Here is a 449,002-nt window from a genome sequence, read left to right as displayed (position 1 = left end):
GCTGTCGCCGCTGCCCACCTTGGCATAGTAGGCGCGATAAGCCTTGGCCGCCTGGGCGGTCTGTTCCGCCGTTCCCGAAAGACCGATCGTCCCCTTGGGGAAGCCGTCTGACGACAGATAATCCTTCAGGGCCTGAGGCGTGTCCCGTTCGGGGTCGATGCTGACGAAGATGATCTGGAAACGGTCGGCGTCCTTACCCAGGCGCTGCTGAACGACCGCCAGCTCGGCCAGGGTCGTCGGGCAGAACTCGGGGCAGAAGGTGAAGCCGAAGAACACCAGCGACCATTTGCCGTTCAGCATCGTCTGATCGACCGGCTGACCGTTCTGGTTCACCAGGTTGAAGTCGCCGCCGATCAGAGGCGTTCCTGCGGCGCTCGTTTCACCGGACGCCGACGAGGAGCGTCCAGCCAGAATGACCCCTGTCGCGATCGCGATCACAAGAGCGATGGCGATAACGCCGCCTGCAAATAGAACGAGAGAGGGGCGGGCCATGGATGCAGCTCCAGCTTTAAAGCGACGTCGCTGCGATCATGGGCGCGACACGGATTGGAGGATCGACAGCCTGTCGAGGTCTGCCTCGGGCAGTCTTCGACAGGCATGCCGGAGAGTGTTGGATCAGGCCTGCATGGCGTTCAGCCATTGCTGCACGCTCATGGGATGGAGCCCCAGCACTTCCTGGGCGCTGGTTTCCTGGCGGATCACATTGTCGGGCGCATAGGCGAGCGCCTTGTAGAGGCCCACGACACTGGCGGTCGCCGGGCCGATCATGGGTTCGATAAGGTCGCCGAACGCCTCTGGCAGCAGCGCCTCATAACGGATGTCGCGGCCGAACTGCTGCGAGAAACCCTCGGCGAGATCCGCGCCCACCAATCCCGGCTGATGCCCGATCCCGACGACGCCGGAGACGGTAGGATCGACCAGCAACTTGTGCGCCGCCTCGGCGACGTCAAGGTGCGAGCTCCACGACACCGCATAGTCTGCGGCCACGGGATAGCGCAGCACGCCCTCGCTTTGGGCCGGGCCGAAGACCATCGGAAGAAGCAGGTTTTCCAGATAGAGACGCGGGGCGACCACGGCATGCGAGACGCCGCTGTCCTGAACGCCGCGGATCAACACCATGATGGCGCTGTCGTCCGACGATTGCAGCGCCGATCCCGGCTGATCGACGATCGCGCCGTTGGTGGAGATGATTATGCGTTTGGGCTTTGCCGTCTCGATGGCCTGAACGATGTTCCTGGCGTGCTGAAGACGGCCCGCCTCGGAGGTCTGGGGCAGGTGGATGAACACCCCGTCCGCGCCGCGATAGGCCGAAATCAGCGAGTCGACAGAGTCATTGTCGATGGAGACCGCCGTGTCGTCCGGGAACTTGGCGACATCGCGAACAGCGGCGACGGCGTCCAGGCCGGCGCGACGCAGGCTTGCGTAAAGGGGGCCGCCTTGCGCACCGGTCGCGCCATGGATGATGAAGGGCATCGGTTCTTCCTGAGTGGTGAAACAGAACACGCTGGTGCTATAGGTGCACCGGTTACGTCAAATGCACCAATGGACGAATTGTCTATGCCTGCTGAAATCCCTTCGCCTCAGTGTTCCTCGCCCGACTGCGGGGTGGAGCGCTTCCTTCTTTTGCTCGACGGTCCCTGGGCGACGCTGATCGTTCGCGAACTGCTGGCTGGCCCGCTTCGCTTCTCGGTGCTGCGGTCCAAGCTGAAGGGGATCAGCGCCCACACGCTGACGAACCGGCTGCGGAAGTTCGAAACCAACGGGCTGGTGACGCGGACGGTGTTTGCGGAAATTCCGCCCCGCGTCGTTTATGAGCTGACACCGTTTGGAGCGTCTTTGAAGCCGCTTCTCTGCGCCATGAACGACTGGGGAATGGCCGTGCCGAAAGACGTTCTCGACCGCTCGGTTCGACGCGAGCCCGTCGACGCCTGATCCCTGTCCAACGTCAACGTTGCGGCTCAGGTCATTACGCCGTGTTCGAAGAACGCCTCCATCCGGGCTTCCCAGGGTGCGATGTCGATGGCGTGGGCGGTCAACCAGTCGTCGTTGTAATAGGTCGTGCCGTAGCGCTCTCCGTGATCGCAGAGGATGGACACGATCGACCCGCTTTCCGCCCGCGCCGCCATCTCGCTGGCCAGAACGGCGCAAACCCAAAGGTTCGTCCCTGTCGAGCCGCCGACGAGGCGACCAAGGCGGCGGCTGAGGGTGCGCGCCGCCGCGATCGAGGCGACGTCAGGCACCGCGATCGTGCGGTCGATGACCTGGGGAATGAAGGACGGTTCGACGCTGGCGCGGCCGATCCCCTCGATGAGCGAGGGCGTTCCCTGCACGGTCCTGATTTTGCGATCGGACCAGTGGCGATGGAAGACGGACGCCTCTGGATCCGCAAGACATAGACGGGTGTCGTGGCGATGGTAGCGGGCGAAACGACCGATGGTGGCCGACGTGCCGCCTGTGCCGGCGCCGCAGACGATCCATTGCGGGATTGGGCAGGGCTCATCCGACATCTGGGCGAAGATCGACTCGGCGATATTGTTGTTGCCGCGCCAGTCGGTCACACGCTCCGCATAGGTGAACTGGTCCATGAAATGCCCGCCGATATCGTCCGCGAGGCGCAAGCTCTCTTCGTAGGCGTCCTCGGCGCGTTCCACGTAATGGCAGCGCCCACCGTAGAACTGGATCGCCTCGGCCTTTTCGGAGGCGATCGCGCGAGGCACGACGGCGACGAACGGCAGGTTCAGCATGCGCGCGAAATAGGCTTCGGACACGGCGGTGGAGCCGCTTGAGGCCTCGATCACCGGCATGCCTTCTCTGAGCCAACCGCTACACAGAGCATACAGGAACAGGGAACGGGCGAGACGGTGTTTCAGGCTTCCCGTCGGATGGCTGGATTCATCCTTCAGATAGAGCTGGATGTTTTCGAAGGCGGGCAGGTCCACGGGGATCAGGTGCGTGTCGGCGGAACGGTTGTAGTCCGCTTCGATCTTGCGGATCGCGCGTGCGGTCCAATCCTGAGTGACGGGCATCGATGGAGTGCGGCTGTTTTTTACGGTCACGGCGTTAGGCCCTACTCGGGCCGCGTCAGAAGAATGCGATTGCCTTCGACGCTGATGGTGGCGTCGAGCGTCACGGCCGCCGTCTGGGCGAAGCCGGACGCATCGTCGAGACGAAACACCCCATACAGCCGCTCCTGCGCCAAGGCCGGATCGGTCACCACGATGGGGGTGGCGTTGTAGCGGTTGAACTCGTCGACGGCGGCCTGCAGGGTTTCGCCCTGGAGGTCCAGTCGGCCGCTTCTCCAGGCCAGCTTTCGTTCTATCGTGGGCGCCGGCATCTCGGGCTCCAGGCGGATCAGGGCCGTGTTCGCGGCATAGATCGCAGAGCCGGCCGTGATGAAGACGGCGTTTGCGCGTGAATCGCCCACCCAGACCTGAACCACGCCCTCGGTCACCATCACATCCGCGCCCGCTTCGCGACGCCTCACCGAGAAGGCCGTGCCGACCGCTTCCACATGGACATCGCCTGCCGAGACGACGAAGGGACGGGTCTTGTCCTTGGCGACCTGGAACCAGGCCTCGCCGGAGTCCACGACGACGGTGCGGCGCGCATCCGAGTATTCGACCTTGATCTGGCTGGCCGTATTGACCGCCATGGTCGATCGGTCAGCTAGCGGCACCCGACGGATTTCGCCCACTTCGGTGACGTAGACCTGTCCCTGATCAAGCAGAATGAACAGGCTCGCAGCGCCGGCGCAGGCCGCGATGGCGCCGCCTGCGCCCGCCCACAGCGTCCGGCGCGTCAGCGTGGGTCGCCCTGCGCCACGCTTTTGGTCCGTCTGGTGTTGAGGCTGTCCGAGATCGTCCAGCATGCCCCATGAGGCTTCGGCCATCAGCAGGGCGCCGGCGCGTCGGGGGTCTTGCGACGCCCAGACCTTCAGCTCCTGCTCGACCTGCGGCGTGCGGCCTTCGCGGTCGATCCGCATGACCCAGCGGGCCGCATCCTCGCCGATCTGATCGGCAGTTTCGCGCACGTTCACGGTCGACCTCCGTCAAAATGAGGCGATCTGGTCGCCATTGCCCGAACCAGCAAGGCCAATCCCTTCACTGCGTCATTCTCGACGACGCTTTCTGTCACGTTCAGTCGCTGTGCGATCTCTCTTTGGGAGAGGCCTTCGATCTTGCGCATCTTGAAGATCTCGCGGCAGCGCGGCGGCAGGGTCTCTATGAGTGCGAGCACCTGCGCCAGTTCGTTTCTGTCGGAGGTGATCCGTTCCGGGTTCAGATCGTCGGCATGGCCGGGCAGGTCGCCGATTTCACCGACGGCGTCGATGCGCACGACCTTGGAGCGTCGGATATGGTCGATCAACAGGTTGCGGACGATCTGGAAGAAGTAACCGCCGGGGCGGGCGACCGCTTCGAGCGCGGTGAGACTGGCCAGCTTGGCGTAGGCCTCCTGAATGAGGTCGTCTATGTCCTCGGGTGTGCGGCCGCGTTGCCGTAACCACGCCCGCACCGCCGGCTCGTGGGGCATGACTTCCCTTGCCACCCAGCCAGCGAGGCGGTTGCGGGACGTCTCAGTCGTCGGCGCTTGCCGGTTCACACCAACCAAATCTCCCGGTCCCAACAGGGATGACGCCCCATTCTTATCCGACGTGGCCATGACAGCGCCACCTGTCTTTCCGCAGGCCGGTCGCCCGGCCCATCGGACCGAACGGCCGGAGGAGGGCGTCGCCAGCCCCGATCATCAGAAGCTCTTCACGAGCGTTAGGTAATAGTTCGCCAGGCGAGGATCGCCGAACGTGCTGTAGATCCGCGAGGGAGAGACACTGTCGACCGGCGGTCGCGTGTTCAGGACATTGTTGACGCCAGCGCGGAATGTGACGCCATTTCCAAAAATGTAGGAGCCCGAAATGTCGTGATAGATCTGGCTGCCGATCGTAGCCGAGCCCTGGTTCAGCGATACGCTGCGGTCTGCATTGACGAAGTAGGAGTCGAAGTAACGCGCTTGCCAGGCGAGGCTGATCTTCTCACCGGTCCATTGCACACGCGCAGCTCCCTTCCATTTCATCGTTCCGAAACCGCCCCGCAAGCTCAGGAAGTCGTCGCTGATCACACCCGCGTAGTCGATCGTGGGGGCTTGCGGCACTTCCTGAAGCTCAAGTTTGCTGACGTAGGTCGCGCTGGCGTCGACGTTCAGATCGCCGCCGAACAAACTGCGCGTGTAGCTGGCGACGAAGTCAATCGACTCGCTCTCCGAACCCACCAGGTTTGCGATCGACGCATCGATGCTGGTGATGCGGCCGACCGAGAAGCCATCGGAGGGCGCATCGCGGGTGACACGTTCGGGGTAGCGCGCGATGAACGAGGCGAAAGCGTCCTGCCCGCCGGGGATGAAGTCGGGGAACAGGAGTTGGATGGGATCGAAATAGTTGTCGCGCTTGGTGATGCGCGTCCAGTCGGCCGAAAACCGTAGACCCGGAATAAATGCGGGCGTGAAGATCGCGCCGGCGGTCAGGGTTTTGGAGGTCTCGGGTTTGACGTCCGTGTTGCCCCCGCGGAATCCTGAAACGTAGAAGTTTCCTGGGAAGTCGGCGTCCTCGGTGCCGATCATCTCATTGCCGCGAAGAGGGTCCAGGGCCGTGGTGTAGAGACGCGCCTCCGGGATTCTGACCAGATCCGTCAGCTTGGGCGTCAGATAACCCGTCGCATAGGAGGCCCGCAGGGTGACACCGCCCACCGGACGCCAGCGAACACTGTAGCTGGGATCGGTGCTGGACTGTTCGGTCGTGGCCTCGACCACAGGCGCGGTGCAAAGCGAGGGCAGGTCCAGCGAGGGCAGGAAGCCCTCCGTAACGAAGCACTGGAAGGCGGGCGAGCCGGTCTCGCTGTAGCGCTCGTAACGCGCGGAAATGGTGAACAGCAGTTCCTGAACCAGCGGAAGCGTGCGGCCCTCGCCGAAGATCGGCAGGTTGATTTCGCCATAGACCGCGTCGACCTGCTGATGACCGCGGGGGGAATAGTTGACGACCGAGAAGTCCTGGGTGTTCTGGGCCGCATAATTCGCAGCCTGATCCTGGCTCGTGCGCTCGACCCTCAAGGTCACGGTGGGCTTGCCGCCGGGCAGCGACAGCGGCACCGGGCCGGCCAACTGCAGCGACGAGGTGGTGATGTCGTTGCGGTTTTGACCGTTGTTGAAGCTGTAGGGCACCGGCTGGTAGACGTAGTTGAACGCGGGCGGCAACCGCACGTCACGCAGAATGTCCTGGTCGCCGTTCTGGAACTGGGTCAGGCTGCTTTGATCGATGTTGGCGGGAGAGGGATCGCCGTCGGTCTCGTTGCGGCCGCGAGACAAGTCGAGCACGGCCTGCCAGTCACCCGGCAATTTCACGATAGCACCCAGGACGCCCCTATAGGTTTCGGCGATGGCCTTGTTGGACTCGTAGTTGGCGCCGATGAAGGGCACCGTGACCTGGATGTCTTGCGTGAACGGATTGTTCGGTGCGTCGGCCGCCAGGTTTATGTTCATGGGCACGGAGTTCGTTCGGGCGAGGCTTTCCGAACGGGTCCAGGCGGCTTCCGCATAGACCCGGAGCCACGAGGTGAACTCGCGTCGACCGGCGATGGAAGCCGCCATCTGGTCGATGCCATACAGCATCTCGCGATCACCGCCCCCAGGAGCGGCATTCTCGGCAAGCCCCAGAGAATAACCGTCGATGCCGGCCACCAGAGGAGCGACGCCGTCCATGGCCACGCCCCGGAAACCGGCTGGGACGAAGGTGCGGAAGGATCCCAGCGTTGCGCCGCCATAGATCGGGTCCAGCTGAAGCGGCGAGAAGTCCAGGGAACGAATATTCGGCGTCGTGCCCAGCGGGGCGGCGAAGCGATAGAAGTTGGGATTGTTCGCCAGACCCTGGCGGCGGCTGGCGACGACCAGGTCTTCGCGGTCCCGATAGAAGAGGGGATCGGCCTGGGTCCAGTTGCCCGTGAAGGTCAGGTTTGTGCGGCCGTCTTCAAGCGACAGTCCGCCTGTGGCGTCGAACCGTTTGCCGGCCCGGCCGCCCTTGAAGGTGTCGCTGTAGGTCGTGGACACCTCGGCCCCGCGATAGTCGCGACGAAGAATGATGTTGATCACCCCGCCGGTGGCGCCGTTGCCGTAGATGCCGGACGCCGAGGAGGCGAGGACTTCGATCCGTTCAATGCCGGCCAGGGGGATGCCGACGATGCTGGTCTGGCCCAGGCTTCCGTCATCGCTGGTCGTGCCGGCCAACCGTCGCCCGTCCACCAGGATCAGGGTTTCGCGCGAGCCCAGGCCGCGCAGATTAATGCTGCTGGTGTTGCGTGAGAGCGAGCCTGCCTGATCCGAGGTCCCTGCAGAGGCGTTGACGCTCAACTGATTGCGCAAAAAGGTTTCAAGGTCGGGCGCGCCGGAGCGACGGATGGTTTCGCCGTCGATGACGACGAACGGCTGGCTGTCGTCGGCGCTGCGTCGAATGCCGGTGTTCAGTGTCCAGTTTCGCGTGCCTTGCACGATGATGTCCGGCAGGGCGCCCGCCTCGACATATTCGCGATCGACGATCGAAAAGCTGTTCGGGGCGGTTTTGCGCCAGTCGAGTGGGGTGCCTTCCAGCAGAAGCGTCAAGGCGTGCTCGACGGGAAAATCCCCGGACACGGCGCGGGTGGTGATGCCGCGCGCGTCATCCGCGCTGATCAGAACCTGCGTGTCGGCCTGGCCGGCGAAAATGCCGATCCCGATCTGGGCGGGAGCGGCAGGCACCGAAAAGGTGCGAGTCTGCGCGACCGCGATGGCCGGAGCCGCCGACATCGAGGTCAGAACGGCTGCCGCCAGATAGGCGTGAATGGAACCCCTGCACCGCATGATTTGCCCCCAAATCCCTCAGGACATGCTTGTCCTGTGAAGATCGACGAAGGGTTTGTGGGCTTCCTTACAAAAATATGTCGTGAAAACTTAAAATATGAAATGCGGGGTGTGACTGCACCCCGCATTTCACGCTGGCGTTCTCCTAGTCGGCGTCAGACCGCACGACCTGGATAGGCAGATTCAGATCCTGAAGCTGTGGCAGGACCTTCTCTGCATCGCCAACGACGACCCAGACGAACTTGTCCGGATTGACGACGGTTCGGATGGCGGACTGCGCGTCGTCGAGACGAAGGGCGCCGAGCGCAGCCAGTTGATCCGAGAAGTAGCTGTCGGGACGCTGGTAGATCGCATTCGAGCGCAGAGCGTCCAGAATGGATTTCGATGTCGCCAACTCGGCCGGCATCGAACGCATCCGGCTTTCGACCGAAAGCGTCAGCTCCGCCTGGGTCATCGGCTGGTCGCCGATGTAGCTCGCCACGATCTGTCGAATGGTCTGGATCGTTGCGCCGGTCTTGTCGGACTGGACGGGGGCGGCGACCGTATAGTTCGCCGCATAGGCCTGAGCGCGGAAGCCGGCGCTGACGCCATAGGTCCAGCCTTTTCGCTCGCGCAGGTCGGTGTTCAGCCGGCCGAGAATGCCGCCGCCGAGACCGTCGTTGGCGACATCGACGGTGAGAATGTCGTCGATGTTGCGCAGGCCGGTGTACTGACCTGCAAGAATGACGGACTGGGCCGAGTCAGGACGATCGATCAGGACCAGTTGCGGGGCCGCTGACTGGGCCGGCCGGGTGAAGTCCTTCACACCTGCGGGGCCGGTCGGACGCCAGTCTCCGAAATTCTCTTCCAGAAGCGGCTGGACCACATCCAGCGGGGCGCTGCTGACCACGAAGATCCTGGCCTTGTCCGGCCGCAGCCAGGCGTGCTGGAAGGCGACCAGATCCTCGCGGCTCAGGGCGCGAACCGCTTCTTCGTCTCCCGCCCCATGATCGTTGACATAGGGCGAGGCGGCGTTGAGCAGTCCGATCAGGCGGCGGTCGCCAAGGGTTCGAGCATCGGTGGCTTCATCGGCGATGGCGGCCAACTGACTGGTGCGCTGAAGCTCGATCCGATCCGGAGCGAAGGCTGGATTCCTCGCCATGTCGGCCATAAGGTCGATCGCCGCCGACAGATTTCCGGTGGGAACCGACAGGGTGATGCTGGTCCTGTCTTTCGACGCGCCGCGACGGATGTCGCCCCCAAGACGTTCCAGTTCGTTGGCGAACTGGGTCTGGCTGCGTGTGAGCGTTCCTTTGTCCAGGAGATCCAGCAGCATGGTCTGCGCACCGATGCGGCCGGGCTGCTCCGCCGCCGAACCTGCGTCGAACTCCAGCGAGACATAGCTGATCGGGCTGGCGGCACGGTGGACGTATTCCACCCCAAGACCATTGCTCAGTGTCGGACGCGCGACCTGCGGGAAAGTCAGTGTCGGCGCATCGCCGACTGGAGGCATGGGACCTCGCGCGCTTTCGCGCGGCGGGGCGACGTCCTGAGGCGCCGCATTGGTCGAAGCCACGACATCGGCCGCCTCGGATTCGACGTAACCAACGCGAGGGCCGGGGGCGAGCGTCAGTGCATATACAGGCCGGCTCAGCCATTGCTTGGCGACGGCCTGAACGCTGGACGGCGTCTGCGCCGCCAGGCTGACCAGACGATCCTTGAAGTAGTCGGGGCCCTCGCTGAGGAAGCTGCCGTCCGCCAGGGCGTAGCCACGGTCGGACACCGCGTCGATGCCCGAAAGGCTGCCGGTCACGTCCAGGGTGACGTAGCGTTGGAGATCGTCCGCGGTCGGGGCTTTCGCGAGGAAGTCGGCGATCACGGCGTCGAGCCTCTGTCCGGCGGCGATGGGGTCGACGCCCTCAGCCAGTTCGCCGGCGACGATGAACATGCCGCCGCGATCGGAGAGGCTGGCGCTCGCCGATGCGCCCGTGAACAGCTTTTCGTCGCGAACCAGAATCTGTTGAAGCGGTGATGAGCCGAGCGCGCCGAGAAGGCCTGCCGCCGCTTCCAGAGCCACGCCTTGAGGGTCGTCCCGTCCGGGCACCGCCCAAGCTCGCACCAGTGTCGTCGCGGACACTCGATCGGTCATGGTTTCATTTTTGCGGGCGGGCAGGGTGGGGACTGTCACGGGAGGCGACACGACGCGCGGCCCCGATGGGATGTCGCCGAAATACTGGGTCATCAGTCGCCGCGCCGTGGCGACGTCGATGTCGCCCGCCAAGGTCACAGTGGCGTTGTTGGGGCCATAGTGCGCCTGGAACCAGCTTTTGACGTCATCCAGCGTCGCTGCATCCAGATCCGCCATCGAACCGATGACGCTGTGACCATAGGGGTGGTCGGCGGGATAAAGCCCCTCCGTCAGCTTGTATTCGACAAGTCCGGCCGGCTCGTTGTCCCCCTGACGCTTTTCGTTCTTCACGACGGCCCGCTGTTCATCGAGGCGCTGCTGGGTGATGGCGCCGAGCAGGTGACCCATGCGGTCGCTTTCCAGGAACAGAACGCGTTCGAGTGCAGGCGTCGGCACGGTCTCGTAATAGCTGGTCTTGTCCGGCTGGGTCATGCCGTTGTTCGCCGTGACGCCTGCGGCCTTCAAGGGCGTGAAGAAGTCGCCGGGGGCGTTCTCGCTCCCGCTGAACATCAGGTGTTCGAACAGATGGGCGAAGCCGCTCTTGCCTGCAGGTTCGTGACGGGCGCCCACGTCGTAGATCACGTGGAAGGACACCAGGGGCACGCTTCGATCCGTGTGGACGATGACCCGCAGACCGTTGTCCAGCGTGAAGCTTTCGTACGGAATGCTCACAGACTGAACCAGCGTCTGCACCGGGACGGCGTCCTGCATCGACGCCCAGGCCGGTTGGGATAGCCCGAGCGCGACAAGCGCCGTGCCCGCGAGTGCGATGCGTCTGAAAGTCATGGTCAAGAAGCTCCCCGAAATGAGCCCGTTCTGATGCTACGGCGATGCCGGCGTGCGGGCCTAGTTTCGACGAAGGTGAACAGGGTTTCCTTATCGAGCCGCCCCGTATCGCGACGGCCGAAGAGGCAGCCCTTTGCTGACTTCAGCGTTCTGCAACAGGCGCGGTCTCGGGCTGGTCATCGACGACATCGAATGCAAGCCCACGCTGTTCGAGCTGTGGTCCGATCAGGACCTTGTCGCCGACGATCACCCATATGAAGCGATCGGCGCGGATCGCGGTCGCGATCGCCGATCTCGCCTTATCGACGGTCATGTCCCGATACCGCGCAGCCAGGCCGCCCTGATAATCGTCCGGCCGTCCAAGTCGCCTGTTCTCCCGGATGGCGCCCAGGAAGGACTGTCCATCGTTGTAGGTGAGGGGCAGGGCGCGGACCTGATTGTTCACGGCGAGCCGGAACTCCTGATCGGTCAGGGGAGCGGTGGTCAGGAAGTCGGAGATATCGGTCTGGATGGCCGCAAGGGAGTCGGCGGCGCGATCCTGCTGGACGGGTGCGGAAACGACATAGCGGTCGCCGTCCGGGCGCGTCTCAACACGTCCCTGAACGCCGTAGCTCCACCCGCGCGTCTCCCTCAAGTCGGTGTTGAGGCGGCTGGAGAAACTGTCGCCCAGGGCGCTATTCGCGACAATGGCGGCCAGCCGCTGGTCGTCGTCGCGGAAGGCGATGTCCTGGCCGCCGAAGATCAGAGCCTGATCCGAGCCGGATTGATTGATGAGATAGATGCCCGGCGCCGCCGGCGCCGCCGGCGCCGAGGGTGACGACGATGACGGGACGCCCGCCTGTCCTTCGGCGCGCCATTGTCCGAAAGAACGCTCTAGCATCGGCAGAACCTCCGACAGAGGTTTGTCGCTGGCGACATACAGCGTCGCCTTGTCAGGCCGGATCCACGCATTGTGATAGGCGATGATAGCTTCACGCGACCAGTCGTTGTCCGAGGCCGGGGGCGGGGTGTCGGATCGCCCTTCGACCAGTTTGGAAATCGCGCCTTGCACATCTGCGCCTTCCTGGCGCGCCTCCTGCATGGCGTCGCGTCGCGCCTGTCGTTGGCGATCCAGGCTTTGGTCGGAGAACGACGGGGTCATCAGCGATTCCGCCATCAGGTCCAGAGAGGGCTGAAGATTCGGGCTCAGCGCCGACAGGCTGGCGAGCGTCTGACCACCCTGCGAGGTCACGTTGAAGGTCGCGCCCAGAGCGTCGCGCTCAAGCGACATCTCCGCTTCGCTGCGCTGTGCGGAGCCGTCGGTGAAAAGACCGACCAGAAGTGGAAGCAGGGAAGCCGAAGCGGCCCGACCTTCGGATTCGCCGATGTCGAACTGCACGTCCACCTGGGTCAGCGGCGTCTCGGAACCCTTCATGTAGATGACTTCGATGCCGTTGCTCAGGCGAGCCTGTTCGGCCGCAGGGAAGGCGAGGTCTTCGAAGTCGCCGAGCGGGGGCAGGTCGCCGCGGCTGACACGCGGCGCCGGTGTCTCGGCCGTAGAACTCGTCGCCGCACGAACGGGACCGACGACTTCGAAAGGCGCCGCCGCGCCTGGCAGTACGGTGAGCGCATAGGCGGGGAGGCCCAGCCATTTACGCGCGGCGGCCGTCACGCTGGCCGGTGTCTGGCCGGCCAGCCCGTCCAACTGCGACCGGTAGTTCGCCGGATCGCCCGTCGTGCGCATGGCGGCGGCCAGCAGACTGGCGCCGCTGGAATCCAACGTGCGGATTCGCTGGGACACAAGGTCGGTGACATATCTGTCGATGTCGTCCTGCGCCGCGCCGAGCGCCAGCATCTGGGCGATGGCGGCGTCGAGGCGTGCGCTGGCGACGGCCGGATCCACGCCTTCGCGGACAGAGCCTTCGATGACGATCAATCCGCCCCGATCGCCCAGATCGAAGCTTACGGTCAGGGTGCTGAAGATCGAATCCCCTTCAATCAACTGCTTCTTGAATTCACTCGTTGACGGCCGCGCCATGACGCCCAGGGCGACGTCGAGAGCGAGCGCTTGCGGGTCGTCGTTTCCTGGCGTGGCCCAGGCGCGAAACAGGCGCGGCGAGGCGATGCGATCCGTCATCGTTTCCTCGCGACGGCTGGACGGCTCAGGCACGGGGGCGGGTGGAGGCGTGCTTACGGGGCCGGCCGGGATCGCTCCGAAATAGCGTTCGACCAGTCGCCGCGCCGTGGGGCCGTCAATGTCTCCGGCAAGGGTCAGGATCGCATTGCCGGGCGCGTAGTGCGCCTTGAACCAGGTCCGAACGTCGTCGAGGCTGGCGTCGTTGAGATCCGACATCGATCCGAAGACGTTGTGCGCATAGGGATGCCCGGCCGGATAGACCGCTTCACGTACGTGGTCGCGCACCCTGGCCAGCGGCCGATCGTCGGCCTGCCGCTTTTCGTTCTGGACGACCCCTCTCTGCTCATCGAGCGTGGTCTGGCTGACGGCGCCGAGCAGATAGCCCATGCGGTCGCTTTCAAGGAACAGAGCCCGTTCCAGACCAGCCGTCGGAACCCGCTCGTAATAGGCGGTTCTGTCGGCGCTCGTAACGCCGTTCAAGTCTGCACCAAGCTCTTGGAACCAAAGGCTGTAGTCGCCGGGCGCATTCTCGCTGCCGTTGAACATGAGGTGTTCGAACAGGTGCGCAAAACCCGTCCTTTCGGGGGGCTCGGAGGTCGATCCGACCAGATAGTCGATCTGGATCGTCACCAGACTGGATCGGTGATCGGGCTGAACGATCACCCGCAGTCCGTTGCGAAGGGTGAAGGTCTCGTAGGGGATCGAAATCTCTCGCACGACATCCGCGATCGGCGTCGGCTTCACATCGACGGCGGAAGACGCATCGCTGCGGACCGCCGCAATCGCGGGCGACGTCAGGCTGGAACAGGCGAGGAGAAAGAGGAGCGCGCAGCCCCCGGAACGCATCGTCATCGTTGATCGCCTTTCGCCAGGATGGAAACTCGGCCGCGCTTTCCAAGAGGCGTTTGCAGCGTCGCAGAGGTGCGGCGTTGATCACGGGCGACCACGATCGAATAGGTTGATGGGCCGGTTCTTCGAGACTGAAGTCCGCTGCCTCTCAGCAGCACGCTCAATCCGGCATCCGCCGTGTAGTCGCCTTTCAGCGCGTTCGTGCGGCGCGCCCTGACGGTTTCGTGCGACATCAGGATTTGGACCGTCGACGCCTGGCGCGAGAAGGCGTTCAACCCGCCGATCGCGCTCTGGGCCGGGATGTTGAACCGCCAGGCCTCGCTGTCACGGGCGGCGCCGAGCAGGCAAACCGCCACGGCGGGAACCAGCGTGAGTGATCGCAACCAATGCACCATGTGCCCCGAACATGCGGCGACCCAAGAACATCGCGCATGAGTCCAACGAAGCGGCGACCCGTTTCCTTAGAAGGATGGCGGGTCTGCAACGCCCGGCCAATCTGATCGGTCGCTTTTTCGAGGGTGGCCGATCAGCGCGCTGCGGCGCGCGCCTCGGTCAGTTCGCGGGCGGCGATGGCGAAATCGGACTGGAAGGCCGGGTCGGCCTTGAGGCTGGCGAACAGGGCGGCGCCGACGATGCGGCCGGCCTCGACGTCGCTGGCGTAGTGGACGCCGCAGATCATTCGGCTTTCGCCGTAGGCCAGGCCGCGCGCGAGGATTTCGTCCGCGCGGTCGGGCGCCATCTCCGACAGGACCAGCGCCCAGGCCCAGCCCAGAGCGGAATGGCCCGAGGGGTAGGAGCCGCTTGCCGCCAGCCAGGGCTCGGGGGTGATGCAGGTCTCGGCGGGCTCCGTCACGAAGGGACGCGGACGGATGAAGCCGCGCTTGGCGGGGGTCTGGATGGTCTCCAGGTCGCCCAGCATTCGGCCCAGCAGGCGGGTCAGGACGGGCATGCGTTCCGGAGTGAAGCGGATGCCCAAGGCCTCGTCGAAGACGCGGGGGGCGCTGGGGGTCTCGATCTCGTTGTCGGCGCGGGCCTGGGCCCAGCGCGGGGTGTCCTTCAGCGCGCGCGTGGCGCGATAGACGGCGATGTCGTCCTGTTCGCGCAGCGAGCCCGCCTCGGGCGGCGGCGGAAGGAAGGCGGCGGCGTTTGGCGCGCCGTCCTTTGCCAGATAGCCGTGCGGATGGTCGCGGAAGCCGGTCCAGAAGGCGGGGGCTGGCGCGGGCGCGCCGGCGCAGCCGACGAGGGCGAACGCCAGGGCCGTCGCCGCCAGGCGACGCGCGTGAGGAAAGGGGCTCATTGGGAACTCTGGAACTGTTGGATTTCAGGCGAGCTGGGCGCCGGGACGGCCGTCCTCGACGACCCAGGTGTTCAGGGTGGACAGGGCCGCCCTGGGATCGCGAACGTCGCTGATGGCCTGGTATCGCGTGGTCATCAGGCGCGGCGTGATGTCCATGGACATATAGCCCCGGACGCGACTGTCGAAGAATTTGATCTGCGGATTGTTCGGCATGTTCGCCATCAGGGAGTCGTAGGGCGGGCCCGAGGACGAGATGGAGGTGCCGACGAACTCTGTGGCGACCGTCGCCGACGACGGGTCGGCGCTGACGCGCTTCACGTCGTTGGTCCAGAAGGAATGGTAGTCGCCGCTCAGCACGACGGGATTGCGCGGTTTCAGAGTGGCCAGAGCCTCGGTCATCCGGTCGCGGGCGACGGGATAGCCGTCCCAGGTGTCCGTCCAGTAGCGCGTCTCCGCATCGCCGTTGCCGAACCGCAGTCCCGCCATCACCAGGTCCTGGCCCAGGATGTTCCAGCGCGCCTGCGACCTGGCCAGGCCGTCGTAGAGCCAGTTTTCCTGTTCGAAGCCCAGGAAGGTGCGCGAGGGGTCCAGGCGATCGGGACAGACGGCGTCGGTGACCACCTGTCCCTTGCCGCCGTTCGGGCCGTCGCTGCAGGCCTGTTTGGACCGATACTGGCGTCCGTCCAGCATGAAGAATTCGGCCAGGTTTCCGTATCGGATGCGGCGATGGATCGGCATCTGAAGGCGGGAATCCAGGCGGGTGCGGCGGATCGGCATGGCTTCGTAGAAGGCCTGGTAACCGGCGGCCCGGCGACGCAGGAAATCGTTCGGCGCGACGCCGGGCGTCTTGGACCAGATGCCGGAATAGTCGTCCTGAATCTCGTGGTCGTCCCACGTCGCCAGGCACGGTGCGGCGGCATGCAGACGCTGAAGGTCGGCGTCGGTGCGGTGCAGGGCGTAGCGGTTGCGATAGCCGGCCAGGGTCGTGGCCTCTTCCAGGCCATAGGGGCGAACGACATTGGCCGCCTGGGCGCCGGTTCGGCTGTATTCGTAGATATAATCGCCCAGGAACAGGGTCAGGTCCGGCGCCTCGTCGGCCATGTGGCCATAAGCGCTGAAATAGCCCGACTCCCAGTTCGAACAGGAGGCGACGGCTAAACGCAGCCGATCGACGGCGGCGTTCGGTGCGGGCGCGGTGCGCGCCAGGCCGACCGGACTTCGCTGGCCGGCGGCGGTGAAGCGATACCAATATGGGCGGCCGGGGCGCAGGCCCTGAACCTCGACGTGAACGGCATGGGCGGAGGAGACGTCCGCCGTCGCGCGGCCCGAGGCGGCGATGCGGCCAAAGCCTTCGTCCGTCGCGACCTCCCACACGACCTCGATCGGCGCCGACAGGCCGCCCAGGCCGTCGGGCGCTACGGGATCGGCCGCCAAGCGGGTCCACAGGACGAAACCGTCGGGCCAGGGATCGCCGCTGGCGACGCCGAGCGGAAACAGATAGGCGCCGCCGGCCTGCGCCTGGCCGAAACGCAGCACGACCGGGGCGGCGACCAGGCCGGCGATCAGGGCGCGGCGGCTCAGCGACAACGAGGGTTTGACAATCAGCATCGGCGACGATCCCGGCAGGCGAAGGCAAGAGGGCGGCGGGCCGGACAAACGGCCCGCCAATAGCGACCCGACTTAGAAGTCCATCGTCAGGCGCACGCCCACGGTGCGGCCTTCGTTCGGCGAACTGGTCGGGCGGGCGCCGCCGTTGAAGTTGTTGCGGGTCTCTTCGTATTCGGTGTTGAAGAGATTGCGCGCCCACAGGCCGACGCGCCAGTTGGCGTTCTCGGGCCCTGCGCTCAGGTTGGCGTTCCACAGCCAGTAGCCCGGCAGGACCGAGGCCGAGGAAGCGTTATAGATGCCGTCGCGCTGATTGTAGTTGGTCTCGGCCCGCAGGGCGACGCCGGCCATCGACCAGTCATAGGCGATGGAGCCGCCGTAGTTGAACTTGGGAAACTGCAGCGGTTCGCCCGAACGGTCGTTCGAGATGATGATGTCCCATGGGCCGTTGACCGGGTTGGCGGCGTTGGTCGCGGTGGGGTCGATGGCGAAGTATTCGTTATACTTGCCTTCCTTGTAGCCGAAGTTCTGGCTGATCGTCAGGCCCGAGAACGGCGTCCAGGTGAGCTCGATCTCGCCGCCATAGATTTCGGACTTGGGCACATTGGTGATCTTGCCCAGCTGGCCGGTCTCGCGGCTGTATTCGTTGCCCTGGATCTGCTGGTTTTCGTAGTCGTAGTAGAAGACGGCGCCGTTGACGCGCAGGCGGTTGTCTAACAGGTCCGACTTGATCCCTGCCTCATAGGCGATGACGATTTCAGGCTTGAAGGACGTCCGCGACTGGCCGTTGTAGGTGGTGAAGCCGCCCGACTTCACCCCGCGCGCCACGCTGGCGTAGAGCAGGGCGTTGTCGGCCAGGTCGTATTCCAGGCCAAAGCGGCCGGTCCATTCGGACAGGGAGGTCTCGAATGTCGCTTCCGGGCCGACCGCGACGTTCAGGCGGCGCGTGCCGGTCGTGGTCAGGCTGCGGTCCTCGTTCTCGTAACGCAGGCCGGCGATCAGGCTGAGGCGATCCGTCAGGGCGAAGCTGTTGTGGGTGAAGACGCCGATGGCCTGGACCGACTGATCATAGGGCGTGTTGATCAGGTTGCGGTTGGCGCCGCGGAACTCGGTGTAGAAGCCGCCGTCGACGCTTTCGTCGGCATAGTGGGCGCCGACCATCCAGTTCAGGCGACCCGCTTCGTTGGACAGGCGGGCTTCCTGTGAGAAGGCCTTGATGTCGTTGTAGAAATAGACGTCCGATTCCGCCGCCGGCGTGCCGTCCCAGTCATTGTATTCCGAGCGGCTGAAGGTCTGATAGGCGGTGATGGTGTTCAGCGTAGCCCAGCCCAGGTCGGCACGGACGCGGGCGCTGAGGTCCAGGCCGTCGTTGTCGCGACCCGGCTTGGCATCCAGGCTGCGCCCGGACACGGCCGCCAGGGCCGGCGAGATCTGCCAGCCCGTGATGCGGCGGGCGGTGTCGGCGGGATAGGTCACGCTGCCGTCGAAGACGGAGTAAGGCGCGCGCAGGCGCAAGCCAAGGCCATCCGACTTGTCGACCGAATAGGTGGCGGACAGATCGACCGTGACGTCCTGCGAGGCGTCCCAGGTCAGGCGGGCGCGCAGGGCGGTCTTGTCGCGATCGCCCAGCTTTTCGCCGGTCGTGCGGTGGTACTGCCAGGCGCCGCCCTGTTCGGTGACGGCGGCCAAACGACCCAGCAGGCCGGGCGCGATCTGGCCCGAGACATAACCCTCGACCTTGTAGCGGTCATAGGAGCCGTATTCGGCCGAGAAGCCCGCGCGTTGATCGACGGTCGGGGCGTTGGTGATGATGTTCACCGCGCCGCCGGTCGTGTTGCGGCCGTACAGGGTGCCCTGGGGGCCACGCAGCACTTCCAGTCGCGAGATGTCGAACATCGCGCCCTGGGTGGTGATCGTATAGGGGTGGGCGACCTCGTCGACATAGATGCCGACGGTGGAGGCGTTGTTCGAGGAATATTCGCGCGTGCCGATGCCGCGGATGCGGAAGCTGGGCTGGCCGCTGCCGAACTGGCTGTCGACCTCCATGTTCGGAACGACGTTTTCGATGTCGTTGATGACGCTGACGCCCTTTTCGTCGAGGTCCTGACCGCCGACGACAGTCAGTGCGATGCCGACGTCCTGGCTGGACTGTTCGCGACGCTGGGCGGTGACGACGATGTCCTGCACCGTCGCGGTGTGAACCTCGGAAGCGGTTTGGGCCGCTGCGGGCATAGCCGCAAAGGCGAGCACGACGCCGGAGGCGCCGAGGAGAAGACGTTGCATGTTGACCATCCTTCGGGCGACGCGCGGGGAGACCCCCTCCCTCGCGCGCCGAAGCGTTTCGGGGTGTCGTCGAACAGTCGCGATCCGGCGGTCAGGCGGGGCGGCGACAAGCGCAGGGGAGGAGGCCGAAGCCGCCTTCGCCGCGCCAGAAAAACAACTGTTCGACAACGATGCGCCAATAGGCCGCAGGGACGATGCTTTTGTGACGCTTAGCTGAAGTGTTTCTGTCAGGCGTGGCTATTCGCGGCGCAGTTCGCCGATAACGCGTGTTCTGTCACGCGCGGCGCGTAACCAATCGCAACGCCGCCGCCTGGAGGTCCGTCGCCGTGATGTCTGCGCCGGTGGCGCGCGCCGTCAGGGCGGCGCCCTTGATCCACAGGGCGAAGCGCGTGGCCGCCAGGCGGGTCAAGTCGAACTCGGCGGGCCAGACGCCCGCGCTGTTGTAATAGGTCCCGCCGCCTTCGGGGCCGCGCAACAGCATGACGAGATCCTCCAGCGACGGGTCTCGCCGCGCCTCGATACAGGCGCTAGCGATCAGGCGGGCGTAGCGGACGTAGAACCCCTCGGCCTGCGGCTGGATCGACACGGTCGGCGTCATGATGCGCGCCCAGCTGTCCAGATCGGCGGCGGCCGGATCGCCTTCGGGGCGTTGACCGGCCAGGTAGCGGGGCATGTCGCGGAACACGCTGTGCCACACCGCATCCAGAACGAACCGCCGCATGTCGGGCCAGTGATAGGCGATGGTCGAGGTCGAGGTGCCGGCCACCACGCTGACCGACCGATTGGTGACCGCCGTCACTCCCCCGGCCAGCATCTGATCTGCGGCGATGTCGAGCAGTTTGCGCCGCATGGACTCCGGCTCCAGGCCTTCGGCGGGCGCATTGGGCAGGACCAGATGTTCACGCCGCCACAAGGTCGCGGTCGCCGGGCCGTCTGGACGCCCAAAGGCGTGATCGACCAAACCGCCCAAACCCTCGGCGACGATGATCGCATAGTCGGAGCGCCCTGAAAGCGCGCCGGCATAGAACTGCTCCATGGTCAGCCAGGCGACGAGCGGCGCGGCGAACTCGGCCAGCCTGTCATTTGTGGCCAAGTGATTGCGCCAGGCCTCCCGTCGCATGGCGTCCCAGCGGGTCATCAGGTCGCGACGCGTGGGGCCGGTCTCGGCGTCCAGCAACAGGGCTTCCCAGATCCGCACGAAACCCGCCTCATGCCCGGCGCGCAGGCTCAGATAGTGCTGGATCAAGGCCAGCAGATTGTCCCGCTCGACGGGCAGGCCGGCGACGGACCGGAAGAACCGGGCATGAAACGCCGCGTCGAGCCGCAGGGCTTCCTCTCCGACAGCCTGAATCAGGCCGGACTTGGCCCCGAAAAGATTGACGATCACGGTCGTGCTCTTGCCGACAGCCCGAGCCAAGTCGCGCAAGGTCAGGCTGTTCAGCCCCCCGTCTGTCGCGTGCGCGATCGCCGCCTCGACGATCTGCTGAGCGTCGATGGCGCGGCTGGTCGTTGCGGGAGCGAGCATGAGGGCTTCAATGCCGGGCAGGCTGGCGAGTGTCGAGAGCCATCAACCACAACAACGATATGTTCAGGCGCTCCGAACTCCCGAGTAAATGGGAGCCTCTCCATCGTCTGGAGATCAGGGCGTGAAGTCGATGGTGCGCTCGAAGGGGGCGTCGACGGCGCGGCCGTGTTCGGTGACCGGGGTGACTTCGGCGTCGCTCATCAGGGCGAGGGCGGCCTCGCCGAAGCCAAGGCCGGGGCGGGTTTCTTCCAGGACAACGCAGTCGGCGACACGTCCGGACGCCAGGGCCGTGCAGCGCAGGCGAACGCTGAAGTGGTCGGCGGCGGGCTGCTGAATGGATGTGCGCTCGATGGCCGGGGTGGCCGCCGCTGCGAAATCTGCGTCACGCAGCGTTGGGGCGTTGGGGGCGCCCAGCAGGGTGGTCATCAAGGTCAGGCTGAGGATCAGGGTCATGGCAAATCTCGCTCGCCTGACATTAAGATTTGACGGCGACCTCTGTTCCCTCGAACGCGGAATTGTCTTGGAGGATGTGGCCGGAGTGTCGTGACGCTATCTGGCGAGCGGCGCATAAGGTTTGAGGCTGGCCTGGCGAGCCTCGCATAAGGTCTTCAGCCAGGTGCGGACGGTGCGCATGCGAGCGGTGTCGTGAACGTCGCGGTGGGTGGCCAGCCAGAAGCGGCGCTCGATCAGGATGGAGGGCAGGACACGCACCAGACCCTCGGCCAGGAAGCAGGGCAGGACGCCGATGCCGCCGCCGGCCGCGATGATCTCCTTCTGGGCGCGGATCGAGGACGAGGCGACGTGGGGCGTCAGGCCGGGGCGCACCTCGTCCAGGTATCGCAGCTCGGGCGCATAGATCAGGTCGTCGATATAGCCGGCGATGTCGAAGGCGGTCAGGTCTTCGACAGTCTGGGGCGCGCCGTGCTGCGCCAGATGGTCGGGCGAGGCGTAGAGGGCGAGCTGATAGGGCGTCAGCGGCTCGACGATCAGACGCGCGGCGTCGGGCGCGGCCAGGGTGATCGCCATGTCCACCTCGCGCCGGGTCGGCGACAGGAAGCCGGACGTGGCCGCCAGTTCGATCCGCAGGCCGGGACTGGTGCGGCGCAAGGCGGGCAGGGCGGGGGCCACGATGCTGACGCCGAACCCTTCCGATGCGCTGATGCGCACGACGCCGGCCAGGGTGTCGGCCTGGGTCACGCGGGCGGCGGCCTCCATCGCGCTTTCGGCCTCCAGCCCCATGTCGAGCAACTGGGCGCCCGCCGCCGTCAGCTGAAGGCCGGTGGTGGACCGGACGACGAGGGTGGATTTCAGCGTGCTTTCCAGCCGCGCCACCCGTCGCCCGACGGTGGCCGCATCAACGCCAAGCCTCAATGCCGCGCCGCCCAGCGATCCTGCCCGTGCGGCGGCGATGAAGATGCGGAGGTCGTCCCAATCGAACATCGCGAATGATCCCGTCGTGCAAAAATGCAGAAAGTTGGCTGCAACTTTGCATTATCGACCTGCGCGCCGGGGTGATAGCCATAGGCGAACAAAAGAACGATCAGGGAGATCCAGGCCATGCGCGACATCCGCCACTTCATCGACGGTGCGGCCTTCGACGGCGCGTCCGGGCGTTTCGGCGACGTGTTCAATCCCAACACCGGCGAGGTCCAGGCGCGCGTGCAGCTGGCCACGACGGGCGAGGTCGATCGCGCGGTCCAGGCGGCGCAGAACGCCTTCGACGGCTGGGCCAGCACCAATCCGCAACGCCGCGCGCGCGTCATGTTCGACTTCAAGCGCCTGGTCGAGGCGCGGATGGACGAGCTGGCCGAACTGCTGTCCAGCGAGCATGGCAAGGTCATCGCTGACTCGAAGGGCGACATCCAGCGCGGGCTGGAGGTGATCGAGTTCGCCTGCGGCATTCCCCACGCGCTGAAGGGCGAATACACCCAAGGGGCCGGCCCCGGCATCGACGTCTATTCGATGCGTCAGCCGCTGGGCGTGGTGGCGGGCATCACCCCGTTCAACTTCCCCGGCATGATCCCGATGTGGATGTTCGGCGTGGCCATCGCGGTCGGCAACACCTTCGTGCTGAAGCCGTCGGAGCGGGATCCGTCCCTGCCGGTGCGCCTGGCCGAGCTGATGCTGGAGGCCGGGGCGCCCAACGGCGTGCTGAACGTGGTGCACGGCGACAAGACGGCGGTCGACGCCATCCTGACCCATCCGCTGGTCCAAGCCGTCAGCTTCGTCGGCTCGTCCGACATCGCCCACTATGTCTATCAGACCGGCGCCGCCAACCATAAGCGGGTCCAGGCTATGGGCGGGGCCAAGAACCATGGCATCGTCCTGCCTGACGCGGACATGGATCAGGTCATCAAGGATCTGGCGGGCGCGGCCTATGGCTCGGCCGGCGAACGCTGCATGGCCCTGCCGGTCGTGGTGCCGGTCGGCAAGAAGACGGCGGACGAACTGCGCGAGCGGATGGTTGCGGAGATCCCGTCCATGCGGGTCGGCGTCTCGACCGACGCGGGCGCCCACTATGGCCCCGTCGTCACGGCCCAGCACCGCGAGCGCATCGCCGGCTGGATCGAGAAGGGCGTTCAGGAAGGCGCCGAACTGGTCGTCGATGGCCGCGACTTCAGCCTGCAAGGGCACGAGAAGGGATACTTCATCGGCCCGTCGCTGTTCGACCATGTGAAGCCTGAGATGTCCTCTTATCAAGAGGAAATCTTCGGCCCGGTGCTTCAGATCGTCCGCGCCGAGACTTTCGAGGAGGCGCTGGCCCTGCCGTCGAACCACCAGTACGGCAACGGCGTCGCCATCTTCACCCAGAACGGCCGCGCGGCGCGCGACTTCGCCGCCCGGGTCAATGTCGGCATGGTCGGCATCAATGTGCCGATCCCGGTGCCGGTCGCCTACCACACCTTCGGCGGCTGGAAGCGGTCGGCCTTCGGCGACATCAACCAGCACGGCATGGAGGGGGTCCGCTTCTGGACCAAGACCAAGACCGTCACCGCTCGCTGGCCCGACAGCGCGCTGGAGCATTCGGACAGTTCGTTCGTCATTCCGACGATGCGCTGAGGTCGCCATGGATTTCGCCCTTACCGACGATCAGCGCGCCATTCAGGACGCGGCGCGCGCGTTCGCCGACGCCGAACTAGCGCCCCATTCGGCGCGCTGGGACGAGGACAAGCATTTCCCCGTCGAGGTGATGAAGCAGGCGGCCGAGATGGGCTTCTGCGGCATCTATACCGGCGAAGAGTATGGCGGCATGGCCCTGGGACGGGTCGAGGCGGCGCTGATCTTTGAAGAGCTGTCGCGCGGCGATGTGGCGACGGCGGCCTTCATCTCGATCCACAATATGGCGACGTGGATGATCGACCGGTTCGGATCGGATGATCTGCGCGGGCGGTTCGTGCCGGATCTGGTCGGCATGGACAAGATCGCCTCCTACTGTCTGACCGAGCCGGGCTCCGGCTCCGACGCGGCGGCGCTGCGGACCACGGCCGTGCGCGACGGCGACCACTATGTGCTGAACGGGTCCAAGGCCTTCATCTCCGGTGCGGGGACCAGCGACCTCTATGTCGTCATGGTCCGCACGGGCGGGGAGGGCGCCAAGGGCGTGTCCGCCATCGTCGTCGAGGCCGGGACGCCCGGTCTGTCGTTCGGGGCGCAGGAGCGCAAGATGGGCTGGAACGCCCAGCCGACCGCCATCGTCCAGTTCGACGACTGCCGCGTGCCGGTCGCAAATCTGCTGGGCGAGGAGGGGGCGGGCTTCAAATACGCGATGGCCGGGCTGGACGGCGGGCGGCTAAACATCGCCGCCTGTTCGCTGGGCGGGGCGCGGCTGGCGCTGGAGACGGCGCAGGAATACGTGACGACGCGCAAGCAGTTCGGCCGTCCGATCGGCGAGTTCCAGGCGCTGCAGTTCCGCCTGGCCGACATGGCGACGGATCTTGAGGCCGCGAGGTTGATGGTGCTGCGCGGCGCCTGGGCCATCGACACCGACCATCCCGAAAAGACCAAATGGTGCGCCATGGCCAAGCGGCTGGCCACCGACGCCTGTTTCCAGATCGCCGACGAGGCCCTGCAACTGCACGGCGGCTACGGCTATCTGAAGGACTATCCGCTGGAACGGATCGTGCGCGACCTGCGGGTCCACCGCATCCTGGAAGGCACCAACGAGATCATGCGCGTGATCATCGCGCGGGAGATGGCGCGATGAGCGAAGCCGAGGTCATCACCCGCATCGAAGCCGGCGTCGGCCGCATCACCTTGAACCGGCCCAAGGCGATCCATGCGCTGAACCGGTCGATGTGCGAGGCGATGATTGCGGCGCTTTTGGAGTGGCGCGATGATGCGGCGGTGACCTCTGTCCTGATCGATCACGCAGGCGAGCGCGGCTTCTGTGCGGGCGGCGACATCCGCATGATCGCGGACAGTGGAGCGGGCGACGGCGTGGACGCCAAGGCCTTCTTCCTGGCCGAATATCGGCTGAACGATCTGATGTTCGGCTATCCCAAGCCGATCACGGCCATCGTGGACGGCATCGTCATGGGCGGCGGGGTCGGGATTTCGGAACCGGCGGATGTCCGCATCGCCACCGAACGCACCACCTACGCCATGCCGGAGACGGGCATCGGCCTGTATCCCGAGGTGGGGGGCGGGTGGTTTCTGCCACGCTTGCCAGGCCAGACAGGCGTCTGGATCGGGCTGACGGGCGCGCGGCTGAAGGCGGCGGATACGGTGGCCCTGGGCATCCACACCCACTTCGTGCCGAGCGAAGGCGTCGAGGCGTTGAAGGCCGATCTGCTGGCCGAGGAAGCAGATCCGGCTGCGGTCGCCGCCCGTCACGCCAAGGACGCCGGGCCTGCGCCTCTGGCCGCTTATCGCGAGGCTATCGATCGGCTGTTCGCCTTCGACACGGTCGAGGATATTTTTGCGGCGCTGGAGGCGGACGGGTCCGACTGGGCCTCCGCTCAACTGGCGACGCTGAAGACCAAGTCGCCGACCTCGCTGAAGGTCACGCTGCGGCACATTCGCGAAGGGGGCAAGGCCTCGTCTTTCAGCGACAATATGGCCGTCGAATATGCCGTCAGCGGCCGGATCGGCGCCACCCACGACTTCCAGGAAGGCGTGCGGGCCGTGATCGTGGACAAGGACAACGCGCCCCAATGGTCCCCGGCGGACCTGTCGGGCGTTACGGATGCGACGCTGGATGCGCTGTTCGCACCCCTGCCGGACAATGAAAAATGGACGCCGCTGGCCTGACCGCGACGCCGACAAAGGGAGAGAGACCATGACCAAGATCGCCTTCATCGGCCTGGGCAATATGGGCGGCGGCATGGCCGCGAACCAGGCCAGGGCGGGCCATGAGGTCGCCGCCTTCGACCTGTCGGCGCAGGCGCTGGAGCGGGCCAGCGCGGCCGGCTGCGTCGCGGCTTCGTCCGTCGCCGAGGCCGTCAAGGACGCCGAGGTCGTCATCACCATGCTGCCCGCCGGGCCGCATGTGCTGAAGGTCTATTCGGAACAGATCATCGGCGCGGCGCCGTCGTCGGCCCTGTTGCTGGACTGTTCGACCATCGACGTGGAGACGGCGCGCAAGGTCGCCGGCTTGGCCAAGACCGCCGGCTATGCCTTTGCAGACGCGCCCGTGTCGGGCGGCACGGCGGCGGCGGATGCGGGCGCGCTGGCCTTCATGGTCGGCTGCGACGAAGCCGACTTCTCGCGCGTCGAGGCGGCCCTCGAACCCATGAGCCGCATCACCATCCGCGCCGGCGATCATGGGGCGGGGCAGGCGGCCAAGATTTGCAACAATATGCTGCTGGGCATTTCCATGCTCGGCACGTGCGAGGCCATCGCCCTGGCCGAGAAACTGGGCCTGGATCCCGAACGCTTCTTCGAGATCGCGTCCAAGTCCTCGGGCCAGTGCTGGAGCGTCACCAGCTATTACCCTTGGCCCGGACCGGTGCCGACCGCACCGTCGAACCGCGACTATCAGGGCGGGTTCGCCACGGCCATGATGCTGAAAGACCTGAAGCTGGCCCAGGATGCGGCGGCGAAGTCGGGCGCCTCGACACCCCTGGGCGCCCAGGCCGAGGCCATGTATGCCCTGTTCGACGGCATCGGTTATGGCGGTCGCGACTTTTCCGCCATGCTGCAGATGTTGCGCGGCCGGTTGTCGGATCTCAACCCCGCCTGACAGGCAGCGTTGCGATTGCGAGGCTCGCATCCTGTCAGTGGTGCGGGCCTTTTGCATGTCTGGTCGGTCGATTCGCGCCGCACACCTGTGGTGCGACCAAGTCGCGCGCCAACCGTTCGGCGCCGTCGATGTAGCATTTCTGATCGCGTCTAAAAAAAGAAGCGATAGCAATGGGTTGTATTGCGTCCGCCTGGCGTATGCCATTTTCGACGACTGACCCTTGGTGAAAAATAGCCCGAAATGCGGCCGAACATGGCTTGCGGCGCGCATCGCTCCCGTGTCATGTAACCGCTTACATCATCTATCGACGGATCTTCGAGAAGGGGCCGGGACGGTAGGGAGCAGGGAGAATCCGATTGGATATGGCTGCGTCTAGCGTTGCGTCTGCACGGCAGGAAGGACCGCCTTTCGCCAAGGCCGCGACCATGCGCGACGTGGCCGAACGCGCCCAGGTGTCGGTGGCGTCCGTCTCTCGCGTGCTGAACGGGCTGGGCGTGACCTCCGACGCGACGCGCCAGCGGGTGCTCGATGCCGTGGAACATCTGCGTTACGTGCCGCACTTCGGCGCCCGCAGTCTGTCGACCAGCAAGAACGACACCATCGGCGTCATCCTGCCTGACCTGTTCGGTGAGTTCTTCTCGGAACTGATCCGGGGCATGGACCTGGCCGCGCGCGCCCACGGCAAACACCTGATCGTCTCCAGTTCACATGACGGCGCTGACGACACCCTGGCCGCCGTTCGGTCGATGCGGGGGCGGGTGGACGGCATGATCGTGCTGTCGCCCCATCTCGGCGCCGCGAACCTGGCGTCCGAGTTCGCCGGCCGCATGCCCGTGCTGCTGATGAACGGCGGCACGGCCGAGGCGGGACGCGCCGCCATCATGATCGACAACCACGGCGGCGCCGTCTGCGCCGTCGAGCACCTGATCGCCACCGGACGTCGTCGCATCGCCCACATTCGCGGCGCGGCCGGCAACATCGAGGCCGACACGCGCGCGGCGGGCTATGCCGCAGCGCTGAACGGCCATGCCCCGATCATCGTCGAGGGCGACTTCTCCCAGGCCTCGGGCCACCGCGCCGCGACCCGGTTGCTGGCCATGTCGGAGCGGCCCGACGCCGTCTTCGCCGCCAACGACATGATGGCCGTCGGCGCGCTTCTGGCTTTTCAGGAAGCCGGCGTGCGCTGCCCCGAGGACATCGCGGTCGTCGGCTTCGACGACGTGCCCATCGCCGCCCTGATGCGGCCCGCGCTGACCACCATGCGCGTCAACATCGCGGAAATCGGCCGAAGAGGCGTCGAACGCCTGATCGGTCTTGTCCAGGCCGGCCCGAACGCCGACGCCCCGGACACCGCTTGCGAAATCGTTCGGCCGATCCTGGTCGAACGCCAATCCACCGCGGCGGCATCGTCCGCCAGGTTCAACAAAGGGTAGGCCAGCCATGTCGCTGAAAACCGATCCCATCAGGAGGGGAGAGCTCAGGATGAACCAGTTCAACACGCGTAAGGCCGCCTTGGCCGCCGCATCGGCCATCGCCATAAGCATGGCCGTCGTGGGCGCAGCCCAAGCGCAGAATGCGACGACGACGCTGCGTGGCGCCGTCTTTGACGGTCAGACGGTCGAGGCCGGCGCGACGGTCGTCGCCACTGAAGTATCCACCGGATACGCGACCCGCTCGCGCGTCGGCGCAGACGGCCGCTATGTCCTTTCGGGCCTGCGTCCCGGCACCTATCGGGTGCAGGTGACCAGCGCAGACGGTCAGACGGCGGAAGAGACCGTCACCCTTTCGCTGGGCCAGGTCGGCACGCTGAACCTTGATGTCGCCTCGACCGCCACGACCGGCGCCGCGACGGACGGTGCGACCGAACTGGGCGAGATCGTCGTCACCGGCCGCCGCGTCTTCGAGGTGCGCACACCTGAAGTCGCCACCAATGTGACCCAGCAGCAGATCAACAACCTGCCGCAGATCAGCCGCAACTTCCTGAACTTCGCCGCCCTGGCTCCGGGCCTGCGCGTGACCGAAGACGACACCGAGCGGACGATCTCCGCCGGCGGCCAGACCGCCCAGGCGATCAACGTCTTCATCGATGGCCAGAACCGCAAGTCGCTGATCAACGACGGCGGCGTCGCCGGCCAGGACGACAGCCGCGGTACGCCCTTCCCGCAGGGCGCTGTGCAGGAGTTCCGCGTCATCAGCCAGAACTTTAAGGCGGAGTATGAACAGGCCGGTTCGGCCATCATCACCGCCGTCACCCGCTCGGGCACCAACGAGTTCCACGGCGACGCCTTCGTCTTCTACCAGGACCCGGACTGGGTCGCTCAGGATCAGATTTCCGAGCGTCGCGGCGCCGAAAAGGCTCCGGTGCGTCGTCTGCAGTACGGCGCCAGCCTGGGTGGACCGATCATCCAGGACCGCCTGCACTTCTTCGGCGCCTATGAGCGCAAGGACGAAGACCGGGTCGCCCAATCTTTCCTGAACCGCACGGAATACAACGACTTCTTCGCAGCGGATTTGGGCACGGTTTCGACGCCCTACGAACAGGACGTCTTCTTCGGCAAACTGTCGTGGCAGATCGACGACCGTCAGCGTCTGGAGTTCAGCACTGAATACAAGACGGAAGAGGACATCCGCGGCGCCAGCGGCCAGAATGCACCGAGCCGGGCCGCCCGCAACAACGGCGAGACGCAGGCCTTCAATCTGCGTCACCAGTTCCAGGGCCAGCACTTCCTGAACGAGTTCTCGGTCGACTATCTGAAGTCGAGCTACGAACAGTCGGTAATCAACGGCTCGGATTATGGCCGCGAATACGTGATCTTCCGCGACAACGTCCCTGATAATGTGAATGTGCCGGGCAGCGCTGGCTTCCAGTACAGTTACAACAACCGCGACTCGACGGTCTTCACAGCCGGCGGTCGGGCCGACGCCCAATTTCTACAGCAGGAGAGCACCACGATCCGTAACGATCTCACGATCCCGGATCTGGCCTGGATGGGTACGCACACGATCAAGATCGGTGCGAAATACTCGATGCAGAACTACTTCGTGCAGAAGGACTTCGGACGTAACCCGACCTTCGTCTACGACATCGAAGGGCGGCCCGAGATCAACGGCAGCCGCACCATACCTGTTGCGGTGAATCTGGGCGTCGCCGTGCCGCCGGCAGACGTCGATAACAACGTCGTCGGCCTGTACATCCAGGATGATTGGCAGATCACCGACAAGCTGGAAATCAATCTTGGCCTTCGTTGGGACTACGAGGACAACGCGGTCAACAACGACTACCGCACGCCCGATTCCATTCGGGACATGCTTGCCGCGATCCAGAATCTGCCGGGCTACGACTTCCCGTCCTATTTCAACCCCGCGGATTACGTTTCCGACGGTGATCGCAAGGCGTTCAAGGGCGCTTTCCAGCCTCGCTTCGGTTTCTCGTACGATGTGTTCGGCGACGAACAGACGGTCGTCTTCGGCGGAGCCGGTCGCTACTATGACCGCGTCGGTTTCAACTTCGCCTTCGATGAGCGGTTCAAGCCTTTCCAGTTCAACAAGAGCATCTACTTCTCGAACGCGGGTGGCCCGCGCGGCGGACAGGATACGATCGCGTGGGACCCGCGTTACCTTACGCCGGCCGGTCTCGACCCGCTGCTGGCGGCAAGCCCCGGCGCGGGCGAGGTCTTCCTGGTCAAGAACGACTTCGAGCCCCCGCGCACGGATCAGTTCAACATCGGCGTGCGTCAGAAGTTTGGACGCTGGCAGACGGCCCTGACCTTGGCCGCCGGTCACACCGAGGGTGAATCGGCCTGGAATATCGCCAACGCCCTGACGGCGACCGGCGGCCGGTTCGATGGCCCAACGCCGGGTTCAGTCGGCTTCTCTCAGTTCCGCAACCTGATCTTCTTCCAGAACACGGACAAGGAGCGCGATTACAAGGCGGTCTACTTCACCGCCGACAAGCCCTACAACGCTGAGGATCGCTGGGGCTTCAACGTCGCCTACACCTATATGGACGCGACCCAGAACGGCAGCCGCGACAACGGCTACGGCGCCTTCGACTTCGACTACAACACGCCGAGCCAGTCGCCCGAGTATCGGTCGTCCACGGACGAGCGTCACCGCATCGTGGCGTCCGGCACCCTGGGCCTGCCCGCAGACTTCCTGCTGTCGGGTATTGTAACCTTGGGTTCGGGTCTGCCGTACAACATCAACGACTGCCCGAACGCGCCCGCCGGCGGCCCTAACGTCTGCTGGAACGCAGGAAACCCCGACAAGCGCGCCTTCCTGCCCGGTCTGAACTTCGCCTATCGCCAGGTCGATCTGCGCCTGACCAAGGGCTTCGACGTCTTTGGCGGGCAGCGGGTCGAGTTCATCGCCGACGCGATCAACATCTTCAACTTCACCAATTACAAGTCGTTCGACACCGGCTTCAACAGCGCCCGCTACGGCGCGGGCACAGAAGCCTATTTGCCGACGCGCAGCTTCCAGATGGGCCTGCGTTACTCCTTCTAAGAACCTGAGCCTTGGCCGTCTTCCGCTTGTCGGAAGGCGGCCTTTCTTTTTTGATTTCAGTAAAACAGTGAGCGTGCCCATGAACCGCCGAAACTTTCTGATGCGAACGACGGCTGGAGCGGCCGCAGTGGCGGTCGGGTTTCCGGTGGGGGCGGTGGCGCAGCAGGCGGTGACGGGGGCGGTGAACGGGACGGAGCGGCGGCCATTGCGGCTGGATCGCGAGATCGCCGAGCTTCAGGAGCGCACCTTCCGTTGGTTCGAGAAGGTGACGGATCGGCGCACGGGTCTGACGCCGGATCGCTGGCCGACGCCATCTTTCTGTTCGGTGGCGGCGGTCGGGTTTGCCCTGACATGCTGGCCGGTGGGTGTGGAGCGCGGCTGGATGAGCCGGGCCGAGGCGCGCGAGCGGACCCTGACCACGCTGCGATTCTTCCATGACTTGCCGCAGGGGCCGGAAGCGACCGGCACGGCGGGCCACAAGGGCTTCTTCTATCATTTCCTGGACATGCAGACCGGGCTGCGGTTCGCGCAGAACGAGCTGTCCACGGTCGATACGGCCCTGCTGATCGGGGGCATGTTGTTCGCCGCCCGCTATTTCGACGGCCGCCATGCCGACGAGGCGGAAATCCGTCAGAAGGCCCAGGCCATCTATGAGCGGATCGAGTGGCCGTGGGCCGTGATCCGCGACAACCGCATCACAATGGGCTGGCATCCCGAGAGCGGCTTCATCCCCTCGGACTGGCACGTCTATAACGAAGGCATGCTGGTGCTGCTGCTGGCTGTGGGCAGCCCGACCCATCCGGTGTCGGTCAATGTCTGGCACGAATGGGCCGCCAGCTACGACGAAAGCTGGACCGACCGCTGGGGCAGCTGGCACCTGAACTTCGCTCCCATCTTCGGGCATCAGTACAGCCATATGTTCATCGACTTCCGCGGCATTCAGGACGCCTGGATGCGGGGGCAGTCGGCCCAACTGGGCGAGCAACTGGACTATTTCGAGAACAGCCGCCGCGCCGTCTATGCCCAGCAGAAATACGCCCACGACAATGTCGCGGGCTGGGCCGGCTATTCGTCCGAGGTCTGGGGCCTGACGGCCTGCGATGGGCCGGGCGACTTCAAACAGGTGATCGACGGCAAGGAACGCGAGTTCTTCAGCTATTCCGCGCGCGGGCCGGGAGAGCGCGACGACGGCACCATCGCACCGACGGCCGCCGTCGGCTCCATCGCCTTCGCGCCCGAGATCGTCGTGCCCTGCGTCAAGGCGATGAAGCAGAAATACGGGACGGGCATCTATACCGAGTGGGGTTTCCTCGACAGCTTCAACCCGACCCTGACGGTGCGCGACGGACCGTTGCAGCACGGCAAGATCGTGGACGGCGTCGGCTGGGTGGACGGCGACTATCTGGGCATCGACCAGGGGCCGATCGTCATCATGACCGAGAACCACCGATCCGACTTCATCTGGCGCTATATGCGCGGCGAGCCCAACATCCGTCGCGGGCTTGAGATTTCGGGCTTCACCGGCGGATGGCTGAACGCATGACGCAGACCGCCCATAGGCCCAATCCACACAGAAGGAGCGCGCTGGCCCTGATGGCGGGAGGTGCGGCTGCGGCCTGCACCCCGCGCCGGTCGGGCGAGACCGTGCTGCGCTTCTGGGCCATGGGCAATGAGGGCGGGACCGTCGGGCAGCTGATGCCCGAGTTCGAGCGGCGCAATCCCGGCGTCCGGGTCGAGGTCCAGCCCCTGCCGTGGACCGCAGCGCACGAGAAGCTGCTGACCGCCTATGCCGGGGCCTCGCTGCCGGACGTCAGCCAGATCGGCAATACCTGGGTCGCGGAGCTGAGCGCCATCGGCGCCTTGTCGCCGACCCCGCCCGAGGCAGCGAACCTGCTGACCGATCAGTTTCCGGCGGTTCTGGAAACGAACGAGATCGCCGGCCGGGCCATGACCACGCCCTGGTATGTGGACACCCGGCTGCTGTTCTATCGCAAGGATCTGTTGGCGCGGGCCGGGTTCGATGCGCCGCCTGAAGACTGGGTTGAGTGGAAGCGGGCCATGCATGGGATCAAGCGCGTGGCGGGCGGCGATAACTTCGCCATCCTGCTACCGCTGAACGAGTTCGAGCAGCTTCTGACGTTCGGGCTTCAGATCGACGAGCCGCTGCTGCGGGATCGGGACACGCGGGGAAACTTCTCCAGTCCCGGCTTCGTCGCGGCCCTGGCCTTCTATCGCAGCCTGTTTGCGGAAGGGCTGGCGCCTCTGGCCTCGGCGACGCAGATTTCCAACGTCTGGACCGAGTTCGCCAAGGGCTATTTCAGCTTCTACTTCTCCGGCCCGTGGAGCGTGGGCGATTTCCGGGACAAGCTGCCCGCGTCGTTTCAGCCTAACTGGGCCACGACGGGCGTGCCGGGGCCGAACGGCCTGGGCGCCTCGGCTCCGGGCGGGTCCAGCCTGGCGGTGTTCAAGTCCTCGCCGCATCAGGACGCGGCCTGGGCCCTGGTCCGCTATCTGTCAGAACCGGCGGTGCAGGCCCGGTTCAACACCATCGTCGGCGACCTGCCTGCGCGCCAGAGCGCCTGGGACATCGCAGGGGTCGAGCGCGATCCGATGCTGGCGCCGTTCCGGGGACAACTGGCGCGCGCCAAGGCGGTGCCCAAGGTGCCCGAATGGGAGCGGATCGTGACGGAGATGCAGATCGTCGCCGAACGGATGGTGCGCGGCGAATATACGCCGGAGACTGCGGCCGCCGAGATCGACCGCCGCGCCGACCGGCTGCTGGAAAAGCGCCGCTGGATGATGGAACAGGGCAGGGCCGTATGACCGTCGTCGATCCGACATTGGCGCGCGAGAAGCCGTCACGGGGACGCGGCGCCCGCGAACGCGCCGCCTGGGCCTTCGTCGCCCCGGCGATGATCGCCATCGGCCTGTTCTTCGCCATTCCGGTGGTCGCGGCCCTGCTGCTCAGCCTGACCGACTTCGACATCTACGCCCTGGCGAACCTGGACAATCTGCGTTTCGTCGGCCTCCAGAACTACGAGCGGCTGCTGACCAATCCCCTATTCTGGGGGGCGATGAAGAATACGCTGACCTTCGCCGTCCTGGGCGTGCCCCTGTCCATCGCGGCATCGCTGGCGGCGGCGGTGATCCTGAATGCGCGGGTGGTGAAGTGGCGGCCGATCTGGCGGGTCATGTTCTTCGCCCCCTATGTCACCACCCTGGTCGCCACCGCCGTGGTGTGGCGCTATCTGCTGCACACCCGTTATGGCGTCATCAACTGGGGCCTAACGAGCATCGGCCTGCCCGCCGTGGATTGGCTGGGGAACCCATCGACCTCTATCCCCGCCATCCTGATGTTCGTGGTCTGGAAGATCTTCGGCTACAATATGCTGATCTTCCTGGCAGTTCTTCAGACCGTGCCTGACGACCTGTACGAGGCCGCCCGCATCGACGGGGCCGGGCCGTGGAAACAGTTCCGCCATGTGACCCTGCCGGCCATCGCGCCGACCATGCTGCTGGTCTCGATCATCTCGGTCGCCAGCTTCTTCCAGCTGTTCGCCGAACCCTATGTGATGACCCAAGGGGGGCCGGCCCAGAGCACGGTGACGGTGCTCTACTTCATGTATGAAGAGGGCTTCAAATGGTGGAACCTGGGCTCGGCCAGCGCCGTGGCCTTCGTCCTGTTCCTATGCATCCTGGCCATCACCCTGGTCCAGTTGGCGGTGGCGAAGCGCGTGGGGGCGTACCAATGAAAATCCGCGCCATCCTGCTGAACCTCGCCGTCGCCCTCATCGCGCTGGTCGTTCTGTTCCCGCTGGTCTGGATGGTGTCAGTCAGCTTCATGGCGACCGGCGAGGCGGCGGTGTTTCCGCCGCCGCTGTTGCCCTCGCACTGGACGCTGGAGCATTACCGCGACCTGTTCCTGAACCAGGGCATGGGGCGGTATCTGTGGAACAGCTTCGCCCTGGCGACACTGGCGACCATCCTGGCGCTCAGCTTCACCGTCCCGGCCGGATACGCCTTCGCAAAGCTGAAGTTCGCCGGGCGCGAGCGGCTGTTTCAATTCCTGGTCGCCGCCCTGGTGGTGCCGGCCCAGATCGGCACCCTGCCGCTGTTCCTGATGTTGAAGGGGATGGGGCTGGTGAACACCTATGCCGGGGCGCTGGTGCCCTGGCTGGCCTCGATCTTCGGCCTGTTTCTGGTGCGCCAATATGCGCTGAGCATTCCTGATGAGATGCTGGAGGCCGCCCGGATCGACGGCGCCAGCGAGGGCCAGATCTTCCGCCGCATCGTCCTGCCGACCCTGCAGCCGATCATCGTGACGCTAGGCCTGTTCGTCTTCCTGGGCAGCTGGAACGACTTCCTTTGGCCCCTGATCGTTCTGACGGATCAGTCGAACTACACCCTGCCGGTGGCGCTGGCGGCCCTGTCGCGCGAGCATGTGCAGGACATCGAACTGATGATGGCCGGCGCCGTCGTCACGGTCGCACCCGTGCTGATCCTCTTCCTCGCCCTGCAACGATACTACATCCGCGGCATGCTCGCGGGCAGCGTGAAGGGCTGACCAGAACTGCGAGTTCGTATGCGTAACCTCCTGCTGGCCGCCGCCTCGGTCCTGACCCTCGCCTTCGCCGCGCCTGCCGTCGCGCAGGAGGCGCGCGTGCTCGACAGCATGGACGACGCGGCGCGGTGGGAGGCCAGCGCCTCGACCGACGTTCATGCCGCCGTCTCCGCCGTCGAAGGTCATGACGGACGGGCAGTGCGGCTCGACTATGATTTCGACGGCAAGGCGGGCTATGCGGTGCTCAGCCGTCCGCTGCCGTTCGACCTGCCCGACAATTACGAGATCAGCTTCTGGGTGCGCGGCGCCGGGCCGATCAACACCTTCGAGGTCAAACTGACGGACGCCTCGGCCGACAATGTCTGGTGGAAGCAGACGGCGCGATACGACTTTCCCGACGGCTGGACACGGTTCGTGATCAAACGTCGTCAGGTCTCCAAGGCCTGGGGGCCCAGTCCCGAGACGATCCTGCGCCGCGCCGAGCGGGTCGAGTTCGTGGTGGTGGCGGCCGAGGGCGGCAAGGGGGCGGTCGAGATCGACCAACTGAGCCTGCGCGCCTTGCCGGTCGATCCCGCCGTGCCGCCCCAGCCGTCGGCCGCCGACGGCCGGACGCAAACGACCGCCGCCAAGGCCGTCGATCTGGACCCCAAGACCGCCTGGACCCCGCCGGTGAGCGAACCGTCGGCCCTGACGCTGGATCTGGGCTATGAGCGCGAGTTCGGCGGCCTGACCTTGCGCTGGGGCGAGCGGGGCGCGGCGGCGGACTATCGGGTATCGGCCTCGGCCGATGGACGCGACTGGCGCGAATTGGCGACCGTGATGGGCGGGAACGGCGGCGTCGATTGGCTGAGGACGCCCGAGGCGACGGCGCGCTGGCTGAAGCTGGAGCCGTTGCGACCTGTTCCGGCGCCCGATGTGGTCGGTTCGTCGGGCGCGGGCCAGCGGCTGGGCGCGACCCAGGCGACGACCTATGCGTTGAACGAGATCGAGGTCGAACCCCTGGCCTTCGGCGCGGACGCCACGGTGTTCCTAGAGGCGGTGGCCAAGGAGAACCGGCGTGGCCTCTATCCACGCGGCTTCTCCGGCGAGCAATCGTATTGGACCCTGGTCGGAGTCGATGGGGGCGGGGAGAGTGGTCTGATTGGCGAGGACGGGGCCATCGAACTGCGCCGCGCCGGGCCCAGCATCGAGCCCTTCGTCGTCGACAACGGCCGGCTGATCACCTGGGCCGACGTCAATATCGAACAGGGGCTGAAGGACAACGACCTGCCGATCTCGTCGGTGACCTGGACCGCCGACGACTGGACGCTGAAGATCACCAGCTTCGCCGATGGTCCGGCCGATCAGGCGCAGCTGTGGGGGCGTTACGACCTGACCAACACCTCCACCCGGCCGCGCACCCTGACCCTGGCCCTTGCCGCGCGGCCGATGCAGGTGAATGCGCCACGTCAGTTCCTGGCCATCCCCGGCGGCGTCAGCCCGGTCGAGACCATCGCCTGGGACGGAGCCGAACTGGCGCTGAACGACACGGTTCGGGTGCAGCCGCTGGCGACGCCGGATCAGGTCGCGCTCGCGACCTTCGACGCGGGCAGCGATCCTCAATCCCTGATCCTGCCGCCGGCGCGGCGACTGGCCGTCGAGGCCCTGATGACGACGGACGCGACCGGCCTGGCCGCCGGCGCCTTGACCTATGAGGTGACGCTGCAACCGGGAGAGACGCGCACGGTCGGCTGGGTCTCGCAACTGTCCGGCGACGCTTTGGCGCCTGAGCCGGTGGGGCAGGCGGCGGGTGTGCTGGATGCGGTCGAGACACGGCTGGCCGCCGAATGGCGCGAAAAGCTGGACCGGGTCGAGCTGACCCTGCCACCCGCCGCCCAGCGGATCGAGGACGCGCTGAAGTCGTCGCTGGCCCATATGCTGATGTCGCGTCAGGGGCCGATCCTTCAGCCCGGCACCCGCAGCTACAACCGCTCCTGGATCCGCGACGGCGCCATGATGGCCGAGGGGCTGAACCGGCTGGGCATGGCCGAGCACTCCGCCGACTATCTGCGCTGGTACGCCCCCTATGTGTTCGAGAACGGCAAGGTGCCGTGCTGTGTCGATGCGCGCGGCGCCGACCCGGTGCCCGAGAACGACAGCCACGGCGAGTTCGTCTTCCTCGCCGCCGAGACCTATCGCTACACCAAGGACGAGGCCCTGCTGCGCCAGGTCTGGCCCCAGGTGCAGAAGGCCGTCGCCTATATGGACGATCTGCGCGCCTCGACCCGGACGGCGGCGTTCCAGACGCCAGACCAGCGCCACCTGTACGGCCTACTGCCGCCGACGATCAGCCACGAGGGGTATTCGGACAAGGCGGCCTATTCCTACTGGGACGATTTCTGGGGCCTGCTGGGCTACAAGGACGCGGTCTTCATCGCCGAGACCCTGGGCGACGCCGAGGCCGCCGCGCGTTACGCCGCCGCACGGGATCAGTTCTCCGCCGACATCCGCGCCTCCATCATCGCGACGGCGCAACATCACGACATCGACTGGATCGCCGGGGCGGCGGATCGCGGCGATTTCGACGCCACCTCGACCACCATCGCCCTGTCGCCTGCGGGCGAACAGGATAATCTGCCGCCCGAGTTGATGGCGCGAACCTTCGACCGCTATTGGGAAAACTTCCAGAACCGGCTGACCAATCGCACGGCGTGGAAGGATTACACCCCCTATGAGTGGCGGCTGGTCGGCGCCTTCGTGCGCCTGGGTCAGAAGGACCGTGCGCTTGAGGTGCTGGACTTCCTGATGGCCGACCGCCGGCCCGAGGCCTGGAACGGCTGGGCCGAGGTGGTGGGGCGCGAAAAGCGCGAACCACGCTTCATCGGCGATATGCCGCACGCCTGGATCAGCTCCGACTATATTCGTTCGGCGCTTGACCTGTTCGCCTATGAGCGGGATCGCGACCATGCCCTGGTGCTGGCGGCGGGCGTGCCTGAGGCTTGGCTGGATACGGATGAGGGCGTCGGGGTGCGGGATCTGCGCACCGCCTATGGGCCGCTGACCTATGGCTATCGCAAGGAACGGCAGGGATATGTCCTGACCCTGGGCGACGGGGCGACGCCGCCGGGCGGCTTCGTGCTGCAATGGCCGGCGGGGCAGGGGCGGCCGGAACGGGTGCGGATCGATGGCCGCGCGGCGACGTGGGCGGGTGACGAATTGGTCATTCCGGCAGGCGCGCGGCGGGTGGAGTTGCGCTGACGAAACACGCCCTTCTCCCTGAGTGAGAAGGTGGCCCGGAGGACCGGATGAGGGGTTACGGTGTCAATCGCGTCGCACAGCGTAACCCCTCACCCTTTCGCGCAAGGACGACGGCTGTCGCCGCCGTGCGCTCAAGCCCTCTCCCGCCGGGAGAGGGTGGTCAGAGTCGGGTAAACGCCTTGCCGTTCGCGTCGAACAGGTGGGCCTGTCGGGCGGTGACGTGCAGCGTCAATCGCTCGCCGGCCTTGGCCCGGAGTTCGCCCGCCAGCTGAACCGTCAGCGTGTCTTGCGACGCTGGGTGCTTCAGGTGCGCCATTGTCGTTGCGCCCAGGGTTTCCACGAACATGACCTCGGCGTTCAACGCGTCGCCGTCGCCGGTGGTGGTCAGATGTTCGGGGCGAATGCCCAGGGTCACGACCTCGCCGGGCTTAGCGTTTCCGGCGTCCACGGCGACATGGATCGTCTCGCCGGCGGTGGTCTTCACCGTCGCGCCGGTCGCCGAAGCCTCAACGATTTCAGCGTCCAGCAGGTTCATCTTCGGGCTGCCGATGAAGCCGGCGACGAACAGATTGTCGGGGTGTTCGTACAGGTCCATCGGCGCGCCGACCTGTTCGATCCGGCCGCCGTTCAGCACTACGATCCGGTCGGCCAGGGTCATTGCCTCGACCTGGTCGTGGGTGACGTAGATCATGGTGGTCTTCAATTCGGCGTGCAGCCGCGCGAACTCGTAGCGCATCCGCACCCGCAAGGCAGCGTCCAGGTTGGACAGGGGCTCGTCGAACAGGAAGACTTCGGGCTCGCGCACAATGGCGCGCCCGATGGCGACGCGCTGGCGCTGGCCGCCCGACATGGCCTTGGGCTTGCGGTCCAGATAGTCGGTGATGCTCAGCGCCTCGGCGGCGGCGCGGACGCGGCGGTCGATCTCGCCCTTGTCCGTCTTGGCCAGCTTCAGCCCGAAGGCCATGTTCTCATAGGCCGTCATGTGCGGGTAAAGCGCGTAGGACTGGAACACCATGGCGATGCCGCGGTCGGACGGCGACAGGTCGTTGACCACGCGGTCGCCGATGGAGACCTGGCCCGTCGTCGCCTCTTCCAGACCCGCGATGGTGCGCAGCAGGGTGGACTTGCCGCAGCCCGAGGGGCCGACGAAGACGATGAACTCGCCGTCGGCGATCTCCAGATCGACGCCCTTCAGCACCTCGACGGCGCCGAACGCCTTCTTCACGTCGACCAGACGGACGTTCGCCATGCTTCCTGCTTCCTTTGGGCCGTTTCTGTTTTGCCGCACCGTAACCGGTTACATCGCAGGATCAATGGCGCGAGACGTCTCAGTCGCGATCAGTCGCGGTCAGGCGCGCCGTGCGGGAAATAGCCGCGATAGGGGCGGGCCTCGTCCACGCAGCGGGCGACGGACGGCCGGGCCAGCAGCCGGGCGCGATAGGCTGTCAGCGTCTCCAACCCTTCCGGGATCGGATGGGTCCAGTCGGCGTAGAAGAGGGCGGGCGCGGCGGCGCAGTCGGCCAGGCTGAACCCGTAATCGGTGGCCCATTCGCGCCCGGCCAGACGCTGATCCAGCCAGGCGTAGGTCGTCTCCAGCATCTTGCGCGCCTCGGCGTCGCCCAGCGGGTCGCGGTCGGCCTCGGCGCGCATGGAATTGAAGACGATCCGGCCCTGGGGCGTCGAAACATAGTTGTCGAACACCCGATCCATCATCCGCACCCCGACGGCGGCTGCGGCGTCGTCGGGGATCAGGCGGATCGGGCCGGGGTAATAGGCTTGCAGATATTCGATGATGGACGAGGATTCGAGCACCGTCGTCTCGCCGTCCCGCAAAACCGGAAACCCCTTGAGAGGCCACAGGGCGAGCAGTTCCGCATTGGCCGACGGGTCTTCCAGCGTGCGGTATTCGAAGGCGATGTCGTTCTCGTAGAAGGCGATCAGCGCCTTCTGGCAGAAGGAGGAGAAGGGGTGGGCGTAGAGTTTCATTGCGTCCTCCAGACCAGTTGTCCGATGTGACTTTCGCCCGGCGCGGACGGGAGTCAATTTGCAAAACTGCAAAATTACGCTTTCGCAAAATGGCGGCGCTGGATAGAAGCCCGCCACAGATCGCGGGGACCACGACATGACGCAGCGCAAAATCCTGATGGCGACGGCTTCGGTCGCCTGGCTGGCGGTCGCCGGAGCAGTGCAGGCGCAGGAAGCATCGCGGGTAAACGACATCGTCGTCACCGGCTCGCGGATCACGGGCGGGGATCGGATTGCTCCAGTCGAGACGGTAGGCCGCCAGACTATCGCCGCCGCCGGGATCGCCGACGCGTCGCAACTGGTCCGCCTGGTCACCGCCAACTCGGGCTCGGAAGCCCAGGTCGATCAACTGAACCAGCCGCAGAGCTCGGGCACGGCCCAGTTCAACCTGCGTAATCTGGGTCTCGGTTCGACGCTGGTGCTGGTGGACGGTCAGCGCTGGACCAACAGCGCGGTGGTTGCGACGGACGGTTCGGGCTTCGTGGATATCAACTCGCTCGTGCCGATGATCGCGCTTCAGCGGGTCGAGGTGGTCAAGGACGGCGCATCGGCCGTCTATGGTTCGGATGCAGTGGCGGGCGTGGTCAACTTCATCACCCGGCGCGGCGTGGACCTGCCCGAGGTCAGCGCCAAATACGCCGTCGCCGACGGGTCGGAAGAGAGCGTGATCGAGGCCATCGGCGGGCTGAAACTGCTGGGCGGCGACCTGACGCTGGCGGCCTCGCATTTCCATCGTTCGGCCCTGGGGTCGGACGAGCGGGACTTCACCCAGGCCGAACGCTATGGCCGCGCCGCCTGGACCGCCGTGACCAGCTATGGCCAGCCGGGATCCTATTTCCGGCCCAGCCGCAACGGGTTCTCGCCCGACCCGGCGTGCGGGAATCCGGCGTTCGCAAGCGCCTATCTGAACGCGCCGACGGATGCGTTCTGCCGCCTGGACTATTCCGACTTCTTCGACCTGACGCCGGAGGAGACGCGGACGCAACTGTTCGCCGACTATCGTCGGCCTGTGGGCGACATGACCCTGTCGTTGCAGGCGGCCTGGTCGGCGACGAACACCATCGCGCGCCAGTCGCCGTCGCTGCCGATCCTGGCGCGGTCGCTGACGGTGCCGGTGTCGCATCCCGACAATCCGTTCGGTGAGGCGGTCCTGTTCCGGGGGCGCCTGCTGGGCGCCGAGGCGGGGGCGTCGCAGGCCGAGTTCGACTATCGGACCTGGCGCATCGCCGGCGGTTTGGACGGGCGGTTTTCCAACGGCTGGACCTGGAACCTGAGCGCGACCAGCAGCCGTCAGCACGTCGCCTATGACAAGCCCGACACCATCGGCAGCGCCTTGCAGAACGCCCTGAACGGCCTGGGCGGGGCCGGCTGCAACCCGGCGACGGGCGCGCCCGGCGTCGGCGCCTGCCAGTATTTCAACCCGTTTGGCAGCGCCCATCTGGGCACCGGCACGGCCAATAGTGCGGCGCTGATCGACAGTTTGATCGGTTCGACCGGCCTGCGCGGCGCATCCACTCTGACGACCGCAGACGCCTCGACCAGCGGCGAGGCCTATGCCTGGGCCGGCGGGTCGGTCGATGCCGCGGTCGGCGCCCAGTATCGCCGCAGCACCTTCCGCCACGACTGGAGCGATCTGGTCAATGCGGGCGACCTGCTGACGGCGGGGGTGTCGCCCGACTTCGAGGGCGATCAGGAGGCGCTGGCCGCCTTCGCCGAGGCGCGCCTCCATCTGGGTGACCGGATCGAGGCGCAGCTGGCCGGCCGCTATGAATCCTATGACGGCGACGAGGGCCGGTTCAGCCCCAAGGCAGCCATCCGTTGGGACGTCACCGACGCCCTGGCCCTGCGAGCGTCCTGGGGGCAGGGGTTCCGCGCCCCGTCGGTCTACGCCCAGTCCGGCGCCCAGGCGTCGCAGCCGTCGGTGTTCGACCGGGGCGCCTTCGTCTTCGTCAACACCCTGACCTCGGGCCGGGCCGATCTGAAGCCCGAGAAGTCCGAGAGCCTCAGCCTGGGCGCGCTGTGGAAGCCGATGGAAGGGCTGGAGCTGGGGCTGGACGCCTGGCGGTTCGACTATACGGACCAGGTGGTCAAGGAATCGGCGCAGGCCATCATCAACCAGGCGACCGCCGATACGATGGCGGGTCTGACCGGCACGGACGCGCAGGGCCGCATCACACGCTCGCCCAGCGGCGCCCTGACCTCCGTCCAGCTCTATTTCGTCAACGCCTCGTCGATAGAGACGCAAGGGCTGGATCTGTCGGCCCGCTATCGCCACGGCCTGTGGGGCGGGGAGGCGTCGGCCGCTGCGACCTGGACCTATGTGGACGCCTACGACATCCGGCTGAACGCCTCGGCGGCCCAGGTGTCGGGCGTCGGCTCGACCAATCTGAACAACATCGGCCGGTCCCTGCCGCGCAATCGCGGCGAGTTCGCCCTGGGCTGGAGCGGGGGTGCGCACGCCGTGACGGCCCTGGTCCACTATACCGACGGCTACGCCAACGACCGCAGCGGGATCACGGACGCCAGCATCGCCAGCCAGACGACGGTCGATCTGCTCTACAGCCGCACCCTCGGGGCCGATCTGGATCTGGCGGTCGGGGTGGTCAATGTCGCCGACAAGGCGCCGCCGCTGGCGCAGTTCGCCCTGGGTTACGATCCCGTCGTCGCCGATCCGCGCGGGCGGGTGTTCAGCGTCGGCCTGACCAAGCGGTTCTGATCGTCGGCTTGCGCGGTCAACCGGGCGGTGTATGCATCCGCTCTGGGGAGAATCCGATGACCGACGGCGAGACGACGCGCAAACAGGCGATCAAGGATCTGTCGGAGGATACGCTGGGCTTCGGCGGGGCCGAGGTGCGCACGGCGCGCGATCTGCTGGTGCGGCCGCGCCTTGTGCTTCAGGCTTGGATGATCGAGGGGCCGACCGGAGGCGGGCGCTACGCCAAGCCGCTGAAGCTGTATCTGACGCTGAACGCGATCATCATGCTGATCGTCTTTCTGAAGGGCGGGTTGAGCGGCTATCTGGAGGGTATGCCGGCGGAGATGCTGAACCCGCTGCTGGCGCAGGCCGGCAAGTCGCGCGACGCCTTCATGGCGGACGCCGACGGATGGATGTCCTTTCTGACCATACCGGTGATGGCCCCCCTTTATGCCCTCGCGGCCATGCCGCTGTTTCGATTGTGGGACGCCGAAGACTTGGGCGTGCGCCGGGGGTTCCGGGCGTCCTTCGCCTATCTGAACGCCTGGACCGTGCCGATGCTGCCGCTGTCCTGGTTCGTGTTCGGGACGGGGCCGGCCGCCCTGATCGCCAGCCTGCTGATGGCCGTGCTGGGCTTCGCCGCCTTCCTGCGCATGGGACGGGGACGGTGGTATCGCGGCGTCCTGCCGGGCGTCGGCAAGGCCCTGATCCTGTTCGCGGCCATAGGCCTGTCGGGGGCGTTGGGGACGGTCATCGTGATCGTGATCGGTGTGATCGCCGGGGTGGCGGCCTAGGCGGACCATCCCGAAAAACAGGGTGCAATCTATGCACTTCGTCTGAAATCGGCGGCGGACGAAATTGCACTGCACTCCGAAAACGCGTGCAAAGTGCAACAAAGTGCAATTTGCGAGAGCGCTGACGTTTTCAAAGACCGGCTGGGATTATAGCGCGGTTTGAAGGGGCGTCAGGTCGATTGACGCTGCTGGACTTGATGTGACTGAAAACGCAGCGGATCGGTCGCGGGATTAGGAGGGGAAGCGGTTATGCCGACCCCTCAGGCAGGCGGTTTTCCCTTTGCCGGATCGAACTGCTGAACGGCCGTGTTGATCTGCACATTGGCGCCATGGGCGATCCGAAGCCCCGCGCTGGTCCGGTGCAGGACCAGCGACATCCGGTCCTTTGAAGGCGGGACCGCCTGTCCATCCGGCGGCGTGAAGGCGCCTATGTTCCAGCGCGCGACGACGATCAGCGCATCGGCGCCCAGGGGCATGATGCTCTCGACCTCTTCGAGGGTCAGCGGCACACCGCGGAACATCGTCTCCAGATAAACCCGGTGCGCCAGTTCGGCCTGCGCCTTGCCCTGCCAGTGCATGCCGACGATGTTGACCCAGTGAATGTCATCGGTGGCCAGGCGGAACATTCTGGCGGCGTCGCCGGCGTTCCAGGACGCCTGATATTCGGCCAGGAGGTCCGAGACCGCCCGCGCGTCATCGGTCGAAGAGGCGGCGGAGGCGGAGGAACTGATCAGTGCGCCCATCGAGGCGATGGCGACGAAGCTGCGGCGATCCATGGCGATCTTCTCCAGGAGAGATTTCACCATACGCTGTTATCGTCGTGATCCCTATTGCCGGGTGTGTGGTTCGCCGGCCTGACGCGGCATGGAAAAACAGGGTGCAATCTGTGCACTTCGTCTGAAATCGGCGGCAGGCGAAGTTGCACTGCAACGGCGAAAACAGTGCAAGGTGCAAGAAGGTGCAACTCGCAAGGGCGTGGACGTTTTCAAAGACCGGCCGGGATTATAGGCCGGTTTCGAGGGGTGTCGGATCGATTGACGATGGTGGCCTTGAAGTTACTGAAAAAGCTGCGGATCGGTTGTGGGATTAGGGTTGGGAGATGTGTGAAGGCCGTTGTCGGTATCACCTCGGTCCTATGCGGAATGCGCACCTCAAGACGGACATTTCTAATATCAGCTAGGGGTGGTTAGCGAACCTTGATGCGAGTATCGCTGTAGGATGTCTCAGTCACACGCTCTAGTTCTGCTGGGTCTAGCCGTCCTCACGGCGGGCTGTGGTTCAACTGACGAGGCCACGCGACCTCAAGGCGATCTGCTGGCAACGTGCGAAGTCACTGACATAGCGTTGGCGTCAAACACTTCGGACGACCGGCCATGGTCGCTATCGGATGCTGCGCCACGACAAGGTGACGACTGGCGAACAGCAGATGTCGTTCTTCAGGTCCCAAAGGCAGGTGAAGACCCGGACTGGTATATCGGTTGGCATACCGGCTTTGCCGGTGGCGGAACTCCGGTGCGAACAGATGGGCCTTCCGTGGAAATGGCTCGGGCTTTCGCGCTTTCCACGCCTATGAACGGCAACACTTGTCCAGAGGTGAGGGCACGCGCCGACGGCGCCAGTGGTCGCTTCCCAAGCACCACGCCCGATACCGCGTCAGCCGATCCCGAGGCGGGGTTCCAAAAAGCAGAGGTGATGCTGGATCGTGCGGTCGTTTCTCCAGATGGCCGGGAAGCTATCGTGTATCTCGGTCAACAGTTCGCCCCGCTCGCTGGGGGTGGATACCTCATCCTATACCGCCGGGAGGCACAGGGCTGGACCGAGGCGGCTAGGCTACCCGTCTGGGTTTCGTAGGCCGAGGCACCCGCGAAGGTCCGCAACGGGTCGAAATCGGCTATGAACTCTCCTGCCCAAATCCGACATTCGAGATACCCATGACCTACACCCTCTATGGCATTCGCAACTGCGACACGGTCAAGAAGGCGCGGGTCTGGCTGGAGCAGAACGGGGTCGAGTATGTCTTCCATGACTACAAGAAGGCCGGGGCGGATGCGGCGCAGCTGGGGCTGTGGATCGACGAACATGGATGGGAGACGGTGCTGAACCGGGCCGGGACGACGTTCAAGAAGTTGCCGGATGCGGACAAGGCGGACATCGACAAGGCCAAGGCGATCGCGCTGATGCTGGCGCAGCCGTCGATGATCAAACGGCCTGTGCTGGACTTGGGGGATCGGCGGCTGGTGGGGTTCAAGCCCGAGGTCTATGCCGCCGTGCTTACCTGAGCCGGACGGTCGCGGCGACGCCGAAGTGGTCGGAGGGGTATTCGCCGTTCGTGGGCGCGTCGCCGAAGACGTGGGCCTCGACGGGGGCGAAGAACTCCGGCTCGACGAAGATGTGGTCGATGACGCGGTTCGGGTGACCCTTGGCCGGGTTCAGGGTGGTGGCGACCGCATTGCGGGGCATTGCGCTGAGGAAACGCGGGCCGGTCAGGGTCGCCAGGCCTGAATCCTCCAGGGGCGCATTGAAGTCGCCCATGACGATCAGGGGCACGCCCTCCTGCGGCAGCCAGCTGAGCAGGGACGAGATCTGACGCGCGCGCACCGGGCCGGCGTCGGGCTGCCAGGCCAGATGGGTGACGACGACATCGACCGGGCGTCCCTGAACCGAGACCCGAAGACGGAGCGCGGTGCGGAAATCGTCCAGCGGTTCAAGCTTGATGGAGTCTTCGGCCAGCACCGGCAGGCGGGTCAGCAGGGCGTTGCCGTATCGGCGCGGCGCCCCCTCGGGATCGGTCGAGACGAAGGCGACGTGGTAGCCGCCCAGCTCGCGAGCCAGCATGCGGGCCTGGTTCTCCAGACCAACGTTCGCGTCCTCCAGCACTTCCTGAAGGGCGATGACGTCGGCGTCCTGGGCCTTCAGCGCCGCGATCAGCAGCGGGCGGCGGGCGGTCCAGTCGCCGAGATTGTGCCAGATGTTGAATGTGACAAGCCTTAGCCCGGCGGCCGGGCGCGCCGCCGGGATGCCAGCACAGGCCGCCAGCGGCGCGAACGCTGCGGCGGCCAGCAGGGTGCGACGACCGATCACGCCGTGGTCAGCCCTCGACGTCCGTGACGGGGCGGTCATGGCCGTCGGCGCGCTCGGTCACCCATTTGCCGTCGGCGGTCTCGTATTCGATGGCGGCGGTCTCGTCCGGCACACGTTGTTCGCGCGCGGCGCGGACGGCGGCCGCCTTGGCGTCGTCATGGGTGGCGAAGGTCTCGGAATAGGTGCCGCCGGACGTATAAGCCCAGCCGCCGTCATGTTCGACGATGCGATAGGTGACATGGGCCATGGGACGCGCTCCTGAGGTTGAGGTTCGGACCCTAGACCGAACCGGCGACGGCTGGAACGGCGACCTTACGAAGATTTCACGTAAGGCGGCGCATCCGTGGAGGCGCCGTGCAGCCTCTTGTGATCAGAAGGCCGCCGCATCAGGCTGCTGCAACGGTTCAAGGGACATTCGTCATGCAAGACTTCATTCCGATCTTCGCCATCTTCGCCGTCTTCGGCACGATCACGGCCATCGTCTTCGGCCCCACCTTCCTGAAGTATCGCGAAAAGCGCGACATGCAGGAGACCGTGCGTCTCGCGGTCGACAAGGGCCAAGAGCTGCCGCCCGAACTTCTCGATGTGATGACCAAGGATGTGCAGAAGGGGCTGCCGTCGCGCAGCAAGGACATTCGCAAGGGCGTGCTCAGCCTGGCCTCGGGCGTCGGGATCGCCGGGTTCGGCCTGGTGGTCGAGGGCACGAGCCACATCTGGGGCGGCAATGGTCAAGGCGCGCTGCTGGGCATCGCCTGCATCCCGATCGCCATCGGCATCGCCTTCATCATCCTGGGCTTCTTCAACCCGAACAAAGACTGACGTCCGCCGGAAGGGGGAAACGTCATGGTCAAAACACTCAGAGATTTCCACGATGTCGAGCTGGCCGCCCAGGCGGCGGCCGGCGGGCGGCGCGAGTATGGCGAACTGGTCCGTCGGCATGGGTCGGCGGTGCGTGGGCTGCTGCGCCGGATGGGGGCCACGCCGTCCCTGTCCGACGACGTGGCGCAGGACGCCTTCCTGCAAGGGTTCCAGCGCTGCTCGGAGTTCCGGGGGCAGGGGACTTTTGCGGGCTGGATCAAGAAGATCGCCGCGCGGCTTTATCTGAAGCGGGTCGCCAAGGAGGCCCGCTATGTCGCCGAGGTCGAGACGGATCAGGCGGATGTCGTGGTCGATCGCGGCGGCCTGATGGATCTGGACGAGGCGCTGAAGACGCTCAACGAAACCGAGCGGGTGTGCGTGTCCCTGTGCCACGGCGCAGGGATGTCACATCCCGAAATCGCGGCGGCCATGAATTTGCCGCTCGGAACGGTGAAATCCCATGTCAAACGTGGTCTGGATAAACTTCGCGCGCGGCTTCAACCGGCGCAGGGCGACGGGAGGTCGATCCATGTCGGCTGATGAATTCGATCCGATGATCGAGCGGATGTTCGCGCAAAGCCCGCGACTGGCCGACGAGGCCCTGTTCCTGGCGACGCTGCAGGCGCGGATGGAGAAGCGGTCGCGCTGGCGGGTGCTGGCGTTGACGGCGGCCGGGCTGGTCGGGGGCGCGCTGGCGATTCGCGAGGGTCTGACCGTGAACTTCGCCGCAGGCGGCGAGACGACGCTGGACCAGGGACTGCGCGCGGCGGCGGCGACGGCGCAGGGCGCGGCCCAGTCGGGACTGGACGGGTTGGGCGTCGGCTCGGTCGATCTGTCCAGCGGCACGGGCGTTCTGGCCTTCTGGATCGTGGCCGGGGCTATGGCTGCGGTGCTGGCGGCGGGCGCGGCGCGGTTGTCGCAGGACGTCTGAAGGTGACTTCGCCGGCGTGCGGGCCTATCTGAACCGCGTTCAGACAGGAGGCCCGCCGGATGTCCATTCAAACGCAGGAGACCGTCAAGCGGATCTCCGTTCCCGATATCGCCGGTCGCAAGGGCGGCGAGCCGATCGTCTGCCTGACCGCCTATGACGCGCCGATGGCGGCCCTGCTGGACCCGCACTGCGACGTGCTGCTGGTCGGCGACAGTCTGGGCATGGCGGTTCACGGCCTGCCCAATACGGTGGGCGTCACCCTGGAGATGATGATCCTGCACGGGCAGGCGGTCATGCGGGGCGCCAAGCGGGCCATGGTGGTCGTGGACATGCCGTTCGGCTCGTACGAGGGCGGCAAGGAGATCGCCTACGCCAACTGCGTGCGCGTGATGCAGGAAACGGGCGCCCAGGCGGTGAAGCTGGAGACCAGCATCGAACTGGCTGAGATCGTAGAGTTCCTGGTCAAGCGCGGCATACCGGTCATGGGCCACGTGGGCCTGCGGCCCCAGGCGATCCTGGCCGAGGGCGGGTTCAAGGCCAAGGGGCGCACCGATTACGAGCGTGAACGGGTGATGGCCGAAGCCAAGGCCACGGCCGAGGCGGGCGCCTTCTGCATCGTCATCGAGGGCGTCGCCGAATCGCTGGCGCGCGAAATCACGGAGACCATCGACACGCCGACCATAGGCATCGGCGCCTCGGCCGCCTGCGACGGTCAGGTGCTGGTGATCAACGACATGCTGGGCATGTTCGACTGGACCCCGCGCTTCGTGCGCAAATACGCCGATCTGCGCACAGAGATCGACCGCGCCGCCGCCGCTTTCGCCGCCGATGTGAAAACCCGCCGTTTTCCTGCCGAAGTCGAGACCTACTTCTCGAAAAAGCCGGCTTCGCAGTAACGGACGACGTTGCGGGCGGGGAGCCGACCTTCTAGGGTCCGCGCCGGTTTGCATTTCGCGATTTTGGGGCGACGTTTCAGTGGTTGATGTCTTCGAGCAGGTCGAGGAGGAGCTTCGCTCCGAAAAGGTGAAGCGTCTGGCCAAGACCTGGCTGCCCGTCTTCGGCGTGGTGCTGGTGGTCGCCCTGATCGGCGCATTGGGCTGGTGGGGCTGGGACAGCTTCAACACGAACAAGGCCGGCAAGGGCGCCGAGGCCTATGATCGCGGCATGGAGGCCCTGAGGGCCGACAAGCCGATGGACGCCCGCGCCGCCTTCGAGGAAGCGGTCAAGGAAGGCAACGGCGCCTATAAGGTCATGGCTCTGCAACAGCAGGCCGGCCTGGCCGTCAGCGCCAACAAGTTCCCCGACGCCGTCCGTCTGTTCGACGAAGCCGCCAAGGCGTCCAGCGATCCGCTGCTGTCAGACCCGCCCGCGCTGAAGGCCGCTTTCCTGATCATGGACACCGCGCCTCTGGCCGATATCGAGGCCCGTCTGACGCCGCTGGCCGAGGATGACCGTCCGCTGCATGCCTTCGCCCAAGAAGCCCTGGCCCTGGCGCGGCTCCAGCACGGCAAGACCAAGGAGGCCCGTGAGGCCTTCGTCCTGCTGCAACTGGGTCAGGACGTGCCGGATTCGGTGCGTCAGCGCGCCCAGATCGCGGTGGAATCCATCGACGCCGGCACCGCAGGCGCGATCAAGCCGATCATCGACGCCGCCGCCACAGCGACGCCCCCGGCGCCCGTCGCCGCAAATGCCATGACTCCTTCGGCGCCTGCGGCGGCTCCCGCCGCCGCGCCGGCCGCCCAATAGTGACGACCCCTTACAGGACGCCCCCGATGAACCGAGTTCTGAAAGTCGCGCTGATCTGCGGCGTCGCCGTGACGGTCGCGTCCTGCGGCACCGTGCGCCGCAACCTGCCGTTCGGCCTGGGCGGGGGTAAGGACGAAGCCGCCGCGACCGCCTCGGCCGGTCAGCGTATTTCGGTGCTGGAGTTCGAACAGAGCCTGACGCCGTCGGCCGCCTTGTCGGGCCGCGACTTCTTCCTGCCCGGACCCCAGGCGATCACGGCCTGGACCCAGCCGGGCGGCACATCCGAGAACCTGGTCGAACACGTCATCGCCGCGCCGAACTTCCAGATCGCCTGGAAGCGCAACATCGGCGAGGGCTCGGCCCACGTCGGAAACGTCATGGCGCCCATCGTGGCCGCCGACGGCAAGATCTTCGTGCTGGACGGCGAATCAACCGTTTCGGCCGTGTCGGCCGACACTGGCGAAGTCCTGTGGAAGGCCAACGTCAAGAACGCCGACCGCGATCGCAACGGCGGCTTCGGCGGCGGCGTCGCCGTAGGCGGCGGCAAGGTGTTCGTCTCCTCGGGCTATCGTTCGATGTCGGCGCTGGACGTCAACACCGGCGCGGTGGTCTGGACCCAGCAGGTTGACGCCCCGATCCACGGCGCCCCGACCGTGTCGGGCAACCGCGTCTTCGTGGTCGATGTGGACAGCCAGTTGTTCGCCTTCGACGCCGCGACCGGCGCCCAGGACTGGACCTATCGCGGCATCGCCGAGCCGGCGCGCGTCATGCGCGCCTCCAGCCCGGCGGTCAGCGGCAATACCGTCGTCGCGCCCTTCGCATCCGGCCAACTGGTCGCGCTGAGCGCCCTGAACGGTCAGGCCGTATGGGAAGAGACCCTGTCGCGCACCAGCCGCACCAGCGCCCTGTCCGAGGTTCGCGACGTGGCGGGCCGTCCGGTCATCAGCCGCGGCATGGTCTATGGCGTCAGCCATTCCGGCGTCCTGTCGGCGCTGGACCTGCGTTCGGGCCAAGCCAAGTGGCAGTTGCCGGTGACCGGCGTGAACGCGCCGCTGCCGGTCGGCGACGCCGTCTTCGTGGTGTCCAAGTCGGGCCAACTGATCACCGTCAACCGCGACACGGGCCAGATCTACTGGACCCGCGAGCTGAACGAGGGACGCGTTCGCAAGGAAGGCGGCCTGTTCGGCTTCTTCGACCGCGAACTGACGCCGCAATGGTCGGGCCCGCTGCTGGCGTCCAACCGCCTGGTGATGGTCAACTCGTTCGGCGAGGCCGTGGCCTTCGATCCCAAGACCGGCGCCGCGCAGACGACCTTGAAGCTGGGCGCGCCCGCCTATATCGCGCCTGCCGCCTATAACGGCGCCCTGTACGTGCTGACCGATAACGGTCAGCTGATCTGCATCCGCTGATTTTCAGCCCGAACTAAGCTAGAAAGCCGACATGGCTCTGAAGGTCGCCATCGTCGGCCGCCCCAATGTGGGCAAATCGACACTGTTCAACCGCCTCGTCGGCAAGCGCCTCGCGCTGGTCGACGATCGCCCCGGCGTGACCCGCGACCGGCGCTATGCCGACGGCAACATCGGCGACATGGATCTGACGCTGATCGACACGGCCGGCTACGAGGATGTCACCGACGACAGCCTGGAAGCCCGGATGCGCGAGCAGACCGAGGCCGCGCTGGACGACGCCGAACTGGTCATGTTCATGATGGACGCCCGCGAAGGCGTCACCGCGCTGGACCGCATCTTCGCCGAGCGCCTGCGCAAGGTTCACAAGCCGATCATCCTGCTGGCCAACAAGTCCGAGAGCCGCGAGAGCGGCGGCGGCGTGGGCGAGGCGCACGCCCTGGGCTTCGGCGAACCCGTCGCCATCTCGGCCGAGCACGGCGAGGGCATGGCCGACCTGTACAAGGCCATCCGCGCGGCGTCCGAAGACATCTTCGTCGAAGAGATCGACGAGCCGGACAAGCCGATCCGCATCGCCGTCATCGGCCGTCCGAACGCCGGAAAATCGACCCTGATCAACCGCCTGATCGGCGACGACCGCCTGCTGACCGGGCCGGAAGCGGGCATCACCCGCGACTCCATCTCGGTCGACTGGCAGTTCGAGGGCAAGAATATTCGCCTGGTCGATACGGCCGGGATGCGTCGCAAGGCGCGGGTGCAGGAGAAGCTGGAGAAGCTGTCGGTCGCCGACACCATCCGGGCCATCACCTTCGCCGAAGTCGTCATCCTGATGATGGACAAGGACGACGCCTTCGACACCCAGGACCTGCAACTGGCCGACCTGGTCGAGCGCGAAGGCCGCGCCCTGGTCTATGTCGCGTCCAAATGGGACCTGGAAGAAGAGCCCCAGGCCCGCATGGCCAAGCTGAAAGGCATGGCCGAGGACAAGCTTCCCCAGCTGAAGGGTTCGCCCTTCGTGGTGCTGTCGTCGCACAGCGGGCGCGGTGTCGAACGCCTGATGCCGGCCGTGCTTCAGGCCTATGACACCTGGTCGGTCAAGGTGAAGACCAAGGACCTGAACACCTGGCTGTCCATGGCCACCCAGCGGCACCCGCCCCCCGCCGTGGACGGCAAGCGGATCAAGCCGAAATACATCGCCCAGACCAAGGCCCGTCCGCCGACCTTCGTGCTGATGGCCAACCGGGCCGAGTCGATGCCCGAGCATTACAAGCGCTATCTGGTCAACTCGATCCGCGAGAGCTTCGACCTGCCGGGCACGCCGATCCGCCTGAACGTCAAGTCCAGCGGCGTGAACCCCTATGCCGAGGGCGGCGCCAAGTCGGGACCGGAACGCTACAAGGGCGACGCCAAGACCGCGCCGCGCCGCGTGATCAAGAAGGCCGAGAAGGAAGAGGCGCTGTCCAAGCTGCCCGGCAAGGCGTTGGAGCAGAAGAAGACCCGCAAGGCCCAGCCCAAGATATTGGCCGGGCTTAAATCCAGCGCCTCCAAGAAGGCCGGCTCGTCGATTGCGGTCCAGAAGGGCGCCCGTGGCGGCGCCCGCCAGGTCTCGCGCTCCGGCCGGATTCGTACGGGCCAAAAGGGCGGCGCCAAGAAGTGACGGCGTGACCGAAGCGGTCGCGCCCGTCCTTCCCGACCGGCCGACCTCGCGCTGGCTGATCCTGGACGGGCAGGGGCGGGTGCTGCTGTTGCATTTCGTCTTTTCCCAGGGGCCTCTGGCCGGCACGGCCTTCTGGGCCACGCCCGGCGGCGGCTGTGAGCCGGGCGAGACCTATGAGGACGCGGCCCGTCGCGAACTGTTCGAGGAGACGGGCCTGGTCGTCGCCGATCCCGGCCCGCAGGTCGCCCAGGTCCGCGTCAGTTTCCGCCTGCCCGACGGCCGTATGGCCGATGTGGATCAGCGGTTCTTCCTGCTGCGGACCGAGGCCTTCGACCTGTCGTCCGCCGGATGGACCGAGGAAGAGCGCGACGTTCTGGTCGCGCATCGCTGGTGGAGCCTCGCCGACATTCGCGCCTCGACCGAGACGATCTGGCCAGCCGAATTGGCGGATCTGCTGTCGAGTCTCTGAACCGTCGGTCCCCGGTCTTTGCGAGACCGATTTTCGCTCGCAAACATACCGCTTGCTCGTCTGTTGAAAGCGGCGCTTGGATTTGGGATCAATCCGGAGCGATTCATGACCACGACCCAGGTGTTCGACCTTCAGGCGGTTCAGAAGATCCGCAAGGGCGCCGTCCTTGTCGCCCTGCTGGCCCTGGTCGGACTGACCATGGTGTCCCAGTCCGCCACCGGGCTGGACAGTCCGCTGCATGAAGGCGTCGAGGCCGTGGGCCTTGCCGCTATCGTCTTCGCAATCGTCGGCCGCGCCTGGTGTTCGCTCTATATCGGCGGACGCAAGAAGGCCGAGATCGTCTCGCGCGGACCCTATTCGATCAGTCGCAACCCGCTCTATATCTTCAGCTTCTTCGGCGCTTTCGGCATCGGCGCCCAAAGCGGCAGCCTGACCCTGGCGGTGCTGTTCACCCTGGCGTCGCTGGCGGTCTTCTATCTGACCGTGCGCCGCGAAGAGGCCTGGCTGGGCGCGACTTTTGGCGTCGACTATGCGGCCTACAAGGCCCTGACGCCGCGTTTCTGGCCCAAGTTCGCGCTGTGGCGCGACGAGGCGGAACTGTCGGTGCGGCCGTCCTTCTTCCTGACCACCATCCGCGACGGTCTGGTCTTTCTGCTGGCGATCCCGCTGTTCGAAGCCATCGACCTGGCCCAGGCCGAGGGCTGGCTGCGGGTTCTGGCCCGACTACCCTAAGCTGCGCGACCCAGCCGCCCCAGAACGGCGTCGCGATAGGTGCGGCTGACCACCAGTTCGGCGCCGCTCTGCATCGTCAGCCGCCAGGACCCGTCCGATAGGGGCTGCACCCCCTCGACTCGCGCCAGATTGACCAGGGTAGAGCGATGGATGCGGGCGAACAGCCGCGTGTCCAGACCCGTCTCCAGCGCCTGAAGGGTGTCGCGGACCAGGCCCTCGCGCCCGTCCCAGTTCACGACCACATAGTTGCCCGCCGAGGCGAACCATTCCACCGCCCGAAGATCGACCGAGGCGCGGCTTCTGCCGGTCGAAACCAGCAGGCGGGCGTCGTCGGGCTGAACCTGGCGAGCGAGGGCCAGGGCGCGGGTCAGGTGGTCGAGGCTAACTTGAGCCTCGCGCGCCTTGCGCCACTGGGCGGCGGCAAGGCCGACGGCGACGGTCGCGGTATAGAGCAGCAGGGCGACCGGCAGCCGGTCGATGATCCGCTTGATCCAGTCATCCGGCGTGGGGGTCAGATGCAGGAAGGTCAGGTCGATCCGTGCGCCGAGGGCGGCGATCAGCGGCACGACGGCGACCATCAGCCCGGTCAGGACGTCCGCCGCCTTCCAACCGGCGCCCCATCGCCGCATCACCAGCCAGACCATCAGGCCGACGACCAGCCACGGCGCATAGGTCAAGGCGGCCCACAGCAAGGATGTCGGCAGAGTCAGGTCTGGCCGATCCCGTCGCAGGTACCAGGCCACGGACGCCACCGTCGCCGCATAGGAATAGGCTGTGAACCCCATCATGACGACGGCGACCGACGGCGTCCTCATGCCTGTAGGGCGCGACGCCGCAGGATCAGGGTCGCCGTCCAGATCACGGCCATGGACTGGAACAGGACGGTCGGCCAGAGCTGGCTCCAGGGCTGGGGCAGGAAGGTCAGGAAGTTGCCGGAAAAGGCGCTGAGCACCGCCGCATGAGCGCTCAGCATCTTCACCAGATGCTCGTATCTCCACAAGTCGGGCGAGAAAGGCCAGTCGCGCGGTCGTAAAAAGCGCCACAAGTCCCAAGCCGCGACCGACAACGCTCCATAGGCCAGGGCCGCAGACACCACGGGTGGGCCGTCCGAGCGGCCCAGTGCGATCAAGGCCAACACCCAGACGCCGATGCCCAAAGCGCCGAACGTCGCCGCCCAGTCCAGCGGTCTGGCTCGATCCTGGGGTCGGACATCAGGCCGTTTGCGCCCCAGCATCCGCACGCCCGAGAACAGGGTCAGCGACGCCGTCGCCGACAGGGCCAGGAAATAGGTGTTGAAGCGCAGCGCCGTCATCACCCAGGCGCAGGCCAGCAGGGTCGTCATCAGCACCACGAAGGCGCGACCCCACAGCCGATGCGCGCGCGACCCCTTGGCGGTCAACAACGGAGCGAAGCCGACCAGGACGGCGGCCATGCCGGTCGCGATGTGAAGGACGAGGAAGGGCTGGAACAGGGTCATGTCCGGCCCATGACCGCTGCGCTCGACCTGCAGCAAGGCGCCTGGGACCGGATGCAGCCGTCAGGGACGAACGGTCAGCCGACCATCAGGGTTTCGCGCATCCTTGCAGCATCCCTGCCGGGCGGTAGGCCGAACTGACGGGCGTATTCGCGGCTGAATTGGGAGGGGCTGTCGTAGCCGACGGCGAAGCCGGTTTCGGCTGCGCCATCGAGGCCGGTCAGCAGCCGGGCGCGCGCTTCTCGCAGCCGTACCTGCTTGTGGAACTGCAGCGGGCTCATGGTCGTCACCGTGCGAAAATGCCGATGGAAGGTGGACAGGCTCATGCCGGCCATGTCTGACAGGGTCTCCAGCCGTATCGGCTGGGCGTAGTGGGCGCGGATCCAGCTGATGGCGCGGCTGACGCCCGACAGACGGCTTTCGCCCGAGCCGATCTGGCGCACGGTGGCGGCGTGCCGGCTGTGGAGCAGGCGCCAGACCAGTTCGCGCTCGATCATCGGCGTCATCACGGCGATCTCGCCCGGTCTGTCCAGAAGGCGAAGCAGGCGCGCCATGGGGTCCAGCAGTTCATCCTCCAGCCGGGTCACCTGGATGCCGATGGGCGGCGGCTGATCCGAGGCGTCGGGGGCGTCGATCTCCAGCATCAGGCCGGCGATTGTCGCGGGGTTCAGGTCGAAGCTGAGCGCGCGATACGGCGCCTCGACGATGCTGCCGCACACCGGCAGCTCGGCCGACACCACCAGACAGTCGCCGGCCCGATAGGAATAGACCGTCTCGCCCAAGATGGTCTGTTTGGCGCCCGATACCACCAGGCACAGCATGGGATCATAGGCCACGGCGATAAGCCGCGTCTGCGCGTCGCTGCCGTACAGGCGCAGGCCCGGCACGGCGGAGCGCGACAAATCCGGCGGCGCGTGACGCGCGACGATGTCGGTCATTTCGGGCAAGAGGATCATGGACGCATCCAACGCCTGTCGTCGCGTGCGCGCAAGCGGGCGAGGGCGGTTTGACAGGATCGTGCAAGACTTCGCCCGGATCGCCCTAACGCCATTCGGCTGAAACAGCGTCTTCTCTGTCTCGTCAGACAGAGGAGACTTCCTATGACAACGACCATTCAAAAGATTTGGTTTGTTACCGGCGCGGCCCGTGGCCTGGGCGCCGGGATCGCCCGCGCCGCCTTGGACGCCGGCGACCGCGTCGTCGTCGCCGGTCGAAACCGCGACGCCCTGATCAAGGCCTTCGGCCCCGACAGCGACACCGTCCTGTCCGTGGCGCTGGACGTCACGGACGCGGCCGCCATCGCAGCCGCCGTCGAGGCCGCCATGGCCCGCTTCGGCCGCATCGACGTGCTGGTCAACAACGCCGGTTATGGCCACCTCGGCATCTTCGAGGAGACGACCGCTCAGGACGCGCGCAGCCAGTTCGACACCAATGTCTTTGGATTGTTCGAGATGACCCGCGCTGTCCTGCCGGTCATGCGCGCCCAGCGTTCGGGCCATGTGTTCAACGTCTCGTCCGTGGGGGGCATGGTCGGAGGGGCGTCCGGCGGGATCTATTGCGCGTCGAAGTTCGCCATCGAGGGCTTCAGCGAGTCGATCGCCCAAGAAGTCGGCCCCTTCGGCGTCCATGTCACCATCGTCGAGCCGGGCTTCTTTCGTACCGACTTCCTGGACGCGACCTCGGTCGTCTATGCCGCCAACCCCATCGCCGACTACGCCCAGGCCTCGGCTGCGCTACGCGACTTCTATGAGGCTCGCAGCCATAACCAGGCAGGCGATCCCGCCAAGCTGGGTCAGGCGCTGGTGACCTTGGCCAATGCGGAAAATCCGCCAGTGCGATGGGCGGCCGGGACGGACGCCCTGGGCATGATCGAGGGCAAGATCGCGGGGCTGACGAAGGAGCTGGAGGCCTGGCGCGACCTGTCAGTATCGACCGACGGAGACTTCTCTTTCCGTGAGGAGCCGGGCGCCGGCGCCTGGGGCTGATCCCGGCCTAGACCAGCGCCTCCGTCGTCGGTCCGGCCTTCCAGTCGCGGAACCGGATCGTCAGCGGGGGCGTGGCGTCGCCGCTGGCCAGATCGACGACCAGAGGCCCGATTTCGGACGGGTGGGGCAGGCCGGACGGATCCTCGCCCGGATAGGCCTGGGCGCGCATGGCGGTGCGCATCCGGCCGGGATCGACGATGCTGACACGGACAGGCGTGCTCTCGATCTCGTCGGCCCAGGCCTTCACCAAGGCCTCGGCTCCGGCCTTGGTCGCGGCGTACATGCCCCAGAAGGCCTTGGGCGCGCTGGCGACGCTGGTGGTGAAGTGGATGGCGCGACCGGCGTCGGAGGCGCGCAACAGCGGCTCCAGCGAGCGGATCAGGCGATAGACGGCGGTGAAGTTGGTCTTCTCGATCTTGGCGAACTCGCGCGGGTCGGCGTGGGACACCGGCGTCAGGCCCGACGGCCCCATTGTGGCCGCGGCATGGACCCAGATGTCCAGCTTCTTGAAGCGTTCGAAGATGGCGCCGCCCAGCCGGTCGATGGCCCCGCCGTCCACCAGATCGAACGGGATCAGGGTCGCGTGGCGGCCGGTGGCGGCGAAGATGGCGTCGTCCAGCTCTTCCAGACCGCCCTGGGTGCGAGCGGTCGCAATGACGTGCGCGCCCGCCTTGGCCAGGGCCAGCGCGCTCTCATAGCCGATGCCGCGCGAGGCGCCGACGACGAGGGCGATACGGTCGTTCAGGGGCAGGGCTTCAGTCATGACGGGGTGGTAGGAGTGGCGATGCGACGGGTCAATGTGTTACATTGCACGACATCCAAGCGAGGCGATCATGGCGAAGTCGGCGACGCTCACTCTGCGGGTCAGTCAGGAACTGAAGGACAAGCTCGGCCGCTACGCCGCGCAGACGCAGCGCTCGCCTTCCTCGGTCGCCGAACGAAGCCTCGAAGCCTTCCTGGATCGTGAAATGGAGATGCAGGTCGCCATCGACGCCGCCTTGGACGATTTTGAGCATGGGCGAGTGGTGTCGCACGAAGACGCCATGCGTCAGATCCAGGCCACGATCGACAAGCATCGGTAGCCCGGTGAGGCTGATCGAATGGTCCGAAACCGCCTTGGCTCAATATGGGGCCGCCATCGATTATCTCGCCGAACGCAATCCTGATGCGGCGCAAGGCACAGCGGATCGGATCAGGAAGACGATCGACGCCCTTGCGAAACGCCCAATAGGTCGTCCCGGCGAACGGCCAGGAACCTATGAAAAGGCCGTGCTGCGGACGCCTTACATCGTGATCTACAGCCTTGTCGGCGGGGCGGACGAGACGCTGAGAGTGATGCGTGTCTATCACACCGCCCAGAACTGGACGGATTGGTCGCCGCTTCCGAACGACGACCTTTCGTCCTGAAGATCGAGCGCTAGGCTTACGCGCTGACCAGCAGCGACAGTTGTTTGGCGCCGAACTCGCGGCCGCCTTCCTCGATCTCGCGATCCAGCAGGCGGGTGGGGTAGTCGCCGGTGAAATAGTGGTCGGTGAACTGGGGCGCGGCGTTGTTGCGGCCGGTCTCGCCCATCGCCTGATACAGGCCGTCGATGGACAGGAAGCCGAGCGAATCGACCTCCAGCAGGTCGCGCATCTCTTCCAGCGTCTTGTTCGCGGCCAGCAGTTGGGCGCGCTCCGGCATGTCGATGCCGTAGAAGTCGGGGAACAGGATCTGGGGGCTGGCCGAGCGCAGGTGGACCTCGGTCGCGCCGGCGGCGCGCACGGCGCGAACCAGCTTCAGCGAGGTGGTGCCGCGCACGATGGAATCGTCGATCAGCACGACACGCTTGCCGGCGAGAGCCGACTTGTTGGGGCTGTGCTTCATGCGCACGCCCTTCTGGCGGGCGCCCTGGCTGGGCTGGATGAAGGTTCGACCCAGATAGTGGCTGCGAATGATGCCCATCTCGTAGGGGATGCCGCTTTCCTGGGCATAGCCGAGGGCTGCGGGAACGCCCGAGTCGGGCACCGGCACGACGATGTCGGCCTCGACTCCCAGCTCGCGGGCCAGGCCACGACCCATCTCCTTGCGGACCTCATAGACCGAGCGGCCGTTCACGACCGAATCCGGGCGCGAGAAATAGACGTATTCGAACAGGCAGGGGCGGGCGACACGGGCCGGGAAGGGCTTGAGCGAACGCAGGCCGCTGTCGTCGATGACCACGATCTCGCCGTGCTCGACGTCACGGACGAAGGTGGCGCCCATCATGTCCAGGGCGCAGGTCTCGGACGCCAGCACCCAGGCCTCGCCGACCTGGCCCAGCACCAGCGGCCGGATGCCCAGCGGGTCGCGGGCGCCGATCATCTTGGTGCGCGTCTGCGCGACCAGCGCATAGCCGCCCTCGATCCGCGCCAGGGCGTCGATGAAACGATCGACGATCTTGGCTTTGCGGCTGCGCGCGATCAGGTGGAGGATGACTTCGGAGTCCGAGGTCGACTGGAAGATGGCGCCTTCGCTGACCAGCTGGCTGTGCAGGAACTTGAAGTTGGTCAGGTTGCCGTTGTGCGCCAGGGCGATGCCGCCCTGGTCCAGGTCGGCGAACATCGGTTGGATATTGCGCAGGAAGGAACCGCCTGCGGTGGAATAGCGGGTGTGGCCCACGGCCGCGCGGCCGGGCATTCGGGTCATCAGGTCGGCGCCGCCGAAGGCCTCGCCCACCAGGCCCTGGTGGCGTTCGGTGTGGAACCGCTCGTCCTTGACGCTGGCGATGCCGCAGGCTTCCTGGCCGCGATGTTGCAGGGCGTGCAGGCCCAGGGCGACGATGGCCGAGCCTTCGTCCTCGTCCGCGCCCCAGACGCCGCAGACGCCGCACTCCAGCCGCAGCTGGTCGTCCTCCGGCTCGCGCCAGTGCTCGCGGTGAACGACGGGATCGGCGATATGGTGGCGCATCGTGGGGCTCCGATGACCGGGGAAACTTAAGGGGCGGCTTCGCGCGGCGAGTTAGGCTCTGATTGCGTCCGGGGCAAGGCTTCGTCGTTCGAAAACCCCCTGCGTACGGACGAATCGACCACCGGCGTGATCGCGTCGGCGCCCCGCCCGAGGCTGGGCAGGACGATCTGGATGGCGCGGGCGCCCATGGCGCTGACCGGATAGAGGGCCGCATTGGTCAGCCAGCGCGGGGTCCGCTCGCCCGGCAGGGCCGCCACCACGACCAAATGCACGGCCCCGATCAGGACCAGGGCGCGGATGCCGCCGATCAGAAGACCGAACACGCGATCGACGCCGCCCAGGTGCGGATTGTCCTTGGCGCTCTTGGAGATCATCGATCCGACCAAGCGCAGCCCGAAATAGACGACGAAGAAGGTCAGGACGGCCGCCAGGATCGACCCCGCCCACTCGGGATCCACGAACGACCGGCCGATGCTCGCGGTCCACGGCAGGCTGATCAGCGCCACCAGGGCGGCCAGGGTCGCGCTGAGCAGGGTGATGATCTCGCGCACCCCGCCGCGCACCCAGCCGGCGGCGACGGAAAACAGGATCACCACAATGGCGAAGACGTCGTATCCGGTCACGCGTTCGGGATCCTGCGGTTGCTACCGGGGTCTAATAGCGGTTCTGCGAGATTCGTTCGACCACATCCGTCAGACGCGTCACCGATGTCACCTTCACGCCCTTGGTCTTGGCCGTCAGGGTGGGGCTGAGCACTTGGTCGAAGCCCAGCTTTTGCGCCTCGCGCAGGCGCGCTTCGGCCCGGCCGACGCTGCGGACCTCGCCCGACAGTCCGATCTCGCCGAAGACGACGCAGCCCTGGGGCAGGGAAACGCCGGTCGCCGAGCTGATCAGGGCCGCCGCCGCCGCGAGATCCGCAGCGGGTTCGTTGATGCGCAGGCCGCCCGCAACATTCAGATAGACGTCCTGATCGCCGAAGCCGAAACCACAGCGGGCCTCCAGCACGGCCAGCACCATGGCCAGGCGTCCGGTCTCCCAGCCGATCACGGCCCGGCGCGGGGTGCCATAGGCGGATTTGGACACCAGGGCCTGCATCTCGACCAGCACGGGGCGCGAGCCCTCGATCCCGGCGAAGACGGCGGCGCCGGGCGCCCGTTCCTTGCCCTCGCCCAGGAAGAGGGCGGAGGGATTGGCGACCTCTCGCAGGCCGCTGTCGCCCATTTCGAACACGCCGATCTCGTCGGTGGCGCCGAACCGGTTCTTGCCGGCGCGCAGGATGCGGAACGGATATCCGCGCTCGCCCTCGAAGGTCATGACGGCGTCGACCAGGTGTTCGACCACGCGAGGACCGGCGACCTGACCGTCCTTGGTGACATGGCCGACCAAGATTACGGCGACGCCTTGCGACTTGGCCAACCGCACCATTTCGCCGGCGCAGGCTCGGACCTGAGTGATCGAGCCGGGGCCGCTCTCGTGCACGTCGGACCACAGGGTCTGGATCGAATCGACGATGACGATGTCGAAATGCTCGCGCTTCAGCGTGCCCAGGATTTCACGCAGCGCCGTCGCCGCCGCCAGATTGACCGGCGCGTCCGCCAGCCCCATCCGCTTGGCCCGCGCCCGGATCTGCTCGACGGCTTCTTCGCCCGAGATATAGGCCACGCGCGATCCCTTCAGCGCCGCCTTGGCCGCGACCTCCAGCAACAGGGTGGATTTGCCGACGCCGGGGTCGCCGCTGAGCAATATGGCGGATCCCGGCACCACGCCGCCGCCGCAGACGCGGTCGAACTCGGCCACGCCTGTGGTGATGCGCGGCGGTTCGGGCGTGTCGGATTGCAGGGTCTCGAACTGAATGCCGCGCGACCGGGCCGAGGTGGCGGCCGACGGCTTGATCGCGCCGGGCGGGGCCGAACGGCTTTCTTCGCTGAGGGTGTTCCACTGGCCGCAGGAACTGCACTGGCCCGACCATTTGCCGTGGACCGTGCCGCAAGACTGACAGACATAGAGGGCGGAATCGCGAGCCATGGGCTTCCTTAGCAGATCGGACGGGGCAGATCGGACGGTTTGGGCCGCCTGTTCGACAGTGCATGGGGCTTATCCACGACAGTTTCGGTCGCACGTGCAACCTTTGCCATAACAAGGTATTGAGAATCTGTCGCACGCCCTTGCTACTTGAGGCGATGCAACGTCAACATTCGACACACATCAATCGCCGAGGCGCGCCATGACCGATCCGACGTCCCACTCCCAACCCGCCGTCGATCCCGCCCTGATCGCTCGGGTCAAGGGCATCCTGCTTCAGCCCAAGATCGAGTGGCTGCGCATCGATGGTGAGTTCGCCACCAACAAGAGCCTGTTCACCCGCTATGCGATGATCCTGGCCGCTATCGGTCCGGTCGCGACGCTGATCGGCAGCATGGTGTTCGGCCATGCTTCGATCGTCAGCGCCCTGGTGCTCGCCATCGTGTCGTATGGTCTGTCGCTGGCCAGCGTCTTCATTCTGGGCCTGATCATCAACGCCCTGGCGTCCAGCTTCGGCGGCGCGCCCAATCCTGTGCAGGCGATGAAGCTGGCGGTCTATGCCTCGACCGCGTCGTGGATCGCGGGCGTGTTCAACCTGATCCCGCTGTTGGGCTGGCTGTCGATCATCGGCGGCATCTATAGCCTGGTCCTGCTGTTCCTGGGCCTGCCGATCCTGATGAAGGTGCCGGAAGACAAGAAGGTCGTCTATTTCATCGTCATCCTGATCGCCGGCATTGTGCTGGGCTTCGTCATGGCCGCCATCCTCGGCGCCATCGCCCTGACCTTCGTCGCCTCGACCGCTGGTCTGGCCGCCATGGGCGCAGGCTACTGAGATAGATGCGGCGCGCGGTGGGGTCGAAGTCAGCAATCCTGGCTGATGATCCCCGCCGCGACCGGCCTCTGATCGCTTTCCCCATTCCCCTCTGTCGATTCCATGGCAGGATCGGCGGATCACGGGGATGGGGACGATCATGACACTCTGCAAACGCGCAATCGCCGGCGTAGCGACGCTGGCGATGGCCTTGATGGCGAGCGCCGCCTGGGCCGAGACTCTGGTCGTCACCGCCGATCGCATGGTCGATGTCGAGCGCGGCGTCTATGTCACCGCGCCTGTGGTGGTGATCACCGATGGCCGGATCGTCTCCGTCGGCGACCGTGTCCCCGCTGATCTGCCAGCGGATGCGAAGCGTCTGGACCTGCTAGGCCTGACCCTGCTGCCCGGCCTGATCGACATGCATGTTCATCTGGGCGGCACCCCCTATGTCGCCGGCTTCGAGGCTCTGCGGTTCGCCGACGACTTCGAGCCGATCCTGCAGGTGCCGCATGCACGCGCGACGCTGATGGCCGGCTTCACCACGGTGCGGAATCTGGGCGGTCCGCCCTTCGCCGACGTCGCCCTGCGCCAGGCCATCGACGGCGGCTTCGTCGAGGGGCCGCGGGTCGTTCCGGCGGGCGTGTCCTTCGGGGCGACGGGCGGTCACTGCGACCACACCGGCATGCCGCACTCGATGGAGATGCGGAACGAATACAATGCCGACAGCCCCGACGCCGCCCGCCACAGCGTGCGAGAAGTGCGCAAATACGGCGCCCAGGTCATCAAGGTGTGCGCCACCGGCGGCGTCTTCTCCCACAACACCGAACCCGGCCAGCAGCAGATGACCGAGGCCGAACTGCGCGCCGTCGCGGACGAGGCGCATATGTGGGGCCTGAAGGTCGCCGCCCACGCCCACGGGACCGAGGGAATCAAGGCCGCCATCCGCGCCGGCATCGACACCATCGAACACGCCTCGCTCATCGACGACGAGGGCATCCGCCTGGCGCGCGAGCACGGAACGTGGCTGTCGATGGACATCTACAACACCGACTTCACCCAGGCGACCGGCACGGAGTTCGGTGTCACCGAGGACAATCTGCGCAAGGACCGCGAGATCGCCCAGGCCCAGCGCGACAACTTCCGTCGCGCCCACGACGCCGGGGCGCGCATGGTGTTCGGGTCCGACGCCGCCATCTATCCGCACGGCCGCAACGCCGAGCAGTTCGCCGTCATGGTCCATTATGGCATGAGCCCGGCCGAGGCCATCCGCGCCGCCACCTGGAACGCGTCGCAGGCCCTGGGACGCGAGGCCGACGTGGGCGCGGTGTCGGTGGGCCGCTATGGCGATCTGATCGCGGTCGCGGGCGATCCGCTGACCGACGTGACCACGCTCCAGACCGTGCCCGTGGTGATCAAGGGCGGCGAGGTGGTCAAAGATGCGCGCTAAATCCGGCGCGCCGTCTAATCCACGTAGCGACGCGGGACGCGCGTGGTGATCGAGGTCAGCAGCTCATAGCTGATGGTCCCCGCCGCCGCCGCCGCATCGTCGAGCAAGCGGTTGGCGCCGAACAACTCGACCGGATCGCCGACCGCGACGTCCAGGCCGGTGATGTCCACCGCGCAGACGTCCATCGAGACCCGGCCCAGCAGCGGCCGGGTCTGGCCCGCGATCCAGACCGCGCCCTGGGGCGAGTAGGACCGCAGCAGCCCATCCGCATAGCCCGCCGCCACCGTCGCGACCCGCATCGGGCGGTCGGCGATGAAGCCGCGCGAATAGCCGACGCTCTCGCCCGCCGGCACGTCGCGCACCTGAAGCACCTGGGCCGTCAGCGCAGCCACGGGCGCGATCCGGGGATCGGGCCGTCCCTCCGGCCCGCCGCCGTAAAGGCAGATCCCCGGCCGCACGGTGTCGAAAGCGAAGTCCGGGCCCAGGAAACAACCGCTGGAGTTGGCGAACGACCGGATCACGCCCGGATAGCGATCCACCACGCCCGCGAAGGCGTCGCGCTGGCGTCGGTTCATCGGATTGGCGGGTTCGTCGGCGCAGGCCAGGTGGGTCAGGACCAGGGCCAGGCCGTCGAAGGCCTCGGGCGCATCCTCGGGCCGGACGCCCAGCCGGTTCATGCCGGTGTCGATCTGCAGGCCGCACGTCCCGCCGCCCGCCGCCGCCCAGGCCTGGATCTGCTGCGGATGGTTCAGCACGGGCCGCAGGTCCGCCGCCTTCAGCATCCCGGCGTCGTCGCCATGGCATCCGTCGAGAACATAGATGACCGGCCCGCCAGAGCCCTGCGGCCCCAGCGCGGCCCGCAGCCGCACCCCCTCGGCCGCCCGGGCCACGAAAAAGGTCCGCGCGCCCTCGGCCATCAGCCGCGTCGCCACCGCCTGCGCCCCCAGCCCATAGCCGTCCGCCTTGACCACCGGCTGCACCGGCTGACCGCTGACGGCGCCCAGCGTGTGGTAGTTCCGCGCCAGGGCGCTGAGATCGACGGAGAGGACGGCAGGGGCGGACATGAAATTCATATGGCTTGATTAAATAGCCGGGGGAAAGGCCGAGCAAACTAGTTAGTGATCGGAGCACCACGTGCGAGCATTTGGACGATGGGAACGGTCGATAAGACAAGTGCGCTCATGAGCGTTACCAGAGCAATATACATTGCACATCCTCTGCGGGTGCTTGTGTCCACGTAGGGCCGTAATGGAAAGAAGCTTCTTTGTACAACCTGAGCTCCCCAGAACCACAGCATCAAGAGCATTAAGCTGGCAAAAGCTCTCAGTGCTTGGCTGTTCGTTTCTTGTGCGACGTATGCCGTGGCTCCGGTCAGAGCCATTCGCTTGGACAGCTCCCAGAACAGTTCTGAAGCAGCCCAAGCACGATTTCGCAGGGCGCTAGGATGATCCGGGTCGTTACTGAAGAGAGGAGGATGGGTCATGCTTTCCTCGTCTTTGGGCATTTTCGAGCTACTCGTAGCTGACCTCTTCATACCCGTGCGCCAGGTTGCCGAAGCGGACGGTGTCGGCGTCGAAGGCCAGTTTGACGATGCCGATGGGGCCGTGGCGTTGCTTGCCGATGACGACCTCGGCCTGGCCTTGCAGGCGGTCCATGTCCTGCTGCCATTGCAGGTGTTCTTCGGAACCCTCGCGTGGTTCGGCGCGGCCCAAGTAGTAGCTCTCGCGATAGACGAACATCACGCAGTCGGCGTCCTGCTCGATCGAGCCGGATTCGCGCAGGTCGGACAGTTGGGGGCGTTTATCCTCGCGTTGCTCGACCTGACGCGACAGCTGCGACAGGGCGATGATCGGCACCGACAGCTCCTTGGCCAGGGCCTTCAACCCGCCAGTGATCTCGGACACTTCCTGCACCCGGTTTTTTTGCCCGCCTGTGTTGCCGGTCGTGATCAGTTGCAGATAGTCGACGATGATCAGGTCCAGCCCCTGTTCCGTCCGCTTCAGGCGGCGCGCCCGCGCGGCCAGCTTGGACATGGACAGGCCGCCGGTGTCGTCGATGTAGAGGGGGCTTTCGCCGATCTCGACCGCCGCATCGCGCAGCTTGCCGAAGTCGGTGGCGTCGATCTCGCCCTTGCGCAGCTTGTCCGACGACACGCCGGACGCATCGGCCAGAATACGCATGGCCAGCTGTTCGGCGCTCATTTCCAGCGAGTAGAAGGCGACCACCCCGCCGTTGACGGTCTTGCGGCCCTCGGGCGTCGGTTCCCACTGATAGGCGCGGGCCACGTTGAAGGCCATGTTGGTGGCCAGGGCGGTCTTGCCCATCGACGGACGGCCGGCGAGGATCAGAAGGTCGGAGGGGTGCAGGCCGCCCAGTTTACGGTCCAAATCGTTCAAGCCTGTCGCCAGGCCGGCCAGCTTGCCCTCGCGCTGATAGGCTTCGGCCGCCATCTGAACGGCGCCGGACAAGGCGTGGGAAAAGCTGACAAAACCGGACGACGGCTTGCCGGTTTCGGCCAGCGAATACAGGGTCTGTTCAGCCTGTTCGATCTGTTCGTCGGCGGGCGTCTCGGGGTTGGGCGCCTCCTTGATGATCTCGCCGCCGATGCGGATCAGATCGCGACGCAGGGCCAGGTCATAGACGACGCGGGCATAATCGGGGGCGTTGGCGGCCGGGGGGGCGCGGTCCACCAGATCGGCGAGGTAGCGCAGGCCGCCGAACTCCTGAAACGCCGGATCCTGCTTGAACCGCTCCATCAGGATGGTGGGCTCGGCCAGCATGCCCTGGCGGATGTGATCCTCGACGGCGTCGAACAGCCGCTGGTGGAAGGGTTCGTAGAAATGCACCCCGCGCAGCCGGTCGTTCAATCGCTCGAACACGGCGTTGTCGAACATCAGCGAGCCCAGCAGCGCCTGCTCGGCTTCCAGATTGTGCGGCATCGAACTGACGCCGCCGTTTTCCATGGGCGCGGACGAGAAGGGCATGGGGGCGAAGGCGTTCATCGATTAACGCTTTAGCCGTCCCATACGCCTACGTCAGACGAGGACGTCGCCTGCGCCGTGGACAGTTCGTTGGGGCTGGGGACGAACCGGAATTCCTCAATCGGATTTCGTCCGTCTTGCGAAAGATCGTCGATGCGTCTGGCCTTATCGGCAGGGATACTCCGCCGCCATCCATTCGCGCATCGCCTGGGTGACGCTGATGTTGCGACGCGCGGCGGGTATGGCGTTGAAGCGGGTCAGAATCTGGTCCGGCGAGAAGCCGACCTTTTCCGGCATGCAGGTCGCGGGCGGGCGTCCGGCCGTCGTGGTCGCGACCTGTTCGGCGCGAACCGTGCGGGCGGCGCCGCGGAACTCGGCCATCAGCCGGCGCGTGTCCGAGCGCAGCAAGGCCGTCGGGTTCTGGGGGATGGCGTTGGCGGTGGTCAGGAACTCCTGCACCGTCATGGCGCTGGCTGCGCCGGCGATCAGCGAAAGCGCCAGGACGCCTGCTGCGATCAATCTGGTCTTCATGTCGGTTCCCTCCAAAGCCCCCTCTGGCAAGGCCAAGGTTGAACGTTGATATGTGTCGCAACTGCGGCGCGATCGGAGGGCTTGTCTGAAGCTTTCGTAATCCGATCAAAGAAAAGGGCGCTCCGCAGAGCGCCCTTGCCTCATAGCTCGTCAGCTCGACCTCACCATTTCAGGCTGACGCGCGCATAGCCGTAGCGCCCGTTGAAGCCGAACGGCGAATAGTAGGGGAAGCCCAGCACGCCGTTGGACGTCAGGTCGGTCCCGAGGGGCGAATTCGGGTTTCTGATCGGCACATTGTCCGGGTATTCGTCGAAGACATTGTCCACGCCGATCGCCAGACCGACGCGTTCGGTGATCTGGAATCGGCCTTCCAGGTCGATCACGGTCTTTTCGCCGGTTCGATAGTCGTTTTCTGGCAGCGACGCGGGCTGAATCACATCGCCATAGTAGGTGGCGCGAACCGTCGCGCCCCACTTGTTTCGGCTCCAATCCGCCGAGGCCGAGACCTTTGACGCCGGGGTGCCGTCCTCGATGGTCTTGATACGCTGGCGCGAGAACAAGGTCGGGGTCGAGGTCAGCGCCGACGACGAGGTCGGCACGCTGTTGACCGACACGTCGTTGAAGTTGGCGGCCACAGTGAAGTCGAAGTCGCCGAGCGTGTCTGTCGGCAGACGATAGCGGCCGACGATGTCTACGCCTTGCGTCGTGGTCGAAACGCCGTTCAGGAAGAAGCGGGCGGCCTGGATGCCTTGCGGATCCAGCAGATTAGCGACTTCGGCCGAGAAGGAGCGGTTGATCAACTCCGACAGGACGATCTGGTCTTCGATGTCGATCTTGTAGGCGTCCACCGTCAGGTCGAACCGGCCCAGGCGGATGACGGCGCCCAGCGAATAGTTGGTCGAGGTCTCGGCCTTTAGCGGACGTGCGCCCAGGGCTGCGGCGACGGCGCTTGTGGCGGGGAAGGTGCCGGTTTCGACCACCACGCCGCTTTGGATGACAGAGGCGGTCGAGGTGAAATACGACTGCTGCAAGGACGGGGCGCGGAAGCCGGTCGAGACCGATCCCCGCAGAGCGAAGCTGGGCGTGAAGTCATAGCGGGCCGACAGCTTGCCCGTCTGGGTGTCGCCGAAGTCGGAATAGTCCTCGAACCGCACGGCGCCTTCGACACGCAGCTTGTCGGTCAGGGGGATTTCCACGTCGGCGTATGCGGCGAAGTTGTCGCGATCGACATCGACGGCGTTCGAGGGCTGGAAGCCGACGAAGCCCTGGGCGCCGCCGGTCAGGGCCGCATTGGCGCCCAGCGGGCCGCGATTGTAGCTTTCGGGCTGGCCTGCCTCGATCTTGTAGTTCTCCCAGCGCTGCTCCAGGCCCCAGGCGAAGTTCAGCGGGCCGCCCGACAGGCCGACTTCGAACTCGCGGCTGAAGTCGGCGCCCAGAACCAGCTGGTCGTAGATCAGGCTGCCGGAATCGAAGCTGGTCGGCGAAGCGGCGCCATAGGTCGCGTTCAGCGAATCCTCGGTGCGGAAGTCCAGCGCGTTGCGGCCGTAGGTCAGGCTGACATCCGTGTTCCAACCCGCCAGTTCGCCGCGCAGGCCGCCGGCCAGCGAGGCGTCTTTGGAGTTGATGGCGACCTTGGGCAGGAAGCCGTTCGGATAGATGGCGGCGACAGTGTTCGCGTTGTCGGACAGGCGAGGGAAGGCGGCGCCTTCGCTGTCGCGATCCTGGTAGCCGGCCCAGCCATAGGCCTCCCAGCCGTTGCCCAGGCCCTTTCCGGCGTTGGCGAAGACCGTCCATTGCTCGACGTCCGGGTCGCCGAAGCGGGCAGTGATCGCGCCGTTCGCGGCTGCACGGGGATCATAGTCCGAGCGGTTGGTCGATTCGCGGTTCAGATACTCCGCCGACAGGGTCAGGAAGCCATCGTCGCCCAGGGAGAAGCCTTGCCAGGCCGAGGCCGTCACCGTGCCGCCGTCCTGCTCGTCGCGTTCGCCGCGCGCGGTCTTCACCGTGGTGAAATACTGGCCGTAGGTCACGCTGGCGCCGCCGCCGCTGGAGGCTTCCTTCAGGCGCAGGTTCACGACCCCGGCGATGGCGTCAGAGCCGTACTGGGCCGAGGCGCCGTCGCGCAGCACCTCGACCCGGTCAAGCGCCCAGGTCGGGATGGTGTTCAGGTCCACGGCGGCCGAGCCGCGCCCCACGACGCCGTTGACGTTGACCAGGGCCGAGGAGTGGCGGCGCGTGCCGTTGACCAGCACCAGCGTTTGGTCCGGCGACAGGCCGCGCAGGGTGATCGGGCGAATCGAGTCGGTGCCGTCATTGGCCGACGGGCGCTGGAAGGTCAGCGACGGCACGGCCTGGGCCAGGGCGGTGGCGAACTCGGTCGTGCCGCGCGTCTGCAGCGCCTGCGCCGTCACCACGTCCACGGGAGCCAGGGTGTCCAGGCGCGAGCGGTTCTGGACCCGCGTGCCGGTGACCACGATGTCGTCCACTTGCGCGGCGTCATCGGCGCTGGGCTCAGCGGTCTGGGCGAAGGCGGGGGCGGCGGTCAGCAGGGCGAGCGTCGAGACGGTCGCGAACAGGGCCGGGACGGCGGCCCGTTGCAGGGTAGTGCGCATTGAGAGATTTCCTAAGGCTTGTTTTTGACGCGAGCGCGCATCGCCGCCGCTGATGGCGGCGGGCTTTGAAGTCGATCTGAAGTTCGGATGTCGTGCGGCCTCAGCCGCAACATCGCCCACGGGCGGGCGGCATCGCCACGAAATGGGGGGTGTTCGTCATCGCCGTCTCCAACCGCACGGTCGGGGAGATCCCGGCGGTCATGGCCATATCAGGGCGAAGGTGCGGCGGGTCAATCGACGCAGAAGTCCATGTTTTCTGCGGCAAGCCAGTAGAAAATCTATCGCAACGCAAAACGGGGCGCTCCGAAGAGCGCCCCGTTCCTTGGATCCGTCCGTCGGCCTAGAAGCTGTAGCTCAGACGACCATAGAAGAACCGACCGTTGAAGCCGTAGGGCGAGTAGCTGGGATAGCCCACGGACCCGGTCGCGCCATTGATGTTGATCGGCGTGGCGGTCGGATATTCGTCGGTCAGGTTGTTGACCCCCACCGCCAATGCGACGCCGAAGGGCAGAGTGTAGCGTCCCTCCAGATCCAGCAGCAGGGCGTCGCCCGTCTCGTAATCCAGCGTGGCGTTGTTGTTGGCGACCAGCACGCTGTCGTAGCTGGTGCCGCGCAGGGTCGCTCCGAAGTCGCCCAAGGACCAATCGACGCTGGCGACGATCTTCTGCTCCGGCGTGCCCTGTTCGAACGACAGCCTGGAAGAGCGGTCGAACAGGAAGTCACCGGATGGGGCTATGGCCAGGTTGCTGGGAACGGCTGGGGTGCGGGTGACTTCCGTGTTGTTGAAGTTGCCGGCCAGGGTGAAGTCGAAGCGACCGAAGTCCTGCGTCGTGCGATAGCGACCCACCACATCCACGCCGCTCGTCGTGGTGTTGACCCCGTTCAGGAAGAAGCGAGCGCCGGTCACGCCGAAGGGCGCCAGAAGGGCTTGGATGGCTGCGGTCGATTGCGTCGTCTGGCTGGGCCGCGAGACCCCCAGGGTTTCGGAATAGATGATCCGGTCATCGACCTCGATGCGATAGGCGTCGACCGTCAGCTCAAACCCGCCGCTGCGGAAGACCGCGCCTGCCGAATAGTTGGTCGAGGTTTCGGGCTCCAATGGCTTGGACCCCAAGGCGATGGCGATCGGGTCATCGACCCGATACGATCCGTTCTGCTGCAGCACGACGCCGGCGCCCGTGGCGACCAGGTTGGTGGCGACATAGCTGAAGAACTGCTGTTGCAGGGCGGGCGACTTGAAGCCGGTCGAGATGGCGCCGCGCAGGGCGAAGGCGTCGGTGAAGTCGTATCGTGCGGAAATCTTGCCCGTGAACTGATCGCCGAAGTCGGAATAGTCTTCGTACCGGCCGGCGAGGCCGACGGTGAACTGTTCGGAGAACTTGCCCTCCAGATCGATGTAGGCGCTGATGTTGTTGCGATCGACATCGACGGCGTTGGACGGCGCGAAACCGGGGAAGCCCTGCGAGCCTGCGCCGCCGGCGGTGACCGGTCCCTTGTTGTAGGAGGTCGGTTCGCCCTCGGAGACGCTGAAGTCCTCACGGCGATATTCGACCCCAAATGCCACGTTAAGAGGCTCATACAGATTGACCTCGACCTGTCTCACCGCGTCGATGCCGATGGTCAGTTGGCCGTAGCTGAGGGAGCCGGCGTCGAACTCGGTCTGCGACGCCGCACCGTAGGAGGCGTTCAACGAGTTGAGGACGCTGTAGTCCAGCTCGTTGCGGCCATAACCGACCGACAGATCCCAGTCGAAGCCCCAGGCCGGTCCCTTGGCGCCGCCGTAGATGTTGTAGTCGGTGATGTCGGCGGCGATGATCGGCAGGAAGCCGTTGGGATAGATGGCCGCGACATTGTTGGAGTTGTTGAAAGCGCGGGCGGTCGCGGCGGCTTCCGACTTGCGTTTCTGATAGCCGCCGAAGGCATAGGCCTCCCATTCGCCGCTCAGCGGCTTGCCGGCGTTGAAATAGCCCGTGTAGGCCTCGGTATAGGGGTCGCCGAAACGGCCGATGACGGTGGTCGCGCTGCCGCCGTTCACGGCGCTGGTCGCGGCATAGTCGGAGCGGTTCGTGGGCTGGCGCTTCTGCACCTCGCCGGACAGGGTCAGGAAGCCGTCGCCGAACAGCGGCAGGCCGACCCAGCCGGCAAGCGAGGTCTGTTCGCCATCACGGCGGCTGTGGTCGCCGCGCGCGGTGGTGAAGTCGGTGTCGTAGATGCCGTAGTTGGCGGTGATGCCGCCGCCGCTCGACGCCTCGCGCAGACGCAGGTTGATGACACCGGCGATGGCGTCGGCGCCGTACTGGGCGGAAGCGCCGTCGCGCAGGACTTCCACCGAGCCCAGGCTGATCGACGGGATGGTGTTCAGGTCGAACGCGGTCGAGCCGCGTCCCAGTGCGCCGTTGACGTTGACCAGGGCGCCGACATGCCCGCGTTGACCGTTGATCAACACCAGGGTCTGGTCGGGCGCCAGGCCGCGAAGGGTCGCCGGGCGGACGTGATCGGATCCGTCGGAAATGGCCGGGCGGGGGAAGTTGATCGAGGGGGCGGTGGCGGCCAGAGCGGCGGCCAGTTCCGTGCCCGTGCCCTGTTTCGCCAGGGTCTCGCCGGTGATCACGTCCACGGGCGCGACGCTGTCCAGGCGGCTGCGTCCCACGGTGCGCGTGCCGGTGACGATGATCTCGCCCACTTCGGTCGTGTCGTCGGGCGGCGGGGTCGTGACTTGAGCGAAGGCCGATGACGCTATGAAAAGCGCGCTGGCGGAAGCGAAGGCCAGCAGGGCCCGACGGCCGTGTCCGATTTGCATTGATGATCCCCGACGAAGCACGACGGCCATGTGCGCGGACGTTCGACAGGCCGCCATGCCGTCGCCCCTCGGCCGGCTCGTCGTCAGGCGCAATAATCTTTCGCCGTTCGGGCCGAAATCGGTCGTGATTGGAGGCTGTGACCGCAAAGCGGCGGCGTCAAGCAAGCTCTTTGTCTATGTCGCGTCCCGGAGGAACAACGATCGCTGCTTGTTGTAAACTTGTCATAGACAGGGCGGCGGGCGTCGCGCAGCAAAAAGGGCGCGTCCCTTGCGGGGCGCGCCCTTGATGTTTTGGCGATCCGGCCCGAAGGCCGGGGTCGATCAGGCTTCGTCGCCGAAGCCTTCTTGTTGACCGGCGCCGCCTTCGATCAGTTCCTGGGCCGATTGCTCGGCGGCCTGGCGCTCATCGTCGAACTGGCTGCGGATCACGTCCTCGCCCTTGGCCTGACGCTCGGCTTCATCCATCGAACGGGCGATGTTGATCTTGACCGTGGCGCGGACCTCGGCGTGCAGGCGGACCGGCACTTCGTGGACGCCCAGGTTCTTGATCGCCGTATTCAGGACGACTTGCGAACGCTCGACCTTGCCGCCTTCGGCCTGGATGGCCTCGGCGACGTCGCGGCCGGCGACCGAACCGTACAGGTGACCGGTTTCACCGGCCTGACGGATCATGATGTAGGTCTGGCCGTCGATCTTGTCGGCGACCTTCTGTGCATCGGCCTTGTTCTTGTCGTTGCGTTGCTCGATGGCGACGCGGTCGAGTTCGAACGCCTTCAGGTTCGCGGCGGTGGCCCGACGGGCCTTGTCGCGCGGCAGAAGGAAGTTACGGGCGAAGCCGTCCTTGACGGACACGACGTCGCCGATGGCGCCGAGATTCTCGACGCGTTCAAGCAGAACGACCTTCATCTCACTTCACCACGTAAGGCAGGAGGGCCAGATAGCGAGCGCGCTTGATGGCCTTGGCCAGTTCGCGTTGCTTCTTCTGGGAGACGGCGGTGATGCGCGAAGGCACGATCTTGCCGCGTTCGGAGACGTAACGCTGCAGCAGCTTCACGTCCTTGTAGTCGATCTTCGGCGCATTGGCGCCCGAGAACGGGCAGACCTTGCGGCGACGATAGAAGGGGCGGCGGCCGGCGGCGCCGGAGCCCGCCGGTGCGCCCGGGGTCGGGGCGCCCGAGCTGATGGGGGTATCGGTCATGTTCCGGGTTCCTTATTCGGCGTCGGCGGCGGCGTCTTCGCGCGGGGTGCGCTCGCGCTCACGCTCGCGTTCACGCTCGCGGCGGGCCAGCAGCGGCGACAGTTCCAGGTCGAGTTCCTCGACGCGGACGGTCAGCCAACGCAGCACGTCTTCGTTGATCGACAGCTGACGCTCGACCTCGGCCATGGCGGCCGGGGGGCAATCGACGGCGAGCAGCGAATAGTGAGCCTTGCGGTTCTTCTTCACGCGGTACGTCAGGTTGCGCAGACCCCAGTACTCGATCTTGGCGACGGAACCGCCGCCTTGTTCGATCAAGCCCTTGATGGTGTCGTTCAGCGCTTCGGCCTGTTGCGCAGAGATATCCTGGCGCGACATGACCGTGTGCTCGTAAAGAGCCATGCGGTATTCTCCCTTGTGGGCGTCGGCGTGGAAACGACCGGGTAAGTCGATCCCCACGATGGCTCCTGGCGCGGCGGCCGGACCGAACGTCCAACCCTTTGGTGTTCCGCGACAGGACCGAAGCCCTGGAAAGGCGGGGCCTATAGGGGAAAAGGGGCGGGGAGGCAAGGATGGCTTCTCCCTCCCCTTCATGGGGAGGGGCGGCGCAGCGGAGCGGAGCCGGGGTGGGGCGGTATGAAGCATCTCCGCTGCCCGCACGGCCCCACCCTGATCGCTGCGCGATCGTCCCTCCCCATGAAGGGGAGGGAGAATTCCTTGTGACGCCTCGCGACCCCGCCTAAACCAGCCTCATGCCGAAGCTGACGTCAGCGGTCGATCCGCAAAGCCCCAGATACAAGTCCCTTCACGCGCACAACAGCGCCCTGGTCGCCGAACTGCGCGACCATGTGGCCAAGGCCGCGCGCGGCGGGTCCGACAAGTCGCGCGAGCGTCATGTGGCCCGTGGCAAGCTGTTGCCGCGCGACCGTGTCGAGCGGCTGCTGGACCCTGGCTCGCCGTTCCTGGAGGTCGGTCAGTTGGCCGCCCACGGCATGTATGACGGCGAGGCCCCCGCCGCCGGCGTCATCGCCGGCATCGGACGCGTCTCGGGCCGCGAGGTCATGATCGTCTGCAACGATCCGACGGTGAAGGGCGGCGCATACTTCCCCATGACGGTGAAGAAGCACCTGCGCGCCCAGGAAATCGCCGAACAGAACCGCCTGCCGTGCGTCTATCTGGTCGATTCCGGCGGGGCCAATCTGCCGCACCAGGCCGAGGTCTTCCCCGACCGCGACCATTTCGGCCGCATCTTCTTCAACCAGGCCCGGATGAGCGCCAAGGGCATCGCCCAGATCGCCTGTGTCATGGGCCTGTCAACCGCCGGCGGCGCCTATGTGCCGGCCATGTCGGACGAGACGATCATTGTCAGGAACCAGGGCGCCATCTTCCTGGCCGGCCCGCCGCTGGTGAAGGCGGCCACTGGCGAGGTGATCTCGGCCGAAGAACTGGGCGGGGCGGAAACCCACGGCCGTCGCTCGGGTGTGGTCGATCATGTGGCCGAGAACGACGAGCATGCGCTGGAGATCGTGCGGTCCATCGTCGCCAATCTGAACACGACCAAGACCGTCGAGATGGATGTGCGCGAACCGCGCGCCCCGGCCTTCGCGGCCGAAGAACTGTACGGCCTGATCCCCGATGACGTCCGCGCCCCCTATGATGTGCGCGAGGTCATTGCCCGGCTGGTGGACGGGTCCGAGTTCGATGAGTTCAAGACCCTGTACGGCTCGACCCTGGTCTGCGGCTTCGCCCGCATCTGGGGCTATCCGGTCGCCATACTTGCCAACAACGGCGTCATCTTCTCCGAGAGCGCCCAGAAGGGCGCCCACTTCATCGAACTGGCCTGCAAACGCAAGATTCCGCTGCTGTTCCTGCAGAACATCTCGGGCTTCATGGTCGGCGGCAAATACGAGGCCGGCGGTATCGCCAAGGACGGCGCCAAGCTGGTCACGGCCGTGGCCTCGGCCGAAGTGCCCAAGTTCACCGTCCTGATCGGCGGCAGCTTCGGCGCCGGAAACTACGGCATGTGCGGTCGGGCCTATTCCCCGCGCTTCCTCTTCACCTGGCCCAACAGCCGGATCGGCGTGATGGGCGGCGAACAGGCGGCTTCGGTCCTGGCCACCGTGCACCGCGACGCCGACACCTGGAGCGCGGACGACGCCGAGGCCTTCAAGGCCCCGATCCGTCAGAAGTACGAGGACGAGGGCAATCCCTATTACGCCACCGCCCGCCTGTGGGACGACGGCGTCATCGACCCGGCCCAGACGCGCGACGTGCTGGGCCTGGCGATCAGCGCCAGCCTGAACGCCCCGATCCCCGAGACGACCTTCGGCCTGTTCAGGATGTGATGAGATGCAGCCTGTTTACGTCATCGCCGCCCTGATGCTGGCCGTCCCGTTCGCGGCGCCTGCCTTCGCCGAAACCGCCCTGAAGACCATTCCCGCCGAATATCAGGGGGAATGGAGCAGCGTGCCGGAAGCTTGTGGCAACCGCGAAAGCGGCGAGCGTTTCGTCATCAGCGACACCTCGATCTCCTATTTCGAAGAGGGAGACAGCGTCGTCGAAGTGACCCGCATCGACCCGAACTCGATTCACCTCGTCGTCGATTACGAGGATTATGATTGGATCGAACGGCTCTATCGCACGCTCATCCTTTCCGACGACCGACAGACGCTCAGCTTCTATTATGGCGATGGCCCCGAGAACGTGAGCCGCCGCTGCCCCCAAGGAGACTCCCATGGCGAATGAAAACACCCCGGCGGACATCGACGCCCTGGACGTGACCGACGCGGAGGCGGCCGAGATCAATTCCATCGCCCAGCCGCTGGTCGCCGACCCCGCGCCGGATGCGAACGATGATTTGGTGCAGATCGATTCGACCACCGACGGCATCGTCTTCGTCACCATCAATCGGCCCGAGAAGAAGAACGCCTTCGACGCCGCGACCATCGCCGCGCTGCACGAGACGTTCGAGACCCTGCACGGCGCCGACCGCGTGCGCGCCGTCTTCATTCGCGGGGCGGGCGGCACCTTCAGCGCCGGGGCCGACCTGAACTGGATGCGCGACGCCGCCGACTGGTCCGAGAGCGACAATCGCGACGACGCCATGGGCCTGGCGAAAATGTTGAAGGCGCTGCACGACATTCCGGCCCTGACGGTGGCGATCGTCGAGGGCAACGCCATGGGCGGCGGGGCCGGCATCGTCGCCGCCTGCGACATGGCCGTGGCGGTCGAGGGCGCGCGCTTCGCCTTCTCCGAGGTCAAGCTGGGCCTGATCCCCGCGACCATCGCCCCCTATGTCGTCGAGGCCATCGGCGCCCGTCGCGCCCGCCAGCTGTTCCTGACCGGAAACAGCTTCGACGCCGACTATGCCGCCCACACCGGCCTGATCGACCTGGTCCTGCCCGAGGGTTCGGTGGACGAGTTTATCTCGATGCTGAGCGACAGCCTGACCGGCAATGCGCCCGGCGCGATGGGCGAGGCCAAGCGCCTGGTCAACGACATCGCCCACCACAAGATAGATTCGAGCCTGTTGGACGAGACCGCCAAACGCATCGCTCGCGCCCGCGTGTCGGACGAAGGCCGCGAGGGCGTGCTGGCCTTCCTGGAAAAGCGCAAGGCCAGCTGGACAGTCTGATTTCCTCGGTCTGAACGGTCGCCGTCAGCGGCGGCCGTTCAGGCGTAGTTGAAGCTGATCGAGATCCGGTCGGCCTTGGCCAGGTTGGTCGGCACCTCGTGCCGCAGCCAGCTTTCCCACATCAGCACCGTTCCCGCCTGGGGCTTCAGATACACGAACGGCCGTTCGGCCTCCGACGCCTCTTCGGTCACCGAGGGCCGCGCCATCATGAAGGGCAGGCGGGGGTCTTCCAGCTTTAGCGACGAGGCGCCGTCCGGGATGTCGATATAGACCGTGCCCGACAGGAAGGCGTGCGGGTGGATATGGCCGGTATGGCCGCCGCCGGGCTTGAGGATATTGACCCACAGATTGTCGAGACGCGGCTTCCTCGCTAGGTCGAAGTTCAGCGCCTTGGCGTAGGCGACGGCGTGCCGATCCAGGTGGCGCTTCAGCTCGGCGAACTCGGGGAACCGCTGCGGCAGGTCGTTCAGCGATCCGTAGGAGGTATATCCCCGATAGGTGTTGGCCTTGCACCAATGGCGGCCCGCCGCGTCCTCCTCGGCCATCATGCGGATGACGTCGATCAGTTGCTCGTTGAAGTCGGGCCAGCCCCGACCCTCGGCGAGGGACGCTTCATAGACTTGGGTGACGAAGAGGGGGCGCAGGGACATGGGAGGGGCTTAACGCCTGCGGGGTCGCCTGAATACTCTCCCTCCCCATTTTGGGGAGGGGCGATCGCGGAGCGATCGGGGTGGGGTCCGAAGGGGCGTGAGCGAAATGGTCATGACGGCCCCACCCTGGCTACGCTGCGCTTCGCCGTCCCTCCCCATGAAGGGGAGGGAGAAGCTCTCGCCTGCCTCGCACGATCCGGCTAAGAACGCTTCATGTTCAAGTCCGTCCTTGTCGCCAATCGCGGCGAAATCGCCTGCCGTGTCTTCCGTACCGCCAAGCGGATGGGAATACGCACCATCGCCGTCTATTCCGAGGCGGACGTGGACGCCCTGCATGTGCGCGAGGCCGACGAGGCGGTGCTGATCGGTCCGGCGGCGGCGCGAGAGAGCTATCTGGACGGCGCCAAGGTGCTGGCGGCCGCCACGGCGACGGGCGCGGAGGCGATCCACCCCGGCTATGGCTTCCTGTCGGAAAACGCCGACTTCGCCGAGGCCGTGGCGGCTGCGGGGCTGATCTGGATCGGGCCGGACCCGTCCTCGATTCGCGCCATGGGTCTGAAGGACGCGGCCAAGGAATTGATGATCCAGGCCGGGGTGCCGGTGACGCCGGGCTATCAGGGCGCGGACCAGTCGGAGGCGACCCTGACGGCCGAGGCGGCGCGGATCGGATATCCGGTGCTGATCAAGGCGGTCGCGGGCGGCGGCGGCAAGGGGATGAAGCGGGTCGATGATCCGGCCGACTTCGCCGATGGTCTGGCCAGCGCCAAGCGCGAGGGCGCGGCGGCCTTCGGCGACGACCGTGTTCTGATCGAACGCTACATCACCCGCCCGCGCCACATCGAGGTGCAGGTGTTTGGCGACAAGCATGGTGATGTCGTCCACCTGTATGAGCGCGACTGTTCGCTGCAACGCCGCCACCAGAAGGTGATCGAGGAGGCGCCGGCGCCGGGCATGAGCGAGGCCGTGCGCGCCGCCGTGACGGGCGCGGCGATCAAGGCGGCCAAGGCGGTCAACTACGTCGGGGCCGGGACCATCGAGTTCATCGCCGACGCCTCGGACGGGCTGAAGGCGGACGGCATCTGGTTCATGGAGATGAACACCCGGCTGCAGGTCGAGCACCCGGTGACCGAGAGCGTGACCGGCGTCGATCTGGTCGAATGGCAGTTCCGCGTCGCGGCGGGCGAGCCCCTGCCGCTGAAGCAGGATCAGATCAAGCTGAACGGCTGGGCCATGGAGGCGCGCCTCTATGCCGAGGATCCGGCCAACGGCTTCCTGCCGAGCATCGGCCGGCTGGAGCATTTCGTCATGCCGGACGGCATTCGGATCGACACCGGCGTTGAGCAGGGCGGCGAGGTCAGCCAGTTCTACGACCCGATGATCGCCAAGCTGATCGTGCATGAAGGCACGCGCGAGGCGGCGGCGGCGCGTCTGGCCGAAGCGGCCGGCGAGGTCGAGGTCTGGCCGGTCAAGGCCAACGCCGGCTTCCTGAAGCGCTGCCTGGAGCATCCGCGCTTCGTCGCGGGCGACGTGGATACGGGCTTCATCGCGGCGGAAGAGGCGGCGTTGCAGCCTCAAGATTTGAACTATGAACTGGGATTGGCGGCTTCGGCACTGTTTTTGACAGATTGGATATCCGGGCCTCCCGGTAATGATGGCGGCAGCCCGTGGGGTGATCGCGACACATTCGGGTTTCGCATGAACCGTGAACCAGGAAGTATTTCGGTCGTCGCGATTGATGGTGTGCGACAGGACGTTCGACTGCAGCGTCTCGATCATCATTCGTTCCAGGACGAAGAACGGAAAACATCTGTCAGTGTCGATTTTGGCGGCCCTCGATATGCCCCTCGGAGGGCTGAGGTGTCTGTCGCTGAACGGTCGTTTCACTACTACTGGCCTGAAACGTCAGATGGAGTCGTTCTGTTCTCGAAAGGCTTGGGGCATTCGGTGGTGAGATTCACTTCAGGCGTTACGGCAGGATCTGCGACTGTCTCCGACGGCTCCCTGCGTGCACCCATGCCTGGCAAGATCGTCGCGACGCCGGTCAAGGCCGGAGACGCGGTGACCAAGGGCCAGCCGGTCGTGGTGCTGGAGGCCATGAAGATGGAGCACGCCCTGACTGCGCCGTTCGATGGGGTCGTGGAAAGCGTCGCGGCCTCGGTGGGAGATCAGGTCGTGGACGGTTTCGAACTGGCGCGCATCAAGAGCGAGGCGTGATCGTGGGCTTGGGAGGCTTTGCGGCTCTTGCGCTGCTGATAGGCCTGGCGGGCGAACCGCAAACGCAGACTGTACGGATAGAGGCCGACGATCTGGCGGACATGCAGTGCGTCGTCACGCTGATGGAGGGGATCGGCGAGGATGAGGCGCAGAACCAATCCCTGCTGGCCACCATGTCCTATTTCATGGGCAAGGTCGCCGGGCGCGGACAGATCGAGAGGTGGGACAAGGCGCTCGTCGCCTATAGAGCCGGTCTCGACGAGGCGGCTCGCACTAAAATGGCCGAGGATCACGGCGCACGTTGCTTGATGGAGGGTCTGGCCCCGACGGCGGTCTTCGCGCAGATCGCGATGACAGACGCGGTTGCGGCCTTGACCGCCTCGCCTGACTAAAGCCCCACGCCGCCGATGGGGCGGGTGAAGACGGTGTCGCCGAAGGTGGCGATCAGGCTGAGGGCCGGCAGCAGTTCGTGGGTTTCGCGGATCTGGGCGGACCAGGCGTGGTGCATGGCCTTGCTCATCCAGACCTCGGTGACCCACAGGGCGTCGGCGTCGTTCAGGTCGTGGGCCAGGACGTAGCTGTGGCAGCCTGGGCGCTTCAGATTGGGGTCCAGCAGGCACAGGCCCAGTTCGTCGCGACGGCCGGGATGAGCCGTCAGGCGGGTAATCAATCCGTACATTCTGGTCCTGTGTCGCGCCTGACGAGGGGAGGCGGCGCTCAATCATCCTGGGCCCTGTAGATTAAGAATCTGGCCAATGCGCCTAAGGGCCACTACGTGGGGCCAATGCCGCTTCACATGATCAAGCTGGGCGTCGGGGTGCCAGACGTCGAATGGCTGGAGACCCGCGCCGCCAAGGGCGGGCCGCTGGTGGTCCACACCCGAATGACGCCGAAACGCGCGTCGGAAATCGAGGACGGCGGGTCGCTGTATTGGGTGGTGAAGGGGACCATCGTTTGCCGTCAGCGTGTGCTGGACATCACCACCCTGGGCGAGGGCAAGGAGAGCCGCTGCGAGATCACGCTGGCGCCCCAGGTCGTTCGCACCGCCCCAATGGCGCGCCGCCCGTTCCAGGGCTGGCGCTATTTCGAGCCCAAGGACGCGCCCGTCGATCTGACCGAACTGGATGCAGGCGAGGCGCCGGAGGAGCTGGTTCGGCAACTTCGCGAACTGGGCGCCTGGTAGGGCCAAACCCACAAAGTTTTTGGGAGTTGACCCCGACGGGTCCGCGTGGCCTGTGCCGCCTCCGATGATCGCGCTCAGCCCCCAGACCCGTTCCGCCTTCCGCGACCTGCTCAACCTGGCATGGCCGGTGATTTTGGCGCGGATCGGCATCATGACGATGGGTCTGACCGACGCCATCGTGGTGGGCAACTTCTCCAGCAAGGAACTGGCTTTTCATTCGCTGGCCTGGGCGCCGACGTCGATCGTGGTGACGACGGCGGTGGGCCTGATGCTGGGCGTGCAGGTGATGACGGCGCGCATGCTGGGCGAGGGGCGTCGGCACGCCGTTGGCTCGGTGCTGCGCCGGGGTATGACCTATTCGCTGCAGATCGGCGTGATCTCCATGATCGCCCTGATCGCCATCGGCCCGTGGGGTTTGGGCAAGCTGGGGCTTGAGAACGGACTGGCGGAAGGCGCGGGTCCGGCCCTGGTCGTCTTCGCCCTGTCCATGCCCTTTTATCTGATCTCGGTGACGGGGCAGTTCTTCCTGGAGGCCCTGGGGCGGCCAAAGCCCGGCATGGTCGCCATGTGGGTGGCGAACGGGGTCAATCTGGCGCTGAACATCGTGCTGGTGCCGGACCTGCTGGGCATCGGTTTCGACGGCGCCTTCGCCTCGGCCTGGGCGACGTTCGGCGCGCGGGCGGCGTTGGCGATCTTCCTGGTCATCTACATCCTGCGCCTGCCCGAGGCGCGGTCGCTGGGCATTTTCGACAAGCCCGAGCGCGACCCCAAGGCGGCGCGCGAACAGGTCAAGGTCGGCCTGGGCGCCGGCGCATCCTATTTCATCGAGGTCGGGGCCTTTTCCGGCTTCACCTTCTTCGCCGGCCAGATCGGTACGGCGGAGACGGCCGCCTGGGCGGTAGTGCTGAACGTCTCGGCCATCGTCTTCATGCTGCCCATGGGGCTGTCGTCGGCGACGGCGGTGCTGGTGGGGCGCAGCTATGGCGCCGGCGACGGGCGAGGGGTGTTGCGCGCGGGACTGGTCGGGTTGGGGGTGGTCACGGCCATGACCCTGGTCGTGGCGCTGTTGGTCTGGCCCAGCGCGCATCTGATCGTCGGGGCCTACAACCGCGACCCGGCCCTGCTGGCCATTGCGGCGCCGGCCCTGGTTCTGGCGACCCTGTTTTTCGTGGCGGACGGCATCCAGGTCGTGGCGGCCCAGGCGAACCGGGCGGCAGGGGATGTCTGGTGGCCCACCATCATGCATTTCGCGGCCTATGGGGCGGTGATGATGCCGCTGGGCTGGGTGCTGGCGCACCGGATGGGCATCGACGGCCTGGTCTGGGCTGTGGTGATCGCCAGCCTGGCGTCCTCGACCCTGCTTACGGGGCGATTTGTCCGCGTAGCGCGTCGATTGCCGCAAGGCGTTTGAGGAAACGGCGCCGCCGCTCTATATCCCTGCGCTTCCCCGAACTCCTGGACGATCATGGCCCGCATCCTCATCACCTCGGCGCTGCCCTACATCAACGGCATCAAGCACCTGGGGAATCTGGCGGGGTCGATGCTGCCGGCCGACGTCTGGGCGCGGTTCAAGCGGGCCCAGGGCCATGAGGTGCTGTATATCTGCGCCACCGACGAACACGGCACCCCGGCCGAACTGGCGGCGTCTGCCGCCGGTCAGGACGTGCGGACCTATTGCGACGAACAGCACGAGATCCAGAAGGCTGCCGGCCAAGCGTTCGGCCTGAGCTATGACTGGTTCGGCCGGTCCTCGAACCCGCAGAACCATCGCCTGACCCAGCATTTCGCCGAGGCGCTGGAGAAGAACGGCCTGATCGAGGAACGGGTGGATCGGATGATCTACTCCATCGACGACGCCCGCTTCCTGCCCGACCGCTATGTCGAGGGCACCTGCCCGCACTGTGGTCACGTCGGCGCGCGCGGCGATCAGTGCGACAACTGTGGACGCCTGCTGGACCCGACCGACCTGATCGATCCCTATTCGTCGGTGTCGGGGTCCAGGAATCTGGAGGTGCGCGACACGCGCCACCTCTATCTGTTGCAGACGAAGATCGAGCCGGAAATCCGCGCCTGGGTCGATGGCAAGAGCGGCTGGCAGCTGCTGGCCAAATCCATCGCCTACAAGCATCTGGACGAGGGGCTGATCGACCGGGGCATCACCCGCGACCTGGCCTGGGGCGTGCCCGTGCTGAAGGACGGCTTCCCCCGGCCGGGCATGGAGGACAAGGTCTTCTACGTCTGGTTCGACGCCCCCATCGAATATATCGCCGCGACCGAGGAATGGGCCGAGGCGACCGGCGGTTCCTGGCGCGACTGGTGGCGGCTGGACGAGGGGGCGGAGGACGTCCGCTATGTCCAGTTCATGGGCAAGGACAACGTCGCCTTCCACACTGTGTCGTTCCCTGCGACCATCATCGGCTCGGGCGAGCCGTGGAAGACGGTGGATCAGCTGAAGGCCTTCAACTGGCTGAACTGGTACGGCGGCAAGTTCTCGACCAGCCAGAAGCGCGGCGTCTTCATGGACCAGGCGCTGGAACTGCTGCCGGCCGACTACTGGCGCTGGCGCCTGACGGCCTATGGTCCTGAACACGCAGATTCGGCCTTCACCTGGGAGGATTTCCAGGCCTCGACCAACAAGGACCTGGCCGATGTGCTGGGCAACTTCGTCAACCGCATCGTCAAGTTCGCCGAGTCGAAGTTCGACGGCGTCGTGCCGGATGGCGGCGAGGCCGGGCCGGTCGAGATCCAGCTGGAAGCCGACATCAAGGCGGGCATCGCCGAGGCGACCGAACAATTTGAGGCCATGGAGTTCAGGAAGGCGGCCCAGGCCCTGCGCGCCGTCTGGGTGCTGGGCAACGAATATCTGCAGGTCGCCGCGCCTTGGACGGCGCTGAAGACCGACCGCGACCGGGCGGCCGTCGGCGTGCGGACGGGGCTGAACCTGGTGGCTCTGTTCGCCCGTCTGGCGGCGCCGATCCTGCCGTTCTCGGCCGAGAAGATCGCGGCCTCGGTGGGGGTCAGTGACCTGTCCTGGCCCGGCGCGGACGAGGATGTGCTGAACGTCCTCACCGTCGGTCAGCCGGTCGCTGCTCAAGGCGTGCTGTTCGCCAAGATCGAGGACGCCCAGGTCGCAGAATGGTCCGAACGCTTCGGCGGCGCGGACGCCTGATCGGGCGGGTGGGGGATATGCGATGACGCCGATCCTGACGCTCCTGAACGACGAACGTCGTGCCGCGATTCGCGAGCGATTGGCGCGCACAGGCCGGACGCAGATCGACGGCGTCCTGGCCCCGGCCGACGCTCAAGGACTGTATGAGGCGGCCACGACCGCCGACTACAATGTCGTGACGCGACGCGGTACGGGGCATGTCGATCTGCCCGCCGCCTGGCTGGCGTCACTGCAGCCGGGACAGAAACAGGCCTTGGGGCAGGCGGTGCAGGTTTCGGCCCAGACCGACTTTCAGTATCTGTACGACAACCACCCGATCTATGACCTGGACGCGGCGGGGCAGGCGGCGCCGGTGTGGTCCGACTTGCTGGCCTTTCTGAACGGCGAGGCCTTCCTGGATCTGATGCGGGACGTGACTGGCGAGCCGCGCATCGCCCTGGCCGACGCGCAGCTGACCCGCTATCGCGCCGGGCACTTCCTGACCGAGCATGACGACCACGCGGACGGCAAGAACCGCTTCTTCGCCTATGTGCTGAACCTGACGCCGGCCTGGCGGATCGAGTGGGGTGGCCTGCTGGCCTTCCACGGCGCCGACGGCAATGTGACCGAGGCCTTCACGCCGCGCTTCAACACCCTGAACCTGCTGAAGGTGCCCACGCCCCATTCTGTGACCCAGGTCGCCCTGTCGGCGGCGGCGGATCGGATCTCCGTCACGGGGTGGCTGAGGGGAGCTTAGGCTCCAATCTTTCGTTATTCCGGGCGAAGCGAAGCGCAGACCCGGAACCCAGCGGCGCGCGAGAGCGCGAACCTGTCGCGTATACGGTCGTTGTCAAATATCCAGCGGCGCATGGATCGCCTGCGGCGCCGCTGGGTTCCCCGGTCTCGCTGCGCTCGCCGGAGAATGACGAAAGACGTTTTAGATCAGGCCTGTTCGGTGAACACCACCGGCAGGCCTGCCGCATGCCAGGCCTGGATGCCGCCGGTCAGGTTGAACAGGGGCTGGCCGTCGGGGCCGGTCGGGCCGACGAAGGCGCAGACCTGGTGGCTGCGGCCGCCCTTCAGGCACTGGACGACGATCTTCCTGTCGGCAGGCAGGTCGAGCGCCTCCCAGGCGGCGGGCATCTGGCTGAGCGGGGCCAGGATGGCGCCGTCGATGCGGGCGGCGGCGAACTCGTCCGGCTCGCGCACGTCGATCAGGATCGCCTCGCCGGCTTGCAGCCAGGCGGCGGCCTCCTCGACGGTGATCGTGGCGACGGTCATGCCGCGGGCGCCGCAGCCGGCGCCGTCGGTTCGGCGGGCGCCGGGGTCGGGCTATCCTCGGTTCGCCTCTGGCCCAGGTGTTTGGCGGCTTCCTTCGGGCTGATCTCGATGAAGGCTGGGGCCGAGGCGTTGAACTCGTCCATATGGCCGGTGCGGACCACCACCTGACGGGCGCCGTCCCAGATCATGTGGATGGCGACATAAAGGACCACGACCAGGCCGACGTAGCCGATCCAGCGGTAACGGTGCAGCAGCTTGGCGATGAAGGTGGCGGCCAGACCCATCAGGGCGATCGACAGAATCAGTCCGAAGACCATGATCCAGGGGTGATCGTGGGCGGCGCCGGCGACGGCCAGCACATTGTCCAGCGACATGGTCAGGTCGGCGATCATGATCTGCAGCAGGGCGGCGCCGAAAGACTTGCGCTTCAGGCCCAGCTCCTCGGGCGACGGCCCCTTGCCGTGCTCGATGCTCAGGGCCAGTTCGAGTTCCCTCTCGGCCTCGGCCTGGTCGTGCGTGCGCTGCTCCTGCAGTTCGCGCCACATCTTCCAGCACACCCACAGCAGCAGAAGGCCGCCGGCCAGCAGCAGGCCGACCAGGGCCAGAAGCTGAACCGTGATCAAGGCGAAGCCGATGCGCATGACCACGGCGGCGGCCAGGCCGATCAGGATGGCCTTCTTGCGCTGGTCCTGGGGCAGGGCGGCGGCGGCCAGGCCCACGGCGACGGCGTTGTCGCCGGCCAGGACCAGATCCATCAGCAGAACCTGGCCCAGAGCGGCGGCCTGGCTGGCGAATTCGGGAGACGAGAAAAATTCCATTTCCGCTCTCTAACGCCGGTGCGACCTTCTGTCAGCCGCGTTGAGCGCGAGACGCCTCATAAAGCGCGACGGCGGCGGCGTTGGAGACGTTCAGGCTCTCGAAACCGCCTGGCATGGGGATCTTGGCCAACACATCGCAGTGTTCGGCGACCAGGCGGCGGATGCCGTCGCCCTCGGACCCCATCACCAGGACGGTGGGCTGGCGATCCAGCGCCTCTTCCAAAGTCTGTTCGCCCGTCCCGTCCAGACCCACGGCGCGCCAGCCCAGATCGGCCAGCCGCTCCAATGCGCGCGAAAGGTTCGTCACCCGCGCGTGTGGCAGGCGTTCGGTGGCGCCGACCGCCGCCTTGGCCAAGGCGCCGGCCAGGGCGGGGGCGTGACGGTCCTGGACGATGATTCCCCGCGCGCCGAATGCCAGGGCGGAGCGGAAGATGGCGCCGACGTTCTGCGGATCCGTCAGCTGGTCCAGCATGACGATCACGCCCTGGGCCGGATCGGCCAGCTCTTCCAGCGACACGCCTTCCAGCGGCTGGACCTTGAAGGCCAGGCCTTGGTGCACGGCGCCGGCGGGCAGCATTCGGGTCAGGGCCTGGACCTCGACCACCTCGATCTTGTGGCCGTGGGCCAGTTTGCCCTCTTCGATCTCGGCGGCGCGCTCGGCCGTGGCCAGAAGGCGACCCGTGCCGCGACGCGCGGGATTCGCCAAAGCGGCCAGAACCGGGTGACGGCCCCACAGAAAATTATCGGCGTCCGACTTGTTACGATCCGGCGCGCGGGGCTGGCGGGGCGCATCGTCGCGCCCGGAAAAGCCTTGCGCGGCGGGCTTTTGACCCCTGTCGAGCGGCCCCTCAGGCCGGTTTCCGAAGACCGGTTTTTTACCGCTTCTACGGTCGTTGCGTTCTGTTTTCGACGACACTATAAGACGCCCTCCGATTTGGAGCCCCAAGGGCTTTCGGGTCTGGGCGCCCCCTCTATCCTAGAGGAGGCGACAAGCCGAAGGCTTTTGTTTCGTCCCGCTTCTTTATGGCGGAAACGAGGGGTCCGACGGTTCGACAAGGCGCGCTGGGGGAATGTCCCGAGTGGCAAAGGGGGGGGACTGTAAATCCCCTGCGTAAGCTTCGTAGGTTCGAGTCCTACTTCCCCCACCACGCGCCTTGACGGATACGACGGATCAGGACCCGAAGAGGATCGGCTGCGGCGTTCCCTAAGAACTTCCGCAGTCTCCGCGCGGGTATAGCACAATGGTAGTGCAGCAGCCTTCCAAGCTGAGGATGTCGGTTCGATCCCGTCTACCCGCTCCAGGTTTTTTAAAAAGATCAGCATCGCGCCCCTCCGCTGACGGACCCGGGCCATCAGGAGTTTGGCCATGGCCAAGGAAAAGTTCGAACGGAACAAGCCGCATTGCAACATCGGCACGATTGGTCACGTTGACCACGGCAAGACGACGCTGACGGCTGCGATCACGATGGCTCTGGCCAAGGCGAGCGGCGGCAAGGCGATGAACTATGCCGACATCGACGCAGCGCCGGAAGAAAAGGCCCGCGGCATCACGATCAACACCGCGCACGTGGAATATGAGACGGCCAACCGTCACTACGCCCACGTCGACTGCCCCGGCCACGCCGACTATGTGAAGAACATGATCACCGGCGCCGCGCAGATGGACGGCGCGATCCTGGTGGTTTCGGCCGCCGATGGTCCGATGCCGCAGACCCGCGAGCACATCCTGCTGGCCCGTCAGGTCGGCGTGCCCGCCCTGGTGGTCTTCATGAACAAGGTCGATCTGGTCGACGACGAAGAACTGCTTGAGCTGGTCGAGATGGAAGTGCGCGAGCTTCTGTCGTCGTACCAGTTCCCCGGCGACGACATTCCGATCACCAAGGGTTCGGCCAAGGCCGCGACCGACGGCGTGAACCCGGAAATTGGCGAGCAGCGCGTGCTTGAGCTGATGCAGACTGTGGACGACTACATCCCGCAGCCGGCGCGTCCGCTGGACCTGCCCTTCCTGATGCCGGTCGAAGACGTGTTCTCGATCTCGGGCCGCGGCACCGTGGTCACGGGCCGCGTCGAAAAGGGGATCGTCAAGGTCGGTGAAGAAGTCGAAATCGTCGGCATCCGTCCGGTCCAGAAGACGACCTGCACCGGCGTCGAAATGTTCCGCAAGCTGCTGGACCAAGGTCAAGCCGGTGACAACGTCGGCGTCCTGCTGCGCGGCACCAAGCGTGAAGACGTCGAGCGCGGCCAGGTGCTGTGCAAGCCGGGCTCCATCACGCCGCACACCAAGTTCCTGGCCGAAGCCTACATCCTGACCAAGGAAGAAGGCGGTCGTCACACCCCGTTCTTCACGAACTATCGCCCGCAGTTCTACTTCCGCACCACGGACGTGACCGGCATCGTTCACCTGAAGGAAGGCGTCGAGATGATCATGCCCGGCGACAACGCCGAGCTGAACGTCGAACTGATCACCCCGATCGCCATGGACCAGGGCCTGCGCTTCGCCATCCGTGAAGGCGGCCGCACCGTCGGCGCCGGCGTCGTCGCCAAGATCGTCGAGTAGTCGACGCCAAGTCTTCGGACCGACAGTAGCGTAACAGAGCGGCCCCCGGAGAAATCCGGGGGCCGTTTTGCTTTGAGGCGCAGCGGATGTCGGCAACGCGGCCTTGCTTCAGGCGTTAGGATCGTCTGCCGAAAAGCCAAGGTTCCCGATGCGTCTGATCTCGTTGCTTGCGTGCCTTGTCGCCCTGCCGGCCTGCGCGACCCATCCCGGCAAGGTGGATCATGTCCGGTTCGCCGGCGATGCGAAGACGGTGCTGGCGACGACGGAGGATGGCATGCTGCGCGGCGTGGATGGGGCGGGGACGCGGGCGTTTATGGGCGTGCCGTTCGCCGCGCCGCCGGTGGGTGATCGACGTTGGCGCGCGCCGCAGCCGGTGGAGGCGTGGAGCGGTGTTCGGGATGCGACACGGATCGCCAAGGACTGCACCCAGGCCATCGGGCGGCGCTCGATCCTGGGCGGCGGCGGCGGGATCGTGGTGGGGTCCGAGGACTGTCTTTACCTGAACATCTATGCGCCGGGCGGGCAGGCGGCCGAGCCTCGGCCGGTGATGGTCTATATCCCCGGCGGCGCCTTCACCGTGGGGTCGGGGGCCAACTACGATCCGTCGAAACTGGCGCGCGACCAGGGTCGGGTGGTCGTGACGATGAACTATCGGCTAGGGGCGCTGGGCTGGCTGGCCCATCCGCAGTTCCAGGCGACAGGGGAGGGCTTCGGCGGCAACTTCGGCCTGATGGATCAGCAGGCGGCGCTTAAGTGGGTCCATCGCAACATCGCGGCCTTCGGCGGCGATCCGGGCAACGTCACCGTATTTGCCGAGAGCGCGGGGGCGTGGACCGCCTGTTATCTGATGACCTCGCCGCAATCCGAGGGGCTGTATCAGCGGGTCATCATGCAGAGTGGCGGGTGTCTGGAGCCGTCGTCGCTTGTCAGTGCGCAGGATGCGGCCCAGTCGGGGCCGATGTTCGCCGAGCGGCTGGGCTGCACGGGCGAGGATCAGATCACCTGTCTGAAGGCCTTGCCGGCGTGGCGACTGTCGCGTGCGGCCTCGCTGAGGGCGGGCATCAATGGGCCGGGGTCGTGGGGGCCGGTGCATACGGACGCGACCGTACCTGAAAATCCGGCGGCAGCGCTCCGCGAAGGGCGGTTCACGCGCGTGCCGGTGATCGTGGGCACGAATCTGGACGAGGGGCGGCTGTTCGCCAATGAGGTGCAGGATATGGATCGTTATCAGAAAGAGACGATCTGGATGTACGGCGACCAGGGCGAGCGTGTTCTGGCGCGCTATCCGGTCGGCGAGGATGGACCAGCCTACGCCATAGCCACCAACTTCACGGATCAGAGGTTCGCCTGTCCCTCACAGGCGCTGAGGCGGCTGTTGGCGCAGCATGTGCCGGTGTGGGGCTATGAGTTCGCGGATCGTGGGGCGCCGTTCGTGCTGCCGGACTGGATCGTCGGTCTGGACCTGGGGGCCTATCACGCCAGCGAACTGGCCTATGTCTTCGGGACCAGTTGGGTGTTTGCGGACGTTAAGAAATTCACGCCGGAGCAGAAGGCGCTGTCGGAGCGGATGCAGCGGCTGTGGGCGACGTTCGGAACGGCGGACTTCGCCGCAGAATGGCCCCGCGTCGAGGGTGCGGGGCCGGTGCGGATGTTCAAGCCAGAGGGCGATGTGATGGACGACGACTTCTTCGCGCGCCACCACTGCGATTTCTGGGACGGGACGCCGTTCGGCGCCGTCCACTGATCTTCAGATGAAGCGGACCGTGACGCCGGGCTTGACCTTGTCGGCCAGCGTCCAGGCGTCCCAATTGGTCAGGCGGACGCAGCCGTGGGACGCCGTCTTGCCCACCAGGTGCGGGTCAGGCGTGCCGTGGATGCCGTAGCTGGGCTTGTTCAGGTCGATCCAGACGACGCCGACCGGGTTGTTCGGGCCGGGTTTGACGATGACCTTTTCCTTGCTGTCGCCATAGCTGAGCTTGGACGGGTCATAGGTGTAATCGGGGTTTCGGGCGACGCCGTTGACCTTGACCTTGCCGGTCGGGGTCGGGTTGTCGCCGCTGCCGATTGTGGCGGGAAAGTAGGCGATCAGCTTGCCGTCGGCGTCGAACGCCTTGACCGAGCCTTCGCTCTTGTCGACGTCGATGTGATTCACGTCGGCGCGCAGAGGCGTGGTGTTTATGGCCGGGACCAGCAGCGTCTGGCCGACGCGGTTGAAGTCGGCGCCGGGGTTCATGGCGCGCAGCAGCGCCTCGGTGACGTGGAAGCGTTCGGCCAAGGCCTCGACGATGTTGGCGTATCCCATATGTGCGGCCTGGCCCTGGGCCTCCAGATCCGTGGGGACGACGCCGATATAGGGGCCGGCGATGTCCTGCTGGGTGATGGCGTAGGTGGTGGTGATCGTACCTGGACCGGCGGCGGCGCGCAGTCGGCCCATCACATCGGCGTCGAGTTCGCCCGTCACAGCCATGGCGTTGGCTTCCTGGAAGGCGGAAATGGCCTGACGCATGTTGGAGCCGGCCAGACCGTCGATGGCGCCGGGCGAGAAGCGGGCGCGCTCAAGCAGAACCTGAGCGCGGATCAGGGCGGGTTGAGCCTGGGCTTGGGCGGCGTCGGGCTGAGGCGACTGTCCGGCTTGGGGCGCCCGCTGGGCGGGCGGCGTATAGGCGGAGTTCTCGATGGCGTCGCGCGAGAGGGGGCCAGTCGCGCCCGCCTCGACCGCCGGGGTCTTGGCGGTGTCTTCCTGCCTGGGCGAGCAGGCGGACAGGGACAGGACGGCGAGGGCGGCGAGGTAGGCGGATCGGTTCATTGCGGACTTTCGAGGCAAACGGGGCAGGTGGGCGAAATCAGTTCTGTTCGCCGGTGGCGGGATCGGTTTCGGTCTCGCCGGAGTTGGATGAGCCTTCCGAGCCCTTGGGTTCGGTGGCGGGGCGCGGCGGTTCGCCGTCTGCGTTCGGTCGCAGGTTTTCGTTTTCGACGCTTTTGCTGTCGGGGCGTTGGTCGGTCATGGTCGTCTCCCTTTGGATCAAGGCAACGCGCAGGGGGCAAGGCGGCTCCGTCAACGCGCGTTCACCATGCCGGTGAACCCTGATGAAACGCGCGGGGTGCAGGGTGGGGTCTGGAATGGACCTTGCTGCACGGGGTTCAATGAGGATGCGTATGGCCGGAATGCTGCAGGTCGAGATCATGAACGCGGGGGCGCTGGACGCCGCCGCCGTCGCCCTGTGGCGTGCGTGGACGGACGGCAATCCGGAGCTGGCCAGTCCCTATTTCCGCTGGGAATACGCCGAGATCGCCTCGCGGGTCTGTCCGGGCGCGGCGATCGCGGTGTTCCGGCGCGACGGCGAGATCGTCGGCTTCTTCCCGCATCAGCGGCGCGGCGGAGCGGTGCAGCCGCTGGGCGCGCCGATGAACGACTATCACGGCGTCATCGCACCCGCAGGCGAGACGATCACGCTGGAAGAGGTGGCCCGGCTGTTGAAGGCCAAGCGGCTGAACGTGCCCGGCTGGATCGGCGCCGGCGAGACGGGGCAGGCGCGCGAGACGGTGCAGGTCGTCATGCCCGAGCCGGGATATGACGCCTGGTACGCCGAGCGGCGCTCGACCTTCGGCAAATATTTCAAGGACAAGGAACGGGCGCGCCGCAGCCTGGAGGCCGAGCTGGGGCCGATCCGGGTGGAGCGGGGTTTGCGCGATCCGGCGCTGCTGGATCATCTGATCGCGTTGAAGGCGGCGCAGTATCGGCGGTCGGGTCTGCACGATATCTTCGCCTGCGGCTGGACGCGGGATCTGTTGCACGCGCTGATGAGCGAGCCGCGCGCGGACTTCGGCGCCTCGATGGCGGCGATGCATGCGGGCGACAAGCTGGTGGCGGTTGAGTTCTCGCTGCACGCCGGGCGGCACTATCATTTCTGGTTCCCGGTCTATGAGCCGGCGCTGGCGCGCTGTTCGCCGGGCATCCTGCTGAGCATGGACACGATGCGACTGGCGGCGCTCGAAGGGTTCCGGGTGTTCGACTTCGGATTCGAGGGCGAGACCTACAAGAAGTATTTCGTCAACGCCCGCCAGACGGTGCGCGAGGCCGTGGTGATGCGGCCCGGCGTGACCCAGGTGCTGGGCGACGTGACGGTGGCGGCGCTGAACCGCGCTGGCGGACGGGGCGAGGCGGTCAGGGCGTCGCTGCGCCGACGCTGGGCCACTATCGAAGCCTGTGAGGCGACGCCGGTCGGCCGGCTGAGGGGGGCTGCGGTCGCGGCGCGATCCGCCGTCCAGAAGGCGGCCGCCAAGAAGAAGACGCCGGCGCGCGTCGCCCACGTCTGAAGGAGAGGCTGCTATGACCCAACGCCGCACCCGCTATCCGGGACCGATCGCCGAGGCGAAGACCCACGCCCACACCCTGATCGATCAGGGCTTCGCCGAGGACGTGGCGCTGGCCGCCGTGCTGGATCGCTATCCGGCCGAGTTGTTCGACATCAATCTATATGACTACGACGACGAGGGGCAGGTCAGCTTGCGCACCGGCGCGCGCGGGCGGCTGTCGGGCGAGGAACTGCTGGAGGCGATCAAGCAGGGGCGGCTCTGGGTCAATCTGCGCCAGGTCGAGACCGGCTGGCCCGAGCTGTGGGCGGCGGCGATGAAGGACTTCGCCGCGATCCAGGCGACCTATCCGGGGATGCGGGCGGTTCGGAATGCGGGTCAGTTGATCCTGTCGTCGCCCAAGGCGCGGGTGCCCTATCATTTCGACGCGGCGGGGGTGGTGCTGTTCCACCTGCGCGGGCGCAAGCGGCTGTTCGTCTATCCGGGCGACGAAGGGCATCTGCCCGAGCGCAATATGGAACAGGTCGTGGCGCGCCAGACGACCGAGGAACTGCCCTATACGCTGGCGTTCGAGGCCGACGCCCAGGTGATGGATCTGGAGCCGGGACGGGCGCTGACCTGGCCGCTGTATGCGCCGCACCGGGTCGAGAATCTGGACCGGTTTTGCGTCAGCCTGTCGATGGATTTCCAGACCTGGCCGTCGCGGTTCAGGAATGGGGCGCTGTTCACCAATGCGGTGATCCGCAGCCGGGGTGGCCGGCCGCGCTTCACCGACGGCATGACGACGCCGGAGCTGGCCGCGCGCTGGGCCGCGTCGCTGGCGTTGAAGAAGGCGGGGGCGATGCGGAGCAAGATCGCCAACTTCGAACGCGATTTCGAACCCGAGGTCGGGGCGGAAGACGGTGCGGGTGCGCTCAACACGGCGCGTTAATTCGAGTTCATGACCCCGAGTTAAAATGACTTCGGCGCGGGCTGCGCGCACCTTCTCCTCACATTCGGGAAAGGGAAGCCGCACATGAAGACCGCACTGATCGCCGCCGCCGCTGTCGCCACACTGACGGGGCTGGCCGCCGCGCCCGCATCGGCCGCCGAGGTCGAAATCCGCAACGCGGTGGCGCGCGTCGTCGTCATCGTCGAGGACCGCAACGACATCGGCGTCGAGGTCACGCAGGGCCAGACGCGTCTGCCGGCCATCCAGGTCCGTCGCGAAGGCGGCGACGTGAAGATCGACGGCGGCCTTCGTCGCAACGGCATGTGGGGCGGAAACGACGGCATCCGCAGCTGCAACTCGGGACGGTCGGACGCCGCGCAGCCGGGGCAGGGCGCGACGGTCGAGGTGCGCGACCTGGGGCGCATTCGACTGGAGGACGCGCCGCTGATCGTGGTGCGCACCCCACGCGCGGTGGATGTCAGCGCCAGCGGCGCCGTGTTTGGCTCGGTCGGACGTGGCGCGCGGTCGGTCGAACTGAACAACGGCGGTTGCGGCAACTGGAACGTCGCCAATGTAGACGGCGATCTGGAACTGGGCCTTGGCGGGTCGGGGGCGATCCGCGCGGGCACGTCGCGTTCGCTGGATGCCAGTGTCGGCGGCTCCGGCTCCATCGCCGCGGGATCCACCGGAAGGCTGAAGGCAGCCGTGGGCGGATCGGGCAATGTGGACGTGGCCAGCGTCAATGGCCGGGGAGAGCTGTCGATCGGCGGCTCGGGCGGGGTGAACGTGCGTCAGGGCCGGATGGACAAGCTGTCGGTCGCCATCGGCGGCTCGGGCGATGTCCGCTACGGCGGCGCGACACGTGATCTGGATGTCGCCATCGCAGGATCGGGCAGCGTCCGCGTCGCCTCGGCCACCGGATCGGTGTCCCGTTCGGTCGTCGGATCGGGAACCCTTCATATCGGGCGCTAAGACCCGTTTCTCCGCCGCGAGAGGAAAGGCCCCCGGTCGTGGAACCTCGGGGGTCTTTTTCGTGGACGACGACCAGACAGCAAAAAGCCCCGGCGGATCGCTCCGCCGGGGCTCTTCGTATCGGAAGGTCCGTAAGGCTTAGAAGGCGCCCAGGACGCTCGTGATGGCCGAAACGCCCAGGTTGGCGCCGGCGCGATCGCGGGCTTGCAGGCCGCCACCGAACGAGTAGCGCAGGCCCAGGGCCCAGGTGTCGACGTCGATCGAATCGACATCGGCGCGGGTGTAGGAAGCGCCGACCGAGAACGGGGTGTTGTCGAACTCGTATTCAGCGCCGACGCCGTAGGTCCAGGCGTCAACGCTGCCTGCGTTCACGTCGACGTTGTTGTACGAGACGCCAGCGTTCAGGCGCAGGTTCGGCATGACGTAGAAGGCGGCGTCGCCACCGACGGTCCAGATGTCGCCGGCGTCGGCGTCGGTCCAGGCGACCAGGCCGGTCAGGGTCGAGCCAGCCAGATACTTCTGAGCTTCGGCGCCCACGGTCCAGACGGTGTCGCCCGTGCCGATGCCGTTGGCGGCGACGAAGGCGCCGGCGCGGACGTCGGAGGTCCACAGCTTGGTCAGGTGAGCGGCGGCTGCGCCCGAGGTGTCTTCTTCACCGAATGCCTTGGTGTAGTCGATGGCGCCGTTCAGGGTGACGGTCCAGTCCTGAACCGGCATGGCGACGGTGCCGTCAACGGTCCAGATGTCGGCGTCGACATCGTTGCCGGCGACTTCGATCGACGGGTTCGAATAGGTCACGCCGACCGAGCCTATGGCGTCTTGAGCGAAGGCCGGAGCGGCGAACAGGGCAGCGGCGGCGGTGGCGAGGAGGATCGTCTTCATTTTCTTTTGTCCTTAGCAGTCTGTGCCCGGATGGGGGTCCAGGGAGGGCGCCTGCTATCAGGGTGCGGACGAAGCTGAGCAATAAACCGCCGTTCGTTTTTCGCCTGTCGCGAAGCTGTTGCACGACTGTCACGCGTTGCGGCAGAAATGTGTCACCAAGGGGGAGGTCCTGGGGCGAACGGTTAACGCCGGGAGGGGATATAAAGATATAAGTATATCCTTATGTCTATTGACGCCTGCTGCAGTTTGCGATCATCTGGCTGCGTCGTGGTCTGCACGCGCTCTTCGGGGTGTGTGGAGCTAAGAGGGAAGCCGGTGTGAAACCGGCGCTGCCCCCGCAACTGTAAGCGGCGAGTCGAGGGTCCATCTCGTGTCACTGGCGTTCGCGCCGGGAAGGCCGGACCCGAGGCGTCGACCCGTGAGCCAGGAGACCTGCCCCGACAGATAACGTCCTCCGGCGGGGTGCCCGGTCAGGCCGCATGCGCGCCGCCGGACCCATTGTGTCCGCGTCGGCGTCCGCGCGACCCTGTCCGAAACCTGGCCACAACACAGGTTTCGAACGTCATGACCCGCCACATTGTCCAGGTCGCCACCCTCGGCTTTCCCCGCATCGGCCCCAAGAGGGAGCTGAAGACCGCGCTCGAAGCCCATTGGGCCGGTAAGATCGATGCGGACGCCCTGCTGTCCACCGCCGCCGATCTGCGCGGCCTGACCTGGGCGCGGCAACGCGATCTGGGCGCCAACATCGTGCCGTCGAACGACTTCTCTCTTTATGATCAGGTGCTGGATCTGACCGCCATGGTCGGGGCCGTGCCTGCCGCCTATGGCTGGAACGGAGACAGTGTCGATCTGGCCACCTATTTCGCCATGGCCCGTGGGTCGCGCGGCGACGCCCAGGTCTGCGAGCACGGTCACACTCATGGCAGCGGCGAAGGCGTGCCGGCCATGGAGATGACCAAATGGTTCGACACCAACTACCATTATCTCGCGCCCGAGTTCACGGCCGACCAGGTGTTCCGCCTGGGATCGACCAAGGCGCTGGACGAATATCTGGAAGCCAGGGCGCAGGGGATCGAGACCCGGCCAGTGCTGCTGGGGCCGGTGTCCTATCTGCTGCTGGGCAAGACGCGGGGCGAGGCCTTCGATGTGCTGAGCCTGCTGCCGCGCCTGTTGCCGGTCTATGCCGAGGTGTTGCGGTCGCTGGCGCGGGCGGGGGCGACCTGGGTGCAGTTGGACGAGCCTTGCCTGGTCACCGACCTGAGCGACGAGGCCAAGGCGGCCTATGACCACGCCTACCGCGTGCTGACGGATGTGACGCCGCCGATCAAAGTGATGCTGACGACCTATTTCGGGGCGTTGGGCGACAATCTGGAAGCAGCGCTGAAGCTGCCTGTGCAGGGGCTGCACATTGATCTGGTCCGCGCGCCGGAACAACTGGCGCAGGTGGCGTCGGCCGCTCGGCCCGATCAGGTGCTGTCGCTGGGCGTCATCGACGGCCGCAATGTGTGGAAGGCCGACCTAAACGCCGTGCTGGACCGGGTCGAGCCACTGGTGGCGGCGGGGCGTCAGGTGGTGATCGCGCCGTCCTGCTCGCTGCTGCACACGCCCATCGATCTGGAGCGTGAGACGGCGCTGGATGCGGAGATCAAGGACTGGCTGGCGTTCGCTGTGCAGAAGGTCGGCGAGCTGGCGATCCTGGCGCGGGCGCTGAACGAAGGGCGGGCGGCGGTGAAGACCGAGCTGGACGCCTCGACCGCCTCTGTCGCGTCGCGCCGCACCTCGCCGCGCATCAATGATCCCAGAGTGCAGGCGCGGGCGGCCGATACCGATCCGGCGCTGGCGAACCGAAGCTCCAGCTTCGAGATTCGGCGCGGGGTTCAGCAGCGGCGGCTGAACCTGCCGACCTATCCGACCACGACCATCGGCTCGTTCCCGCAGACCTCGGAGGTCCGCAAGGCGCGGGCCGACCACGGCAAGGGCGTCATTGATGATGCGGCCTATGCCCGGTTCCTGCGTGAGGAGACCGCGCGGACGGTGAAATGGCAGGAGGACCTGGGGCTGGACGTGCTGGTCCACGGTGAGTTCGAGCGCAACGACATGGTCCAGTATTTCGGCGAGCAGCTGTCGGGCTTTGCTTTCACCAAGGCGGCCTGGGTTCAATCCTATGGCTCGCGCTGCGTGCGGCCGCCGATCATCTATGGTGACGTCTCGCGGCCCAGGCCGATGACGGTGGAGTGGTGGCGCTATGCCCAATCCCTGACCGACCGGCCGATGAAGGGGATGCTGACCGGGCCGGTGACGATCCTGAACTGGTCCTTCGTCCGCGACGACCAGCCGCGCAGCGAGACCTGCCGCCAGATCGCCTTCGCCATCCGTGACGAGGTCACGGACCTGGAGACGGCGGGCGCGGCGGTGATCCAGATCGACGAGGCGGCCCTGCGTGAGGGCCTGCCGCTGCGTCGTGCGGACTGGGCCGGCTATCTGGAGTGGGCGGTGGAGAGCTTCCGCATCACGGCTTCGGGGGTCAGGGACGAGACCCAGATCCACACCCACATGTGCTATTCCGAGTTCAACGACATCATCCAGTCCATCGGGGCCATGGATGCGGACGTCATCTCCATCGAGACCTCGCGGTCCAGGATGGAGCTGCTCGACGCCTTCTCCGACTATCGCTATCCGGCCGAGATCGGGCCGGGCGTCTATGACATCCACTCGCCGCGCGTGCCGTCAGTGGAGGAGATGGCGGCCTTGCTGACGGCGGCTTCGGGCAAGCTGCCGGCGGATCGGCTGTGGGTGAACCCGGACTGCGGGCTGAAGACGCGGGGCTGGCCCGAGACCGAGGCGGCGCTGACGAACATGGTGTCGGCCGCAAAGGCTGCGCGGGAAGAGACGGCGCGGGCGTGAGCGTCACGCTTATAGACATGGTGTTCCCTGGCGACGCCAATCACCACGGCACATTGTTCGGGGGTGTCGGTCTGGCGCACTTGGACAAGGTCGCCTTCCTGGCCGCTGCGCGTCATGCGCGGCGGCCGACCGTGACGGCGGGGTGCGAGCGGATCGACTTCGCCGCGCCGGCCCGGATCGGCGAGATGGTCGAGGCGACGGGGCGGGTCGTGCGCGTCGGCCGCACGTCTATGGGCGTCGAGGTCGAGCTATGGGCCGAGGCGCCGGTCAGCGGCGAACGGCGGCTATGCACGCGGGGCGTCTTTAATATGGTCGCGCCGCGAGAGGCGGGGCAGGGCGACCTGCCGCCTCCGCAGGAAGCCCCGCCCGTGGACGACGGCTGGCTGAGGACGGTGGAGATGGTCTTCCCGACCTGGACCAACCACTACGGCACGCTCTATGGCGGCGATGCGCTGAAGCTGATGGGCAAGGCGGCCTTCATCTGCGCCACGCGCAAGGCCAGGGCCGTCATGGTCATGGCGGCGTCGAACCGCATCGACTTCTCGTCTCCCATAAGAGAAGGCGACATGATCGAACTGGCGTCGCGCGCCGTGAAAATCGGTCGGACGTCGGTGACCATAGAGGTCGAGCTGTGGGCCGAAGGGCTGCTGACGGGCGAACGGCGGCGGTCTGCAGCGGCTGAGTTTGTCATGGTGGCGGTGGACGAAGCGGGAGGGCCCAGGCCGATTTACAGGTCGGTGTCGCCGCTGGAGATCGCCTGACGAAATCCTGTGTCAGCACGGGTTTGCGCGCTTGACGAAATCAGAATCGGTAGGCATAAGCCACCACTCTTGTTGGACCGGCTGTGCAGTTCGCTGCAAACGCGGTCCGCAGGAACGACCTAAGTCACTGTTCTTTGCAGCTTCTTGGGACTTCAGCGGCCTTCGCGGGTAACTGCGTGGGCCGATCGTTTTTGCGGATTTGCGTTCCCTGAGGGCTTTTTGCCCGAAGGCCTTCGGTCTTTGAAATAGTTCACAGGGACGCGGTCCTCCGACCGCATTGGAAGTAAGCACCGATATGGATCAAAGCATCCGCATCAGGCTCAAGGCCTTTGATCACCGCGTCCTCGATTTCTCGACGCGCGAGATCGTCAATACAGCCAAGCGCACCGGCGCGACCGTTCGCGGTCCGATTCCGTTGCCGACCCTGATCGAAAAGTTCACCGTGAACCGCTCGCCGCACGTCGATAAGAAGTCGCGTGAGCAGTTTGAAATCCGCACGCACAAACGCGTGCTCGACATCATCGACCCCACCCCGCAGACCGTGGACGCGCTCATGAAGCTCGACCTGTCCGCCGGTGTGGACGTCGAGATCAAGATTTAAAGTAGAAAGAGGCGGGATCCGATGCGCACGGGCGTGATCGCCAAGAAGCTGGGCATGACCCGCGTGTTCGCCGATGACGGCGCGCACGTACCGGTCACTGTGCTTCAGCTCGACGGCTGCCAAGTCGTCGGCCAACGTACCCAGGAGCGTGACGGTTACGTCGCCCTCCAGCTGGGTGCTGGCACGAAGAAGGCCAAGAACACCAACAAGGCTCAACGCGAGACCTTCGCCAAGGCGGAAGTCGAACCGAAAGCCTATGTGACCGAGTTCCGCGTCGATGCGGACGGTCTGCTGGACGTGGGCGCCGAACTGTCGGCCGAACACTTCCTGGTGGGCCAGAAGGTCGACATCCAGGGCGAGACCATCGGTAAGGGTTTCGCCGGCGCCATGAAGCGCTGGAACTTCGGCGGCCTTCGCGCCACCCACGGCGTTTCGGTCTCGCACCGTTCGCATGGTTCGACGGGTAACCGTCAGGACCCGGGTCGCACGTTCCCCGGCAAGAAGATGGCCGGCCATTACGGCACGGAAACCGTCACCACCCAGAACCTGACCGTCGTCCGCGTGGACGCCGAGCGTGGCCTGATCCTGATCAAGGGCGCTGTCCCCGGTCACGACGGCAGCTACGTCAAGGTTCGCGACGCCATCAAGAAGGCTCGCCCGGCCGACGCTCCGTTCCCCGGTGCGCTGAAGTCGAGTAAGTCTGCTGCTCAACCCGCCTCGACTCCGGCTGAAGAAGCCCCTGTCGAAGCGACCGAAGGCGGTGAAGCGTAATGAAACTCTCTGTCATCCAACTCGACGGCAAGGCTGCTGGCGACGTGGAACTGTCGGACGCCGTCTTCGGCATCTCCGACATCCGCGGCGACATCCTGGCCCGCACCGTCAACTGGCAACTGGCCAAGCGCCGCGCCGGTACGCACAAGGTCCAAACCCGCAACGAGAACTCTCGTACGGGCAAGAAGATGTACAAGCAAAAGGGCACCGGCGGCGCTCGTCACGGTTCGCGCCGTGCACCGCAGTTCGTTGGTGGTTCGCGCGCCTTTGGTCCGATCGTTCGCGATCACGGCTTCTCGCTGCCGAAGAAGATCCGCGCGCTGGCCCTGCGTCACGCCCTGTCCTCCAAGGTCAAGTCGGGCGACCTGATCATCGTCGACACCGTCTCGGTCAAGGAAGCCAAGACCGCCTCGCTGCGCGAGACGCTCGGCAAGCTGGGCTGGACCAAGGCTCTCATCATCGCGGGTCCCGAAGTCGACACCAACTTCGGCCTGGCCGCACGCAACATCCCGCACATCGACGTGCTGCCGAACGCCGGCCTGAACGTCTATGACATCCTGCGGGCTGACAAGCTGGTGCTGACCAAGGCCGCCATCGAAGCGATCGAAGCTCGCTTCAGCGATAAGGAAGCCGCGTAATGGCCGCTCAACCTACCGCCAAGCACTACGACACGATCCTCTCGCCGATCATCACCGAGAAGGCGACGATCCTGTCCGAGCAGAACAAGGTCGTCTTCCGCGTCGCCGACACGTCGACCAAGGACGAGATCGCCGCGGCGGTCGAAAGCCTGTTCAAAGTCAACGTCCTGAAGGTCAACACCCTGGTTCAAAAGGGCAAGACCAAGCGCTTCCGGGGTATCCTGGGTCGCCGGGTCGACATCAAAAAAGCGATCGTGACGCTGGCCGACGGCCAGTCGATCGACGTCACCACGGGGCTCTGATCAGATGGCCTTGAAACATTACAATCCGACCTCGCCGGGCCGTCGCGCCCTCGTGCTGGTCGACCGTTCGGAGCTCCACAAGGGCCGTCCGGAAAAGTCGCTGACCGAAGGCCTGACCAAGTCGGGCGGACGCGGGCAGGGCGGTCGCATCGCGGTCCGCTTCCGTGGCGGCGGCGCCAAGACCCTGTACCGCAGGATCGACTTCAAGCGTCGTAAGTGGGACATGGTCGGCACGGTCGAGCGTCTGGAATACGATCCGAACCGCACGGCCTTCATCGCCCTCGTGACCTACGAAGACGGCGAGAAGACCTACATCATCGCGCCGCAACGCCTTAAGGCCGGCGACACGGTGATCGCGGGCGAAAAGACCGACGTGAAGCCGGGCAACGCCATGCCGCTCCGTTCGATGCCGGTGGGTACGATCATCCACAACATCGAAATGAAGCCGGGCAAGGGCGCTCAGCTGGCCCGTTCGGCCGGCGCCTACGCCCAACTGGTGGGTCGCGATCAGGGTTACGCCCAGATCCGTCTCGGCTCGGGCGAACTGCGCATGGTCTTGGATGGCTGCATCGCCACGGTGGGCGCGGTTTCGAACCCCGACCACATGAACCAGAACCTGGGCAAGGCCGGTCGCAAGCGTCACATGGGCTTCCGCCCGCACGTTCGCGGCGTCGCCATGAACCCGATCGACCACCCGCATGGTGGTGGTGAAGGCCGGACCTCTGGTGGTCGTACCCCGGTTACGCCGTGGGGCAAGGACACCAAGGGCACCCGTACCCGTAAGAACAAGGCTACGGACAAGTACATCATCCGTACCCGCCACGTTAAGAAGGCTCGCTAAGAATGGCCCGCTCCTCCTGGAAAGGCCCGTTTGTCGACGGGTATCTGCTCAAGAAGGCCGACGCCGTTCAAACGTCGGGCCGCAAGGACGTGATCAAGACCTGGTCGCGCCGCTCCACCATCCTGCCGCAGTTCGTCGGTCTGACGTTCGGCGTCCATAACGGTCAGAAGCATGTGCCCGTGTCGGTCTCGGAAGAGATGGTCGGCATGAAGCTCGGCGAGTTCGCCCCGACCCGGAGTTTCCCGGGTCACGCGGCGGACAAGAAGGCCAAAAGGAAGTAACTGATGGCCCAGACAAAAAATGAGCGTCGGGTCGCCCCGACAGAGGCCCGCGCAAAGCTGGTCAACGTACGCATCAGCCCGCAAAAGCTGGGCCTGGTCGCCGCATCGATCCGCGGCATGCCGGTCCAGAAGGCGCTGAACGAGCTGGAATTCAGCCGTAAGCGTATCGCGACCGACGTCCGCAAGGTCCTGTATTCGGCGATCTCGAATGCCGAGAACAACCACAACCTCGACATCGACAACCTGATCGTCGCCGAGGCCTATGTGGGCAAGAACCTGGTGATGAAGCGCTTCGCGAGCCGTGCTCGTGGTCGTTCGTCGCGCATCCTGAAACCGTTCAGCGAGATCACCATCGTGGTCCGTGAAGCCGGCGAGGCCGCCTGATGGGTCAGAAAATCAATCCGATCGGTCTGCGCCTCGGCGTGAACCGTACGTGGGACAGCCGTTGGTTCGCCGCCGGCGCCGACTACTCCCGCCTGCTGCACCAGGACCTGAAGCTGCGCGAGTGGCTGCGGGAACGTCTGGGCGCCGCCGGTGTGTCGCGCATCATCATCGAGCGCCCGCACAAGAAGTGCCGCATCACCATCTACGCCGCCCGTCCGGGCGTCGTGATCGGTAAGAAGGGCGCTGACATCGAGAAGCTCCGCAAGGACATCTCGGCGCGCACCGAAGGTGAAGTTCACCTGAACATCATCGAAGTCCGCAAGCCGGAAACCGACGCGCAGCTGATCGCTGAAAACATCGCGCAACAACTGGAACGCCGCGTGGCCTTCCGTCGCGCCATGAAGCGTTCGATGCAGTCGGCGATGCGTCTCGGCGCCAAGGGCATTCGTATGAATGTCGCTGGTCGTCTGGGCGGTGCGGAAATCGCACGTATGGAATGGTACCGCGAAGGTCGCGTGCCGCTTCACACGCTGCGCGCCGACATCGACTATGGCTTCTATGAAGCCAAGACGACCTACGGCATCATCGGCGTGAAGGTCTGGGTCTTTAAGGGTGAAGTGCTGGAGCACGATCCCATGGCGCAGGACAAGCGTTGGGCCCAGGAAGCTTCGGGTCCGTCCTCGAACGAAGGCCGCGAACGCGGCGGCCCCCGTGGCGACCGCGGTCCGCGTCGCGACCGGGGACGTGAGAACTAAGTCATGTTGCAACCGAAGAAGACCAAGTACCGCAAGGCCTTCAAGGGCCGGATCCATGGCTCGGCCAAGGGCGGCTTCTCGCTGAACTTCGGGTCGTATGGCCTGAAGACGCTGGAGCCGGAACGCATCACTGCGCGTCAGATCGAAGCGGCTCGCCGCGCGATCACTCGCCAAATGAAGCGTCAAGGCCGCGTCTGGATCCGCGTCTTCCCCGACCTGCCCGTCACGGGCAAGCCGGCCGAAGTCCGGATGGGTAAGGGCAAGGGCGCCGTGGACCACTGGGCCGCGCGCTGCCACCCTGGCCGTATCCTGTTTGAAATCGACGGCGTTCCGGACGATGTCGCCCGCGAAGCGCTCCGTCTCGGCGCAGCCAAGCTGCCGGTCCGCACCAAGGTGGTGACCCGCATCGACGCCGGCGTCGCCCATGTCGAGGTAGCCGCCTGATGACCAAGATCGCCGACTTGCGGTCGCAAACGACCGACCAGCTGTCCGACGAGCTGCTGAAGCTCAAGAAGGAACAGTTCAACCTGCGCTTCCAGGCGGCCACCGGCCAAATGGAAAAGACTCACCGCGTTGGTGAAGTCCGCAAAGACATCGCACGCATCTCGACGCTTCTGCGCGAGCAGCGTGCGGCCTCGTAAGGAAACGAATATGCCCAAGCGAATTCTTGAAGGCGTGGTCGTGTCCGACAAGGGCGAAAAGACCGTCGTCGTGAAGGTGGAGCGCACGCTGCTTCACCCTGTTCTGAAAAAGATCGTTCGTCTTTCGAAGAAGTATCACGCGCACGACGAAGCCAACGCGCTCAAAGTCGGCGACATCGCTCGCATCGTCGAGTGCGCCCCGAAATCCAAACTGAAGCGTTGGGAAGTCCTTTCCAACGCCTCGGCCTCGTAATCAGAAGGATCTGATCTTATGATCCAGATGCAAACTAACCTGGAAGTGGCCGATAATTCGGGCGCCCGCCGGGTCATGTGCATCAAGGTGTTGGGCGGCTCCAAGCGCCGCTACGCCTCGATCGGCGACACAATCGTCGCCTCCGTGAAGGAAGCCATCCCTCGCGGCCGCGTGAAGAAGGGCGACGTCGTTCGCGCCATCGTCGTGCGCACCGCCAAGGACATCCAACGCAAGGACGGCTCGGTCATTCGTTTTGACAAGTCGGCCGCCGTCATCGTCAACAAGCAGAACGAGCCTGTCGGCACGCGGATCTTCGGCCCTGTTCCTCGTGAGCTGCGCGCCAAGAACCACATGAAGATCATCTCGCTGGCTCCGGAGGTCCTGTAACATGGCCGCCAAGATCAAGAAGGGCGACCGCGTCGTCGTCCTCACCGGCAAGGACAAGGGCCGCACGGGCAACGTGCTGAAGGTCTTGCCTACCGAAAACCGCGTCCTCGTCGAAGGCTGCAACATGGTTCAGCGCCACACGCGCCCGAGCCAGGCTGACCCGCAGGGCGGTATCAAGAACAAGGAAGCCTCGCTTCACCTGTCGAACGTCGCGATCGCCGACGCCAACGGCAAGGCGACCCGCGTCGGCTTCAAGATCGATGGGGACACCAAGGTCCGCATCGCCAAGACGACGGGAGACGTCATCTGATGGCTACCGAAAAGTACGCTCCGCGCCTCAAGGTCGAGTATCACGCTCGCATCCGCCAGGTGATGAAGGAAAAGTTCGGCTACACGAACGAAATGCAGGTGCCCAAGCTGGACAAGATCGTCCTGAACATGGGCATCGGTGAAGCTGTCGCGGACTCCAAGAAGGCGAACACCGCCCTCAAGGATCTGACGGCCATCGCCGGTCAGAAGGCCGTCGCCACCAAGGCCCGTAACTCCATCGCCGGATTCAAGCTGCGCGAAGGCATGGTCATCGGCGGCAAGGTCACCCTGCGCGGCGAACAGATGTACGAGTTCCTGGACCGGTTCATCACGATCGCGCTTCCGCGCGTGAAGGATTTCCGTGGTCTGAAGGGCACGTCCTTCGATGGTCGCGGCAACTACGCCACGGGTCTGAAGGAACACATCGTGTTCCCGGAGATCAACTACGACCAGATCGATCAGATGTGGGGCATGGACATTGTCGTCTGCACCACGGCCAAGACCGATGAGGAAGCCAAGGCTCTCCTCACCGAGTTCAAGTTCCCGTTCGTGAAGAACTGAGCGGGAAGGGAAGAGCACAATGGCTAAGAAAAGCGCCGTAAACCGTAACGAAGCCGTCAAGGCCCTGGTTGCGAAGTATGCCGCGAAGCGGGCCGCCCTCAAGGCGACCGCCAACGACGAAAACCTGCCGCTGGAGGAGCGCTTCGACGCGCGCCTGAAGCTGGCTGAACTGCCGCGCAACTCCGCGCCGAGCCGCATTCGCAACCGTTGCGAAGTGACGGGTCGTCCGCGGGCGTTCTATCGCAAGCTCAAGATGAGCCGGATTGCGCTGCGCGAACTCGGCAACCAGGGCCAGATCCCTGGCCTGACGAAATCCAGCTGGTAAGGGGAGCGAACAGACATGATGATCAACGATCCCCTGAGCGACATGATCGCTCGCATCAAGAACGCGGCGACCCGCAAGCGTTCCAAGGTGCTGACCCCCGCTTCTCGTCTGCGTCAGCGCGTGCTCGACGTGCTGCAGGACGAAGGCTACATCCGCGGCTACAACCTGGTTCAGAACCCGGGTGAGTTTCCGCAGTTCGAGATCGAGCTGAAGTACTTCGACGGTCAGCCCGTCATCGCCGAGATCGCTCGCGTGTCCAAGCCGGGCCGCCGCGTCTATTCGGCGATCGGCGATCTGAAGCCGATCAAGAACGGCCTCGGCATCTCGATCCTCTCGACTTCGAAGGGCGTCATGTCCGACGCCTCCGCCCGCGACGCTAACGTCGGCGGCGAAGTCCTCTGCAGGGTCTACTGATATGTCCCGTATTGGCAAGAAAACCATCGCTGTGCCGAAGGGCGTGACTGTCACGCTCGACGGCCAGAAAGTCACCGTGAAGGGCCCCAAGGGCGAGAGCTCCTGGACCGTCGCCGAAGAAGTCGAAGTCACCCAGGAAGGCGACGAACTGTCGCTGGGTCTGCGGTCGGACACGCAACGCGGTCGCGCGATGTGGGGCCTGTCGCGCACCCTGGTCGACAACATGGTCGTCGGCGTCACCTCCGGCTTCGAAAAGTCGTTGGAGCTGGTCGGCGTGGGTTACCGCGCCGCCATGAAGGGCGACGCCCTTTCGCTGCAACTCGGCTTCTCGCATGAAGTCGATATCGCTCCGCCGGCCGGCGTCAGCTTCGCAGTGCCGAAGCAAACCGAGATCAAGGTCTCGGGCGCTGACAAGCAAGCCGTCGGTCAGATCGCCGCGGTCATCCGCAAGCTGCGTCCGCCGGAGCCCTACAAGGGCAAGGGCGTCCGTTACGCGGGCGAGAAGGTCCGTCGCAAGGAAGGCAAGAAGAAGTAAGTCATGGCTCTTTCTCTTCGACAACAAGCCAAGCGCCGCTCGGAGCGCACCCGTCGCCGCCTGAAGGCTGTCGCCAACGGTCGCCTTCGTCTGTCGGTCAGCCGTTCGGACAAGAACATCTCGGCCCAGATCATCGACGACGCCCAAGGCGTGACCGTCGCGTCTGCCTCGTCGCTGGAAGGCGGCAAGGGCAAGCGTGGTTCGGACACCGCTGCGGCCGCCGCGATCGGCAAGCTGATCGCCGAACGCGCTATCGAGAAGGGCGTCAAGGACGTCGTCTTCGACCGTGGCGAGTACATCTATCACGGACGGGTGAAGGCGCTGGCGGAAGCCGCGCGTGAAGCCGGCCTGAACTTCTAAGGGACGCGACAGATGGCGCATCAACCCCAACGTGGCGGCGGCGGCAACGACCGCAACCGTCGTGACAACCGCAATGGCCCCCAAGCCGATGGTCCGGATTCGGACATCGTCGAGAAGCTGGTCCACATCAACCGCGTCGCCGCCACCGTCAAAGGCGGCCGTCGCTTCAGCTTCGCAGCCCTGATGGTCGTCGGTGACGGCAAGGGTCGCGTCGGCTTCGGTCACGGCAAGGCGCGCGAAGTGCCGGAAGCCATCCGCAAGGCGACCGAAGAAGCCAAGAAGACCATGATCCGCGTTCCGCTTCGCGAGAACCGCACCCTGCACCACGACGGCAACGGCCGTTGGGGCGCCGGCAAGATCATGATGCGCGCTGCCCCTCCCGGGACCGGCGTCATCGCAGGTGGTCCGATGCGCGCCGTGCTCGAAACCCTCGGCGTCCAGGACGTCGTGGGCAAGTCGACCGGTTCGTCGAACCCCTACAACATGATCCGCGCAACGTTCGAAGCGCTGAAGGTCCAGTCCTCGCCCCGTCAAGTCGCGTCCAAGCGCGGCAAGAAGGTCGCGGATCTGATGGGCCGTCGCAACGACGGCGCTTCGACGCCCGAAGCTGTGGAGTCCTAATCATGGCCCCGTCCAAGAAGACCGACGCCAAGACCGTCACCGTCAAGCAGACCGGTTCGCCGATCCGCCGCAAGAACGACCAGCGCGCCACCCTGGTGGGCCTGGGTCTGAACCGCCTGGGTCGTGAATCGACCCTGGAAGACACGCCTTCGGTTCGTGGGATGATCGCCAAGGTCGCCCACCTGACCGAGATCGTCGAAAAGTAAGCCGTCTCGCCCTCTCCCGAACCCGGGGGAGGGCGTTTCTGCACTTGCGAATACCCCAAGGGTCGCCTATCAGCGGCCCTTAAATTTTTACAGCCGAGTCCGGATCAATGGTCCGGGCGCTAGCACCCGAAAGGATCAGGCATATGAAACTGAACGAAATCCGCGACAACGAAGGCGCGCACAAGAAGCGCATGCGTGTCGGCCGTGGCCCCGGTTCGGGCAAGGGCAAGACCGCGGGCCGTGGCGTCAAGGGTCAGAAGTCGCGTTCGGGCGTCGCCATCGGCGGCTTCGAAGGCGGCCAAATGCCGCTGTACATGCGTATGCCTAAGCGTGGCTTCAACAACGCCAATGCTCTGAAGCTGGCGGAAGTGAACCTGTGGCGCCTGCAAGACGCCATCGACGCCGGAAAGCTGGACGCCAAGTCGGAACTGAAGGGCGACGCCCTGGTCGCCGCCGGCGTGATCCGTCGCGTCAAGGACGGCGTGCGTCTGCTGGGCACCGGTGAGCTGAAGCAAGCGCTGAACCTGGTCGTCTGGTCGGCCACCTCGGGCGCCATCAAGGCCATCGAAGCCGCTGGCGGTTCGGTCGTGCAAGAGCGCATCGCCGCCGAAGCCAAGGCTGCTGCACGCGTCGAGAAGCGCAACCTGGCCAAGGGCAAGGTTCCGCCGGCCAAGGCACGCCTGGGCGACGAGAACAAGATCTCGGCCCGCACCAAGCGCGCCGCCGCCAAAGCCTGATCAACGCGTCGTTGCGGCTGATTGGGCCGTGGCCTGAACACATCGCAGCGACGAAAGAACGGAAGCGGCCTCGCAAGAGCGCCGCTTCTCGCCTATCTGACGACTCAATCAGTCGTGGGGACGCATAATGGCCTCGGCCGCAGAACAACTCGCCGCCAATATGAACATGGGCTCGTTCGCGAAAGCGACCGAGCTGCACAAGCGCCTGCTGTTCACGCTGGGCGCGCTCCTGGTCTATCGGATCGGGACGTACGTGCCGATTCCGGGCATCAACTCGCAGGCCTTCCTGCAGTTCTTCCAGGACCCGTCGGGTCAGCGCGGCATCCTGGACATGTTCAACATGTTCTCGGGCGGCGCCGTCGAGCGTATGGCCATCTTCGCGCTGAACGTGATGCCGTACATCTCGGCCTCGATCATCGTGCAACTGATGGGCACCGTGTATCCGCCCTGGGAGAAGCTGAAGAAGGAAGGCGGCGAGAGCGGCCGCAAGCAGCTGAACCAGTACACCCGATATCTGACGGTGTTCCTGGCGCTGGCGCAGTCCTTCGGCATCGCGGCGGGCCTGAACAGCACGGCCGGCCTGGTCGACAATCCGGGCATCTTCTTCATCGCCTCGACGGTCGTGACCCTGACCGGCGGCACCATGTTCCTCATGTGGCTGGGTGAGCAGGTGACGGCGCGCGGCGTCGGCAACGGCATCTCGCTGATCATCTTCGCCGGCATCGTGGCGGTCCTGCCGTCCACCATCGCGCGTCTGCTGGGCCTGGCCCAGCAAGGCCAGATGTCGGCCTTCGCCCTGCTGTTCATCGCCGCGCTGGCGGTGGCGACCGTGGTCTTCATCGTCTTCATGGAACGCGCCCAGCGCCGCCTTCTGATCCAGTATCCGAAGCGCCAGGAAGGCAACCGCATGGCCGGGGGCGAGCGTTCGTTCCTGCCGCTGAAGGTCAATACTGCGGGCGTTATCCCGCCGATCTTCGCCTCGTCGCTGCTGATGCTGCCGACGACGGTGGCGACCATGACGGCCAACGCCGACCTGCCCAGCTGGATGAGCTGGCTGCCGCTGGTGACGGCGCAGCTGACGCACGGACAGCCGCTGTTCATGGCGCTGTACGCCGCCCTGATCGTCTTCTTCTGCTTCTTCTACACCTCGATCACCTTCAACCCCGAGGACACGGCCGAGAACCTGCGCAAATACGGCGGCTTCCTGCCGGGCATTCGTCCGGGCAAGCGTACGGCGGAGTATCTGGACTATGTCCTGACTCGTTTGACCGTGATCGGCGCGGCCTACATCACGGCCGTCTGCTTGCTGCCGGAGTTCCTGGTCGCCCAGATGGGCAACAGCCTCTACTTTGGCGGAACGTCTATCTTGATCGTCGTCTCGGTCACGATGGACACTGTGGCGCAGATTCAGTCCCAACTGCTGGCGCACCAGTACGAAGGCCTGATCAAGAAGGCCAAGCTGCGTGGTCGTGGCGGTCGTGGCGCGCCCACGCCCGTGCGCCGCTAAGTCTTAAGCTGACAGACGCCCAGGGGAGGGCTGAAGCATGAACTTGATCCTGTTCGGACCGCCGGCGGCGGGCAAGGGCACCCAGGCGAAGCGTCTGGTGGAAGAGAAGGGCATGGTCCAGCTCTCCACCGGCGACATGCTTCGCGCGGCGATCGCCTCTGGCTCGGAGCTGGGGCTCAAGGTCAAGGACGTGCTGGCCCGCGGCGACCTGGTCACCGACGATATCGTCATCGCCCTGATCGAGGATCGCCTGACGGAGGCCGAGGCCGCCGGCGGCGCCATCTTCGACGGCTTCCCCCGCACCGTGGCCCAAGCCGAGGCGCTGGACGAGATGCTGGCCAAGCGTGGCGTTCAGATCGACGCCGTCGTGCGGCTGAAGGTCGACGACGCCGCCCTGACCGAACGGATCGCCAAGCGGTTCTCCGAACAGGGCCGCCCCGATGACAATCCCGAATCGTTCAAGGTTCGGCTTGAGGCCTACAACCGCAACACAGCGCCGCTGCTTCCCTACTATGAAGCCCAAGGCAAGCTGACGCAGGCCGACGGCATGGGCACGATCGAGTCCGTGGCCAAGGCCATCGACGAGGCCCTGGCCTGATTTGCGATTTCGGGCGTTGATCGCCTGATGACCGAACACGCCGACCTAAAGCCTGAGAAGACCCGCCTGCGTCGCTGGCGCATGGCGGGTATCTTCGTCGCCGTCGCCGTCGCCGAGATCGGCCTGTTCCTGCTGCTGGGAAGGGTGAGAGGGCCGGCGCAGACGCCTGTGGTCGAGCGGCCGCCGTTCGAGGTGGTGCTTTACGATCCGCCGCCGCCGATCTCGAACGAACCGCCTGCGCCAGAGACGGGCGGCGGTGCGCCCGCAGCCCCCTCGGTCATCCACACGCCTCCGCCTCCGCCCAAGGAACGCCCGCGCGAGGTTCCCACGCCGCCTGTGAAAGCGCCCGAGCCCGCGCCTGTCGTGGGTATTGCGCCCGCGCCGTCGCCCCAGCCCGGTTTCGGTCTGGGCGGGCAGGGGACAGGCAGCGGTTCTGGCGTCGGATCCGGCAGTGGCCCCGGCAGCGGTTCGACCGGCCCGCGCCTGGTCACCGGCCCCACCATCGGTCAGATCCGCGCCAACCACCCCCAGGGCGCGCGGAGCCGTTACGGGCGGGTGGAGCTGTCTTGCGTCATTCGTCTGGACAGTCGTTTGGACGGTTGCCGGGTGGTCGACGAATCGCCGCCCGGTCTGGGGTTCGGCGCGGCGGGTCTTCAGGTGTCGGGCTATTTCCGTTTCCAGCCCCCGACCGAGGACGGTCGCCCGGTGGAGGGTCAGCGGGTGACTGTCGGTGTGGACTTCGGTCGTCCGCCACGCTGACGCCGCCCTAGATGTTGACGCCTCGTGAATCACATGTATAAGGGCGCCTTCCCGCGAAGGGCGCCACGCTCCTGGTCTGTTGACCGGAGCGTTTGTTGCGTCTGACTAACGCGTATCTGGAGAATTTCGTGGCCCGTATTGCTGGCGTCAACATCCCGACCAACAAGCGCGTAGAGATCGCGCTTCAGTATATCCATGGCATCGGCCCCGCCGCCGCCAAGGACATCACCGAGAAGGTGGGCATCGAGTCCGCCCGTCGCGTGAACCAGCTGACGGACGCCGAAGTCCTGTCGATTCGCGAGACGATCGACAAGGATCACACCGTCGAGGGCGACCTGCGCCGCGAGACTTCGATGAACATCAAGCGTCTGATGGATCTGGCCTGCTATCGCGGCCTGCGTCACCGTAAGGGCCTGCCGGTCCGCGGTCAGCGCACCCATACGAACGCCCGCACCCGCAAGGGTCCCGCCAAGCCGATCGCCGGCAAGAAGAAGTAAGACAGACACATGGCCAAGGAACCGGGTCGCGTAAAGAAGCGCGAGCGCAAGAACATCACCTCGGGCGTCGCCCACGTGAATGCTTCGTTCAACAACACCATGATCACGATCACCGATGCCCAGGGCAACGCGATCTCGTGGTCTTCGGCCGGACACATGGGCTTCAAGGGTTCGCGTAAATCGACCCCTTACGCCGCCCAGATGGCCGCGGAAGACGCTGGCAAGAAGGCTCAGGAACACGGCGTGAAGACGCTGGAAGTGAACGTCTCGGGTCCGGGTTCCGGCCGTGAGTCGGCTCTGCGCGCTCTGCAGTCGGTCGGCCTGACGATCACGACCATCCGCGACGTCACGCCGATGCCGCACAATGGTTGCCGTCCGCCCAAGCGTCGTCGCGTCTAAGCGATAGCGTTCTAAGGCACCCCCCATCTCCGTCCGCTCCATCATGGCCTCGTCGACAAGGCCGGAGCAGGCGAAACCCGTTCGAGGGACAAAATGATCGAAAGAAACTGGCAAGAGCTGATCCGTCCCGAGAAGCCGCAGATCGAGATCGGTTCCGACGCCCAGCGCAAGGCGCGCCTGGTGGCCGAACCTCTCGAACGTGGCTTCGGCGTGACGCTCGGCAACGCGCTCCGTCGCGTTCTGCTGTCCTCGCTGCAAGGCGCGGCTGTCACGGCCATCCAGATCGACGGCGTAGTTCATGAATTCTCGTCGCTGGAAGGCGTGCGGGAAGACGTGGTCGACATCGTCCTGAACATCAAGCAACTGGCGCTGCGCATGCACGCCGAAGGCCCCAAGCGCATGACCTTGCGCGCCACGGGTCCCGGCGTCGTGACGGCCGGCCAGATCGACGTGCCGGCGGACATCGAGGTTCTGAACCCCGACCACGTCATCTGCACGCTCGACGACGGCGCGTCGGTCCGCATGGAACTGACCGTCCAGAACGGCAAGGGCTATGTTGCCGCCGAGCTGAACCGTCCGGAAGATGCGCCGATCGGCCTGATCGCCGTCGATGCTCTGTATTCGCCGGTCAAGAAGGTGGCTTATCGCGTCGAGCCGACCCGTCAGGGTCAGTCGCTGGATTACGACAAGCTGCTGCTTGAAGTCGAAACCAACGGTGCGGTCACGCCGGTTGACGCCGTCGCTTATGCGGCGCGCATCCTGCAAGACCAACTCCAGATCTTCATCACCTTCGAAGAGCCCAAGAAGGCTGTCGAGCAGTCGGACGGCAAGCCCGACCTGCCCTTCAACCCGGCGCTGCTGAAGAAGGTGGACGAGCTGGAACTGTCGGTTCGTTCGGCCAACTGCTTGAAGAACGACAACATCGTCTACATCGGCGACCTGATCCAGAAGACCGAGGGCGAAATGCTTCGTACCCCGAACTTCGGCCGCAAGTCGCTGAACGAGATCAAGGAAGTTCTCACGACGATGGGCCTCAGCCTCGGCATGGACGTGCCGAACTGGCCCCCCGAAAACATCGAAGACCTGGCCAAGAAGTTCGACGACCAGATCTAAGTTCAACCCTCCGCCCGTCTCCCTTGGGAGAATGCCGGGGCGGTTAGAAGATTACGGTTCCAGGTCCCTTTGAGGATACCGGTTCCGGAGTAGGAGAGACCCTGATGCGCCACGGCGCCGCCCATCGTAAACTCGGTCGCACGAGCAGCCACCGCACCGCCATGTTCGCGAACATGGCCGCCTCGCTGATCAAGCACGAGCAGATCACCACGACCCTGCCCAAGGCGAAGGAACTGCGTCCCTTCGTCGAGAAGCTGGTCACCCTCGCCAAGAAGGGCGACCTGCACGCCCGTCGTCAGGCCATCAGCCAGGTTCGCGACGTGCCGCAAGTCGGCAAGCTGTTCGAAACGCTGGGCCCGCGCTACAGCGAGCGTAACGGCGGCTATATCCGCATCATGAAGGCCGGCTTCCGCCACGGCGACAACGCCCCGATGGCCGTCATCGAGTTCGTCGATCGCGACGTCGAAGCCAAGGGCAAGGACTCCGGTCCGGTCCTGGCCTTCGAAGGCGGCGACGAAGACTAAGATTTGGTCGCAGGACCAAACGCCGGAAGGGCGGTCGGAGCAATCCGACCGCCCTTTTGCTTTGCGCGGACATGAGGCATGACGCGCGGATGAGCGTTTCGATCGTTGATTTCCGTCCTGATCACGCCGCCGTCTGGGCGCAGCTGAACACGGCATGGCTGGCCGAGGGCGGGTTCGCCGTCGAGGCCAAGGATCGGCTCGCCATCGACGATCCGCAGGGCGTGTTCCTGAACAAGGGCGGGCGCATCTTCATCGCGGAACGGGATGGCGAGGCCGTGGGGTGCTGCGCCCTGGTTCCGACGGACGATGGGGTCGAGGTCTGCAAGATGACGGTCACGCCCGCCGCGCGCGGCCTGGGGCTGGCGCGGCGTCTGCTTGAGGCCTGCGAGGTGGCGGCGCGGGTGGCTGGAGCGGGCCGGCTCTATCTGGAGACCAACAGCGCGCTGACGCCGGCCATCGCCCTGTATGAAAGCTTCGGCTTTATCCATCTGCCGGCGCGGCCGACGCCCTATGCCCGCGCCGATGTCTTCATGGAGAAACGGCTCTAGCCGTCCAGGATGGCGGCGATCGCCATGCCCATATGAGCAGAATGCACAGGCCATAGGCGATCTGATCCTGGCGCGAGGGGCGGGGCGGTCTTGGCGGCGGATTCGGGAGCGGCATCGCCAGGCTTGAACCCGATTTCCCAAGGCGCAGAAATCGATTAAGCGGGTCGGTGTCTGTGAGGGGAGATCACATGTCGGGCCGGGCGCCTCCACCGCTGAATGCATTGCGAACCTTCGAGGTCTTTGGTCGGCACAGGAGCATGACCCGTGCGGCGGCCGAGTTGTGCGTGACCCACGGCGCGGTCAGCCGTCAGATCGCGGCGTTGCAGGCCTCGCTGGGCGTGACCCTGGTCACCGGACCTCGCCATGCGCTGACCCTGACCGAGGCGGGGGCGCAACTGGCCGAGCGGCTGACGCCGGCCTTTGTGGCGATCACCGATGCGGTCGATGGCGTGCGGCAAGGCGCGGCGCGCGAGATCGAGATTTCCTGCCTGGGCACCTTCGCCCTGAAATGGCTGATCCCGCGCCTGCCGAGGTTTCTGGAGGTCCATCCCGAGGTGCGGGTCAGGTTGTCGGAATCCTATGCGACGGTCGATTATCGGCGTGATCGGTTCGACGGCGCCATTCGAATCGTCGAGCCGGATCAGATTCATGCCCGCACGAAAGCGACGCGCTTTCTGGCTCAGTATCAGGGGCCGGTCGGGGCGCCAGGCTTGATGGCGGGGTTGCCGACACTGGAGGCCGTTGCGCATGCGCCGCGCCTGCGCTCGGCCACCTTCCGGCGGGCCTGGCCGGTGTGGTCGGAACTGGCAGGCGTGGCTCTGCCGACGGCGACGACGGAGCGGGAGTTCGCGCACAACCATTCGCTGGTCGAAGCGGCGATCTCGGGTCTGGGCGTCGCCATCGCGCCGTGGGCCTTCGTGGCGCCGGATGTCATCGCGGGACGTCTGACGGCGCCGTTCGGCTTCGTGGAGCGGCCGTCGTGGTTTGCCTTCCTGCGGCCGGAGGGACGCCGGGATGCGGCGGTTGACGCCTTCCGCGACTGGCTGGTCGCGGAAGGCGAGCGCAGTCCGTCGCCGCCTATTCCTTCGACAGGTCCTGGCGGTTGAACCAGGCGACTGAAGCCGCGAAGGGCACGCCGATCCACAGGGCCAGGCTGATCAAGCCCTTGGCGACGGCGTGATCGGGCAGTTCGGCCGCCGCCATGCCGCCTTGGATGACGGCTTTCAGCAGGTCCGTGGCCAGGCCCGGCGACAACAGGGGCATAAGCCAGCCGTCCGGCGTCACGCCCATCGGCAGCAGCAGCTGGGGCAGGAAGAACTGGGCGATGCCGATTACAAGCGGCGCGAACAGGGCCGCCAGCAGCGACCGGGTCACCACGGCGCCGAGCAGGCCCAGCATGGTGAACTGAAGGATACGCGCCCAGGATGTCAGGGTCAGCAGGCCGAAATCTGCCGCCGCTGCGCCGGTCATCGAGAAGGTGACGGGGCGGCCGAACACCGCCGCCTGGATCAGGCTGGCGATCACGTCCGAGATCAGGGCGGCGAAGGTCGCCAGCACGATCACCAGGGCCACGACCACGACCTTGCCCGTCAGCAGGTTGGGCCGGGTGTTGCGCGCGCTGATCAGCCGCCAGGTCTCCCAGCGATAGTCGCCGGCGTAGATGGTGGCCGCGCCGATCAGGACGAACATCAGAATGGCGGGGTTGGCGAAATCCCCGGCGCTCTTGACCAGGGTCAGACCCAGATCGAGCGGGCCGCCCTTCATCAGTTCGGGCGGCAGTTTGCCGGCCAGCTTGGCCTCGTTGGCCTTGGCGACCACGAAGCCCAGGGTGGCGAGGAGGATGCCCATGATCGGGATGAACAGCACGCTCCAGAACAGGGCGGTGCGGTTCTTGGACAGGCGGTAGGTTTCGGATCGGATCGCGTCAGCCAGCACGGTTTTGCTCCTGCACGCCGGTCCAGCCGGTTTCGCTCATGAAGACGTCTTCCAGGTCGGCGCCGATCCAGCGGGCCTCCTCGATGTTGACGCCGCCTTCGACCAAGGCCTTGATGGCGGCGGCGGCCTCGGCGCGCGGCACGGCGGCCACCACGGCGTCGCCGTCCAGGATGGCGCGGTCGCCCAGCACCGACAGGGCCTTGGCCAGGGGGGTGACGGACAGGCGCAGACGCTCGCCCGAGGCGGTCAGGTCGGAGACCTTGCCCTCGGTGATCACCTTGCCCTTGTTGAAGATGGCGACGCGGTCGCAGACGCGTTGAACCTCCTGAAGCTGGTGGCTGGCCAGGATGACGGTCACGCCGTCGTGGTCGGCCAGGCTGCGGATCAGGGCGCGCATTTCCTGGATGCCGGGCGGATCCATGCCGCTGGTCGGTTCATCCAGGATGACGAGATCCGGCTTGGTCATCAGGGCGGCGGCGACGCCGAGGCGTTGCAGCATGCCGACCGAAAACCCCTTCACGCGCCGGTTCGCCGCCTCGGTCAGGCCGACGCGTTGCAGCCAGTTGTCGATCTCGGCCGAGGTCACGCCGCCGTGCGCGCGGGCCAGCCATTCCAGCACCTGACGGGCGGTCATGAAGGGCGGAAAGCGGGGCGTCTCGATCATCGAGCCCATGCGGCGCATCGACGCCGGATCGCCGATCCGCCCCCCCATCACCGTCGCCTCGCCCTCGGTCGGACGAATCAGGCCCAGCAGGGTGCGGAACAGGGTGGACTTGCCAGCGCCGTTGGGGCCCAGGACGCCATAGACCCCGCCACGCGGGATCGACAGGGTCAGGCCGTCCAGAGCCCTCACCGTCCCATAGGTCTTGGTCAGGCCGCGAATGTCGATGACGGTTTCCATGACGCAAGCTTGGCGCGAGAACCGTGTTCCCACAAGCCGTCGCAAGCCTGTCGTCCATTAAGTTTAGGCAATGGTTCGATGTCGTCTGTGAGTAAGCCTATGTCCCGCCTTCCTACCTCCTGCCTCGCCTTGGTCGCCGCCGTTGTGGTTGCGTCGTGCGCCGCAACGCCGGTCTCGAACCCGCCAGCCTCGCAATCCCCGGTCGTTTCCGCCTCGGCGTCACAGGCGGCGCGACCCGATCTGGTGATTCTGGTCTCGATCGACGGCTTCTCGCCGGATTATCTGGGCAAGGGTCAGACGCCGGTGATGGACGGGCTGGTGTTGGGCGGGGCTTTCGGGCCGATGCGGCCATCCTTCCCCAGCGTGACCTTCCCCAACCACTATACGCTGGTGACGGGGCTGCACCCGGATCACCACGGCGTCGTCGGCAATCGGTTCACGGACGCGCAACTGGGCGCCTTCACCATGGCCAGCAAGGAGAGCGGTTTCTGGGATCAGGCCGAGCCGATCTGGGTCACGGCGGAAAAGGCCGGCATTCGCACCGGCACGATGTTCTGGCCGGGTTCGGAGGTCGAGATCCACGGCGTGCGGCCCAGCCATTGGCTGCCCTTCGACCAGTCCATGCCGGGTGATGCGCGGGTGGATCGAGTGCTGTCGTGGCTGGACCTGCCAGTGGATCAGCGGCCCAAGTTTGAGACCCTGTATTTCGACATCGTAGATACGGCCGGCCATCGCAACGGCCCCGATGCGGCGGAGACGCGCGCCGCCGTGGCCTCGGTCGACGCGTCCATGGGCCGGTTGGTCGAAGGGCTGAAGACGAGGGGGCTTTATGATCGGACGATGCTGGTCGTGGCGTCCGATCACGGCATGGCCGCGACCTCGCCAGACCGGGTCGTCTGGATCGACGACATCATCGACCCGGCGGCGCTGAAGATCGGCTATGGCGGGGCGGTGCTGACCGCCGACCCGGCTCCGGGCCGCGAGGCCGAGGTGCAGGCCAAGCTGGTCGGTCGCCATCCCCACATGGAATGCTGGAACAAGGCCGACGTGCCGGCGCGTCTGGTCTATGGCTCCAACCCACGCGTGGCCCAGATCGTCTGCCTGGTCGAGACCGGCTGGCTGACGGCGACGCGCGACCGGCCGGTGACCCGCGCGGGCGGCGCCCACGGTTATGACAATCAGGCGCCGGAGATGGCGGCGGTCTTCATCGCCCACGGGCCGGAAGTCGTCGCGGGGCGTCGGCTGACCGATCTGGACAGCGTGGACGTTCAGCCCTTCCTGGCGCGCATGCTGGGCCTCAACGCGCCGGCGGGCGACGGCCGGGCCCAGGACACTCTGCCCATCACCACGCCCTGATCGGGTGCCCTGACTGAATAATTGGCGAGGCGGCCAATTAAGCGCACAAAGATCGGCAAGCGGGGGATGCGGGAATGCGCAAGGGTCTGTGGGTCGCGACGGTTTCGGCCGCCTGTCTGATGGCGCCGGTCGCATTGGCCGACGCCACGGCGACGGCGGCGACCCTGGCCCTGATCGCCAATCCCCAGGTCTGCGGCCGCGTGGATGCGGTCGGCGATGTTCAGCCGACGGCGGACATGGTCATGGTCCCCGGCTTCGGCGACGAGGGTTTCGCTGTCGATACGAAGAACCCGGAGGCCCAGGCATGGTTCGACCATGGCGTGCGGCTGCGCTGGGCGTTCGAACATTCGGAATCGGTTCGGGCCTTTCGCAAGGCGCGGCAGCTGGATCCGGCGTGCGGCATGTGCGCCTGGGGCGAGGCTTGGGCTATCGGGCCGAACCTGAACGGCGGCGGGAACGACCCTGAATCCCTCGCCACGGGCCTGAGAACGGCGCGCGAAGCCCGCAGGCTGGCGCGCGACGCCACGCCGATGCAGCGCCAGATGATCGACGCCCTGATCCAGCGCTACTCCGGTAAGGAAAACACCCGCGCCCTGCGCTTCGCACGCGCCATGGACCGGATCGCCAAACGCCATCCCGACGACGTCTCGGTGGGCGCCATCACCGCCGACGCCTGGATGCTGCAGCCCGACGGCGAATGGTGGGACGACAACGGCAAGGCGGCCGATCCCGCCGTGACGCGCGCCATGGCGATCCTAGAACACGGCCTGACGCTCAAGCCGAACGATCCGGCCTCCATCCACCTCTATATCCACCTGACGGAATGGTCCGACGATCCGCATCGGGCGCTGGCCTATGGCGAGCGACTGGCCCTGCTGGCGCCGGGGGCCAGCCACTTGGTGCATATGCCGTCGCACACCTTCTATCGGGTGGGGCGGTACAAGGACGCGATGATGTCCAACGTCAACGCCGTGGCGCTGGACAAGACCTACGACCGGCTGGCCAGCCCGCCGGGCGGCATTCGCGGCATGCGGCTGCACGCCCACAACATCCATTTCGGTATGGGCGGCGCCCTGATGGCGGGCGGGGCCGAGCGGGGGCTGGAGCTGGCCGACTGGTATCTGGCCACCTATCCGCAGCTTCTGGGCGCGCCCGAACCCGTCGAGGACGCCTATGTCGTCTATCGTCAGATTATGGCGGCCGACGCCTATGCGCTTTACGGCCGGTTCGGGTCCGACGCCCAGGTCGCGGCCCTGGTTGAGCCGGATGTCGGGCGGCCCCTGATGCGGGTCGGCTGGCGCTATGCGCGCGGCGAGGCGGCGGCTCGGCGAGGCGATGCGAAGGCCGTGCGGGTCGAGGCCCAGGCCATTGCGGCCCTGCTGGCGGACAAGGCATTCAAGGGACCGATGGCGGAGCGTCAGATCGGTTTCGCCGAACTGTTCCAGAAGGTGCTGGAAGGCCGCGCGGCCATGATAGATCAGGATTATCCGACCGCCATCGCCGCCTATGGCCGGGCGGCGGCGATCCAGGCGATGAATCCCGAGGGCGGCGATCCGCCGATGATCTGGTACCCGACGCGCCGCAGCCTGGCCGCCGCGATGCTGGCGTCCGGCGATGCGGCCGGGGCCAAGGCCAAGATCGGCGAACTGCTGACGGACTGGCCCAGCGATCCCTACAGCTACTACGTCCTGTATCGCGCCGAGCAGGTGCTGGGCGACGAACCGGCGGCGAACGACGCCCTGCGTCACGCTGGCGTCGAATGGATCGGTGGAGAAATGAGTATGGCAGAGGCCTAGCGACGGTAGGTTGCAGCACATAGGTCCGTAACTTCCCCGTTACGGAGTATCAGACTATGCAGTTCCAAGATCAGGTCATCCTCATCACCGGCGCCGCCGGCGGTATCGGCATCGCGGCGGCCAAGAAGTTTGCGGCCGAGGGCGCGAAGCTCGTGTTGGTCGATCTGTCGCTGGACGCCTTGAAGAAGGCCGCAGACGGCATTGAGGGCGATCCTCTGCTGGTCGCCGCCAATGTCGCCGAGGAGGCCGACGTAAAGGCCTATGTCGATCAGGCGATTGAGCGGTTCGGTCGCATCGATGTTTTCGTCAACAACGCCGGCATCAACGGCGCTACTGCCCCGATCGTGGATCAGACAGTCGAGAACTACACCAAGGTTCTGGGCGTGAACGTCATCGGCGCTTTCCTGGGCCTGAAGCACGTGATGAAGGTTATGATCGCCCAGAAGTCGGGCGCCATCGTCAACACCGCCTCGAACGGCGGTTGGCTGGGGTCGCCTGGCATGAGCGCCTATGTCGCCTCTAAACACGCCCTGATCGGCATCAACAAGAGCGTCGCGCTCGAAGCCGCGCCCTATGGCATCCGCGTCAACGCCGTGGCGCCGTCGGGCGTGGACACGGCCATGATCCACGACATCGAAAAGAACACGGCGCCCGGTCACGAGGCAGAGGCGCGCGCCAAGTTCCAGGCGGCCGTGCCCCTGAACCGCTATGCGACGGCGGACGAGATCGCGGACCTGATGCTGTTCCTGGCGTCGGACAAGGCGGCCTTCATCACCGGCGCCTATTATCGCATCGACGGCGGCATGGGCGCGACTTCCGCCTGATCGCCGCATCCGGGTTCGGCCGCCACGCAGCGGCCGAACCTTTTAGGCGTTAGCGCTTGGCCGCCTCGATCAATTTGGCGACCTCGACCGGGTCGATGCCGGGGCTGGCCTTGCCGTTGATGAAGAAGGTGGGCGTGCCGCGCAGGCGCAGGGCGGCGGCCGTGGTGTGGATGTCGGCGATGTGGCGCATGGTGTCGGGCGCGGCGATGGCGGCCTTGGCGCGGGCCATGTCCACGCCGTTGGCGGCCAGGATGGCGTCGATGGACTCGATCGACAGGGCGCGCTCGGTCATCAGGGCGTCATAGACCTCCAGATACTTGCCTTGCTGATGCGCGGCCAGGGCGGCGCGGGCGGCGTATTGCGAGGTGATATCGTCGCCGCGGTCCAGGATGGGCCAGTCCTTGAAGACGAAGCGGACCTCGGGATGGGCGGCCATCAGGGCGCGATAGTCGTGGGCCACGGCCTTGCAGCCGGGGCAGCGGAAGTCGAAGAATTCGACCACCGTGACCTTGGCGTTCGCCGGACCGAAGGCCGGGTCGCGGGCGTCGGGCGCCAGCAGGCCGGCGTTTGCGGCGGCGGCCTGGTTGGTCTCTTCGACGCTGGCCTCGGCTTCCTTCGCCTGCAGCGCCAGTTGCGTCTCTTGCAGCACCTCGGGATGCTCCAGCAGATAGGACCGGACTTCGGACCCACCGGCGCTGAAATAGGGCGCGACCGAGAACCCCAGGGCGATGACCGACAGGCCCAGGGCCAGATAGCCTGCGCGCGCGCCGCTCAGCCACACAGGCTTGGCGGGCTTGGTTTCGGGCGCAGGCGCGGGGGCGTCGTCGGTCATTGAGGCTCGCAGTCGGGGGAAGGGGTCAGTTCAGGGTGGCCGGTCGGCGCGCGGCGTCGCGGCGGTCCAGGTCGTTGAGATCGTCGGGCGTTGCGCCCGAGGCCAGGACGATGTCCACGGCCCGGCGCCATTCCATGGAGCCGGGGTCCAGCATAGAGCGGGCGCGAAGGGCGAACTGGGTCGCCTCCTTCTCGCTGCCGGCCGCGAAATAGTATTCGGCGGAGGCCAGGCGCGCCTCGCCCTCCTTGCCCTGCGTGGCATAGGCTTGGGCCAGCAGGCGCCAGGCCAGGGTGTTTTCCTTCTCGGCGACCACGGCGTGTTTCAGCTGGTCGATGGCCTTGTCCAGATTGGCCTTGTCGTTGGTCTCGATCAGGGCGTGGGCCAGGTTGACGCGCAGCAGGGGGGCGTCGGGTTTCAGGCGAACCGCCTCGCGGTGGGCGGCGACGGCCTCGGCCGGGCGGCCTTCCTCGAACAGGATCTGGCCCTTCAGTTCCTGGAAATAGGGGTTGTTGACGTCGCCGGCAATCAGTTCGTCCACCGCCGTCAGCGCCTTTTCCGTCTGGCCGTCGCGATACCAGGCGATGGCTCGGGCATAGCGGCCGGGCAGGGAGGTGTTGGTCGACGGATAGTCACGCAGCGTCGCGTTCGGCGGATCCATGAAGGCGTGGATCTTGGCCAGGATCAGGGCGTGCTGGGCCATCCGTTCGGGGCTGTCACGGTGATCGTAATGCGGCTGTTCCTGCACATAGCGGCGCAGGGTCTCGATCCGGTTCGACGACAGGGGGTGGCTGCGGAAATAGGGATAGCGACGGGCGTCCGAGAAGACTTCCTGAGAGCGGAAATTCTCGAAGAAGGAGACCAAGCCCGCGCCGGATTCGCCGGCGCCTTCCAGCGCGCGTGCGCCCGTTATGTCGGCTTCGCCTTCCTGGCTCTGCATATAGTGCAGGGCGCCCAGCGCACCGAAATACTGGCTGGAGCCCAGCAGGGCGACGCCTGCGTCGGGCGCGCCGGCCGCAATGGCCAGGGCGCCCAGGGCCATGGTCATCAGCATGGGCTGACGGCCGGCGTTCTGGGCCCCATCGCGAAGGGTGTGGCGGTTCTTGATGTGGCCCGCCTCGTGCGCCATCACGCCCAGCAGCTCGCCGGGCGTCTTGGTGCGCAGGATCAGGCCGGTGTTGACGCCCATGATCCGCCCGCGCGTGGCGAAGGCGTTCAGGTCGTCGTCGTTGACCAGCAGAACCTGGATGTCGGTCGGGTTCAGCCCCATCGAGACGAAGACCGGGTCGGCCCATTCGCGCACGATGCCCTCGACCTCGGTGTCGCGGATCAGGCTCTGAGCCGAGGCCTGGCCGGCGACAACGAGAGCCATAAGGCCCGCCGCCGTCGCCGCCAGAACGCGAGATGCAGATCGGGGAAGCCATCTCATGGCTCTACTCCAATAGCGACCGGCCCCCGCCTGCATCCTGACAGTCTAATCGTGACCGATCAGCGGCGCCACCACCCACGCTTGGGCTTTTCAGGCGGTGCGACGATCTGGTTCGGATCTTCGGCGATGATCGATTCGACATCGACTTCGGGCGTCGGCGCCACGAACGGCTCGGCCAAGACGGCCGGCTGGGGTTCGGCCACAACGGGGGGAGCGACCGGCGCGGCAGGCTGCTCGACCGGGGCGACGGCGACCGGCTCGGCGACCAAGGCCTCGTGCGGGGTCACGTCCAGTTCGACCGGCGCGCCTTCGACCGTGGCCTCGTTCGGTTCGATGGCCGTGTCGGGATGCGGTTCGGCCGCGATCTCGACATTGGCGCTGGCCGACTTGCGACGCACGCGACGACGCTGGGGCTCGGGTTGAGGCTCGGGCGCGATGGCCGGCGCAGCAGCCTCGACGCTCTCACTGGTCGGTTCGACGATGACGGCCATCGGGGTCTCGGGCGAGCCGTCGGGCGGCATGCCTTCGTTGGTGGCGCGGTTCTCGACCTTGATATCGTGGCCGACGGGCGCGTCGCCACGACCCCGGCCGCGACGACGGCGACGGCGCGAACGGCCGCCTTCCTCGCCGGAGCCTTCGCCGGCGACAGCGTCCAGGCCTTCGACCTCGGCTTGAGCTTCAGCAGGACGTTCGGCGCGTTCGGGACGTTCGTTACGCGGTTCAGGGCGGCCCGGGTTCAGCGGGTCGAACCAGACATAGGGGTCGTCCAGCGACGGGGTGCGGCCACGGACCCAGGTATAGACGTCGCGCTCGCCATCCTCGCGGACACGGCGACCGCCACGGCGGCCACGGCGACGGCGACGGCCGTTCTCGTCTTCCTCGTCGTCCGAGGCGTCGTCGACGTTCAGCGTATCGGCGGCTTCTACGGTTTCGGCGACCTCTGCGGTCTCCTCGTCGCGACGACCGCCACGACGGCGGCGATTGCGGCCCCGGCCACGATCGCGACCGCCGGACTCGGCGCGTTCAGCCCGTTCGCGAGGCTCGTCATCGTCGCTGTCCTCGCGGTCCAGCGCCTCGACGTCGTCATCATCGTCGCCGACGATTTCCTCGTCGTCGTCCTCATCCTCGTCTTCGTACAGCGAGGCGTCGAAGTCGTCGTCGAGATTGGGCATCTCGATCTCGGGCGCGACGAAGTCCTCGTTGGTTTCGGTGCGCTCGATATTGTGCTCGCCCTGGCCCAGGCTGTCGTCGATCTGGACAATGACGTTCAGGCCGCGACGCTCCAGCAGCGACTGCAGATAGGCGCGCTTGTGGTTCAGGATGTACAGGCCAACGGCGGTGCAGACCTTCAGCACCACCACACCCGCGCCGTTCTTGCCGGCCTCGATGTCGACCGCGCGCAGGGTCATCAGGGCGGCGGATTCGGCGGAACGGATGCGGCCGGTGCCCTGGCAGTGCGGGCAGGCCTCGGTGGCGCCCTCGATCACGCCCAGGCGGCGACGCTGGCGGCTGATTTCCATCAGGCCGAACGGCGAGATGCGGCCCATCTGGATGCGGGCGCGGTCGGAGGACAGGGCCTCCTTCAACACGCGCTCGACGGCGCGGTTGTTCTTGCTCTCATCCATGTCGATGAAGTCGATGACGACCAGGCCGGCGAGGTCGCGCAGGCGCAGCTGGCGGGCGGCTTCTTCGGCCGCTTCCATATTGGTCTTGAACGCCGTCTGCTCGACGTTGCGTTCCTTGGTGGCGCGACCAGAGTTGACGTCGATGGCCACCAGGGCCTCGGTCTGGTTGATGACCAGATAGCCGCCCGACTTCAGCGGCACGACCGGCTGGTGGATCTGCGTCAGCAGTTCCTCGATGCCGTTGGCGGCGAACAGGGGCCGCGAGCCGCGATACAGGTGAACCTTGTTGGCCTGGGCGGGCATCAGCACGCGCATGAAGTCGCGCGCTTCCTTGAAGCCCTCGACGCCCTCGACCTGGATGCCGTCGAAATCCTTGTCGAACATGTCGCGCACGGCGCGGCGGACCAGGTTCTCTTCCTCGTAGATCACCGAGGGGGCATGGGAGTTCAGCGTGGTCTCGCGGATCGTCTCCCACAGGCGCATCAGATACTGATAGTCGCGCTTGATCTCGGCCTTGGTGCGCTTGGCGCCGGCCGTGCGGATGATCAGGCCCATGCCCTTGGGCACGTCCAGAGCCGAGACGGCGCTCTTCAGGCGGCGACGGTCGGAGGTGTTGGTGATCTTGCGGCTGATGCCGCCGCCCTTGCCCGTGTTGGGCATCAGGACGCAGTAGCGGCCGGCCAGCGACAGCCAGGTGGTCAGGGCCGCGCCCTTGGCGCCGCGCTCGTCCTTGACGACCTGAACCAGCAGGATCTGGCGACGCTTGATGACGTCCTGGATCTTGTAGCGACGCATCAGGCGGCGCTTCAGGCGTTCCTCGTCGGCCAGGGCGCCTTCGGGATCGACGTCGTCGCCGGTCGATTCCCGGTCCAGATCGTCCTCGTCCTCATCGTCGTGCGCTTCGGCCATGATGGCTTCGCGGTCGGCGACCGGGATCTGGTAATAGTCCGGGTGGATTTCGTTGAAGGCCAGGAAGCCGTGGCGGTTGCCGCCGTATTCGATGAACGCAGCCTGCAGGCTGGGCTCTACGCGGGTGACCTTGGCGAGGTAGATGTTGCCGCGAAGCTGGCGCTTCGCACGGGATTCGAAATCGAATTCCTCAATTTGGCGTCCGTCCACGATGGCGACCCGGGTCTCCTCGGGATGCGCCGCATCGATCAGCATTGTCCTTGACATGGATAGTCTCTCTCTGGCGCGCGCAGGCCGACCGTCCCGGAACACCGGGCAGGGTCATGGCGGCTCGCCGAATGAAGGTGAGGGCCGGCGCGCGCGACATCCCCTCGCCGAGAACGGCGAAGCGGGCTTGATCAAGCCGTTGGGGAACGCAGGCGGAAAGGCCCATTGAAGTCGTCGGTCCTGAACCGGGCGCGCCAATCCCTTGGGAAGGCCGCGTCCCTGGTCCGCTCTTCGAACCATCGGCGATGCCGGGGCGGTTCTCGGATTGGTGAAAGTCAACGCCGCGAGGAGGGCGCGCCAAGATTCGCAGAGGCGAAATCGGCGCGATCGGTTCGCGAGCGGTCACAGCATAGTCACGCAACTGGAGAATTAAAAGGCGTTCGCCTTAACCCCCTGAATACGAGCGTCTGGCATGATGACGGTCTAGTAGGCTTAAAGTGGGTTTGGCGTCGCAATGAGCGGTCGCGTTTTGACAGGTTTGATGCGCTGGGGCGCGAAGGAATGGGCGATGACCGCCCTGGCCTTCGTGGTCATCTGCGTGGTCGGTCTGTTCGCGACGCGCGGTTTCGCCTGGGGCGCTCAAGGGGATGTGCTGGCCGTGCGTTTCGGCGCCGACGGCGACCGGACCCGCGTCGTCATCGATCTGGACAAGTCGGCGCAAGGCCGTGTCATCGACGCGGGCGGCGAGGGCCGCGTGGTCTTGGCCCTGAACGGCGTCGCGCCGGGACGGGGGCTGAGCGGCGGCGGATCGGGCCTGGTGCGGTCCTATGAAGTCACATCTTCCGGTGGGTCGTCGCGGGTTCAACTGGAACTGGCGCGAGGCAGCGAGATCGAACGACGCTTCCTGCTGCCGCCCGGCGACGGCGTAAGCCACTATCGTTATGTCGTGGATTTGAAGGCGACCGGCGCGGCCGTACGCGCGTCCAACACGCCTGCGCCGCGACCCAGCGCTCCGCCGCGCCGGGCCGAACGGCCGCTGATCGTCATCGACGCCGGCCACGGCGGCAACGATCCCGGCGCCAGCGGCGCCAGCGCCAAGGAAAAGCAGGTCACTCTGGCCGCCGCCCTGGCGCTGAAGGCCGAACTGGAGCGCAACGGTCGTTATCGCGTGCGGCTGACGCGGTCCGACGATCGGTATGTGGACCTGTATCGCCGGGTGTCCATCGCGCGCCAGTCGGACGCCGACCTGTTCATCTCTCTGCACGCCGACGCCGGGGCCGATCCGGCGCTGCGCGGGGCCAGCGTCTATACGCTGTCGGAACAGGGCGCCGGCCGGGCCGTGCGCGAGTTCACGCGCGGCGACAACTGGCACCGCGAACTGCACCTGCCGGGCCGCGACCCGTCGGTGGATCGCATCCTGCTGGATATGACCCAGCGCGCGACCCAGAATCGCTCGGCTCAGTTCGCCCGCGTCCTGCTGACCCATCTGGAAGCCTCGGACCAGCCGCTGCTGCGCCGCAGCCATCGCGATGCGGGTCTGGCCGTTCTGCTGGCGCCCGACGTGCCGGCCGTGCTGCTGGAAATGGGCTTCATCACCAATCCCGAGGACGAGCGGCTGCTGACCGACGAGCGCGCGCGCCGTCGTTTGATGAAGTCGGTCGCGGACGGCATCGACCGCTATTTCCGCGAACCGTCGGCGCCGATGATGACCGCCTCGAACAGCGGGGCGGCGGGTTAAGGCCGGCGCGGCGCAACCAAGACCGGCTTCGCCGGTTCCAAGCCCATGAAAAGAGCAATCGTTACGGGCGGCGCAGGTCTGATCGGATCCGGCGTCTGCAAGGCCCTGGCTGCGCGCGGGTGGGAGGTCGCGTCCTTCGACCTGAGGGCCGGCATGACCGACACCCGCCAGATCCTGTGCGACATCGGCGACGAGGCCTCGGTCGCCAAAGCCTATGAGGAACTCGGCTGGTCGGAGCTGGACCTGCTGGTGAACAACGGCGGCGTCGCCAATCCGATCAACGGGCCGCTGGCCGAACTGTCGCTGGAAACCTGGCGCAACACGGTCGACAGCCACCTGACGGGCGCCTTCCTGATGACCCGCAGCGCCATTCCCCTGCTGGCGGAGGGCGGGAGCATCATCAACATGGTCTCGACCCGCGCCTTCATGTCGGAACCCGAGACCGAAGCCTATGCCGCGTCCAAGGGCGCGATCGTCGCCCTGACCCACGCCCTGGCCATCAGCCTGGGGCCGAAGACGCGAGTGAATGCGATCGCGCCGGGCTGGATTTCCGGCGACGACGACCTGCGGCCGGTCGATCATGAGCAGCATCCCGTCGGCCGGGTGGGGCGGGTCGAGGACATCGCCCAGGCCGTGCTCTATCTGGCCGACGCGGGCTTCGTCACGGGGCAGGTGCTGACGGTGGATGGCGGCATGACCCGCAAGATGATCTACGCCGAATAGGCGAGATCAGGCTAGGCCGGCCTTCTTCAGCGTCTTCCAGGCCTTGATGACCCGTTGCAGCTTGGCCTCCGCGCCCCGGTCGCCGTTGTTGGTGTCGGGGTGAAAGCGTTTCAGCAGGTCGTGGTACTGGGCCTTGATCCTGGCCTTGTCCGCGCCGGGATCCAGATCCAGGTCGGCCAGTGCGGTGCGTTCCAGCTTGCCGATGCGACGATCCTCGGTCGGAGACTGGGGCGCCTGATCCCCCTTGCGCCCGAACAGGCCGAAGCTGTCGCGCCACGAGCCTGCGCCGGTGGTGTTGGACGTGCCCATCTTGGCGGCGAAGGCGGCGGCTTCGCGCGTGAACTTGCCGGCCTGCATTTCCCAGGTCGGGCGGCCGCCGGTCATGGCCTCGTTTTCCTGCAGGTTGCGAATCTGGCCTTCGCTCATGCCGGCGTAGAAGTTCCAGCCCTTGTTGTACTCGCCGGCGTGGGGCTGGCAGAATTCATAGAAGTCGTTCAACCGCTCTCGCGACTTCGGCGCCTTGGCGGCCGCGGCCCTGCGGCAGTCGGGCCATTGGCACGGCGTCTCGCCCGGCTTGAGGTGAAGGACATCGGCTTTCGCCGCCTCTTCATCGGGCTTGGGCGGCTTCACCCGAATGTCGGTGAAGCGCGGCTTGTATTGAAAGGAGGCGGACATCAGCCGAAGTGTAAGGCCGAATGGGACAGCATCAAGGAATCGATCATGTCAGAAGGCCCGGTTGCGACGATTATTCGTGCAAAACTGACCGATGGGCTCTCGCCGCAACGGCTGGAGGTCGAAGATGACAGCTGGCGACACGCCGGTCACCATCACGAAGGCGGGATGGATGCAAAACCCGGTGGGGAAAGCCACTTCAATCTGGTGATCGTTTCGGCCGCTTTCCAGGGGCAGTCGCGTCTGGCGCGTCAGCGGGCGGTCAACGCCTTGCTCAAGGACGAGATGGCCGGACCCGTTCACGCCCTGTCGATCAAGGCGCTGACGCCGGAGGAGGCGGGGGAACTCGCATGACCAAAAAAACAGCGTTCACATCGTCTTAGAACCTTCGTCTTAACGTCACGCGACCAAACAGAACGTGGGGATCTGGGCTTATGGTGGAATCAGACGGCGTCGCGAAGGCGCTTCCGGGCGATCAACGCGCCGGGGATGCAGCCCAGGCGCTGACCGCCATTCTGCAGACGCAGTACCTGCGCTACATGATCATCGCGTCCTGGGCACTTGGTCTGCTGGGCACGGTGGGCTTGTGGCAGGCCGTGCTGTGGTTCGGGTTGACCGTCGCCGCCGGCTCCGTGCGCGGCATGGTCGAAAAGCGGCTGAGCCACCAGGTCGAGACGGGATGGGGCATGATCTTCCCTATCGTCGCCACGGTGACGACCGGCGCCTGGGCCATCGCGCCCCTGCTGGCCTGGTTCTCGCCTTCCGATTTCGGGCGGCCGCTGGCCCTGGCCCTGATCATCTCCGGCTATGTGCTGGTGTTCGCCCAGCTGCGCAGTTCGCCGCGCCAGGCCCTGATCATTTCGTCCCCCTATGGCGCTGCGGCGGCGGTCATTCTGTTCAGCCTGTGGGGCTCGAACGAATTCTGGTCGATGCTGGCCGTCCTGCCGTTCACGGCGGCGGGTCTGTTCGTGCTGGTGACCATGACCCTGCTGCGCGAAGAGCGCATCCGCGCCTTCCAGTCACACCAGGCCCATCTGATCGAGGAACTGGAAGCCGCGCGCGACAAGGCCAATGCGGCCAACGACGCCAAGTCGAACTTCCTGGGCGTGATCTCCCACGAACTGCGTACGCCGATGAACGGCGTCCTGGGCGCGGCCCAGCTGCTCAGCGCCACGCGGCTGGAGGCGACACAGCGCGAGTATCTGTCGATCATCCGCAACTCTGGCGACAACCTGCTGTCGCTGCTGAACGACATCCTCGACATGACCAAGATCGAGGCGGGCAAGATGAATTTCGAGGTGATCGATATCGCCGTCGACGGCCTGCACAAGCGGATCACCGGCCCGTTCGAGGCCCAGGCCGAAGCCAAGGGGCTGGAGTTCGTCTCGACCCTGGAGGGTGAAATCCCGACGGTGGTGCGCGGCGATCCGCTGCGGGTCTGCCAGGTGGTGCAGAACCTGCTGTCGAACGCGGTCAAGTTCACCGAGGCGGGCCAGATCCATTATATCGTGCGCGGACACCGCGTGTCGGACCAGCGCGTGCGGTTCGAGTTCATCGTCAAGGACAGCGGCACCGGCATCGCGGCGGCGGATCTGGAACGCCTGTTCCTGCCCTTCACCCAGGTCGATACCTCCTCGACGCGCCGGTTCGGCGGCACGGGTCTGGGCCTGACCATCGCGCGGCGCATGGCCAACATCATGGGCGGCGATATCACCGTCACCTCCAGACTGGCGGAAGGCTCGTGCTTCACGCTGGAGATCGAGGCCGAGGTGGTGGAGTGGGCCAAGCCGGTTGCGGCCGATGAAATTTTCGCCGAGATCGCGGGCGGCGAATCGCTGCGTGTTCTGGTGGTCGAGGATCATCCGGTGAACCGCATGATCCTGGAAGCCTGGATGAGTTCGGCTAGCCACGTCACCTCGACGGCCGAAAACGGCCAGATGGCGGTCGAGATCGCCCAGGATCAGCCGTTCGACCTGATCATCATGGACGTGAACATGCCGGTCATGGACGGCCTGACCGCGACCCGACTTATTCGCGACGGTGGGGGCCAGAATGCGGGCACGCCCATCGTCGTCCTGTCGGCTTCGGCCCGGACCGAAGATCACGAAGCCGGCCTGGACGCCGGCGCCGACGCCTATCTGAACAAGCCCATCGACTTCAGCGCCCTGGCCGCCCTGATGGGACGGGTCGGGGGCGGACGCGAGGCGGTCGGAGAGATGGCGCTGCCGCCATCCGAGACCTCCGTCGCCGCCTGATTGCGGCCGAGACGTGTTCCTCAGGTGAATGTAGGCCGATGACGGCGGTTCAGACGCGCCTCAGCCGCCGCGCTCCATAACTGCGCTCAAGTCGAAGCCCTTCGACGCAGTTGGAGACACGATCATGAAGAAGATCCTTACCGCTACGATGGCCGCACTGATGGCCACGACCGCCCTGGGCGCCGCCGGCGCCGCCTCGGCCCAATCGCGCGGCGATCACCGCTATGAGCAGCGCGAAGACCGTCGCGATCATCGCCAGGACCGTCGTGACGACCGCCGCGAGTTCCGTCAGGACCAGCGTCAGGACCGCCAGGAGTATCGCCAGCAACAACGCGCCTATGACCGCTGGCAGCGGGCCGAGCGTCGCTACAACGCTCCCCGCTATGCACCCCCGCGCGGTTATGCGGTGCGCACCTGGAGCTATGGCCAGCGCATGCCGTCCTACTACCGGACCAACGCCTATGTGGTGAACGACTACAACCGCTATGGCCTGCGCGCCCCGCCGCGTGGCTATCAATACGTCCGCAGCGGCAATGACGTGGTTCTGGCCGCCGTCGCCGGGGGTCTGATCACCGCCGTGATCGCCGGCCTGTTCAACTGATCTCCTGAGATCGAAGGCGCGCCCCGGAGGGAAACCTCCGGGGCGTTTTTCGTTCTGATGGTGCGGCGACGCTTCGAGCGCCCAAGATGGATGACGATGCGCGCCTTCGCCGAGCTTCTGGATCGCCTGTCCCTGACGGCTTCGCGCAATGCGAAGCTGGTGCTGGTGAGGGATTATCTGAGGGCGACGCCCGATCCCGACCGGGGCTGGGCGCTGGCGGCGCTGACGGGCGACCTGACGTTCGACGCCGCCAAGCCGGCCATGATCAGGAAGGCGGTCGAGGGGCGGGTGGACAGCGTGCTGTTCGGCTGGTCCTACGACTATGTCGGGGATCTGGCCGAGACGGTGGCGTTGATCTGGCCCGTGACGCCCGATCATCGGCCCAATCGCGAGCCCGAGCTGGCCGAGGTGGTCGAGGCCTTGCGCACCGCCAGCCGTGCCGAGGTGCGGGGCCTGCTTGAAGGCTGGCTCGACGCGCTGGAACCCAAAGGGCGGTGGGCGCTGCTCAAGCTGATGACCGGGGCCCTGCGGGTCGGACTGTCGGCGCGGTTGGCCAAGACGGCGGCGGCGATTATGCGACCGGACGCCGTGATGGCGCCGCCGTCGCCGGACGGGGATGAAGCCCAGACGACGCTGGAGACCCTCGACGCCTCGGCCATCGAGGAGGTCTGGCATGCGGTCGAACCGCCATACGCCGACCTGTTCGCCTGGCTGGAGGGCAGGGCGGAGCGGCCCAGCCCGGATGCGCCCGGCCGGTTTCGGCCCGTCATGCTGGCGGTCGCCATCGACGAGGCGGTCGATCTGCCCAAACTGTCGCCGGCCGATTATGCCGCCGAGTGGAAGTGGGACGGCATACGGGTTCAGGCGGTGCTGGAGGGCGATGTCAGCAAGCTGTATTCCCGCACCGGCGACGAGATTTCGGCCGCCTTTCCCGATGTGATGGAGGCTCTGGCTTTCCAGGGCGCGATCGACGGCGAACTGATCGTCTGGCGCGACGGGGCGGTGGCGCCGTTCGGAGATTTGCAGCAGCGGCTGAACCGCAAGACGGTGGACGCCAAGGCGATGCAGGCCTTTCCGGCGGCGGTGGTCGCCTATGACCTGCTGGCGCAGGACGGCGAGGATTTGCGAAGCCTGCCGTTGCGCGACCGCCGGGCGCGGTTGGAAACCTTGATAGCGGGCCATATGGGCGAGCGGCTGCATCTGTCGCCGGTGGTCGATTACGCCGATTGGGATCAACTGGCGCGGCTCAGGGCCAATCCGCCGGTCGGGGCGGCGGCCGAGGGGCTGATGCTGAAACGCTGGGACAGCCCCTATCTGGCGGGACGGCCCAAGGGGCCGTGGTTCAAGTGGAAGCGTGATCCGCACGTCATCGACGCCGTCCTGATGTACGCCCAGCGCGGACATGGGAAACGATCCAGCTTCTATTCCGACTACACCTTCGGGGTTTGGACGCCGGAGGGGGCGCTGACGCCGGTGGGCAAGGCCTATTTCGGCTTCACCGACGAGGAGCTGAAACAGCTCGACAAGTTCGTGCGTGACCACACCATCGACCGGTTCGGGCCGGTGCGCTCCGTGCGGGCCGAGCGGGACTTCGGCCTGGTGCTGGAGATCGCCTTCGAGGGGCTGAACCGATCAACGCGGCACAAGTCGGGCGTGGCCATGCGCTTCCCGCGCGTCAGCCGCATCCGCTGGGACAAGCCGGCGCGAGAGGCCAACACCATCGACGACGTGATGGACCTGCTGGACGCCATCGAAAGCGGCGGCGGCCGGATCGCCAAGGCCTGAAATCGGGCTTCGGGGGTTCCAATCGGCGCGTCAGGCGTTAGACCCGGCCTATGTCCACGCCTCTTCCCACCGATGTCGCCGAAGCCGTCGCCGCAGGTCGCAAAGCCGTTTCCGTCGACGCCGCCGTGATCGCCAAACTGACCGACATGGCCGGTGATTTCGCGATCAACCTGTCCATCGCCATCCTGATTTTCGTCGTAACGGTCTTCGCGGCGAAATGGGCGGCGCGGGCGGCGCGCAACGCCCTGTCGCGCGTGAAGGGCTTCCGCCACGATCCGACGGTCCTGAGCTTTGCGGTGCAGGTGGTGCGGGTGGTGGTGTTCATCATCGGCATGATCGCGGTGCTGCAACGGCTTGGCGTGCAGACGACCTCGATCATCGCGGTCCTGGGCGCGGCGTCGCTGGCCGTCGGCCTGGCGCTGCAAGGCACGCTGTCGAACGTGGCGTCGGGGATCATGCTGCTGGTGCTGCGTCCCTATCGCGTCGGAGACATCGTCGATGTCGGCGGAATGACTGGCACGGTGCAGCGGCTGGACCTGTTCACCACCCAGCTGTCGAACGCCAACAACCACAAGATCGTCATCCCGAATTCCAAGGTGCTGAGCGATCCGCTGACCAACCTGACCGGCCAGCAGACGCGGCGGATCGAGATCCACTTCTCCGTCGGCTACGGCGACGACCTGAACCAGGCGCGCTGCGTTCTGGCCGATATGGCAGAGGGCCATGACAAGGTGCTGCACGATCCCCATCCCTGGACGGGGGTGACGGGCCTGCTGGACAGTTCGGTTCAGGTGACGCTGCATGCCTGGGTCAAGGTGGGCGACTGGTGGCAGACACAGGCTGATCTGATGCAGGGCGGCAAGGAGGCGCTGGACGCCGCCGGCATCGAAATCCCGTTCCCGCATCAGGTCGCCGTGCCCTATGGCGACGAGGATGTGATGCCGGTGGTCCGGGTTCGGACCGTCGAAGACGACCAGAGCGATCCCAAGGCGAAGACGAGCTGATGCGTTACGATTTCGGATCCGACAACACCGCCGGCATGGCCCTGAGCGCCATCGAAGGCCTGGTGCGCGCCAACAAGGGGTTTGCGCGAGCTTACGGCGCCGACGACACCACCGCGCGCGCCGCCGATCAGATCCGCCAGCGGCTGGATGCGGACGCCGAGGTGCGGTTCGTCTTCAGCGGAACGGCGGCCAACGCCATCGCCCTGTCGATGCTGGCCCAGCCCTATGAGGCGGTGCTGGCGCACAACGCCGCCCACATCTGCACCGATGAGACCGGGGCGCCGGGCTTCTTCGGTCACGGCGTCGGCCTGATCGGCCTGCCGGGCTTTTCGGGCAAGATCGATCCCTTGGCCCTGCAGGCGCATCTGGGCGAGGCCGAAGTCGGCCACCGCCAGCCGCCGGCGGCCCTGTCGCTGACCCAGGCCACCGAATATGGCGCGGTCTATACCGAGGAAGAACTGCGTCATCTGATCGAGCCGACCAAGGCGCTGGGCTACGGCGTCCATATGGATGGCGCGCGCCTGACCAATGCGGTCGCCTCGGGGTTCGATCTGAAGGACATCGCGCGGCTAGGCGTGGACGTGCTGGTGTTCGGCGGGGCCAAGGCGGGCGCCAACTGCGCCGAGGCCATCGTCCTGTTCGACAAGCGCCTGGCGCGGCGGCTGGACAATCGCCTGAAACAGGCGGGGCAGACGGCGTCCAAGGCGCGGATGTTGTCGGGACCGATGCTGGGGCTGCTGGAAAGCGGCGACTGGGAATCGGGCGGCGCCCACGCCAATCTGATGGCGCAGCGGCTGGCGGCGGGGATTGCGGTACACACGCCCTTCGTGTTGGCCCATCCGGTCGAGGCCAACGCTGTGTTCGTGCGGATGTCGCCTGAGGCGCACGCGCGCCTGAACGCCTTGGGCTGGGCCTGCTATCCGTTCGACGATGGATCGGTGCGCTTCGTCTGTTCGTGGGCGACGCAGGAACCGGCCGTGGACGAGTTGATCGAGGCGGTCGTCAGCCTGGGTTGAGCGAGTAATCCCCGGTCGCGCGCCAGCGTGGCCTTTCCCCGGTCGCAATGGGTTTCCATATGCGGATCATGGCGATACGAGGCGAACGCTCCGGCGGCAGGCGTGACCCGATGGTCAAGGCGCAGCAGGCAGGGAGCACACAGGACAAGACGGACGGACCCCCGACGCTGACGGCGTTGGCGGACCTTGCGCGGCTGGTGGCCCGTTCGGGCGCGCCGCACCTGAAGCTGAGGCTGATCTTCGCCATTCTGCTGACGCTAGCAGGCAAGGGGCTGGGCGTCATGGCGCCGCTGGTGCTGGGCGCCGCGGTCAACCGGCTGGCGGCGGGGCAGGGCGCAGCGACGGCCGTCGGTCTGGGCTTTGCGGCCTTCGCCATCGGCTGGACGGTCGTGCGGTTCCTGTCGGCCGCTTCTCCCCTGATCTCGGACGTGGTGTTCGCGCCCGTGCGCGCCGCCGCCCAACGCACCACGGCGGCCGAGGCCTTCGCCCATGCGCTGAGCCTGTCGCTGGACTTCCACCAGACCAAACGCTCGGGCGCCCTGTCGCGGACGATGGATCGCGGGTCGCGGGCGGTGGACTTCCTGCTGCGCATCCTGGCCTTCAACCTGATCCCGACCGGCGTCGAGCTGGTGCTGGCCGCCGGGGTTCTGGGCGCGAAATACGACTGGCGTTTCGCCGCCGTCGCCGTGGTCGTGGTGGTGATCTACACCGCCGCCACCTTCGCCATGTCCAACTGGCGGCTGGAGCATCGCCGGATCATGAATGCGGCGGATTCCGAGGCGGCCGGCGTCTCGGTCGACGCCCTGCTGAACTATGAGACGGTCAAGTCGTTCGGCGCCGAGACGCGTGCGGCCCAGACCTATGACCGGGCGCTGGGCGACTATGCCGAGGCCTCTCTGAAGGCCAACAGCTCGCTGGCTATGCTGAACGGCATGCAGGCCCTGGTGATGAACCTCGGGCTGGGCGTCATGGCGGTGATGGCCGGGTTTGAGGCGGCGGCCGGTCGGATGGGGCCGGGCGACGTGACGGCGGCCGTGCTGATCATGATCTCGCTGTATGCGCCGCTGAACATCCTGGGCTTCGCCTATCGGGAAATTCGCCAGTCCTTCATAGACATGGAGGAGATGCTGAAGGTGACGCGTCAGACGCCACAGGTCGCAGACGCCCCCAATGCGCTGGCCTTGCCGCGCCCGGTCGATGCGCGCGGCGCGTCCGTCCGGTTCGAAAACGTCGGCTTCCGCCACGACGCGCGGGCCAATGGACTGGAGGACGTCAGCTTCTTTGCGGCGCCCGGCACGACGACGGCGCTGGTCGGGCCGTCCGGCTCGGGCAAGTCCACCATCGTCAAATTGGCGCTGCGTCTGCTCGATCCGCAGGAGGGGCGCGTGCTGATCGACGGCCATGATGCGCGTCAGGTGACGCAGGCGTCGTTGCGGGCTGCGGTGGCCTTGGTGCCGCAGGATGTGGCCCTGTTCAACGAGACCCTGGGCGCCAACATCGCCTTCGCGCGGCCTGATGCGGACGAGGCCCAGGTCTGGGCGGCGGCCGAGGCGGCGGAACTGGCCGACTTCATTCGCGGCCTGCCGGACGGGATGGAGACGCGGGTCGGGGAACGGGGCCTGAAGCTGTCCGGCGGCGAACGCCAGCGCGTCGGCATCGCGCGGGCGCTGCTGGCCGATCCCTGCATCCTGATCCTGGACGAGGCGACCAGCGCCCTGGACAGCCGAACCGAGGCCGCGATCCAGAAGACCCTGCAAAAGGCGCGTCATGGCCGCACAACATTGGTGGTGGCGCACAGGCTGTCCACCGTGGCGGACGCCGATCAGATCCTGGTGCTGAAGGCCGGGCGGATCGTCGAGCGCGGCGGGCACCACGAGCTGGTGGCGCGGCAGGGCGGGGAATACGCCGCCCTGTGGCGCAAGCAGACGCGCGCCGGCAAGACGTCTCAGATCGCGGACTGATCGCCGGAAGGCAGCTTCTTGCGCAGGACTTCGTGCAGATTGCTCAGGATGGCGCTGCGGGCGGCCTGTTCCTCGGGCGGAAGCGCCAGCAGCAGCTTCATCGCCTGAGCGTGGACGGTGGCGATCCGCCAGTCGAACCCGCCCTGACGCGGGGCTGCGTCCAGCAGGTCGCACAGCCCCTTGGCCGCCGTACACAGGTCGTCCATCGCGAACGGGCTGGCCGCATCGATGATCTGGCTGGAGGCGGAATAGGCCAGGTCCAGCCGGATCGGCTCGATCAGGTCGGGCTCGGGCTTGGCCAGCAGGACGGCGATATTGTCGACGATGATGGCGCGGGCCTGATCCTGCAAGGCGTCCAGATTGGCCCTGGCCTGGGCCAAGGCGACCCCGACGCTGAAGCCGCCGGGGCGATCCAGCATCTCGGACAGGCGCGACTTGCGCTGGGTGTGCGTGATGACGGTCATAGGGCCAGGCTCTCCATTCCATTGGCCTTGCGCAACATGTCGGCCCGGCGTTCGACGCCCTCATAGTCGCTGTGTCGGAACCGGCGGTCCGGTCCCAGGTAATCGCCGACCTCCAGGAAGGGTCGGCTGTCGCGGGCGACCCACAGGATGCGCTCCAGCAGCATGGCGGGGCTGAACGGTTTGGTGACGACGAAGTTGGCGCCGCAGTCTCTCGCCTCGGCCACGCGACCACGCCGGATATGGCTGGCGGTCATGATGACGGGGGTGAAGGCGTTGGGGTTGGGGCCGGATCGACGCAGCCAGCGCACCAGTTCGAACCCATCGATGTCGGGCATGTCGGTATCCACGACCAGCAGATCGATGGGCTTGTCGGTCAGCAGCTTCTTGGCCTGGGTTCCCGTGCCGCAGGCGAAGGCCGGCCGGATGCCGAATCCCGTCAGGGCGTTGGACGTCAGCGTCAACGAGAAGGGCGAATCGTCGACGATCATCGTGATCGCGCCGCCCAGATTGAAGACGGCGCTTTCGCGCAGGGATTCGCCGCCGCTCATGCCGCGAAGGCCTCGGTCTGTCCTGCCGTCGTCGTCATCATGGCCGGTCGCAAACCCCGAAGCCCCCTCGATAAAGGCCAAGGTTGGCAGACGATGGTGGACGCTGCGTTAACGCTGTTCGGTTAGAGGGCGCCGATGGCGTAGAAACGGTCGGCGCGGCGCTTCTTGATCTGCTGGGGCGACAGGCCTTCGAAACCCTTCAGTTCTTCGGCCAGCACGTCGCCGACATTGGCCATGGCGGCGTCGCGGTCTGTGTGGGCGCCGCCGACCGGCTCCTCGATCAGGCGATCCACGATCTTGAGGCCCATCAAATCGGGGCCGGTGATCTTCATCGCCATGGCCGCGTCCCTGGCCCGCGCGCCGTCGCGCCACAGGATGCCGGCCGCGCCTTCGGGCGAGATGACCGAATAGATCGAATGCTCCAGCATCAGCACGCGGCTGGCCGCCGCAATGGCGATGGCGCCGCCCGAACCCCCTTCGCCGGTGATGGTGGCGATGGAGGGGACGCCCAGGGTCAGGCAGCGCTCGGTCGAGCGGGCGATGGCCTCGGCCTGGCCGCGCTCCTCGGCGCCCAGGCCCGGATAGGCGCCCGCGGTGTCGATGAAGCTGAGGACCGGCAGGCCGAACTGTTCGGCCATGTCCATCAGGCGCACGGCCTTGCGATAGCCCTCGGGCCGGGCCATGCCGAAGTTGTGGGTGATGCGGGTGGCGGTGTCGTGGCCCTTTTCATGGCCCATGATCACGACCGGCCGGCCGCGAAAACGCGCCAGACCGCCCAGGATGGCCTGGTCGTCGCCGAATTGACGGTCGCCGTGCAGTTCGTTCCAGTCGGTGAACAGGCTCTGGACGTAGTCGATGAAGTGCGGACGCTGCGGGTGGCGCGCGACCTGGGTCTTCATCCACGGGTCCAGACCGGCATAGGTCTTCTTGCGCAGCTGCTCGGCCTTCTTGCGCAGGCCCTCGATCTCATTGTCGAAATCGCCCGAGGCGTCGGACAGCAGCGACAGCTCCTCGATCTTGGCTTCCAGATCGGCGATCGGCTTTTCGAAGTCGAGATAGTGCGTGGCCATCAAGGCGTCCGGGAACTGCGAGCGGGCAATAGCGCCCTTGGGGAAGGCGGGGGAACCTAGAGAGGTCAACGCCGCCGGGCAAGCGGCGGTTCAGAAGGCCTTTGGCAAACCGGCCTGTTTGAGGACGGTGTTGGCGGTGTGTCGGCTCTTTGAGCGTGGAACGATCACGGCATGCGGCTGATCCGGGTGCCTCCATTTCTCGTGACTGCCCTTGGCGTTGACGACGCGACGCCATCCGGCGGCGAAGAGGAGGGCGGTCAGTTCGGGGTAGAAGTCCTTGGGCATGTCCAGATCACTCGTTGTTCTGGAATGTTGATGCCGTCACACTACGCGAAGGTGAGAATGCACCGCTTGTTGTGTGGTGCGGTGCGGACAACGACGCAAGATGTCACGCTGCAATGACGTCGAAGCCGCCAGCGGCTTCAAAGCGCACCGGCACTGCACCGTGGACGCCGAGATTTTCCGCCAGAAGTTCCGGGGCGAAATGGCGTGCGAGGTTCTCGAACTCACCGAGCGTCGCTGTCTCCAGCACTAGCCCGACGATGTTCGATTCGCTGCACCAGACCCCCGCTTCGGGATCCCAGATCGCCTTGACGTAAAACTCTTCAGTCATGGCGCAAATATGCGCCGTCAGTCGTCGCGCGCCAAGGGGTGGTTTTGCTGGACGACCTGGGCCAGGCGGTCGGTGGCGACGTGGGTGTAGATCTGGGTCGTGGCGATGTCGACGTGGCCCAGCAGGGTCTGGACGACGCGCAGGTCGGCGCCGCCCTCCAGCAGGTGGGTGGCGAAGGCGTGGCGCAGGACGTGTGGGCTGACGCGGGCCGGGTCGATGCCCGCCGTGATCGCGGCCTCGTCCAGCAGTTGAGCGAAACGGCGGGGGGTCAGGTGGCCGGTGCGGCCGGATGAGGGGAAAAGCCAGGGGCTGTCGGGCGCCTCAGGTTTTCGTTTGGCGTCGCGGGCCGTCAGCCAGGCCTTGATAGCCTCGCGCGCGGCGGTGTTGAGGGGCGCGAGCCGTTCCTTGCCGCCCTTGCCGCGCACGATCAGATAGGCGGGGTCGCGGCGGATGGCCTCGACCTTGAGCCCCAGCAGTTCCGACACCCGCAGGCCCGAGGCGTAGGCCATCTCGACCAGGGCGACCAGGCGCAGGCCCGCCGCCGCGTCGCGGGCGGCGGCGGCGGCCAGCAGGGCGTCGATCTCGTCGCGGCTCAGCATCTTGGGCAGGGACCGGCCCTGTTTGGGCGCGTCGAGGCGGCGCGACGGATCGTCGGTGCGCCAGCCCTCGGCCAGGGCGAATCGATAGAACTGACGCGCGGACGAACGCCTGCGGGCGGCGGTGGCGGCGGACAGGCCGCGTCGCGATAGATCCGCGAACCAGCCCTCGACCGCCTCGGCGTCGGCCTTCATCAGACCGCCGGCGTCAGACAGGGCGGCTTCGGCGTCCGCCAGGTCGCGGCCATAGGCGGACAGGGTGTGGGGCGAGGCGTCGCGTTCGACCGCCATCATCTCCAGAAAGGCCTCGATCTGGGGCGTCATCGCACCGTTCGTCCTTCGAACGGATGGCTTGGGGGCGGGCTTGGTGTAGAGGTTTGATCGATCATGCCTGCCTGCGTCGCCGCCTTCGCCGTCCTTTCGACCGACCGTTCCGCCGGAGCCGCCGGATGAGGCGGCGCGCGAATCCGGGACCGAACCGCACCATAGCCCTGGTCGGGCTGATGGGGGTGGGCAAATCGTCGGTGGGGCGCCGGCTGGCCAATCGGCTGAAACTCCCCTTCGCAGACGGGGACGTGGAGATCGAATCGGCGGCCGGGATGACGGTGTCGGAAATCTTCGCCGCCCTGGGCGAGGCCGAGTTCAGGGCGGGCGAGGCGCGGGTGATCCGCCGCCTGCTGGAAGGGCCGCCCATCGTGCTGGCGACCGGCGGCGGGGCGATGATGAACCCGGAAACGCGGGCGCTGTTGAAAGCCCGGGCCGACACCGTCTGGCTGAGGGCGGATCTGGCGGTGATCGCAGAGCGGGTGGCGCGGCGCGACACGCGGCCATTGCTGCGCGGCAAGGATCCGCTGGAGGTCCTGACGACCTTGGCCGAGGCGCGCTATCCAATCTATGGCGAGGCGGACGTGACCGTGGACGTCGGGCAGGGCTCGCACGGCCAGGCGGTGGACGCCATTCACAAGAACCTGCGCCGGCACTGGCGCCACAGACGGCGCGCGGAGACAAAGACGTGACGATCATTCCGGTCAGCGGCGGGGCCTTTGCGGCCTATGACGTTGTTGTGGGACGCGGCCTTCTGGCCCAGGCGGGGGCGCATATCGCGCCGCTGGCCAAGGGGCGGACGGTCATCGTCACCGACGAGACGGTGGCGGGCATCCACGCCCAGGCCCTGACGGCGTCGCTGACGGCGGCGGGGGTCAAAAGCGAGATCGTGGCCGTGCCGGCGGGCGAGGGGTCCAAGTCCTTCGCCGAGTTGGAGCGTGTGCTGGATCGGCTGCTGGAGATCGGGCTGGACCGCAAGGATGTGGTCATCGCCCTGGGCGGCGGGGTCGTGGGGGATTTGGCGGGTCTGGCGGCGGCGCTGTTCATGCGCGGCATCGACTTCGTGCAGATCCCAACGACCCTGCTGGCCCAGGTCGATTCTTCCGTCGGCGGCAAGACGGCCATCGACACGCCGCGCGGCAAGAACCTGGTCGGCGCTTTTCATCAGCCGCGTCTGGTGCTGGCGGACATCGACGTGCTGGCGACGCTGCCGGAACGCCAGGTGAGGTCCGGCTGGGCCGAGGTGCTGAAGCACGGGCTGATCTGCGATGCGGCCTTCTTCGACTGGCTGGCGGGCGAGGGGGCTGTGGGCGCCGAGGGTAGTCCGGCGGCGCTGGAGCGGGCCGTGATCCGCTCGGTCGAGATCAAGAGCGCCGTGGTCGGCGAGGATGAAAAGGAGGCCGGGCGGCGCGCCCTGCTGAACCTGGGCCACACCTTCGGCCATGCGATCGAGACGGAGGTCGGCTTCGACGAGGGCGCGCTGGCGCACGGCGAGGCGGTGGCGCTGGGGTGCTGCATGGCCTTCCGCTATTCGGCGCGCGAGGGGCTGTGTTCGGCGCAGGATGTGACGCGGGTCGAGGCGGTGGTCGCGGCGGCGGGCCTGCCGACGCGGCTGGATCAGGCGGGTTCTTTCGTGGCCGAACGGCTGCTGGCCCTGATGGCGGGGGACAAGAAGGCCGAGGGCGGGGCGCTGACCCTGATCCTGGCGCGCGGCATCGGCCAGGCCTTCGTCGCCAAGGGCGTCGATTCGACCAAGGTGCGGGCTTTTCTGATCGAGGAAGGCGCGACCGCGTGATGCGGATCGCGAAGGTTCCGCTGGAGGACCGGTTCGTGCGGCTGGAGCCGTTCGAGGACGGCCTGAAGGCAGAGGTGCGGACGGCGCTCGATTGCGACGCCGCCGCCTGGGACATCATGGTGGCGCCGGCCTATGGCGGTCATTTCAACGGTTGGTGGGACAACGCCCTGGCGGCCATGCAGGCGGGCACACGTATCGCCTATGCGGTGCGGCGGCTGTCGGACGGGGCGGTGCTCGGCACGACCAGCCTGTACGAGATCAACCCGGCCTATCGCCGCTGCGAGATCGGCTCGACCTTCTATCGGCCAGAAGCGAGAGGCGGGGCGATCAACCCGGCCTGCAAGCGGCTGTTGCTCGGGCACGCCTTCGACGCGGGCGCGGTGCGGGTCGAGATCATCACCGACGCCGTCAACGCCCGGAGCCAGGCCGCCATTCTGAAGCTGGGCGCCAAGGCCGAAGGCGTGCTGCGCAAGCACAAGATCACCTGGACGGGGCGGGCGCGCGACACCGCCATGTTCGCTGTGATCGACGACGACTGGCCCGAGGTGCGGGACGGGCTGGATCGAAGGCTGGCGGCATTCGGGGGCGATTAGGCAGGGCCTTCAAACCCTTCGCCCATTACCAAAGCTTCACTGGCGGCTTGGGGATTGAAGTGGTGGTTTGCCGGCTTCTCGAACGGGGCCGGCATCATGTTTCGACAGCTTACAGCGACACTGGTGATCGTCGTCGCCCTGACCGGTGCGCCGCTCCGCGCCCTGGCTCACTCTTCGACCAGCGCGGATTTGGATGCCTGGGCCCAGCGCCAGATGAGCCTGCGCTCGATCCCCGGCATGCAGATCGCGGTCGTGAAGGATGGGCGGATCGTCCATTCGGGCGCCTATGGCCTGGCCAATCTGCAGACCCCGGTCCCCGTGACCGAGGAGACCGTCTTCTCGATCAACTCGGCGACCAAGGCCTTTACCGGCGTCGAGATCCTGCGGCTGGTCGAGCGTGGCGAGATGGACCTGGATGCGCCGGTTTCAACCTATCTGGCCGACCTGCCGCAAGCCTGGCGTCCGATCACCGTGCGTCAGTTGCTGACCCATGTGTCGGGTCTGCCGGACATCATCACGCCGGACGGTGGCTATGTCGGTCGCGACAGGGCGGGCGCGCTGTCGGCCCTTGCGGACCTGCCCTTGAGGTCGGCTCCAGGCGAGCGGTTCGCCTACAACCAAACCAACTATATGCTGCTGCAATGGATCGTCGAACAGGCGCAGGAGCGTCCGTTCGAGACAGTCTTGGGCGAGGACGCCTTCAGGCCGCTGGGCATGACCCATTCGGGGTTCGGCGATTCTCTGGATGTCATTCCCGGCAAGGCCGACAGCTATCGCTACAGCCGTCCCACTGATGGCGAGGCGCCGCGCCTTCAGAACGTGCACGAGCTGTTTCCGCCCTTCGCCCGCGCCGCCGCCGGCATCAACAGTTCGGCGCCCGATCTGGCGCGTTGGCTGATCGCCCTACAGGCCGGCGAAATCCTCAAGCCCGAGACGCTTGAGGCGCTGTGGACGCCGGGACGCTTCAACGACGGCAAGGCGGGCGAGTGGGCCAATGGATGGGTCGTCGTCGACCGCCAGGATCACCCCTCGGTCGGGATGACGGGGGGCGGCCGATCCGCCTTCTTCGTCTATCCCAAGGATCGGGTGGCGGTGATCATCCTGACCAATCTCGCCGGCGCTTCTCCCGAGGAACTGGTCGATTCCGTCGCGACCCGTTTCATTCCCGGCATGAAGTTGACGGGCGTGGCCGCGCTGCAGGAGCGGCTGGAAGCGGAAGGGTTCGATCAGGCCGAACGGGTTGCGACGGAGCTCGCAGCACGGGACGGCGCCGGCGCGCTGTCGGAAAGCGATCTGAACAACTGGGGCTATCGGCTGCTGTCCAGGGGCCGGGTCGCCGACGCCCTGACCCTGATGAAGCTGATCGTCAGCCTCTATCCGCAAAGCGGCAACGCCTACGACAGTCTGGCCGAGGCCTATGCAAAGTCGGGCGACCGTATGCGGGCCGTTGAGAACTATCAGCGGTCGCTCGCGCTGGATCCCGACAACACCAACGCCGCCGAGCAGCTGCGTCTGCTTGGAACCTAGAGGCGGATCAGTCCACCGCCCGGCATTGAGTCGGCTGGCGGCCTTCGACGGACCAGGTGGCGAGGACGCCCTTGCCGCGCAGTTCGACGTTGGAGGCGCGGTACCAGATGCCGTCGGCGGCGCGTTCCTGATACAGGTCGATGGCCTCGCCGGACGAGTTGCGGATGGTGGCCATCTGGCGCGGATTGTCGAAATCGACCGACAGGCGCTCGCCATTGTCGCACAGATACACGGTGTGGACGACGCGGTTCAGGGTGCGGTCCTGGATCTCGGCGCCGGTGCGCTGGCGGGCGGTTTGGGCGTCGATGGTGCGTTCCTTGACCTCGTCGCCGGTACGCGGCGCCTTGTCGGGGTCGGGACCGCAGGCGGTCAAAAGGGCCAGTGCGGCGAGGCCGCTGAAGACGATCGACTGCGGCAGATCCGGCTTGAACAACGACATTCCCTCCACGGCGACGCCCAACAGCGCAGCTTTCGCGGCGTTCTAACGTGCGCCGCCTGCCGCCGTTCCCCTCCGTTGACGGAAGAAGGACTTGAGCAGGGCGGACGCCTCTTGCCCCAGAAGACCTGAGTCCGTCGTCGGGCGCCAGTGGCAGGTGGGTTGTTCGAACAGGCGGGGGCCGTGGATCACCGCGCCGCCCTTGGGATCGTCGGCGGCCCAGACGACGCGGCCGATGCGGGCGTGGCTGATGGCGCCGGCGCACATGGCGCAGGGCTCCAGCGTCACATAGAGGGTCAGGCCCGTGAGACGGTAGTTGTCCAGCGCCATGGCAGCGCGTCGCATGGCGACGATCTCGGCATGGGCGGTGGGGTCGTGTGACGCGATCGGACCGTTGGCGCCGGTCGAAATTACCTCACCTGAGGCAGGATCGACAAGAATTGCACCCACAGGCACCTCTCCTGCGTCCGCCGCCGCTTGCGCTTGGTCCAGCGCCATGCGCATGAACCGCTCATCATGGTCCGCCATACAGACGACAACGACAAGAAGCCCCGCGCCCGTCAAGACGAACGGTCGCCCCGGCCCTTTAAATCCTCCGGTCCCCGCAAGAGCGGCGACGGGACGAAATCCTATGGCGACAAGCCGCGCAGCCCTCGCGAAGACGGCCCCAAGCGGTTCGGCGACAAGCCTGATCGCGGCGACAAGCCACGTGCCGGCAAGGACGGAAAGCCGTCGAAGACGCCCGACACGCCCCTGCGCGCCGAGCGAATCGCCAAGACCATGGCCCGCGCCGGCATCGCCTCGCGCCGCGAGGTCGAGCGTCTGATCGGCCTGGGCAAGGTGGCGGTCAACGGCCGCATCCTGGACACGCCGGCGACCCTGGTGACGCGCGACGACGTGATCACCGTGGACGGCAAGCCCATGGGCTCGACCCAGGCGACGCGCGTCTGGCGCTATCACAAGCCCGCCGGCCTGCTGACCAGCCACAGGGATCCGACCGGACGCCCGACCGTGTTCGACGCTCTGCCGGCCGGACTGCCGCGCGTGATATCGATCGGACGGCTGGATCTGTCCACCGAAGGCCTGCTGCTGCTGACCAACGACGGCGAGCTGAGCCGGGCGATGGAGCTGCCCTCGGCCGGGCTGGTGCGTCAGTACCGGGCGCGGGCGCGGGGTAAAATAACCCAAGAGCAGTTGGACGAGCTGAAGAACGGCGCCGTCGTGGAGGGCATCTCCTACGGCCCCATGGTGGCGACGCTGGACAAGGCCAAGGAAAGCAAATCCGAGGACGGCCGCACGCCGAGCAACCTGTGGATCTCGGTCTCGATCACCGAAGGCAAGAACCGTGAAGTCCGCAAGGTGCTGGAGTCCGTCGGCCTGACGGTCAACCGCCTGATCCGCCTGGCCTATGGCCCGTTCCGCCTGGACGTCCTGCCGGTCGGATCGGTGGAGGAGATCGGGCCGCGCGTGATCCGCGAGCTGCTGTCCGATTATATCCGGCCCGAGAACTTGCCGATGGGCAATACCGTCGAGACTCCGGCGCCCATCCCCGGTCGTCGCGTGTCCACGCCGATCCTCAAGGGCAACTCGGGCTCGGCCATGTCCGATCCGTCGCGCAAGCCCAGCCGGGTCCGCGCCGCCGAGACGGCCCAGGCCGACGCGGTCGAGCGCCGCGAGCGGCCGCCCAAGAAGGAAGGCTGGGCCAAGGCGACGCCCCGCACCGTCCATCCCAAGAAGACCTACAAGCCTCGCGAGGACGGCGAACGCCCGGCGCGCGCCTACACGCCCCGTGACGACGGCGACCGTCCGGCCCGCACCTATACGCCGCGTGACGGCGCTCCGGCGCGCGCCAGCGACGGGCCCAAGCGCGAGTACAAGCCGCGCACGGCGGCCGGCCCAGAGGGCGCCAAGCGCGACTTCAAACCGCGCGGCTTCGGCGCCAGCGGCAGCAGTCGCGAGACCCGGCCGCCCCGCACGGGCGGCGGCAAGCCGGCGGGGCCTTCGGGCACCAGCGGCCGCGCACCGGGGGGCAAGCCCCGCACGCCGCGCTAAGGGGCGAATGGAAACCTGACGATGGATGCACGCCTGTCCGGCCGGTGCCTGTGCGGCGCGGTGACCTTCACCGCCACGCCCAACGGCGGCATGCACGCCTGCCATTTTCCCACCTGCCGGCGGCAGTCGGGCGGCATCCTGTTCAGCGTCGATTGCGGCGACAGCGTCGAGGTCCAGGGGGATGTAGCGACCTACGCCTCGTCCGACTGGGCGACGCGGCAGTTCTGCCCGGCCTGCGGGACCGGCCTGTTCTGGCGATCCAATGACGGCGCGATCACCATGGTCTCGGCCCAGGCGTTCGAAGATCCGACGGCCTTCGCGCTGGAGGACGAGTTCTGCATCGAGAGCAAGCCGGACGGCTATGCGCTGGCGGGCGACCGGCCGCGTCTGACGACCGAACAACTGTGGGCGCAGTTCGCGCCGCCTGAGGCCTGATGCGGATCGTCGCCGGCAGCCTGAAGGGCCGGGCCATCGTCGCGCCGGAGGGGCAGGGCACGCGCCCGACCTCGGACCGGGCGCGGCAGGCGGTGTTCAACGTCCTGGAGCACGCCGCCTGGGCCGAGAGCCTGAACGGCGCGCGGATCATCGACCTGTACGCCGGATCGGGCGCCCTGGGGTTCGAGGCGATCAGCCGGGGGGCGGGCTTCTGCCTGTTCGTCGAGACCGACGACGGGGCGCGCGGCGCCATCCGCGAGAACGCCGACGCCTATGGGGTCATGGGGCGCACGCGGGTGCATCGGCGCAGCGCCGCGGACCTGGGCGTCCGGCCCGGATCGGACGGCGAGGCCTTCGACATCGCCTTCCTGGACCCGCCCTACGGCAAGGGGTTGGGCGAGCAGACGCTGCTGCGGCTGCTGGAGGGGAACTGGCTCAAGCCCGGCGCCCTGGTGGTGTTCGAGCGAGGGTCGGACGAGCCGGAGATCGACACGCCCGGCTATCAGCGGCTGGACGCGCGCGACTATGGCGCGGCGCGGGTGCTGTTCCTGAAGGCCCTGACCCCGACCGCCTGAGCGGGAAAAAGTGCACTCCAATTTTTTTGAGTGCACTTTCGTGCAGATTTTTGCGAGCGGATCGCAGCGGGGTCAGTCCTCGGGCGGCGGACCCAGCAGGGCCTCGTCCTCCTCTTCGATTTCGCGGCGTTCCCGCTCCAACAGGGCCTGGGTCTCTTCACGGCTCATGCCCTTGAAGAATTCGGCGTCGGCTTCGCGGCACGCGTCGCGAAGTTCCAGCCACAGGCGCTGCCACCGACGCGCGTCGGTGGCGCGACCGGCCTCCGTCGCCTCGATGAAATGCAGTCGGGCGGTCCGGGCCAGATGGTCCATGCCGACGTCCTCATAGAGGCTCAGGTCGATCTCGCCGGGCGGCGGCTCGACCTGGTCGCTGCGCCGCCAGCCGTATTTGCGGGCGCGACGGCGAAAGGCGGACAGGCCCAGGTCGTGGCGGCGACACACGGCCTCGGCGCTGAGGCCGGACAGGTAGTCGGCGCGGGCCTGGGCCCAGGTTTGAGCGGCGCGGATGCGATAAACGTCGGTCATGACCGCAGCCGTAAACCGACGCTACGTCAAATGCGGACGTGGGCGTGTCCTTGTCCTTCTCCCGTTGGGAGAAGGTGGCCCGAAGGGCCGGATGAGGGTCGGGTCCATCCGTCGGCGTCAGCCGTCGCAAGGGCGCACGTCGAGTATCCGACCCTCACCCTTTCGGCTTGGCGCATCGTTGCGCTCTGCGAGCCTCAAGCCCTCTCCCACTGGGAGAGGGTGTTAGAGTTTGGCGACCAGGCCGCGCGCGGCGGCCGTCACCTCGGCCCAGGTGATTTCGAACCCGGCGTCGTCGCCGAAAAGGGGTCGGTCACGGCCTGGCCCTCGCGGCCGGGGACGTGGTCGAGCAGCAGGCTGAGTTCGGCGGTCGCGTCGGCGGGGGCCAGGCGGCGCAGGTTCTCCAGATTGTCGTGGTCCAGGGCCACCACATGGGCGAAGCGGCGGAAATCGGCCTGCGTCACCTGCCGCGCCCGCAACCCAGAGATCTCGACCCCATGCCGCCGCGCCGTCGCCTGCGCCCGCGGGTCCGGCGGCTCGCCTGCATGCCAGTCCCCGGTCCCGGCGGAATCGATGATCAGGTCGAGGCGGAGCCGCTCAGCCTCGGCGCGCAGGGCGGCCTCGGCGAGGGGAGAGCGACAGATGTTGCCGAGGCAGACGAAGAGGATGGAGGTCATGGAGGATTTAAATATACGAATAACTATTGCTTCATGGCTTCTGACCGCAAGCGGTCCGAAAATCTCTTCTTAAGCACAAAATACGCGTTTGCATCGCGTTCAACAGTTTTACTGTGTACATGATCTAGGATGTTGCGATCTGTAAGGCTTGATAGTGTCTTTTTGGCCGCTTGCCATCGCTTGCCTCCGAGTCGAGCAGCTTCCGTGACATTGATGGTGTTGTGCTCTGCCACGTAGTTAACGATCCGGCGTTCGTATTCATTTAGAGTCGCTGAAAGGGTCTCGCCGAGCACGCGAAATGCGTCGCTGTCGACAAACTGTCGGCGGTGTTCCTCGTCATTCTTTAGCATCACTCGGACGTGAGCGGCTGTCGATGTTGTCTCAGCGAAAATGGGAGCAGGCAGCCCCAATCGGCTCATCGAGTCGCGAATACGGCGCGTTCCCTCATGTGTGCATAGAACAAACCGCATGTAGAACATCGCGTCCATCAAATGCGGATTTCGCGGAACATGCATGTCGTAGATGGTTTCAGGCGTCACAAGCGGAGGGAACCCACCCGGGCTCTCGACTTCTAAACGGTCGTCAAACATCTTGATGACGATATGCATATTTTTGAGGTTGTAGGAACGGTGAACGCAAGCGTTCACTATGGCCTCATACCATGCGTCCTTGGGGTACTCTGGAGTTGAAATAAACTTCCCATCATCGCCCAAGCGCATGAATTCACGCAGTTGAGCCTCCACGATTTTTTCGGCTTGGACAATCAGCTCAGGGACTGATCCCTCAATCCATGCACCTTTAATGGCGTTGTATTCCGCCCCAGTTTTTTCAACTGTGCCATCAAAGCGCAGAAACCGGACCTTACATCCGGGGACTATAGCCTGCGGATCCTTTGCGAAAAGCAGAGCGCAGGATAGATTTGGGATGAACGTCTCATCCTTGATCTTACCCAGTCGACGGTATTCCAGGACTTGCGCTGCGGTTCGCTCTGGAGGAATTAGACGCTCCCTGCGAACAGTTTCCACAAACTGACCGACAAGTGACATGTTGAAATCGTCGGGGTAGATAAGAGAGGTCGGCTCGCTCTCAATCTCAATCTGCCCTTTTGTCAGCTGAAGCTCGCGTTTCTCTGAATCGCTCAGCTTTCGCTTTGTGGAACCCCTACGAGCGAATGCCTCGCCTTGGGATGTCTCGACTAGCCTGTCTTCGCGGTAAAACACTCGGATAGCGACGATCTGGTCAGGTTTCCCCTTGGCGTTGACAACATCGACGTGCCGAGACTGATAACGGGCATCAGGGCAGAAAATATCGCCCGCACGTTCGAGTTCGCTGATTTTCTCTGGGGAGATCGAGGACGTCCCTGTGATTCTGCCATTATTCTCAACCCCCAGCAGAATTATTCCCCCATAGGGAGCAGTATTGGCCCACATCGAAAAGTAGTCGCCCAGCGCTCTTGCGCTATAGGCCGCAGATTTCCGCTCTAGGCGATGATCTTCTGCTGCATCAGTAGCGGCTTCTGTCGAGAGCGAGTCAAAAAGTTCATCGACACTCATCAAGCGCCAAGGTCGACGCACCGGATATGTGAATTCAAATCCTAGCTGTTCGGTCATTTTTCTAAAGATGTATGCCTGCGATGAGCCAAGAGCGCACGTCTATGAACTATGGGCGCATTTCATCGCGCCTGCCAGCTTGTGGAGCAGCGACATTTCCCGCTCATAAGTTTGCTGTTCGCTCAACGCCGCCCGAACAGCTTCTCCAGGTCGTGCAGCTTCAGCTCCACATAGGTGGGGCGGCCGTGGTTGCACTGGCCCGAATGCGGGGTGGCTTCCATCTGGCGGAGGAGGGCGTTCATCTCCGGGGCCGAGAGGACGCGGCCTGAGCGGACGCTGCCGTGGCAGGCCATGGTGCCGCAGATGGCGGCGAGGCGTTCCTTGAGCGACAGGGCCAAGCCGTGTTCGGACAGATCGTCGGCGATGTCGCGGATCAGGCCCTGGACGTCGGTGTCGCCCAGCATGGCCGGGGTCTCGCGCACCAGGACGGCGCCGGCGCCGAAGGCCTCGACGATCAGGCCCATCTCGGCCAGTTCCTGAGCCCGCGAGGCGACGCGTTCGGCCTCGGCCGGGTCCAGATCGACCACCTCGGGCGTCAGCAGGGCCTGGCGGGTCACGGACCCCTCGGCCATCTGGGCCTTCATCCGCTCATAGACCAGCCGCTCGTGGGCGGCGTGCTGATCGACGATGACCAGGCCGTCGCGGGTCTGGGCGACGATATAGTTGGCGTGGAGCTGACCCCGCGCGGCGCCCAGCGGGTAGTCGAGGGGGTCGGCGGGGGCGTGATTGGTGAAGGGTGAGTCGTGAGCGGCGGGGTCGGCGGGCGCTTGCTGGGGCCAGGCGGGGCCGTCCCAGCTGGGCTCGACGCGGGCGCTGCGTTCGTTGAGGCCGGGGAGAACTTGCGCGGCCGCGGCGGGCTGGGACCAGCCGGTCCAGCCGCTGAAGCCCTGGGCCGAGGGGGCGCTGGGGCTGTAGGCGGGGCCGGAAGATAGGCCGGTGTGAGGCTGGAAGCTGGACAGGGTTTCGGCGGCGACGGTGGTGGAGGCGCGGTGGCCGGCGGCGTGCAGCGCATGCCTCAGGGCGCCGACGATCAGGCCGCGCACCAGGGCCGGATCGCGGAACCGGACCTCGGCCTTGGCGGGGTGGACGTTGACGTCGACATAGAGCGGATCGATGTCGAGGAAGAGGACGGCGGCCGGGTGCCGGTCCCGCGCCAGGAAGTCGGCGTAGGCGCCGCGCAGGGCCCCTTGCAGCAGGCGATCCTTCACCGGGCGGCCGTTGACGAACAGATACTGATGCGCCGCATTGCCGCGCGAATAGGTGGGCAGGCCGGCGTAGCCCGACAGGCGCACGCCGTCGCGTTCCTGATCGATCAGCAGGGCGTTGGCCTCGAAGTCGCGACCCAGGAGGGCCGACAGCCGCTTCAGCCGGCCTTCGTCGCCGGGGTGTTCGGCGGGCAGGCGCAGGGTGACCTTGCCGTCCAGCGACAGGGTGAAGGCGACGGCCTCGTGCGCCATGGCCTGGCGCTTGATTTCTTCCGAAATGGCCATGGCCTCGGACCGCTCGGACTTCATGAACTTGAGCCGGGCGGGGGTGGCGTAGAAGAGGTCGCGCACCTCGACCCGCGCGCCGTGCGGGCCGGGGAAGGGGGCGGGCACCAGGGGACGGGTCTCGCCGCCCTCGACCGTGATGGCCCAGGCCTCGGTCTCGTCGCGGGATCGGGTGGTGATGGACAGGCGGGCGACGGAGCCGATGGAGGGCAGGGCCTCGCCCCGGAAGCCCAGGGTGTGGATGCGCAGCAGGTCCACGTCGCCGGCGTCGTCGGGCTCCAGCTTGGACGTGGCGTGGCGTTCAATGGCCAGGGGCAGTTCGGCCTTCGGGATGCCCTTGCCGTCGTCGGCGATCAGGATGCGCGACAGGCCGCCGCCGTCGGCCTGGATCTCGATATTGCGGCCGCCGGCGTCCAGGGCGTTCTCGACCAGTTCCTTGATGGCGCTGGCCGGCCGCTCGACCACCTCGCCGGCGGCGATGCGGTTGACGGTTTCGGGGGAGAGGCGACGGATGGGCATGAGGGCAGGAAGATAGGGCGCGCGGGGGATTCGCGCCATGAGTCAGGCGTCCTTCTCCCCTTGGGGGAGAAGGTGGGGCCGCAGGCCTCGGATGAGGGGGTTCTGTCCGCCTCGGGACGGTGAGGGGGAGACTGCGTCTGGCAGCCCCCTCATCCGTCTCGCTACGCGAGCCACCTTCTCCCCCGAGGGGAGAAGGGATTACTCGGCGGTCTTCTTCTTCGCCGGGGCCTTCTTCGCGGCGGGTTTCTTGGCTGCGGCCTTTTTCGGGGCGGCCTTCTTGGCGGCCGGGGCCTTTTTCTTGGGCGCGGCGCCGGCCTTGGCGGCGAGGAGGGGGAGGGCGTCTTCGACGGTCAGATCTTCGGGCGCCACGCCCTTGGGCAGGGTGGCGTTGATCTTGCCGGACTTGACGTAGGGACCGAAGCGGCCGGCCATGACGTGGATCGGCTCGCCCGTCTCCGGGTGGGCGCCCAGGTCCTTGAGCGGGGCCGTGGCGGCGCCGCGGCCGGGACGACCGGCGCGCTTCTCGGCCAGCAGGGCGACGGCGCGGTTCAGGCCGACCTCGAACACCTCGTCGATGTCCGAGACGTTCGCATAGGTGCCGGCGTGCAGGACGAAGGGCCCGTAACGGCCCAGGCCCGCCGTGATCATCTTGCCGTCCTCGGGGTGAACCCCGACCTCGCGCGGCAGGGCCAGCAGGCGCAGGGCCTGGTCCAGCGACAGGGAGGCCGGCGACCACCCCTTGGGCAGGGACGAGCGTTTGGGCTTGTCGCCTTCGGGCGGCGTGATTTCGACATAGGGGCCGAAGCGACCGATCTTCAGCTGGACCGGCTGGCCGGTCTCCGGGTCGATGCCCAGTTCGCGGTCGCCGCTCTCGGCCGAACCGTCTTCGGCCGACGGGCTGGCGACGGGGCGGGTGTATTTGCACTCGGGATAGCGTTCGCAGCCGATGAACGCGCCGAACCGGCTGGTCTTCAGGCTGAGCTGGCCGATGTGGCACAGGGGGCATTCGCGCGGGTCGGAGCCGTCTTCCTTGGCCGGGAAGATGTGGGCGCCCAGGCTTTCGTTCAGGGCGTCCAGAATGGCCGTGGTGCGCAGTTCGCCGGCGGCCTGGGTCGCGGCGTGGAAGTCCGACCAGAACTCGCGCAGCAGCAGCTTCCAGTCCAGTTGACCGGCGGACACCTCATCCAGGCGGGTCTCCAGCGCGGCGGTGAAGTCGTACTCGACCCATTTGCGGAAGAACTGCTCCAGGAAGGCCGTGACCAGCCGTCCCTTGTCCTCGGGATAGAAGCGGTTCTTGTCGACGCGAACGTATTCGCGGTCGCGCAGGGTGGACAGGGTCGAGGCGTAGGTCGAGGGCCGGCCGATGCCCAGCTCTTCCAGCTTCTTGACCAGGGTGGCTTCCGAATAGCGCGGGGGCGGTTCGGTGAAATGCTGGTCGGTGCGGATGGCGTCCACCTTGGCCTTGGCGCCTTCCTTCAGGGCGGGCAGGCGGCTGGTGTCGTCGCTCTCGTCCTCTTCCGCGCCCTTCTGCTTCTCGTCGCGGCCTTCCTCATAGACCGCCATGAAGCCGTCGAAGGTGACCACCTGGCCGGTGGCGCGCAGGCCGGTCAGGCCGTCGGGCGTCTCGATATCGACCGTGGTGCGGTCCATGCGGGCGGCCTCCATCTGGGAGGCGACCATCCGTTTCCAGATCAGCTCGTAGAGGCGCTGAAGATCGGAATCGAGGCGCACGGAATCGGGATGGCGGGCGATGTTGGTCGGCCGGATCGCTTCGTGCGCTTCCTGAGCATTCTTGGCCTTGGTCTTGTAATAGCGGGGTTCCTGCGGAACGAAGGCCGGGCCGAACGACTGGCTGATGACCTCGCGCGCCTGGGCGATGCCCTCGGGCGTGGTCTGGACGCCGTCGGTCCGCATATAGGTGATCAGGCCGCCGGTCTCATCGACGCCCTCATACAGTTTCTGCGCCGCCTGCATGGTGCGCTGGGCGGAAAAGCCCAGCTTGCGCGAGGCTTCCTGCTGCAAGGTCGAGGTGGTGAAGGGCGGGGCCGGGTTGCGGCGGACGGGCTTCTTCTCGACCGAGTTGATGGTGAAGTCGCCGGCGTCGATGGCGGCGCGGGCGGCCGTGGCCGTCGCCTCGTCCTTGATGTCCAGACGCTGGACCCGCTTGCCCTCATGCTTGACCAGGCGAGCGGTGAAGGGCGGGCTGTCGGCGTTCAGGTCAGCCTCGATGGACCAATATTCCTGGGCCTTGAACTTCTCGATCTCCATCTCGCGATCGACGACGATGCGCAGGGCGACGGATTGAACCCGCCCGGCCGAGCGTGCGCCCGGCAGCTTGCGCCACAGGACCGGCGAGAGGGTGAAGCCGACGAGGTAGTCCAGGGCGCGGCGGGCCAGATAGGCGTTCACCAGCTCCATGTCGATCTGGCGGGGGGCGGCCATGGCGTCGAGGACGGCGGACTTGGTGATGGCGTTGAAGGTGACGCGCTCGACGTGCGTGTCCTTCAGCACCTTCTTTTTGTTCAGCACTTCCAGCACGTGCCAGCTGATCGCTTCCCCTTCGCGGTCGGGGTCGGTCGCCAGGATGACGCGGTCGGCGCGCTTGGCGGCCTCGGCGATTTCGGACAGGCGTTTGGCGCCCTTGGCGTCGGCCTCCCAGTGCATCGAGAAGTCGTCGTCGGGCAGGACCGAGCCGTCCTTAGACGGCAGGTCGCGGACGTGGCCGTAGGAGGCCAGGACTTCGAAGTCCGGGCCGAGATACTTATTGATGGTCTTGGCCTTTGCGGGGCTCTCGACGATGACGAGGTTCATATCTGTCCGGTCTCGGGAAGGGGCGCGAACGTGGTTGGAGCGGGGCCGTGTGTCAATCGCACCTGTCGTCTTACAGCCCAAGGTAGTTGTGTTTTAATGAAACGCGGTTAGATTGCGAGACTGGCAACGGAGGCGATCATGGCGACGGCACACCCCCAATCGGCGAGCGCGCCGGAGTTCCGATCCGACATAGAGGCGGCGGCCTTTCCCACGCGGGAATACATCGGCGCCATGGCGCTGGAAATGGCCCGGCTGGCGCGCGACGAGGGCGACGCCCGGCTGGCGGGGATGCTGGAACAGGTCGCGGGCGTGGCGGGCCATCCGCCCGCCTAGACCGAGGCCAGACCGCCGGGCAGCAGTTCGGCGCGGCCGGTCAGGCTGAGTTCCAGCAGGGCGGCGGCGACCTGGGAGACGGGGATGTTCAGGGCGCGGGCGATCTCGTCGCGCGGCGTCGGGGTCGGCGACAGCAGGGCGGCGACGCGGTCGAGGAAGGCGTCGTCGATGTCGCCGTCGAATCGCATCGGATCGGCCGCCGGCTCGCGCAGAGTGCGCAGGGTGTTGAAGGCGCGGTCGATGTCCTCGATCCCTTCGCACAGGATGGCGCCCTGACGCAGCAGCTCATTGGGGCCGCGCGCACGGGGATCCAGCGGCGAGCCGGGCACGGCGAAGACGTCGCGGCCCTGTTCGGCGGCGAGGCGGGCGGTGATCAGGGAGCCGGACCTGATCTCGGCCTCGACCACCACGACGCCGCGCGACAGGCCCGAGATGATGCGATTGCGGCGGGGGAAGTCACGGGCCTGGGCACGGGCGCCGACGGGGCTTTCGGAGACGATACAGCCCTGATCCGTCAGGCGGGCGTAGAGGTCGGCGTGTTCGGGCGGATAGATGTCGTTCACCCCGCCGCCCAGGACGGCGACGGTTCCGGTCTGCATGCTGCCTTCGTGGGCGGCGGCGTCGATGCCGCGCGCCATGCCCGAGACGACGACATGGCCGGCCTGACCCAGTTGTTGCGCCAGGCCGCGCGCGATCCGCTGACCGCCCGCCGAGGCGATGCGGGCGCCGACGATGGCGACCGAGGGGTGGTTCAGCAGGTCGGTATGGCCGCGCGTCCACAGGATGGGCGGGGGCGGATCCAGCGCGGCCAGCATCTCGGGATAGTCGGCGTCGCCCAGCACCAGCAGACGGGCGCCGATCGCGTCGCCGGCGGCCAGTTCACGCTCGACCGCCTCGACCGGTGGAGGCGTCGAGGCGGCGCCGGACTTGCGCACCAGATCGGGCAGGGCGTCCAGCGCGTCGGCGGCGGAGCCGTAGCGGCCGATGAGCTGGGCGAAGGTGACGGGACCGATGCGGTCGGTGCGGGCGAGCCGCAGCCGGGCGAAGCGTTCGGCCGGGCTCAGGCTCACGCCTTCTTGGCCCCGATGCGCGGTTCCTCGCCCTTCAACAGCCGGGCGATGTTCTGGTGGTGACGCACCCAGATCAGGACGGCGGCGAAGACGGTCAGAGCGAGGATGGGCAGACCCACCGGCAGGCCGACGACGGCGAGCGGCAGCAGAGCCAGCAGGGGCGCGGTCGCGGCCGAGATCAGGGCCGCCAGCGACGAATAGCGGAACAGGAAGGCGGCGAGCAGCCATACGGCCCCCGCCATCAGGCCCAGCGGCCAGGCGGCGGCGAGCAGCAGGCCATAGAAGGTGGCGACGCCCTTGCCGCCCTTGAAACCCAGCCAGACGGGGAAGAGGTGGCCCAGGAAGGCCGCGCCACCGGCGACGGCGCCCGCGACGTCGCTGTCGAACAGATGACGTGCGATCAGCAGGGCGACGGCGCCCTTGCCGGCGTCCAGCAGCAGGGTGGCCAGGGCCAGATCCTTGCGGCCGGTGCGCAGGACATTGGTCGCGCCGATATTGCCCGAGCCGATGTTACGCACGTCGCCGGCGCCGGCCGCGCGCGTGATCACCACGCCGAACGGGATCGAGCCGAGCAGATAGCCGCCCAGCGCGACGAGCGCCAAGGTCCCGATCACGGGGCCCACCAGATCCTGCACGTTGATTCGCTCCCCGCGTGTCGTTGCGGCAAAATGCGTCGGCGCGCGGCGCGGAGCAAGCGCGATCCGACCTCTTGACCCGATGATCGGCGCAGCGTCTGGTCCGCCCGCCTTGCCGGAGACTGTCATGACCCGAATTTCCGCCGCCGCCGCCGTGGTTTTGCTGTTGTCCACGACAGGTTGCGTGGGTGCGCCGCCTGCCAGCCCGACGCCTGTCGGCGGACCGGCGATGGCCGCCTATTTCGACTGCGTGCGGGACGGCGGCGTGGCGATCTCGGCGCACCGGGCGGTATCGGCGATGGATCAGCCCGAAAACTCCATCGCCGCCATCGAGGCGACCGGGCGGGCCATCCCCAATGCGATCCTGGAGCTGGACGCCGTCCTGACCAAGGACCGGCATCTGGTGCTGATGCATGACGAGACGATGGAGCGGACGACCACCGGCCGCGGCCGGGTCGCGGACCTGACCCTGGCGCAGGTGAAACAGGCGCGGCTGAAGGCCTCTAACGGCGCCCTGACCCGCGCCGCGCCGCCGACCCTGGGCGAGGCGCTGGACGCCGCCGGGCGCGTCGGGGCCATCGCCAGCATCGACCTGAAGCCCGCAGACGGCGAGACGACCGTCGATCTGGCCCGGGCGGTGATCGATCAGGTCCGCCGGTCGCGGGCGGCAAATCGCGTGATCCTGATCACCTATAACGAGGCCGACGCGCGGGCGGTGGCGGCCATGGCGCCCGAGATGATGATTTCGGCCGGGCTGAGCGGCGTGGAGGACCTGCAGGGGCTGAATAGGCCCCAGATCCTGGCCTGGACCGGGACGCGCGAGGAACGGCCGGCCCTGTGGCGCACGCTGCGCGAGGCCGGCGTCGAGGTGCAGTTCGGCACCCTGGGCCGGGAGGGCGTGCGCCGCGACGACCTATACGCCGCCGACGGCGACGTGTCGGAATACCGCGACCTGGTGCTCCAGGGCGTGACGGTGATCGCCACCGACACGCCGCTGGCGGTCAAGTCGGTTCTGGGCGCAGAGGTGGCCAAGGCGGCGACGTGCGAGCGGGTGCGTTCTTAAAAAATTCCGTCACCCTCGGGCTCGTCCCGAGGGCCTACGGTTAGGCTGTGGTTGGCGTCAGCCGTGCTGCTACGTCCCGTGCCGCCAGACCGGAGGCGCATTCCAGACCAGGGACAGATCGTCCCAGTTCGGATTGTCGCGCTCGATCAGATTGATCTTCCAATCTCGCAGATAGTGTTTGATCGCCTTCTCGCGTCGAATCGCGCTGACAACCTGTTCGTGAGGCTCGAACCAGACCAGGCGTTTGAGGTCGTGGTCCTTAGTGAAACCGGGGATAAGGCCCGCCTGATGTTCGCTGACGCGCCGGTACAGATCGCTGGTCACGCCGACATAAAGCGTCCCGCGTATGCCGTTCGTCATGATGTAGACGGCGACCAAGCCTCGTTCCATGAGCGGAGTGTTGTCAGGCGTGGGTCCTCGGGACAAGCCCGAGGATGACGGGTTTTAGGGTGTGCTTTGGGCCGGCAGCACCGCCATCAGGGCGCGGGTGAAGCCGACGGGGGCGACTGTCAGGTGGTCTTCGTCGGCCAGGACCGTGGATCGGACCGTCAGGCCCGGATAGGCGCGCGATTTCAGGGTGCGCTCCATCGTGCGGACGTCGGCGACCATGTCGGCGCCGGAGGTGTTGCGACGGTCGGGGCCGGGGACCTCCCAGCCGCCGATGTACATGAAGACATCGGCGGGCAGGTCGCTGTGGGTGCGGGCGTAGTCGGCCTCCATCCCCATGATGTGGCGCTTGTCGTACCAGAAAGACGGGCTGCCCAGGACATAGGCGTGAAACAGGCCGGGGTCGGTGAACAGGATCTGGGCGCCCAGCAGGCCGCCGTAGGAATGCCCCAACAGGATGCGGCGGGCAGGATCGGCGCGGAAGCGGCTCTCAACGAAGGGCAGGGCCTGGGTCTTCAGATAGGTCTGATAGGCGGGACCGCCGCCGCGAAGCATGGGGGCGGCGTCGCGCGGGGCGTTCGCGGTGGGGGTGTAGTCGCGGTTTCGACTGACGGTGCCGCTGTCGCCGCGCGAATAGGACAGGCCCACCAGAATGAACTCCTCGACCACCGGGCCGTCCAGGTTCACGCGCCGGGCGATCTGGCGAAGGATGGGGAAGGCATAGTCCGCGTCGGTGACATAGAGGACCGGGTAGCGGCGCTGGGGGCTGGTCTCGTAGCTGGCGGGCAGGCTGACGAAGACCTGATAGTCGCGGCCGGAGACGGGGTCCGGCACGGTCCAGACCTGGGTGCCCGTCAGCACATAGGGCGCGCCTTCTGTCGGGGTGGCTCGCGCAGGCGAGGACTGGGCGTCGGCCTGTTCCGAACAGCCCATGACGGCGCCCGCCAGCAGAACCAGCCCCAGGCCGGCCGTGCGTTTCCAGATGGTCATGACCGATTCCCCGATAAGCTTCACTGTCGTTGAGCCTAGGGCGGAATGTGGCGGAAAGCCGGAGGGTCAGTGAACCTTGCGACCGCCGACCCAGGTTCCGATCACCTTGCCCTGAAGCCTGCGGCCGTCGAACGGCGAGTTCTTGGATTTGGAGTGCAGGGCTTCCTCATGACCGGAGCGCCGGGGGCCTTGGGTGCTAACCGGTTCTGGAAATGATTTGCTCTATCCATTCGCGATAATGCGACATTCGCACCTGATAACTGACCTGGCCATAAACGCCGGCGCGAAACGTCGATAGGTCGCCGTCCCACCATTTCCAGGAAGCGAGGGCGGCGAGTTTCCATACGCCGTCATCCTGGATCAGAACTGGCCCGCCGCTGTCGCCATTTCCTAGCATGCCTTCCAAAGACAGAGCCTCCACGCCCTGATCAAATCGATAAGTCAGCCAGTTTGCTTCTGCGGTTTCGATTCGGTTGAAGGCACGTCGCAATTCGGTGCGGTTGCCGCGTGTTCCACCCTGACCGATCAGTCCGTTACCAGTAGCGCCCTTGCCCACGATCATCGCGATTTTGCCGGCTTCGGAGCCGAGATAGAATGAAGCGGGATCGACATCTCGCACAGGCTCGGTCAGTTCGATCAGGGCGATGTCGTCTCCCTTCAGCAGGAAATCCATCAGCGGCCGGGCGTCGCCCGATATATCTGTCGGCGGCTTCTTGAAGCCGGGATGCACAATGATCCGTGCGATCCGTCGAGGGCGGCCCGCGATGGACAGACTTGCTACTGGTATTTGTTGCCAACTAACCGCATGGGCGGCGGTCACCACCCAACGATCCGAGATGAGGACGCCATGTCCCTCGACCGGCAGGTCGGCCAAGGGCGGATAGAAATCGTCCGCGATGCGGTATCTGCGGTCGTCTACGTCGTGGCGGATAACCACGCTCCAACTCGTCGAGGGCAAGGCGATGGCGCAAAGCAGCGCCGATATGAACACCCCTCGCAAGTTGGGTTTCCGGCATTCAGCGTGCGAATGGCTAAACATAAATCTTGCGACCACCCACCCAGGTTCCGATCACCTTGCCCTGGAGCCTGCGGCCGTCGAACGGGGAGTTCTTGGATTTGGAGTGCAGGGCGTCGGCGTCGACGATGACGGGTGCGCCGAGGTCGAACAGGACCAGGTCGGCCGGCGCGCCCTCGGCCAGCACCCCGGCGTCGAGGCCCAGCAGGGCTGCGGGTCCCTGGGTCAGGGGGCGCAGCACGTCCAGCAGGTCCAGACCGTCCTCGTGGTGCAGGGTCAGGGCGGCGGGCAGCAGGGTCTCAAGCCCCACGGCGCCGGGCGCGGCCTCGGCGAAGGGACGGCGCTTGTCCTCGGCCGGGGCGGGGGCGTGGGCCGAGGTGATGACGTCGATCAGGCCTTCGCGCACCGCCTCGATCAGGGCTTGGCGATCGGCCTCGGAGCGCAGCGGCGGGTCCAGCCGGTAGAAGGTGCGATAGTCGCCGATGTCCACTTCGTTGAAGCACAGGTGGTTGATCGAGACGCTGACGGCGACCTCCAGCCCCTTGGCGCGGGCGCGGGCCAGGGTCTCCAGCGCGCCTTCGGTCGAGATCTGGTCGACCAGGAAGCGGGCGCCGGTCTGTTCGACCAAAGCGAGATCGCGCTCCAGACCGATGCGTTCGGCGATGGCCGGGCTGCCGGACAGACCCAGGCGCGTGGCCAGTTCGCCGGAGGCGGCGACGGCCCCCTCGGTCAGCCAGGGGTCGGCCGGGCGGCAGGCGATCAGGGCGTTGAAGGCGGCGGCGTAGCTCATCACCCGTTGCAGGGTGCGGCTGTTGACGATGACCTTGTCGCCGTCGGTGAAATACAGGGCGCCGGCCTCGTCCATCAGGCCGATCTCGGCCATGCGCTGGCCGTCCAGGGCCTTGGTCGCGGCGCCGGCGGCGCGGACATTGACCAGGTTCAGGGCTGCGCCGCGCCGCTGGATGAAGTCGATCATCGCCGGGTCGTCGACGGCGGGGTCGGTGTCGGGCTGGACGACGATGGTCGTTACGCCCCCGGCGGCGGCGGCTAGGCTGGCGGACTTCAGCGTCTCCTTGGGCTCGGCGCCCGGTTCGCCGGTCTTGACGCGGATGTCGATCAGGCCGGGCGCGAGGCACAGGCCGTCGGCGTCGACGACCTGGTCGGCGTCGATGGGCGCTGCGCCGTGGACGACCCGGACGATGCGGCCGTCCTCGATCAGCAGGCCGCCGGGACCGTCATAGTCGGTGGCAGGGTCCAGCAGGCGGGCGTTGATGATGGCGACGGTGGTCATCGGAAATCCTCCACCGAGAAGCGAAGCGGAACGGGGGAGGGGGACCGCGAAGCGGTGGAGGGGGCGAGGGCGCGTGCGATGTCGAACGACTGCAATTGATCGGAGGCTCGGCGGCAAATGTGGAATCCGCTTCCGCCCCCTCCACCACGCTGCGCGCGGTCCCCCTCCCCCGCGATGCGGGGGAGGATTTGAGCGGCGACCATCACTTTTCCCCCCAACGGGCGGAGAGGGAGGCGAGCACGGCCATGCGGGCGGCGACGCCCATCTCGACCTGATCCTGGATCAGGGAGACGTCCAGGTCGTCGGCCACGTCGGAATCGATCTCGACGCCGCGGTTCATCGGGCCGGGGTGCATGACCTTGGCGCCCGGCTTGGCCCAGGCCAGCTTCTCGCGGTCCAGGCCCCAGAAGCGGAAATATTCGCGGGTCGAGGGCACCAGGGCGCCAGCCATCCTCTCAAGCTGAAGGCGCAGCATCATGACCACGTCGCAGCCAGCCAACCCCTCGCGCATGTCGTGGAAGACCTCGCAGCCCCAGCGGTCGGCGTCGCCGGGCACCAGGGTGGGCGGGCCGATCAGGCGCACCCGCGCGCCCATCATCTGAAGCAGGGCGACGTTGGAGCGGGCCACGCGGCTGTGGGTGATGTCGCCGCAGATGGCGACCGTCAGGCTGGTCACATCGCCGAAGGCGCGACGCATGGACAAGAGGTCCAGCAGGGCCTGGGTCGGGTGTTCGTGGCGGCCGTCTCCGGCGTTGACGACGGCGCATCCGACCTTCTGGCTGAGCAGTTCGGCCGCGCCCGAGGCCGAGTGGCGGATGACCAGGATGTCGGGTTTCATGGCGTTCAGGGTGACCGCCGTGTCGATCAGGGTCTCGCCCTTCTTCACCGAGGACGAGCCGACCGGCATGGTCACGACATCGGCGCCCAGCCGCTTGGCGGCGATTTTGAACGAGGAGGAGGTGCGGGTCGAGTTCTCGAAGAACAGGTTCACCACCGTGCGGCCGTGCAGCAGGTCCAGCGCCTTGGAAGACTGGCGGTTGAAATCGACGAAGGCGTCGCCGAGATCCAGCAACTGCGGCGTGACGAACGGATTGAGGTCCGACGCGGCGAGGAAGTGGGGTTTCGGGAACGGGACCAGCCGATCGTGGATGGTCTGGTCGGTGACGTCTGAGGGCTGGGTCATCGAGACGCGGCTATAGGCGTGACTCGGCCTGAACGCGAGTCAGACGAAATGGAACAGCGCCAGAAGGATGGGGATGACCACGGCGCTGCCTACGGTGGTCAGGGCGATGACACCGGCGATCAGGGGCGCGTCGCCGCCCATCTGACGCGCCAGGATATAGGAGGCGGCCGAGCCGGGCGCGGCGCCGCAGATCAGGGCGATCCCTTGGGCCAGGCTGTCGCCGCCCAAGGCCCAGGCGATGAACCACATCAGGGGCGGCATAACCCCCAGCTTGACCAGGGTCACCGCGGCGATGGTGGTGCGGCTTTTCTTGACCTCGGCGAAGGACAGGCCGGCCCCGGCGACGATCAGGCCCAGCGGCAATGCGGCGGCGCCCAACAGGTCCATCGCGTCGGACAGGCCGGGGATCAGCGGCACGCGCAGCAGGTTTAGCGCCAGGCCGATCAGACAGGCTAGCAGGATGGGGTTGGCGAGCATCGACTTGATCAGGCCCAGCACCGAAGGCTCTCGCCGCAGCGATCCCCACTTCGCCAGGACGGCGACGCAGGCGATGTTTGTGACCGGGATGATGAAGGCGATGGCGACGGCGGCCAGGGCCGTACCTTCCGAGCCGTAGACCGACTGGATCACCGGCACGAAGACGAAGCTGTTCCAGCGGATCACGCCCTGGAAGACGCTGGTGTAGGCGGGACCGTCCAGGGTGATCAGGGGTTTGGCCGCCAGCGTCGCCGCCGCCACGATCAGGGTCGCCCCGACCGCCGCCGCGCCTGCCACGGTCGCCCCGCCGCCGGCCAGATCCGCGTGCCAGATCGCGGGGATCAGGAAGCTGGGGTAGAAGATGTTGATCGACAGCTTCTCGATCGGCCGCCAGGCTTCGTCGGGCAGGAAGCCGGACTTTCGCAGCCCATAGCCCAGAGCGATCATCAGAAAGACCGGCAGGACGCCGGCGATCAGGGCCGTCAAACCCAGGTCGCCTGATCCCGCACCCGATCCAGGGCCCCCTGCAGAATCCAGGCGGCGGCGGTGCGATCCACGACCTGGGCCCGGCGCTTGCGGTTCAGGTCCAGGTCCTCGATCAGGAACCGCTCGACGGCGCTGGTGGACAGCCGCTCGTCCCAGAAGGCGATGTTGATCGGGCGCAGCCGTTCCAGATTGCGGGCGAAGGCCCGGCACGACTGGGCGCGCGGCCCCTCGGAGCCGTCCATGTTGGCGGGCAAGCCGATGACCAGGGCCGAGACCTTGCGGTGGGCCATCAGCTTGAACAGCTGTTCGGCCTCCAGCGTGAACTTGGACTTTCTGATCAGCTCCAGCGGCGAGGCGATCAGGCGCGTGGCGTCCGACACGGCGACGCCGATGGTCTTCTCGCCCAGATCCAGCCCCATCCACGGGGTGTCGGGCGGGCAGGCGGCGGGCAGGTCGAGGAGGTCGAGAACGGGCACGGCCTGCGGTTAGGACCGGCGGGCCGGGAAGTCAAAGGGCGTGACGAGAGCAACGCAGGAAGAGTGGTTGGACTGATTTTTCTCTGGTCGTGTCGCTGCCGCTAGGTTGCGGTGTTGTGGTCTGCCGTGAGTATCCACACGACATCCGTTTTTGGGATGCCTGCCTTACGGGCTGAAGCGTCGGTTTCAGCGAACTCTGGACCGCCTATCCAAGCACAGAATTTGGTCAGCCGGCTGTTACCGAATGCGTCGTCATACTCAACATCGCAAACCAGATACAGGCCCCAAGCCCCACTACAAATTCCAGCCCACTCCACCGCTGTAAGGGGTTTATGCTGGATAGCTTCTGCTTCATGAGATTCTTGAGGATGTATAACTGCGAGTGGAGGTATTTCTCCGGCGGGCGTTCCAAACTGCGATTTGATATCGCCCTTGAACGGCACATCGAAAACCTCAAGGGCTGCACGATACCGCATGTTGTGTGCTGGCGTGGTTCCCGCGTTGAATATCTTAAAATCAACGCGCGCATGTTGCCCTATGTATAGGCGACTGAGAACTCGGTCTTTGATGGAAACATAGGCCCTCAGTTCTGCGACAGAGTGCTTGCGCCCATCAGAAATGGCGATGTAGGCGAATGTTAGTGTTCCTATCAGAGCGAAGAATTCTAAAACGCTCCATCGCATCTGGCGCTCGGCAATAGCTACGGCGTTCCGGTTGGCTGTGGCAGCCGTCCATTGGGCAGCCAAATCCTGTTTTTCTCTTTGTGCGCTATTTATTGCTTGCTGGCACGAAACGCTATCCGGACCTTCTTCGGCAGAGGCAGTTGGCGCCGTCACCCCCGACTTGCTGCTTGCGCCAAGTTGCTTTCGGGGTAGCTGACATTCTTTAAACGGGCCGACCGCCTCGTTCGAGGGGTCGGGAATGTTGTATGGCAACATCCCGGCGTTGGGCGCTAGCGCCCAGAGAATGCCACCGACGACTACGACAGTCAGCGCCGCCCAAGATGTCCAGTTTCGTTTCATAAGTCCCAGTAAGTGTCAGATACTGCTTTAAACCGCTAGGCTTGGTCCTGCTCCGGTTCGAAGGCAGCGTCGTCCTTGTGAATCTGAGGTCGGGAGGCTAATCCCGCCGATACATTCCCTATCGACGTGCATTGGAGGGCCGCATGGCCATCGACGCTGCGACGGTGCGCAAGGTTGCGCATCTCGCCCGCATCAAGACCCCCGAGGACCGGCTGGAGCCGCTGGCGCAGGAGCTGAACGGCATCCTGGCCTGGATCGAGCAGTTGGACCAGGTGGATGTCGAAGGCGTGGAGCCGATGACCTCGAACGTCGCCCAGCCCCTGCGCTTGCGCGAGGACGTGGTGACTGACGGCGACAAGATCGACGCCGTCTTGTCCAACGCCCCGAAGTCCGCAGACGGCTTCTTCGTCGTGCCAAAGGTGGTGGAGTGACGCTCTCTCTTTCCCCGTCACCCTCGGGCTTGTCCCGAGGGCCCATGGCGGGTTCGAATGGCGGCGTCTGCCGTCAAAGCGCGGCGGAGGCCGCGCGGTGGGCCCTCGGGACAAGCCCGAGGGTGACGGATTTTGGGTTTGGCGCGAATGTCTGATCTTACGAAACTCACGCTCAAGGCGGCTGTGGACGGCTTGAATTCGAAAGACTTTTCCTCGGCCGAGATCACCCAGGCCTTCCTGACCAATATCGAGGCCGCCAATCCGACGCTGAACGCCTATGTCGAGGTGACGGCGGACAAGGCCATGGACATGGCGCGCGCGTCGGACGCCCGCATCGCCGCCGGCCAAGGTGGAGCGCTGGAAGGCGCGCCGCTGGGCATCAAGGACCTGTTCTGCACCGAGGGCGTCCAGACGACGGCCGGCTCCAACATGCTGCGCGGCTTCGTGCCGCCGTATGAATCGACCGTCACCGCCAATCTGTGGCGCGACGGGGCGGTCATGCTGGGCAAGCTGAACATGGACGAATTCGCCATGGGCTCGTCCAACGAGACCTCGGCCTTCGGTCCGGTCAAGAACCCGTGGAAATCGACCGGCTCGAACGCCGAACTGACGCCGGGCGGATCGTCCGGGGGTTCGGCCTCGGCCGTCGCCGCCGACCTGTGCCTGGCCGCCACCGCGTCGGACACCGGCGGCTCGATCCGCCAGCCCGCCGCCTTCACCGGCACGGTCGGGATCAAGCCCACCTATGGCCGCGCCAGCCGGTTCGGCATGGTGGCCTTTGCGTCGTCGCTGGACCAGGCCGGGCCGATCACCAAGACGGTGGAGGACGCGGCTCTGCTGCTGCAATCCATGTGTTCGTTCGACGCCAAGGATTCGACCAGCCTGGAGGTCCCGACGCCCGATTGGACCCAGTCGGTCGGCAAGTCGGTCAAGGGCCTGCGCATCGGCGTGCCGCGCGAATATGTCGTGGACGGCATGCCCGCCGAGATCCAGGCCCTGTGGGATCAGGGCGTGGCCTGGCTGAAGGACGCTGGCTGCGAGATCGTCGAGATCAGCCTGCCGCACACCAAATACGCCCTGCCCACCTATTATATCGTGGCCCCGGCCGAGGCCTCGTCCAACCTGGCCCGCTATGACGGGATGCGGTTCGGGCACCGGGCGGAGGAGTTCAAATCGCTGGACGACCTCTACGCCACCTCGCGCGCCGAGGGCTTCGGCAAGGAGGTCCAGCGTCGCCTGACCATCGGCGCCTATGTGCTGTCGGCCGGCTTCTATGACGCCTATTACGTCAAGGCCCTGAAGGTGCGTCGCCGCATCGCCGAGGACTTCGACAACGTCTGGGGCCAGGTGGACGCGATCCTGACGCCGTCGACGCCGTCGGCCGCGTTCGCCCTAGGCGACAAGCAGATCGACCCGCTGACCATGTATCTGAACGACGTCTTCACGGTGACGACCAACCTGGCCGGCCTGCCGGGGATTTCGGTGCCGGCGGGCGTGGACGCCGGTGGATTGCCGCTGGGTCTTCAGGTTATCGGCAAGGCGCTGGACGAGGCGACGGTGTTCCAGGTCGGCGCGGCGCTGGAACGGGCAGCGGGCTTCGCGGCCAAGCCGGGCAAGTGGTGGTGAGCATGAGCGACAATACGAAGACCATCAAGGGCCGCACCGGCGATTGGGAAATCGTTATGGGGCTGGAAATCCACGCCCAGGTGGCGTCGAAGGCCAAGCTGTTTTCCGGGGCCGCCGTTGGCTTCGGCGCGGGGCCGAACGAGCAGGTGTCGCTGGTGGATGCGGGCTTCCCCGGCATGCTGCCGACGCTGAACAAGCACTGCGTCGAACAGGCGGTGAAGACCGGCCTGGGCCTGCGTGCGCAGATCAACAAGCGCAGCCAGTTCGACCGCAAGAACTACTTCTATCCCGACCTGCCGACCGGCTATCAGATCAGCCAGCTCTATTACCCCATCGTGGGCGAAGGCGTGGTCGAGGTGGAGGCCGAGGACGGCAGCTTCTTCAACGTCGGCATCGAGCGGCTGCACCTGGAGCAGGATGCGGGCAAGCTGATCCACGACCTGTCGCCGACCGAGAGCTACGTCGATCTGAACCGGGCGGGCACGGCGCTGATGGAGATCGTCTCGCGCCCCGACCTGCGCACGCCGGACGAGGCGGTCGCCTACGTCAAGAAGATCAGAACCATCCTGATCTATCTGGGCACCTGCGACGGGGACATGGAGAAGGGCAATCTGCGGGCCGACGTGAACGTGTCGGTGTGCCGGGCCGGGAACTACGAAAAGTTCAAGGCGACGGGCGACTTCGGCTATCTGGGGACGCGTTGCGAGATCAAGAACGTCAACAGCTTCCGCTTCATTTCTCAGGCGATCCAGTATGAGGCGCGTCGCCAGATCGAGATCCTGGAGGACGGCGGCTCGATCACCCAGGAGACACGCCTGTACGATCCGACGGCTGGCGAAACGCGCTCGATGCGGTCCAAGGAGGAGGCGCAGGACTATCGCTACTTCCCCGATCCCGACCTGCTGCCGCTGGATCTGGAAGAGGCCTGGATCGCCGAGATCAAGGCGTCCCTGCCCGAGCTGCCGGACGACAAGCGCAAACGGCTGATGGCCGAGTACGGCCTGTCGCAATACGACGCCATCGTGCTGATTTCGGAACAGGCCAAGGCGGATTATTTCGAGGCGGCGGCGAAGGGGCGGGACGCCAAACTGGTGTCCAACTGGGTCACGAACGAGGTCTCGGCGCGCCTGGCTGCGGACAACAAGGACTTCAGCGAGAACCCGCTGCCGGCGGCGCATGTGGCGCAACTGGTCGAGTTGATCGAGACCAACGTCATCTCGTCCAAGATCGCCAAGGAAGTGTTCGATCACGTCTGGAACGGCGAGGGTTCGCCGGCAGAGGTGGTCGAGAAGCACGGCCTGAAACAGGTCACCGACACCGGCGCCATCGAGAAGGCCGTGGACGAGATCATCGCCGCCAACCCGGACAAGGCGGCGGCCGTGGCCGACAAGCCCCAGGCCATCGGCTGGTTCGTCGGTCAGGTCATGAAGGCCACGGGCGGCAAGGCCAATCCGGCGGCGGTCAACGACATCCTGAAGGCCAAGCTGGGACTTTGATGCTTGGGGGCTGCGGCCCCCAAACCCCCAGCTGGTCGCTAACGCTCGCGACGCGGTCGCTCGCTGCTTGAGCGACGCGTTCAACTAAAAAAGGCCCCGCGGATCGCTCCGCGGGGCCTTTTGAGTTCCGGCTCAGGCCGAGGGCGGCGTGGGCGGGGTCGGCGGCTCAGGAGGAGCCGGCGGTGCGGGCGGTGCGGGCGGGACCGGCGCATCCGGATCGGTGGGCTCCGCTGGCTCGGGGGGCGGCGGCGGCGCAGGTTCCTCGACGGGCGGGGGGGGCGACGGCGCGGGCGGCGTCGGGGCGTTCGGATCCCACGTCGGCGGGGGAGCGGGGTTTTGCGGCGTCTGCTGGTCGACCGGCGGGGGCGGCGGGGGAGGCGCGGTCGGGGCTTGCTGAGCCGTCGCGGCGCCGGCCAGCAACAGCGAGGAGGCCAAGGCGGTCAAGGCGATCTTCATGGGGAAATATCCTTTACGAGAAATGGCGTCTTGAAGGCGTTCGGGCGTCGTCGGGGAGGGCGACGACGAGCAAGGTCGAACCCTAAGGAGGCCGTTTTTCGTCGCCTTTCCGTGGAGTAGTTCTGGGGACGCGATGCTGGAAATCGCCCTACGATCATTTGGCGAAACGCGTTCGTGTGGGGCGTGGATACATGCCGATGCAGTCGCGCATGAGATCGCGACCCCGCCTTTCAAGGTCACGGCAGGGCCATGTTTGGGGCGTGCGTCGGGGCGCCAAGGGATGAAAAAGCCCGACGGCCGGGGGCCGTCGGGCTGAAGTTTCGAAATCGTCAGGCGGTCACCAGCGCCAGGCGTCACGGATGACGTCGACAATATAGCCGTCGTATTCGTCGATCAGATAGATGGTGTTGTCGACGGAAACCCAGCGCGTGCCCTCGGGCGGATAGCCGAGGCCATAGGTGCGCCAGTCGTTCAGCTGATAGCGCCAGAAGGTGTCCGGAAGATACTGGCCGACCGACCAGGTGCGGTTCCAATAGGAGCGCGGGACGCTGTAGTAGCCCCAACCCGGCGCGAAATAGAAGCCGGCGCGGACGCCGCTGTAGCCTCTGAAGCGGTTGTCGTTCCTCCACCAGTCCGAGCGGTGGTTGCGATAGAAGTCACGACGCCACTGGTCGCCGTTGAAGCGCTGGCGGAACTCGCGGTGCTGGCGGTCGCGGTCGTGGCCGTTGTTCCAGCCCGAGCCGGGACGATCGGGCCGCTGACCGCCCGCACTCGGACGGTCAGGCCGGTTCCATCCGCTGCCGGGACGATCCGGGCGTTGGCCGCCGGTGCTGGGGCGGTCAGGACGGTTCCATCCGCCGTCAGGACGGCCGGGGCGTTGGCTGCCGGTGTTCGGACGGTCGGGTCGGTTCCAGCCGCCTTCGGGGCGGTCAGGGCGTTGGCCGCCAGTGTTGGGACGGTCAGGCCGGTTCCAGCCACCCTCGGGACGGTCGGGACGCTGGCCGCCGGTGTTGGGACGGTCTGGGCGGTTTGCGCCACCTTCGGGCCGGTCGGGGCGTTGGCCGCCAGTGTTGGGACGGTCGGGCCGGTTCCAGCCGCCTTCGGGACGATCCGGGCGTTGGCCGCCGGTGTTGGGGCGCTCGCCGCCGGACGGCCGTTCGGGGCGCGGAGTGGTGTTCTCAGGTCGGCTTGGACGTTCAACACGCGGTTCGCGCGGCGCGTCCTCGCGGCCCATCTGGGGACGTTCCGGGCGGTTCATGCCACGGGCGCGGCCTTCGCGACGCGGTTGGTCCTGCTGAGCCTGGTCCTGGGCCAAGGCCTGGACAGGCGCTGCGAGCGGGCCGGAGACGGCGGCGATGGCGGTGAAAGCCATCAGGAGGCGTTTCATGGTCTTTGATTCCTGCACGCCGGTTCTCCGGCGGCTTGAGGGGATGATCGACCGTTGGCGATGAACCCAGGCTGAACATCGTTCGCAATCAACGGACTGTCCAGAAAAACAGAACCCCGCAAGCAAGGCCTGCGGGGTTCGAGACGTCGATCTGTGGCGAGGTCTAGTAGACACCCGACAGGACGCTGGCGATCAGGCCGCTGGCGACGGCGATCAACAGGATGTCGTTGCCGGCGTGGACGTAGCGATAGCCGCGCGGGGCTTCGCGAAGGCCGTAAACATAGGGGTCGCGCACATAATAGCTGCGATACTGGTTGGGCAGATAGCCGCCCGTGCGCCAGCGATAGTTGCTGTAGCGCGGCTCGACGCGGTGGTAGCCATAGCTGGGCGCATACCAGTAGCCGGCGCGCGGACCGTTGTAGCCGCGGAAGTCGGAGCGCCCGCGCCACCAGTCGCGATTGTTGCGGTCCCAGCGGTCGTTGCGCCAGTCGCGGCGATCATCACGGCGTTCGGCCCGGTAGTCATGACGGTCGTCGCGGCGGTCCTGACGATAGTCTTGGCGGTTGTCGTAACGGCCGTTGCGCCAGTCTCGGTTGTCGTTGCGGCGTTCCTGGCGGAAATCACGGCGGTCATCGCGGCGATCCTGGCGATATTCGCGGCGGTCGCGATCCTGCGCCTGGACGAGCATCGGCACGGCCGTGGTCGACAGGGCGATGGCGACGACGGCGGCCTTGGTGAGGCGGTTCATCTTCGTGCTCCATTCTGGGCCGCCGACGGATATGCCGAACCGACCCGTTAATGACGTTCAAGGTCGGATTCCGCGCCTGAACGCCCGCTGAACGATCGCGTCAGGTTTGCACGGCCGCGTCGCGGCGGGCGCCTGGGCGATGCGGGTAGTCGTAAACGAAAGATTTCCGAGAGATTTCCGAAGCCTGAATCCCGCCAGAAGTATTCATTCCTGCTTTACTGAAAAGTCCGCACGGCCCATTCGCCCGTTAACTTTAACTTCAAACCGCGGGTATTTGATGGCGTCTCAGAGGCGGGCCCAGAATGGCGCCCGATCAGGAGATACGGTGATGACCGCGCAAGAATTGGCGCACGACCTGCAGGCCCCGCAAGACGGTCTGCCGCTGCCGACCCCGGACATGTCCGGCGACGACCTGTTCAAACTGGGCATGATGTATTCGGCCGGTTCGGGCGGTTGCCCGATGGACCGGGTGTCGGCCCACATGATCTTCAACCTGGCCGCCATGAAGGGCTCGATCGAGGCGCGTGTCTATCGCCGCGAGATGAGCATGGAGATGGAGCGCGAGGAGATCGCCGAGGCCCAGAAGGCCGCGCGGCGCTACATCGACATGGGCGTGGTTCAGCTGGTCGCCTGAGGCGAGCAGTTTTCAGAACTGTGCGAAGCCGCTGCCGTTCGATCCATTGATCGAATAGCTGAAGCCGATGGGCAGGGCGGCGCGCACCTGGGTGAAGAAGGCCGCCAGTTCGCCCAGGGTCGAACGCGGCACGAAGATGATGTCGCCCCGGCGCAGGGGAACGACCTCGCCGCGACGCGGACGCAGGTCAACGACGCGCATCATGCGCGACCCGCCCGGACCACGACGGATCAGGGCCACGCTGTCCTGGCGTGACGTGGGCGCGAAACCGCCGGCCTGGATGACGGCCTGATAGGCGTCCAGATCGCCGATCATTTCGAAAACGCCCGGCGTGCGCACTTCGCCATCGACCCACACGCGGATCGGGCCGGCCTGGCGCAAGGTCACCTCGACAGTCGGCCGCACCAGTTGCGGCGCATAGGCCGCCGAGACAACCTGTTGAAGCTGGGGCAGGGTGCGATCCGCCGCCATGATGGATCCAATCAGGGGCAGGGCGATGCGGCCGTCGGGGCCGATCTTCACCGTGCGTGTCAGTTCCGAGGCCGTGGGCGTGGCCACCTCGATCTCGTCGCCGGGATAGAGCAGATATTCCGGCTCCTGATCCGTCCAGTCGGCGAAGGGAACGCCGGGAAAGTCTCCGTTCATGGGTCGCTCGACGCGCTGCGGGCCGCTGGCGCACGCCGCCAACGAGGCGGCGAGGGAGGCTGAACCCAGGGTCAGCAGGAACAGGCGGCGATCTGACAGCATGAGAATCGTTCGGCCTCGACGAGGAGATTTGAGGCAACCTCGCCGGTTATGGGTAATCATCGGTTAACGCCGGTGGGTGAAGGGTGGCGAGAACAAGCCTTTCAAGGGATTCGGCCCGCTCTATGCGTTCCACGGCACACGTCACGGCAAGACCGCGCTACGGCGTGCTGGACGTCATCGGCCTGCTGTTCCGCGAGCTGTTGCTGATGATCGTGGTCTTCGTGGTGATCCTGGCGCTGGGGTTCGCGGCGGCGATGACGCTGAAGAAGAGCTATACCGCCACCGGATCGGTCTTCGCCGGGGTGGGGCAGGAATACGTCTATCAGCCGCGCGTCGGCACGGCCGAGCGGGGCCAGGCGCCGCAGGGCGACGAGGTCGCCAACTCCGAAGCCGCCATCCTGGGCTCGGGCGCGGTGCGTCAGAAGGTGGTCGAGGCCCTGGGCCCCGCCGCCATCCTGGGCGAGGCGCCAAAGGGCGGACCGCAGAAGGCCGAGGCGTCGGCGCGGCGTGTGATCGGAACCAGCCTGGACATCGCCACTGCGCCAGGCAGCGCCGTGATCCGCCTCAGCTACAAGGCCGACGATCCCGAACGGGCGGCGCGGGTGCTGAACACCATCATCGAACAGTATCTGGTCTATCGCCGCGAGGTGTTTCAGGACAAGACGCCGGCCATCGCCAGCCAGCGCGTCGCCTTCGAGGACGAGTTGGGCAATGCGGACCGGGCATATGAAAACTTCCTGATGTCCAACGACATCGGCGATTTCGCGGCGGCCAAGGCGACGCTGGCGGCGACCTATCAGACGATCTTCACCGACCGGATGTCGACGCAGAGCCTGTTGAACCAGACCGCCCAAAGGCTGAACACCCTGGTCGCGCAGCAGGCGGGCACGCCGGCGGAAGTGGCCCTGCAGCAGGATCTGAACATTTCGGCCCAGGACCAGGTGCTGCAACTGCGCACCGAGCGCGAGCAACTGTTGTCGCGGTATCAGCCCGACGCTCAGCCGGTGAAGGACATCGAGGCACGGATCGGCCAGCTTCAGGCCTATGTCGCGACCGGGACGGCCGTGGGCGCCAAGGAGGTCCGCACTGGGCCGAACCCCGTCTGGACCGAGCTGGAGACGACGCGGATCAATACGCGGGCCGAGCGGGATTCGCTGGCGGCGCGGCTGGCGGTCCTGGATCGGCAGCTGAACGATATTCGCGCCCGCCAGACGCGCCTGACCGCGCTGGAATCCGAGAACTCGACCTTGGCCGGCAATCGCGAGGTGCTGAGCGCCTCGATCCGCGAGTTCCAGCAGCGCGAGACCCAGAGCCGCGCCGACAACGCGCTGGTCGCAGCCGGCGCCGACAATGTCACCGTCATCGAACGCGCCCAGCCGCCCTCGACGGGCAAGAGCCTGAAGATCCCGCTGCTGGCGGCGGTCTTCCTGTTCGCGGGCTTTACGGCGCTGTGCGTGGGCCTACTGCGGGTGTTCACGCGGCGCGGCTTCACGACGCCGGCCTCGATGAGCCGGACGCTGGACATGCCGGTTCTTGCCGTTGCGCCCGCCAAGGCGGCGTAGCGACAGTCGTGCTAGGCTGAGGGCTTAGGGAGCGCCTTGGCGATTCGATGGTCGATCTGACTTCAGAAATGGCGGGCCTTTGGGCGGCGCTGGGACCGGCGCCGGCGCATCGCGCGCGCGTCATCCAGTTCGCCTCGGCGGCGACCGGCGAGGGCGTCTCGACCGTGGCGCGCGAGTTCGCCCGTCTGGCGGCCGTGCGGGCGCGAAAACCCGTCTGGCTGATCGACGGCGACCTGGCCCAGCAGGGGCAGCTTGAGACCGTGTCGGCCGAGCCGGATCGGTTCGGCCAGGTCGGCAAGGCGGCGCAGGCCTCGCCCGACGGATCCAGCTTCTACGCCGTGACGCCGCGCGTGACGGGGCGCGACGGCAAGCCGGTGCCGGATTCGCGGCTGCTGACGGCGCGGTCGTGCCTAGGCGGACGGCTCTGGGTGACGCATTTCCACATGGAGGCGCTGCGGTCCGGGCACCGGGTCGAGGCGGTCGGAGAGCCCCGCTACTGGGAGGCGCTGCGGCCCCATGCGGACACCATCGTCATCGACGCCCCCGCCGCCGACCGCAACGACATGGCGATCATCCTGGCTCCCTTTGTGGACATGACGGTGCTGGTGGTCGCGGCCGAGAGCACGGCGGCCAGCGCCCCGGTCATCCTGCGCGACGAGATCGAGGCCGTGGGGGGGCGGATCGCCGGTGTGGTCATGAACCGCTCGACCTACAAGCCGCCCGGCTTTTTGCAGCGGCTGACGGGCTGATCGTGTACGATTCCGCAAGTTCGCGTAGGAAATTAGTGGGTTGAGCTGAAAGCTGACCGATCTGCGGCGCCTTTGCACGCGTCGCGCATTGTGGGGCCATGACCACGTCAATCGCCTTCGTAGGAGCCGGGCCGACAACCCTCTATGCTCTGCACGCCCTTCTCGCGCAGGGCGCCGGTTCGGCGCGCATCACCGTCTTTGAGGCGAGCAAGGTCGCCGGGTGCGGCAGCCCCTACAGTCCGGACTGGAACGATCGGGCGATGCTGTCCAACATCGCCAGTATCGAAATCCCCCCTCTGTACGAGACTCTGGCGGACTGGCTCGGCGCACGGACGAGCGCCGAGCTTGATGCGCTGGATATCGACCGCACTTCGCTGGACGAGCGCACCTTTGTGCCGCGCATCGCCCTGGGCCAGTATTTCGAAAGCCAGTTCGCGATCATGGTGGAACAGGCTCGGGCCGCCGGGGTCATGATCGACGTCAAGACGGGCTGTCGCGTCGTCGACGCGGCGAACAGGAAGGCGGGCGTGGAGTTGTCGTTCATGTCCCCGCCCTCGCGGCGCACGACCAAGGCGGTGTTCGATCATGTCGTGCTGGCGACCGGTCATCAGTGGCCATCTCGCCAGCATGCCCAGCCCGGCTATTTTCTCAGCCCGTGGCCGGCCTCGGTCCTCGCGGAACTTCCAGCGACGACCGTCGGCATCCGCGGCTCGTCCCTGACAGCCATCGACACGGCGGTCGCGCTGGCCACGTCGCATGGAGAGTTCGTCCAATGCGACGGACGGCTGGTTTATCAGTCGATGCCGGGGACGGACGGCTTTCACATCACCATGATGTCGCGCAAGGGCCTTCTGCCGGAGGCCGATTTCTACTTCCCTCTGCCGCATCCGCCGCTGCAGCATTGCACCCCGGAGGCGGTCGCGGCCGCTGTGAACAGGGGGCCGGCGGGGCTGCTTGATGCGGTCTTCGATCTGTTTCGAAGGGAATTGATCCAGATCGATCCCGGCTATGCCGCCGAGACAGGACTCCACGAGGCCACTCTGGAGACGTTCGCCGAGGCGTATTTCGCCCGGCGCGCAGCGGTCGATCCCTTCGTTTGGGCCGCCGCCAACCTGAAGGAGGCGCGGGCGAACCACGCGGCGCAGGTGACCGTGCCGTGGCGCGACGCCATCCTTCGCATGCACGAGATCGTCGCCGTCATCGTCCCTCATCTGGACACGGGTGAGTTCGACCGTTTCAGCCGCGTGTTCAAGCCGATCTTCGTCGACATCTATGCCGGCGTGCCGCATGAATCGATCGAACGAATGCTGGCCCTGCACGTGGCGGGCAAGCTTGAGGTTCTGGCGGTCGGCGACGACTATGCGGTCGATACGCGTTGCCCCGAGGGCGGGGCGCGCGTGACGATCGATGGCGCGACCCGGCACTTCCCTGTCTTCATCGAGGCGACGGGGCAGGCGGCGTTGAGCGGCATTCAGTTCCCATTCCTGTCCCTGTTGGAACAGGGAATCGTTCGAGACGAAGTCGCGAATGACGCGCCCGATGCCGTCAGGGGGATCGCCGTCGATGATCTGTTTCGCCCGGTCAATGCACCTCTGCCCATGGACAGGCTGTTCTGTCTGAGCCTGCCGTTTCTCATGGGGCGGCATCCCTTCGCACAGGGGATCACCAGCTCACACGAAATGGGTGGGATCGTCGGTAGACGCTTGGCGTTGATCCTGAATACCGCAAAGCCTGCGGTCGATCTCGCCGAAACGGCGGCCTGATGTGAGGGTTGATGAAACTGTTTGCGATCTACATCGGCGGAGAGCATCCGGCCGCGAACATTGAGGTGCATGACATGCGGTTCGTCGTCGCCCCCTCTATTGAGGCGACGTATGAGACCTTGCTCGCCCAGTGGTGGGGTCGTGAGGGCACGCTGCACATCGATTGCTGGTCCGAGCTTTCGCAAGCGGACGGCTATGAGATCAGCCTTCTGCCCGAGCCCTACGAGGGCAAGGAAAAACTCTATTACGTGAACCTCGGCGGCTATGACGGCGTGACCTTCGCCGAGCAGCACCGGAATGTCTTCGTCGTCGCTGACAGCCTGCTTGCGGCCAAGACGCGCGCCATCAAACAGGCGACGGGATGGACCGACGCGCATCGCGACGAAATGTACGAAGCCGAGCAGGCTTTCGCCCTGGACGATGCCGCCCAGGCCGAACGCCTACATATTCACTTGAAGCCGAGCCTGCTGTCCCGCGACCCGAACTTCACCTGCCATTACACTCCGATCCGCTGAATCCCGAGGTCAGGCTTTAGGGCGGCCGAGCATCGCTGAGCCATAGAGTTTCGGCTCGAATCCCTTGGTCCAGAAGATCTTTCCCAAGCCTCGGGCGCAGCGGTCGTAGGTGTGGGCGCGGTCGGGACGACGCAGAAGGGCGGACGCCAGCGACAGGGCGCCCCAGACGCCGGTCTGGGCCAGGCCGACCAGCATCCATTTGACGACGCTGGGCCAGTCGCGGCGAGCGGCGGCCATCTGGGTCGGGCTCTGGCCATAGGCGAAGGCGCGGGTCAGGGCATAGTTCAGGGTGGCGCGGTGAGGCGGGGCGAACTCGTCCGCCCAGGCGTCGGCGGCCCAGCCGAACCGGCCGCCGCGCGCCGACAGGGCGGTGAACAGCCGGTCGTCCTCGCCGCCCGTCTCGTTCATAGCGATATCGAAGGGCGCGTCGCCGGGCAGGGCGGTCGCGCGCACCATCAGACTGTTGCCGCAGCCGTGGATGACGTCGGTCAGGCCGGTCTCGCGCGGGCCGTCGCGACCGAAGAACCGTTCCAGATAGGCGGTGGTCCAGCCGGTGTTCTCCGGCACGCGCCCGCGAATGGGGCCGAAGACGACATCGGCGCCGGTCTGTCTCTGCGCGTCCAGCAGGGCGGCGAGCCAGCCGGGGGAGGCGGCCTCGTCGTCGTCGAGGAAGGCGATCAGGGGCGCGTCGGTCGCCGACAGGCCGATGTTGCGGGCGGTCGCCACGCCGGGGACGGGGGCGTGGGCGTAGGTCAGGGGAACGGGCGCCTCGCCGCGCAGGCGGTCGATCAGGACGGCGACGGAGCCTTGCGGGTCGTTGTCGGCGATGACGACGGCGGCGACGCGGTGCAGCGATCCGGTCTGAACGAAGACCGAGCGCAGGGCGCGCTCCAGGCTGTCGGGGCGGCGCAGGGTCGGGATGATGACGGCGACATCGCGCATGGTCAGACGGCGTCCGCATAGACGGCGGCGCGGTAGAGCCTGAGCGCGAAGGCGCGGGCCTTGACCGGCAGGACCGTGCTCAGGGCGGCCTGTTTCATCAGGCGACGCGCCAGGGGCAGGGCGGGCAGGCGTTTCAGGGCGCGCGCGGCCTTATAGCTGGGATAGGTCTGGACGATGGCGGGGTGCAGGGCGACGACGCGGGCGAAGTTGCCAGCGCCCTGGTCGAACTTCCGCGCCAGATCCTCGACCGTGTCGAGACCCATATGGGTGGCCGGATTGTCGATGTGGACGACGGGAAAGCGGCGCGAGACGCGCATGGCCCATTCCACATCCTCCCAGCCCCAGCCGCTGAAACCAGGATCGAAGGATTCGGCGGCGAAGACGTCGCGGCGGACCAGCAGGTTGGAGGTGTAGACGTATTTTTCGGGCGTCAGGGCCCGCTGAGACGCCGGCAGGCATTCCGACGCGCCGGACAGGGCGCGGTGAACGGCGAAGCGGGCGTCGGTCGGGGCCTGATCGAGAGAGAAGCCTCCGAAGGCCACGGCGGGCGCTTCGTTCTCTGTCAGTCGCAGCCAGTTCTGCAGGAAGATCGGCGTATCGGGCCGCATGTCGCTGTCGAGGAACAGAAAGGCTTCGCCTCGGGCGGCGGTGGTCAGGCGGTTACGGCCCCTGGCGCGGCCCTCGTTGGCGGCCAGGGTGATCAGGCGCACGGGCAGGGCGAGAGCGTCGAGGGTCGCGTGAAGCCGGGCCGTCAGACCGGCGTCGCCGGTGCCGTCGTCCAGCAGGATCAGCTCGACCGCGCCGGAAAGGGGGGCGGCCTCGGCATCCAATTGGCGCAGCAACCCTTGCGGATCGTCGCGCAGGAAGGGGATCAGGACCGAGATGGTCGGCGTGGCTTGCGACCAGGCGGGGTTGTCGTGGAGATGGGCGCTCATGCCGTCACGCTCCGACGCGCGCGGATCAGGCGCAACAGTACGTCACGCACCCCGGCGGCGTTCAGCGTCAGGGCCACGGCCGCATAGACGACGCCGCCCACGCTCGCGTCCAGCATCAGCTCCATGAATCCGCCGATGGGCGGCAGCAGCCAGACGACCCCGGCCATGACGGCGGAGGCGACGCCGCAGCGGATCAGCGCCTCCCACGGCATGGGCAGGGCGATGGCGCGGCGGCTGAGCAGGATGCAGGCGATCAGACCGATGGCGAAGCTGGCGGTGGTCGAGACGGCCGCGCCGGTCACGCCCATGCGAGGGATCAGCACCAGGTTCAGCGCGACGTTGCACAGGGCCGGAATCGCCATGGTCACCAGCAACAGGCCGGTCTTCTTGCCCAGGGTGAAGCCGAAGCCGAAATAGTAGGCGATCATGCCCGACAAGAAGGACGAGGCCGCGATCCACGGCGTCACCAGGGCGGCGGCGGCGCGCAGATCCTGGCCGATCATAAGCTCCGCCAGCGGTCGCGCGACCAGCGACAGGCCGACGGCGGCGGGCAGGCCGATCAGGATCAGGGTCGAACCCTGCTCGATGGCCGTCTGACGCAGCGCCTCGCGACCGCCGCGCTCCAGCGCCATGACCATGGCCGGCGCACCGGCCGCGCCCAGCCAGATGAAGATGATGTCCAGCGTCCGGTTCGCCAGGCTGTAGCTGGCGTGATAGGCGCCGACCGCCCCGGCATCCATGAAGGCGGCCAGCAGAAACCGGTCGGTCGAGGCCAGAACCACGGCCAGCGTCAGCGACGCCGCGATCGGATAGCCGTAGGCGGCATAGGCCTTGAGCCGCGTGCGATCCACGGCGCCGCCGCTGGCCTGACGCAACTCGCCTGGCAGGATGAAGGGCAGGGCGAACAGGGGGGCGATGGCCAGACCCAGCAGGGGCGATGCCGCGCCTGCGCCGGCGAGGGCGAACCCGGCGCCGACCAGGAAACCCAGGATGGCGACGCCGATGTCCACGGCGGCGGATTTCGACACCTCGCCCGCCGCGCGATACCGCTCCTGCGCCAGCTTGGCGAGGTTGCGCACCGGAGCGCCGGCCAGGCCGAAGGCGACGGCGATCTTGAACGCCGGCGTCAACGGCGCGAGCCATACGATCAGGGCCGCGATAGGCGTGAAGACGGCGATGATGGTGAAGGAGGTACGGTATAGGCTGGCGAAATGGGTCGCCATTCCTTCGGGCGTGCGCTCGGCCGCCCAGAACCGCGCCATCGACGCCTCCAGCCAGGTGAAGGTGACGGTGTGGGCCAATGTCGTGACCGAAAACGCCAGGGCGTAATGGCCGAAGTCATCGGGGCTGAGCAGGCGCGTGAAGACGAAGATGGTCAGGAAACCGACCACCCCCTGGACGATCTGGGCCGGCAGATAGCCCCAGACGCCGCGCCAGAACATGCGCTTCTCGCTCAACGCACGGCCGCCCGGTCGCCCAGCAGGACGGGGATGGTCACGGCGATGACCCACAGGTCCAGCCAGAAGGACTGGCGTTCGATATATTCGATGTCCAGCTGAACGCGCTCGCGCACCTGGGCCTCGGTGTCCACCGGGCCGCGAGAGCCCTTGATGGCGGCCCAGCCGGTCATGCCGGGCTTCATGCGGTGGCGGTGGGCGTATTCGGCGACCAGCAGGGCGGATTCGGTCTCGCCGGTCTTCATGCCGATGGCGTGGGGGCGCGGTCCGACCAGGGACATCTCGCCCGACAGGACGTTGAAGATCTGGGGCAGCTCATCCAGGCTGGTGGCGCGGATGAAACGGCCCACGCGGGTGACGCGGTCGTCGCCGGGGCAGACCTGGCGGCTGGCGGTGGCGTCGGCGGCGTCTTGGCGCATCGAGCGGAACTTCCACACCACGATGGTCTCGTGATTGAAGCCGTGGCGACGCTGGCGGAAGAAGATCGGGCCGGGGCTGTCCAGACGCACAGCGAGAGCGACCAGGGCCATGACGGGGGCGGCGACCACCAGGGCGACTGCGCCGACCAGCAGGTCCTGCATCCGCTTGTTGAAAGCGCGCCTATCGGGATCGACCGGCCCGTCCAGCGACGCCAGCGGCGCATTGGCCAGCCGGTTCAGAACCCCGTCGCCGCCCATCTCCGAATCGACCAGCACCGTCAATGGATTGGGCAGGGCGTTCAGCCTCTGGGTCAGGTCGCGCACCCGCTGGCCCGCATTGGGATCGATGGCCAGGACGATCCGGTCCACATAAGGGGTCATGCGGTGGGTCAGCAGGGCGTTGGCGTCGCCCAGCACGGGCACGCCGGCGACGCTGTCGGGCGAACGGGCCAGCCGGTCGTCGAACACGCCCAGAACGTTCATGTCGCGCCGCTCCAGCGCCCGCTCGATCAGGATCCTGGCGTTCCGGGTGGCGCCGACGATGACGATATTGGGCGACAGGGCGCCGAGACGCCGCCATCGCGCGATTACCGCCAGCCACAGCCCATGCAGCACGATCAGGGCCGCCGTCGTCGTCAGCGCCCAGGGCGCGACCACGTCCAGAGCCGGCCGATCCAGCAGCCTCCCCAGGATCAGGGCGATGCTGGCCGAGACCATGCCGACGCCCGCAACCCCAATCAGATGCAGGGCCCAGGGCGTGTCACGACCGAATCGATAAAGCTGAAAGCCTCGCAGCAGGCCCAGAAGCGCCACGGCGCCGGCTGCCAGGGGCGCGGCGTCGCCGAGGGTCATGGCGGCCAGGTCCCTCGGCTGGATCGCAAGGGCCGCCGCCAAGGCCAGGCCGACGACGACCAGCACGTCGATAAGCCTGAAATAATGGGCCGACAGCCGCACGGCCGAGCGTTCGCGCGCATTCAGCCACACCTCGGGCCGGAACGGGCCACGCGCGGCGCGGCCCTTGGGCGGCGCGTCGGCGGCGAGACTGGCGGGGCGGTCGAGCAAAGGGCGATCCAGAGGGCGAAGAACGGCCGCGATACTGCCGGTATCGCCTCTATGTCGCGTTAACGTGGACACTTTCGCCCGAACCGGATTGCGCGACGCATCAGCCTCCGCTATCGACGCCGTCGCAGGAGACGTGGCCGAGTGGCTGAAGGCAACGGTTTGCTAAATCGTCGTACCCCGTAAGGGGTACCGAGGGTTCGAATCCCTCCGTCTCCGCCAGAAATCTTTGACATCATTGGGATTTTCGGCATGTTGGCCTTCTCGGCCAACATCCGGGCCAACATCCGGCGGCGCGGTAGGGGCGACCTACGACCGCTTCTGTCGATTCGTCATGGTTCAACCTCTTCGGAGGTATCGATGTTCAGTGACAACTTCCGATTGGATGCCTACGCTACCGCTATGGAGCAGGGGCAACCTTTTATTCGGCTGAAGCTCGATACGGAGCAGCCCGTAGAACTCGGCGATTTCGTTGGGGCGTTCACCGCGATTGCGTCGGAATACGACCGCTATGTCAGGCGGACACGGCCAGACGCCGATCCTAACGCGACACTCTTCGTGCGAGAGGTTCGGGTCGGCTGCATTGAAGCTGATCTAATCCCGTGGCTGACCGGCGGCGGCGCACTGCTGTTCATGTCGAACGCCAATACTCTCGCCGATTTCGTGAAAAACTACGGCGGGTGGCTTGGTCGATACGTCAAAAAGGGCGGGAAGCTTGAGGACGCTACGTCTAGCCAGCTCAAGGACTTTACGGCGCAAGTTGCGGCAATCGCCAATGCGCCGGGGTCATCGCTGAACGTCGCGGCAATCGAAATTAAAGACGGCAAGCAAGAGGTTCGGGCGGCGTTCAAGTTCGACACCGGCGAAGCGCGTGCCATCCGGGAGCATGTCGAGGATCATCGCGTAGAGTTGGAAAAACGAACCGACGCCGATCACAAGCGCGTTCTGATGCAGTTCACCCGAAGCGACATAGGTAATGTCAAACTCGGGAAGCGATCAGGCGAACTTGTGTGTATCGATGCAGTCGGCGGATCAAAGCGCCTTCCTCTGATCTACGCGTCGGACTTGGCGGAACAGCGCATCAAGCACGAAATCAAAGACGCGCAAGACAACGTGTTCAAGAAGGGCTTCGTCGTTGACGTCAACGTTGAAATGGCGGGCGAGCGGGTCATCGCCTACCGTGTGACGCATCTACATCAAGTCATCGATGTCCCTGACGATGACGCCGACGCATAGAAACGCATCTCGAAATGAGCCTCACCAGTCGCGCAAACTGACGGCCTGTTGTAGAAATCGGTGAACGGATCAACCGTCGCCGCATCGTCTTGCGGGCGTCGTCAAGACGATGCGTGAGCGTCGTCGGCCCGACATGGCGTCGTCGTAGGCACCTCCCCAGCTTAGTCGAATCTGGGGGATCAGATGTCCAAGACCACATTGAAGACGCGCCTGCTGGCCGCCGTGACCCTGACGGGCGCCATGACGGCCGGATCGGTCGCCTGGGCGCAAGAACCGGCGCCGGTCAGCAGCGTGGAGGACGTCATCGTCACCGCGCAGCTGCGCGAGCAGAAGACCATCGACGTGCCGTTCGCCCTGACGGCCTATTCCGGCCAGTTCCTGGAAGACCTTGGCATTCAGGAGTTCGAACAGCTATCGGCCTTCGTGCCGGGCTTCCTGGTGCAGAACCAGTCACCGAACAATCCGGGCTTCGTGATGCGTGGCATCACCTCCGATTCCGGCGCAGCGACCTCCGAGGCCCGCGTGTCGGTGTTCCAAGACGGGGTGTCGATCTCCAAGTCGCGCGGCTCCTATGTCGAGCTGTTCGATCTTGAGCGCGTCGAGATCGCCAAGGGGCCGCAATCGACCCTGTACGGGCGCGGCGCCCTGATCGGCGCGGTCAATCTGGTGCAGAACCGCGCGCGTCCCGGCGAGACCGAAGCCTATGCCAATATCGAGGCCGGCAACGAAGGCTATCGCATGGTCGAGGGCGCGCTGAACCTGCCGGTGGGCGAGACCGCAGGCCTGCGCCTGGCCACGCGCCTGAAGACGCGCGACGGCTCGGTCGAGAACCTGCGGGGCGGCGAGGATTTCAACGCCATCGAAACCCGGGCTTTCCGTCTATCCGGCGCCTGGACGCCGTCGGACGCGATGCGGTTCGACGTGATCGGCAACTATCAGAAGGACAACGCCTCGGGCACCTCGTTCAAGTCGATCGCCTATGCCCCGGCCGATCCGAACACCGGCGCAGTCCTTGGCGGCAAGGAACCGTGGGAGGGCGCGGCCCTGACGCGCGGCGCGGCCTTCGACGGCGGCAAGGCGCTGGGTCTGGACCGCGAGGTTTGGGGCGTGACGGGTCTGGCGCGCATCGACCTGAACGCCGCCTGGAGCCTGAACGCGACCACGGCGTATCGCGAGTTCACCAACTACGAGACGTTCGATGCCGACGGCGTGTCCCTGCCGCTGCTGACCGCGGCCGAGGATACGCATGGCGAACAGTGGAGCCAGGACCTGCGTCTGGGCTTCGACAACGGCGGTCGCCTGACCGGCTTCGTCGGCGCCGGCTGGTTCCACGAGGAAGGCTTTCAGCGCACCCCGACCCAGTTCGACGAGCGCCTGATCCTGGCGCAGCTTTCGGGCCTGCTGGACGGTTCGCCCAACACGGTCGGCGACCGGACGCTGCCGCTGGCCGCCTATCCGGCCATCGCCCAGGCCGCGCTTGGCGGTCTTCTGACGCCGCTGGGCGCGGGCGCCTTCGCCACGCCCATCGCCGCCAATCTGAAGTCGGCGCATATCGAGACGCCGATAAACAGCTCGGAACTGACGTCCTATGACGTCTTCGCCGACGCCACATACGCCTTCACCGACCGGTTCGAGATGTCGGCGGGCGTGCGCTACACCCGCGACGACAAGACGACGGGCTTCGCCAACTCGGTCCAGAGCCGCTCCACGTTGGGCGCCCTTTTGGCCTTGCAAGCCGGCGCCATCCCAGCGGCGCAGGTTCCGACCTTCCTCGGCGCCCTGGCCAACCCGGCCTATCTGGCCATTCCCGCGAGCGCCTTCCCGCTGTTCGGCCTGATCGCCCAGCCGACCGCTAACAACGGCGACTTCGCCTATTTTGACTCGGAAGATGACGGCGTGACCTGGCGTCTGACGGCGCGTTACGCCCTGAGCGACGACACGAACGTCTATGCCAACTATGCGCGCGGTCGCCGCCCGGAAGTGATCAGCGCCTCGGCCCCGTCGGCGCCGCTGGGCTCGCCCCGGTTCGCTGCCGTCGATGCCGAGACGGTCGACAGCTATGAGGTGGGCGCCAAGTCGTCGCTGCTGGACGGTCGCCTGCGCGTCGATGGCGCGGTGTTCCTGTACGACTATCAGAACTTCCAGACGACGGTTCAGGAAGGCACGACCTTCATCGTCACCAACGCGGGTGAGGCCAAGTCGTACGGCTTCGAGACCCAGGCCAACTTCGCCGTCACGTCGAACTTCGACCTGTTCGCCACCTATGCCTACAACCACTCGCGGTTCGAAAACGGCATCTATGACGGCAACCAGTTCCGACTGTCGCCGGACAACGCCGCCTCGATCGGCGCGACCTGGCGCCTGCCGGTCAGCGGCGGCGAGATTGCGGTTCAGCCGACCTACACCTGGCAGTCCAAGGTCTTCTTCAGCGACGACAACGACCTGCCGGCGCTGCAGAGCCGCAACATCGTGCGCGACCTGATCCAGGACGAGTATCAGGACGCCTATGGCCTCCTGAACCTTCGCGTCCGCTACACCCCGGATTCGGGCGGCTGGGGCGTCGAGGCCTTCGGCGAGAACGTCCTGGACGAGGAATACATCAAGGACGCCGGCAATACGGGCGATGGCCTGGGCATGCCGACCTTCATCGCCGGACGGCCTGCGTCGTACGGCCTCGTGTTCAAGCTGAAGCTCTGAGGATCTGACGATGAAAATGGATCGCCGCAGTCTTCTGGGTCTTCTCGGCGCGGGGGCGGCGTCGCCCGCCGTGGCGCAGGGGACCAACACCGGATCGGTCGCCTTCCTGCACGGGGTGGCCAGCGGCGATCCCGACACGCGCTCGGCCGTCTTCTGGACCCGCGTCACTCCGGCCGATCCGTCGGTCGGGGAGGTCGCCGTGGTGCTGGAGGTCGCACATGACGCCGGGTTCGGCGACATCGTGCGCCGCTCGACCGGCCTGCGCGCGCGGGCCGAGCGGGACTTCACCGTCAAGCACGACCTGGACGGCCAGGGCCTGGAGCCGGGAGCTGAGTATTTCTACCGCTTCGTCGCCAATGGCGTGACCTCGCCGGTCGGGCGGGTGCGCACCTTGCCTGAGGGTGCGACGGCTGATCTGGCCCTGGCCGTGGTGTCGTGCCAGCTGTATCCCGGCGGCCTGTTCAACGCCTATGACGCCCTGTCGAAGCTGGATCGCCTGGACGCCATCGTCCATCTGGGCGACTACATCTACGAATACGGGGCCGAGCCGGCCGACTATGGCATGAGCGCGGGCGTGGCCCTGGGGCGCATTCCCCAGCCGCCGCACGAAATCGTCAGCCTGGCCGACTACCGGACGCGCCACGCCCAGTACAAGAGCGATCCCGATCTTCAGGCCGCCCACGCTCGCGCGCCCTTCATCTGCGTGTGGGACGATCACGAGGTGGCCAATGACGCCTGGATGATGGGCGCTGAAAACCACCAGCCCGAGACCGAGGGCGACTTCGCGACCCGCAAGGCGGCGGCGCTTCGCGCCTATTACGAATGGATGCCGATCCGCGAGCCCAAGGCCGGCGCGCTGAACGAGGCCATCAACCGCAGCTTCGACTTCGGCGACCTGGCCACCCTGACGATGGTCGAGACCCGGCTGCTGGCGCGGGGCGAGCAGATGACCTTCGCGGACATCCCCAAGACTGCGGAGGGCGCGCCCGATGTCGCGGCGTTCGAGGCCCTGCGTCAGGCGCCGGACCGCGACCTGCTGGGCGATCGCCAGCGTCAGTGGATCGGCGAGACGTTGAGCCGCTCCAAGGCGGCGGGGCGTCCGTGGCAGATCCTGGGCAACCAAGTGGTAATGGCCAAGGTCAAGGGACCGGACATCTCGCGCATGATGCCGCCGGAGCAGGTCCAGCAGATGCTCGCGAGCTTGGCGGACGATGTCCGACCGCAAATCGAAGCGGCGATCCAGCTGTTCAAGCTGGGCCTGCCGTTCAATCTGGACAGCTGGGACGGTTATCCGGCCGGGCGCGAGCGTCTTTACGAGACCTTTGCGGCGGCGGACGTGGCGCCCATCGTCCTGGCGGGCGACAGCCATGCCTTCTGGGTCAACGAACTGCATGACAAGGCGGGCGCGCGCCGTGCGGTGGAGTTCGGCACGTCCTCGATCTCCAGCCCGTCGCCAGGCGACCATGTCGGCGGCCTGCCGCTGGGCGTGGCGCTGACGGCGGCCAATCCCGAGGTCAAGTTCTGCGACCAGACGTCCAAGGGCTATGTGCTGTTGACCGTCACCCGCGATCAGGTCGTCGGCGAGCTGTGGGCCGTGTCGACCATCGCCGCCAAACCCTATGCGTTGAAGAAGGTGAAGACCTTCGCCGTCTCGCCGCAGGGCGATCTGACGGAAGTCTGATCCCGTCAGAGGCCCCAACGAAACACTGCCCGCAGGCGACTGCGGGCCGTGTCTTTTTGTGCGTCGTGAACCGGCGGATCAGACCGCCTTGGCGCGGTCCTTGTCGGAGGAGCTGCGGGCCAGTTCGCGGTTCAGCCACAGGGCCACCAGGGTGCAGACGGCGCCGGACAGCAGATAGGCGCCGGCGGCGATCAGGCCGAACTGACTGGAAATCCACAGGGCCGCCAGCGGGGCGAAGCCGGCGCCGAACAGCCAGGCCAGGTCCGAGGTGAGGGCCGAAGAGGTGTAGCGGTTGGTCAGGCTGAAGCTGGACGCCACCGGCCCCGAGGCCTGGCCGAACGACAGGCCCAGCAGGATGAAGCCGGAGATCATGAAGGTCAGCTCGCCCGCCGTTCCGCCGTTCAGCAGCTGCGGCGCAAAGCCCGAGAAGGCGGCGATGCCGGCGGCCGTGATCGCCAGCAGGGTGCGGCGGCCGTAGCGGTCGGCAAGAACGCCAGACGCCAGGATGGCCAGCAGGCCGAAGACCGCGCCCACCATCTCGATCAGCAGGAACCGGACCGGCGTCTCGTTGGTGAACAGGAAGACCCACGACAGGGGGAAGACGGTGACCATGTGGAACATGGCGAAGCTGGCCAGAGGCGCAAACGCCCCAATCGCGATCTTGGGGCCTTCGGCGCGCAGGGCCTGGGACACCGGCGTGGGCTGCAGCTCGCGGGTCTCGAACAGCTTCTGGAAGGCGGGCGTCACCACGATGCGCAGGCGGGCGAACAGGGCCACCACGTTGATGGCGAAGGCCACGAAGAACGGATAGCGCCAGCCCCAGTCCAGGAAGTCGGGGGCCGACAGGGTGTTCAGGAAGAAGGCGAACAGGGCCGAGGCGACCAGCAGGCCGATGGGCGCGCCCAACTGCGGGATCATGGCGTACCAGCCGCGCTTGCCCTCCGGCGCATTCAGCGCCAGCAGCGAGGCCAAGCCGTCCCAGGTGCCCCCCAGAGCGACGCCCTGGCCGATGCGGGTGAGGGCCAGTAGCACCGGCGCCCACATGCCGATGCTTTCGTATCCTGGGATGAAGGCGACCGACACGGTCGAGGTGCCCAGCAGCAGCAGGGCGGTCGTCAGCTTGGCGCCACGCCCGAACTTGCGGTCGATGGCGATGAACAGGACCGTGCCCAGCGGGCGGAACAGGAAGGCGAGGGCGAAGACCGCAAACGACAGCAGGGTGCCGCCCACCGCGCCCGCATAAGGAAAGATGAGCTGCGGGAAAACCACCACCGAGGCGATGGCGTAAACAAAGAAGTCGAAAAACTCGGAAGTTCGGCCGATAATGACGCCGATGGCGATTTCGCCCGCATCCACCTTGCCATGGTGCGAGTTGATCTTGGCGGCGTCGCGTTCCAGCGACTCTGACGAGGGGGTCGTCGAGGCGGACATGGGCTTGGTCGCTCCGTGTGAGACAGGATTATCAGGCGTACGGCCGATTGCCGCATTATGACCGGGCGCCCTTTGCGATGAAAGCGGCCTCAAGAGGATAGGACAGATTGTCCAATGTCGTTCCAGAACGAAGCTGACTATCCCGCAGCCTACGAACGCCAACCGTCGCGGCGCCTCCCCCTCGCCCGACGCTTTTCGATTGGATCCGCCTTGCGCCGTCTGCGCCTACTCCTGCTCGCGCCCCTCGTGGCCCTGCTGTCGGCCTGCAATCTGGTCGTGCTGAACCCTGCCGGCGATGTCGCCGCCCAGCAGGGCGACCTGCTGATGATCTCCACGCTGCTGATGCTGATCATCATCGTGCCGGTGATGGCGCTGATCGTCTTCTTCGCCTGGAAGTATCGGGCGTCGAACAAGGAGGCCGAGGCCGAGTATCAGCCCGACTGGGATCACTCTACGTCGCTGGAGCTGGTCATCTGGGCCGCGCCGCTGATGATCATCATCTGCCTGGGCGCCCTGACCTGGGCCGGCACCCACCTGCTGGACCCCTATCGTCCGATCGACCGGATCAAGCCGGGCCAGGCCGTCGCCGAGGGCGTCGAACCGCTTCAGGTCAACGTCGTCGCGCTCGACTGGAAATGGATGTTCATCTACCCGCAGTACGGCATCGCGACGGTCAATGAACTGGCCGCACCGATCGATCGCCCGATCCGCTTCCACATCACCTCGTCCTCGGTGATGAACAGCTTCTACATTCCCGCGCTGGCCGGTCAGATCTACGCCATGCCGGGCATGGAGACGAAGCTGCACGCCGTGATTAACCGTCCGGGCGAATATGAAGGCTTCTCGGCCAACTATTCCGGCGACGGCTTCTCTAACATGCGCTTCGCCTTCCACGGTCTGGATCAGGCCGGGTTCGACCAATGGGTGTCGGGCGTGCGCCAGGGCGGCCGGGCGCTGGGGCGCGATGAATATCTTGAGCTTGAAAAGCCCAGCGAGAAGGTTCCCGTCATGCACTTCGGCGCCGTCGATGTGGCGCTGTGGGACGCCATCCTCAACATGTGCGTCGAGCCGGGCAAGATGTGCATGGCCGAGATGATGGAGATCGACGACAAGGGCGGTCTGAGCATGGCGTCGATACGCAACACCATGCCGCTGGTTTACGACAAATACGCCGGACGCGGTAAGTCGCAGGCCTATTTCGGGTCGAACGAAAGCTACGTCATGACCATCTGCACGCCGTTGCAGGCCGAGGCCGCCGCCGCAGAGCGCGTGCGTCAGGCCGAACTGGACACCGCCGTCGGCCCTGCCAGCCTGGAGCGTCTGACCGGGCAGGGGTTGTCGCCCAAGCGCACCCCCATGGCCTCGCTGACGACCCTCTTGCCCAATCCCTTCGCTACGGGGCCGGTTTCGACCGACGTCCGTTCCGCCCCCAACGCCTGAGCGAACACAGTCGATGAACGCTGACCAACTCATTCCGCTTATCTTCGGGCGCCTCACGTGGGAGGCCCTGCCTCTGCACGAGCCGATCCTGGTCGTGACCATGTCCGTGGTCGTGCTGGGCGGCCTCGGCCTGTTCGGCGCCCTGACCTATTTCAAGATGTGGGGCTATCTCTGGAAGGAGTGGTTCACCACCGTGGACCACAAGAAGATCGGGATCATGTACATGATCCTGGGTCTGATCATGTTCGTGCGCGGCTTTGCCGACGCCATCATGATGCGCATCCAGCAGGCCATGGCCTTCGGCGGGTCCGAGGGCTATCTGAACGCCCACCACTATGACCAGATCTTCACCGCCCACGGCGTGATCATGATCTTCTTCGTGGCCATGCCGATGGTGACGGGCATCATGAACTATGTCGTGCCGCTGCAGATCGGCGCGCGCGACGTGTCCTTCCCCTTCCTGAACAACTTCAGCTTCTGGATGACCACGGCCGGCGCCATCATCGTCATGGCCTCGCTGTTCGTGGGCGAGTTCGCGCGCACCGGCTGGCTGGCCTATCCGCCGCTGTCGGGCATCGGCTACAGCCCCGGCGTCGGGGTCGATTACTATATATGGGCGCTGCAGATCGCGGGGGTGGGGACGACGCTGTCCGGCATCAACCTGATCGCCACCATCGTGAAGATGCGCGCGCCCGGCATGGGCATGATGAAGATGCCGGTCTTCACCTGGACCTCGCTGTGCACGAACGTGCTGATCGTGGCCTCCTTCCCGGTCCTGACCGCCGTCCTGGCCCTGCTGACGCTGGACCGCTACGTCGGCACCAACTTCTTCACGAACGACTTCGGCGGCAACCCGATGATGTACGTGAACCTGATCTGGATCTGGGGTCACCCCGAGGTCTACATCCTGATCCTGCCGCTGTTCGGCGTCTTCTCGGAGATCGCCTCGACCTTCTCGGGCAAGAAGCTGTTCGGCTATACGTCCATGGTCTACGCCACGGTCGTCATCACGATCCTGTCCTACCTGGTCTGGCTGCACCACTTCTTCACCATGGGCTCTGGCGCCTCGGTGAACAGCTTCTTCGGCATCACCACGATGATCATCTCGATCCCGACCGGGGCCAAGATCTTCAACTGGCTGTTCACGATGTATCGTGGCCGCATCCGTTTCGAACTGCCGATGATGTGGCTGATCGCCTTCATGCTGACCTTCGTGATCGGCGGGATGACGGGCGTGCTGCTGGCGGTGCCGCCGGCCGACTTCGTGCTGCACAACTCGCTGTTCCTGGTGGCGCACTTCCACAACGTCATCATCGGCGGCGTGCTGTTCGGCCTGTTCGCGGCCATAAACTTCTGGTGGCCCAAGGCCTTCGGCTACACGCTGGACAAGAAGTGGGGCCTGATCAGCTTCTGGTGCTGGGTGCCCGGCTTCTGGCTGGCCTTCCTGCCGCTGTACGTCCTGGGCCTGATGGGCGTGACGCGCCGGATGCGGGTGTTCGACGATCCGTCATTGCAAATCTGGTTCGTGATCGCCGCCATCGGCGCGGGCGTGATCGCCCTGGGCATCGCGGCCATGTTCGTCCAGTTCGCCGTATCGATCATCAACCGCGACAAGCTGCGCGACGTCACGGGCGATCCGTGGGGCGGCCGTACGCTGGAGTGGGCGACGTCCTCGCCGCCGCCGGCCTACAACTTCGCCGCCACGCCTGTCATCCATGACGCCGACGCCTGGTGGGACATGAAGAAGAAGAACTACCAGCGCCCGCTGACCGGCTACAAGGCGATCCACATGCCGTCGAACACCGGAACGGGCGTCATCATTTCGGGCCTGTGCCTGGTGATGGGTCTGGCGCTGATCTGGTACATCTGGTGGCTGGCGGCCATCAGCTTCATCGGGGTGCTGGCCGTCTCGATCGGGCACACCTTCAACTACAAGCGCGACTACTATATCCCCGAGGATGAGGTGCGTGCGACCGAAGAGGCGCGCACGCGCGCCCTGGCCGGAACGGAGGCCTGATCCATGAGCGCGACCGCGACTGCGACCGAGATCGACCCGACCGTCTTCCACCTGGAAGAGGAGCCGCATCACGAGGAAGGGTCCAGCACCATGCTGGGCTTCTGGCTCTATCTGATGAGCGACTGCCTCATCTTCGCGATGCTGTTCGCCGTGTTCGGCGTGCTGGGCGGCAACTACGCCGCCGGGCCGGGCCCCAAGGAACTGTTCGACCTGGAGCTGGTGGCGATCAACACCGCCATGCTGCTGTTCTCGTCGATCACCTACGGCTTCGCCATGCTGGCGATGGACAGGAACAACCAGCGTCAGACCCTGATCTGGCTGGCGATCACGGGCCTGTTCGGCCTGGCCTTCCTGGGGATCGAACTCTACGAGTTCGCGCACCTGATCCATGAGGGCGCGACGCCGCAACGCAGCGCCTTCCTGTCGGCCTTCTTCACCCTGGTGGGCACCCACGGCCTGCACGTCACCTTCGGCATCATCTGGTTGGTGACGCTGATGGTTCAGGTCGGCATGAAGGGCCTGATCCCCGCCAACAAACGCCGCCTGATGTGCCTGTCGATGTTCTGGCACTTTCTGGACGTCATCTGGATCGGCGTCTTCACCTTCGTCTATCTGCTGAGCATGCTGCGATGAGCGCCGACAAGAACGACCACTCGCCCGACACTCACGAGGCCGATCACCTGGGCCACGAGGCGCACAATCACGGCTCCTTCAAGAGCTATATGATCGGGTTCGTGCTGTCGGTGATCCTGACGGCGATCCCGTTCACCCTGGTGATGACCGGCGTCCTGCCGACCCAGGCGACGGCCCTGATCGTCATGGGCTTCGCCGTGGTGCAGATCGTGGTTCACATGATCTACTTCCTGCATATGAACTCGAAATCCGAGGGCGGCTGGATCATGCTGGCGCTGATCTTCACCATCATCGTCGTCGTCATCGCCCTGTCGGGTTCGCTGTGGGTCATGTACCATCTGGACACCAATATGATGCCCACGATGCACGACATGACGAACATGGGCAGCTGAGGTCGAGATTACGGACACGTCCTCAGGCCCGGCCCCCGATAAGGCCAAGCGCTCGCGACCGATACGTCTTGTCATGTCGATCGTGGGGGTGGCGCTTTTCGTCGGTTTTCTGGCGCTTGGCTGCTGGCAGGTTCAGCGCCTGGCATGGAAGACCGACCTGATCGCCCAGGTCGACGCCCGCGTGCATGCGCCGGCTTCACCTGCGCCGGGGCCGACGCAATGGCTGACTGTTACGCGACAGGACGACCAGTATCGCCGCGTCGTCGTCCAGGGCGCCTTCCAGCACGACGAGGAAACCCTGGTTCAAGCCGTGACCGATGCGGGCGGCGGCTTCTGGGTGATGACTCCGCTGGTCGATGCGCGCGGCTTCACCGTTCTGGTCAATCGGGGCTTCGTGCCCGCCGGCCGACGTGATCCGGCCAACCGTGCGGACGGGCAGGCGACAGGGCCGCAGACCGTCGTCGGCCTGCTCAGGATCACCGAGCCCAAGGGCGGCTTCCTGCGGGCCAACGACGCCGCCGGTGACCGCTGGCGGTCGCGCGACGTGGCGGCCATTGCGGCGCGGCGTGGCCTGACGAACGTCGCACCCTATTTCATCGATGCGGATGCGACGCCCAATCCGGGTGGCTGGCCGCTGGGCGGGCTGACGGTGATCCGGTTCGCCAATAGCCACCTGGTCTACGCCCTGACCTGGTTCGGCATGGCCTTGCTGACCCTGGTCGGCCTGTGGCTCTTCCTGCGTGACGGCCGGCGCAAGCGGCCATGACTTCGGGCCTTCAAAGACTGCTGGGGTTGGGCGGGCTCAGCGGCGGGGTCGCCTCGCACGGCGGGGCCAACCGGCGCAACATGCTGCTGCTGATCCAGCTGCGCTGGCTGGCCGTCGCCGGGCAGGTGGCGACGATCCTGCTGGTCCAATATGCGATGCGGATCCCGCTGCCGGTGCTGTGGCTGCTGGCCGCGCCTGTTGGACTGGTGCTGGTCAATCTGATCAGCGCGCCCCTGACCGCGCGTCGCGAGGAGGTCGAGGACCAGGCCCTGATGATCGCCCTGCTGGCGGATGTGGCGGCCTTGACCTGGCTGCTGTTCCTGACCGGTGGCGCGGCCAATCCTTTCGTGGCGCTGTATCTGCTGCAGGTCGTGCTGGGGGCGGTGTTGCTGGCGCCGGTCTATGCCTGGGTCTTGATCGCAATCACCAGCCTGTGTTTCGCCGGGCTTGGCCTGCATTCCCAGCCGCTGAACCTGCCCCCGGCGCGCGAGGATTCGCTGCTCGGCCTGTATCTTCAGGGCAGTTTGATCTGTTTCGTCCTGATGGCGGTGCTGCTGGTTCTGTTCGTCACCCGGATCAGCCAGAACCTGCGCGAGCGCGACGCCTCCGTCGCCGCCATGCGTCAGCAGACGGCCGAGCACGATCACATCGTCCGCATGGGCCTGCTGGCGTCCGGGGCCGCGCACGAACTGGGCACGCCGCTGGCGTCCTTGTCGGTGATCCTCAGCGACTGGAAGAGAATGCCGACCCTGACCCAGGATTCCGATCTGGTTCAGGACATGACGGTGATGCGGGCCGAGGTCGAGCGCTGCAAGGCTATCGTCACCGGCATCCTGATGTCGGCCGGCGAGGCGAGGGGACAGGCGCCCGAGCGCACCACCCTGCGGGCCTTCGTCGCCGATGTGGTCGCCAGTTGGAACGGCGACGGTGTGGCCGTGCAGATCCACGACGAACTGGCTCAGAACCCGTCCATCATCGCCGACCCCGCCCTGCGTCAGGTGCTGGGCGTGCTGTTCGACAATGCCGTCGAGGCGGGGGCCAGGCGCATCGCCGTCACCACGACGCGGACGGGCGATACGCTCGGCATCGCCGTGCGAGACGACGGGCCGGGGTTCCCGGACGTCATCCTTCAGGCCTGGGGCAAGCCCTACAACTCGACCAAGCCACGCGCGGGCGCCGGCCTGGGGCTGTTCCTGCTGATGAACGTGATCCGGTCGCTGGGCGGTCGGGTCGAGGCTTCCAATCCCCCGGCCGGCGGCGCAGAGGTGCGGCTGACTTTGCCGCTGTCGGCGCTGGCGCCCAAGGACGAGATCGCTCCATGACCGATGAGGCCAGACTGCTGCTGATCGTCGAGGACGACGAATCCTTCTCGACCACCCTGCGACGCTCGTTCGAACGACGCGGCTATGCCGTCGTCAGCGCCGCCAGTCCCGACCAGATGACCGAGGTGCTGAAGACGCATCGCCCCGGCTATGCGGTCGTGGACCTGAAGCTGGGCGGGCATTCGGGCCTGACCTGCGTGGAGGCCCTGCACGCCTACGATCCCGAGATGAACATCGTCGTCCTGACCGGCTTCGCCAGCATCGCCACGGCGGTCGAGGCCATCAAGCTGGGCGCACGCCACTATCTGGCCAAGCCCGCCAGTTCCGACGACATCGAGACCGCGTTCGGGCGGGCGGACGGCGACGCGGAAACGCCGCTGGGCACGCGCCCGACCTCGATCAAGACCCTGGAATGGGAGCGGATCCACGAGACGCTGGTGGAGACCGACTTCAACATCTCCGAGGCCGCGCGGCGCTTGGGCATGCACCGGCGCACCCTGGCGCGAAAGCTGGAAAAGCGCCGCGTGACCTAATCCAGCGCGGCCGCGATCCGGTCGGCCAGAGCCTGCAAGGTCGCCGTGTCGGCCATCGGCGCATGGCCGTGACCCTTCATCTCACGATCGGCCCAGCGCGGCACGATGTGGAAATGCAGGTGGAACACCGTCTGTCCGCCCGCGTCGCCGTTGAACTGCAGGATCGCCAGACCTTCGGGCTTCAGCGCCTTCTCCACCGCCTTGGCCGTGCGTTGCAGGGCGGCGGTCATGCGGGCCAGAACCTCCGGTTCGACCTCCAGCAGATTGCGGGCCTGGGACTGTTTGGCGATGATCAGGACGTGGCCTTCCGACTGGGGAAAGACGTCCATGAAGGCCAGGACGTGGTCGTCCTCCCACACCTTCACCGAGGGGATGTCGCCGCGCAGAAGCTTGGCGAAGATGTTGTTCGGGTCGTAGTCGCCGTGCAGGCTCATGGGCGGTCTCCGTGCGGTGTCTGGGTCGGGAATAGCAGCGGCGGGCGCGAAGGGGGAGCCTTCGGCCGCGCCGTGCATTATGGTCACGCTTGAACACAACGAGGCACGACATGATCCGTTTCATCATCCAGGCGCTGGTCACCATGGCGGGCCTGTGGCTGTCCGCGCGGTTCGTGCCGGGCGTCGACTTCACCAGCACGGGATCGCTGATCGCGGCGGCCATCATCCTGGGTCTGGTCAACGCCTTCGTGCGGCCGATCCTGGTGGTGCTGACCTTCCCGATCACCGTCGTGACCCTGGGCCTGTTCCTGCTGGTGGTGAACGCCGCCATGATCGGGCTGACGTCCATCTTCCTGGACGGCTTCCGGGTCGATGGCCTGTGGGCCGGCATCGGCGCGGCCATCGTCACCGGCGTCGTCAGCTGGATTGCCGGCGCCTTCATCGGCGGCGGCGAAGAGGCGCGGCGCTAGGCGTCAGCCCACCTTCACACGCGTCGCCGCTTCCGGCAGGTCCTCGCCGAAGGCGCGCTGGTAGAACTCCGCGATGCTGGGGCGTTCCAGCTCGTCGCACTTGTTCAGGAAGGTCAGGCGGAAGCTGAGCGCCAGGTCGCCGTCGAAGATCAACGCGTTCTGGGCCCAGGTGATGACGGTGCGGGGCGACATGACGGTGGAGATGTCGCCGTTCATGAAGGCGTTGCGGGTCATGTCGGCGACGCGGACCATGGCGGCGATGCGGCGGCGGCCCTCGGCGTCGGACCATTCGGGCACCTTGGCGGCGACGATCTCGGCCTCGACGTCGTGATCGAGGTAGTTCAGCGTCGTGACGATGTTCCAGCGGTCCAGCTGGGCCTGATTGATCTGTTGCGCGCCGTGGTAAAGGCCCGTGGTGTCGCCCAGGCCGATGGTGTTGGTCGTGGCGAACAGGCGGAAATGCTTGTTGGGGCGGATGACGCGGTTCTGGTCCAGCAGGGTCAGGCGGCCCTGGGCCTCCAGCACGCGCTGGATGACGAACATGACGTCGGGACGGCCGGCGTCGTATTCGTCGAACACCAGGGCGATGGGGCGTTGCAGCGACCAGGGCAGGATGCCCTCGCGAAACTCGGTGATCTGCTTGCCGTCCTTCAGGACGATGGCGTCCTTGCCGATCAGGTCGATGCGGCTGACGTGGCTGTCCAGGTTGACGCGCACCAGGGGCCAGTTCAGGCGGGCGGCGACCTGTTCGATATGGGTCGACTTGCCGGTGCCGTGATATCCCTGGACCATGACGCGGCGGTCGAAGGAAAAGCCGGCGGCGATGGCGATGGTCGTCTGCGGATCGAAGCGATAGGCCTCGTCGATCTCGGGCACATGGCTGTCGCGCTCGTTGAAGGCGGGCACGGTCATGTCGCTGTCCACGCCGAACGCCTCGCGCAGGGTCACGCGGCGGTGCGGTTCGAGCGTCAGCAGGGGATCGGGGGAGGCGTCGAGCGGGGAGGTCATGGTAGTGCGATTAGCGCACGTTCGAGATCACTTAAACCCCGCTCTTCCCCGCGAAAGCGGGGATCCAGTTCTTTTGCCCGGCAGTGCGTTGGACGACGACCATTTGAAACGACTTCGGTCGTCGCCCAAAGCGCTGGGTCCCCGCTTTCGCGGGGATGAGCGGAATATGTTTACTTGGCCGTCAGTCGCACATCCACGTTGCCGCGGGTGGCGTTGGAGTAGGGGCAGACCTGATGCGCCTTCTCGATCAGGTCGTCGATGACGGCCTGGTCAAGGCCGTGATCGCTAACGGTCAGGTCCACATCCAGGTTGAAGCCCTCGCCCTTGGTGTTCTTGCCGAAGCCGACGCCGGCCGTGACCTTGGTGTCGGGGCCGACGGGCGTGCCGGCTTTGCCGCTGACCAGGCGCAGGGCGCCGAGGTAGCAGGCGGCGTAGCCAGTGGCGAAGAGTTGTTCGGGATTGGTGCCGTCGCCGCCCTTGCCGCCCATTTCCGTGGGCGTGGACAGTTTGACGTCGATCTTGCCGTCGTCGGTGGCTGAGCGGCCGTCTTCGCGGCCTCCGCCGGAGGCGGTGGACTGGGCGCGATACAGAACTTCCATGATGGGCTCCTTGGGTTGGGATGCTTGAGATGGGGTCTTAACGGAAGACGGGAAGGGGACGTTGCATCCTCGCTCTAGCAATCGACCGGCGACGCGGGCTAAAGCACCTGTTCGGGGCGCGTCGTCGGAGTACGCAGTGAAGATTGCCGAACGCTGGTTCGTGTGGGCGGGCATGGTTCTGCTGGGCGGCATCGCCCTGGCGGGGCTTGTGGTCGCCGTCTATGCGGCGTGGCTGTTCCACGACCTGCCCGATGCGTCGGAGCTGGCGGATTATCGCCCGCCGACCGCGACGCGCGTCTATGCCGGCGACGGCACCTTGATCGGCGAGTTCTCGGACGAGCGCCGAATCTATGTCTCCTACGATCAGATCCCAACGACGGTCGTGCAGGCCTTCCTGGCCGCCGAGGATCGCAACTTCTTCCAGCATGGCGGCATCGACGTGGGCGGCATCGGCCGGGCCTCGATCAAGAACGTCTTCAACCTGGCGCAGGGTCGCCGGCTGGAAGGCGGTTCGACCATCACCCAGCAGGTGGCCAAGAACGTCCTGCTGACCAACGAATCGAGCCTGAATCGCAAGCTGAAGGAAGCCATCCTGGCCAATCGCCTGGAGGCGACCCTGTCCAAGGAGCAGATCTTAGAGCTGTATCTGAACGAGATCTTCCTGGGCTATCGGTCGTTCGGCATCGCCTCGGCGGCCTACAACTATTTCGGCAAGTCGCTGGGTCAGCTGACGCCGGACGAGGCGGCCTTCCTGGCGTCCCTGCCCAAGGGGCCGAACAACTATCACCCCAAACGCCATCCCGGCGCGGCCAAGGGCCGGCGCGACTGGGTGCTGGGCGAGATGGAACAGAGCGGCTGGCTGACGCCGGAACAACTGGTCGAGGCGCGCGCCAAGCCCCTGGTCACGCGCGATGCGCCCCAGCGTTCGGACTATAAGGACGCGGACTTCTTCGTGGAGGAGGCCCGTCGTCAGGCGGCCGCCAATCCCCAGTTCGGCGAGCAACTGCGCGCTGGCGGCTTCTATATGCGAACGACGCTGGATCCGACGTTGCAGACGGCGGCGCGTCAGGCGCTGATGCAGGGGCTGGAAAACTATGACCGACGTCACGGCTGGCGCGGCGGATGGGGCACGACCGACTTCGCCGACGGCTGGCAGGCGGTCGCCCTGAAGGGACAGGTTCCGCCCGAACGGCGCAGCTGGCAGCCCGCCGCCATCGAGAGCGTCAGCGGAAACACCGTTCGCATCCGTACGGCCCGCGACGACAAGACGGGCACGCTGCTGGCGGCAGACGCGGCCTGGGCCAACGCCAACCGCCAGCTGCGACGTGGCGAGCTGATCTTCGTGGAGCCCAAGGGCGGGCAATACGCCCTGAAACAGGTGCCCCGCGTCAACGGCGCCCTGGTGGCCATCGAGCCGCAGTCCGGCCGCGTGCTGGCCATGGTCGGCGGCTATTCCTATGCCCTGTCTAGCTTCAACCGCGCCACCCAGGCGCGGCGTCAGCCCGGTTCGGCGTTCAAGCCCTTCGTCTATGCGACGGCGCTGGAGGGCGACTTCACCCCGGCCTCCATCGTGCTGGATGCGCCGATCAGCTTCGCTGGCGGGGCCAATGGCCAGCGCTGGACGCCCGAGAACTACAGCCGCCAATACTATGGGCCGCAGACGCTGCGGCGCGGGCTGGAACTGTCGCGCAACGTCATGACGGTGCGGCTGGCCCAGTCGGTCGGCATGAAGAAGATCGTGGAGCAGTCGGATCGGATGGGCCTGCCGGGCATGACGCCGAACCTGTCGGTGTCGCTGGGCGCCGGCGAGGTGACGCCGCTGGAGATCACCGCCGCCTATTCCGCCTTCGCCAACGGCGGGCGGCGGGTGACGCCCTATCTGATCGACTATGTCCAGGATCGTGACGGCGAGACCATCTTCCGCGCCGATAACCGCAGCTGCCGCGAATGCGGACGCGGCTTCTCGGGCCAGGAATCGCCCCGCCTGCAACAGCGCGGCACCCAGGTCATCGACCCGATCACCGCCTATCAGATGAGTTCAATGCTGGAAGGCGTCGTTCAGCGCGGCACCGCCGCCAGCGCGCGCGGGCTGGGCCCGTGGGTCGCCGGCAAGACCGGCACGACCAACGAGTATCGCTCGGCCTGGTTCGTGGGCTTCACCACCGACATCGTGGTCGGCGTCTTCATCGGCTTCGACGACAACCGTTCGCTGGGTTCCGGCGAAGCGGGGGCCTCGGCCGCCGTGCCGGTCTTCACGGAGTTCATGCAGACAGCGCTGAAGGAACGGCCCGCCCGGCCCTTCGTGCGGCCCAAGAACGCCATCTTCCGCACCGTCAACGGCATCGAGGAAGCCTTCCGCCCCGGCACCGAGCGTCAGGCCCCGCCGCCGGCGCCGACCGGGCCGGTACAGCCCACCGGACCGCAGAACTACTACGAGGTCATCCGGCGCGAGCAGGAGGCCGCGAGCGGCGCTCCGGCTACTGCACCGGCGCCCACAGCACCGCCGCCGCCCAAGAAGGCGCCGGCCGAGGACTTGAGCGGATTGTACTAAAGCTCTAACACCCACCCTCCGTCATCCTCGGGCTTGTCCCGAGGATCCACCGGTGGGCCGCATGGACCTCAAGAGGGCTCGATGACATCGCCTCAACGGTGATTTCGTGACTGCTCCGACCGTGGGTCCTCGGGACAAGCCCGAGGATGACGATCCATCAACCTTGCCCTATCGCGCGGCTTGCGGGCCTCGCTGCTTGAGGGTTCTTCTGTCGCCGGAGAATGCGATGAGACCGGATGTCGAGGCCATGAAGGCCGACATCGAGCAGAGCGTCGCTCTGCTCAGGAGGCGTCTTTGACTGGGATGTCGCTCTAAGAAAGCTCGATGAGCTGAACGCGCGGGTCGAGGACCCGACGCTGTGGGACAAGCCCGAACAGGCCCAGGCCGTCAGTCGCGATCGTTCGCAGCTGGAAGCCAAGATCAACACCGTCAAGGCGATGGAGCAGGACCTCGAAGACGGGGTGATGCTGGCCGAGATGGCGGACGAGGAAGGTGACGAGGGCGCGCTGGAAGACGCACGCGCGTCGTTGCGGGCCATCAAGGAACGGGCCGCGCGCGCCGAGCTTGAGGCCCTGCTGTCCGGCGAGGCCGACGGCAACGACGCCTATCTGGAAGTGAACTCCGGCGCGGGCGGCACCGAGTCGAACGACTGGGCCGGCATGCTGCTGCGGATGTATTCCCGCTGGGCCAAGGCGCACGACTACGAGGTCACGATCGAGGCTTATGAAGAGGGCGAACAGGCGGGGGTCAAGTCGGCCACCATTCTGATCTCCGGCCCGAACGCCTATGGCTGGCTGAAGTCGGAATCGGGCGTTCACCGCCTGGTGCGCATCAGCCCCTATGACGCGGCGGCCAAGCGCCACACCAGCTTCGCCTCCATCGGGGTGTCGCCGGTCGTCGACGACGCCATCGAGATCGACATCAATCCGTCGGACGTGCGCACCGACACCTACCGGGCATCGGGCGCGGGCGGTCAGCACATCAACAAGACCGACTCGGCCGTGCGCCTGACCCACGTCCCGACCAATACTGTCGTGGCCTGCCAGGCCGGCCGGTCGCAGCACCAGAACCGCGAACAGGCCTGGAAGATGCTGCGGGCGCGCCTGTACGAGCTGGAGCTGCAGAAGCGTGAGGCCGTGGCCCAGGCCCTGGCCGACGCCAAGACCGACATCGGCTGGGGTCACCAGATACGGTCCTATGTCCTGCAGCCGTATCAGATGGTGAAGGACCTGCGGACCGAGGTCGAGACCTCGGACACCCAGGGGGTTCTGGACGGCGACCTGGACGCCTTCATGGGGGCGGCCCTGGCCCAGCGTGTCGGCGAAACGCGCGGGTCCAGCACGGACTAAGAAAAAGGGGCGGCCCGCTGGGCCGCCCCTTTGTTTGTTGAAGTATCGGCCTTCTGGCCTGCCTGTCAGGCCGGAGTCTTGGCTTCGGGCTTGTCCGTCTTGGCGGGCTTCTCGGGGGCTTCCAGCATGGCGGCGCCGGGGGTGTCGCGCTTGGCCTGGTTGCAGCGGCCCTGGAACCAGGCGCCCTGGTCGATGGACAGCTGCTCCTGGGTGATGTCGCCCTCGACGCGGGCGGTGGCGTAGAGCTTGACCTGTTTGGCGACGATGGCGCCCGTGATGCGGCCGCGCACGTCCAGCACATCGGCGTGAACGGTGCCTTCAACCGCGCCGCCTTCGCCGATGACGACGCGGGCTACGCGGACGTCGCCCTTCAGATTGCCTTCGACCTGAAGCTCGCCGGCGCCGGAGATGTTGCCCTCGTATTTCACGCCGGCCGCGAGGGTGGACAGGTTGCTGGACCGGGTCGCCGGGCGGGCCGGTTCAGGCGCGCGGGCGGCGGGCGTCGCCGCCGGCAGGTTGGAGGTCGGCGACGGGGCCGGTTCTGGCGCGGGCGGAATGCCCAGTCCCTGTGATCCGGTGTCGTAGGATTTGCTCTTGGTGAACATGGTGCGCTCCGCATCTGCCAGCCAAGGCCGGCCAAGCCCCTAGTAGCCCTGAAGGTCACTAGGCCGTGGGCGAGGCCCCAAGGTCAAGCACGGCTTCCGAACCGTGGTCGTCGATCACAAAACCTTCACCGCCTCAAGCACGGCGGCGGCGTGGTCGGCGACCTTCACATTGCGCCAGGCGCGGGCGATGCGGCCCTCGGCGTCGATCAGGAAGGTGGCGCGCTCGATGCCCATATATTCGCGGCCGTACAACTTCTTCTGCACCCAGACGCCCCAAGCCTCGCAGGCCGCGCCGTCCTCGTCCGAGGCCAGGACGACGGCGAGGTCATATTTGGCCTTGAACTTGTCGTGCTTCTTCACCGTGTCCTTGGACACGCCGATGACTGGGACGTTCAGTGCGGCGAAGTCGGGCGCGAGGGCGGAGAAGTCCTGGGCCTCGCGGGTGCAGCCGGTCGTGTCGTCCTTGGGGTAGAAATAGACGACGGCGGGCTTGCCCTTGAGGGCGGCGAGGGAGACCTGGCCGCCGTTGTCGGTCGGCAGGTCGAGGGCGGGGGCGGGATCGTTGACTTCGGGCATTTTTGAACTCCGCTCATCCCGGCGAAAGCCGGGACCCAGTTCTGTCGTGAGGCAGTGCGTTGGACCGCCCTTGGTGAAACTTAATTACGGCTGATCGCCCAAAGGGCTGGGTCCCGGCTTTCGCCGGGATGAGCGGGCTTTAAGTTGGTCGAACGAGTTTGGATACCTTCTTGCCCTTTTGGATCAGGAAGGCCCCGTGCTGCGGATCAACCTGAGACTTATCGAACATCTCAGAGCCGTTCACGACGACACGATTTATTCTGATCTCGCCATTCTGGATGGATCGCTTGGCGTCCTTGATCGACGATATGCCCGCTGCCTTCACAAGCGCTTCAGGCGATCGTTGCGTGAAACCTTCTTCTCCAGCCCAATCGAAGTCGAAGGCCTCAAGAACGACCTTCTCGCCACGTTCAAATTCCGCTTCCGAACGCGAGCGGGCCTTGGCGGCTTCGTCTGCGCCGTGCAGCAGGGTGGTCGCCGCGTCGGCGAGGGCCTTCTTGGCGTCGTTGATGGCGGCGCCTTCCAGCGCCTCGTATTCGGCGATCTCGTCAAGCGACAGGTCGGTGAACAGGCGCATGAAGCGGCCGACGTCGGCGTCCTCGGCGTTGCGCCAGAACTGCCAGTAGTCGTAGGGGCTCAGCTGTTCGGCGTTCAGCCAGATCGCGCCCTGGGCCGTCTTGCCCATCTTGCCGCCCGAGGCCGTGGTCAGCAGGGGGGTGGTCAGGCCGAAAGCGGCCTTCTGATCCACGCGACGCACCAGATCGACGCCCGAGGTGATGTTGCCCCACTGGTCCGATCCGCCCATCTGAAGCGTGACCCTGTGGCTGCGGTTCAGCTCCAGGAAGTCCACCGATTGCATCAGCATGTAGTTGAATTCGAGGAAGGTCATCGGCTGCTCGCGCTCAAGGCGCAGCTTGACCGAGTCGAAGCTCAGCATGCGGTTGATGGTGAAATGAGTGCCGAAGTCGCGCAGGAACTGGATGTAGCCGTAGGTCGACAGCCAGTCGTCGTTGTTGACCATGACCGCGTCGGTCGGGCCGTCGCCGAAGGTCAGAAATTTGGCGAAGACCGTCTTGATCGTATCGATGTTCGACTGGATGGTTTCCTCGGTCAGCTGGGGGCGCGACGTGTCCTTGCCGGTCGGGTCGCCGACCTTGGTGGTGCCGCCGCCCATCAGGACGATGGGCTTGCCGCCAGCCTGCTGGAGCCGGCGCAGCATCATGATCTGGATCAGGCTGCCGACATGCAGAGACGGCGCCGTGGCGTCGAAGCCGATGTAGCCCGGCACCACGCCCGTGGCGGCCGCCTCGTCGAGTTCGACGGGGTGGGTGATCTGATGGATGTAACCGCGCGCCTGGAGCGTGCGCAGGAAGTCGGACTTGTATGCGTGTTCGGTCATGGCGGAGGCTCCGTTAGCAGGGATGCCGACGGTCGTCTTCCCCTTCTAGGCTGGCGGTTGGGGGGAGGCGATTCAGACGGTGAGGCGAAAAAACAGCGTCTGAATAGTGCAATTCGTCTGAAATCGGTCGGGGGCGAAATTGCACTGCACCCGAAAAAACAGTGCAAAGTGCAATAAAGTGCAACTGGGCGGTCCTCTGCGAAAGGGGGCGGCCGACATTATACACCAGCCGGGAACGGCGATGGGTAGAGCCTCGTATTTCAGTACCGTCCGCTGATTTCATTGGCGAATATTCAGCGAGGTATGCGGATTGGCGCCGGTTTGAGGACTGAAGCTACTTCAGACCGTCCTGCGCCAGGGTGTGGGCGACCAAGGCGTTGGCGTGGCCGTGGCCCAGACCATGCGTGTCCTTGAGCACGCCGACCAACTCCATGTGCCGGGCGGGATAGGCGTCGCGAACGACCTGCTGCCAATGCGAGATCGGCTGGCCGTATTTTTTCTCGATGGACGGGAAATAGGACGCCGGGCCTTTGACGGTGTCGTCGGTCATGAGGTCTTCCTGATCGCAGCCTTAGAAATAGGGTTCGTCGGTGAGCCGCTGCGAGATCCACCAGATCGTGCCAGCCGGATCGCGGACGCCGGACTGTCGGTCGCCGTAGGGCATGTCGGATGGCTCCATGATCAGGTCTGCCCCCGCCTGGACTGCGCGGTCGGTGGCGGCGTCGGCGTCGTCGACATAGAGGTAGAGGGCGGCGCGGCTGGGCGGAAAGGCGTCCGAGGCCTCGCTGATCATCAAGGTCGTGCCGGAAAGCTGGACCTGGGCGTTGGCGATGCGGCCGGCCGGTGTCAGGCTGCGGCCGACTTCAGCGGCGCCGAAGGCGTTCTGGAGGAAGCGGATGTAGTCGCCCGCGCCGGCGACGAACAGATAGGGGGCGACCCCCGCAAAGCCCTTCGGAATTCGCATCTCGATCTCCTTTGCCGGCGACATCCTATCGCGAGGGCGCGCAAATGTCCCGGTGGGCGATCAGGCGGGCGTTGACCGGCGCCCGGCGTGCGATACGAAGGCGGGATGCGTCTGCCCCTGATCCCGCACCCGATTTCGCCCCACGCCGGGCTGACGCTGGAGGTCGAGGCGCGGCGGGCGGGTCGGGTGCTGAGCCTGGAATATGTGCTGGCCGGGCCGGTCGAACGGGTGCTTTGGCCGCAGGCTGCGGCGCGGGTGCAGACGGACGGCCTGTGGCAGGCGACCTGTTTCGAGGCGTTCGTGCGGACGGCGGACGGCTATGTCGAATATAATCTGTCACCGTCGGGGGCCTGGGCGGCCTATCGGTTCGACGGCTATCGCGCGGGGATGCGGGGGCTGGAAATGCCCGCGCCTTTCATCGTCACGCGGACGGCGCCGGGGCAGTTCGTGCTGACGGCGGACGTGACCCTGCCGGAGGATGCGGTCGCGGCTACGGGGTTGGCGGCTGTGATCGAGGGGTTCGATGGGTCGATCGCCTATTGGGCGCTGGGGCATCCTTCGGATAAGCCGGACTTTCATCATCCCGACTCGTTCGCGCTGGACCTGCCATGAATTTCGGCCTCGACCGCCTTTTGTCCGACGACGCCCTGCGGGCGCAGTTGAAGGGGCGGCGCGTGGCGTTGCTGGCCCACCCGGCGTCGGTGACCAAGGACCTGACCCATGCGGTGGATGCGCTGGCCGCCTGTCCCGAGATCACGCTGAGCGCCGCCTTCGGGCCGCAGCACGGGATGAAGGGGGATTTGCAGGACAATATGATGGAGAGCCCGGATTATTCCGATCCGGTGCATGGGTTCCCGGTGTTCAGCCTGTACGGCGAGGTGCGCCGCCCGACGGACGCCTCGATGGAGACGTTCGACGTCATCCTGGTCGATTTGCAGGATCTGGGATGCCGCATCTACACCTTCATCACGACCCTGCTCTATGTGCTGGAGGCGGCGGCGAAACACGGCAAGGCGGTGTGGGTGCTGGATCGGCCTAATCCGGCGGGGCGGCCGGTCGAGGGGCAGACGCTGCTGGCCGGCTGGGAGAGCTTTGTCGGGGCTGGCCCGATGCCGATGCGGCACGGGATGACGCTGGGCGAACTGGGGCATTGGTTCATCGCCCACCATGACTTGGACGTCGAATACAAGGTCGTGGAGATGCAGGGCTGGGCGCCGGAGCAGGGGCCGGGGTTCGGCTGGCCGCTGGGCGAACGGGCCTGGATCAACCCCAGCCCCAATGCGCCGAACCTGTCGATGGCGCGGGCCTATGCCGGCACGGTGATGCTGGAGGGGACGACCCTGTCGGAGGGGCGCGGCACGACGCGTCCGCTGGAGCTGTTCGGGGCGCCCGACATCGACGCGCGGGCGGTGATCGCCGAGATGCGGGCGCTGGCCCCGGACTGGCTAGGCGGCTGCGTGCTGCGCGACATGTGGTTCGAGCCGACCTTCCACAAGCATGTCGGGAAACTATGCAGCGGGGTGCAGATCCATGTCGATCACCCCGGCTATGACCATGCCGCCTTCAAGCCGTGGCGGGTGCAGGCCCTGGGGTTCAAAGCGATCCGGCGGCTGTATCCCGACTACGACCTGTGGCGCGATTTCCGGTACGAGTATGCGTTCGGGAAGCTGCCGATCGACGTGATCAACGGCGGGCCGGGGCTGCGCGAATGGGTGGACGATGCGGGTGCGACGCCGGTCGATCTGGACGCGGCGACGACGCCGGACGAGGCGGCGTGGGACGAGACCCGACGGCCGTTCTTGCTCTATTGAGATCTATAACCAAAATCTATTGTGCATCTGCAAATAAGTGATTGGGCTTATTTGTTGCGGTGCGGTAGGGAGAGCGCCTCCCAACCACCCTGCACTGGATTTTCCGCATGGCCCTGATCAACACGACCATCAAACCCTTCACGGCCGAGGCCTACAAGAACGGCAAGTTCCTGACGGTCACGGACGCCGATGTGGCGGGCAAGTGGGCGATCTTCTTCTTCTATCCGGCCGACTTCACCTTCGTGTGCCCGACCGAGCTGGAAGACCTGGCCGATCACTATGACGCGTTCCAGAAGCTGGGCGTCGAGATCTATTCGGTGTCGACCGACACCCACTTCTCGCACAAGGCCTGGCACGACTCGTCGCCGGCCATCGGCAAGATAAACTACACCATGCTGGGCGACCCCTCGGGCCAGGTGACCAACAACTTCGACGCCATGCGTCCGGGCGTGGGCCTGGCCGACCGTTCGACCTTCCTGGTCGACCCGGACGGCGTGATCCAGTTCACCGAGACCACCTCGGAAGGCATCGGCCGCAACGCCGCCGAACTGCTGCGCAAGGTCAAGGCCGCCCAGTATGTGCGCTCGCACCCGGGTGAAGTCTGCCCGGCCAAGTGGGAAGAAGGCGAAGCCACTCTGGCCCCGTCGCTCGACCTCGTCGGCAAGATCTAAGACTGACGCCTATCGGGCGCCTACCGGGTCCGGCCTTCGGGTCGGACCCACCCGGCCGGAAGGCCGGACACTATCGCGCGGGCCTCGCCGGGATCGGCTGGAAGGCGGCGCGCCACCCTGACATTCGAGGACTGCCCATGCTGGACGCCAATCTGAAATCTCAGCTTGAGGGCTACCTCAAGAACATCGTCCATCCGGTCGAACTGGTCGCCTCGCTGGGCGCCGGGCCCAAGTCGATCGAGCTGAAGACCCTGCTGGAGGAGATCGTCTCGGTCTCGCACGGCAAGGTCGAGATGGGGCGCGACTATGACGACGAGCGCCAGCCCAGCTTCCTGATCCGCCGCAAGGGGACGGACATCGGCGTCCGGTTCGCGGGCATTCCGCTGGGCCACGAGTTCACCTCTCTGGTGCTGGCCCTGCTGCACGTCGGCGGCCACCCGTCCAAGGCGGCGCAGGAACTGATCCAGCAGATCAAGGACCTGGACGGCGACTATGTGTTCGAGACCTATTTCTCGCTATCGTGCCAGAACTGCCCCGACGTGGTGCAGGCCCTGAACCTGATGAGCGTCATCAACCCCCGCATCAAACACGTCGCCATCGAGGGCGGCCTGTTCAAGGACGAGGTGGACGAGCGCAAGATCATGGCCGTGCCGACGGTCTTCCTGAACGGCGAACTGTTCGGCCAGGGCCGGATGGAGCTGGAGCAGATCGTCGCCAAGATCGACAGCGGCGCCGACGCCCGCGCGGCCGAGAAGATCAGGACCAAGGACCCGTTCGACGTCCTGGTCATCGGCGGCGGTCCCGCCGGGGCGGCGGCCGCCATCTATACGGCGCGCAAGGGCATCCGCACCGGTATCGCGGCCGAGCGATTCGGCGGCCAGGTGCTGGACACGATGTCGATCGAGAACTTCATTTCTGTGCCGCATACCGAGGGACCGAAACTGGCCGCCCATCTGGAACAGCATGTCCGCGAATACGAGGTGGACCTGATGAACCTGCAGAAGGCCGTCAAGCTGGCGCCGTCCAGGGTTCCGGGCGGGTTGCATGAGGTGGTGCTGGAGAATGGCGCGTCGCTGAAGTCGCGCACCGTCATCCTGTCGACCGGCGCGCGCTGGCGCCAGATGAACGTGCCGGGCGAGGAGCAGTACAAGAACAAGGGCGTGGCCTATTGCCCGCACTGCGACGGGCCGCTGTTCAAGGGCAAGCGGGTCGCAGTGATCGGCGGCGGAAACTCGGGCGTCGAGGCGGCCATCGACCTGGCGGGCATCGTGGCCCATGTGACCCTGATCGAGTTCGACAGCGAACTGCGGGCCGATGCGGTGCTGCAGAGGAAGCTGGCGACCCTGCCGAACGTGCGGATCGTCACCTCGGCCCTGACGACCCAGGTCCACGGCGACGGCGAGAAGGTGACGGGCCTGTCCTACAAGGACCGCAACTCCGACGCCCATCACGACGTCGATCTGGAAGGCATCTTCGTCCAGATCGGTCTGGTGCCGAACACCGAGTGGCTGCGCGGCGCGGTCGGCCTGACCCAGCGCGGCGAGATCGAGGTGGATCATCGCGGCGAGACCTCGCAGCCGGGCATCTTCGCGGCCGGCGACGTGACCACCGTGCCCTACAAGCAGATCGTCGTGGCGATGGGCGAGGGCTCCAAGGCGGGGCTGGCGGCCTTCGACTACATGATCCGCACGGTCCCGGCGGAAGAGGTTGTCGAGGCGGCGTAAGCTATTTGGGCCGTGCGAAGGCGCTTCGCACGGCCCGCACAATCTCGACCAGGATCGCCCAGGCCAAGGTGACGACAAAATAGACCCAGCGCACCGCGAGCACGATCAGCAGCGGAACCGCCCAAAGCACGGCCCAGACGTGATAGGGCCAGTCGGAATGGGTGACGGCGCGCAGGGCCAGCGCGACCGCGAACATCGGCAGGGTCAGCAGCAGATAGTTCCACAGCGTGATCCCGCGCTTGCGCCAGGGCAGGATGCGACCGGTCTTTCCTGTCGTCATGGATGGTCGTCAGCGGGCGCGGAGGGCCGCGGCGAAGCGGTCGTCGATCGCCTGTTCGCCCTGCGCCAGATCGGTGATCACACCGGGATGAGATTCGGCGAACTGGCGGCACAACTGTTTGGCGTCGGACGCCAGCCGCTTGGCATGAAACGGGAGTTCGTCGGCGGGCAGGTCCGCAATCGGCTCCGAGAACGGCAGGTTCGCCTGCTCCAGATCGACGCCGGCCTGAATGACGTGGATGATCGCGTCCTGACCCCAGCCTGCCCCGGCGGCCTGTCGGGCGAAACGGTTTGCGGCGTCCTCGGCGATCAGTTCGTCGACGGGATAGCCAAGCCGTCTGCACACGGCTGTCCGCTCACCCAGACGGCCCACGGTTTCGCCTCCGGTGACCAGTTCGGATTTGGAAAGGGTCTGGATGAGGAGGGCGGCGAGGATTGCAGAAACCATGGGATCGGGCCGCTCCTTCGAGGAATTATCCGTCGTGACAATGTTCGCCTGAGCGAACGGTTCAGAAACGCCGCGCGACGCCGACGCCGAACTCTACATCCGGGCTGTCGTCGTTCAGGCCGAAATCGAGGCCGAAGTCGAGCTGGGTGTCGGGGAGGGACGGGGGCGACCAGATGGCGGCCAGGTCGAAGGTCGATTGGGTGGTCGCCTCGACGGGGTCGTCGTCGCGGCTGATCCAAAGCTCGGCCCCCAGATCCCATTGGCCGAAACCGCGCCCGACGCCGGCGACCATCGTATAGGCGGCGTGGCGGCCGTCGCCGTCTGCGTCCGAGACCCAATCGACTTCTGGCGACAGGCTGAGGCTCCACTCGTCGCTCAGGGGGATGGAGACGGGCAGGATGATCCCGCCCTCGAACCCGTCGGCGCGAACGGCGCGGGCGCCGGTCGGAGCGGTGACGAAGCCCGAAATGGCGACCGACAGGCCGGAACCATCAGGGTTCTTCAGCGAATGACGCAGGCCGATACTGAGGTCGCCGACGCCCTCGGCCGTATCGCGGTCGCCGGTCACGCGGTCGGTGGTGCGTTCGCGGTTCCAGGTCGTGAGGCCCAGTTGAAGCTCGGTCAGGCCCGTCAGGCCGTAGCGGACGAACAGGTCGCCGGCGTCCCAGGTTTCGGTCCTGGTCGCGCCGTCTGTCTGGCGCGCGGCATAGAACAGGCCCAGCTCGACCTGCCAGCGGCCCTGGTCGAGGACGCAGGTCGGCGTGCCCTTGCCGGGGCGGTCGGCGCAGAAGTCGCGCGGGGTCGAAGACGCCTCCTGGGCCAGGACAGGCGCGGTGACGGCGAGGGTCGAGGCGATCAGAGCGGCGAACAGGATCGGGCGCATGGGGTGTCTCGGGATAGAATGTCGCCCGATCATGCCGCCGAGGCCTTAATCGCGGGTGTCAGTGCAGTTTCAACCGCCCGGAGACGCGGCGGTGCAGCAGGCGCGACAAGGCCAGAAGCACGGTGCGGCGCACGCCCAGGATCGCGCGGTGGTGATCCAGGTGCAGCGCCATATAGGCCCATTTGGCGATCAGGCCCTCGATCAGAAAGTTGGGACCGCCCAGTCCGCCCATCAGCGAGCCGACACCCTTGTCGCCGCCCAGGGACACCAGCGATCCCTTGTCGTGATAGACATAGGGACCGGGATCGCGCGACGGGTCCGACAGGGCCTTGGCCAGATAGGCCGCCTGTTGCGCCGCCGCCTGGGCGCGGGCCGGGACGGGGCGGCCCTCGGGGCCGGGCGCCTCGGCGCAGTCGCCCATGGCGTAGATGTCGGGGGCTGAGGTGCGCAGGTGATCGTCGACCACGAACTGGTTGATGCGGCCGGTGGTCAGGCCCAGGTCGCGGTTGATTTCCGCCGCTTTCACGCCCGCCGCCCAGACGATCAGGTCAGCGGGAACCTCGCCCTTGGAGGTGTCCAGGCGGTTGGCGTGGACGGCGTTGACCTTGGCGTTCGTCAGCAGGCGCACGCCCTTGGCCGCCAACGCCTTGGCCGCCTTGGCCGAGACGCGCTCAGGCAGGCCGCCCAGAATGCGCGGCGCGGCCTCGACGATGGAGACGGCGAGGTCGAAACGCTGGTCCGGCGACAGGCCGGCGGACAGTTCGTCGTGACCCTCGATCAGTTCGGTGGACAGTTCGACGCCGGTCGCGCCCGCGCCGACGATGGCGATGTTCAAGGTGCGTTCGTCGGAATAGGCGGCGGCGAGGAAGGCCGAGGTCAGACGCTTGTTGAAGCTTTCCGCATCGGCGACGTCTTCCAGCAGGTGGGCGTGCTCGGCCGCGCCCGGCGTGCCGAACAGGTTCGAGCCGCTGCCGATCGCCAGAACGAGAGTATTGAAGGACAGGGTGCGCGGGCCGACCAGAACGGCGCCGTCCTGATCTCGGATTTCGCCGAGGGTCAGGGTCTTGTTCGTCGGATCGAGGCCCGTCAGGTCGCCAAAGGCGAAGCTGAAATGATTGCGGCGCGCCAGCACCGGATAGGACAGGCCCTCCTGATGGCTGTCCAGCGACCCGGCCGCGACCTCGTGCAGGCTGGGCTTCCACAGGTGGAAGATCGAGCGGTCGATCAGCAGGACGCGACGACGCCCCTCGCGGGAGCCGAAGCGACGCCCCAGGCGGGCGGCGAGCTCAAGCCCGCCGGCGCCGCCGCCGATGATGACTATGTCGTGCTGCATCAGTTTTCCGTTACAAGAGAAGCACGGCGATACCCAGTTTTGCCGCTGCGCCCGCCATCTTCTTGTCCAGAGTGACGAGGGTTTGGTCGAAATCTGCTGCGATCGCCACATGCAGAGCGTCGCCGGAGCGCAGGCCTAACTCATGTTGGTCCGTATAGCGCATGGCCGACAGGAAATGCGCCTCCGTTATCGGGACACGCTGATAGCTGTTCGGTATGCGACGCACGAAGCGGACGGCGTTCTGTTTTTCGTCGGCGGTGACTGATCCGTGCCGCAGTCGAATTGACAGAGCGGAGATAGATTCGGTCAGCGTCCAGCTACTGAAGGTGATGTCGGCCCGCTGCCTTTCCCACCATTCCTGAACATTTGAAGTGCGCAATTCGCGGGTGACAGAGGCCACGACGACGGAGGCGTCCAGATAGAACATCAGTAGGGGGAGCCGTCACGCATGCGCCGCACCAGGTCGCCTGCGCCCTCTTCCTGAAGAGACATGGCGTCCGTCATCTGTCGCAGCGCGCTGAAGTCGAAAGGTTCGAGCGCCGGCTCAGGTGGCAGCAAGCGCGCCACGGTCTTGCCGCGACGCACGATTTCGATCTCCTCGCCCTGAGAGGCGCGGGTGACCAGTTCGCTAAGGTGCGCCTTGGCGTCCGCCAGATTGATCCGTTCCACGATCGGCTCCTGACCAGTTGGTTGGTCAGTTTAGCACGATCGCAGCGTGGCCTCTACGCCGGCTTTTCTTCCAGACGCTTGTCCAGATAGGCGCCGACGCGGCGGTCGACGGCGCTCATGTGGTCCTGCCAGAAGTGGCTCGCGCCTTCTTCCAGTTCGTAGTCGATGATGATGCCCTTTTGGGTGCGCAGCTTGTTGACCACGCGCTCGACCTCGACCGGCGGCACGACGGTGTCGGCCGTGCCGTGCAGGAACAGGCCGGACGCCGGGCAGGGGGCCAGGAAGCTGAAATCATACATGTTCGACGGGGGCGAGACCGAGATGAAGCCGTCCGTTTCCGGGCGGCGCATCAGAAGCTGCATGCCGATATAGGCGCCGAACTGATAACCGCCGACCCAGGTCTGGCTGGCGCCGGGATTGTTCGTCTGAAGCCAGTCGAGGGCCGTGGCGGCGTCGGCCAGTTCGCCGATGCCCGAATCGAACTCTCCCTGCGACTTGCCGACGCCGCGCGAATTGTAGCGCAGGGTGGCGAAGCCGCGCTGCTGGAACAGCTGGTGCAGGGTGACCGTCACCGGGTTGTTCATATGCCCGCCCGCCTTGGGGTGCGGGTGCAGGATCAGGGCGATCGGTGCGTTCGGGCGCTTGCCCGGGGAATAGCGGCCTTCGATGCGACCGGAGGCGCCGGGCAGGATGACTTCAGGCATAGGGGCTCTGGAATCCGTTCAACTGTCATTTCGCGAGTGCGTAATACTTGACCGCAGAGGTAGGACTTTCTAAGTCCCACGCAAGCGGGCCGCCTTCGCGAAGGCGCGGGTTCTAGCACAAGAGCCCCGAAAAGCGCGCAATTTTTGAAGGTGCGAAATGCGTCTGTCGACCAAGGGACGATACGCCGTAATGGCGATGGCCGATCTGGCCAAGAACGGACGCGGCGAGAGCGGTGAAATCCGTGCGGTTTCGCTGGCCGAGATCGCCGCGCGCCAGGAGATTTCGCTGAGCTATCTGGAGCAGTTGTTCGCCCGGCTGCGCAAGAGCGAGCTGGTCAAGAGCGTGCGCGGACCCGGCGGCGGCTATCGCCTGGCCAAGGGGGCGCACGAGACGGTGGTGGCCGAGATCGTGCTGGCAGTGGACGAGCCGATTCGCGCCACGCGGTGTGTGGCGCATGGGTCGCCCAAAGGCTGCATGCTGGCCGGCGAACGCTGCATCACCCACAATCTTTGGGAAGATCTGGGCGACGAGATCCATCGCTATCTGGCGGGCGTGTCGCTGGAGGATGTGGTGATGAACCGCACGGGTCAGCGTCGCCGCAATGTCGATCAGGCCGCTCAGGTCGGGGTGGCGGCATGAGCGGCATCTATCTGGACTACAACGCCTCGGGCCTGGTGCGGCCGGAAGTGCAGGACATCATGGCGCGCGCCCTGGCCGACAACGGCAATCCGTCGGCGGTCCATGCGGCCGGGCGGCGGGCGCGGGCGCGGGTGGAGACGGCGCGGGCTCAGGTCGGCGACCTGGTCGGCGCCGATCCTACGGCGGTGGTGTTCAACAGCGGTGGCACCGAGGCCAATGCACAGGGTATCGCCAGCGCGCTGGCGGCCGGGTGCGAGCGGCTGATCGTGTCGGCGACCGAACATCCGTGCGTGGCCGAGACGGCGGCGAATGCGGGTGCGCCGGTCGAGGTGCTGCCGGTCGAGGCGAACGGCGTGGTCGATCTGGAGTGGCTGGCGCAGGCGCTGAGCCGTCCGGGCCGGGCTGTGGTCGCCATCCATCATGCGAACAACGAAAGCGGCGTGATCCAGCCGGTGGTCGAGGCCGCCGCCCTGGTGCGCGCGGCGGGTGGTTGGCTGCATGTCGACGCCATCCAGTCGGCGGGCAAGATCCCGGTCGATATGCGAGTGCTGGACGCCGATAGCCTGACCCTGTCGGCGCACAAACTGGGCGGGCCGCAGGGCGTCGGGGCCTTGATCTTCAAGGAAGGCGTGTCGGGCGTTCGTATCCTGCACGGCGCCGGACAGGAGCGGGGTCTGCGGGCCGGGACCGAGAATGTGCCGGGCATCGCTGGCTTTGGCGTCTCTGCTGACAGCGCGGCGCGCGATCTGGAGGCGATTCAATCGCACGTCGGCTGGCGTGACGTCGCCGAGGCGAAGGTGAAGGCCGTTGGAGCGACCATCATCGGCGGCGCTGTGGCGCGTCTGCCCAACACCCTGTTCATGGCGGTCGAGGGCTGGGACAGCCCGCAACAGCTGATCACTCTGGATTTGGCCGGCGTCATGGTGTCGGCGGGGTCGGCCTGTTCGTCGGGCAAGGTGAAGCCGTCCAAGACCATCAGCGCCATGGGGCTGAATAGCCTGGCGACCGGGGGCGTGCGCGTGTCCGGCGGCTGGGGAACGATTGAAGGCGATTGGGTGCGGTTCGCCGACGCCTGGGTCGCCGCGTACAACAAGCATAAGACACGCGCCGCAGAGCGCGTGAGAGAGGTCGCCTGATGGCCGCCGTCAAGGAAACCATCGACGCCGTCGCCGCACTGGAGAAGTACGAGCACGGCTTCACTTCGGACATCGAGACGGAATATGCGCCGCGCGGTCTGAGCGCCGAGATCGTGCGTTTCATCTCCGAGAAGAAGGGCGAGCCAGCATGGATGCTGGAATGGCGCCTCGCCGCCTATGAGCGCTGGCTGGCGATGGAAGAGCCGACCTGGGCGGCGGTGAAGTATGAGCCGGTCGATTACCAGTCGCTGTTCTACTATGCGGCGCCCAAGCAGAAGGAGGGGCCGAAGTCTCTGGACGAGGTCGATCCCGAGATTCTGGAAATCTACAAGAAGCTGGGCATACCGCTGAGTGAGCAGGCGGTGCTGGCGGGCGTCGAGGGCGCGCCGCGCTACGCCGTGGATGCGGTGTTCGACAGCGTGTCGGTGGTCACCACCTTCAAGGAGGAACTGGCCAAGATCGGCGTGATTTTCATGCCGATTTCCGAGGCCTTGCGCGAACATCCTGAGCTAGTGCGGCAATATCTGGGGTCGGTGGTGCCGGTCTCGGACAACTATTTCGCGGCGTTGAACAGCGCGGTCTTCTCGGACGGGTCGTTCGTCTACATTCCGCCGGGCGTGCGCTGCCCGATGGAGCTGTCGACCTATTTCCGCATCAATGCGAGCCAGACGGGCCAGTTCGAGCGGACGCTGATCATCGCCGACAAGGGCAGCTATTGCTCCTATCTGGAGGGCTGCACGGCGCCGATGCGCGACGAGAACCAGCTGCATGCGGCCGTGGTTGAGATCGTGGCTCTGGACGACGCGGAGGTGAAATATTCGACGGTCCAGAACTGGTATCCGGGCGACGCCGAGGGCAAGGGCGGCATCTACAACTTCGTCACCAAGCGCGCCGACTGCCGGGGTGATCGCTCCAAGGTCAGCTGGACCCAGGTCGAGACCGGTTCGGCCGTCACCTGGAAATATCCGTCCTGCATCCTGAAGGGCGAGGAAAGCTCGGGCGAGTTCTATTCCATCGCCATCACCAACGGACATCAGCAGGCCGACACCGGCACCAAGATGATCCACCTGGGCAAGAACACCAAGTCACGGATCATCGCCAAGGCGGTGTCGGCGGGGAAATCGGACTCGACCTATCGCGGCCTGGTTTCGGTGCATCCGAAGGCGACGGGGGTGCGCAACTTCACCCAGTGCGACAGCTTGCTGATCGGGAAAGAGTGTGGCTCTCACACCATCCCCTATATCGAGGCCCGCAACGGCTCGGCCCAGCTGGAGCACGAGGCGACGACGACGCGGTTGAGCGACGACCAGATGTTCTACGCCCAGCAACGCGGGCTTTCGCAGGAGGAGGCGGTGGCCCTGCTGGTCAACGGCTTCGTCCGCGACGTGATGCAGAAGCTGCCGATGGAATTCGCCGTCGAGGCGCAGAAACTGGTGGCGATCAGCCTTGAGGGGAGCGTGGGGTGAGCGAAATCATGGAAACGATTTCCGTCCCTCTGGAAGCCGATGCCGCCGATCGCCTCAAGCGAGCGGCTGCAGAAATCGGCATGCCTTTGGCCGAGTTCATCGCTTCGGCTGCTGAGCAGTTCGTGACCGATGTCGAGAACGCGAGCCCTGCGCTTTCGGCTGATCAAAAGGCGTCCATCGAGCGGGGTCTGCAGGACGTCGCAGCGGGGCGGATATTCAGCCACGATGACGTCTTCACCGAGCTTAAAGCTCGCTTCAAGCGGTGAGGCAGGTCCGATGGTCGAAAGAAGCGCGCGACGCGCAGCGGGACTGGCTGGATCATCTGGAAGGGATCGATCCGCGTTTGACCGACCGTGCATTGTCGGAAAGCGAAGCCTTGTCGTTACGCGCCGGTGCAGGCCCGTTTCGCTTTCGACCGTCGCGATGGCGCGGTCTGCGCGAAGCAAGCCTGGTCCGATGGCGCAAGATCATCGTGTTTCAAGTGCTCGGTGACGAAGTGCTTATCATCTCATTCTACGACGCCCGTCAGGATTTGACCGGCGTTCAACCTGTTCCCGAGTCCAACTGATGCTTTCCATTTCCAACCTCCACGTCTCCGTCGGCGACAAGCCGATCCTCAAGGGACTGACGCTCGACGTTCCCGCTGGCGAGGTGCACGCCATCATGGGGCCGAACGGGGCCGGGAAGTCGACGCTGGGTTATGCCCTGTCGGGACGGCCGGGCTATGAGGCGACCGAAGGCGCGGTCGAATGGGCGGGCGAGGATCTGCTGGCGCTGGACCCGGCTGAACGCGCGGCCAAGGGCGTTTTCCTGTCCTTCCAGTATCCGATCGAGATTCCCGGCGTGCCGGCCCTGACCTTCGTGCGGACGGCGCTGAACTCGCAGAAGCGTGCGCGGGGCGAGGAGGAGGTGGCGGCGCCCGCCTTCCTGAAGCTGGTCCGCGAGGCGTCCAAGGCGCTGAAGATGGACTTCGACATGCTGAAGCGGCCGCTGAACGTCGGCTTCTCCGGCGGCGAGAAGAAGCGGATGGAAATCCTGCAGATGGCCCTGCTGGAGCCGTCGCTGCTGATCCTCGACGAGACCGATTCCGGCCTGGACATCGACGCCCTTCGGATTGTGTCGGAGGGGGTGAATGCCCTGCGTCGTCCCGACCGGGCCATGCTGGTCATCACCCACTATCAGCGGCTGCTCGACTACATCAAACCGGACCGGGTCCATGTGCTGGCCGGCGGGCGGATCGTGGCCTCGGGCGGGCCGGAGTTGGCGCATCAGTTGGAGGCGGAAGGTTACGACAAGTATCTTCTGGAACCGGCATGAGCGCGGCCTTCGCCATTGATCTGATCGACGCCGAAACCTTTCCGTCGCGGCGGACGGAGGCTTGGAAATACAGCGACCTGAAGCGCTGGCTTCGCGCGGCGCCGGAACCTTCGGGCACGGCGGCGGTCGGGCCGCCGGGGCCGTTCTACGACCTGGGCGGAGAGGCTATCGTCTTCGCCAACGGGCGCGCCGTGGGCGTGACCGACTTCATCGCCTCGGGCGAGCAGACGCTGCGGCTGCGCTATATCTCCGACGCGGTCGGGACGGGCCACACGGCCGGGGCGCGGGTCTCGGCGCGGGCGGGCGCCAAGCTGCTGTTGCTGGAAACGCACGAGGGTGCGGGCTCGGCCTATGTGGCGCACAATACGCTGGAGCTGGATGTGGCGGCCGGCGCCGAGGTGACGCGCGTCGTCCTGGTCGAAGAGCCGGAGGACGCCATCTCCATCGCCGAGGCCCATGTGAAGGTCGAGGCGGGCGGCGTCTATCGCCAGACCATCGTCACGACCGGCGCCAAGTTGCAGCGGATCGAGACGCGCATCACCCATTATGCCCAAGGCGCCCAGGTTCAGGCGGACGGCCTGTATCTGCTGAACGGATCGCGTCACACCGACCTGACCAGCGTGGTGCGCCACGTCGAGCATGACGGCGCGACCAGCCAGTTGATCAAGGGCGTGGCCCGCGACACGGCGCGAGGCGTCTTCCAGGGCAAGATCGTGGTCGAGCGCGGCGCGGACGGCACCGATGCGCGGATGGGCCATCACGCCCTGATCGCCAGCGAGCGGGCCGAGATCGACGCCAAACCGGAACTAATCATCTATGCCGACGACGTGCAGTGCGCGCACGGCAATACGGTGGGGACGCTGGACGAGAGCGCCCTGTTCTACATGCAGCAGCGCGGCATTCCGGCCGAGGAAGCCCGCGCCCTGCTGACGCAAGCCTTCCTGATCGAGGTCATCGACCGGATCGAGCACGAGGGCGCGAGAGAGGTGGCGAGGGAATGGCTGACGGTTCGGTTGTGACCACTTTTGACCCCTATGTCGTGCGGTCGCAGTTCCCGATCCTGTCGCGACAGGTGAACGGCAAGCCGCTGGTCTATCTGGACAATGCGGCCTCGGCCCAGAAGCCGCGTGCGGTGATCGACGCCCTGGTCGCGACGATGGAGGGCGGTTACGCCAACGTCCACCGCGGCCTGCACACCCTGTCGAACGAAGCGACCGAGGCGTTCGAGAAGGCGCGCGAGATCGTCGCCCGCTTCCTGAACGCCGAGAGCGCCGAGCAGGTGGTCTGGACCAAGGGCGGCACCGAGGCGATCAACCTAGTGGCCAACGGTTTGGGCCTGTCGATCCAGCCGGGCGACGAGATCATCGTCTCGGAGATGGAGCATCATTCCAACATAGTGCCCTGGCATCTGCTGCGCGAACGGCGCGGCGCGGTGATCAAGTGGATCCCGGTGCTGGACGACGGGTCGCTGGACATGGCGGCCTATGCCGACCTGCTGGGGCCCAAGACGCGTATGGTCGCGGTCACCCATATGTCGAACGTGCTGGGGACCATCAATCCGGTGGCCGAGATCACGCGATTGGCCCACGCAGCGGGCGCCCAGGTGCTGATCGACGGGTGCCAGGGGGCGGTCCATGCGACGCCGGACGTTCAGGCCATCGGCTGCGACTTCTATGTCTTGACCGGGCACAAGCTGTTCGGACCAACCGGCATCGGCGCCCTGTACGGCAAGGCTGAGGCGCTGGAGGGCCTGCCGCCCTATCAGGGCGGGGGCGAGATGATCGAGACGGTCGAGCGGGACCGCGTCACCTACGCCAAGCCGCCGCACCGGTTCGAGGCGGGGACGCCGCCGATCCTGGAGGCCATCGGCCTGGGGGTGGCGCTGGAATGGCTGGCGCAATACGACCGGGCGGCGGTTCAGGCGCATGAGCATGCGCTGTACCAGCGAGCCGTGGATCGGTTGGACGGCGAGGGTTGGTTGCGGATTCTGGGCCAGGCAGAGGGCAAGGGTGCGATCCTGACCTTCGCCGTCGAGGGCGCGCATGCCCATGACGTGGCCCAGATCATGGATCGGTACGGCGTCGCCGTTCGGGCCGGGCTTCATTGCGCCGAGCCGCTGGCGAAAAGAATGGGCGTGACGTCGAGCACCCGCGCCTCCTTCGCCCTATATAACACCATGGAGGATGCCGACGCCTTCGTGGATGCGCTGATCAAGGCGCGGAACTTCTTCGTGTAAGCCGATGACAGATCAATCTATTCAAGACAGCGACGCCTTCAAGGACGCCTGGGACGAACCCCAGAAGAGCGCCCTGTCGCAGGCCGAGCTGGACACGCTGACCGAACAGCTGATCGAGGCGTTGAAGTCGGTCTATGACCCCGAAATCCCGGTCGACATCTATGAACTGGGCCTGATCTACCGGGTGGATGTCAACGACGACCGCGACGTGGTGGTGGACATGACCCTGACGGCGCCGGGCTGTCCGGTCGCCGGCGAAATGCCCGGCTGGGTCGAGACGGCGGTCGAGAAGGTCGAGGGCGTGCGCAGCGCCAAGGTCAATCTGGTGTTCGACCCGCCGTGGGACAGCTCCAAGATGAGCGACGAGGCCAAGCTGGCCCTGAATATGTTCTGATGGATATGTTCTGATGACCGATCTTCAAACCACATCCCGTCCCCGCCGCCCGCGACCCAAGGCCGTCACCCTGACGGACGCCGCCGCCGAGCGCGTGCGCGAGATTTTGGACAATGCCGAGAACGACCACATCGGTCTGAAGATCGGGATCAAGAACGGCGGCTGTGCGGGGCAGGAATACACCTTCGCCTATGCCGACAGCGTCGGGCCGCTGGACGAGGTGGTCGAGGACAAGGGCGTCACCATCCTTATCGAGCCCAAGGCCGTGCTGTTCCTGATCGGCACCGAGATCGACTACGAGACGACGCGTCTGGCGTCCAAGTTCGTGTTCAACAATCCGAACCAGACCGACGCCTGCGGGTGCGGAGAGAGCGTGACCATCGTTCCGGTCGCCGCCGGCTGAGATGGCTTACGACGCGGACTTTGGCGAATGGGTGCGGGAGCATTTCCATGCGCTCGGCCGGCTGGAGATCAAGCGAATGTTCGGCGGGGCGGGGGTCTATGCCGCCGGCGTCATGTTCGCCCTGTTGGATGACGGCGTGGTCTGGCTGAAGGGCGACGAGGCGTTGGGCGAAGCCTTCGTGGAGGCCGGCTCGCGTCAGTTCACCTATCCGACCAAGGACGGGCGGACGATGAGCATGGGATATTGGACCCTGCCAGAGACGGCGCTGGACGATCCCGACGAGGCGGTCGCCTGGGCGCGGCGGTCGCTGGAGGTGGCGGTGAAGAAGGCGCTGGGGAAGAAGCCCAAGTCCGCTACTTAATTGGCGCCTCCACCAGCACGGCCGGCGTGACCGGCTGACCCGTCGCCTGGGCGACCAGTTCGGCGGTGCGGGTTTCGATGACGGCTTCGAGGCGGGCCAGGAACTCGTCCTTGGGTAGGCCGACGGGGATGGGTTCGAGGAACTCCAGCGTCGCCGTGCCGGGGTGTTTTTCGTATTTCTCCTCGGGCCAGAAGACGCCGAGGTTGGTGGCCAGCGGTACGACTGGGACGTCGAAATCGCGGTACATGTGCCAGACACCCGAGCGGTATTTGAACTTCTGGCCGACGGGGGCAAGGTGGCCCTCGGGATAGATCAGGATCTTGCGGTTCTCGGCGCGGGCCTCGGCGGCGCGCATGGCCAGGGCCTTGCGGGCTTCATGGCCGCCGCAGCTGTTGACGACGATGGCGCCCAGCTTCTTCAGCACCCCGCCCAGCAGGGGAAACTTTTCCAGATGGTCGCCGGTGACGAAGGCGATGTCGTCGAACTGGTCGTAGGTGGCGAAGCCGTCGCCCCAGCTCTGATGTTTCGAGGCGATGATGAAGGCGCCTTCGGGCAGCCGGTCCTTGCCGCGCACGTCCAGTTTGATGCCGGCGAAGATCGCCATCGCCTGGACCATGCGCTTCACATAGCGGCGGATGACCCAGCTGGCGGGACCGCGACCGGGCGCGAGCGCCGCAAAGGCCGCCGTCAGCCCGTAGCCGATCGACAGGATCCAGTAGGCGATATTGAAGGCGAAGCTGCGCATCGGGCGACTATGGCAGAAAGCTTGGCCTTGTCAGGCTCTAAGCCGCTTTTTCCAGCGCGGTCGCGGCGGTGACGCAGTTTCGACCGGCGCGCTTGGATTCGTAGAGGGCGGCGTCGGCGCGCTCCAGCAGGCTGGCGGCGGTTTCACCCTTCTGCCGCTGGGCGAAGCCGGCGGATATGGTCACCGAGCCCAGGTCGTCGTTTGTCGAGCGGCGACGCAGGGCGCGCGAGGCCACGTCGGTGCGAATGCTTTCCAGCGCCGCCATGACGACGCCTGCGCCTTCGCCGGGGAAGATGATGGCGAACTCTTCGCCGCCGAACCGGGCCGCGAACCGGGTCTTGCCGCAGATGTTGGACAGGACGGTGGAGACATAGCGCAGCACCTGATCGCCGGTCTGGTGGCCCCAAGTGTCGTTGAACCGCTTGAAGTGATCGATGTCGAGGATGGCCAGGCTGAGCGGCGATCCGTCGTCCTCGGCGCAAGCGGCCTCCAGCCGTTCGTCGAAGGCCTTGCGGTTGGCCAGGTTGGTCAGGGCGTCCGTCATGGCGTCGCGGCGCACCTGTTCCAGGTTCTCGCGCAGGCGGATGACTTCCTTGTTGGATTTCTCCAGGCGTTTTTCCAGGATCGCGGTCTCGCGGCGCACGCGGTTGGTCGCGGTCGACAGGCCGCCGACCAAATCCTTCAGTGAGGACGGATCCTCGACGGTTTCCATGGAGTGGGAGGCGTCGGCGAGGGTGTGGCCATAGTCGGCCTGGGTCTTGTGGGCCATGGCGATGGCGCTGGCGACGCTGGCCAGTTCGCGGTCGAGCACAGCGCCGACGTCGCGGATCTGATCCGGCAGACGCCCACGCGGCAAGAACTCGGCGGCCAGCATCTCCGACGTCTTGTCGGTGATGACCGTGGACTGGGAGAGAAGGCGTCGGATTTCCTGGGCCAGGGCGCCGTCAGGATCGCTGAGATAGTGCAGCCAGAGTTCGAAGTTCAGCGGCGTCGGCCAGACGCCGGCCTTTTCCATTTCGGCGATGACATCACGCGCCAGGGCGTAGGCTTGTGGACCCCGGAGCGACGTCTCGACCTGTTTGGACATTCTTCTTCCCCTTTGGCTCCTGTTCTGGAGCCATCTCGGGGCGGACACTAAGGAGTGTTCCGTAATGCAGGGTAAACGGCGCGGGATTTCACCGCGCCGTTATGTGCGAATTCAGGCGCGAACGATGACCGGCCGACGCAGGAAGGCCGGGATGTCGTCACCGAAGCCGCGCACGCCCTGACGCTGTGGTTCGTCCTTGGCGGCCTTGCGGTCGCCGCGGCGGTCGGATTGCAACAGATGAGGCTCGCGGTCCGCGCGGTCGGGACGCTCTGCACGGTCGGGACGCGGGGCGCGGGGCGTTTCGACCACCTCGACGGCCTCGACGGTTTCGACCGCAACCGGGGCAGGAGCGGCCGCTTCGACGGCGGCTTCCGGGCGGGCCTTGCGACGGCTGCGGCTGCGGGGCGCTTCGGTTTCCTGAGCTGGAGCCTGAGCAGGCTGGGGTGCAGCGACGGCGGCGACTTCGCTTGGCTCGGCGGCGGGGGCATTGCTGCTGCGCGACCGGCTGCGGCTGCGTTCGCCAGTGCGTTCGCGCCCGCCGGAGCTTTTGTCGTCGCGGGCGGGGCCGTCCTTGATGGCGGCGAAGTCGATGCCGTCCAGAACCAGCTCCTGCGGGTCCATCTTGATCAGCTTCAGCACCTTATCCAGCGACTTGTCGTCGGCCGGGGTCACGATCATGAAGGCCTGACCAAGTTTGCCCGCACGGCCTGTGCGGCCGATGCGGTGGACGTAGTCGTCGGCGTGGTGCGAGACGTCGTAGTTGAAGACGTGGCTGACGTCAGGGATGTCCAGGCCGCGCGCGGCGACGTCGGAGGCCACCAGGATCTTCAGCGCGCCCGAGCGGAAGTCCGCCAGGGTCTTGGTGCGTTGCGACTGGTCCAGGTCGCCGTGGATCGGCGCGGCGTCGAAGCCGTGCTGCTTCAGCGACTTGGCGACGATGTCGACTTCGGACTTGCGATTGCAGAAGACGATGCCGTTCTTCACATCCTCACGGCCGACCAGGGCGCGCAGGGCGGTGCGCTTGGCCTTGGGGTCCGAGGTCGGGATGCGGACGACATACTGGGTGATGGTGTCGGCGGTCATCGCCGGACGCGAGGCCTCGATCCGGGTCGGATCCTTGAGGAAGGCGGTCGTCAGGCGCGTGATCTCGGGCGGCATGGTGGCCGAGAAGAACAGGGTCTGACGACGCGGCGGCGTCAGTTTGAAGATTTTCTCGATGTCGGGGATGAAGCCCATGTCGAGCATGCGGTCGGCCTCGTCCACGACCATGATCTCGACGCCGTTCAGCATCATCTTGCCGCGTTCGAACAGGTCCAGCAGGCGGCCCGGCGTGGCGATCAGGACATCGACGCCCTTGTTGAGCGCCGCCACTTGGTCGCCCATGGAGACGCCGCCGATCAGCAGCACCCAGGTGAGTTTGGTGCCCTTGGCATATTTGGCGAAGCTTTCGGCGACCTGGTCGGCCAGTTCGCGGGTCGGAGCCAGGACGATGGCGCGCGGCATCCGGGCGCGGGCGCGACCGGTGGACAGGCGATCGACCAGCGGCAGGGTGAAGGCGGCCGTCTTGCCGGTGCCGGTCTGGGCGATGCCTAGGACGTCGCGGCCGGCGAGGGCGACGGGGATCGCCTGTTCCTGAATGGGGGTGGCGGTCGTGTAGCCGGTGTCGGCAACGGCCTTAAGAGTCGTGGGCGAGAGGCCCAGTTGGGAAAATTCGGTCATGAATCCTTGGGAGAGAAAGCGTCTGCGTGCGTAACAGCAACGGAACCGCCCCTCTTTGGGCGAGCGGGCGGCGCGGATCGCAGACCTGTCCCGAGGCTGGGGGAGCATATAGAAGCCCCTGCGCCAAAGTCAAGTATTCCCGGTTTTCGCCTGGGTATGGCGGTGGCGCAAATGATGGGTGCGTAAACGAAAATCGCCGGACGGGCGAACCGTCCGGCGATCTGCAACGTCAGACGCGAGGTGCGATCAGCGCTTGCCGAAGATCATGTCGCCCAGCTTGGCGAAGAAGCCCTTTTCCTCGGGCTTGGCGGCGGCCGGAGCAACTGCGGGCTTGGGGGCCTCGACCGGCTTGGGCGCCGGAGCCGGAGCAGCGGCGACGGGCGTCGGAGCCGGCTTGGGCGCGGCGACCGGTTCTGCGGGCTTGGGTGCAGCGACAGCGGCGGCGGGTTTGGCGACCGGAGCGGCCTTGGGCGTTGCAGCCGGTTTTGCAGCGGCGGCTTTCGGAGCAGCAGCTTTCGGTGCGGCAACCTTGGGAGCAGCAGCCTTTGAAGCGGCGGTCTTCGCGGCGACCTTGGGCGCAGCTTTCGGAGCGGGGGCCTTGGCGGCGACCGGAGCCTTGGCGGCTGGGGCGGCCTTCGGCTTGGCGGCGGCCTTGGGAGCTACGGCCTTGGCAGCGGCTTTCGGTGCAGCGGCTTTCGGTACGACGGCCTTTGCGGCGGCAGGCTTGGGCGCCGCAGCGGGCTTGGCGGCTGCCTTGGGCTCAGCGGTTTTCGCGGCGGCGGGCTTCACGGCGCTCGACTTCGGCGCGGCTTTAGGCTTGGAAGCGGCGGTCGCCGGCTTTGGCGACGCTGGTTTAGACGTAGACGGTGACTTGGCCATGTATTCCCCGACCCCTCGGTTTGATAAAAACGCGGCGGCGACGGGCAGACAACGCCGGATCGCTACGATTCGCCATATTACCGGTGTTTGAGAAATGTCCGAGTCCGCTCTTCAGATAATCGCACGCGGCCCCCGCGCCGCCGCAGAAGCCGCCGCCGAGGCCATCGACGCCGATCCCCGGCTGGAAGGCGCGACCTATTCCATCCTGGAAGAGGACGAGGACAACGACGTCTGGCGCATCGACGCCTTCCCCACGACCGATGACGAGGTCGAGGGACTGAAGGCCGTGCTGGCCGATCATCCGGTCACGGTCCTGGTCGAGAAGCTGGCGGACGCCGACTGGCTGGCCATGTCGTTGTCGGGCCTGCCGCCGGTCGAGGCCGGGCGCTTCTTCGTCTATGGCGCGCACGATCAGGGCAAGGTGCCCGAAGGCCGGGTGACGCTGAAGATCGACGCGGGCGCCGCCTTCGGCACAGGCCACCACGGCACGACGGTCGGCTGCCTTGAGGCGTTCGACAACCTGTTGAAGACCGAGACCTTCGAGAAAGTACTGGACGTCGGTTGCGGCACAGGCGTGCTGGCCATCGCGGCGGCCAAGACAGGCACGCCCATCGCGGTCGGCACCGACATCGACGAGCCGTCGGCGCGGATCGCCAACGAGAACGCCGAGATCAACGAGGCGAAATGCGACTTCTATTTCGCCGATGGTTTGAGCGATCCGCGCATCGCCCAGCACCTGCCGTACGATCTGGTGTTCGCCAACATCCTGGCTGCGCCCCTGGTCGAACTGGCGCCCGAGATCGGCGCCGCGCTGAAGACCGGCGGGGTCGCCATTCTGTCGGGCCTGCTGCGCACGCAGGAGGAGCGGGTGCTGGAGGCCTATCTGCCGCTGGGATTCGTGGTGGAACAGACCATTCATCACGACGCCTGGAGCGCGCTGCAACTGCGCAAGGGCTGAGGGACAAAGACGATCATGCGCCAGACTTTCGACGAAACGACCGATCCGTCCTTCGGGGCCAAGCACCTGCCGCTGCTGCGCGCCGAGATGGCCAAGCAGGGGCTGGACGGCTTTCTGATCCCGCACGAGGACGAGCATCAGAACGAGTATCTGCCGGACGCCAATGAGCGGCTGGCCTGGGCGACGGGCTTTACAGGCTCGGCCGGGGCGGCGGTGGTGTTTCAGGACCGGGCCAGCATGTTCACCGACGGCCGCTATACGGTTCAGGTGAAGGCCCAGACCGATCCGGCCCTGCTGGAGCGGCACGATCTGACCGAGGTCGCCGCCTATCTGGAGACGGCGGCGAAGGGGGCGGTGATCGGTTACGATCCGCGCCTGCACAGCCCCGACGCCCTGGTCGCCTTCAAGGCGGCGGCGCAGAAGGCGGGGGCGACGCTGAAGGCCGTGGACGCCAATCCGCTGGACTTGGCCTGGGGCGCGGATCGTCCGGCTCAGCCGACGGCGCCGGTCGTTCCGCACGAAGATGTCTATTCCGGCGAGAGCCATGCGGCGAAGCGGGCGCGGATCGGCAAGGCCGTGGCTGACGCTGGCGCCGACGCCGTGGTGCTGACGGCGCCGATGTCGATCGCCTGGCTGTTCAATGTGCGCGGCGGAGACGTGATCCGTTCGCCCCTGCCGATCGGCCAGGCCATATTGGCGGCGGACGGCAAGGCGCGGCTGTTCCTTGATCCGGCCAAGGTGACGAATGCGCTGCCCGGCTGGCTGGGCGACGAGGTGCGGATCGAGGCGACGGAGCAGTTGGCGGATGCGCTGGACGGGCTGTCGGGCCAGAAGGTCATGATCGATCCGTCGCTGTCCTCGGCCTGGTATTTCGACCGGCTGGAAAGCTCCGGGGCGACGGTGGTGCGGGCGATGGACCCGTGCGCCATTCCCCGCGCGGCCAAGAATGCGGTCGAGATCGAAGGCAGCCGCCAGGCGCATATCCGCGACGGGGCGGCGCTGAGCCGGTTCCTGCACTGGGTCGATACGGTGGTTCAGGAGACCTTGCCGAACGAGCGCGAGGTGGTCGAGGCGCTGGAGCGGTTCCGCGAGGAGACCGGGGCGCTGAAGGACCTGAGTTTCGACACCATCGCCGGGGCCGGGCCGAACGGGGCTCTGCCGCATTACAAGCCGGTCGGCGCCACGATCCGCAACGTCGAGACCGGCTCGCTGCTGCTGGTGGACGGCGGCGGTCAGTATCTGGACGGGACGACCGACGTGACGCGCACCATGGCGGTGGGCGAACCGACCGAGGACCAGCGTCACAAGTTCACCCTGGTGCTGAAGGCCCATATCGCCATGGCGACCATCCGCTTCCCAGCGGGGACCAGCGGCATGGCCCTGGACGCCATTGCGCGTGCGCCGATGTGGGCGGCGGGGCTGGATTACGATCACGGCACGGGCCACGGCGTCGGTTCCTATCTGGGGGTCCACGAGGGGCCGCAGCGGATCGCCAAATGGGGCACGGCCCAGCCGCTGCTGGAGGGGATGATCCTGTCTAACGAGCCCGGCTATTACCGCGAGGGCCATTGGGGCATCCGCATCGAGACCCTGCAGGTGGTGACGCCGGCCGTGGTTCCCGAGGGCGGCGAGCGGCCGATGCATGGGTTCGAGCAGCTGACGTTCGCGCCCATCGACCGCAAGCTGATCGCCGTCGATCTGCTGACGCCGGACGAGCGGGCCTATGTCGACGCCTATCACGCCGAGACCCTGGCCAAGGTCGGGCCGTTGGTGGATGGCGAGGTGCGGGCCTGGCTCGAAGGGGCGTGCGCGCCGCTTTAAACCTCCGCTTCTGCTGACAGTTTGGGTCTTTCGGTCGGACAGTGTCGGATCTGGGTGACGGGGCAGGGCAGGTCCGCCAGCGCCGCCTTGGTCGCCTCGTAGCCCGTGGCGACGGGACCGTCGTAGGTCTTCCAGTCGCGGATGTCGGTGCTGTCGAGCCGGGGCAGGATCAGCACATCGGCGTCGGCGCGCGACTGCTTCATCTCGGTGTCGGTGGTGATGGTCGCCGACCGCATCAGGATCGAGACGATGGGCGGGCCGGCCTTCCAGGCCCCCGACAGGATCCATTTCCACCAGGACGGCGGGTTCTCCAGCGACTGGGGATCGACGCCGCGCGTCTGCGACATGTCCACGCCGACGATGGGGCCGCTGTTCAGCTGGCGCATCACGCTGGTGGGGAAGTTCTTGAGCACGGCGCCGTCCACCAGCACCTGACCGTCGATCACGACGGGCGGCAGCACGCCGGGAATGGCGATGGAGGCGCGCATGGCGCGGCGCATCAGGCCGGTGCGATGCGCCTCGATCCGGCCCGAGGTCAGGTTGGACGAGACGGCGAAGAAGGGCAGGGCCAGGTCCGCCAGGTCGATGTCGCCATAGGCCCGTTCCAGCAGGCCGGCGACCTTGCGGGCGCGCGACATGGCGATGATCGGCACCGCCAGATCCGATAGCGGGTCGGAATCGACGAAGGCGCGGCGGATCTCGAAATCCAGTCGTTCGTAACTCCAGCCCAGGGCGGGACCGGCGGCGACGACCGCGCCCATGGATGATCCTCCGGCGAAGTCGATGGGCACCTTGGCCTCTTCCAGCGCCTTGATCGCGCCGATGTGGCAATAGGCCCGGGCGCCGCCGCCCGACAGAACCAAGCCGACGGCCGTGCCGGTGACGACGCGGGCAATCCGCTCGGCGTCGCCGGTCACCCCTTCGACGCAATGGAACCAGCGGTCGGGCTGAAGCGCCTCCAGCCAGACGCGGGTGTTGGCGGGTTGGTGCATGCGCGGATCGCGCAGCAGGATCAGATCGGTCAGCCGCCGCCCGTCGCCGAAGCCCATGCGACGCGGCACGGCGGAAGGCGGGGCCAGAAGCCCGCTGCCGACGATGAACATCCGGTCCACCTGGCGCGCGCACAGATTGGCCCAGGTCGGCTGATCCTGTTCGGCGACATAGAGGACGTAGTCGTGGTCGCCCTCGACGCGGCTGAACCATTCGGCGGCCGAAGTCAGGGCCGACTGGTCGATGACCTGGCAGGTGAAGCCCATGGCCTGGATGGCGGCGCCGATGCGCTCGACGAAGGCGCGGATCGGGCGGGGGCGGGCCGAGACGAAGCCGAAGACGCTGGGCTCCGACGCGCCGGCGGTGCGTTCTCGGGCGCGGTGGATCATCAGGCGCGATAGCTCGACCATCAGGTCCGGCTCGGTGCGGGCGGCCTCGAAGAAGGCCTCGCGCGGCAGGGCCAGGATCTCGCTGTCCCTCAGGGCGACGACGGTGGCGGTGTGGGGGGTGCCGGCCAGCATGGCCATCTCGCCCACCGGCTCGCCCGTCTTGACCACGCCCAGCATGTGCGGCGGCTGATCCGCGTCCAGGCGGAAGACGCCCAGACGGCCCGAGCGGACCAGATAAAGGGTGTCGGAGGGATCACCTTCCGAGAACAGCGGCTCGCCGCCGGTCAGGGCGAACCAACTGGCCCGGTCGATCATCCGACCTTCGAAAATGCGCGCGAGCGATGCCGCCAGCGTGTCGGGACGAAGCGTGGCCATGATGGGGTTGTAGGCGAGATTCTAGGGTTGGTGAATTGGGGCGGGAGAATCGGCTTCGTCTTCGCGCTTTCGCTGCGAAGTTTGGAGGGCTGGGCGGAGCGCCGGGCCTTCGCCCGGAGTTTGGTTTAGGTGTTACCGTTTCGACGAAGGATAGACGCTCCGCGCGGTTGGTTGGCCTGCAAGCTCGGGGCGTCGAGCGGTGGCGGTCTTATCGCCTAACCCCATAAGCCTGCGACAGGTCGGTGACCCCTGCGAGGGTCATCCCGAGTGCGGCCGAGTATCCCCCTCGACCCTCCGACACCGCTCCATGAGTCGATGTCAGCGCGATGGAATTTCACCATCGCTCCCGTTCCATCCGCTCCCGCCGCCGCAAGGTCGCAGGCCAAGCGAGCCCTCCGGGCGACGGGACGGCGTTAGAATACGCGCGTTTCGGAGGGGGGATGGGAGAAGGGGGACATAAATCCGCAAGCTACTGAAATCTCTAGAGATGAACCAGCGGCATTGTGATGTTTGGGGCGCCATTATGCTTCTCTATACCCGTCATCCTCGGCCTTGTGCCGAGGACCCACCCGTCCGTCGCACGATCACCGCGCGGGGCGCACGAACCGTTGTGCGCCTTCTTCGACGTTCGATTCCGCCTGACCGTGGGTCCTCGGCACAAGGCCGAGGATGACGGACTTAAAAAGGAGGGCGAGCCGCCTGTGGGACTTCAAGAGCCCCTCCACCGCTTCGCGGTCCCCCTCCCCACGAGTGGGGAGGAGACGATGGTGCGAGCTTCGCGCGTTGCCCGTAACCGCGTGGGCGGGTAGAGCGTTCGGCTTCTCCCGCCCAGCCGAAGTTTCAGACCATGCACGACATCAGAGCCATTCGCGAGAACCCCCAGGTTTACGTGGCGGGCTGGTCGTCGCGCGGGGTGGACGAGCCGGATGGGCTGGTGGCGGACATCCTGCGGCTGGACGCCGAACTGCGCCACGCCCAGACGACGGGCCAGGACGCCCTGGCCAAGCGCAATGCGGCCTCCAAGCTGATCGGCGCCGCCATGGGGCGCAAGGACATGGCCGAGGCGGATCGGCTGAAGGCCGAGGTCGAGGCGCTGAAGGGCGACATCGCGGCGGCGGCCGAGGTCGAGGCGCGCGTGGGCAAGGAACTGCGCGACCTGCTGGCGGCGCAGAAGAACCTGGCGGCCGAGGATGTGCCGGACGGCGAGGACGAGGCGAGCAACGTCGAGGTTTCGACCTGGGGCGAGCCGCGTCGCACCGGCCCGGCCAAGGATCACGCCGACCTGGGCGAGGCCCTGGGGATGCTGGACTTCGAGGCGGCGGCCAGGATGTCGGGCGCACGGTTCGCGGTGCTGAAGGGGCAACTGGCGCGGCTGGAACGGGCCGTCGGCCAGTTCATGCTGGACCTGCAGACGGATCAGCACGGGTATCTGGAAGTGAATCCGCCGCTGCTGGTGCGGGACGAGGCGATGTTCGGGACCGGGCAGTTGCCGAAGTTCGAGGATGATCTGTTTGCGGCTACGTCGGTTGATTGGGACGAGTACGAGCGAACTGAAGAACTAGCCATTGAGCACCAGCTAGATGCTCTCAAGGAGGTGTTCGAACGCCTGCAAGATGAGAATCGCCGGTTGTCGGGGCAACAATTCGAAATGGCTGTTTCCGGCGGCTTCAGTGTTATGATGCGTGAAACAAGTCGTAAGCGAGCGGAGGAGCTACGCAGGCAGCTCAAAGCAGGCGTGTTTTCAGAGCGCCATTTTCTCATCCCCACCGCCGAAGTCTCTCTGACCAACCTCGTGCGCGAGACCATCCTGTCCGAGGACGCGCTGGCGACGCCGATGCGGATGACGGCGTTGACGCCGTGCTTCCGGGCCGAAGCGGGGTCGGCGGGGCGCGATACGCGCGGGCTGATCCGTCAGCACCAGTTCTCCAAGGTCGAGATGGTGTCGATCGCGCGGCCGGAAGACAGCGACGCCGAGCACGAGCGGATGACGGCCTGCGCCGAGGCGGTGCTGAAGAAGCTGGAGCTGCCGTTCCGGCGCATGCTGCTGTGCAAGGGCGACATGGGCTTTTCGGCGCAGAAGACCTTCGACCTGGAGGTCTGGCTGCCTAGCCAGGGGACCTATCGCGAGATCAGTTCGTGCTCGAACTGCGGGGATTTCCAGGCGCGGCGCATGGATGCGCGGTTCAAGCGGGCCGGCGAGAAGAAGACCGAGTTCGTCCACACGCTGAACGGGTCGGGGCTGGCGGTAGGGCGGACGCTGGTGGCGATCATGGAGAACTATCAGCAGGAGGACGGGCGGATTGCGGTGCCGGCGGTGTTGCAGCCGTATATGGGCGGGTTGACGCATGTGGGAGCTGCCAAGTGAGCCGTCCTTCACCTCTCCGCGCGCGGAGGCGCGTGGGGAGGATAGACCGCGCAGCGGTCAGGTGGGGTCGACCGGGTGTCGAACGTCGGGCGCCGGGTCGCCCCCTCCTGGTCGTCGCGATGCTCCGACCTGTCCTCCCCGTTCGCCTTCGCGAACAGGGAGTTGAGGGATGAGAATCCTGCTGACGAACGACGACGGGATCGAGGCGGAAGGCCTTGAATGTCTTGAGCGGATTGCGCGCACGCTGAGCGACGACGTGTGGGTGTGCGCGCCCGCCGTCGAGCAGTCGGGCAAGGGGCGGGGGATCACCCTGACCGAGCCGCTGCGGGTGATGAACCTGGGCGAGAAGCGGTTTGCGGTGACGGGGACGCCGACCGACTGTGTCGTGCTGGCGGTCAACGACCTGATGCCGGACAAGCCGGACCTGGTGCTGTCGGGCGTGAACCGGGGGCACAATATCGGCGAGGACGTCAGCTATTCCGGCACGGTGGCGGGCGCGTTGCAGGGGATGGCGTTCGGCATCCGCTCCATCGCCCTGAGCCAAAGCCTGGAGCGGTTCCACGACGAGGTCGTGGCGCACTGGGAGACGGCCGAGGCGTTCGCGCCGGCGATCATCAGCCGCCTGCTGGACCAGAAATGGGCGCCGGGCGTGGTGATGAACCTGAACTTCCCCAACCGCCCGCCGGAGGCGGTGGAACAGGTCGAGGTGACGACCCAGGGCTTCCGCAATGTGGGCGAGATGCATGCGGTGCGGCGCGTCGACCTGCGCGGGCGGGACTATTACTGGATGAGCTTCCGCGGCGAGAAGCAGGAGCATGCCGAGGGCACGGACCTGAGGGCCATCGAGGAAGGGCGGATTTCGGTCACGCCGCTGCATATCGACCTGACGCACATGACCAGCGTGCATGACCTGAAGAAGGTGCTGGGCGGGGCGCCGCCTAAAACTGTGGTGACGGCTGCATGAATCTGCACGACGACCGGGCCGGGAGGCTGATCCTGTCGCTGAGGCAGCAGGGGGTCACGGACCCGCGCGTGCTGAAGGCGATGGAGGGCATCGACCGCGCGGTCTTCGTGCACGAGAAATTCCTGGACCAGGCGTGGGAGGATCAGGCCCTGCCGATCGACTGCGCCCAGACCATCAGCCAGCCTTATATCGTCGGCCTGATGACCCAGGCGCTGGAGGTGCAGGCGCGCCACCGGGTGCTGGAGATCGGGACCGGCAGCGGATACCAGTGCGCGGTGCTGAGCCGGTTGGCGCGCTACGTCTATTCGGTGGAGCGGTATCGCAGCCTGCTGGTCGAGGCCGAGGCCAAGCTGCGCACGCTGCAGATCGACAACGTCATTACCCGGCATGGCGACGGCGGCCTGGGCTGGGCCGAGCAGGCGCCGTTCGACCGGATCATGGTCACGGCCGCGTCTCCGACCGAGCCGACCGAACTGCTGAAACAGCTGAAGCCGAACGGAGTGCTGGTCGCGCCGGTGGGGCGGACATCGGTGCAGATGCTGCACCGCTATGTGGGTCAGGGCGATGGCTCGTTCCACCGCGAGAGCCTGACGGAGGTTCGGTTCGTGCCGTTGGTCGAGGGGACGGCGAAGGAGGGCTAGGCTCTCTTTTTGCTGGCTATCGCTCGCGACACGGTCGCTCGCTGCTTGAGCCGTTAACCTTCACGCCCCAATTCCGCGATGATTGCGGGGTTGGCTTATGGGGCGCGAGCGGGCACACCGGGCGGGCGAGTTTAACCATGTGAGGAGCAGCCGGTGGCGGTGATTTCGGGCTGGATGAGAGCGGTTCTGGTGGCGGGGGCGTCGCTGAGCACGGCGGCCTGCATCAGCTATCCGTCCGAGCCGCGCTATTCGACGCATGCCAATCCGGCGCCGGTCCAGGGGCAGGGCGCCTATCCGCAGCAGCCGGCCTATCCGAACGGGGCTCAGAATCCGAGCCAGAACCAGCCCTATCGTCCCTATGAATCGCCGCCGCCTGCGACGGCGCCCATCGGCCAGGTGGAAGGCGGGGCCTTGCCGCCGACTGTCAGCGTAGGGCCGAGCCAGCCGGCCTATCAGCCGCCGACCGCGCAGCAGCCCGCCTATACGCCGGCCCCCTATCCCTCGTCGTCCGCGCCGGTTCGACCGGGGGCGGCCTATGTGATCCAGCCCGGCGATACGATCTCGGGCGTCGGGCGGCGGTTCCAGACGCCGGTGCAGACCTTGATCGACCTGAACGGTCTGGGGCCGCGCGGGGCGATCACGACGGGTCAGCGAATCATCCTGCCGGAAGCGGCGGTGGATACCGGCAATGATCCCTATGCGACCGGTGCCTCGCCTGTCGGAGTGCTGGTGCCGAACAATGGCGTGATCCCGCCGCCGCCACCGCCGCCATCGGGCAATGCAGCGCTGCCGGTGCAAACGCGGCCTGTGACCCAGCCCTTTACGTCGGGATCGGCCCAGGCGCCTGCCGCCCAAGGCCCCGCGGCGACCGGACAGCCGAACCTGCTGTGGCCCGTGCGGGGCGACATCGTGAGGCGGTTCGGCCCGGTCGGGATGGGCGAGCGCAACAACGGCGTGAACATCGGCGCGTCTGCGGGCGCGGCGGTCAGCGCCTCGGCCGCCGGGCGCGTGGCCTATGTCGGCGACGATCTGGTCGGGCAGGGGCTGACGGTTCTGATCGTCCACGCCAACGGTTGGCGCACGGTCTATGGCCATCTGGGTTCGGCGACGGTGCGGGACGGCGAGGACGTGCGGGCCGGTCAGCAGATCGGCACCGTGGGCCTGACGGCCGGCGACGGACGCCCCTCGATCCACTTCGAGACCCGTCAGATGCGCGGCGACGACCCCGTCGCGATCGATCCCCTGACGGTATTGCCGCGCTGATCGATTTAGCCGCGTTGCAATCCGCGAGGCGCGGCCCTAGGTTCCGCGCCTCGTTTTAATGGGGCGCCGACGAGAGCTGCCCCTTCTATGTTCGGAGACTACCCATGGGCGGAGCAGCTGACGGCGGCTTGGTGGCGCAACTGATCGGCTTCGCGCCCATCATCGGCATCTTCATCCTGTTCTACTTCCTGCTGATCCGTCCGCAGCAGAAGCGCGCCAAGGAACATGCGACCGCTATCGGCGCGGTCAAGCGTGGCGACACGGTCGTCCTGGGCAGCGGCATGATCGGCAAGGTCACCCGCGTCGAAGAGGCCGAGGTCAATGTCGAGATCGCGCCCAGCGTCAACGTGCGCGTGGTCAAGTCCATGATCGCCGAGGTGCGCAACCGCACCGCCATCGCCGCCAACGATTCCAAGGCCTGATACGCTCGCGTATCGCTGAACCGAGACCGCCCTCATGATTCAGCTGTCGCGCTGGAAAGTCATACTCGTCGTCGCTGCGGCCGTGTTCGGCTGCCTGTTTGCATTCCCGAACGTGCTGTCGGATGCCCAACGCGCAGCGCTTCCGGGCTTCGTGCCCAAGAACAAGCTGAACCTGGGGCTGGACCTTCAGGGTGGATCGTATCTGCTGCTGGAAGTCGATGTGCCGGCGATGCGCGAAAAGCGCGTCACCAACCTGATCGAAGACGTTCGGGTCACGCTGAGCGGCGCGGGCATCGCCACCAATGGCTTCCAACGTGAAGCCGGCGGCGTGATCGTGACCCTGGCCAATCCGGCCCAGAGCGATGCGGCGTTCAAGGCGTTGCAGCAGCTGGGCGGTCAGGCGGGGCCTGGCGGTCAGGTCGAGCGCACGGCAAGCCGTGTCGGTGATAACCGCGTGCGCTTCGCCTATACCGACGTCGCGCTGAACGGCATGGGCGCCACGGCCGTGGATCAGTCGATCGAGGTGGTGCGCCGCCGGATCGACAGCCTGGGCACGCGCGAACCCTCCATCACTCGCCAAGGCACGGATCGGATCGTGGTTCAGGCGCCGGGCGAGAGCGATCCGACCAAGCTGGAAGAAGTCATCGGCCAGACGGCCCAGCTGACGTTCCAGATGGTGGATGTCGAAAACTCGGTCACCGAGGCCCAGGCGGGCCGCGTGCCGCCGGATTCCGAACTGCTGGTCGGCGAGGACGGCACGCCGTACCTGGTCAAGAAGCGCGTGCTCGTGTCGGGCGAAAACCTGACCCGTGCAGGCGTCGGTTCGGACCAGAGCGGCCGCCCGGCCATCGATTTCCGCTTCGACGGGGCCGGCGCACGCCGGTTCGGCGAAGCGACCGCCGCCAACCTGCAGAAGCCCTTCGCCATCATCCTGGACGGCAAGGTCATCTCGGCCCCGACGATCCAGAGCGCGATCACCAGCGGGTCGGGCCAGATCACGGGCACCTTCTCCATTCAGGAAGCGGCGACCCTGGTGAACCTGCTGAACGGGGGCGCCCTGCCGGCGCCGCTGAACGTCGAGGAACGTCGGACCGTGACGGCCGAGCTGGGGGCCGACGCGGTGCAGGCCGGCGCCCTGTCGACGGCTGTGGGCTTCGGCATCATCGTGCTGTTCATGATCCTGGCCTACGGCTTCCTGTTCGGCGGCGTGTCCGTGGTCGGCCTGGTGCTGAACGGGGTGCTGATCGTGGCGGCCATGTCGCTGACCCAGGCCACACTGACATTGCCGGGCATCGCGGGTCTGATCCTGACCTTCGCGGTCGCAGTGGACGCCAATGTGCTGATCTATGAACGGATGCGTGACGAGGCCCGGTCGGGCCGCAGCGTGATCGCCTCGATGGACGCCGGCTTCAACAAGGCCATGGGCACCATCATCGACGCCAACCTGACGACCCTGGTCGCGGCGGGCATCATGTTCGTGTTCGGCGAAGGGCCGGTGCGCGGGTTCGCCTGGACCCTGACCATCGGTGTCTTCACCTCGGTCTTTTCTTCGGTCTTGGTCGCCCAGGTCCTGCTCGGCTACTGGCTCAAGACGGCCAAGCCCAAAAAACTGCCGATCGCGGAGTGATGGCGATGCGTGGATGGCCCCTCATCAAACTGCTGCCGCAGAAGACGAACTTCCATTTCGTCAAATACGCCCGGTTCGCCGGCGTTCTGTCTGTGGTCCTGTGCATCGCGGCGATCGTGTCGTGCTTTTATCCCGGCCTGAACATGGGCATCGACTTCCGGGGCGGCGCCTCGATGGAAGTGTCCAAGCCGGCCGGTCAGGTGATCGAACTGGACCGGGTGCGCGAGTCCGTGAACGGCCTGAACCTGGGCGATGTCCAGGTGCAGGGCATCGCGCGTCGCGATAACAATGCGAATGACGGCTCGACCGCTATCCTGCGCTTCCAGGTGCCGGAAGGCCGCGACCAGACCCAGGTCGTGAACCAGGTCGAGGGCGCCATCAGCCAGGCGGTCGGCGAAGTCACCTATTCCGGCGTCAGCGTCGTCGGGTCCAAGGTGTCGGGCGAGCTGTTCACCTCGGGCCTGCTGGCGCTGGGCGTCGCGATCGCGCTGATGTTCCTCTACATCTGGTTCCGGTTCGAGCCGCAGTTCGGCTTTGGCGCCGTGGTCGGCCTGCTGCACGACGTGATCCTGACGTTCGGACTGATCGTGCTGTTCAAGCTGGAGTTCAGCCTGAACATGGTCGCCGCCGTCCTGACCGTCATCGGCTATTCGATGAACGACACCGTGGTGGTGTTCGACCGTCTTCGTGAGAACCTGCGCAAGTACAAGACCATGCCGCTGCGCGACGTGATCGACCTGTCGCTGAACGAGACCCTGTCGCGGACGATCATCACCGGCGTGACCGCCGTGATGGTGCTGGCGGCCTTGGCCATCTTCGGCGGCGAGGCTCTGTTCGGCTTCTCGATCGCTTTGATGTTCGGCATCATCATTGGCACCTATTCGTCGATCTACGTCGGCGCGCCGATCATCCTGCTGTGGGGCGTCAAGCGCGGCACGCTGGCCGACGACGCCAAGCCGGTGAAATTGGGCATGGCCAGCCGGCCGTAGGTCGGGTGCCATCGTCGAGAATCAGGCCGCCCTTGCATCGCTTGGGCGGCCTTTTCCTTGGGCGTCGTCCATGCAAGGCTAGGCTTATGAAAGCTCTCGCCATCACCGTCACCGCAATCGCCCTGACCAGCGCCCTGTCCGCCTGCACCGACAGCAAGCGCGCGCGTAATGACGCCACATGGGGCGACAAGCCGGCGGATATTACTTGCTGGACCTATGGGGTCGAGAACTTCAAGGGCCGCTCGACCGGCAAGGTCGAATATGACGACGGCGGCCGGATCTCGTTCGTGGACGCGGCGAACAATCGCTACACCACCATCGATGGCGACTGCCGCGTCGTCTATACGCAGCCGAGCAAATAGAGGCCCGCGCAACGGCGGGCGGAGGCCGAAGCCCCCGCCCTTGTTTCGTCAGCGCAGCGAGGCGGCGAAGCGCTGGATGCGGGTGCAGGCTTCTTCCAGCACGGCGTCCGAGGTGGCGTAGCTGATGCGGAAATAGGGGCTGAGGCCGAAGGCCTCGCCCTGGACCACGGCGACGCCCTCGGCGTTCAGCAGTTCGGCGGCGAAGGTGGAATCGCCGTCGATGATCACGCCCGTCTCCGTCGTCTTTCCGATCAGACCGGCGATGGACGGATAGACGTAGAAGGCGCCCTCGGGCGTGGCGCAGGTGACGCCCGTCGCCTGGTTCAGCATCGACACGACCAGGTCGCGGCGTTGCTCGAACGCGGCCTTGCGCTCGGGGATGAAGTCCTGGGTTCCGTTCAGGGCCTCGACCGCCGCCCACTGGCTGATGCTGGCGGGGTTTGAGGTCGTCTGGCTGGCGACCTTGCGCATCAGGTCGATCAGCGGCTTGGGACCGCCCGCATAGCCGATGCGCCAGCCGGTCATGGCATAGGCCTTCGAGACGCCGTTGACCGTCAGTGTACGGTCGATCAGGTCCGGGGCCACCTGGGCGATGGTGGTGTATTCGAAGTCGCCATAGACGAGGTGCTCATACATGTCGTCCGTCAGCACCCAAACGTGGGGATGGCGACGCAGCACCTCGGCCAGGGCTTCCAGCTCGGCGCGCGTATAGGCGGCGCCCGTGGGGTTGGACGGGCTGTTCAGGATCAGCCACTTGGTGCGGGGCGTGATGGCGGCCTCCAGCACGGCGGGCAGCAGCTTGAAACCATCCTTCTCCTCGCCGACCACGGTGACGGGCTCGCCGCCGGCCAGCAGAACCATGTCGGGGTAGGAGACCCAATAGGGGGCGGGCACGATGACCTCGTCGCCGGGGTTCAGGGTGGCGACCAGGGCGTTGAAGATGACCGGCTTGCCGCCCGGCGCGACGTGGATGTTCGCGGCCGTATAGTCCAAGCCGTTCTCGCGCTTGAACTTGGCGACGATGGCGGCCTTCAGCTCGGGCATGCCGTCGGCGTCGGTGTATTTGGTCTCGCCGCGATGGATCGCGTCGATGGCGGCCTGTTTGATATTGTCCGGGGTGTCGAAGTCCGGCTCTCCGGCGCCCAGGCCGATCACGTCACGACCTTCGGCTTTAAGCTTTCGCGCCTGTGCGGTCACGGCGATGGTGGCCGAAGGCTTGACGCGGGCGAGGGCGGAAGATTGCAGGCTGGACATGACTATCCCATAGGTTTTGGAAGATTCTTGCCTGGGGAGGGCGGGGTTGTTTACGCGCGGTCGCGGCGCGGGACAATGCGCTGAAGCTCGCCAATACGTGGACGGGGTGATAAGCGGCACCTCTGATGCGCTGGATCATCGATTTCCTGTCGAACATGGAGGCGCGTCGCTGGCGCGCCGTGCTGGCGACGGCCCTGTTGCTGGGCGCGATGATCGCCCTGTTCGCCGTGGGCAAGAGCCAACTGGGTCTGGAGACCGAGGGACGGCTGGAAGACTGGCTGGCCGGTTTCCGTCAGGGGCCGTGGGGGCTGGTGGCGGCCATCGTGGTGTTCACGGTCGCGGCCTTCTTCGGCGCGCCGCAGTTCATCCTGATCGCGGCCTGTGTCGTGGCGTTCGGGCCGTGGTTCGGGTTCCTCTACAGCTGGATCGCGACCGTTGTGTCGGCGGGCGTGACTTACTGGCTGGGGCGGGGACCGACGGCGCGATTGTTGGAGCGGCATGGCGGCAAGACGATCGGACGGCTGACGCGGTTCGTCGGCAAGAACGCCTTCTACGCCAGCTTCATGATCCGCAACGTGCCGTCCGCCCCATTCATCGTCGTCAATATGGCGTTCGGGGCAGCGAGGGCGTCGTTTCCGGGGTTTCTGGCGGGGTGCGCACTGGGGGTGCTGCCCAAGACGGCGCTGGTGGCCTTCTTCGGCGGATCGTTCATGACGGCGGTCAGCGGCGACGGGATCTGGACCTCGGCCATTCTGGCGGGCGTGGCGCTGGCGTGGCTGGTGCTGATGCTGGTGGTGCGCGAACTGGTGAAGCGACGAGAGATCGCACGCGGCGAATGAGGAACGACTCGTCGTTCGTTCTTCAGATGTGATTCATCCAAAAGTTGTGATATTGCCGCCTTGGAGGTGTCGCGATGGATGTCGAGATACTGAAGGCGCAGCATCGTCGCATCATCCGCCTCGCCAGCGCGCTGGGTGGGCTGGCCGAAGTGCTGAAGACCCAGGAAGACGCCGCTCGGGCGCGCGAACTGATGAGCGCGCTGAACACGGCCCTGCTGGAACATCTCGCGATCGAGGATGGCGAACTGTACCCGGTGCTGATGACGTCGGAGGAGCCGTCGGTTCGTCAATTGGCGCAGGACTATGTCGATGACATGGGGGCGGTCAGCGGGGCCTGGGCGCATTATTTCGAAGAGTGGTCTCAGGCCCGGATTGTGTCGGATCGGAGCCGGTTCGCGACGGTGACCAAGGGCCTGATCGGCGCCCTGGCGCACCGTGTCGCACGCGAGGACGACACCCTGTATCCGGCGATGGAGGCGGCGGATGCGCGATCGGCAGCATCGCGGGACGAGGACGTCGGTTCGTCCTGAGCCCTGCATCCACATCAGATGCGAACCCCATATGACGAGACCGTCATCAGGGCTTGTAATCCCGGTTTCATACAGGCACACCCGCCGCTAGTAGGCGTGGCGAATACGATCAGGAACTGCCCGGCGTGGGGATGTCGGGGCAGTTGGGGCGTCGCCAGGTCGACTGAGATAACCAGACGCCCTGCCAGCTAACAACGGTATCGATTCCCATGAGTTTTTCCCTTTTCGGCGCGATCTCGAATGACATCGCGATGGACCTGGGCACCGCCAACACCCTGATCTACATGAAGGGCAAGGGCATCGTCCTGAACGAGCCGTCGGTCGTGGCGCTGAGAAACGTCGGCGGACGCAAGGTGGTCCACGCCGTGGGCATAGAGGCCAAGCAGATGCTGGGCCGCACCCCCGGTCACATGGAGGCGATCCGCCCCATGCGCGACGGCGTCATCGCCGACTTCGAAGTCGCCGAAGAGATGATCAAGCACTTCATCCGCAAGGTTCATAACCGCAAGGGCTTCGTGAACCCGAAGATCATCGTCTGCGTGCCCTCGGGCGCGACCGCGGTCGAGCGTCGCGCGATCAACGACAGCTGCCTGAACGCCTCGGCCCGCCGCGTGGGTCTGATCGATGAGCCGATGGCCGCCGCGATCGGCGCCGGCCTGCCGATCCACGAGCCGACCGGTTCGATGGTCGTCGACATCGGCGGCGGCACGACGGAAGTCGCCGTCCTGTCTCTGTCGGGCATCGTCTATTCGCGTTCGGTCCGCGTCGGCGGCGACAAGATGGACGACAGCATCATCAGCTACATGCGTCGCAACCATAACCTTCTGATCGGCGAAACGACCGCCGAACGCATTAAGAAGGACATCGGCACCGCCCGTATCCCGGCCGACGGCGAAGGCCTGTCGATCGAGGTCAAGGGTCGCGACCTGATGCAGGGCGTGCCGCGCGAGGTCCGTATCTCGGAACGCCAGGCCGCCGAAGCCCTGGCCGAGCCGGTCACCCAGATCATCGAGGCCGTGAAGGTCGCGCTGGAAGCCACCCCGCCGGAACTGGCCGCTGACATCGCCGACAAGGGCATCATGCTGACGGGCGGCGGCGCCCTGTTGCGCGGCCTGGACATTGAGATCCGCGACCACACCGGCCTGCCGGTCTCGGTCGCTGACGATCCGCTGTCGTGCGTCGCTATCGGTTGCGGCCGCGTTCTGGAACACCCGCGCTGGATGAAGGGCATCCTCGACTCCGCGCTCTGATGATTATCGTTGCGGCCAAGTGAGAGCTTGGCCGCAAATCCTTGTCAGGCCTGCGTGATCACGGTTCCATTCCGGCCTTGATCCTGCGATAGGCAGGCATAGCGGCAGGGGGCGTCCTGCCGATTCCAACCCTTTGAGTGGAAGGTCGCCCGTGGCGTTTCGCGACGGCCCTTTTGAAAACATCAAGGTGCCGCTGGCGTGGACCGCTGCGGTGGTCGTTGTCGTGGCCATCATCGGGGCGATTTTCCTGTTGCTGGGCGACCGGACGACGCCGGAGGGCGGATCCAGCATGGGCGCCGCACGCGGAGGATTCGAAGCGGCGGCGGGGCCGGTGGGCGGCGTGTTCGCCGCGCCGGTGCGCTGGGCCGGCGCCGCCAGAGACTATGTCGGCGGCTATTTCTTCGCGATCGGCGAGAACCGCCGCCTGAAGGCCGAGATCGCCGAACTGCGCGGCTGGCGCGACGAAGCGATCGCACAGAAGAACATCAATGGTCGGTACGAGGCCTTGCTGGGTCTGCGCACCGAGCCGGCGGTCGCCATGGCGACGGGGCGGGCGATCTCGGACGCGCGCGGACCGTTCAATCGCGCCAAGCTGATCGACGTGGGTTCGGCCAAGGGCGTGCGCATCGGCAATCCGGTCGTTACCGAACACGGCCTGGTCGGCCGCATATCCGGCGTGACCAGCGGCGTCAGTCGCGTGGTCCTGCTGACCGACGTGGCCTCGCGCACCCCGGTCATGATCGAGCGGACGGATGCGCGCGCCATGCTGACCGGCGACGGCGGCGACAGTCCCCGGCTTGAGTTCATTCGCGGCGCCGGTTCGATCCAGGCGGGCGACCGGATCCTGAGCTCGGGCGACGGCGGCGGTCTGCCGCGTGGTGTGCCGGTCGGGGTGGCGGCCAAGGGTGTCGACGGCGCCTGGCGCGTCAAACTGTTCAGCGATCACGGCGCGGTGGACTATGTTCGTGTGCTGCTGTTCCAGACCTTCGGCCAACTGGTCAGCCCCGAAGCCCTGAATGCGCCGCCTCTGGCGGGACTGGCCACGGCGCCTGAGCCGAACGCCGCCGAGGCCGGGGCGATTCGCGACGCCGCCGCGCGCCGTCAGACCGCGCAGCAGGCCCAGGCGGAACGCGCGCGCGCCGCTGCGGCAGCTCCGGTCACGCCTGCGGCCGCGCCTTCGACGACGCCAAACGCCGCACGGCCTGCGACGACGGCTCCGAGACCCGCCGTTGCGCCGCCGCCGCCCGCGCCGGTCACGGCTCCGACGGTCCCGACGGATGCTCCGGGAGGCGCGGCGTGAGACGGCCGGTCGCGGTCCGCGTCGTCGGGCCTCTGCAGTGGATCGTCTATCCGGCGCTGGTCGTCCTCGCCGCCACCGTCGTCCTAGGAACGCCGATACAGATGTTCGGCCTGCATCTGCCCGAGCCGGTGATCCCGATGATCCTGGCCTTCGCCTGGCCGCTGATCCGTCCGTCGATGACAGCGCCGGCGGTTCTGTTTCTGGTCGGGCTTTTTCTCGACCTGTTCTGGAATGCGCCTCTCGGTCTTTGGGCGCTGTGCCTGATGGCGGTCTATGGGACCGTGCTGCTGTCGCGTAACCTGCTGGCCGGCCATGAGGGATTTGTTCGGTTCGGCGCCTATGCCGCCTGCACTCTGGGCGCCTTTTTGTTGGCCTATCTTGTGGTGACGATGCGGGCGGCGAATGCGCCGGCTCTGTTGCCGCTGATCGGCCAGGTCGTGCCGACGCTGCTGCTGTTTCCGGTCGCCAACTGGATGCTTGAGCGGTTCGACGACGGGGATATTCGGTTCAGATGAGCGGCGAACCCTCCATCTTCTTTGCGGACGTGAACGAGCGTCAAGGGTCGTTCCTGCGGCGCACCTTCGTGCTGGGCGGGGTATCGGCGCTGGGCATCACGGCCCTGATCGGGCGGCTTGGTCAGCTGCAGGTCGTGCAGGCCCAGGAGTATGCGACCCTGTCGTCGCAGAACCAGTTCAACTTCCGCATGGTCCCGCCGCCGCGCGGCCTGATCAAGGACCGCAACGGCGTCGTCATCGCCGGCAATCGCCCCAGTTTCCGGGTGCTGGTCGTGCGCGACGAGACCAAGGACCTGGACCAGACGCTGGACCTGCTGGGGCGGTTGCTGCCCGATACGCTGGAGCGGCGACGGGCCATCATCCGCGACGTCAATGCGGCGTCCAAGTTCAATCCCGTGCCGGTCAAGAGCGACCTGACCTGGGAAGAGTTCGCCAAGGTCAATCAGTACGCAAACGAACTGCCGGGCGTGATGGTCGATATGAACGAGGCGCGTTACTATCCGTTCGGCGGATCGTTCGCCCACGTCATCGGCTATGTAGCCAAGGTGTCGGACAGGGACGTCAAGGCGATCCGCGACAAGGGCGAGGAGCCCTCGGCCCTGTTGTTCAACCCGAGCTTCCGCATCGGCCGGCAAGGCGTCGAAAAGGCGCTGGATCTGTCGTTGCGCGGCGAACCGGGAGGCAACCGGGTCGAGGTCGATGCGCGTGGGCGGGTGGTGGCCGAGGACATCGGCGGCTCGCGGCCCGCCGTGCCGGGCAAGGAGGTCGTCCTGACGCTGGACGCCGACGTGCAGAACCGGGCGCTTGAGGTGTTCGGCGACGAGTCCGGGGCCTGCGTGGTCATGGATGTGCGCAACGGCGACATCCTGTGCATGATGTCGGCGCCGTCGTTCGATCCCAACCTGTTCGTCGGCGGGGTGCCGACAAAGACCTATCGCGCGCTGGCGGACTATGAGCGCAAGCCATTGCTCGACAAGACGCTGAACGGCACCTTCCCGCCGGGATCGACCTTCAAGCCGACGACGGCGCTGGCCCTGCTGGAGGCGGGCGTCGACCCGAACCTGACGGTGTTCTGCTCGGGTTCGTATCGGACCGGCAACCGGACGCAGCGCTGCTGGGGCCGGCACGGCACCCAGAACATGCACGACGCGATCAAGAACTCCTGCGACGTCTATTTCTACGCCATGTGCAATCGCGCGGGCGTCGACAATATCCGCAAGGCGGGCCTGGCCCTCGGCTTCGAGCATGAGTTCGACATCGGCGTGGGCAACCAGCGCAAGGGCCTGTTGCCGTCCACGGAATGGAAGGCCCGGACCTTCCCGCGTGATCCGGTTTGGCATCCGGGCGAGACGACATCGGTCGCCATCGGGCAGGGGGCCATTACCGTCAACGCCCTGCAACTGGCGGTCATGACCTCGCGCCTGGCGAACGGGAAGAAGCAACTGCAGCCGCGTCTGATCAAATCGATCGGCGGCGTCGAACAGCCCAGCGGGGCAGAGGCGCCCGATCTGCCGTTCCAGCCCGCCCACGTCGAATATGTGCGCCAGGGCATGATCGCCGTGGCCAACGACCGTTCCGGCACGGCCTATCGTCAGAGCCAGCTGGGCCTGGGCGATATTCAGATGGCGGGCAAGACCGGCACGGCCCAGGTCCGCAACTATGGCACAGGCTCACGCAAGAGCGAGATCTGGGCGCTGAAGGACCACAACCTGTTCGTGGCCTTCGCGCCGGTCGATGCGCCGAGATACGCCGTCGCCATCATTGTGGAGCACGGCGGCAAGGGCGGGGCGACCGCCGGCGCGCCGCGCGCCCGCGAAGTGATGCGTACAGTCCTGCTGAAGGATCCCGACATGCGCGCGCGGATCGAACGGCCGTTGCCGCCTGAACCGACCGGAGCCGCCATCGTCGAGGACGGCGTCGTCGGCGCCGCGCCCGAGCCCGATGTGGTCGCGACGCCTCAAGCCCCTCGATCTGCACCGACGACGACCAGCGGCCCGCGCCCCTATCTGTCCGAGCCGAGCCGTTGACCGCCTCGGCCCTATCACGTCCCGGCGAGCGCGAACGCGTCTCGACCAAGATCGGCCAGATCGACTGGCGGCTGACGGCGCTTCTGTGCATCGTGTCCGGCACCGGCGCCCTGATGCTCTATTCGGTGGCGGGCGGGTCGTGGTCGCCGTGGGCGGCGAAGCATCTGATCCGGTTCGGCATGTGTCTGGCGCTGATGCTGGCGCTGTCGATGATCAACATCCGCTACTGGTTCGCCCTGGCCTATCCCATCTATGGCATGGCGCTGTTCATGCTGGCGCTGGTGGAGACGCCGCTGGGCTACACAGCTCTGGGGGCCACGCGATGGCTGGACCTGGGCTTCACCCGCATCCAGCCGTCCGAGATCATGAAGATCGGCGTCGTGCTGGCCCTGGCGCGCTGGTATCACGGCGCATCGGCCAAGGAGGCGAGTTTCCACTGGAAGCTGATCTTCCCGGTCGGGATCATCGGCCTGCCGTTCCTGTTGGTGGCGCACCAGCCGGACCTGGGGTCGGCCATGCTGATCGGCATGACAGGGGCCGCGATTATGTTCGTGGCGGGGCTGAGCTGGCGGATCATCCTGCCGCTGATCATCGCGGCTGCGGTTCTGGTCCCGCCCTATGTGATGTTCGGCATGCACGACTATCAGCGCCACCGGGTGCTGACCTTCCTGAGTCCGGAGGCCGACATGTCGGACAAGGGCTATCAGATCGTGCAGTCCAAGATCGCCATGGGATCGGGCGGCCCGCTGGGGCGCGGATTCGGCCTGGGCAGCCAGAGCCAGCTGGAGTTCCTGCCCGAGCGCCAGACCGACTTCATCTTCGCCGCCTTCGCCGAGGAGTTCGGCTTCGTGGGCACCTTCACCCTGCTGGCCTGCTATGCGGCCATCATCCTGATCTCGCTGAGGATCGCCTCATTGTCGCACAGTCACTTCGGACGATTGGCGGCGTCGGGGGTGACGGCGACGTTCGCGCTGTATGTGCTGATCAACGGGGCGATGGTGATGGGGCTGGCGCCCGTGGTGGGCGTGCCGATGCCGCTGCTGTCCTATGGCGGCACCGTCATGCTGACAGTCATGATCGGTTTCGGCCTGGTGATGGCGACGCGGGTCCACCGCTATGCCGAACTGCCCAAGGGTCACGGGCTGATCTGACGTTACGTCAGCTATGTGATCGGCATTCAGGTTTCGCTTCCTAAGGCGGCGATTTCGCGGATAAGCTCTCTTCCAACGATGTCTCGCATCGGCTCCGGCCGATCAGCGACGCACGCCATGGGAGACGAGGAATGACCGATCTGGAGCGATTCCGCGCCGAGACGCGCGCCTGGCTGGAGGCGAACTGCCCGGCCGAATGTCGCGGGCCGATGGCCGACGACGAGATGATCTGGGGCGGACGAAATCCGACGTTCAAGACCCCGGCGCACAGGCTGTGGCTGGAGCGGATGGGCGCCCGGGGCTGGACCGCGCCGGAATGGCCGGCGGAATATGGCGGCGGGGGCCTGAGCCGCGAGGAGGCCAAGGTGCTGGCCTCCGAACTGCGGCGCATCAAGGCGCAACCGGCCTTGGCTAGTTTCGGCGTTTGGATGCTGGGCCCGGCGCTGCTGGCCTTTGGGACCGAGGAGCAGAAGAAACGTTTCCTGCCCGAGATCGTGCGCGGCGAAATCCGCTGGTGTCAGGGCTATTCCGAACCGGGCGCAGGGTCGGACTTGGCCGCCATCCAGACGCGGGCCGAGGATCGTGGCGACCACTGGATCGTCAATGGCCAGAAGATATGGACCTCCTACGCCGACAAGGCCGACTGGATCTTCTGCCTCGTGCGCACGGACCCCGAGGCGCCCAAACATCTGGGCATCAGCTTCGTGCTGTTCGACATGAAGACGCCGGGCGTGACGACGCGGCCGATCACCCTGATCTCAGGCAAGTCGCCCTTCTGCGAGACCTTCTTTGACGATGTGCGTGTGGAGAAGGAGAACCTGGTCGGGACGCTGAACCGGGGCTGGGACGTCGCCAAATATCTGTTGGCGCATGAGCGGACCATGATCGGGGCCATGGGCGAGGTCGGGGGCGGGCGGCCTGTGGGACAGGTGGCGCTGGACGCCATCGGCGCGGACGAGGCCGGGCGGCTGGACGAGCCGATGCTGCGCGCCCGGATCGCGGATCTGGAGATCGACGCCGCCGCCTTCCGCCTGGCGATGGAGCGGGTGGGCGATCAGGTGAAGGCCAAACAGGCGCATCCGGCCATTGCGTCGATGCTGAAATACTATGGCTCCGAGCTGAACAAGCGGCGCCATGAGCTGCTGATGGCGGCCGGCGGCGCCGATGCGCTGGAGTGGGAGGGCGAGCGGTCGAACGACGGCAAGACGGCGCGCGATTGGCTGCGGACCAAGGCCAACTCCATCGAGGGCGGCACCAGCGAGGTTCAGCTGAACATCATCGCAAAACACCTGCTGCAACTGCCGGGAGCGTAGCAGTTGGCCGACGACCCGAAGCCATACGCTAAGCTCGAAAAGCTTTACGCTGAGGAAATTACCCGATCATTTCAAGAAAGATCTACAAACCTCCGAAGTTGGATTGCTACGCTTTCTGTAGGTAATGGTGCTGGATTATTCGGATTATTTGCTGTTGTGCAAAAAGAAAAAGCGGCGGAGCTGCTTTATTTGTTGCTGCCCTCGGCGTGGCTGTTCGTTTTTGGTTTAGCTGCCGCATCAGTTTGCGCATTCTGCCAAGTGGCTTTCCACACCAAGAATGAGGAATACTGGCGTCAATCAGACGTGAATCGCATTCATGCCGAGAATGACTGGCCTCCGCATAAACCCGAGGAAGAGCTCGACGACCTTGATGCCGAGGGGCAGCGTTGGGCAGCGGCATCTGGGTATGCCGCGATCATCTCATCTGTTGCGTTTTTAGTGGCAGTCGGACTGCCGCTCGGTCGCATCACTTATCGAGCGATGTTTAGTGTCCTTTAGAAAGCAATCGACATGCCGCTGATCCTGACCGAAGAACAGACGATGTTGCAGGACGCCGCCGACGGCTTCCTGAACGAACAGGCGCCGATCGCCCATCTGAGGAAGCTGAGGGACGAGCGTGACGCCGACGGGGTGTCGCGCGACCTGTGGCGGGCCTTTGGCGAGATGGGTTTCGCGGGCGTCATCATTCCCGAGGCGCTGGGCGGCATGGGGCTAGGCGCGGTCGAGGCCGGGGTGATCGCCGAGAGCCTGGGGCGCACCCTGACGCCGTCGCCGTATCTGGGATCGTCGATCCTGTCGGCCAAGGTGCTGATCGACGGCGGATCGCAGGCGCAACAGGCCTGGCTGCCCCGGATCGCGGCTGGCGAGGCGATCCTGTCGCTGGCGGTGGACGAGGGCGCGAAACACGCGCCGTCACGGATCACCACGTGGGCTGAGCGAGCGGGTAATGGTTTCAGGCTGAACGGAACCAAGGCCTTCGTGCTGGACGGCCATGTGGCGGATGCCCTGATTATCGCAGCGACGGCTGAGGAAGGGACGACGCTGTTCCTGGTTGATCCGGCGACGGCGGGCGTCGCGGTCGAGCGCACGGTGATGGTGGATGCGCACAACGCCGCGCGGATCGCGCTGAACGACGTGGCGGTTGATGCGGACGCGGTGATCGGCGCGGTCGGGGGCGGGGAGGCGTTGCTGGACGGCGCCCTGAGCCTGGGGCGGGCCTGTGCGGCCTCTAGCCTGACCGGCGCGGGCGATCAGGCGTTCAAGACGACGCTGGACTACCTGCGGACCCGCAAACAGTTCGGCAAGCTGATCGGCGAGTTCCAGGCGCTGCAGCACCGGGCCGCGCATCTGTTCTCGGAGCTGGAGCTGGCGCGCGCGGCGACGATCGGCGCCCAGATCGCCATCGACGAGGGGCGCGAAGACGCGCCGCTGGCGGCCTCCATCGCCAAGGCCAAGGCGGGGCGTGTCGCCGAACTGGCGGTGCAGGAGGCGGTCCAGATGCACGGCGGCGTCGGCATGACCGACGAGTTCGACGTGGGCCTGTTCATGAAGCGGGTGCGGGTGCTGAACGAACTGCTGGGCGACGCCGGGTTCCACGCCGAACGGGTGGCGCGGGCGCAGGGTTTCTAGCTTTAAAATCCGTCACCCTCGGGCTTGTCCCGAGGGCCTACGCTTGGTTCGAACGCAGTCGTGGACGGATCACGCTGAAGTTTCAAAATCTCATGGTCGAGCGCGCCTGACCGTGGGCCCTCGGGACAAGCCCGAGGGTGACGAGCGTTTGAAATCGGTCTCGATTTCATCCTTGGCGTCTGGACTTCCGAACTATCCCGCCTTCTCGCTCCACAAATCCAGATCTGGCTCGCGGCCGATCAGGGCCAGGCCGGCGGCGATGGATTCGAACTCGCCGCCGGTCTCGATCCGCTCGGAGCCGAAACGGCTCTGGAAGATGGCGCGCACGGCCGGCACGAAGGAGGTGCCGCCGGTCAGGAAGACGCGGTCGATGGCGTCGGGGCCCAGGCCGCTACGGGCCATGGCCTCGTCCACCGCGCCTTCGATGGCGGCCAGTTCCGGGGCGATCCAGCGTTCGAAATCGGTGCGGGCGACCGGCTTTTCGATATGGACGCCGCCGGCCTCGAACAGGAAGGTCGCGGTCTCGTCGGCCGACAGGGCCATCTTCAGCGTGGACACGGCGCGGTAAAGGTCATGGCCGTGGTTGTCGTCCAGCACCTCGATCAGGCGTTCGATCTTCTCTGGCTCCAGCGCGGTGCGGGCCAGGGAGCGGATGTCGCGCATGTCCCGCGACGCGCGCAGCAGGGCCAACTGATCCCAGCGGGCGAAGGCGGAATAGTACCGCTGGGGGATCGGCAGTTGTTTGCCGACCGAGCTGTAGAGGCCGCCCTTGCCCAGTTCGGGCGAGACCAGCTGATCGATGATCCGATAGTCGAAGGCGTCGCCCGCCACGCCGACGCCCGACCGCGCCAACGGCGTCGAACGCAGACCGTCCTCCGTCCGCTCGAACCGGATAATGGAGAAGTCGCTGGTGCCGCCGCCGAAATCGGCGACCAGAACCGTGGCGTCCTGCTTCAGCGTGCGCGCGAAATAGAAGGCGGCGCCCACCGGCTCGTGCGCATAGCGGATGTCGATGAAGCCCAGCCGTTCGAACGCCGTCTGATAGCGCGACAGGGCCAGGGTCTCGTCGGGATTGCCGCCCGCAAAGGTGACGGGGCGGCCGACGATGACGGCGGGTGGTGTGTTCGCCAGTTCGTCGCCCGCATGGTGGCGCAGACGCAGCAGGAACGCGGCCAGCAGATCCTCGAACGCATAGCGACGGTTGTCGATACGGGTCTCGGTGAAGGCGGCGCTGGCGGCGAAGGTCTTGAACGACTGGATGAAGCGGGTCTCCAGCGGGTCCTCGACATAGGCGGCGATGGCCCAGGGCCCGGCCTCGACCACGCGCTCGGGCGGCTGGCCGTTCACGCCCTGATGGATCTGGAAGCTGAGCGCCGAGCGGAAGGTGGTGGTCTGGCCCTCGACCGCGTCGAAGGTCACCAGCCGGGCGAGACCGTCCGCATCGGTCAGGGCGACGACCGTATTGGTCGTGCCGAAATCGATCCCGATCGTCATCGGTTTCGTCGCCGTCATGGCAGGGCTCCAGGCAGGGGAGCCGGGTTCCTAACGGCAGGCGGGGCAATAGCAAGCGCTAAGATGGCATAGCCATCTTTACCGGTCAGAACTTGGTCAGAGGGCACGTGAAGGCCCCGGCCGCCATTAGCGTTTCAGTCTCAAGCGAGAGAACTAGCATCCTCTACGAGACGGGAGAAATAGGCTAACCCTAACGTTGCGACGCTGATCGGTGCTTGATCGGATACGACTTTTGCCAAATGCATGTCCGGAACAGGCCAAGTGTTCCCCTTTCGATCTGTGACTGGGAGCAGTCGAGCGGACTTGGGCGAGTAGGTAATAGTCACGTTCGACCCATTCAGTGGCATAACCCTTAGCGTCCCGCCAGCCCCGATCGTTCCGTCAAGTCTGACGCTTTCTCCGGGTCCGCCTATTCCAAGGGATGGGCCAGCGAACTCCGCAGTGGGCTCAAGCCCGTGCTCCTCAACGTTGCGCGCCTCGATTAAATACTTCAGCAAGGGATCGCTCGTTACTTCAATCCACCGCGTCTCCAAGAGCTGTCTGGATTGGTTGTGGCCCTTTGATCCTGTGAGCAGGATCTCTCCTACTGCTTTCAACGCGACCAGGTAACTCTCCCAACACTCTGCGAAATCACTCGCGCTGTTCGCGTCAGCCATTCGCTTGATGCTCACATCACAGCGGCGCAATCTTTCTCTGCATTTCAAAATCGCCGCTGCTTTCACGTGCCTGTTCGCTCCAGTCCGTAGGTTATAGCGCACGCGTCTAACGCGAAAATCAAGTCTTCTCGGATGCGCGCCTTCACCAATCCACTGGTCGTAACTGATCCACTTGTCGTCATGTGGCCGAGGTTCTTCCCCGTTTCTCCGAATCTCGACCAGAGCATGAGTTGCCCATATACCGCGGACCCGAGCGGGACACGGCGAAGAGCGCGCCGTTCTGTCTCGGTCGCGGCATCGGCGTCGCAGATCATGAGATGGATGCCGAACACTCGCTCACCAATCCCTCAGCGCTAGATTGGGCGCCGGACGCGAATCCCAGAGGTTCGACTGAGGCGTTTTTGATCAATTCGCCAGAAGCGGCTTAGGGCGCTGACTAGTATGGGGCCGCTAATCGAGCGGCGGTATGCGAGGTTGGCGGAAGCGGTGGGATTCGAACCCACGGACGGCTCTCACCGTCGCTGGTTTTCAAGACCAGTGCCTTAAACCACTCGGCCACACTTCCTTGCCGCCGGAGCGGAGGCGGACGCCATAGCAGGCGAACGGGTCATTAACCAAAGCGGAAATGTCTTCGGTCATCCTGTTTTCGTATTTTTGACGAGGCGGGTCGATGACGTGTGGAAAATGGGTGCGCGGCGCCCTGATCCTGGGGCTGTTCTCGCTGCTGGCCGCCTGTTCGACGGCGGGCGGCGCGGGCGTGGGCGGGACGCGCGGCGAGGCGCGGCTGCCTGTGGTCAAGGATCCTGCGCCGATCGTGTCGGGGACGATGCGGCCCTATCAGGTGCGCGGACGCTGGTACACGCCCAAGGAACAGCCGGATTACGACGAGGTCGGGATGGCGTCCTGGTACGGCGACGCCTTCAACGGGCGGCCGACCTCGACCGGCGAGCGGTTCGACATGCATGCCCTGACGGCGGCGCACAAGACCCTGCCTCTGCCCGGTCTGGTCGAGGTGACGAACCTGGACAATGGGCGGCGGCTGGTGGTGCGGATCAACGACCGGGGGCCGTTCGTGGACAGCCGGATCATCGACCTGTCGCGCGAGGCGGCGAATGAGCTGGGGATGCTGTCGCAGGGCGTGGGGCGGGTTCGGGTCCGCTATCTGGGCCGGGCGCCGCAGCAGGGCGGGGGCACGCTGTTGAGGGCGTCGGCGCCCGCGCCGCGCGTTTCGGCGCCGGCGAGCGCGCCCGTGAGCCGGCCCGTGTCGGTCGCCGCCGCGCCGGTCGCAACCGCAGTGGAGGAGGTCTCGATCTATTGGGTGCAGGCGGGGACCTTCTCGGATCAGGGCGAGGCCCGGCGAATCGCCGACAGCCTGAGCGGCTGGGTGCGGGCCGACCTGAACGGCGGGCGGTTCAACGTCGTGGTGGGGCCGTGGGACAGCGCCAATGCGGCCGAAGCCGCGCGCCAGTCGGTCGTGGCGCGGGGTTACGCGGGCGCCCTGTTGATATCCGGCAACTGATCGCGCGCACGGGCTTGCGCCGGACAGCGCCCGCGCGCCATGAAGGCGGGTGACCCGTGGACAATTCATAAGCTTCGAAGGTGGCGAGGGCGCCGGCAAGTCGACCCAGGTCGGGCGGCTGGTCGCGCGGCTGGAGCCTGTGCTGGGCGAGCGCAATGTGGTGCGCACCCGCGAGCCGGGCGGATCGAAGGGGGCGGAGGTGATCCGCAACCTGGTCGTGGCCAATGACGCCGAGCCGTGGTCGGCCATGACCGAGACCCTGTTGATGTATGCCTCGCGCTCGGACCATCTGGAGCGGACCATCCGCCCCGCGTTGGCGGCCGGCGACTGGGTGGTGTGCGACCGGTTCGCCGACAGCAGTCGGGCCTATCAGGGCGCGGGCGGCGGCGTGGCCCAGAGCTTCATCGAACAGATCGACGCGGGCGTGGTCGGGGCGGATCAGCCGGACCTGACCCTGGTGTTCGATCTGCCGGTCGAGGTGGGGCTGGAGCGGGCGTTCGGGCGCGGCCTGTTCGAGACGCGGTTCGAGTCCAAGGGGGTGGAGTTCCACCAGCGACTGCGCGAGGGCTTCCTGCGCATCGTCGAGGCCAATCCGCAGCGGTGCGTGCTGATCGACGCCGTCGGGTCGCTGGACGAGGTCGAGGCGCGGGTCTGGCGGGCGGTTCAGGACCGGCTGCTGTGAGCGAAGACCATCCCCGCGACCGGTTCGACTTGATCCCCGATGTGGCGGCGGAGACGGCTTTTCTGGATGCCTGGGAGCGGGGGCGGCTGCACCACGCCTGGCTGTTGTGCGGGGTCGAGGGGACGGGCAAGGCGACCTTCGCCTATCGCGCGGCGCGGCGGCTGCTGGGGGCGGCGGCCGATCCGGCGCGCGGGCCGCTGGGCGCCGGGCGCGAGGATCCGGTCAGTCGGCTGATCTCGGCCCAGTCGCATCCCGATCTGCTGGTGCTGGAGCGGCTGGTCGAGGGCGGTAAGACCAAGAAGTCGATCTCGGTCGATCAGTCGCGCGAACTGCCCGAGTTCTTCTCCAAGAGCCCGTCGCAGGCCCAGTATCGGGTGGCGATCATCGACGCCGCTGACGACCTGAACATCAACGCGGCCAATGCCTTGCTGAAGGTTCTTGAAGAGCCGCCTGAGCGGGGCGTGCTGTTCCTGGTGACCCACGCGCCGGGGCGGCTGTTGGCGACGATCCGGTCGCGGTGCCGGCGGCTGAGCTTTCCGATCTGGACGCCGGAGCGGCTGGAGACCCTGGTGCGCAACCGCACGGGCGCGGAGCCGCAGGACGCCGAACATGCGGCGATCATGGCGGGGGGATCGCCGGGCGCGGCCCTGGCCCTGGCGTCAGGGGCGACCTTCGAGATGGACCAACTGGCGCGACGTTGGGTCGAGGGGGATGTGGACCGGGCCGAGGCCCTGGCCATCGCCGACAAGTTCCGCGGCGCCGAGGGGCAGGAGCGGTTCGAGACCCTGATGGACCGGCTGATCGCGGCGGTGCGGATGCGGGCCCTGAGCAGCCCGGCCGGCGCAGGCAACCGCTGGGCCGAGCTTTGGGAGCGGCTGCAGCCGTTGCCGGATCGGGCGGCGGGGCTGAACCTGGACAAGGCCGATGTGCTGGCCGGGGCGCTGGCGGATTTGAAGCGGGTTCAGGCCCAGCAGGAGCGGATGGGCTGATGCTGATCGACAGTCATGTGAACCTGCACGCGCCGCAGTTCGACGAGGACCGGGACGCCGTGATCGCCCGGGCGCGCGAGGCCGGGGTCGGTCTGATGGTCGAGATCTCCGACAAGCTGACGACCTTCGAGGCGACGCACGGGATCGCCATGGCGCACGACGACATCTGGTGCACGGTCGGGGTCCATCCGCATGAGGCCAAGGACGCGGCGGACCTGACGGCGGCGACCCTGATCGAGCTGGCGCAGCGGCCCAAGGTGGTCGGGATCGGCGAATGCGGCCTGGACTTTCACTATGACTTCAGCCCGCGCGAGATCCAGGCGGCGGTATTCCGCCAGCATGTGGCGGCGGCGCGGCAGACGGGGCTGCCTCTGGTGATCCACACCCGGGAGGCGGACGAGGTCATGGGGGCGATCCTGAAGGAGGAGCACGCCGCCGGGCCGTTCAAGATGCTGATGCACTGCTACACCAGTGGGTCGGAACTTGCGAGAATCGCAGCGGAACTGGGCGCCTGGTTCTCGGTGTCGGGGATCGCCACCTTCAAGGCGGCCGAGGATGTGCGGGCGGTGATCCGCGACATGCCGGCGGACCGGATCATCGTCGAGACCGACTGCCCCTATCTGGCGCCCATCCCGCACCGGGGGCGGCGCAACGAGCCGGCCTATGTCAGCCATGTGCTGGAAAAGCTGGCCGAGATCCGGGGCTGGAGCGCCGACGAGGCTGACCAGAGAACCACCGAGGCCTTCTTCGGCCTCTTTGACCGGATACCCAGGCCCGCATGAGCTTCGAAGTCGTCATCCTAGGCAGCGGATCGTCGGGCGGGGTGCCGCGCGGCGACGGCGATTGGGGCGCGTGCGACCCGGCCGAGCCGAAAAACCGGCGGACGCGCTGTTCGATGCTGGCGCGCAAGGCTGGGCCGGAGGGCGTGACCAACGTCCTGATCGACACCTCGCCGGACCTGCGCGAACAGATGCTGGCCAGCGCGACCAAGCATGTGGATGCGGTGCTCTATACCCACGACCACGCCGACCAGACCCACGGTATCGACGATCTGCGCACCTTCGCCGCGCGGTCGAGGAAGCGCATTCCGGCGTGGATGGACGAGGCGACGCATGGCTCGCTGACGCATCGGTTCGACTATATTTTCGAGAGCAAGTTCGGCTATCCGCCGCTGCTGGACGGGCGGATCATTCCGCCGCATGGGACGGCTTGGTCGGTCGAAGGAGCGGGCGGGGCGATCCCGGTCACGACCTTCGACCAGGCGCACGGGCCGATCCGGTCGGTGGGTTACCGGCTGGGCGACATGGCCTATTCCAGCGACGTATCCGATCTGGACGAGGCGGCGCTGGCGGCCGTGGCCGGGTGCAAGATCTGGATCGTCGACGCCCTGCGTTACGCGCCGCACCCGACCCATGCACATCTGGACCGGGCGCTGGAATGGATCGCCGCCGCAGATGTGGAGCGGGCGGTGCTGACGAACCTGCATATCGACATGGATTACAACCAACTGTCGGCGATTGTTCCCGCCAACGTCGAGGTCGGGTTCGACGGCTGGAGCCGGATAATCGATTGAGACTGGCAGGTTTGGCGGGGCGGAAAGCGCAGGCGGACAGCGCGGCCTATGCGCTACCCTTTGTCTACGCCGCCACCTTCGCAACCATCGACCGGGCGACGGCTTCGGCCACCTTGATACCGTCAACGGCGGCCGACAGGATGCCGCCGGCATAGCCGGCGCCTTCGCCGGCAGGGAACAGGCCGCGCACGTTCAGGCTCTGAAAGTCGGCGCCGCGGGTCATTCGGATCGGGGACGAGCTGCGGGTTTCGACGCCCGTCAGAACCGCCTGGGCGTCGTCGTAGCGGGCGATCTTGCGGCCGAAGACGGGCAGGGCCTCGCGCATTGCGGCGATCACATAGTCGGGCATCAGCGGCGCCAGGTCGGTCGGGCGCACACCCGGCTTGTAGCTGGGAACAACTTCCCCCAGCGTGGTCGAGGCGCGGCCCGCCAGGAAGTCGCCGACCAGCTGGCCCGGCGCGAAATAGTCGCCGCCGCCGGCCGTGTAGGCGCGGGTCTCCAGCTCCCGTTGCAGTTCGATGCCCGCCAGCGGATGGTCGCTCGGATAATCCTCGGGCGAGATGCCGACCACGAAGCCGGAGTTGGCGTTCCGCTCGTTGCGCGAATACTGGCTCATGCCGTTGGTCACGACGCGGCCGGGCTCGCTGGTGGCCGCGACCACGGTGCCGCCCGGGCACATGCAGAAGCTGTAGACGGTGCGACCGTTGCTGCAATGGTGCGAAAGCGTATAGGCCGCCGCGCCAAGATCGGGGTGGCCGGCGCAAGGACCGAACATCGCCCGATCGATCCACGACTGCGGATGCTCGATGCGGAAACCGACCGAGAACGGCTTGGCCTCGATATGGACGCCGCGCTCGTAGAGGGTCTGGAAGGTGTCGCGCGATGAATGGCCGATGGCGAAGACCACGTGATCGGCCTCCAGCGTCTCGCCGGTGTGCAGGCGCACGCCCCGGATGGCGCCCTTGTCGAGATCGATGTCCGTGACCCGGTGCTCGAAGCGATATTCGCCGCCGAGCGCCTCGATCTTCTCGCGCATGGCCTCGACCATGGTCACCAGACGGAAGGTGCCGATGTGCGGGTGGGCCTCGGTGAGGATTTCTTCCGGCGCCCCGGCCGCGACGAATTCGGTCAGCACCTTGCGGGCCAGGAAGCGCGGATCCTTGATCTGGCTATAGAGCTTGCCGTCGGAGAAGGTGCCCGCGCCGCCCTCGCCGTACTGCACGTTGGATTCCGGGTGCAGCTTGCCTTTGCGCCACAGCTCCCAGGTGTCCTTGGTCCTCTCACGGACCACCTTGCCGCGGTCGAGGATGATCGGCTTGAACCCCATCTCGGCCAGGATCAGCCCGGCGAACAGGCCGCACGGCCCGGCCCCGATCACGACCGGCCGAAGGCGCCCGGTCTTGGGCGCGACAGCGACCGGGCGATAGGCGACGTCTGGCGTCGGCGCCACGTGCACGTCGTCCGCAAAGCGGGCCAGCACCGCCGATTCATCCCTCACCTCGACGTCGAGGATGTAGACTTTCAGTATCGCGGATTTCCTGCGGGCGTCGTGCGCCCGCTTCCATATCGACCAAGACACAAGATCGTGCGGCGGCACGCCCAAGCGGGCGGCGATCGCGGCGGGCAAGGCCTCCGGCGGGTGGTCGAGGGGCAGCTTGAGTTCTGACAGGCGCAACATCCGGGGCGTTCTAGCCGGTCGAGTCTTTGGATCCTAGGCGCAAGGCCCAGGATGACGGCGTGGGCGTGGGCGTGGGCGAGACCGCCCCCTCAGTCCGACCCCGACCTATGACCCTTCCAATCGAACAACTCCTCCAGCACCTGCACCGCCTGGCCGCGTTCGGAGGTCAGGTCGGGGTCGCGGTTGAGGATCAGGCGGGCGTCGTCGGCGGCGGCCAGCATCAGGGAGCGGTGGCGGATCGGGTCGGCGAAACGGTAGGCGGGGAAGCCGCTCTGTTTCAGACCCAGGGGGTCGCCGCCGCCCCGCAGGCGGAAGTCTTCCTCGGCGATGACGAAGCCGTCCTCGGTGCGGCGCAGGGTTTCGAGGCGTTCTTTCGCGGTTTCACCGAGGGCGCCGTCCTGGCCGCCGTACAGCAGGATGCAGGAGCTGGCCTTCGAGCCCCGTCCGACGCGGCCGCGCAGCTGGTGCAACTGGGCCAGGCCGAACCGGTCCGCGTGTTCGATGACCATGATGGAGGCGTTGGGCACGTCCACTCCGACCTCGACCACCGTGGTGGCGACCAGCAGGGGAATGCGGCCGTCGGCGAAGTCGGCCATGACGGCTTCGCGCTCGGCGCCCGGCATCTGGCCGTGGGCCAGGCCCACCTCGACGCCCAGCAGGCGACGCAGGTCGTCGGCGCGGTCGACGGCGGCGGCGAGGTCAATAGCCTCGGATTCGGCGACCAGGGGGCAGATCCAATAGGCTTGGGCGCCGGCGTCCAGCGCCGTCTTCAGCCGGGCGGCGACCTCGCCGATACGGGCCAGAGGGACGACGGCGGTGGTGACAGGGGTGCGGCCCGGCGGCTTCTCCATCAGGCGGCTGACCTCCAGCTCGCCGTACTGGGTCAGTTCCAGGGTGCGGGGGATGGGGGTGGCCGACATGGTCAGCAGGTGGACGGCGCCGATGCGCGGATCGCCCTTGGACTGAAGCCGCTGGCGCTCGCTGACGCCGAACCGGTGCTGTTCGTCGATGACGGCCAGGGCCAGGCGATCGAAGCGGACGGCGTCCTGGAACAGGGCGTGGGTGCCGATGGCGACCTGGGCGTGACCGGACGCCAGGGCGGCCAGCTTCTCGCGCCTCTGGCCGTTGGTGTCGCGGCCGGTGAGCAGGACAGAGGCGACGCCGGCCGACTCCAGCAGGGGGCCGAGCTTTTCGTAATGCTGGCGGGCCAGGATTTCGGTCGGGGCCATCAAAGCGGACTGGAAGCCGCTGGAGGCCGCGTCGGCCAGGGCCAGGGCGGCGACGGCGGTCTTGCCTGAACCCACATCCCCCTGAAGCAACCGGCCCATCTGTTTGCCTGAGGCCAGGTCGCGGCGGATTTCGGCGACGGCCTGGGCCTGGGCGTTGGTCAAGGTGAAGGGCAGGGCCTGGAGCAGGTGATCCGAAGCTGCTCCAGGCGCGATGACGGGCGAGGGCTTGATCTCGCGGGCGCGGCGACGGCGGGCCAGGGCCAGCTGGTGGGCCAGGAATTCGTCATAGGCCAGGCGCTGGCGGGCGGGGGCGTCGGGCGAAAGATCCAGCTCGCCCGTCGGGGCGTGCAGGGCGTCCAGCGCGGCGCGCCAGCCCAGCCAGTTTTGCTTCTTCAGCCAGGCGGGGTCCTGCCATTCCGGCAGGTCGGGGGCGGCGGGCAGGGCGGCCTGGACCAGTTTTCGCAGCTGGCGCGAGGTCAGGCCTTGGGTCGCCGGATAGACGGGTTCGGATGCCGGGATGTCGGCGGCCTTGTCCGGCGTGACGATGTCCGGGTGGACGATCTGGACCTCGCCGTTGAAGCGCTCGACCTTGCCCGAGACCAACCGGGTCTCGCCGCGCGGTAGCAACCGGTCGATATGCTGGGGCGAGCCGCCGAACCAGACCAGGTGGACGAAGCCGGTCACGTCGCTGGCGCGGACCTTCAGCGGGGCGCCGGGGCGGCTGGGGACGAACAGGCGGTCGATGACGATCTCGAAGATGCCGACCTCGCCGTCCACGGCGGTCGCCGCCTCCATCGGCCGGCGTACGATGACTCCGGAGGGGCTGAGGAAGGCCAGGTCGCGCACCAGCGGCCCCGCCACCTTCTGCACCAGGGGCAGCACGCGGGGACCCACGCCCTTCAGGCTGGAGACCTCGGTGAACAGGGGAAAGAGAATCTGCGGACGCATCGCCGGGAACATAGCGTGACCATGACGGGTGGCGAAGTGGGCGAAGGAGCGCTATCTGCGCTTCTTCCATTTTAGGACGCTGAGGTTCGCCACGCGGTGGATCGCGGCTTGAACGTCCTTCAACCTTGCCGGGCCAGGATTGCTTGTGACCGAAATCCCCCAAGACGACAGTGGCGACCAGGCGGCGCTGGCCCGCAAGCAGCGGCTGGGCCGTATCCAGTTCCGGTCCTGGCGGCGGGGCTTCCGCGAGGCCGACATGGTGCTGGGTCCGTTTTCGGACCAGGTGGCGCCGACGCTGACGGACTCCGAACTGGATCAGCTGGAGCTGCTGATCGACGAGGAGGACCAGTGGCTCTACGGCTGGATCATCGAGCGTGACCCGACACCGCCCGAGTTCGAGACGCCCGTGATGGCCAAGGTCCGCGCCTTCATGCGCGAGCATGTGGCGGCCGAGGTCGGCAAGGGCATCGGCTGATGGATCAACAGGTCACTGCGCAGCACCGGACCGACGCCGATCTGGGCGGGGCGCCGGAAGGGCTGGACGCCCTGGTCGTAGCCGAGCGGATCAAGGCGAACGGCGGGGTCGGCGTCTTCGTGGCGCGCGACTATCGGCGGTCGGGCGGGTTTGTTCAGGCGTTCCGGTTTTTCTCGCAAGAGATCGAAATTCTTGAATATCCGGCCTGGGACTGTCTGCCCTATGACCGGCTGAGCCCCACGGCGGGGATCGCCGCCCAGCGGATGGCGACCCTGACGCGGCTGGCCCAGCGCAAGTCGGGCGACGCGCCGGTCCTGGTGGTCACTACGGTGTCGGCGGCCATGCAACGCACGCCGCCTAAGTCGGTGACGACCCAGGCGGGGTTCGAGACCAAGGTCGGGCGCGATCTCGATATCCAGGCGCTGGAGCGGTATTTCGCCGCCAACGGCTATGTTCGGGCCTCGACCGTGTCGGAGCGGGGCGAGTTCGCGGTGCGGGGCGGGGTGGTCGACGTCTATCCGCCGGGCTTCGAGGAGCCGGTGCGGCTGGACATGTTCGGGTCAGAACTGGAATCGATCCGCACCTTCGATCCCGAGACCCAGAGATCGACGGGCCAGATGACGGTGGTGTCGCTGGCGCCCGTGTCGGAGGCGTTGCTGGACGCGGCGGCGATCTCGCGCTTCCGCACCGGCTATCTGAACCTCTTCGGCGCGCCGGGCGATGACCCGCTGTATGCGACGATCAGCGAGGGCGCGCGGCGGCAAGGCATGGAGCAGTGGTTGCCGCTGTTCTACGAGAGCCTGGATTCGCTGTTCGACTATCTGCCGGACCAAGCGCAGATCTTTTTGGACAATCAAGCCGAGAGCGCGCGGGCCGAGCGGTGGGACCTGATCGCCGACGCCTATGAGGGGCGGACGGAAGCGGCAAAGACCAAGGGACATGCGGCGGCCAATCGCGCGCTGCCGCCCCGGTCGCTGTATCTGGACGCCGGCGACTGGAATCAGGCGCTGGCGGGCCGCGCCGTGCGGCGGTTTACGCCGTTCTCGGGCGGCGGCGAGGATGCCGGCGGCCGGCTGGGCCGGACCTTCGCGGCCGAGCGGGCGCAGGACAGCGTCAACCTGTTCGAGGCGGTGGCGGCCCATGCGGCGGCCCTGAAGGCCGACGGCAAGCGGGTGCTGTTCGCTTCGTGGACCGAGGGCTCGTCGGAACGTCTGTCGACCATGCTGGCCGACCACGGGCTGGATCATATCGTCGCCGTGCGCGACTGGGCCGATGTGCAGACCGCGCCGAAGGACCTGTATCTGCGCGGCGTGCTGCCGGTCGAGCATGGGTTTGCGACGGACGAGGTCGCGGTCATTTCTGAGACCGACATCCTGGGCGACCGGCTGGCGCGACCGCGCAAGAAGCGGCGGGCGTCGAACTTCCTGGCCGAGGCCTCGGCCCTGACGACCGGCGATCTGGTGGTTCACCTGGATCACGGCATCGGGCGGTATGAGGGGCTGAAGACGCTGGAGATCCAGCAGGCGCCGCATGATTGTCTGGAGCTGATCTACGCCGGTGAGAGCAAACTCTATCTGCCGGTTGAAAACATTGATCTTCTGACCCGTTACGGGTCGGATTCGGAAGGCGCGCAGCTGGACCGTCTGGGCGGCGCTGGCTGGCAGGCGCGCAAGTCAAAGGCCAAGGAGCGTCTGCGCGCCATGGCCGAGGGGCTTATTGCGCTGGCGGCCAAGCGGGCGCTGCGAGAGACCGACGCCGTCGTGCCGCCGCCGGGCCTGTTCGCCGAGTTCTGCGCCCGCTTCCCCTATGAGGAGACGGACGACCAGTTGAACGCCATCGGCGATGTGCTGGAAGATCTGGGCAAGGGCACGCCGATGGATCGCCTGATCTGCGGCGACGTCGGTTTCGGCAAGACCGAGGTGGCGCTGCGGGCCGCCTTCGTCGTGGCCATGACGGGGCAGCAGGTGGCCATTGTGGCCCCGACCACCCTGTTGGCGCGCCAGCACTACAAGACCTTCACCGAGCGGTTCGCCGGCTGGCCTGTGAAGGTGCGCCAACTGTCACGGATGGTGGGGGGCAAGGAGGCGGCGGAGACGCGGGCGGGGCTGAAGGACGGCTCGGTCGAGATCGTGGTCGGCACCCATGCGGTGCTGTCCGAACAGGTCGGCTTCCGCGACCTGGGCCTGGTCATCGTCGACGAGGAGCAGCACTTCGGCGTCAAGCATAAGGAGAAGCTGAAGTCGCTGCGCGCCGACGTCCACCTGCTGACCCTGACCGCCACGCCGATCCCGCGCACCCTGCAGATGGCGCTGTCGGGCATCCGTGAGATGTCGATCATCGCCACCCCGCCGGTCGATCGTCTGGCGGTGCGGACCTATGTGACGCCGTGGGATCCGGTGCTGGTGCGCGAGGCCCTGCTGCGCGAGAAGTATCGCGGCGGCCAGGCCTATTATGTCGCGCCGCGCCTGAAGGACCTGCCGGGCATCGAGAAATTCCTGCGCGAGCAGGTGCCTGAGATCAAGTTCGTGGTCGGCCACGGCCAGATGGCGCCGACCCAGCTGGAGGAGGTGATGAGCGCCTTCTACGACGGCGAATACGACGTGCTGGTCTCGACCACGATCGTCGAGAGCGGGCTGGACATCCCGACAGCCAATACGCTGGTCGTGCACCGCGCCGACATGTTCGGCCTAGCCCAGCTGTACCAGATTCGGGGCCGGGTCGGCCGGTCCAAGGCGCGGGCCTTCGCCTATCTGACCACCGACGCGGTCAAGCCGATGACACTGTCGGCCGAGCGGCGGCTGCAGGTGCTGCAGTCGTTGGACAATCTGGGCGCCGGCTTCCAACTGGCCAGCCACGACCTGGACCAGCGCGGCGGCGGCAATCTGCTGGGCGACGAACAGTCGGGCCATATCCGCGAGGTCGGCGTCGAACTGTACCAGCAGATGCTGGAGGATGCGGTCGCCGAGCTGCGCGAAAAGGGCGAGGGAACCAATGTGGATCGCGGCTGGTCGCCGTCGATCAACGTCGGCGCTTCCGTTTTGATTCCAGAGGAATACGTGCCGGACCTGAACGTCCGTCTCAGCCTGTATCGCCGCCTGTCCGACGCCGAACAGGCCGAGGACCGCGAAGCCCTTGCCGCCGAACTGATCGATCGGTTCGGGCCGTTGCCGGACGAGGCGCAACAACTTCTGAAGATCGTCGGCATCAAGTCCAACTGCCGCCGGGCCTGTATCGAGAAGATCGACATCGGCCCGCGCGGCGCGGTGCTGACCCTGCGCGACAACAGCTTCCCGAACCCGATGGGTCTGGTGGGGCTGATCCAGAAGAACCAGGCGTTCTGGAAGATCCGGCCGGATCAGAAGATCTTCGTGACGGGCGACTGGCCCACGGCGGAAGAGCGGCTGAAGGTGGCGGAACGGATCACGGCCGACCTGGCGCGAGTGGCGGGGGCTTAAAGCCGCCTCAGCGTCTTTTCGAACAGGTCGGCGGAGGCGCGTTCCAGCAGGGCGGCGGCGCTTTCGTTCGGTTGCATCTCGGCGGCGCCGACATCGAATTCTGCGACGAAGGGCGAGCGGTCAGGGCCGGCGTCGAAGGCGGTGCAGCCGATGACGGCGGCGATCCGTTCGGCGGCCAGGCGCGCCGGCTCGGCGTGGGTCGCCGGAAGGGCCAGGGCGAAGACTTCCTTGGCCAGGCGGGCGGGCGTGTCTTCGACCCGAACCAGACGCGAGACCATGGCCCCGATCTGGGGCATGGCGCGGTCCAGCCAGCCGCCCTGGCGTGCCCAGGTGACGGATTCGGTTTCGCGAACGCGCAGGACGCAGACGGACAGCGGACGCTTGCGGGCGCGCGAGGCTTCGGCGACGCGGCCCAGGTGGCTGGCGAACAGTTGGGGGGTGAACAGGCCCGTCGCGGGGTCCATCAGCTCCAGGCTGCGCACCGAATCCAGCGTCTTGCGGATGCCCAGATGAGTGCGGTGGGCGCCGGCCAGGGCCAGGATGCGTTCGGCCGTCTCTCCCTCCGGCGTATCGGCCGAGGCGACGTCGGCGAAGCCGCGGTTGAACAGCTCTGACAGGCTGATCTCGTTCTTGCCGCGCAGATAGAGCATCAGCGGGATATGATAGAGGCGGGTGTTGCGCTTCATGCCCGCCGCGATGGACAGGGCCGGCGCATGATCCTCTGCGCCCCACAGGACGGCGGCGTCGAACGGGCTTTCGTGCAGATAGTCGAAGGCCGTGTAGGGGGTGGGGGCGGCGACGACCTCGACGCCCGCAGCGGTCAGGGCGTTGGACAGGGCCAGGAAGCGGCGATCCGCGACGCCGGCGGCCAGCACCCGCAGCGGGCCGTCGTCGTCAGAACGGGCGTCCAGCTTCACGTCGCGCGTCGCGAAGGTGGTCACCCGCAGGTGGAACTCTTCCTCGGCGATGGCGGCGCGACCCAGCTGCTCCAGCCGCAGGGCGGCCTGGGCAGGATGGGGCGGGGTGGACATGGTCAGGTCCGCGCCCTTGATCGAATCGGGGCGGGCGCCGATGACCATGATCGGAAGGCGGCGAGGCTCGGCGGCGACGCGCAGGCGCACCGCAACGTCCAGACCAAACGTATCGATATCGATGACGGCGGCTTCCAGCGGGAAATCCTGAAGCGTCAGCTCGGCCGAGACCACGTCGCGCGCCGTCACCGTGCGCCAGCCCAACGCATCCAGACCCGCAGCGAGCGGCCCGATCCGGCCATCGTCAGCCGCCAGGATCAATACACGCGCGTCGAAAGCCAAAACCCATCGTCTCCGTAAGTCGCCGCGCCCATAGCCGGTCGGAGGCGTGCGGACCATAGCGACGAGGGTGTTAAGGATGCAATGTCATGGCGAATGGAACGAGGGCATCGACGAGAAAGTCCGTCCTCACGCGGATGAGACTTTCACGGCCAATGGAATCCGCTAGGTTCCGCCGCTTGTTGCAACGGTTGTGGGGACCGGCTTGAGTGAACAGCTGACACGATCGGTCCTGAAGGCGCCCGGATTCTGGGGCGGACTGGCCGTGCGGGCCTTCACCCGCAGCTGGGGACGCGACGTCATGCTTTATACGGGCGGGGTGTCGTTCTTCGCCCTGCTGGCGGTGTTTCCGGCCATCGCCATCCTGATCGGCTTCTACAAGCTGGGTCTGTCGATCAGCGAGGTCAGCGCACAGGCGGCCGCTCTGTCGGATCTGCTGCCCAAGGCCGCGCAGAACATCTTCCAGGGCGAGATCACGCGGTTGAGCAACGCCTCGGCGCGGACGGTGTCGGCCCAGAGCGCCTTTGCGCTGTTCGTCGGCGCATACGCGGCGCACAGGGGATTCAAGGCCTTGTTGGCAGGATTGAACCTGATTCATGACGAGACCGAGCCGCATGGGTTCTTCAAGTTCAATCTGCTGGCCTTCTTCGTCGCCATCTTCGCCTTCGCCCTGTTTACCGTGGTGTCCGGCGCGGTCGTGACGGTGCGGATTCTGGCCCATGCGTCGGCGGCGGCGGGATCGCCGATGCGCAGCGGGATTGCGCCGCTGGACGCCTTCCTGCCCGCCGTCGGCCTCGTGATCGGGCTGACGCTGCTCTATCGCTACGCCATGAGCCACCGGACGCCGGTGGCCTGGCTGCCGGCGACGGCGGGCGGGCTGGTGGCGACGCTGATGTCGGTCGTGTCGTCGTGGCTGTGCGCCATCTATGTCGAGCAGATCGCGCCGCTGGGGGCCACCTATGGGTCGGTCGGCGCCGTGGTGGTTCTGCTGATCTGGCTGTCGTGGAACGTGAACGCCATCTTCTACGGTGGGGCATTCGCAACGGAGATGGAGCTGGCGGCCAAGGCGCGGGCCGTGGCCGAGCAGGAGCCGGCCAGCGTGGTCAATCTGTCGGAACGTCGGGCGAGCCGCCGGTCTCGACCGTAAGGCGCAGCAGGCCGTTCGTTTCTTCGACCGCAATCATCCGGCCGCTCTTCTGAGACATCAGGAACGGCACATCGATCCGCGCCATGGGGTCGGTAGCAAGAAGCACGAAGCGCGAGCCGGGCGCGGCGCCGTCCATCGCCTTCATCAGCTTGAGGCTGGGCGTGGGGCAGCGGTGGCCCTTTGCATCGATGACTACGGTATCGCTCACGCCAATCGGTCCGCCAGCATGTCCAGAGCGACGCGGACGCTGGCCAGGCGGACGGCGTCGCGGCCGATGTCGCCGAATCGCTCTTCGCGATGGATAAGGCCGGCGGGACCGCAGGCCGCGAAATGCACCAGGCCGATCGGCTTTTCGTCCGATCCGCCGCCGGGACCGGCGACGCCGGTGACCGAGACCGAGACGGCGGCGCGCGACCGGGCGACGGCGCCCAGGGCCATGGCGCGTGCCGTCGCCTCCGACACCGCGCCGTGAGCGGCCAGGGTCGCCTCCGGCACATCCAGCATCTGCATCTTGGCGTCGTTGCTATAGGTGACGAAGCCCCTGTCCAGCGCGGAAGATGAGCCGGGAATGGCTGTCAGGGCCGCCGCGACAAGGCCCCCGGTGCAGCTTTCGGCCGTGGCCAGCATCAGGCCGCGTTCGGTCGCGGTTGCGACGATCTGTTGCGCCTGGCGCTGGATGTCTTGGGCAAACATGGTCTTTTCATAGGCCGCGAACCCCGCTCTAACCAGAGTCATGACCGAGGCTGTCGATCCGTTGCGCCCCGCCGCCAAGACATTGGATCGCACCCAGCCGATCCTGTTCGCCGTCGCCATCTTCACCTCGGCCTGTCTTGTCTTCGTCGTCCAGCCGATGGTGACGAAGCTGGTGCTGCCGACGCTGGGCGGGTCGCCGTCGGTGTGGAACGCCTCGATGGTCTTCTTCCAGACCGCGCTTCTGGCCGGCTACGCCTATGCCCACCTGTTGCAGCGCATTTCGACGATGCGGGTGCAGGTGGGGGTGCATCTGGGGCTGCTGATCATGGCGGCGCTTTTCCTGCCGTTGCAGATCAGCGGCCTGTTGGGCGATCCCGATCCGTCACGACCGGCGCTATGGCTGCTGGCTACCCTGACCCTGTCGGTCGGCGCGCCGTTCGCGGTGCTGTCGGCGACCGCGCCCTTGCTGCAGGCGTGGTATGCGCGGGTGCGGGCGGGCCATGCCGACGGCAAGAACCCCTATGTCCTGTATGCCGCGTCCAACCTGGGCAGTTTCCTGGCGCTGCTGGCCTATCCGGTGCTTATCGAGCCGCTGGCCAGCCTGTCGGACCAGCGGATCGGCTGGAGCCTCGGCTATGGCCTGTTCGTGGTGATGGTCGTGGGGCTGGGCGTTCAGGTCTGGCGGCGGCGCGAGGTCGGGACCGCTGATACCGCGCCGCTGACGATCAGCCCGCCCATCGCCTGGCGTGAGAAGGGGATGCTGGTGCTGCTGGCCGCCGCGCCGTCCAGCCTGATGCTGGGGGTGACGGCGCATCTGACCACCGATGTGGCCTCTGCGCCCTTCCTTTGGGTCATACCGCTGGCGCTGTATCTGCTGACCTTCGTGATCGCCTTCCAGACGCGACCGGCCATTCCGCCGGTCCTGGGGCTGGCGCTGCAGGCTGCGGCGGGGGCGGCGTGCGCGGCCCTGATCGCGTTCCGAACCGGCGAGTGGCTGCTGGTCTTCACGGTCAATCTGGCAGCCTTCTTCTTCACCGCCTTGATGTGTCACCAGCGGCTGGCGGCGCGGCGGCCTGCGCCGGATCGGCTGACGGAATTCTATCTGCTGCTGTCGTTGGGCGGGGTCGTCGGTGGGGTCCTCAACGGCCTGATCGCGCCGGCCGTGTTCAACATGGTGTGGGAATATCCGCTGGTGCTGGTCGCGGCGGGGCTGCTGCGGCCTTGGAGCCGTCGCGAGATCCGCCCGTGGGAGATCATCTGCTGCGTGGCGGGCGTGGTCATCGCCTTCCTCGGGCCGCTGTCGATGGAGGCTGTGCGTTATGCGCCCGACGTGCGTGCAGCGATCCCGGATACGCAACTGGTGCGGATCGCGCAGGGCGTACTGGGCATCGCGACCTTGTTCGCCTTTCTGGTGCGGGATCGGGCGGTGCTGTTCACCGTGGTTCTGGCCTCGATCGTCTGGTCCGGATATCATCTCGCGCGAGGCTATGACTGGGCCCTGTCGGAGCGCAGCTTCTTTGGCGTGATGCGGGTGGCCAAGATCGACGATCCGCTGATGGGCGGGCCGGTCCATGTACTGATGCACGGCACGACCCTGCATGGGGCGCAAGCGCGGGTGCCGTCGAGGATGTGTCAGCCGACCCTCTATTACGCGACCTCCACGCCCTTGGGGCAGGCGATGCTGCAGATGCAGGCGCGGCGTCTGGACGGGGCGCGGGTCGGGGTCGTGGGCCAGGGATCGGGTGCCATGGCGGCCTACAAGCGGGCGCAGGACCAGCTGACCTTCTTCGAGATCGATCCGATGGTGGACCGGCTGTCGCGCGATCCCGAATGGTTCAGCTTCATCAACGGCTGCGCGGACGGGCCGGTGCGGACGGTGATGGGGGATGCGCGGCTGACGATGGATCGCGAGGCGGCGGGATCCTACGACCTGCTGGTCATCGACGCCTTTTCGTCTGACGCCGTGCCGACGCACCTGCTGACGGTGGAAGCCATCCGGGGTTATCTGCGGCTATTGGCGCCCGATGGGGTTGTGGTGCTGCACCTGTCCAACCGGAATCTGGAGATCACCCTGCCGGCAGAGGCGGCGGCCCAGGCGCTGAAGGTCCCGCACCTGCATCAGGTCTATATCGAACAGTCGGGCCTGGGGCAGATGGCGGAGGCCTCGACCGAGGCCTTGCTGATCGGCAAGAGCCAGGCCTCGCTGGAAGGATTCAGCGAGGATGGGCGGTGGAGCAAGCTGTCGCCGACGACGGTTCGTCCGTGGACAGATGATTACGTCAATCTGTTCGGCTCGCTGGTCCGGCAGATGGAGATGGCGGCGCGTTAGGGCGCCGGCAGCTCGACGGTCGCCACGGCCTGGGCGGCCAGGCCTTCGCCGCGTCCGGTGAAGCCAAGCCCTTCGGTCGTTGTGGCCTTTACGCTGACGGCGTCGAGCGGAAGGTCCAGAAGGGCGGCGATGCGGTCGCGCATGGCTTGGCGATGCGGCTTCACCTTGGGGCGCTCGCAGATCAGGGTGACATCGACGTTGACGATGCGTCCGCCGCGCGCTGAGACCAGTTCGGCGGCGTGGATCAGGAACTGATCCGACGAGGCGCCTTTCCATTTCGGATCGGTGGGCGGGAAGTGATCGCCGATGTCGCCAGCCGCGATGGCGCCCAGGATGGCGTCGGTCAGGGCGTGAAGACCGGCGTCGGCGTCGGAATGACCGATCAGCGTCTGATCGTGAGGCACCTCGATGCCACACAGCCAGACCGAACCGCCAGGTCCCCAGCGATGGACATCGTAGCCGGAGCCGATGCGGGTCTGACGGGGCAGCAGGGCCTCGGCCATGGCGAAATCCTCGTGATAGGTCAGTTTCATCAGGCGTGGATCGCCCTGGATCAGGGCGACCGTGCCGCCGTTGCGCTGGACGACGACGGCTTCGTCGGCCGGGGCCTCGGCATCGGCCCAAGCGGCGTAGGCGGCCTCGATCACGCTACGGCGGAAGGCCTGGGGCGTCTGGGCGCGCCAAAGTCCGTCGCGTTCGACCACGTCCGTCATCACCTGGGCCTCGCCACGGCGCAAGCTGTCGGCGACGGGCAGGACGGGCAGGGCGCCGTCGGCGGTTTCCAGGGCGGACAGCAGGCGGTCGATCACGGCGCGATCCAGCAGCGGGCGGGCGGCGTCGTGAATCAAGACCGGCTGAGCCGGCGAACAGGTCAGGGCCGCGAGGCCGGCGCGAACCGAATCGGCGCGGGCGTCTCCGCCTGCTACGGCGCGCCAGCGTGGCAGGTCGGACAGCAGGTCGGCTACGCGGTCCAAGGCGTCGGGGGCGACCACGACGATCAGTTCGTCGGCGCCGGCGTTCAGCAGAGCCTCGGCCGACCAGCGCAGCACGGGCTTGCCGCCCAGGATGCGCCATTGTTTGTCGCCGCCGGCGCGCGAACCGGAACCAGCCGCGACGATGATGCTCGAGAATGTCATGGCGGCCTTGATAGTGCGCGCCGCGACGGGGCGAAACCATCAATCGGCCGCGGTCATGCTTGACGAAGGGGGCTGGGATGCTGCGAAAGACGCCTATGGCCAAGACCTTACAGATCGGCGACGTGACCGTGCACGGCCAGGTGCTGATGGCGCCGATGACCGGGATCACGGACCTGCCGTTCCGCGTGCTCGCCTCGCGGCTGGGCGCCGCCTATGTCGCGACCGAGATGGTGGCGGCCAAGGAATTGGCGCGGGCGCGGCCCGACGTGGTGCGGCGCGCGGCGGTGGGGGCGGGTCTGCCGTTGACGGTGATCCAGCTGGTCGGGCGCGATCCCGAACAGATGGGCGAGGGCGCGCGCATGGCCGAGAAGGCCGGGGCGGACATCGTGGATCTGAACTTCGGCTGTCCGGCCAAGGAGGTCACGGGCTCGGCCGCGGGTTCGGCCCTGATGCGGACGCCTGATCTGGCCTGTCGGATCATGGAGGCGGCGGTTCAGGCGACCAGCCGGCCGGTGACGGTCAAGATGCGGCTGGGCTGGGACGACGACAGCAGGAACGCCGCCGAACTGGCCCGGCGCGCCGAGGCGATCGGCGTCAAGGCGGTGACGGTGCACGGCCGCACGCGCAAGCAGTTCTATACCGGCCGGGCGGATTGGGATGCGGTCGGCGCGGTCAAGGCGGCGGTCGGCATTCCCGTCATCGTCAACGGCGACATCATCACGGCCGACGAGGCGCGCGAGGCGCTGGCGCGATCCGGCGCCGACGGCTTGATGCTGGGGCGCGGCGTCTATGGCCGGCCATGGCTGGCGGCCCATCTGGAACGGGCGCTGATCGACGGCGTGGCGCTGGATGAGCCGGGGCCGGACGAACGGCTGGCCATCGTGATCGAGCACCTGCGGGCGTCGGTCGAATTCTATGGCTTGCCGCTGGGGCTGAAGATGTTCCGCAAGCATCTGGGCTGGTATGTCGAACAGGCGCCCTGGCCGGCCGATCCGCAACACCGACGTGAGGCCAAGGCAAGAATTTGCCGGCTGGACGAGCCTCAGGTGGTCGAGGTGGCCATGCAGGATCTCTGGCGGCCGGATTTGCCACAAATCGACAAGTCGGTTGTTGAAAATGCGCCACAGGTGTTGGAGACTGCTGTGGCATGACGGATACGCCTTCAGCGACGACCTCTCCGCCCGACCTCGTGTCGGACGACGGGTCGTTCTGGGGGTGGGTCGATACGGAGCGAGCGCGGACCGGGTTCGGCTTGGCGTTTTTCCTGGCCGTCGCGATCACGGCGGCGGCGATCTGGCTGGTCGCCGTAGCGCCAGGTGCGACCTCGGGCGCGGCGCGTGGATCAAGCAGTCAGATCGCGCTGATCGTGCTGGCCGGCAATCTTATCCTGATCTCCGGTCTGGCCTTTATTGTCGGTCGGCGCGTTTTGGCCTTGGCGCGTAGCAAGGAAGAAGCGGGATCGCGCCTGCACCTGCGGTTCGTCGCCCTGTTCTCGATGGTGGCGCTGATCCCGTCGGTGCTGATCGCGCTGGTGTTCGGCGTGCTGGTCACCCGAGGCGTAGACCAGTGGTTCAGCGCGAACGTAAGTGCTTCCGTCGACAACGGCGCTTCAATCGGTAGAGCCTATATCGCGGATGTCAGTTCTGACATGACGCGCGATCTTCGCACCATGAGCAGTGAGCTGGGCGGCGCTCGCCAAGTGTTCGACAACCGCATCCAGTTCACAGGCGCACTGACTCAAATCGCTGAATTTTTCGGTTATCCGGCAGTTTATATCCTGAATAGCAAGGGTGAGGTCTTGGCGACTGGCGAACTCCCTGGCGCGCCGCCCTATATCGCTCCTCCTATTTCGGCGCTGGAGATCGCCGCAGAGGGGGAGGAAGCTCCCGTCAAAGTCACTGAAGAGCCTGATACTGTTCGCGCCCTCTATCCTCTGCCGGGGTATGGCGACTCCTACCTTTATGTGGTGCGGCCATTGGCGCCCGGTCTCGTCGCTCAGATGCGCTCGGCCGCACAGTCGATCGAAAGTTATCGCGAAGCCGAGCAAAGCCGTGCGCGGATCCAGTCGGCCTTCATCCTCAGCTATCTGGAGACGGCGCTTCTGGTGCTGGTCGGTGCGGTTTGGCTGGGGATGTCTGCGGCGAGCAGCATCTCGGCGCCCATCGGTCGGCTGGTGAAGGCGGCAGGGCAGGTGGCGGGCGGCGACTTCACCGCAAGGGTGGACAGCGACGGCGCTCCGGCCGAGATCGCCACCCTGTCGGACGCCTTCAACCGCATGACCGGCGATCTTCAGGCGCAACAGACGGCGCTGAAGGCGGCCAGCGACGAGGCGCACGACCGGAGCCGGTTCATCGAGACCGTCCTGTCCGGCGTCAGCGCGGGCGTCATCGGCCTGGACAAGCGCGGGCGGGTTTCCGCCATCAACGACAGCGCCCTGCAACTGCTGCACATCGAAGACGCCGAGGTGCTGGGGCACGAACTGGCGGCCCTTTCGCCCGAACTGAGCGATTTGGTGCGCCGCGCCGAGGCCCATATCGAGGAAGACATCGACGTCAGTCGCGGCGGGGATACCAGCCGTCTGCGGGTCCGCATCGAGGGCGGGCTGGGCGGCGAGATGGTCCTGACCTTCGACGACATCACCCGTCTGGTGACGGCGCAGAGGAATGCGGCCTGGCGCGATGTCGCCCGCCGCATCGCCCACGAGATCAAGAACCCGCTGACGCCGATCCAGCTGTCGGCCGAGCGGCTGAAACGCAAATATCGCTCCCGGATCGGCGAGGACGTCGAGATCTTCGATCGCTGCACCGACACCATCATTCGACAGGTCGGAGACATCGGCCGGATGGTGGACGAGTTCTCTTCGTTTGCGCGAATGCCGGCGCCACGCTTCGCCCCTGAGGACCCGGCCGAAATGTTGCGCGAGGCGGTGTTCGCCCAGCGGGTGGCGGCGCCAGACATCGTGGTGGACATCAGCGAACCCCTGCCCAAGGCGACCTTGCAGGCCGACGGCCGCATGGTGGGGCAGGCGCTGATCAACATCCTGAAGAACGCCGGCGAATCCGTCGCGGCGCGTCGTATGACGGCCGGAGAGGCGGCGGCGTCGGACAATACGGGCGTGATCGCCTCCCTGACGGTCGAGGACGGCGTCGCCACCTTCGTGGTCGAGGACGACGGCGTGGGCTTGCCGGCGCGCGACCGGGATCGTCTGACCGAACCCTATGTCACCACGCGCGAGAAGGGCACGGGCCTGGGCCTGGCCATCGTCAAGCGTATTTGCGAGGACCACGGCGGCGAGCTGAAGCTGGCCGACGCCGAAACGCTTCGCGGCGCGCGCGTGTGCATGATCTTCCCCCTGAAACCCCACGGCAAAAGCGGCGACGGTGCGGAGCGCAGGCTCCAGACCCTGGCCGCCGAATAGCGAGGCAAGATGCGACCAACCGGTTCCGACATTCTCGTCGTCGATGACGAGGCCGACATCCGCGACCTGGTGTCCGGCCTGCTGGAGGACGAGGGGCACGCCGTGCGCGTCGCCGCCAACTCCGACGAGGCCCTGGCCGCGATTCGCGCCAGAAAGCCGTCGCTGGCGATCCTGGACATCTGGATGCAGGGCGGGGGTCTGGACGGGCTGGAACTGCTGGAGGTGGTCAAGGAACTGGATCCCGACCTCCCGGTGGTGATGATCTCGGGCCACGGCAATATCGAGACGGCGGTGACGGCGCTGAAGCGCGGGGCCTATGACTTCATCGAAAAGCCGTTCAAGTCGGACCGGCTGGTGGTCGTGGTCGAGAGAGCCATCGAGGCGGCGACCCTGAGGCGCGAAAACCGCCGACTGCGCGTGCAGACCATGACGCCGTCGGGCCTGATCGGCCGGTCGCAGGCGGCGCAGGCGCTGCGCAGCACTATCGCGAAGGTGGCCCAGGCCAACAGCCGGGTCTTGATTTCCGGTCCTGCGGGGTCCGGCAAGGAACTGGTCGCGCGCCAGATCCACGAGGGCAGTCCCCGCGCCCGGGCCGAGTTCGTGGCCATCTCGGCTGCGGGCATGACGCCCGAACGGCTGGATCTCGAATTGTTCGGGGAGGAGGGTCAGGACGGCCGGCCGCGCAAGATCGGCGTGTTCGAACGCGCCCACAACGGCACGCTCTATCTGGACGAGATCAGCGACATGCCGCGAGAGAGCCAAAGCCGTATCCTGCGCGTCCTGGTCGATCAGCGCTTCCGCCGTGTCGGCGGCGAGCAGGACGTTCAGGTCGATGTGCGCGTCGTGACCTCGACCTCGCGCGACCTGAAGACCGAGATCGCCGAGGGGCGGTTCCGCGAGGACCTGTTTCACCGTCTGAACGTGGTGCCGATCCGCGTGCCGGCCCTGTCGGAACGGCGCGAGGACATCACCGAGCTGGTCGAATATTTCGTCGACACGATCAGCGCCTCGCAGGGCTTGCCCAAAAGGATCATCGGCGACGATGCGGTGGCCGTGCTGCAAGTTCATCCATGGCCGGGCAATATCCGGCAGTTACGCAACAATATCGAACGGCTGCTGATCCTGGCGACCGGCGATCCGGCCGAGACGATCACGGCCGACATGCTGCCGCAGGAGGTGGCCACCTCGAACGGCGGACCGTCGTCGCTGGGCGGCGAGCGCACGATCGCCCTGCCTTTGAGAGAGGCGCGCGAGGTGTTCGAGCGCGAATATCTGGCGGCCCAAATTATGCGGTTCGGGGGCAATATCTCGCGCACCGCCGCCTTCATCGGCATGGAGCGGTCGGCCCTGCACAGAAAGCTGAAGTCGTTGGGCGTGTCGCCGGCGCGCGGTGGTGAAGAGGAAGAACCGGCCTGATGTCCCGCGTCGCCTATGTGAACGGCGCCTACAGCGCCCACGGCGAGGCCGTGGTGCATATCGAGGACCGGGGCTTCCAATTCGCGGACGGCGTCTATGAGGTCTGGTCGGTATTCGACGGCAGGCTGGCCGATTTCGAAGGCCACATGACCCGCCTGCACCGCAGCCTGAACGCGCTTCAGATCGAAATCCCCATGAGCGCGGCGTCGTTGGGCGTGGTGCTGCGCGAGACCATCCGGCGTAATCGGGTGCGCGACGGCCTGGTCTATCTGCAGGTCACGCGCGGAACGGCATCGCGCGATCACGCCTTTCCGACGGACACCGCGCCCAGCGTCATCGTGACCGCCAAACGGCTCGATCTGGCCAAGGGCGAGGCGATGGCGGCCAAGGGGGCGGCAGGCGTCACCCGGCCCGACATCCGCTGGGGACGTTGTGACATCAAGACGGTGGGCTTGCTGCCGAACGTGCTGGCCAAACAGGCGGCGCGCGAACGCGGCGCCTATGAGTGTTTGATGTACGACGAGATGGGTTTGGTCACGGAGGGATCGTCCACCAACGCCTGGATCGTGGATGAGGACGGCAGGCTGCGAACGCGAGATACGCAGGCCAACATTTTGCGCGGCGTGACGCGCGAGGCGATCCTGAAACTGGTCCAGGCCGAGGGTATCGAACTGGATGAGCGGCCCTTCTCGGTCGACGAGGCCAAGCGGGCGCGCGAGGTGTTCGTCACCGCCGCCAGTTCCTTCGTCATGCCGCTGGTTTCGCTGGACGGCGTGAAGATCGGCGACGGCAAGCCTGGGCCGATCGCGACGCGCCTGCGCGAGGTCTATCTTGATCAGGCGCGCCGAGAGGCCATTTAGGGCGTTGCCCGAGCATGGAGGCGGCGGTTAAGGTCGCGGGTGGCCGCATTGGCCCCGCGCCGCTTCCCCGGCGACGAACAACGAAGAACAGGAAAAACCTGCCATGTCGCAAGACAAACGTCAGAACCTTCAGGACACCTTCCTCAACTCGGTCCGCAAGACCAAGACGCCGCTGACCATCTTTCTGGTGAATGGCGTCAAGCTGCAGGGCATAGTGACCTGGTTCGACAACTTCTGTGTGCTGCTGCGCCGCGATGGCCAGTCCCAGTTGGTGTACAAGCACGCCATCTCCACCATCATGCCGTCCGCGCCCGTGCAACTGTACGAGCCCGACGCCGAAGAAGATTGACGCATCGCGTCAACCCTCGGGCTTGTCCCGAGGGCCCGGTGCGGTGCGGAAAGACTGTCGAGCGCCTATATAGGGCGTAGAAACAACGACCACCGCACCGACGGCGGAACCTCCGACCCTCGGGTCAAGCCCGAGGGTGACGGCGGAGGTGGTCCCAAAAGTAGAGACCATTTGAGCAAGCTTATCGACCACGCCGTCCCGCTGATCCGGGCGGTCGTCATCCATCCCGACCGACGCTCGGACAGCCCTCGGCTGGCGAGCGAGCGCCTTGAGGAAGCCGTGGGCCTGGCCCGCGCGCTGGACCTTGACGTGCGCGCCGAAGAGATCGTGCGGCTGCGTGGGACCACGCCTGCCACCCTGTTTGGAAGCGGCAAGGTCGAGGAACTGGCCGCCCTGGTCCGCGCCGCAGACGCAGAGGCTGTCATCATCGACGACGCCCTGACGCCGGTGCAGCAACGCAATCTGGAGAAGGAATGGGAGGTGAAGGTCATCGACCGCACCGGCCTGATCCTTGAAATCTTCGGACGCCGCGCGCGCACCAAGGAGGGCCGGTTACAAGTCGAGCTGGCGCGGCTCGACTATGAGAAGTCGCGGCTGGTGCGGACCTGGACCCACCTTGAGCGGCAACGCGGCGGCACCGGATCGACCGGCGGTCCCGGCGAAACGCAGATCGAGCTCGACCGCCGCCTGATCGCCGACCGCATCGTCAAGCTGAAGGCCGAGCTGGAGGACGTGCGCCGCACCCGCGGCCTGCACCGCAAACAGCGCCAGAAGGCGCCGTTCCCGACCATCGCCCTCGTCGGCTACACCAATGCGGGAAAATCGACCCTGTTCAACCGGCTGACGGGCTCCGAGGTCTTCGCCAAGGACTTGCTGTTCGCGACCCTGGACACGACCCAGCGGACCATCCGCTTGCCGCAGGGCCGTCCGGCCATCGTGGCGGACACCGTCGGCTTCATCTCAGACCTGCCGCACGAACTGGTCGAGAGTTTCCGCGCGACCCTCGAAGAGGTGGGGGAGGCCGATCTGATCCTGCACGTTCGCGATATCGCCTCGGCCGACAGCGATGCCCAGGCCAAGGACGTAGAGACCGTGCTGAAACAGATCGAGACGCCGGAGGGCAAGACCCGTCGGGTGCTGGAAGTCTGGAACAAGATCGACCTGCTGGACGACGAGGCGCGCGAGGCCGTGCTGGGTCAGGCTGAGCGTCTGTCAAAGGAGGGCGAGGCGGTCGCCGTCTCGGCCTGGACGGGCGAGGGGATCGAATCCCTTCGCCAGATCATCGCAGGCCTGATCGACGACGACCCCGAGACGCAGTTGACCCTGGAGCCTGAGCACGGGGAGGCCATGGCCTGGCTGTATGAGCATGGACGTGTGATTTCGCGCAATACGGACGAGCTTGGCCGTACTGAGGTCACTGTGCGGCTGCACCCTGCGGCGCTCGGGCGATTCGAACGCCTGTATCCCGACCTGGCCGACTGAGTTCCCATGCATCTGATCGAAACCGTCCTGCTTCTGCTTCTGGCCGTGGTGGTGTCGGGTTCGGTCGCGCGGATCACCCGCATCGCTCTGCCTCTGGTGCAGATCGCACTGGGTGCGGCGATCGTGCTGATCACCGGATCCACGGTCGATCTCGAACCGGACATCTTCTTCCTGCTGTTCCTGCCGCCGCTGCTGTTCCTCGACGGATGGCGCATTCCCAAGGAAGCCCTGTTCCGTGACCGGGCGGTGATCCTGGAACTGGCCCTTGGGCTGGTGCTGTTCACCGTTATCGGCCTGGGCTTCATGATCTGGTGGATGATCCCCGAAATACCGCTGCCCGTGGCCTTCGCCCTGGCCGCCATCCTGTCGCCGACCGATCCCATTGCGGTCCAGGCCATTGCCTCGCGCGCGCCGATCCCCAAGCGGCTGATGCACATCCTGGAAGGCGAATCGCTGCTGAACGATGCGACCGGCCTGACCTGTATGCGGATCGCAGTGATCGCGGCGACCACAGGCGCCTTCTCCATCGGCAGCGCCGTTGGGACCTTCGCCTGGCTGGCCCTGGTCGGGGTGGCGGTCGGCGTGCTGATCACGATGGGGATCAGCTATGCGAAAGGCTTCGTCAGTCAGCGGTGGGGCGAGGATGTCGGCGCCCAGATATTGGTCAGCCTGCTGATTCCGTTCGCGGCCTATCTGGTGGCGGAAGAACTGCACGCCTCGGGCATTCTGGCGGCGGTCGCGGCCGGCGTGACCATGAGCTTCACCGAACGCAGTCTGTTCGCTGGCCAGTCTATGGCCGTGACGCGCATCCGGCGGGGCGTGGTCTGGGACACGGTTCAGTTCGTCGCCAACGGCATAATCTTCGTGATCCTGGGCGAGCAGATGCCGTCGATCATGTCGCGCGCGGCCGAGGTGGTGGCGGGCACCAGCCGGCCGGAGGTCTGGTGGCTGGCCGTCTATGTGTTCGGCATCGTCGCCGCCTTGGCGACGCTGCGGTTCGTCTGGGTCTGGACCTCGCTGAAGCTGACGCTGTTCCGTCGTCGCCATCGCGGGCCGCCGGCCAAGGTCGGCTTGCGGCTGACGATGGTGATGTCGTTGGCGGGCGTGCGTGGCGCGATCACCCTGGCCGGTATCCTGACCTTGCCGTTCGTGCTGGCGGATGGATCGCCGATGCCGTCGCGCAGCCTGGCGATCTTCCTGGCGGCGGGGGTGATCATCGTGTCGCTGCTGGTCGCCACCTTCGCCCTGCCACGTCTGTTGAAAGGCGTGGAGTTGCCGCCCGAGCCCTCGCACGAACGCGAGGAGGATCGCGGTCGTGTGGCCGCCGCCTCGGCCGCCCTGCGCGCCATCGAAGACGTGTCGCACGCCATGGCCGAGGGCAAGCCGAACCCCGACCTCTATTCCGATATCGCCAGCCGGATCATGGAGACCTATCGCCAGCGGATCGAGACCCACACGCGCACTGACGAGGACGATGCGGCCCTGTCTCGCAAGGTGGATCATGTCGAGCGGCGGCTGTGGCTGGCTGGACTGGCGGCCGAGCGAGACGAACTGGTTCGTCTGGCGCGCGTCAGGCAACTGGACGAGGTGACGGCGAAGAAGATGATCCGAGAAGTGGATCTGCAGGAGCTGCGGTATCTGTAGCGGTCAGCGATCCATGAAAACGGCGACCGCCGCATAGCTGTCGGCGATGTGGTGCGCGCCTCGGGCGGTCAGTCGTTCTGCGTGGCCGTCGCGGATATGGCCGCCTGCGGTCAGGCCGACCACGGTCATGCCCGCTGCGACGCCGGCGGTGACGCCCGCCTCGCTGTCCTCGATCACCAGAACGCGGGACGGATCGACGCCCATGGTGTCGGCGGCGTGCAGGAAGATGTCGGGATGGGGCTTGCCGCGCTCGACCACCAGGCCGGTGAAGACGGCTTTCTCGAAATGATTGGTCAGACCAAACAGGTCCAGGCCGACGCCGATCCAGTCGGGGCCGCTGGACGAGGCGATGCAGCGGGCCTCAGACCGCGAGGCGACGAAGTCGATAACGCCGGGCACGGGTTGAAGTTGAAGCGGCGCGCGTTCGCGGCACGTCGAGAACCATGTGGTGTGGAAGTCGTCAGGGCAGGCGCGGCCCAGGGCGGCTTCGACCGTCGGGCGATTGTCGCGCCAGCGTTTGCCCGTATAGGCGGCCAGCACATCGTTAAGGCTGGTCGGCAGGCCGATGGCGGTCAACTGCTCGGCCATGACGGTGCTGTTCAGCACCTCGCTATCGGCGACCACGCCGTCGTAGTCGAAGATGATCAGGTCGTAGGTCATGCGGCGGCTCAGGCTTTGGAGGTGGCCTTCTCGGCGACCTTTGCGGCGTCCCAGAGGCGGTCCATCTCTTCCAACGTGGATTGGTCGGGTGTGCGACCGTCTTTGGCCAGTTCCGCCTCGATGAAACCGAAACGACGCACGAACTTGGCGTTGGTGGCGCGGAGCGCATCCTCGGGTTCGACGTCCAGTTTGCGGGCCAGGTTGGCGACGACGAAAAGCAGGTCGCCCAGTTCCTCGCGGGCTTTCGCCATGTCGCCGGCGGCGATCTCCACGCGCAGTTCCGCGACTTCCTCCGCCAGCTTGTCGAACACCTCGTCGGTCGAGGGCCAGTCGAAGCCGACCCGGCCGGCGCGCTTGGTCAGTTTGGCGGCGCGGGTCAGGGCGGGCAGGCCGACGGGGACGTCGTCCAGGACGCCGGGCTTCTTGCGGTCTTTGCGCTCGGCGGCCTTGATGGCTTCCCAGGCGACGGTCTGTTCTTGGGAAGAGCGCTGCGCCTCGTCGCCGAAGACGTGGGGGTGGCGGCGTTCCAGCTTGTCGGCGATGGCCGTGACCACGTCGTCGAAGGCGAACAGCCCCTGTTCCTCGGCCATGCGGGCGTGGAAGACGACCTGGAACAGCAGGTCGCCCAACTCGCCCTTCAGCTCGTTCAGGTCGTTGCGCTCAATGGCGTCAGCGACCTCATAGGCCTCCTCGATCGTATAGGGGGCGATGGTGGCGAAGGTCTGCTCCACGTCCCAAGGGCAGCCGCCGTTCGGGTCGCGCAACCGCTCCATGACGTCGAGCAGACGGTCGATGGGTCTCAAGTGCTGGCTCCGTCGCGGGCTTCGAGGGCCAGGCGGATTTCATCGTGACGTTTCGGCGTCAGGGGATAGCCCTTCAGCACCCAGGCGGCGGCGGCCAGCAGCAGGCCAGGGACCAGGATGAACAGCACTTGGAGCGTCAGCAGGGAGAACTCGCTGTTTCCGCCCGCCTCCGGGATCGCCTTGAAGCCCACCCATTGCAGGATCAGGTAGGGGATCAAGGCCACGACATGGCCGATCTTGGTCGTCGCCGACAGGATGGAGAACATCAGGCCGGTGCGATCCACGCCCGTCTCCAGCCGCACCTCGTCACCCGCATCCGCCATCATGGCCCGCAACAGGAACAGGCCGGCGGCATAGGGCAGGCCGGCGATGAACATGGCGCCCGCCGTCAGGGCGAAGTTGCCGCCGGGGACCAGGGTGGCGGCGATATAGAGGCCGGCGAAGATCAGGCTGGCGACCGCCAGGGCCTTGTCCTTGCCGATCCGGGTGGCCAGCCAGGCCCAGATCGGCGCGCCGCAAAGGCCCGCGACGAAATAGAACAGCATGAACAGGCCGGCCTGGCTGTGGTCGTAGCCCTTGATCTGGCCAAAAAAGAAGAACAGCAGCGAGCCTGTTATGCCGGGGGCGACGCCCAGCAGCAGGTCGGCGATCAGCAGCTTGCGCACCGTCGGCATTTTCAGCAGGGCCAGATAGGCGCCGGCGCCGCCGTGGGGCTGATCGCCCGCATTGACCGGCTCGGGCACGGCGACCATGGCCAGGCCTATGGTCAGAGGCAGGGCGATCAGGATGGCCCAACCCATGATCCGCACGCCGTCGGCGTATGTGCCGATGCCGGTCTGGACCACCACCGTTGGCAGGATCAGGATCAGAATCACCCCGATGATGTTGAACACCTGCCACCAACCGTAGACGCGGCTGCGCTGGTCATACTGAGGGGCGAGGACGGCGGCCCAACCGAGCTGACCCAAGGTGCCGATCGAGAAGCCAAGATAGAGGACCAACAGCCAGCCGAACAGATAGGCCGGTCCGGCGCCCGGCTGGACCACCACGAACATCATGAAGGCCGACAGCATCAGGATCGGCGTCGAGAGCGCCATCCACGGGCGATAGCGGCCAAACCGGGTCTTGGTCTTGTCCATGCCCCAGCCGATGAAGGGGTCGAAGACGATGTCGATCAGGCGCACGGCCATGAAGACGGCGGCGACGACGCCCAGCTCCAGACCCACATGGGTGGCGTAGAACTCGGGCAGGGTTACGGGCAGGGCCACGCCGAAGGCCGCCAGCGGCAGGCAGGGGCCGGAAAAGGCGGCGAGCACCGCATTGGAGCGGCGGGGCGCGGTCGGCGCGGCGGTGGACATGCGTCGGTCCAAAAGGCGCGGCGCGAGTCGGCCGCTCGTCACCATGCCAGCGATCGACGAAGCATGCACTTGTGAGATCGACCGGCTTGAGGCTTCCTGTGCGCCATGTGGCGAAGCCTTCTTGCGTTCCTATCCCTTTGCTTTGCGTTGGTCTTCGCCGGCGGCGCGCGTGCGGCCGGCCCCTGCCACACCAATGCCGACGGTTGGCAGGCGCAGGGACTGGCGAATGCGGCCTCGGCCTATGGGATGGAGTGGGCGCCGTTCGGGGCGGCGGAGTGGGGGTGGCAGGCCTATCTGCCGCTGATCCAGCACGAGCTGCATACGTTCTGCGGCCCCGGCACGCCGATCTTCGCGTCGCAACTGGCAGGGTTCCAGCAGACCCACGGCCTGGCGCCCACAGGCCTGTTCGACGCCGCGATGTTTCAGGTGTTCAGGGGGCTATGGCAGGAGCGGCGGCCGTTCGTGATGGCGCGGGTCGGCGGGGCCTGTCCCGAGCCGCCGCCGATCAACCAGTTGGGTTATCTGGTCGCATCCGAGGAACATGCGGACCGTCTGACGCGGTTGCTGCGCCGCGACGTGCTGGACGCCTATCGCCAGCTGGTTGCCGCCGCGCGCGCCGAGGTTCCCGAGGTCGCGGCCAATCCCGAGCTATTGCAGATATTCTCCGGCTTCCGCGACCCAGAAGCGGACGCCGCACGCTGCGCCCAGCAGGGCAACTGCGACGGTCTGCGCCGCGCCGTCTGTTCGCCGCACAGGACCGGGACGGCGGTCGATCTCTATGTCGGCCAGGCGCCGGGGCAGGGCGTCGATTCCACCTCGCCGGCCAGCCGCGAACATATGGCGCGGACGGCGACCTATCGTTGGCTGGTGGCGAACGCTAGACGGTTCGGGTTCGCTCCTTACGTCTATGAACCCTGGCATTGGGAGTATGTGCGGCCATGGGATCCTTCGTTCGCGCCCTGACCGAGGGGGAGGCGGCGCTGGCGCGAGAGGCGTTCGGCGAGGCCTTGCATCTGGAGACCGTGCGTCTGATCGGCTGGCCGTTTCGTCGCGCCTTCGTCGCCGGGCGCTGGTTCGGGCGCGACTGGATCGTTTGGCCGCATAGGGCGATGGCCAGGGACTTCGCCTCGGCCTCGCTGCATCTGCAGGGCGTGCTTGTGCATGAGCTGACCCATGTCTGGCAGGCGCAGCAGGGGGTGAACCTGTTGTTCGCCAAGCTGAAGGCTGGAGACGATGCGGCCGCCTATGCCTATTCCGCCGACCCCGACTGCCGTTGGGACACGCTGAACATCGAGCAGCAGGCCATGGTGATGGAACATCGTTTCCATAGAATGCGCGGAGGCAGGGCGCCGGGCAGCGCGGCCTTCTATGATGCGGTCTGTCCTTTCGTGCGTTGAAACCTTGCCGGGGGCTTGCATGGGGCGAAGGGACACGCCAAGTTAGCAACGGTCGTTGTTGCGAATGACGGCCGGTCATTCAACGGAGCCTCCCCAATGCCCAAGATCCTCGTCCTCTATCACTCGACCTATGGCCACCTCGAAACCATGGCCGAAGCCGTCGCCGAGGGCGCGCGCGAGGTCGAAGGCGCGGTGGTGGACATCAAGCGCGTGCCGGAAACCGTGCCGGAAGAACTGGCCAAGGCCTCGCACTACAAGCTGGACCAGAAGGCGCCGATCGCCAAGATCGACGACCTGAATGATTATGACGCCGTCATCATCGGCGCCGGCACCCGCTTCGGCTCGGCCGCGTCGCAGATGCGCGCCTTCCTGGACCAGGCCGGCGGCCTGTGGTTCAGCGGCGCCCTGATCGGCAAGATCGGCGGCGCCTTCACCGCCACCGCGACGCAGCACGGCGGCCAGGAAACGACCTTCCAGGGCCTGCACAACTTCTTCATGCACCACGGGATGCCGGTCGTGGGCCTGCCCTATTCCTATCAGGCGATGATGACGCTGGACTCGGTCGAGGGCGGTTCGCCCTATGGTGCGACGACGATCACGGGCGGCGACGGTTCGCGTCAGCCCAGCGAGATCGAACTGGGCGGCGCCAGGTTCCAGGGCAAACACATCGCCGAACTGGCGAAAAAGCTGCACGGCTGATCCGATGCGCCAGCCCGCCGTCTTCTTCGGTCACGGTTCGCCCATGAATGCGCTTGGCGGTCCCTATGGGGCTGCCTGGCGCGCGCTGGGCGAGGCAATCGGCAAGCCCAAGGGGGTGGTGATGATCTCCGCCCACTGGGAGACGCGCGGGCTGGGCGTCACCGCGCAGGAGAAGCCCGAAACTATCCATGATTTCGGTAACTTCCCGCGTGAACTTCACGAGATGCAGTATCCCGCGCTCGGGTCGCCCCAACTGGCGGCTCGGGTCGCGGCGCTGACAGGTGCGGTCCAGACGCAGCAGTGGGGACTGGATCACGGAACCTGGTCGGTGCTGTGCCATGTGTGGCCGGACGCTGATGTGCCCGTGGTGCAGCTGTCGCTGAACCGCGAGCTGACGGCGCGCCAGCATTACGATCTGGCCAAGGCGCTGAAGCCGCTGCGGGATGAGGGGATCGTCATCGCGGGCTCGGGCGACTTCGTCCACAATCTGCGAACCTGGAAGCGTGAAGACGGGGCCGAACCCTATGACTGGGCGACTGGGTTCAACGAGGCGGTGAAGACGGCATTCGAAAAGGGCGACCACGACGCTCTGATCGATTGGGTCGGCCTGGCCGAGGACGCCCAACTGAGCGTGCCGACCGACGAACACTATCTGCCGGTGCTGTATGTCGCCGCCCAGCAGGAGCCGGGCGAGGCGGTCAGTTTCTTCAACGACCGCATCGACGGCGGCTCGATCTCGATGACCGGCGTCAGGATCGGCTGATCTTCACTTCCCTGTCGGCGAAGGCCGACGGGGAGGACAGGCGCGCGCTGCGCGCCAGGTGGGGGCGACTCGGTATCAAACTTGAGTTGTGTTTTACTCGCCGCATGGCTGACGGCTTGAGTTTCATACGAGCAAAGGCGTTTCGGAAGGCGTTGACGCCGCCGGAGTTTCGGCTGTGGCAGGCGCTGCGTAGCAACAGCCTCGGCAAGTTCAAATTTCGCCGTCAGCATCCGATCGGCCCGTACATCCTCGACTTCTATTGCGCGGCGGCGAAGCTGGCCATCGAAGTCGATGGCGCTGTCCATAACGAGCCGGCACAGATCGCGCATGATCGTCGGCGGACTGCTTGGCTCCGTGAGCGCGGCGTTCGCGTGGTGCGCTTGAGTGCCGTGAGCGTGATGCTAGACCACGCGGCCGTGGTCGATTTCATCTATGATTTAGTAACCGCGCGGCTGGCGGCGGAGTCACCCCCTCCTGACCGCTGACGCGGTCTGTCCTCCCCGTTCGCCTTCGCGAACGGGGAGGTGATGTTCATGTCAGGCGCCTTCGACCATCTTCTGGATCGTCACATAGTCCGTTTTTCCGGTGCCCAGGACCGGCACTTCGGCGACCTTTACTATCTTCTTGGGCACGATCAGTTCGGGCGCGCCGTTGGTGCGGGCCCATTCGGCAAGGGGCGCGACTTCAGCCTCGGCGTGGTCGGTGACCAGGACCAGTTTCTCGCCCTTGCGGCTGTCGGGGATCGACACGACGGCGTGGCGCTGTTCCGGCCAGACGGCGCCGGCGATGCCTTCCACGGCGGTCAGGGAAACCATCTCGCCGCCGATCTTGGCGAAGCGTTTGGCGCGGCCCCGGATGGTGACATAGCCCTCGGCGTCCACATCGACGATGTCGCCGGTGTCCAACCAGTCGTCGCCGATCGCATCCCAGGCCAGGGGTTCGGCCGAGGTGACGTAGCCGCTCATGACGTTGGGACCGCGCAGCATCAGACGGCCGCCCGCGTCGATGCCCTCGACCGGCTCCAGCGTCCAGTCGATGCCGGGCAGGACCTGGCCCACGGTGCCGGGCGCGTTGCGGTCGGGGTGATTGACGGCGATGACCGGCGAGGCCTCGGTCGCGCCATAGCCTTCCAGCAGCACGACGCCGCCGAACTTTTCGTCGAACAGGGCGCGGGTTTCGGGCCGCACCTTCTCGGCGCCGGCGACCACGAACTTCAGCGTCGAGAAGTCGTTCGGCTCGGCGACGCGGCCGTACTGGTTCAGGAAGGTGTCGGTGGCGAACAGGATCGAGGCGTTCACCTGGGGCAACAGGTCTGTGATCTGTTTGGCGTGGAGCGGCGACGGATACTGGAAGGCCTTCAAGCCCTGAAGCAGTGGCAGGATGACGCCGCCGGTCAGGCCGAAACAGTGGAAGGTCGGCAGGGGATTGAACATCACCCATTCCGGCAGGAGGTCGATATGGGCCGCCACCTGGCGGGCGTTGGCGACGAGGTTCTTCTGGCTCAGCACCACGCCCTTGGGCGTGCCGAAACTGCCGGAGGTGAACAGGACCACGCCCGGCGCATCCGGGTCGGTCTTGACGCGGAACCGCTTGGGCGCGGCGCCGGCGGCGAGGCCGTACAGCTTGTCGGCCAGGCCGATGGTCTTGCGCACGTCGTCCAGCCAGACGACCTCGGCGACGGTCTTCAGCTCGACGATCAGGTCGTCCAGCTTGGCCTGGTCGATGAAGCGTTTGGCGGTCAGAACCTTCTTGACGCCCGAGGCCTTGATCGCAGCCTTCAGATTGGCCTCGCCGGCGGTGAAGTTCAGCATCACAGGCACACGGCCGTGGGCGTGCAGGCCAAAGAAGGTGACGACGACGCCCATCGACGACGGCAGCAGGATGGCGACCCGCTCGCCCACATCGGTCATGTGGGCGATCTTGCGGCCCAGAACGAATGCGGCGCGGATCAGGCCAGTGTAGCTGAGGGGATGGCGATCCTGGTCCTCCAGGATTTCCTTGTCGCCGAACCGCGCCCGTGCATCGATCAGGGCGTCGATCAGGGACGATTCGTAAAGCGAGGAATCCAGGGCCTGGCGCAAGCGCGTCTCCTACGGAGGGCGCGGACGGCCCTCTCTGTTGTTCGGGCGTCTGTCATTAATGACCCCGCGTCATCTTGAAAAGATGCGTAACGTCGCGTGAGTTCCGAGGCGCGATCACGCCTGCGGCAAGTCTGTTACCCGGTGTGCCTTGCCTTAACGCCTTCAAAGTCCGAAATACCGGGAATGGTCACCCTGATCGACACCCTTCAGCGCAAGCCGTCCGAGCTGCGTCACCCAGAAAAGCAGAACCGGCCCGAGTCGGTCGTTCTGAAAAAGCCAGATTGGCTGAGGGTCAAGGCGCCCGGCTCGGGCCAGTATAATGCGACCAAGGAGATCGTCCGCTCCAAGGGGCTGGTGACGGTCTGCGAAGAGGCGGCCTGCCCGAACATCGGCGAGTGCTGGAGCCAGAAGCACGCCACCCTGATGATCATGGGCGACACCTGCACGCGGGCCTGCGCCTTCTGCAACGTCAAGACGGGCCTGCCCCAGCCGCTGGATCCGGAAGAGGCCGGCAAGGTCGGCCTGGCGGTCCAGCAGATGGGCCTGAACCACGTCGTCATCACGTCTGTCGACCGCGACGACGTGTCGGACGGCGGCGCGGCCCACTTCGCCGAGGTGGTGCGCCAGATCCGCATCCAGGCGCCGGGCACCACCATCGAGATTCTGACGCCCGACTTCCTGAGGAAGGATGGGGCGGCGGCCGTGATGATCGACGCCAAGCCTGACGTCTTCAATCACAACCTGGAAACCGTGCCGCGCCTGTATCTGAAGATCCGGCCAGGCGCCCGCTACTTCCACAGCCTGCGTCTGCTGCAAATGGTCAAGGAGCGCGACCCGGAGCAGTTCACCAAGTCCGGCATCATGGTCGGCCTGGGCGAGACCAAGGAAGAGGTCATGCAGGTGATGGACGACATGCGGTCCGCCGGCGTCGATTTCATCACCATCGGCCAATACCTACAGCCGACGCGCAAACACGCCGCCATCGACCGTTTCGTAACGCCGGAAGAGTTCAAGGCCTATGAGGCGATCGCCCGGGCTAAGGGCTTCCTGATGGTGTCCTCGTCACCGCTGACGCGTTCGTCGCACCACGCCGGCGACGATTTCGCCCGGTTGAAGGCGGCGCGCGAGGCGCAGCTGCGTCGCTAAGTCCCGAATGTCCGTCCACCGCGTCACGCGCATCCTTCCGTATGCGCCCGAGCAACTTGCCGATCTGGTCGCCGACGTTCGCGCCTATCCCGACTTCGTGCCTTGGGTCACGTCGATGCGCGTCTGGAACGAGCGGGCCGAGGGCGAGGGCGTCACGGTCTTGGACGCCGAGGCTGGGGTCGGCTTCTCCTTTCTGAAGGAGCGGTTCTCCACCTGGGTCCGGCATGACCGAAACGCGCCCAAGGTCGAGGTCGGCCTGCTGCGCGGGCCGTTCAAGCACCTGAAGAACCGCTGGGAGTTCTTTCCGCACCCCGATGGCGCGCGGCTGGAGTTCATGATCGACTTCGCCTTCAAATCGAAGATGTTGGATCTGATGCTGTCCGCCAACTTCGATCGGGCGGTGGAAAAGCTGATCGGCTGTTTCGAGGCAGAGGCGAAGCAGAGATACTCCAGGCCATGAGTTTCGATTTCGACGCGACCGTCGTGGGCGCCGGGGCTGTGGGCCTGGCCTGCGGTCGGGCGTTGTCGAAACGGGGCCTGACGGTGCTGGTGCTGGAGAAGGAAGGCCACATCGGCCAGGGCGTCTCCTCGCGCAATTCCGAGGTGATTCACGGCGGCCTCTACTATCCGACCGGGTCGCTGAAGGCCCGCTTCTGCGTCGAGGGGCGGCGCGCCCTCTATGACTTCCTGGCCAGCCGCAAGATCGATCATCGCAAATGCGGCAAGCTGGTCGTGGCGACGCAGGAGCGGGAGGTCGAGCGGGTCGAGGCCATCTTCGAACAGGCGACGGCGAACGGCGTCGAGGGGCTGGAACATCTGACCGGCGCCCAGGCGCGGGCGCTGGAGCCCGAACTGAATGCTCATGCCGCCATCCTGTCGCCCGAGAGCGGCCTGTTCGACAGCCACGGCTATATGCTGGCCCTGCAGGGCGAGATCGAGGATGCGGGCGGATCGGTCGTGGTCTCGGCGCCGTTCGAAGGCGCTGAGCCTCTGACGGGCGGAGGCTTTTCCGTACACGTAGGCGGGGAGGGGGCGATGCAGGTCACTAGCCGCCTGTTGGTCACTGCGCCGGGTCTGTCGGCTCAGGCCGTGGCCGCGTCGATAGACGGCTATCCCGCCAGCGACATTCCCGCCGGTCATTTCGGCAAGGGAGTCTATTTCCGCCTGGTCGGAAAGGCGCCGTTCGACCGGCTGATCTATCCGCCGCCCATCCCCGGCGCCCTGGGCACGCACTATCGCAAGGACCTAGGCGGGCAGGCCGTGTTCGGTCCCGACCTGGCTTATGTCGAGACGGAAGACTATTCGGTCGATCCGGCCAAGGCGGAGGATTTCGCCGCCTATATCCGCCGCTTCTGGCCGGGCCTGCCCGACGGCGCGCTGACGCCCGATTACGCCGGTATCCGGCCAAAGCTGCATGGGCCGGGCGAGCCGCAACCGGACTTTCAACTGCACGGGCGCGAGCATCACGGCATCAACGGGCTGATGGCGCTGTTCGGCATCGAGAGCCCTGGACTGACCAGTTCCCTGGCCATAGGCGAGGCCGTGGCCGCCGCCCTGACGGAGACCGCATGACCGAACGCGAGAAGATGCTGGCGGGCCTGCCCTATGATCCGGGCGATCAGGACTTGCGGGACGGTCGCGCCCGCGCGGTCGGCCTGACCGTCGCCATCAACGCCGAGCCGGATCGCGAGCGGCGCGGCGCCCTGGTCAATGAACTGGTGAACGCCGCCGACGGCAAGGCGGTGATCATGCCGGGCTTCTTCTGTGACTACGGTGTCAACATCCACCTGGGCGCGCGGGCCTTCACCAACGCCAACTGCGTGTTCCTGGACTGCGCCGAAATCCGCATCGGCGACAACTTTCAGGCTGGGCCTGGAGTGCAGCTTCTGACGCCGGAGCATCCGCTGGACGCCGTGGCGCGACGCGGCGAGGAGACGGCGCGGCCCATCGTCATCGGCGACGACGTCTGGATCGGCGGCGGCGCTATCGTCCTGGCCGGGGTCACTGTCGGCGACCGGTCGGTGATCGGCGCCGGCGCCGTGGTGACCAAGGATGTGCCGTCCGATGTCGTCGTGGTCGGCAATCCGGCGAAGATCGTGAAACGGCTGACCTAATCGAAGGCCGACAGCGGGATCGACACCAGGCTGAACGGAAGGACCGGATCGCCGGAGGCGCGCCGATTCAGCTGGCTGTTGGCGACGATCAACCGGTCGCCGCTGATGGCCGCCGTCGCGGGCCAGGCCAGTTCGGCGGGTTTGATCCGCTTGGTCTCGGTCGCCGTCAGCAGGTCGGACGATAGGTTCAGCGCGACGACCTCGCCCGCCGATTGACGCACGACGAACAGACGTTGACCGTTCAGGACCAGCCCGTCGCCGCTCGACAGTTCTGAGCCTGCCGTGTCGATGGCCGCGATTTCTCCGGTGTCGGTGGCGATTCGGAACAGGCGGCCGGCCTTGGCGTGGACGACGATCAGGAAACGACCGTCCGGCGTTGCCGCGAGACCGTTCAGATTGGGCGCCTCGCCGAAGTCGAGCGCGGTCCCTTCGAAGGTCAGCCAAGGCTCCAGCATCGCATCCGCGACAGCATTGCGAGGCGCCCGCCACATCACCGGCCGCAGGGAATCGGTGAAATAGGCGTGGTCCTGGGTCAGGACGACATCGTTGATCAGCCACGGGCCTTCAGGCGTCGTGAAGCGCGCCAGGCGCCGGCCGGTGGCGCTGTCCACCACATGCATGGAACCGTCGCGCGCCCCTGCGACCCATATCCGGCCCTCGCCGTCCGACTTCAGCCCCAGGGCGACCGATTTGGGCGTGGCGGGGCGAGCGTCGGCCATGTTCAAAGGATCGCCGACGACAGCGGCCGCGCCCGTCACGGGATCCAATCGCACAATCACGCCGGTGTTGGCGCTGTTGGTGTAAATGGCGCCGGTCGTCGGGTCGACGGTCATGCCTTCTGGATAGGCTGCGGCTTCGGGCAGTGGAATGATTCGTACGCCTTCCTGAGCGGCCACAGGCTGGGCCAGTCCAAGGCCGGCGGTCATGGCCGCGCCGACGATCCATCTGGTCTTCATCGTTCGTCTCCCGTAATCGCTTTTGCGCACTGTGCCTGAGCCGTTCGGCCGAGGCCACCGGGGCGCCGATGCGGGTTCGGCATTGGTTTGAAGACCCGCCTTGAAATCCTCGCGAGGTTCATGCATAAGCCGCGCCTCGCGTGGCGGCTCGGCATCCTTTCTAAGGAAGGGTTGGGGGCCGCCGCTATCGTTTTCGCGCTTGATCAGGCTTCGGCTCTGGGCGGCGCCCGACTTAGAAGATTGATACGGACATGGCCGTTCCGAAGCGGAAAGTATCCCCCTCGCGTCGCAACATGCGCCGCGCCCACGACGCCCTGACCTCGAACGTCTATGTCGAGGACAAGGACACCGGCGAGCTGAAGCGCCCGCACCATATCGACCTGAAGACAGGCACCTATCGCGGTCGTCAGGTCATCACGCCGAAGGAAGACTAGTCTTTCGAGTGATCCCGGCTTCGGCTGGACGATGAATTCGACGGCGCGCGGTGACCCGCGCGCCGTTTTCGTGCGTTCAATGCGGTGAAGCTTCCTCTGGAGATGCCGCATGATGATTCGTTTCACCGCCGTCAGCGCCTGCGCGCTGCTGACGCTCGCCGCCTGTAACCGCCAGGAACAGCCTGCCGCTCCGGCTCCAGTGACCGCTGCGCCGGCTGTGGAGACGCCCGCGGCGCCCGCTGCAGACCCCAACGCCCTGACGGCCGAAGGGCTGGGTCCCGTGCGAATCGGCATGACGCGTGCCGAGCTGGTGACGGCCTGGGGCGATGATTCTCAGCCGAACGCCGTCGGCGGCGCCGATCCGGAGACCTGCGACGAGTTCCATCCGGCCAATGCGCCGGCGGACGTGCGGGTCATGATCCAGAACGGCGTCCTGACGCGAATCACTCTGGCGCGCGGTGCTACGACCAAGACCGATCGCGGTTTCGGCGTCGGTGACGCCGCCATGACGATCAAACAGGCTTACGGCGGCGCCCTTTTCGCCCAACCGCACAAGTACCAGGATGCACCGGCCGAAGATCTGTTCGTCTGGTCGCGTGGCGGCTCGACGTCCTATGTCACCGATCCTGCGGCGCGCGGCGTACGCTACGAAATCGGCAGCGACGGCAAGGTGATGATGGTTCACGCCGGCGACCCGTCGATCCAGCTGGTCGAGGGCTGTTCCTGACGCCAAGCGACGATGTCGGCATTGGCGTTTGGCGGGGAGGCGGCTAAACCGTCGGACCTCCCTTGCCCCTTGAGCCAAAGAGCCGAGCCATGACCGACATCGCCGACATCGTCGCCCGCCAGATTCTCGACAGCCGGGGCAATCCGACGGTGGAAGTCGATGTCACGCTGGAAGACGGCTCGTTTGGCCGCGCCGCCGTGCCGTCGGGCGCCTCGACCGGCGCGCATGAAGCGGTCGAACTGCGCGACGGCGACAAGGACATGTGGGGCGGCAAGGGCGTGCAAAATGCGGTCGACGCCGTCAACGGCGAGATCTTCGACGCCCTGTCCGGCATGGACGCTGAGCAGCATCGCCGCATCGACGAGGCGATGATCGACCTGGACGGCACGCCCAACAAGGCGCGTCTCGGCGCCAATGCCATCCTTGGCGTGTCGCTGGCCGTCGCCAAGGCCAGCGCCCTGTCCGCCAATCAGGAACTGTATCGTTACCTTGGCGGCGTCTCGGCCCGGGTCCTGCCGACCCCGATGATGAACATCATCAACGGCGGCGCCCACGCCGACAATCCGATCGACATCCAGGAGTTCATGATCCTGCCGACGGGCGCCGAGACCTTCTCGGACGCAGTGCGCATGGGCGCCGAAATCTTCCACGCCCTGAAGAAGCAGCTGAAGGACGCCGGTCACAACACCAACGTCGGCGACGAGGGCGGCTTCGCCCCGAACCTGGCCTCGGCCGACGAAGCGCTGAGCTTCATCACCAAGGCGGGGCAGGCGGCCGGTTATCTGGCCGGTGAAGACTTCCATCTGGGCCTGGACGTCGCCTCGACTGAATTCTTCAAGGATGGCAAATACATCATGACGGGCGAGGGCAAGACCGTCGATTCCGACGGTATGGCCGCCTATCTGGTCGATCTGTGCGAGCGGTTCCCGATCGTCTCGATCGAAGACGGCATGGCTGAGGACGACTTCGACGGCTGGCGTCTGCTGACCGAACGTCTGGGCGACAGGGTCCAACTGGTCGGCGACGACCTGTTCGTGACCAACCCGGCGCGTCTGGCCGCCGGCATCGGCGAAGGCCTGGCCAACTCGATCCTGATCAAGGTCAATCAGATCGGCACTCTGTCCGAGACGCTGGACGCCGTCGATATGGCCCACCGCGCCGGCTACACCGCCGTGATGAGCCACCGCTCGGGCGAGACCGAAGACTACACCATCGCCGACCTGGCCGTCGCCACCAACTGCGGGCAGATCAAGACCGGCTCGCTGGCGCGTTCGGACCGGGTGGCGAAATACAACCAGCTGCTGCGCATCGAAGAGATGCTGGGGGACCAGGGCATCTATTTCGGCGACGGCATGCTGCTGAAATAAGAAACTGAATTGTCGGTGGAGAATCAGCGTTCTCCGCCGATTATCTTACGGTCAAGCTACATTTCGTTAGGCATTTTCGGGCACGGTTCCTGAACTGTGTTTTCGCGCTCAGAAGGAGCGTTTTGAGTGCCCGAACGGATGAAACCTTACCGCCTGTCCTTCGCCCTGTTGTTGCTGCTTGCCTATCTTGGGGTGCAGGCGCTGACGGGCGAGCGCGGCTTGCTGAGCGGCTCTTCCCGCGATGCCCTGCTGGGGCAGCGCGAGGACCAATTGGCGCATCTGACCGAGCAGCGTCGCGATCTTGAGACGCGTGTGCGTTATCTGCGCACCGACAGTCTGTCCCGTGATTTGCTGGAAGAGCGCGCTCGCGCTGTGTTGGGCTTCTCGGACCCCCGCGACTATGTGATCCGCGTGCCGGGGCCTGCCGTTCAAGGGTGAAAACACTCGCCACTTGAACTATTGTTACAGGGCGGCTCCCACCCCTTTGCCTTCCGGGAAGGAAGGCTGCTAAAGCCCCTTTCCGTAACGATAAGAAGGCGTCGGTTCTCGACGCCTAGCCGGGAGATACCGGATGGCGAAAGCCCCAGCCAAATCCGCTCAGACGACTTCGCCTGACAAACTGCCCAATACGCCGACGGCGTCCAAGGAGGACCTGCTTCGCTTCTATCGCGAGATGGTTCTGATCCGCCGCTTCGAGGAGCGTGCAGGTCAGCTCTACGGCATGGGTCTGATCGGCGGCTTCTGCCACCTGTACATCGGCCAGGAAGCCGTGGCCGTCGGCGTTCAGGAGAGCGTCAAGCAGGGCTACGACAAGATCATCACCGGCTATCGTGACCACGGCCACATGCTGGCCGCCGGCATGGATCCGAAGGAAGTCATGGCTGAGCTGACCGGCCGCAGTGGCGGTTCGTCAAAGGGCAAGGGCGGTTCGATGCACATGTTCGACGTGCCGACCGGCTTCTACGGCGGTCACGGCATCGTCGGCGCCCAGGTGGCGTTGGGCACCGGCTTGGCCTTCGCCGGTAAATATCGCGGCGACGATTCGGTGGCCTTCGTCTATTTCGGCGACGGCGCTTCGAACCAGGGTCAGGTCTACGAGAGCTTCAACATGGCGCAGCTCTGGAAGCTGCCGGCCATCTACATCATCGAAAATAACCAGTACGCCATGGGCACGAGCATCGAACGCTCGTCGTCCACGACCGAACTCTATCAGCGCGGCGCCAGCTTCGGCATTCCGGGCGAACAGGTCGACGGCATGGATGTGCTGGCCGTGCGCGACGCCACCGCCCGTGCTGTGAAGCGCGCCCGTGAAGGCGGCGGACCCTTCATCCTGGAAGTGAAGACCTATCGTTATCGCGGCCACTCGATGTCCGATCCGGCGAAATACCGGACCAAGGAAGAGGTCGACGAGGTCAAGAAGACCCGCGATCCGATCGATCACCTGAAAATGCTGCTGTCGGCCGCCAATGCGACCGAGGACGAGCTCAAGGCCATCGACACCGAAATCAAGGCGATCGTCGCCGAAGCTGTTCAATTCGCCCAAGAGAGCCCGGAACCCGATCCGTCCGAGCTCTACACAGACGTCTACGTGGAGGCCTGATCCGTGACCGACATTCTGATGCCGGCGCTGTCCCCCACGATGGAAGAGGGCACGCTGACCAAATGGCATATCAAGGCAGGCGACACCGTGTCGGCCGGCCAGGTGATCGCCGAGATCGAAACCGACAAGGCCACGATGGAAGTCGAGGCCGTGGATGAAGGCGAAGTGCTGGAAATCCTGGTCGCCGAAGGTTCGGAGAACGTGAAGGTCAATACGCCGATCGCGCGGCTTGCCGGCGAAGACGGCGCAGCGGCGCCCGCGCCCAAGGCGGCCGAAACCGAGGCGCCCAAGGCTGCGACCGAAGGCAAGACCGGCGATCCCGAGAAGGCCCCGGCACAGACCCCGACCCCCAAGGTCGAACTGCGCGACCCAGAAATCCCGGCCGACGCCAAACTGATCAAGACGACCGTGCGCGACGCCCTGCGCGACGCGATGGCCGAAGAGATGCGTCGTGACGACCGCGTCTTCCTGATCGGCGAAGAAGTCGCCCAGTACCAAGGCGCCTACAAGGTCAGCCGCGACCTGCTGCAGGAGTTTGGCGACCAGCGCGTCGTCGACACCCCCATCACCGAGCATGGCTTCGCCGGCCTGGGTGTCGGCGCGGCCATGTCGGGCCTGAAGCCGATCGTCGAGTTCATGACGTTCAACTTCGCCATGCAGGCGATCGACCACATCATCAACTCGGCCGCCAAGACCCTGTATATGTCGGGCGGTCAGATCCGCGCGCCTATCGTCTTCCGCGGTCCGAACGGCGCCGCCTCGCGCGTCGGCGCCCAGCACAGCCAGGACTATTCGGCCTGGTACGCCCAGGTGCCGGGCCTGAAGGTGATTGCGCCCTATGACGCGGCCGACGCCAAGGGACTGCTTAAGGCCGCCATCCGCGACCCGAACCCCGTAGTCTTCCTCGAACACGAGATGATGTACGGCCTGGAGTTCGACGTGCCGGACGTCGAAGACTACGTCCTGCCAATCGGCAAGGCCAAGGTCCGTCGCGAAGGCAAGGATGTGACCATCACGGCCCACAGCCGCATGGTCGGCTTCGCCCTCCAGGCCGCCGAGAAGCTGGCCGAAGAAGGCATTGAGTGCGAGGTCGTCGATCTGCGCACCCTGCGTCCGCTGGACACCGACACCATCGTCGAGAGCGTCAAGAAGACAAGCCGTCTGGTCTCGGCCGAAGAGGGCTGGGGTCCGATGGGCGTCGGCGCCGAGGTCGTGGCCCGGGTCATCGAACACGCCTTCGACTATCTGGACGCCCCGCCGCTGCGCGTGCACCAGGAAGACGTGCCGCTGCCCTACGCCGCCAACCTGGAAGTGCTGTCGCTGCCGGGCGTGGACAAGATCATCGCAGCTGTGAAGCAGGTGATGGCATGACCGACATCCTGATGCCCGCCCTGTCTCCGACGATGGAAGAGGGCGTTCTGGCCAAGTGGCACGTCAAGGTCGGAGACGTCGTCTCGGCCGGCGACGTGATCGCCGAGATCGAAACCGACAAGGCCACGATGGAAGTCGAGGCCGTGGACGAGGGCGAGATCACCGACATCCTGGTCGCCGAAGGCACAGAAGGCGTTAAGGTCAATACGCCCATCGCCCGCCTGAAGGACGAGGGCGCTGTCGCCGCGCCCAAGGCTGAGGAAAAGCCCGCCGCCAAGACCGAGGAAGCGCCGAAGGCCGAAGCCGCTCCCGCCGCTGAAGCGCCCAAGGCCGCCGCTGCTCCGGCTCCTGCTGCCCCGAAATCGGATAACGGCGAGCGCATCTTCTCGTCGCCCTTGGCGCGTCGCATCGCCGCGCAGAACGGGGTCGATCTGAAGTCGATCAAGGGCACCGGACCGCACGGCCGGATCGTCAAGCGTGACGTCGAGGGCGCGCCGAAGGACGCCGCTCAACCAGCTGCCGCATCGGCAACGACCGCCGCCGCGACCTCGGGCATCGAACCGCGCAAGGCGCACTCTCTGGCGCAAATGGGCATTCCGGACGGCAGCTATGACCTGATCCCTCTGGACGGGATGAAGAAGGCCGTGGCGCGTCGCATGGTCGACAGTATCCAGAACGTCCCGCATTTCCCGCTCTTCATCGACGTCGAGATCGACCAGCTGATGGCCGTCCGCGCGAAGGTGAACAAGATGCTGGAGCCGCAGGGCATCAAGGTGTCGGTCAACGACTTCGTCATCAAGGCTGCGGCCCTGGCGCTGAAGGCCGTGCCGGAGGCGAACGCCTCCTACACACCCGAAGGCATCGCCATGCATCACAACGCCGACGTCTCGATGGCGGTGGCGATCGACGGCGGCCTGATCACCCCGATCATCAAGAAGGCCGAGACCAAGGGCCTGGCGCAGATCGCGACCGAGTCCAAGGACCTGGCCAAGCGCGCCCGCGAACGCAAGCTGAAGCCGGAAGAGTTCCAGGGCGGCACCTTCTCGGTGTCCAACCTGGGCATGTTCGGGATCAAGCAGTTCACCTCGATCATCAACGAGCCCCAAGGCTGCATCATGAGCGTGGGCGCAGGCGAGCAGCGCGCGGTCGTCAAGAACGGCCAGGTCGTTGCGGCCACAGTCATGACCGTGACCCTGACCTGCGATCACCGCGTGGTGGACGGCGCGACCGGCGCACGCTTCCTGCAGGCGTTCAAGCCGCTGATCGAAGATCCCGTCGCGATGCTGGCGTAAGGGGAGGGTGGAGTCATGACCTCGGTCTATGACTTCTCCGCCCGCGCCATCGACGGCACGGACGTCTCGCTGGACCGTTTTCGCGGTCAGGCGCTGCTGATCGTGAACACGGCGTCCAAGTGCGGCTTTACGGGGCAATACGACGGCCTTGAAAAGCTGCATCGGACCTTCGCCGACCAGCCGTTCGAGGTGTTGGGCTTTCCCTGCAACCAGTTCGGCGAGCAGGAGCCGGGCCGGGCGGCGGAAATCGCCGCCTTCTGCGCCACCAGTTTCGACGTGACCTTTCCCCTGTTCGACAAGGTGGAGGTCAACGGGCCGAACCGGCACCCGCTTTATGCCTGGTTGACCGAACAGAAGCGCGGCTTCCTCGGCTCCAAGGCCATCAAGTGGAACTTCACCAAGTTCCTGACCGATCGCGAGGGCAGGGTGGTCGCCCGCTATGCCCCGCAGACAGAACCCGAGGCCATCAAGGCCGACATCGAGAAGTTGATCTGATCATGGCTGCTGAATTCGATCTCGTCGTCATCGGCTCGGGCCCCGGCGGTTACGTCGCGGCCATCCGTGCGAGCCAGTTGGGCCAGAAGGTCGCCATCGTGGAACGCGAGAACCTGGGCGGAATCTGCCTGAACTGGGGCTGTATTCCGACCAAGGCCCTGCTGAAGTCGGGCGAGAAGTTCGAGAGCCTGTCGCACTTGAAGGAATACGGCCTGTCCGCCTCGGGCGCGTCGTTCGACTTCGACGCCATCATTCAGCGTTCGCGCGGCGTCGCGGCGACGATGAACAAGGGCGTCGCCTTCCTGATGAAGAAGAACAAGATCGAGGTGATCGAGGGCTCGGCCAAGTTGGAGAAGGGCGCCACAGCGCCCAAGGTGGTCATTGCGCTGAAGGCCGGCGGTTCGCGCACGGTCGAGGCCAAGGCTGTCATGCTGGCTGTCGGCGCCCGCGCCCGCGCCCTGCCGCAGATCGGGCTTGAGGCCGACGGCGACAGAATCTGGGCCTATCGCGACGCCTTGGCGCCCAAGAACTTGCCCAAGTCCTTCGTCGTCATCGGTTCGGGCGCCATCGGCATCGAATTCGCCAGCTTCTATCGCGCGCTTGGCGCCGAAGTGACGGTCGTCGAGGCGGTCGAACGCATCATGCCGGTCGAGGACGAGGAGGTCTCCAAGGCCGCCCAGAAGTCGTTCGAAAAGCGCGGCATCAAGTTCAAGCTGGGCGCCAAGGTGACCAGGGTCACCAAGTCGGCCAAGGGCGTGTCTGTCGCCGTCGAGATCGGCGGCAAGGCCGAAACCCTGGAGGCCGAGGTCTGCATCTCGGCCGTCGGCATCACCGCCAACACCGACGGCATCGGCCTTGAGGCGCTGGGCGTCGAGCTGGACCGCGGCCACATCAAGACCGACGGCCACTGCCAGACCAACGTCAAGGGCTTGTTCGCCATTGGTGACTGCGCCGGCGCGCCCTGGCTGGCGCACAAGGCGTCGCACGAAGGCATCCACGCCGCCGAATTCATCGCCGGTTACAAGACCCCGAACGTCCATTCGCCCATCGCCGGCTGCACCTACGCCCAGCCGCAGGTCGCCTCGGTCGGCGTCACCGAACAGGCCGCCCGCGCCGAGAAGCGCGAGGTCAAGATCGGCCGCTTCCCGTTCCGCGTGAACGGCAAAGCCGTGGCGGCCGGCGAGGTGGACGGCTTCGTGAAGGTGATCTTTGACTCCAAGACCGGCGCCCTCATCGGCGCCCACATGATCGGCCACGAAGTGACCGAGATGATCCAGGGCTATGTCACCGCCATCACCATGGAGGCGACGGAAGAAGACATCCACGGCATCGTCTATCCGCACCCGACCATGTCGGAGGCCATGCACGAGGCGGCGCTGGACGCCTACGGACGCACCATCCACCTCTGATCCTGCCGTGAGGTGATTCTCTGGCGTGATCCGGGGGATGACGGCGAGAGGGCGCAGGACTAGGCTTTCCTTCGAACGGGGAAGATCGGATGGTTTCGCTGCTGCGCGAACGGGTGAAGGGCGAGCACGCCCGCGTCGGCTTTGTCGAACTGTTCTTCGACCTGGTCTTCGTCTTCGCCATCACCCAGATCAGTCATCTGCTGATCCAGCATCCGACCCCGCTCGGCGCGCTTCAGGCCCTGATGCTGATGGCCGCCGTCTGGTGGAGCTGGATCTACACGTCCTGGGTCACGAACTGGCTGGACGTGGAGCGGACGCCGGTGCGGATCGCCCTGTTCGCGATCATGGCGGTCGGTCTGGTCATGTCCATCGCCCTGCCGGAAGCGTTTGGCGAAAGAGGACTGATCTTCGCCGGCGCCTTCGTCGCTGTCCACGTCGGTCGAGCCCTGTTCATGTTGTGGGCCGCGCGCAGCGACCGCGTTCTGGCGCGAAACTTCCGACGAATCCTGAGCTGGGCGCTGCTATCCGGGGTTTTCTGGGTTGTGGGCGGGTTCGCCGATCCCGAGCAGAGACTGTTGTGGTGGCTGGGCGCACTCGTGGTGGAATACGCCGGCCCGGCGTCGGGATTTCGCACGCCTGGCCTCGGCCGCGCCGATAGCACAGACTGGACTGTCGAGGGTGCGCATCTGGCCGAGCGTGTGGGCCTGTTCGTCATCATCTGCTTGGGCGAGATCTTGCTGGTCACCGGCGCCACCTTCGCAGAACTGCCGTGGGGCGCTGCGACCATCGCCGCGTTCGGCTCTAGCTTCCTGACCACCATTGCGATGTGGCAGCTCTATTTCGGCCGCAAGCACGAGGCCGCGTCGGAGGTCATCGCCCATGCCCGAGACGCCGGCGCCATCGCGCGTCGGGCCTATACCTATGCACCCATCGTCCTGATCGCGGGCATCGTCGTGTCCGCCGTGGGAGACGAGTTCGTGCTGGCCCATCCGCTGAGCCATTCGCAGGCGCACATGACCGCCGCCATCTTGGGCGGACCGGCTATCTTTCTGTTCGGATCGTCGCTGGCGGCCTATTGCGTGTGGGGGCGCTGGGCGATCGATCGGCTGGCGGCTTGCGGGGTTCTGATGTTGCTGATGGCGGCGGCGCTGACGGGCCTGGCGCCTCTATCGTCCCTGTGGCTCAGCCTGCTATCGACAGCGATGCTGCTCGGTGTCGTCGCCTGGGAGGCGCGCCGAAGCCGCGACTGAGGCGTAACCTCAGCGCTTCTTGCCCAGTTCGGCGGCGATGTCCTTGGTCATGCGGCCGACCTTGCGGTGGGCGGCGCTGATCTGATCCCGCGTCACGCCCCAGCGCTTCATCCAGTATTCGACCGACTGACGCTCGGACAGGTCGATCCGGTCCTTGTCGATGAAGCCGCGCTTGTCCTTGAGGCCCGCCATGGTCGGCTCCTGTCTGAGGGTTTGATTTCCGATCTTCGTAAGCGCCTTCGGCGGTCTGGCATAGGACATGTGCGTTCCGCGGCCCTGACACCGGTAGACATTTCGTCGTTTCCGACCCAACCTCCGACGATGCCGGCGTCAGACCGGCGAGGAGGATATATGGCTGGATGGGTGTACGGCGCGGCTCTGGCCGCGCTTGCCGCGAGTTTTGCGACCTCGGCATCAGCGCAAGACGCCTGGTATGTTCAAGGCGATTTCGCGCCGCGTGAACGGGTCGCCGTGGTGATCGCCAATGATCTGAACGAGGATCGGCCCGGCGTCCCCGTGGTCGTTCGCCGCGATCAACTACCGATGCTGGCCGATATCCAGGAACTGACCGTCACCCTGGTCGATCCGGCTGGGACGCCGCGTCCCGATCCATCGCCGGAATTGCTGGCGCGCCAAGGACCGCACGAGCGGCGGGGCGAGACCAACGGCCGCGCGTTGGACTACCAGTTCGACGACCTGGATCGCGACGGGATCTGGGACGAACTGTTCTTCGTCGTCGATCTGCAGGCAGGGGAACGCAAGACCCTGCACCTGTATCGCGGCTTCCAGCAACGCGGGTGGAATCCCCATCGCACCCATGCCGCCATCGGCAGCTACATGCGCCATACCATGCCGTTCTGGGAAAGCGAGCACGTCGGCTGGAAGCTGTGGTTTCCGACCGACATCGACCTGTACGCCAAGCGCAAGCCGGTCCTGATGTCGAACCGGCTCTATATGGGCAATCTGGATGGCTATGGCGTCGGGGCCGAGAACCCGGACTATGGCGCAGACATCATGTCGGTGGACGACAGCTTCGGCGGCGGAGGCATAGGAGTCTACGAGGGCGAGACCCTGGCCCGACCGCGCTTCACTCCAATCGCGGACTTGGAGCACCGGTTCAACAGCGGTCAGCAATCGGACACCCGCTACAGCTTCGATGTCCTGGTCAACGGCCCGCTGCGCAGCATGGTGCGTGTGCGGACCATGAACTGGAACACCGGGCAGGGGCGTTACGAGGTCGAGCAGATCTATACCGCCTATGCCGGTCAGAACTATTCGACGGCGCAGGTGCGTTTTCCGGTGTGGGAGCCTGGGCCGCAGGGCGCCGACTTCGCCGTGGGCATCCGCAAGCGACCGGGACAGGATTTCGAACGGCGCGAGGAAAACTGGGTCGTCACCACGGCGCCCGAGGCCCTGCGCAATCCCGACGATGTCGAGGGGCTGCAGCAGCAGGCGCCGATCCTCTATGCGGGCACGGCGCTGATCGTGCCGGAGGCGGATCGGCCCGACTATCGTTTCGTGGAGGCGCGGGGCGGCAATCACGTCTTCCGCGTACCGGCGCGGACTGACCGCACCTATCGCTACATGCTGGCCGCCGGCTGGAGCGAGGGCGAGGTCATGAAGACGCCGCAGGCCTTTGCGGACTATGTCGCGGCCAGCGCCCGCAGCTTCGCCAGTCCGCCGAGGCTGGATGAGGTGCGCGAGGAGGCGAAGGACTAGGGGCGGGTCAAGCCTTCTCGACGAAGCTGTCGATAACGCGCTTCTCGCCGGCCTTCTCGAACTCGACCAGCAGTTTGTTGCCCTCGATGACGCGGACATTGCCGTAGCCGAACTTCTGGTGGAAGACGCGTTCGCCCTTTTTCCAGCCGGAACTGGACTTGGGATCGCCGGTGGCGATCAAACGGCCGTCACCTTCGATAACGGCCTTGCGGGCTGGAATCTTCGCAGGCGTCTGGGCAGCGGTGAAGCTCTGGGCGCGTTTCCAGCCGGGCGAGGAATAGCCGCTGCCGAACGAGGGCGCGTCGTCCCAGCGGCTCTTGGCCTCCTTCATGCCGGCCGAGGCGCCGTAGTAGCCGGTGTCGGATTGCGGATCGACGTGGGCGATGGGCAGTTCGTCGACGAAACGGCTGGGCAGTTGCGAGGTCCACCGGCCATAGACGAGACGGTTGGCGGCGAACGAGATCCGCGCGTCCTGTTTGGCGCGGGTGACGCCGACGTAGGCCAGGCGGCGTTCCTCCTCCAGACCCTTTTCGCCCTTTTCGTCGATGCTGCGTTGGCTGGGGAAGACGCCTTCCTCCCAGCCTGGCAGGAAGACCAGCGGGAACTCCAGCCCCTTGGCGCCGTGCAAGGTCATGATCTGGACCGCCCCGTCGCCGTTCGGATCGTCGCTGTTGGCGCGCTCCAGATCCATGACCAGGGAGACGTGCTCCAGATAGGCCTGCAGCGTCTCGAACTGCTGCATCGACTGGGTCAATTCCTTGAGGTTGTCCAACCGGGTCTGGCCGCTGGTCCGGTCGGCCTTCTGCATATCGGTGTAGCCGCTCTCTTCCAGCACGGTCTCCATGACCTGCCAGTGGGGCGTGGTCTCGGACAGGGCGCGCCAGCGATCCACATCGCGCACGAAGTTGGACAGGGCGGTGCGGGTGCGGGCCTGAAGCTCGTCGGTGTTGATCAGGCCGCGCACCGCCGTCAGGGCCGACAGGTCGTGCTGGCGGGCCAGTTGCAGGATCTTCTGCACACTGGTGTCGCCTATGCCCCGCTTGGGCACATTGACGATCCGCTCGAAAGCCAGGTCGTCGTCTTCCGACTGGATCAGCCGCATATAGGCGTGGGCGTCGCGGATTTCGGCCCGTTCGAAGAAGCGGGGGCCGCCGATGACGGCATAGGGGATGGCCAGCATGACCAGCCGCTCTTCGAACGCCCGCATCTGGAACGAGGCGCGGACCAGGATGGCCATGTCCTTGTATTTCAGCCCCGGCTCGCCGGCGTGGGGACGACGCGCGGTCTCGATCTCGTCGGCGATCAGCCGGGCCTCGGCCTCGCCGTCCCAGACGCCGCGCACCCGCACCTTGTCGCCGCTGTCGTCCTCGGTCCACAGGGTCTTGCCCAGCCGGTCGCGGTTGGCGGCGATCAGGCCCGAGGCGGCGCCGAGGATGTGGCTGGTCGAGCGATAGTTCCGCTCCAGCTTGACGATCTTGGCGCCGGGGAAGTCGCGCTCGAAGCGCAGGATGTTGTCCACCTCGGCCCCGCGCCAGCCATAGATCGACTGGTCGTCGTCGCCGACGCAGCAGACGTTGCCGGTCGAAGCCGTCAGCAGCCGCAGCCACAGATACTGGGCGACATTGGTGTCCTGATATTCATCGACCAGGATGTAATGGAAGCGGCGGCGGTATTCCTCGGCCAGGTCCGCGTGCTGCGACAGGATGGTGATGTTGTGCAGCAGCAGGTCGCCGAAGTCGCAGGCATTCAGGCTGCGCAACCGCGCCTGATAGGCGGCGTAAAGACCCTGACCCTTGCCATTGGCGAAATCCTCGCCGGGCGGCAGCTTCTCGGGCGTCCAGCCGCGGTTCTTCCAGTGGTCGATCAGGCCGCTCAACGACTTGGGGGTCCAGCGCTTGGTGTCGATATTGGCGGCTTCCAGCAGCTGTTTCAGCACCCGTTCCTGGTCGTCCGTGTCCAGGATGGTGAAGCTGGATTTCAGCCCCACCAGTTCGGCGTGACGGCGCAGGATCTGGGCGGCGACGGAGTGGAAGGTGCCCAGCCAGCGCAGGCCCTCGGCCGATGGACCGATCAGATGGGTGATCCGCTCGCGCATCTCGCGCGCGGCCTTGTTGGTGAAGGTGACGGTCAGCAGTTCCCACGGCTTGGCCCGGCCGGTCGCGAGGATGTGCGCCAGCCGCGTCGTAAGGACCCGGGTCTTGCCGGTGCCGGCGCCGGCAAGGACCAGAACCGGTCCCTCGGTCGTCTCGACCGCCTCGCGCTGCTCCGGGTTCAGCCCTTTCAGATAGTCGCGCGGCGCCTCACCCTCGGGCGCGCGGGCTCGCGCCAGGTCGGAAATACGGGGGGCGGGGAGATCGGTCACAGGCGCAGAAACATCCGTCAATCAGATTCGAAACCGGAACATAAGGGGACCGCGCGGCAATGTCAGGGCCGCCGCCACAATGAAACCTCGGAACCGGCAGGGCGACGGCAGGTTCCTAGGTGCGATGCAGCGAAACACTGACACGAGGAAGGCGGCGTCAGACCGCAAACCGCAGGGCAAGAAAGCCGGGTGGCTGGCCTTCGTTCTGGGCATGGCTGGGATGTTCGTGATCATGGCGGTGTGGGTCGCCCTGGTCGAAATGGGCCAGGACCCGCATGCCGACGTCGAATTCATCGGGCAACCGCAATCCGCCGACGGGGGATCTCGCGAGACTACTTCAGACTATAGGTGATGGTCGTGACGACCCTGACCTTCTTGTCGATCGAGGCGGCCTCGTCGCCGCCTGCGCCATCACGCGGCAGGATTTCGAACGAGCCCTGGGTGGCCTGACGGATCGGGCCCAGCGGCGTGCCGCTGTCCTTGGCGAACTGTTCCGCGCCGGTGCGAGCCGCCGCCGTACCCTCGGCGATCATCTGCGGGCGGACATCGTTCAGCTTGGTGAAGATGTAGGACGGTCCCTGGAAGTCCTGCAGCACCACGTCCTGGCGCACTAGGTCGTTAAGCAACCGCGTCGTGGCCTGAACCCGCGCCACATCATTGGTTCGCACGATCACCGTCTGGGCCAGGATGAAGCGAGGACCGCCATTCTGCGCGGCGTATTCGCGTGACCGTGTGTCCGCGACCTCCAGCCGGCCCAGTTCGATGGCTTCGGCAGGATAGCCTTGTGCCGTCAGGAAGCGCCGCACAAGCGCAAGGTCGCCGTCGATCTTGGTCTGCACTTCCGACAGAACATCGCCCGATGCGGTGAAGCGTAGCGGCAGGACGGCGAGGTCGGCCTTCACGTTTCGCTCTGACAGGCCGCGCACCGTCACCGTGCGGTCGCCTGCGCGTGCATGGATGACGCCCTGACCGATCAGGGCGCCGGCGCCGATGAAGCCCAGGGCCAAAAGACCGCCCATGACGGCGGCGGGGATCAGACGATTGTCGGTCATGACGCGGTCTCCATTCGGCTGACGCTACGCCTGTCGTCCATGATCCGCCACCCAGTCCAGCGCCAGCAGGCGACAGGCGGAGGCGAGGGGGCGGCGACCGCGATTGGCGTCGATCTCGGCCAGAAGCTGGGCCTTGCTGAGGCCGCGCGTGGCGGCGATCCTGTCCAGCACGACCCAGAACTCGGGTTCCAGCGCGACCGAGGTCGCATGACCCGCCAGGGCGACCGAGTGTTTGCTCAGACTGCTCAACGCGCGGACTTCAACACGATCTCGGCCGAGGCCGGCGCGCCATTGGTCAGGATCGCGTGGCGGGTGTCGGTGACGAAGACCAGAGCGCCGGCCGCGTCGCGGATTTCGGCGCGGGCGGCATAGGTGTGGCGCGGATCGATCTGCGACGTCGGGAGGCCCAGGGTGACGCGATAGGGTGGGCCGCCGGTCAGCGGCTCGCTGGCCTCGGCCAGCACCTGGGTCGGGGCGTCGGCCAGACTGACATCCTCGACCTTGACCGTCAGGACATGGCCGGGCGGCAGCATGATGCGCTCGCGATAGCTGGCGGTCACGTTCACGACGGTCGTTCCCGTCGTCATTTCCGGCGCGGTCGCGCAGGCGGCCAGAACCAGGGCGGCGGGCAGGATCAGGGGGGCGTTTCGCATGACGATCTCCTTTGTCGCCGCAGTGTGTCACACTCCGGCGCAAGACGTGAGCGGCGCCGATTGTGTTGCGATGATAAGCGGGCAGTCCGCCGCCGGAGATCGACCTTGAGCCGCCCTTTCACGATCGCCGCCATCGCCATCTGCGCCCTGATCTGGGGGACGACCTGGTATGCGATCACCCTGCAACTGGGGCCGGTCGATTCAATCGTGTCCATCGTCTGGCGGTTCGGCCTGGCCTCGGCGGTCCTGTTCGCGTTCTGCGCCGTGACGCGACGGCCATTGCGCCTGACCCGCGCCCAGCATATGGCCGCGATCGGGCAGGGCGCCTTCGTGTTCGCGGTCAGCTACGGCTTCGTCTATGCGGCCGAGGGACAGGTCGCCTCGGCCGTGGTCGCGGTGATCTTCGCCGCCCTGGCCTTCGTGAACCTGATCCTGTTCCGCCTGATGGGCGGACAGAAGGCGGCGCCCGCCGCGTGGATCGGCGCGGCCTTGGGCGTCATGGGCGTGGGGGTGCTGTCGTACGGTCAGATCACGGCGGCCGGCGCAGGCCTCAATCCGGGGGTGGGCGTGGTCTTCGCCCTGACCGCCGTTCTGGCGTCGGCGTTCGGCAACTGGTTTGCCTGGAAAGGCCAGCAGGCCGGCGCGCCGGTGATGGCCGCCACGTCTTGGGCCATGGCCTATGGCACGGCCATGCTGGCGCTGTATGGATTGGCGACCGGCGTGACGTGGCGGATCGAGCCCACGCCGCACTATGTGCTGTCGCTGCTCTATCTCTCGCTGTTCGGGTCGGTGATCGCGTTCGGCCTGTATTTCACCATCGCCCGTCAGCGCGGCTATGCCTTGGCCAGCTATATCTCGGCGCTGACGCCGCCCATCGCCATGCTGGTGTCTGTGATCTTCGAGGGCGCACGCTTCGGCTGGAGCGCCCTGATCGGACTGGCGCTGGTGCTGGCGGGGCAGGTGATGCTGATCCGCGCGCCCAAGACCTGAGCCGTCAGTCGTCCGACTTCGGATCGCGTTTCTGACCGTTCAGCAGTTTGTCCGCCCTATGACGTTCCAGAGCGGTCAGCGCCTTATCGGCCTTGGTTCGACCGTGGACCACACGATTGGCGGCGGCCTGCGCCTTGGTCTCGGCCTTGGCCCGCGTCTTTCGCGCCCGGTTCAGATTGACGATCTCCCCCATGATCAGTTCTTCGGCGGCTCTGCCGGCGTTTCTGCCGGCGTGGGCGGCGGCGCCAGGACCGCCGGCACCTGCGAGTCCGAGATGGTCGTCTGGGGGATGAAGGGCTGGTTGGCCGGACGCTCGCCCAGCCGGGTCCAGGCGTCGGGGCCGAGCCCGCGCTGACGACCCAGTTCGAACATGGCCGTCATGGTCTCCTGGTCGAACTTCAGGCTTGAGGCGGCGACATTGTCGGGAATGGCCGACAGGGCCATGTCCAGGCCGTTGCGCCTCGCGAAGGCCGCCGTCACCGCCAGATGGATGCGCAGCGACGACTTGCTCATGCTGTCATAGGTCCGCGCCAGGATGCCGGACAGGCGGCCGGGCGTGACGCCATCGTTCCGCCCGACCTGACCGTTGACGATCACATAGAGCGCGCCGACGCGACCTTCGTCCTTAGGCCGAGTCCAGAGCATCAGGTCTTCGGGGATGGCGAGGAAGGGCGTGTTGACCCCGCCGTCGACGTGCATTTCCAGTACGACCTTGTCATCGTCCTGAAGCCCCGCGATCAGCACGGGCGGGAAGACACCGGGAATGCTGGCGGACGCGACCAGAACCTCCTTGAACAGTTCGCGGGCATTGTCGTCGCCCTGGGCGGCCAGCAGGCCCATGTCCCAGATGACGGTCTGCTCGCTGTCCAGGTCCGTCGTGGCGACCAGCAGGCGACGGCCCTTGGCGTTTTCGCGTGCGACGGCCTGCATCAGTTCGGGCGTGACGTTTTCGTCCACCAGATTGCGCAAGGCCTGCGACGAGAACAGGCTGGGGTTCAGGAAGGCGGCGAAACTGCGCCAGCTCAGCAGGTTGCTGGCCCCGCCGCTGGTGTAGGCGTGCTGAAGCTCGTCATCCCATTCCGAGCCCAGGAAGGCGAAGGGAGCCGCAAGGGCGCCGGTGCTGACCCCCGTGACGACATCGAACACAGGCCGGTCGCCCTGTTGGGTCCAGCCGACCAGCAGCCCGGCCCCGTAGGCCCCGTTGGCGCCACCGCCGGACAGGGCCAAGATCGAGGTCGGATGATCCGGCCGCAACCGTTCGCCGATTTCTCGGGTGAAGGCCTGCAGTCGCGCGGTGTCGTTGGCGCGGATGCGCGGGTCCTCGGCCTTGACCAGCGTGCCGTCGGTGATCCTGAGCGGGCCGGTCGGCCGATCAAGCGTGCCGCACGCCGCGAGCGCCAGGGCCATGACGATGCCGAACAGGCCCGATCCGATCCGCCGCATGCGCTTGTTTCCAACCTTGTCTGGAGACGTGCTCTCTACCGCGTCGGGGCGGCGCCTGTCACCACATCAGAGAACAAGCGTCGCCGTTTGAAACCCGGCCTGACGCCGCGTGTTCTCACCGGCAGGACAAACCGAACTGTTGGAGACAGACATGGTCGACGTTTCGCTCATCAAGGAACATCTCGAAGTCGTAGGCTCGGACGGCGGTCATGTGGGGCGTGTCGATCACGTCCTGGGCGACCAGATCGAGCTGGCCAAGCTGGACTTCGCTGGCGGCTTCAAACACCACCTGATCCCGGTCAGTTGGGTCGAGAAGGTCGATGACAAGCACGTCCACCTGAACCTGACCCAGGAAGACGCCAAGGCGCGCTGGTCGGAAAAGCCGCACTGATCACGGCGACTTAACGCGAATTCACCCAAGGCCCCGCTGCATAAGCGGGGCCTTATCGCTATCTGGGAGACGTCGCATGAGGCGACGCTGGAGCTTCGACCTTGATCCGCCTGATCCTCAATATCCTTTGGCTCATCTTCGGCGGCTGGATTTCCGGCCTGCTGTGGCTGGTCGGTGGAGCCATCCTGGCGCTGACCGTCGTCGGCTTGCCGTGGACGTTCGCGGCGTGGCGCATCGCCAGCTATTCGTTCTGGCCCTTCGGTCGCGAGGTCGTGTGGCAGGAGGCGCATCCGGTGGCAGGTTGCCTGGGCGTCGTGCTGAACATTGTCTGGTTCGTCGTCGCCGGCTGGTACATTGCGCTGACGCATCTGATCATCGCGGTGGCGGAGTTCGTCTCCATCATCGGCATTCCCTTTGCCCTGAAGGACCTGGAACTGGCCAAGCTGGCGCTGGCGCCGGTCGGCCGTACAATCCGCGACAAGGTCTGACGGGTCAGTCGAGGTCCAGCAGGATCTCAAGCATCATCTCGCGCCGCGTCAGGAAGTTGCGCGTGACTTGATAATGGTCGGTGTCCTCGTACTCGACCCGTTCAAGCCCATGCTACGACACCTGATAGATCCAGGCGTTGGGGTAGCCGAGCAGGATGGGGGAGTGGGTGGCGATGATCAGTTGCGACCGGGCGTTCACCAGCTCGTGCAACCGGCTGAGGAAGGATAGCTGGCGGCTGGGTGACAGGGCGGCCTCGGGTTCGTCCAGGATATAGAGGCCGTCGCCGATGAAGCGATTGTCGAACAGGGCGAAGAAGCTTTCGCCATGCGATTGCTCATGCAGCGGCTTGTCGCCGAAACGGTCGGCGCCGTGATCTTCCAGATAGCTGGCCGTCGTGAAGAAGCTCTCGGCCCTCAGGAAAAAGCCGTCCTGAACACGCTGCGGCGACCGCACCGGACGCACGAACCGGTGCAGCGGCGAATGCGAGGTGCGAGTCTGGAACTGATGCTCCCGACCGCCGCCTTCGGCATTGAAACCCCACGCCACCGCGAGCGCCTCGATCAGCGTGGATTTCCCCGACCCGTTCTCGCCGACCAGAAAGGTGACGCTGGGGTGGAAGGCCAGCCGATCCAGGCTGCGCACGGCGGGCAGATTGAAGGGATAGGCCTTGGCGTCCCAGCCGTCTCGGCGCTCGAAGATGGCTTCGATCCAGTAGGGACGCTCCAGCGCGGTCATGATGTCAGCCCGGCGAGATCATCTTCTCGGGCCGCACCGCCTCGTCGAACTCGGCGTCGGTCAGATAGCCGCCGCCGACGGCCTCCTCGCGCAAGGTAGTACCGTTCTTGTGCGCGGTCTTGGCGATCTTGGCGCAAAGATCATAGCCCAGCTTGCCGTTCAGGGCCGTGACCAGCATCAGCGAGTTGTTCAGGCCGCGCGCGATATTGTCCTCGCGGGCCTCTATGCCGACGACGCAGTTGTCGGTGAAGCTGATGGCCGCATCGGCGACCAGGCGCACGGACTGCAGGAAGTTGTAGGCCATGACGGGGTTGTAGACGTTAAGCTCGAAATGCCCCTGCGAGCCGGCGAAGGTGATTGCGGCGTTGTTGCCGAACACCTGGACGCAGACCTGGGTCAGGGCCTCGCACTGGGTCGGGTTGACCTTGCCCGGCATGATCGACGAGCCCGGCTCGTTCTCCGGCAGGGCCAGTTCGCCCAGGCCCGAACGCGGGCCGGAGCCCAGGAAGCGGATATCGTTGGCGATCTTGAACAGCGAGGCGGCGACCGTGTTGATCGCGCCGTGGCTGAAGACCATGGCGTCATGGGCGGCAAGGGCCTCGAACTTGTTCGGCGCCGTGGTGAAGTCCAGACCGGTGATCTCGGCGATCTGGGCCGCGACCTTTTCGGCGAAGCCGATGGGAGCGTTCAGACCGGTGCCGACGGCGGTGCCGCCCTGGGCCAGTTCCATCAGCTTGGGCAGGGTCTGTTCGATCCGCTCGATGCCGTTGGCGACCTGTTGGGCATAGCCGCCGAATTCCTGGCCCAGCGTCAGGGGCGTGGCGTCCTGGGTGTGGGTGCGGCCGATCTTGATGATGTGGGCCCAGGCCTTGGCCTTGGCGTCCAGGGAGGCGTGCAGGTGTTTCAGCGCCGGGATCAGGTCGTTGACCACCTGTTCGGCGCAGGCCACGTGCATGGCCGTCGGATAGGTGTCGTTTGACGACTGGCTCATGTTGACATGGTCGTTGGGGTGGACGGGCTTCTTGGAGCCCATTTCGCCGCCCAGGATCTCGATGGCGCGGTTCGAGATCACCTCGTTGGCGTTCATGTTCGACTGGGTGCCCGAGCCCGTCTGCCAGACGACCAGCGGGAAGTGGGCGTTCAGCTTGCCCTCGATCACCTCGTTGGCGGCCTTGACGATGGCGTCGGCCAGGGCCGGGTCCAGCTTGCCCAGATCGCGATTGGTCTCTGCGGCGGCGCGTTTGACGATACCCAGGGCGCGCACGATCGGCAGGGGCTGTTTCTCCCAGCCGATCTTGAAGTTGCCCAGCGACCGTTGCGCCTGGGCGCCCCAGTAGCGATCGGCGGCGACTTCGATGGGGCCGAAGGTGTCGGTTTCGGTACGGACGTTGCTCATGCGCGGAATCTCGTCTCTCAGGCGTGGCGATGGGTTGCGCGGCGGTGTAGCACGAGAGCCATGCAGGACAAGACGAGCGCAGACATCCTCAGACCGGCAGGCGCCGCATGACCGCCGGCTGGATCGGGACCGGCAAGGTCCGGGCGCGGGAGGACGGCGATGCGGTCGAGATCGTCATCGACGGCCTGACCACCCAGGCCAAATACTACAAGCCGCTGGTCTATGAGTTCATGCGCAAGGAATGGCGCGGTGCGCGGCCGTCCTGGGGCGACCATGTCGTCGAGATCCGCATGGAGCATGTCGGCGAGCCGCCGTGGATGGATCTGGACAACCTGGCCAAGGCCCTGCTTGATTCCATCAAGGGCTATCTGTTTCACGACGACGCTCAGGTCGCGCGGTTGCTGGTCGAACGGCGCGAAGGCGAAAGAGAGCGGATCACGATCCGCTCCTATCCTCGCCGCGACTGACGGCGGTTATTTTTTGCGGAACTGGTCCAGCGACACGACCTTAGGGCCTTCCGAGGACGGGTCGGTGTCCTGCGGCGGGGTCGGCTCTTCCTCGATCTCTTCCAGAAGCTGCGGGTCCTCGAACTGCAGCAGGAACTGCACGCTGGGATCATAGAACCGCGTGACCGCCGAATAGGGGATCACCAGGCTCTTGGGCATGCCGCCGAAACGCAGCTTGACCGAGAAACGCTCGGGCTCGACGCGCAGGTCGTCATACTGATGCTGCAGCACGACCGTCATCTCTTCGGGGTATTTCGCCAGGATGTCGGGCGCGACGCTGACGCCCACGGCGCGAGTCTTGAAGGTGATATAGAAGTGATGCACGCCGGGCAGACCTTCGGCCAGCACCCGTTCCAGAGCCGCGCGCACAACGCCGCGAAGCGCCTCTTGCGCCAGCTGCTCGTAATGCATCTCATCGACCGGTGGGGCTTGGTCGCTCATCGTCACCTCGCAACAGAGCGCGACTGATAGCGGGCCAAGCGTCCCGGCGAAAGATGCGAGGACGCTAAACCGCATCCCATTATTCGACTATCGGCGCCATTGTGCCGTTCGGCGAGGCGGCATGCCCCGCTTCATGGCGCGAGAGGGGCGAACTTATGGATGTGACCAGACGATTCCTGGGCATCGGCGCCGGCGCGGTTCTGGCGTCGCCGTGCGTGGCGAATGCGGCGGTTCGCGCCCCGGTCCATGCGATCCTGTCGTCCGGCTTCATCTATGATGACGCGCCTTATCCCCAGGCCCACGCCTCGACCGTTGTTCAGGTCGCCGACGGCGCCATTGCGGCCGCCTGGTTCGGCGGTACGCACGAGAAACATCCCGACGTCTGCATCTGGTTCGCGCGTCTGAATGGCGGGAGCTGGGGACAGCCGATCCAGGTGGCGGATGGCGTGCAAGCGGACGGCATGCGCCATCCGACCTGGAACTCGGTGCTGTTTCAATCACCGGGCGGGACTTTGATCCTGTTCTACAAGGTGGGACCTGATCCCTTCTCTTGGTGGGGCATGGTGATCGAATCGCAGGATGGCGGCCGGACGTGGTCCATGCCGCGACGGCTGTCCGACGGCGTGTTGGGGCCGATCAAGAACAAGCCGGTCGTCATGGCCGACGGCGCCTGGATCTCGCCATCCAGCACGGAAGCAGGCGAGGGTATGGGCAGCCATGTTGGAGCGAACTGGCGGCTTCATTTCGAGATAAGTCGTGATCAGGGGCGATCCTGGAGCCTGACCGAGCCGGTCCAATCGCCGCTGAACATCGACGCCATCCAGCCCAGCGTGCTGCTGCATGAAGGCGGGCGGCTTCAAGCGGTAGCTCGCACGCGACAGGGCGCGCTGGCTTCGACATGGTCGCGAGACAGCGGCCGAACCTGGAGCCCGCTCGGCGCCGTCGATCTGCCTAATCCTAACTCTGGAACGGATGCGGTCACGCTGAAGGATGGGCGTCATCTGCTGATTTACAATCACGCCGCCCATGCGCCCGAGACGCCCGGAAAGGGACCGCGCTGGCCGCTGAACCTCGCTCTCTCCGATGACGGCGTCGCCTGGCGCAATGTTCTGACGCTGGAGACGGAGCCGGTTTCGGCCGGCTATGCCTATCCCGCGATCATCCAGGCGGCGGACGGCCGTGTCCACGCGACCTGGACGCATGACCGCCGACGCATAAGCCACGCGGTGATCGATCCATCGAAACTGGAATAAGGGGGAAAGCGCCGGGATTCTGTTGCCAGGCTCCCGACAGGCCCCGCCCAAGGATCTGAACCCCTAGGACTTAAGATTCGAAATCACCCGAACCGCATTACGCGGCGAGAGCGACTTCTCCAGCGAAGTTATCGTTCGCAGTTAGAAAATGGCCCGATACGGTGGGCCAGGACGAGCGAAAGCAATCCTCTTTACACGTCCGTCGATGCTAGTCGGCCCCATGCTGCCTCCGCCGATAACGCGGGGAGAAAGTTTGGTGGAGCCGCCGGGAATCGCACCCGGGTCCGGTCCGCTTATTACAAGCGCGTTTATCGCTATAGTCCGGCCGAAACCGGACAGGGCCAATATAGGCGCTGACTGGATGCATTCCAAGCGCCGCTTTCAAGTCAGACGCGCGGCCAGTCCGGCGTCTGTTGACGAAACCAGGTCAACTGGCGTTTGGCGTAGTTCCGCGTGGCCTGTTTCAAAGCGGCGACGGCGTCGTCACGCGTCAGTTCTCCAGTCAGATAGGTCGCCAGTTCACGCACGCCGACGGCTTTCATCGCAGGCAGGCTGTCGGATAGACCGCGCGCGGACAAGGCGGCGACCTCATCCACCGCTCCCTGTTCAACCATCAGGTCCACGCGAGCGTCACAGTTCTGATAGAGGCGCGGCCTGTCTGGTTCCACGACCCGTCCGGTCCAGGACCCGTATGGCAGCAGGGGTTTCGTATCGGCCTTCCAGTCGCTGAGCGATCGGCCGCTGGCAGAGAAGACGCTCATGGCCCGCACCAATCTTTGCCGGTCGCCCCTTTCGATGGCGCGCGCAGCATCAGGATCGGCTTGGGCCAGTCGCGCACGGAAGGCCGTCTCGCCCTCGATTGCATATTCCGCCTCGACTGCGTCACGCGTCGCCAGAGGGACGGGGGGAATGTCCGCCAAGCCCCGAGTGAGGCTCATGAAGTACAGCCCGGTGCCTCCGACGAGGATCGCCGAACGCCCGTCCGCGCGAAGTTCGTCGATTATGTCCAAAGCCGCACGGCTCCAGCGCCCGACCGACCAGGCGTCGGCCGCATCGGCGACGCCGTAAAGGCGATGCTCGGCCTGAGCCTCGTCCTCAACGGAAGGCCGCGCCGTCAGGATGCGCAGGTCGGCGTAAAGCTGCTGGCTGTCCGCATTGATGATCACGGCGCCGGTTTCACGCGCCATCTTCAGCGCGAGCGCCGATTTGCCCGAGGCTGTCGAGCCGGCGATCAGAGTGATTGAGGGCGGCTGGGACAAATCGTGGCTCGCGGGACGGGTTCGAGGGCGATAGAACGCGCGCATCATCGCCTGCAAGTCTTCTGGAGACCGCCTTGGTCGAACGCACCGCCGTCATCGCCGCCCTCGACGCCGTCATCGACCCGGTTTCCGGTCAGGGGCTGGTCGCCGCCGGTCTGGTTCAGGGGCTGGTGGTGGCCGACGACCGTGCGGGTTTCGCGCTGGAAGTGGATCGCAGCCAGGCCGCCGCCTATGCCCCCGTTCGCGATGCGGCAGAGGCGGCGCTGAAGGCGCTGCCCGGCATGGCGCGCGTCTCCGTCATCCTGACCGCCGAGACCAAGCCCGCTGCTGCGCCGCGCACCGCCGGCCTGTCCAAGGCGGCGGTCGATCAGGGGCGGGCCAAGGCCCCGGTCCCGACCGATCGCCCGGCTCATGTCCGTCGTGTCCTGGCCGTCGCCAGTGGAAAGGGCGGGGTGGGCAAGTCCACGGTCGCGGTCAATCTGGCGGCGGCGCTGGCGGCGCGCGGGCTGTCGGTCGGCATTCTGGACGCCGATGTCTATGGGCCGTCGCTGCCGACCATGCTGGGGATCAGCGGCCAGCCGGCCTATGAGGACGGCGCTATCGTGCCGCATGTGGCGCATGGGCTGAAGGCCATGTCGGTCGGTCTGCTGACCAAGATGGACGACGCCATGATCTGGCGCGGCCCCATGGCGTCGCAAGCCATCACCCAGATGCTGACCCAGACTCGCTGGGGGACTGAAGAGGCGCCGCTGGACGTGCTGGTGGTCGATCTACCGCCGGGCACAGGCGACGTGCAACTGACCCTGATCCAGAAGACGCCGCTGGACGGGGCCGTCATCGTCTCGACTCCTCAAGAGGTGGCTCTGGCCGACGCGCGGCGCGCCCATACGCTGTTTCAGAGGGTCAACGTGCCGACGCTGGGCCTGATCGAGAACATGAGCGGGCCGATCTTCGGTCAGGGCGGAGCGAAGGCTGAGGCCGAACGCCTGTCGATCCCGTTCCTAGGCGATCTGTCGCTGGATGCCGCGCTGCGCGAAGGCGGGGATTCAGGCCGTCCGCCCGTCGCCGTCGATCCGTTAGGAGACATCGCCGCGAGATTTGCCGCCATAGCTGGCCGTATCGCGGCTGCTCTCGACCTTTAGAAAATATCTGCGAGGGCGGGGTTCTCAAACGCAACCCTATTCGCCACCTTGGGTCTTACTGATACCCAAGGAGATCAGATGAGCGTCGACGCCCTGTTCAGCCCATTCACCATCAAAGGGCTGACCCTGCCCAACCGCATCGTCATGGCGCCCATGACGCGGTCCTTTTCGCCCAACGGCATCCCGACGTCCGGTGTCGCCGCCTACTACCGCCGTCGTGCCGAGGGTGGCGTGGGCCTGATCCTAACTGAGGGGACGGTCGTCGAACGGCCGGCGGCGCGCAACGACGCCGCAGTGCCGGTCTTTCATGGCGAGGCCTTGCCGGAGTGGAAGTCTGTGGTGGACGAGGTCCATGCGGCCGGCGGTCTGATCGCCCCGCAAATCTGGCACGTGGGATCGGCGCGGGGACGCGGTGACGATTGGACCCCGCTGGGCAAGGTCGATAGTCCGTCGGGCATGACTGCGCCGGGCAAGGCCAAGTTCGAGCCGATGACTGAAGAGGACGTCGCCGACACCATCGCCGCCTTCGGCCGTTCGGCCCGCGCCGCCCGCGAACTGGGCTTCGACGCCGTCGAGATCCACGGCGCGCATGGCTATCTGATCGATCAGTTCTTCTGGGGCGGCCTGAACGCCCGCGAAGACCGCTGGGGCGGGCCGACCATCGCCGACCGCGCCCGTTTCGGCGCGGAGGTGGTCAAGGCGGTGCGCGAAGGCGTCGGCGACGACATCCCCGTCATCCTGCGCCTGTCACAGTGGAAGCTTCAGGATTACACCGCCCGCATCGCCGAGACGCCGGACCAGATGGTCGAATGGCTGACGCCGCTGTCGGACGCCGGCGTCGATGTCTTCCACTGTTCGCAGCGCCGCTTCTGGGAGCCGGAGTTCGAGGGTTCGGACCTGAACTTCGCCGGCTGGACCAAGAAGCTGATGAACAAGCCGACCATCACCGTCGGCTCGGTCGGTCTGGACGGCGAGTTCATCGCGGCCTTCGGCGGCGAGGGTTCGAAGCCCGCATCGCTGGACGGCCTGCTGCGTCGACTGGAGAACGAGGAGTTCGATCTGGTCGCCGTGGGCCGCGCCCTGCTGGCCGACCCTCAATGGGTCAACAAGATCCGCGAGGGCCGTTCGGACGAACTGCGCAACTTCGATCGCGCCGACCTGATGACCCTGTCCTGAGCGAATGACGTCGAGCCAGCCGGTTATGCCGGCTCGACGATCACGCCCGTGCCGTAGCACAGCACCTCGGTCACGCCCGGCATGATCTCGGTGGCGTCGTAGCGGACGGCCAGGATGGCGTTGGCGCCGTGCTCCGTCGCGTGTTTGACCAGTTCGTCATAGGCTTCCTGACGCCCGGCCTCGGCCAGTTTCACATAGGCGCCGACCCGGCCGCCCAGCATGGACTGCACCCCGCCAATGGCGTCGGAGATGGCGTTGCGCGACCGCACCGTCACGCCGCGCACCAGGCCGATATGGCGGGTGATGCGAAAGCCGGGCAGGTCGTTGGTGGTGGTGACGTACATCTGTGTTCCCTAGCGGCGTTCAAGCACACGGAAGATGAAAGCGTGATCGTCCTTCTCGCCCGCCGGGTGTGATTCCGACGATACCTCGATCCAGGCCGTTTCGTCGAACGCGGGGAAGACCGCGTCGCCATCGGGCGAAGCCTCGACCTCGGTGATGTAGAGGCGTCTGGCGCGGGGCAGGGCGGCCTCGAACAGGGCCGTGCCGCCAATGACGCAGATCTCATCCACGCCGTCTTCCTCGGCCGTCTCGCGCCCGATCTCGATGGCTTCGTCCAGAGTGGCGCAGACCAGCGCGCCCTTGGACATGCCGTCGGTTTCGTAGGATTCGTCGCGCGTCAGCACCATGTTGAGCCGGCCGGGCAGGGGTTTGAGCGGCAGGCTCTCCCAGGTCTTGCGGCCCATCAGGCAGGGCTTGCCCACGGTGATGGCCTTGAACCGTTGCAGGTCAGAGCGCAGCCGCCAGGGCAAATCGCCGTCGCGGCCTATGACGCCGTTGCCTCCGCGAGCGACGACCAGAGAAATTATGGGCTGGGGCAAGAACCTTGACCGTATCGATGCGTTGAGGTGGCCCATCCAATGGACGCGAGCCCCGTCATGAGCAAGTACATCCCCGCCATCGTCGTCGGTTTCCTCGTCGCAGTCGTCGTCAGCGGCGGTCTGACGTTCTTTTTCTCATCCGCAGGCGCGGACGCCGGCTATCTGCCGATGATTGTCGGAGCCTTCCTGGGTATATTCACGGCCTATATCATGGCCAATCTGGCGGGCACCAAGCTAGGCAAGGCGGCGACGCCGGAGCAGAAGCGGGCGGTTCTGGAGTCACGGCCCGAACCGGGACAGGCGCTACTGATCGTTTATCGCGAAGGCTTCGTGGGCAAGGCGGCGGGCATGGACCTGTCGGTGGACGATCAGTTCGTGGCCCAGCTGAAGAGCCCGCGTTTCACCGCCATTTCGGTCTCGCCGGGCGGCCACCAGCTGTCGATGGCGTTCGGCGGTCTGGCTGGCAAACAGAACAAGCCGACTTTGGAGGGCTTTATCGCTGCGCCCGGCGATGTGATCGCCTTTCGCGCCACGATGCAGATGGGCATGATGAAGAACCGGATCGTGGTCGAACGCATTGAGAGCGACGACGCCCTGATCCAGCGTCTGAAGCCGATGATCATGATCGCACCGGAGGCTTAGGCCCCGGCCACGACCTCGGTTTAGGGCTCCAGCCACTTCAGCCATTTGCGCTGCATGGCCTGATTCAGATCGACGCCAGCCCGGGCGCAGTAGATCAGCAGCATGCCATGCACGTCCGCCGCCTCGTCGCCCAGCGCCTGGGCGTCGGGCGTGCCCCGCGCGCGGCCGGTCAGGCTCAGATGCTCGGCCGTCAGCTCGCCCAGCTCCTCCTGAAGCTTCAGCAGCGCCCAATCCCGGTCGCGGTTGATGTCGTGTTCGGCGGCGTAGATGTCGGAGATGCGCAGGACCGAGGCGGTTAAGTCGGAGAGGTTCATGCGAGGTTTTGGTGCCAAGCTCGAACCAGTTGAGCAAGCGGCGGAAGAGGTTGCCATGCCTCTTCTGGATCGGCGCCCATGGGCACAAAATAATTATATGCCAAAGTCCACACAGCCGTCATCGGTTCGCTAAAATATTGCCGCGCTAGAGGTTCATCGACAGAGCCGGTTAGAACTCCATCAGCTACGCTATTAAGAAATTGGTAGATTTGGGATACCATTTTAGCTTCTTCGCCTATCACGTCTTCTGACATGTGGGCGGATATCCCCGACCTGAATGCGTTCCGCATTTCCATGAGTGGAGAAGAGTTCCACTGTTCTTGAAGCAGCGCCGCCAACTCAATCGGCGTCGCCAACCGCGGTTTACCGCTGACAGGATGATTGATCGGCGGGGTAATTGATCGAAGTGCCTGACGGACTCGGTTTGACGCAGGGCCTAAAGCCGCTTGTAGGTTTCCGTCCGCTCGGTCTGAAACGTAGCGAAGAGGTTCAACTCCAATCAGGTCTGACGGAAGATGAAGATCGGCCCCATGTGGAACCACATAAAAGCATCGAGCAGGTCCAAGAGCGCCAACGAAGAGCCCAAGCTCAAAGATAACGTTGTCACGCGCCGCTGCAAACCTTTTGCCTCGCATTTCAATGACATCATCGGGAGTAAAGACAAATATGGCGAACTCAACTCGTCCGCTATATGCAAAGAGATCGGCTAGGGAAGCGGTACTGGGCTGAAAGACGCCCTGCGACCAAACCGTAGGTTCGCAGTCGAACTCCAGATTTTCCTGAATAGCGTATGCGACATCCAGTCCCTCAGCAGACGACCCGATGAAAAGTGACGGCTTGCGTATCACTTAGATACGGCCGCCTTGATGTGCGGCCAGGCTTCGTAGCCGTCGAGCGTGAAGTCGGGCAGGTCGAAGCCGAACAGGTCGGTCTTGGGGGCGATTTGCATGACCGGCAGGGGCAGGGGCTCGCGGGTCAGCTGGAGTTCGGCCTGTTCCAGGTGGTTCAGATACAGGTGGGCGTCGCCGAAGGTGTGGACGAAGTCGCCCGGCTCCAGCCCCACGACCTGGGCCAGCATCATGGTCAGCAGGGCGTAGGAAGCGATGTTGAACGGCACGCCCAGGAAGACGTCGGCGCTGCGCTGATACAGCTGGCAGCTCAGTTTTCCATCCGCGACGAAGAACTGGAACAGGCAGTGACAGGGCGGCAGGGCCATGTCGTCGACGTCTGCCGGGTTCCAGGCGGTGACGATGTGGCGGCGGCTGTTGGGATTGGTCTTCAGGCCGTGGACCAGTTTCTCGATCTGGTCGATGACGCGGCCGTCGGGGGCGGTCCATGAGCGCCACTGCTTGCCGTATACCGGACCCAGCTCGCCGTCGGCGTCGGCCCATTCGTCCCAGATGCGGACGCCGTTGTCCTTCAGATAGGCGATGTTGGTCTCGCCGCGCAGGAACCACAGCAGTTCGACGATGATGGAGCGCAGATGCAGCTTCTTGGTCGTCAGGACGGGAAAACCCTTGGACAGGTCGAACCGCATCTGGCGGCCGAAGACGCCCAGGGTGCCGGTGCCGGTGCGGTCGTCGCGACGCACGCCATTGTCCAGGATGTCGCGCAGCAGGTTCAGATACTGCCGCTCGGGATGATCGGCGGGCGCGGCGGCGATGCGGGCCTGGACGTCGGCCCGAAGCGTGGCATGGATCATCTGGACGGTCATGGGTTCAAGGTGCCTCAGAATTCGATTCTGAGTCGTGGCAAATCGGCGTCGTCCACAGGAATTGATTCGGCTAGACATGGGTGATCGTCCTCGCTCTTTCGCTACGAAGTTGGTGGAGGGCTGGGCGGAGCGCCGGGCCTTCGCCCGGAGTGTGAGTTTGTGAGTACCGTTTCGACGAAGGGTATGACGCTCCGCGCGGGTGGTTGGCCTGCAAGCTCGGGGCGTCGAGCGGTGGCGGTCTTATCGCCTAACCCCATAAGCCTGCGACGGGTCGGCGGGGTCTGCGAACCCCGTCCCGAGTGCGATCGAGTATCCCCCTCGACCCTCCGACACCGCTCCATGAGTCGATGTCAGCGCGGAGGGGTTTCACCCCCGCTCCCGTTCCCTCCGCTCCCGCCGCCGCAAGGTCGCAGGCCAAGCGAGCCCTCCAGGCGGCGGGACGGGTGTAGAATACGCCGGTTTCGGAGGGGGGATGGAAGAAGGGTGACATAATTCGGCAAGCGATTGAAATCGCTATGAATGTACCAGCGTCATTGTGATGGCTGGCGCGCGTTTCTCCTTCCCTTTCATGGGGAGGGGCGGCGAAGCGGAGCGTAGCCGGGGTGGGGGCGTGTGAAGCCCTGCCCCCGCTCTTACGGCCCACCCGAATCGCTGCGCGATCGTCCCTCCCCATGAAGGGGAGGGAGAGGCGCCTGTGCGGCTTTGGGAGGAGACGGTGCGTTTCAGCCGCCGAAACCGCCTTCGTCGAGGAAGGTCTGTTCCTCTGTCGTCGTGTCGCGGCCCAGAGCAGCGTTGCGGTGGGGGAAGCGGCCAAAGCGGACGATGATGTCGCGGTGGAGCTTGCCCCATTTCTCCAGATCCTCGTCGCCGGCGATCAGGGTCATGTAGCGGTCCTGGTCCTCGATCCGCTCGGAGTGTTCAAAGGGCAGCAGGAGGAAGTTCTTCAATTCCGGCTCGACCTGAAGATGAAGGTCACGCGCCACGGCCTGATTGGCGAACATCAGGGCCAGAGGGTCGGTCGCGAACTGATGGGCCGTGCCGCGGAAACTGTTCCTGGGATACTGGTCCAGCAGGATCAGCAGGGCGAGGGCGCCGTCCGACGTCGCCATCCAATCGTCCAGTTCGCGCCGCGCCGCCGCCCAGTGAACCGCGCGACCACGGTCGCGGAAATCCGCGTCGAACGCCTCGTCCTTGGCGAACCACTTTTCGGGACCGGCCTCTTTCCAGAAGGCGACGACGGAGGAAGGGGTTATGAAGACGGCCATGAGCCAGACCTTACCCAATCCGTTGCCCGTCTTCCATGACCGCGACTGCGACCTTTCGATTATCCGCAGCAAGCGCGTGGCCGTGATCGGTTACGGCAGCCAGGGACGCACCCATGCGCTGAACCTGCGCGATTCGGGCGTGACCGACATCGTCGTGGGTCTGAAGGCGGGGTCGAAGACCCGTGAGATCGCCCGCGCCGACGGGTTCGACGTGATGACGGCCGCCCAGGCCGCTGCCGACGCCGACGTGATCGCCGTCATGACCTCGGACGAGGCGCACCGCGACCTGTGGCGCGACGAGCTGGAGCCGAATGTGAAGCCGGGAGCGGCCCTGATCTTCGCCCACGGCCTGTCGGTCCGGTTCGGCCTGGTTCAGCCGCGTGCAGACCTGGACGTCATCCTGGCGTCGCCCAAGGGGATCGGTCCGCGCATCCGCGACCTGTACGAGGCCGGGGAGGGGGTCTTCTGCCTGTTCGGGGTGCATCAGGACGCGTCGGGCGGCGCACACGCCCTGGGCCTGTCCTATGCGGCGGCGCTGGGGTGCGGGCGCAAGGGCATTCTGGAAACGACGATGCGGGACGAGTGCGAAAGCGACCTGTTCGGCGAACAGGTGGTGCTATGCGGCGGCATCGCCGAACTGATCGACGGGGCCTTCATGAAGCTGGTGGACGCCGGGTATCCGCCCGAGGTGGCTTGGTTCGAATGTTTCTATGAGACCAAGCTGGTGACCGACCTGATGTACGAACGGGGTATCGCCGGAGCCTTCGCCAAGATTTCCAACACGGCGGAATACGGCGCCTATTTGACGGGGCCGCGCATCATCAACGCCGCGTCGCGTGAGGCGATGGATCAGGTGCTGGCCGAGGTTCAGGGCGGGGATTTCGTGCGCCGGCTGATGGCGGATTACGACGCCGGGTCGCCTGATCTGCTGGCACGCCGCAAGGCGCTGGGGCTGCGGACCATCGAATCGGTGGGGGCGCATCTGAATGCCGTGGCGCGTCAGGCGATGGAGACGGCGGCGAACGACGATGATGAAAACAGTATTGGCGGCGGGTGAAAACCCGCCGTCGCGCCCTCGATATTTCTAAAGAGAAGATGGTCGGAGTGAGAGGATTCGAACCTCCGACCCCTGCGTCCCGAACGCAGTGCTCTACCAGGCTGAGCCACACTCCGACCGTGGGGGCGGGCCTGGCGGCGTCGCCCCGAAGTGAGGACGCGGCTTATAGCCATGGGTTCGGGAGGCCGCAAGCGTCCTTTTCACCCCATCTTCCCGGTGCACGAAAATAGTCCTGAACGAGGGTGTTGCATCCCAAAACAGCTTGGCGTATCTGACCGCCTCCGCCGCACAGAGTGCTTCGGAAACGCCGGTCCTGCTGGGGAATGGTGTAATGGTAACACTACGGTTTTTGGTACCGTCATTCTAGGTTCGAGTCCTAGTTCCCCAGCCATCCGCCGACAAAGGTCGGCGCAGCCGAACCACTTCACAGCTTCAGCATTATGATCTGCATCAGGGCTTCCGTTCGGATGCCCGGCTTCCTAGCTTGACTGCAGACTGTTGAGGAGAACGACGATGGTGACCGCTCGTGAGAAGCGCCTTGCGCCGCTGAGAACGCCGACTGGCCTGTCGGAGGAGGCGACACGCGATATTTCGGCCGCGCTGACCACGATGCTGGCGGATACATTCGCTCTCTACATCAAGACCAAGAACTTCCACTGGCACGTGTCGGGGCCGCATTTCCGCGATTATCACCTGCTGCTGGACGAGCAGTCGGCGGAAATCCTGGCCATGACCGATCCGATGGCCGAGCGCGCGCGCAAGATCGGCGGCACGACGCTGCGCTCCATCGGTCAGATCGCCAAGGAATCGCGCGTCGCGGACAATGACGCCGACTATGTCGATCCTCTGGACATGCTGGCCGAGCTTCGCGACGACAACGGCGAGCTGATCGCTCGGATGCGCGAGGTGCACGACCTCTGCGACGAACATAACGACATCGCCACCGCCAGCCTGCTGGAGAACTGGATCGACGAAAGCGAGAAGCGCGTCTGGTTCCTGTTCGAATCAGGCCGTCGCGGCAACGTCTGAGGAACCGCTTCGCTTGCGTCGTCTTATGTATCGTCGATAGTCGATGCTGGGGCGGCGCAGGAGAGGCGTGTGAAGCAGGGTTTTGTGATCTGCGGACTGGCGATGGCGAGCGCCCTGGCGGCCTCGCCCGCGTCCGCCGACATGTCCAAGGCGTTCGGTAATACGATCGTCTCCCACTATCCGAACGGGCAGTGGGTCAGGCACTATTTCGAACCGGACGGGCGTTATACCTCGCAGTTCTCGGACGGGCGGCGGCTGAATGCGCGCTGGTCGGCCGAGGGGGACAAGATCTGCCTGAGCGGCTTCAGCCCGCGCCAGATCCTGCCACGCTTCTGTAGTCGTGTGGTCGAGGCCGATGTTGGCGACACTTGGCAGGCTCGCGATCCGCTGGGGCGGTCCATTCGCAACGAACTGGTCGCCGGGCGCCGCTGAGGTCTTGCCCTGACCGTCGTCACCCTCTAGAGGCGACGGCCTGCCCATGCGGATGTGGCGGAACTGGTAGACGCACTAGATTTAGGTTCTAGCGCCGAGAGGCGTGGAGGTTCGAGTCCTCTCATCCGCACCAAAGCAAAAAGGCCCCGGATCGCTCCGGGGCCTTTTCTTTATTGTTGGGCCTATCGCCCTTCGGGCTGCTTGAGGCCGTTAGTGTCGCCTCAGCTGGTCGGCGTGACGGGCGGCGGCGGTGCATCGCTGTCGGTCTCGTGGACCTCGATCAGGCCGCGACCCAGATGGCTCTTACGATAGCCATACAGGAAGTAGATCACCAGGCCGATGCCGCCCCAGATCGGCAGCACCATCTTGGCGTCGTGCGGCAGGTTCCAGAACAGGAAGGCGCAACCCATGGCAGACAAGGGCGCGAACACCCAGATCAGCGGCGTGCGGAACGGACGCTTGCGGTTCGGTTCCTTGACCCGAAGGATCAGCACGGCCAGCGACACCATGAAGAAGGCGAACAGGGTGCCGGAGTTCGAGATGTCCGCCAGTTGGCCGACCGGGAACAGGGCGGCGGCGATAGCCACCGCCACGCCGGTGCAGGCCGTCACGATATAGGGCGTCTTCCACTTGGGGTGGATCTTGGTCAGGCCTTCGGGCAGCAGGCCGTCACGCGCCATCACGAAGAAGATGCGGGTCTGACCATAGATCATCATCAGGATGACCGAGGGCAGGGCCAGCAGGGCGGCGGTGCCCAGGGCGTTGCCGATCTGCGGATGGCCGATAACGCGCAGGACGTGGGCCAGGGCTTCGTTGGAGCAGACCAGCATCTCGCCGTTTGCAGGCAGGGCGCAAGCGGCGACGAAGGCAGGCGAGCCGGGTTGGACGGCTTCGCCGGCCGCGCCGAGCACCGGCTGAGCGCCGATGGCGCCCGCTGCGCCCAAGGCCACCAGCAGATAGAAGACGGTGCAGATGGCGAGAGAGCCGATCAGGCCGATCGGCACGTTGCGTTGCGGGTTCTTGGTCTCTTCGGCCGCCGTCGAAACGGCGTCGAAGCCGACATAGGCGAAGAAGATCGAGGCGGCGGCGCCGACGATTCCCATGCCCGAAGATGCGCCGAACATGCCGTTGGGCGAGAAGGGCGACAGGTTGGCCGTCTTGATCACCGGCAGGGTGATGACGATGAAGACGGTCAGGGCGGCGACCTTGATAAGCACCAGAACGGCGTTGACCCGCGCCGATTCCGTAGTCCCCAGCATCAGCAGACCGGTGACCAGCAAGGCCACGACGATGGCCGGGATGTTGACGATCCCCGCCGAGAAATCGGGCGTAGGGATGAAGCCGTTCATGGCCCAGGTCGGTCCAGCGGACAGAAGGTCAGGGAAGTTGAACCCCAGCCCCTGTTCTATGAGCCCCAGCACATAGCCTGACCAACCGACCGACACGGCGGCGGCGGCGACGGCATATTCCAGAATCAGCGCCCAACCGACCGTCCAGGCCAGCAGTTCGCCCATCACGGCGTAGGTATAGGTGTAGGCCGAGCCCGAGACCGGGGCCATGGCCGCCAATTCGGAGTAGCAGAGCGCCGCGACGGCGCAGACGGCGCCGGCGATGACGAAGCTGACCATCATGCCCGGGCCGGCTTTTTGCGAAGCCGCAGCCGTCAGGACGAAGATCCCGGTGCCGATGATGGCGCCGATACCCAGAAGCGTCAGTTGAATAGGACCAAGCGACCGATGAAGAGATTTCTTCTCGGCCGTGGCAAGGATCGCGTCGAGCGACTTAACGCGCCACATAAAATACCCCCACGGTTTTAACACAGCCCCTCGGCTGCTTGGGGCGGACGCTAGCGACGGATGAGGCGGCGCGCAACGCGCATGACGGGGTGGTTAAGGCGTGACGACGCTTTCGTGATCAGGGTGCATCGGGCTAGAGGCGGGGCATGCTGCCCATCCACGCCGTTCTGGAACCGCTGAAAGCCGCCCTTGCGAGCGGCAATACGGCGGTGCTGGCCGCGCCGCCGGGGGCCGGCAAGACGACCGTCGTGCCCCTGGCCCTGCTCGACCAGCCGTGGCTGGAGGGCAAGGTGCTGGTGCTGGAGCCGCGACGCCTGGCCGCACGGGCGGCGGCCGACCGGATGGCCAGGACGCTGGGCGAACAGGCCGGCGGGACCGTGGGGTATCGCACCCGGTTGCAGAGCCGCATCGGGCCGAAGACGCGGATCGAGGTGATCACCGAGGGCGTCTTCACGCGCATGATTCTGGACGATCCGGGTCTGGAGGGCGTGGGCGTGGTCCTGTTCGACGAGTTTCACGAACGCAGCCTGGACGCGGATCTGGGGCTGGCCCTGGCCCGCGAGACGCAAGGCCTGCTGCGCGAGGATTTACGGCTGCTGGTCATGTCGGCGACGCTGGATGTCGTGGGGGTGTCGCGGCTGCTCGACGGCGCGCCGGTCATTGAGGCCGAGGGGCGGGCCTGGTCGGTCGAGACCCGATATCTGGGCCGCAATCCGTCCGAAAGGTTCGAGGAGGCGGTGGCGCGCGCCTGTTTGACCGTGCTGGGCGAGGAGGCGGGATCGGTGCTGGTCTTCCTGCCGGGGCAGGGCGAAATCCATCGGGTCGCGCGGCTGGTGAACGACCGGCTGCGACTGCCGAACGTCGACGTCGTGCCGCTGTATGGCGGGCTGGATCGGGCCGAGCAGGATCGGGCCATCGAACCGGCGGCGCCGGGGCGGCGCAAGCTGGTGCTGGCGACCTCGGTCGCGGAAACCAGCCTGACCATCGAAGGCGTGCGGGTGGTGATCGACGGGGGCCTGTCGCGCGTGCCGCGCTTCGAGCCGTCCAGCGGCCTGACCCGGCTGGCGACGGTCAAGGTCAGTCGGTCCTCGGCCGAACAACGACGCGGGCGCGCCGGACGCACCGAGTCGGGCGTCTGCTACCGCCTGTGGGACGAGGAACAGACGCGCGGTCTGGTCCCGCATCAGCGACCGGAAATCCAGGAGGCGGACCTGACCGGCCTGGCGCTGGACCTGGCGCGATGGGGCGCGCGGTCGGTCGAGGGGCTGGCCCTGTTGGACCCGCCGCCAGCCGGGGCGATGGCCGAGGCGCGCAAGGTGCTGATGCGACTGGGGGCGCTGGATGCGGACGGGGGGCTGTCTAAGCACGGGCTGCGGCTGACTAGAATTCCGCTGTCGCCGCGCCTGGCCCATATGGTCGCCGTGGCGTCGGACGGGGGCGATGCGATGACGGGGGCGCGGATCGCGGCGGTGTTGAGCGAGCCGGGGCTGGGCGGGTCGAGCGTTGATCTGGCGGATCGCCTGGTCGGGCTGGCGCGGGATCGATCGCCCAGGGCGCGCGACGCAATGAAGTTGGCGGATCGCTGGGCGCGCGCGGCGGGCGGCGGATCGGGTCGGACGATTGATCCGGGCCTGTTGCTGGCGGAAGCCTTCCCGGAGCGGATCGCCAAGGCGCGGGGCAAGCCTGGAGAACTGCTATTGGCCAGCGGGCGCGGGGCGTTGCTGGAGGCGACGGATCATCTGGCGCGAGAGACTTGGTTGGCGGTGGCGGAACTGGGCGGCGGCGACAGTCGCGACCGTGTGAGACTGGCGGCGGTGCTGGATGCGGACCGGATTGAGACCGATCTGGCGCGGCTGATCTCGGTCGAGGACCGTTTGGTGCGCGAGCCGTCGGGGCGTTCGGTGATCCGCCGGTCGCGGCGAATCGGCGCCATCGTGCTGGATGAAAAGATCGTTGGCGCGCCGAATGCGAAGACTTTGGCCGCCGCCCTGAGGGCCGAGGTCGAGGCGGATGGGCTTGGCGCGCTGAAATGGGGCGAGCAGGCGTCTGGCCTGCGCGCGCGTCTGGCGTTCCTGCATGACCGCGACCCGGCTTGGCCAGACGTGTCGGACGACGCGCTGCTGGCGGCGCATGAGGACTGGTTGTGGCCCCTGCTGGAAGGGGCGAAGTCGCTGGAGGGGATCGGGGACAGTCGATTGGCCGAGGCCTTGCGCGGGTTGATCCCATGGGATTTGCAGCGACGGCTGGACGATCTGGCGCCCACGCGGTTGGTCACCCCGTTGGGTTCGGCGGCCATCGACTACGGCGCCGAGGGTGGGCCGCGGGTGGACATTCGCGTGCAGGAGCTGTTCGGCGTGACGACGCACCCTATGGTCGCCGGCGTGCCTTTGACCCTGGCTCTGCTATCGCCCGCGCGACGGCCGGTGCAGGTGACCAAGGACCTGCCGCGCTTCTGGGCCGGTTCCTGGGCGGCGGTGCGGGCCGAGATGCGCGGGCGGTATCCCCGCCACCCCTGGCCCGAGAACCCGGCCGAGGCGCAACCGACGAACCGGGTGAAGCCGCGCGGAACCTGATCGCCTTGACGCGACGGCAGGGAAACGGGCATCGCTGAGGGCAACTGGGAGCCCATGATGTCCGACGCCGTCCTGCCGAAGAACTCCACCGGTCGCGTGCTGTTCGCCAGCCTGATAGGCACAACGATCGAGTTCTTCGACTTCTACATCTACGCCACGGCCGCCGTGCTGGTGTTTCCGGTGCTATTCTTCCCCGGTGAAGATCCGGGCACGGCGCTGCTGTCGTCGTTCGCCACCTTCTCAATCGCCTTCTTCGCGCGGCCCATCGGCGCCCTGGCCTTCGGGCATTTCGGAGACCGGGTGGGACGTAAGGCGACGCTGGTCGCGGCCCTGATAACCATGGGGCTGTCGACCGTGGCCATCGGCCTGTTGCCGACGCACCAGCAGGTCGGCCTGCTGGCGCCGCTGTTGTTGGCCCTTTGCCGCTTCGGGCAAGGCTTGGGGTTAGGCGGCGAGTGGGGCGGGGCCGTGCTGCTGGCGACCGAGAATGCGCCGCCGGGAAAGAAGGCCTGGTTCGGCATGTTCCCGCAGCTGGGCGCGCCCATCGGCTTCATCCTGTCGACGACATCCTTCATCGTCCTGACCTCGACCATGAGCGAGGGCGCCTTCGAGGCCTGGGGCTGGCGTATCCCGTTCCTGGCCAGCGCCATCCTGGTGTTCGTCGGCCTGTGGGTGCGGCTGAAGATCAGCGAAACGCCCGAGTTCCAGAAGGCCGTGGATCGCGACGAGCGGGTCAAGGCGCCGGCCGTGACCCTGTTCGCCCATCACAAGGCGGCGCTGGTGCTGGGGACATTCAGCGGGGTGACGACCTTCACCCTGTTCTATCTGATGACGGTGTTCGCCCTGGGGTGGGCGACGACGGGGATGGGGCTGGCGCGGGCCGATGTCCTGCCGATCCAGCTGATCGGCGTGCTGTTCTTCGCCGCCTGTATTCCGGTGACGGCGCTGCTGGCGGACCGATACGGGCAGGTGAAGGTGCTGATCTGGTCGTCGGTGGGGATCGGGCTGTTCGGTTTCCTGTTCGCGTCGCTGTTCGGGGGCGGCCTGACAGGTCTGCTGATCTTCTTTGCGCTGGGGTTCGCCCTGATGGGCTGCACCTATGGTCCCATCGGCGCGGCCATGGCGCGACCGTTCCCGACTGCGGTGCGCTATACCGGCGCGTCGATGGCGTTCAACCTGGCGGGCATCCTGGGAGCGTCGCTGGCGCCCTATATCGCGCTGAAGCTGGCGGAGCGATTCGGGCCGGGAGCTGTCGGTGGCTATCTGGTGATCTCGGCCCTGGTCACCATCGTCGCCCTGTGGGGCATGGGGCGTGTGGCGCCGGAAGAGAAGCGTTAGGCCTCGTCGGTCGCGGCATAGACCATGATGCCGGTGGCGATGGCCAGGTTCAGGCTGTCGGCCCGGCCGCGCATCGGGATCTTGACGTTGACGTCGCAGGCGGCGGCCAGATCGTCGGTCAAGCCGGCCTGTTCATTGCCCATAAGGATCAGCGACGGCTGTTTCATGATCGCCGAGCGGTGGCTGACCTTGGCGTCCAGGCGTGTGCCGACGACGCTGCCGGGCCAGGTCTTGCGCCAGGCCAGGAAGGCCTCGGGGTCGGTCTTGGTGATCGAGACGGCGAAGACCGACCCCATGGTCGCGCGCACGGCCTCGACCGAATAGGGATCGACGCAGTCGCCGATCAGTATGACGCCGCCGCATCCGGCCGCATCGGCGGTGCGGATGATGGTGCCCAGATTGCCGGGGTCGCGCACCTGCTCCAGCGCGACCCAGCAGGGCGCCGAAGCCGGGTCCAGGCTGTCTAAGGGGGCATAGACCTGGTCGAACACGCCCAGCATGGTCTGGGGATTGTCGCGACGGCTGATCTTTTCGAGGATGGCGTGGGTGACGACGACGATATCGCCGCCAGCCTTAGTCGTCTCGGCCTTGGCGCGGTCAAGAAGTGGGTGAGGACGGGCGTCCTCGCCGACCAGCAGCATCCTGGGTGCGCGGCCCTGATCCAGCGCCTCGCCGATGAACTTCAGACCCTCGGCCAGGAAGGTCCCGGTCAGGTCGCGTTCCTTGCGCATGTGCAGGGCGCGGACGCCCTTGACCGTGTCGTTGGTCAGGGAGGTGATGACGCGTTCCGTCATTTGCTCCACCGCGCGAAGAAGGACAGGCCGATGGCGCGGGCGTCCGGGCCGTCTTCGGACAGGGCGAGTTCGCCCCAGTCGATCCGTCCGCCGCGATTCTGCATCGCCTCGACCATCAGGTGCGCCAGGGACAGGCCCGACACACGCGCCGCATAGGCGTTCAGCAACAGGAAGTCGGCGTCATCGGCCAGAAGGGCCGCGCAATCCTTCAGCAGGGCCGGCATGTCCTCGAACAGGCGCCAGACCTCTCCGGTCGGGCCGCGACCGTATTTGGGCGGGTCCAGAATGATGCCGTCATATTTCGATCCGCGACGAACCTCGCGGGCCACGTATTTGCGGGCGTCCTCGACGATCCAGCGGATCGGATGCTGGGCCAGGCCCGACTGCTCGGCGTTCTCGCGGGCGTAGACGACCGACTTCTTGGAGGCGTCCACATGGGTGACCTCGGCGCCGGCGGCGGCCGCAGCCAGGCTCGCCACGCCGGTATAGCCGAACAGGTTCAGGATCTTCGGCGCCCGGCCTGCTGAGCGCGAGAAGTCGCGCACGCGGTTGTCCAGCCATTCCCAGTTGGCGGCCTGTTCGGGGAAGAAGGCCAGGTGGCGGAAGGGGGTGAAGCGGCCGGTGAACTTCACGTCGCGCCATTTCAGGGGGAAGGCGTCGATGGGGCCGTGGCGGTCGAACTTCCAGCGGCCGGAATCTTCCTCCTCCTGCTGGGGGTCGAAGGTCGCCGTGGCGTTTTCGAAGGCCGCTGGATCGCGCGGGGACCAGAAACATTGCGGCTCGGGCCGGACCACGGTGTAGCGGCCGTAGCGTTCCAGCTTCTTGCCGTCGCCGGAGTCCAGCAGGGCGTAGTCGGACCAGCCGGAGGTCACGAGCGTTTCGGGAGTTTTTGAAAGGACGGGCGCCATCGTCGGGCTGATAGGCGCTCAGGCGGCCTCGCGTCCAGACTCCTGCGCCACGACGGTCAATTCCGGCGCCTGAGCGTCGCCGTCGTGTGGGGTCTTGTCCCAGACGTGCGGCTCGATGATCAGGCGCCAGGCGGCATGGACGAAGGCTAGGCTGAGTAGCGACCAATAGGCGGGCGCGGCAAGCATGTCGCCGAGCCGATAATCCAGCCCGGCGCGCTTGGCGCCGACGGCGCAGCCCATCCAGGCCGCGATGACGCCCAACGCCAGCACGCCTAGCGAACCCACAGGCGTCGCTGGCGCGATCCCCGCATGAAGCCCGACCATCAGCGCCGAAGCCAGCCAGGCCAGGGTGGGGGCATGGGCCGCGGCCGACAGGATGCCGGCGCCCAGCGTCATGACCAGCGACAGCAGGCCGCGTCGTCCCAGACCCAGCGGGCGTCGGGTGTGGACGCCCCAGGTCTGCATATAACCCTTCAGCCACCGGGTCCGCTGAGGCAGCCAACGATCCAGGGCGCCGGGCGGGGTCTCCCACGTCGGGCAGTCGATGACGTCCAGCTTCCAGCCCAACGACCACAGCCGAAAGCCGAGGTCGGCGTCCTCGGTCACATTGTGCGCGTCCCATCCTCCGGCGGCGCGCAGGGCGGTCATGCGGATATGATTGCTGGTGCCGCCCAGCGGAAAGGGCAGGCCCAGCCGCGCCATGCCCGGCAGCGTCACTTCGAACAGGGCCGCGTATTCGAAAGCGAACTGTCGATCAAGGAAGGCGGAACCGGGCCGACCCGAGGGGCGGATGCGCAGCGGCGCCTGGAGGCATCCCAGCCGGGGTTGAGCGACGAAGCGCGCCGCCGCCTGGCGCAATTGTTGCGGATGCGGTCGGTCCTCCGCGTCGTAGATGGTGACCAGATCGCCCGCAGCCTGTCTCAGGGCGTGGTTCAGTGCGCGGGGCTTCGTCAGGGGCGAGCCGGGCGGGACGACCACGATCTTGATCCAGGACGGGCGCGGCGTGGCCTGGGCGGCGGCGAGAGTGGCGTGGTCGTGCGTCTCCAGGACGATGAAGGCTTCGAGCCGATCGGGCGGATAATCGATGCGGGCCAGGTTAGCGATCAGTTGCGGCGTCACCGCCGCCTCGTCATGCAGCGCCGCCAATATGGTGTATCGCGGCCAGACGATAGGCCGGGCGCACGGCTTGGGCCGGCGCAGACTGGCGATGGCGATGACGGTCTTCCAGATCGCCGAGACGACGAAGGCGGCCTGGAACAGAACAAGCAGGGTCAGGAAGGCGGTCTGAGGCCAGCGGACCAGGGCGGCGGCAGAGCCCAGTGCCAGCAAGATCATCGCCGTGATCTGGAAACCGCTGGGCATGCGCCGCGCGGCGCCGTTCCTGCGAGGCGTGATCCCCGGATGTGTCCAGACCTCCATGTCCTCGCCCCGCATCTTCACAACCGTTAATCGCTATTTGAAACAACCGCGTTCGGCAAGCCGGTTGGCGTCTGGGACGGATTGTCGCTATTCAGGGCGCCTCACCCGGAGCAGCCGCTTGTCTGACGTTTCGAACTCTTCGCGCACGATCCGAAAGCCCAAGGGCGAAGGCCATTCGCGGCGCGGCGAAATTCTGACGGCGGCCGAACGTATCTTCGTCGAGCATGGCTATGAGGGCGCGACGATTCGCAAGATCGCGGACGAGGTCGGCCTGTCGTCCACGGCGCTGTACATGCATTTCCCCGACAAAGGTGCGATCCTGCAGGAAATCTGTCGCGACGCCTTTTCGTGCCTGATCGCGTCGAATGACGCAGTGGCGGACGAGGATGCGCCGCCGATGCGGCGGCTGAGACAAATGATCGACGGCTATGTCGATTTCGGCTTCGCCCATCCCAACGCCTATCGCCTGATCTATCTGACGCGGCCGGTCGAGGCGCGCGAGGGCGCCCAGGACATGGCGCGCGAACTGGGCGCGGGCCTGTTCACGACACTGGAGGCGACTGTGGCCGACGCGGTGGCGGCCGGCGATTTGAAAGGCGATCCCGGCATCCTGGCCCAGGCCATCTGGGCGACGGCGCATGGTGTGGTGTCGTTGATGATCACCAAGCCGTATTTTCCGTGGGCGGATCGTCAGACGCTGGTGGACACGATGCTGGACGCCCTGTTCGCCGGTTTGCCTCGACCATGAGGCGCAGTCTTGGTGCGCTGGCGGGCCTGGTTTTGATCGCTGGCGCAGGCGTGGCCCAGGCCAAGCCATTGCGGGTCATGGCGCTTGATCAGTGTGCGGATCAATATGTTCTGGCGCTTGCGCCGGATGCGGAACTGGTGCTGTCGCCGCGCGCCGATGACCCCGACGCCTGGTTGCGGCGCGAGGCGGCCGGACATAGGCGGTTACGGCCCACGCTGGAGGCGGCTGTGGGTTTCAGGCCGGATGTGGTGGTCCGCTACTGGGGCGGTGAGCCCCGACTGCTGACGGCGCTGGTGCAGCGCGGGGTCAAGGTGATCACGATCAATGACGCCGTCGATCTGGAAGGCGTTCGCCAGAACATCCGCACAGCGGCGCGCGATCTGGGCCAGGTCGAGCGCGGACGCCGGCTGGAGCAGCGGATGGACGCCAAGCTGGCGCGGGCAGCGCCCGTCAGCCGGACGACGAAGGCGCCGGGGGCGGTCTATCTGACCTCGGGGGGCTTCACCTCCGGGCCGGGCACGCTGATGGATGCGATGATGCGCGCGGCGGGATTTCGCAATATGATCACGGCCCCCGGCTTCGGCGCCGTCAGCGTGGAGCAGATCGTCCTGAACCCGCCGGCGCGGTTCATCCTGGGCTTTTTCGATCAGTTGCGAGCCGATCTGCGGGGACCTGGACGGCATCCGGTCGTTCGCCGGACGGCCGAGGGACGGACGGCGGCGCGGTTGCCGGCGTCCAGCCTGACCTGTCCCGCTTGGTTCGCGGCCGATGCGGTGGCGATGATGGCTGAGGGGCGGCCGTGACCGGGACGGTGCGACTGTGCCTGGTCTTGGGCGTGCTGATCGTGGCGGCCTTGGCGCTGGCGATGCTGGCGGGCGAGACGGCGTTCAGCGGAGCGCAGTATGCCGCCGCGTTCGGCGATCCGAAGTCCGGACCGGCCGAAGTGCTGTGGCAGGTGCGGGCGCCGCGCGCGGTCTGCGCCCTGGTGGTCGGTGCGGCTCTGGGTCTGGCGGGCGCGGTGATGCAGGGGCTGTTGCGTAACCCGCTGGCCGATCCCGGCGTGCTGGGCGTGTCGGCGACGGCGGCCCTGGGCGCGGCGCTGGCCATCGTGCTGGGTGCGGCGGCCGTGCCGGGATTGGTCGAGTTGTCGGCCTTGGCGGGCGCGGCGCTGGCTGGGGGACTGTTGATCGCGGCGTCCAGGACCGTGCGGGCGCCCGAGGCGCTGATCCTGTTCGGGGTGGCCCTTTCCAGTTTTGCGGGCGCGGCGACCGCATTGATCTTCAACCTGTCTCCGTCGCCGATCGCCTCGGCGGAGGTGATGTCGTGGCTGCTGGGGTCGGTGCAGAACCGCAGCTGGGTCGATGTGGCCTGGGTGACGCCCGCAGTGATCGTCGCGGCGGTGTTTGCCGCTCTGTCGGGATCGGGCTTGAGGATGCTGACCCTGGGCGACGAGGGGGCGGCGACGTCAGGACTGAACATGGGGCGAATTCGATTGTTCGCCCTGATCGCGGCGGCGGTGGCGACCGGGGCGGCGGTTGCGGTGGCGGGCGTCATCGGCTTCGTGGGCTTGGCCGCGCCGCATCTGGTGCGGGCGGCCGTGCGGGGCGATGCCAAGCGGATATTGGCGCCGTCGGCGCTGGCGGGCGGGCTGATGCTGATCGTCGCGGACCTGCTGGCGCGGCTGACGCCGACGGATCAGGAGTTGAAGCTGGGCGTGTTCACGGCCCTGATCGGTGCGCCCCTGTTCGCCCTGATCGCCTGGCGCGCGGCGCGGGAGTGGCGGCTGTGAGCCTGTTGTCGCTGGAGAAGGTTCAGGCGCGGCTGGGCAAGGCCGTGGTTCTGGAGGGGGTGGACCTGTCGGTCGGGGAGGGCGAGGTCGTCGCCCTGTGCGGGCCCAACGGGGCCGGCAAGAGCAGCGTCATTCGTGCGGCCGTCGGCCTGCTGGAGACCACCAGCGGGCAGGTCAGGCTGGGCGGGACGCAGATCACAGACCTGTCCCATCGCCAGCGGGCGCAACGGGCGGCCTATCTGCCGCAGGAGCGGCGGATCGCCTGGAACCTGCCGGCGGTCGAGGTGGCGGCCTTGGGTGCGCCTTTCCTGTCGGGCGCCGAATCCTTGGCGCGGGCCGTGGCGGCGCTGGACGAGGTGGGCGCCGGTCATCTGGCGGAACGAGGCGTTGCCGAGATGTCGGGGGGAGAGAGGGCGCGCGTGCTGCTGGCACGAGCCCTGGTGGTCGATGCGCCGCTGCTGCTGGCCGACGAGCCGATTGCGGGGCTCGATCCGGATGCGCAGCGGCTGGTTCTGGAGCTGCTGAGGGCGCGGGCTGATGGAGGGGCTGGGGTGCTGGTCAGCCTGCACGACCTGACCCTGGCCGCGACGATGGCGGACCGCGTGGTCGTGTTGGACAATGGCCGGGTGGTCGCCGACGCAGCACCGATCCAAGCATTGGCGCCCGCCGTCCTGCGCGAAGTGTTCGGGCTGGACGGCGGCTGGATCGAGGGGCCGAACGGGCCGCTGTTGGCGGCCCGCCGGGCTCAGTAGGCGACGTAGGGCTCAGTAGGCGACGTAGGGCCGCGCGCCGGTCGCCGAACCGCGCGAAATGTCGGCCGACGGCGTCAGCGGCGCCGTTCCGCCGTTCAGCCGCGCCTTGTAGACGGCCATGTTTTCCATCACCCGCATCATATAGTTGCGCGTCTCGGTGAAGGGCGCGCATTCGATGAAGTCAATCGCGGCGGTGGCGTCGCCGCGCGGATCTCCGCATCGCGACACCCACTGGCCAGACCGCGCCGGCCCGGCGTTATAGCCGACGGTCGCCAGCAGCATGGAGCCGCTGTTCGACGCCATCAGCTCGCCCAGGTGATAGCTGCCCAAGGTCATGTTGTAGTCGGGATCCCACAACTGCTCGGCCGAATAGCTCATGCCGAGGCGGCGCGCGACGCCCGATGCGGTGGACGGCAGGAACTGCATCATGCCGCGCGCGTCGGCGCCGGAACGGGCGCGGGGGTCGAAGCTGGATTCCTGGCGAGTGATGGCCTGGGTGAACTCCAGCGGCGCGGCGCCGCCGACCTGGGGTGGGATGCGGATGGGATACATGCGCTCGGGCATCACGAAGCCGCGCTGGCTGGCGGCGCGACCGACCATCATGGCGGTGAAGCCTTCGCCATAGCCTCGCGACAGGTCCATCAGCAGGGCCAGGTCGTTGATGGTCGGAAGGTCGTTGTCGAGTTGATAGGCGAAGACGCGCAGCAGGCTGGTCTCGCCGGTCTCGCCCAGGATGCGCGTGGCGCGGACAATCTCGTTGCCTTCGAAGCGGGCAATGTCCGACTGTGACGGGACGGGTTCGCCCGGCAACTGAAGCGTGGTCATGCCGGCCTTCTCGGCCGCCAGCTGGCCGTAGAAGGTCTGCCAGTGCTGAGCGCCGTTGCGATAATAGGCGAGGGCGGCGTCGCGCTCGCCGCGCGCCTCTGCGGCCCGGCCCAACCAGTAATAGGCGCGGCCTTGCGTGATCGGGGTGGAGGAGGCGGTGCGCAGGGCCTCGAAGTGGCGGGCGGCGACCTCGGGCTGGTTCAGCTTGGTCAGGGCCACCCAGCCGGCGAAGAAGTCCGCATCCACCATCCGGTCGCCCGAGGTGAAGCCGTGACCGTTCATGGCGTCATAGGCGGCGCGCCAGTTGCCTTGCTGCAAGGCGTCGAGGAAGTAGTTGCGACGCTCGCTCCACAGGGTGTTGTCGCCCGCCGTGTGGGCCGGGGCGGGCGGCAGGTTGGCCAGCAGGGCGAAACCTTCGGACTGGCGGTTTTGCGAACGCAGGAGGCGCACGCGTTCCAGAACGACGGCGGGATCGGCCGCCTGGGCAGGCGTCAGATTGGCGATGACGGCGTCGGGGCTGTAGGCCGAGCGCAGGGTCATGACCGTGTTGGCGATGGCGGCGCGGTCGGGCGAAACCAGGTTGACCATGCTGCGCGTCGCCGGTCCGTGCGGACCGAGCAGCAGCATGTTCAGTCGCGCCTCATGGTCTGCGGGCGTCAGCCAGGATCCCCACTGGCCGAGGATGCGCGACTGGGGCGCATCGTCGAACGAGCGGGTGCGCCACCAGTCGCGGACCAGGGCGCGGGCCTCTTCATGACGGCCGCGTTGCTCCAGGGCCGAGGCATAGGCGATGGCGCCTTCCACTGTCGTGGGCTTGCCGTCGGACATCAGGGCCAGGGCCGCATCGGCGCCCATGCCGGAACGGTCGAGAACCTTTTCGGCGGCGGCGCGGCGTGATTCGTTGCGGGGCCAGCCGGCGAGATCGCTCTGACCGCGCGCCAGATCCGAATAGGGCAGTTGCTCGCCCGAGGTGTCGATCAGCGCCCATTCGACCAGTTTTCGCGCCGAGGCGTCGCGGATCTGGGACATGGCGGACTGGGCGCCGAAGACGTCGCGTGCGCGGGCGGCGGCGAGACCCTGGCGAAACAGCGCCGTGTCCTGATCGTTCAGCACGCGGCCCTGATAGGTGGCGGAATAGCCGGGCACGGACGATGACGCCGACGCATAGGGAACAGGCTGGGTCGGCAGGACGTCCTGCGGGTTCGGCGCAAGGACGGCGAGGGCCGCCGCCAGACTGGTCGCTATCATGATCTGTCCTGTTCTCATTCAATCCGGTTGCGGCGAAGCCGCTGGCGACCTAACGTCCCGCGCTCATTGCAAAGGCGATGAACATCCGTCCATCGTCCCTCCCCACGCAGGCCAAGTTTAGTCCCATGACCGCCCCCTTGTTCAAGGGCGTGATCACCGCCCTGATCACACCACTTCGTGACGGAAACGTGGACGAAGCCGCATTCGCCAGATTGCTGGAGCGCCAGATCGCCGCAGGGATCCACGGCGTCGTGCCGATGGGCACGACGGGCGAGGGCGCCAGCATGGATCTGGACGAGCAAAAGCACGTGATCGAACTATGCGTGCGGCTGACGGCCGGGCGCGTCAGCGTCATCGCCGGCACGGGCTCGCCCTACACCAAGGAAGCCATAGACCTGACCCGCCACGCCAAGACGGTGGGCGCGGACGGGGCGCTGATCGTGACGCCCTATTACATCCGCCCGTCGCAGGCGGGCATGGCGGCGCATTTCGAGGCCGTGGCCGACGCGGTCCAACTGCCGATCCTGCTCTACAACGTGCCGGGGCGCACCGGGGCCGACCTGTCTAATGAGACAGTTGCGCGGCTGGCGGCCCATCCCAACATCGTGGGCATCAAGGATGCGACCGGCGACATGAGCCGGGTCAGCTGGATGCGGACCAATATCGGCGGCCAGTTCGACCTGATCTCGGGCGATGACCCGAGCTATCTGGGTTATCACGCCACGGGCGGGGTTGGGCTGATCTCCGTGGCGTCCAATGTGGCGCCCGAAGCCATGGTCGCCCTGCACAATGCGGCGGCGGCGGGCGATTACGCCACCGCCCGCGACTGGCAGGACCGGCTGATCGGCCTGTGCAAGGCGCTGTTCCTCGACAACTCGCCGGCGCCGACCAAATACGCCCTGGCGCGGTTGGGCCTGTGCAGCGAAGAGGCGCGCCTGCCGCTGTCGCCGACGTCGGATGCGGTCAAGCCGATCATCGACCGCGCCATGGCGGACGCGGGTGTCGGCTGATGGCGCCGCAGCCCCAATCCAAATCCAAGGTCATCGCCGAGAATCGCCGCGCAAGGTTCGACTATTTCTTGGAAGAGAATATCGAGGCCGGTATCCAGTTGCTGGGCACCGAGATCAAGGCGCTGCGCGACGGGCGGGCCAATATCGCCGAAAGCTATGCGGCGGTCGAAGGGCGCGAGATCGTTCTGATCAACGCCGATATTCCGCCTTACAAACAGGCCAACCGCTTCAACCACGAACCGCGCAGGCCGCGTAAACTGCTGCTGCATAGAAAGCAGATCGACCGCCTGATCGGGGCGGTTCAGCGCGACGGCCAGACGATCATTCCGCTCAAGCTTTACCTGAACGACGCCGGCAAGGCGAAGCTGGAGATCGCCCTGGCCAAGGGCAAGAAGCTGCACGACAAGCGCGAAGCCTCGGCCGAACGGGACTGGCAGCGCGACAAGGCGCGGCTGATGCGGGACAAAGGCTGAGTCTCAGGCGTCGATCAGGGTGCGGACGCGGTCGAAGATGTCCTCGAACATCTGGGGCGTCAGTCGGCCGGTGTTCGTGTTCAGCCGTGAGCAGTGATAGCTGTTCAGGATGACGTAGCCGCCGGCCTCGCCCTGGGCGCCGTGACCGGCGGGCATGGCGGAGGCGGGACGGCCGAACGCCTTGAGGATGTTGCGGCGCGACACGTCGCCCAGCGTCACGATCACCTTCAGATTGGGCAGCAGGGCCAGCCGGTCGATCAGGAACGGCCGGCAGGTGGTTTCCTCGATCGGCAGCGGCTTGTTGCCGGGCGGGGCGCATCGGACCGCATTGGTGATCATGCAGTCCGTCAGCGTTAGGTCGTCCTCGCCGTTCGGATCGTAATGACCGTGCGCGAAACCCGTCTTCTTCAGCGTGTCATACAGCAGCCAGCCGGCATGGTCGCCGGTGAAGGGGCGGCCGGTGCGGTTGGCGCCGGTGCGGCCGGGGGCGAGGCCGGCGATCAGCAGGCGCGCGTTCGGATCCCCGAACGAGGCGGCGGGACCATTCCACCAGTCTGGGTTCTGACGCGCGTTTTCCTGGCGATAGGCGACCAGGCGCGGGCACAACGGACAGTCGCGGGGCGGTTCGGGCGTCAGCATCATTGGGCGCCCTTGGGACGGCCGAAATCGGCCATCATGTCGTTCAGATCGATGAAGGCGTCGGCCTGGCGACGCAGTTCGTCGGCGATATGCGGCGGCTGGGTTTTCTGGGTCGAGACGACGGTGACGCGCACGCCACGCGTCTGAACCGCCTGGACCACTCGTCGGAAATCGCCGTCGCCAGAGAAGAGAACAGCGTGGTCGATGTGCGGAGCCATTTCCAGCATGTCCACCGCGATCTCGATATCCATATTGCCCTTGATCCGGCTGTGGCCCTGACCGTCGGTGAAACGCTTGACCGGCTTGGTCACGACCGAAAAGCCGTTGTAGTCCAGCCAGTCCACCAGAGGCTTCACCGGCGAGAATTCTTCGCCCTCGACCACGGCCGTATAGTAATAGGCGCGGGTCAGGATGGATTTCTCGCGGAACCAGTCCAGCATCCGCCGGAAGTCCATGTCGTGCTGCAAGGCGCGCGCGGCGGAATAAAGGTTCGAGCCGTCGATGAAGATCGCCAGCCGGTCGGTGGGATGAAACATGGTCGATGCCGTCGAAAGAGATGAAAAATCGGACTGCGCGGCCGCGCGAGCCGTCGATGTCGGAATCGACGACGGGTTCGACCTGAATGATGCAGTCATCGTGGCGCTGGGCTGCAATGACAAGGGGGTATGGTCCTCGTGCCGCGAAGCGCTGGAGGCGGCGCTGGCGCGATTTCGTAGCGAGGGCATCGATGTCGTGGCGCGGTCGTCGTGGTGGTCGTCGCTGGCCTGGCCCGATCCGCAGGACCCGCCCTTCCTGAACGGCGTCGTCATGGTGCGCACCTCCCATGATCCGCACGAACTGATGGCCGCGCTGGGACGGATCGAGGACGCGTTCGGTCGCGAACGGTCGGTTCGCAATGCGCCGCGAACGATGGATCTGGACCTGATCGCCTACGGCCGGCTGAGCGGCGATCTGGATGGGTTGATCCTGCCCCATCCCCGCGCGGCCGAGCGACGGTTTGTCATGGGGCCGATCGTCGAGATCGCGCCGCTCTGGCTGCATCCGACGCAGGGCGGAACGGCGAGCAAACTGGTCGAGACCGCGTCGGTCGGTCGCGACGCCCATCCCTTGAAGTAGGTGGCGGTTCGTGAGCTGATCTCTGCCCTGACACCGGGAGACATTTCATGCTCGTCCTTTCTCTGGCCGTCCTGCTCGCTGCCGGGGCGATGCAGGAATCGCATCCTGCGCCTGCCTCGCCGCCGGCCGGCGTCGGTCTGGTGATCCATGAGGCGGACACGATAGTGCGCCAGCCGCCGCCGCATAACGGTACGGGGATGAGCACCGCCTATCGAATCTCGGGCGTGGCGCCGAATCGATCAATGGAGTTCAGGAAGCGTGTCATGCATCCAGGATCGTCCATCGGCCTGCACGTCATCGCTCACGACGAAGTCTATCATGTCGTCAGCGGGGAGGGGGAAGTGACCACGGACGGCGTCACCACCCGGATGAAGGCCGGTGATACGGCCTATCTGTATGACGGCGGCAATGTCGGCATCCAGCAGGTCGGCGCAGACGATCTGGTGCTGATCATCGCCTATCCACTGGCGCGTCGGACCGACTGACGCCGCACTTTCGCCCCTGTGGCGTTGCAAAAGTCAGTCCCCATCTGTATTTGACGCGGTTCTCCCCCGCGTTCGAGGAATTTCATGGCCCGCGTCACCGTCGAAGACTGCATCGAGAAGGTTCCGAACCGCTTTGGTCTGGTGCTGATTGCCGGCCACCGCGCCCGCAGCATCGCCAACGGCTCCGCCCTGACGATCGACCGCGACAACGACAAGAACCCCGTCGTAGCCCTGCGCGAGATCGCCGACGACACCGTCGTTCCGGACGAACTGCTTGAGACCATCATCACCACGCTGCAACGGGTCGATGAGCGTACGGAAGCCGAGGACGAAGCGGAAACGGTCGCCCTGCTGGCCGCGCCGCAACACATGAACATGGCCGAGGCGGAACTGATCCGCGCCCTGCAAAGCGACCGCGACGGCGGTCAGGAGGAGCGGTACTGACGCCCGAGGGAGCCCCTGGCGTCACTATCCTGCCGGCGCGGACCGAAACGGTTCCGCCGGCGCCCCAAGCTGCAAACAAAAACGACCCTAAATCTGCGGCTGCAGATCCCGAGGCGCCGGTCAAGCGCGCGCCGATTCTGCGCCAGTTCGAGCTGATCGAGGCCGTAAAAGCCTATGATCCGACAGCCGACGAAGCGCTTCTGAACCGCGCCTACGTCTATGCGATGAAGATGCACGGCTCGCAGTTGCGAGCCTCGGGCGATCCTTATTTCGCCCACCCGATCCAGGTCGCGGGAATCCTGACCGACTACAAGCTCGACACCGCCACCATCGTTACGGCTCTGCTGCACGACGTGGTCGAGGACACCTCGGCGACGCGTGACGACATCGCCGGCATGTTCGGCGAGGAGGTCGCGGTTCTGGTCGAGGGTGTGACCAAGCTAAGCCGGCTGGAACTTCAGGCCGAGCACACGCGCCAGGCCGAGAATCTGCGCAAGTTCATTCTGGCCATCAGCCGGGATGTGCGGGTGCTGCTGGTCAAGCTGGCCGACCGCCTGCACAACATGCGCACGCTTCAGTATGTGAAGCCCGAGAAGCGCGAGCGGATCAGCCGCGAGACGCTGGAAGTCTATGCGCCGCTGGGCCGGTCGATCGGCATCCACTCCATCGCCTCCGAGCTGGAAGAGCTGGCCTTCACCCACCTGAACCCGACCGCCAAGACCGCCATCGAGCGGCGGCTGGAGGCGCTGAAGCTGGAACACGGGCGCGCCATCGAAGGCGTGGCAGGCGAGGTCGAGCGTGTGCTGTCCGAGGCGGGCCTGACGGCCAATGTCTATGGCCGCCAGAAGACGCCCTATTCGATCTGGCGCAAGTTGCAGCGCAAGTCGGTCGGCTTTTCGTCCCTGTCGGACATCTATGGCTTCCGCGTGATCGTCGAGGCGGAAGACGACTGCTATCGCGCGCTGGGCGTGATCCACCGCGAATGGCCGATGGTGCCCGAGCGGTTCAAGGACTTCATCTCGACGCCCAAGTCGAACAACTATCGTTCGCTGCACACGACCGTCGTCGGGCCGCGCGGTCTGCGCATCGAGATGCAGATCCGCACCGAGGATATGGACCGGATCGCCGAGGACGGCGTCGCGGCCCACTGGCGCTACAAGAACCAGTCCTATGGCTTCGACCGCGAGGCGATGGAGCAGGGTGGTGGGCGCGATCCGCTGCAAAACCTTCGCCACCTTGTTCAGGTGATCGAACACGGCGAGGGCGGCGAGGACTGGGTCGAGCACGCCAAGCTCGAAATGTATCTGGACCAGGTGTTCGTCTTCACGCCCAAGGGTCAGCTGGTGACCCTGCCGCGCGGTGGGATGCCGCTGGACTTCGCTTATGCCGTCCACACCGAGGTCGGGGACACGGCCGTCGGGGTCAAGGTCAATGGCGAACTGAAGCCGATGCGGACGCCGCTTCAGAACGGCGACGTGATCGAGATCATTCGCGGCTCCAAGCGCGAAGTGCCGGCCGACTGGCGCAGCCTGACGGTGACGGGCCGGGCGCGCTCGGCCATCCGCCGTCACATCCGCACGTCGGAGCGGGAAGAGTTCATCAAGTTGGGCCGGGTGGCGCTGGATCAGACGCTGGGTCGCGTGGAGAAATCCCTGACTGACGTGTCGTTGAAGCCGGTGCTGGAGATGTTGGCGGTCGCCAACGACGAGGATCTGTTCGAGGGATTGGGCCGGGGCCGGCTGTCGCCCACGACCGCCGCCGAAATCCTGTTCCCCGCGCTGAAGGGGCGGCTGAAGGCCGGGCCGGAGAAGCAGCGGATCGAGGGCGACAAGGCGCGGCTGTTCGTGCGTGGCGGCGGACTGACGCCCGGCGTCACGGTGCATTTCGGCCAGTGCTGCACCCCGGTGCCGGGCGATCGGATCGTTGGTATTCTGGAGCCTGAATCCGGCCTGACGGTGCATACCATCGACTGCCAGACCCTGGCTGCCTTCGCGGACGACGATTCGGTCTGGCACGACCTGCAATGGACGCCGCAGGCCGGGACGGACGCTGTCGCCGCCGCCCGCATCCGTGCGACGATCCGCAATGCGCCGGGCGTGCTGGGCCAGGTTACGACCCTGATCGGCGAGGCCGGCGGCAACATCATCAACCTGTCGATGGCGCACCGTCAGCAGGACTTCTTCGACGTGGACGTGGACGTCGAGGTCGAGGACGCCAAACACGCGACCATGATCATGGCGGCGCTGCGGGCCAATCCGTCGGTCGACTCCGTCGAACGCGCGCGGGGCGACACATCAGGGCGTCCCTAGCTAGGGACAACCCCGATTGCGCGGGACGGTGCAAAAGCGAACTTTGGGGCGGTCAACGACTGTTCGAGAGTAGCTCCGATGTCCGTCAGCGCCGTTTCATCGTCTCAAAACCAAAGTTCGCCGCCCGCCAACGACGACTATGTCGTCAAATCGGGAGATACCTTGTCCGCTATCGCCGAGCGTGCGGGCGTGTCCCTGTCGTCAGTGATCTCGGCCAATCCCCAGATCAGCAATCCGCATGTGCTGCGGATCGGTCAGGCCGTGACGATCCCGGATAAATCGGGCGCTGCGGCCCAGGCCGAGCCCAGCAGCTATGCCGTCAAGTCGGGCGACACCCTGTCCTCCATCGGCGACAAGTTCAATCTGGATTGGCGGGTGGTGGCGCAGCAGAACAACATCTCAAATCCCCACCTGATCCGTCCCGGCCAGGTTCTGAGCCTGAACGGCGGCGCGGCGACGCCTGTCGAAACGCGGCAACGTCAGACGCCGGCCGCCGTCGAAAGCGCCGCCCCGGTCGCCGCTGCAGGCTTGAACAACGGGTCCCTCTCCTTGAGCGCGCAGGATGTGGTCGATCTGAAGAAGACGCTCCAGACCGAATGGGTGCAGTCCGCCGGCGATGATCAGGCCAGGGGGATCGTCGACACCATCATGAACCGACAGGCTTCGGGGCGCTGGGGCGACACGGTCGCGGATGTCGTGAACGCCCGCAATCAGTTCTCCGACATCAACGGCCCGATTTCGCGTCGCGACGGGCGGAACTCGGTGGACGATCTGCCGGACTCGCGCATTTCGGCGCGCGTTGATCGACTGGTGGATGACTATCTGGCTCAGCGCGCCGATGGGACGCCTTCTAGTGTCGGCGACAATCTGAACTACGCCAATCCGAACTACTCGGATCGGGTCAATCTGGGTTGGATCATGGCGCTGGACGGACCCGTGCTAGGACGCGGGGATGCGATTCACCGTCATGGCACCACCCCTGATCTGGAGCGGTCTCGCCCCGGAGCCTTCGATGTGCGTCTGCCTTGATGCGGTCCGCAGCGCCCGATAGACTCCGCGTATGAGAATTCTGGATCGAACTCTGGCTGCTGTCGCCGTGCTGCTTGTTTGTGGCTGTGGCGACGGTCAGGCGAGCGTGGATCGGCCGCCGGCTCCCGCGCCCGCGCAGATGGAAGCGACGGCAGGCCAGGATACCGCCGCGCGGGACGAGGCGACGGCGCTGGCCTGGCTGCGTGAACAGGCGCAGGAGCCGGGTCTGGCCGAGCGTTACGAACAGTCGATCAAGGCGCGCATTGAACGTGTTTCGGTTTGTCAGACCGATCAATGTCGGACGGCGGCTCAGGCCGACCGGACGGCGGCCGCAACATTCGCGGCGGGACGGCCGGCGCGTGTCGAGGGCCTGCCTTTCTCAGGCGGACTGTTTGCTCGCAAGGAACCGGACTTCTCGGGGCCGGTGCGGATCGTGCCGCTGGACGGTGGCAGCGCGCTTCTGGTGATTGGGTTGTCGTTCAAGGACCGACCGTCGTGCGACTTTCAAGGCGTGATGACGCCGAGGGACGAGGGCGGCTGGCGCGTCAAACCCCTGACGCCCGAGCTTCCGGACATGGTCGTGACCGCGAACGGACCCGATGCCTTGTCGCTGGCCTATGCGGATGCCGGCCATGAGCCTTGGCAGACCGACTATTGCACGACCGGCGTCAGCATCGACGGCGACTATGTGCGTGGATAGAGGGCCGCGAACGGCCTGAATGCTTGTCCGTGAGCATCGCGCGCTTTAAGTCAGGCGGCCATGAACACCCAAGACGTCCTCAACGAGTTTCGCGACGCCGGCGCCCTGCGCGAAGGCCATTTTGTCCTGTCGTCGGGCCTGCACAGCCCGGTCTTCCTGCAGAAGAACCTGGTCTTCATGGACGGGGCGCGCTGCCAGCGGCTGTGCAAGGCGTTGGCCGACAAGATCTTCGCCACGGTCGGCCCGGTCGATGTCGCCATCTCGCCGGCCGTTGGGGGCATCATTCCCGGCTATGAGACGGCCAAACACCTGAAGGTCCGTTCGATGTATGTCGAGCGCGAGGGTGGTCAGTTCAAGCTGCGTCGCGGCTTCTCGGTCGAGCCGGGCGAAAAGGTCGTCATGGTCGAGGACATCGTCACCACCGGCCTGTCGTCGCGCGAATGCATCGCCGCCATCCAGGCCGCCGGGGGCGAGGTGATCGCCGCCGCCTGCATCGTCGATCGCTCGGGCGGCAAGGTGGATGTGGGCGTGCCGTTGATCGCCCTGGCCTCTCTGGAGGTGCCGGCCTATGCGGCCGACGCCCTGCCGCCGGAACTGGCCGCGCTTCCGGTGGAAGATCCCGGCAGCCGCAGATTGTCGAAGTAGAGCCATGCGCGAACGGGTCAGGCTGGGCGTCAACATCGACCACGTCGCCACGGTGCGGAACGCGCGCGGCGGGACGCATCCCGATCCGGCCCGTGCGGCCGAGGCGGCCCTGGCGGCCGGGGCCGACGGCATAACCGCCCACCTGCGCGAAGATCGCCGCCACATCACCGACGCGGACATCGACGTGCTGAGCGCCCTGTGTGCGCGAGCGGGCAAGCCGTTGAACTTCGAGATGGCGGTGACGGGGGAAATGCTGGCCATCGCCATGCGCCACCGGCCCCATGCGGCCTGTCTGGTGCCCGAACGGCGCGAGGAGGTCACGACCGAGGGCGGTCTGGCTGTTGCGGGTCACGAGGCGCGGATCGCCCCTGTGGTGAAGGCGCTGACGGATGCCGGCATCCGGGTCTCGCTGTTCATTGAACCATCCGAAGAGCAGGTCGAGGCCGCGGCCGCCGTAGGCGCTCAGGTGGTGGAGTTCCACACCGGTCGCTATTGCCACCTGACCGATCCTGGCGAACGTGAGGTCGAGTTCGAACGCTTGGCCGCCGCCGCCGCCCAGGCCGACATCCTGGGGATGGAGGTTCATGCGGGTCACGGGCTGGATTACGACACGGCGCCGCGCATGCTGGCGATCCCCGAGGTTCGCGAGTTGAACATCGGCCATTTCCTGATCGGCGATTCGATCTTCATCGGTCTGGACGGCGCGATCCGCCGCATGCGGGCCGCGATGGATGCGGCGAAATGATCATCGGTGTCGGCGCGGACCTGTCCGATATCCGCCGCATCCAGACTTCGCTGGATCGGTTTGGGGATCGCTTCAAGACCCGCTGCTTCACCGAACTGGAACGCACCCGCTCGGATCGCAAGCCGGACCCGGCCTGGAGCTACGCCAAGCGGTTCGCGGCCAAGGAGGCCTGCGCCAAGGCGCTCGGCACGGGCATGCGGGCCGATGTCTATTGGCGCGACATGGGGGTGGTGAACCTGCGTTCCGGTCAGCCGACTATGGCGCTGACCGGCCACGCGGCCGAGCATCTGGCGCGCCTGACGCCGGCGGGGCACGAGGCGAAAATCCACCTGACGCTGAGCGACGAACATCCCTATGCGCTCGCCTTCGTGGTGATCGAAGCCTTGCCGCAGTCGTAATCAGGTTATAGGCGTGCGCGACGACCGCGAACACGCGGCAAGGGATGCCTGATCGCATGAGCGAAGACCAAAAGCCCCACGACGCCAAGCGTGACGCCACGCCCGAGGAAGTCTTCGCGGCGTCGGAGGCCGACGCGCCGGTCGAGGCCGTCAAGTCGCCAAGTTCGAACGCGACCACGTCGAACCAGAAGGTCTATGCGCAAAAGCCCGGCGGTCGCGACAAGACGCCGTCGGCCGCCAGCGAGACCGGCGAAATCTTCAAGACCATCGTCTTCGCCCTGCTGATCGCGATGGTGCTGCGGATCTTCCTGTTCCAGCCCTTCACCATTCCGTCGGCGTCGATGGAGCCCAACCTCTACGAAGGCGACTATATCGTCGTGTCGAAGTGGTCGTACGGCTTCTCGAAACACTCGATCCCGTTCAGCCCGCCGCTGTTCGACGGTCGGATCATGGGCTCGGCGCCCAAGCGCGGCGACATCGTCGTGTTCAAACTGCCCCGTGACAACAAGACCGACTTCATCAAGCGCGTGATCGGCCTGCCCGGCGACCGCATCCAGATGATCGCCAACAAGCTGTATATCAACGACAAGCCGGTTCAGGACCTCGTGGTCAGCGAGCAGGAGATCAACGACATCTTCGGCCCGCGCCCCGTGACCCAGGTCCGTGAGACCCTGCCGGAAGGCAGAAGCTTCATGACCCAGGACTTCGGTCCAGGAAACGATCTGGACGACACCCCGGTCTATGAAGTCCCGGCCGGCCATTATTTCATGATGGGCGACAACCGCGACAACTCGATCGACAGCCGCGTCGAACAGTCCAGCGGCGTTGGCATGGTTCCGGCCGAGAACCTGGTCGGCAAGGCGCAGATCATCCTGTTCTCCTGGAAGCCCGGTTCGTCGCTGTGGAACCCCGTCAGCTGGTTCAACGTGCGGCTTGACCGGTTCTTCAACGTCTTGAATTAATGGCGAATACGCGAGCTGAATCCGTCGCGGCGCTGGAAACGCGTCTGGGACACACGTTCAAGGACAAGGCCCTGCTGGAGCGCGCCCTGACCCACGCCAGCGTGGGCGAGGGGGCGCCGGTCGGGATCCACGGTCCGCGCGACAACGAGCGGCTGGAGTTCCTGGGCGACCGGGTGCTGGGCCTGCTGGTCGCCGAGCGGTTGTCGGCCGAGTTCCCGACGGCCGACGAAGGTCAGCTATCCTCAAGCCTGCATGCCCTGGTCGACAAGACCGCCTGCGCCCGCGTCGGCGAGGCGCTGGGCGTCGGTCCGGCTCTGCGGCTGTCGCCCGGTGAGACCAAGACCGGCGGCCGTCGCAAGGCGGGCGTCATCGCCGATGCGGTCGAGGCCATACTGGCGGCGGTCTATCTGGACGGCGGTCTTGATGCGGCGCGGACCTTCTTCGACGCCGCCTGGGCCGACGAACTGTCGGCCCCGCCGTCGCGGACCGTGACCAATCCCAAGTCGGCGCTTCAGGAATGGGCGCAAGGCAAGGGCAGGCCGCTGCCGACCTATCGGGTGGCGGATCGGACGGGTTCGGATCATGCGCCCACATTCACCGTCGAAGTTTCCGTGCAGGACGTGCAGCCCTTGACCGCGCAAGGGCGTTCGCGTCAGGAGGCGGAGAAGGCGGCCGCAACGGCTCTCCTCAAACGTGAAGGCGTCATTTGACCGATTTCGAAAACCAGCGCGCGGGCTTCGCCGCCATCATTGGCGCGCCGAATGCCGGCAAGTCCACGCTGGTGAACCGGCTGACCGGATCCAAGGTCTCCATCGTCACGCAAAAGGTGCAGACCACGCGCTTTCCCGTGCGCGGCATCGCCATGGAAGGCGACGCCCAGATCGTGCTGGTGGACACGCCCGGCATCTTCACCCCGCGCCGTCGTCTGGATCGGGCCATGGTCGCTTCGGCCTGGGGCGGGGCGCAGGATGCGGACATCGTCGTCCACCTGATCGACGCCCAATCGCACATCAACTCGGAAGGCCGTGAAGGCACGGCGGCGGATCGCCGCTCGGCCGAGGACACCGAGACTATCATCGCCAATCTGCAGTCCACCGGCACCAAGGTGGTGCTGGCGCTGAACAAGATCGACGGCATGCGCCGCGACACCCTGCTGGCCCTGTCGCAGAAGATGTTCGAGAGCGGCGTGTATTCCGAGGTCTATATGATCTCGGCCGCCAACGGCGACGGCGTAGAAGACCTGAAGCAGCGCCTGGCCCTGTCCATGCCGAAGGGGCCATGGCTCTATCCCGAGGACCAGGCGGCTGATGTGCCGGTGCGGGTTCTGGCGGCGGAGATCACGCGCGAGAAGGTCTATCTGCGCGTCCACGAAGAGCTGCCCTATTCGGCGGCGGTCGAGACGACCAGTTTCGAGGAGCGCGGCGACGGCTCGGCCCGGATCGAACAGACCATCTATGTCGAGCGCGAGAGCCAGCGGCCCATCGTCCTGGGCAAGGGCGGCCAGACGCTGAAATGGATCGGCCAGAAGTCGCGTGAGGAGCTGAACGAGCTGCTCGGTCGCCAGGTCCACCTGTTCCTGACCGTCAAGGTCGATCCGAAATGGCAGGACTCGCGGGCGCTCTACGCCCAGTTCGGTCTGGATTTCGACGTCTGAGTTCCTGTGTTTGAAGTACCGCGTACCGCCGGGGGCCACCCCCGGCTCGTTCTGGGCGTTCTTGGAGCGCTGATCCTCGGCGGTGCGTTCTGGGGCGGCATCGCCACGGCCGTCGCGCCCAAAACCGACGCAGACCTGGTGACGGAGCGGGCCCATGCGCCGCCGCGTCCACCCGTGGTCGTGGTTCAGGACCTGCCGCAACTGGCGGCGCGCCTGGATCGTGAGGCGGTGGCAGGACGGTTCATGGGGGCGGTTCTGGTGGCCAGGGGCGACCGGGTCTTGTTCCGCCAGGTCTATGGCAAGGCGAACTACGAACAGGACCGGTCGCTGGCGCTGAATTCGCGCTTCCGCCTGGCCTCGATCTCGAAACAGTTCACGGCGACGGCGATCCTGAAGCTTCAGGACGAGGGCAAGCTGAACGTCTCCGAACCTGTCTGCAAATGGATTCAGCCCTGTCCGCAAGCCTGGGCGCCAATCCGCATCAGCCACCTGCTGTCGCACACCTCGGGCATTCCTGATCTGATGGCGCGGCCCGGCTGGGGCATGCGACGCACGACCCCGGCGACGCTGGAAGAACTGACGGAGGATTCGAAGCGGTTCGGCCTTCAGTTCGAACCGGGGACCGAGGTTCGATACGACAACGCAGGCTTCAATTTGGCCGCCGCCATCGTCGAAAAGGCCAGCGGCAAGCCGTATCAGACCTATATGCGCGAGACCTTCTTCAAGCCCTTGGGCATGAAGGACAGCGGGCTGGATCTGGATGGCGGCGATCACGGCGTCATCATGGGTTACGCCAACTTCCCCGGCGGGCTGGCGGCCCAGCCGAACGCCAATACCTCCATCGTTGCCGGCGCCGGCGCGGTCTATTCGACGCTGGACGACCTGCTGGTCTGGCAAAGGGCGCTTCACCGCGGCGCGCTGCTGACGCCGGCCAGCTATGAGCAGATGTTGGCCGACCATGCGCCAGCGGACATGAAACCGAACGAGCGTAGTCATCCGCGTCGGGACTGGGGTTTCGGCATCTTCGCCAATCGCCTGGGCGATCAGGTGCAGCCCAGTTTCCAGGACCGCCAGATCTATCACACCGGCAGTTGGGGCGGGTTCCGCAACCTGATGCTCTATCAGCCCGACGCCGATGTGACGGTGATCGTCCTGTCGAACAACTATCATCTGCGCGACCAGGTCTTCCTGATCAGCCAACAGGCGATGGCCGAGGCCCTGGGACGTGAGTTTCCGACGACGCTGGCGCGCTGAGGCATCCGCCTGGTTTCGCAATGGGGAGAACAGGACTAGAACAGTCGCATGATCGCCTTTTTCGCCGCCCTCGCCCTGTCCGCGTCTCCGATGCCGGCTTCGGATGACCCCGCCGTCGCCGCAGGCGTCGTTCTGGACCGGATGCATGAGGCCGCGTCGCGCGCGGATGGCCCGGCCTATTTTGAACTTTTCACGCCTGACGCCCGTTTCATCGGCACGGATGCGAGCGAGCGCTGGTCGCTGGCCGAGTTTCGCGCCTATGCGACGCCGCTTTTCTCGCGCGGCAAGGGCTGGACCTATCGGCCGCATGACCGGGTGGCGACCCTGGCGCCGGGCGACTGCCGTTGCATCGTCTGGTTCGACGAACTGCTCGACAACGACGCCTATGGGCTGACGCGGGGATCGGGCGTGCTGCGCCTGACCGACGAGGGCTGGAAGATCGAGCAATATATCCTCAGCTTCACCGTGCCGAACGACAAGGCCAAGGGCGTGGTTGGATTGATCGCCGAAGGCCCGGCGGACTGATGGACTTCCACGAAGAGGCGTTCGTCCTGTCGGCGCGCAGCCACGGCGACACCGGGTCCGTGGTCGACCTGTTGACCGAGAACCATGGCCGGCGCTCGGCTTATGTGGCGGGCGGGGCGTCGCGCAAGATGAAGCCCTTCCTGCAAACCGGGGCGCGGGTCGTGGCGGACTATCGCGCACGGACCTCGGATCATCTGGGCGCCGCGCGGCTGGAGCCGGTAGGTGAGGGGCCCAGCGCCCTGTTCGACGACGCCCTGGCGCTGACCGGGTTGGCGGCGGCGGCCGGTGTGGCGCAAGGCGCCTTGCCTGAGCGCGAACCGCATCCCGGCGTCTTTCTGGCCTTCGAGGCGCTGATGGCGGCCTTCGCCCTGCCGGATGTCTGGCCCGCCATTTTCGTGCGGTTCGAGGCGGGGCTGCTGGAAGACCTGGGGTTTGGCCTCGATCTGTCGAAATGTGCGGCGACGGGCACGGCCGATGACCTGATCTACGTCAGCCCCCGCACCGGCCGGGCGGTCAGCCGCGACGCCGGCGCGCCCTACGCCGACAAGATGCTGACCCTGCCGCCCTTCATGCTGGGCGCCCAGGCGGGGTTGATCGAGGGCGACGTGAAGGCAGGATTCGACCTGACCGGGCATTTCCTCGAACAGTTCGTGTTCCACCCGCAGAACAAGCCCCTGCCGCCCGCGCGCGTCTGGATGCTGGACAAGCTGGCCGACGCCGGACGCCTCTAGACGCCGGGTGCCTCTAGCCGAAAGTGAAGGCGAAGACCTGCACGCCGGGATCCAGGAACTCGATCTCGAACGTCCGCTCGCGCACCGCTCCAGTCTGCCGAACCAGTTGATAAAGCCGCTCGCCGTCGATGCGGCCCATGCCTTGGGCGTCGATGTCGCTGCCCGCATTCGAGCCGGCCGCGGCGCCGTCGACAAGGACGCGGAAACGCGGCTGCTCGCCGGCCTTGCTTGGGCCCATCACCAGGTGCAGGTCGCGCGCCTTGAAGCGGAAGGCCACACGCCCTCCGGCAGTCTGAAGGTCGGCGTGTTCGCGGGTGACCCTCCAGCGGCCGGACAGGGTCCAGCCGTTCAATTGCAGCGGCGCGGCGACGTAGTCCTTGATGACATCATTGGCCAGGCCGCCGGGAGACCGGAAGTTCTCGGCGCGGGCATAGCCGACATAGGTTTCCGGCGATTCGACCTGGGCCATGTCGGCGGCGGCCTCCGCACCCTGGGCCTGGATGCTGACGACATTGCTGGCGACGTTGGCCGCGCCGGCTTCTTTCAAGAGCTGCTGGATGACGCGTTCGGAGCCGTCGTAGTCGCCTTCGCCGAAGTGGTGGTGACGAATCTGGCCCTTGGCGTCGATGAAGTAGTGAGCGGGCCAGTACTGGTTCTTGAACGCACGCCAGATGGCGAACTCGTTGTCCATGGCGACCGGATAGGTGATGCCCAGCCGCTGAATGTTCTGGCGGACGTTGGCCTCGGATTTTTCGAAAGCGAACTCTGGCGTGTGGACGCCGATCACCACCAGACCCTGATCCTTGTACTTCTCGGCCCAGGCGCGGACGTAGGGGATGGAGCGGATGCAGTTGATGCAGGAGTAGGTCCAGAAATCGACCACCACCACCTTGCCGCGCAGCTGCTCCGTCGTCAGGGGCGGCGTGTTGATCCAGGTCGTCGCGCCGGTCAGCGGGGGCATTGTGCCCTCGACCGGCAGGTTGGCCAGGTCGGTGGGGGCTTCGTTCGTCGGCATGTCGCGACCGATGCTGCCCAGCAGCGCCTGTTCGATCCGGCCCGTGCTGGCGGCCGAGATGCGGGTCAGCAGTCCTGTATCCGCGCCCAGGCCGATCACGACCACGCCGATCAGCACCAGCACGCCCAGCCCGCGCCGCACCCATTCGCCGACGCCCAGCGCGCCCTTCATGGCCTTGAACACCCGCCCGCCGACCAGCAGAGCCAGGCCCAGGGAGGTCGCCGCCCCCGCCGCATAGGCCAGCAGCAGCACCGTCGTGCCGACGCCCGCGCCCTGAAGCGCCGCACCCGTAAGGATCACACCCAGGATCGGCCCGGCGCACGGCGCCCACAGCAGACCTGTCGCGACGCCGAGCAGCAGAGAGGCCCGCACCTCGCCCTGATCCCCACTGTGACGTTCAGCACGATCCGTCAGCCAGGAACCGGCGGCGACGAACGGCCGCATCAGGCGGTCGCCCAGGGCGGGGAACAGCAAGCTCAGACCCAAGACGGCCATGACCGCCAGGGCGACCCAGCGCCCGACCTCATTGGCGCGGACCGCCCAGCCTCCGCCCAGCGCCGCCAGGGTCGCGACGCCCGCGAAGGTGACTGCCATCCCAACCAGCAGCGGAAGCCCATTGCGCAGGAAGGGGCGACCGGCGCGGGCGAAGACGAACGGAAGGACGGGCAGAATGCAGGGGCTGACGATGGTCAGAACGCCGGCGAGATAGGACAGCAGGAACAGGATCATGGCGCGGCCTGACGTAGGGGTTCGCTATTGGCTACGTTCGGGCCTGCCGTCCGGTTGGCTTCAGCGTGCATAAAGCTCTGCTGGGCCTGCTGAAGTTCGTCGGCCAGAAGACCGACCAGCGCGCCCGCAGGCATGGCGCGAGCCAGCGGCGCGCCCTGTCCGGCCCACTGCGCGGCATAGCCGTCTTCGCCTGCCGCCTTCGCTGCGGCGTTCAGCGCCTTGCCAATGTCATAGGCGCGGGGATAGGCGGCGACCCGGTCGGGATCGGCTGAGCGCATGAAATCGTTCTCCAGACCGCGCGCCGGTCGTCCCGATATGACCGCCGAGACCCGCGTCCGGTATGCGTCAGGGCCCGCCATGGCTTCGCGATAGGCCTCGTCAGCCGCCGATTCCGGGCAGGGCACGAAGGCGGTGCCCAGTTGCGCGCCTGCCGCCCCCAGCATCATGGCCGCCGCCACGCCTTGTCCGTCCATGATGCCGCCGGCTGCGATCACCGGAATGGTCAACTGGCGGACCAGCATCCGCGTCAAAGGCAGGGTTGAGAGCCGCAGGTCGTCGGCGGGATCGAACACGCCCCGATGGCCGCCGGCCTCCCAGCCCTGGGCGACGACCATGTCGATCCCCGCCGCCTGGACCGCCTGACCCTCGGCGGGTGAGGTCGCGGTCGCCAGGAGGACAATGCCGGCGGCCTTCAGGGCGGCGATCTGGCTCGGCGTCGGCAGGCCGAAATGAAAGCTGACGACGGCAGGTCGTTCCTCCAACAGCACCTGCAGCTTCGCTTCGTCCGTCAGAAAACTGGCGTAGATGTCGCGCAGCAGCTCAGGCGGTCGGGCGTCGAACCGCTCGAACAAGGGCCGCAGGCTGTCGATCCAGCTTTGATCCCCGTCGGGGTCCGGCGCGGCGGTCGCATGACAGAAAACGTTGACGTTGAACGGCCGGTCGGTCAGGGCGCGGGTCGCCTGGATCTGGCGTCGGGCTTCTTCGGCGTCCGCGGCGCCGATCGCGATGGAGCCGAGCGCTCCGACGTTGGACACGGCTGCGGCGAGGGCAGGCGTCGAGGTTCCCGCCATCGGCGCCTGAATGATCGGATGTCGGAGGCGGAAGGTTTGCGTCAGGCCAGTGTTCACGGTGCGCTCCTTGCTGATGTCCACTTAGGCGCCGCCGACACGATCCAAAAGAGCGTCCATGCGTTCGCCGCGCTAACTATCCCCGACTTAGACGCCGCTTCGGGCTAGACTTCCGGCTTCCCATCCCCGATTCGCTGACCCATGACGATCCATGCCCCACCGCCGGAAGGCGGTCGTATCATCGACGAGCCGATGGAGACGGCGCTCAGCCGTCGCTATCTGGCCTACGCCCTGTCGACCATCACCAACCGCGCCTTGCCGGACGTGCGCGACGGGTTCAAGCCCGTGCACCGGCGCATCCTGTACGCCATGCACCAGATGCGGCTGAACCCGCAGGCGGCGGCGCGCAAATGCGCCAAGGTCGTCGGCGAGGTCATGGGTGGATACCACCCGCACGGCGACGCCTCGATATATGAGGCACTGGTGCGCCTGGCCCAGGATTTCGCCCAGCGCTATCCGTTGGTTGACGGACAGGGGAACTTCGGCAATATCGACGGCGATAGCGCCGCAGCCATGCGCTACACCGAGTGCAAGCTGACCCCGGCGGCCGTGCTGCTGCTGGACGGCATCGATCAGGATTCGGTCGATTTCCGCCCCACCTATGACGATCAGGACGAGGAGCCGATCGTCCTGCCGGCCGGCTTCCCCAATCTGCTGGCCAACGGATCGTCCGGCATCGCCGTGGGCATGGCGACCTCGATCCCGCCGCACAATGTCGGCGAACTGATCGACGCCTGCCAGATGCTGCTGGAACGGCCCGAAACCACAACCGCCGAACTGGTGCAACTGGTGCCGGGCCCTGACTTCCCCACCGGCGGTGTTGCCGTGGAAGGCCATGCCTCGATCCTTGACGCCTATGAGACGGGCCGGGGCGGGGTGCGGCTGCGGGCGCGGTGGGAGACCGAGGACCTGGGCCGCGGCGTGTGGCGGATCATCGTCACCGAGATGCCGTATCAGGTGCAGAAGTCGCGCCTGATCGAGGCGCTGGCGGACCTGATCGAGCATAAGAAAGCGCCGCTGCTGGGCGACGTGCGCGACGAGTCGGCCGAAGACATCCGCCTGATCCTGGAGCCCAAGAACCGCACCATCGAGCCTGAAATGCTGATGGAAAGTCTGTTCAAACTGTCCGATCTGGAAGTCCGCTTCCCGATCAACATGAACGTGCTGGACGCGACCGGCACGCCGCGCGTCATGGGGCTGAAGGAGTGTCTGCGCGCCTTCCTGGATCACCGTCGCGTGGTGCTGAACCGGCGTTCGCAATGGCGGATCGAGCGGGTCGAGAAGCGGCTTCACCTGCTGGAAGGTCTGCGCATCGTCTTCCTCAACCTGGACGAGGTGATCCGTATCGTCCGCGAGGAGGAGCAGCCCAAGGCGGTCCTGATCGCTCACTTCGGTCTGACGGAAGCCCAGTCCGACTATATTCTCGACACCCGACTGCGTCAGTTGGCGCGGATCGAGGAAATGGCGATCGAGAAGGAATATAATGCACTGGCCGAAGAACTTGCGCATCTGCAAGCGCTGACGTCGTCGGAAGGCAAGCAGTGGAAGGCCGTGTCCAAGGAGCTGGAGGTGGTGCGCAAGGCGCTGATCTCGCCGCGTCGGACCACCATCGCCGACGCCGTCGACAGCTCGGCCTTCGTCGCGCCCGAGGCCTTCATTCCGCGCGAAGCGATCACCGTCATCCTGTCGGAACGCGGCTGGATCCGCGCCGCCAAGGGCAAGGTCGAGGATCCGTCGGAGCTGAAGTTCAAGGAAGGCGACCAGCTGGCCTACCTCGTGCCGGCCTATACGACCGACAAGCTGCTGGTGGCGGCGTCGGACGGGCGCATCTTCACCATCGGGGCCGACAAGCTGGCGTCGGGTCGAGGGCATGGCGAGCCGCTGCGTCTGATGATCGACCTGGACGAGAAGGCCGAGATCATCAATGTCCTGGCGCATCAGCCAGGCGGGAAACTGCTGATCGCGTCGAAGGCGGGTTACGGCTTCATCGCGCCGGAAGACGACACCCTGGCCCAGAAGCGGGGCGGCAAACAGGTGCTGAACGGCGACATGCTGGCCGTGCTGCGCGTTACCGGAGATCACGTTGCGACCATCGGCGAGAACATCAAGGCGCTGATCTTCCCGCTGGCAGAACTGCCCGAGATGGGTCGCGGCAAGGGCGTGCGTTTGCAGAACTTCAAACAGGGCGGCCTGGCCGACGTGACCGTGTTCAACGCCGAACAGGGGCCGGAATGGGCCGATGGCGGCGGACGACGTCGCAACTGGCCAGACTGGAAGGATTGGCTGGGCAAACGCGCCGGCGCCGGCCGCCAGGGACCGCGCGGGTTGAGGAAGTTCAGGTAGGCGGCCAGAAGGCCGCCTTGTCTTCCCGCCGCGCCCAGCCCAGCTTGCCGAGCACTTCCATCGGACGGAAGTCGGCCTTGTAGTCCATCTTGGCCGAGCCCTGGACCCAATAGCCCAGATAGACGAAGGGCAGACCCACCAGCGCGGCCTGGCGCACGTGGTCCAGAATGGCGAAACGGCCCAGGCTGCGGCGCTCCATCGTCGGGTCGTAGAAGCTGTAGACCATCGACAAGCCGTCCTTCAGCAGGTCGGTTAGGGTGACGGCGACCAGATCGCCGGGGCCGCCGTCGGTCGAGGGCAGGCGATATTCGATCAGATGGGTGCGGACGGCCGTGTCTTCGACCATGGCGACGTAGTCGAGCCAGCCCATGTCGCTCATGCCGCCGGTCGGGTGGCGGGTTGTCAGATAGCGGCGCAGAAGCTGGAACTGTTCTGTCGTGGCCTCGGCCTCGACCAGGCTGCGCGACAGGTCCTCGTTGCGGGCCAGCACTTTGCGCTGCGAGCGGCTGAAGGCGAACTCCGGCACGGGCAGGCGCACGGATACGCAGGCGTCGCAGGCCTCGCAGGCCGGGCGATAGGCGATGTTCTGGCTGCGGCGGAAGCCGGCGATGGTCAGTTCGTCGTTGACGTGGGCGCCGTCGGAGAAGGGCAGATTGGCGAAGACCTTTCGCTCGGTCTTGCCCGGCAGATAGGGGCAGGGCGCGACCGAGGTCATGAAGAACCGGAGCTGGCGGGTCGGTACGTGCTGGGTCACGGCCTCAGGTCCGCATCCGATCTTGCCAATATTGCGACAGGTGAACGCCCATCGCGCGATTTGGCGTCATTCGTGGCCGGGCTGCAAGCGTGTTCGCGTCGCAGCCGAGCGGGGTCACAGGGAGGTGTCCATCGGCAGGACGGGCGCCTCACGCAGCAGGACGATGGCGATACGGCGGTTGCCGGCCAAAGTGGGATCATCGGGATAGAGGGGATCGGACCCCGCCTTGCCCGCCACCGAATAGACCCGGTCAGGATCGACGCCTGCACCCTGAAGCACCAGGCGCGAGCCGTTGGCGCGTTCGGACGACAGGGTCCAGTCGGCCGGGGCGCTGGCGCGGCTGGAGCCGGGCGTGGCGCTGGTGTGGCCGGTGATGGAGATCCGGTTCGGCAGCTGGTTGATGACCTTGGAGATGGCGCGCAGCAGCACCTGGGCGCGCGCGTTCGGCCGTGACGAATTGTTGTCGAACATCGACCGGCCTTCCTGATCGACCAGTTGGATGCGCAGCCCCTCGGGCGTCTGATCGACGATCAGCTGTTTCGACAGCTCGGCCAGTTCCGGCATCGACTGCATGGCCTGACGCAAGGATTCGGCGGCGCTGGCGAACTCGGCGGCTTCGCGTTTTTGGATTTCGGCCTGAAGGGCGGCGTCGCTCGCGGACGACAGGTTCGAACTGGGGCCGGTCTGGTCCGTCGCCGGCGCCTCGGGCGCGAGTTCTTCCAACACCGATTGCGAGCCCGAACTCTTGGGACCGTCGTCGCCCAGAGAGGTGCCGCCCAGGATGCCGCCAGAACCCGATGTCGTCTCGGACACGCTGGCGGGTGCGAAATATTCGGCGATGCCGCGCTTCTGCTCGGGGTCGGTCGTGTTGATCAGCCACATCAGCAGGAAGAAGGCCATCATGGCGGTCACGAAGTCCGCATAGGCCACCTTCCACGCGCCGCCGTGGTGGCCTCCGCCGGAGACCTTCTTGACCTTCTTGATGAGGATCGGACGATCGCTCACGGACATGGACACGTATCCCGAGGAGTGGTGTCCTATCATGCCCTTGCCAAGGTTAACCGGGCGTTGACCTTGAACGCCGGCGCGACCCGGCCTAGTCCGACGGTGAGATCAAGGAGCCTGTCATGAAGATCGCATTCGCCGGCCTGGGCGTCATGGGGGCCCCGATGGCGCGTCATCTGGTCGAGGCGGGCCACGACGTGACCGGCTTCAATCGCACGACAACGAAGGCCGAGGCCTGGGCGGCAGCTACCGGCGGCAAAGCGGCGGCGACCGTTGCGGAGGCGGCGCAGGGCGTCGAACTGTTCATCCTGTGCGTCGGCAATGACGACGACGTGCGCGCCGTGGTGACAGATGCCTTGCCGCATCTGGCGCAAGGCGCGGTGATCGTCGATCACACCACGACCTCGGCCAAGGTGGCGCGCGAAATGGCGGAACTGGCGCAAGGGCAGGGGCGACATTTCGTCGATGCGCCGGTGTCGGGCGGTCAGGCCGGGGCTGAGAACGGCCAGCTCAGCGTCATGGCCGGCGGCGATGCGGAGGCGCTGGCGACGGCGGAACCGGCGTTGAAGGCCTATTCCAAGGCGATCAAACATATGGGGCCGGCCGGATCGGGCCAACTGACCAAGATGGTCAATCAGATCGCCATAGCCGGCGTGGTGCAGGGGCTGGCCGAGGCCGTGCATTTCGCCCAGGTCGCCGGCCTGGATACCGACGCCGCCTATGAGGCCGTGTCGAAAGGCGCAGCGCAAAGCTGGCAGATGGACAATCGCTGGAAGACGGCGGCCAAGGGCGAGTTCGAATTCGGCTTCGCCGTCGACTGGATGCGCAAGGACCTGGGCCTGGTGCTGGACGAGGCGCGGTCAAATGGCGCGCGCCTCAGCCTGACGGCCCTGGTCGATCAGTTCTACGCCGAGGTTCAGGCCTTGGGCGGCAACCGTTGGGATACGTCCAGTCTGGCGGCGCGGCTGCAATCGCGAGACTGACGCCTAAATTTTTCGGTGCATGATGTGCAGGCCAACCAGGCCGTGCGCCGGGTGATCGAAGGCCTCGGGCACCGTGCCGACGATCTCGAAGCCCAACTTCTTCCACAGGCCGACGGCGACGGTGTTGGTCTCCACGACCGCATTGAACTGCATCGACGTGAAACCGGCGTCGCGGGCGAAGGTCAGCGCGGCCTCGCCCAGGCTGCGGGCCACGCCTCGACCGCGTGCGCTAGCGGCGACCATGAAGCTGCCGTTGGCGACGTGGGCGCCGTTTCCCTGCTGATTCGCGATGATCTTGGCGGCGCCCAGCACCTGGCCGTCCTCGACCGCGACCAGGGTTCCGCCGGGCGCGGAGGGCGTCCACATCGTGCGGGCCTGCGCCTCGGTCATGTCCAGGGGGTAGGTATAGGTTTCGCCCGCGCGCGTGACGGTCTCGATGATCGGCCACAGGCTGGGCCAGTCGGCGTCGGTGATCGGCCGAATCTCGACGGTCATCGGCCCAGCAGCCGCGCAGCCTGGGGCGCGAAATAGGTCAGCACGCCCGCGCAGCCCGCGCGCTTGAACCCGTGCAGGGTCTCAAGGATCGCGCGGTCCTGATCCATCCAGCCATTGGCGATGGAGGCCTGCATCATCGAATATTCGCCCGACACCTGATAGGCGAAGGTCGGCACCTTGAAGGTCTCGGACACGCGGCGAACGATATCCAGATAGGGCATGCCCGGCTTGACCATCACTGCATCGGCGCCTTCCGACAGGTCCATGGCAACCTCCTTCAGGGCCTCGTCCGAGTTGGCGTAGTCCATCTGATAGGTTTTCTTGTCGCCCTTCAGCATCGTCGAGGAACCGACGGCGTCGCGATATGGGCCGTAGAAGGCCGAGGCGAACTTGGCCGCATAGGACAGGATCAGGGTGTCGGAAAAGCCGTTGGCCTCCAGCGCCTCGCGCACCGCCTGGATGCGGCCGTCCATCATGTCGGATGGGGCGACCACGTCGGCGCCCGCGTGGGCGTGGATGAAGGCTTGTTCGGCCAGCCGGTCCAGCGAGGCGTCGTTGGCGATCCGGTCGCCCTCCATCACCCCGTCGTGGCCGTGGTCGGTGTAGCAGTCCAGCGCCACGTCGGTCATGACGCCGATCTCGGGCGCCGCGTCCTTGATGGCCTTGATGCAGTCAGGGATCAGCCCGTCGGGATCGGTCGCGCCCGTGCCGACCTCATCCTTGATCGCGCCGTCCACGTTCGGAAACAGGGCCACCATTGGAATGCCCAGGTCGCGCGCCTCGACGGCGGCCTTGGCGGCTGCCTTGGGCGACAGGCGGAAGACGCCGGGCATGGAGGCCACGGGCACGCGATCCTCGGCGCCGTCGTGGACGATCAGAGGCCAGATCAGATCGGCCGGCGTCAGCGTCGTTTCCGCCACCAGCCGCCGCACCCACGGGCTGGACCGCAGGCGACGCGGACGGGCGAGCGGGAAGGGGGCGGGCTGATAGGGAAGCATGACGAAACCTTCGAAACTTGGCGTCGGACTAGCGCCGCAGAGACCGGGGCGCAAATCGCGTGATGCGTCGGATCGTTTCGCGCGTGATGACGGCTTGCGCAGATCGGCGAAATGCGAGCCTATCGCGGAAAATCCTGGGAGATGATGATGATCAAGCGATTGGCGGCCGGCGCGGCGGTTCTGGCTCTGGCGACGGGCCTGTCGGCCTGTATCATCGTGTCGTCCGACGGCGGGTCGCGGACCGTGGTCGCGGGCGACAACGCCGCCATGGCGTCGCCGTCCTATGTCTCGCTTTATACAGATGCGGTCGCCGACACGAAGCGTCCGGCAGAAGAAGTGGCGCGGGATCCCCTGCGTCATCCGGCCGAGATCCTGGCCTTCGCCCAGCTCGCGCCGGGCGACAAGGTCGCCGATATCCGCCCCGGCGCCGGCTATTTCACCCGCCTGTTCTCGGACGTGGTCGGGCCGACCGGCCGCGTCTACGCCTTCGTGCCCGAGCGGACGATGGCGCGCGAGAACGCCGGTGCGGATGCCCTGGTCACCGCTTATTCCAATGTGACGCGGGTCAACGGCCTGCTGGATTCGATGACCTACGCCGAGCCGCTGGACATGATCTTCATGAGCCAGGAATACCACGACTTCCACATCCCCGGCTTCAACACCGACGTGGCCAAGATGAATGCGGCCGTGTTCGCGGCGCTGAAACCCGGCGGGCGTTACATCCTGATCGACCATGAGGCGGCGCCCGGCACGGGCATCTCGGCGGTCCAGACCCTGCACCGTATCGAAGGCGACTATCTGAAGCGCGAGGTCGAGGCGGCGGGCTTCGTCTATGAGGGCGAGAGCACGGCTGTCGCCAATCCGGCCGACGACCACAGCCTGAACGTCTTCGACGAGAAGATCCGCGGCAAGACCGACCAGTTCGTCTATCGCTTCCGCAAGCCGGGCTGATGCGGGCGACGGCCGCGCTGGCGACGGCGCTGGTTCTGATCTGCGGGCCCGCCGCGGCGGGCGACGGCGATCCGCCCTATACGGTGGCGCCGAATCTCTTTCGACCGGATGCGCCTGATCGGGGCCTGACGCCTGCGCCGGGGACCGAGACCTTCACCGTCTTTGCACCGACGCAGGACACTGATCGGTTCAGCAACGGCGTGGTCCTGATCCCCTTCAAGCGCCGCCTTTATGCCCAATGGCAAAGCTCGGCGCGGGACGAGGATGCGGCCGACACCTGGGTCGCCTACAGCGTCAGCGACGACGGCGAGACGTGGGCGGCGCCTCATGTGTTGGCGCCGAAGGGGCAGGGCGGGCGGATGCATTCCAGCGGCGGTTGGTGGACCGACGGCGAAACCCTGGTCGCCTATGTCAATGTCTGGCCCGAGGGTTTTCAGTCCGGTGCGGGCGGCTTCACTGAATATAGAACCAGCACTGACGGCGTGACCTGGAGCGAGCCGCGTCGCGTGACCGGCGCGGACGGTCGTCCGGTCGAAGGCGTGATCGAACAGGATCCCCACCTGATCGACGGTCGGGTGATGACGGGCCTTCACCTGCGACCCGGCATGATCGCGACGCCCTTCTTCACCGATGATTCGCTGGGCGTCACGGGATGGACGGCGGGCCAGATGGCGAACCTGCCGCGCGACGCCAGCGGCGCCCAGGCCGCACACGAGCGTCGTCTCAGCCGCGAGATCGAACCCAGTCTGTTCCGGCGCGCCGATGGCTGCGTGGTCATGGTGTTCAGGGACGAGGAGCTCAGCTTCCGCCAACTGGCGTCCGAAAGCTGCGACCGGGGCGTGACCTGGACGACGCCGGTGTTGACCGACATGCCGGACGCTCGCGCCAAGCAGAGCGCCGGCAATCTGCCGGACGGAACGGCCTATCTGGTCAATGCGCCCAATAGCGACCGTCCCCGCCTGCCGCTGGCGGTGACGCTCAGCCGCGACGGTCGCCTGTTCGATCGCAGCCATCTGTTGCGGGGGCAAGGCGACCTTCAGCCGTTGCGGTTCGAGGGGCAGTACAAGCGGCCGGGCTATCACTATCCAAAGAGCGTCGTGTGGGGCGACTACCTCTACGTCGCCTATGCCGCGAACAAGGAGGATGTGCAGGTCACGCGCGTCCCACTGCGATCCCTGCAATACTGAGAACCGTTATCAATTAAGGGTTTGGGTCGTTTTGTCCATGTGGCGGACATGGACAAGCCCGCGCCGGGGGAGCAAATAACGCAAAGACATCGCCATAAGCGAAAGAACGCGTAGTTTGTTCGACTATAAGGCCGCCTTTAAAAGCTCGGTGGAGCAGGTTCGCAGCGAAGGACGCTATCGCGTCTTCGCCGATCTGAAACGCGTGCGTGGACAGTTTCCGCTGGCGGTGCGTCGCCGCGATGACGGCTCCCAGCAGGACGTCGTGATCTGGTGCTCCAACGACTATCTGGGCATGGGCCAGCATCCCGTTGTGCTGGACGCCATGCACAATGAGATCGATGCGGTCGGCGCCGGCGCAGGCGGCACACGCAATATTTCCGGCACCACCCGTTCGGCCGTGGATCTCGAAGCCGAACTGGCCGACTGGCACCAGAAGGAAGCGGCGCTGCTGTTCACCTCGGGCTATGTCGGCAACGAGGCGACCCTGTCGACGCTGCAGAAGATCCTGCCCGGCCTGATCACCTTCTCCGATTCGCTGAACCACGCCTCGATGATCGCCGGCATTCGCCACGGCGGCGGCGAGCGCCATGTGTTCATGCACAACGACCTGGCGCATCTGGAGGCCCTGCTGGCGGCGGCCCCGTCCGAGGCGCCCAAGCTGATCGCCTTCGAGAGCGTCTATTCGATGGACGGCGACATCGCCGACCTGGCCGGCACCATCGCCTTGGCGAAGAAATACGGCGCCCTGACCTATCTGGACGAAGTCCATGCTGTCGGCCTGTATGGCGAGACCGGCGCGGGTGTGGCCGAGCGCGACGGCGTGCTGGACCAGATCGACATCATCGAATGCACCTTGGGCAAGGCCATCGGCGTGATGGGCGGCTATATCGCCGCCGACGCCATGATCATCGACGCGGTGCGCAGCTGGGCCTCGGGCTTCATCTTCACGACCTCGTTGCCGCCCGCGTTGACAGCGGGTGCGCTGGCCTCCGTGCGGCACCTGAAGGCCCACCCCGAACTGCGCGTCCAGCATCAGGAACGCGCCGCAACGCTGAAGTCGCGTTTCGCGGCGGCCGGCATTCCGGTAATGGAAAGCGAGAGCCACATCGTGCCTGTGCACGTGGGCGATCCGATTCACTGCAAGATGATTTCGGACATGCTGCTGGACGAATACGGCGTCTATGTTCAGCCGATCAACTATCCGACCGTGCCCAAGGGGACCGAGCGCCTGCGCTTCACGCCTTCGCCGAACCACACCGACGCCATGATGGATCATCTGGTCCAGGCGATGGACAAGCTGTTCGCCCACTGCAACGTGGCGCGCCGGCCCGTTGCGGCCTGAGGCTCGGCCATGGCCGATGACGACTCCCGCTTGGAATTGGGGGAGGTGATCGTCGAGTTCACGCGCAATGGCTCCTACCTAAAATGCTCGGCCATCCATGTCGCGACCGGCCGCGAGGTCAGCGCCATGGGGCCGGTCAACGAGCCGAAGTCCGTCGAGCGGGTGGCGGTCGCCAAGCTGAGGCGGGCTTTGGCATCGGACTGACCACAAGATGTTGTGGTCGGGCGCTGTGGGGACTAGATAGGCGGCCTTCTGATTTTCGGGGATTCCAGCGTGACGGCCTTCACCCACGACGCCTATTTCACCAAGACGCTCGCTGACGCTGATCCAGACGTCTTCAAGGCCATTCAGGGCGAGCTGGGTCGCCAGAAGGAGCAGATCGAGCTGATCGCTTCCGAGAACATCGTTTCCCAGGCGGTGCTGGACGCGCAGGGTTCGGTCCTGACGAACAAATACGCCGAGGGCTATCCCGGTCGTCGCTATTACGGCGGTTGTGAATTCGTCGATGTGACCGAGGATTTGGCGCGCGAACGGGCGAAAAAGCTGTTCGGCGCGGCCTTCGCCAACGTTCAGCCTCACTCGGGCGCCCAGGCCAACCAGGCGGTCTTCTTCACCCTGCTGCAGCCCGGCGACACCTTCCTGGGCATGGATCTGGCCTGCGGCGGTCACCTGACGCACGGCTCGCCGGCGAACCAGTCGGGCAAGTGGTTCCGCCCGGTGACCTACAAGGTGCGTGAAGACACCCATTTGATCGACTACGACCACGTCGCCGAAATGGCCGAGCGCGAGAAGCCGAAGCTGATTCTGGCCGGCGCCTCGGCCTATAGCCGCCACATCGACTTCAAGCGGTTCCGCGAGATCGCCGACAGCGTCGGCGCCTATCTGATGGTGGACATGGCCCACTATGCGGGCCTGATCGCCGGCGGCGCCTATCCCGACCCTGTGCCGCACGCCCACGTCGTGACCACCACGACGCACAAGACCCTGCGTGGTCCGCGCGGCGGCATGATTCTGTCCAATGACGTGGACCTGGGCAAGAAGATCAACTCGGCCGTCTTCCCCGGCCTGCAGGGCGGACCGCTGGAACATGTGATCGCGGCAAAGGCCGTGGCGTTCGGCGAGGCGCTGCAGCCCGAGTTCAAACTGTATGCGCAGCAGGTGGTCAAGAACGCCCAGGCCCTGTCCGGCGTGCTGATCGAGCGCGGCCTGGCCATCGTCTCGGGCGGCACCGACAGCCACCTGGCCCTGGTCGATCTGCGGCCCAAGGGCGTGACCGGCAAGGCGACCGAGCACGAACTCGAAAAGGCGCTGATGACCTGCAACAAGAACGGCGTGCCGTTCGACACCGCGCCCTTCACCGTCACCTCGGGCGTCCGCCTGGGCACGCCGGCGGGGACCACGCGCGGCTTCGGAGAGGACGAGTTCAAGCAGATCGGCCACTGGATCGCCGACGTCGTGTCGTCGATGAATGGCGGCGACGAAGCCGATCCGGCCGTGGTCGCAGGCGTGGCGGCCCAAGTGCGGGAGCTGACGAACCGCTTCCCGATCTACGGATAAGCCTCTGATGAAGTGCCCTTTTTGCGGTCATCAGGACACCCAAGTTAAGGACAGCCGGCCGTCGGACGACGGTTCGGCCATCCGACGCCGTCGGTCCTGCCCCAACTGCAATGGGCGCTTCACCACCTTCGAGCGGGTGCAACTGCGCGAACTGGTCATCCTGAAGCGCAACGGACGACGCACGCCGTTCGAGCGCGACAAGCTGGAACGGTCGCTGGGCGTGGCCCTGCGAAAACGCCCGGTCCAGGCCGATCAGGTCGAGCAGATGGTCAACCGGATCGTGCGTCAGCTGGAAAGCCTGGGCGAGACCGAAATCCCGTCCAGCACGGTGGGGGACTTCATCATGAAGGCGTTGAAGGGGGTCGATGAGGTCGCCTATGTCCGCTACGCCTCGGTCTACAAGGACTTCCGCCACACCGGCGACTTCGCCAAATTCCTAGGTGACGAAGGGTTCGACGAACCGTCCGGCAAGGGCTGATGCGGGTCACCCTGAAACTGGCGACCTCGCTGGATGGGCGGATCGCCACGGCCACGGGCGAAAGCCAGTGGATCACCGGCCAGGCGGCGCGGCTGGAAGGTCACCGTTTGCGCGCGGCGCATGACGCCATTCTGGTCGGCGTCGAGACGGTTCTGCAAGACGACCCTGAACTGACGGCGCGCCTGCCCGGGCGCAGCGTGGATCAGCCTCTGCGGGTCGTGCTGGACAGCCGCCTGCGGACGCCGCAGACGGCGAAGCTGGCGAGTGAAAACACCCTGATCCTGACCGTCGCCGAGCCACACCCGGTCGGTGCGGCCGAAGTTAAACGGGTCGAGGCGGACGAGGGTCGTCCGGCGATCCCGGCGGTTCTGCAAGCTTTGAAGGCGGCGGGCGCCAAGTCGGTGCTGATCGAAGGCGGCGGCCAGGTCGCCGCGTCTTTCCTGCGCGCCGGCCTGGTGGATGCGCTGGAATGGTTCAGAGCGCCCATTCTGCTGGGCGGCGACGGCAGGCCCTGCGTGGCGTCCCTGGCTCTTGCAAAGCTGTCCGACGCCCCCAAGTTCCGTCGCCTGGGCGTCGAGCCTGTCGGGGACGACCTGTGGGAACGCTACGCGCGTTTCTGACGGGGTCGATTTAAGACGATTAGACTATTTAGACTGTGTTTTTCGGGTCCGAAAGGGGCCAGCGTCCAATGTTCACCGGCATCGTCACCGACATCGGCCGCGTCCGCGAGGTCCGCGAGACCGATCGCGACCGCCGCTACGAGATCGAAACCGTCTGGGACACCGACGGCATCGACATGGGCGCGTCGATCAGCCATGCGGGCTGCTGTTTGACGGTGACAGAGAAGGGCCCGGACTGGTTCGCCGTCGAGGTGTCGAACGAGACCCTGTCGAAGACCACCCTGGGCGCCTGGAAAGCCGGCGACGGCGTCAATCTGGAACGCGCGGCCAAGCTGGGCGACGAGATGGGCGGTCATGTTGTGTCGGGACATGTCGATGGCCTGGGCCGCGTCGTCTCGATCACGCCAGAGGGCGGATCGCACCGGGTAGAGGTCGAGGCGCCCGCGCCCCTGCATCGCTATATCGCCGCAAAGGGATCGATCACGGTCGATGGCGTATCCCTGACGGTGAACGCCGTTGAAGGCCAAGTCTTCTCGCTGAACATCATTCCCCACACCTGGAAAGTCACGACCCTGGGTCGTCTGAAGGTCGGTGATCCGGTCAATCTGGAAATCGACATGCTGGCGCGATACCTCGCGCGATGGCAGGAGACGGCGTGATGCAATTGGCCGCGAACATGAACGACAGCCCGATCAGTCCCATAGAGGACATCCTGGAAGACGCCCGCAACGGGCGTCCCTACATCCTGGTGGACGCCGAGGACCGCGAGAACGAGGGGGACATCATCATCCCCGCCCAGTTCGCGACCCCCGACCAGATCAATTTCATGATCCGCCAGGCGCGCGGCCTGGTCTGCTTGGCCATCACGGCGGACCGGGCGAACCAGTTGCGCCTGCCGCCGATGGCCGCCGACAATCGCGAGAGCATGAAGACCGCCTTCACCGTCTCGATCGAGGCCAAGGACGGCGTCACCACCGGCATCTCCGCGGCCGACCGCTCGCGCACCATCCATGTGGCGACCGATGCGTCGAAGGGCATGGACGACATCGTCTCGCCCGGCCACATCTTCCCTCTGGTGGCGCGCGACGGCGGGGTTCTGGTCCGCGCCGGCCATACCGAGGCGGCCGTGGACATCAGTCGCATGGCCGGACTGACCCCGGCCGGAGTGATCTGCGAGATCATCAAGGACGACGGCGAGATGGCGCGGATGCCCGACCTCGTCGCCTTCGCTCAGTTGCATGGGCTGAAGATCGGCACCATCGCCGACCTGATCGCCTATCGCCGCCGCACCGAACGGTTTGTCGAGCGGATCATGGATACGCCGTTCGAGAGCGTCCACGGCGGCCCGTTCCGGCTGATGCTCTACAAGAACACCATCGAGGGCGCCGAGCACGTCGCCCTGGTCAAGGGGCGGATCGATCCGACCAAGCCGACCCTTGTGCGGATGCACCAGGTGGACTTCGCCTGCGATCTGCTGGGCCATGTCGAGGCGCGCCAGGACTATGTGCCCACCGCTCTGAAGCAGATCACCGATCACGACGGCCCGGGCGTCGTCGTCTTCCTGCGTGATCCGTCGCTGACCTCGCTGGCCGAGCGGCTGGCGGGCGTGGACAAGCCGGCGGCGATGGATCGGTCGCTGCGGGCCTATGGCGTGGGGGCTCAGATCCTGCTGGATCTGGGCGTCAAGGACATGATCGTGATGAGTTCGACGCGACCCGAACCGACGGCGCTTGAAGGCTACGGCCTGCGCATCGTCGGCTGGCGCGACATGGATGGAGAAGACAAGGCGTGACTGACGCACCCCGTATTCTGATCGTCGAGGCGCGTTTCTACGACGACCTGGCCGACGCCCTGCTGGAAGGCGCCAAGGAGACGCTGAAGGCGCGCGGCGTCGATTTCGACGTCATCACCGTGCCCGGCGCGCTGGAAGTCCCGCCGGCCATCGCCCTGGCCGAGGAGGCCGGACGTTTCCCGACCGCGCCCCGCTATGACGGCTATGTCGCCTTGGGCACGATCATCCGCGGCGAGACCTACCATTTCGAGATCGTCTCGGACCAGTCGGCCGCCGGCATCATGGCCCTGGGCGTCAAGGGCGTGATCATCGGCAACGGCATCCTGACGACCGAAGACGAGGACCAGGCCTGGTATCGGGCCCGTCTTTCGGAAGGGGATAAGGGCGGCGGCGCGGCCAAGGCCTGCCTCGACCTCATTGCATTGAAGAAGCGGTTGCGTCATGGCGTCGGCGCATGACTGAACCGAACAGCGTCAAAGCCGTCCTCGAACAACTCGCCGAAGCCGAAAAGCAGCGCGCCGAGCCGAATCTGAGCTCGAAACAGCGTCGCGCCCGCACCGTGTCGCGTCTCGCCGCCGTCCAGGCCCTGTATCAGATGGAGCTGGCGGGCGAGGGCGTGGAGACGGTGATCACCGAATTCTCGAACTTCCGCTTCGACACCGATATCGAGGGCGAAGCGCTCGCAGAGGCCGACGAGGCCTATTTCGCCGACATCGTACGCGGCGTGATTGAAAGCCAGCGCGACATCGACGCGGCCATCAAGGCGCGCCTGGCCTCGAACTGGAAGCTGGAGCGGCTCGACGCCACCCTGCGCGCCCTGCTGCGCTCGGGCGCGTGGGAGCTGATCAAACATCCCGAGACGCCGCGCGAGGTCGTGATCGACGAATATGTCGAACTGGCCAAGGCCTTCTTCGACGACTCCGAGGCGCGCTTCGTCAATGCGGCGCTGGACGGCGTGTCCAGAGACACGCGCAAATAATGCCGGCGCTCGACGTCGCGGGCGAGTTCGAGACTATCGAGAGGCTGCTGCGGCCTCTGGCCCATCCCGAATGGGGCAGAGGGCTTGCCGACGATGTGGCGGTCCTGCCGTCCCGGCCCGGCTATGACCTGGTCCTGACCAAGGACGCCATCGTCGAGGGCGTACATTTCCTGCCGGACGATCCGCTGGACACGGTGGCCAGGAAGCTTCTGCGGGTGAACCTGTCGGACCTGGCGGCCAAGGGGGGCGAGCCGTTCGGCTATCTGTTGGCCTGCTGCTGGTCGGAACGGTGCGGCTGGCCGGAACGCGAGGCCTTTGCAGCCGGTCTGGCCGAGGATCAGGCGGAGTTCGGCGTGTTCTTGCTGGGCGGGGACACCGTGAAGACGCCCGGCCCGGCGACGTTCTCGCTGACGGCCCTGGGCTGGGTTCCCACGGGGGCGACGGTATCGCGTGCGGGCGCACAGGTCGGGGATCTGGTGTTCGTGACCGGCGCGATCGGCGACGGCCTGCTGGGTCTGAAGGCTGCGCGCGACGAGCTTTCGCTTGAGCCAGAACGCGTCGCGGCCTTGGCTGCCCATTACCGCGCGCCGACGCCTAGAGTGGATTTCGCTGATGTCGTGCGGAATTTCGCGACGGCCTCGGTTGATGTCTCTGACGGGTTGGCGGCCGATCTGGCCCATGTGGCCAAGGCGAGCGGGGTGGGCGTTTCGTTGAACCTGAACGTTCTGCCGCTTTCGGCGGCGGCTCAGGCCTGGTTTGCAGACCGGGTCGATCCGCAGCTGTCGCTGGAAGACCTGGCCAGCGGCGGCGATGACTATGAGATCGCCTTCACCGCCCATCCGCGCCACGAAGAAAACCTGCGTCGCGAGGCCGAACGCCGGTTGCTGCGTCTAACCCGGATCGGCGAGGTGACCGCCGGATCGGGCCTGACCGTGACCTATGACGGCCTGCCCATCGCAATGGCGCGCGCCGGCTGGACCCACGGCTGAGGTCGCAAGGGAATCCTAACGGCCTTGCGTCATAAGCGACGGATGAACCGTCGCTCCCTGATCGCCGCTGGAACCGCCGCTCTCGCAGGGGCAGCCGCCACATCCGCAACCGCATCGAGCAGCAGCGACGCGCCCGCCGCGCCTGCCGCGCTGAGCATCGCCGGGCTTGGCCTGCCCGTGATCGAGGGCGGCCGATTGAGGAACTACGTCTTCGTGGCGCTGCGCCTCCAGCTCGGACGGGGCAAGACCGTCGAGCAGATGCGACCCAAGGAGGCCTTTTTCCGTGACGCCCTGGTCAAGGCCGCGCATCGGACGCCGTTCACCGTCGCGGGCGACTGGACCCGGCTGAACGAGCAGGCGTTGTCCGCCGCCGTCGTGGCCGCCGCGAACGCGATCTCTGGACGAGGCTCGATCACCGGCGTCGAAGTCGTGTCCCAAAGCCCCAGACGCCGCACAGGCATGCCGACGACGCGTTGAGCTCTCGTCGATCACGGTTGCGCGACCTGTAAGGCCATGACACGCTACTCTTGCAAATCCCAAAGAACGCACTGACGCGTTCGCCGCGTGCGGGGGGACCGGAAGGCGGACAGAGGCGATAACGCCCGACCGCGCCAAGGCCTGCGCGCCTGTTTGCAAGGGCATGGAAACGCCAATGACGAACTCACTTACGCTGGTCTTCGCGGCCGGTGTGCTGGCGGTGCTGTATGGCGCCGCTCAGACCGCCGTGCTGATGAAGGCGAGCACCGGCAACGACAAGATGCGAGAGATCGCCGCCGCGATTCAGGAAGGCGCGTCCGCCTATCTGAAGCGGCAATATCTGACCATCGCCATGGTCGGGATCGTGATCCTGATCGCCGCCTATTTCCTGATCGGCATCTACGCCGCCATCGGCTTCCTGATCGGGTCCGTCCTGTCCGGTGCGGCCGGCTATGCCGGAATGCTGATCTCGGTGCGGGCCAATGTGCGCACGGCCCAGGCGGCGTCCGAAAGCCTGTCCAAGGGACTGAACCTGGCGTTCCGCTCGGGCGCCATCACCGGCATGTTCGTGGCGGGCGGGGCCCTGATCGGGGTGTCGGGCTACTATATCGTGCTGACCCACCATCTGGGGCTGGCCTCGACCAGCCGCGAGGTGATCGATGGGCTGGTGGCACTTGGCTTCGGCGCCTCGCTGATCTCGATATTCGCGCGCCTGGGCGGTGGCATCTTCACCAAGGGTGCCGACGTGGGCGGCGACATGGTGGGCAAGGTTGAGGCGGGTATCCCCGAGGACGATCCTCGCAACGCCGCGACCATCGCCGACAATGTGGGCGACAATGTCGGCGACTGCGCCGGCATGGCGGCTGACCTGTTCGAGACCTATGCGGTGACGACCGTCGCGACCATGGTGCTGGCGGCGATCTTCTTCCGGGGACAACCCTATGTCGATGTGATGATGGTCCTGCCTCTGGCGATCTGCGCGGTGTGCATCGTCACCTCCATCATCGGCAGCTTCTTCGTGCGACTGGGCAAGAGCCAGAACATCATGGGGGCGCTGTATCAGGGCCTGATCGTGACCGGCGTCCTGTCCATCGGCGCGGTCTGGTGGGTGATAAACCAGATGGTGACGGGGCCGATCGTGACGGCCAGCGGTCTGGAGATCCAGCCGATGGCGCTGTTCTGGTCCGGCATGGTCGGGCTGGCAGTGACGGCGGCGATCGTGGTGGTGACCGAATACTACACCGGCTCGAACTTCCGGCCCGTGCAGTCGGTGGCCAACGCCTCGGTGTCCGGTCATGGCACCAATGTCATCCAGGGGCTGGCGGTGTCGCTGGAATCCACGGCCCTTCCAGCCCTGACCATCATCGTCGGCATCGTCGCCAGCTTCCAGCTGGCGGGTCTGTTCGGCATCGCCATCGCCACCACGACCATGCTGGGCGTGGCGGGGATGATCGTGGCGCTGGACGCCTTTGGGCCTGTGACAGACAACGCTGGCGGCATCGCCGAAATGGCGGGTCTACCCAGCGACGTGCGGCATTCGACGGATGCGCTGGACGCCGTGGGCAATACGACCAAGGCGGTGACCAAGGGATACGCCATCGGTTCTGCGGGCCTCGGCGCGCTGGTGCTGTTCGCGGCCTATACGTCGGACCTGCAGTATTTCTCGGCCAATCCGGCGGACTATCCGTTCTTCGCCAATATGGGGCCTATCGCATTCGATCTGACCAACCCCTACGTCGTCGTCGGTCTGCTGTTCGGGGGGCTGCTGCCCTTCCTGTTCGGCGGCATGTCGATGATGGCGGTGGGACGTGCGGCCGAGGCTGTGGTCGCCGAGGTGCGGCGCCAATTCCGCGAGAACCCCGGCATCATGACCTATGAGGTCAAGCCGGAATACGGCCGGGCGGTCGACATCCTGACCAAGGCGGCGATTCGCGAGATGATCGTGCCGTCGCTGTTGCCGGTGCTGTCGCCGATCGTCCTGTTCGTCGCCATCCTGGGCATCTCGGACAAGGCCAACGCCTTTGCGGCCCTGGGCGCCATGCTGATGGGCGTGATCGTCACCGGCCTGTTCGTAGCCATCTCGATGACTTCGGGCGGCGGCGCCTGGGACAACGCCAAGAAGGTGATCGAGGAAGGCTTCACCGACAAGAACGGCGTCGTCCACGGCAAGGGATCCGAGGCCCACAAGGCGGCCGTGACCGGCGATACGGTGGGCGATCCCTATAAGGACACCTCCGGTCCGGCGGTGAATCCTATGATCAAGATCACCAACATCGTCGCCCTGCTTCTTCTGGCGGTGCTGGCGAGCGGCAATATCGGCTAGGTCGTCAGACTGCCGATACGAAAACGCCCCGGAGAGCGATCTCCGGGGCGTCTTTGTTTGGGAAGAAGGTCGCCTTAGTCGGGGCGACGCTGACCCGGCGTGTCTTCGTCGGTCCGGGGCAGCTGGCCGCGACCCACGTTACCGAGCAGTTGTTCCAGGACTGTCAGCTCGCGGCCGCGCGTTGGCGTCTCGTTGCGGTTCATGGCGATCTGCTCACCGTCCGTCAGGCCCAGGGTGCGGACCGACGCGACCTGATCGCCCTGAGGAACGAAGGTGATCTCCGTCACGGTGCGGGTGGAGACCTTGGGCAGGTTGTAGGTGTATTTCTCGGTCGTCTGGCTGATGTAGTACCAGACCTCATCAGGCTCGAACGTCGAGGTGGTCGAGGGCGAACCCAGCTTGGCCAGAACCGTTTCCTTGGTGTCGGTGCCGGCGACAACGTCCTGAGGCTTGGCGTCGATGGCCTGGAAGCCGTTGGAGCCGATGGTCGGAGCACAGGCGGCGGACAGGCCAGCCAGCGAAACAGCGACGAAAAGCGGGACGAAACGGGACATGGTCGGGCGCCTGCGAGAGAACAAGGTCTTTGACCTAGACGGACCTGCGTCCTAGTTCAACGGCGCGGCGGAAAAGGGGCCGTTGAAACCCATGCTGAAAAACCTGTTCAAACTCCGACCCGGCGTCCGTATCGGCGACGATCTGTACGCCAAGGCCGTCAGCCAGGCACGCAATCCGGCTTTCTACACGCGGCTGGGGGTCGCTGACCGCATCGACGCCCGATTCGAGCTTTACACGCTGCATGTGCTGTTGCTGGTGCTGCGGTTACGCGACGAGAATACGGCCCAGGGCCAGGATGCGGGCCAGGCAGTGTTCGACGTCTATGTCTCGGCGCTGGATCACGCCCTGCGCGAAGAGGGCGTGGGCGATGTCGCCGTCGGCAAGAAGATGCGAAAACTGGGCGAGGCGCTCTACGGGCGGATGAACGCCTACGAGCAGCCGCTGCGCGCCGACGATGCGGACGCATTGGCCGAGGCGATGGCGAAGAATGTCTATGCGGAGCCGCAGGCGGCGCACGCGGAAACACTGGCGCGCTATGCGCTGACCACACGCGCGGCTCTGGCGGCGCAGGATTTCAACAAGGTGCTGGCGACGCCGGCCTGGGCGGAAGTTTGAGACAGATGAGCGTGACGCTCCCCTACAGCGAGACCGTGCGGGTCAATCAGATCGGGGCCGGATTGAACCGGAAGCTCGAACCCGACGCGGACACATGCAAGCGAATCGCGCGTGCCCTGGACCTGCAAGGGCTCGACGACTTCGTGGTGGATTTCGACGTGAAGCCGACCCCGTCCACCAGCGAGTGGACATTGAAAGGCCGTATCACGGCCCATGCCGTTCAGTCCTGCGGCCTGACGCTTGAGCCTTTGCCGGTCGATGTGGATCGCCGCTTTTCCATCCAGCTGATCCAGGCCAAGCCTCAGGAGACTGAGGAGATCGAGGTCACGTTGGACGAGGAAGACGCGGATGTGATCGAGGACGGCAAGATCGACCTGGGCCAATATGCGGTCGAACAGTTGGTGCTGTCGCTGGATCCTTTCCCGCGCAAGCCGGGCGCGGAATTCGTGCAACCGGAGGAGCCGGGCGAGATTTCACCCTTCGCCGCCTTGAAGGCGCTTAAATCTCAGGACGATAAAGGCTGAGGTTGACGCAGGGGCCGGGTGGTTGCATCCCCCGGCTTCGGCGCTATCGTTCAGCGCATACTGCCAAGCGTCGCGCGACAAGACGACGCGGCCAAACGAGGTCCATTTGCCAGCCCCAGTTACGATCTCGCTTGACGCCATGGGCGGCGATCACGGGCCATCCGTCGTCGTTCCCGGCATCCGCAGCTACATCCGCGCCCATGACGGGGAGGGCGTTCGATTCCTGCTGCACGGCGACGAGGCCAAGATCGCCCCTGAACTGGCGCGCTGCGGCCTGACGGCTGACATCTGCGAAATCCGTCACACCGACAAGGTCGTGGCCATGGACGAGAAGCCGGCCCAGGCCATGCGGCGCGGCAAGGGCTCCAGTCTGTGGAACGCCATCGAGGCGGTGAAGACGGGACAGGCAGGCGGCGTCGTCTCGGCCGGCAATACCGGCGCCCTGATGGCGATCTCGAAACTGATTCTGCGCATGTCCGCGCCGGGGCTGGAGCGGCCGGCCATCGTCGCCAGCTGGCCGACCTTCAAAGGCCATACGGCGGTTCTGGACGTCGGCGCCAATATCGGCAGCGACGCCGAACAACTGGTTGAGTTCGCCATTATGGGCGAGGCCTTCCAGTCCGCGGTGCGCGGCATCGCGCGTCCGACCATCGGCCTGCTGAACGTCGGTTCGGAGGACATGAAGGGCAACGAGCAGGTCAAGGAGGCGCACGCCATCCTGCGCGACGGCCCGTTCGACCTGAACTATCATGGCTTCGTCGAGGGCGACGACATCGCCAAGGGCACGGTGGACGTGGTCGTCACCGACGGCTTCACCGGTAATATCGCGCTGAAGACCGCCGAGGGCACGGCGCGCTATATCTCGGCCCTGCTGAAAGAGGCCCTGACTTCGAACCTGCAATCCAAGCTGGGCGCCGTCATCGCCATGCCGGCGCTGAAGAAGATGCGTCAGAAGATCGATCCCAGCACCATCAACGGCGGACCTCTGCTGGGTCTGAACGGCATCGTCGTGAAGAGCCACGGCGGCGCCGACGCCAAGGGTTTCGGCAATGCGATCCGCATCGCTGTCGATCTGGCCCGCAGCGACTATATGAGCAAGGTGGGGGACAACCTGGGCAAGCTGGACGCGGTGTTCGATCATGCCGCCAAGCCCGCCGCATCCGTGGGAGAACCCCTCCAGTGAGCGTCACCCGCAGCGCCGTGACCGGCGTCGGTTCCTATCTGCCGGAACAGATCGTCACCAACGCCGACCTGGCCAAGTTCGTCGATACGTCCGACGAATGGATCCAGGAGCGCACCGGCATCAAGCAGCGCCACAAGGCGCGCGACGACCAGCCGACCAGCGACCTGGCGGTCGAAGCCGCCAAGAAGGCGCTGGCCGATGCGGGCAAGGCGGCGACGGATGTCGATCTGATCATTGTGGCCACGACCACACCCGACATGACCTTCCCGGCCGTCGCCTCGATCGTTCAGGCCAAGCTGGGCGCCGGCGTGGGCATCGCCTTTGATGTTCAGGCCGTGTGTTCGGGCTTCGTATACGCCTTGAGCGTCGCCGACGGTTTCGTGGCGCGCGGCCTGTCGAAATGCGCCCTGGTGATCGGGGCCGAAGAAATGACGAAGCTGATGGACTGGACCGACCGGACCACCTGCGTCCTGTTCGGCGACGGCGCCGGCGCCGTGGTTCTGGAGCCGCGCGAAGGGCAGGGGACGTCCGACGACCAGGGCATGCTGGGATTCGCCTTGCGCGCCGACGGCTCCAAGACCGATCTGCTGTATGTCGATGGCGGCCCGTCGACGACCGGAACGGTCGGTCATCTGCGCATGGCCGGCAACCAGGTGTTCCGTCACGCTGTGGTGAACATCGCCGAGGGCATCACCGCCGCCTGCGCCGCTGCAAAGATCGAGATTGCGGACGTGGACTGGTTCGTGCCCCACCAGGCCAATCAGCGCATCATCAAGGGCGTCGGCGACCGGCTGGGTCTGGACGAGAACAAGGTGATCTCCACCGTCGCGACCCATGCCAACACCTCGGCCGCCTCCATTCCCCTGGCGCTGGACGCCGCGATCAAGGATGGTCGGATCAAGAAGGGCGACATGGTCCTGCTGGAAGCCATGGGCGGCGGGTTGACTTGGGGCGCCTGCGCCCTGAGGCTTTGAGGCGGCGACTTTAAATCGGCCATGGGCATTGATTTTTCGGGGCCTTTGCGGCCCTATGAATGCGAGCGGATCGCATGAGCGGGGATACGATGGCAGGCCAACAGACCGTGACGCGCGCTGACCTGTGCGAGGCTGTGCACAACGAGGTCGGCCTGTCGCGTCAGGAGTGCTCCAGCCTGGTGGAGCGCACCCTCGAACTGATCGTCGAATCGCTGGAACGCGGCGAGACGGTGAAACTATCCGGCTTTGGTGTTTTCCAGGTTCGCGAGAAACGCGCCCGCATGGGCCGCAATCCCAAGACCGGCGAACCGGCGGCGATCAATCCGCGCCGGGTCATCAGCTTCCGCGCCTCGCAGATCATGAAGAGCCGGGTTCACGACGCCGTCGTCGAGGACTGACGGGCGTGGCCAAAAGCGCCGACGCCTTTCGCACCATTTCCGAAGCGGCCGAAGAGGTTGGCGCGCCCCAGCATGTGCTGCGTTTCTGGGAAACCAAGTTCGCCTTCGTGACGCCGGTGAAACGCGCTGGCGGGCGGCGATTCTATCGTCCTCAGGACATCGCTGTGCTCAAGGCGGTCAAGCGGCTGCTGCACGATGACGGCCTGACGATTCGCGGAGTCCAGCGTCTGCACACGGAACAGGGGCTGAAAAAGCTGATCGGGGCTGAAGCCGCCGCCCTGATCGAGGACCGCGACGTTGCGATCAGCCCTGCGGCATCCGACGCAGTTCGCCTCGAAACCTCGAATTTGCAGCAGGTTCTCGCCGATCTGGAGCAGGCGAAGGCCCGTCTGGACGCGGTTCTTTCAAGGTAGGTGGAAAAGTCGTTTTAGCGTTTGCGGACGACGATCCCCCCGTCTATAGGGAGCGCCTTCGGAGCGTGGCGCAGCCTGGTAGCGCACTTGACTGGGGGTCAAGGGGTCGCAGGTTCGAATCCTGTCGCTCCGACCATTCTTGTAAAAGAATGATGATGGTGGGGTCGTCCTTACGGGCGGCCCCATCGCCGTATCTGGGCCTGACTCAGCCGCGCTCGGCCCACTTCAGCAGCGGAATGAGCGGCAGGCCCCAGGCGGTGCCGCCGATGCCGAAGAACAGGAAGTCTATCCATTGCGACGGCGGCAGCATTCCGCGAAGCGCGATCAAGCCCCAGACCCAGAAGACTAGGAAGGCCAGGACGCCGATCGCGGCGACGAAGCGACGTAGGCGCGGGGGCATCAGCGCTTGTTCCGAAACAGGAAGAAGGCGACCAGACAGAAGCCCGATCCGACCAGGGCCCACGGCACCCAGACCCAACTGTCCATCGTACTGATCGCGAAGACGCGCACGGCCAGGAACCAGCCGCAGGCCAGGCCGACACCGGACACCAGGCTGGTGCCGCCAAAGCCGCGACGGCCCGTCAGAAGGTCCGCGATCCAGGCCAGCAGCAGGCCGCCCACAACGGCGGCGGCGATATCGGCGTATTGCAACCCTGATCTCCTGCGGCGTCAGCGCCGTTAACTCAATCCGACTCGATCTTGTCGCTCCAGGGGGGCATACCGCACCGGTCGCGATTTGGTCATGGTCGAGCGCGACAGCATATCCGGGTCAGCGTCAGGCGTCGAATGAACCGTTTCGGAAATCCAGATCGCAATCGCGTCGTCGCCGTATGGCTGTTCGCCACGGCGGCCATCGTCTTCCTGATGGTCGTCATAGGCGGCATCACCCGCCTGACGGGATCGGGCCTGTCGATCACGGAATGGCAGCCCATCATGGGGGCCATCCCGCCGCTGAACGCGACCCAGTGGGCCGAGGCGTTCGAGAAATACAAGCAAATCCCCCAGTACGCCCAGATCAACGCCGGCATGAGCCTGGGCGAGTTTCAGGGCATCTTCTGGTGGGAATGGCTGCACCGGCTGATCGGCCGTCTGATCGGCATGGTGTTCGCCCTGCCGCTGATCTTCTTCCTGCTGTGCCGCATCGCCCCGCCGCGCTCGCTGTTCCGCCAGTGGGCCATGCCTGACCGGCTGATCTGGCGCTGTGTGGTGCTGTTGGCCCTTGGCGGCCTGCAGGGTCTGATCGGTTGGTGGATGGTGTCCAGCGGCCTGTCCGAGCGGGTCAGCGTCGCGCCAGAGCGGTTGGCGACGCACCTGGGTCTGGCCTTCGTGCTGTTCGCCGCCCTGATCTGGACCGGGCTTGAGGCGTGGAACGGCGAGGACCACGGGCGTCCTCCTGCGGGCTGGGCGCGCGGGGCCGGCTTCCTGCTGGGCGCGGTCTTCGTGCAGTGCCTGCTGGGCGCCCTGGTCGCGGGCGGCCATGCCGGACTGGTCTATACCGACTGGCCGCTGATGAATGGCGCTGTGTTACCGCCCGCGGACTGGAGCCTGGGGGCGAGCGCCTTCCTGCACGACCAGGCCCTGACGCAGTTCAATCACCGGCTGTTGGCCTATGGGCTGCTGATCGCCGTCAGCATCTATGCCTTCCAAGCCTGGCGCTGGCGCGTGGCCGAGGGGATGGGCCTGGCCGCCTTCACCCTAGCGGGTGTGGTGTGGTTCCAGGCCCTGCTGGGGATCGTCACCCTGATGCACGCCGTTCCAGTGTGGCTGGGCGTGCTGCACCAGGGCGGGGCCGCCGTCGTGCTGGCCGTGGCGACGGCGAACCTATGGCTGGTGTTGCGGGCTCAGCCTCGCATCTTCATGTCCGGACCGCGTTCCATGGGCCGGTGATCGCGAAGGTCACGCCGGGATACTGGATGTTGACGAACAATGTCCCGCCGTCGGGCGAGAAGACCGCGCCCGCGAACTCCGAGTTCCCCTGAAAAACGTTGCGGCCCAGGGTGTAAATCTTGCCGTCTGGGGTGACGCCCTTCAGGTGATTGCGGATCGCGCTGGAATAGTTGTCCTCGCACACGATCAGATGCCCCCACGGCGCGATGGTGATGTTGTCGCCCATGTTCAGCGTCTTCTCGTTCGTGCTTTCGACGAACAGCTGGAGGCGGCCGGGACGACGCGTCTCGCCGCGGCGGCCTTCGTCGGGCGAGGGGACGTAACGCAGGATCTGGCCCCGCTGGATCGGGCCGCCCGAGGTGGCGGTCAGATACATTTCGCCGTCGCCCCACCAGATGCCTTCGCCCCGCGCGACCAGGGCGGCGCCGTCGGCATGGCCGCGCTGACGCAGGTCGCCTTGCGGGCTCTCGATGTCGACCATGTCGATCCAATCGACGCTCAGCCAGTCGCCGACCGACCAGACGCGGGCGTCATGGTTGGAGGTATCGACGCCCTTATGATCACGCAGCACCATGGCCTGAAGCCGACCGCCCTTGATCAGTTCGCCGGGCGTGTCGGGAATGAAGCGATAGAACAGGCCGTCGGCCCGGTCCTCCGTCAGATAGACGATGCCGGTGCGGGGATCGACGCAGACCGCCTCGTGGTCGAACCGGCCCATGGCTTTCAGCGGGACAGGATCGACCAAGCCTTCAGCGCGCGCCGGCACCTCGAAGACATAGCCGTGTTCCTTGGTCACGTCGGCGTCGGCGGGCGTTTCCTCCGTCTCCTCGCAGGTCAGCCATGAACCCCATGGCGTCTGGCCGCCGCAGCAGTTGGTGCTGGTGCCCGCCAGGCTGAGGTGCTGGCGCTCGGTCTTGCCGGTCGCCATGTCATAGACGACCGTGGTCGTGCCGCCGGGCAGGGGGCGGCCGTCCTTATAGGTGTCATAGGCGCGGCCGGTGTCCAATAGGCCGATGCGCTGCTGGTTGTAGCCGCCGGGGCCCCAGTTGCGGTGGGCGGCGGACGAACCCTTTAGCTCGTGGTTGCGGACTAGGGCGACACGGCCTCCATCAAGGGCGAAACAGCCCATGCCGTCGAACTGACCGGGGACCAGCAGGCCATCGGCCATGGTCTCGCCGCCCTGGGACACGATGCGGTAGGAGAAGCCGTCGGGTAGGTCGAGCATGCCGTTGGGATCACGCTTCAGCGGACCGTAGCCCTCGACCTCGTTGACGTAGGTTTCCTCGGCGGCGGCCTGGACGCTGTGGGCCAGGCCCGAGAAGGCGAGGGCGGCGCTGGAGCCGATCAGGCCGCGACGGTGAAGGATCATGAGAGGGCTCCGAGAGAAGATCGGCCCCCGGATGGCCCGGAATGGTCATAGTTTGATGACGAAAGGCGTTATTTCGTAACGCTGAAAGCCAAAATGTATCGGGTATTTTAATACCGTATTTAAAATAACTAACAATAACAGTATCTTGTGTTGATTGTGACGCATTAGAACGCGTTGACGCGACCAATCGTCTCCTGTATCAGCGCGCCTTCATTCGGTTCCCTCGGGGGCCGGACCCGATTTTCGTCTCCAGGAACCCCCTCATGCTGAAGAGCACTACGGCTTCGTTGAAGCCGGCCGAGGTCGAGAAGAAGTGGATCCACATCGATGCCGAAGGCGTCGTGGTGGGCCGCCTCGCGACCTTCATCGCCAACCGTCTGCGCGGCAAGCACCGCGGCGACTATACCCCGCACGTTGACTGCGGCGACTATGTCGTCGTCACCAATGTCGACAAGGTCGTGTTCACCGGCAAGAAGTCGACCGACAAGGTCTATTATCGCCACACCGGCCACCCGGGCGGCGTCAAGTCGACGACCCCGGAGAAGGTTCTGGGCGGTCGCTTCCCCGAGCGCGTGCTTGAGAAGGCCGTCGAGCGCATGCTGCCGAAAGAAAGCCCGCTGGCCCGCAAGCAGATGACGCACCTGCGCCTGTTCGCCGGCGGCGCACACGAACACGAAGCCCAGCAACCGGAAACGATCGACTTTGCGTCGGCGTCGCCCAAGAACACCCGGAGCGCCTGAGCATGACTGACGCGACGCAAGACACCGCCGCCACCGGCTTCGACGCCCTGAAGGGCCTGAGCTCTTCGGTCGAGAACGACGCACCCGTCTATGTCCAGAAGCTGGACGCCCAGGGCCGCGCCTATTCGACCGGCAAGCGCAAGAACGCGATCGCCCGCGTCTGGGTGAAGCCCGGCACCGGTAAGATCACCGTCAACGGCAAGGACCAGGAGCAGTATTTCGCTCGTCCCGTGCTGCGCATGATGATCGCCCAGCCGCTGACCGTTTCGGACCGCGCCACCCAGTATGACGTGATCTGCACCGTCGAAGGTTCGGGTCTGTCGGGCCAGGCCGGCGCCATCCGCCACGGCCTGTCGCACGCCCTGACGCACTTCGAACCGGAACTGCGCAAGGTCCTGAAGCCGCACGGCTTCCTGACCCGCGACAGCCGCGTCGTCGAGCGCAAGAAGTACGGCCGCGCCAAGGCTCGCCGTTCCTTCCAGTTCTCGAAGCGCTAATCGCGTTCACGCGGTTTGGATTTGGGGCGCTTCGGGGAGACCCGGAGCGCCCTTTTTCTTGTCTATCTTCTCCCGCAAGGGAGGACGGTCAGGAGCAGCCTATGACCCACACCATCTTCATCGACGGCGAGGCCGGCACCACGGGGCTGGAGATCCGCGAGCGGCTGCAAGCGCGCCCGGATCTAGAACTGGTCCTGCTTGGCGATCGTCGTCGCGACGTGGATGCGCGGCGCGAGGCCCTGAACGGCGCTGACGCCGTGATTCTATGCCTGCCTGACGATGCGGCACGAGAAGCCGTGGCCATGATCGAGAACCCGTCGGTCAAGGTGATCGACGCCTCGACCGCCTATCGGGTCGCGCCGGGCTGGGCCTATGGCTTCCCGGAAATGGATGCGGGACAGCGTGCGCTGATCGCACGGTCTTCGTTCGTGTCGAATCCCGGCTGTTATCCCACCGGCTTCATCGGCCTGATGCGGCCGCTGGTGAAGGCGGGGCTGGTTCCGGCGACCTATCCGGTCTCGGTCAATGCATTGTCGGGCTATTCCGGCGGCGGCAAGGCGATGATCGCCGAGTTCGAGGCGCCTGAGGCCGCGACCGCCTACCGCGCCTATGGCCTGTCGCTGAAGCACAAGCATGTGCCGGAGATGACGAAACACACGGGGCTGAGCCGCGACGTGCTGTTCGCGCCGGCGGTCGGAAACTATCGTCAGGGCATGCTGGTCGAGGTTCCGTTGCATCTGGCCGCCTTGCCTGAAACGCCGTCCGTCGAACGCCTCCACGGCGCACTGGTCGAAGCCTATGACGGACAGCATTTCGTCGAGGTCGCCGATCTGGAAGAGACCGAGGCCCTGTCGGGTCTGGAACCCGAAGGCCTGAACGGCACCAACCGCCTGCGTCTGCACGTTTTCGGCGACCGCAATGGCGAGCAGGCGCGGCTGGTGGCCCTGCTCGACAACCTGGGCAAGGGCGCGTCCGGCGCGGCGGTGCAGAACCTGAACATCATGCTGGGTCTGGACGAGACGACCGGCCTGATCTGAGCGGCTGAAACCATTTCGCCGCGCCCTTCGTATGAAGGACATGACCCAGTCCCTGATCGTGCATCGCCGGGGCCTTCTGATGGGCGCCGGCGCGCTCGCCCTGTCCGCCTGTTCTCCTGAAACCTCCGAGGCGGGGGAGGGGCAGTATGCGACCTCGCCCTATCGCCGCGTCTCCGATGCCGACTGGCGACGCCGACTGGGTGACGCCTCGTGGCGTGTCATGCGGCACGAGGGGACGGAGCGGCCCTATTCCAGTCTCTTGAACGACCAGCACGGGCGCGGAAACTTCGTCTGCAAAGGCTGCGACCTGCCGCTGTTTCGGTCGCAGTGGAAGTTCGATTCCCACACCGGCTGGCCCAGCTTCTATGATGTGATCGCCGCCAACATCGGTCGCAAGGGCGACCTGGCCATCGGCATTCCACGCACGGAATATCACTGCGCCCGCTGCCTGGGGCATCAGGGACATGTATTCAACGACGGCCCTCGTCCGACCGGCCTGCGCTACTGCAACAACGGCGTGGCGCTGAAGTTCGTCGCGGCCTAGGCCCTACGCGCCCTGACGGCGGAATCGACGGTGAGGCCGAAGATGACCGAGGCGATGATGATCAGCAGCCCGTAGTCATGACCCGCGAAGAAAACCGGCGCGCACACCATGGCGATGATGATCAGCGGAAACAGGCCGGCCCAGACCGCTGTGCCTGGCGCGTTCGGGTGGATCATCGGCTGCACGGCGGGCCGCTTCATCATCCGGGCCATGCGCCCGTTCAGCAGCACGAAGGCGGCCGAGCAGATGATGGCCGAGATGATGTATTTCACCGTATTGCCCGGCTCGCCGAAGACGCTGGCCGTCATGATCAACAAGATCAACGCCACCCCCGTGCTGATCGCGAGCAGGGCGTTGGGTTCGATACGATTCAAGACTTCACTTTCACATAGCTGCCGGGCGCCGGCTCGATGGGCTTGAGCGGCCCGTGTTCAGGATCGCGGGCGGGAATCTGAGGCCCGGCGCGGTCGCCCAACCATGCCGCCCAATGCTCCCACCAGCTGCCTGGATGCTCTACCGCGTCGGCCTGCCATTCGGCCAGGGTCGCGGGCAGAGCCGCATTGGTCCAGTGCTGGTATTTCTTCGCCGCCGGAGCGTTGATGACGCCGGCGATGTGGCCCGACCCCGCCAGGGTGAAGGTGACGTCCTCGCCTCCGAACAGCTTGGCCGAGCGATAGACCGAGTTCATCGGCGCGATGTGATCCTCGAGGCTGGCCTGGAAGTAGAGCGGGATCGACACCTTCGAAAGGTCAGCAGTCAGCCCGCCGATCTGGAAGCCGCCCTGGGCCAGGGCGTTTGCCCCATACATCTGGCGCAGATAGTCCAGATGCAGCGTCTTGGGCATCCGCGTCTGATCGGCGTTCCAGAACAGCAGGTCGAAGGCCGGCGGATCCTTGCCCAGCAGATAGTTGCTGATGAAGAAGGACCAGATCAGGTCGTTGGAGCGCAGGGCGTTGAAGGTCTCGGCCATGGCCGCGCCGGGCAGGACGCCGCCCGCCGCATCCATCTGACGCTCGATCTCGGCGATCCAGTGCTCGTCGGTGAACAGCAGCAGGTCGCCGGCCTCGGCGAAGTCGTGCTGGGCGGCGAAGAAGGTCGCGTTGGCGACCCGCTTGTCGCCCTTGGCCGCCATGTGCGCGAGGCCGGCGCCCAGCAGGGTGCCCCCGATGCAGTAGCCGACGGCGTTCAACTGCTTCGCGCCCGCCTGTTCCAGCGTCTTTTCGACGGCGCGATAGATGCCTTTTTCCAGATACTGGTCGAAGCCGAACCCGGCCTTGTCCTTATCCGGGTTGACCCAGGAACAGACGAACACCGTAAAGCCCTGGGCCGACAGCCAGCGGATCAGCGAGTTCGCCGGCTGAAGGTCCATGATGTAGAATTTGTTGATCCAAGGCGGGAAGATCAGCAGCGGGATTTCGTGCTGAGTTTCGGTCGTCGGGGCGTACTGGATCAATTCGAACAACTCATCGCGCCAGACGACCTGGCCCGGTGCGGTGGCGACGTTCTCGCCGACGACGAACTTGCCGTAGTCGGCTTGGCTGATGCGCAGCGACCCGCCGCCGCGTTCCAGATCGGCGGCGAAGTTCTGCATCCCTTTCACCAGTGATTCGCCGCTGGTTTCAGCCAGGGCTTTCAGGGCGACGGGATTGGACGCCAGGAAGTTCGATGGCGAGAAGGCGTCGGTCAGCAGGCGCGTGAAGAACTGAGCGCGGCGTTTCAGCGTCGGATCGACATCCTCGACGCCCGCGATCAGGCCGTTCATCCAGTCCGACGTCAGCAGATAGGACCGGCGCATCATGTCGAACATCGGATTTTCGGACCAGGCCGGATCTTTGAACCGCTTGTCGACGGGGGCTGGATCAGGAGTTTCGCCCGCCGCCTGGCGCGCTGTGGACGACCAGAGCTGCATATAGCGACCGAACAGGTCGGCCTGCGCCTGCATCATCTTGTCGGGCTGGGCCGCGAGGCTGGTCATGACCGAAGTCATGGCGGGCGCGACATTGAACGGATCGGGCGACAGGGCGGCGGGGCGGTCGGCCTGGATCAGGGCGGCTTCTGCAATCGCGCTCTGGGCCATCATGGCCGCCTTGGCCAGATTCATCGACAGGGTTTCGATCAGTTCGGCCTGTGCTGCGCCAGGGAAAGCTGCTTCAGGCACGGCTTCGGCGACGGTTTCCGGCGGCGCGTCCTGCGGTTCGGCCGGCTTCGGCTTGGGCTGGCGCGGCGGGCGGGGCTTGGCGGACGTGGGGCGTCCGGCCTTGCGCGCCGGGCGTTCGGCGGCGTCTGTCGGCGTCTTCGGGAGCTTGGCCATGATCGTCCTTCGCGCTTCCTGCATAGGAGGCCGGTTCATCCGCCCTTCCGCGCGTGGCGATGATGGCATAAGACCAGCTAGGAAATGAACGCGTCGCTCTCGAAAAATATGATCCTGATCGCCGCAGTCGCGATCTCAGCGCCGCTGGCCGGCTGCATCGGCGGTTCTGCGTCAAAGACCGAGCCCGTATCGCCGCTGGCGCCACGCGTTCAGGAACTGGTCGACGCCAATCGCCACTATCCCCGCTGGGAGGATTTCCCGGCCGCGCCCGCCGACCTGCCGCCCGCCGCCCAAGTCGCCGCCAATGCTCAGCGCCTGCAAAACGACAGCACGACGCTGAACAGCGAGATCGCGCGGATCGACTGGACCCTGACCGATCCCGAGGCCCTCGCCGCCGAGACGTCGGCGGCGGTCCGATCCGTACCGGTCTCGCCCGACGCCGCCCGCACCCAGGCGGACATCGAAGCCTTCGCTCAGAGCCTGCGCGATCGCGCCAAGGCGCCGCCGCCGCTCGATCGCCGCCCGACGCAATGACCGGTCGCCGGGGATGCAGAATCCCGCGATGATGTGCTGATGGCGGATGACGGCGGCGCAAAGACACTGAACGCATTCCTGGGCGTGACCCGGTCCCTCTCAGGTCGCGCCTGGCGTCAGCGACCGGCGGATGCGGCGACGACCCGTGCGCACATGCAGGGCCTAGGTCTGGACGAACTCCTGGCCCGCGCCCTGGCGTCGCGCGGCGTATCGGCGGATCAAGGCGCCGATTTCCTGACGCCGACCCTGCGCGCCCTGTTTCCCGACCCATCCAGCTTCATGGACATGGACGCGGCGGCCGATGCGATCCTGAACGCTCTCCAGGCCAAGGCCAACATCCACGTCTTTGCAGACTATGATGTGGATGGGGCGTCCAGCGCGGCGCTTCTGGTGCGCTGGTTCCGGGCGATGGGCCATCAGCTGTCGATCTACGTGCCCGACCGACTGACCGAAGGCTATGGCCCCAGCGCAAAGGCGTTCGACACGCTGAAGGCCTCGGGCGCGGACCTGGTCATCACCGTGGATTGCGGCGCGGCGGCGAACGAGGCGCTGGCCCATGCCGCCGCCATCGCCCTAAACGTCGTCGTCATCGACCACCACCTGATGCGCAGCGAGCCGCCGACGGCGCTAGCGGTCGTCAATCCGAACCGACCGGGCTGTAACTCAGGCCAAGGCAATCTGGCGGCGGCGGGGGTGGTGTTCGTGCTGCTGGCCGCCTTGAACCGCGAGGGGCGGAGGCGCGGCCTGTTCGTCGACCGGGCGGAGCCGAACATTCGCCAGTGGCTGGATCTGGCGGCGCTGGGGGCGATCTGCGACGTCACCGGCCTGACGGGCTTCAACCGCGCTCTGACAGGCCTTGGGCTCAAGGTCATGAGCGACTGGCGTAATCCGGGCCTTCGCGCTCTGTTGGCTGCTGCGGGGGCAGAGCCGGGGCCGGCCAAGAGCAATCACGCCGGCTTCATCCTGGGGCCCCGCATCAACGCCGGCGGTCGAATCGGGCGGTCAGACCTGGGCGCGCGGCTGCTGTCCACCGACGACCCGGCCGAGGCCGAGGCGCTGGCGATCGAGCTGGACGCGCTGAATCTGTCGCGGCGCGATGTCGAACGGCAGGTGACGGATGCCGCCGTCCGACGCGTGGAGGCCACCGGCGTTCATGCCGACGACACCGCAGTCGTCGTGGTCGCGGGCGAGGACTGGCACCCCGGCGTCGTCGGCATCGTCGCTGGTCGCCTGCGCGAACGCTGGCGCAAGCCTGTCATCGTCATCGGCGTCGATCCGGTGACGGGTCTGGGCAAGGGCTCGGGACGATCCCAGCCCGGCATGAACCTGGGCCGCGCGATCCAGGCCGCGTGGGAGAGCGGCATCCTGATGGCGGGAGGCGGTCACGCCATGGCTGCCGGCCTGACGATGGACAGCGCGCGCGTGGCGGAACTGACCACATTCCTGAACGAACGGCTGGCCTCTGAACGTGTCGAGGCGGTCGCCCAGGACGTGCTGGAAATCGACGCCCTGATCGACCCCGGCGCCGCGATCCGCGCCCTGTTCGAATCGTTCGAGCAGTTGGCCCCTTTCGGTCCCGCCAACCCCGAACCGAGCTTTGCCTTAACCGGCGTTCAGGCGCGCGAACCCGTGGCGATGAACGGCGGTCATGTCCGCTGTCGCCTGGTCGGCGCGGACGGCGCCTCGGTGAAGGCGATCGCCTGGCGCTGCGCCGATCTGCCGTTGGGCCAGGCCTTGCTGTCGGGGCAGGGCGGGTTGAGCGTCGTCGGTCGGTTGAAGGCCGACGACTGGAACGGCCGCAAGGGCGTGCAGTTCGAAATCGAGGATGTCGCCGATCCCCGGATGATCTGACGACGTCCAAAAAACTCGAAATCCACGCTTGCACCGTCCCCAGGGCGCGGCTATATCGCCGGCTCTCCCGCGCAGCGGTCCCTTCGTCTATCGGTTAGGACGTCAGGTTTTCAACCTGAAAAGAGGGGTTCGACTCCCCTAGGGACTGCCACGCGGGCAGTTCGCCGGTCGAGCCAAAAGGCTCCTGTCAACAGAAACGCCTTACATTTCAGACGATGCGGAAACGCCTTCCATTATGTGGCGACGCGCTGGCATCTTCACTCCCCAAAGGCCCATCCTTCGCTTCGAGCGTGCATTTTCCGCTTTTCAAACTTTCGCGGAACAGTGTTAAACATAAGGGTAAGTCCGTTAGAGGCACGGACGGGGGTTCTTAAGTGTCTGAATATAGCGAGACGGAGACGGCGCAGACCGTCCGCGTCACTGGGCGCGTGAAGTGGTTCGATGCGATGAAGGGTTATGGGTTCATCGTCCCGGACGATCCCGCCCTGACGGAAATGCGAGACGTTCTGCTGCACATCAGCAGCCTGCGCGACCTCGGCCGCGACGCCGCCGACGAGGGCGCGCCCATCACCTGCGACTGCGTCAAACGCTCGAAAGGCTGGCAGACGCTCGAAATCCATGATCTGGGGGAGAGCGAAGCGCCTCAGGTCGTTCGTCGTACCGCCGCCGCGATGGCCCCGCGACCGCCGGTCGAAACCGACGAAGAGCTGGAGACGGCCTTGGTCAAATGGTTCAATCGCACCAAGGGCTACGGATTCGTCGTGCGCGATCGCGAACCTGGCGATATCTTCGTCCATATCGAGACCCTGCGTCGCTGTGGCCTGGAAGATCTGATTCCCGGCGATGCGGTGCGGGTGCGATTCGCCAACGGCCCGAAAGGCCTGGTGGTCGCGGACATCAGAACGGGCGACTGATCCGGCGCCCAGGAGAGGCGTATGATCGAGGCGACGAGACGTTTTATGATGGCGGGCCTGCTGATGCTCGCCGTCGCCGGTTGCGCCGCCAAGGCGCCGCTCGGTCCGAATGGCGAACCACTGCAGAAACTGGCTGTCGTCACCACATCCGGCGAACATCCGTTCTGGGTCGAGATCGCCGACGAAGAGCCCGAGCGGCAGCGCGGCCTGATGTTCCGCCCGCCGCTGGAGGCGGATCGAGGCATGCTGTTCCAATGGCCGGGCGTGGCGCCGCGCGAGCAGAGCTTCTGGATGCGCAACACGCCCAGTTCGCTGGACATCCTCTATATCGACCCTCAGGGGCGAATCGTCTCCATCGCATCGCACGCCACGCCCTTCTCGGAGGCGCCCATTCCATCGAATGGCGCCGCCAACGGCGTGCTGGAACTGCGCGCCGGACGGGCGGCAGAGATAAACGCCAAGCCCGGCGACAAAGTTTTACATCCTTATTTCAAGCCTTGATTGCGGATCGCCTCGTGAAGTGCCAATAGAGCGCTCCGTTCGGTCCGGGGTGTAGCGCAGCCTGGTAGCGCATCTGGTTTGGGACCAGAGGGTCGGAGGTTCGAATCCTCTCGCCCCGACCAACGGAAGGCCGCTGGATCATACGTCCAGCGCGCGTTATGGCAGGGCCAGAGGCCCCGCCGTCACTGAGGATTTCGCCATGCTGGCTCGCATTTACCGCCCGGCCAAAACCGCGATGCAGTCGGGCAAGGCCAAGAGCCGCGACTGGCGGCTGGAGTTCGAACCGACCTCGGCGCGCACCATCGACCCGCTAATGGGCTGGACCAGCTCCAGCGACATGAACGGTCAGGTCCGCCTGAACTTCGAATCGAAGGAAGAGGCGGTCGAATACGCAGAGCGCCACGGCATCGCCTTCCGCCTGTCCGAGCCGAACGATCCGCCAATGATCATCAAGGCCTATGCCGACAACTTCGCCACCAACCGCAAGCAGTCCTGGACGCACTGACGCCTGACGGTTGCCCCTGGCGCCCATAGCTCAACCGGATAGAGCACCCGCCTTCTAAGCGGGATGTTGCAGGTTCGAGTCCTGCTGGGCGCGCCATCCCCGGCGCCTTCGAGGGGCCTGATCCATGACCGACATTCAGACCTCGCCCGATCACGCCGTCCGTGTCGCGGCGCTTTATCGATTCGCACCCGTCGCCGATCCCGTCGCTGTCCGCGACGCGCTTCAGGCCGTTTGCGACGCCGGGGAGGTGAGGGGAACGCTGTTGGTCGCGCCCGAGGGGCTGAACGGCACCATCGCCGGGTTGGAGGCGGCCGTCGAGGCGGTGTTGTCGACGATCCACGCCATGCCGGGGTTCGAGACACTGGAGCTCAAATACGCCTGGACGGACGCCTTGCCTTTTCACCGCATGAAGGTGCGCGTCAAACGCGAGATCGTCACCATGGGCCAGCCCGATTTGGACCCGGCGCGACAGGCGGGCGTCTATGTGTCGCCGACGGACTGGAACGCACTGATCGCCGATCCGCAGACCTTGGTCATCGATACGCGCAACGATTACGAGGGCGAGATCGGCGCTTTCGAGGGGGCGATCCAGCCCAACACCCGCAGCTTCCGCGACTTTCCCGACTGGTTCCGCTCCGAGGGTCGCGCCCTGCTGGAGCAGAGCGGCGCAAAGCGCGTGGCCATGTACTGCACGGGCGGCATCCGTTGCGAGAAATCGACGGCCTTCCTGAAGGCGGAAGGCGTCGAGAACGTCCACCACCTGGAAGGCGGCATCCTGCGCTACCTTGAGACGGTGGATGAGGATGACAGTCTATGGCGCGGCGAATGCTTCGTCTTCGACGAACGGGTCTCGGTCGGGCACGGGTTGAGCCAGGGGCCGCACACGCTTTGCAGGGGGTGTCGTTTGCCGGTGGACGATGCCGGTCGCGCCTCGCCCCACTACGTCGAGGGCGTCTGCTGCGAGCGTTGCCACGACACGCGCGATGACGCTCAGCGAGAACGCTATGCCGAGCGCCACAGGCAGATGGAAATCGCGCGCAAACGCGGCGACATTCACCTTGGGACCGCCCGCAAGGACTGAGGTCGGTTCAGCGACGCGGCGGGCGAGGGAAGAAGGCGCTGGTGCGGGCGCCATAGGCTTCGAACGCCTTGGGTCGCGAGCGCCGCATGTGCTGTTCCAGCAAGGGCACGCCGGACACCCGGGTCAGCAGCCAATACATATAGGCCGGTCCCGTCAGCGCCAGCCAGCCCCACGGCCATTCACCGCTCAGGTTGATGGCGAACAGGGGCCAGCCGCACCAGCCCAGCCATTCGAAGAAATAATTCGGATGACGCGACCAGGCCCACAGACCGACATCGCAGACCTTGCCCTTGTTGGCGGGGTTGCGCTTGAAAGCCGCCAACTGTCGGTCCGAGATGGCCTCGCCGAGAAGCGCACCCACGAAGACCAGCGTCGCGAAACCGTCCTGCAGGGTCAGTCCGGGCGTCGGATTGCGGGCGGCCGCCATGACGCTGAGCGCCAGGAAGGCGGCGGCCCCAGCCTGCAGCATCAGGAAGCCGAACATCTTGGCCTGAAATCCTGCGCCCCAATCGTGGCGTAGCCGCGCATAGCGGGCGTCTTCGCCCTCATGGGCGGCACGGATGGCGATGTGCGAGCCCAAACGAAGACCCCACAGGCCGATCAGCAGGGCCGCCAGATATTGCCGCAAAGACGGCGCGGCGCCGTTGATCGGAAACAGCGCGACGCCCACGCCCGCCGCACCCAGGCCCAGCGACCAGAAGGCGTCGGCCCAGCCCCCTTGGCCCGTGCGTTTCTGAACCAGCCAGGCCGTCGACATCACGACGACAAGAAACAGGGCTGCAACGCCCCAAAGCGCCGCCAGGCTGGTCACAGGCGAACGAACGGCTGGATCAGCTTGCCCACCCAGCCGTCCAGCTGGATCTGGCCATCCAGCGCCACGACGCAAAGGCAGGCTTCGTCCGACACGACGCGGGGCTGGTGCAGCACCTCGGGATCGGCTTCTTCGAAGTCGCCCACGTCGAACCGCTCGGTCTCCGTCGCATAGGCGCCGGAGATGACGCAAGTCAGTTCGACGCCGCCGTGCGTATGCTTGGGCGTCTCTCGGCCGGATTCGATCTTCAGCAGGATCACCCGGCAGTCGCCATCACGCGGCGCATGCACATCGCGCACCCGCATGCCGGGGCCGACCCAGCGCCAGGGGCTGAGCGCATAGCGCCGCAGCGGCTCTGGCAGTTCGGGCATGTCGTTCAGCGGCGCGAGCGCCTTCACCTCGCCTGCGTCGGTTTCGATCCGCGCCATCGCCAAGGCGAGCGCATCCTGAGACAGGGCCGACGGCGCCGCCTCGTCGAGGAATTCGCCGCCTACAGCCTGAAGATCACGAACCCAAGCGTCGTTCGCCGGCCGCATCGCCAAATGCGCGGCCATCACCACGGCTTCGGGCGGACTGAGGGTGCCGGCGGCATAGGCCAGCAGCCGTTCTTCTGAAGGATTGCGTTGCGGGTTCATCGCGCGGCCTCCTCGGACGGGGCGAGGATCAGGCGGAGTTTGGTCATGGCGTTACGAATACGGGATTTGACGGTGCCGAGCGGCAGGTCGAGGTGTTTGGCGATTTCGGAATGTGAGCTGTCCATGAAGAAGGCGAGGCGCAGAACCTCGACATGATCGGGGCTGAGACGGGACAAGGCGTCGCGAACCCGGTCTGCGTCCTGCGACATCGACAGAAGTTCGTCGGGGCGGCGCACGTCCTCGCCCGCCAACTCGATCTCCGGCGTCGGCAGGGGACGCGCGTCGCGACGAAGCATGTCCAGGCGACGATTGCGGGCGATGGTGAAAATCCAGGTCGCGGCGCGGGCCTTGGAAGTGTCGAACAAGTCAGCCTTGCGCCACACGGTCAGCATGGTGTCCTGGGCGAAGTCTTCGGCCGCGCCTGGCGTGGCCCCTGACTTGATCAGCCAGGCTTTCAGGCGCGGCGCGAAATAGGCGAACAGGGCGGCGAAAGCATCTCGGTCGCGCCGTAAGGCAATCGCCTCGATCAGCCGATCGTGGAAAAAAGGATCGGAAGAATTGTCGAGTGTCTTCATGCGCGGGGACCGGCATGGATTCGACGTGAAGGGCAGTGACTCGACATGCATGGACCCTAATACGCTCAGCCGAAATGTCTGGATCAATCGCGATCCGATCATGACGGCGACCCGTAATCCGTTCATGCCTGGGCTTACGCCAGCGGGCGTGTATTCGGAGTTTCCATGTCCCTGTCGCCCGCGAATCCGTCTGCCGATCGCCTGAAGATCGCCGTCATCGGCTCCGGAGTCGCCGCCCTGTCGTCGGCCTGGCTTCTGTCCCAGCGGCATCAGGTGACGATCTATGAGAAGGCCGACCGGTTGGGCGGCCACTCCAACACCGTGACGGCGGGCGTGCCGTCAGGCGACATCGCCGTCGACACCGGCTTCATCTGCTTCAACGATGCGACCTATCCCAATCTGATCGCCCTGTTCGAACATCTGGGCATCGCGACCCGCGCCACCGACATGTCGTTCGCCGTCTCGCTGGATGACGGCAAGTTCGAATATGCAGCGCCGGGCCTGTTCGCCCAGCGTCGCAATGCGCTGCGGCCTCGATTCTGGTCGATGCTGAGCGAAATCCTGCGCTTCTATCGCGATGCGCCCAAGGATCTGGCCGGCATGTCCGATCCTTCGCTCACCCTTGGCGACTATCTCAAGCGGGAAGGATTCAGCGAGGCATTCCGTGACGACCATCTACTGCCGATGGCCGCCGCCATCTGGTCTTCGCCGGCCCATACGCTGATGGACTATCCGGCCGAGTCCTTCATCCGATTCTGCGGCAATCACGGCCTGCTGAAACTGGTTGGCCGTCCCATGTGGCGCACCGTCGAGGGCGGCAGCCGGGTCTATGTCGAACATCTGGCGCGCGCCATCAACGACGTGCGCCTGGATCGTGGCGTGACATCGGTGCGGCGCACGGAGGAGGGCGTCTTCGTCCATGACAGCCAGGGGGGCGTCGAGCGTTTCGACCAGGTGGTGATCGGCGCCCACGCCGATCAGGCCCTGGCCATGCTGGCGGAACCCACGGCCAAGGAGAAAGCCCTGTTGGGCGCCTTCCGCTACAGCCGCAACCTGACTGTCCTGCATACGGACGCCAGCCTGATGCCGCGCCGCCGTCGCGCCTGGGCCAGCTGGAACTATATCGGGGCCGACGACGGGCTGTGCGTGACCTATTGGATGAACAAACTTCAGGGCCTGCCAGGCGACGACCTGTTCGTGACCTTGAACCCGCCGCGCCCGCCGCGTGCCGACACCCTGTTACGCAGCGAACTCTACGAACATCCCGTTTTCGATCCCGCCGCCATTCAGGCGCAGAAGCAGTTGTGGGGTCTGCAAGGGCAGGGCGGCGTCTGGTTCTGCGGCGCCCACTTCGGCGCCGGCTTCCATGAGGACGGCCTGCAGTCCGGCCTTGCGGTCGCCGAACAACTCGGCGGCGTTCGTCGTCCGTGGTCGGTCCAGAACGAAAGCGGCCGCATCCATCTGTCGCCGCTGCCGGCCCCAGCGTTCGAGCGCGCCGCGTGACACAGGCCTCGGCCCTCTATCGTGGCCGGGTCATGCACCGACGCCTGCGTCCCAAGACGCACCAGCTGAACTATCGCGTCTTCTGGCTGCTGCTGGATCTGGCCGAGATCGATGATCTGGATCGAAGGCTGAGGCTGTTCTCTCGCAATCGCTTCAACCTGTTGTCCTTCCACGACGCTGATTACGGCGATGGTTCCGGCGCTTTGCGGCCTCAGATCGAGGCCTGGATGGAGCGCGCAGGCATCGACCTGGACGGCGGCCCCATCCGTCTGCTGACCATGCCGCGTGTGCTCGGCTACGTCTTCAATCCGATCAGCCTCTACTATTGCCACCATCCCGACGGCCGACTGGCGGCGATGGTGTACGAGGTGACCAGCACCTTCGGCATTCGCCACGCCTACGTCATTCCCGTGCCGGCCGAGGATCAAGCGTCCGGCCTGATCCGACAGGGCGCCGCCAAGGCGCTGTATGTCTCGCCCTTCATGGGCATGGAGATGGATTACCGGTTCCGAGGCCACGCACCGGGTGAGCGCCTCGATATGACCATCGACGGCCTAGACGCGGCCGGCCTGCTGATCACGGCGTCCATGGCGGCCGAACGCCAGAAACTCGATGACCGCCAGATCGCGGCAGCCACAGCGGGGATCCCGCTGATGACCTTCAAGGTGGTCGCCGCCATCCACTACGAGGCCCTCAAGCTCTGGCTGAAGGGCGCCAGACTGACGCGGCAGCCGCCGCGCGCGAAGACGCCGGTGACGATCCAGAAGCAGGCGCAGGAAAGCCGACTGGGACGCTAGACGCGCAAATCGTATTATCGCCTAAGATATATTATGCGCAATATGGATGTGAGCAATGGGAAGGCTGTCAGTTTTCCCCAAAGGCTGGATTCTCCTGTTGACGCGGCTTTTGTTCCCAAATGTCTGGACTCAGGTGCGTAAATCCCTGGACTCGAACTCCGATCATCTAACGCCTTGAGCGGCCGTAGCGTCGAGCTCCCGCAGTACGGCCGTGTAGATCAGTTCGTTGGGGCTGACCCGCCGCACATTCGCGGCCTCGCGAACCGCGCGCACAAACGCGCCGGGTGTGCTGATGGTTATATGCACAGCGTCGTTCTCGACCGCGAAAATGTGCTGATCGTCGCTCAGATGGTCGCGGATAAAAGCCTCGACCGTATCGATATAGGTTTCAGCCGCACGGGAGCCGCGGCGCGAAGCCAAGGCTTTCATGCGTTCATGGATCGGCCTAGGCAGACGAAGGCTCATCGTCTGGTAGTGATCCGGGAGCGAACCGTTTTTCGGTTTCATCACCCTGACTCCTGCAACATTTTTTGACTTTAACTCCTAGAGAGTCGCAAAACTGGAGTCCGGCGTCTAGGCGGTGGCGATATATTCTATCCTATATAAAACCTAGGCACCGGAGCTAACGAAGTCGCCGCATGTCGGCGGTCGTCTAGTTCCCTATGGGATATAAAGCGCGACGGCCGCGGCGTTGCGTATTCGGTTTGCCAGAGGCTTGGCCATTCCAGGTAGGTTGGCTTCGAGGCGCTCGATCTGCTCGACCCGCGCGTACGCCAGGATGGTGCTCAGCGTGTCGGCGGAAGCCATCCGGCCAAGAGCGCCGTGAGCCCTCACCGTGCCGCCCCCCCCCAAGCAGATCAGCATGGGGCGTGTACCGCCGTCCCTGATCCAGATGCTCATATCGGTCCGGATCAATCAGAAGCCGAGCACAGCTTTCGAGGATGCGGCGTTGCCAAAGGCTGCCCAAAACAGGGAACCCCCCTGTTGTGAAAAACTGCGTGTGGCTCTGCGGCATCGGACCTTCATCAGCGACATAGTGGATCAGACGTCCGTGCCCGGTACGAGAGGGGCTCAGTAGCAGATCGGCGAGACCTATCAGGGACCGCCTCGCCCGCGGCCAGTCCGACCCCAAGCACCAGAGTGCGGGAAGCCGACGCCCATCGAGGGCGGCGTCAATGTCGGCCTCCAAGCAAAGCGCGGCAGCCGGGATAATTTGACGGTTGAAGCCCCCTCCCCGCGCCCGCCTCAGGAAGCGATCCACGGTTTTCTCGAAATTTCGCAACAACCGCACCCGGCGTTCGCGCTGGCCATCGATCACGACCGGGACGAGGTCGAAGGTCTCGACATCGACTAGCGGCGAACCGTGCCGTCGGCAGCTTATCCGCCAAGCCAGCCTCCAATCCTGCCTCAGATAGTGATCCCGCCCTTCAGCTGAGTCCTCCGCGAGACAGAACTCGCACGCCTTTCCCAACCGGTCGGCCCCCTCCGCAGGGCGGTCGAGATCGTCGGCCGCGAGCAAGGGCCAGCGCCGGTCCAGCGCCAGGGCGTCGGTTAGCTCCAGAACCTCATCGCTGGCACCCGCCTGCCGCAAGGCCATTAGCGCCGCATGCTGGGTCTGAAGGTCGTCCTGAAGCGCGATCTGACCCAGCGTGCGCGCTACGCGGCCCCGTGCGGCCCAGCGCATCAGGACTGATCCGGGGGCTTCGTCCGGATAGGGCTTGAGCGTCAACGGTCTCCCCTAGACCGGCGACCCCGCCTGCCGGCGCGCATTCGCGCCTGGCGCAGCGCGGCCAGGCTCTCTGCGAGCTCGTCGCTGTCTAGGATCTCCGGCGTGATCTGTTCGATGCCGGACAGAACTGCCTCGGTCGCCGCGTCATGGATCAGGTAAACCGTGCGCCCGACATAGCCGCCGGTCATCTCGTAGGCGCGCTCCAGCATCGCCGGCGACCAGACGGTGGGCTGGAGCAGCGGCATGGCGCTGGTCATCAGGTCGACAAAGGCGGTGAATTCCGGCGGAGTCAGCGGTCGCAGGTGGAAGATTTCGAGTCGGTTCTCGAGCTGCTCGTCGGCCTGCATGGCGGTCATTGCGGTCGCGGTGCCAAATCCCAGCAGAGCGACCTTGTGGACGTTGCACAGCCGCCGCAGCGCGTTCAGGCAGATGGCGCCACGGGCCCCGGTATAGGCGTTCAGATTGCCGACCTCATCGAGGATCATGACGTCGGGCCTGACGTCCTCGAAGTACAGGGTCACTGCCTGGAGCAGGGTTCGGTTGTTCCCTGGCGGGATGTATCGATGGGCACCCTGAAGAAGGGCTTCGTAGAACCGGGCCTCATCGGCTTCTGGCGGAGCCTCGAACGAAACTATGACCTGAGCCTGGGCGCGACCGGGAAAGAACAGGTTGCGTTCGATCTCACGAACGATCTTCTCACGCAGGGCGCTCTTGCCGGCATTAGGTGGACCCCAGAACAACACAGCCCTCGGGCGCAGCCTACCGGCCGACGAAACGGCCAGACGGGCGCGTTTCAGGGCTCCGTCGCTGACCGGATTGGGTGCCCAGCGATCCCGCTGGATTGCGGCGATCCGCAGCCACGGATCGGCTTCGGGAAGATGGACGATGTCGGTCACCATTCCTCCACAACAGCCTTGGGCGCGAGGGTCGTGATTGCGAACTCGGAGCTCGGCGCGTTCTCCGGCGCGGGAAGCGAGAATACGCCCTGACTCGCCTCGATCGAGCGTTCGGCATGTTCGTTCTGTCGGCGCGATCGCCGGGTGGCCCGGGATTCGGCCTGGATCACCTCAGTCGATTCCCGTCGCAAGGCGTGCAGGTCCTCCTCTGTCCAGCTGGCGTTGGCGCGGGTGCGCATTTCGGCGATTGCCAGTTCGTGTTCGCGAAGGGTGAAGGGCGCCTGGCGGTGATAGAGATGGACTCGTTCCCAGCCCGTCGGCGCCAAGACCCAGATCCAGGACATATCGCGGGGGTCGTAGCGCAGTTGGATCGACCCCTGCCCCTTGCGGATCAGCGGTCCGAACCAGACCGCCCAATAGCGAAGCTTTTTGAACTGGATTCCCGTTCGGCTCACCTTGCGCGTCGCGCTCGGCAGGAAGGCCAGCAGGAGGTCCTCTGCCAAACCCGGCTGCACCGCCCGGGGTCTGAAGCCGGCCTCGGTCGCCTCGGTCCAGCGCGACAGCGGCGTGAAGCCGTCCAGACCGGCATGCGGCGACCTGTGGTAGCGAGCGATCTGGAGCAGCACCCAATGCTCGAAGGCGTCGAGCGTCATGACCGCTTTGCGGTCGCTGTCGTATTCGCCGCGCTGCTGCACGTTGGAGAACGTCGTGCCCGGCACGAGGTGAAGTTCGCCCATGATGGTGCCGATGAAGCGCTCGATCAGGGCGCCGAACCTTGGTTTGCGCACCGGCCGATAGTGCGACTTGACGTCATAGGTGTTCAGACCCCGTCGGATCGCCAGCGACCGGAAGTCGGAGCCGTTGTCGGAATGCACGATCTCGGGGAAACCGTGGCTCGGCCAGTCCCAAGCGACCCCGGCCGCCTCAAGCAGCGCTTCCTTGGGCATAAAGGCGCGCAGCAAGGCCATGGCGGTCTGAACGATCGACGGCGCACCCAAGCTCGCATAGCAGCCAACGCACATCCGGGTGTAGGCGTCGATGATCAGCGTCAGCGTCGGTCGCCCCAGCGGCTGACGATAACGTCGGTCAAGCAGGATCACGTCGGCCAGCGTGTGGTCGATCAGCCAGATCTGGTTCGGACGGGTCGCGACCATCCCGCCCGGACGAGGCGCGGCCCTTTCGGCAACGTTTTCGCCTTCCCGCGAGCGCAGACGCTGATAGAGGTCCAGCGCCACTATCCGGCTGTGGATGAGTTTGCGTCCGGGAGGCAGGAGCCCTTCGGCCATGCACTTCCCGCGGATATCCCTGAGAACCGCAGTCTCGCTTGGCTTTTGATCGGAACAGTAAGAACGCTTCAGAACCTCTGCGACGATCTCTTCGATCCGAAGATCCTGCGAGGAGCTGCCCTGCGGCCTGCCCGGCCGGCCGCCCAATAGCGCCGTCGGACGCAGATCGGCCTTCAGTGATTTGAGGTGGGCGTAGGCAGACGACGTCGAGATGCCCAGTTCCGCCGCAGCGCGGTCAATATCCGCGCGCCGCGTCTTTGTGCCAACGAGCGGACCAAGAACCTGGCTGATGGCGACCGCCCGATCCCATTGCGCGTCCGACGCGTCGTCACGCCCTATCCGACCAGCCATAGCTGCTCTCCAGACTTGCAGATTTCTGCAATATCAGAGAAGAGCATCTGGAGTCCGGCAGTAGGTCAAGCCTTACTTGCCCAAGTTCGAACGAATGGGACTCGAACTGAGCATCGTTTCGCGACGACAACTCCTCGGTTTGGCAGCTAGGACGGTGAGCGTCTCAGCCGAGCCATCGGCAACGGGGTGCTGGACTAGATCTAACTTCTACGGTGCCGGCGTGCGCGTTTTGCGACATCATCGATCTGCGCAGTTAGTTTCTGCCAGGTACAGCTTTGCGCCAGGAGCGGACATGGGCTCGATGCCCACTTGCCGACATTGGGCTGGGACTAGCACCGGCTGCCCGGTGCCGTAACTACGTCAGGACGGTGTCTGACGGTCCGGCGGCATCAGGTTGCTCTCGTCAGGGACTTGGTTAGAGGTTTGTTCCGAAGCTCTCCAACATGAATTGGGCGGTCAGAGAGGGCACGCAAAAGGTCAGCGGTTTGACTCTGCTAAGCTCCACCATTTTTCAATGGGATTTAGCAGTTCGCCCGCTAATCCCTTTTGCTTTCCGGGTAGCACCCGGCTGACAAACAGCGTTATCGAAATAGTGGTTGCCGCTGCTTTTTCCCAGCGCGCACGGTGTTTCAGACGATCCCGACAGACGATCAGGTGGCCAAAGCGAGCTGATCGAGCGTCAGCAGCGCCTGAAGGGCGCGCACCTGGGTGTAGCTGTCCGCCGCGGCCGCACCGTGACCGACGGCATGTCGGGATCCGGCCAGCCCGCCGCCGGCGTCAGGATCGAACTCCGCGAATACATAATCCCGCAGATAGTCGGTGAACCTTTCCGGCAGCAGCAGCGTGTCAGGCGCGCCGGTCTTTTTTACAGCCGTCTCATGGACGAAGGCGAGCAGACGTTTGAGCCTGGCCGACTGTCCGGTCTCCGCCTTGTAGGCGCGCCGCAGAACGCCCTCGATCTCCGTGAGCACGATCTTCAGGACCGAAACCGGGTCTTCGCGTTTGTAGGCCGCGATCGCTGCCCGCAGGAGAGGCGCGGCGTCTGCAAAGTGCGGTCTGGGGGTCCAACGCTCCAGCATCCTGTCGAGCCGGGGCTCGTCGAACGCCTTCAGGATCTCCTTGTTGACGTCGTCCAGGGTCCAGCCCGCGTCCACCGCGCCCATGATGCTCGGGAACTCCCGGGACACTATTTCGGCGAAGGGGAACCAGCCCGCTTCCACCAGCCGGTCGAACACAGCCGGCTGCTGAACAGCGTTGTAGATTCGTGCGTAGCGCATTCGCCGGATCAAGGCGGCGAGCGTGCGCGCCATTTCCGCAGGATCGAACTGCTGAGTCAGATTCATATAGAATCCGAAGCGCCAGCCTTCGCGCATGACGCAGAGAACCTTGTCATCGGCCAACAGACGCGGCCCCCCAATATTGACGGCCCGGATATCTCCAATGTCGTGGTGGAAGACGGCTTCGCCCTTCTCTACGCTGCGGAGCAGGACGATATCCATGGTCACGGGCAGATTGTCGGACCAAAGCTCGGCGGTATGGTCGGCATGGATCACGAGAAGCGCGAGATTTGCGTCTGCGAGACCTCGGGTCTCGATCCCGGCGCTTTGCGACGCGCCGGCGAGGGTCTTGTCCAGGTTCTCGAGAATGAGATGAAAATGCGGGGCATCGGACGTCATGGACAGGCGGTTCCACACCTTGACCATCTCACCTTCGCGCCCGCCTTCCGCAATGATGCCGTCCAGCTTCAGCTCCGGCAGACAAACCGGTCGTCCGGCCCGACGTCTGGGCTTGAGCCGCGAAGGCGACCCGGCCCCCAGAAGAACTCGTTTCGCGGGGCCTAAAAGGGAGACAGGCTCGGCGTCATCGATCGGCTCGGCCTCGCTCATTCAAAAGACTCCTCCCGCTCTGCCTCGTTCTCCCGCTCGGTGGCGATCCAACGGGCAATCTGGGGCGCGGCGGCCTCGCGCCAGGTCTGAACATCCGGATGATCCGGCAAGGCGTCGAGCAGTCGCCGCCGCTGGTCTAGTATCTCGGCGAGCGAACCCGACCAGCTCCTCGGCGCGAGACGGTCGTAGAACGACCCCAGGAAGGCCTGCTTATCCGGGGAGTGCTCGAGCAAGGTTACGAACAGTGGGTTCAATCCCAGCGTACGATCGCCCTGGTCTTTGAGGAACATGGCGGAAGCGGTCCCCAAGGCTGCGTAGCGGGCCGCCGGGTCCCTATCGGCCCAGCTGACCACCTGCGACACATCCAGTTTGTTGAGGGGTGAAGGGCCGCCGGGGCGCTCCCGAAAGAGCGTCTCAACGGGCCCGTCCGGACCGGCCATGAAGACGTCGAGTGCAATCTCCGGCTGGACCTCGAAGAGCGCCTGGGCAAGTCCGTTTCCGCCCCGTTTCCAACCCGACCGGCCCGTTTTGAGGCTGCGGACGATTTCACAGGTCCGCCGCGCGGCTGCTTCTCCGTCCACGCCGGAGAGACAGGGCCGTACGACATAGCGCAGGCTGTAATTCCGCATGTCCGAAAGACCTTCGGGTCCCATGCGGGAGAAGAGGTCGCGCCCCAGGACGACGAGCGCGGGGTGGGGTTCGACCGCCTTGCCACCGGACGGGTAGAAATAGGTCGATAGCGCGTCCAGGCCGATCGTGACGCCGCCAGGCTTCTGCGCGAGCCGCGCCAGCAAACGCGCCAGATCGGCCGGCGCAACGTCCTCGGGGTGAACGCGTCCAAGGACCTGGTAGGATTCGACCGCGTCGGACGCGTCCATCGCGCGCAGCAGTCGGTCGATGCCGCGCGCATCCAAACCGGCTGTGAACTGGAGGTAGGCAAGGACTCCCGCGAGATCCGGGTCGGCGGCGGCGGCCTCAAGCGAGGCCTCGACGAAGGCGTCATCCCGCGCCCGGGCGGCCGCGAGGAAATGGGCCAGGATCACAGGCGAGTGGCGAGCTGGCTCTCCGACGCGATAGGCGGTCGTCATGACTGTCCAGGTCGCCTGCAGATCCGAGACGGCCCCTGCGACACCGCGGGCGAAGGGCGCATCGCGGATCGCGGCCGCCCCCTCTCTCATCACCTCGGGGATAAAGGCCGCGAGCAGGGCCTCGTCGGACGCCATGGCCGCGCCGATTTCGGCGGCACGGTCGTTGGCGCGCTCCCATGAGGTGCCGGAGTCCGAGGGCTCTTCGTCGTCGTCGTCCTCCCAAAGACCCGGCCGTGGCGACACGACCCATGCTCTCGCCCGCGCCAGCAGTCCGTCTGGCTTGAGCCTGTCGATCAGTGCGTCTGTCTGTTGTCGAACCTCGGTCGGCATCCCCTCGGCGTCGTAGCGCAATACCATCCGCAGCGCAGACCACCCTTCAAGCCAGCCGCCGTCGCCTTCAAAATCCGCCGCGGCCGCCTCGAACGCCGTGCGGCAGGCCGGGTATCGCCAGAGACCGCGCAGCGCTCCGGCAAAACGCACGCGCTGTTCGTCCCGGCGCGTTTCGGTTCGTGCGACGCCGAGCGCGGCTTCGTACCAGTCGCTGACGTCCTGCGTCGTCGTCGGGTGCCAGCCGAAATCCCGAGGGCGGGCTCCGAAGTCCAGGCTATGGCTGGAACTGAAGTGCCCCTCCTGCAGCAGGCCGTCGAGGGCCAGGCCGCCCGCCCGCCGCAGGCCGGGGTCGTCGCTCCTCAGGAGCTCGACCGTGATGGCCCGGCGATCCGCGGGCGAGGCCTGGGAGCCGGACAGGTAGAGATGGAACAGTTCCTCGAACGCGCCCCGGGCGCTGTCGTAGTTCTCATCGTGCGCCTCCCGGGCGACCAGGCTCGCCAGAAGGCGAGCCGCCGGCGCGAACAGATCGACGTCATAGGCGATCGCCTTGATCAGGCTGTTCCAGCTGCCCCTGTGCAATCCTCCGGCTCTCGGTCCGTCCCCCGCCTGAACCGCAGCCGTTAGCCTGTCGAGCGTGTCGCGCGGAGCGACAGGTGCGAGGTTGATCAGCAGATCGAACCGCCCCCCGGCGAGAAGGTCGCCCGCCGGCCCTGTGGGGTCCAACCAGCGCTGAACCAGATCGCGAGCAACGTCCACATCGTGGAGCTGGCCCAGCCGCCGCGTGAGCGAGCGGAACATCCGCTCCGGCAGGGCTGCGGCGAAGGCGTCGAATGCGGCGGGGGGTAGCCGGCCCAGCGCCCCGGCCGCCAGCGGGTTCGCGATGGCGTGCGGCAGGATGGCGCGCCACTTCCCGCGCGTTTGAAGCACGCCTCGGGTTTTCAGCTCCGCCAAGGTGCCGAACAGATCGGCGACCATGCGTCCCTGGAGCCGACCGATACGCGCGAGTTCGCCGTCCGCATCGTCCACGCCCTCGAACGAATAGAACAGGGCGAGCGTCTCGGCATCGCGCAGCAAGGTCTGGTCCGGGTCGTTCCGCTGCCGGAAGATCCGTTCGAACAGGTCCCGGTCTCGCAATCGACCGAGGCTTTCCCCGACTCGCAACGCGCCCGCCAGCGCCCGCGCCACGCGGAAATTGCCGCCGCTGAAGGTGGCGATCCGGCCGCGATCCAGTTGGGACACATGCGGGAAGTCCCGCCCCAGCCACGTTTCGACCAAGGGTTCCGAAGACGCGACCAGCCGTACGACTTGGGTTGCTTCCGGTTCGTCATCCCGGATGTCGTACTCGACCGTCAGGAGGCTGATCCGACTGCCCGGCCGCCCGCACACCTGGGCGAGTCGGCTGTGCGTCGCCGGGTTGCAGTTGTCGATAATCAGAATGGCTGAGGTTTGGGCCTCGTCGAGGCGTTGGGCCATCTCCTGGGCAGACGGCGTCGTGGCGTCGGCGTAGTCCGCATAGATGGCCGAACCCGGATCAAGGGGCGCTGAGCCGACCCCGTCCTCGAACAGAGCTTCCACGAGACGGGTCTTGCCCACCCCGGACAAGCCGATCAGTCTGACGCAGGCGCCGGGTCGCCGAAGCAGATCGCGCAGGAGCGCGAGGCCCTGCTCGATTGGCAGCACCTTGGCCCCGTCGCGTTCGTCGATCAGCGTCAGCCCCTCGTCGATCAGGTAGCCGGTGTCGGTGGCCGTCGAGAGGTCCCGCCAGCGCCCGATCGGTCGCCAGCCCGCGAGCGGGCGCCCGACCCGCCCGCGCACCCACGCGGCCACGCCCGGATAGAGGTCGGCCCACGCCGCGAGCCGGTCCCGATCATAGAAGTCGAGATGCAGATCCCCCGCCTTTGGGTGGTCGGCGACCGCCTCTCGCATCGCCGTCCGGCGTCTTGCGAGCGCGACGTCGGTGACCCCCGTCGCTCCGCTCACGATCAGATACGCTCCGCGTTTCTCCGCAAGCTCGGCGATCGCAGCGCGCAGCGTGCCGGTCGGGCGCATTTCGCCACCGATCGCAGATGGGGTCATGGGTGGTTTCTTGACCTGGAACCCTGTCTGTGCCCGCGGGACGAAATCGGGTTGTGCAGTCGGCGTCGGCAGTTCAACGCGCACATCGATGCCGCCGTCCCCGGCGTCCTGCGGACCGCCCGCGGTGACCGCTGACACGGGACCGCCGCGCCGCGCCACCTCTGCCTGGGCGAGCCGGGCGACGAGGGTCCGCAGGTCGGCGTCCCCCAGTTGCGCGATATCCTCGCCGGTGATGTTGAACATGACGTCGAGAGCTCCGAATCAGATCCCAGGTCGCGCGATCATTCTAGGGCATCCGTCGGCCGGCGGCGTTGCTGGATGCTGGTCCCGTCCGGCCCGTTCCCAAAGCCGTATCTTTGAAATCGCCTCGCCATTCGCCGGTCGTGGGGCGAAGACCCCGGGCGGCCAAACAGGAACGACTGTCGCCGGCCGAGCTTTCCCCGGCTCGTGGACATGCTCTGCAACAGCAGGCGTGCGGCTTCCGCGACCGGATCTGCCAGATTCACAGCGACCGCTCGTCAGCGATCGGAAGCGGCCTGACACAGAGGGGGTCCGCCGACAGCCGTCTCCAGGTCGCGGCGACCGGGCCGTGCAGATCGGACGCCAGTTCTTCGGCGGCGGCCAAGCATCGTCTCACGATCGCCGTGTCCGGGGCCAGGTCGTCACGCAGCGCGAGCCATTCTCGGGCAGTGTCGGTCCGCAGCACGCGGGCCAGCAGGGCGACATAGTCGGTCGCAAGGCCCGTCCGGTGGGCGGGCACGAGATCGACACCCTGGCGCGCGGTCTCCAGCCCGATGAGGACGATCGCGAATACGGCGGAGAGGGCGCGAAGGGAACGGTCGCCCGCCCCTCCCAGCTCGAGCCAGAGCATGCAGTGTTCCGCGGCGGGGTTCAGGCGATCCCGTATGACATCTGTCCCCTTGGGGGTGCGCGACAGTTGAAGGCCGGCGAGGACCAGGGAGTCGATCTGAAGGTGGACCCGACCGATACGTCCGTCCTTGGGGGCCACTTGCTGGAGAATCTCGTCAAGTTGTGCTGCCGCGACGGCCCGTCCCAGCGCTTCATGGCCATGCCGGTCTTCGATCCAGCCGGCCAGCAAGCTCGCCGAACGATCACGCCCGTACATCCCCTTGAAGACCGCCGTCCCGAGATCCGAGACATCCTGATCTTCAGGCAAGCAGGCGAGCAGCTGGTCGACAAGAGGCGTGTAGGGTTCGGGATCGACATCGTCTGAACCGGTGCAGACTTCGCACAACGCGCCGTGAAGCTCCCACAGCGCCGACTGGAAGGCCGTCGCCTCGGGGACCTCATACTGGCTCTCGCGTGGGCCAGAACGCCAGATGACGGTGGAGGTGACAGGGTGACCGTTTTCGAGGCCGCGGCGCAGGGCGCTGACATAGGCGGCGATCCGCCATGCGGCGCGGCGATCAACCTCGGCGATGGCGAATGGCCACGCTCCAGCCGCCTTGCTGAGACTGTTCGACAGCACGAAGACACGAGGCGTTCCATCCTGCAGCTTGAGGCCCAGATAGCGGTCGTGGAAGGCCTGGCGCTGATCGCTCCCCCGCTCGACATGGATGATTTCAACCTCTCCGCACAGCTGAGACTTCAGCGCCTCGGCGGCGGCGACCAGACCCTGAACGTGAAGTCCCGACCCCACGATGGCGTCCATTTTCTCGGCGTCTGGATCGACGGCCCCGGGGGACACCATCAGGGTCAGCTTCAGACTCTCACTCCCGTTGCGGAGGATGACCCGCTCCATAGCGGGGCGACCGAGGTAAGGATCGAGGAGAAAAGCTTCTTCCACGTCTGTGTTTTCGAGCTGGGACTTGATCCAGCGGATCACCTCGACTTGGGATTGATGCCCGGCCTCGAAGAACCGGGATTCTAGTTTCTCGTCCCGCTTTCCGGCGAGTTGATCGACAATATCCGCGGTCGCCTTCAGGACATCGAAGCCGCCTGAGCGATTTCCGAACCCCAGCCTAGTCTTCGGACCGCCGCCCTCAAATCGGGGCCGGGCGATCAGGTCTGGGCTGTGAGGCGCTGAGCTGAACGGCGTCGGGAGCAGGTCTGTGGCGCCCATCATGGTCATGGAGAGCAGGAACCCTTGGGTAAACCATGTATCCACCAACTGAAGGAACTCCCCATCCCGCGCATCGAAAACCTGAAGCTCCGCCTCCACGATGTGACTCGGCGAGTCCACGATCTGCTCATCCGTGTCCGCAGGGATCAGGATCAGTCGGCGGACGACCTCGAACGTCGAGGTCTTCATCCGAACCACGACACGGAGGTCGCGGCGCGCGGTGACCACCGGCTCTCGAATGATGCGGAGCTGAAGGCAGGCATCGTCGGATCGGGCATCGACCTTGGCCACCGCGACACGCAGAAGATCGGCGGCTGTCGCCGACGATGACCGTCGAAGGTCTTCCACGACGCCCAGGCGACGGGTTTCCGCCACGAGGTTCGGCGACCCGATTTCATCGTCGATCGCGGTGAGCAGCGCCTGCACCCCGTCGCCGACCTCAGCGCGGCCAAACGCAGCGATGAGAAGGTTTACGATATCGGGCACGGCGTCGGCCGAACACAGCCCGCGGCTAGTCAGCACCCCGGCACCAGCCACAGGTACGTAGTCGCTTGTCTCGAGAATATAGGTATCCGGGAAGGTCTCGCCGTTAATTGTCTTGCCGGGCTCGATCGGACAGTCATCGGGCAAGGACACCGTTCCCGCCGACAGCCCGGAACGGAAAGCGGCCAACTCATCGTCGCTCAGGCGCCGTCGCCATGAGACAAGTTCGAACGCCTTCATCACCGCGACGCGGCGATGGTTCGCCGGGGCTGCGGATCTGGGCAGGGTGAGGGGTCCGTAATCGCCTGCGGCGATCACCGATCTGAGTTGGGCGTAGCAGAAGACAGGCGCCCCGCCGGGGACAGCGACGCCCATCACGATAAGAGCCGTATCCATTCCGGGCCTCGCAAAGTTGACGGCCGACCTTGAGCGCAGTCCTCGTTAACGCGCAACCATTGCACGAGGGAAAACAAGTTGCGCTCTGCGTGTCAGGCCTCGGGCGTCGGCATGCCGGCTCGGGTCGGCCTTGCGCAGCGCCATTACCGCGATCGACATCATGAAAATGGCGAACAGCGTGCCCGAGTTCGAGATGTCGGCCAAATGGGCCACCGGAACAGGGTGGCGCCGATGGCGACGGCCAGACCGGTGAATATGGTCACAACGTACGGGGTCATGGTGTAGAAGCGCATCGCCGCGCTGAGACGGCTGGCCGAGCACAAGGGGATCGCGCTCGACCTCGCCACCATTCCGGCCGAGGCCCCCAAGACCTATGCGATGATCCGGAAGGCCGACATGCTCGGTGTCTTCCAGATCGAGAGCCAGGCCCAGATGGCCATGCTCCCGCGCATCAAGCCGCGCACCTTCTACAATCTGGTCATCGAGGTCGCCATCGTCCGCCCCGGCCCGATCCAGGGCGACATGGTCCATCCCTATCTGCGTCGCAGAGAGGGCAAGGAGGACGTCGTCTATCCCAATCCCGAGCTGGAGAAGGTGCTGGGCAAGACCCTCGGCGTGCCCCTCCTCCAGGAACAGGCCATGCGGGTTGCGATCGAATGCGCCGGCTTCACCGCTTCGAAGATCCAATCGGACATCTCGGAGTTAGTCGAACCGGAAGACGCGATGTTCAAGCCATTGAAGGCGTCGATCAGCCTCCAAGCGCGGGGCCGCAGTGATCAGACGGTCGAGTAGCTTGGGGAGCTCATAATTATCGACCACTTCGCCGAGACCAAAAAGTATCCAGACAAGGTCCAAACAGGCGTTTGGGAAGCGATCCGGCAGGTCGGATTTGCTCAAGGAGTTGGTGTGCCCTCGACCTGCGCCTCGCGGCATGAAGTAGGGTCGCAGCAGCTCAAGCGCCTCGGGGAATGCATCACTGGCAGCGATCGCGAAGTCGGCGAGGTGACGGTTCAGGGCCGCATCGCGGTACTTTGCTTCCCTCGGCCAGACGGTTCGGAACAGCGTCCCCATCCAGCCCCGCCACGTGGCCGCCGGATCAGCCTCCTCCTCGAGTGCTCGGCGGAACCATTCGGCGGCGCCATCGCGCAGCGAAGGTGTGCCGACCCTCAACGCGTGAGCGACCTCAGCCGTCGTCACGCCCCAGGCATCCGCCGCCTTGTCTCCGCTGGCCACGCTAGCGAGGGGGATCAGGAGCTTGCCTGCGGCATGCACTTGGGACCAGCCGGACGATGTGTTTTCCGTCGCCGCCTTGATCAAGATCGGGCCGAACCGTCGGGTCAGAAGAGGCGAGACTCGCCCCTCCTCCACCGCCACCTTGCGCAGACCAGCTCCGATATCGTCATCGGCGCTCATGGCCGGCGCCATGACGCGAACGGCGTCTTCCTCCGCCACCGACAGGACGAAAACGAGGTCATGAGCCATAACCGCCCAAGCCATGATCCCGCTTAGGCCGCCTTCCGCGCCGGCTTGGCGCAGTCTTCCCAGCCACGGCTCACGCACATCCGGAGTGTCTCGCCGCTGTCGTTCGATCGACTTCAGTGCGATCTGCGTCAGACGACCGGCCGGATGATTGATGGCCTGCGAATAGAGATCGTCGACCTTGGGCGCAGCGCCGTCGTCAGACCGAACCACTGAGGCCCAGAGGCGGCTCCACCAAGCACCGCTGTCGATATCGGCTGCATCCGCCGCACCCCAGAGCAGATCGACGAGCCTGTCCGAGACGAGATCGATAAAGTCGTCTTCCGCGCCGTCCAGAACCTCGAACACCGATACGGTCAGACGAGACTTGGTGGTGTCTTCCTGATCGCTAGGCCACGACAGCGTGCCGATGAACTCCTGCCACAGCGGTGCATTCGGTTCGTTTCGGGGGCCGTCCATGAGCGTCTTGAAGGCGCCTTCCGGATCCTGGCGCGCGTAGGCACTCCAGCCGTGCTGTGTGTGGAGGTCCCGGCTTGCCCGAACCTGCAAGGCCACCTCCAGGCGATCCTCGTCCGCCGCCTCGACGATCGGGGACGGATCACCGGTGACGACGGTCACCTCGGACATATAGGACCCGAAGAAATCCCGATCCTCGACGGCACGATCCAGGTAGTCGCGGCGAACCTTGATCGCCGTAAGCTCGTCCTTCCCGGGTTGGGAGAGGAGACCGGCCTCCGACAACATCATCAGACGCAGCCAGACCTCTGCGTCTCGGGCGTGAGGACGCCAATCCATCTGGCCTTCGTCGAGTTCGTACCGGCGGAAATAGGCGTCGGCTGTATCCAGAATCCGGGCCTCGAGCCGCAGAACCTCATCCTCCGGTGCACCGGCTAGCCCCTCCCTAAAAACCAGAGCAAGCTCGCGTCGCAGCGTCCAGAAGTCGATCTCTGACAGCCTCTCAAGGTCAATGAGGACTTCGGACGGCGTGAACAATGCGGGTGTTCGACAGGCCTGCAGCCACAGCCGGAGACCCAGGCGCCCCGGCAACGCCCGCCAACGTGCGACGATCGCTCTCGCGGCATCCCTGTCCGTGGCCGCCAGCTTCGGAAGGAGCGTGGCGGAGGTCTGGGCCAGATGGACGACGCCGTCGCGATGGTCGTTCTGCTTGTGAGGTTCGATGGACGGCAGGCCGCCATCGACGGCGTCATACTCGTCGCGGATCATCTCCGCGTCACCAGCGGTCAGCACCGTACTGGCGAGCGCCGACGCCATGAGGTCTAGCAAACGCGCTTCGGAATCCCATTGCGGAATCGCGTTGAGCAAGTCCGGCAACGCGCCCCGATCGCTCAGCTTGAGCCGTGGCCAGGCGATGTCATGAAGTCGTTCTGCCGGCTCGGGCGGCGGCGAACCGTAAATCGCGCCTGTGTGTGGCTCGATGTCGAGACGAGGCCTCAGCCAACCGACGGCGTGCTCCAGATCGCGATCCAGGACGACACCCTGCTTCATCGCCTCCAGGATTTCGTAGGGGCTTTTCAGGTCCCAAACATTGTCCTCCTGAAGCTGATCGACACAGAGCAGCCGCCAGGCTTTGCGCCAAAGGTCAGGAAGGTCCGCCGTCTGTCGAATGCGCCACGCGACTTCGTCGGTGAAAGGCTCGCCGAGCAGACCCTTCCATCGGATGGCGGTCTCATATCGGCCCCGAGATTGGGGTTCCAGGGCCGCCCAGGCTGCGACCACCCAGCTCGCCGTCTTGTCATCCCAGAGCTTTCGCTTTCGGAAAAGCTCGAACCAGCCAGCCTGGGTCACCTCTCGGATAACGAGATCCCAAAGATCAGATCGACCGTTAAAGAGCCAGTCCACTTCGTTTGTTTCGAGCGGGGTTAGGCTACCTGGATCACGTTGCAAGAGCGCCCGCGCCCTTTCTCGCCGAGACGCTTTCGGCCGTTCGACGACATCTGCAAGCCGGGCCAGATCGTCGTAGAGGGCTGCGTGATCCTCGGCCCCCGTCTCCGGATCGCGGAAGGCACGGTAGGGGATGGGCTCAACGGCCAACGTGCCCCAGTGGGCATCCGCCTCGGCGACGTCCTCAAACACGGCATAGAAGGCGTAGACCGGGTTGAGCGCAGGGAAGCGTGCTCGATCCGCCGCCAGTACGGATAGGAAATAGCGGATAGGGGCGTCGGAGGCGCTGTACCCCAAAAGGACGATGGTCTTGCAGCGGATCAGATCAAACAGGAACCGCGACGCCCAGCCGCTACGCATATAGGCGTCGCCGTAGTCCGCACTGGTCAGAACGAGCGGGGTCGGCTCCAGCCCCAACGCCTCGTCCCGAAGCCGACCGTGGAGGTGGATGACGCCATGGAAGTCCGCGCCGCCCGGGGGCGGCAGGCCCTGACCGGCGGCGCTCTCCTCCCGAACATCTCCACCGGTATGGTCGGCCAGTGCCCGTTCTATTAGAGTGTCGAAGTTGGTCGTGACCACAATCACCTGATTGGCGATGTCACGGGACAACCTCAGCACTGTCGCGTGGCGGGTCAGGTCCACAGGATCGGGCACGGCCAGGAGCGCTGAAGCCGTGTCCACGACGTCGCGGCTCCCGACCATTCTCCGCGACAATGAACCGAGGGCTTCCTCGTACCGGCCGGCTTGGAAGGATGCTTCTTCGGAAGGCTCCATCTCGGCGTTCAGGCCAGCATAGACCTGCTCGACGAGCAGACGGAAATGCGGCAGCTGCGGTGCGCTGATGCCGGCGCCACAGACGAAGACCACGTCGCCGGCGATGAGCGCGTCGAGCAAGGCGCTCGGGATTTCCGGGCCGTTCTCGGAGAACCTGATCGTCATTGTCTCCCCCTCAAGTCGCGACGCTACCGCCCTCAACGCTAAACCTCGAACGTCGGAAGGTCAGCACTTTGACGGCAGCCTCAAGATCTATTGCGATCGTTCGGGCGCTCGCTTTAGGGTGTCACCGCTCGCGTATTCGACCCTTGAAGCTGATTTTCCGATGGTCAGCAACGAGTCAGAGACGGGCCGCGCACTTTGCGTTCTGGCAGTCTGCCGAGGTCTGACTCCGTCGCCGGGGGCTCCTCGATGCAAGTAGACGCGGCAAGCCTACGATCGGCCTGCGGCAGTCCAACCTGAATGTCGACTGGCTTTGGGATCTGATGGATGCCTACAGCGTCGGGCTTGTCTAAGACGCCGCAGTGGGCGGCGGCGTCTGAACGATTGCAACCCGGCTGTCGGAAACGATCGTGTCGTAGCGTTCGACGAATTTTTCGAACTTACTCCGGTCGCGATTGTAGCTCTGCGCCCAGCGGCTGACGCCGCCGATCACCGCCAGATTGAGCGTGTAAAGGTTGAACGGCTTGAGATCAGTGACTGGCTCGGTCCCGATGAGCGCGTCGGAGCCGATATAGGGTGCCAGCGACGACGCCTTGCCCGCAAGCACCGCGCGCGACGACAGATTGGTCATATGGACGATCGAGTTGCGAAACTCCCAGAGTTCGTCGGCGGTGACCCCGACCGGTTCGAGATCGGCATAGGTATTCAGCCATTCGACGAAATTGCCGCGCTTGTCGCCGAACTCGACAAAGGCGAGCGTATCGATGCAGGACATCAGTAGCTTCGACGTCGAGGCGATATGACGCGCGTTGAACAGCAGCTTGATAGCCGCGAAGTAGTCGTCGTTGATCAGCTTGTCGAATCGAAAAGCGTCGCCTTCGGTATAGACCACCAGCCAGTCCGGCATCGTCCCAGGCATGCCCTCACCGACGCTGTCACCTTGGTGCGGCCCCAGACCGCCCCTGATCTCCGCACGGGGAACGCCGTCGACGATGCTCGTCAGGCAATACAGGGGTTCAGGACCCGCGCGATAGTGGTCGATGCCTCCCTCGAACAGGCCTAGATTAACCCCGAGGCGTTGCTGCGCGGCCCATTCTCCCGGCGTAAAGGTCCGCGGCAGGGCGAAGCGCTGCGCGATGCCGTGATCCGTCGCGACTGCTTGAGCGAGCGCCGCCATCTTGGTGGCGTCGTCGCCTCGCACGCGATGATGCCGGACCCCGTACTCGCGCGCGAAACCGTCGTCGAAATACAGAAAGACATTGAAAATCCGCTCGCCGGTCACCGTGCGCCCTCCACTGCCCGGGCGGCGGCGGCCGCCATTTCGGCCTCAAGCCGTTCGGCCTTTTCAGGGGTGTCGATGAAGGCGGGAAGTTTCGGACGGGGGCCGAAAACGTGTCGCCAGATGATGTCGCCGCCTTTCGGCGTCTCGACGACCTTTATCGACAAGGTAGGGCACCGGTTCGCCTGCAGCGCGATCACGCCATCGCTTGAGCGGTCGCTCGCCAAGACGAGCCCGTACGCGAACTGGGCAAGAGTATTATTCAATCTCGCAATCGCGCTCCGGTCCGAGATGCGCACGTGGCGTGAGATTTCATTCACCGGCCGAATCCGGCTGTGGCCCCGCAATAGCGTGCTCGCATCGAGCGGACATATCAGCTCGACTTGGCCGTCGTACTCATATGGGCGGCGCTGGCCGGGGGGCGATCGCGGATCGTAGATTGCGAGCGGATTGTCCGACGTGATGAAGGGCAGATCGGTGTCGTTGTGGACCACTTCGAAGCCAATCTGGAAGCACAGATCGCCGAACCGGCGCAGATCGGTCATCATCGTCGGGATCGACTGTTGCGGGTTGATGCCGACGGGAACGGTGTCGAGCTGGCCCGCGTAGCGTTGCAGTTTTTTAGGCAGCACGCCCGCGCGCTCGAGCGCCTTCGCCTCGGCGCGCAGCTTCGCTGCAAGCAGAAGCTCATGCCGGTGTCGTGCGGCGGGCACACGAACGCCCGTGATCCCAACCATGCCGAGTACATTGAACGAGGTCGCCGGCGAGACACGACCGCCCCGGATCGCCGCCATCGTCTCGGGCCAGACGGTCTCGATCGCGCTCCACAGGTCTTCGAACGAGTTATCGTCGCGCGTGCCGTCAGGTCGAAGCTGCGAATAGTAGTAGTTGGAATAGCCAACCGCCTCGGGTCGGCTGGGTCGGGGATTGAGGGGATTGTCGAGGAAGTAGGTCCAGAGCTTGCCTTCGGGCGTGGTGAAGCCATCGAGATAGGTTGTCGCTACATAATGATGGCGCTTCTTCGCGGGCGCTCCCTCTCCGGCGCAACCGAGCATGCGCGATGCGGCGCGAACATCTGGGTCATCGGGGACATTGCCCCAGTCCCACGCTGTCTTCGCCATAACGTCGCCCTTGGTCTGTCGACGGGCGCCAGTTTTCACGAGACGTCGGTCGGAACAGGATTTCGCTTATAGCAACTTTAGGCGGTTCTGCCATGGCCACGACGCGCGCGAAGCTGTCGGCGGGATAGTACTCGCCGGCATCCGGTCCATCGACCGGGCGTGCGCTGCTCGCCGGCATCTATCGGACCGTTACCGAAAGCTCCGACCTGCAGCCAAAGCTGATTACCGACGTGAATCGAGCAAAGACGGCGGGGTGGCGATGTTGCGCCATCGCCGGCTCGCTGGAGGCAGATGTTTCATGCAGCCTCAAAGCGGACCTTCCAAAAGTCCGAGAAAACACAGAGGCAGCTACTCACCCATGGCCTCTGTTCATCGGCCCGTCCCAAAAACGAACGTTTGTGACCGCGACCGTCCGAATCCAATTCCGCCCCCTGCCGTCAGCGCCGAAGGTGTGGCTAAACTCTGTTGCATAATCTATGTGTCATGAAGCCCTAGGTTTACGAGTTTCGCGACATGTTTATCGGATACGCGCGGGTTTCGACTGCGGACCAAAACCTCGATCTCCAGATTGACGCGCTCAAACAGGCGGGCTGCGAGCGGATTTTCTCTGAAGCTGCGTCCGGCGCGCGGGTAGATCGCAAGGCATTGGGCGAGGCTTTAAGCTTTGCCCGAGAGAAAGATGTCTTCGTTGTTTGGAAGCTTGACCGCCTAGGCCGCACAGTCGGTCAGCTTGTTGATTTCGTCAGTGCCCTAAAGAGCCGCGGCGTTGAATTTCGAAGCCTGACTGATGGCATCGACACTACGACACCGGCAGGACGGTTCTTCTTCCATATGATGGCGGCTCTAGCCGAAATGGAGCGAGACCTAATCCGCGAGCGGACCATGGCAGGCTTGGCAGCCGCTCGCGCGAGAGGACGAACTGGCGGGCGTAAGCGGGCTCTATCGGCGCGCCAGCTTGAGCAGGTCCGTCTCTTACTTCAGCATCCCGATCAGACGATGGGAGCCGTAGCGACCACTTTCGGGATTTCTCGCAGCACTTTGTATCGCGCTTTGGCCCGGACTTCGGATCAGATGGGCAAATAGTTCTGGCGATTTTGTCGTTCCGAGAGGGCGGCTTGCAGTCCACCAGTTACGGGTGGGAGTGGATGTATTTCATGCATCTTCCCATCCCGTCGATACGGTGTAGGCTGCGATTTGAATGGAAACGCGCCAATGACGCCTTACCAAAACGACATCTGGCTCAAGATGACCGCCAGGTTGATGGGAAACCTGTCCGTGCTTTGCCTAGCCGGCGCATTCTTCGCCGTGTTGGGCGTTCGGTTCATGGATCACCAGATCAAAGTTGGGGTGATCGCGGGCGTGTTATTGTTTTGGGTCAGCATGCGACTGTTGCGATATCTGTCGCCCTAAAGAACATGCTGCTGGCCAGCTCGCGTCGGCGCCGGCTGACGATCAGGCAAACGCTTCCGCAATCCGCTCCGCTAGCTATCACCATCGCTCAGCGGCCCGCGATCCTGCGTGGTGGCACTAGCCCCTAGCGTGGCGTTGCACCGACTATGGCCATGCAGTGAATCCCAATAATGCAGCACCATCGCTTGCGGTGAACTATGGGATTCTCGGGATTATGGAACATGGCACCGTTTGAAATTCAACCAGTTAGAGTCTTGGGATTATGGAACGCTGACAAAGGCCCTGCATCCTTTCGGCTCAGCCTTTCCATAAAGACGACAGCACCTTGGGCAAGACATCGCTCAGGTCGTCAGAGGTCAATCCCGGTCCAAAACGCTCCGCCGCGTCGGAATGGATCCAGACCGCCGCGCACGCCGCATCGAAACTGTCCATCCGCTGGGCCGCCAGTCCGCCGATCATTCCGGCCAGGACATCGCCGGTTCCAGCCGTAGCCAGCCAGGCCGAGCCATTCTCGTTGCGACGGACGCGTCCGTCAGGTGACGCGATGATCGTCCTGGCGCCTTTCAGGACGATGGTTGCCTGGGTCAGGCGCGCGGCTTCAATGGCGGCGACTTCGCGGCCTTGGTCCAGCAGACCCGGAAACAGCCGTTCGAACTCGCCCTCATGCGGCGTCAGGATGTCGTCGCGGTCCAGAACGGCGAACAGTTCGGCGGTTCGGCCCTTGAATACCGACAGACCGTCGGCGTCGATCACCAGCACTGCGCCGCTCAAAGCCAGGGCCTGGATGTTGGCGATCGTCGCGTCTTCCAGTCCCGCAGCCGGTCCGATCACGACGGCGTCGCTGCCGGCGACCTCTCGACCTAAGATTTCAGATGAAGAGAACGGCGTCAGCATGATCGCCTGGACGGCCGGCGCGATGACGGCGACGGCGTCTGGCGGGCACAGGATTCGCACCACGCCGGCGCCCATTCGCAGCCCCGCGTGCGCCGCAAGTCGCGCAGCGCCCGTCTGATGGGCCTTTCCCGAGACGACGACCAAACGGCCCCGCGTATGCTTGTGCGTTTCCGCGCCCGGCCAAGGCAGAAAATTGCGCCAGATCGCCGGGTCGTTGGTTTCTATCATCCGCGTTCCGATTATCCGTGGCTTTTCTGCGAAAATCGCTTGCTTTGAACGCCCTTGCTGTGTCCCATTTGGGCCCGAGCGCCGCTGCATTCCGTGCGCCGCTCAGGGGTCGCCATGAAGAAAATCGAAGCCATCATCAAGCCTTTCAAGCTGGATGACGTCAAAGAGGCGCTCCAGGACGTGGGCGTGCAAGGCATGACTGTGCTGGAGGCCAAGGGATATGGCCGCCAGAAGGGTCATTCCGAACTGTATCGTGGCGCCGAATACGTCATCGACTTCTTGCCCAAGATCAAGATCGAGGTGGTCGTCGCCGACGACCTCGCGCCCGCCGTCGTCGAGGCCATTCAGACCTCGGCCCGCACAGGCAAGATCGGCGACGGCAAGATCTTCGTGTCCGATGTCGCCGAGGTGATCCGTATCCGCACCGGCGAGACCGGAGCCCAGGCCGTCTGAATTCGACCACCCTCCCCGGTCCTCGGCCCCTCGGGTCGTTGACCGGTTTCCTCCCCAAACGCCAAGAAACAGGACTTCCGAGAATGAGCGCCAGCAAGATCCTCAAACAGATCAAGGATGAGGAGGTCCAGTATGTGGACGTCCGATTCACCGACACGCGCGGCCGCCTGCAGCACGTCACCTTCGATATCGACCTGGTCGACGAGGACTTCCTGAACGAAGGCACGATGTTCGACGGCTCGTCCATCGCCGGCTGGAAGGCCATCAACGAGTCCGACATGCTGCTGAAGCCGGACCTGACCACGGCCTACATCGATCCCTTCTATCAGCAGAAGACGATGTTCCTGTTCTGCGACGTGCTGAACCCGGACACCAACGAACCCTACAACCGCGACAGCCGTTCGATGGCCAAGAAGGCGCTGTCCTACGTGCAATCGTCGGGCGTGGGCGACGTGGTCTATTTCGGCCCGGAAGCCGAGTTCTTCATCTTCGACGACGTGCGCTGGTCGACCCAGCCGCACAACACGTCGTATTCGTACGACTCGACCGAACTGCCGGCCAACACCAACGCCGAATACACCGAAGGCAATATGGGCCACCGCCCCGGCGCCAAGGGCGGCTACTTCCCCGTCAACCCCGTCGATTCGGGCCAGGACCTGCGCGGCGAAATGCTGGGCGTCATGCGCGACCTGGGCCTTCAGCCCGAGAAGCATCACCACGAGGTGGCGCCGGCCCAGCACGAACTGGGTCTGAAGTTCTCGGACCTGCTGACCATGGCTGACCGCCTGCAGCTCTATAAGTACGTGATCCACAACGTCGCCGCCGCCTATGGCAAGTCGGCGACCTTCATGGCCAAGCCGATGTTCGCAGACAACGGCTCGGGCATGCACGTCCACATGTCGATCTGGAAGGACGGCAAGCCCCAGTTCGCCGGCGACCAGTACGCCGGCCTGTCCCAGGAATGTCTGTGGTACATTGGCGGCATCATCAAGCACGCCAAGGCCATCAACGCCTTCGCCAACTCGACCACCAACAGCTACAAGCGTCTGGTCCCCGGCTACGAAGCCCCGGTGAAACTGGCCTATTCGGCCCGCAACCGCTCGGCCTCGATCCGAATCCCGCACGTCTCGTCGCCGAAGGCAAAGCGTCTGGAAGCCCGCTTCCCCGACCCGATGGGCAACCCCTATCTGACCTTCGTCGCCCTGCTGATGGCCGGTCTGGACGGGATCGAGAACCGCATCGATCCGGGCGCGCCCGCCGACAAGAACCTCTACGACCTTCCGCCGGAAGAGCGCGGTTCGATCCCCGAGGTCTGCGGCTCGCTGCGTGAAGCCCTCGAAAACCTCGACAAGGACCGCGCCTTCCTCAAGAAGGGCGGCGTCATGGATGACGATTTCATCGACAGCTACATCGAGCTGAAGATGGAAGAGGTCATGCGCCTGCAACTGCACCCGCACCCGGTCGAGTTCGACATGTACTACAGCTGCTGATCGACAGATCGGCCGCAGATCAGGGCGCCGGCGGGAAACCGTCGGCGCCTTTTCTTTGGCCTTGTGCGTGGCTGCCTAGTGCTGACCTGGACGGATGGTCAGCGTGGGCTTGTCGCCATAGGAGTCCGTCACCGTCCAACTTTCACCCATGCCATGGCCCTCGGTGGAATTGGCTTCGCACCTGACGTTGCGGCCAGGCTCGGTATCCATGGGAACCTTGACGATCCAACAGACATAACGATCATCCGCGACATAGTCGCCGTTGCCGGCCACGCCGTCCGGGAACACGGCGGTGAATGTGCCTTCGCTCTTGAACATGAAGGTCAGACGCGGACCATCGTCCGGATAGACGACCTCCAGCGTATTGCCGGTGGCGAGTTGCACCAAAGTTGGCGGCGCCATGGGCGTTTGAGCGGTCACGAGTGTAGGCAGGCCGAGCACGAGCCCGAACCCTAGCAATGCAGGGATATTCATGGCGTCTCTCCAGGTCGAACAGTGTTGTTCGAGTGGTCAGAGTGTCATGTTTAGGCGATCATCGATAGACGCCGGCTGGCCCGCGCGCGACCGCAGCCACGCGAGGCATCGATTCAGGCGATTTCGGCTTCCAGATCGTCGGCCTTTTTGCGACGCAGTTCGATCAGTCGCACGCACCAGATCGACAGCTCGTAGAGAATGACCAGCGGGATCGCCAACATCAGCTGGCTGATCGGATCCGGAGGCGTGACCACGGCGGCGACCACCACCACGGCGACAATGGCGTAGCGGCGGCCCGCGGCCATGACCTTGGAATTGATCAGGCCGGCCAGGCCCAGCAGCGTCGTGACGACCGGCAATTGGAAGCACAGACCGAAGGCTAGCAACAGCGAGGTCACCAGGCTGAGATAGTCGGAAATCTTGGTCGTCTGGGCCACAGATATGCCATCGCTGGCCACCTGCTGGCTCAACGAGAACAGCATTACGAACGGCAGCATGACATAATAGACCAGCGCGCCGCCCAGGCAGAACATCACCGGCGCCGCGATCAGGAACGGCAGGAAGGCGCCGCGTTCGTTGCGATACAGACCCGGCGCCACGAAGCGATACATCTGCCAGGCCATGACCGGGAAGGTCAGGACGGCGGCGCCGAAGGCCGCGATCTTCATTTTGGTGAACAGCTGCTCCAGCGGCGCCGTCGCGATCAGCTGAACGACGGCCGCGCTGCCGGGCGGATAAGGCTTCAGGCCCGTCATCACGGCGATCAGTTCGAGGGGGTTGGCGTGACCGCCCGATGCGAGGGCCGCAGCATGGACCGCGACCGCCGCCTGATAGGGTTTGATCAGGGCGATCTGGATCTGGTTGGCGAAGGCGAAGCACAGGATGAACGCCAGGAAGAAGGCCACGACGCAGATCAGCAGCCGCCCACGCAGCTCGATCAGGTGATCCATCAAGGGCGCGCGCGACGCCTCGATCTCGGCCTCGTCACGATCGGGAGACGTCACAGGTCAGCGGCCTTCTTGCGCGGTGTCTTGGTCTTGGCGGTCGCCGACTTTGTCTTGGCGGCCTGAGTCGCCGCCTTGGGCTTGGCAGCTGCGCGCGGCTTTGTCGTCGAGGCCTTGGCCGTCGTCGCCGGATTCGCCTTCGAAACTGCCCGTTTGGGCTTCGTCTTCACGACGGGCTCGACGGGCGTCGGCGTGTCGGGCCATTCGTCGGCGGCCGGCGTCATGACGGGAACCTCCGGCTCGGGCGCAGGCAGTGCGGCCGTGGGCGTCGGCCCCGTCAGTCCCGCGTTGATGTCCTTGAAGGCGGCGTCCGCCTCGGCGCCCAGGGGATACATGGCCCCCTGCCCCGTCCGCAGCGCCTCAACCTCCTTACGCAGGTCGTCCAACTCGGACTGACGCGCCATCTCGTCGAAGCTGGAGCGGAACTCGTTGGCCATGGCGCGCGCCTTGGCGACCATCTGACCGACGCGACGCATCAGAACAGGCAGATCCTTGGGCCCCACCACAAGCAGGGCCACCAGACCGATCACCACTAATTCGAAGCCCCCGATACCGGGGCCGAGCCCGCCCATGCGTCAGCCCTTACAGACGACGACTAGCGCTTCAGCTCTTCCTTTTCCGCCTCGGTGCGCGGCAGCGAGCTGACGCCTTCGTGCGGGCCGTCCTTCTTGTCGTCGTCCTTCAGGCCGTCCTTGAAGGCGCGGATGCCCTTGGCCGCGTCGCCCATGATGCCCGACAACTTGCCCCGGCCGCCGAACAGCAGCGCGACGACGACGATGACGATGGCCCAATGCCAGATGCTCAGGGAGCCCATGGGTAATCTCCTCGAAGGAACCGATGATCGATCCCATCCACTATTCTTCGATCCGCATATAGGCGCAGTGATGGCCCCACGCCAAGGGACGCTGTAGGTCTGCGCGACCATGAGTCTCTCCGATCACGTCATCATCCACACCGACGGCGCCTGCAAGGGCAATCCGGGCCCCGGCGGCTGGGGCGCACTGCTGCAAACCGGCGGCGGTCACGAAAAGGAATTGTGGGGCGGCGAAGCCAACACCACCAACAACCGCATGGAGCTGATGGCCGCCATCATGGCGCTGGAGGCGCTGAAGCGGCCCTGCAAGATCGAACTGCATACCGACAGCAGATACGTCATGCAGGGAATCACCGAATGGATGCGCGGCTGGAAGACGCGCGGCTGGCTGACCGCCGACAAGAAGCCGGTCAAGAACGCCGACCTGTGGCAGCGCCTGGACGCCGCCCGTCTGCGCCACGACGTGAAGTGGCGCTGGGTGAAGGGGCATGCGGGCCATGAGCTGAACGAGCGCGCGGACCAGCTGGCGAATCGCGGCGTGGCGGATTTGAAGCGGCGCTAGACCGCCTCGACTTCTTTTTCCGGCTCGGCCGGACGGCGCCGAACGCGCGATCCGCTCATGACCGCGCCGAACAGGGCCGTGACGGCCGCGATCTGAAACCCGTGCACGACCCCGTCGATGGGCGCCGCCGACAGCAGGAAGGCGACCACGACCGCGCCCAGCGACTGCCCCAAGACCCGCGCCATGCCCAGCGTGCCGCCCGCCGCGCCGGCTCTCTCCCTGGGCGCCTCCGACAACAGGGCGCGATTGTTGGGCGACTGGAAGAAGCCGAATCCTGCGCCACACACCGCCATTCGCCAGACGACGTCGAAATGCGTCGAATCGGCATTTAGGAAGCTCAGCGCCATCAGGCCGCAGGCGAAAACACTCAGGCCGATCGCGCCCAGCACGCCGGCCGAATATCGATCCGACAGATAACCCGCCAAGGGCGCCGCGATCATCGTCGCCAGCGGCCAAGGCGTCATCAGAAGGCCCGTCTCGACCGCCGTCAGTCGCAAAGATCCTTGAAGAAAGAACGGCAAGGCCACGAAGGCCATCATCTGCGCCGTGAAGGAGATGATCGAGGTCGCCACCGACAGGCTGAACATCGGCCGCGCCAACAGATCCAGCGGGATCAAAGGCGACGCCCGCGACCGCTCGTGGCGAATCAGCAAGACGCCCGCCGCCAGCCCTGCCCCCGTCAGGCCAAACCCCAACACGGCCGCCTCGCCATGCGCCAAGGATTGCAAGCCCGTGATGACCAGGCCGAACGCCGCCGCGTTCAGCGCGGCCCCGGTCCAGTTCAGCTTGCGCTTCTGCAACAGATTATGCGGCAGGGTGAACCCCGCGAGCGACACGGCCAGCAGCCCGATGGGCACGTTCAGCGCAAACAGCCAGCGCCAATGTCCGACCGACAGGATCGCGCTGGCGATCGTCGGCCCGGCCGCCGCCGCCAGGGACACGATCACGGCGTTGATGCCGACGGCGCGGCCCAGCAGGCTGTGCGGATAGGTGAAACGCACCAGGGCGCCGTTGACGCTCATTATGCCCGCCGCGCCGAACCCTTGGATCACGCGAGCAAGGCTCAACGCCTCGATGGAGTTGGCGAAGACGCAGGCGATGGACGCCAGGGTGAAGACGGCCAGCCCCGCCTGTGACACTCGGCGATAGCCGACGATCTCGCCCAGCGACGCGAGCGGCAGAAGGGCGACGACGATGGCGATCTGATAGGCGTTGACGATCCAGATCGAGGCCGCCGACGACGCCTGAAGATCCTGGGCGATGGACGGCAGGGCGACGTTGGCGATAGCCCCGTCCAGAACGGCCAGGGTGATCCCAAGGCCGATGGACGCGATAGCCCAATACCGCCTGGGCGTGGGCAGGCCGTCCGAGGCGGCGTTCTGGCTGGCTGTCATTCCTGACGAACGCCTCTCGGGCCGCGTCGTTTCAGACGGGGGACTGGACCGTCAACAAAGACCCGGTGATGCGCGTCACCACGACGTCCTGCCCCTCCACCGGCGCCTCGCCCTCGACCTCGGCCGGCCATTCGGCGCCCGAGATGAAGACGCGGCCGCGCCCGGAAACGAAGGCTTCGACCACCCGCGCCCTTTGGCCGATCAGGCGGCTGTCGCGGTCGTTGATGTCGGGTCCGGCGGGGTTGGCCTTGGAGATCAGTCGACGAGACAGAAGCGTAGCGATAACCGTCAGAACGGCGAAGACGGCGACTTCGCCCGGCAAACCTAGCCGCAAGCCCGCCGCCGTCATCACCGCGACGACGCCAGCCGAAACGGCGGGCCACAGCAGCCATTCGGTCGAGAACATCGCCTCGACCGCCAACAGCAGAACCCCAATAGCCAGCCAGATCCAGAACGGCTGGCTGGTATAGAGATCAGCGAGCGACATCATCGGTCAGCGTCCTTCGATCAGGCCGAGGGTGGGACAGCGCCGCCCGCAGGGCGACGCGGCGGTGTGGGACGGACCGGCGGCGTCGGAGCGTCGCCGGAGTTTTGGTTCTTGGCCAGGCCGACCATCTCGCCGATGCCGGCGATGGTGCCGACCAGGGCGCCCATTTCCGCAGGAACGATGACGGTGCGCTGCTGCGGGCTGCGCGCCAGTTCGGCGAAGGCTTCGACGTACTTTTGGGCGATGAAGTAGTTGATGGCGTTCACGTCGCCGCGCGCGATGGCTTCCGACACCATGGCGGTCGCTTTTGCTTCCGCCTGGGCTTCGCGTTCACGAGCCTCTGCGTCGCGGAAAGCGGCTTCCTTGCGGCCTTCGGCCTGAAGAATGGCGGCCTGTTTGGCGCCTTCGGCGCGCGCGATTGCGGCCTGTTTCTCGCCCTCCGCCTCGGTGATGATCGCGCGTTTTTCACGCTCCGCCTTCATCTGGCGAGCCATGGCGTTCGTGATGTCGACAGGCGGAGTAAGATCCTTGATCTCGATCCTGTTGACCTTGACGCCCCAAGGTTCGGTCGCAGCGTCGATGACAGTCAGCAATCGCGTGTTGATCGAGTCGCGTTGAAAAAGAACCTCGTCCAGTTCCATCGAACCGACGACCGTCCGCAGGTTGGTCATGCAGAGCTGGGTGATGGCGTAGGGAAGATTCTCGACGCGGTAAGCGCCAGCCGAGGCGTTCATCACTTGAATGAACACGATCGCATCGACCTTCACCATGGCGTTGTCCTTGGTGATGACCTCCTGCGTCGGCACGTCCAGCACCTGTTCCATCATGTTCATTCGACGGCCGACCCGCTCCACGAACGGGGTCAGGAAGCCGATGCCGGGGCTCAGCGTCTTGGTGTATTTGCCGAAGCGTTCGACTGTGAATTCACGTCCTTGCGGCACGATCTTGATCACGCTGATCAAGAGCACAATGGCGAGAAGCAAGACTACGCCGGCGAATATGGTGGTGACGTCCATTCAGATCCTCCCTGAGGCGATCAGCCTACGCGCTGCACGCGAGCGGCGCCATAGAAACCGGACGATCGGATAGAGGCTAAAGGCCGCGCTTGGCCCGCCATGCCGCCAGCCGGACGCTGACGTCACGCTCGATGTCGCCGTAGAACAGGTTGTAAGGCACGATCTTGCGTCGATCCGCCCAGCTTCCCCCGGCGGTCAGGAAGTCGGCGTCGGGCGCGCTGTGCCACAGAAGGCCGCCACGACAATCGGTCGAAATCAGTCGCCCGGTAAGCGCCGGACGCGCGCCCCATTCCAGCCCCGTCGCATTGGTCGCCCCGCTGTGCTGGCGTGCCTCGGCGCGCGGCTGTTGCGTCGCTCCGGTCACCGGGTTGACGCAGATCGGCGCGGTCGTCAGCCCGACCAGCTCGCCCCGGTCGTTCCAGTCCAGCGCCCGCCGCAGCTTGCGCCGCGCCGCCGGTTCGTCGCCGTCCTCGACCGAAGACCAGGCGACGATACAGCCTGTCTCGTCCGACGCGTCGCAGGGCGTGACCCTCTGCTGGAACATCTCGCGACTGACCAAGGTCTCGATCAGATAGGCTGCCACCAACCGATCCTTGAGCTTCGGATCGGCGCGAAGCGCATCGCGCACCAGCAACGCCGACAGTTCCCCGCCCTGCTCCGCCCCGGCGATCACGATCGGTCCGGTCGGATGGTTGCGAAGCCATAGCGAGAACGCCGCCTTCACATCCTCATAGGCGAAGGCGCGCGCCTCACGCGCATCGTCGCGCAGGGTCAGACGCGTATAGAGGCTTGCCTGACGATAGAGCGGCGCGCTGACCTTGCCCTCCCGCGCAAACGGTGAGGCATAGTTCGGCAGGACGACGCGGCGCAAATAGGCGTTCGCCCGTGCATCGTCGATCGGCCCGTTCCACTCCGCGCCGCCATCGAAAGTGGTCGGCATGACGAAAAAGACCGCCGCCTGGTCCGGCGCGCCTTCGTCCATCAGCGCCCAGGACGACGCCGACCGATAATCCGGCGCGGGCGGCGGCTGATAGGTCTGGAACGGCACCTGAGGGTCCAGCCCGGCGCGAAGGATGTCCCCACTCCACACCGCGACGGCGGCCGTAAGGGCGAACACGGCGGCGAAACCCGCATAGCCGACCCATTGCCTGAAGGTCAGCCGGCGCATCAGCGGTACGGATCGGTCGTAGAGAGGAAGTCCTGGACGTAGCGACGCACACCTTCTTCCAGCGGCGTGGATTGCCCCTCAAATCCAGCGGCGCGGATGCGGTCCATGCGCGCCTCGGTGAAATACTGATACCGGTCGCGGATCACCTCGGGCATGTCGACGTACTCGATCGACGGCTCCTTGCCGGCGGCGGCGAAGGTGGCGCGCGCCAGATCGGCGAACGACCTCGCCTGGCCGGACCCGGCGTTGAAGATGCCGGACACCTCGGGCGATTGTAGCAGGAACTCGACGATATCGACCACGTCGTCGACATAGACGAAGTCGCGCAGTTGGCCGCCGTCGGGATAGTTCGGATTGTGCGACCGGAACAGGCTGACCGCCTCGCCCGCCTCGACCTTGGGCCAGATCTGGGCGACGACCGACTTCATTCCGCCCTTGTGGCCTTCGTTCGGTCCATAGACGTTGAAGAACTTCAGCCCGGCCCACTGGCGCGGCGCCTGGCCGCGATCCGCCTGGCGCACGGCATGCTGATCGAACAGCATCTTCGAATAACCATAGGCGTTTAGCGGCCGAAGCTTCGACAGAGAATCCACATCATCGTCGTCGTTGAAGCCCCCCTCACCGTCGCCATAGGTGGCTGCCGAGGACGCGTAGATCATCCGCACGTCGCGGATCGTGCACCAGTCCCACAGGTCGCGCGACAGGGTGAAGTTGGTGCGCAGGATCAGGTCGGCGTCCGGCTCGGTCGTGGATGAGATGGCGCCCATATGCACCACGGCCTCGATCCGCTCGGCGTGGCGCTCCAACTGCTCGAACAGTTCTTCAGGCGACCAGAAGTCGGCAATGGCGTGCTTGGTGATGTTCTTCCACTTGGCCAGGTCGGCGGTCTCCAGCCGATCGCAGACCACGACGTCATAGGCCGTCTCTGCCGTCAGCCGCGCCGCGATGTTGGAGCCGATGAAGCCGGCGCCGCCGGTGACGACGATCATGCGAGGCGTCATTGCTGGGATCCTGTGGTCATCTTCTCGATAGTCCGAGTGGTCGAATACCCGTCCTTGAAATCCGCCAGCTTGACCTCGCCGCCCCAGCTCTCGACCAGATCGCCACCGACCACGCCCTCTCGCGTATAATCGGAACCCTTGATCAGCACATCGGGCCGCAGCCGTTCGATCAGGGCGACCGGCGTCGGATCATCGAAACTGGTCACGCGGTCCACGCTGGCCAGGCCACCGATGACGACCGCCCGGCTGTCCAGATCGTTGACCGGCCGGCCGTCGCCTTTCAGCCGTTTGACCGAGGCGTCGGTGTTCAGCGCCACCACCAGCCGGTCGCACCAGCTGCGCGCCTGGGCCAGATAGGCGACATGGCCCCGGTGCAGAATGTCGAAACAGCCGTTGGTAAAGCCGACCTTCAGCCCCTGACGCCGCCAGGCCTCGACCTCGGCCGCCAATTCGTCCAGCGGCGTCACCTTGGCGACGGCGGCGGTCGCATGCTGGCTCAGCTCGGCCTCGATCAGTTCGGCCGGCGTCACCACGGCCGTTCCGGCCTTTCCGACCACCACGCCCGAGGCCAGGATCGCGAACTCGACCGCCGTCTCCAGCGAGGCTCCGGCGCCCAGGGCTAGGCCGATGGCGGCCAGACAGGTATCCCCGGCGCCCGAGACATCAAACACTTCGCGCGCCCGGCCCGGGAAATGCTTCACCGGATGACCACGCCTCGCCAGGCTCATCCCCTTGCCCGCGCGCGTGACGATCACAGTCTTTGCGGTCGTGGCGGCCAGCAGGGCCTCCAGCGCCGTCTCGACCTCCGGGTCCGTCCCGACCGGGAGGCCGGTCGCGCCGGCCAGTTCCGAAGCATTGGGCTTGATCACATCGACCGCCCCATAGCGGGCGAAGTCGCGTCCCTTGGGATCGACCACGACGGGCGCGCCTGACGCCTTCGCCGCAGCCAAGGCCGAACCAATTAGCGCGTCGCCGACCACGCCCTTGGCATAGTCAGACAAAAGATAGACGGAAGCACCCGTAAACGCATCGGAATTATCGATCGATACTGGTGCTGCTTCGTCGTCCAGACGCAACAGCTGCTGCCCCGCGGAGACGAACCGCGTCTTGACGATGGTCGCGGCCTCTGCGGGACGGGCCAGGGCGTCCTCGATGCGGGGCTCGGCGGCGATCAGAGCGGTCAGCTCAGCGCCGGCCGCATCATCCCCGACGATGGCGCCCAGGCGGGCCACACCGCCCAAGGCCGCGATGTTGCGCGCCACATTGCCGACGCCGCCGGGCATGGCGACGGTGCGGGCGGCGCGCAGCACCGGAATTGGCGCCTCGGGCGAGATGCGGCTGACCTCGCCATAGACGTAGCGGTCCAGCATCAGATCGCCGACGCAGGCGATCTTCAGGCCGCGCACGCGCTCCAGCAGACTTTGCAGGGCGCCCAGGTCCAGGGTGTCAGACATGGGTCCGACCTAGAGGATTCAGGCGGCCTGCGCCACCGGCGCCTTGGCCCCGATCTTGATGGCCAAGTCGTCGAAGGCGATCAGTTGCGCGGCCAGGGCTTCGAACTGGTCCAGCGGCACCATGTTGGGCCCGTCCGACGGCGCATTGTCCGGATCCGGGTGCGTCTCCACGAAGACCGCGTCCACCCCGACCGAGACGGCGGCACGCGCCAGCACTGGCACGAACTCGCGCTGCCCGCCCGAGGACGTGCCCTGCCCACCCGGCTGCTGGACGCTGTGGGTCGCGTCGAACACGACAGGGCAGCCGATCTCACGCAGCACCGGAAGCGCCCGCATATCGCTGATCAGGGTGTTGTAGCCGAAGCTGGCGCCCCGCTCGCAGGCCATGACGTTGGGATTGCCCGCCCCGACCACCTTGGCGATGACGTTCTTCATGTCCCAGGGCGCCAGGAACTGACCCTTCTTGATGTTGATCGCCTTACCGGTGGCGGCGGCGGCGAGCAGCAGGTCGGTCTGACGGCTGAGGAAGGCCGGGATCTGCAGCACATCGACCACCTCGCCCACCGGACCGCACTGGGCCTCGGAATGGACGTCGGTAAGGGTCGGCAGGCCGGTCACTTCGCGAATCTCGGCGAAGATCGGCATGGCCTCCTTCAGGCCGATGCCGCGCGCGGCGCTGGCGCTGGTGCGGTTCGCCTTGTCGAAACTGGTCTTGTAGATGATCCCGACGTTTAGCCGCTCGCCGATTTCCTTCAGCGCGTGGGCCGTTTCCAGTGCGTGCTGACGGCTTTCCATCTGGCAGGGACCGGCGATAAAGGCGATTCTGGCGCCGCCGCCGATGACGACAGGCGTCCGAAGACCTTCGGACAACGTAATGACTGCGTTGGGTCGGCTCACGAGGCGGCTCTTTCGAAGTTCGAGTGTTGTAGAGGCGGCGTTTGCCGCAGCTATTGGGCCATCAGGTGGCGCTCTGAACGGTTGAGCGCAAGTTATCACGGAGTTCGCCAGCGTGGCCACCAAGCCTGTCATCCTCTGGTTCCGCCGCGACCTGCGCCTGCACGACAACCCCGCCTTGAACCACGCCGCCGAGTTGGGACGGCCGATCCTGCCGGTCTTCATCCTGGATCGAAATCCGGATCGCCAGACCGGCGCCGCGTCGCTGTGGTGGCTCGACAAGTCGCTCCGGGCGCTCGACGCGTCGCTTCAAACCCGGGGTTCGCGGTTGATTTTGCGAAGCGGCGATTCGCTGTCGCAACTTCAGAAGCTGATCCAGGAGACCAATGCCGACGCCGTCTTCATGAACCGGCTGTTCGAACCGCAGGCGTTCGAACGCGACGCCGAGATCGCCCATGCGCTGAAAGCCGACGCCGTCGAATGCCGGGGCTTCAACGGATCGCTGCTTTGTCGGCCCGGCGCGGTGCTGAACGGCACGGGCGGCCCCTATAAGGTCTTCACGCCGTTCCTGAAGGCGCTGCTGGCCCAGGCCGAACCGCCCGCCCACACGACCGGCCCGCGCGCGATCGACACCCCGACTGCCATCGAGAGCGAGTCGATTGACGACTGGAAACTGCATCCGACGGAGCCGGACTGGTCCAAAGGCTTCGACTGGACGCCGGGCGAAGACGGCGCTTCGGCCGCCCTGTCCGACTTTCTGTCCGGCGGGCTGAAGACCTACGCCGTCGGTCGCGACCACCCCGACCGCCCCGCGACCAGCCGCCTGTCGCCGCACCTGCATTGGGGCGAGATCAGTCCGTGGCGCGCCGTTGAACGCGCGCGTGACGCGGCCGCAGCAGGCAAGGTCACCGCCGCCGAAGCCGAGAAGTTCGTCGCCGAGATCGGCTGGCGCGATTTCTCCGCCCACCTGCTCCACCATTTCCCGACCATGCCCGAGCGCGCCTTCCGCCCCGAATACGACGCCATGCCCTGGCGTGACGATCCCAAGGGCTTGGAGGCCTGGAAACGCGGCCGAACTGGCTATCCGCTGGTCGATGCCGGGATGCGACAACTCTGGGCGACCGGCTGGATGCACAATCGCGTGCGGATGGTGGTCGCCTCCTTCCTGGTCAAGCATCTGCTGATCGATTGGCGCGAGGGCGAGGCCTGGTTCTGGGACACGTTGGTCGACGCCGATCTGGCCAGCAATGTGCAGAACTGGCAGTGGGTCGCCGGGTCCGGCGCCGACGCCTCGCCCTATTTCCGCATCTTCAATCCCATCGCCCAGGGCGAGAAGTTCGACGCCAAGGGCGGCTATGTCCGCCGCTGGGTTCCCGAACTGCGCGCCCTGCCCGACCGCTGGCTCCAGGCTCCCTGGACCGCCCCGACCGAGGTGCTGCGCGACGCCGGCGTCAGGCTTGGCAAAGACTATCCCCACCCCATCTTGGATCATGGCCAAGCTCGTGCTCGCGCCCTCGACGCCCTCAAGACGGTGTCGGGACGCGGCGACGACACGACCGACCGTGATTGACGCGCAGAAAGGTTCATCATGAGTCTCGCCACGACCGACCTGAAGGCCGCCGCCGCACGGACGCCCCGCGTCTTTGCGATGCTGCTACGCCTGCTCGCCTCCAACTGGACCTTTGGGCGCCTGACGGTGCATCTGCCGAATGGAGAGGCCCATGTGCTGGAAGGCAAGCAGCCCGGCCCCAGCGGCGTGATGCACGTCAAGGATTACGGCTTCGCGCGCCGTGTCCTGGCCGCCGGCGATATCGGATTCGCAGAGGGCTATATGGCCGGCGAATGGGACAGCCCGCATCTGGCCGCCCTGCTGGAAACCCTGGTCGATAATTACGACCACATTCGTCGCCTGTTCGACGGCAACTGGCTGATGATGGCGGTCAACTGGCTGTCGCACCGCAGCAACCGCAACAGCCGCACGGGCTCCAAGAAGAACATCCACGCCCACTACGACCTGGGCAACGCCTTCTATCTGAACTGGCTGGATGCCTCGATGACCTATTCGTCGGCGCGTTTTCGTCGCGATGACGAGACGCTGGAGGCCGGTCAGCGCGAGAAATACGCCAGCCTGGCGCGGATGATGGACCTGAAACCCGGCATGTCGGTCCTGGAGATCGGCTGCGGCTGGGGCGGCTTCGCCGAGTTCGCGGCGCGCGAGATCGGCGCGAATGTCACCGGCATCACCATCTCCAAGGAGCAGCACGACTTCGCGCAGCAACGGCTGTTCAATGCGGGGCTGGCCGACAAAGCCAGGATCGAGCTGGTCGATTACCGCGACGTCCAGGGCCAGTTCGACCGCGTCGCCTCCATCGAGATGTTCGAGGCGGTCGGCAAGGAATACTGGCCCGCCTATTTCGACAAGGTCCACGATGTCCTCAAGCCGGGCGGCGTCGCGGGGCTGCAGATCATCACCATCAAGGACGTCCTGTTCGAGGAATACAACGCCCGCACCGACTTCATCCAGAAGTACGTCTTCCCTGGCGGCATGCTGCCGTCTGAGGAGCGATTGGCGCCTGTCACCTCGGCGGCGGGCCTGTCCTGGCAGGCCGTCGAGCGGTTCGGTCTCGACTATGCTTGCACCCTGAAACGCTGGGACGAGCGCTTCCAGGCAAGTTGGTCCGAAATCAGCAGGATTCCCGGTTTCGATGAGCGTTTCCGGCGGCTATGGCGCTTCTATCTCGCCTATTGCGAAGCCGGGTTCCGATCCGGCCGCACCGATGTCATCCAACTGGCCCTGTCCCGACCATGAGCTTTTTGATTTCCAGCGAAGATCTCGGCATTCGTTTGGACGAGCCCGGCCTACGCATCGTCGATGGCAGTTGGCATCTGGACGGACGGGACGCCCGCGCTGACTTCGAGCAAGCTCACATTCCCGGCGCGGTCTTCTTTGATCTGGATGCCGTGTCCGACCGCGACAGCCCCCTGCCCCACATGATGCCGGCGCCGCAATCGTTCGCGGCCTCGGTCGGCGCCCTTGGCATCGGGAACGACCACCGGATCGTCGTCTACGACACGGCCGGCCTGTTCTCGGCGGCCCGTGTCTGGTGGATGCTGAAGACGATGGGCGCCAGGCAGGTTCAAGTGCTGGACGGCGGCCTCCCGCGTTGGCTGGCGCGGGGCCACCCCGTGCAGACTGGCGAATCGGAAGTCGTCGCGACCGGTTTCGAGGCCGCAGATCCCGGTGAGGCCATCGCTTCGCTCGATGACGTCCGCGACGCCTTGGCCCAAGGCGTCCAGATCGTCGATGCGCGCGGCGCTGCGCGCTTCACTGGTCAGGCCGCCGAACCCCGCCCCGGAGTCCGCGGCGGTCATATGCCAGGCGCGCTCAACCTGCCCTACGGCCGCCTGCTGAACGAGGACGGCACGATGAAGCGCGGTTCGGCGCTGGAGCAGGCCTTCGTCGATGCAGGTGTGGACATCGATAGCTCCATCGTGACCACCTGCGGCTCCGGCGTCACCACCGCCATTCTGACCCTAGGCTTGGCCGAGCTTGGGCGCGCGTCACGGCTCTATGACGGCTCTTGGTCTGAATGGGGCGCCCGCGAGGACACTCCGGTCGAGACAGGCTGAATCTCAGGCCGGCGGCGCTACGGGCACGACATCGTCCGCTTCGACAGTGTCATCCTCTTCGCCACGCGACACCACGGTCGCCAAGACCAGATCGCCGGTGACGTTCAGCGTCGTACGGCACATGTCCAGGAAGCGATCCACGCCCAGGATCAGGCCGATCCCTTCGGGCGGCACTTTCACCATCACCAGGATCATCGCCACGACCGGCAGCGAACCGGCGGGCACACCCGCCGTGCCGATCCCGCCCAGTATGCACACCAGCATGACGATGACCTGCTGGGTGATCGTTAGATCGACGCCGAAGAACTGCGCCAGGAACAGCACCGTCACGCCCTCGAACAGGGCCGTGCCATTCTGGTTGGCGGTGGCGCCCACGGTCAGGACAAACCGGGCGATCTTGCGCGGCAGTTTCAACTCTTTCTCGGCCGCCTTCAGCGACACCGGCAGCGAGGCGTTGGACGAGGCGGTCGAGAAGGCCACCACCATCGGCTCGCGCACGCCCTTGAAGAAGGCGATGGGCGAACGGCCGCCCAGGATCCAGATCACCAGCGGATAGACCACGAACATATGGATCGCCATGGCGCCCACGGCGACACCCACATAGGCCGCCAGCCGCACCAGCAGATCCCATCCGAACAGAGCCGCCAGGTTGAACATCAGGCAGGCGATGGCGATGGGGGCCAGTTTGATGAAGAGGTTGATCAGCTTCATCGTGACTTCGAACATGCCCTCGATGACCTGCTGCAGCCGGTCGGTGGCGGGTGACTTGGCCATCACTAGGCCGATGCCGAAGAACAGGGCGAACACCATCACCGGCAGGATCTGGTTCTCGGCCGCCGCCGTGAAGACGTTCGACGGGATCAGCTCCAGGAAGAAGTCGCCAAGCTGGATGGTCTCGGGCGCCCCGCGCACGATGCCGGCCGCGCCATCGCGGCCCTGCTCCAGCAGCTGTTGCGCCAGCACGGGATCGACGCCCCGTCCGGGCTGGAACACATTGACCATCACCAGGCCGATCACCACGGCGATGCTGGACACCAGGATCGTCAGCATCAGGGTCTTGATCCCCGCCCGCCCCAGCGAGCTGAGGTCGCCCATCTCGGCCACCCCGACCACCAGGGCCGAGAACAGCAGGGGGATGACCATCATGAACAGCAGGCGCAGGAAGATCTGACCCAGCGGCCCTGTGACGTTGTCCGTCAGCCAGACGACCCAGCCCGTGTCGGCGCCCAGCGTCAGATTGACGATCAAACCGCCGCCCAGACCCACGGCGAAACCGATCAGCATCAGCCAGTGCAGCGCGAGGCCGCCACGTTTCGTCTCGGTCATCTATCCCCCAGGAAGCGATACAAACGTCGGCGCTTATCGGATCGGCAGACCATAGATCAAGCCGGCCGGACGCGCGTTCCATTGTGCGTTCAAACCGCGCGCCAGGTCGAGCGCCGATTGCGCCCCCAGGTTCCGCTCGAAGATCTCGCCGTAATTGCCGACCGCCCCGACGGCGTCCCTGGCCCAGGTCTTGGATAAGCCCAGCATGGGGCCGAACTCGCCCTCGACGCCCAGCAAACGCCGCACGCGCGGGTCCGTCGCAGTCTTGGACTGAGCCTCCACACTGGCTTTGGTCACCCCCAGCTCCTCGGCAAGCATCAGGGCGTTCAGGGTCCAGCGCACGGTAGAGGCCCAACGCTCGTCGCCCGCCTTGACGACCGGCCCCAGCGGCTCCTTGGACGCCACGTCCGACAGGATCACATGTTCGTTGGGGTTGGTCAGAACGGTCCGGGCTGCGGCTAAAGCGGAGATGTCGGCGCTGAAGGCGTCGCAATCCTCGCGGCCATAGGCGTCGCGCGCCGCCTCTTCGGTTTCGAAGACGACAGGCCGATATTCAATGCCACGCGACCGGAAATAGTCGGCGGCGTTGACCTGCGAGGTCGAGCCGGACTGCACGCAGACCCGCGCGCCGTTCAGCTCCGTCGCGCTGTTCAGGTTCAGCGATCGCCGGACCAGAAAGCCTTGGCCGTCGTAATAGTTGATGCCGGCGAAGACGAACCCCTCGCCGGCGTCGCGGCTCATGGTCCAGGAAGAGTTGCGCCACAGCACGTCGATCCTGCCGTCGTTCAGCGCTGTGAACCGATCCGACGCCGACAAGGGCACGAACCGAACAGCATTCGCATCGCCCAGCACGGCTGCCGCCGTGGCGCGGCAGAAGTCCACGTCGAACCCGCGCCACTGACCGCGATTGTCGGTATAGGCGAACCCGACCAGTCCCTGATGCACGCCGCAGTTCAGGCGGCCGCGTCGCTTGATCGCCGCCAGGGTCGGGCTTTCGGGAACGGCGCTGGGCGTGGTCGCGGTCGGTGCGACAGGGGTCGTCTCCGGCGTCGGATCGGCGTCCTGCCGCCCGCACGCGGCCGTCAGCAGCACCGCCGCCATCGCTCCGATCATCCAGCACCGCATCGCGTTCCTATCCCTCGCCGCTTGCGCCCCGCTGGCTTTA

444 protein-coding genes, 11 tRNA genes, 1 other RNA gene, 4 pseudogenes and 1 riboswitch (1 of these 461 running past the window's edge) are annotated in these 449,002 nt (G+C 66.0%); of the genes and pseudogenes, 276 read left to right on the top strand and 184 right to left on the bottom strand.

The features are described from left to right. Together ACQY72_RS03925 and ACQY72_RS03920 are read right to left on the bottom strand one after the other, a co-directional pair. Positions 1-492 carry the 5' portion of an SCO family protein gene (locus ACQY72_RS03925; RefSeq protein WP_428155905.1) on the bottom strand. 129 nt of this gene lie to the left of the window's left edge, so 492 of the gene's 621 nt are visible here — the first part of the coding sequence; the start codon lies at positions 490-492; its stop codon lies beyond the left edge, outside the window. Between the two features lie 123 nt (positions 493-615). After that, positions 616-1,473, bottom strand: a complete 858-nt coding sequence (locus ACQY72_RS03920) for an SDR family oxidoreductase (RefSeq protein ID WP_428155904.1) — start codon at positions 1,471-1,473, stop codon at positions 616-618. Positions 1,474-1,557: 84 nt separating this feature from the next. Between ACQY72_RS03920 and ACQY72_RS03915 the strand changes: the two genes are divergently transcribed. After that, positions 1,558-1,932: a winged helix-turn-helix transcriptional regulator gene (locus ACQY72_RS03915; protein ID WP_428155902.1), complete on the top strand. Its 375-nt coding sequence runs from the start codon at positions 1,558-1,560 to the stop codon at positions 1,930-1,932. Positions 1,933-1,958: 26 nt separating this feature from the next. Here ACQY72_RS03915 and ACQY72_RS03910 read toward each other — a convergent pair whose 3' ends face one another. From ACQY72_RS03910 to ACQY72_RS03850, 13 genes are all read right to left on the bottom strand, one after another. Further along, positions 1,959-3,026, bottom strand: coding sequence for a PLP-dependent cysteine synthase family protein (locus tag ACQY72_RS03910; protein ID WP_428155901.1), 1,068 nt, complete (start codon positions 3,024-3,026; stop codon positions 1,959-1,961). 41 nt (positions 3,027-3,067) lie between these two features. Then, positions 3,068-4,036 (bottom strand): FecR family protein, encoded by a 969-nt coding sequence (locus ACQY72_RS03905; RefSeq protein WP_428155899.1) that lies wholly within the window; start codon positions 4,034-4,036, stop codon positions 3,068-3,070. Continuing rightward, positions 4,033-4,659 (bottom strand): RNA polymerase sigma factor, encoded by a 627-nt coding sequence (locus ACQY72_RS03900; protein ID WP_428155897.1) that lies wholly within the window; start codon positions 4,657-4,659, stop codon positions 4,033-4,035. The genes ACQY72_RS03905 and ACQY72_RS03900 overlap by 4 nt, the downstream gene beginning before the upstream one ends. Positions 4,660-4,743: 84 nt before the next feature. Beyond that, positions 4,744-7,875, bottom strand: coding sequence for a TonB-dependent receptor (locus ACQY72_RS03895; RefSeq protein ID WP_428155895.1), 3,132 nt, complete (start codon positions 7,873-7,875; stop codon positions 4,744-4,746). A 145-nt stretch (positions 7,876-8,020) separates the two neighbouring features. Then, the gene (locus tag ACQY72_RS03890) at positions 8,021-10,828 is read right to left on the bottom strand and encodes a M16 family metallopeptidase (protein ID WP_428155893.1); all 2,808 of its coding nucleotides are present in this window, start codon (positions 10,826-10,828) and stop codon (positions 8,021-8,023) included. A gap of 142 nt (positions 10,829-10,970) precedes the next feature. Beyond that, positions 10,971-13,796 carry a M16 family metallopeptidase gene (locus tag ACQY72_RS03885; protein WP_428155892.1) on the bottom strand — a complete coding sequence of 942 codons (2,826 nt, stop codon included), beginning with the start codon at positions 13,794-13,796 and terminating at the stop codon, positions 10,971-10,973. Beyond that, a complete protein-coding gene (locus tag ACQY72_RS03880; RefSeq protein WP_428155890.1) occupies positions 13,793-14,188 on the bottom strand; it encodes an STN domain-containing protein in 396 nt (131 codons plus the stop codon). The genes ACQY72_RS03885 and ACQY72_RS03880 overlap by 4 nt, the downstream gene beginning before the upstream one ends. Before the next feature lie 131 nt (positions 14,189-14,319). After that, positions 14,320-15,090, bottom strand: a complete 771-nt coding sequence (locus ACQY72_RS03875; protein WP_428155889.1) for an acid phosphatase — start codon at positions 15,088-15,090, stop codon at positions 14,320-14,322. 24 nt (positions 15,091-15,114) lie between these two features. Continuing rightward, entirely contained in the window at positions 15,115-16,698 is a 1,584-nt protein-coding gene (locus ACQY72_RS03870; RefSeq protein ID WP_428155888.1) for an alkaline phosphatase D family protein, read from the bottom strand. 72 nt (positions 16,699-16,770) lie between these two features. Continuing rightward, a complete protein-coding gene (locus ACQY72_RS03865) occupies positions 16,771-18,978 on the bottom strand; it encodes a TonB-dependent receptor (protein ID WP_428155886.1) in 2,208 nt (735 codons plus the stop codon). A gap of 274 nt (positions 18,979-19,252) precedes the next feature. Further along, on the bottom strand, positions 19,253-20,503 hold the full coding sequence (locus ACQY72_RS03860) for a TetR/AcrR family transcriptional regulator (protein ID WP_428155884.1): 1,251 nt from the start codon (positions 20,501-20,503) through the stop codon (positions 19,253-19,255). Positions 20,504-20,617: 114 nt separating this feature from the next. Continuing rightward, positions 20,618-20,956, bottom strand: coding sequence for an energy transducer TonB family protein (locus ACQY72_RS03855; RefSeq protein WP_428155882.1), 339 nt, complete (start codon positions 20,954-20,956; stop codon positions 20,618-20,620). Positions 20,957-21,052: 96 nt separating this feature from the next. Next, complete coding sequence (locus ACQY72_RS03850) at positions 21,053-21,943, bottom strand: LysR family transcriptional regulator (RefSeq protein WP_428155880.1); 891 nt, start codon at positions 21,941-21,943, stop codon at positions 21,053-21,055. Between the two features lie 117 nt (positions 21,944-22,060). Between ACQY72_RS03850 and ACQY72_RS03845 the strand changes: the two genes are divergently transcribed. The 11 genes from ACQY72_RS03845 to ACQY72_RS03795 all read left to right on the top strand — a co-directional run bounded on the left by ACQY72_RS03845 (position 22,061) and on the right by ACQY72_RS03795 (position 38,988). After that, complete coding sequence (locus ACQY72_RS03845) at positions 22,061-23,563, top strand: CoA-acylating methylmalonate-semialdehyde dehydrogenase (RefSeq protein WP_428155878.1); 1,503 nt, start codon at positions 22,061-22,063, stop codon at positions 23,561-23,563. Between the two features lie 7 nt (positions 23,564-23,570). Continuing rightward, complete coding sequence (locus tag ACQY72_RS03840) at positions 23,571-24,707, top strand: isobutyryl-CoA dehydrogenase (protein WP_428155877.1); 1,137 nt, start codon at positions 23,571-23,573, stop codon at positions 24,705-24,707. Then, positions 24,704-25,753, top strand: a complete 1,050-nt coding sequence (locus ACQY72_RS03835; RefSeq protein ID WP_428155875.1) for an enoyl-CoA hydratase/isomerase family protein — start codon at positions 24,704-24,706, stop codon at positions 25,751-25,753. The genes ACQY72_RS03840 and ACQY72_RS03835 overlap by 4 nt, the downstream gene beginning before the upstream one ends. A gap of 28 nt (positions 25,754-25,781) precedes the next feature. Continuing rightward, the gene (mmsB, locus tag ACQY72_RS03830; protein ID WP_428155873.1) at positions 25,782-26,684 is read left to right on the top strand and encodes a 3-hydroxyisobutyrate dehydrogenase; all 903 of its coding nucleotides are present in this window, start codon (positions 25,782-25,784) and stop codon (positions 26,682-26,684) included. 425 nt (positions 26,685-27,109) lie between these two features. Beyond that, positions 27,110-28,117, top strand: coding sequence for a LacI family DNA-binding transcriptional regulator (locus ACQY72_RS03825; protein ID WP_428155871.1), 1,008 nt, complete (start codon positions 27,110-27,112; stop codon positions 28,115-28,117). A 49-nt stretch (positions 28,118-28,166) separates the two neighbouring features. Further along, positions 28,167-31,190, top strand: coding sequence for a TonB-dependent receptor (locus tag ACQY72_RS03820; RefSeq protein ID WP_428155869.1), 3,024 nt, complete (start codon positions 28,167-28,169; stop codon positions 31,188-31,190). Between the two features lie 79 nt (positions 31,191-31,269). After that, a complete protein-coding gene (locus ACQY72_RS03815) occupies positions 31,270-32,733 on the top strand; it encodes a glucoamylase family protein (protein ID WP_428155868.1) in 1,464 nt (487 codons plus the stop codon). Further along, on the top strand, positions 32,730-34,013 hold the full coding sequence (locus ACQY72_RS03810) for a sugar ABC transporter substrate-binding protein (RefSeq protein ID WP_428155866.1): 1,284 nt from the start codon (positions 32,730-32,732) through the stop codon (positions 34,011-34,013). Before ACQY72_RS03815 ends, ACQY72_RS03810 begins: the two co-directional genes overlap by 4 nt. Next, a complete protein-coding gene (locus tag ACQY72_RS03805; protein ID WP_428155864.1) occupies positions 34,010-34,942 on the top strand; it encodes a carbohydrate ABC transporter permease in 933 nt (310 codons plus the stop codon). Before ACQY72_RS03810 ends, ACQY72_RS03805 begins: the two co-directional genes overlap by 4 nt. Then, complete coding sequence (locus tag ACQY72_RS03800) at positions 34,939-35,754, top strand: carbohydrate ABC transporter permease (RefSeq protein ID WP_428155862.1); 816 nt, start codon at positions 34,939-34,941, stop codon at positions 35,752-35,754. Before ACQY72_RS03805 ends, ACQY72_RS03800 begins: the two co-directional genes overlap by 4 nt. Positions 35,755-35,772: 18 nt before the next feature. Beyond that, entirely contained in the window at positions 35,773-38,988 is a 3,216-nt protein-coding gene (locus ACQY72_RS03795; protein ID WP_428155861.1) for a discoidin domain-containing protein, read from the top strand. A gap of 160 nt (positions 38,989-39,148) precedes the next feature. Here ACQY72_RS03795 and ACQY72_RS03790 read toward each other — a convergent pair whose 3' ends face one another. Beyond that, positions 39,149-40,237, bottom strand: coding sequence for an ABC transporter ATP-binding protein (locus tag ACQY72_RS03790; protein WP_428155859.1), 1,089 nt, complete (start codon positions 40,235-40,237; stop codon positions 39,149-39,151). 89 nt (positions 40,238-40,326) lie between these two features. Beyond that, positions 40,327-40,974, bottom strand: coding sequence for a glutathione S-transferase family protein (locus ACQY72_RS03785; protein WP_428155857.1), 648 nt, complete (start codon positions 40,972-40,974; stop codon positions 40,327-40,329). A gap of 136 nt (positions 40,975-41,110) precedes the next feature. Between ACQY72_RS03785 and ACQY72_RS03780 the strand changes: the two genes are divergently transcribed. Both ACQY72_RS03780 and ACQY72_RS03775 read left to right on the top strand, forming a co-directional pair. Continuing rightward, on the top strand, positions 41,111-43,729 hold the full coding sequence (locus ACQY72_RS03780) for a TonB-dependent receptor plug domain-containing protein (RefSeq protein ID WP_428155855.1): 2,619 nt from the start codon (positions 41,111-41,113) through the stop codon (positions 43,727-43,729). A gap of 56 nt (positions 43,730-43,785) precedes the next feature. Next, positions 43,786-44,502 (top strand): hypothetical protein, encoded by a 717-nt coding sequence (locus ACQY72_RS03775; RefSeq protein ID WP_428155854.1) that lies wholly within the window; start codon positions 43,786-43,788, stop codon positions 44,500-44,502. A 260-nt stretch (positions 44,503-44,762) separates the two neighbouring features. On the opposite strand, the gene ACQY72_RS03770 is transcribed toward ACQY72_RS03775, so the two are convergent. Then, positions 44,763-45,308, bottom strand: a complete 546-nt coding sequence (locus ACQY72_RS03770; RefSeq protein ID WP_428155852.1) for an SgcJ/EcaC family oxidoreductase — start codon at positions 45,306-45,308, stop codon at positions 44,763-44,765. A 1,125-nt stretch (positions 45,309-46,433) separates the two neighbouring features. On the opposite strand from ACQY72_RS03770, the gene ACQY72_RS03765 reads away from it, so the two are divergent. Next, positions 46,434-46,781: an ArsC family reductase gene (locus ACQY72_RS03765; protein ID WP_428155850.1), complete on the top strand. Its 348-nt coding sequence runs from the start codon at positions 46,434-46,436 to the stop codon at positions 46,779-46,781. Here ACQY72_RS03765 and ACQY72_RS03760 read toward each other — a convergent pair. Both ACQY72_RS03760 and ACQY72_RS03755 read right to left on the bottom strand, forming a co-directional pair. After that, a complete protein-coding gene (locus tag ACQY72_RS03760) occupies positions 46,774-47,583 on the bottom strand; it encodes an endonuclease/exonuclease/phosphatase family protein (protein WP_428155848.1) in 810 nt (269 codons plus the stop codon). The genes ACQY72_RS03765 and ACQY72_RS03760 overlap by 8 nt on opposite strands. A gap of 7 nt (positions 47,584-47,590) precedes the next feature. Beyond that, positions 47,591-47,830, bottom strand: a complete 240-nt coding sequence (locus ACQY72_RS03755; protein ID WP_428155846.1) for a DUF2188 domain-containing protein — start codon at positions 47,828-47,830, stop codon at positions 47,591-47,593. Positions 47,831-48,003: 173 nt separating this feature from the next. On the opposite strand from ACQY72_RS03755, the gene ACQY72_RS03750 reads away from it, so the two are divergent. From ACQY72_RS03750 to ACQY72_RS03710, 9 genes are all read left to right on the top strand, one after another. Next, complete coding sequence (locus tag ACQY72_RS03750) at positions 48,004-48,402, top strand: DUF6249 domain-containing protein (RefSeq protein WP_428155844.1); 399 nt, start codon at positions 48,004-48,006, stop codon at positions 48,400-48,402. Between the two features lie 24 nt (positions 48,403-48,426). Next, entirely contained in the window at positions 48,427-48,981 is a 555-nt protein-coding gene (locus ACQY72_RS03745) for an RNA polymerase sigma factor (RefSeq protein WP_372694399.1), read from the top strand. Next, complete coding sequence (locus ACQY72_RS03740) at positions 48,971-49,372, top strand: hypothetical protein (protein WP_428155843.1); 402 nt, start codon at positions 48,971-48,973, stop codon at positions 49,370-49,372. Before ACQY72_RS03745 ends, ACQY72_RS03740 begins: the two co-directional genes overlap by 11 nt. A 59-nt stretch (positions 49,373-49,431) precedes the next feature. After that, entirely contained in the window at positions 49,432-50,268 is an 837-nt protein-coding gene (gene panB, locus ACQY72_RS03735) for a 3-methyl-2-oxobutanoate hydroxymethyltransferase (RefSeq protein ID WP_428155842.1), read from the top strand. A gap of 79 nt (positions 50,269-50,347) precedes the next feature. Beyond that, positions 50,348-51,118 (top strand): tetratricopeptide repeat protein, encoded by a 771-nt coding sequence (locus ACQY72_RS03730; RefSeq protein WP_428155840.1) that lies wholly within the window; start codon positions 50,348-50,350, stop codon positions 51,116-51,118. Between the two features lie 26 nt (positions 51,119-51,144). After that, entirely contained in the window at positions 51,145-52,527 is a 1,383-nt protein-coding gene (locus tag ACQY72_RS03725) for a PQQ-binding-like beta-propeller repeat protein (protein ID WP_428155838.1), read from the top strand. 31 nt (positions 52,528-52,558) lie between these two features. Beyond that, a complete protein-coding gene (der, locus tag ACQY72_RS03720; protein ID WP_428155836.1) occupies positions 52,559-54,181 on the top strand; it encodes a ribosome biogenesis GTPase Der in 1,623 nt (540 codons plus the stop codon). A gap of 4 nt (positions 54,182-54,185) precedes the next feature. After that, positions 54,186-54,650, top strand: coding sequence for an NUDIX hydrolase (locus tag ACQY72_RS03715; protein ID WP_428155834.1), 465 nt, complete (start codon positions 54,186-54,188; stop codon positions 54,648-54,650). A 105-nt stretch (positions 54,651-54,755) separates the two neighbouring features. Next, complete coding sequence (locus tag ACQY72_RS03710; protein ID WP_428155832.1) at positions 54,756-55,382, top strand: methyltransferase family protein; 627 nt, start codon at positions 54,756-54,758, stop codon at positions 55,380-55,382. On the opposite strand, the gene ACQY72_RS03705 is transcribed toward ACQY72_RS03710, so the two are convergent. The 3 genes from ACQY72_RS03705 to ACQY72_RS03695 are packed head-to-tail and all read right to left on the bottom strand — an operon-like array spanning position 55,379 to position 57,812. Continuing rightward, positions 55,379-56,197, bottom strand: coding sequence for a LytTR family DNA-binding domain-containing protein (locus ACQY72_RS03705; protein ID WP_428155831.1), 819 nt, complete (start codon positions 56,195-56,197; stop codon positions 55,379-55,381). The two genes, ACQY72_RS03710 and ACQY72_RS03705, sit on opposite strands and share 4 nt — an antisense overlap. After that, positions 56,194-56,895: a hypothetical protein gene (locus tag ACQY72_RS03700; protein WP_428155829.1), complete on the bottom strand. Its 702-nt coding sequence runs from the start codon at positions 56,893-56,895 to the stop codon at positions 56,194-56,196. The genes ACQY72_RS03705 and ACQY72_RS03700 overlap by 4 nt, the downstream gene beginning before the upstream one ends. Before the next feature lie 38 nt (positions 56,896-56,933). Then, entirely contained in the window at positions 56,934-57,812 is an 879-nt protein-coding gene (locus tag ACQY72_RS03695) for an AraC family transcriptional regulator N-terminal domain-containing protein (protein WP_428155827.1), read from the bottom strand. Positions 57,813-57,956: 144 nt separating this feature from the next. Here ACQY72_RS03695 and ACQY72_RS03690 point away from each other — a divergent pair, with 144 nt between their 5' ends. Further along, on the top strand, positions 57,957-58,841 hold the full coding sequence (locus ACQY72_RS03690; protein ID WP_428155825.1) for an oxidoreductase: 885 nt from the start codon (positions 57,957-57,959) through the stop codon (positions 58,839-58,841). Between the two features lie 7 nt (positions 58,842-58,848). On the opposite strand, the gene ACQY72_RS03685 is transcribed toward ACQY72_RS03690, so the two are convergent. Next, positions 58,849-59,604: an SDR family NAD(P)-dependent oxidoreductase gene (locus ACQY72_RS03685; RefSeq protein ID WP_428155823.1), complete on the bottom strand. Its 756-nt coding sequence runs from the start codon at positions 59,602-59,604 to the stop codon at positions 58,849-58,851. A 70-nt stretch (positions 59,605-59,674) separates the two neighbouring features. On the opposite strand from ACQY72_RS03685, the gene ACQY72_RS03680 reads away from it, so the two are divergent. Continuing rightward, positions 59,675-59,923, top strand: coding sequence for a CopG family ribbon-helix-helix protein (locus tag ACQY72_RS03680; RefSeq protein ID WP_428155821.1), 249 nt, complete (start codon positions 59,675-59,677; stop codon positions 59,921-59,923). 4 nt (positions 59,924-59,927) lie between these two features. Beyond that, a complete protein-coding gene (locus ACQY72_RS03675; RefSeq protein ID WP_428155820.1) occupies positions 59,928-60,248 on the top strand; it encodes a type II toxin-antitoxin system RelE/ParE family toxin in 321 nt (106 codons plus the stop codon). Positions 60,249-60,264: 16 nt separating this feature from the next. Here ACQY72_RS03675 and purF read toward each other — a convergent pair whose 3' ends face one another. Genes purF through radA form a run of 3 tightly spaced genes read right to left on the bottom strand, consistent with a single transcriptional unit; the run spans position 60,265 to position 63,795 of the window. Then, positions 60,265-61,770, bottom strand: a complete 1,506-nt coding sequence (purF, locus tag ACQY72_RS03670) for an amidophosphoribosyltransferase (RefSeq protein ID WP_428155818.1) — start codon at positions 61,768-61,770, stop codon at positions 60,265-60,267. Between the two features lie 26 nt (positions 61,771-61,796). Continuing rightward, positions 61,797-62,393, bottom strand: coding sequence for a CvpA family protein (locus ACQY72_RS03665; RefSeq protein WP_428155816.1), 597 nt, complete (start codon positions 62,391-62,393; stop codon positions 61,797-61,799). Between the two features lie 31 nt (positions 62,394-62,424). Further along, complete coding sequence (radA, locus tag ACQY72_RS03660; protein ID WP_426022960.1) at positions 62,425-63,795, bottom strand: DNA repair protein RadA; 1,371 nt, start codon at positions 63,793-63,795, stop codon at positions 62,425-62,427. A 199-nt stretch (positions 63,796-63,994) separates the two neighbouring features. Here radA and ACQY72_RS03655 point away from each other — a divergent pair, with 199 nt between their 5' ends. After that, positions 63,995-64,624, top strand: a complete 630-nt coding sequence (locus ACQY72_RS03655; protein WP_428155815.1) for a Yip1 family protein — start codon at positions 63,995-63,997, stop codon at positions 64,622-64,624. A gap of 139 nt (positions 64,625-64,763) precedes the next feature. Next, entirely contained in the window at positions 64,764-66,053 is a 1,290-nt protein-coding gene (locus tag ACQY72_RS03650; RefSeq protein ID WP_428155814.1) for a metal-dependent hydrolase family protein, read from the top strand. Positions 66,054-66,067: 14 nt separating this feature from the next. Here ACQY72_RS03650 and alr read toward each other — a convergent pair whose 3' ends face one another. The 8 genes from alr to rpsF all read right to left on the bottom strand — a co-directional run bounded on the left by alr (position 66,068) and on the right by rpsF (position 76,574). After that, complete coding sequence (alr, locus tag ACQY72_RS03645) at positions 66,068-67,117, bottom strand: alanine racemase (protein WP_428155813.1); 1,050 nt, start codon at positions 67,115-67,117, stop codon at positions 66,068-66,070. A gap of 447 nt (positions 67,118-67,564) precedes the next feature. Further along, entirely contained in the window at positions 67,565-69,055 is a 1,491-nt protein-coding gene (locus ACQY72_RS03640) for a replicative DNA helicase (protein ID WP_428155811.1), read from the bottom strand. Positions 69,056-69,199: 144 nt separating this feature from the next. Next, entirely contained in the window at positions 69,200-69,565 is a 366-nt protein-coding gene (locus ACQY72_RS03635) for a hypothetical protein (RefSeq protein WP_428155809.1), read from the bottom strand. Positions 69,566-69,726: 161 nt separating this feature from the next. Further along, the gene (locus ACQY72_RS03630; RefSeq protein ID WP_428155807.1) at positions 69,727-72,177 is read right to left on the bottom strand and encodes a TonB-dependent receptor plug domain-containing protein; all 2,451 of its coding nucleotides are present in this window, start codon (positions 72,175-72,177) and stop codon (positions 69,727-69,729) included. Positions 72,178-72,517: 340 nt separating this feature from the next. Beyond that, complete coding sequence (locus ACQY72_RS03625) at positions 72,518-74,977, bottom strand: TonB-dependent receptor plug domain-containing protein (RefSeq protein ID WP_428155805.1); 2,460 nt, start codon at positions 74,975-74,977, stop codon at positions 72,518-72,520. A 321-nt stretch (positions 74,978-75,298) separates the two neighbouring features. Continuing rightward, positions 75,299-75,883, bottom strand: a complete 585-nt coding sequence (rplI, locus tag ACQY72_RS03620; RefSeq protein WP_135193070.1) for a 50S ribosomal protein L9 — start codon at positions 75,881-75,883, stop codon at positions 75,299-75,301. Between the two features lies 1 nt (position 75,884). Continuing rightward, on the bottom strand, positions 75,885-76,175 hold the full coding sequence (gene rpsR / locus ACQY72_RS03615; protein WP_372694448.1) for a 30S ribosomal protein S18: 291 nt from the start codon (positions 76,173-76,175) through the stop codon (positions 75,885-75,887). Between the two features lie 12 nt (positions 76,176-76,187). Beyond that, positions 76,188-76,574, bottom strand: coding sequence for a 30S ribosomal protein S6 (rpsF, locus tag ACQY72_RS03610; RefSeq protein WP_135193337.1), 387 nt, complete (start codon positions 76,572-76,574; stop codon positions 76,188-76,190). A gap of 350 nt (positions 76,575-76,924) precedes the next feature. Between rpsF and ACQY72_RS03605 the strand changes: the two genes are divergently transcribed. Genes ACQY72_RS03605 through ACQY72_RS03595 form a run of 3 tightly spaced genes read left to right on the top strand, consistent with a single transcriptional unit; the run spans position 76,925 to position 79,806 of the window. Continuing rightward, positions 76,925-78,517, top strand: a complete 1,593-nt coding sequence (locus ACQY72_RS03605) for a carboxyl transferase domain-containing protein (protein WP_428155803.1) — start codon at positions 76,925-76,927, stop codon at positions 78,515-78,517. Positions 78,518-78,551: 34 nt separating this feature from the next. After that, positions 78,552-78,917, top strand: coding sequence for a hypothetical protein (locus ACQY72_RS03600; RefSeq protein WP_428155801.1), 366 nt, complete (start codon positions 78,552-78,554; stop codon positions 78,915-78,917). Then, positions 78,907-79,806, top strand: a complete 900-nt coding sequence (locus ACQY72_RS03595; RefSeq protein WP_428155800.1) for an enoyl-CoA hydratase-related protein — start codon at positions 78,907-78,909, stop codon at positions 79,804-79,806. Before ACQY72_RS03600 ends, ACQY72_RS03595 begins: the two co-directional genes overlap by 11 nt. 38 nt (positions 79,807-79,844) lie before the next feature. Here ACQY72_RS03595 and ACQY72_RS03590 read toward each other — a convergent pair whose 3' ends face one another. Further along, positions 79,845-80,456, bottom strand: a complete 612-nt coding sequence (locus ACQY72_RS03590) for a TIGR02466 family protein (RefSeq protein ID WP_428155798.1) — start codon at positions 80,454-80,456, stop codon at positions 79,845-79,847. 213 nt (positions 80,457-80,669) lie between these two features. On the opposite strand from ACQY72_RS03590, the gene ACQY72_RS03585 reads away from it, so the two are divergent. Both ACQY72_RS03585 and ACQY72_RS03580 read left to right on the top strand, forming a co-directional pair. After that, the gene (locus ACQY72_RS03585; RefSeq protein ID WP_428155796.1) at positions 80,670-82,670 is read left to right on the top strand and encodes an acetyl/propionyl/methylcrotonyl-CoA carboxylase subunit alpha; all 2,001 of its coding nucleotides are present in this window, start codon (positions 80,670-80,672) and stop codon (positions 82,668-82,670) included. Further along, positions 82,667-83,062, top strand: a complete 396-nt coding sequence (locus tag ACQY72_RS03580) for a hypothetical protein (RefSeq protein WP_428155794.1) — start codon at positions 82,667-82,669, stop codon at positions 83,060-83,062. Before ACQY72_RS03585 ends, ACQY72_RS03580 begins: the two co-directional genes overlap by 4 nt. Here ACQY72_RS03580 and ACQY72_RS03575 read toward each other — a convergent pair. Continuing rightward, positions 83,059-83,349 (bottom strand): antibiotic biosynthesis monooxygenase family protein, encoded by a 291-nt coding sequence (locus tag ACQY72_RS03575; RefSeq protein ID WP_428155792.1) that lies wholly within the window; start codon positions 83,347-83,349, stop codon positions 83,059-83,061. The two genes, ACQY72_RS03580 and ACQY72_RS03575, sit on opposite strands and share 4 nt — an antisense overlap. Positions 83,350-83,454: 105 nt before the next feature. Here ACQY72_RS03575 and ACQY72_RS03570 point away from each other — a divergent pair, with 105 nt between their 5' ends. The 4 genes from ACQY72_RS03570 to ACQY72_RS03555 all read left to right on the top strand — a co-directional run bounded on the left by ACQY72_RS03570 (position 83,455) and on the right by ACQY72_RS03555 (position 87,758). Further along, the gene (locus tag ACQY72_RS03570) at positions 83,455-83,853 is read left to right on the top strand and encodes a DUF1489 family protein (protein ID WP_428155791.1); all 399 of its coding nucleotides are present in this window, start codon (positions 83,455-83,457) and stop codon (positions 83,851-83,853) included. Between the two features lie 64 nt (positions 83,854-83,917). After that, on the top strand, positions 83,918-85,264 hold the full coding sequence (locus ACQY72_RS03565) for an MATE family efflux transporter (protein WP_428155789.1): 1,347 nt from the start codon (positions 83,918-83,920) through the stop codon (positions 85,262-85,264). Positions 85,265-85,318: 54 nt separating this feature from the next. Continuing rightward, positions 85,319-87,022: a methionine--tRNA ligase gene (metG, locus tag ACQY72_RS03560; protein ID WP_428155787.1), complete on the top strand. Its 1,704-nt coding sequence runs from the start codon at positions 85,319-85,321 to the stop codon at positions 87,020-87,022. A gap of 22 nt (positions 87,023-87,044) precedes the next feature. Next, positions 87,045-87,758 carry a 2OG-Fe(II) oxygenase gene (locus ACQY72_RS03555; protein WP_428155785.1) on the top strand — a complete coding sequence of 238 codons (714 nt, stop codon included), beginning with the start codon at positions 87,045-87,047 and terminating at the stop codon, positions 87,756-87,758. Positions 87,759-87,943: 185 nt separating this feature from the next. On the opposite strand, the gene ACQY72_RS03550 is transcribed toward ACQY72_RS03555, so the two are convergent. The 3 genes from ACQY72_RS03550 to rlmB are packed head-to-tail and all read right to left on the bottom strand — an operon-like array spanning position 87,944 to position 90,016. Next, on the bottom strand, positions 87,944-88,282 hold the full coding sequence (locus ACQY72_RS03550; protein ID WP_428155783.1) for a rhodanese-like domain-containing protein: 339 nt from the start codon (positions 88,280-88,282) through the stop codon (positions 87,944-87,946). Then, complete coding sequence (locus ACQY72_RS03545) at positions 88,279-89,100, bottom strand: YjbE family putative metal transport protein (protein WP_428155782.1); 822 nt, start codon at positions 89,098-89,100, stop codon at positions 88,279-88,281. The genes ACQY72_RS03550 and ACQY72_RS03545 overlap by 4 nt, the downstream gene beginning before the upstream one ends. 31 nt (positions 89,101-89,131) lie before the next feature. Continuing rightward, positions 89,132-90,016 (bottom strand): 23S rRNA (guanosine(2251)-2'-O)-methyltransferase RlmB, encoded by an 885-nt coding sequence (rlmB, locus tag ACQY72_RS03540; RefSeq protein WP_428155780.1) that lies wholly within the window; start codon positions 90,014-90,016, stop codon positions 89,132-89,134. Between the two features lie 148 nt (positions 90,017-90,164). Between rlmB and ACQY72_RS03535 the strand changes: the two genes are divergently transcribed. From ACQY72_RS03535 to ACQY72_RS03520, 4 genes are all read left to right on the top strand, one after another. Beyond that, a tRNA-Tyr gene (locus ACQY72_RS03535) sits at positions 90,165-90,248 on the top strand. A gap of 79 nt (positions 90,249-90,327) precedes the next feature. Next, a tRNA-Gly gene (locus ACQY72_RS03530) sits at positions 90,328-90,401 on the top strand. Positions 90,402-90,466: 65 nt separating this feature from the next. Continuing rightward, positions 90,467-91,657, top strand: coding sequence for an elongation factor Tu (tuf, locus tag ACQY72_RS03525; protein WP_135195311.1), 1,191 nt, complete (start codon positions 90,467-90,469; stop codon positions 91,655-91,657). Positions 91,658-91,805: 148 nt separating this feature from the next. Then, positions 91,806-93,401: a carboxylesterase/lipase family protein gene (locus tag ACQY72_RS03520; protein ID WP_428155778.1), complete on the top strand. Its 1,596-nt coding sequence runs from the start codon at positions 91,806-91,808 to the stop codon at positions 93,399-93,401. Between the two features lie 3 nt (positions 93,402-93,404). On the opposite strand, the gene ACQY72_RS03515 is transcribed toward ACQY72_RS03520, so the two are convergent. Together ACQY72_RS03515 and ACQY72_RS03510 are read right to left on the bottom strand one after the other, a co-directional pair. Then, positions 93,405-94,463 (bottom strand): L,D-transpeptidase family protein, encoded by a 1,059-nt coding sequence (locus tag ACQY72_RS03515; RefSeq protein WP_428155777.1) that lies wholly within the window; start codon positions 94,461-94,463, stop codon positions 93,405-93,407. Between the two features lie 37 nt (positions 94,464-94,500). Then, positions 94,501-94,662: a hypothetical protein gene (locus ACQY72_RS03510; RefSeq protein ID WP_428155776.1), complete on the bottom strand. Its 162-nt coding sequence runs from the start codon at positions 94,660-94,662 to the stop codon at positions 94,501-94,503. 151 nt (positions 94,663-94,813) lie between these two features. Between ACQY72_RS03510 and ACQY72_RS03505 the strand changes: the two genes are divergently transcribed. The 3 genes from ACQY72_RS03505 to ACQY72_RS03495 all read left to right on the top strand — a co-directional run bounded on the left by ACQY72_RS03505 (position 94,814) and on the right by ACQY72_RS03495 (position 97,874). Continuing rightward, on the top strand, positions 94,814-95,974 hold the full coding sequence (locus ACQY72_RS03505; RefSeq protein WP_428155774.1) for a GNAT family N-acetyltransferase: 1,161 nt from the start codon (positions 94,814-94,816) through the stop codon (positions 95,972-95,974). Positions 95,975-95,987: 13 nt separating this feature from the next. Further along, entirely contained in the window at positions 95,988-96,902 is a 915-nt protein-coding gene (locus tag ACQY72_RS03500; protein ID WP_428155773.1) for a transcriptional regulator, read from the top strand. A gap of 84 nt (positions 96,903-96,986) precedes the next feature. Beyond that, positions 96,987-97,874: a GIN domain-containing protein gene (locus ACQY72_RS03495; RefSeq protein WP_428155772.1), complete on the top strand. Its 888-nt coding sequence runs from the start codon at positions 96,987-96,989 to the stop codon at positions 97,872-97,874. Positions 97,875-98,012: 138 nt separating this feature from the next. Here the strand turns inward: ACQY72_RS03495 and ACQY72_RS03490 are convergent, their stop codons facing one another. Next, the gene (locus ACQY72_RS03490; RefSeq protein ID WP_428155770.1) at positions 98,013-98,756 is read right to left on the bottom strand and encodes a porin; all 744 of its coding nucleotides are present in this window, start codon (positions 98,754-98,756) and stop codon (positions 98,013-98,015) included. A 251-nt stretch (positions 98,757-99,007) separates the two neighbouring features. Next, positions 99,008-99,210, top strand: a riboswitch (cobalamin riboswitch). Between the two features lie 110 nt (positions 99,211-99,320). Here ACQY72_RS03490 and metE point away from each other — a divergent pair. The 32 genes from metE to ACQY72_RS03330 all read left to right on the top strand — a co-directional run bounded on the left by metE (position 99,321) and on the right by ACQY72_RS03330 (position 119,394). Next, a complete protein-coding gene (metE, locus tag ACQY72_RS03485; protein ID WP_428155769.1) occupies positions 99,321-101,660 on the top strand; it encodes a 5-methyltetrahydropteroyltriglutamate--homocysteine S-methyltransferase in 2,340 nt (779 codons plus the stop codon). Further along, positions 101,657-102,421 (top strand): acyl-CoA thioesterase, encoded by a 765-nt coding sequence (locus ACQY72_RS03480; RefSeq protein ID WP_428155767.1) that lies wholly within the window; start codon positions 101,657-101,659, stop codon positions 102,419-102,421. Before metE ends, ACQY72_RS03480 begins: the two co-directional genes overlap by 4 nt. A gap of 295 nt (positions 102,422-102,716) precedes the next feature. Continuing rightward, on the top strand, positions 102,717-103,022 hold the full coding sequence (gene rpsJ / locus ACQY72_RS03475; RefSeq protein WP_105563630.1) for a 30S ribosomal protein S10: 306 nt from the start codon (positions 102,717-102,719) through the stop codon (positions 103,020-103,022). Positions 103,023-103,043: 21 nt separating this feature from the next. Beyond that, on the top strand, positions 103,044-103,793 hold the full coding sequence (gene rplC, locus ACQY72_RS03470; RefSeq protein WP_055753390.1) for a 50S ribosomal protein L3: 750 nt from the start codon (positions 103,044-103,046) through the stop codon (positions 103,791-103,793). Further along, positions 103,793-104,431, top strand: a complete 639-nt coding sequence (rplD, locus tag ACQY72_RS03465; RefSeq protein ID WP_135195321.1) for a 50S ribosomal protein L4 — start codon at positions 103,793-103,795, stop codon at positions 104,429-104,431. The genes rplC and rplD overlap by 1 nt, the downstream gene beginning before the upstream one ends. Beyond that, positions 104,431-104,733 carry a 50S ribosomal protein L23 gene (locus ACQY72_RS03460; protein ID WP_135195322.1) on the top strand — a complete coding sequence of 101 codons (303 nt, stop codon included), beginning with the start codon at positions 104,431-104,433 and terminating at the stop codon, positions 104,731-104,733. The genes rplD and ACQY72_RS03460 overlap by 1 nt, the downstream gene beginning before the upstream one ends. A gap of 4 nt (positions 104,734-104,737) precedes the next feature. Beyond that, complete coding sequence (gene rplB / locus ACQY72_RS03455) at positions 104,738-105,574, top strand: 50S ribosomal protein L2 (RefSeq protein ID WP_135195323.1); 837 nt, start codon at positions 104,738-104,740, stop codon at positions 105,572-105,574. 2 nt (positions 105,575-105,576) lie between these two features. Next, complete coding sequence (gene rpsS / locus ACQY72_RS03450) at positions 105,577-105,855, top strand: 30S ribosomal protein S19 (protein WP_135195324.1); 279 nt, start codon at positions 105,577-105,579, stop codon at positions 105,853-105,855. 3 nt (positions 105,856-105,858) lie between these two features. Further along, a complete protein-coding gene (rplV, locus tag ACQY72_RS03445) occupies positions 105,859-106,239 on the top strand; it encodes a 50S ribosomal protein L22 (protein ID WP_135195325.1) in 381 nt (126 codons plus the stop codon). After that, positions 106,239-106,994 (top strand): 30S ribosomal protein S3, encoded by a 756-nt coding sequence (gene rpsC, locus ACQY72_RS03440; RefSeq protein ID WP_135195326.1) that lies wholly within the window; start codon positions 106,239-106,241, stop codon positions 106,992-106,994. The genes rplV and rpsC overlap by 1 nt, the downstream gene beginning before the upstream one ends. A gap of 3 nt (positions 106,995-106,997) precedes the next feature. After that, positions 106,998-107,438 (top strand): 50S ribosomal protein L16, encoded by a 441-nt coding sequence (gene rplP / locus ACQY72_RS03435; protein WP_087119314.1) that lies wholly within the window; start codon positions 106,998-107,000, stop codon positions 107,436-107,438. Continuing rightward, positions 107,438-107,635 carry a 50S ribosomal protein L29 gene (rpmC, locus tag ACQY72_RS03430; RefSeq protein ID WP_135195327.1) on the top strand — a complete coding sequence of 66 codons (198 nt, stop codon included), beginning with the start codon at positions 107,438-107,440 and terminating at the stop codon, positions 107,633-107,635. Before rplP ends, rpmC begins: the two co-directional genes overlap by 1 nt. A 10-nt stretch (positions 107,636-107,645) precedes the next feature. Continuing rightward, a complete protein-coding gene (rpsQ, locus tag ACQY72_RS03425; RefSeq protein WP_008262472.1) occupies positions 107,646-107,888 on the top strand; it encodes a 30S ribosomal protein S17 in 243 nt (80 codons plus the stop codon). An 18-nt stretch (positions 107,889-107,906) separates the two neighbouring features. Then, positions 107,907-108,275 carry a 50S ribosomal protein L14 gene (gene rplN, locus ACQY72_RS03420; RefSeq protein ID WP_003164378.1) on the top strand — a complete coding sequence of 123 codons (369 nt, stop codon included), beginning with the start codon at positions 107,907-107,909 and terminating at the stop codon, positions 108,273-108,275. 1 nt (position 108,276) lies between these two features. Then, complete coding sequence (gene rplX / locus ACQY72_RS03415; RefSeq protein ID WP_135195328.1) at positions 108,277-108,585, top strand: 50S ribosomal protein L24; 309 nt, start codon at positions 108,277-108,279, stop codon at positions 108,583-108,585. Continuing rightward, entirely contained in the window at positions 108,585-109,145 is a 561-nt protein-coding gene (gene rplE, locus ACQY72_RS03410) for a 50S ribosomal protein L5 (protein WP_135195329.1), read from the top strand. Before rplX ends, rplE begins: the two co-directional genes overlap by 1 nt. Before the next feature lie 19 nt (positions 109,146-109,164). Next, a complete protein-coding gene (gene rpsN / locus ACQY72_RS03405; protein ID WP_135195330.1) occupies positions 109,165-109,470 on the top strand; it encodes a 30S ribosomal protein S14 in 306 nt (101 codons plus the stop codon). 15 nt (positions 109,471-109,485) lie between these two features. Beyond that, positions 109,486-109,884: a 30S ribosomal protein S8 gene (gene rpsH, locus ACQY72_RS03400; protein ID WP_135195331.1), complete on the top strand. Its 399-nt coding sequence runs from the start codon at positions 109,486-109,488 to the stop codon at positions 109,882-109,884. Between the two features lies 1 nt (position 109,885). After that, positions 109,886-110,419: a 50S ribosomal protein L6 gene (gene rplF, locus ACQY72_RS03395; RefSeq protein WP_409718681.1), complete on the top strand. Its 534-nt coding sequence runs from the start codon at positions 109,886-109,888 to the stop codon at positions 110,417-110,419. Positions 110,420-110,422: 3 nt separating this feature from the next. After that, positions 110,423-110,779, top strand: a complete 357-nt coding sequence (gene rplR / locus ACQY72_RS03390) for a 50S ribosomal protein L18 (protein WP_135195333.1) — start codon at positions 110,423-110,425, stop codon at positions 110,777-110,779. 12 nt (positions 110,780-110,791) lie between these two features. Further along, a complete protein-coding gene (gene rpsE / locus ACQY72_RS03385) occupies positions 110,792-111,400 on the top strand; it encodes a 30S ribosomal protein S5 (RefSeq protein WP_135195334.1) in 609 nt (202 codons plus the stop codon). A gap of 2 nt (positions 111,401-111,402) precedes the next feature. Continuing rightward, complete coding sequence (gene rpmD, locus ACQY72_RS03380; RefSeq protein WP_135195335.1) at positions 111,403-111,606, top strand: 50S ribosomal protein L30; 204 nt, start codon at positions 111,403-111,405, stop codon at positions 111,604-111,606. Between the two features lie 143 nt (positions 111,607-111,749). Further along, a complete protein-coding gene (gene rplO, locus ACQY72_RS03375) occupies positions 111,750-112,343 on the top strand; it encodes a 50S ribosomal protein L15 (RefSeq protein WP_135195336.1) in 594 nt (197 codons plus the stop codon). A 127-nt stretch (positions 112,344-112,470) separates the two neighbouring features. Beyond that, complete coding sequence (secY, locus tag ACQY72_RS03370; RefSeq protein ID WP_428155760.1) at positions 112,471-113,850, top strand: preprotein translocase subunit SecY; 1,380 nt, start codon at positions 112,471-112,473, stop codon at positions 113,848-113,850. A 37-nt stretch (positions 113,851-113,887) separates the two neighbouring features. Next, complete coding sequence (locus tag ACQY72_RS03365; RefSeq protein ID WP_428155759.1) at positions 113,888-114,448, top strand: adenylate kinase; 561 nt, start codon at positions 113,888-113,890, stop codon at positions 114,446-114,448. A 27-nt stretch (positions 114,449-114,475) separates the two neighbouring features. Then, positions 114,476-115,207 carry an energy transducer TonB gene (locus tag ACQY72_RS03360; RefSeq protein WP_428155757.1) on the top strand — a complete coding sequence of 244 codons (732 nt, stop codon included), beginning with the start codon at positions 114,476-114,478 and terminating at the stop codon, positions 115,205-115,207. A gap of 128 nt (positions 115,208-115,335) precedes the next feature. Continuing rightward, on the top strand, positions 115,336-115,704 hold the full coding sequence (rpsM, locus tag ACQY72_RS03355; RefSeq protein ID WP_135195340.1) for a 30S ribosomal protein S13: 369 nt from the start codon (positions 115,336-115,338) through the stop codon (positions 115,702-115,704). 9 nt (positions 115,705-115,713) lie between these two features. Continuing rightward, positions 115,714-116,103, top strand: coding sequence for a 30S ribosomal protein S11 (gene rpsK, locus ACQY72_RS03350; RefSeq protein ID WP_013268944.1), 390 nt, complete (start codon positions 115,714-115,716; stop codon positions 116,101-116,103). A gap of 93 nt (positions 116,104-116,196) precedes the next feature. Then, positions 116,197-117,216 (top strand): DNA-directed RNA polymerase subunit alpha, encoded by a 1,020-nt coding sequence (locus ACQY72_RS03345; RefSeq protein ID WP_135195341.1) that lies wholly within the window; start codon positions 116,197-116,199, stop codon positions 117,214-117,216. Positions 117,217-117,320: 104 nt separating this feature from the next. After that, the gene (rplQ, locus tag ACQY72_RS03340; RefSeq protein WP_055753399.1) at positions 117,321-117,740 is read left to right on the top strand and encodes a 50S ribosomal protein L17; all 420 of its coding nucleotides are present in this window, start codon (positions 117,321-117,323) and stop codon (positions 117,738-117,740) included. 89 nt (positions 117,741-117,829) lie between these two features. After that, the gene (locus tag ACQY72_RS03335; RefSeq protein ID WP_428155755.1) at positions 117,830-118,288 is read left to right on the top strand and encodes a GNAT family N-acetyltransferase; all 459 of its coding nucleotides are present in this window, start codon (positions 117,830-117,832) and stop codon (positions 118,286-118,288) included. 188 nt (positions 118,289-118,476) lie between these two features. Continuing rightward, the gene (locus tag ACQY72_RS03330; RefSeq protein ID WP_428155754.1) at positions 118,477-119,394 is read left to right on the top strand and encodes a LysR substrate-binding domain-containing protein; all 918 of its coding nucleotides are present in this window, start codon (positions 118,477-118,479) and stop codon (positions 119,392-119,394) included. Here the strand turns inward: ACQY72_RS03330 and ACQY72_RS03325 are convergent. Together ACQY72_RS03325 and ACQY72_RS03320 are read right to left on the bottom strand one after the other, a co-directional pair. Further along, positions 119,366-120,223 (bottom strand): ABC transporter permease subunit, encoded by an 858-nt coding sequence (locus ACQY72_RS03325; protein WP_428155753.1) that lies wholly within the window; start codon positions 120,221-120,223, stop codon positions 119,366-119,368. The genes ACQY72_RS03330 and ACQY72_RS03325 overlap by 29 nt on opposite strands. Then, positions 120,213-121,124, bottom strand: coding sequence for an ABC transporter ATP-binding protein (locus tag ACQY72_RS03320; protein ID WP_428155751.1), 912 nt, complete (start codon positions 121,122-121,124; stop codon positions 120,213-120,215). Before ACQY72_RS03320 ends, ACQY72_RS03325 begins: the two co-directional genes overlap by 11 nt. A 99-nt stretch (positions 121,125-121,223) precedes the next feature. On the opposite strand from ACQY72_RS03320, the gene ACQY72_RS03315 reads away from it, so the two are divergent. From ACQY72_RS03315 to ACQY72_RS03305, 3 genes are all read left to right on the top strand, one after another. After that, entirely contained in the window at positions 121,224-122,480 is a 1,257-nt protein-coding gene (locus ACQY72_RS03315; RefSeq protein WP_428155749.1) for an ectonucleotide pyrophosphatase/phosphodiesterase, read from the top strand. A 74-nt stretch (positions 122,481-122,554) separates the two neighbouring features. Next, positions 122,555-124,276, top strand: coding sequence for a hypothetical protein (locus tag ACQY72_RS03310; protein WP_428155748.1), 1,722 nt, complete (start codon positions 122,555-122,557; stop codon positions 124,274-124,276). 56 nt (positions 124,277-124,332) lie between these two features. After that, positions 124,333-125,100: an SDR family NAD(P)-dependent oxidoreductase gene (locus ACQY72_RS03305; RefSeq protein ID WP_428155746.1), complete on the top strand. Its 768-nt coding sequence runs from the start codon at positions 124,333-124,335 to the stop codon at positions 125,098-125,100. Positions 125,101-125,149: 49 nt separating this feature from the next. Here ACQY72_RS03305 and ACQY72_RS03300 read toward each other — a convergent pair whose 3' ends face one another. Genes ACQY72_RS03300 through ACQY72_RS03290 form a run of 3 tightly spaced genes read right to left on the bottom strand, consistent with a single transcriptional unit; the run spans position 125,150 to position 130,159 of the window. After that, positions 125,150-125,932 carry a thioredoxin domain-containing protein gene (locus ACQY72_RS03300; protein ID WP_428155745.1) on the bottom strand — a complete coding sequence of 261 codons (783 nt, stop codon included), beginning with the start codon at positions 125,930-125,932 and terminating at the stop codon, positions 125,150-125,152. A 25-nt stretch (positions 125,933-125,957) separates the two neighbouring features. Beyond that, the gene (locus tag ACQY72_RS03295; RefSeq protein ID WP_428155743.1) at positions 125,958-127,358 is read right to left on the bottom strand and encodes a M48 family metalloprotease; all 1,401 of its coding nucleotides are present in this window, start codon (positions 127,356-127,358) and stop codon (positions 125,958-125,960) included. A 59-nt stretch (positions 127,359-127,417) separates the two neighbouring features. Continuing rightward, positions 127,418-130,159, bottom strand: coding sequence for an Rne/Rng family ribonuclease (locus ACQY72_RS03290; protein ID WP_428155741.1), 2,742 nt, complete (start codon positions 130,157-130,159; stop codon positions 127,418-127,420). A gap of 508 nt (positions 130,160-130,667) precedes the next feature. On the opposite strand from ACQY72_RS03290, the gene ACQY72_RS03285 reads away from it, so the two are divergent. Then, positions 130,668-131,837, top strand: coding sequence for an N-acetylmuramoyl-L-alanine amidase family protein (locus ACQY72_RS03285; RefSeq protein ID WP_428155740.1), 1,170 nt, complete (start codon positions 130,668-130,670; stop codon positions 131,835-131,837). Between the two features lie 45 nt (positions 131,838-131,882). Continuing rightward, a complete protein-coding gene (locus ACQY72_RS03280) occupies positions 131,883-132,560 on the top strand; it encodes an SDR family oxidoreductase (RefSeq protein WP_428155738.1) in 678 nt (225 codons plus the stop codon). A gap of 6 nt (positions 132,561-132,566) precedes the next feature. Here ACQY72_RS03280 and ACQY72_RS03275 read toward each other — a convergent pair whose 3' ends face one another. Continuing rightward, complete coding sequence (locus ACQY72_RS03275) at positions 132,567-133,235, bottom strand: J domain-containing protein (RefSeq protein WP_428155736.1); 669 nt, start codon at positions 133,233-133,235, stop codon at positions 132,567-132,569. Between the two features lie 45 nt (positions 133,236-133,280). On the opposite strand from ACQY72_RS03275, the gene ACQY72_RS03270 reads away from it, so the two are divergent. The 7 genes from ACQY72_RS03270 to ACQY72_RS03240 all read left to right on the top strand — a co-directional run bounded on the left by ACQY72_RS03270 (position 133,281) and on the right by ACQY72_RS03240 (position 141,854). Then, a complete protein-coding gene (locus ACQY72_RS03270) occupies positions 133,281-133,586 on the top strand; it encodes a BolA family protein (RefSeq protein ID WP_428155734.1) in 306 nt (101 codons plus the stop codon). Positions 133,587-133,666: 80 nt separating this feature from the next. Further along, positions 133,667-135,487, top strand: a complete 1,821-nt coding sequence (locus ACQY72_RS03265; RefSeq protein ID WP_428155732.1) for a response regulator — start codon at positions 133,667-133,669, stop codon at positions 135,485-135,487. 124 nt (positions 135,488-135,611) lie between these two features. Then, on the top strand, positions 135,612-136,088 hold the full coding sequence (locus ACQY72_RS03260) for an RcnB family protein (protein WP_428155730.1): 477 nt from the start codon (positions 135,612-135,614) through the stop codon (positions 136,086-136,088). A 96-nt stretch (positions 136,089-136,184) separates the two neighbouring features. Next, entirely contained in the window at positions 136,185-137,873 is a 1,689-nt protein-coding gene (locus ACQY72_RS03255; RefSeq protein ID WP_428155728.1) for a cisplatin damage response ATP-dependent DNA ligase, read from the top strand. Between the two features lie 50 nt (positions 137,874-137,923). Further along, a complete protein-coding gene (locus ACQY72_RS03250; RefSeq protein ID WP_428155726.1) occupies positions 137,924-138,877 on the top strand; it encodes a mechanosensitive ion channel family protein in 954 nt (317 codons plus the stop codon). After that, positions 138,877-139,893 (top strand): threonine aldolase family protein, encoded by a 1,017-nt coding sequence (locus ACQY72_RS03245; protein WP_428155724.1) that lies wholly within the window; start codon positions 138,877-138,879, stop codon positions 139,891-139,893. Before ACQY72_RS03250 ends, ACQY72_RS03245 begins: the two co-directional genes overlap by 1 nt. A 110-nt stretch (positions 139,894-140,003) precedes the next feature. Next, complete coding sequence (locus tag ACQY72_RS03240) at positions 140,004-141,854, top strand: ABCB family ABC transporter ATP-binding protein/permease (protein WP_428155723.1); 1,851 nt, start codon at positions 140,004-140,006, stop codon at positions 141,852-141,854. Here the strand turns inward: ACQY72_RS03240 and ACQY72_RS03235 are convergent. The 6 genes from ACQY72_RS03235 to ACQY72_RS03210 all read right to left on the bottom strand — a co-directional run bounded on the left by ACQY72_RS03235 (position 141,839) and on the right by ACQY72_RS03210 (position 145,469). After that, positions 141,839-142,318: a chemotaxis protein CheE gene (locus ACQY72_RS03235; protein WP_428155721.1), complete on the bottom strand. Its 480-nt coding sequence runs from the start codon at positions 142,316-142,318 to the stop codon at positions 141,839-141,841. The two genes, ACQY72_RS03240 and ACQY72_RS03235, sit on opposite strands and share 16 nt — an antisense overlap. Then, entirely contained in the window at positions 142,315-142,866 is a 552-nt protein-coding gene (locus ACQY72_RS03230) for a response regulator (RefSeq protein WP_428155719.1), read from the bottom strand. The genes ACQY72_RS03235 and ACQY72_RS03230 overlap by 4 nt, the downstream gene beginning before the upstream one ends. Before the next feature lie 122 nt (positions 142,867-142,988). After that, positions 142,989-143,936, bottom strand: a complete 948-nt coding sequence (locus tag ACQY72_RS03225) for an acetyl-CoA carboxylase carboxyltransferase subunit alpha (RefSeq protein ID WP_159844693.1) — start codon at positions 143,934-143,936, stop codon at positions 142,989-142,991. A 90-nt stretch (positions 143,937-144,026) separates the two neighbouring features. Then, positions 144,027-144,221 carry a type II toxin-antitoxin system HicA family toxin gene (locus ACQY72_RS03220; protein WP_184277871.1) on the bottom strand — a complete coding sequence of 65 codons (195 nt, stop codon included), beginning with the start codon at positions 144,219-144,221 and terminating at the stop codon, positions 144,027-144,029. A 103-nt stretch (positions 144,222-144,324) separates the two neighbouring features. Beyond that, complete coding sequence (locus tag ACQY72_RS03215) at positions 144,325-144,549, bottom strand: DUF1902 domain-containing protein (protein WP_428155717.1); 225 nt, start codon at positions 144,547-144,549, stop codon at positions 144,325-144,327. A gap of 17 nt (positions 144,550-144,566) precedes the next feature. Further along, entirely contained in the window at positions 144,567-145,469 is a 903-nt protein-coding gene (locus ACQY72_RS03210; protein ID WP_428155716.1) for a site-specific tyrosine recombinase XerD, read from the bottom strand. A gap of 125 nt (positions 145,470-145,594) precedes the next feature. On the opposite strand from ACQY72_RS03210, the gene ACQY72_RS03205 reads away from it, so the two are divergent. The 4 genes from ACQY72_RS03205 to ACQY72_RS03190 all read left to right on the top strand — a co-directional run bounded on the left by ACQY72_RS03205 (position 145,595) and on the right by ACQY72_RS03190 (position 149,384). Then, positions 145,595-146,161 carry a shikimate kinase gene (locus ACQY72_RS03205; protein WP_428155714.1) on the top strand — a complete coding sequence of 189 codons (567 nt, stop codon included), beginning with the start codon at positions 145,595-145,597 and terminating at the stop codon, positions 146,159-146,161. Further along, a complete protein-coding gene (gene aroB, locus ACQY72_RS03200) occupies positions 146,158-147,264 on the top strand; it encodes a 3-dehydroquinate synthase (protein WP_428155713.1) in 1,107 nt (368 codons plus the stop codon). Before ACQY72_RS03205 ends, aroB begins: the two co-directional genes overlap by 4 nt. Continuing rightward, positions 147,264-147,857 (top strand): GNAT family N-acetyltransferase, encoded by a 594-nt coding sequence (locus ACQY72_RS03195; RefSeq protein ID WP_428155712.1) that lies wholly within the window; start codon positions 147,264-147,266, stop codon positions 147,855-147,857. Before aroB ends, ACQY72_RS03195 begins: the two co-directional genes overlap by 1 nt. 96 nt (positions 147,858-147,953) lie before the next feature. Beyond that, complete coding sequence (locus tag ACQY72_RS03190) at positions 147,954-149,384, top strand: serine hydrolase (protein WP_428155711.1); 1,431 nt, start codon at positions 147,954-147,956, stop codon at positions 149,382-149,384. A 7-nt stretch (positions 149,385-149,391) separates the two neighbouring features. On the opposite strand, the gene ACQY72_RS03185 is transcribed toward ACQY72_RS03190, so the two are convergent. Together ACQY72_RS03185 and tadA are read right to left on the bottom strand one after the other, a co-directional pair. Then, on the bottom strand, positions 149,392-149,823 hold the full coding sequence (locus tag ACQY72_RS03185; protein WP_428155709.1) for an MliC family protein: 432 nt from the start codon (positions 149,821-149,823) through the stop codon (positions 149,392-149,394). Between the two features lie 42 nt (positions 149,824-149,865). Next, positions 149,866-150,324, bottom strand: a complete 459-nt coding sequence (gene tadA, locus ACQY72_RS03180) for a tRNA adenosine(34) deaminase TadA (RefSeq protein WP_428155708.1) — start codon at positions 150,322-150,324, stop codon at positions 149,866-149,868. 12 nt (positions 150,325-150,336) lie between these two features. Here tadA and ACQY72_RS03175 point away from each other — a divergent pair, with 12 nt between their 5' ends. The 3 genes from ACQY72_RS03175 to rsmD are packed head-to-tail and all read left to right on the top strand — an operon-like array spanning position 150,337 to position 152,882. Beyond that, on the top strand, positions 150,337-151,872 hold the full coding sequence (locus tag ACQY72_RS03175) for a pseudouridine synthase (protein WP_428155706.1): 1,536 nt from the start codon (positions 150,337-150,339) through the stop codon (positions 151,870-151,872). Between the two features lie 21 nt (positions 151,873-151,893). After that, on the top strand, positions 151,894-152,307 hold the full coding sequence (locus tag ACQY72_RS03170; RefSeq protein ID WP_428155704.1) for a GFA family protein: 414 nt from the start codon (positions 151,894-151,896) through the stop codon (positions 152,305-152,307). Then, positions 152,307-152,882 carry a 16S rRNA (guanine(966)-N(2))-methyltransferase RsmD gene (rsmD, locus tag ACQY72_RS03165; RefSeq protein ID WP_428155703.1) on the top strand — a complete coding sequence of 192 codons (576 nt, stop codon included), beginning with the start codon at positions 152,307-152,309 and terminating at the stop codon, positions 152,880-152,882. The genes ACQY72_RS03170 and rsmD overlap by 1 nt, the downstream gene beginning before the upstream one ends. 72 nt (positions 152,883-152,954) lie before the next feature. Here the strand turns inward: rsmD and ACQY72_RS03160 are convergent, their stop codons facing one another. The 5 genes and pseudogenes from ACQY72_RS03160 to topA all read right to left on the bottom strand — a co-directional run bounded on the left by ACQY72_RS03160 (position 152,955) and on the right by topA (position 160,511). Further along, positions 152,955-153,407: a hypothetical protein gene (locus tag ACQY72_RS03160; protein ID WP_428155701.1), complete on the bottom strand. Its 453-nt coding sequence runs from the start codon at positions 153,405-153,407 to the stop codon at positions 152,955-152,957. Between the two features lie 222 nt (positions 153,408-153,629). Then, positions 153,630-154,081 (bottom strand): annotated as a pseudogene (locus ACQY72_RS03155) (low molecular weight protein-tyrosine-phosphatase). Between the two features lie 23 nt (positions 154,082-154,104). Then, positions 154,105-155,691 carry an ATP-binding protein gene (locus tag ACQY72_RS03150; RefSeq protein ID WP_428155699.1) on the bottom strand — a complete coding sequence of 529 codons (1,587 nt, stop codon included), beginning with the start codon at positions 155,689-155,691 and terminating at the stop codon, positions 154,105-154,107. 122 nt (positions 155,692-155,813) lie between these two features. Continuing rightward, the gene (mutL, locus tag ACQY72_RS03145) at positions 155,814-157,700 is read right to left on the bottom strand and encodes a DNA mismatch repair endonuclease MutL (RefSeq protein ID WP_428156671.1); all 1,887 of its coding nucleotides are present in this window, start codon (positions 157,698-157,700) and stop codon (positions 155,814-155,816) included. Positions 157,701-157,898: 198 nt separating this feature from the next. Further along, a complete protein-coding gene (topA, locus tag ACQY72_RS03140) occupies positions 157,899-160,511 on the bottom strand; it encodes a type I DNA topoisomerase (RefSeq protein ID WP_428155698.1) in 2,613 nt (870 codons plus the stop codon). Between the two features lie 138 nt (positions 160,512-160,649). On the opposite strand from topA, the gene ACQY72_RS03135 reads away from it, so the two are divergent. Continuing rightward, a complete protein-coding gene (locus ACQY72_RS03135) occupies positions 160,650-160,844 on the top strand; it encodes a hypothetical protein (RefSeq protein ID WP_409715025.1) in 195 nt (64 codons plus the stop codon). Here ACQY72_RS03135 and dprA read toward each other — a convergent pair. Together dprA and plsY are read right to left on the bottom strand one after the other, a co-directional pair. Beyond that, positions 160,841-161,914 (bottom strand): DNA-processing protein DprA, encoded by a 1,074-nt coding sequence (gene dprA, locus ACQY72_RS03130; protein WP_428155696.1) that lies wholly within the window; start codon positions 161,912-161,914, stop codon positions 160,841-160,843. The two genes, ACQY72_RS03135 and dprA, sit on opposite strands and share 4 nt — an antisense overlap. Beyond that, entirely contained in the window at positions 161,911-162,549 is a 639-nt protein-coding gene (plsY, locus tag ACQY72_RS03125; RefSeq protein WP_428155694.1) for a glycerol-3-phosphate 1-O-acyltransferase PlsY, read from the bottom strand. Before plsY ends, dprA begins: the two co-directional genes overlap by 4 nt. Before the next feature lie 127 nt (positions 162,550-162,676). On the opposite strand from plsY, the gene ACQY72_RS03120 reads away from it, so the two are divergent. Continuing rightward, a complete protein-coding gene (locus tag ACQY72_RS03120) occupies positions 162,677-163,612 on the top strand; it encodes a glycerophosphodiester phosphodiesterase family protein (RefSeq protein ID WP_428155692.1) in 936 nt (311 codons plus the stop codon). Between the two features lie 69 nt (positions 163,613-163,681). Here ACQY72_RS03120 and ACQY72_RS03115 read toward each other — a convergent pair whose 3' ends face one another. The 9 genes and pseudogenes from ACQY72_RS03115 to ACQY72_RS03075 all read right to left on the bottom strand — a co-directional run bounded on the left by ACQY72_RS03115 (position 163,682) and on the right by ACQY72_RS03075 (position 170,855). Beyond that, entirely contained in the window at positions 163,682-164,002 is a 321-nt protein-coding gene (locus tag ACQY72_RS03115; RefSeq protein ID WP_428155691.1) for a GIY-YIG nuclease family protein, read from the bottom strand. Positions 164,003-164,056: 54 nt separating this feature from the next. Next, positions 164,057-164,989 carry an alpha/beta hydrolase gene (locus tag ACQY72_RS03110; protein WP_428155689.1) on the bottom strand — a complete coding sequence of 311 codons (933 nt, stop codon included), beginning with the start codon at positions 164,987-164,989 and terminating at the stop codon, positions 164,057-164,059. Between the two features lie 66 nt (positions 164,990-165,055). Beyond that, positions 165,056-165,148 (bottom strand): annotated as a pseudogene (locus ACQY72_RS03105) (hypothetical protein); the annotation flags it as partial. Between the two features lie 37 nt (positions 165,149-165,185). Further along, positions 165,186-165,926 (bottom strand): S1 family peptidase, encoded by a 741-nt coding sequence (locus tag ACQY72_RS03100; RefSeq protein WP_428155688.1) that lies wholly within the window; start codon positions 165,924-165,926, stop codon positions 165,186-165,188. A 94-nt stretch (positions 165,927-166,020) separates the two neighbouring features. Next, positions 166,021-167,295 (bottom strand): dihydroorotase, encoded by a 1,275-nt coding sequence (gene pyrC, locus ACQY72_RS03095; protein WP_428155687.1) that lies wholly within the window; start codon positions 167,293-167,295, stop codon positions 166,021-166,023. Between the two features lie 202 nt (positions 167,296-167,497). Beyond that, positions 167,498-168,478 carry an aspartate carbamoyltransferase catalytic subunit gene (locus ACQY72_RS03090; RefSeq protein WP_428155686.1) on the bottom strand — a complete coding sequence of 327 codons (981 nt, stop codon included), beginning with the start codon at positions 168,476-168,478 and terminating at the stop codon, positions 167,498-167,500. A 39-nt stretch (positions 168,479-168,517) separates the two neighbouring features. Next, positions 168,518-169,441: an AEC family transporter gene (locus tag ACQY72_RS03085; protein WP_428155684.1), complete on the bottom strand. Its 924-nt coding sequence runs from the start codon at positions 169,439-169,441 to the stop codon at positions 168,518-168,520. Further along, a complete protein-coding gene (gene ruvX, locus ACQY72_RS03080; protein WP_135195386.1) occupies positions 169,438-169,917 on the bottom strand; it encodes a Holliday junction resolvase RuvX in 480 nt (159 codons plus the stop codon). The genes ACQY72_RS03085 and ruvX overlap by 4 nt, the downstream gene beginning before the upstream one ends. Positions 169,918-170,018: 101 nt before the next feature. Further along, positions 170,019-170,855: a hypothetical protein gene (locus ACQY72_RS03075; protein WP_428155683.1), complete on the bottom strand. Its 837-nt coding sequence runs from the start codon at positions 170,853-170,855 to the stop codon at positions 170,019-170,021. Positions 170,856-171,082: 227 nt separating this feature from the next. On the opposite strand from ACQY72_RS03075, the gene gatC reads away from it, so the two are divergent. The 3 genes from gatC (at position 171,083) to gatB (ending at position 174,492) form a co-directional block, all read left to right on the top strand. Continuing rightward, positions 171,083-171,370 carry an Asp-tRNA(Asn)/Glu-tRNA(Gln) amidotransferase subunit GatC gene (gatC, locus tag ACQY72_RS03070; protein ID WP_135195387.1) on the top strand — a complete coding sequence of 96 codons (288 nt, stop codon included), beginning with the start codon at positions 171,083-171,085 and terminating at the stop codon, positions 171,368-171,370. A gap of 147 nt (positions 171,371-171,517) precedes the next feature. Continuing rightward, a complete protein-coding gene (gatA, locus tag ACQY72_RS03065) occupies positions 171,518-172,996 on the top strand; it encodes an Asp-tRNA(Asn)/Glu-tRNA(Gln) amidotransferase subunit GatA (protein WP_428155681.1) in 1,479 nt (492 codons plus the stop codon). Positions 172,997-172,998: 2 nt separating this feature from the next. Then, positions 172,999-174,492 carry an Asp-tRNA(Asn)/Glu-tRNA(Gln) amidotransferase subunit GatB gene (gene gatB / locus ACQY72_RS03060; RefSeq protein ID WP_428155680.1) on the top strand — a complete coding sequence of 498 codons (1,494 nt, stop codon included), beginning with the start codon at positions 172,999-173,001 and terminating at the stop codon, positions 174,490-174,492. Positions 174,493-174,624: 132 nt separating this feature from the next. Here the strand turns inward: gatB and ACQY72_RS03055 are convergent, their stop codons facing one another. The 3 genes from ACQY72_RS03055 to ACQY72_RS03045 all read right to left on the bottom strand — a co-directional run bounded on the left by ACQY72_RS03055 (position 174,625) and on the right by ACQY72_RS03045 (position 177,083). Then, entirely contained in the window at positions 174,625-174,948 is a 324-nt protein-coding gene (locus tag ACQY72_RS03055) for a hypothetical protein (protein WP_428155678.1), read from the bottom strand. A 337-nt stretch (positions 174,949-175,285) separates the two neighbouring features. Then, positions 175,286-176,335 carry an RcnB family protein gene (locus tag ACQY72_RS03050; protein WP_428155676.1) on the bottom strand — a complete coding sequence of 350 codons (1,050 nt, stop codon included), beginning with the start codon at positions 176,333-176,335 and terminating at the stop codon, positions 175,286-175,288. Between the two features lie 163 nt (positions 176,336-176,498). Beyond that, complete coding sequence (locus ACQY72_RS03045; RefSeq protein WP_428155675.1) at positions 176,499-177,083, bottom strand: RcnB family protein; 585 nt, start codon at positions 177,081-177,083, stop codon at positions 176,499-176,501. A gap of 328 nt (positions 177,084-177,411) precedes the next feature. On the opposite strand from ACQY72_RS03045, the gene ACQY72_RS03040 reads away from it, so the two are divergent. Further along, positions 177,412-177,717 (top strand): sel1 repeat family protein, encoded by a 306-nt coding sequence (locus tag ACQY72_RS03040; protein ID WP_159850268.1) that lies wholly within the window; start codon positions 177,412-177,414, stop codon positions 177,715-177,717. 12 nt (positions 177,718-177,729) lie between these two features. On the opposite strand, the gene ACQY72_RS03035 is transcribed toward ACQY72_RS03040, so the two are convergent. Beyond that, positions 177,730-178,464 carry a polysaccharide biosynthesis/export family protein gene (locus ACQY72_RS03035; RefSeq protein ID WP_428155673.1) on the bottom strand — a complete coding sequence of 245 codons (735 nt, stop codon included), beginning with the start codon at positions 178,462-178,464 and terminating at the stop codon, positions 177,730-177,732. 122 nt (positions 178,465-178,586) lie between these two features. Between ACQY72_RS03035 and ACQY72_RS03030 the strand changes: the two genes are divergently transcribed. The 4 genes from ACQY72_RS03030 to ACQY72_RS03015 all read left to right on the top strand — a co-directional run bounded on the left by ACQY72_RS03030 (position 178,587) and on the right by ACQY72_RS03015 (position 183,053). Next, the gene (locus ACQY72_RS03030; protein ID WP_428155671.1) at positions 178,587-180,026 is read left to right on the top strand and encodes a GumC family protein; all 1,440 of its coding nucleotides are present in this window, start codon (positions 178,587-178,589) and stop codon (positions 180,024-180,026) included. A gap of 47 nt (positions 180,027-180,073) precedes the next feature. Further along, positions 180,074-180,775, top strand: coding sequence for a hfsB (locus tag ACQY72_RS03025; RefSeq protein WP_346496040.1), 702 nt, complete (start codon positions 180,074-180,076; stop codon positions 180,773-180,775). Positions 180,776-180,873: 98 nt separating this feature from the next. After that, a complete protein-coding gene (locus ACQY72_RS03020; RefSeq protein WP_428155669.1) occupies positions 180,874-182,538 on the top strand; it encodes an FAD/NAD(P)-binding protein in 1,665 nt (554 codons plus the stop codon). Between the two features lie 11 nt (positions 182,539-182,549). Beyond that, a complete protein-coding gene (locus tag ACQY72_RS03015) occupies positions 182,550-183,053 on the top strand; it encodes a DUF1543 domain-containing protein (RefSeq protein ID WP_428155668.1) in 504 nt (167 codons plus the stop codon). A gap of 9 nt (positions 183,054-183,062) precedes the next feature. On the opposite strand, the gene ACQY72_RS03010 is transcribed toward ACQY72_RS03015, so the two are convergent. The 4 genes from ACQY72_RS03010 to ACQY72_RS02995 are packed head-to-tail and all read right to left on the bottom strand — an operon-like array spanning position 183,063 to position 187,868. After that, positions 183,063-183,995 carry a glycosyltransferase family 2 protein gene (locus ACQY72_RS03010; protein ID WP_428155667.1) on the bottom strand — a complete coding sequence of 311 codons (933 nt, stop codon included), beginning with the start codon at positions 183,993-183,995 and terminating at the stop codon, positions 183,063-183,065. Between the two features lie 2 nt (positions 183,996-183,997). After that, positions 183,998-184,930, bottom strand: a complete 933-nt coding sequence (locus ACQY72_RS03005) for a glycosyltransferase family 2 protein (RefSeq protein ID WP_428155665.1) — start codon at positions 184,928-184,930, stop codon at positions 183,998-184,000. Further along, on the bottom strand, positions 184,927-186,387 hold the full coding sequence (locus tag ACQY72_RS03000) for a polysaccharide biosynthesis C-terminal domain-containing protein (RefSeq protein WP_428155664.1): 1,461 nt from the start codon (positions 186,385-186,387) through the stop codon (positions 184,927-184,929). The genes ACQY72_RS03005 and ACQY72_RS03000 overlap by 4 nt, the downstream gene beginning before the upstream one ends. Beyond that, positions 186,384-187,868, bottom strand: a complete 1,485-nt coding sequence (locus ACQY72_RS02995; protein ID WP_428155662.1) for an exopolysaccharide biosynthesis polyprenyl glycosylphosphotransferase — start codon at positions 187,866-187,868, stop codon at positions 186,384-186,386. The genes ACQY72_RS03000 and ACQY72_RS02995 overlap by 4 nt, the downstream gene beginning before the upstream one ends. Before the next feature lie 127 nt (positions 187,869-187,995). Between ACQY72_RS02995 and ACQY72_RS02990 the strand changes: the two genes are divergently transcribed. The 4 genes from ACQY72_RS02990 to ACQY72_RS02975 all read left to right on the top strand — a co-directional run bounded on the left by ACQY72_RS02990 (position 187,996) and on the right by ACQY72_RS02975 (position 193,479). Continuing rightward, a tRNA-Ser gene (locus ACQY72_RS02990) sits at positions 187,996-188,087 on the top strand. Between the two features lie 138 nt (positions 188,088-188,225). Then, on the top strand, positions 188,226-189,101 hold the full coding sequence (locus ACQY72_RS02985) for a hypothetical protein (RefSeq protein ID WP_428155660.1): 876 nt from the start codon (positions 188,226-188,228) through the stop codon (positions 189,099-189,101). A gap of 183 nt (positions 189,102-189,284) precedes the next feature. Beyond that, positions 189,285-191,798 (top strand): TonB-dependent receptor, encoded by a 2,514-nt coding sequence (locus ACQY72_RS02980; RefSeq protein ID WP_428155659.1) that lies wholly within the window; start codon positions 189,285-189,287, stop codon positions 191,796-191,798. A gap of 10 nt (positions 191,799-191,808) precedes the next feature. Continuing rightward, positions 191,809-193,479 carry an alkaline phosphatase D family protein gene (locus ACQY72_RS02975; RefSeq protein ID WP_428155657.1) on the top strand — a complete coding sequence of 557 codons (1,671 nt, stop codon included), beginning with the start codon at positions 191,809-191,811 and terminating at the stop codon, positions 193,477-193,479. A 78-nt stretch (positions 193,480-193,557) separates the two neighbouring features. Here ACQY72_RS02975 and ACQY72_RS02970 read toward each other — a convergent pair whose 3' ends face one another. Then, a complete protein-coding gene (locus ACQY72_RS02970) occupies positions 193,558-194,910 on the bottom strand; it encodes an MFS transporter (protein ID WP_428155655.1) in 1,353 nt (450 codons plus the stop codon). A 210-nt stretch (positions 194,911-195,120) separates the two neighbouring features. Between ACQY72_RS02970 and cyoA the strand changes: the two genes are divergently transcribed. From cyoA to ACQY72_RS02935, 7 genes are all read left to right on the top strand, one after another. Further along, positions 195,121-196,350 (top strand): ubiquinol oxidase subunit II, encoded by a 1,230-nt coding sequence (gene cyoA, locus ACQY72_RS02965; RefSeq protein ID WP_428155653.1) that lies wholly within the window; start codon positions 195,121-195,123, stop codon positions 196,348-196,350. Between the two features lie 13 nt (positions 196,351-196,363). Beyond that, positions 196,364-198,367 (top strand): cytochrome o ubiquinol oxidase subunit I, encoded by a 2,004-nt coding sequence (gene cyoB / locus ACQY72_RS02960; protein ID WP_428155651.1) that lies wholly within the window; start codon positions 196,364-196,366, stop codon positions 198,365-198,367. A 3-nt stretch (positions 198,368-198,370) separates the two neighbouring features. Further along, on the top strand, positions 198,371-199,000 hold the full coding sequence (gene cyoC, locus ACQY72_RS02955; protein ID WP_428155650.1) for a cytochrome o ubiquinol oxidase subunit III: 630 nt from the start codon (positions 198,371-198,373) through the stop codon (positions 198,998-199,000). Beyond that, positions 198,997-199,392, top strand: a complete 396-nt coding sequence (cyoD, locus tag ACQY72_RS02950) for a cytochrome o ubiquinol oxidase subunit IV (protein WP_428155648.1) — start codon at positions 198,997-198,999, stop codon at positions 199,390-199,392. The genes cyoC and cyoD overlap by 4 nt, the downstream gene beginning before the upstream one ends. 73 nt (positions 199,393-199,465) lie before the next feature. Beyond that, a complete protein-coding gene (locus tag ACQY72_RS02945) occupies positions 199,466-200,158 on the top strand; it encodes an SURF1 family protein (RefSeq protein ID WP_428155646.1) in 693 nt (230 codons plus the stop codon). Next, the gene (locus ACQY72_RS02940) at positions 200,155-201,480 is read left to right on the top strand and encodes an ATP-binding protein (protein WP_428155644.1); all 1,326 of its coding nucleotides are present in this window, start codon (positions 200,155-200,157) and stop codon (positions 201,478-201,480) included. The genes ACQY72_RS02945 and ACQY72_RS02940 overlap by 4 nt, the downstream gene beginning before the upstream one ends. Then, on the top strand, positions 201,477-202,013 hold the full coding sequence (locus ACQY72_RS02935; protein WP_428155643.1) for a response regulator transcription factor: 537 nt from the start codon (positions 201,477-201,479) through the stop codon (positions 202,011-202,013). Before ACQY72_RS02940 ends, ACQY72_RS02935 begins: the two co-directional genes overlap by 4 nt. On the opposite strand, the gene ACQY72_RS02930 is transcribed toward ACQY72_RS02935, so the two are convergent. Continuing rightward, entirely contained in the window at positions 202,010-202,447 is a 438-nt protein-coding gene (locus ACQY72_RS02930) for an HIT family protein (protein WP_428155641.1), read from the bottom strand. The genes ACQY72_RS02935 and ACQY72_RS02930 overlap by 4 nt on opposite strands. Before the next feature lie 110 nt (positions 202,448-202,557). On the opposite strand from ACQY72_RS02930, the gene ACQY72_RS02925 reads away from it, so the two are divergent. Continuing rightward, on the top strand, positions 202,558-202,917 hold the full coding sequence (locus tag ACQY72_RS02925; protein ID WP_425984096.1) for a phage holin family protein: 360 nt from the start codon (positions 202,558-202,560) through the stop codon (positions 202,915-202,917). Positions 202,918-202,920: 3 nt separating this feature from the next. Here ACQY72_RS02925 and cobS read toward each other — a convergent pair whose 3' ends face one another. Together cobS and ACQY72_RS02915 are read right to left on the bottom strand one after the other, a co-directional pair. Then, positions 202,921-203,925, bottom strand: coding sequence for a cobaltochelatase subunit CobS (gene cobS, locus ACQY72_RS02920; protein WP_428155639.1), 1,005 nt, complete (start codon positions 203,923-203,925; stop codon positions 202,921-202,923). A gap of 170 nt (positions 203,926-204,095) precedes the next feature. Beyond that, complete coding sequence (locus ACQY72_RS02915) at positions 204,096-204,524, bottom strand: organic hydroperoxide resistance protein (protein ID WP_428155637.1); 429 nt, start codon at positions 204,522-204,524, stop codon at positions 204,096-204,098. 136 nt (positions 204,525-204,660) lie between these two features. On the opposite strand from ACQY72_RS02915, the gene ACQY72_RS02910 reads away from it, so the two are divergent. Both ACQY72_RS02910 and prfB read left to right on the top strand, forming a co-directional pair. Then, positions 204,661-207,075, top strand: a complete 2,415-nt coding sequence (locus ACQY72_RS02910) for a penicillin-binding protein 1A (protein WP_428155635.1) — start codon at positions 204,661-204,663, stop codon at positions 207,073-207,075. Positions 207,076-207,301: 226 nt separating this feature from the next. Beyond that, positions 207,302-208,424 (top strand): peptide chain release factor 2 gene (gene prfB / locus ACQY72_RS02905; RefSeq protein WP_428155634.1). Its coding sequence is split into 2 segments (ribosomal slippage): positions 207,302-207,370 and positions 207,372-208,424, totalling 1,122 coding nucleotides; the frame shifts between segments, so codons are not numbered across the junction. A 65-nt stretch (positions 208,425-208,489) separates the two neighbouring features. On the opposite strand, the gene ACQY72_RS02900 is transcribed toward prfB, so the two are convergent. From ACQY72_RS02900 to ACQY72_RS02880, 5 genes are all read right to left on the bottom strand, one after another. Then, entirely contained in the window at positions 208,490-209,029 is a 540-nt protein-coding gene (locus ACQY72_RS02900; protein ID WP_428155632.1) for a bactofilin family protein, read from the bottom strand. Between the two features lie 114 nt (positions 209,030-209,143). Continuing rightward, entirely contained in the window at positions 209,144-209,605 is a 462-nt protein-coding gene (locus ACQY72_RS02895; protein ID WP_428155630.1) for a peroxiredoxin, read from the bottom strand. Positions 209,606-209,744: 139 nt separating this feature from the next. After that, complete coding sequence (tyrS, locus tag ACQY72_RS02890) at positions 209,745-211,004, bottom strand: tyrosine--tRNA ligase (RefSeq protein ID WP_428155628.1); 1,260 nt, start codon at positions 211,002-211,004, stop codon at positions 209,745-209,747. A gap of 334 nt (positions 211,005-211,338) precedes the next feature. Next, positions 211,339-211,554 (bottom strand): DUF4287 domain-containing protein, encoded by a 216-nt coding sequence (locus tag ACQY72_RS02885; protein WP_428155626.1) that lies wholly within the window; start codon positions 211,552-211,554, stop codon positions 211,339-211,341. Between the two features lie 21 nt (positions 211,555-211,575). Then, the gene (locus ACQY72_RS02880) at positions 211,576-211,968 is read right to left on the bottom strand and encodes a VOC family protein (protein ID WP_428155624.1); all 393 of its coding nucleotides are present in this window, start codon (positions 211,966-211,968) and stop codon (positions 211,576-211,578) included. Positions 211,969-212,073: 105 nt separating this feature from the next. Between ACQY72_RS02880 and ACQY72_RS02875 the strand changes: the two genes are divergently transcribed. The 4 genes from ACQY72_RS02875 to ahpF all read left to right on the top strand — a co-directional run bounded on the left by ACQY72_RS02875 (position 212,074) and on the right by ahpF (position 216,174). After that, complete coding sequence (locus tag ACQY72_RS02875; protein ID WP_428155622.1) at positions 212,074-212,580, top strand: DOMON-like domain-containing protein; 507 nt, start codon at positions 212,074-212,076, stop codon at positions 212,578-212,580. Next, positions 212,577-213,779 carry an exo-beta-N-acetylmuramidase NamZ family protein gene (locus tag ACQY72_RS02870; RefSeq protein WP_428155620.1) on the top strand — a complete coding sequence of 401 codons (1,203 nt, stop codon included), beginning with the start codon at positions 212,577-212,579 and terminating at the stop codon, positions 213,777-213,779. Before ACQY72_RS02875 ends, ACQY72_RS02870 begins: the two co-directional genes overlap by 4 nt. Before the next feature lie 107 nt (positions 213,780-213,886). Beyond that, positions 213,887-214,450 (top strand): alkyl hydroperoxide reductase subunit C, encoded by a 564-nt coding sequence (gene ahpC / locus ACQY72_RS02865; protein ID WP_135195428.1) that lies wholly within the window; start codon positions 213,887-213,889, stop codon positions 214,448-214,450. A 137-nt stretch (positions 214,451-214,587) separates the two neighbouring features. After that, positions 214,588-216,174 carry an alkyl hydroperoxide reductase subunit F gene (gene ahpF / locus ACQY72_RS02860; RefSeq protein WP_428155618.1) on the top strand — a complete coding sequence of 529 codons (1,587 nt, stop codon included), beginning with the start codon at positions 214,588-214,590 and terminating at the stop codon, positions 216,172-216,174. A gap of 1 nt (position 216,175) precedes the next feature. Here ahpF and ACQY72_RS02855 read toward each other — a convergent pair whose 3' ends face one another. The 7 genes from ACQY72_RS02855 to ACQY72_RS02825 form a co-directional block, all read right to left on the bottom strand. Further along, on the bottom strand, positions 216,176-216,454 hold the full coding sequence (locus ACQY72_RS02855) for a hypothetical protein (protein WP_428155617.1): 279 nt from the start codon (positions 216,452-216,454) through the stop codon (positions 216,176-216,178). 9 nt (positions 216,455-216,463) lie between these two features. Further along, the gene (locus tag ACQY72_RS02850; RefSeq protein WP_428155615.1) at positions 216,464-216,901 is read right to left on the bottom strand and encodes a hypothetical protein; all 438 of its coding nucleotides are present in this window, start codon (positions 216,899-216,901) and stop codon (positions 216,464-216,466) included. A gap of 61 nt (positions 216,902-216,962) precedes the next feature. After that, positions 216,963-217,784 carry a transporter gene (locus tag ACQY72_RS02845; protein ID WP_428155614.1) on the bottom strand — a complete coding sequence of 274 codons (822 nt, stop codon included), beginning with the start codon at positions 217,782-217,784 and terminating at the stop codon, positions 216,963-216,965. Positions 217,785-217,842: 58 nt separating this feature from the next. Next, entirely contained in the window at positions 217,843-219,117 is a 1,275-nt protein-coding gene (locus ACQY72_RS02840) for an NAD(P)/FAD-dependent oxidoreductase (RefSeq protein ID WP_428155613.1), read from the bottom strand. Positions 219,118-219,127: 10 nt separating this feature from the next. Beyond that, entirely contained in the window at positions 219,128-219,544 is a 417-nt protein-coding gene (locus tag ACQY72_RS02835) for a type II toxin-antitoxin system VapC family toxin (protein ID WP_428155612.1), read from the bottom strand. Continuing rightward, on the bottom strand, positions 219,544-219,786 hold the full coding sequence (locus ACQY72_RS02830) for a type II toxin-antitoxin system Phd/YefM family antitoxin (protein WP_428155610.1): 243 nt from the start codon (positions 219,784-219,786) through the stop codon (positions 219,544-219,546). Before ACQY72_RS02830 ends, ACQY72_RS02835 begins: the two co-directional genes overlap by 1 nt. 53 nt (positions 219,787-219,839) lie before the next feature. Continuing rightward, complete coding sequence (locus ACQY72_RS02825; protein ID WP_135195434.1) at positions 219,840-220,490, bottom strand: alpha/beta hydrolase; 651 nt, start codon at positions 220,488-220,490, stop codon at positions 219,840-219,842. A gap of 157 nt (positions 220,491-220,647) precedes the next feature. Here ACQY72_RS02825 and ACQY72_RS02820 point away from each other — a divergent pair, with 157 nt between their 5' ends. From ACQY72_RS02820 to ACQY72_RS02770, 11 genes are read left to right on the top strand one after another with little or no spacing between them, the layout of a single operon-like run. After that, positions 220,648-221,130, top strand: coding sequence for an Rrf2 family transcriptional regulator (locus ACQY72_RS02820; protein WP_428155608.1), 483 nt, complete (start codon positions 220,648-220,650; stop codon positions 221,128-221,130). After that, positions 221,127-222,266, top strand: coding sequence for a cysteine desulfurase family protein (locus tag ACQY72_RS02815; RefSeq protein ID WP_428155606.1), 1,140 nt, complete (start codon positions 221,127-221,129; stop codon positions 222,264-222,266). The genes ACQY72_RS02820 and ACQY72_RS02815 overlap by 4 nt, the downstream gene beginning before the upstream one ends. After that, a complete protein-coding gene (gene sufB, locus ACQY72_RS02810; protein WP_428155605.1) occupies positions 222,266-223,732 on the top strand; it encodes a Fe-S cluster assembly protein SufB in 1,467 nt (488 codons plus the stop codon). The genes ACQY72_RS02815 and sufB overlap by 1 nt, the downstream gene beginning before the upstream one ends. After that, positions 223,729-223,998 (top strand): hypothetical protein, encoded by a 270-nt coding sequence (locus ACQY72_RS02805; protein ID WP_428155603.1) that lies wholly within the window; start codon positions 223,729-223,731, stop codon positions 223,996-223,998. The genes sufB and ACQY72_RS02805 overlap by 4 nt, the downstream gene beginning before the upstream one ends. Continuing rightward, positions 223,995-224,300, top strand: coding sequence for a hypothetical protein (locus ACQY72_RS02800; RefSeq protein WP_428155602.1), 306 nt, complete (start codon positions 223,995-223,997; stop codon positions 224,298-224,300). The genes ACQY72_RS02805 and ACQY72_RS02800 overlap by 4 nt, the downstream gene beginning before the upstream one ends. After that, complete coding sequence (gene sufC / locus ACQY72_RS02795) at positions 224,300-225,049, top strand: Fe-S cluster assembly ATPase SufC (RefSeq protein WP_428155600.1); 750 nt, start codon at positions 224,300-224,302, stop codon at positions 225,047-225,049. The genes ACQY72_RS02800 and sufC overlap by 1 nt, the downstream gene beginning before the upstream one ends. Further along, positions 225,046-226,068 (top strand): Fe-S cluster assembly protein SufD, encoded by a 1,023-nt coding sequence (gene sufD / locus ACQY72_RS02790; RefSeq protein WP_428155598.1) that lies wholly within the window; start codon positions 225,046-225,048, stop codon positions 226,066-226,068. Before sufC ends, sufD begins: the two co-directional genes overlap by 4 nt. After that, positions 226,047-227,285 carry an aminotransferase class V-fold PLP-dependent enzyme gene (locus ACQY72_RS02785; protein ID WP_428155596.1) on the top strand — a complete coding sequence of 413 codons (1,239 nt, stop codon included), beginning with the start codon at positions 226,047-226,049 and terminating at the stop codon, positions 227,283-227,285. The genes sufD and ACQY72_RS02785 overlap by 22 nt, the downstream gene beginning before the upstream one ends. Positions 227,286-227,289: 4 nt before the next feature. Continuing rightward, complete coding sequence (locus tag ACQY72_RS02780) at positions 227,290-227,679, top strand: SUF system Fe-S cluster assembly protein (RefSeq protein WP_428155594.1); 390 nt, start codon at positions 227,290-227,292, stop codon at positions 227,677-227,679. Positions 227,680-227,692: 13 nt separating this feature from the next. Continuing rightward, positions 227,693-228,082, top strand: a complete 390-nt coding sequence (locus ACQY72_RS02775; RefSeq protein WP_428155593.1) for a HesB/IscA family protein — start codon at positions 227,693-227,695, stop codon at positions 228,080-228,082. Between the two features lies 1 nt (position 228,083). Then, a complete protein-coding gene (locus tag ACQY72_RS02770) occupies positions 228,084-228,443 on the top strand; it encodes a TfoX/Sxy family protein (RefSeq protein ID WP_428155591.1) in 360 nt (119 codons plus the stop codon). Here the strand turns inward: ACQY72_RS02770 and ACQY72_RS02765 are convergent. From ACQY72_RS02765 to ACQY72_RS02750, 4 genes are all read right to left on the bottom strand, one after another. Next, on the bottom strand, positions 228,436-229,188 hold the full coding sequence (locus ACQY72_RS02765; protein WP_428155590.1) for a lysophospholipid acyltransferase family protein: 753 nt from the start codon (positions 229,186-229,188) through the stop codon (positions 228,436-228,438). The two genes, ACQY72_RS02770 and ACQY72_RS02765, sit on opposite strands and share 8 nt — an antisense overlap. Before the next feature lie 37 nt (positions 229,189-229,225). Further along, entirely contained in the window at positions 229,226-230,275 is a 1,050-nt protein-coding gene (locus ACQY72_RS02760) for a GGDEF domain-containing protein (protein ID WP_428155588.1), read from the bottom strand. Between the two features lie 111 nt (positions 230,276-230,386). After that, positions 230,387-231,994 (bottom strand): DEAD/DEAH box helicase, encoded by a 1,608-nt coding sequence (locus ACQY72_RS02755; protein WP_428155586.1) that lies wholly within the window; start codon positions 231,992-231,994, stop codon positions 230,387-230,389. Between the two features lie 246 nt (positions 231,995-232,240). Further along, positions 232,241-232,783, bottom strand: coding sequence for a hypothetical protein (locus ACQY72_RS02750; protein WP_428155585.1), 543 nt, complete (start codon positions 232,781-232,783; stop codon positions 232,241-232,243). Between the two features lie 184 nt (positions 232,784-232,967). Between ACQY72_RS02750 and ACQY72_RS02745 the strand changes: the two genes are divergently transcribed. Both ACQY72_RS02745 and ACQY72_RS02740 read left to right on the top strand, forming a co-directional pair. Beyond that, complete coding sequence (locus ACQY72_RS02745; protein ID WP_428155583.1) at positions 232,968-233,831, top strand: 50S ribosomal protein L11 methyltransferase; 864 nt, start codon at positions 232,968-232,970, stop codon at positions 233,829-233,831. A 15-nt stretch (positions 233,832-233,846) separates the two neighbouring features. Next, the gene (locus ACQY72_RS02740; RefSeq protein ID WP_428155581.1) at positions 233,847-235,652 is read left to right on the top strand and encodes an aminopeptidase P family protein; all 1,806 of its coding nucleotides are present in this window, start codon (positions 233,847-233,849) and stop codon (positions 235,650-235,652) included. On the opposite strand, the gene ACQY72_RS02735 is transcribed toward ACQY72_RS02740, so the two are convergent. After that, positions 235,649-237,406, bottom strand: a complete 1,758-nt coding sequence (locus ACQY72_RS02735) for a patatin-like phospholipase family protein (RefSeq protein ID WP_428155580.1) — start codon at positions 237,404-237,406, stop codon at positions 235,649-235,651. The genes ACQY72_RS02740 and ACQY72_RS02735 overlap by 4 nt on opposite strands. 847 nt (positions 237,407-238,253) lie before the next feature. Between ACQY72_RS02735 and serS the strand changes: the two genes are divergently transcribed. The 8 genes from serS to ACQY72_RS02695 all read left to right on the top strand — a co-directional run bounded on the left by serS (position 238,254) and on the right by ACQY72_RS02695 (position 246,039). Beyond that, the gene (gene serS / locus ACQY72_RS02730; RefSeq protein WP_428155578.1) at positions 238,254-239,771 is read left to right on the top strand and encodes a serine--tRNA ligase; all 1,518 of its coding nucleotides are present in this window, start codon (positions 238,254-238,256) and stop codon (positions 239,769-239,771) included. A 169-nt stretch (positions 239,772-239,940) separates the two neighbouring features. After that, positions 239,941-240,735: a 5'/3'-nucleotidase SurE gene (surE, locus tag ACQY72_RS02725; RefSeq protein ID WP_428155576.1), complete on the top strand. Its 795-nt coding sequence runs from the start codon at positions 239,941-239,943 to the stop codon at positions 240,733-240,735. Next, complete coding sequence (locus ACQY72_RS02720) at positions 240,732-241,376, top strand: protein-L-isoaspartate(D-aspartate) O-methyltransferase (protein ID WP_428155574.1); 645 nt, start codon at positions 240,732-240,734, stop codon at positions 241,374-241,376. The genes surE and ACQY72_RS02720 overlap by 4 nt, the downstream gene beginning before the upstream one ends. 153 nt (positions 241,377-241,529) lie before the next feature. Then, positions 241,530-242,639, top strand: a complete 1,110-nt coding sequence (locus tag ACQY72_RS02715) for a peptidoglycan DD-metalloendopeptidase family protein (RefSeq protein WP_428155572.1) — start codon at positions 241,530-241,532, stop codon at positions 242,637-242,639. 104 nt (positions 242,640-242,743) lie between these two features. Further along, positions 242,744-243,061, top strand: coding sequence for a preprotein translocase subunit YajC (gene yajC / locus ACQY72_RS02710; protein WP_159844602.1), 318 nt, complete (start codon positions 242,744-242,746; stop codon positions 243,059-243,061). Between the two features lie 34 nt (positions 243,062-243,095). Then, on the top strand, positions 243,096-244,688 hold the full coding sequence (gene secD / locus ACQY72_RS02705; RefSeq protein WP_428155570.1) for a protein translocase subunit SecD: 1,593 nt from the start codon (positions 243,096-243,098) through the stop codon (positions 244,686-244,688). Further along, complete coding sequence (gene secF / locus ACQY72_RS02700) at positions 244,688-245,677, top strand: protein translocase subunit SecF (RefSeq protein ID WP_428155568.1); 990 nt, start codon at positions 244,688-244,690, stop codon at positions 245,675-245,677. Before secD ends, secF begins: the two co-directional genes overlap by 1 nt. An 86-nt stretch (positions 245,678-245,763) precedes the next feature. After that, positions 245,764-246,039 (top strand): hypothetical protein, encoded by a 276-nt coding sequence (locus tag ACQY72_RS02695; RefSeq protein WP_428155566.1) that lies wholly within the window; start codon positions 245,764-245,766, stop codon positions 246,037-246,039. A gap of 48 nt (positions 246,040-246,087) precedes the next feature. Here the strand turns inward: ACQY72_RS02695 and ACQY72_RS02690 are convergent, their stop codons facing one another. Continuing rightward, positions 246,088-247,293, bottom strand: coding sequence for a pyridoxal phosphate-dependent aminotransferase (locus ACQY72_RS02690; protein WP_428155564.1), 1,206 nt, complete (start codon positions 247,291-247,293; stop codon positions 246,088-246,090). A gap of 125 nt (positions 247,294-247,418) precedes the next feature. Between ACQY72_RS02690 and ACQY72_RS02685 the strand changes: the two genes are divergently transcribed. From ACQY72_RS02685 to ACQY72_RS02640, 10 genes are all read left to right on the top strand, one after another. Next, positions 247,419-248,132 carry a TVP38/TMEM64 family protein gene (locus ACQY72_RS02685; protein WP_428155562.1) on the top strand — a complete coding sequence of 238 codons (714 nt, stop codon included), beginning with the start codon at positions 247,419-247,421 and terminating at the stop codon, positions 248,130-248,132. A gap of 74 nt (positions 248,133-248,206) precedes the next feature. After that, positions 248,207-248,662: a hemerythrin domain-containing protein gene (locus tag ACQY72_RS02680; protein WP_428155561.1), complete on the top strand. Its 456-nt coding sequence runs from the start codon at positions 248,207-248,209 to the stop codon at positions 248,660-248,662. Between the two features lie 209 nt (positions 248,663-248,871). Further along, complete coding sequence (locus tag ACQY72_RS02675; protein WP_135195469.1) at positions 248,872-249,912, top strand: rod shape-determining protein; 1,041 nt, start codon at positions 248,872-248,874, stop codon at positions 249,910-249,912. A gap of 151 nt (positions 249,913-250,063) precedes the next feature. Then, a complete protein-coding gene (gene mreC / locus ACQY72_RS02670; RefSeq protein ID WP_428155559.1) occupies positions 250,064-251,212 on the top strand; it encodes a rod shape-determining protein MreC in 1,149 nt (382 codons plus the stop codon). Then, positions 251,209-251,727, top strand: coding sequence for a hypothetical protein (locus ACQY72_RS02665; protein WP_428155558.1), 519 nt, complete (start codon positions 251,209-251,211; stop codon positions 251,725-251,727). Before mreC ends, ACQY72_RS02665 begins: the two co-directional genes overlap by 4 nt. After that, the gene (mrdA, locus tag ACQY72_RS02660; RefSeq protein WP_428155556.1) at positions 251,724-253,754 is read left to right on the top strand and encodes a penicillin-binding protein 2; all 2,031 of its coding nucleotides are present in this window, start codon (positions 251,724-251,726) and stop codon (positions 253,752-253,754) included. The genes ACQY72_RS02665 and mrdA overlap by 4 nt, the downstream gene beginning before the upstream one ends. Then, on the top strand, positions 253,751-254,905 hold the full coding sequence (gene rodA / locus ACQY72_RS02655) for a rod shape-determining protein RodA (RefSeq protein WP_428155554.1): 1,155 nt from the start codon (positions 253,751-253,753) through the stop codon (positions 254,903-254,905). Before mrdA ends, rodA begins: the two co-directional genes overlap by 4 nt. A gap of 131 nt (positions 254,906-255,036) precedes the next feature. Then, positions 255,037-256,218, top strand: a complete 1,182-nt coding sequence (locus ACQY72_RS02650; protein ID WP_428155553.1) for an acyl-CoA dehydrogenase family protein — start codon at positions 255,037-255,039, stop codon at positions 256,216-256,218. A gap of 3 nt (positions 256,219-256,221) precedes the next feature. Beyond that, complete coding sequence (locus tag ACQY72_RS02645; RefSeq protein WP_428155551.1) at positions 256,222-256,716, top strand: hypothetical protein; 495 nt, start codon at positions 256,222-256,224, stop codon at positions 256,714-256,716. A gap of 12 nt (positions 256,717-256,728) precedes the next feature. Further along, the gene (locus ACQY72_RS02640) at positions 256,729-257,847 is read left to right on the top strand and encodes an acyl-CoA dehydrogenase family protein (protein WP_428155549.1); all 1,119 of its coding nucleotides are present in this window, start codon (positions 256,729-256,731) and stop codon (positions 257,845-257,847) included. 192 nt (positions 257,848-258,039) lie between these two features. On the opposite strand, the gene ACQY72_RS02635 is transcribed toward ACQY72_RS02640, so the two are convergent. Together ACQY72_RS02635 and ACQY72_RS02630 are read right to left on the bottom strand one after the other, a co-directional pair. After that, positions 258,040-259,359: an Hsp70 family protein gene (locus tag ACQY72_RS02635; protein WP_428155547.1), complete on the bottom strand. Its 1,320-nt coding sequence runs from the start codon at positions 259,357-259,359 to the stop codon at positions 258,040-258,042. Positions 259,360-260,490: 1,131 nt separating this feature from the next. Further along, a tRNA-Ser gene (locus ACQY72_RS02630) sits at positions 260,491-260,580 on the bottom strand. A 105-nt stretch (positions 260,581-260,685) separates the two neighbouring features. On the opposite strand from ACQY72_RS02630, the gene ACQY72_RS02625 reads away from it, so the two are divergent. From ACQY72_RS02625 to ACQY72_RS02605, 5 genes are read left to right on the top strand one after another with little or no spacing between them, the layout of a single operon-like run. Next, positions 260,686-261,534 carry a septal ring lytic transglycosylase RlpA family protein gene (locus tag ACQY72_RS02625; RefSeq protein ID WP_428155545.1) on the top strand — a complete coding sequence of 283 codons (849 nt, stop codon included), beginning with the start codon at positions 260,686-260,688 and terminating at the stop codon, positions 261,532-261,534. Positions 261,535-261,583: 49 nt separating this feature from the next. Then, entirely contained in the window at positions 261,584-262,216 is a 633-nt protein-coding gene (gene tmk / locus ACQY72_RS02620) for a dTMP kinase (RefSeq protein WP_428155544.1), read from the top strand. After that, on the top strand, positions 262,213-263,205 hold the full coding sequence (locus tag ACQY72_RS02615; protein WP_428155542.1) for a DNA polymerase III subunit delta': 993 nt from the start codon (positions 262,213-262,215) through the stop codon (positions 263,203-263,205). The genes tmk and ACQY72_RS02615 overlap by 4 nt, the downstream gene beginning before the upstream one ends. Next, positions 263,205-263,987 (top strand): TatD family hydrolase, encoded by a 783-nt coding sequence (locus ACQY72_RS02610; RefSeq protein WP_428155540.1) that lies wholly within the window; start codon positions 263,205-263,207, stop codon positions 263,985-263,987. The genes ACQY72_RS02615 and ACQY72_RS02610 overlap by 1 nt, the downstream gene beginning before the upstream one ends. Next, positions 263,984-264,778, top strand: coding sequence for an MBL fold metallo-hydrolase (locus ACQY72_RS02605; RefSeq protein WP_428155539.1), 795 nt, complete (start codon positions 263,984-263,986; stop codon positions 264,776-264,778). Before ACQY72_RS02610 ends, ACQY72_RS02605 begins: the two co-directional genes overlap by 4 nt. A gap of 64 nt (positions 264,779-264,842) precedes the next feature. On the opposite strand, the gene ACQY72_RS02600 is transcribed toward ACQY72_RS02605, so the two are convergent. After that, a complete protein-coding gene (locus ACQY72_RS02600; RefSeq protein ID WP_428155537.1) occupies positions 264,843-266,456 on the bottom strand; it encodes an NAD(P)/FAD-dependent oxidoreductase in 1,614 nt (537 codons plus the stop codon). A gap of 89 nt (positions 266,457-266,545) precedes the next feature. Beyond that, positions 266,546-268,633: an ATP-dependent DNA helicase RecG gene (gene recG, locus ACQY72_RS02595; RefSeq protein ID WP_428155536.1), complete on the bottom strand. Its 2,088-nt coding sequence runs from the start codon at positions 268,631-268,633 to the stop codon at positions 266,546-266,548. Positions 268,634-268,778: 145 nt separating this feature from the next. Between recG and ACQY72_RS02590 the strand changes: the two genes are divergently transcribed. Continuing rightward, on the top strand, positions 268,779-269,108 hold the full coding sequence (locus ACQY72_RS02590; protein ID WP_428155535.1) for a succinate dehydrogenase assembly factor 2: 330 nt from the start codon (positions 268,779-268,781) through the stop codon (positions 269,106-269,108). Continuing rightward, positions 269,108-272,563 (top strand): transcription-repair coupling factor, encoded by a 3,456-nt coding sequence (mfd, locus tag ACQY72_RS02585; RefSeq protein ID WP_428155534.1) that lies wholly within the window; start codon positions 269,108-269,110, stop codon positions 272,561-272,563. Before ACQY72_RS02590 ends, mfd begins: the two co-directional genes overlap by 1 nt. On the opposite strand, the gene ACQY72_RS02580 is transcribed toward mfd, so the two are convergent. Further along, complete coding sequence (locus ACQY72_RS02580; RefSeq protein WP_428155533.1) at positions 272,560-273,876, bottom strand: diguanylate cyclase domain-containing protein; 1,317 nt, start codon at positions 273,874-273,876, stop codon at positions 272,560-272,562. The genes mfd and ACQY72_RS02580 overlap by 4 nt on opposite strands. 298 nt (positions 273,877-274,174) lie before the next feature. Between ACQY72_RS02580 and ACQY72_RS02575 the strand changes: the two genes are divergently transcribed. Then, complete coding sequence (locus tag ACQY72_RS02575; RefSeq protein WP_428156670.1) at positions 274,175-275,020, top strand: YihY/virulence factor BrkB family protein; 846 nt, start codon at positions 274,175-274,177, stop codon at positions 275,018-275,020. On the opposite strand, the gene ACQY72_RS02570 is transcribed toward ACQY72_RS02575, so the two are convergent. Continuing rightward, positions 274,977-275,228, bottom strand: a complete 252-nt coding sequence (locus ACQY72_RS02570) for a sulfurtransferase TusA family protein (RefSeq protein ID WP_428155531.1) — start codon at positions 275,226-275,228, stop codon at positions 274,977-274,979. The two genes, ACQY72_RS02575 and ACQY72_RS02570, sit on opposite strands and share 44 nt — an antisense overlap. Next, the gene (locus ACQY72_RS02565; protein WP_428155529.1) at positions 275,225-275,713 is read right to left on the bottom strand and encodes a CinA family protein; all 489 of its coding nucleotides are present in this window, start codon (positions 275,711-275,713) and stop codon (positions 275,225-275,227) included. Before ACQY72_RS02565 ends, ACQY72_RS02570 begins: the two co-directional genes overlap by 4 nt. Before the next feature lie 40 nt (positions 275,714-275,753). Here ACQY72_RS02565 and ACQY72_RS02560 point away from each other — a divergent pair, with 40 nt between their 5' ends. Beyond that, on the top strand, positions 275,754-278,042 hold the full coding sequence (locus tag ACQY72_RS02560) for a spermidine synthase (protein WP_428155527.1): 2,289 nt from the start codon (positions 275,754-275,756) through the stop codon (positions 278,040-278,042). Here ACQY72_RS02560 and ACQY72_RS02555 read toward each other — a convergent pair. Beyond that, positions 278,039-279,178, bottom strand: coding sequence for a bifunctional 2-C-methyl-D-erythritol 4-phosphate cytidylyltransferase/2-C-methyl-D-erythritol 2,4-cyclodiphosphate synthase (locus ACQY72_RS02555; protein WP_428155525.1), 1,140 nt, complete (start codon positions 279,176-279,178; stop codon positions 278,039-278,041). The genes ACQY72_RS02560 and ACQY72_RS02555 overlap by 4 nt on opposite strands. Before the next feature lie 95 nt (positions 279,179-279,273). Between ACQY72_RS02555 and dusB the strand changes: the two genes are divergently transcribed. The 7 genes from dusB to ACQY72_RS02520 all read left to right on the top strand — a co-directional run bounded on the left by dusB (position 279,274) and on the right by ACQY72_RS02520 (position 288,347). Further along, positions 279,274-280,329, top strand: coding sequence for a tRNA dihydrouridine synthase DusB (gene dusB / locus ACQY72_RS02550; protein WP_428155523.1), 1,056 nt, complete (start codon positions 279,274-279,276; stop codon positions 280,327-280,329). Continuing rightward, complete coding sequence (locus ACQY72_RS02545) at positions 280,326-282,596, top strand: ATP-binding protein (RefSeq protein ID WP_428155521.1); 2,271 nt, start codon at positions 280,326-280,328, stop codon at positions 282,594-282,596. Before dusB ends, ACQY72_RS02545 begins: the two co-directional genes overlap by 4 nt. 9 nt (positions 282,597-282,605) lie before the next feature. Beyond that, positions 282,606-284,012 carry a sigma-54-dependent transcriptional regulator gene (locus ACQY72_RS02540; protein ID WP_428155519.1) on the top strand — a complete coding sequence of 469 codons (1,407 nt, stop codon included), beginning with the start codon at positions 282,606-282,608 and terminating at the stop codon, positions 284,010-284,012. Continuing rightward, complete coding sequence (locus tag ACQY72_RS02535; protein WP_428155518.1) at positions 284,012-284,872, top strand: D-amino-acid transaminase; 861 nt, start codon at positions 284,012-284,014, stop codon at positions 284,870-284,872. Before ACQY72_RS02540 ends, ACQY72_RS02535 begins: the two co-directional genes overlap by 1 nt. Positions 284,873-284,975: 103 nt before the next feature. Then, positions 284,976-285,221 (top strand): RNA chaperone Hfq, encoded by a 246-nt coding sequence (gene hfq / locus ACQY72_RS02530; RefSeq protein WP_003164861.1) that lies wholly within the window; start codon positions 284,976-284,978, stop codon positions 285,219-285,221. Positions 285,222-285,392: 171 nt separating this feature from the next. Continuing rightward, a complete protein-coding gene (gene hflX / locus ACQY72_RS02525) occupies positions 285,393-286,703 on the top strand; it encodes a GTPase HflX (protein WP_428155516.1) in 1,311 nt (436 codons plus the stop codon). Positions 286,704-286,709: 6 nt separating this feature from the next. Further along, a complete protein-coding gene (locus ACQY72_RS02520; protein WP_428155514.1) occupies positions 286,710-288,347 on the top strand; it encodes a Na+/H+ antiporter in 1,638 nt (545 codons plus the stop codon). Positions 288,348-288,350: 3 nt separating this feature from the next. On the opposite strand, the gene ACQY72_RS02515 is transcribed toward ACQY72_RS02520, so the two are convergent. From ACQY72_RS02515 to ACQY72_RS02505, 3 genes are read right to left on the bottom strand one after another with little or no spacing between them, the layout of a single operon-like run. Continuing rightward, on the bottom strand, positions 288,351-289,007 hold the full coding sequence (locus ACQY72_RS02515; protein ID WP_428155512.1) for an HAD family hydrolase: 657 nt from the start codon (positions 289,005-289,007) through the stop codon (positions 288,351-288,353). A gap of 8 nt (positions 289,008-289,015) precedes the next feature. Continuing rightward, the gene (mazG, locus tag ACQY72_RS02510) at positions 289,016-289,810 is read right to left on the bottom strand and encodes a nucleoside triphosphate pyrophosphohydrolase (RefSeq protein WP_428155510.1); all 795 of its coding nucleotides are present in this window, start codon (positions 289,808-289,810) and stop codon (positions 289,016-289,018) included. Beyond that, positions 289,807-291,168: an MFS transporter gene (locus ACQY72_RS02505; RefSeq protein WP_428155508.1), complete on the bottom strand. Its 1,362-nt coding sequence runs from the start codon at positions 291,166-291,168 to the stop codon at positions 289,807-289,809. Before ACQY72_RS02505 ends, mazG begins: the two co-directional genes overlap by 4 nt. A 147-nt stretch (positions 291,169-291,315) precedes the next feature. On the opposite strand from ACQY72_RS02505, the gene ACQY72_RS02500 reads away from it, so the two are divergent. From ACQY72_RS02500 to ACQY72_RS02480, 5 genes are all read left to right on the top strand, one after another. Then, a complete protein-coding gene (locus tag ACQY72_RS02500) occupies positions 291,316-292,131 on the top strand; it encodes a D-alanyl-D-alanine carboxypeptidase family protein (protein ID WP_428155507.1) in 816 nt (271 codons plus the stop codon). After that, positions 292,107-292,565, top strand: a complete 459-nt coding sequence (locus ACQY72_RS02495) for a hypothetical protein (protein ID WP_428155505.1) — start codon at positions 292,107-292,109, stop codon at positions 292,563-292,565. The genes ACQY72_RS02500 and ACQY72_RS02495 overlap by 25 nt, the downstream gene beginning before the upstream one ends. Before the next feature lie 96 nt (positions 292,566-292,661). Beyond that, complete coding sequence (gene wrbA / locus ACQY72_RS02490) at positions 292,662-293,264, top strand: NAD(P)H:quinone oxidoreductase (RefSeq protein ID WP_428155503.1); 603 nt, start codon at positions 292,662-292,664, stop codon at positions 293,262-293,264. 4 nt (positions 293,265-293,268) lie between these two features. Then, positions 293,269-294,027 (top strand): 4,5-DOPA dioxygenase extradiol, encoded by a 759-nt coding sequence (ygiD, locus tag ACQY72_RS02485; protein WP_428155501.1) that lies wholly within the window; start codon positions 293,269-293,271, stop codon positions 294,025-294,027. A gap of 104 nt (positions 294,028-294,131) precedes the next feature. Beyond that, on the top strand, positions 294,132-294,512 hold the full coding sequence (locus ACQY72_RS02480; RefSeq protein ID WP_428155500.1) for an endonuclease domain-containing protein: 381 nt from the start codon (positions 294,132-294,134) through the stop codon (positions 294,510-294,512). A 51-nt stretch (positions 294,513-294,563) separates the two neighbouring features. Here the strand turns inward: ACQY72_RS02480 and ACQY72_RS02475 are convergent, their stop codons facing one another. Next, on the bottom strand, positions 294,564-296,108 hold the full coding sequence (locus tag ACQY72_RS02475; protein ID WP_428155498.1) for an AMP-binding protein: 1,545 nt from the start codon (positions 296,106-296,108) through the stop codon (positions 294,564-294,566). A 183-nt stretch (positions 296,109-296,291) separates the two neighbouring features. Here ACQY72_RS02475 and lipA point away from each other — a divergent pair, with 183 nt between their 5' ends. From lipA to ACQY72_RS02455, 4 genes are read left to right on the top strand one after another with little or no spacing between them, the layout of a single operon-like run. Then, positions 296,292-297,254 carry a lipoyl synthase gene (gene lipA / locus ACQY72_RS02470; protein WP_346496864.1) on the top strand — a complete coding sequence of 321 codons (963 nt, stop codon included), beginning with the start codon at positions 296,292-296,294 and terminating at the stop codon, positions 297,252-297,254. A gap of 7 nt (positions 297,255-297,261) precedes the next feature. Beyond that, positions 297,262-297,714, top strand: a complete 453-nt coding sequence (locus tag ACQY72_RS02465; protein ID WP_428155496.1) for a type II toxin-antitoxin system RatA family toxin — start codon at positions 297,262-297,264, stop codon at positions 297,712-297,714. Further along, the gene (locus tag ACQY72_RS02460; protein WP_428155494.1) at positions 297,711-298,826 is read left to right on the top strand and encodes an NAD(P)/FAD-dependent oxidoreductase; all 1,116 of its coding nucleotides are present in this window, start codon (positions 297,711-297,713) and stop codon (positions 298,824-298,826) included. The genes ACQY72_RS02465 and ACQY72_RS02460 overlap by 4 nt, the downstream gene beginning before the upstream one ends. Beyond that, entirely contained in the window at positions 298,823-299,368 is a 546-nt protein-coding gene (locus tag ACQY72_RS02455) for a sugar O-acetyltransferase (RefSeq protein ID WP_428155492.1), read from the top strand. Before ACQY72_RS02460 ends, ACQY72_RS02455 begins: the two co-directional genes overlap by 4 nt. On the opposite strand, the gene ACQY72_RS02450 is transcribed toward ACQY72_RS02455, so the two are convergent. Then, a complete protein-coding gene (locus ACQY72_RS02450; RefSeq protein ID WP_428155491.1) occupies positions 299,365-300,324 on the bottom strand; it encodes a hypothetical protein in 960 nt (319 codons plus the stop codon). The two genes, ACQY72_RS02455 and ACQY72_RS02450, sit on opposite strands and share 4 nt — an antisense overlap. A 251-nt stretch (positions 300,325-300,575) precedes the next feature. Here ACQY72_RS02450 and rpmF point away from each other — a divergent pair, with 251 nt between their 5' ends. From rpmF to ACQY72_RS02400, 10 genes are all read left to right on the top strand, one after another. Then, positions 300,576-300,758, top strand: coding sequence for a 50S ribosomal protein L32 (gene rpmF / locus ACQY72_RS02445; RefSeq protein WP_026108365.1), 183 nt, complete (start codon positions 300,576-300,578; stop codon positions 300,756-300,758). 109 nt (positions 300,759-300,867) lie between these two features. Then, positions 300,868-301,485 (top strand): hypothetical protein, encoded by a 618-nt coding sequence (locus tag ACQY72_RS02440; RefSeq protein WP_428155489.1) that lies wholly within the window; start codon positions 300,868-300,870, stop codon positions 301,483-301,485. A gap of 89 nt (positions 301,486-301,574) precedes the next feature. Beyond that, the gene (gene eno, locus ACQY72_RS02435) at positions 301,575-302,852 is read left to right on the top strand and encodes a phosphopyruvate hydratase (RefSeq protein WP_428155487.1); all 1,278 of its coding nucleotides are present in this window, start codon (positions 301,575-301,577) and stop codon (positions 302,850-302,852) included. Between the two features lie 138 nt (positions 302,853-302,990). Continuing rightward, positions 302,991-303,290, top strand: a complete 300-nt coding sequence (locus tag ACQY72_RS02430) for an FtsB family cell division protein (RefSeq protein WP_135195658.1) — start codon at positions 302,991-302,993, stop codon at positions 303,288-303,290. Between the two features lie 133 nt (positions 303,291-303,423). Then, positions 303,424-304,452: a pyruvate dehydrogenase (acetyl-transferring) E1 component subunit alpha gene (gene pdhA, locus ACQY72_RS02425; protein WP_428155485.1), complete on the top strand. Its 1,029-nt coding sequence runs from the start codon at positions 303,424-303,426 to the stop codon at positions 304,450-304,452. 3 nt (positions 304,453-304,455) lie between these two features. Beyond that, complete coding sequence (locus ACQY72_RS02420; RefSeq protein WP_428155484.1) at positions 304,456-305,823, top strand: pyruvate dehydrogenase complex E1 component subunit beta; 1,368 nt, start codon at positions 304,456-304,458, stop codon at positions 305,821-305,823. Beyond that, positions 305,820-307,115, top strand: a complete 1,296-nt coding sequence (locus ACQY72_RS02415; protein WP_428155483.1) for a pyruvate dehydrogenase complex dihydrolipoamide acetyltransferase — start codon at positions 305,820-305,822, stop codon at positions 307,113-307,115. Before ACQY72_RS02420 ends, ACQY72_RS02415 begins: the two co-directional genes overlap by 4 nt. Before the next feature lie 15 nt (positions 307,116-307,130). Continuing rightward, entirely contained in the window at positions 307,131-307,610 is a 480-nt protein-coding gene (locus ACQY72_RS02410; RefSeq protein ID WP_428155481.1) for a glutathione peroxidase, read from the top strand. Between the two features lie 2 nt (positions 307,611-307,612). Continuing rightward, positions 307,613-309,019 (top strand): dihydrolipoyl dehydrogenase, encoded by a 1,407-nt coding sequence (gene lpdA, locus ACQY72_RS02405; RefSeq protein ID WP_428155479.1) that lies wholly within the window; start codon positions 307,613-307,615, stop codon positions 309,017-309,019. A gap of 89 nt (positions 309,020-309,108) precedes the next feature. Beyond that, the gene (locus ACQY72_RS02400) at positions 309,109-310,269 is read left to right on the top strand and encodes a low temperature requirement protein A (protein ID WP_428155477.1); all 1,161 of its coding nucleotides are present in this window, start codon (positions 309,109-309,111) and stop codon (positions 310,267-310,269) included. A 9-nt stretch (positions 310,270-310,278) separates the two neighbouring features. Here ACQY72_RS02400 and ACQY72_RS02395 read toward each other — a convergent pair whose 3' ends face one another. Continuing rightward, a complete protein-coding gene (locus ACQY72_RS02395) occupies positions 310,279-310,461 on the bottom strand; it encodes a DUF3606 domain-containing protein (RefSeq protein ID WP_428155476.1) in 183 nt (60 codons plus the stop codon). A 159-nt stretch (positions 310,462-310,620) separates the two neighbouring features. On the opposite strand from ACQY72_RS02395, the gene ACQY72_RS02390 reads away from it, so the two are divergent. Next, a complete protein-coding gene (locus ACQY72_RS02390; protein WP_428155474.1) occupies positions 310,621-311,988 on the top strand; it encodes a DUF4861 family protein in 1,368 nt (455 codons plus the stop codon). 7 nt (positions 311,989-311,995) lie between these two features. On the opposite strand, the gene ACQY72_RS02385 is transcribed toward ACQY72_RS02390, so the two are convergent. The 5 genes from ACQY72_RS02385 to ACQY72_RS02365 form a co-directional block, all read right to left on the bottom strand. Next, entirely contained in the window at positions 311,996-314,350 is a 2,355-nt protein-coding gene (locus tag ACQY72_RS02385) for an ATP-dependent helicase (protein ID WP_428155473.1), read from the bottom strand. 157 nt (positions 314,351-314,507) lie between these two features. After that, positions 314,508-314,651 carry a hypothetical protein gene (locus tag ACQY72_RS02380; protein ID WP_428155472.1) on the bottom strand — a complete coding sequence of 48 codons (144 nt, stop codon included), beginning with the start codon at positions 314,649-314,651 and terminating at the stop codon, positions 314,508-314,510. A gap of 31 nt (positions 314,652-314,682) precedes the next feature. After that, positions 314,683-315,402 carry an SIMPL domain-containing protein gene (locus tag ACQY72_RS02375; protein ID WP_428155470.1) on the bottom strand — a complete coding sequence of 240 codons (720 nt, stop codon included), beginning with the start codon at positions 315,400-315,402 and terminating at the stop codon, positions 314,683-314,685. A 24-nt stretch (positions 315,403-315,426) separates the two neighbouring features. Then, positions 315,427-315,651, bottom strand: a complete 225-nt coding sequence (locus ACQY72_RS02370; protein WP_428155469.1) for a ribbon-helix-helix domain-containing protein — start codon at positions 315,649-315,651, stop codon at positions 315,427-315,429. Further along, a complete protein-coding gene (locus ACQY72_RS02365) occupies positions 315,648-316,055 on the bottom strand; it encodes a YbaY family lipoprotein (protein WP_428155468.1) in 408 nt (135 codons plus the stop codon). Before ACQY72_RS02365 ends, ACQY72_RS02370 begins: the two co-directional genes overlap by 4 nt. A 105-nt stretch (positions 316,056-316,160) precedes the next feature. Here ACQY72_RS02365 and ACQY72_RS02360 point away from each other — a divergent pair, with 105 nt between their 5' ends. After that, the gene (locus ACQY72_RS02360; RefSeq protein ID WP_428155466.1) at positions 316,161-317,045 is read left to right on the top strand and encodes a DMT family transporter; all 885 of its coding nucleotides are present in this window, start codon (positions 316,161-316,163) and stop codon (positions 317,043-317,045) included. 4 nt (positions 317,046-317,049) lie between these two features. Here ACQY72_RS02360 and ACQY72_RS02355 read toward each other — a convergent pair whose 3' ends face one another. Further along, the gene (locus ACQY72_RS02355) at positions 317,050-317,238 is read right to left on the bottom strand and encodes a DUF4169 family protein (protein ID WP_428155464.1); all 189 of its coding nucleotides are present in this window, start codon (positions 317,236-317,238) and stop codon (positions 317,050-317,052) included. Between the two features lie 2 nt (positions 317,239-317,240). Continuing rightward, positions 317,241-318,488: a patatin-like phospholipase family protein gene (locus tag ACQY72_RS02350; protein WP_428155462.1), complete on the bottom strand. Its 1,248-nt coding sequence runs from the start codon at positions 318,486-318,488 to the stop codon at positions 317,241-317,243. Positions 318,489-318,639: 151 nt separating this feature from the next. On the opposite strand from ACQY72_RS02350, the gene ACQY72_RS02345 reads away from it, so the two are divergent. Both ACQY72_RS02345 and ACQY72_RS02340 read left to right on the top strand, forming a co-directional pair. Next, a complete protein-coding gene (locus ACQY72_RS02345; RefSeq protein ID WP_425983728.1) occupies positions 318,640-318,879 on the top strand; it encodes a DUF2171 domain-containing protein in 240 nt (79 codons plus the stop codon). 101 nt (positions 318,880-318,980) lie between these two features. Next, complete coding sequence (locus ACQY72_RS02340; RefSeq protein ID WP_428155460.1) at positions 318,981-319,367, top strand: YccF domain-containing protein; 387 nt, start codon at positions 318,981-318,983, stop codon at positions 319,365-319,367. Positions 319,368-319,479: 112 nt separating this feature from the next. Here ACQY72_RS02340 and ACQY72_RS02335 read toward each other — a convergent pair whose 3' ends face one another. Beyond that, positions 319,480-320,103 (bottom strand): AAA family ATPase, encoded by a 624-nt coding sequence (locus tag ACQY72_RS02335; RefSeq protein WP_428155458.1) that lies wholly within the window; start codon positions 320,101-320,103, stop codon positions 319,480-319,482. Between the two features lie 4 nt (positions 320,104-320,107). After that, the gene (gene fumC, locus ACQY72_RS02330) at positions 320,108-321,499 is read right to left on the bottom strand and encodes a class II fumarate hydratase (protein ID WP_428155456.1); all 1,392 of its coding nucleotides are present in this window, start codon (positions 321,497-321,499) and stop codon (positions 320,108-320,110) included. 107 nt (positions 321,500-321,606) lie between these two features. Here fumC and ACQY72_RS02325 point away from each other — a divergent pair, with 107 nt between their 5' ends. Further along, positions 321,607-321,966 carry a RusA family crossover junction endodeoxyribonuclease gene (locus tag ACQY72_RS02325; protein WP_428155454.1) on the top strand — a complete coding sequence of 120 codons (360 nt, stop codon included), beginning with the start codon at positions 321,607-321,609 and terminating at the stop codon, positions 321,964-321,966. 6 nt (positions 321,967-321,972) lie between these two features. Here the strand turns inward: ACQY72_RS02325 and ACQY72_RS02320 are convergent, their stop codons facing one another. Beyond that, the gene (locus ACQY72_RS02320; protein WP_428155452.1) at positions 321,973-322,446 is read right to left on the bottom strand and encodes an SspB family protein; all 474 of its coding nucleotides are present in this window, start codon (positions 322,444-322,446) and stop codon (positions 321,973-321,975) included. Between the two features lie 161 nt (positions 322,447-322,607). Between ACQY72_RS02320 and ACQY72_RS02315 the strand changes: the two genes are divergently transcribed. Then, positions 322,608-323,699, top strand: coding sequence for a sialidase family protein (locus ACQY72_RS02315; protein ID WP_428155450.1), 1,092 nt, complete (start codon positions 322,608-322,610; stop codon positions 323,697-323,699). Between the two features lie 7 nt (positions 323,700-323,706). On the opposite strand, the gene ssrA is transcribed toward ACQY72_RS02315, so the two are convergent. Together ssrA and miaA are read right to left on the bottom strand one after the other, a co-directional pair. Next, positions 323,707-324,075, bottom strand: a transfer-messenger RNA (tmRNA) gene (gene ssrA, locus ACQY72_RS02310). A gap of 10 nt (positions 324,076-324,085) precedes the next feature. Beyond that, positions 324,086-324,958 (bottom strand): tRNA (adenosine(37)-N6)-dimethylallyltransferase MiaA, encoded by an 873-nt coding sequence (gene miaA / locus ACQY72_RS02305; protein WP_428155448.1) that lies wholly within the window; start codon positions 324,956-324,958, stop codon positions 324,086-324,088. Positions 324,959-325,032: 74 nt separating this feature from the next. Between miaA and ACQY72_RS02300 the strand changes: the two genes are divergently transcribed. Next, the gene (locus ACQY72_RS02300; protein WP_428155446.1) at positions 325,033-326,100 is read left to right on the top strand and encodes an Mrp/NBP35 family ATP-binding protein; all 1,068 of its coding nucleotides are present in this window, start codon (positions 325,033-325,035) and stop codon (positions 326,098-326,100) included. A gap of 78 nt (positions 326,101-326,178) precedes the next feature. Then, complete coding sequence (locus ACQY72_RS02295) at positions 326,179-327,276, top strand: NADH:flavin oxidoreductase (protein WP_428155444.1); 1,098 nt, start codon at positions 326,179-326,181, stop codon at positions 327,274-327,276. A 23-nt stretch (positions 327,277-327,299) separates the two neighbouring features. Here ACQY72_RS02295 and ACQY72_RS02290 read toward each other — a convergent pair whose 3' ends face one another. Together ACQY72_RS02290 and ACQY72_RS02285 are read right to left on the bottom strand one after the other, a co-directional pair. After that, positions 327,300-327,620 carry a YbjQ family protein gene (locus ACQY72_RS02290; protein WP_135195534.1) on the bottom strand — a complete coding sequence of 107 codons (321 nt, stop codon included), beginning with the start codon at positions 327,618-327,620 and terminating at the stop codon, positions 327,300-327,302. 9 nt (positions 327,621-327,629) lie between these two features. Continuing rightward, entirely contained in the window at positions 327,630-328,157 is a 528-nt protein-coding gene (locus ACQY72_RS02285) for a dihydrofolate reductase (protein ID WP_428155442.1), read from the bottom strand. Positions 328,158-328,214: 57 nt separating this feature from the next. Between ACQY72_RS02285 and ACQY72_RS02280 the strand changes: the two genes are divergently transcribed. Further along, positions 328,215-328,799: a hypothetical protein gene (locus ACQY72_RS02280; protein ID WP_428155440.1), complete on the top strand. Its 585-nt coding sequence runs from the start codon at positions 328,215-328,217 to the stop codon at positions 328,797-328,799. Between the two features lie 20 nt (positions 328,800-328,819). On the opposite strand, the gene ACQY72_RS02275 is transcribed toward ACQY72_RS02280, so the two are convergent. The 4 genes from ACQY72_RS02275 to ACQY72_RS02260 form a co-directional block, all read right to left on the bottom strand. Further along, a complete protein-coding gene (locus ACQY72_RS02275; protein ID WP_428155438.1) occupies positions 328,820-329,113 on the bottom strand; it encodes a phosphoribosyl-ATP pyrophosphohydrolase in 294 nt (97 codons plus the stop codon). Continuing rightward, positions 329,110-329,961, bottom strand: coding sequence for a TIR domain-containing protein (locus ACQY72_RS02270; protein WP_428155437.1), 852 nt, complete (start codon positions 329,959-329,961; stop codon positions 329,110-329,112). Before ACQY72_RS02270 ends, ACQY72_RS02275 begins: the two co-directional genes overlap by 4 nt. Beyond that, positions 329,958-330,815, bottom strand: a complete 858-nt coding sequence (locus ACQY72_RS02265) for a thymidylate synthase (RefSeq protein WP_428156736.1) — start codon at positions 330,813-330,815, stop codon at positions 329,958-329,960. The genes ACQY72_RS02270 and ACQY72_RS02265 overlap by 4 nt, the downstream gene beginning before the upstream one ends. A 734-nt stretch (positions 330,816-331,549) precedes the next feature. Next, positions 331,550-332,092 (bottom strand): DUF924 family protein, encoded by a 543-nt coding sequence (locus tag ACQY72_RS02260; RefSeq protein WP_428155435.1) that lies wholly within the window; start codon positions 332,090-332,092, stop codon positions 331,550-331,552. Here ACQY72_RS02260 and ilvC point away from each other — a divergent pair. Further along, the gene (gene ilvC / locus ACQY72_RS02255) at positions 332,091-333,149 is read left to right on the top strand and encodes a ketol-acid reductoisomerase (RefSeq protein WP_428155433.1); all 1,059 of its coding nucleotides are present in this window, start codon (positions 332,091-332,093) and stop codon (positions 333,147-333,149) included. The genes ACQY72_RS02260 and ilvC overlap by 2 nt on opposite strands. 39 nt (positions 333,150-333,188) lie before the next feature. Here ilvC and ACQY72_RS02250 read toward each other — a convergent pair. Next, positions 333,189-333,265, bottom strand: a tRNA-Pro gene (locus ACQY72_RS02250). A 201-nt stretch (positions 333,266-333,466) separates the two neighbouring features. Between ACQY72_RS02250 and ACQY72_RS02245 the strand changes: the two genes are divergently transcribed. From ACQY72_RS02245 to ACQY72_RS02230, 4 genes are all read left to right on the top strand, one after another. Further along, positions 333,467-333,540, top strand: a tRNA-Gln gene (locus tag ACQY72_RS02245). Between the two features lie 122 nt (positions 333,541-333,662). Then, positions 333,663-334,178, top strand: coding sequence for a Dps family protein (locus ACQY72_RS02240; protein ID WP_428155432.1), 516 nt, complete (start codon positions 333,663-333,665; stop codon positions 334,176-334,178). Between the two features lie 69 nt (positions 334,179-334,247). After that, complete coding sequence (locus ACQY72_RS02235) at positions 334,248-334,610, top strand: hypothetical protein (protein ID WP_428155430.1); 363 nt, start codon at positions 334,248-334,250, stop codon at positions 334,608-334,610. A gap of 48 nt (positions 334,611-334,658) precedes the next feature. Then, positions 334,659-334,743, top strand: a tRNA-Leu gene (locus ACQY72_RS02230). Between the two features lie 88 nt (positions 334,744-334,831). Here ACQY72_RS02230 and ACQY72_RS02225 read toward each other — a convergent pair. Beyond that, positions 334,832-336,406, bottom strand: a complete 1,575-nt coding sequence (locus ACQY72_RS02225; protein ID WP_428155428.1) for an amino acid permease — start codon at positions 336,404-336,406, stop codon at positions 334,832-334,834. Positions 336,407-336,552: 146 nt separating this feature from the next. Here ACQY72_RS02225 and hrpB point away from each other — a divergent pair, with 146 nt between their 5' ends. Both hrpB and ACQY72_RS02215 read left to right on the top strand, forming a co-directional pair. Continuing rightward, complete coding sequence (hrpB, locus tag ACQY72_RS02220) at positions 336,553-338,979, top strand: ATP-dependent helicase HrpB (protein ID WP_428155426.1); 2,427 nt, start codon at positions 336,553-336,555, stop codon at positions 338,977-338,979. Positions 338,980-339,036: 57 nt separating this feature from the next. Beyond that, positions 339,037-340,317, top strand: a complete 1,281-nt coding sequence (locus ACQY72_RS02215) for an MFS transporter (protein WP_428155425.1) — start codon at positions 339,037-339,039, stop codon at positions 340,315-340,317. Here the strand turns inward: ACQY72_RS02215 and ACQY72_RS02210 are convergent. Genes ACQY72_RS02210 through ACQY72_RS02200 form a run of 3 tightly spaced genes read right to left on the bottom strand, consistent with a single transcriptional unit; the run spans position 340,314 to position 343,438 of the window. Next, the gene (locus ACQY72_RS02210) at positions 340,314-341,111 is read right to left on the bottom strand and encodes a TrmH family RNA methyltransferase (protein WP_428155424.1); all 798 of its coding nucleotides are present in this window, start codon (positions 341,109-341,111) and stop codon (positions 340,314-340,316) included. The two genes, ACQY72_RS02215 and ACQY72_RS02210, sit on opposite strands and share 4 nt — an antisense overlap. Next, positions 341,108-342,019: a class I SAM-dependent methyltransferase gene (locus tag ACQY72_RS02205; RefSeq protein WP_428155422.1), complete on the bottom strand. Its 912-nt coding sequence runs from the start codon at positions 342,017-342,019 to the stop codon at positions 341,108-341,110. Before ACQY72_RS02205 ends, ACQY72_RS02210 begins: the two co-directional genes overlap by 4 nt. 18 nt (positions 342,020-342,037) lie before the next feature. Next, positions 342,038-343,438, bottom strand: coding sequence for a glycosyltransferase (locus ACQY72_RS02200; protein WP_428155420.1), 1,401 nt, complete (start codon positions 343,436-343,438; stop codon positions 342,038-342,040). Between the two features lie 118 nt (positions 343,439-343,556). Here ACQY72_RS02200 and ACQY72_RS02195 point away from each other — a divergent pair, with 118 nt between their 5' ends. The 4 genes from ACQY72_RS02195 to ACQY72_RS02180 are packed head-to-tail and all read left to right on the top strand — an operon-like array spanning position 343,557 to position 346,727. Continuing rightward, entirely contained in the window at positions 343,557-344,186 is a 630-nt protein-coding gene (locus ACQY72_RS02195) for a TetR/AcrR family transcriptional regulator (protein WP_428155419.1), read from the top strand. Continuing rightward, positions 344,183-344,989: an ABC transporter substrate-binding protein gene (locus ACQY72_RS02190; RefSeq protein WP_428155417.1), complete on the top strand. Its 807-nt coding sequence runs from the start codon at positions 344,183-344,185 to the stop codon at positions 344,987-344,989. Before ACQY72_RS02195 ends, ACQY72_RS02190 begins: the two co-directional genes overlap by 4 nt. Next, positions 344,986-345,975: a FecCD family ABC transporter permease gene (locus ACQY72_RS02185; protein WP_428155415.1), complete on the top strand. Its 990-nt coding sequence runs from the start codon at positions 344,986-344,988 to the stop codon at positions 345,973-345,975. The genes ACQY72_RS02190 and ACQY72_RS02185 overlap by 4 nt, the downstream gene beginning before the upstream one ends. Then, positions 345,972-346,727 carry an ABC transporter ATP-binding protein gene (locus tag ACQY72_RS02180; protein WP_428155413.1) on the top strand — a complete coding sequence of 252 codons (756 nt, stop codon included), beginning with the start codon at positions 345,972-345,974 and terminating at the stop codon, positions 346,725-346,727. Before ACQY72_RS02185 ends, ACQY72_RS02180 begins: the two co-directional genes overlap by 4 nt. Positions 346,728-346,739: 12 nt before the next feature. Here the strand turns inward: ACQY72_RS02180 and ACQY72_RS02175 are convergent, their stop codons facing one another. Continuing rightward, positions 346,740-348,800 (bottom strand): transglycosylase SLT domain-containing protein, encoded by a 2,061-nt coding sequence (locus tag ACQY72_RS02175; RefSeq protein WP_428155411.1) that lies wholly within the window; start codon positions 348,798-348,800, stop codon positions 346,740-346,742. Between the two features lie 125 nt (positions 348,801-348,925). Here ACQY72_RS02175 and dapA point away from each other — a divergent pair, with 125 nt between their 5' ends. Beyond that, positions 348,926-349,810, top strand: coding sequence for a 4-hydroxy-tetrahydrodipicolinate synthase (dapA, locus tag ACQY72_RS02170; protein ID WP_428155409.1), 885 nt, complete (start codon positions 348,926-348,928; stop codon positions 349,808-349,810). After that, positions 349,810-350,283, top strand: coding sequence for an SsrA-binding protein SmpB (smpB, locus tag ACQY72_RS02165; RefSeq protein ID WP_159851251.1), 474 nt, complete (start codon positions 349,810-349,812; stop codon positions 350,281-350,283). Before dapA ends, smpB begins: the two co-directional genes overlap by 1 nt. Positions 350,284-350,286: 3 nt before the next feature. On the opposite strand, the gene ACQY72_RS02160 is transcribed toward smpB, so the two are convergent. Further along, complete coding sequence (locus tag ACQY72_RS02160; RefSeq protein WP_428155407.1) at positions 350,287-350,925, bottom strand: uracil-DNA glycosylase; 639 nt, start codon at positions 350,923-350,925, stop codon at positions 350,287-350,289. Further along, entirely contained in the window at positions 350,922-351,458 is a 537-nt protein-coding gene (locus ACQY72_RS02155; protein WP_428155405.1) for an NYN domain-containing protein, read from the bottom strand. Before ACQY72_RS02155 ends, ACQY72_RS02160 begins: the two co-directional genes overlap by 4 nt. Here ACQY72_RS02155 and folK point away from each other — a divergent pair. The 15 genes from folK (at position 351,457) to recO (ending at position 363,919) form a co-directional block, all read left to right on the top strand. After that, positions 351,457-352,038, top strand: coding sequence for a 2-amino-4-hydroxy-6-hydroxymethyldihydropteridine diphosphokinase (folK, locus tag ACQY72_RS02150; RefSeq protein ID WP_428155404.1), 582 nt, complete (start codon positions 351,457-351,459; stop codon positions 352,036-352,038). The genes ACQY72_RS02155 and folK overlap by 2 nt on opposite strands. Before the next feature lie 47 nt (positions 352,039-352,085). Next, entirely contained in the window at positions 352,086-352,523 is a 438-nt protein-coding gene (locus ACQY72_RS02145; protein ID WP_428155403.1) for a cupin domain-containing protein, read from the top strand. A gap of 84 nt (positions 352,524-352,607) precedes the next feature. After that, positions 352,608-352,967 carry a DNA-directed RNA polymerase subunit omega gene (gene rpoZ / locus ACQY72_RS02140; protein ID WP_135196016.1) on the top strand — a complete coding sequence of 120 codons (360 nt, stop codon included), beginning with the start codon at positions 352,608-352,610 and terminating at the stop codon, positions 352,965-352,967. Between the two features lie 224 nt (positions 352,968-353,191). Beyond that, positions 353,192-355,276, top strand: a complete 2,085-nt coding sequence (locus ACQY72_RS02135; RefSeq protein WP_428155401.1) for a RelA/SpoT family protein — start codon at positions 353,192-353,194, stop codon at positions 355,274-355,276. A 162-nt stretch (positions 355,277-355,438) separates the two neighbouring features. Continuing rightward, positions 355,439-356,305 (top strand): LysM peptidoglycan-binding domain-containing protein, encoded by an 867-nt coding sequence (locus ACQY72_RS02130; protein ID WP_428155400.1) that lies wholly within the window; start codon positions 355,439-355,441, stop codon positions 356,303-356,305. A 31-nt stretch (positions 356,306-356,336) separates the two neighbouring features. Next, positions 356,337-357,005, top strand: coding sequence for a hypothetical protein (locus ACQY72_RS02125; RefSeq protein ID WP_428155398.1), 669 nt, complete (start codon positions 356,337-356,339; stop codon positions 357,003-357,005). 60 nt (positions 357,006-357,065) lie between these two features. Beyond that, a complete protein-coding gene (gene pyrE, locus ACQY72_RS02120) occupies positions 357,066-357,650 on the top strand; it encodes an orotate phosphoribosyltransferase (protein WP_428155396.1) in 585 nt (194 codons plus the stop codon). A gap of 4 nt (positions 357,651-357,654) precedes the next feature. After that, complete coding sequence (locus ACQY72_RS02115; protein ID WP_428155394.1) at positions 357,655-358,395, top strand: pyridoxine 5'-phosphate synthase; 741 nt, start codon at positions 357,655-357,657, stop codon at positions 358,393-358,395. Beyond that, positions 358,392-358,793, top strand: a complete 402-nt coding sequence (acpS, locus tag ACQY72_RS02110; protein ID WP_135196011.1) for a holo-ACP synthase — start codon at positions 358,392-358,394, stop codon at positions 358,791-358,793. Before ACQY72_RS02115 ends, acpS begins: the two co-directional genes overlap by 4 nt. A 56-nt stretch (positions 358,794-358,849) precedes the next feature. Next, positions 358,850-359,755 carry a signal peptidase I gene (gene lepB / locus ACQY72_RS02105; RefSeq protein WP_428155392.1) on the top strand — a complete coding sequence of 302 codons (906 nt, stop codon included), beginning with the start codon at positions 358,850-358,852 and terminating at the stop codon, positions 359,753-359,755. Continuing rightward, positions 359,755-360,465 carry a ribonuclease III gene (rnc, locus tag ACQY72_RS02100; protein ID WP_426023138.1) on the top strand — a complete coding sequence of 237 codons (711 nt, stop codon included), beginning with the start codon at positions 359,755-359,757 and terminating at the stop codon, positions 360,463-360,465. The genes lepB and rnc overlap by 1 nt, the downstream gene beginning before the upstream one ends. Then, positions 360,462-361,409, top strand: coding sequence for a GTPase Era (gene era / locus ACQY72_RS02095; RefSeq protein ID WP_428155390.1), 948 nt, complete (start codon positions 360,462-360,464; stop codon positions 361,407-361,409). Before rnc ends, era begins: the two co-directional genes overlap by 4 nt. A 6-nt stretch (positions 361,410-361,415) precedes the next feature. Further along, positions 361,416-362,663, top strand: coding sequence for a serine hydrolase domain-containing protein (locus ACQY72_RS02090; protein WP_428155389.1), 1,248 nt, complete (start codon positions 361,416-361,418; stop codon positions 362,661-362,663). Between the two features lie 48 nt (positions 362,664-362,711). Further along, positions 362,712-363,188, top strand: coding sequence for a nuclear transport factor 2 family protein (locus tag ACQY72_RS02085; RefSeq protein WP_428155387.1), 477 nt, complete (start codon positions 362,712-362,714; stop codon positions 363,186-363,188). Further along, positions 363,188-363,919 (top strand): DNA repair protein RecO, encoded by a 732-nt coding sequence (gene recO, locus ACQY72_RS02080; RefSeq protein WP_428155386.1) that lies wholly within the window; start codon positions 363,188-363,190, stop codon positions 363,917-363,919. Before ACQY72_RS02085 ends, recO begins: the two co-directional genes overlap by 1 nt. Before the next feature lie 13 nt (positions 363,920-363,932). On the opposite strand, the gene ACQY72_RS02075 is transcribed toward recO, so the two are convergent. Both ACQY72_RS02075 and ACQY72_RS02070 read right to left on the bottom strand, forming a co-directional pair. Beyond that, entirely contained in the window at positions 363,933-365,663 is a 1,731-nt protein-coding gene (locus ACQY72_RS02075; protein WP_428155384.1) for a cytochrome c biogenesis protein DipZ, read from the bottom strand. After that, a complete protein-coding gene (locus tag ACQY72_RS02070) occupies positions 365,660-366,790 on the bottom strand; it encodes an NAD(P)H-dependent flavin oxidoreductase (RefSeq protein WP_428155383.1) in 1,131 nt (376 codons plus the stop codon). Before ACQY72_RS02070 ends, ACQY72_RS02075 begins: the two co-directional genes overlap by 4 nt. A gap of 141 nt (positions 366,791-366,931) precedes the next feature. Between ACQY72_RS02070 and parC the strand changes: the two genes are divergently transcribed. Next, entirely contained in the window at positions 366,932-369,133 is a 2,202-nt protein-coding gene (gene parC, locus ACQY72_RS02065; RefSeq protein WP_428155381.1) for a DNA topoisomerase IV subunit A, read from the top strand. On the opposite strand, the gene ACQY72_RS02060 is transcribed toward parC, so the two are convergent. Next, on the bottom strand, positions 369,126-369,887 hold the full coding sequence (locus tag ACQY72_RS02060) for an arginyltransferase (RefSeq protein WP_428155380.1): 762 nt from the start codon (positions 369,885-369,887) through the stop codon (positions 369,126-369,128). The two genes, parC and ACQY72_RS02060, sit on opposite strands and share 8 nt — an antisense overlap. A 114-nt stretch (positions 369,888-370,001) precedes the next feature. Further along, positions 370,002-370,898, bottom strand: coding sequence for a flagellar motor protein MotB (locus ACQY72_RS02055; RefSeq protein ID WP_428155378.1), 897 nt, complete (start codon positions 370,896-370,898; stop codon positions 370,002-370,004). A 116-nt stretch (positions 370,899-371,014) separates the two neighbouring features. Between ACQY72_RS02055 and ACQY72_RS02050 the strand changes: the two genes are divergently transcribed. Further along, on the top strand, positions 371,015-371,875 hold the full coding sequence (locus ACQY72_RS02050; protein ID WP_428155376.1) for an NAD(P)-dependent oxidoreductase: 861 nt from the start codon (positions 371,015-371,017) through the stop codon (positions 371,873-371,875). A 3-nt stretch (positions 371,876-371,878) separates the two neighbouring features. On the opposite strand, the gene ACQY72_RS02045 is transcribed toward ACQY72_RS02050, so the two are convergent. Next, positions 371,879-372,370 (bottom strand): N-acetyltransferase family protein, encoded by a 492-nt coding sequence (locus ACQY72_RS02045; protein WP_428155374.1) that lies wholly within the window; start codon positions 372,368-372,370, stop codon positions 371,879-371,881. Then, the gene (gene hemB / locus ACQY72_RS02040) at positions 372,367-373,368 is read right to left on the bottom strand and encodes a porphobilinogen synthase (protein WP_428155372.1); all 1,002 of its coding nucleotides are present in this window, start codon (positions 373,366-373,368) and stop codon (positions 372,367-372,369) included. Before hemB ends, ACQY72_RS02045 begins: the two co-directional genes overlap by 4 nt. A gap of 147 nt (positions 373,369-373,515) precedes the next feature. Between hemB and ACQY72_RS02035 the strand changes: the two genes are divergently transcribed. From ACQY72_RS02035 to ACQY72_RS01970, 14 genes are all read left to right on the top strand, one after another. Continuing rightward, on the top strand, positions 373,516-374,319 hold the full coding sequence (locus tag ACQY72_RS02035) for a class I SAM-dependent methyltransferase (protein ID WP_428155371.1): 804 nt from the start codon (positions 373,516-373,518) through the stop codon (positions 374,317-374,319). Continuing rightward, entirely contained in the window at positions 374,319-375,506 is a 1,188-nt protein-coding gene (locus ACQY72_RS02030; protein ID WP_428155369.1) for a sialidase family protein, read from the top strand. Before ACQY72_RS02035 ends, ACQY72_RS02030 begins: the two co-directional genes overlap by 1 nt. Before the next feature lie 115 nt (positions 375,507-375,621). Beyond that, entirely contained in the window at positions 375,622-376,848 is a 1,227-nt protein-coding gene (hemA, locus tag ACQY72_RS02025; RefSeq protein ID WP_428155368.1) for a 5-aminolevulinate synthase, read from the top strand. 9 nt (positions 376,849-376,857) lie between these two features. Beyond that, positions 376,858-377,052: a DUF6898 family protein gene (locus ACQY72_RS02020; RefSeq protein WP_428155366.1), complete on the top strand. Its 195-nt coding sequence runs from the start codon at positions 376,858-376,860 to the stop codon at positions 377,050-377,052. A gap of 69 nt (positions 377,053-377,121) precedes the next feature. After that, entirely contained in the window at positions 377,122-378,405 is a 1,284-nt protein-coding gene (gene glyA / locus ACQY72_RS02015; protein WP_428155365.1) for a serine hydroxymethyltransferase, read from the top strand. A gap of 7 nt (positions 378,406-378,412) precedes the next feature. Continuing rightward, on the top strand, positions 378,413-378,883 hold the full coding sequence (gene nrdR / locus ACQY72_RS02010; protein ID WP_409717931.1) for a transcriptional regulator NrdR: 471 nt from the start codon (positions 378,413-378,415) through the stop codon (positions 378,881-378,883). Further along, positions 378,883-379,503, top strand: a complete 621-nt coding sequence (locus tag ACQY72_RS02005; RefSeq protein WP_428155363.1) for a RibD family protein — start codon at positions 378,883-378,885, stop codon at positions 379,501-379,503. Before nrdR ends, ACQY72_RS02005 begins: the two co-directional genes overlap by 1 nt. A 68-nt stretch (positions 379,504-379,571) precedes the next feature. After that, entirely contained in the window at positions 379,572-380,162 is a 591-nt protein-coding gene (locus ACQY72_RS02000) for a riboflavin synthase (RefSeq protein ID WP_428155361.1), read from the top strand. Then, positions 380,162-381,295, top strand: a complete 1,134-nt coding sequence (gene ribB, locus ACQY72_RS01995; RefSeq protein WP_425983912.1) for a 3,4-dihydroxy-2-butanone-4-phosphate synthase — start codon at positions 380,162-380,164, stop codon at positions 381,293-381,295. The genes ACQY72_RS02000 and ribB overlap by 1 nt, the downstream gene beginning before the upstream one ends. Continuing rightward, complete coding sequence (ribH, locus tag ACQY72_RS01990; protein WP_372692007.1) at positions 381,292-381,753, top strand: 6,7-dimethyl-8-ribityllumazine synthase; 462 nt, start codon at positions 381,292-381,294, stop codon at positions 381,751-381,753. The genes ribB and ribH overlap by 4 nt, the downstream gene beginning before the upstream one ends. Further along, positions 381,750-382,274, top strand: a complete 525-nt coding sequence (gene nusB / locus ACQY72_RS01985) for a transcription antitermination factor NusB (RefSeq protein WP_409717916.1) — start codon at positions 381,750-381,752, stop codon at positions 382,272-382,274. Before ribH ends, nusB begins: the two co-directional genes overlap by 4 nt. Next, positions 382,274-383,263 (top strand): thiamine-phosphate kinase, encoded by a 990-nt coding sequence (thiL, locus tag ACQY72_RS01980; RefSeq protein ID WP_428155358.1) that lies wholly within the window; start codon positions 382,274-382,276, stop codon positions 383,261-383,263. The genes nusB and thiL overlap by 1 nt, the downstream gene beginning before the upstream one ends. A gap of 42 nt (positions 383,264-383,305) precedes the next feature. Beyond that, positions 383,306-383,740: a hypothetical protein gene (locus tag ACQY72_RS01975; protein WP_428155356.1), complete on the top strand. Its 435-nt coding sequence runs from the start codon at positions 383,306-383,308 to the stop codon at positions 383,738-383,740. Between the two features lie 175 nt (positions 383,741-383,915). Next, positions 383,916-386,063 (top strand): sodium-translocating pyrophosphatase, encoded by a 2,148-nt coding sequence (locus ACQY72_RS01970; protein WP_428155354.1) that lies wholly within the window; start codon positions 383,916-383,918, stop codon positions 386,061-386,063. A gap of 74 nt (positions 386,064-386,137) precedes the next feature. Here ACQY72_RS01970 and ACQY72_RS01965 read toward each other — a convergent pair whose 3' ends face one another. After that, complete coding sequence (locus ACQY72_RS01965; protein ID WP_428155352.1) at positions 386,138-386,617, bottom strand: outer membrane protein assembly factor BamE; 480 nt, start codon at positions 386,615-386,617, stop codon at positions 386,138-386,140. Positions 386,618-386,708: 91 nt separating this feature from the next. On the opposite strand from ACQY72_RS01965, the gene ACQY72_RS01960 reads away from it, so the two are divergent. The 7 genes from ACQY72_RS01960 (at position 386,709) to ACQY72_RS01930 (ending at position 390,861) form a co-directional block, all read left to right on the top strand. After that, the gene (locus ACQY72_RS01960; RefSeq protein WP_428156735.1) at positions 386,709-387,233 is read left to right on the top strand and encodes a ubiquinol-cytochrome C chaperone family protein; all 525 of its coding nucleotides are present in this window, start codon (positions 386,709-386,711) and stop codon (positions 387,231-387,233) included. A gap of 5 nt (positions 387,234-387,238) precedes the next feature. After that, positions 387,239-387,757 (top strand): DUF177 domain-containing protein, encoded by a 519-nt coding sequence (locus tag ACQY72_RS01955; RefSeq protein WP_346496760.1) that lies wholly within the window; start codon positions 387,239-387,241, stop codon positions 387,755-387,757. Between the two features lie 106 nt (positions 387,758-387,863). Then, positions 387,864-388,940: a phosphate acyltransferase PlsX gene (gene plsX, locus ACQY72_RS01950; protein WP_428155350.1), complete on the top strand. Its 1,077-nt coding sequence runs from the start codon at positions 387,864-387,866 to the stop codon at positions 388,938-388,940. Further along, entirely contained in the window at positions 388,937-389,914 is a 978-nt protein-coding gene (locus ACQY72_RS01945) for a beta-ketoacyl-ACP synthase III (RefSeq protein ID WP_428155348.1), read from the top strand. The genes plsX and ACQY72_RS01945 overlap by 4 nt, the downstream gene beginning before the upstream one ends. 89 nt (positions 389,915-390,003) lie before the next feature. Beyond that, the gene (locus tag ACQY72_RS01940; protein ID WP_135196090.1) at positions 390,004-390,312 is read left to right on the top strand and encodes an integration host factor subunit alpha; all 309 of its coding nucleotides are present in this window, start codon (positions 390,004-390,006) and stop codon (positions 390,310-390,312) included. A 5-nt stretch (positions 390,313-390,317) separates the two neighbouring features. Continuing rightward, positions 390,318-390,725 (top strand): MerR family transcriptional regulator, encoded by a 408-nt coding sequence (locus ACQY72_RS01935; protein WP_428155346.1) that lies wholly within the window; start codon positions 390,318-390,320, stop codon positions 390,723-390,725. A 59-nt stretch (positions 390,726-390,784) separates the two neighbouring features. Beyond that, positions 390,785-390,861: transfer RNA gene (locus tag ACQY72_RS01930), tRNA-Pro, on the top strand. A gap of 69 nt (positions 390,862-390,930) precedes the next feature. Here ACQY72_RS01930 and ACQY72_RS01925 read toward each other — a convergent pair. Both ACQY72_RS01925 and ACQY72_RS01920 read right to left on the bottom strand, forming a co-directional pair. Continuing rightward, positions 390,931-391,125 (bottom strand): DUF2842 domain-containing protein, encoded by a 195-nt coding sequence (locus tag ACQY72_RS01925; protein ID WP_428155344.1) that lies wholly within the window; start codon positions 391,123-391,125, stop codon positions 390,931-390,933. Continuing rightward, positions 391,125-391,376, bottom strand: a complete 252-nt coding sequence (locus ACQY72_RS01920) for a transglycosylase (RefSeq protein WP_426016771.1) — start codon at positions 391,374-391,376, stop codon at positions 391,125-391,127. Before ACQY72_RS01920 ends, ACQY72_RS01925 begins: the two co-directional genes overlap by 1 nt. Positions 391,377-391,511: 135 nt before the next feature. On the opposite strand from ACQY72_RS01920, the gene ACQY72_RS01915 reads away from it, so the two are divergent. Beyond that, complete coding sequence (locus ACQY72_RS01915) at positions 391,512-392,612, top strand: COX15/CtaA family protein (protein WP_428155342.1); 1,101 nt, start codon at positions 391,512-391,514, stop codon at positions 392,610-392,612. On the opposite strand, the gene ACQY72_RS01910 is transcribed toward ACQY72_RS01915, so the two are convergent. Then, positions 392,581-393,981, bottom strand: a complete 1,401-nt coding sequence (locus tag ACQY72_RS01910; RefSeq protein WP_428155340.1) for an alkaline phosphatase PhoX — start codon at positions 393,979-393,981, stop codon at positions 392,581-392,583. The genes ACQY72_RS01915 and ACQY72_RS01910 overlap by 32 nt on opposite strands. 266 nt (positions 393,982-394,247) lie before the next feature. Between ACQY72_RS01910 and rplM the strand changes: the two genes are divergently transcribed. The 4 genes from rplM (at position 394,248) to msrB (ending at position 396,799) form a co-directional block, all read left to right on the top strand. Continuing rightward, the gene (rplM, locus tag ACQY72_RS01905; RefSeq protein WP_159851782.1) at positions 394,248-394,721 is read left to right on the top strand and encodes a 50S ribosomal protein L13; all 474 of its coding nucleotides are present in this window, start codon (positions 394,248-394,250) and stop codon (positions 394,719-394,721) included. A gap of 2 nt (positions 394,722-394,723) precedes the next feature. Beyond that, on the top strand, positions 394,724-395,218 hold the full coding sequence (gene rpsI / locus ACQY72_RS01900) for a 30S ribosomal protein S9 (RefSeq protein WP_135195973.1): 495 nt from the start codon (positions 394,724-394,726) through the stop codon (positions 395,216-395,218). Between the two features lie 101 nt (positions 395,219-395,319). Continuing rightward, positions 395,320-396,255 carry an N-acetyl-gamma-glutamyl-phosphate reductase gene (gene argC, locus ACQY72_RS01895; RefSeq protein ID WP_428155338.1) on the top strand — a complete coding sequence of 312 codons (936 nt, stop codon included), beginning with the start codon at positions 395,320-395,322 and terminating at the stop codon, positions 396,253-396,255. Positions 396,256-396,295: 40 nt separating this feature from the next. Continuing rightward, positions 396,296-396,799, top strand: a complete 504-nt coding sequence (gene msrB / locus ACQY72_RS01890; protein ID WP_428155336.1) for a peptide-methionine (R)-S-oxide reductase MsrB — start codon at positions 396,296-396,298, stop codon at positions 396,797-396,799. On the opposite strand, the gene ACQY72_RS01885 is transcribed toward msrB, so the two are convergent. Then, entirely contained in the window at positions 396,796-397,173 is a 378-nt protein-coding gene (locus tag ACQY72_RS01885; protein WP_428155335.1) for a hypothetical protein, read from the bottom strand. The two genes, msrB and ACQY72_RS01885, sit on opposite strands and share 4 nt — an antisense overlap. Continuing rightward, positions 397,170-399,110: a class I poly(R)-hydroxyalkanoic acid synthase gene (gene phaC / locus ACQY72_RS01880; protein ID WP_428155333.1), complete on the bottom strand. Its 1,941-nt coding sequence runs from the start codon at positions 399,108-399,110 to the stop codon at positions 397,170-397,172. Before phaC ends, ACQY72_RS01885 begins: the two co-directional genes overlap by 4 nt. Positions 399,111-399,194: 84 nt before the next feature. Between phaC and ACQY72_RS01875 the strand changes: the two genes are divergently transcribed. From ACQY72_RS01875 to ACQY72_RS01835, 9 genes are all read left to right on the top strand, one after another. After that, positions 399,195-399,644, top strand: coding sequence for a hypothetical protein (locus tag ACQY72_RS01875; RefSeq protein WP_428155332.1), 450 nt, complete (start codon positions 399,195-399,197; stop codon positions 399,642-399,644). A 39-nt stretch (positions 399,645-399,683) separates the two neighbouring features. Continuing rightward, positions 399,684-401,495: a single-stranded-DNA-specific exonuclease RecJ gene (gene recJ, locus ACQY72_RS01870; RefSeq protein WP_428155331.1), complete on the top strand. Its 1,812-nt coding sequence runs from the start codon at positions 399,684-399,686 to the stop codon at positions 401,493-401,495. 76 nt (positions 401,496-401,571) lie between these two features. After that, positions 401,572-401,646: transfer RNA gene (locus ACQY72_RS01865), tRNA-Glu, on the top strand. A gap of 295 nt (positions 401,647-401,941) precedes the next feature. Then, positions 401,942-402,409 carry a cold-shock protein gene (locus ACQY72_RS01860; protein WP_428156734.1) on the top strand — a complete coding sequence of 156 codons (468 nt, stop codon included), beginning with the start codon at positions 401,942-401,944 and terminating at the stop codon, positions 402,407-402,409. 21 nt (positions 402,410-402,430) lie between these two features. Further along, the gene (locus ACQY72_RS01855) at positions 402,431-402,910 is read left to right on the top strand and encodes a DUF192 domain-containing protein (RefSeq protein WP_428155329.1); all 480 of its coding nucleotides are present in this window, start codon (positions 402,431-402,433) and stop codon (positions 402,908-402,910) included. A gap of 45 nt (positions 402,911-402,955) precedes the next feature. Further along, positions 402,956-403,032 (top strand) — tRNA-Pro (locus tag ACQY72_RS01850). A gap of 77 nt (positions 403,033-403,109) precedes the next feature. Next, positions 403,110-403,415 carry an ETC complex I subunit gene (locus ACQY72_RS01845; RefSeq protein ID WP_372692031.1) on the top strand — a complete coding sequence of 102 codons (306 nt, stop codon included), beginning with the start codon at positions 403,110-403,112 and terminating at the stop codon, positions 403,413-403,415. A gap of 19 nt (positions 403,416-403,434) precedes the next feature. Beyond that, positions 403,435-403,511 (top strand) — tRNA-Arg (locus tag ACQY72_RS01840). Between the two features lie 28 nt (positions 403,512-403,539). Then, positions 403,540-404,496, top strand: a complete 957-nt coding sequence (locus tag ACQY72_RS01835) for a rhodanese-related sulfurtransferase (protein WP_428155327.1) — start codon at positions 403,540-403,542, stop codon at positions 404,494-404,496. A 7-nt stretch (positions 404,497-404,503) separates the two neighbouring features. Here ACQY72_RS01835 and ACQY72_RS01830 read toward each other — a convergent pair whose 3' ends face one another. The 3 genes from ACQY72_RS01830 to ACQY72_RS01820 are packed head-to-tail and all read right to left on the bottom strand — an operon-like array spanning position 404,504 to position 406,517. Next, entirely contained in the window at positions 404,504-405,307 is an 804-nt protein-coding gene (locus tag ACQY72_RS01830) for a DUF1295 domain-containing protein (protein ID WP_428155325.1), read from the bottom strand. Continuing rightward, on the bottom strand, positions 405,304-405,942 hold the full coding sequence (locus ACQY72_RS01825) for a ChrR family anti-sigma-E factor (RefSeq protein ID WP_428155324.1): 639 nt from the start codon (positions 405,940-405,942) through the stop codon (positions 405,304-405,306). The genes ACQY72_RS01830 and ACQY72_RS01825 overlap by 4 nt, the downstream gene beginning before the upstream one ends. Beyond that, a complete protein-coding gene (locus tag ACQY72_RS01820) occupies positions 405,939-406,517 on the bottom strand; it encodes a sigma-70 family RNA polymerase sigma factor (RefSeq protein WP_428155322.1) in 579 nt (192 codons plus the stop codon). The genes ACQY72_RS01825 and ACQY72_RS01820 overlap by 4 nt, the downstream gene beginning before the upstream one ends. Before the next feature lie 165 nt (positions 406,518-406,682). Here ACQY72_RS01820 and ACQY72_RS01815 point away from each other — a divergent pair, with 165 nt between their 5' ends. Both ACQY72_RS01815 and ACQY72_RS01810 read left to right on the top strand, forming a co-directional pair. Continuing rightward, complete coding sequence (locus ACQY72_RS01815) at positions 406,683-408,020, top strand: NAD(P)/FAD-dependent oxidoreductase (RefSeq protein WP_428155321.1); 1,338 nt, start codon at positions 406,683-406,685, stop codon at positions 408,018-408,020. After that, positions 408,017-408,817, top strand: coding sequence for a DUF1365 domain-containing protein (locus ACQY72_RS01810; protein WP_428155319.1), 801 nt, complete (start codon positions 408,017-408,019; stop codon positions 408,815-408,817). The genes ACQY72_RS01815 and ACQY72_RS01810 overlap by 4 nt, the downstream gene beginning before the upstream one ends. Before the next feature lie 162 nt (positions 408,818-408,979). Here ACQY72_RS01810 and ACQY72_RS01805 read toward each other — a convergent pair whose 3' ends face one another. Continuing rightward, positions 408,980-409,324 carry a hypothetical protein gene (locus ACQY72_RS01805; protein ID WP_428155317.1) on the bottom strand — a complete coding sequence of 115 codons (345 nt, stop codon included), beginning with the start codon at positions 409,322-409,324 and terminating at the stop codon, positions 408,980-408,982. A 153-nt stretch (positions 409,325-409,477) separates the two neighbouring features. Beyond that, entirely contained in the window at positions 409,478-409,717 is a 240-nt protein-coding gene (locus ACQY72_RS01800; RefSeq protein ID WP_428156739.1) for a hypothetical protein, read from the bottom strand. A 313-nt stretch (positions 409,718-410,030) separates the two neighbouring features. Between ACQY72_RS01800 and ACQY72_RS01795 the strand changes: the two genes are divergently transcribed. After that, entirely contained in the window at positions 410,031-410,171 is a 141-nt protein-coding gene (locus ACQY72_RS01795) for a hypothetical protein (protein ID WP_428156738.1), read from the top strand. A 57-nt stretch (positions 410,172-410,228) separates the two neighbouring features. Here ACQY72_RS01795 and ACQY72_RS01790 read toward each other — a convergent pair. From ACQY72_RS01790 to ACQY72_RS01760, 7 genes and pseudogenes are all read right to left on the bottom strand, one after another. Further along, positions 410,229-410,501, bottom strand: a pseudogene (locus ACQY72_RS01790) (hypothetical protein); the annotation flags it as partial. A gap of 41 nt (positions 410,502-410,542) precedes the next feature. Beyond that, positions 410,543-411,442 (bottom strand): TniB family NTP-binding protein, encoded by a 900-nt coding sequence (locus ACQY72_RS01785; protein WP_428155315.1) that lies wholly within the window; start codon positions 411,440-411,442, stop codon positions 410,543-410,545. Beyond that, positions 411,439-413,079 carry a Mu transposase C-terminal domain-containing protein gene (locus tag ACQY72_RS01780; protein ID WP_428155314.1) on the bottom strand — a complete coding sequence of 547 codons (1,641 nt, stop codon included), beginning with the start codon at positions 413,077-413,079 and terminating at the stop codon, positions 411,439-411,441. Before ACQY72_RS01780 ends, ACQY72_RS01785 begins: the two co-directional genes overlap by 4 nt. A gap of 650 nt (positions 413,080-413,729) precedes the next feature. Then, complete coding sequence (locus ACQY72_RS01775) at positions 413,730-414,965, bottom strand: hypothetical protein (RefSeq protein ID WP_428155312.1); 1,236 nt, start codon at positions 414,963-414,965, stop codon at positions 413,730-413,732. After that, positions 414,962-418,702: a hypothetical protein gene (locus ACQY72_RS01770; RefSeq protein ID WP_428155311.1), complete on the bottom strand. Its 3,741-nt coding sequence runs from the start codon at positions 418,700-418,702 to the stop codon at positions 414,962-414,964. The genes ACQY72_RS01775 and ACQY72_RS01770 overlap by 4 nt, the downstream gene beginning before the upstream one ends. 259 nt (positions 418,703-418,961) lie before the next feature. After that, entirely contained in the window at positions 418,962-421,421 is a 2,460-nt protein-coding gene (locus ACQY72_RS01765; RefSeq protein WP_428155309.1) for a VPA1262 family N-terminal domain-containing protein, read from the bottom strand. A gap of 45 nt (positions 421,422-421,466) precedes the next feature. Continuing rightward, on the bottom strand, positions 421,467-421,625 hold the full coding sequence (locus tag ACQY72_RS01760) for a hypothetical protein (RefSeq protein ID WP_428155307.1): 159 nt from the start codon (positions 421,623-421,625) through the stop codon (positions 421,467-421,469). A gap of 105 nt (positions 421,626-421,730) precedes the next feature. On the opposite strand from ACQY72_RS01760, the pseudogene dnaE2 reads away from it, so the two are divergent. Then, positions 421,731-422,093, top strand: a pseudogene (gene dnaE2, locus ACQY72_RS01755) (error-prone DNA polymerase); the annotation flags it as partial. 30 nt (positions 422,094-422,123) lie between these two features. Here the strand turns inward: dnaE2 and ACQY72_RS01750 are convergent. From ACQY72_RS01750 to ACQY72_RS01740, 3 genes are all read right to left on the bottom strand, one after another. Beyond that, on the bottom strand, positions 422,124-425,741 hold the full coding sequence (locus ACQY72_RS01750) for an SIR2 family protein (protein WP_428155305.1): 3,618 nt from the start codon (positions 425,739-425,741) through the stop codon (positions 422,124-422,126). Between the two features lie 346 nt (positions 425,742-426,087). After that, complete coding sequence (locus ACQY72_RS01745) at positions 426,088-427,020, bottom strand: hypothetical protein (protein WP_428155303.1); 933 nt, start codon at positions 427,018-427,020, stop codon at positions 426,088-426,090. Further along, complete coding sequence (locus tag ACQY72_RS01740) at positions 427,017-428,138, bottom strand: DUF4238 domain-containing protein (RefSeq protein WP_428155302.1); 1,122 nt, start codon at positions 428,136-428,138, stop codon at positions 427,017-427,019. The genes ACQY72_RS01745 and ACQY72_RS01740 overlap by 4 nt, the downstream gene beginning before the upstream one ends. Positions 428,139-428,651: 513 nt before the next feature. Between ACQY72_RS01740 and ACQY72_RS01735 the strand changes: the two genes are divergently transcribed. After that, positions 428,652-429,221 carry a recombinase family protein gene (locus ACQY72_RS01735; protein WP_428155300.1) on the top strand — a complete coding sequence of 190 codons (570 nt, stop codon included), beginning with the start codon at positions 428,652-428,654 and terminating at the stop codon, positions 429,219-429,221. A gap of 129 nt (positions 429,222-429,350) precedes the next feature. Beyond that, positions 429,351-429,548, top strand: a complete 198-nt coding sequence (locus ACQY72_RS01730; RefSeq protein WP_428155298.1) for a hypothetical protein — start codon at positions 429,351-429,353, stop codon at positions 429,546-429,548. A gap of 297 nt (positions 429,549-429,845) precedes the next feature. On the opposite strand, the gene ACQY72_RS01725 is transcribed toward ACQY72_RS01730, so the two are convergent. After that, positions 429,846-430,670, bottom strand: a complete 825-nt coding sequence (locus tag ACQY72_RS01725) for an NAD(P)H-hydrate dehydratase (RefSeq protein WP_428155296.1) — start codon at positions 430,668-430,670, stop codon at positions 429,846-429,848. A gap of 114 nt (positions 430,671-430,784) precedes the next feature. Here ACQY72_RS01725 and ACQY72_RS01720 point away from each other — a divergent pair, with 114 nt between their 5' ends. Together ACQY72_RS01720 and glnA are read left to right on the top strand one after the other, a co-directional pair. Beyond that, the gene (locus ACQY72_RS01720; RefSeq protein WP_008261682.1) at positions 430,785-431,123 is read left to right on the top strand and encodes a P-II family nitrogen regulator; all 339 of its coding nucleotides are present in this window, start codon (positions 430,785-430,787) and stop codon (positions 431,121-431,123) included. An 83-nt stretch (positions 431,124-431,206) separates the two neighbouring features. Next, complete coding sequence (gene glnA, locus ACQY72_RS01715; protein WP_372693719.1) at positions 431,207-432,613, top strand: type I glutamate--ammonia ligase; 1,407 nt, start codon at positions 431,207-431,209, stop codon at positions 432,611-432,613. Between the two features lie 75 nt (positions 432,614-432,688). On the opposite strand, the gene ACQY72_RS01710 is transcribed toward glnA, so the two are convergent. From ACQY72_RS01710 to ACQY72_RS01695, 4 genes are all read right to left on the bottom strand, one after another. Then, positions 432,689-433,087, bottom strand: coding sequence for a hypothetical protein (locus tag ACQY72_RS01710; RefSeq protein WP_428155294.1), 399 nt, complete (start codon positions 433,085-433,087; stop codon positions 432,689-432,691). A 113-nt stretch (positions 433,088-433,200) separates the two neighbouring features. Continuing rightward, a complete protein-coding gene (gene tatC, locus ACQY72_RS01705) occupies positions 433,201-434,091 on the bottom strand; it encodes a twin-arginine translocase subunit TatC (protein WP_428155292.1) in 891 nt (296 codons plus the stop codon). Next, a complete protein-coding gene (tatB, locus tag ACQY72_RS01700) occupies positions 434,088-434,663 on the bottom strand; it encodes a Sec-independent protein translocase protein TatB (RefSeq protein ID WP_428155290.1) in 576 nt (191 codons plus the stop codon). Before tatB ends, tatC begins: the two co-directional genes overlap by 4 nt. A gap of 23 nt (positions 434,664-434,686) precedes the next feature. Then, positions 434,687-434,905, bottom strand: coding sequence for a twin-arginine translocase TatA/TatE family subunit (locus ACQY72_RS01695; RefSeq protein ID WP_428155289.1), 219 nt, complete (start codon positions 434,903-434,905; stop codon positions 434,687-434,689). Positions 434,906-435,014: 109 nt separating this feature from the next. Between ACQY72_RS01695 and rnhA the strand changes: the two genes are divergently transcribed. After that, complete coding sequence (gene rnhA, locus ACQY72_RS01690; protein WP_428155287.1) at positions 435,015-435,467, top strand: ribonuclease HI; 453 nt, start codon at positions 435,015-435,017, stop codon at positions 435,465-435,467. On the opposite strand, the gene ACQY72_RS01685 is transcribed toward rnhA, so the two are convergent. The 7 genes from ACQY72_RS01685 to kdsA form a co-directional block, all read right to left on the bottom strand. Further along, positions 435,464-436,861 (bottom strand): MFS transporter, encoded by a 1,398-nt coding sequence (locus tag ACQY72_RS01685; RefSeq protein ID WP_428155285.1) that lies wholly within the window; start codon positions 436,859-436,861, stop codon positions 435,464-435,466. The genes rnhA and ACQY72_RS01685 overlap by 4 nt on opposite strands. A 31-nt stretch (positions 436,862-436,892) precedes the next feature. After that, complete coding sequence (locus tag ACQY72_RS01680; protein WP_428155284.1) at positions 436,893-437,351, bottom strand: NfeD family protein; 459 nt, start codon at positions 437,349-437,351, stop codon at positions 436,893-436,895. 17 nt (positions 437,352-437,368) lie between these two features. Then, positions 437,369-438,364, bottom strand: coding sequence for an SPFH domain-containing protein (locus ACQY72_RS01675; protein ID WP_428155282.1), 996 nt, complete (start codon positions 438,362-438,364; stop codon positions 437,369-437,371). Between the two features lie 76 nt (positions 438,365-438,440). Next, positions 438,441-439,532 carry a DUF3089 domain-containing protein gene (locus ACQY72_RS01670; protein WP_428155281.1) on the bottom strand — a complete coding sequence of 364 codons (1,092 nt, stop codon included), beginning with the start codon at positions 439,530-439,532 and terminating at the stop codon, positions 438,441-438,443. Then, entirely contained in the window at positions 439,532-440,533 is a 1,002-nt protein-coding gene (gene rfaD, locus ACQY72_RS01665; RefSeq protein WP_428155279.1) for an ADP-glyceromanno-heptose 6-epimerase, read from the bottom strand. The genes ACQY72_RS01670 and rfaD overlap by 1 nt, the downstream gene beginning before the upstream one ends. Continuing rightward, complete coding sequence (rfaE2, locus tag ACQY72_RS01660) at positions 440,530-441,987, bottom strand: D-glycero-beta-D-manno-heptose 1-phosphate adenylyltransferase (protein ID WP_428155277.1); 1,458 nt, start codon at positions 441,985-441,987, stop codon at positions 440,530-440,532. Before rfaE2 ends, rfaD begins: the two co-directional genes overlap by 4 nt. 18 nt (positions 441,988-442,005) lie before the next feature. Next, positions 442,006-442,884: a 3-deoxy-8-phosphooctulonate synthase gene (gene kdsA, locus ACQY72_RS01655; RefSeq protein WP_428155275.1), complete on the bottom strand. Its 879-nt coding sequence runs from the start codon at positions 442,882-442,884 to the stop codon at positions 442,006-442,008. A gap of 112 nt (positions 442,885-442,996) precedes the next feature. Here kdsA and ACQY72_RS01650 point away from each other — a divergent pair, with 112 nt between their 5' ends. The 3 genes from ACQY72_RS01650 to sseA are packed head-to-tail and all read left to right on the top strand — an operon-like array spanning position 442,997 to position 446,511. Beyond that, on the top strand, positions 442,997-444,451 hold the full coding sequence (locus ACQY72_RS01650) for a cryptochrome/photolyase family protein (protein WP_428155273.1): 1,455 nt from the start codon (positions 442,997-442,999) through the stop codon (positions 444,449-444,451). Positions 444,452-444,469: 18 nt separating this feature from the next. Next, entirely contained in the window at positions 444,470-445,690 is a 1,221-nt protein-coding gene (locus ACQY72_RS01645; RefSeq protein ID WP_428155271.1) for a class I SAM-dependent methyltransferase, read from the top strand. Further along, the gene (sseA, locus tag ACQY72_RS01640; RefSeq protein WP_428155269.1) at positions 445,687-446,511 is read left to right on the top strand and encodes a 3-mercaptopyruvate sulfurtransferase; all 825 of its coding nucleotides are present in this window, start codon (positions 445,687-445,689) and stop codon (positions 446,509-446,511) included. Before ACQY72_RS01645 ends, sseA begins: the two co-directional genes overlap by 4 nt. A gap of 3 nt (positions 446,512-446,514) precedes the next feature. Here sseA and ACQY72_RS01635 read toward each other — a convergent pair whose 3' ends face one another. Beyond that, positions 446,515-447,837, bottom strand: coding sequence for a dicarboxylate/amino acid:cation symporter (locus tag ACQY72_RS01635; protein ID WP_428155267.1), 1,323 nt, complete (start codon positions 447,835-447,837; stop codon positions 446,515-446,517). Between the two features lie 33 nt (positions 447,838-447,870). After that, positions 447,871-448,962: an amino acid ABC transporter substrate-binding protein gene (locus tag ACQY72_RS01630; protein WP_428155265.1), complete on the bottom strand. Its 1,092-nt coding sequence runs from the start codon at positions 448,960-448,962 to the stop codon at positions 447,871-447,873. Positions 448,963-449,002: the final 40 nt, after the last annotated feature.

It is taken from the genome of Brevundimonas sp., from assembly GCF_965279155.1.
Taxonomy (GTDB): Bacteria; Pseudomonadota; Alphaproteobacteria; order Caulobacterales; family Caulobacteraceae; genus Brevundimonas.
Note: the sequence above shows the minus strand (reverse complement) of the source record. Positions and strands in the feature narration are given on the sequence as shown.

Bases quoted from the DNA above. Each gene is read 5' to 3' on its own strand.
- rsmD (WP_428155703.1), top strand. From the start codon at position 152,307: ATGCGGATCGTCGCCGGCAGCCTGAAGGGCCGGGCCATCGTCGCGCCG.
- ACQY72_RS01775 (WP_428155312.1), bottom strand. From the start codon at position 414,965: ATGAGCGAGGCCGAGCCGATCGATGACGCCGAGCCTGTCTCCCTTTTA.
- ahpF (WP_428155618.1), top strand. From the start codon at position 214,588: ATGCTGGACGCCAATCTGAAATCTCAGCTTGAGGGCTACCTCAAGAAC.
- ACQY72_RS02565 (WP_428155529.1), bottom strand. From the start codon at position 275,713: ATGTTTGCCCAAGACATCCAGCGCCAGGCGCAACAGATCGTCGCAACC.
- ACQY72_RS01800 (WP_428156739.1), bottom strand. From the start codon at position 409,717: ATGAGCATCTGGATCAGGGACGGCGGTACACGCCCCATGCTGATCTGC.
- rpsK (WP_013268944.1), top strand. From the start codon at position 115,714: ATGGCCAAGGAACCGGGTCGCGTAAAGAAGCGCGAGCGCAAGAACATC.
- ACQY72_RS03255 (WP_428155728.1), top strand. From the start codon at position 136,185: ATGCGCGCCTTCGCCGAGCTTCTGGATCGCCTGTCCCTGACGGCTTCG.
- rplR (WP_135195333.1), top strand. From the start codon at position 110,423: ATGGCTCTTTCTCTTCGACAACAAGCCAAGCGCCGCTCGGAGCGCACC.
- ACQY72_RS02480 (WP_428155500.1), top strand. From the start codon at position 294,132: ATGGCTGACGGCTTGAGTTTCATACGAGCAAAGGCGTTTCGGAAGGCG.
- ACQY72_RS02740 (WP_428155581.1), top strand. From the start codon at position 233,847: ATGCGCCAGACTTTCGACGAAACGACCGATCCGTCCTTCGGGGCCAAG.
- ACQY72_RS03330 (WP_428155754.1), top strand. From the start codon at position 118,477: ATGTCGGGCCGGGCGCCTCCACCGCTGAATGCATTGCGAACCTTCGAG.
- ACQY72_RS03050 (WP_428155676.1), bottom strand. From the start codon at position 176,335: ATGAAACGCCTCCTGATGGCTTTCACCGCCATCGCCGCCGTCTCCGGC.
- ACQY72_RS02155 (WP_428155405.1), bottom strand. From the start codon at position 351,458: ATGTTTCATCCCACCGACCGGCTGGCGATCTTCATCGACGGCTCGAAC.
- ACQY72_RS01825 (WP_428155324.1), bottom strand. From the start codon at position 405,942: ATGAACCCGCAACGCAATCCTTCAGAAGAACGGCTGCTGGCCTATGCC.
- ACQY72_RS03870 (WP_428155888.1), bottom strand. From the start codon at position 16,698: ATGCTGATTGTCAAACCCTCGTTGTCGCTGAGCCGCCGCGCCCTGATC.
- rplF (WP_409718681.1), top strand. From the start codon at position 109,886: ATGTCCCGTATTGGCAAGAAAACCATCGCTGTGCCGAAGGGCGTGACT.
- ACQY72_RS01770 (WP_428155311.1), bottom strand. From the start codon at position 418,702: ATGTTCAACATCACCGGCGAGGATATCGCGCAACTGGGGGACGCCGAC.
- sufC (WP_428155600.1), top strand. From the start codon at position 224,300: ATGCTTTCCATTTCCAACCTCCACGTCTCCGTCGGCGACAAGCCGATC.
- lipA (WP_346496864.1), top strand. From the start codon at position 296,292: ATGGTCACCCTGATCGACACCCTTCAGCGCAAGCCGTCCGAGCTGCGT.
- glnA (WP_372693719.1), top strand. From the start codon at position 431,207: ATGAGCGCCAGCAAGATCCTCAAACAGATCAAGGATGAGGAGGTCCAG.
- ACQY72_RS02690 (WP_428155564.1), bottom strand. From the start codon at position 247,293: ATGTCCAGCCTGCAATCTTCCGCCCTCGCCCGCGTCAAGCCTTCGGCC.
- ACQY72_RS03815 (WP_428155868.1), top strand. From the start codon at position 31,270: ATGAACCGCCGAAACTTTCTGATGCGAACGACGGCTGGAGCGGCCGCA.
- ACQY72_RS02600 (WP_428155537.1), bottom strand. From the start codon at position 266,456: ATGTTGCGCCTGTCAGAACTCAAGCTGCCCCTCGACCACCCGCCGGAG.
- ACQY72_RS01910 (WP_428155340.1), bottom strand. From the start codon at position 393,981: ATGATCCTTCACCGTCGCGGCCTGATCGGCTCCAGCGCCGCCCTCGCC.
- ACQY72_RS02770 (WP_428155591.1), top strand. From the start codon at position 228,084: ATGGCTTACGACGCGGACTTTGGCGAATGGGTGCGGGAGCATTTCCAT.
- rplX (WP_135195328.1), top strand. From the start codon at position 108,277: ATGGCCGCCAAGATCAAGAAGGGCGACCGCGTCGTCGTCCTCACCGGC.
- ACQY72_RS02650 (WP_428155553.1), top strand. From the start codon at position 255,037: ATGACCGATCTGGAGCGATTCCGCGCCGAGACGCGCGCCTGGCTGGAG.
- argC (WP_428155338.1), top strand. From the start codon at position 395,320: ATGACCCACACCATCTTCATCGACGGCGAGGCCGGCACCACGGGGCTG.
- ACQY72_RS03850 (WP_428155880.1), bottom strand. From the start codon at position 21,943: ATGTTCGATTGGGACGACCTCCGCATCTTCATCGCCGCCGCACGGGCA.
- ACQY72_RS03590 (WP_428155798.1), bottom strand. From the start codon at position 80,456: ATGTCCCTGCGCCCCCTCTTCGTCACCCAAGTCTATGAAGCGTCCCTC.
- ACQY72_RS02390 (WP_428155474.1), top strand. From the start codon at position 310,621: ATGGCTGGATGGGTGTACGGCGCGGCTCTGGCCGCGCTTGCCGCGAGT.
- ACQY72_RS03780 (WP_428155855.1), top strand. From the start codon at position 41,111: ATGACGCAGCGCAAAATCCTGATGGCGACGGCTTCGGTCGCCTGGCTG.
- hfq (WP_003164861.1), top strand. From the start codon at position 284,976: ATGTCGCAAGACAAACGTCAGAACCTTCAGGACACCTTCCTCAACTCG.
- ACQY72_RS02880 (WP_428155624.1), bottom strand. From the start codon at position 211,968: ATGCGAATTCCGAAGGGCTTTGCGGGGGTCGCCCCCTATCTGTTCGTC.
- ACQY72_RS02520 (WP_428155514.1), top strand. From the start codon at position 286,710: ATGCATCTGATCGAAACCGTCCTGCTTCTGCTTCTGGCCGTGGTGGTG.
- ACQY72_RS01725 (WP_428155296.1), bottom strand. From the start codon at position 430,670: ATGATAGAAACCAACGACCCGGCGATCTGGCGCAATTTTCTGCCTTGG.
- ACQY72_RS02775 (WP_428155593.1), top strand. From the start codon at position 227,693: ATGACCGATCTTCAAACCACATCCCGTCCCCGCCGCCCGCGACCCAAG.
- ACQY72_RS03275 (WP_428155736.1), bottom strand. From the start codon at position 133,235: ATGTCCGCCTCCTTTCAATACAAGCCGCGCTTCACCGACATTCGGGTG.
- dapA (WP_428155409.1), top strand. From the start codon at position 348,926: ATGACCGCCCCCTTGTTCAAGGGCGTGATCACCGCCCTGATCACACCA.
- ACQY72_RS02190 (WP_428155417.1), top strand. From the start codon at position 344,183: ATGAGGCGCAGTCTTGGTGCGCTGGCGGGCCTGGTTTTGATCGCTGGC.
- ACQY72_RS02970 (WP_428155655.1), bottom strand. From the start codon at position 194,910: ATGTCCGCCTCGACGACCCCCTCGTCAGAGTCGCTGGAACGCGACGCC.
- ACQY72_RS02560 (WP_428155527.1), top strand. From the start codon at position 275,754: ATGACCGAGGCTGTCGATCCGTTGCGCCCCGCCGCCAAGACATTGGAT.
- ACQY72_RS03565 (WP_428155789.1), top strand. From the start codon at position 83,918: ATGATCGCGCTCAGCCCCCAGACCCGTTCCGCCTTCCGCGACCTGCTC.
- ACQY72_RS02945 (WP_428155646.1), top strand. From the start codon at position 199,466: ATGTCGATCGTGGGGGTGGCGCTTTTCGTCGGTTTTCTGGCGCTTGGC.
- ACQY72_RS01815 (WP_428155321.1), top strand. From the start codon at position 406,683: ATGTCCCTGTCGCCCGCGAATCCGTCTGCCGATCGCCTGAAGATCGCC.
- ACQY72_RS03570 (WP_428155791.1), top strand. From the start codon at position 83,455: ATGCCGCTTCACATGATCAAGCTGGGCGTCGGGGTGCCAGACGTCGAA.
- ACQY72_RS02215 (WP_428155425.1), top strand. From the start codon at position 339,037: ATGTCCGACGCCGTCCTGCCGAAGAACTCCACCGGTCGCGTGCTGTTC.
- ACQY72_RS03860 (WP_428155884.1), bottom strand. From the start codon at position 20,503: ATGCTCGCTCCCGCAACGACCAGCCGCGCCATCGACGCTCAGCAGATC.
- recJ (WP_428155331.1), top strand. From the start codon at position 399,684: ATGGCGGATGACGGCGGCGCAAAGACACTGAACGCATTCCTGGGCGTG.
- ACQY72_RS02545 (WP_428155521.1), top strand. From the start codon at position 280,326: ATGACGGATACGCCTTCAGCGACGACCTCTCCGCCCGACCTCGTGTCG.
- ACQY72_RS03895 (WP_428155895.1), bottom strand. From the start codon at position 7,875: ATGCGGTGCAGGGGTTCCATTCACGCCTATCTGGCGGCAGCCGTTCTG.
- ACQY72_RS03045 (WP_428155675.1), bottom strand. From the start codon at position 177,083: ATGAACCGCCTCACCAAGGCCGCCGTCGTCGCCATCGCCCTGTCGACC.
- ACQY72_RS02055 (WP_428155378.1), bottom strand. From the start codon at position 370,898: ATGTCCGTGAGCGATCGTCCGATCCTCATCAAGAAGGTCAAGAAGGTC.
- smpB (WP_159851251.1), top strand. From the start codon at position 349,810: ATGGCGCCGCAGCCCCAATCCAAATCCAAGGTCATCGCCGAGAATCGC.
- ACQY72_RS03160 (WP_428155701.1), bottom strand. From the start codon at position 153,407: ATGACCGACGTTTATCGCATCCGCGCCGCTCAAACCTGGGCCCAGGCC.
- rpsQ (WP_008262472.1), top strand. From the start codon at position 107,646: ATGCCCAAGCGAATTCTTGAAGGCGTGGTCGTGTCCGACAAGGGCGAA.
- ACQY72_RS03575 (WP_428155792.1), bottom strand. From the start codon at position 83,349: ATGTACGGATTGATTACCCGCCTGACGGCTCATCCCGGCCGTCGCGAC.
- ACQY72_RS02440 (WP_428155489.1), top strand. From the start codon at position 300,868: ATGATGATTCGTTTCACCGCCGTCAGCGCCTGCGCGCTGCTGACGCTC.
- ACQY72_RS02265 (WP_428156736.1), bottom strand. From the start codon at position 330,815: ATGATCCATGCCACGCTTCGGGCCGACGTCCAGGCCCGCATCGCCGCC.
- ACQY72_RS03265 (WP_428155732.1), top strand. From the start codon at position 133,667: ATGGTGGAATCAGACGGCGTCGCGAAGGCGCTTCCGGGCGATCAACGC.
- ACQY72_RS03460 (WP_135195322.1), top strand. From the start codon at position 104,431: ATGGCCGCTCAACCTACCGCCAAGCACTACGACACGATCCTCTCGCCG.
- ACQY72_RS01675 (WP_428155282.1), bottom strand. From the start codon at position 438,364: ATGGACGTCACCACCATATTCGCCGGCGTAGTCTTGCTTCTCGCCATT.
- ACQY72_RS02870 (WP_428155620.1), top strand. From the start codon at position 212,577: ATGAATTTCGGCCTCGACCGCCTTTTGTCCGACGACGCCCTGCGGGCG.
- ACQY72_RS02850 (WP_428155615.1), bottom strand. From the start codon at position 216,901: ATGGTTTCTGCAATCCTCGCCGCCCTCCTCATCCAGACCCTTTCCAAA.
- ACQY72_RS03635 (WP_428155809.1), bottom strand. From the start codon at position 69,565: ATGAAGACCAGATTGATCGCAGCAGGCGTCCTGGCGCTTTCGCTGATC.
- ACQY72_RS01735 (WP_428155300.1), top strand. From the start codon at position 428,652: ATGTTTATCGGATACGCGCGGGTTTCGACTGCGGACCAAAACCTCGAT.
- ACQY72_RS03015 (WP_428155668.1), top strand. From the start codon at position 182,550: ATGAAACTGTTTGCGATCTACATCGGCGGAGAGCATCCGGCCGCGAAC.
- ACQY72_RS03280 (WP_428155738.1), top strand. From the start codon at position 131,883: ATGAAAAGAGCAATCGTTACGGGCGGCGCAGGTCTGATCGGATCCGGC.
- ACQY72_RS02465 (WP_428155496.1), top strand. From the start codon at position 297,262: ATGTCCGTCCACCGCGTCACGCGCATCCTTCCGTATGCGCCCGAGCAA.
- ACQY72_RS03600 (WP_428155801.1), top strand. From the start codon at position 78,552: ATGCTGGCCGTCCCGTTCGCGGCGCCTGCCTTCGCCGAAACCGCCCTG.
- rpsR (WP_372694448.1), bottom strand. From the start codon at position 76,175: ATGACCGATACCCCCATCAGCTCGGGCGCCCCGACCCCGGGCGCACCG.
- ACQY72_RS03020 (WP_428155669.1), top strand. From the start codon at position 180,874: ATGACCACGTCAATCGCCTTCGTAGGAGCCGGGCCGACAACCCTCTAT.
- ACQY72_RS01765 (WP_428155309.1), bottom strand. From the start codon at position 421,421: ATGGATACGGCTCTTATCGTGATGGGCGTCGCTGTCCCCGGCGGGGCG.
- rfaE2 (WP_428155277.1), bottom strand. From the start codon at position 441,987: ATGTCTGACACCCTGGACCTGGGCGCCCTGCAAAGTCTGCTGGAGCGC.
- ACQY72_RS03170 (WP_428155704.1), top strand. From the start codon at position 151,894: ATGGATGCACGCCTGTCCGGCCGGTGCCTGTGCGGCGCGGTGACCTTC.
- secD (WP_428155570.1), top strand. From the start codon at position 243,096: ATGATTCAGCTGTCGCGCTGGAAAGTCATACTCGTCGTCGCTGCGGCC.
- pdhA (WP_428155485.1), top strand. From the start codon at position 303,424: ATGGCGAAAGCCCCAGCCAAATCCGCTCAGACGACTTCGCCTGACAAA.
- thiL (WP_428155358.1), top strand. From the start codon at position 382,274: ATGCCGGCGCTCGACGTCGCGGGCGAGTTCGAGACTATCGAGAGGCTG.
- wrbA (WP_428155503.1), top strand. From the start codon at position 292,662: ATGCCCAAGATCCTCGTCCTCTATCACTCGACCTATGGCCACCTCGAA.
- ACQY72_RS03630 (WP_428155807.1), bottom strand. From the start codon at position 72,177: ATGCGCACTACCCTGCAACGGGCCGCCGTCCCGGCCCTGTTCGCGACC.
- ACQY72_RS03110 (WP_428155689.1), bottom strand. From the start codon at position 164,989: ATGACCATCTGGAAACGCACGGCCGGCCTGGGGCTGGTTCTGCTGGCG.
- ACQY72_RS03305 (WP_428155746.1), top strand. From the start codon at position 124,333: ATGCAGTTCCAAGATCAGGTCATCCTCATCACCGGCGCCGCCGGCGGT.
- ACQY72_RS03725 (WP_428155838.1), top strand. From the start codon at position 51,145: ATGAACCGAGTTCTGAAAGTCGCGCTGATCTGCGGCGTCGCCGTGACG.
- hrpB (WP_428155426.1), top strand. From the start codon at position 336,553: ATGCTGCCCATCCACGCCGTTCTGGAACCGCTGAAAGCCGCCCTTGCG.
- ACQY72_RS03655 (WP_428155815.1), top strand. From the start codon at position 63,995: ATGACCGATCCGACGTCCCACTCCCAACCCGCCGTCGATCCCGCCCTG.
- ACQY72_RS02735 (WP_428155580.1), bottom strand. From the start codon at position 237,406: ATGGCCACGCTTCGTCCCGACACGCTGGCGGCATCGCTCGCGCGCATT.
- ACQY72_RS03075 (WP_428155683.1), bottom strand. From the start codon at position 170,855: ATGTTGCCATACAACATTCCCGACCCCTCGAACGAGGCGGTCGGCCCG.
- ACQY72_RS01685 (WP_428155285.1), bottom strand. From the start codon at position 436,861: ATGACAGCCAGCCAGAACGCCGCCTCGGACGGCCTGCCCACGCCCAGG.
- panB (WP_428155842.1), top strand. From the start codon at position 49,432: ATGTCCATTCAAACGCAGGAGACCGTCAAGCGGATCTCCGTTCCCGAT.
- ACQY72_RS02400 (WP_428155477.1), top strand. From the start codon at position 309,109: ATGGTTTCGCTGCTGCGCGAACGGGTGAAGGGCGAGCACGCCCGCGTC.
- ACQY72_RS01970 (WP_428155354.1), top strand. From the start codon at position 383,916: ATGACGAACTCACTTACGCTGGTCTTCGCGGCCGGTGTGCTGGCGGTG.
- ACQY72_RS01820 (WP_428155322.1), bottom strand. From the start codon at position 406,517: ATGAAGACACTCGACAATTCTTCCGATCCTTTTTTCCACGATCGGCTG.
- cobS (WP_428155639.1), bottom strand. From the start codon at position 203,925: ATGACCTCCCCGCTCGACGCCTCCCCCGATCCCCTGCTGACGCTCGAA.
- ACQY72_RS02640 (WP_428155549.1), top strand. From the start codon at position 256,729: ATGCCGCTGATCCTGACCGAAGAACAGACGATGTTGCAGGACGCCGCC.
- ACQY72_RS03785 (WP_428155857.1), bottom strand. From the start codon at position 40,974: ATGAAACTCTACGCCCACCCCTTCTCCTCCTTCTGCCAGAAGGCGCTG.
- rplO (WP_135195336.1), top strand. From the start codon at position 111,750: ATGAAACTGAACGAAATCCGCGACAACGAAGGCGCGCACAAGAAGCGC.
- mfd (WP_428155534.1), top strand. From the start codon at position 269,108: ATGGATCAACAGGTCACTGCGCAGCACCGGACCGACGCCGATCTGGGC.
- secY (WP_428155760.1), top strand. From the start codon at position 112,471: ATGGCCTCGGCCGCAGAACAACTCGCCGCCAATATGAACATGGGCTCG.
- cyoB (WP_428155651.1), top strand. From the start codon at position 196,364: ATGAACGCTGACCAACTCATTCCGCTTATCTTCGGGCGCCTCACGTGG.
- ACQY72_RS03910 (WP_428155901.1), bottom strand. From the start codon at position 3,026: ATGCCCGTCACTCAGGATTGGACCGCACGCGCGATCCGCAAGATCGAA.
- ACQY72_RS02355 (WP_428155464.1), bottom strand. From the start codon at position 317,238: ATGGGGGAGATCGTCAATCTGAACCGGGCGCGAAAGACGCGGGCCAAG.
- ACQY72_RS02290 (WP_135195534.1), bottom strand. From the start codon at position 327,620: ATGTACGTCACCACCACCAACGACCTGCCCGGCTTTCGCATCACCCGC.
- ACQY72_RS03900 (WP_428155897.1), bottom strand. From the start codon at position 4,659: ATGGCCACGTCGGATAAGAATGGGGCGTCATCCCTGTTGGGACCGGGA.
- ACQY72_RS02075 (WP_428155384.1), bottom strand. From the start codon at position 365,663: ATGATCCTGTTCCTGCTGTCCTATCTCGCCGGCGTTCTGACCATCGTC.
- ACQY72_RS03290 (WP_428155741.1), bottom strand. From the start codon at position 130,159: ATGTCAAGGACAATGCTGATCGATGCGGCGCATCCCGAGGAGACCCGG.
- ACQY72_RS03605 (WP_428155803.1), top strand. From the start codon at position 76,925: ATGCCGAAGCTGACGTCAGCGGTCGATCCGCAAAGCCCCAGATACAAG.
- ACQY72_RS03750 (WP_428155844.1), top strand. From the start codon at position 48,004: ATGCAAGACTTCATTCCGATCTTCGCCATCTTCGCCGTCTTCGGCACG.
- ACQY72_RS03690 (WP_428155825.1), top strand. From the start codon at position 57,957: ATGACAACGACCATTCAAAAGATTTGGTTTGTTACCGGCGCGGCCCGT.
- ACQY72_RS02000 (WP_428155361.1), top strand. From the start codon at position 379,572: ATGTTCACCGGCATCGTCACCGACATCGGCCGCGTCCGCGAGGTCCGC.
- ACQY72_RS02985 (WP_428155660.1), top strand. From the start codon at position 188,226: ATGTTCAGTGACAACTTCCGATTGGATGCCTACGCTACCGCTATGGAG.
- ACQY72_RS02935 (WP_428155643.1), top strand. From the start codon at position 201,477: ATGACCGATGAGGCCAGACTGCTGCTGATCGTCGAGGACGACGAATCC.
- sufB (WP_428155605.1), top strand. From the start codon at position 222,266: ATGGCCGCCGTCAAGGAAACCATCGACGCCGTCGCCGCACTGGAGAAG.
- ACQY72_RS02785 (WP_428155596.1), top strand. From the start codon at position 226,047: ATGGCTGACGGTTCGGTTGTGACCACTTTTGACCCCTATGTCGTGCGG.
- ACQY72_RS02335 (WP_428155458.1), bottom strand. From the start codon at position 320,103: ATGACCGCGCTGGAGCGTCCCTACTGGATCGAAGCCATCTTCGAGCGC.
- ACQY72_RS01855 (WP_428155329.1), top strand. From the start codon at position 402,431: ATGATCGAGGCGACGAGACGTTTTATGATGGCGGGCCTGCTGATGCTC.
- ACQY72_RS02280 (WP_428155440.1), top strand. From the start codon at position 328,215: ATGAGCAAGTACATCCCCGCCATCGTCGTCGGTTTCCTCGTCGCAGTC.
- serS (WP_428155578.1), top strand. From the start codon at position 238,254: ATGCACGACATCAGAGCCATTCGCGAGAACCCCCAGGTTTACGTGGCG.
- ACQY72_RS01630 (WP_428155265.1), bottom strand. From the start codon at position 448,962: ATGCGGTGCTGGATGATCGGAGCGATGGCGGCGGTGCTGCTGACGGCC.
- ACQY72_RS03210 (WP_428155716.1), bottom strand. From the start codon at position 145,469: ATGACGCCCCAGATCGAGGCCTTTCTGGAGATGATGGCGGTCGAACGC.
- ACQY72_RS03320 (WP_428155751.1), bottom strand. From the start codon at position 121,124: ATGGAAACCGTCATCGACATTCGCGGCCTGACCAAGACCTATGGGACG.
- tuf (WP_135195311.1), top strand. From the start codon at position 90,467: ATGGCCAAGGAAAAGTTCGAACGGAACAAGCCGCATTGCAACATCGGC.
- ACQY72_RS02115 (WP_428155394.1), top strand. From the start codon at position 357,655: ATGCGCGAACGGGTCAGGCTGGGCGTCAACATCGACCACGTCGCCACG.
- hemB (WP_428155372.1), bottom strand. From the start codon at position 373,368: ATGCTTCCCTATCAGCCCGCCCCCTTCCCGCTCGCCCGTCCGCGTCGC.
- ACQY72_RS03885 (WP_428155892.1), bottom strand. From the start codon at position 13,796: ATGACGATGCGTTCCGGGGGCTGCGCGCTCCTCTTTCTCCTCGCCTGT.
- ACQY72_RS02540 (WP_428155519.1), top strand. From the start codon at position 282,606: ATGCGACCAACCGGTTCCGACATTCTCGTCGTCGATGACGAGGCCGAC.
- ACQY72_RS03835 (WP_428155875.1), top strand. From the start codon at position 24,704: ATGAGCGAAGCCGAGGTCATCACCCGCATCGAAGCCGGCGTCGGCCGC.
- ACQY72_RS03270 (WP_428155734.1), top strand. From the start codon at position 133,281: ATGTCAGAAGGCCCGGTTGCGACGATTATTCGTGCAAAACTGACCGAT.
- ACQY72_RS03490 (WP_428155770.1), bottom strand. From the start codon at position 98,756: ATGAAGACGATCCTCCTCGCCACCGCCGCCGCTGCCCTGTTCGCCGCT.
- sufD (WP_428155598.1), top strand. From the start codon at position 225,046: ATGAGCGCGGCCTTCGCCATTGATCTGATCGACGCCGAAACCTTTCCG.
- ACQY72_RS02625 (WP_428155545.1), top strand. From the start codon at position 260,686: ATGACGTGTGGAAAATGGGTGCGCGGCGCCCTGATCCTGGGGCTGTTC.
- ACQY72_RS02295 (WP_428155444.1), top strand. From the start codon at position 326,179: ATGAGCGTCGACGCCCTGTTCAGCCCATTCACCATCAAAGGGCTGACC.
- rpsH (WP_135195331.1), top strand. From the start codon at position 109,486: ATGATGATCAACGATCCCCTGAGCGACATGATCGCTCGCATCAAGAAC.
- ACQY72_RS02495 (WP_428155505.1), top strand. From the start codon at position 292,107: ATGGGATCCTTCGTTCGCGCCCTGACCGAGGGGGAGGCGGCGCTGGCG.
- acpS (WP_135196011.1), top strand. From the start codon at position 358,392: ATGATCATCGGTGTCGGCGCGGACCTGTCCGATATCCGCCGCATCCAG.
- rplQ (WP_055753399.1), top strand. From the start codon at position 117,321: ATGCGCCACGGCGCCGCCCATCGTAAACTCGGTCGCACGAGCAGCCAC.
- rpmF (WP_026108365.1), top strand. From the start codon at position 300,576: ATGGCCGTTCCGAAGCGGAAAGTATCCCCCTCGCGTCGCAACATGCGC.
- ACQY72_RS03880 (WP_428155890.1), bottom strand. From the start codon at position 14,188: ATGGTGCATTGGTTGCGATCACTCACGCTGGTTCCCGCCGTGGCGGTT.
- rpsJ (WP_105563630.1), top strand. From the start codon at position 102,717: ATGGATCAAAGCATCCGCATCAGGCTCAAGGCCTTTGATCACCGCGTC.
- ACQY72_RS02450 (WP_428155491.1), bottom strand. From the start codon at position 300,324: ATGAAGACCAGATGGATCGTCGGCGCGGCCATGACCGCCGGCCTTGGA.
- topA (WP_428155698.1), bottom strand. From the start codon at position 160,511: ATGAACCTCGTCATCGTCGAGAGCCCCGCAAAGGCCAAGACCATCAAT.
- ACQY72_RS02610 (WP_428155540.1), top strand. From the start codon at position 263,205: ATGCTGATCGACAGTCATGTGAACCTGCACGCGCCGCAGTTCGACGAG.
- rplV (WP_135195325.1), top strand. From the start codon at position 105,859: ATGGCCCAGACAAAAAATGAGCGTCGGGTCGCCCCGACAGAGGCCCGC.
- ACQY72_RS02835 (WP_428155612.1), bottom strand. From the start codon at position 219,544: ATGTTCTATCTGGACGCCTCCGTCGTCGTGGCCTCTGTCACCCGCGAA.
- ACQY72_RS01680 (WP_428155284.1), bottom strand. From the start codon at position 437,351: ATGATGTCGCTCGCTGATCTCTATACCAGCCAGCCGTTCTGGATCTGG.
- pyrC (WP_428155687.1), bottom strand. From the start codon at position 167,295: ATGACCACCGTCGCCATCATCAACGCCCGCCTGCTGGACCCTGCCACC.
- ACQY72_RS01730 (WP_428155298.1), top strand. From the start codon at position 429,351: ATGACGCCTTACCAAAACGACATCTGGCTCAAGATGACCGCCAGGTTG.
- ACQY72_RS03765 (WP_428155850.1), top strand. From the start codon at position 46,434: ATGACCTACACCCTCTATGGCATTCGCAACTGCGACACGGTCAAGAAG.
- ACQY72_RS03225 (WP_159844693.1), bottom strand. From the start codon at position 143,936: ATGGCCACGCACTATCTCGACTTCGAAAAGCCGATCGCCGATCTGGAA.
- ACQY72_RS03365 (WP_428155759.1), top strand. From the start codon at position 113,888: ATGAACTTGATCCTGTTCGGACCGCCGGCGGCGGGCAAGGGCACCCAG.
- ACQY72_RS02460 (WP_428155494.1), top strand. From the start codon at position 297,711: ATGAGTTTCGATTTCGACGCGACCGTCGTGGGCGCCGGGGCTGTGGGC.
- parC (WP_428155381.1), top strand. From the start codon at position 366,932: ATGACGATCCATGCCCCACCGCCGGAAGGCGGTCGTATCATCGACGAG.
- ACQY72_RS03315 (WP_428155749.1), top strand. From the start codon at position 121,224: ATGTCCCGCCTTCCTACCTCCTGCCTCGCCTTGGTCGCCGCCGTTGTG.
- ACQY72_RS03310 (WP_428155748.1), top strand. From the start codon at position 122,555: ATGCGCAAGGGTCTGTGGGTCGCGACGGTTTCGGCCGCCTGTCTGATG.
- rpsI (WP_135195973.1), top strand. From the start codon at position 394,724: ATGACTGACGCGACGCAAGACACCGCCGCCACCGGCTTCGACGCCCTG.
- ACQY72_RS01645 (WP_428155271.1), top strand. From the start codon at position 444,470: ATGAGTCTCGCCACGACCGACCTGAAGGCCGCCGCCGCACGGACGCCC.
- ACQY72_RS01710 (WP_428155294.1), bottom strand. From the start codon at position 433,087: ATGAATATCCCTGCATTGCTAGGGTTCGGGCTCGTGCTCGGCCTGCCT.
- ACQY72_RS03875 (WP_428155889.1), bottom strand. From the start codon at position 15,090: ATGAGCCCCTTTCCTCACGCGCGTCGCCTGGCGGCGACGGCCCTGGCG.
- ACQY72_RS03035 (WP_428155673.1), bottom strand. From the start codon at position 178,464: ATGCTGTCAGATCGCCGCCTGTTCCTGCTGACCCTGGGTTCAGCCTCC.
- ACQY72_RS02980 (WP_428155659.1), top strand. From the start codon at position 189,285: ATGTCCAAGACCACATTGAAGACGCGCCTGCTGGCCGCCGTGACCCTG.
- ACQY72_RS02815 (WP_428155606.1), top strand. From the start codon at position 221,127: ATGAGCGGCATCTATCTGGACTACAACGCCTCGGGCCTGGTGCGGCCG.
- ACQY72_RS02415 (WP_428155483.1), top strand. From the start codon at position 305,820: ATGACCGACATCCTGATGCCCGCCCTGTCTCCGACGATGGAAGAGGGC.
- ACQY72_RS03240 (WP_428155723.1), top strand. From the start codon at position 140,004: ATGGTCAAGGCGCAGCAGGCAGGGAGCACACAGGACAAGACGGACGGA.
- ACQY72_RS03695 (WP_428155827.1), bottom strand. From the start codon at position 57,812: ATGATCCTCTTGCCCGAAATGACCGACATCGTCGCGCGTCACGCGCCG.
- ACQY72_RS02680 (WP_428155561.1), top strand. From the start codon at position 248,207: ATGGATGTCGAGATACTGAAGGCGCAGCATCGTCGCATCATCCGCCTC.
- ACQY72_RS02780 (WP_428155594.1), top strand. From the start codon at position 227,290: ATGACAGATCAATCTATTCAAGACAGCGACGCCTTCAAGGACGCCTGG.
- tadA (WP_428155708.1), bottom strand. From the start codon at position 150,324: ATGCGCATGGCGCTGGACCAAGCGCAAGCGGCGGCGGACGCAGGAGAG.
- ACQY72_RS03745 (WP_372694399.1), top strand. From the start codon at position 48,427: ATGGTCAAAACACTCAGAGATTTCCACGATGTCGAGCTGGCCGCCCAG.
- ACQY72_RS03040 (WP_159850268.1), top strand. From the start codon at position 177,412: ATGACCGCGCAAGAATTGGCGCACGACCTGCAGGCCCCGCAAGACGGT.
- rplB (WP_135195323.1), top strand. From the start codon at position 104,738: ATGGCCTTGAAACATTACAATCCGACCTCGCCGGGCCGTCGCGCCCTC.
- ACQY72_RS03135 (WP_409715025.1), top strand. From the start codon at position 160,650: ATGGCGACGGCACACCCCCAATCGGCGAGCGCGCCGGAGTTCCGATCC.
- ACQY72_RS03890 (WP_428155893.1), bottom strand. From the start codon at position 10,828: ATGACTTTCAGACGCATCGCACTCGCGGGCACGGCGCTTGTCGCGCTC.
- ACQY72_RS02045 (WP_428155374.1), bottom strand. From the start codon at position 372,370: ATGACCGTCGAGATTCGGCCGATCACCGACGCCGACTGGCCCAGCCTG.
- ACQY72_RS02160 (WP_428155407.1), bottom strand. From the start codon at position 350,925: ATGATGCTGACGCCCGAACCGCCCCGCGACTGTCCGTTGTGCCCGCGC.
- ACQY72_RS03550 (WP_428155783.1), bottom strand. From the start codon at position 88,282: ATGACCGTCGCCACGATCACCGTCGAGGAGGCCGCCGCCTGGCTGCAA.
- ACQY72_RS02205 (WP_428155422.1), bottom strand. From the start codon at position 342,019: ATGGCGCCCGTCCTTTCAAAAACTCCCGAAACGCTCGTGACCTCCGGC.
- ACQY72_RS03865 (WP_428155886.1), bottom strand. From the start codon at position 18,978: ATGCAACGTCTTCTCCTCGGCGCCTCCGGCGTCGTGCTCGCCTTTGCG.
- ACQY72_RS03920 (WP_428155904.1), bottom strand. From the start codon at position 1,473: ATGCCCTTCATCATCCATGGCGCGACCGGTGCGCAAGGCGGCCCCCTT.
- ACQY72_RS02875 (WP_428155622.1), top strand. From the start codon at position 212,074: ATGCGTCTGCCCCTGATCCCGCACCCGATTTCGCCCCACGCCGGGCTG.
- ACQY72_RS03585 (WP_428155796.1), top strand. From the start codon at position 80,670: ATGTTCAAGTCCGTCCTTGTCGCCAATCGCGGCGAAATCGCCTGCCGT.
- ACQY72_RS03360 (WP_428155757.1), top strand. From the start codon at position 114,476: ATGACCGAACACGCCGACCTAAAGCCTGAGAAGACCCGCCTGCGTCGC.
- gatC (WP_135195387.1), top strand. From the start codon at position 171,083: ATGGCCATCGACGCTGCGACGGTGCGCAAGGTTGCGCATCTCGCCCGC.
- rfaD (WP_428155279.1), bottom strand. From the start codon at position 440,533: ATGACGCCTCGCATGATCGTCGTCACCGGCGGCGCCGGCTTCATCGGC.
- ACQY72_RS02085 (WP_428155387.1), top strand. From the start codon at position 362,712: ATGATCGCCTTTTTCGCCGCCCTCGCCCTGTCCGCGTCTCCGATGCCG.
- ACQY72_RS02855 (WP_428155617.1), bottom strand. From the start codon at position 216,454: ATGACGACAGGAAAGACCGGTCGCATCCTGCCCTGGCGCAAGCGCGGG.
- ACQY72_RS03285 (WP_428155740.1), top strand. From the start codon at position 130,668: ATGACCGCCCTGGCCTTCGTGGTCATCTGCGTGGTCGGTCTGTTCGCG.
- eno (WP_428155487.1), top strand. From the start codon at position 301,575: ATGACCGACATCGCCGACATCGTCGCCCGCCAGATTCTCGACAGCCGG.
- ACQY72_RS01955 (WP_346496760.1), top strand. From the start codon at position 387,239: ATGAGCGTGACGCTCCCCTACAGCGAGACCGTGCGGGTCAATCAGATC.
- ACQY72_RS03845 (WP_428155878.1), top strand. From the start codon at position 22,061: ATGCGCGACATCCGCCACTTCATCGACGGTGCGGCCTTCGACGGCGCG.
- mutL (WP_428156671.1), bottom strand. From the start codon at position 157,700: ATGCCCATCCGTCGCCTCTCCCCCGAAACCGTCAACCGCATCGCCGCC.
- ACQY72_RS02175 (WP_428155411.1), bottom strand. From the start codon at position 348,800: ATGATAGCGACCAGTCTGGCGGCGGCCCTCGCCGTCCTTGCGCCGAAC.
- ACQY72_RS03680 (WP_428155821.1), top strand. From the start codon at position 59,675: ATGGCGAAGTCGGCGACGCTCACTCTGCGGGTCAGTCAGGAACTGAAG.
- ACQY72_RS02915 (WP_428155637.1), bottom strand. From the start codon at position 204,524: ATGGAAGTTCTGTATCGCGCCCAGTCCACCGCCTCCGGCGGAGGCCGC.
- ACQY72_RS03190 (WP_428155711.1), top strand. From the start codon at position 147,954: ATGTTTCGACAGCTTACAGCGACACTGGTGATCGTCGTCGCCCTGACC.
- ACQY72_RS02895 (WP_428155630.1), bottom strand. From the start codon at position 209,605: ATGCCCGAAGTCAACGATCCCGCCCCCGCCCTCGACCTGCCGACCGAC.
- ACQY72_RS02885 (WP_428155626.1), bottom strand. From the start codon at position 211,554: ATGACCGACGACACCGTCAAAGGCCCGGCGTCCTATTTCCCGTCCATC.
- ACQY72_RS03250 (WP_428155726.1), top strand. From the start codon at position 137,924: ATGTCCACGCCTCTTCCCACCGATGTCGCCGAAGCCGTCGCCGCAGGT.
- ACQY72_RS03595 (WP_428155800.1), top strand. From the start codon at position 78,907: ATGGCGAATGAAAACACCCCGGCGGACATCGACGCCCTGGACGTGACC.
- ACQY72_RS01925 (WP_428155344.1), bottom strand. From the start codon at position 391,125: ATGCCCCCGCGCCTACGTCGCTTCGTCGCCGCGATCGGCGTCCTGGCC.
- ACQY72_RS02375 (WP_428155470.1), bottom strand. From the start codon at position 315,402: ATGACCGACAATCGTCTGATCCCCGCCGCCGTCATGGGCGGTCTTTTG.
- ACQY72_RS03805 (WP_428155864.1), top strand. From the start codon at position 34,010: ATGACCGTCGTCGATCCGACATTGGCGCGCGAGAAGCCGTCACGGGGA.
- tatB (WP_428155290.1), bottom strand. From the start codon at position 434,663: ATGGGCGGGCTCGGCCCCGGTATCGGGGGCTTCGAATTAGTGGTGATC.
- ribB (WP_425983912.1), top strand. From the start codon at position 380,162: ATGCAATTGGCCGCGAACATGAACGACAGCCCGATCAGTCCCATAGAG.
- ACQY72_RS03510 (WP_428155776.1), bottom strand. From the start codon at position 94,662: ATGACCGACCAACGCCCCGACAGCAAAAGCGTCGAAAACGAAAACCTG.
- ACQY72_RS02455 (WP_428155492.1), top strand. From the start codon at position 298,823: ATGACCGAACGCGAGAAGATGCTGGCGGGCCTGCCCTATGATCCGGGC.
- ACQY72_RS03150 (WP_428155699.1), bottom strand. From the start codon at position 155,691: ATGACCGAACAGCTAGGATTTGAATTCACATATCCGGTGCGTCGACCT.
- rplC (WP_055753390.1), top strand. From the start codon at position 103,044: ATGCGCACGGGCGTGATCGCCAAGAAGCTGGGCATGACCCGCGTGTTC.
- rnc (WP_426023138.1), top strand. From the start codon at position 359,755: ATGGCGAATACGCGAGCTGAATCCGTCGCGGCGCTGGAAACGCGTCTG.
- ACQY72_RS01860 (WP_428156734.1), top strand. From the start codon at position 401,942: ATGAAGGGTTATGGGTTCATCGTCCCGGACGATCCCGCCCTGACGGAA.
- ACQY72_RS01740 (WP_428155302.1), bottom strand. From the start codon at position 428,138: ATGGCGAAGACAGCGTGGGACTGGGGCAATGTCCCCGATGACCCAGAT.
- dusB (WP_428155523.1), top strand. From the start codon at position 279,274: ATGGCCAAGACCTTACAGATCGGCGACGTGACCGTGCACGGCCAGGTG.
- ACQY72_RS03220 (WP_184277871.1), bottom strand. From the start codon at position 144,221: ATGCCCAAGGACTTCTACCCCGAACTGACCGCCCTCCTCTTCGCCGCC.
- ACQY72_RS02755 (WP_428155586.1), bottom strand. From the start codon at position 231,994: ATGACCGAATTTTCCCAACTGGGCCTCTCGCCCACGACTCTTAAGGCC.
- metG (WP_428155787.1), top strand. From the start codon at position 85,319: ATGGCCCGCATCCTCATCACCTCGGCGCTGCCCTACATCAACGGCATC.
- ACQY72_RS03030 (WP_428155671.1), top strand. From the start codon at position 178,587: ATGCGTTCCACGGCACACGTCACGGCAAGACCGCGCTACGGCGTGCTG.
- ACQY72_RS03335 (WP_428155755.1), top strand. From the start codon at position 117,830: ATGAGCGTTTCGATCGTTGATTTCCGTCCTGATCACGCCGCCGTCTGG.
- ACQY72_RS03640 (WP_428155811.1), bottom strand. From the start codon at position 69,055: ATGAACGCCTTCGCCCCCATGCCCTTCTCGTCCGCGCCCATGGAAAAC.
- rpsN (WP_135195330.1), top strand. From the start codon at position 109,165: ATGGCTAAGAAAAGCGCCGTAAACCGTAACGAAGCCGTCAAGGCCCTG.
- rpmD (WP_135195335.1), top strand. From the start codon at position 111,403: ATGGCCCCGTCCAAGAAGACCGACGCCAAGACCGTCACCGTCAAGCAG.
- ACQY72_RS03810 (WP_428155866.1), top strand. From the start codon at position 32,730: ATGACGCAGACCGCCCATAGGCCCAATCCACACAGAAGGAGCGCGCTG.
- ACQY72_RS01940 (WP_135196090.1), top strand. From the start codon at position 390,004: ATGGCAGGCCAACAGACCGTGACGCGCGCTGACCTGTGCGAGGCTGTG.
- surE (WP_428155576.1), top strand. From the start codon at position 239,941: ATGAGAATCCTGCTGACGAACGACGACGGGATCGAGGCGGAAGGCCTT.
- ACQY72_RS01720 (WP_008261682.1), top strand. From the start codon at position 430,785: ATGAAGAAAATCGAAGCCATCATCAAGCCTTTCAAGCTGGATGACGTC.
- ahpC (WP_135195428.1), top strand. From the start codon at position 213,887: ATGGCCCTGATCAACACGACCATCAAACCCTTCACGGCCGAGGCCTAC.
- ACQY72_RS03775 (WP_428155854.1), top strand. From the start codon at position 43,786: ATGACCGACGGCGAGACGACGCGCAAACAGGCGATCAAGGATCTGTCG.
- ACQY72_RS03500 (WP_428155773.1), top strand. From the start codon at position 95,988: ATGACCCAACGCCGCACCCGCTATCCGGGACCGATCGCCGAGGCGAAG.
- ACQY72_RS02745 (WP_428155583.1), top strand. From the start codon at position 232,968: ATGTCCGAGTCCGCTCTTCAGATAATCGCACGCGGCCCCCGCGCCGCC.
- ACQY72_RS02535 (WP_428155518.1), top strand. From the start codon at position 284,012: ATGTCCCGCGTCGCCTATGTGAACGGCGCCTACAGCGCCCACGGCGAG.
- nusB (WP_409717916.1), top strand. From the start codon at position 381,750: ATGACTGAACCGAACAGCGTCAAAGCCGTCCTCGAACAACTCGCCGAA.
- ACQY72_RS03710 (WP_428155832.1), top strand. From the start codon at position 54,756: ATGACCACGACCCAGGTGTTCGACCTTCAGGCGGTTCAGAAGATCCGC.
- tyrS (WP_428155628.1), bottom strand. From the start codon at position 211,004: ATGACCGAACACGCATACAAGTCCGACTTCCTGCGCACGCTCCAGGCG.
- metE (WP_428155769.1), top strand. From the start codon at position 99,321: ATGACCCGCCACATTGTCCAGGTCGCCACCCTCGGCTTTCCCCGCATC.
- ACQY72_RS03915 (WP_428155902.1), top strand. From the start codon at position 1,558: ATGCCTGCTGAAATCCCTTCGCCTCAGTGTTCCTCGCCCGACTGCGGG.
- ygiD (WP_428155501.1), top strand. From the start codon at position 293,269: ATGCGCCAGCCCGCCGTCTTCTTCGGTCACGGTTCGCCCATGAATGCG.
- lepB (WP_428155392.1), top strand. From the start codon at position 358,850: ATGAGCGAAGACCAAAAGCCCCACGACGCCAAGCGTGACGCCACGCCC.
- ACQY72_RS03790 (WP_428155859.1), bottom strand. From the start codon at position 40,237: ATGGCGAACGTCCGTCTGGTCGACGTGAAGAAGGCGTTCGGCGCCGTC.
- ACQY72_RS02395 (WP_428155476.1), bottom strand. From the start codon at position 310,461: ATGGCGGGCCTCAAGGACAAGCGCGGCTTCATCGACAAGGACCGGATC.
- ACQY72_RS03345 (WP_135195341.1), top strand. From the start codon at position 116,197: ATGATCGAAAGAAACTGGCAAGAGCTGATCCGTCCCGAGAAGCCGCAG.
- ACQY72_RS03295 (WP_428155743.1), bottom strand. From the start codon at position 127,358: ATGAGATGGCTTCCCCGATCTGCATCTCGCGTTCTGGCGGCGACGGCG.
- ACQY72_RS01845 (WP_372692031.1), top strand. From the start codon at position 403,110: ATGCTGGCTCGCATTTACCGCCCGGCCAAAACCGCGATGCAGTCGGGC.
- rpsF (WP_135193337.1), bottom strand. From the start codon at position 76,574: ATGGCTCTTTACGAGCACACGGTCATGTCGCGCCAGGATATCTCTGCG.
- ACQY72_RS03245 (WP_428155724.1), top strand. From the start codon at position 138,877: ATGCGTTACGATTTCGGATCCGACAACACCGCCGGCATGGCCCTGAGC.
- ACQY72_RS02605 (WP_428155539.1), top strand. From the start codon at position 263,984: ATGAGCTTCGAAGTCGTCATCCTAGGCAGCGGATCGTCGGGCGGGGTG.
- ACQY72_RS03195 (WP_428155712.1), top strand. From the start codon at position 147,264: ATGCGGATCGCGAAGGTTCCGCTGGAGGACCGGTTCGTGCGGCTGGAG.
- ACQY72_RS01975 (WP_428155356.1), top strand. From the start codon at position 383,306: ATGAACCGTCGCTCCCTGATCGCCGCTGGAACCGCCGCTCTCGCAGGG.
- cyoD (WP_428155648.1), top strand. From the start codon at position 198,997: ATGAGCGCCGACAAGAACGACCACTCGCCCGACACTCACGAGGCCGAT.
- ACQY72_RS03115 (WP_428155691.1), bottom strand. From the start codon at position 164,002: ATGGAACGAGGCTTGGTCGCCGTCTACATCATGACGAACGGCATACGC.
- lpdA (WP_428155479.1), top strand. From the start codon at position 307,613: ATGGCTGCTGAATTCGATCTCGTCGTCATCGGCTCGGGCCCCGGCGGT.
- ACQY72_RS01780 (WP_428155314.1), bottom strand. From the start codon at position 413,079: ATGGCTGGTCGGATAGGGCGTGACGACGCGTCGGACGCGCAATGGGAT.
- der (WP_428155836.1), top strand. From the start codon at position 52,559: ATGGCTCTGAAGGTCGCCATCGTCGGCCGCCCCAATGTGGGCAAATCG.
- gatA (WP_428155681.1), top strand. From the start codon at position 171,518: ATGTCTGATCTTACGAAACTCACGCTCAAGGCGGCTGTGGACGGCTTG.
- ACQY72_RS03755 (WP_428155846.1), bottom strand. From the start codon at position 47,830: ATGGCCCATGTCACCTATCGCATCGTCGAACATGACGGCGGCTGGGCT.
- ACQY72_RS03740 (WP_428155843.1), top strand. From the start codon at position 48,971: ATGTCGGCTGATGAATTCGATCCGATGATCGAGCGGATGTTCGCGCAA.
- ACQY72_RS02005 (WP_428155363.1), top strand. From the start codon at position 378,883: ATGCGGGTCACCCTGAAACTGGCGACCTCGCTGGATGGGCGGATCGCC.
- ACQY72_RS03205 (WP_428155714.1), top strand. From the start codon at position 145,595: ATGAGGCGGCGCGCGAATCCGGGACCGAACCGCACCATAGCCCTGGTC.
- ACQY72_RS02210 (WP_428155424.1), bottom strand. From the start codon at position 341,111: ATGACGGAACGCGTCATCACCTCCCTGACCAACGACACGGTCAAGGGC.
- ACQY72_RS01875 (WP_428155332.1), top strand. From the start codon at position 399,195: ATGAACGCGTCGCTCTCGAAAAATATGATCCTGATCGCCGCAGTCGCG.
- ACQY72_RS03005 (WP_428155665.1), bottom strand. From the start codon at position 184,930: ATGAGCGCCCATCTCCACGACAACCCCGCCTGGTCGCAAGCCACGCCG.
- ACQY72_RS03505 (WP_428155774.1), top strand. From the start codon at position 94,814: ATGGCCGGAATGCTGCAGGTCGAGATCATGAACGCGGGGGCGCTGGAC.
- ACQY72_RS03800 (WP_428155862.1), top strand. From the start codon at position 34,939: ATGAAAATCCGCGCCATCCTGCTGAACCTCGCCGTCGCCCTCATCGCG.
- ACQY72_RS02825 (WP_135195434.1), bottom strand. From the start codon at position 220,490: ATGCCTGAAGTCATCCTGCCCGGCGCCTCCGGTCGCATCGAAGGCCGC.
- ACQY72_RS01635 (WP_428155267.1), bottom strand. From the start codon at position 447,837: ATGACCGAGACGAAACGTGGCGGCCTCGCGCTGCACTGGCTGATGCTG.
- ACQY72_RS03825 (WP_428155871.1), top strand. From the start codon at position 27,110: ATGCGCGACGTGGCCGAACGCGCCCAGGTGTCGGTGGCGTCCGTCTCT.
- ACQY72_RS01805 (WP_428155317.1), bottom strand. From the start codon at position 409,324: ATGAAACCGAAAAACGGTTCGCTCCCGGATCACTACCAGACGATGAGC.
- ACQY72_RS03705 (WP_428155831.1), bottom strand. From the start codon at position 56,197: ATGAGGACGCCGTCGGTCGCCGTCGTCATGATGGGGTTCACAGCCTAT.
- ACQY72_RS03495 (WP_428155772.1), top strand. From the start codon at position 96,987: ATGAAGACCGCACTGATCGCCGCCGCCGCTGTCGCCACACTGACGGGG.
- sseA (WP_428155269.1), top strand. From the start codon at position 445,687: ATGAGCTTTTTGATTTCCAGCGAAGATCTCGGCATTCGTTTGGACGAG.
- recO (WP_428155386.1), top strand. From the start codon at position 363,188: ATGGACTTCCACGAAGAGGCGTTCGTCCTGTCGGCGCGCAGCCACGGC.
- ACQY72_RS03625 (WP_428155805.1), bottom strand. From the start codon at position 74,977: ATGCAAATCGGACACGGCCGTCGGGCCCTGCTGGCCTTCGCTTCCGCC.
- ACQY72_RS02505 (WP_428155508.1), bottom strand. From the start codon at position 291,168: ATGTCCACCGCCGCGCCGACCGCGCCCCGCCGCTCCAATGCGGTGCTC.
- ACQY72_RS03770 (WP_428155852.1), bottom strand. From the start codon at position 45,308: ATGGTGAAATCTCTCCTGGAGAAGATCGCCATGGATCGCCGCAGCTTC.
- ACQY72_RS03260 (WP_428155730.1), top strand. From the start codon at position 135,612: ATGAAGAAGATCCTTACCGCTACGATGGCCGCACTGATGGCCACGACC.
- ACQY72_RS02260 (WP_428155435.1), bottom strand. From the start codon at position 332,092: ATGGCCGTCTTCATAACCCCTTCCTCCGTCGTCGCCTTCTGGAAAGAG.
- ACQY72_RS03055 (WP_428155678.1), bottom strand. From the start codon at position 174,948: ATGAAGATCGCCTTGACCGCCTTGGCCTCCTCGCTGTTGCTGGCCGGC.
- msrB (WP_428155336.1), top strand. From the start codon at position 396,296: ATGACCCAGTCCCTGATCGTGCATCGCCGGGGCCTTCTGATGGGCGCC.
- ACQY72_RS02320 (WP_428155452.1), bottom strand. From the start codon at position 322,446: ATGAGCGACCAAGCCCCACCGGTCGATGAGATGCATTACGAGCAGCTG.
- ACQY72_RS03185 (WP_428155709.1), bottom strand. From the start codon at position 149,823: ATGTCGTTGTTCAAGCCGGATCTGCCGCAGTCGATCGTCTTCAGCGGC.
- ACQY72_RS02575 (WP_428156670.1), top strand. From the start codon at position 274,175: ATGCTTTATACGGGCGGGGTGTCGTTCTTCGCCCTGCTGGCGGTGTTT.
- rpsE (WP_135195334.1), top strand. From the start codon at position 110,792: ATGGCGCATCAACCCCAACGTGGCGGCGGCGGCAACGACCGCAACCGT.
- ACQY72_RS02820 (WP_428155608.1), top strand. From the start codon at position 220,648: ATGCGTCTGTCGACCAAGGGACGATACGCCGTAATGGCGATGGCCGAT.
- ACQY72_RS02325 (WP_428155454.1), top strand. From the start codon at position 321,607: ATGACCGCCGGCTGGATCGGGACCGGCAAGGTCCGGGCGCGGGAGGAC.
- rpsS (WP_135195324.1), top strand. From the start codon at position 105,577: ATGGCCCGCTCCTCCTGGAAAGGCCCGTTTGTCGACGGGTATCTGCTC.
- ACQY72_RS02685 (WP_428155562.1), top strand. From the start codon at position 247,419: ATGCGCTGGATCATCGATTTCCTGTCGAACATGGAGGCGCGTCGCTGG.
- ACQY72_RS02845 (WP_428155614.1), bottom strand. From the start codon at position 217,784: ATGCGCCCGATCCTGTTCGCCGCTCTGATCGCCTCGACCCTCGCCGTC.
- ACQY72_RS03175 (WP_428155706.1), top strand. From the start codon at position 150,337: ATGGTCCGCCATACAGACGACAACGACAAGAAGCCCCGCGCCCGTCAA.
- ACQY72_RS03515 (WP_428155777.1), bottom strand. From the start codon at position 94,463: ATGAACCGATCCGCCTACCTCGCCGCCCTCGCCGTCCTGTCCCTGTCC.
- ACQY72_RS02925 (WP_425984096.1), top strand. From the start codon at position 202,558: ATGATCCGTTTCATCATCCAGGCGCTGGTCACCATGGCGGGCCTGTGG.
- ACQY72_RS02515 (WP_428155512.1), bottom strand. From the start codon at position 289,007: ATGACCTACGACCTGATCATCTTCGACTACGACGGCGTGGTCGCCGAT.
- rplE (WP_135195329.1), top strand. From the start codon at position 108,585: ATGGCTACCGAAAAGTACGCTCCGCGCCTCAAGGTCGAGTATCACGCT.
- ACQY72_RS03300 (WP_428155745.1), bottom strand. From the start codon at position 125,932: ATGACCGACGACGCCCCCGCGCCTGCGCCCGAAACCAAGCCCGCCAAG.
- ACQY72_RS02240 (WP_428155432.1), top strand. From the start codon at position 333,663: ATGGTGACCGCTCGTGAGAAGCGCCTTGCGCCGCTGAGAACGCCGACT.
- recG (WP_428155536.1), bottom strand. From the start codon at position 268,633: ATGCGTCCGCAGATTCTCTTTCCCCTGTTCACCGAGGTCTCCAGCCTG.
- ACQY72_RS01750 (WP_428155305.1), bottom strand. From the start codon at position 425,741: ATGACGATCAGGTTCTCCGAGAACGGCCCGGAAATCCCGAGCGCCTTG.
- ACQY72_RS02720 (WP_428155574.1), top strand. From the start codon at position 240,732: ATGAATCTGCACGACGACCGGGCCGGGAGGCTGATCCTGTCGCTGAGG.
- rpmC (WP_135195327.1), top strand. From the start codon at position 107,438: ATGACCAAGATCGCCGACTTGCGGTCGCAAACGACCGACCAGCTGTCC.
- pyrE (WP_428155396.1), top strand. From the start codon at position 357,066: ATGAACACCCAAGACGTCCTCAACGAGTTTCGCGACGCCGGCGCCCTG.
- ACQY72_RS01695 (WP_428155289.1), bottom strand. From the start codon at position 434,905: ATGGGCTCCCTGAGCATCTGGCATTGGGCCATCGTCATCGTCGTCGTC.
- ACQY72_RS01965 (WP_428155352.1), bottom strand. From the start codon at position 386,617: ATGTCCCGTTTCGTCCCGCTTTTCGTCGCTGTTTCGCTGGCTGGCCTG.
- ACQY72_RS02365 (WP_428155468.1), bottom strand. From the start codon at position 316,055: ATGCGAAACGCCCCCCTGATCCTGCCCGCCGCCCTGGTTCTGGCCGCC.
- nrdR (WP_409717931.1), top strand. From the start codon at position 378,413: ATGAAGTGCCCTTTTTGCGGTCATCAGGACACCCAAGTTAAGGACAGC.
- mmsB (WP_428155873.1), top strand. From the start codon at position 25,782: ATGACCAAGATCGCCTTCATCGGCCTGGGCAATATGGGCGGCGGCATG.
- ACQY72_RS02350 (WP_428155462.1), bottom strand. From the start codon at position 318,488: ATGCGGCGGATCGGATCGGGCCTGTTCGGCATCGTCATGGCCCTGGCG.
- ACQY72_RS03840 (WP_428155877.1), top strand. From the start codon at position 23,571: ATGGATTTCGCCCTTACCGACGATCAGCGCGCCATTCAGGACGCGGCG.
- yajC (WP_159844602.1), top strand. From the start codon at position 242,744: ATGGGCGGAGCAGCTGACGGCGGCTTGGTGGCGCAACTGATCGGCTTC.
- rplN (WP_003164378.1), top strand. From the start codon at position 107,907: ATGATCCAGATGCAAACTAACCTGGAAGTGGCCGATAATTCGGGCGCC.
- gatB (WP_428155680.1), top strand. From the start codon at position 172,999: ATGAGCGACAATACGAAGACCATCAAGGGCCGCACCGGCGATTGGGAA.
- ACQY72_RS01835 (WP_428155327.1), top strand. From the start codon at position 403,540: ATGACCGACATTCAGACCTCGCCCGATCACGCCGTCCGTGTCGCGGCG.
- ACQY72_RS02430 (WP_135195658.1), top strand. From the start codon at position 302,991: ATGAAACCTTACCGCCTGTCCTTCGCCCTGTTGTTGCTGCTTGCCTAT.
- ACQY72_RS02275 (WP_428155438.1), bottom strand. From the start codon at position 329,113: ATGAACCTCTCCGACTTAACCGCCTCGGTCCTGCGCATCTCCGACATC.
- ACQY72_RS02030 (WP_428155369.1), top strand. From the start codon at position 374,319: ATGCGGGCGACGGCCGCGCTGGCGACGGCGCTGGTTCTGATCTGCGGG.
- ACQY72_RS03230 (WP_428155719.1), bottom strand. From the start codon at position 142,866: ATGAGCGGCGGCGAATCCCTGCGCGAAAGCGCCGTCTTCAATCTGGGC.
- ACQY72_RS03685 (WP_428155823.1), bottom strand. From the start codon at position 59,604: ATGACTGAAGCCCTGCCCCTGAACGACCGTATCGCCCTCGTCGTCGGC.
- ACQY72_RS03025 (WP_346496040.1), top strand. From the start codon at position 180,074: ATGGTCGATCTGACTTCAGAAATGGCGGGCCTTTGGGCGGCGCTGGGA.
- ACQY72_RS02050 (WP_428155376.1), top strand. From the start codon at position 371,015: ATGAAGATCGCATTCGCCGGCCTGGGCGTCATGGGGGCCCCGATGGCG.
- ACQY72_RS03555 (WP_428155785.1), top strand. From the start codon at position 87,045: ATGACGCCGATCCTGACGCTCCTGAACGACGAACGTCGTGCCGCGATT.
- ACQY72_RS02135 (WP_428155401.1), top strand. From the start codon at position 353,192: ATGAAGATGCACGGCTCGCAGTTGCGAGCCTCGGGCGATCCTTATTTC.
- folK (WP_428155404.1), top strand. From the start codon at position 351,457: ATGGTCGATGCCGTCGAAAGAGATGAAAAATCGGACTGCGCGGCCGCG.
- ACQY72_RS02975 (WP_428155657.1), top strand. From the start codon at position 191,809: ATGAAAATGGATCGCCGCAGTCTTCTGGGTCTTCTCGGCGCGGGGGCG.
- purF (WP_428155818.1), bottom strand. From the start codon at position 61,770: ATGCGCCACCATATCGCCGATCCCGTCGTTCACCGCGAGCACTGGCGC.
- rplI (WP_135193070.1), bottom strand. From the start codon at position 75,883: ATGAAGGTCGTTCTGCTTGAACGCGTCGAGAATCTCGGCGCCATCGGC.
- ACQY72_RS02900 (WP_428155632.1), bottom strand. From the start codon at position 209,029: ATGTTCACCAAGAGCAAATCCTACGACACCGGATCACAGGGACTGGGC.
- ACQY72_RS02145 (WP_428155403.1), top strand. From the start codon at position 352,086: ATGCTCGTCCTTTCTCTGGCCGTCCTGCTCGCTGCCGGGGCGATGCAG.
- ACQY72_RS02200 (WP_428155420.1), bottom strand. From the start codon at position 343,438: ATGGAGGTCTGGACACATCCGGGGATCACGCCTCGCAGGAACGGCGCC.
- ACQY72_RS03010 (WP_428155667.1), bottom strand. From the start codon at position 183,995: ATGCGCGATGTCGCCGTCATCATCCCGACCCTGCGCCGCCCCGACAGC.
- ACQY72_RS03520 (WP_428155778.1), top strand. From the start codon at position 91,806: ATGCGTCTGATCTCGTTGCTTGCGTGCCTTGTCGCCCTGCCGGCCTGC.
- ACQY72_RS02760 (WP_428155588.1), bottom strand. From the start codon at position 230,275: ATGTCCAAACAGGTCGAGACGTCGCTCCGGGGTCCACAAGCCTACGCC.
- ACQY72_RS03545 (WP_428155782.1), bottom strand. From the start codon at position 89,100: ATGGAATTTTTCTCGTCTCCCGAATTCGCCAGCCAGGCCGCCGCTCTG.
- ACQY72_RS03090 (WP_428155686.1), bottom strand. From the start codon at position 168,478: ATGACCCAGCCCTCAGACGTCACCGACCAGACCATCCACGATCGGCTG.
- ACQY72_RS03215 (WP_428155717.1), bottom strand. From the start codon at position 144,549: ATGACTGAAGAGTTTTACGTCAAGGCGATCTGGGATCCCGAAGCGGGG.
- ACQY72_RS02675 (WP_135195469.1), top strand. From the start codon at position 248,872: ATGAGTTTTTCCCTTTTCGGCGCGATCTCGAATGACATCGCGATGGAC.
- ACQY72_RS03855 (WP_428155882.1), bottom strand. From the start codon at position 20,956: ATGACCCTGATCCTCAGCCTGACCTTGATGACCACCCTGCTGGGCGCC.
- ACQY72_RS02125 (WP_428155398.1), top strand. From the start codon at position 356,337: ATGAGAATTCTGGATCGAACTCTGGCTGCTGTCGCCGTGCTGCTTGTT.
- ACQY72_RS03650 (WP_428155814.1), top strand. From the start codon at position 64,764: ATGACACTCTGCAAACGCGCAATCGCCGGCGTAGCGACGCTGGCGATG.
- radA (WP_426022960.1), bottom strand. From the start codon at position 63,795: ATGGCTCGCGATTCCGCCCTCTATGTCTGTCAGTCTTGCGGCACGGTC.
- ACQY72_RS01960 (WP_428156735.1), top strand. From the start codon at position 386,709: ATGCTGAAAAACCTGTTCAAACTCCGACCCGGCGTCCGTATCGGCGAC.
- ACQY72_RS02225 (WP_428155428.1), bottom strand. From the start codon at position 336,406: ATGTGGCGCGTTAAGTCGCTCGACGCGATCCTTGCCACGGCCGAGAAG.
- ACQY72_RS02940 (WP_428155644.1), top strand. From the start codon at position 200,155: ATGACTTCGGGCCTTCAAAGACTGCTGGGGTTGGGCGGGCTCAGCGGC.
- ACQY72_RS03820 (WP_428155869.1), top strand. From the start codon at position 28,167: ATGAACCAGTTCAACACGCGTAAGGCCGCCTTGGCCGCCGCATCGGCC.
- ACQY72_RS02035 (WP_428155371.1), top strand. From the start codon at position 373,516: ATGATCAAGCGATTGGCGGCCGGCGCGGCGGTTCTGGCTCTGGCGACG.
- secF (WP_428155568.1), top strand. From the start codon at position 244,688: ATGGCGATGCGTGGATGGCCCCTCATCAAACTGCTGCCGCAGAAGACG.
- ACQY72_RS01915 (WP_428155342.1), top strand. From the start codon at position 391,512: ATGAACCGTTTCGGAAATCCAGATCGCAATCGCGTCGTCGCCGTATGG.
- ACQY72_RS01670 (WP_428155281.1), bottom strand. From the start codon at position 439,532: ATGCGCCGGCTGACCTTCAGGCAATGGGTCGGCTATGCGGGTTTCGCC.
- ACQY72_RS02555 (WP_428155525.1), bottom strand. From the start codon at position 279,178: ATGACATTCTCGAGCATCATCGTCGCGGCTGGTTCCGGTTCGCGCGCC.
- rpoZ (WP_135196016.1), top strand. From the start codon at position 352,608: ATGGCCCGCGTCACCGTCGAAGACTGCATCGAGAAGGTTCCGAACCGC.
- phaC (WP_428155333.1), bottom strand. From the start codon at position 399,110: ATGGCCAAGCTCCCGAAGACGCCGACAGACGCCGCCGAACGCCCGGCG.
- ACQY72_RS02020 (WP_428155366.1), top strand. From the start codon at position 376,858: ATGGCCGATGACGACTCCCGCTTGGAATTGGGGGAGGTGATCGTCGAG.
- ilvC (WP_428155433.1), top strand. From the start codon at position 332,091: ATGAGCCAGACCTTACCCAATCCGTTGCCCGTCTTCCATGACCGCGAC.
- ACQY72_RS02765 (WP_428155590.1), bottom strand. From the start codon at position 229,188: ATGCGCAGCTTCGCCTTCAATATCGCCTACTGGATCCTGTCGATCGGC.
- mrdA (WP_428155556.1), top strand. From the start codon at position 251,724: ATGAGCGGCGAACCCTCCATCTTCTTTGCGGACGTGAACGAGCGTCAA.
- ACQY72_RS02695 (WP_428155566.1), top strand. From the start codon at position 245,764: ATGAAAGCTCTCGCCATCACCGTCACCGCAATCGCCCTGACCAGCGCC.
- ACQY72_RS02635 (WP_428155547.1), bottom strand. From the start codon at position 259,359: ATGACGGCGACGAAACCGATGACGATCGGGATCGATTTCGGCACGACC.
- ACQY72_RS02930 (WP_428155641.1), bottom strand. From the start codon at position 202,447: ATGAGCCTGCACGGCGACTACGACCCGAACAACATCTTCGCCAAGCTT.
- ACQY72_RS03120 (WP_428155692.1), top strand. From the start codon at position 162,677: ATGACCCGAATTTCCGCCGCCGCCGCCGTGGTTTTGCTGTTGTCCACG.
- ACQY72_RS02840 (WP_428155613.1), bottom strand. From the start codon at position 219,117: ATGCAGCACGACATAGTCATCATCGGCGGCGGCGCCGGCGGGCTTGAG.
- rnhA (WP_428155287.1), top strand. From the start codon at position 435,015: ATGAGTCTCTCCGATCACGTCATCATCCACACCGACGGCGCCTGCAAG.
- ACQY72_RS03235 (WP_428155721.1), bottom strand. From the start codon at position 142,318: ATGACCGTCATCACGCACACCCAGCGCAAGTCGCGCCTGTCCGAGATG.
- fumC (WP_428155456.1), bottom strand. From the start codon at position 321,499: ATGAGCAACGTCCGTACCGAAACCGACACCTTCGGCCCCATCGAAGTC.
- ACQY72_RS02410 (WP_428155481.1), top strand. From the start codon at position 307,131: ATGACCTCGGTCTATGACTTCTCCGCCCGCGCCATCGACGGCACGGAC.
- ACQY72_RS03795 (WP_428155861.1), top strand. From the start codon at position 35,773: ATGCGTAACCTCCTGCTGGCCGCCGCCTCGGTCCTGACCCTCGCCTTC.
- cyoC (WP_428155650.1), top strand. From the start codon at position 198,371: ATGAGCGCGACCGCGACTGCGACCGAGATCGACCCGACCGTCTTCCAC.
- rplD (WP_135195321.1), top strand. From the start codon at position 103,793: ATGAAACTCTCTGTCATCCAACTCGACGGCAAGGCTGCTGGCGACGTG.
- alr (WP_428155813.1), bottom strand. From the start codon at position 67,117: ATGTCCGCCCCTGCCGTCCTCTCCGTCGATCTCAGCGCCCTGGCGCGG.
- rplP (WP_087119314.1), top strand. From the start codon at position 106,998: ATGTTGCAACCGAAGAAGACCAAGTACCGCAAGGCCTTCAAGGGCCGG.
- rpsC (WP_135195326.1), top strand. From the start codon at position 106,239: ATGGGTCAGAAAATCAATCCGATCGGTCTGCGCCTCGGCGTGAACCGT.
- ACQY72_RS02345 (WP_425983728.1), top strand. From the start codon at position 318,640: ATGGTCGACGTTTCGCTCATCAAGGAACATCTCGAAGTCGTAGGCTCG.